This window comes from Sphingomonas sp. GW821-FHT03E12 (assembly GCF_059420685.1).
Window position 1 is genome coordinate 285622 of sequence record NZ_JBWKUF010000001.1, and the last position, 443380, is coordinate 729001.

459 protein-coding genes, 5 tRNA genes, 1 other RNA gene, 2 pseudogenes and 1 riboswitch (2 of these 468 running past the window's edge) are annotated in these 443380 nt (G+C 67.2%); of the genes and pseudogenes, 235 read left to right on the forward strand and 232 right to left on the reverse strand.

Annotation, left to right across the window (positions count from 1 at the left end):
* The 5 genes from AC07TU_RS01225 to AC07TU_RS01245 form a co-directional block, all read left to right on the forward strand.
* Positions 1–1434 carry the 3' portion of an FGGY family carbohydrate kinase gene (locus tag AC07TU_RS01225; RefSeq protein WP_495186095.1) on the forward strand. The gene continues 57 nt to the left of window position 1, outside the view, so 1434 of the gene's 1491 nt are visible here — the last part of the coding sequence; the start codon falls outside the window, past its left edge; the stop codon is at positions 1432–1434.
* Between the two features lie 93 nt (positions 1435–1527).
* On the forward strand, positions 1528–4557 hold the full coding sequence (locus AC07TU_RS01230; RefSeq protein ID WP_495186096.1) for a TonB-dependent receptor plug domain-containing protein: 3030 nt from the start codon (positions 1528–1530) through the stop codon (positions 4555–4557).
* Between the two features lie 118 nt (positions 4558–4675).
* Complete coding sequence (locus tag AC07TU_RS01235) at positions 4676–5926, forward strand: MFS transporter (protein WP_495186097.1); 1251 nt, start codon at positions 4676–4678, stop codon at positions 5924–5926.
* Complete coding sequence (locus AC07TU_RS01240; RefSeq protein WP_495186098.1) at positions 5923–7497, forward strand: DUF5060 domain-containing protein; 1575 nt, start codon at positions 5923–5925, stop codon at positions 7495–7497. The genes AC07TU_RS01235 and AC07TU_RS01240 overlap by 4 nt, the downstream gene beginning before the upstream one ends.
* Positions 7498–7630: 133 nt before the next feature.
* Positions 7631–7927, forward strand: coding sequence for a hypothetical protein (locus AC07TU_RS01245; RefSeq protein WP_495186099.1), 297 nt, complete (start codon positions 7631–7633; stop codon positions 7925–7927).
* A gap of 61 nt (positions 7928–7988) precedes the next feature.
* On the opposite strand, the gene AC07TU_RS01250 is transcribed toward AC07TU_RS01245, so the two are convergent.
* On the reverse strand, positions 7989–9086 hold the full coding sequence (locus AC07TU_RS01250; RefSeq protein WP_495186100.1) for a GNAT family N-acetyltransferase: 1098 nt from the start codon (positions 9084–9086) through the stop codon (positions 7989–7991).
* An 82-nt stretch (positions 9087–9168) separates the two neighbouring features.
* Here AC07TU_RS01250 and AC07TU_RS01255 point away from each other — a divergent pair, with 82 nt between their 5' ends.
* Positions 9169–9624, forward strand: a complete 456-nt coding sequence (locus AC07TU_RS01255) for a DUF2721 domain-containing protein (RefSeq protein WP_495186101.1) — start codon at positions 9169–9171, stop codon at positions 9622–9624.
* Here AC07TU_RS01255 and AC07TU_RS01260 read toward each other — a convergent pair.
* From AC07TU_RS01260 to AC07TU_RS01310, 11 genes are all read right to left on the reverse strand, one after another.
* Complete coding sequence (locus AC07TU_RS01260; protein ID WP_495186102.1) at positions 9621–10172, reverse strand: lysozyme inhibitor LprI family protein; 552 nt, start codon at positions 10170–10172, stop codon at positions 9621–9623. The two genes, AC07TU_RS01255 and AC07TU_RS01260, sit on opposite strands and share 4 nt — an antisense overlap.
* The gene (locus AC07TU_RS01265; protein ID WP_495186103.1) at positions 10169–11170 is read right to left on the reverse strand and encodes a L,D-transpeptidase family protein; all 1002 of its coding nucleotides are present in this window, start codon (positions 11168–11170) and stop codon (positions 10169–10171) included. Before AC07TU_RS01265 ends, AC07TU_RS01260 begins: the two co-directional genes overlap by 4 nt.
* A gap of 134 nt (positions 11171–11304) precedes the next feature.
* Positions 11305–11381 (reverse strand) — tRNA-Arg (locus AC07TU_RS01270).
* Between the two features lie 42 nt (positions 11382–11423).
* The gene (nth, locus tag AC07TU_RS01275; protein ID WP_495186104.1) at positions 11424–12086 is read right to left on the reverse strand and encodes an endonuclease III; all 663 of its coding nucleotides are present in this window, start codon (positions 12084–12086) and stop codon (positions 11424–11426) included.
* Positions 12083–12811, reverse strand: coding sequence for a 4-hydroxy-tetrahydrodipicolinate reductase (gene dapB / locus AC07TU_RS01280; RefSeq protein WP_495186105.1), 729 nt, complete (start codon positions 12809–12811; stop codon positions 12083–12085). The genes nth and dapB overlap by 4 nt, the downstream gene beginning before the upstream one ends.
* Positions 12812–12886: 75 nt before the next feature.
* On the reverse strand, positions 12887–14389 hold the full coding sequence (gene rpoN, locus AC07TU_RS01285) for an RNA polymerase factor sigma-54 (RefSeq protein ID WP_495186106.1): 1503 nt from the start codon (positions 14387–14389) through the stop codon (positions 12887–12889).
* A 4-nt stretch (positions 14390–14393) separates the two neighbouring features.
* Positions 14394–15170 (reverse strand): LPS export ABC transporter ATP-binding protein, encoded by a 777-nt coding sequence (gene lptB, locus AC07TU_RS01290; RefSeq protein WP_495186107.1) that lies wholly within the window; start codon positions 15168–15170, stop codon positions 14394–14396.
* 126 nt (positions 15171–15296) lie between these two features.
* On the reverse strand, positions 15297–15842 hold the full coding sequence (locus tag AC07TU_RS01295) for an LptA/OstA family protein (protein ID WP_495186108.1): 546 nt from the start codon (positions 15840–15842) through the stop codon (positions 15297–15299).
* Between the two features lie 2 nt (positions 15843–15844).
* Entirely contained in the window at positions 15845–16486 is a 642-nt protein-coding gene (gene lptC / locus AC07TU_RS01300) for an LPS export ABC transporter periplasmic protein LptC (RefSeq protein ID WP_495186109.1), read from the reverse strand.
* A gap of 107 nt (positions 16487–16593) precedes the next feature.
* The gene (locus AC07TU_RS01305; protein ID WP_495186110.1) at positions 16594–17214 is read right to left on the reverse strand and encodes a ribonuclease D; all 621 of its coding nucleotides are present in this window, start codon (positions 17212–17214) and stop codon (positions 16594–16596) included.
* Between the two features lie 59 nt (positions 17215–17273).
* The gene (locus AC07TU_RS01310) at positions 17274–18068 is read right to left on the reverse strand and encodes a TerC family protein (protein WP_495186111.1); all 795 of its coding nucleotides are present in this window, start codon (positions 18066–18068) and stop codon (positions 17274–17276) included.
* Between the two features lie 208 nt (positions 18069–18276).
* Between AC07TU_RS01310 and AC07TU_RS01315 the strand changes: the two genes are divergently transcribed.
* Together AC07TU_RS01315 and AC07TU_RS01320 are read left to right on the forward strand one after the other, a co-directional pair.
* Positions 18277–19080, forward strand: coding sequence for a cold-shock protein (locus AC07TU_RS01315; RefSeq protein ID WP_495186112.1), 804 nt, complete (start codon positions 18277–18279; stop codon positions 19078–19080).
* Positions 19081–19123: 43 nt separating this feature from the next.
* Positions 19124–19927, forward strand: coding sequence for a glutaminyl-peptide cyclotransferase (locus tag AC07TU_RS01320; protein WP_495186113.1), 804 nt, complete (start codon positions 19124–19126; stop codon positions 19925–19927).
* Positions 19928–19930: 3 nt separating this feature from the next.
* On the opposite strand, the gene AC07TU_RS01325 is transcribed toward AC07TU_RS01320, so the two are convergent.
* Positions 19931–20977, reverse strand: coding sequence for a DUF1176 domain-containing protein (locus AC07TU_RS01325; RefSeq protein ID WP_495186114.1), 1047 nt, complete (start codon positions 20975–20977; stop codon positions 19931–19933).
* 70 nt (positions 20978–21047) lie between these two features.
* On the opposite strand from AC07TU_RS01325, the gene AC07TU_RS01330 reads away from it, so the two are divergent.
* A complete protein-coding gene (locus tag AC07TU_RS01330) occupies positions 21048–21917 on the forward strand; it encodes a 3-hydroxyacyl-CoA dehydrogenase NAD-binding domain-containing protein (RefSeq protein WP_495186115.1) in 870 nt (289 codons plus the stop codon).
* Positions 21918–21921: 4 nt separating this feature from the next.
* Here the strand turns inward: AC07TU_RS01330 and AC07TU_RS01335 are convergent, their stop codons facing one another.
* From AC07TU_RS01335 to AC07TU_RS01345, 3 genes are read right to left on the reverse strand one after another with little or no spacing between them, the layout of a single operon-like run.
* Positions 21922–22239: a hypothetical protein gene (locus tag AC07TU_RS01335; protein WP_495186116.1), complete on the reverse strand. Its 318-nt coding sequence runs from the start codon at positions 22237–22239 to the stop codon at positions 21922–21924.
* 3 nt (positions 22240–22242) lie between these two features.
* Positions 22243–22779 carry an STM3941 family protein gene (locus AC07TU_RS01340; RefSeq protein WP_495186117.1) on the reverse strand — a complete coding sequence of 179 codons (537 nt, stop codon included), beginning with the start codon at positions 22777–22779 and terminating at the stop codon, positions 22243–22245.
* Positions 22776–24044 carry a NupC/NupG family nucleoside CNT transporter gene (locus AC07TU_RS01345; RefSeq protein WP_495186118.1) on the reverse strand — a complete coding sequence of 423 codons (1269 nt, stop codon included), beginning with the start codon at positions 24042–24044 and terminating at the stop codon, positions 22776–22778. Before AC07TU_RS01345 ends, AC07TU_RS01340 begins: the two co-directional genes overlap by 4 nt.
* 115 nt (positions 24045–24159) lie before the next feature.
* Between AC07TU_RS01345 and AC07TU_RS01350 the strand changes: the two genes are divergently transcribed.
* From AC07TU_RS01350 to AC07TU_RS01385, 8 genes are all read left to right on the forward strand, one after another.
* On the forward strand, positions 24160–24795 hold the full coding sequence (locus tag AC07TU_RS01350; protein ID WP_495186119.1) for a queuosine precursor transporter: 636 nt from the start codon (positions 24160–24162) through the stop codon (positions 24793–24795).
* 267 nt (positions 24796–25062) lie between these two features.
* Positions 25063–25329, forward strand: coding sequence for a hypothetical protein (locus tag AC07TU_RS01355; RefSeq protein WP_495186120.1), 267 nt, complete (start codon positions 25063–25065; stop codon positions 25327–25329).
* A gap of 272 nt (positions 25330–25601) precedes the next feature.
* Positions 25602–26501 carry an acetylglutamate kinase gene (argB, locus tag AC07TU_RS01360; RefSeq protein ID WP_495186121.1) on the forward strand — a complete coding sequence of 300 codons (900 nt, stop codon included), beginning with the start codon at positions 25602–25604 and terminating at the stop codon, positions 26499–26501.
* A gap of 78 nt (positions 26502–26579) precedes the next feature.
* Positions 26580–26888, forward strand: a complete 309-nt coding sequence (locus tag AC07TU_RS01365) for a YggT family protein (RefSeq protein WP_495186122.1) — start codon at positions 26580–26582, stop codon at positions 26886–26888.
* Positions 26889–26923: 35 nt separating this feature from the next.
* On the forward strand, positions 26924–27202 hold the full coding sequence (locus tag AC07TU_RS01370) for a DUF167 domain-containing protein (RefSeq protein ID WP_495186873.1): 279 nt from the start codon (positions 26924–26926) through the stop codon (positions 27200–27202).
* Positions 27192–28067, forward strand: coding sequence for a bifunctional methylenetetrahydrofolate dehydrogenase/methenyltetrahydrofolate cyclohydrolase FolD (gene folD / locus AC07TU_RS01375; protein WP_495186123.1), 876 nt, complete (start codon positions 27192–27194; stop codon positions 28065–28067). The genes AC07TU_RS01370 and folD overlap by 11 nt, the downstream gene beginning before the upstream one ends.
* The gene (locus AC07TU_RS01380) at positions 28064–28657 is read left to right on the forward strand and encodes a Cif family virulence factor (RefSeq protein ID WP_495186124.1); all 594 of its coding nucleotides are present in this window, start codon (positions 28064–28066) and stop codon (positions 28655–28657) included. Before folD ends, AC07TU_RS01380 begins: the two co-directional genes overlap by 4 nt.
* A gap of 93 nt (positions 28658–28750) precedes the next feature.
* Positions 28751–30913 (forward strand): TonB-dependent receptor, encoded by a 2163-nt coding sequence (locus tag AC07TU_RS01385; protein WP_495186125.1) that lies wholly within the window; start codon positions 28751–28753, stop codon positions 30911–30913.
* Positions 30914–30943: 30 nt separating this feature from the next.
* Here the strand turns inward: AC07TU_RS01385 and ung are convergent, their stop codons facing one another.
* The gene (gene ung / locus AC07TU_RS01390) at positions 30944–31621 is read right to left on the reverse strand and encodes a uracil-DNA glycosylase (protein WP_495186126.1); all 678 of its coding nucleotides are present in this window, start codon (positions 31619–31621) and stop codon (positions 30944–30946) included.
* Positions 31622–31685: 64 nt separating this feature from the next.
* Here ung and AC07TU_RS01395 point away from each other — a divergent pair, with 64 nt between their 5' ends.
* The 3 genes from AC07TU_RS01395 to AC07TU_RS01405 all read left to right on the forward strand — a co-directional run bounded on the left by AC07TU_RS01395 (position 31686) and on the right by AC07TU_RS01405 (position 33067).
* Positions 31686–32036 (forward strand): GFA family protein, encoded by a 351-nt coding sequence (locus AC07TU_RS01395; RefSeq protein WP_495186127.1) that lies wholly within the window; start codon positions 31686–31688, stop codon positions 32034–32036.
* Between the two features lie 3 nt (positions 32037–32039).
* Entirely contained in the window at positions 32040–32411 is a 372-nt protein-coding gene (locus AC07TU_RS01400; RefSeq protein ID WP_495186128.1) for a tRNA-binding protein, read from the forward strand.
* Between the two features lie 92 nt (positions 32412–32503).
* The gene (locus AC07TU_RS01405) at positions 32504–33067 is read left to right on the forward strand and encodes a hypothetical protein (protein WP_495186129.1); all 564 of its coding nucleotides are present in this window, start codon (positions 32504–32506) and stop codon (positions 33065–33067) included.
* Between the two features lie 94 nt (positions 33068–33161).
* Here the strand turns inward: AC07TU_RS01405 and ubiG are convergent, their stop codons facing one another.
* Positions 33162–33899, reverse strand: a complete 738-nt coding sequence (gene ubiG, locus AC07TU_RS01410; RefSeq protein ID WP_495186130.1) for a bifunctional 2-polyprenyl-6-hydroxyphenol methylase/3-demethylubiquinol 3-O-methyltransferase UbiG — start codon at positions 33897–33899, stop codon at positions 33162–33164.
* A gap of 49 nt (positions 33900–33948) precedes the next feature.
* Here ubiG and AC07TU_RS01415 point away from each other — a divergent pair, with 49 nt between their 5' ends.
* Entirely contained in the window at positions 33949–35208 is a 1260-nt protein-coding gene (locus tag AC07TU_RS01415; RefSeq protein WP_495186131.1) for an aspartate kinase, read from the forward strand.
* A 4-nt stretch (positions 35209–35212) separates the two neighbouring features.
* On the opposite strand, the gene AC07TU_RS01420 is transcribed toward AC07TU_RS01415, so the two are convergent.
* Both AC07TU_RS01420 and AC07TU_RS01425 read right to left on the reverse strand, forming a co-directional pair.
* Positions 35213–36025: an endonuclease/exonuclease/phosphatase family protein gene (locus AC07TU_RS01420; protein ID WP_495186132.1), complete on the reverse strand. Its 813-nt coding sequence runs from the start codon at positions 36023–36025 to the stop codon at positions 35213–35215.
* Between the two features lie 4 nt (positions 36026–36029).
* Positions 36030–36878: an amidohydrolase family protein gene (locus tag AC07TU_RS01425; protein ID WP_495186133.1), complete on the reverse strand. Its 849-nt coding sequence runs from the start codon at positions 36876–36878 to the stop codon at positions 36030–36032.
* Positions 36879–36954: 76 nt separating this feature from the next.
* Here AC07TU_RS01425 and AC07TU_RS01430 point away from each other — a divergent pair, with 76 nt between their 5' ends.
* Entirely contained in the window at positions 36955–37974 is a 1020-nt protein-coding gene (locus tag AC07TU_RS01430; protein WP_495186134.1) for an NAD(P)H-dependent flavin oxidoreductase, read from the forward strand.
* Here the strand turns inward: AC07TU_RS01430 and AC07TU_RS01435 are convergent.
* Positions 37971–38939, reverse strand: a complete 969-nt coding sequence (locus AC07TU_RS01435; RefSeq protein WP_495186135.1) for a hypothetical protein — start codon at positions 38937–38939, stop codon at positions 37971–37973. The genes AC07TU_RS01430 and AC07TU_RS01435 overlap by 4 nt on opposite strands.
* Positions 38939–39280, reverse strand: a complete 342-nt coding sequence (locus tag AC07TU_RS01440) for a PadR family transcriptional regulator (RefSeq protein WP_495186136.1) — start codon at positions 39278–39280, stop codon at positions 38939–38941. The genes AC07TU_RS01435 and AC07TU_RS01440 overlap by 1 nt, the downstream gene beginning before the upstream one ends.
* 122 nt (positions 39281–39402) lie before the next feature.
* Here AC07TU_RS01440 and AC07TU_RS01445 point away from each other — a divergent pair, with 122 nt between their 5' ends.
* From AC07TU_RS01445 to AC07TU_RS01475, 7 genes are all read left to right on the forward strand, one after another.
* Positions 39403–40128, forward strand: a complete 726-nt coding sequence (locus AC07TU_RS01445) for a hypothetical protein (protein WP_495186137.1) — start codon at positions 39403–39405, stop codon at positions 40126–40128.
* Positions 40129–40203: 75 nt separating this feature from the next.
* Positions 40204–42483 (forward strand): phosphoenolpyruvate--protein phosphotransferase, encoded by a 2280-nt coding sequence (gene ptsP / locus AC07TU_RS01450; protein ID WP_495186138.1) that lies wholly within the window; start codon positions 40204–40206, stop codon positions 42481–42483.
* 111 nt (positions 42484–42594) lie between these two features.
* The gene (locus tag AC07TU_RS01455; protein ID WP_495186139.1) at positions 42595–43530 is read left to right on the forward strand and encodes a helix-turn-helix domain-containing protein; all 936 of its coding nucleotides are present in this window, start codon (positions 42595–42597) and stop codon (positions 43528–43530) included.
* Positions 43531–43597: 67 nt separating this feature from the next.
* Positions 43598–44533, forward strand: a complete 936-nt coding sequence (locus AC07TU_RS01460; protein WP_495186140.1) for a tetratricopeptide repeat protein — start codon at positions 43598–43600, stop codon at positions 44531–44533.
* On the forward strand, positions 44496–45536 hold the full coding sequence (gene tilS / locus AC07TU_RS01465) for a tRNA lysidine(34) synthetase TilS (RefSeq protein WP_495186141.1): 1041 nt from the start codon (positions 44496–44498) through the stop codon (positions 45534–45536). Before AC07TU_RS01460 ends, tilS begins: the two co-directional genes overlap by 38 nt.
* Positions 45537–45606: 70 nt before the next feature.
* Positions 45607–47565, forward strand: coding sequence for an ATP-dependent zinc metalloprotease FtsH (gene ftsH, locus AC07TU_RS01470; protein WP_495186142.1), 1959 nt, complete (start codon positions 45607–45609; stop codon positions 47563–47565).
* Positions 47566–47738: 173 nt separating this feature from the next.
* Positions 47739–48116, forward strand: coding sequence for a hypothetical protein (locus AC07TU_RS01475; protein ID WP_495186143.1), 378 nt, complete (start codon positions 47739–47741; stop codon positions 48114–48116).
* A gap of 3 nt (positions 48117–48119) precedes the next feature.
* On the opposite strand, the gene AC07TU_RS01480 is transcribed toward AC07TU_RS01475, so the two are convergent.
* Positions 48120–49175 carry a DUF3667 domain-containing protein gene (locus tag AC07TU_RS01480; protein WP_495186144.1) on the reverse strand — a complete coding sequence of 352 codons (1056 nt, stop codon included), beginning with the start codon at positions 49173–49175 and terminating at the stop codon, positions 48120–48122.
* A gap of 73 nt (positions 49176–49248) precedes the next feature.
* Here AC07TU_RS01480 and AC07TU_RS01485 point away from each other — a divergent pair, with 73 nt between their 5' ends.
* The 12 genes from AC07TU_RS01485 (at position 49249) to AC07TU_RS01540 (ending at position 59701) form a co-directional block, all read left to right on the forward strand.
* Complete coding sequence (locus AC07TU_RS01485; protein ID WP_495186145.1) at positions 49249–50517, forward strand: glutamate-5-semialdehyde dehydrogenase; 1269 nt, start codon at positions 49249–49251, stop codon at positions 50515–50517.
* A complete protein-coding gene (locus AC07TU_RS01490; protein WP_495186146.1) occupies positions 50514–51149 on the forward strand; it encodes a nicotinate-nucleotide adenylyltransferase in 636 nt (211 codons plus the stop codon). Before AC07TU_RS01485 ends, AC07TU_RS01490 begins: the two co-directional genes overlap by 4 nt.
* Positions 51146–51544: a ribosome silencing factor gene (gene rsfS, locus AC07TU_RS01495; protein WP_066572243.1), complete on the forward strand. Its 399-nt coding sequence runs from the start codon at positions 51146–51148 to the stop codon at positions 51542–51544. Before AC07TU_RS01490 ends, rsfS begins: the two co-directional genes overlap by 4 nt.
* A gap of 113 nt (positions 51545–51657) precedes the next feature.
* A complete protein-coding gene (locus tag AC07TU_RS01500) occupies positions 51658–52080 on the forward strand; it encodes a 23S rRNA (pseudouridine(1915)-N(3))-methyltransferase RlmH (RefSeq protein ID WP_495186147.1) in 423 nt (140 codons plus the stop codon).
* Between the two features lies 1 nt (position 52081).
* A complete protein-coding gene (locus tag AC07TU_RS01505; protein ID WP_495186148.1) occupies positions 52082–53272 on the forward strand; it encodes a murein hydrolase activator EnvC family protein in 1191 nt (396 codons plus the stop codon).
* Between the two features lie 244 nt (positions 53273–53516).
* Positions 53517–54863 (forward strand): S41 family peptidase, encoded by a 1347-nt coding sequence (locus AC07TU_RS01510; protein ID WP_495186149.1) that lies wholly within the window; start codon positions 53517–53519, stop codon positions 54861–54863.
* 13 nt (positions 54864–54876) lie between these two features.
* Positions 54877–55344: a disulfide bond formation protein B gene (locus AC07TU_RS01515; RefSeq protein ID WP_495186150.1), complete on the forward strand. Its 468-nt coding sequence runs from the start codon at positions 54877–54879 to the stop codon at positions 55342–55344.
* Complete coding sequence (locus AC07TU_RS01520) at positions 55341–55874, forward strand: demethoxyubiquinone hydroxylase family protein (protein WP_495186151.1); 534 nt, start codon at positions 55341–55343, stop codon at positions 55872–55874. Before AC07TU_RS01515 ends, AC07TU_RS01520 begins: the two co-directional genes overlap by 4 nt.
* A gap of 25 nt (positions 55875–55899) precedes the next feature.
* Positions 55900–56301, forward strand: coding sequence for a hypothetical protein (locus AC07TU_RS01525; protein ID WP_495186152.1), 402 nt, complete (start codon positions 55900–55902; stop codon positions 56299–56301).
* A gap of 94 nt (positions 56302–56395) precedes the next feature.
* Positions 56396–57586 carry a parallel beta-helix domain-containing protein gene (locus AC07TU_RS01530; RefSeq protein ID WP_495186153.1) on the forward strand — a complete coding sequence of 397 codons (1191 nt, stop codon included), beginning with the start codon at positions 56396–56398 and terminating at the stop codon, positions 57584–57586.
* Positions 57583–58620 (forward strand): SO2930 family diheme c-type cytochrome, encoded by a 1038-nt coding sequence (locus AC07TU_RS01535; RefSeq protein ID WP_495186154.1) that lies wholly within the window; start codon positions 57583–57585, stop codon positions 58618–58620. Before AC07TU_RS01530 ends, AC07TU_RS01535 begins: the two co-directional genes overlap by 4 nt.
* A gap of 205 nt (positions 58621–58825) precedes the next feature.
* The gene (locus AC07TU_RS01540) at positions 58826–59701 is read left to right on the forward strand and encodes a hypothetical protein (protein WP_495186155.1); all 876 of its coding nucleotides are present in this window, start codon (positions 58826–58828) and stop codon (positions 59699–59701) included.
* Between the two features lie 7 nt (positions 59702–59708).
* Here AC07TU_RS01540 and AC07TU_RS01545 read toward each other — a convergent pair whose 3' ends face one another.
* Both AC07TU_RS01545 and AC07TU_RS01550 read right to left on the reverse strand, forming a co-directional pair.
* A complete protein-coding gene (locus tag AC07TU_RS01545) occupies positions 59709–60236 on the reverse strand; it encodes a YceD family protein (protein WP_495186156.1) in 528 nt (175 codons plus the stop codon).
* A complete protein-coding gene (locus tag AC07TU_RS01550) occupies positions 60233–60751 on the reverse strand; it encodes a ubiquinol-cytochrome C chaperone family protein (RefSeq protein WP_495186157.1) in 519 nt (172 codons plus the stop codon). Before AC07TU_RS01550 ends, AC07TU_RS01545 begins: the two co-directional genes overlap by 4 nt.
* A 129-nt stretch (positions 60752–60880) precedes the next feature.
* On the opposite strand from AC07TU_RS01550, the gene AC07TU_RS01555 reads away from it, so the two are divergent.
* Both AC07TU_RS01555 and AC07TU_RS01560 read left to right on the forward strand, forming a co-directional pair.
* Entirely contained in the window at positions 60881–61351 is a 471-nt protein-coding gene (locus AC07TU_RS01555; protein WP_495186158.1) for an outer membrane protein assembly factor BamE, read from the forward strand.
* A 119-nt stretch (positions 61352–61470) separates the two neighbouring features.
* Positions 61471–61992, forward strand: a complete 522-nt coding sequence (locus AC07TU_RS01560) for an RcnB family protein (RefSeq protein ID WP_495186159.1) — start codon at positions 61471–61473, stop codon at positions 61990–61992.
* Positions 61993–62221: 229 nt separating this feature from the next.
* On the opposite strand, the gene pbpC is transcribed toward AC07TU_RS01560, so the two are convergent.
* Both pbpC and AC07TU_RS01570 read right to left on the reverse strand, forming a co-directional pair.
* On the reverse strand, positions 62222–64411 hold the full coding sequence (gene pbpC / locus AC07TU_RS01565) for a penicillin-binding protein 1C (protein ID WP_495186160.1): 2190 nt from the start codon (positions 64409–64411) through the stop codon (positions 62222–62224).
* 141 nt (positions 64412–64552) lie between these two features.
* Positions 64553–70318 carry an alpha-2-macroglobulin family protein gene (locus AC07TU_RS01570; RefSeq protein WP_495186161.1) on the reverse strand — a complete coding sequence of 1922 codons (5766 nt, stop codon included), beginning with the start codon at positions 70316–70318 and terminating at the stop codon, positions 64553–64555.
* 196 nt (positions 70319–70514) lie between these two features.
* Between AC07TU_RS01570 and AC07TU_RS01575 the strand changes: the two genes are divergently transcribed.
* Complete coding sequence (locus AC07TU_RS01575) at positions 70515–71342, forward strand: DUF6454 family protein (RefSeq protein WP_495186162.1); 828 nt, start codon at positions 70515–70517, stop codon at positions 71340–71342.
* Positions 71343–71369: 27 nt separating this feature from the next.
* Here AC07TU_RS01575 and AC07TU_RS01580 read toward each other — a convergent pair whose 3' ends face one another.
* Positions 71370–73544 (reverse strand): methyl-accepting chemotaxis protein, encoded by a 2175-nt coding sequence (locus tag AC07TU_RS01580; RefSeq protein ID WP_495186163.1) that lies wholly within the window; start codon positions 73542–73544, stop codon positions 71370–71372.
* Between the two features lie 235 nt (positions 73545–73779).
* Between AC07TU_RS01580 and AC07TU_RS01585 the strand changes: the two genes are divergently transcribed.
* The 3 genes from AC07TU_RS01585 to pip all read left to right on the forward strand — a co-directional run bounded on the left by AC07TU_RS01585 (position 73780) and on the right by pip (position 75967).
* The gene (locus AC07TU_RS01585; protein ID WP_495186164.1) at positions 73780–74253 is read left to right on the forward strand and encodes a hypothetical protein; all 474 of its coding nucleotides are present in this window, start codon (positions 73780–73782) and stop codon (positions 74251–74253) included.
* Positions 74250–74903 carry a hypothetical protein gene (locus tag AC07TU_RS01590; RefSeq protein ID WP_495186165.1) on the forward strand — a complete coding sequence of 218 codons (654 nt, stop codon included), beginning with the start codon at positions 74250–74252 and terminating at the stop codon, positions 74901–74903. The genes AC07TU_RS01585 and AC07TU_RS01590 overlap by 4 nt, the downstream gene beginning before the upstream one ends.
* 113 nt (positions 74904–75016) lie before the next feature.
* Entirely contained in the window at positions 75017–75967 is a 951-nt protein-coding gene (gene pip / locus AC07TU_RS01595) for a prolyl aminopeptidase (RefSeq protein ID WP_495186166.1), read from the forward strand.
* A gap of 2 nt (positions 75968–75969) precedes the next feature.
* Here the strand turns inward: pip and AC07TU_RS01600 are convergent, their stop codons facing one another.
* Both AC07TU_RS01600 and AC07TU_RS01605 read right to left on the reverse strand, forming a co-directional pair.
* Entirely contained in the window at positions 75970–76662 is a 693-nt protein-coding gene (locus tag AC07TU_RS01600) for an RlmE family RNA methyltransferase (protein ID WP_495186167.1), read from the reverse strand.
* Positions 76659–77720 carry a Ppx/GppA phosphatase family protein gene (locus AC07TU_RS01605; protein WP_495186874.1) on the reverse strand — a complete coding sequence of 354 codons (1062 nt, stop codon included), beginning with the start codon at positions 77718–77720 and terminating at the stop codon, positions 76659–76661. Before AC07TU_RS01605 ends, AC07TU_RS01600 begins: the two co-directional genes overlap by 4 nt.
* Positions 77721–77900: 180 nt before the next feature.
* Between AC07TU_RS01605 and AC07TU_RS01610 the strand changes: the two genes are divergently transcribed.
* The 3 genes from AC07TU_RS01610 to AC07TU_RS01620 all read left to right on the forward strand — a co-directional run bounded on the left by AC07TU_RS01610 (position 77901) and on the right by AC07TU_RS01620 (position 80678).
* Positions 77901–77974 (forward strand) — tRNA-Gln (locus AC07TU_RS01610).
* Positions 77975–78170: 196 nt separating this feature from the next.
* A complete protein-coding gene (locus AC07TU_RS01615) occupies positions 78171–79235 on the forward strand; it encodes a bifunctional nicotinamide-nucleotide adenylyltransferase/Nudix hydroxylase (RefSeq protein ID WP_495186168.1) in 1065 nt (354 codons plus the stop codon).
* A 54-nt stretch (positions 79236–79289) separates the two neighbouring features.
* Complete coding sequence (locus AC07TU_RS01620) at positions 79290–80678, forward strand: nicotinate phosphoribosyltransferase (RefSeq protein ID WP_495186169.1); 1389 nt, start codon at positions 79290–79292, stop codon at positions 80676–80678.
* A 48-nt stretch (positions 80679–80726) separates the two neighbouring features.
* On the opposite strand, the gene AC07TU_RS01625 is transcribed toward AC07TU_RS01620, so the two are convergent.
* Positions 80727–82886, reverse strand: coding sequence for a M3 family metallopeptidase (locus tag AC07TU_RS01625; RefSeq protein ID WP_495186170.1), 2160 nt, complete (start codon positions 82884–82886; stop codon positions 80727–80729).
* Between the two features lie 135 nt (positions 82887–83021).
* Here AC07TU_RS01625 and AC07TU_RS01630 point away from each other — a divergent pair, with 135 nt between their 5' ends.
* From AC07TU_RS01630 to AC07TU_RS01645, 4 genes are read left to right on the forward strand one after another with little or no spacing between them, the layout of a single operon-like run.
* Positions 83022–83771, forward strand: a complete 750-nt coding sequence (locus AC07TU_RS01630) for an ImuA family protein (RefSeq protein ID WP_495186171.1) — start codon at positions 83022–83024, stop codon at positions 83769–83771.
* The gene (locus AC07TU_RS01635; protein WP_495186172.1) at positions 83686–85401 is read left to right on the forward strand and encodes a Y-family DNA polymerase; all 1716 of its coding nucleotides are present in this window, start codon (positions 83686–83688) and stop codon (positions 85399–85401) included. Before AC07TU_RS01630 ends, AC07TU_RS01635 begins: the two co-directional genes overlap by 86 nt.
* On the forward strand, positions 85398–88739 hold the full coding sequence (locus AC07TU_RS01640; RefSeq protein ID WP_495186173.1) for an error-prone DNA polymerase: 3342 nt from the start codon (positions 85398–85400) through the stop codon (positions 88737–88739). The genes AC07TU_RS01635 and AC07TU_RS01640 overlap by 4 nt, the downstream gene beginning before the upstream one ends.
* 46 nt (positions 88740–88785) lie before the next feature.
* Entirely contained in the window at positions 88786–89265 is a 480-nt protein-coding gene (locus AC07TU_RS01645) for a 2'-5' RNA ligase family protein (protein WP_495186174.1), read from the forward strand.
* Here the strand turns inward: AC07TU_RS01645 and AC07TU_RS01650 are convergent, their stop codons facing one another.
* A complete protein-coding gene (locus tag AC07TU_RS01650) occupies positions 89266–89832 on the reverse strand; it encodes a methylated-DNA--[protein]-cysteine S-methyltransferase (protein WP_495186175.1) in 567 nt (188 codons plus the stop codon).
* Positions 89833–89868: 36 nt separating this feature from the next.
* On the reverse strand, positions 89869–90873 hold the full coding sequence (locus AC07TU_RS01655; protein ID WP_495186176.1) for a fumarylacetoacetate hydrolase family protein: 1005 nt from the start codon (positions 90871–90873) through the stop codon (positions 89869–89871).
* 173 nt (positions 90874–91046) lie between these two features.
* Here AC07TU_RS01655 and AC07TU_RS01660 point away from each other — a divergent pair, with 173 nt between their 5' ends.
* Positions 91047–92336 (forward strand): adenylosuccinate synthase, encoded by a 1290-nt coding sequence (locus AC07TU_RS01660; protein ID WP_495186177.1) that lies wholly within the window; start codon positions 91047–91049, stop codon positions 92334–92336.
* Between the two features lie 64 nt (positions 92337–92400).
* On the opposite strand, the gene AC07TU_RS01665 is transcribed toward AC07TU_RS01660, so the two are convergent.
* The 8 genes from AC07TU_RS01665 to AC07TU_RS01700 all read right to left on the reverse strand — a co-directional run bounded on the left by AC07TU_RS01665 (position 92401) and on the right by AC07TU_RS01700 (position 100616).
* On the reverse strand, positions 92401–92640 hold the full coding sequence (locus tag AC07TU_RS01665; RefSeq protein ID WP_495186178.1) for a hypothetical protein: 240 nt from the start codon (positions 92638–92640) through the stop codon (positions 92401–92403).
* Between the two features lie 147 nt (positions 92641–92787).
* Positions 92788–93858 carry a chorismate synthase gene (gene aroC / locus AC07TU_RS01670; RefSeq protein ID WP_495186179.1) on the reverse strand — a complete coding sequence of 357 codons (1071 nt, stop codon included), beginning with the start codon at positions 93856–93858 and terminating at the stop codon, positions 92788–92790.
* An 84-nt stretch (positions 93859–93942) separates the two neighbouring features.
* Entirely contained in the window at positions 93943–94470 is a 528-nt protein-coding gene (locus AC07TU_RS01675; RefSeq protein ID WP_495186180.1) for a GNAT family N-acetyltransferase, read from the reverse strand.
* Between the two features lie 4 nt (positions 94471–94474).
* Entirely contained in the window at positions 94475–95278 is an 804-nt protein-coding gene (gene fabI / locus AC07TU_RS01680) for an enoyl-ACP reductase FabI (protein ID WP_495186181.1), read from the reverse strand.
* 3 nt (positions 95279–95281) lie between these two features.
* Positions 95282–96217 carry a YihY/virulence factor BrkB family protein gene (locus AC07TU_RS01685; protein WP_495186182.1) on the reverse strand — a complete coding sequence of 312 codons (936 nt, stop codon included), beginning with the start codon at positions 96215–96217 and terminating at the stop codon, positions 95282–95284.
* A gap of 6 nt (positions 96218–96223) precedes the next feature.
* Complete coding sequence (locus AC07TU_RS01690) at positions 96224–97171, reverse strand: DnaJ C-terminal domain-containing protein (protein ID WP_495186183.1); 948 nt, start codon at positions 97169–97171, stop codon at positions 96224–96226.
* A 32-nt stretch (positions 97172–97203) separates the two neighbouring features.
* Entirely contained in the window at positions 97204–98130 is a 927-nt protein-coding gene (locus AC07TU_RS01695) for a transglutaminase family protein (protein WP_495186184.1), read from the reverse strand.
* Positions 98130–100616 carry a circularly permuted type 2 ATP-grasp protein gene (locus AC07TU_RS01700; protein WP_495186875.1) on the reverse strand — a complete coding sequence of 829 codons (2487 nt, stop codon included), beginning with the start codon at positions 100614–100616 and terminating at the stop codon, positions 98130–98132. The genes AC07TU_RS01695 and AC07TU_RS01700 overlap by 1 nt, the downstream gene beginning before the upstream one ends.
* A gap of 117 nt (positions 100617–100733) precedes the next feature.
* Between AC07TU_RS01700 and AC07TU_RS01705 the strand changes: the two genes are divergently transcribed.
* The 4 genes from AC07TU_RS01705 (at position 100734) to AC07TU_RS01720 (ending at position 103893) form a co-directional block, all read left to right on the forward strand.
* On the forward strand, positions 100734–102254 hold the full coding sequence (locus tag AC07TU_RS01705) for a sodium:solute symporter (RefSeq protein WP_495186185.1): 1521 nt from the start codon (positions 100734–100736) through the stop codon (positions 102252–102254).
* A gap of 68 nt (positions 102255–102322) precedes the next feature.
* Complete coding sequence (locus AC07TU_RS01710) at positions 102323–102529, forward strand: helix-turn-helix transcriptional regulator (protein ID WP_495186186.1); 207 nt, start codon at positions 102323–102325, stop codon at positions 102527–102529.
* Complete coding sequence (locus AC07TU_RS01715; RefSeq protein ID WP_495186187.1) at positions 102507–102941, forward strand: hypothetical protein; 435 nt, start codon at positions 102507–102509, stop codon at positions 102939–102941. The genes AC07TU_RS01710 and AC07TU_RS01715 overlap by 23 nt, the downstream gene beginning before the upstream one ends.
* 34 nt (positions 102942–102975) lie before the next feature.
* Positions 102976–103893: a TraB/GumN family protein gene (locus AC07TU_RS01720; RefSeq protein WP_495186188.1), complete on the forward strand. Its 918-nt coding sequence runs from the start codon at positions 102976–102978 to the stop codon at positions 103891–103893.
* Between the two features lie 28 nt (positions 103894–103921).
* Here AC07TU_RS01720 and AC07TU_RS01725 read toward each other — a convergent pair whose 3' ends face one another.
* Genes AC07TU_RS01725 through AC07TU_RS01750 form a run of 6 tightly spaced genes read right to left on the reverse strand, consistent with a single transcriptional unit; the run spans position 103922 to position 109072 of the window.
* Positions 103922–105034 (reverse strand): sialidase family protein, encoded by a 1113-nt coding sequence (locus tag AC07TU_RS01725; RefSeq protein WP_495186189.1) that lies wholly within the window; start codon positions 105032–105034, stop codon positions 103922–103924.
* A gap of 44 nt (positions 105035–105078) precedes the next feature.
* Entirely contained in the window at positions 105079–105837 is a 759-nt protein-coding gene (locus AC07TU_RS01730) for an exonuclease domain-containing protein (protein WP_495186190.1), read from the reverse strand.
* A gap of 49 nt (positions 105838–105886) precedes the next feature.
* Positions 105887–106516 carry a GNAT family N-acetyltransferase gene (locus AC07TU_RS01735; protein WP_495186191.1) on the reverse strand — a complete coding sequence of 210 codons (630 nt, stop codon included), beginning with the start codon at positions 106514–106516 and terminating at the stop codon, positions 105887–105889.
* Between the two features lie 10 nt (positions 106517–106526).
* Positions 106527–107909 (reverse strand): phosphoglucomutase/phosphomannomutase PgmG, encoded by a 1383-nt coding sequence (gene pgmG / locus AC07TU_RS01740; protein WP_495186192.1) that lies wholly within the window; start codon positions 107907–107909, stop codon positions 106527–106529.
* Between the two features lie 52 nt (positions 107910–107961).
* The gene (locus AC07TU_RS01745) at positions 107962–108261 is read right to left on the reverse strand and encodes a J domain-containing protein (protein WP_495186193.1); all 300 of its coding nucleotides are present in this window, start codon (positions 108259–108261) and stop codon (positions 107962–107964) included.
* 10 nt (positions 108262–108271) lie between these two features.
* A complete protein-coding gene (locus AC07TU_RS01750) occupies positions 108272–109072 on the reverse strand; it encodes a division plane positioning ATPase MipZ (protein WP_495186194.1) in 801 nt (266 codons plus the stop codon).
* An 81-nt stretch (positions 109073–109153) separates the two neighbouring features.
* On the opposite strand from AC07TU_RS01750, the gene panC reads away from it, so the two are divergent.
* Positions 109154–109993 carry a pantoate--beta-alanine ligase gene (gene panC, locus AC07TU_RS01755; RefSeq protein ID WP_495186195.1) on the forward strand — a complete coding sequence of 280 codons (840 nt, stop codon included), beginning with the start codon at positions 109154–109156 and terminating at the stop codon, positions 109991–109993.
* 182 nt (positions 109994–110175) lie between these two features.
* Positions 110176–110472, forward strand: coding sequence for a hypothetical protein (locus tag AC07TU_RS01760; RefSeq protein ID WP_495186196.1), 297 nt, complete (start codon positions 110176–110178; stop codon positions 110470–110472).
* 450 nt (positions 110473–110922) lie between these two features.
* Here AC07TU_RS01760 and topA read toward each other — a convergent pair whose 3' ends face one another.
* Positions 110923–113460 (reverse strand): type I DNA topoisomerase, encoded by a 2538-nt coding sequence (gene topA / locus AC07TU_RS01765; RefSeq protein ID WP_495186197.1) that lies wholly within the window; start codon positions 113458–113460, stop codon positions 110923–110925.
* 136 nt (positions 113461–113596) lie between these two features.
* On the opposite strand from topA, the gene AC07TU_RS01770 reads away from it, so the two are divergent.
* Positions 113597–114025 (forward strand): hemerythrin domain-containing protein, encoded by a 429-nt coding sequence (locus tag AC07TU_RS01770; protein WP_495186198.1) that lies wholly within the window; start codon positions 113597–113599, stop codon positions 114023–114025.
* 3 nt (positions 114026–114028) lie between these two features.
* Here the strand turns inward: AC07TU_RS01770 and dprA are convergent, their stop codons facing one another.
* Entirely contained in the window at positions 114029–115117 is a 1089-nt protein-coding gene (gene dprA / locus AC07TU_RS01775) for a DNA-processing protein DprA (protein WP_495186199.1), read from the reverse strand.
* Positions 115110–115715, reverse strand: coding sequence for a glycerol-3-phosphate 1-O-acyltransferase PlsY (gene plsY / locus AC07TU_RS01780; RefSeq protein ID WP_495186876.1), 606 nt, complete (start codon positions 115713–115715; stop codon positions 115110–115112). Before plsY ends, dprA begins: the two co-directional genes overlap by 8 nt.
* Before the next feature lie 79 nt (positions 115716–115794).
* On the opposite strand from plsY, the gene murI reads away from it, so the two are divergent.
* Both murI and AC07TU_RS01790 read left to right on the forward strand, forming a co-directional pair.
* Positions 115795–116592 carry a glutamate racemase gene (gene murI / locus AC07TU_RS01785; RefSeq protein WP_495186200.1) on the forward strand — a complete coding sequence of 266 codons (798 nt, stop codon included), beginning with the start codon at positions 115795–115797 and terminating at the stop codon, positions 116590–116592.
* A complete protein-coding gene (locus tag AC07TU_RS01790; RefSeq protein WP_495186201.1) occupies positions 116589–118259 on the forward strand; it encodes a hypothetical protein in 1671 nt (556 codons plus the stop codon). The genes murI and AC07TU_RS01790 overlap by 4 nt, the downstream gene beginning before the upstream one ends.
* Here AC07TU_RS01790 and AC07TU_RS01795 read toward each other — a convergent pair.
* Positions 118256–118423 carry a hypothetical protein gene (locus AC07TU_RS01795; protein WP_495186202.1) on the reverse strand — a complete coding sequence of 56 codons (168 nt, stop codon included), beginning with the start codon at positions 118421–118423 and terminating at the stop codon, positions 118256–118258. The genes AC07TU_RS01790 and AC07TU_RS01795 overlap by 4 nt on opposite strands.
* A gap of 219 nt (positions 118424–118642) precedes the next feature.
* Between AC07TU_RS01795 and hemA the strand changes: the two genes are divergently transcribed.
* The gene (hemA, locus tag AC07TU_RS01800) at positions 118643–119884 is read left to right on the forward strand and encodes a 5-aminolevulinate synthase (protein WP_495186203.1); all 1242 of its coding nucleotides are present in this window, start codon (positions 118643–118645) and stop codon (positions 119882–119884) included.
* A gap of 93 nt (positions 119885–119977) precedes the next feature.
* Entirely contained in the window at positions 119978–120205 is a 228-nt protein-coding gene (locus AC07TU_RS01805; RefSeq protein ID WP_495186204.1) for a DUF2061 domain-containing protein, read from the forward strand.
* A 1-nt stretch (position 120206) separates the two neighbouring features.
* Here AC07TU_RS01805 and AC07TU_RS01810 read toward each other — a convergent pair whose 3' ends face one another.
* Positions 120207–120518 (reverse strand): antibiotic biosynthesis monooxygenase family protein, encoded by a 312-nt coding sequence (locus tag AC07TU_RS01810; protein ID WP_495186205.1) that lies wholly within the window; start codon positions 120516–120518, stop codon positions 120207–120209.
* Positions 120519–120619: 101 nt separating this feature from the next.
* Here AC07TU_RS01810 and AC07TU_RS01815 point away from each other — a divergent pair, with 101 nt between their 5' ends.
* On the forward strand, positions 120620–121174 hold the full coding sequence (locus tag AC07TU_RS01815; RefSeq protein ID WP_495186206.1) for a hypothetical protein: 555 nt from the start codon (positions 120620–120622) through the stop codon (positions 121172–121174).
* A gap of 9 nt (positions 121175–121183) precedes the next feature.
* Here the strand turns inward: AC07TU_RS01815 and AC07TU_RS01820 are convergent, their stop codons facing one another.
* From AC07TU_RS01820 to AC07TU_RS01835, 4 genes are read right to left on the reverse strand one after another with little or no spacing between them, the layout of a single operon-like run.
* On the reverse strand, positions 121184–121918 hold the full coding sequence (locus AC07TU_RS01820) for a phosphatase PAP2 family protein (RefSeq protein WP_495186207.1): 735 nt from the start codon (positions 121916–121918) through the stop codon (positions 121184–121186).
* Entirely contained in the window at positions 121915–122526 is a 612-nt protein-coding gene (locus tag AC07TU_RS01825; RefSeq protein WP_495186208.1) for a DUF6445 family protein, read from the reverse strand. Before AC07TU_RS01825 ends, AC07TU_RS01820 begins: the two co-directional genes overlap by 4 nt.
* Before the next feature lie 47 nt (positions 122527–122573).
* Positions 122574–123005, reverse strand: a complete 432-nt coding sequence (locus AC07TU_RS01830) for a nuclear transport factor 2 family protein (protein WP_495186209.1) — start codon at positions 123003–123005, stop codon at positions 122574–122576.
* A gap of 35 nt (positions 123006–123040) precedes the next feature.
* Positions 123041–123277 carry a hypothetical protein gene (locus AC07TU_RS01835; RefSeq protein WP_495186210.1) on the reverse strand — a complete coding sequence of 79 codons (237 nt, stop codon included), beginning with the start codon at positions 123275–123277 and terminating at the stop codon, positions 123041–123043.
* A 127-nt stretch (positions 123278–123404) separates the two neighbouring features.
* Here AC07TU_RS01835 and AC07TU_RS01840 point away from each other — a divergent pair, with 127 nt between their 5' ends.
* Positions 123405–124307, forward strand: a complete 903-nt coding sequence (locus AC07TU_RS01840; RefSeq protein ID WP_495186211.1) for an aspartyl protease family protein — start codon at positions 123405–123407, stop codon at positions 124305–124307.
* 7 nt (positions 124308–124314) lie between these two features.
* Here AC07TU_RS01840 and AC07TU_RS01845 read toward each other — a convergent pair whose 3' ends face one another.
* From AC07TU_RS01845 to arr, 4 genes are all read right to left on the reverse strand, one after another.
* The gene (locus tag AC07TU_RS01845) at positions 124315–124728 is read right to left on the reverse strand and encodes a VOC family protein (RefSeq protein ID WP_495186212.1); all 414 of its coding nucleotides are present in this window, start codon (positions 124726–124728) and stop codon (positions 124315–124317) included.
* 9 nt (positions 124729–124737) lie between these two features.
* Positions 124738–125196, reverse strand: a complete 459-nt coding sequence (locus AC07TU_RS01850; protein WP_495186213.1) for a RidA family protein — start codon at positions 125194–125196, stop codon at positions 124738–124740.
* 32 nt (positions 125197–125228) lie between these two features.
* On the reverse strand, positions 125229–126293 hold the full coding sequence (locus AC07TU_RS01855) for an outer membrane protein assembly factor BamB family protein (RefSeq protein WP_495186214.1): 1065 nt from the start codon (positions 126291–126293) through the stop codon (positions 125229–125231).
* A 198-nt stretch (positions 126294–126491) separates the two neighbouring features.
* Positions 126492–126902: an NAD(+)--rifampin ADP-ribosyltransferase gene (gene arr, locus AC07TU_RS01860; protein WP_495186215.1), complete on the reverse strand. Its 411-nt coding sequence runs from the start codon at positions 126900–126902 to the stop codon at positions 126492–126494.
* Between the two features lie 105 nt (positions 126903–127007).
* Between arr and AC07TU_RS01865 the strand changes: the two genes are divergently transcribed.
* Positions 127008–128477: an amidohydrolase family protein gene (locus AC07TU_RS01865; protein WP_495186216.1), complete on the forward strand. Its 1470-nt coding sequence runs from the start codon at positions 127008–127010 to the stop codon at positions 128475–128477.
* Positions 128478–128576: 99 nt separating this feature from the next.
* Positions 128577–128993 carry a hypothetical protein gene (locus tag AC07TU_RS01870; RefSeq protein WP_495186217.1) on the forward strand — a complete coding sequence of 139 codons (417 nt, stop codon included), beginning with the start codon at positions 128577–128579 and terminating at the stop codon, positions 128991–128993.
* A 23-nt stretch (positions 128994–129016) separates the two neighbouring features.
* Here the strand turns inward: AC07TU_RS01870 and AC07TU_RS01875 are convergent, their stop codons facing one another.
* From AC07TU_RS01875 to thiC, 4 genes are all read right to left on the reverse strand, one after another.
* On the reverse strand, positions 129017–129529 hold the full coding sequence (locus AC07TU_RS01875; RefSeq protein WP_495186218.1) for a 2'-5' RNA ligase family protein: 513 nt from the start codon (positions 129527–129529) through the stop codon (positions 129017–129019).
* Positions 129530–129630: 101 nt separating this feature from the next.
* Positions 129631–130068, reverse strand: a complete 438-nt coding sequence (locus AC07TU_RS01880) for a hypothetical protein (RefSeq protein ID WP_495186219.1) — start codon at positions 130066–130068, stop codon at positions 129631–129633.
* 82 nt (positions 130069–130150) lie between these two features.
* A complete protein-coding gene (locus tag AC07TU_RS01885; protein ID WP_495186220.1) occupies positions 130151–130537 on the reverse strand; it encodes a ferredoxin in 387 nt (128 codons plus the stop codon).
* Complete coding sequence (gene thiC / locus AC07TU_RS01890) at positions 130537–132396, reverse strand: phosphomethylpyrimidine synthase ThiC (RefSeq protein WP_495186221.1); 1860 nt, start codon at positions 132394–132396, stop codon at positions 130537–130539. The genes AC07TU_RS01885 and thiC overlap by 1 nt, the downstream gene beginning before the upstream one ends.
* A 36-nt stretch (positions 132397–132432) precedes the next feature.
* Positions 132433–132541: riboswitch (TPP riboswitch) on the reverse strand.
* Positions 132542–132843: 302 nt separating this feature from the next.
* Between thiC and AC07TU_RS01895 the strand changes: the two genes are divergently transcribed.
* A complete protein-coding gene (locus AC07TU_RS01895) occupies positions 132844–133923 on the forward strand; it encodes a hypothetical protein (protein WP_495186222.1) in 1080 nt (359 codons plus the stop codon).
* A gap of 153 nt (positions 133924–134076) precedes the next feature.
* Entirely contained in the window at positions 134077–135012 is a 936-nt protein-coding gene (locus tag AC07TU_RS01900) for a DUF4189 domain-containing protein (RefSeq protein WP_495186223.1), read from the forward strand.
* A gap of 12 nt (positions 135013–135024) precedes the next feature.
* Here the strand turns inward: AC07TU_RS01900 and AC07TU_RS01905 are convergent, their stop codons facing one another.
* The 3 genes from AC07TU_RS01905 to AC07TU_RS01915 all read right to left on the reverse strand — a co-directional run bounded on the left by AC07TU_RS01905 (position 135025) and on the right by AC07TU_RS01915 (position 137446).
* Positions 135025–135927, reverse strand: coding sequence for a MipA/OmpV family protein (locus AC07TU_RS01905; RefSeq protein WP_495186224.1), 903 nt, complete (start codon positions 135925–135927; stop codon positions 135025–135027).
* 98 nt (positions 135928–136025) lie between these two features.
* Positions 136026–136802 carry a sterol desaturase family protein gene (locus AC07TU_RS01910; RefSeq protein ID WP_495186225.1) on the reverse strand — a complete coding sequence of 259 codons (777 nt, stop codon included), beginning with the start codon at positions 136800–136802 and terminating at the stop codon, positions 136026–136028.
* Between the two features lie 53 nt (positions 136803–136855).
* Complete coding sequence (locus AC07TU_RS01915; protein ID WP_495186226.1) at positions 136856–137446, reverse strand: TetR/AcrR family transcriptional regulator; 591 nt, start codon at positions 137444–137446, stop codon at positions 136856–136858.
* 66 nt (positions 137447–137512) lie between these two features.
* Between AC07TU_RS01915 and AC07TU_RS01920 the strand changes: the two genes are divergently transcribed.
* The 6 genes from AC07TU_RS01920 (at position 137513) to AC07TU_RS01945 (ending at position 144489) form a co-directional block, all read left to right on the forward strand.
* A complete protein-coding gene (locus AC07TU_RS01920) occupies positions 137513–138127 on the forward strand; it encodes a glutathione binding-like protein (RefSeq protein ID WP_495186227.1) in 615 nt (204 codons plus the stop codon).
* Between the two features lie 57 nt (positions 138128–138184).
* Positions 138185–139345, forward strand: a complete 1161-nt coding sequence (gene crtY / locus AC07TU_RS01925) for a lycopene beta-cyclase CrtY (protein ID WP_495186228.1) — start codon at positions 138185–138187, stop codon at positions 139343–139345.
* Complete coding sequence (locus AC07TU_RS01930; protein ID WP_495186229.1) at positions 139342–140817, forward strand: phytoene desaturase; 1476 nt, start codon at positions 139342–139344, stop codon at positions 140815–140817. The genes crtY and AC07TU_RS01930 overlap by 4 nt, the downstream gene beginning before the upstream one ends.
* Complete coding sequence (locus tag AC07TU_RS01935; RefSeq protein ID WP_495186230.1) at positions 140814–141395, forward strand: LOG family protein; 582 nt, start codon at positions 140814–140816, stop codon at positions 141393–141395. The genes AC07TU_RS01930 and AC07TU_RS01935 overlap by 4 nt, the downstream gene beginning before the upstream one ends.
* Positions 141392–142333, forward strand: coding sequence for a phytoene/squalene synthase family protein (locus tag AC07TU_RS01940; protein ID WP_495186231.1), 942 nt, complete (start codon positions 141392–141394; stop codon positions 142331–142333). Before AC07TU_RS01935 ends, AC07TU_RS01940 begins: the two co-directional genes overlap by 4 nt.
* A gap of 338 nt (positions 142334–142671) precedes the next feature.
* Positions 142672–144489: an ABCB family ABC transporter ATP-binding protein/permease gene (locus AC07TU_RS01945; RefSeq protein WP_495186232.1), complete on the forward strand. Its 1818-nt coding sequence runs from the start codon at positions 142672–142674 to the stop codon at positions 144487–144489.
* A gap of 120 nt (positions 144490–144609) precedes the next feature.
* On the opposite strand, the gene AC07TU_RS01950 is transcribed toward AC07TU_RS01945, so the two are convergent.
* The gene (locus tag AC07TU_RS01950) at positions 144610–145935 is read right to left on the reverse strand and encodes a dihydroorotase (protein WP_495186233.1); all 1326 of its coding nucleotides are present in this window, start codon (positions 145933–145935) and stop codon (positions 144610–144612) included.
* A 44-nt stretch (positions 145936–145979) separates the two neighbouring features.
* On the opposite strand from AC07TU_RS01950, the gene ygfZ reads away from it, so the two are divergent.
* The gene (gene ygfZ, locus AC07TU_RS01955; protein ID WP_495186234.1) at positions 145980–146720 is read left to right on the forward strand and encodes a CAF17-like 4Fe-4S cluster assembly/insertion protein YgfZ; all 741 of its coding nucleotides are present in this window, start codon (positions 145980–145982) and stop codon (positions 146718–146720) included.
* Here the strand turns inward: ygfZ and AC07TU_RS01960 are convergent.
* From AC07TU_RS01960 to AC07TU_RS02105, 30 genes are all read right to left on the reverse strand, one after another.
* Positions 146709–147368, reverse strand: a complete 660-nt coding sequence (locus AC07TU_RS01960; protein WP_495186235.1) for a phytanoyl-CoA dioxygenase family protein — start codon at positions 147366–147368, stop codon at positions 146709–146711. The two genes, ygfZ and AC07TU_RS01960, sit on opposite strands and share 12 nt — an antisense overlap.
* Positions 147369–147471: 103 nt before the next feature.
* Positions 147472–147873 (reverse strand): GFA family protein, encoded by a 402-nt coding sequence (locus AC07TU_RS01965; RefSeq protein WP_495186236.1) that lies wholly within the window; start codon positions 147871–147873, stop codon positions 147472–147474.
* 197 nt (positions 147874–148070) lie between these two features.
* Positions 148071–149198, reverse strand: coding sequence for an OmpA family protein (locus tag AC07TU_RS01970; protein ID WP_495186237.1), 1128 nt, complete (start codon positions 149196–149198; stop codon positions 148071–148073).
* Positions 149199–149306: 108 nt separating this feature from the next.
* On the reverse strand, positions 149307–149807 hold the full coding sequence (locus AC07TU_RS01975) for a DUF2793 domain-containing protein (RefSeq protein ID WP_495186238.1): 501 nt from the start codon (positions 149805–149807) through the stop codon (positions 149307–149309).
* Between the two features lie 15 nt (positions 149808–149822).
* Entirely contained in the window at positions 149823–151958 is a 2136-nt protein-coding gene (locus AC07TU_RS01980) for a GTA baseplate fiber-binding domain-containing protein (protein ID WP_495186239.1), read from the reverse strand.
* Between the two features lie 12 nt (positions 151959–151970).
* Positions 151971–152342, reverse strand: coding sequence for a C40 family peptidase (locus tag AC07TU_RS01985; RefSeq protein ID WP_495186240.1), 372 nt, complete (start codon positions 152340–152342; stop codon positions 151971–151973).
* Complete coding sequence (locus AC07TU_RS01990; protein WP_495186241.1) at positions 152339–153145, reverse strand: phage/gene transfer agent baseplate hub protein; 807 nt, start codon at positions 153143–153145, stop codon at positions 152339–152341. Before AC07TU_RS01990 ends, AC07TU_RS01985 begins: the two co-directional genes overlap by 4 nt.
* The gene (locus AC07TU_RS01995) at positions 153142–155424 is read right to left on the reverse strand and encodes a DUF2460 domain-containing protein (protein WP_495186242.1); all 2283 of its coding nucleotides are present in this window, start codon (positions 155422–155424) and stop codon (positions 153142–153144) included. Before AC07TU_RS01995 ends, AC07TU_RS01990 begins: the two co-directional genes overlap by 4 nt.
* Positions 155424–155984: a tail tape measure protein gene (locus tag AC07TU_RS02000; RefSeq protein WP_495186243.1), complete on the reverse strand. Its 561-nt coding sequence runs from the start codon at positions 155982–155984 to the stop codon at positions 155424–155426. The genes AC07TU_RS01995 and AC07TU_RS02000 overlap by 1 nt, the downstream gene beginning before the upstream one ends.
* A complete protein-coding gene (locus AC07TU_RS02005) occupies positions 155977–156177 on the reverse strand; it encodes a phage tail assembly chaperone (protein ID WP_495186244.1) in 201 nt (66 codons plus the stop codon). The genes AC07TU_RS02000 and AC07TU_RS02005 overlap by 8 nt, the downstream gene beginning before the upstream one ends.
* Positions 156174–156482 (reverse strand): GTA-gp10 family protein, encoded by a 309-nt coding sequence (locus tag AC07TU_RS02010; protein WP_495186245.1) that lies wholly within the window; start codon positions 156480–156482, stop codon positions 156174–156176. The genes AC07TU_RS02005 and AC07TU_RS02010 overlap by 4 nt, the downstream gene beginning before the upstream one ends.
* Positions 156479–156886, reverse strand: a complete 408-nt coding sequence (locus AC07TU_RS02015) for a phage major tail protein, TP901-1 family (protein WP_495186246.1) — start codon at positions 156884–156886, stop codon at positions 156479–156481. Before AC07TU_RS02015 ends, AC07TU_RS02010 begins: the two co-directional genes overlap by 4 nt.
* A gap of 1 nt (position 156887) precedes the next feature.
* Positions 156888–157295, reverse strand: a complete 408-nt coding sequence (gp17, locus tag AC07TU_RS02020; protein ID WP_495186247.1) for a tail completion protein gp17 — start codon at positions 157293–157295, stop codon at positions 156888–156890.
* The gene (locus tag AC07TU_RS02025; RefSeq protein ID WP_495186248.1) at positions 157283–157468 is read right to left on the reverse strand and encodes a hypothetical protein; all 186 of its coding nucleotides are present in this window, start codon (positions 157466–157468) and stop codon (positions 157283–157285) included. The genes gp17 and AC07TU_RS02025 overlap by 13 nt, the downstream gene beginning before the upstream one ends.
* The gene (locus tag AC07TU_RS02030) at positions 157465–157977 is read right to left on the reverse strand and encodes a head-tail connector protein (RefSeq protein ID WP_495186249.1); all 513 of its coding nucleotides are present in this window, start codon (positions 157975–157977) and stop codon (positions 157465–157467) included. The genes AC07TU_RS02025 and AC07TU_RS02030 overlap by 4 nt, the downstream gene beginning before the upstream one ends.
* Before the next feature lie 40 nt (positions 157978–158017).
* Positions 158018–158806 (reverse strand): hypothetical protein, encoded by a 789-nt coding sequence (locus AC07TU_RS02035; protein ID WP_495186250.1) that lies wholly within the window; start codon positions 158804–158806, stop codon positions 158018–158020.
* Complete coding sequence (locus AC07TU_RS02040; RefSeq protein ID WP_495186251.1) at positions 158806–159072, reverse strand: spike base protein, RCAP_Rcc01079 family; 267 nt, start codon at positions 159070–159072, stop codon at positions 158806–158808. Before AC07TU_RS02040 ends, AC07TU_RS02035 begins: the two co-directional genes overlap by 1 nt.
* A 127-nt stretch (positions 159073–159199) precedes the next feature.
* Positions 159200–160255: a phage major capsid protein gene (locus AC07TU_RS02045; protein ID WP_495186252.1), complete on the reverse strand. Its 1056-nt coding sequence runs from the start codon at positions 160253–160255 to the stop codon at positions 159200–159202.
* Between the two features lie 129 nt (positions 160256–160384).
* On the reverse strand, positions 160385–160900 hold the full coding sequence (locus AC07TU_RS02050) for a GFA family protein (protein WP_495186253.1): 516 nt from the start codon (positions 160898–160900) through the stop codon (positions 160385–160387).
* The gene (locus tag AC07TU_RS02055) at positions 160881–161492 is read right to left on the reverse strand and encodes a hypothetical protein (protein WP_495186254.1); all 612 of its coding nucleotides are present in this window, start codon (positions 161490–161492) and stop codon (positions 160881–160883) included. The genes AC07TU_RS02050 and AC07TU_RS02055 overlap by 20 nt, the downstream gene beginning before the upstream one ends.
* Positions 161493–161519: 27 nt before the next feature.
* Positions 161520–161924: an HK97 family phage prohead protease gene (locus tag AC07TU_RS02060; protein WP_495186255.1), complete on the reverse strand. Its 405-nt coding sequence runs from the start codon at positions 161922–161924 to the stop codon at positions 161520–161522.
* Positions 161921–162238 (reverse strand): DUF6127 family protein, encoded by a 318-nt coding sequence (locus AC07TU_RS02065; protein WP_066572483.1) that lies wholly within the window; start codon positions 162236–162238, stop codon positions 161921–161923. The genes AC07TU_RS02060 and AC07TU_RS02065 overlap by 4 nt, the downstream gene beginning before the upstream one ends.
* Positions 162235–163359 carry a phage portal protein gene (locus AC07TU_RS02070; RefSeq protein WP_495186256.1) on the reverse strand — a complete coding sequence of 375 codons (1125 nt, stop codon included), beginning with the start codon at positions 163357–163359 and terminating at the stop codon, positions 162235–162237. The genes AC07TU_RS02065 and AC07TU_RS02070 overlap by 4 nt, the downstream gene beginning before the upstream one ends.
* 63 nt (positions 163360–163422) lie before the next feature.
* On the reverse strand, positions 163423–164091 hold the full coding sequence (locus AC07TU_RS02075) for a spermidine synthase (protein WP_495186257.1): 669 nt from the start codon (positions 164089–164091) through the stop codon (positions 163423–163425).
* 32 nt (positions 164092–164123) lie between these two features.
* Positions 164124–164864: an NRDE family protein gene (locus tag AC07TU_RS02080; protein ID WP_495186258.1), complete on the reverse strand. Its 741-nt coding sequence runs from the start codon at positions 164862–164864 to the stop codon at positions 164124–164126.
* An 85-nt stretch (positions 164865–164949) separates the two neighbouring features.
* Positions 164950–165585 (reverse strand): PilZ domain-containing protein, encoded by a 636-nt coding sequence (locus AC07TU_RS02085; RefSeq protein ID WP_495186259.1) that lies wholly within the window; start codon positions 165583–165585, stop codon positions 164950–164952.
* A 173-nt stretch (positions 165586–165758) separates the two neighbouring features.
* Entirely contained in the window at positions 165759–167525 is a 1767-nt protein-coding gene (locus AC07TU_RS02090; RefSeq protein WP_495186260.1) for a hypothetical protein, read from the reverse strand.
* A 107-nt stretch (positions 167526–167632) separates the two neighbouring features.
* The gene (locus AC07TU_RS02095; RefSeq protein WP_495186261.1) at positions 167633–168970 is read right to left on the reverse strand and encodes a DNA-packaging protein; all 1338 of its coding nucleotides are present in this window, start codon (positions 168968–168970) and stop codon (positions 167633–167635) included.
* Entirely contained in the window at positions 168963–169472 is a 510-nt protein-coding gene (locus AC07TU_RS02100; RefSeq protein WP_495186262.1) for a hypothetical protein, read from the reverse strand. Before AC07TU_RS02100 ends, AC07TU_RS02095 begins: the two co-directional genes overlap by 8 nt.
* Positions 169473–169790: 318 nt before the next feature.
* Positions 169791–170267, reverse strand: coding sequence for a hypothetical protein (locus AC07TU_RS02105; protein WP_495186263.1), 477 nt, complete (start codon positions 170265–170267; stop codon positions 169791–169793).
* Between the two features lie 33 nt (positions 170268–170300).
* Here AC07TU_RS02105 and AC07TU_RS02110 point away from each other — a divergent pair, with 33 nt between their 5' ends.
* The 3 genes from AC07TU_RS02110 (at position 170301) to AC07TU_RS02120 (ending at position 173812) form a co-directional block, all read left to right on the forward strand.
* Entirely contained in the window at positions 170301–172916 is a 2616-nt protein-coding gene (locus AC07TU_RS02110; RefSeq protein WP_495186264.1) for a type ISP restriction/modification enzyme, read from the forward strand.
* Positions 172906–173310, forward strand: a complete 405-nt coding sequence (locus AC07TU_RS02115; protein WP_495186265.1) for a hypothetical protein — start codon at positions 172906–172908, stop codon at positions 173308–173310. Before AC07TU_RS02110 ends, AC07TU_RS02115 begins: the two co-directional genes overlap by 11 nt.
* A 112-nt stretch (positions 173311–173422) precedes the next feature.
* Positions 173423–173812, forward strand: coding sequence for a DUF6491 family protein (locus AC07TU_RS02120; RefSeq protein WP_495186266.1), 390 nt, complete (start codon positions 173423–173425; stop codon positions 173810–173812).
* Between the two features lie 4 nt (positions 173813–173816).
* Here AC07TU_RS02120 and dapF read toward each other — a convergent pair whose 3' ends face one another.
* The gene (gene dapF, locus AC07TU_RS02125) at positions 173817–174758 is read right to left on the reverse strand and encodes a diaminopimelate epimerase (protein WP_495186267.1); all 942 of its coding nucleotides are present in this window, start codon (positions 174756–174758) and stop codon (positions 173817–173819) included.
* 105 nt (positions 174759–174863) lie between these two features.
* On the opposite strand from dapF, the gene AC07TU_RS02130 reads away from it, so the two are divergent.
* Positions 174864–177332: a DUF2339 domain-containing protein gene (locus AC07TU_RS02130; RefSeq protein ID WP_495186268.1), complete on the forward strand. Its 2469-nt coding sequence runs from the start codon at positions 174864–174866 to the stop codon at positions 177330–177332.
* On the opposite strand, the gene AC07TU_RS02135 is transcribed toward AC07TU_RS02130, so the two are convergent.
* On the reverse strand, positions 177317–177796 hold the full coding sequence (locus AC07TU_RS02135; protein ID WP_495186269.1) for a DUF6456 domain-containing protein: 480 nt from the start codon (positions 177794–177796) through the stop codon (positions 177317–177319). The genes AC07TU_RS02130 and AC07TU_RS02135 overlap by 16 nt on opposite strands.
* A 90-nt stretch (positions 177797–177886) precedes the next feature.
* Here AC07TU_RS02135 and AC07TU_RS02140 point away from each other — a divergent pair, with 90 nt between their 5' ends.
* A complete protein-coding gene (locus tag AC07TU_RS02140) occupies positions 177887–178456 on the forward strand; it encodes a helix-turn-helix domain-containing protein (protein ID WP_495186270.1) in 570 nt (189 codons plus the stop codon).
* 79 nt (positions 178457–178535) lie between these two features.
* Positions 178536–178898: a hypothetical protein gene (locus AC07TU_RS02145; protein WP_495186271.1), complete on the forward strand. Its 363-nt coding sequence runs from the start codon at positions 178536–178538 to the stop codon at positions 178896–178898.
* Positions 178899–178927: 29 nt separating this feature from the next.
* Here AC07TU_RS02145 and AC07TU_RS02150 read toward each other — a convergent pair.
* Positions 178928–179003 (reverse strand) — tRNA-Val (locus AC07TU_RS02150).
* Positions 179004–179101: 98 nt separating this feature from the next.
* On the opposite strand from AC07TU_RS02150, the gene AC07TU_RS02155 reads away from it, so the two are divergent.
* The 9 genes from AC07TU_RS02155 to AC07TU_RS02195 all read left to right on the forward strand — a co-directional run bounded on the left by AC07TU_RS02155 (position 179102) and on the right by AC07TU_RS02195 (position 185783).
* Positions 179102–180427: a glutamate--tRNA ligase gene (locus tag AC07TU_RS02155; protein WP_495186272.1), complete on the forward strand. Its 1326-nt coding sequence runs from the start codon at positions 179102–179104 to the stop codon at positions 180425–180427.
* A 129-nt stretch (positions 180428–180556) separates the two neighbouring features.
* Entirely contained in the window at positions 180557–181231 is a 675-nt protein-coding gene (locus tag AC07TU_RS02160; protein ID WP_495186273.1) for an energy transducer TonB, read from the forward strand.
* A 43-nt stretch (positions 181232–181274) separates the two neighbouring features.
* Entirely contained in the window at positions 181275–181631 is a 357-nt protein-coding gene (locus AC07TU_RS02165) for a hypothetical protein (RefSeq protein ID WP_495186274.1), read from the forward strand.
* Positions 181628–182602, forward strand: a complete 975-nt coding sequence (ribD, locus tag AC07TU_RS02170; RefSeq protein ID WP_495186275.1) for a bifunctional diaminohydroxyphosphoribosylaminopyrimidine deaminase/5-amino-6-(5-phosphoribosylamino)uracil reductase RibD — start codon at positions 181628–181630, stop codon at positions 182600–182602. The genes AC07TU_RS02165 and ribD overlap by 4 nt, the downstream gene beginning before the upstream one ends.
* A 4-nt stretch (positions 182603–182606) precedes the next feature.
* Entirely contained in the window at positions 182607–183230 is a 624-nt protein-coding gene (locus AC07TU_RS02175; protein ID WP_495186276.1) for a riboflavin synthase, read from the forward strand.
* Positions 183175–184368 carry a 3,4-dihydroxy-2-butanone-4-phosphate synthase gene (gene ribB / locus AC07TU_RS02180; RefSeq protein WP_495186277.1) on the forward strand — a complete coding sequence of 398 codons (1194 nt, stop codon included), beginning with the start codon at positions 183175–183177 and terminating at the stop codon, positions 184366–184368. Before AC07TU_RS02175 ends, ribB begins: the two co-directional genes overlap by 56 nt.
* Positions 184368–184787, forward strand: coding sequence for a 6,7-dimethyl-8-ribityllumazine synthase (gene ribH / locus AC07TU_RS02185; protein WP_495186278.1), 420 nt, complete (start codon positions 184368–184370; stop codon positions 184785–184787). Before ribB ends, ribH begins: the two co-directional genes overlap by 1 nt.
* A gap of 10 nt (positions 184788–184797) precedes the next feature.
* Positions 184798–185340, forward strand: a complete 543-nt coding sequence (locus tag AC07TU_RS02190; protein ID WP_495186279.1) for a GNAT family N-acetyltransferase — start codon at positions 184798–184800, stop codon at positions 185338–185340.
* Complete coding sequence (locus tag AC07TU_RS02195) at positions 185313–185783, forward strand: hypothetical protein (protein ID WP_495186280.1); 471 nt, start codon at positions 185313–185315, stop codon at positions 185781–185783. The genes AC07TU_RS02190 and AC07TU_RS02195 overlap by 28 nt, the downstream gene beginning before the upstream one ends.
* A gap of 10 nt (positions 185784–185793) precedes the next feature.
* Here the strand turns inward: AC07TU_RS02195 and AC07TU_RS02200 are convergent, their stop codons facing one another.
* Positions 185794–186873, reverse strand: coding sequence for an alkene reductase (locus AC07TU_RS02200; RefSeq protein ID WP_495186281.1), 1080 nt, complete (start codon positions 186871–186873; stop codon positions 185794–185796).
* A gap of 57 nt (positions 186874–186930) precedes the next feature.
* Between AC07TU_RS02200 and AC07TU_RS02205 the strand changes: the two genes are divergently transcribed.
* The 4 genes from AC07TU_RS02205 to AC07TU_RS02220 are packed head-to-tail and all read left to right on the forward strand — an operon-like array spanning position 186931 to position 191784.
* Complete coding sequence (locus tag AC07TU_RS02205; protein ID WP_495186282.1) at positions 186931–187866, forward strand: DMT family transporter; 936 nt, start codon at positions 186931–186933, stop codon at positions 187864–187866.
* 2 nt (positions 187867–187868) lie between these two features.
* Positions 187869–188528: a COQ9 family protein gene (locus AC07TU_RS02210; protein WP_495186877.1), complete on the forward strand. Its 660-nt coding sequence runs from the start codon at positions 187869–187871 to the stop codon at positions 188526–188528.
* Positions 188525–191242 (forward strand): ATP-dependent DNA helicase, encoded by a 2718-nt coding sequence (locus AC07TU_RS02215; protein WP_495186283.1) that lies wholly within the window; start codon positions 188525–188527, stop codon positions 191240–191242. The genes AC07TU_RS02210 and AC07TU_RS02215 overlap by 4 nt, the downstream gene beginning before the upstream one ends.
* Positions 191242–191784, forward strand: coding sequence for a SixA phosphatase family protein (locus tag AC07TU_RS02220; RefSeq protein WP_495186284.1), 543 nt, complete (start codon positions 191242–191244; stop codon positions 191782–191784). Before AC07TU_RS02215 ends, AC07TU_RS02220 begins: the two co-directional genes overlap by 1 nt.
* A 3-nt stretch (positions 191785–191787) precedes the next feature.
* Here the strand turns inward: AC07TU_RS02220 and AC07TU_RS02225 are convergent, their stop codons facing one another.
* From AC07TU_RS02225 to rpmF, 5 genes are all read right to left on the reverse strand, one after another.
* Positions 191788–192138: a MerR family transcriptional regulator gene (locus tag AC07TU_RS02225; protein WP_495186285.1), complete on the reverse strand. Its 351-nt coding sequence runs from the start codon at positions 192136–192138 to the stop codon at positions 191788–191790.
* A gap of 1 nt (position 192139) precedes the next feature.
* Entirely contained in the window at positions 192140–192439 is a 300-nt protein-coding gene (locus AC07TU_RS02230) for an integration host factor subunit alpha (RefSeq protein WP_447727916.1), read from the reverse strand.
* Between the two features lie 98 nt (positions 192440–192537).
* Positions 192538–193518: a beta-ketoacyl-ACP synthase III gene (locus AC07TU_RS02235; protein ID WP_495186286.1), complete on the reverse strand. Its 981-nt coding sequence runs from the start codon at positions 193516–193518 to the stop codon at positions 192538–192540.
* Positions 193515–194546, reverse strand: coding sequence for a phosphate acyltransferase PlsX (gene plsX, locus AC07TU_RS02240; RefSeq protein WP_495186287.1), 1032 nt, complete (start codon positions 194544–194546; stop codon positions 193515–193517). The genes AC07TU_RS02235 and plsX overlap by 4 nt, the downstream gene beginning before the upstream one ends.
* Positions 194547–194571: 25 nt before the next feature.
* The gene (gene rpmF, locus AC07TU_RS02245) at positions 194572–194751 is read right to left on the reverse strand and encodes a 50S ribosomal protein L32 (RefSeq protein WP_066572698.1); all 180 of its coding nucleotides are present in this window, start codon (positions 194749–194751) and stop codon (positions 194572–194574) included.
* Positions 194752–194963: 212 nt separating this feature from the next.
* Here rpmF and AC07TU_RS02250 point away from each other — a divergent pair, with 212 nt between their 5' ends.
* Positions 194964–195395 carry an MAPEG family protein gene (locus AC07TU_RS02250; protein ID WP_495186288.1) on the forward strand — a complete coding sequence of 144 codons (432 nt, stop codon included), beginning with the start codon at positions 194964–194966 and terminating at the stop codon, positions 195393–195395.
* Here the strand turns inward: AC07TU_RS02250 and nudC are convergent.
* The 3 genes from nudC to mutY are packed head-to-tail and all read right to left on the reverse strand — an operon-like array spanning position 195392 to position 198617.
* A complete protein-coding gene (gene nudC, locus AC07TU_RS02255) occupies positions 195392–196264 on the reverse strand; it encodes an NAD(+) diphosphatase (RefSeq protein WP_495186289.1) in 873 nt (290 codons plus the stop codon). The two genes, AC07TU_RS02250 and nudC, sit on opposite strands and share 4 nt — an antisense overlap.
* On the reverse strand, positions 196264–197571 hold the full coding sequence (locus AC07TU_RS02260) for a serine hydrolase domain-containing protein (RefSeq protein ID WP_495186290.1): 1308 nt from the start codon (positions 197569–197571) through the stop codon (positions 196264–196266). Before AC07TU_RS02260 ends, nudC begins: the two co-directional genes overlap by 1 nt.
* Complete coding sequence (mutY, locus tag AC07TU_RS02265) at positions 197568–198617, reverse strand: A/G-specific adenine glycosylase (RefSeq protein WP_495186291.1); 1050 nt, start codon at positions 198615–198617, stop codon at positions 197568–197570. Before mutY ends, AC07TU_RS02260 begins: the two co-directional genes overlap by 4 nt.
* Before the next feature lie 27 nt (positions 198618–198644).
* On the opposite strand from mutY, the gene AC07TU_RS02270 reads away from it, so the two are divergent.
* The 7 genes from AC07TU_RS02270 to AC07TU_RS02300 are packed head-to-tail and all read left to right on the forward strand — an operon-like array spanning position 198645 to position 208622.
* Positions 198645–199157 carry a DUF721 domain-containing protein gene (locus AC07TU_RS02270; RefSeq protein ID WP_495186292.1) on the forward strand — a complete coding sequence of 171 codons (513 nt, stop codon included), beginning with the start codon at positions 198645–198647 and terminating at the stop codon, positions 199155–199157.
* The gene (locus AC07TU_RS02275) at positions 199157–199873 is read left to right on the forward strand and encodes a DsbA family protein (protein WP_495186293.1); all 717 of its coding nucleotides are present in this window, start codon (positions 199157–199159) and stop codon (positions 199871–199873) included. The genes AC07TU_RS02270 and AC07TU_RS02275 overlap by 1 nt, the downstream gene beginning before the upstream one ends.
* Before the next feature lie 31 nt (positions 199874–199904).
* Positions 199905–200639, forward strand: a complete 735-nt coding sequence (locus tag AC07TU_RS02280) for a thioredoxin domain-containing protein (RefSeq protein WP_495186294.1) — start codon at positions 199905–199907, stop codon at positions 200637–200639.
* Between the two features lie 38 nt (positions 200640–200677).
* Positions 200678–201403, forward strand: coding sequence for a DsbA family protein (locus AC07TU_RS02285; protein WP_495186295.1), 726 nt, complete (start codon positions 200678–200680; stop codon positions 201401–201403).
* A 33-nt stretch (positions 201404–201436) separates the two neighbouring features.
* Positions 201437–204856, forward strand: coding sequence for a chromosome segregation protein SMC (gene smc, locus AC07TU_RS02290; protein WP_495186296.1), 3420 nt, complete (start codon positions 201437–201439; stop codon positions 204854–204856).
* A gap of 32 nt (positions 204857–204888) precedes the next feature.
* The gene (locus AC07TU_RS02295) at positions 204889–207294 is read left to right on the forward strand and encodes a glycoside hydrolase family 31 protein (RefSeq protein ID WP_495186297.1); all 2406 of its coding nucleotides are present in this window, start codon (positions 204889–204891) and stop codon (positions 207292–207294) included.
* Entirely contained in the window at positions 207291–208622 is a 1332-nt protein-coding gene (locus AC07TU_RS02300) for an MFS transporter (RefSeq protein ID WP_495186298.1), read from the forward strand. The genes AC07TU_RS02295 and AC07TU_RS02300 overlap by 4 nt, the downstream gene beginning before the upstream one ends.
* 204 nt (positions 208623–208826) lie before the next feature.
* Here AC07TU_RS02300 and AC07TU_RS02305 read toward each other — a convergent pair whose 3' ends face one another.
* Entirely contained in the window at positions 208827–211115 is a 2289-nt protein-coding gene (locus AC07TU_RS02305; RefSeq protein WP_495186299.1) for a glycoside hydrolase family 3 N-terminal domain-containing protein, read from the reverse strand.
* Positions 211116–211301: 186 nt separating this feature from the next.
* Between AC07TU_RS02305 and AC07TU_RS02310 the strand changes: the two genes are divergently transcribed.
* On the forward strand, positions 211302–212291 hold the full coding sequence (locus tag AC07TU_RS02310; RefSeq protein ID WP_495186300.1) for a LacI family DNA-binding transcriptional regulator: 990 nt from the start codon (positions 211302–211304) through the stop codon (positions 212289–212291).
* 30 nt (positions 212292–212321) lie between these two features.
* Positions 212322–213755: a glucoamylase family protein gene (locus AC07TU_RS02315; RefSeq protein WP_495186878.1), complete on the forward strand. Its 1434-nt coding sequence runs from the start codon at positions 212322–212324 to the stop codon at positions 213753–213755.
* Between the two features lie 157 nt (positions 213756–213912).
* On the opposite strand, the gene AC07TU_RS02320 is transcribed toward AC07TU_RS02315, so the two are convergent.
* The 8 genes from AC07TU_RS02320 to AC07TU_RS02355 form a co-directional block, all read right to left on the reverse strand.
* Positions 213913–215730, reverse strand: a complete 1818-nt coding sequence (locus AC07TU_RS02320; protein ID WP_495186301.1) for a family 43 glycosylhydrolase — start codon at positions 215728–215730, stop codon at positions 213913–213915.
* A gap of 11 nt (positions 215731–215741) precedes the next feature.
* On the reverse strand, positions 215742–216416 hold the full coding sequence (locus AC07TU_RS02325) for a DUF6445 family protein (RefSeq protein WP_495186302.1): 675 nt from the start codon (positions 216414–216416) through the stop codon (positions 215742–215744).
* 72 nt (positions 216417–216488) lie between these two features.
* The gene (locus AC07TU_RS02330) at positions 216489–219545 is read right to left on the reverse strand and encodes a TonB-dependent receptor (protein WP_495186303.1); all 3057 of its coding nucleotides are present in this window, start codon (positions 219543–219545) and stop codon (positions 216489–216491) included.
* Positions 219546–219745: 200 nt separating this feature from the next.
* A complete protein-coding gene (locus AC07TU_RS02335) occupies positions 219746–222955 on the reverse strand; it encodes an amidohydrolase family protein (protein WP_495186304.1) in 3210 nt (1069 codons plus the stop codon).
* Positions 222956–223137: 182 nt separating this feature from the next.
* Positions 223138–223728 carry a methionine biosynthesis protein MetW gene (gene metW, locus AC07TU_RS02340; protein WP_495186305.1) on the reverse strand — a complete coding sequence of 197 codons (591 nt, stop codon included), beginning with the start codon at positions 223726–223728 and terminating at the stop codon, positions 223138–223140.
* Positions 223725–224159, reverse strand: a complete 435-nt coding sequence (locus AC07TU_RS02345; RefSeq protein ID WP_495186306.1) for a GNAT family N-acetyltransferase — start codon at positions 224157–224159, stop codon at positions 223725–223727. The genes metW and AC07TU_RS02345 overlap by 4 nt, the downstream gene beginning before the upstream one ends.
* A complete protein-coding gene (gene metX / locus AC07TU_RS02350; protein ID WP_495186307.1) occupies positions 224156–225271 on the reverse strand; it encodes a homoserine O-acetyltransferase MetX in 1116 nt (371 codons plus the stop codon). The genes AC07TU_RS02345 and metX overlap by 4 nt, the downstream gene beginning before the upstream one ends.
* A 48-nt stretch (positions 225272–225319) precedes the next feature.
* The gene (locus tag AC07TU_RS02355; protein WP_495186308.1) at positions 225320–226876 is read right to left on the reverse strand and encodes a flavin monoamine oxidase family protein; all 1557 of its coding nucleotides are present in this window, start codon (positions 226874–226876) and stop codon (positions 225320–225322) included.
* An 87-nt stretch (positions 226877–226963) separates the two neighbouring features.
* Here AC07TU_RS02355 and hisC point away from each other — a divergent pair, with 87 nt between their 5' ends.
* Positions 226964–228094 carry a histidinol-phosphate transaminase gene (gene hisC / locus AC07TU_RS02360; RefSeq protein ID WP_495186309.1) on the forward strand — a complete coding sequence of 377 codons (1131 nt, stop codon included), beginning with the start codon at positions 226964–226966 and terminating at the stop codon, positions 228092–228094.
* Positions 228091–228840 (forward strand): prephenate dehydrogenase/arogenate dehydrogenase family protein, encoded by a 750-nt coding sequence (locus AC07TU_RS02365; protein WP_495186310.1) that lies wholly within the window; start codon positions 228091–228093, stop codon positions 228838–228840. Before hisC ends, AC07TU_RS02365 begins: the two co-directional genes overlap by 4 nt.
* A 112-nt stretch (positions 228841–228952) precedes the next feature.
* On the opposite strand, the gene AC07TU_RS02370 is transcribed toward AC07TU_RS02365, so the two are convergent.
* From AC07TU_RS02370 to ftsE, 5 genes are read right to left on the reverse strand one after another with little or no spacing between them, the layout of a single operon-like run.
* Complete coding sequence (locus AC07TU_RS02370; RefSeq protein WP_495186311.1) at positions 228953–229438, reverse strand: anthrone oxygenase family protein; 486 nt, start codon at positions 229436–229438, stop codon at positions 228953–228955.
* Between the two features lie 29 nt (positions 229439–229467).
* On the reverse strand, positions 229468–230154 hold the full coding sequence (locus AC07TU_RS02375; protein ID WP_495186312.1) for a lysophospholipid acyltransferase family protein: 687 nt from the start codon (positions 230152–230154) through the stop codon (positions 229468–229470).
* Positions 230147–230689, reverse strand: coding sequence for a YdcF family protein (locus AC07TU_RS02380; protein WP_495186879.1), 543 nt, complete (start codon positions 230687–230689; stop codon positions 230147–230149). Before AC07TU_RS02380 ends, AC07TU_RS02375 begins: the two co-directional genes overlap by 8 nt.
* Positions 230690–230694: 5 nt before the next feature.
* Positions 230695–231585: a cell division protein FtsX gene (locus tag AC07TU_RS02385; protein ID WP_495186313.1), complete on the reverse strand. Its 891-nt coding sequence runs from the start codon at positions 231583–231585 to the stop codon at positions 230695–230697.
* Positions 231582–232289: a cell division ATP-binding protein FtsE gene (gene ftsE / locus AC07TU_RS02390; RefSeq protein ID WP_495186314.1), complete on the reverse strand. Its 708-nt coding sequence runs from the start codon at positions 232287–232289 to the stop codon at positions 231582–231584. Before ftsE ends, AC07TU_RS02385 begins: the two co-directional genes overlap by 4 nt.
* 184 nt (positions 232290–232473) lie before the next feature.
* On the opposite strand from ftsE, the gene AC07TU_RS02395 reads away from it, so the two are divergent.
* Positions 232474–233178, forward strand: a complete 705-nt coding sequence (locus AC07TU_RS02395; RefSeq protein ID WP_495186315.1) for a zinc-ribbon domain-containing protein — start codon at positions 232474–232476, stop codon at positions 233176–233178.
* Here the strand turns inward: AC07TU_RS02395 and AC07TU_RS02400 are convergent.
* Positions 233150–234508, reverse strand: a complete 1359-nt coding sequence (locus AC07TU_RS02400) for an MATE family efflux transporter (RefSeq protein ID WP_495186316.1) — start codon at positions 234506–234508, stop codon at positions 233150–233152. The two genes, AC07TU_RS02395 and AC07TU_RS02400, sit on opposite strands and share 29 nt — an antisense overlap.
* A gap of 235 nt (positions 234509–234743) precedes the next feature.
* Between AC07TU_RS02400 and AC07TU_RS02405 the strand changes: the two genes are divergently transcribed.
* Positions 234744–234830, forward strand: a tRNA-Leu gene (locus AC07TU_RS02405).
* Positions 234831–235002: 172 nt separating this feature from the next.
* Positions 235003–236526 (forward strand): tryptophan halogenase family protein, encoded by a 1524-nt coding sequence (locus AC07TU_RS02410; RefSeq protein ID WP_495186317.1) that lies wholly within the window; start codon positions 235003–235005, stop codon positions 236524–236526.
* Positions 236527–236581: 55 nt separating this feature from the next.
* Here the strand turns inward: AC07TU_RS02410 and ssb are convergent, their stop codons facing one another.
* Positions 236582–237154 (reverse strand): single-stranded DNA-binding protein, encoded by a 573-nt coding sequence (ssb, locus tag AC07TU_RS02415; RefSeq protein WP_495186318.1) that lies wholly within the window; start codon positions 237152–237154, stop codon positions 236582–236584.
* Positions 237155–237192: 38 nt separating this feature from the next.
* On the opposite strand from ssb, the gene AC07TU_RS02420 reads away from it, so the two are divergent.
* Positions 237193–237366 (forward strand): DUF4169 family protein, encoded by a 174-nt coding sequence (locus AC07TU_RS02420; RefSeq protein WP_495186319.1) that lies wholly within the window; start codon positions 237193–237195, stop codon positions 237364–237366.
* Here the strand turns inward: AC07TU_RS02420 and feoB are convergent.
* Together feoB and AC07TU_RS02430 are read right to left on the reverse strand one after the other, a co-directional pair.
* The gene (gene feoB / locus AC07TU_RS02425; RefSeq protein ID WP_495186320.1) at positions 237363–239207 is read right to left on the reverse strand and encodes a ferrous iron transporter B; all 1845 of its coding nucleotides are present in this window, start codon (positions 239205–239207) and stop codon (positions 237363–237365) included. The two genes, AC07TU_RS02420 and feoB, sit on opposite strands and share 4 nt — an antisense overlap.
* Positions 239204–239452 carry a FeoA family protein gene (locus tag AC07TU_RS02430; protein ID WP_495186321.1) on the reverse strand — a complete coding sequence of 83 codons (249 nt, stop codon included), beginning with the start codon at positions 239450–239452 and terminating at the stop codon, positions 239204–239206. The genes feoB and AC07TU_RS02430 overlap by 4 nt, the downstream gene beginning before the upstream one ends.
* A 112-nt stretch (positions 239453–239564) precedes the next feature.
* Between AC07TU_RS02430 and AC07TU_RS02435 the strand changes: the two genes are divergently transcribed.
* Complete coding sequence (locus AC07TU_RS02435) at positions 239565–241154, forward strand: lysine--tRNA ligase (RefSeq protein WP_495186322.1); 1590 nt, start codon at positions 239565–239567, stop codon at positions 241152–241154.
* A 4-nt stretch (positions 241155–241158) separates the two neighbouring features.
* Here AC07TU_RS02435 and AC07TU_RS02440 read toward each other — a convergent pair whose 3' ends face one another.
* Positions 241159–242634, reverse strand: a complete 1476-nt coding sequence (locus AC07TU_RS02440) for a DUF389 domain-containing protein (protein WP_495186323.1) — start codon at positions 242632–242634, stop codon at positions 241159–241161.
* A 60-nt stretch (positions 242635–242694) separates the two neighbouring features.
* Between AC07TU_RS02440 and nhaA the strand changes: the two genes are divergently transcribed.
* The 3 genes from nhaA (at position 242695) to AC07TU_RS02455 (ending at position 245850) form a co-directional block, all read left to right on the forward strand.
* Positions 242695–243963 carry a Na+/H+ antiporter NhaA gene (gene nhaA, locus AC07TU_RS02445; RefSeq protein WP_495186324.1) on the forward strand — a complete coding sequence of 423 codons (1269 nt, stop codon included), beginning with the start codon at positions 242695–242697 and terminating at the stop codon, positions 243961–243963.
* Complete coding sequence (locus tag AC07TU_RS02450) at positions 243960–245228, forward strand: sigma factor (RefSeq protein ID WP_495186325.1); 1269 nt, start codon at positions 243960–243962, stop codon at positions 245226–245228. Before nhaA ends, AC07TU_RS02450 begins: the two co-directional genes overlap by 4 nt.
* 223 nt (positions 245229–245451) lie before the next feature.
* On the forward strand, positions 245452–245850 hold the full coding sequence (locus AC07TU_RS02455) for a DUF2147 domain-containing protein (RefSeq protein WP_495186326.1): 399 nt from the start codon (positions 245452–245454) through the stop codon (positions 245848–245850).
* 34 nt (positions 245851–245884) lie between these two features.
* On the opposite strand, the gene AC07TU_RS02460 is transcribed toward AC07TU_RS02455, so the two are convergent.
* The 4 genes from AC07TU_RS02460 to AC07TU_RS02475 form a co-directional block, all read right to left on the reverse strand.
* Positions 245885–246814, reverse strand: a complete 930-nt coding sequence (locus tag AC07TU_RS02460) for an electron transfer flavoprotein subunit alpha/FixB family protein (RefSeq protein WP_495186327.1) — start codon at positions 246812–246814, stop codon at positions 245885–245887.
* Positions 246811–247560 (reverse strand): electron transfer flavoprotein subunit beta/FixA family protein, encoded by a 750-nt coding sequence (locus AC07TU_RS02465; RefSeq protein ID WP_495186328.1) that lies wholly within the window; start codon positions 247558–247560, stop codon positions 246811–246813. The genes AC07TU_RS02460 and AC07TU_RS02465 overlap by 4 nt, the downstream gene beginning before the upstream one ends.
* A gap of 697 nt (positions 247561–248257) precedes the next feature.
* Positions 248258–249457, reverse strand: coding sequence for an ADP-forming succinate--CoA ligase subunit beta (sucC, locus tag AC07TU_RS02470; RefSeq protein ID WP_495186329.1), 1200 nt, complete (start codon positions 249455–249457; stop codon positions 248258–248260).
* 141 nt (positions 249458–249598) lie between these two features.
* Positions 249599–249904, reverse strand: a complete 306-nt coding sequence (locus AC07TU_RS02475; RefSeq protein WP_495186330.1) for a hypothetical protein — start codon at positions 249902–249904, stop codon at positions 249599–249601.
* Between the two features lie 23 nt (positions 249905–249927).
* Here AC07TU_RS02475 and AC07TU_RS02480 point away from each other — a divergent pair, with 23 nt between their 5' ends.
* Together AC07TU_RS02480 and AC07TU_RS02485 are read left to right on the forward strand one after the other, a co-directional pair.
* Positions 249928–250431, forward strand: a complete 504-nt coding sequence (locus AC07TU_RS02480) for a sterol desaturase family protein (protein WP_495186331.1) — start codon at positions 249928–249930, stop codon at positions 250429–250431.
* Positions 250428–251174, forward strand: coding sequence for a sulfite exporter TauE/SafE family protein (locus AC07TU_RS02485; protein ID WP_495186880.1), 747 nt, complete (start codon positions 250428–250430; stop codon positions 251172–251174). Before AC07TU_RS02480 ends, AC07TU_RS02485 begins: the two co-directional genes overlap by 4 nt.
* A gap of 192 nt (positions 251175–251366) precedes the next feature.
* Here AC07TU_RS02485 and AC07TU_RS02490 read toward each other — a convergent pair whose 3' ends face one another.
* Positions 251367–252302, reverse strand: a complete 936-nt coding sequence (locus tag AC07TU_RS02490; RefSeq protein ID WP_066578317.1) for a ribose-phosphate pyrophosphokinase — start codon at positions 252300–252302, stop codon at positions 251367–251369.
* 228 nt (positions 252303–252530) lie between these two features.
* Between AC07TU_RS02490 and AC07TU_RS02495 the strand changes: the two genes are divergently transcribed.
* Genes AC07TU_RS02495 through AC07TU_RS02510 form a run of 4 tightly spaced genes read left to right on the forward strand, consistent with a single transcriptional unit; the run spans position 252531 to position 256739 of the window.
* Positions 252531–253820 carry a 3-methyl-2-oxobutanoate dehydrogenase (2-methylpropanoyl-transferring) subunit alpha gene (locus AC07TU_RS02495; RefSeq protein ID WP_495186332.1) on the forward strand — a complete coding sequence of 430 codons (1290 nt, stop codon included), beginning with the start codon at positions 252531–252533 and terminating at the stop codon, positions 253818–253820.
* A gap of 53 nt (positions 253821–253873) precedes the next feature.
* On the forward strand, positions 253874–254878 hold the full coding sequence (locus tag AC07TU_RS02500) for an alpha-ketoacid dehydrogenase subunit beta (protein WP_495186881.1): 1005 nt from the start codon (positions 253874–253876) through the stop codon (positions 254876–254878).
* A gap of 5 nt (positions 254879–254883) precedes the next feature.
* Entirely contained in the window at positions 254884–256155 is a 1272-nt protein-coding gene (locus tag AC07TU_RS02505; protein WP_495186333.1) for a dihydrolipoamide acetyltransferase family protein, read from the forward strand.
* Positions 256155–256739 (forward strand): MAPEG family protein, encoded by a 585-nt coding sequence (locus tag AC07TU_RS02510; protein ID WP_495186334.1) that lies wholly within the window; start codon positions 256155–256157, stop codon positions 256737–256739. The genes AC07TU_RS02505 and AC07TU_RS02510 overlap by 1 nt, the downstream gene beginning before the upstream one ends.
* Here the strand turns inward: AC07TU_RS02510 and AC07TU_RS02515 are convergent.
* Together AC07TU_RS02515 and AC07TU_RS02520 are read right to left on the reverse strand one after the other, a co-directional pair.
* Positions 256736–257677 (reverse strand): hypothetical protein, encoded by a 942-nt coding sequence (locus tag AC07TU_RS02515; RefSeq protein ID WP_495186335.1) that lies wholly within the window; start codon positions 257675–257677, stop codon positions 256736–256738. The two genes, AC07TU_RS02510 and AC07TU_RS02515, sit on opposite strands and share 4 nt — an antisense overlap.
* Positions 257678–257733: 56 nt before the next feature.
* Entirely contained in the window at positions 257734–258627 is an 894-nt protein-coding gene (locus tag AC07TU_RS02520; protein ID WP_495186336.1) for a prephenate dehydratase, read from the reverse strand.
* Positions 258628–259010: 383 nt separating this feature from the next.
* On the opposite strand from AC07TU_RS02520, the gene AC07TU_RS02525 reads away from it, so the two are divergent.
* Positions 259011–259646 carry a c-type cytochrome gene (locus AC07TU_RS02525; protein WP_495186337.1) on the forward strand — a complete coding sequence of 212 codons (636 nt, stop codon included), beginning with the start codon at positions 259011–259013 and terminating at the stop codon, positions 259644–259646.
* A gap of 21 nt (positions 259647–259667) precedes the next feature.
* Here the strand turns inward: AC07TU_RS02525 and AC07TU_RS02530 are convergent, their stop codons facing one another.
* On the reverse strand, positions 259668–260537 hold the full coding sequence (locus tag AC07TU_RS02530; protein ID WP_495186338.1) for an LOG family protein: 870 nt from the start codon (positions 260535–260537) through the stop codon (positions 259668–259670).
* 22 nt (positions 260538–260559) lie between these two features.
* On the reverse strand, positions 260560–261240 hold the full coding sequence (locus tag AC07TU_RS02535; protein WP_495186339.1) for an extensin-like domain-containing protein: 681 nt from the start codon (positions 261238–261240) through the stop codon (positions 260560–260562).
* 178 nt (positions 261241–261418) lie between these two features.
* On the opposite strand from AC07TU_RS02535, the gene AC07TU_RS02540 reads away from it, so the two are divergent.
* The 4 genes from AC07TU_RS02540 to AC07TU_RS02555 all read left to right on the forward strand — a co-directional run bounded on the left by AC07TU_RS02540 (position 261419) and on the right by AC07TU_RS02555 (position 265905).
* A complete protein-coding gene (locus tag AC07TU_RS02540) occupies positions 261419–262579 on the forward strand; it encodes a phosphoserine transaminase (protein ID WP_495186340.1) in 1161 nt (386 codons plus the stop codon).
* 146 nt (positions 262580–262725) lie between these two features.
* Entirely contained in the window at positions 262726–264303 is a 1578-nt protein-coding gene (gene serA / locus AC07TU_RS02545; protein WP_495186341.1) for a phosphoglycerate dehydrogenase, read from the forward strand.
* Positions 264304–264362: 59 nt separating this feature from the next.
* Complete coding sequence (locus tag AC07TU_RS02550) at positions 264363–264809, forward strand: endonuclease domain-containing protein (RefSeq protein WP_495186342.1); 447 nt, start codon at positions 264363–264365, stop codon at positions 264807–264809.
* A 4-nt stretch (positions 264810–264813) separates the two neighbouring features.
* Positions 264814–265905, forward strand: a complete 1092-nt coding sequence (locus AC07TU_RS02555) for an ATP phosphoribosyltransferase regulatory subunit (RefSeq protein ID WP_495186343.1) — start codon at positions 264814–264816, stop codon at positions 265903–265905.
* Here AC07TU_RS02555 and AC07TU_RS02560 read toward each other — a convergent pair.
* A complete protein-coding gene (locus tag AC07TU_RS02560) occupies positions 265902–266189 on the reverse strand; it encodes a GNAT family N-acetyltransferase (RefSeq protein WP_495186344.1) in 288 nt (95 codons plus the stop codon). The two genes, AC07TU_RS02555 and AC07TU_RS02560, sit on opposite strands and share 4 nt — an antisense overlap.
* 80 nt (positions 266190–266269) lie before the next feature.
* Between AC07TU_RS02560 and recQ the strand changes: the two genes are divergently transcribed.
* Genes recQ through AC07TU_RS02585 form a run of 5 tightly spaced genes read left to right on the forward strand, consistent with a single transcriptional unit; the run spans position 266270 to position 271527 of the window.
* A complete protein-coding gene (recQ, locus tag AC07TU_RS02565) occupies positions 266270–268039 on the forward strand; it encodes a DNA helicase RecQ (protein ID WP_495186345.1) in 1770 nt (589 codons plus the stop codon).
* A gap of 11 nt (positions 268040–268050) precedes the next feature.
* Positions 268051–268485 (forward strand): protein tyrosine phosphatase family protein, encoded by a 435-nt coding sequence (locus AC07TU_RS02570; RefSeq protein ID WP_495186346.1) that lies wholly within the window; start codon positions 268051–268053, stop codon positions 268483–268485.
* On the forward strand, positions 268482–268880 hold the full coding sequence (locus AC07TU_RS02575; protein WP_495186347.1) for a hypothetical protein: 399 nt from the start codon (positions 268482–268484) through the stop codon (positions 268878–268880). Before AC07TU_RS02570 ends, AC07TU_RS02575 begins: the two co-directional genes overlap by 4 nt.
* 57 nt (positions 268881–268937) lie before the next feature.
* Positions 268938–269927: a sterol desaturase family protein gene (locus AC07TU_RS02580; RefSeq protein WP_495186348.1), complete on the forward strand. Its 990-nt coding sequence runs from the start codon at positions 268938–268940 to the stop codon at positions 269925–269927.
* 19 nt (positions 269928–269946) lie between these two features.
* A complete protein-coding gene (locus AC07TU_RS02585; protein ID WP_495186349.1) occupies positions 269947–271527 on the forward strand; it encodes a GMC family oxidoreductase in 1581 nt (526 codons plus the stop codon).
* A 172-nt stretch (positions 271528–271699) separates the two neighbouring features.
* Here AC07TU_RS02585 and AC07TU_RS02590 read toward each other — a convergent pair whose 3' ends face one another.
* The 6 genes from AC07TU_RS02590 to AC07TU_RS02615 form a co-directional block, all read right to left on the reverse strand.
* Positions 271700–273031: an ammonium transporter gene (locus AC07TU_RS02590; RefSeq protein ID WP_495186350.1), complete on the reverse strand. Its 1332-nt coding sequence runs from the start codon at positions 273029–273031 to the stop codon at positions 271700–271702.
* Positions 273032–273075: 44 nt separating this feature from the next.
* Positions 273076–273414, reverse strand: coding sequence for a P-II family nitrogen regulator (locus AC07TU_RS02595; RefSeq protein WP_066578278.1), 339 nt, complete (start codon positions 273412–273414; stop codon positions 273076–273078).
* 144 nt (positions 273415–273558) lie between these two features.
* Positions 273559–273762 (reverse strand): putative signal transducing protein, encoded by a 204-nt coding sequence (locus AC07TU_RS02600; protein ID WP_495186351.1) that lies wholly within the window; start codon positions 273760–273762, stop codon positions 273559–273561.
* A complete protein-coding gene (locus AC07TU_RS02605; RefSeq protein ID WP_495186352.1) occupies positions 273763–274581 on the reverse strand; it encodes an arylamine N-acetyltransferase family protein in 819 nt (272 codons plus the stop codon). It abuts the gene before it with no gap.
* The gene (tldD, locus tag AC07TU_RS02610; protein WP_495186353.1) at positions 274578–275999 is read right to left on the reverse strand and encodes a metalloprotease TldD; all 1422 of its coding nucleotides are present in this window, start codon (positions 275997–275999) and stop codon (positions 274578–274580) included. The genes AC07TU_RS02605 and tldD overlap by 4 nt, the downstream gene beginning before the upstream one ends.
* Positions 276000–276017: 18 nt before the next feature.
* Entirely contained in the window at positions 276018–276248 is a 231-nt protein-coding gene (locus AC07TU_RS02615) for a zinc-finger domain-containing protein (RefSeq protein ID WP_495186354.1), read from the reverse strand.
* Positions 276249–276329: 81 nt separating this feature from the next.
* Between AC07TU_RS02615 and AC07TU_RS02620 the strand changes: the two genes are divergently transcribed.
* Positions 276330–277253, forward strand: a complete 924-nt coding sequence (locus tag AC07TU_RS02620; protein ID WP_495186355.1) for an ABC transporter ATP-binding protein — start codon at positions 276330–276332, stop codon at positions 277251–277253.
* Between the two features lie 6 nt (positions 277254–277259).
* Here the strand turns inward: AC07TU_RS02620 and AC07TU_RS02625 are convergent, their stop codons facing one another.
* Positions 277260–278171, reverse strand: coding sequence for a CE1 family esterase (locus tag AC07TU_RS02625; RefSeq protein ID WP_495186356.1), 912 nt, complete (start codon positions 278169–278171; stop codon positions 277260–277262).
* A 103-nt stretch (positions 278172–278274) separates the two neighbouring features.
* On the opposite strand from AC07TU_RS02625, the gene nadB reads away from it, so the two are divergent.
* The 4 genes from nadB (at position 278275) to AC07TU_RS02645 (ending at position 285614) form a co-directional block, all read left to right on the forward strand.
* Positions 278275–279873: an L-aspartate oxidase gene (gene nadB, locus AC07TU_RS02630; RefSeq protein WP_495186357.1), complete on the forward strand. Its 1599-nt coding sequence runs from the start codon at positions 278275–278277 to the stop codon at positions 279871–279873.
* A 129-nt stretch (positions 279874–280002) separates the two neighbouring features.
* Complete coding sequence (locus AC07TU_RS02635; protein WP_495186882.1) at positions 280003–281103, forward strand: serine hydrolase; 1101 nt, start codon at positions 280003–280005, stop codon at positions 281101–281103.
* 136 nt (positions 281104–281239) lie between these two features.
* Positions 281240–284005, forward strand: coding sequence for a DNA polymerase I (polA, locus tag AC07TU_RS02640; RefSeq protein WP_495186358.1), 2766 nt, complete (start codon positions 281240–281242; stop codon positions 284003–284005).
* Between the two features lie 97 nt (positions 284006–284102).
* Positions 284103–285614 carry a lipopolysaccharide biosynthesis protein gene (locus tag AC07TU_RS02645; RefSeq protein ID WP_495186359.1) on the forward strand — a complete coding sequence of 504 codons (1512 nt, stop codon included), beginning with the start codon at positions 284103–284105 and terminating at the stop codon, positions 285612–285614.
* 10 nt (positions 285615–285624) lie between these two features.
* Here the strand turns inward: AC07TU_RS02645 and AC07TU_RS02650 are convergent, their stop codons facing one another.
* The 7 genes from AC07TU_RS02650 to htpX all read right to left on the reverse strand — a co-directional run bounded on the left by AC07TU_RS02650 (position 285625) and on the right by htpX (position 292576).
* The gene (locus AC07TU_RS02650; protein WP_495186360.1) at positions 285625–285912 is read right to left on the reverse strand and encodes a hypothetical protein; all 288 of its coding nucleotides are present in this window, start codon (positions 285910–285912) and stop codon (positions 285625–285627) included.
* A gap of 9 nt (positions 285913–285921) precedes the next feature.
* A complete protein-coding gene (gene purH, locus AC07TU_RS02655; RefSeq protein WP_495186361.1) occupies positions 285922–287493 on the reverse strand; it encodes a bifunctional phosphoribosylaminoimidazolecarboxamide formyltransferase/IMP cyclohydrolase in 1572 nt (523 codons plus the stop codon).
* A gap of 63 nt (positions 287494–287556) precedes the next feature.
* Positions 287557–289305 (reverse strand): heparinase II/III family protein, encoded by a 1749-nt coding sequence (locus AC07TU_RS02660; protein ID WP_495186362.1) that lies wholly within the window; start codon positions 289303–289305, stop codon positions 287557–287559.
* Positions 289302–289961, reverse strand: a complete 660-nt coding sequence (gene rpe, locus AC07TU_RS02665; protein WP_495186363.1) for a ribulose-phosphate 3-epimerase — start codon at positions 289959–289961, stop codon at positions 289302–289304. Before rpe ends, AC07TU_RS02660 begins: the two co-directional genes overlap by 4 nt.
* 17 nt (positions 289962–289978) lie before the next feature.
* A complete protein-coding gene (locus AC07TU_RS02670; RefSeq protein WP_495186364.1) occupies positions 289979–291259 on the reverse strand; it encodes an RsmB/NOP family class I SAM-dependent RNA methyltransferase in 1281 nt (426 codons plus the stop codon).
* A gap of 37 nt (positions 291260–291296) precedes the next feature.
* The gene (locus AC07TU_RS02675) at positions 291297–291614 is read right to left on the reverse strand and encodes a hypothetical protein (protein ID WP_495186365.1); all 318 of its coding nucleotides are present in this window, start codon (positions 291612–291614) and stop codon (positions 291297–291299) included.
* On the reverse strand, positions 291611–292576 hold the full coding sequence (gene htpX, locus AC07TU_RS02680; protein ID WP_495186366.1) for a zinc metalloprotease HtpX: 966 nt from the start codon (positions 292574–292576) through the stop codon (positions 291611–291613). Before htpX ends, AC07TU_RS02675 begins: the two co-directional genes overlap by 4 nt.
* Positions 292577–292643: 67 nt before the next feature.
* Between htpX and AC07TU_RS02685 the strand changes: the two genes are divergently transcribed.
* The gene (locus AC07TU_RS02685; RefSeq protein WP_495186367.1) at positions 292644–292805 is read left to right on the forward strand and encodes a DUF1674 domain-containing protein; all 162 of its coding nucleotides are present in this window, start codon (positions 292644–292646) and stop codon (positions 292803–292805) included.
* On the opposite strand, the gene AC07TU_RS02690 is transcribed toward AC07TU_RS02685, so the two are convergent.
* From AC07TU_RS02690 to AC07TU_RS02735, 10 genes are read right to left on the reverse strand one after another with little or no spacing between them, the layout of a single operon-like run.
* The gene (locus tag AC07TU_RS02690; RefSeq protein ID WP_495186368.1) at positions 292802–293332 is read right to left on the reverse strand and encodes a DUF1697 domain-containing protein; all 531 of its coding nucleotides are present in this window, start codon (positions 293330–293332) and stop codon (positions 292802–292804) included. The genes AC07TU_RS02685 and AC07TU_RS02690 overlap by 4 nt on opposite strands.
* Positions 293329–294306 carry an NAD(P)H-dependent glycerol-3-phosphate dehydrogenase gene (locus tag AC07TU_RS02695; RefSeq protein ID WP_495186369.1) on the reverse strand — a complete coding sequence of 326 codons (978 nt, stop codon included), beginning with the start codon at positions 294304–294306 and terminating at the stop codon, positions 293329–293331. The genes AC07TU_RS02690 and AC07TU_RS02695 overlap by 4 nt, the downstream gene beginning before the upstream one ends.
* The gene (gene tsaD, locus AC07TU_RS02700) at positions 294303–295328 is read right to left on the reverse strand and encodes a tRNA (adenosine(37)-N6)-threonylcarbamoyltransferase complex transferase subunit TsaD (protein WP_495186370.1); all 1026 of its coding nucleotides are present in this window, start codon (positions 295326–295328) and stop codon (positions 294303–294305) included. Before tsaD ends, AC07TU_RS02695 begins: the two co-directional genes overlap by 4 nt.
* A 48-nt stretch (positions 295329–295376) precedes the next feature.
* Positions 295377–295799 (reverse strand): GFA family protein, encoded by a 423-nt coding sequence (locus AC07TU_RS02705; RefSeq protein WP_495186371.1) that lies wholly within the window; start codon positions 295797–295799, stop codon positions 295377–295379.
* Positions 295800–295847: 48 nt separating this feature from the next.
* A complete protein-coding gene (locus tag AC07TU_RS02710; protein ID WP_495186372.1) occupies positions 295848–296390 on the reverse strand; it encodes an SRPBCC family protein in 543 nt (180 codons plus the stop codon).
* 5 nt (positions 296391–296395) lie between these two features.
* Positions 296396–296830 (reverse strand): SRPBCC family protein, encoded by a 435-nt coding sequence (locus AC07TU_RS02715; protein WP_495186373.1) that lies wholly within the window; start codon positions 296828–296830, stop codon positions 296396–296398.
* On the reverse strand, positions 296827–297222 hold the full coding sequence (locus AC07TU_RS02720) for a VOC family protein (protein ID WP_495186374.1): 396 nt from the start codon (positions 297220–297222) through the stop codon (positions 296827–296829). Before AC07TU_RS02720 ends, AC07TU_RS02715 begins: the two co-directional genes overlap by 4 nt.
* Before the next feature lie 3 nt (positions 297223–297225).
* Positions 297226–297591 (reverse strand): DUF1428 domain-containing protein, encoded by a 366-nt coding sequence (locus AC07TU_RS02725; protein ID WP_495186375.1) that lies wholly within the window; start codon positions 297589–297591, stop codon positions 297226–297228.
* Entirely contained in the window at positions 297588–297920 is a 333-nt protein-coding gene (locus AC07TU_RS02730; RefSeq protein WP_495186376.1) for an ArsR/SmtB family transcription factor, read from the reverse strand. The genes AC07TU_RS02725 and AC07TU_RS02730 overlap by 4 nt, the downstream gene beginning before the upstream one ends.
* Before the next feature lie 45 nt (positions 297921–297965).
* On the reverse strand, positions 297966–298637 hold the full coding sequence (locus AC07TU_RS02735) for an MBL fold metallo-hydrolase (RefSeq protein ID WP_066578206.1): 672 nt from the start codon (positions 298635–298637) through the stop codon (positions 297966–297968).
* A gap of 79 nt (positions 298638–298716) precedes the next feature.
* On the opposite strand from AC07TU_RS02735, the gene pabB reads away from it, so the two are divergent.
* The 3 genes from pabB (at position 298717) to msrA (ending at position 302730) form a co-directional block, all read left to right on the forward strand.
* Positions 298717–300480, forward strand: coding sequence for an aminodeoxychorismate synthase component I (gene pabB / locus AC07TU_RS02740; protein ID WP_495186377.1), 1764 nt, complete (start codon positions 298717–298719; stop codon positions 300478–300480).
* A 35-nt stretch (positions 300481–300515) separates the two neighbouring features.
* Complete coding sequence (locus AC07TU_RS02745) at positions 300516–301715, forward strand: pyridoxal phosphate-dependent aminotransferase (RefSeq protein ID WP_495186378.1); 1200 nt, start codon at positions 300516–300518, stop codon at positions 301713–301715.
* 388 nt (positions 301716–302103) lie between these two features.
* Positions 302104–302730 carry a peptide-methionine (S)-S-oxide reductase MsrA gene (msrA, locus tag AC07TU_RS02750; RefSeq protein WP_495186883.1) on the forward strand — a complete coding sequence of 209 codons (627 nt, stop codon included), beginning with the start codon at positions 302104–302106 and terminating at the stop codon, positions 302728–302730.
* On the opposite strand, the gene AC07TU_RS02755 is transcribed toward msrA, so the two are convergent.
* Positions 302727–303149, reverse strand: coding sequence for a DUF1489 family protein (locus AC07TU_RS02755; protein ID WP_495186379.1), 423 nt, complete (start codon positions 303147–303149; stop codon positions 302727–302729). The genes msrA and AC07TU_RS02755 overlap by 4 nt on opposite strands.
* A 34-nt stretch (positions 303150–303183) precedes the next feature.
* Positions 303184–304581 (reverse strand): magnesium transporter, encoded by a 1398-nt coding sequence (gene mgtE / locus AC07TU_RS02760; protein WP_495186380.1) that lies wholly within the window; start codon positions 304579–304581, stop codon positions 303184–303186.
* 251 nt (positions 304582–304832) lie between these two features.
* Here mgtE and AC07TU_RS02765 point away from each other — a divergent pair, with 251 nt between their 5' ends.
* The 5 genes from AC07TU_RS02765 to AC07TU_RS02785 all read left to right on the forward strand — a co-directional run bounded on the left by AC07TU_RS02765 (position 304833) and on the right by AC07TU_RS02785 (position 308602).
* Entirely contained in the window at positions 304833–305291 is a 459-nt protein-coding gene (locus AC07TU_RS02765; protein WP_066578196.1) for a peptidylprolyl isomerase, read from the forward strand.
* Positions 305292–305365: 74 nt separating this feature from the next.
* Positions 305366–305983 (forward strand): LolA family protein, encoded by a 618-nt coding sequence (locus AC07TU_RS02770; RefSeq protein WP_495186381.1) that lies wholly within the window; start codon positions 305366–305368, stop codon positions 305981–305983.
* A 344-nt stretch (positions 305984–306327) separates the two neighbouring features.
* Positions 306328–307113 (forward strand): exodeoxyribonuclease III, encoded by a 786-nt coding sequence (locus tag AC07TU_RS02775; RefSeq protein ID WP_495186382.1) that lies wholly within the window; start codon positions 306328–306330, stop codon positions 307111–307113.
* Positions 307110–308168 (forward strand): GTP cyclohydrolase II, encoded by a 1059-nt coding sequence (gene ribA / locus AC07TU_RS02780; RefSeq protein WP_495186383.1) that lies wholly within the window; start codon positions 307110–307112, stop codon positions 308166–308168. Before AC07TU_RS02775 ends, ribA begins: the two co-directional genes overlap by 4 nt.
* Complete coding sequence (locus tag AC07TU_RS02785) at positions 308168–308602, forward strand: hypothetical protein (RefSeq protein ID WP_495186384.1); 435 nt, start codon at positions 308168–308170, stop codon at positions 308600–308602. The genes ribA and AC07TU_RS02785 overlap by 1 nt, the downstream gene beginning before the upstream one ends.
* On the opposite strand, the gene AC07TU_RS02790 is transcribed toward AC07TU_RS02785, so the two are convergent.
* Positions 308599–309273, reverse strand: coding sequence for an HAD family hydrolase (locus AC07TU_RS02790; RefSeq protein ID WP_495186385.1), 675 nt, complete (start codon positions 309271–309273; stop codon positions 308599–308601). The genes AC07TU_RS02785 and AC07TU_RS02790 overlap by 4 nt on opposite strands.
* Complete coding sequence (locus AC07TU_RS02795) at positions 309270–309938, reverse strand: YggS family pyridoxal phosphate-dependent enzyme (RefSeq protein ID WP_495186386.1); 669 nt, start codon at positions 309936–309938, stop codon at positions 309270–309272. Before AC07TU_RS02795 ends, AC07TU_RS02790 begins: the two co-directional genes overlap by 4 nt.
* A gap of 22 nt (positions 309939–309960) precedes the next feature.
* Between AC07TU_RS02795 and AC07TU_RS02800 the strand changes: the two genes are divergently transcribed.
* Positions 309961–310488 carry a thiamine phosphate synthase gene (locus tag AC07TU_RS02800; protein WP_495186387.1) on the forward strand — a complete coding sequence of 176 codons (528 nt, stop codon included), beginning with the start codon at positions 309961–309963 and terminating at the stop codon, positions 310486–310488.
* Here the strand turns inward: AC07TU_RS02800 and AC07TU_RS02805 are convergent.
* Positions 310485–311210, reverse strand: coding sequence for a hypothetical protein (locus AC07TU_RS02805; protein ID WP_495186388.1), 726 nt, complete (start codon positions 311208–311210; stop codon positions 310485–310487). The two genes, AC07TU_RS02800 and AC07TU_RS02805, sit on opposite strands and share 4 nt — an antisense overlap.
* 196 nt (positions 311211–311406) lie before the next feature.
* On the opposite strand from AC07TU_RS02805, the gene AC07TU_RS02810 reads away from it, so the two are divergent.
* From AC07TU_RS02810 to AC07TU_RS02830, 5 genes are all read left to right on the forward strand, one after another.
* Entirely contained in the window at positions 311407–311856 is a 450-nt protein-coding gene (locus AC07TU_RS02810; protein WP_495186389.1) for a DUF3576 domain-containing protein, read from the forward strand.
* A 39-nt stretch (positions 311857–311895) separates the two neighbouring features.
* On the forward strand, positions 311896–314406 hold the full coding sequence (leuS, locus tag AC07TU_RS02815; protein WP_495186390.1) for a leucine--tRNA ligase: 2511 nt from the start codon (positions 311896–311898) through the stop codon (positions 314404–314406).
* Positions 314403–314906, forward strand: coding sequence for an LPS assembly lipoprotein LptE (gene lptE, locus AC07TU_RS02820; protein ID WP_495186391.1), 504 nt, complete (start codon positions 314403–314405; stop codon positions 314904–314906). Before leuS ends, lptE begins: the two co-directional genes overlap by 4 nt.
* The gene (gene holA / locus AC07TU_RS02825; RefSeq protein ID WP_495186392.1) at positions 314903–315925 is read left to right on the forward strand and encodes a DNA polymerase III subunit delta; all 1023 of its coding nucleotides are present in this window, start codon (positions 314903–314905) and stop codon (positions 315923–315925) included. The genes lptE and holA overlap by 4 nt, the downstream gene beginning before the upstream one ends.
* A 150-nt stretch (positions 315926–316075) precedes the next feature.
* A complete protein-coding gene (locus AC07TU_RS02830; RefSeq protein WP_495186393.1) occupies positions 316076–316468 on the forward strand; it encodes a DUF3224 domain-containing protein in 393 nt (130 codons plus the stop codon).
* Between the two features lie 44 nt (positions 316469–316512).
* On the opposite strand, the gene AC07TU_RS02835 is transcribed toward AC07TU_RS02830, so the two are convergent.
* From AC07TU_RS02835 to AC07TU_RS02860, 6 genes are read right to left on the reverse strand one after another with little or no spacing between them, the layout of a single operon-like run.
* Positions 316513–317439 carry a ParB/RepB/Spo0J family partition protein gene (locus AC07TU_RS02835; protein WP_495186394.1) on the reverse strand — a complete coding sequence of 309 codons (927 nt, stop codon included), beginning with the start codon at positions 317437–317439 and terminating at the stop codon, positions 316513–316515.
* Positions 317436–318215: a ParA family protein gene (locus AC07TU_RS02840; RefSeq protein ID WP_495186395.1), complete on the reverse strand. Its 780-nt coding sequence runs from the start codon at positions 318213–318215 to the stop codon at positions 317436–317438. Before AC07TU_RS02840 ends, AC07TU_RS02835 begins: the two co-directional genes overlap by 4 nt.
* Positions 318212–318820: a 16S rRNA (guanine(527)-N(7))-methyltransferase RsmG gene (rsmG, locus tag AC07TU_RS02845; RefSeq protein WP_495186396.1), complete on the reverse strand. Its 609-nt coding sequence runs from the start codon at positions 318818–318820 to the stop codon at positions 318212–318214. The genes AC07TU_RS02840 and rsmG overlap by 4 nt, the downstream gene beginning before the upstream one ends.
* On the reverse strand, positions 318817–320652 hold the full coding sequence (mnmG, locus tag AC07TU_RS02850) for a tRNA uridine-5-carboxymethylaminomethyl(34) synthesis enzyme MnmG (protein WP_495186397.1): 1836 nt from the start codon (positions 320650–320652) through the stop codon (positions 318817–318819). The genes rsmG and mnmG overlap by 4 nt, the downstream gene beginning before the upstream one ends.
* A 55-nt stretch (positions 320653–320707) precedes the next feature.
* Positions 320708–321994 carry a tRNA uridine-5-carboxymethylaminomethyl(34) synthesis GTPase MnmE gene (gene mnmE, locus AC07TU_RS02855; protein ID WP_495186398.1) on the reverse strand — a complete coding sequence of 429 codons (1287 nt, stop codon included), beginning with the start codon at positions 321992–321994 and terminating at the stop codon, positions 320708–320710.
* Positions 321991–322230 carry a DUF6489 family protein gene (locus AC07TU_RS02860; protein WP_495186399.1) on the reverse strand — a complete coding sequence of 80 codons (240 nt, stop codon included), beginning with the start codon at positions 322228–322230 and terminating at the stop codon, positions 321991–321993. The genes mnmE and AC07TU_RS02860 overlap by 4 nt, the downstream gene beginning before the upstream one ends.
* Before the next feature lie 14 nt (positions 322231–322244).
* Between AC07TU_RS02860 and AC07TU_RS02865 the strand changes: the two genes are divergently transcribed.
* Both AC07TU_RS02865 and AC07TU_RS02870 read left to right on the forward strand, forming a co-directional pair.
* Positions 322245–322745 (forward strand): methylated-DNA--[protein]-cysteine S-methyltransferase, encoded by a 501-nt coding sequence (locus AC07TU_RS02865; RefSeq protein WP_495186400.1) that lies wholly within the window; start codon positions 322245–322247, stop codon positions 322743–322745.
* Positions 322746–322757: 12 nt separating this feature from the next.
* Complete coding sequence (locus AC07TU_RS02870) at positions 322758–323450, forward strand: dienelactone hydrolase family protein (protein ID WP_495186401.1); 693 nt, start codon at positions 322758–322760, stop codon at positions 323448–323450.
* Positions 323451–323509: 59 nt separating this feature from the next.
* Here the strand turns inward: AC07TU_RS02870 and AC07TU_RS02875 are convergent, their stop codons facing one another.
* From AC07TU_RS02875 to hemE, 4 genes are all read right to left on the reverse strand, one after another.
* Positions 323510–324187, reverse strand: a complete 678-nt coding sequence (locus AC07TU_RS02875; protein WP_495186402.1) for a TerC family protein — start codon at positions 324185–324187, stop codon at positions 323510–323512.
* A 24-nt stretch (positions 324188–324211) separates the two neighbouring features.
* Complete coding sequence (gene rho / locus AC07TU_RS02880) at positions 324212–325468, reverse strand: transcription termination factor Rho (protein WP_066578138.1); 1257 nt, start codon at positions 325466–325468, stop codon at positions 324212–324214.
* A gap of 150 nt (positions 325469–325618) precedes the next feature.
* On the reverse strand, positions 325619–326074 hold the full coding sequence (locus AC07TU_RS02885) for a CopD family protein (protein ID WP_495186403.1): 456 nt from the start codon (positions 326072–326074) through the stop codon (positions 325619–325621).
* A 13-nt stretch (positions 326075–326087) separates the two neighbouring features.
* Positions 326088–327116 carry a uroporphyrinogen decarboxylase gene (hemE, locus tag AC07TU_RS02890; protein ID WP_495186404.1) on the reverse strand — a complete coding sequence of 343 codons (1029 nt, stop codon included), beginning with the start codon at positions 327114–327116 and terminating at the stop codon, positions 326088–326090.
* A 324-nt stretch (positions 327117–327440) separates the two neighbouring features.
* Here hemE and AC07TU_RS02895 point away from each other — a divergent pair, with 324 nt between their 5' ends.
* From AC07TU_RS02895 to AC07TU_RS02945, 11 genes are all read left to right on the forward strand, one after another.
* Positions 327441–328268, forward strand: coding sequence for a pyruvate, water dikinase regulatory protein (locus AC07TU_RS02895; RefSeq protein ID WP_495186405.1), 828 nt, complete (start codon positions 327441–327443; stop codon positions 328266–328268).
* Positions 328265–328852, forward strand: a complete 588-nt coding sequence (locus AC07TU_RS02900; RefSeq protein WP_495186406.1) for a Maf family protein — start codon at positions 328265–328267, stop codon at positions 328850–328852. The genes AC07TU_RS02895 and AC07TU_RS02900 overlap by 4 nt, the downstream gene beginning before the upstream one ends.
* Positions 328849–329661 carry a shikimate dehydrogenase family protein gene (locus tag AC07TU_RS02905; RefSeq protein WP_495186407.1) on the forward strand — a complete coding sequence of 271 codons (813 nt, stop codon included), beginning with the start codon at positions 328849–328851 and terminating at the stop codon, positions 329659–329661. Before AC07TU_RS02900 ends, AC07TU_RS02905 begins: the two co-directional genes overlap by 4 nt.
* A gap of 10 nt (positions 329662–329671) precedes the next feature.
* Positions 329672–330265 carry a dephospho-CoA kinase gene (gene coaE, locus AC07TU_RS02910; protein ID WP_495186408.1) on the forward strand — a complete coding sequence of 198 codons (594 nt, stop codon included), beginning with the start codon at positions 329672–329674 and terminating at the stop codon, positions 330263–330265.
* A 7-nt stretch (positions 330266–330272) separates the two neighbouring features.
* Positions 330273–330965: a DNA polymerase III subunit epsilon gene (gene dnaQ, locus AC07TU_RS02915; protein WP_495186409.1), complete on the forward strand. Its 693-nt coding sequence runs from the start codon at positions 330273–330275 to the stop codon at positions 330963–330965.
* A 49-nt stretch (positions 330966–331014) separates the two neighbouring features.
* Positions 331015–331593, forward strand: a complete 579-nt coding sequence (gene hpf, locus AC07TU_RS02920; protein WP_495186410.1) for a ribosome hibernation-promoting factor, HPF/YfiA family — start codon at positions 331015–331017, stop codon at positions 331591–331593.
* Between the two features lie 10 nt (positions 331594–331603).
* Positions 331604–332074 carry a PTS IIA-like nitrogen regulatory protein PtsN gene (ptsN, locus tag AC07TU_RS02925; RefSeq protein WP_495186411.1) on the forward strand — a complete coding sequence of 157 codons (471 nt, stop codon included), beginning with the start codon at positions 331604–331606 and terminating at the stop codon, positions 332072–332074.
* On the forward strand, positions 332058–332519 hold the full coding sequence (locus AC07TU_RS02930) for a PaaI family thioesterase (RefSeq protein ID WP_495186412.1): 462 nt from the start codon (positions 332058–332060) through the stop codon (positions 332517–332519). Before ptsN ends, AC07TU_RS02930 begins: the two co-directional genes overlap by 17 nt.
* Positions 332519–332857, forward strand: a complete 339-nt coding sequence (locus AC07TU_RS02935; RefSeq protein WP_495186413.1) for a DUF1491 family protein — start codon at positions 332519–332521, stop codon at positions 332855–332857. The genes AC07TU_RS02930 and AC07TU_RS02935 overlap by 1 nt, the downstream gene beginning before the upstream one ends.
* 162 nt (positions 332858–333019) lie before the next feature.
* Positions 333020–333679, forward strand: a complete 660-nt coding sequence (locus AC07TU_RS02940) for a cell wall hydrolase (protein WP_495186414.1) — start codon at positions 333020–333022, stop codon at positions 333677–333679.
* Between the two features lie 59 nt (positions 333680–333738).
* Positions 333739–334245 (forward strand): MmcB family DNA repair protein, encoded by a 507-nt coding sequence (locus tag AC07TU_RS02945; RefSeq protein ID WP_495186415.1) that lies wholly within the window; start codon positions 333739–333741, stop codon positions 334243–334245.
* Between the two features lie 8 nt (positions 334246–334253).
* Here AC07TU_RS02945 and AC07TU_RS02950 read toward each other — a convergent pair whose 3' ends face one another.
* On the reverse strand, positions 334254–334853 hold the full coding sequence (locus AC07TU_RS02950; protein WP_495186416.1) for an ankyrin repeat domain-containing protein: 600 nt from the start codon (positions 334851–334853) through the stop codon (positions 334254–334256).
* A gap of 71 nt (positions 334854–334924) precedes the next feature.
* On the opposite strand from AC07TU_RS02950, the gene AC07TU_RS02955 reads away from it, so the two are divergent.
* From AC07TU_RS02955 to AC07TU_RS02965, 3 genes are read left to right on the forward strand one after another with little or no spacing between them, the layout of a single operon-like run.
* Entirely contained in the window at positions 334925–335518 is a 594-nt protein-coding gene (locus AC07TU_RS02955) for an SCO family protein (protein WP_495186417.1), read from the forward strand.
* Complete coding sequence (locus tag AC07TU_RS02960; protein ID WP_495186884.1) at positions 335506–335943, forward strand: YcgN family cysteine cluster protein; 438 nt, start codon at positions 335506–335508, stop codon at positions 335941–335943. The genes AC07TU_RS02955 and AC07TU_RS02960 overlap by 13 nt, the downstream gene beginning before the upstream one ends.
* Positions 335940–336614, forward strand: coding sequence for a M48 family metallopeptidase (locus AC07TU_RS02965; protein ID WP_495186418.1), 675 nt, complete (start codon positions 335940–335942; stop codon positions 336612–336614). Before AC07TU_RS02960 ends, AC07TU_RS02965 begins: the two co-directional genes overlap by 4 nt.
* Here the strand turns inward: AC07TU_RS02965 and AC07TU_RS02970 are convergent.
* The 3 genes from AC07TU_RS02970 to AC07TU_RS02980 form a co-directional block, all read right to left on the reverse strand.
* Complete coding sequence (locus AC07TU_RS02970) at positions 336590–338704, reverse strand: transglycosylase domain-containing protein (protein ID WP_495186419.1); 2115 nt, start codon at positions 338702–338704, stop codon at positions 336590–336592. The genes AC07TU_RS02965 and AC07TU_RS02970 overlap by 25 nt on opposite strands.
* A 74-nt stretch (positions 338705–338778) precedes the next feature.
* Positions 338779–339189 carry a peptide-methionine (R)-S-oxide reductase MsrB gene (gene msrB / locus AC07TU_RS02975; protein ID WP_495186420.1) on the reverse strand — a complete coding sequence of 137 codons (411 nt, stop codon included), beginning with the start codon at positions 339187–339189 and terminating at the stop codon, positions 338779–338781.
* Between the two features lie 31 nt (positions 339190–339220).
* Positions 339221–339844 carry a class I SAM-dependent methyltransferase gene (locus AC07TU_RS02980; protein ID WP_495186421.1) on the reverse strand — a complete coding sequence of 208 codons (624 nt, stop codon included), beginning with the start codon at positions 339842–339844 and terminating at the stop codon, positions 339221–339223.
* 132 nt (positions 339845–339976) lie between these two features.
* Between AC07TU_RS02980 and AC07TU_RS02985 the strand changes: the two genes are divergently transcribed.
* The gene (locus AC07TU_RS02985) at positions 339977–340300 is read left to right on the forward strand and encodes an antibiotic biosynthesis monooxygenase family protein (RefSeq protein ID WP_495186422.1); all 324 of its coding nucleotides are present in this window, start codon (positions 339977–339979) and stop codon (positions 340298–340300) included.
* A 10-nt stretch (positions 340301–340310) separates the two neighbouring features.
* Positions 340311–341621 (forward strand): MFS transporter, encoded by a 1311-nt coding sequence (locus AC07TU_RS02990; RefSeq protein ID WP_495186423.1) that lies wholly within the window; start codon positions 340311–340313, stop codon positions 341619–341621.
* Here AC07TU_RS02990 and AC07TU_RS02995 read toward each other — a convergent pair.
* On the reverse strand, positions 341575–343866 hold the full coding sequence (locus tag AC07TU_RS02995; RefSeq protein ID WP_495186424.1) for a CDC48 family AAA ATPase: 2292 nt from the start codon (positions 343864–343866) through the stop codon (positions 341575–341577). The genes AC07TU_RS02990 and AC07TU_RS02995 overlap by 47 nt on opposite strands.
* Positions 343867–344198: 332 nt before the next feature.
* Between AC07TU_RS02995 and AC07TU_RS03000 the strand changes: the two genes are divergently transcribed.
* Positions 344199–345086, forward strand: coding sequence for a LysR substrate-binding domain-containing protein (locus AC07TU_RS03000; RefSeq protein ID WP_495186425.1), 888 nt, complete (start codon positions 344199–344201; stop codon positions 345084–345086).
* 162 nt (positions 345087–345248) lie between these two features.
* Here the strand turns inward: AC07TU_RS03000 and AC07TU_RS03005 are convergent, their stop codons facing one another.
* Complete coding sequence (locus tag AC07TU_RS03005) at positions 345249–347564, reverse strand: DNA translocase FtsK (RefSeq protein ID WP_495186426.1); 2316 nt, start codon at positions 347562–347564, stop codon at positions 345249–345251.
* Between the two features lie 95 nt (positions 347565–347659).
* Between AC07TU_RS03005 and AC07TU_RS03010 the strand changes: the two genes are divergently transcribed.
* Positions 347660–348877 carry an FAD-dependent monooxygenase gene (locus AC07TU_RS03010; protein WP_495186427.1) on the forward strand — a complete coding sequence of 406 codons (1218 nt, stop codon included), beginning with the start codon at positions 347660–347662 and terminating at the stop codon, positions 348875–348877.
* Positions 348878–348881: 4 nt separating this feature from the next.
* Here the strand turns inward: AC07TU_RS03010 and AC07TU_RS03015 are convergent, their stop codons facing one another.
* On the reverse strand, positions 348882–349505 hold the full coding sequence (locus tag AC07TU_RS03015; RefSeq protein ID WP_495186428.1) for an LON peptidase substrate-binding domain-containing protein: 624 nt from the start codon (positions 349503–349505) through the stop codon (positions 348882–348884).
* Positions 349502–350413, reverse strand: coding sequence for a tetratricopeptide repeat protein (locus AC07TU_RS03020; RefSeq protein ID WP_495186429.1), 912 nt, complete (start codon positions 350411–350413; stop codon positions 349502–349504). The genes AC07TU_RS03015 and AC07TU_RS03020 overlap by 4 nt, the downstream gene beginning before the upstream one ends.
* Positions 350414–350583: 170 nt before the next feature.
* On the opposite strand from AC07TU_RS03020, the gene AC07TU_RS03025 reads away from it, so the two are divergent.
* The 3 genes from AC07TU_RS03025 to AC07TU_RS03035 all read left to right on the forward strand — a co-directional run bounded on the left by AC07TU_RS03025 (position 350584) and on the right by AC07TU_RS03035 (position 352373).
* Positions 350584–350658 (forward strand) — tRNA-Gly (locus AC07TU_RS03025).
* 426 nt (positions 350659–351084) lie between these two features.
* Positions 351085–351540 carry a DUF2147 domain-containing protein gene (locus tag AC07TU_RS03030; protein WP_495186430.1) on the forward strand — a complete coding sequence of 152 codons (456 nt, stop codon included), beginning with the start codon at positions 351085–351087 and terminating at the stop codon, positions 351538–351540.
* A gap of 35 nt (positions 351541–351575) precedes the next feature.
* Positions 351576–352373, forward strand: coding sequence for a DUF72 domain-containing protein (locus AC07TU_RS03035; protein WP_495186431.1), 798 nt, complete (start codon positions 351576–351578; stop codon positions 352371–352373).
* A gap of 103 nt (positions 352374–352476) precedes the next feature.
* On the opposite strand, the gene AC07TU_RS03040 is transcribed toward AC07TU_RS03035, so the two are convergent.
* From AC07TU_RS03040 to AC07TU_RS03095, 12 genes are all read right to left on the reverse strand, one after another.
* Entirely contained in the window at positions 352477–353583 is a 1107-nt protein-coding gene (locus AC07TU_RS03040; RefSeq protein WP_495186432.1) for a CaiB/BaiF CoA transferase family protein, read from the reverse strand.
* Positions 353580–354104 carry a GNAT family N-acetyltransferase gene (locus AC07TU_RS03045; RefSeq protein WP_495186433.1) on the reverse strand — a complete coding sequence of 175 codons (525 nt, stop codon included), beginning with the start codon at positions 354102–354104 and terminating at the stop codon, positions 353580–353582. Before AC07TU_RS03045 ends, AC07TU_RS03040 begins: the two co-directional genes overlap by 4 nt.
* Positions 354104–355288: an acyl-CoA dehydrogenase gene (locus tag AC07TU_RS03050; protein WP_495186434.1), complete on the reverse strand. Its 1185-nt coding sequence runs from the start codon at positions 355286–355288 to the stop codon at positions 354104–354106. The genes AC07TU_RS03045 and AC07TU_RS03050 overlap by 1 nt, the downstream gene beginning before the upstream one ends.
* Positions 355289–355310: 22 nt before the next feature.
* A complete protein-coding gene (locus AC07TU_RS03055; protein ID WP_495186435.1) occupies positions 355311–356204 on the reverse strand; it encodes a hypothetical protein in 894 nt (297 codons plus the stop codon).
* Positions 356205–356228: 24 nt separating this feature from the next.
* Positions 356229–356897: a uroporphyrinogen-III synthase gene (locus AC07TU_RS03060; protein WP_495186436.1), complete on the reverse strand. Its 669-nt coding sequence runs from the start codon at positions 356895–356897 to the stop codon at positions 356229–356231.
* A gap of 10 nt (positions 356898–356907) precedes the next feature.
* Positions 356908–357816 carry a hydroxymethylbilane synthase gene (gene hemC / locus AC07TU_RS03065; protein WP_495186437.1) on the reverse strand — a complete coding sequence of 303 codons (909 nt, stop codon included), beginning with the start codon at positions 357814–357816 and terminating at the stop codon, positions 356908–356910.
* A 41-nt stretch (positions 357817–357857) separates the two neighbouring features.
* On the reverse strand, positions 357858–359054 hold the full coding sequence (locus tag AC07TU_RS03070; protein ID WP_495186438.1) for an acetyl-CoA C-acyltransferase: 1197 nt from the start codon (positions 359052–359054) through the stop codon (positions 357858–357860).
* Positions 359055–359120: 66 nt separating this feature from the next.
* Positions 359121–359906, reverse strand: coding sequence for a crotonase/enoyl-CoA hydratase family protein (locus AC07TU_RS03075; protein WP_495186439.1), 786 nt, complete (start codon positions 359904–359906; stop codon positions 359121–359123).
* Positions 359907–359935: 29 nt separating this feature from the next.
* Positions 359936–360541 carry a winged helix-turn-helix domain-containing protein gene (locus AC07TU_RS03080; RefSeq protein ID WP_495186440.1) on the reverse strand — a complete coding sequence of 202 codons (606 nt, stop codon included), beginning with the start codon at positions 360539–360541 and terminating at the stop codon, positions 359936–359938.
* Positions 360542–360566: 25 nt separating this feature from the next.
* Positions 360567–361400: a transposase gene (locus tag AC07TU_RS03085; protein ID WP_495186441.1), complete on the reverse strand. Its 834-nt coding sequence runs from the start codon at positions 361398–361400 to the stop codon at positions 360567–360569.
* Complete coding sequence (locus AC07TU_RS03090) at positions 361388–362335, reverse strand: hypothetical protein (protein ID WP_495186442.1); 948 nt, start codon at positions 362333–362335, stop codon at positions 361388–361390. Before AC07TU_RS03090 ends, AC07TU_RS03085 begins: the two co-directional genes overlap by 13 nt.
* Positions 362332–362490, reverse strand: a complete 159-nt coding sequence (locus AC07TU_RS03095; protein WP_495186443.1) for a hypothetical protein — start codon at positions 362488–362490, stop codon at positions 362332–362334. The genes AC07TU_RS03090 and AC07TU_RS03095 overlap by 4 nt, the downstream gene beginning before the upstream one ends.
* Positions 362491–362622: 132 nt before the next feature.
* Here AC07TU_RS03095 and AC07TU_RS03100 point away from each other — a divergent pair, with 132 nt between their 5' ends.
* Positions 362623–363060 carry a PaaI family thioesterase gene (locus AC07TU_RS03100; protein ID WP_495186444.1) on the forward strand — a complete coding sequence of 146 codons (438 nt, stop codon included), beginning with the start codon at positions 362623–362625 and terminating at the stop codon, positions 363058–363060.
* Complete coding sequence (locus AC07TU_RS03105; RefSeq protein ID WP_495186445.1) at positions 363057–363446, forward strand: PaaI family thioesterase; 390 nt, start codon at positions 363057–363059, stop codon at positions 363444–363446. The genes AC07TU_RS03100 and AC07TU_RS03105 overlap by 4 nt, the downstream gene beginning before the upstream one ends.
* Here AC07TU_RS03105 and AC07TU_RS03110 read toward each other — a convergent pair.
* A complete protein-coding gene (locus AC07TU_RS03110; RefSeq protein ID WP_495186446.1) occupies positions 363443–364576 on the reverse strand; it encodes a PQQ-dependent sugar dehydrogenase in 1134 nt (377 codons plus the stop codon). The two genes, AC07TU_RS03105 and AC07TU_RS03110, sit on opposite strands and share 4 nt — an antisense overlap.
* Before the next feature lie 117 nt (positions 364577–364693).
* Here AC07TU_RS03110 and AC07TU_RS03115 point away from each other — a divergent pair, with 117 nt between their 5' ends.
* The 12 genes from AC07TU_RS03115 to pnp all read left to right on the forward strand — a co-directional run bounded on the left by AC07TU_RS03115 (position 364694) and on the right by pnp (position 378012).
* Positions 364694–366397 carry a sulfatase-like hydrolase/transferase gene (locus tag AC07TU_RS03115; RefSeq protein WP_495186447.1) on the forward strand — a complete coding sequence of 568 codons (1704 nt, stop codon included), beginning with the start codon at positions 364694–364696 and terminating at the stop codon, positions 366395–366397.
* A 131-nt stretch (positions 366398–366528) separates the two neighbouring features.
* Positions 366529–367074 carry a ribosome maturation protein RimP gene (gene rimP / locus AC07TU_RS03120; RefSeq protein ID WP_495186448.1) on the forward strand — a complete coding sequence of 182 codons (546 nt, stop codon included), beginning with the start codon at positions 366529–366531 and terminating at the stop codon, positions 367072–367074.
* Entirely contained in the window at positions 367074–368723 is a 1650-nt protein-coding gene (nusA, locus tag AC07TU_RS03125; RefSeq protein ID WP_495186449.1) for a transcription termination factor NusA, read from the forward strand. Before rimP ends, nusA begins: the two co-directional genes overlap by 1 nt.
* A complete protein-coding gene (locus AC07TU_RS03130) occupies positions 368704–369447 on the forward strand; it encodes a DUF448 domain-containing protein (protein ID WP_495186450.1) in 744 nt (247 codons plus the stop codon). The genes nusA and AC07TU_RS03130 overlap by 20 nt, the downstream gene beginning before the upstream one ends.
* A gap of 1 nt (position 369448) precedes the next feature.
* The gene (gene infB, locus AC07TU_RS03135; RefSeq protein ID WP_495186451.1) at positions 369449–372106 is read left to right on the forward strand and encodes a translation initiation factor IF-2; all 2658 of its coding nucleotides are present in this window, start codon (positions 369449–369451) and stop codon (positions 372104–372106) included.
* A gap of 15 nt (positions 372107–372121) precedes the next feature.
* On the forward strand, positions 372122–372502 hold the full coding sequence (locus tag AC07TU_RS03140) for a glyoxalase superfamily protein (RefSeq protein ID WP_495186452.1): 381 nt from the start codon (positions 372122–372124) through the stop codon (positions 372500–372502).
* Positions 372489–372890 (forward strand): 30S ribosome-binding factor RbfA, encoded by a 402-nt coding sequence (gene rbfA / locus AC07TU_RS03145; protein ID WP_495186453.1) that lies wholly within the window; start codon positions 372489–372491, stop codon positions 372888–372890. Before AC07TU_RS03140 ends, rbfA begins: the two co-directional genes overlap by 14 nt.
* 85 nt (positions 372891–372975) lie before the next feature.
* Positions 372976–373560 (forward strand): thymidine kinase, encoded by a 585-nt coding sequence (locus AC07TU_RS03150; RefSeq protein WP_495186454.1) that lies wholly within the window; start codon positions 372976–372978, stop codon positions 373558–373560.
* 43 nt (positions 373561–373603) lie between these two features.
* Positions 373604–374296 carry a site-2 protease family protein gene (locus tag AC07TU_RS03155; RefSeq protein WP_495186455.1) on the forward strand — a complete coding sequence of 231 codons (693 nt, stop codon included), beginning with the start codon at positions 373604–373606 and terminating at the stop codon, positions 374294–374296.
* A complete protein-coding gene (truB, locus tag AC07TU_RS03160) occupies positions 374296–375192 on the forward strand; it encodes a tRNA pseudouridine(55) synthase TruB (protein ID WP_495186885.1) in 897 nt (298 codons plus the stop codon). The genes AC07TU_RS03155 and truB overlap by 1 nt, the downstream gene beginning before the upstream one ends.
* Positions 375193–375213: 21 nt before the next feature.
* On the forward strand, positions 375214–375483 hold the full coding sequence (gene rpsO / locus AC07TU_RS03165; protein WP_224921952.1) for a 30S ribosomal protein S15: 270 nt from the start codon (positions 375214–375216) through the stop codon (positions 375481–375483).
* Positions 375484–375663: 180 nt separating this feature from the next.
* Positions 375664–378012: a polyribonucleotide nucleotidyltransferase gene (gene pnp / locus AC07TU_RS03170; protein ID WP_495186456.1), complete on the forward strand. Its 2349-nt coding sequence runs from the start codon at positions 375664–375666 to the stop codon at positions 378010–378012.
* Positions 378013–378093: 81 nt separating this feature from the next.
* Here pnp and AC07TU_RS03175 read toward each other — a convergent pair whose 3' ends face one another.
* Positions 378094–378843, reverse strand: a complete 750-nt coding sequence (locus AC07TU_RS03175; protein WP_495186457.1) for a siderophore-interacting protein — start codon at positions 378841–378843, stop codon at positions 378094–378096.
* 247 nt (positions 378844–379090) lie between these two features.
* Between AC07TU_RS03175 and AC07TU_RS03180 the strand changes: the two genes are divergently transcribed.
* Positions 379091–379903 (forward strand): AraC family transcriptional regulator, encoded by an 813-nt coding sequence (locus AC07TU_RS03180; RefSeq protein ID WP_495186458.1) that lies wholly within the window; start codon positions 379091–379093, stop codon positions 379901–379903.
* Between the two features lie 48 nt (positions 379904–379951).
* Here AC07TU_RS03180 and AC07TU_RS03185 read toward each other — a convergent pair whose 3' ends face one another.
* Both AC07TU_RS03185 and AC07TU_RS03190 read right to left on the reverse strand, forming a co-directional pair.
* Complete coding sequence (locus tag AC07TU_RS03185; protein ID WP_495186459.1) at positions 379952–381745, reverse strand: ABC transporter ATP-binding protein; 1794 nt, start codon at positions 381743–381745, stop codon at positions 379952–379954.
* Between the two features lie 233 nt (positions 381746–381978).
* On the reverse strand, positions 381979–382875 hold the full coding sequence (locus tag AC07TU_RS03190; RefSeq protein WP_495186460.1) for a LysR family transcriptional regulator: 897 nt from the start codon (positions 382873–382875) through the stop codon (positions 381979–381981).
* A 104-nt stretch (positions 382876–382979) separates the two neighbouring features.
* On the opposite strand from AC07TU_RS03190, the gene AC07TU_RS03195 reads away from it, so the two are divergent.
* Genes AC07TU_RS03195 through AC07TU_RS03205 form a run of 3 tightly spaced genes read left to right on the forward strand, consistent with a single transcriptional unit; the run spans position 382980 to position 386270 of the window.
* A complete protein-coding gene (locus AC07TU_RS03195) occupies positions 382980–383969 on the forward strand; it encodes an aldo/keto reductase (protein ID WP_495186461.1) in 990 nt (329 codons plus the stop codon).
* A 59-nt stretch (positions 383970–384028) separates the two neighbouring features.
* On the forward strand, positions 384029–385090 hold the full coding sequence (locus tag AC07TU_RS03200; RefSeq protein WP_495186462.1) for an NAD(P)-dependent alcohol dehydrogenase: 1062 nt from the start codon (positions 384029–384031) through the stop codon (positions 385088–385090).
* Between the two features lie 34 nt (positions 385091–385124).
* The gene (locus tag AC07TU_RS03205; RefSeq protein ID WP_495186463.1) at positions 385125–386270 is read left to right on the forward strand and encodes a serine hydrolase domain-containing protein; all 1146 of its coding nucleotides are present in this window, start codon (positions 385125–385127) and stop codon (positions 386268–386270) included.
* 39 nt (positions 386271–386309) lie between these two features.
* On the opposite strand, the gene ssrA is transcribed toward AC07TU_RS03205, so the two are convergent.
* Positions 386310–386669, reverse strand: a transfer-messenger RNA (tmRNA) gene (gene ssrA, locus AC07TU_RS03210).
* A gap of 47 nt (positions 386670–386716) precedes the next feature.
* On the opposite strand from ssrA, the gene AC07TU_RS03215 reads away from it, so the two are divergent.
* Positions 386717–387148: an RrF2 family transcriptional regulator gene (locus AC07TU_RS03215; protein ID WP_066577958.1), complete on the forward strand. Its 432-nt coding sequence runs from the start codon at positions 386717–386719 to the stop codon at positions 387146–387148.
* Positions 387149–387221: 73 nt separating this feature from the next.
* On the opposite strand, the gene mscL is transcribed toward AC07TU_RS03215, so the two are convergent.
* Complete coding sequence (mscL, locus tag AC07TU_RS03220; protein ID WP_495186464.1) at positions 387222–387650, reverse strand: large conductance mechanosensitive channel protein MscL; 429 nt, start codon at positions 387648–387650, stop codon at positions 387222–387224.
* Between the two features lie 156 nt (positions 387651–387806).
* Here mscL and AC07TU_RS03225 point away from each other — a divergent pair, with 156 nt between their 5' ends.
* From AC07TU_RS03225 to AC07TU_RS03245, 5 genes are read left to right on the forward strand one after another with little or no spacing between them, the layout of a single operon-like run.
* Positions 387807–388391, forward strand: a complete 585-nt coding sequence (locus AC07TU_RS03225; protein ID WP_495186465.1) for a LemA family protein — start codon at positions 387807–387809, stop codon at positions 388389–388391.
* Positions 388392–388407: 16 nt separating this feature from the next.
* Positions 388408–388911 (forward strand): TPM domain-containing protein, encoded by a 504-nt coding sequence (locus AC07TU_RS03230; protein ID WP_495186466.1) that lies wholly within the window; start codon positions 388408–388410, stop codon positions 388909–388911.
* Positions 388908–389708, forward strand: a complete 801-nt coding sequence (locus AC07TU_RS03235) for a TPM domain-containing protein (RefSeq protein WP_495186467.1) — start codon at positions 388908–388910, stop codon at positions 389706–389708. The genes AC07TU_RS03230 and AC07TU_RS03235 overlap by 4 nt, the downstream gene beginning before the upstream one ends.
* Positions 389708–390382 carry a TPM domain-containing protein gene (locus AC07TU_RS03240; RefSeq protein ID WP_495186468.1) on the forward strand — a complete coding sequence of 225 codons (675 nt, stop codon included), beginning with the start codon at positions 389708–389710 and terminating at the stop codon, positions 390380–390382. Before AC07TU_RS03235 ends, AC07TU_RS03240 begins: the two co-directional genes overlap by 1 nt.
* On the forward strand, positions 390379–390912 hold the full coding sequence (locus AC07TU_RS03245; RefSeq protein WP_495186469.1) for an NUDIX hydrolase: 534 nt from the start codon (positions 390379–390381) through the stop codon (positions 390910–390912). The genes AC07TU_RS03240 and AC07TU_RS03245 overlap by 4 nt, the downstream gene beginning before the upstream one ends.
* Here the strand turns inward: AC07TU_RS03245 and AC07TU_RS03250 are convergent.
* Genes AC07TU_RS03250 through hrpB form a run of 3 tightly spaced genes read right to left on the reverse strand, consistent with a single transcriptional unit; the run spans position 390909 to position 394092 of the window.
* A complete protein-coding gene (locus tag AC07TU_RS03250) occupies positions 390909–391259 on the reverse strand; it encodes a nuclear transport factor 2 family protein (RefSeq protein WP_495186470.1) in 351 nt (116 codons plus the stop codon). The two genes, AC07TU_RS03245 and AC07TU_RS03250, sit on opposite strands and share 4 nt — an antisense overlap.
* A complete protein-coding gene (locus AC07TU_RS03255; protein WP_495186471.1) occupies positions 391256–391537 on the reverse strand; it encodes an ETC complex I subunit in 282 nt (93 codons plus the stop codon). The genes AC07TU_RS03250 and AC07TU_RS03255 overlap by 4 nt, the downstream gene beginning before the upstream one ends.
* 11 nt (positions 391538–391548) lie before the next feature.
* Positions 391549–394092, reverse strand: coding sequence for an ATP-dependent helicase HrpB (hrpB, locus tag AC07TU_RS03260; protein ID WP_495186472.1), 2544 nt, complete (start codon positions 394090–394092; stop codon positions 391549–391551).
* 90 nt (positions 394093–394182) lie between these two features.
* On the opposite strand from hrpB, the gene AC07TU_RS03265 reads away from it, so the two are divergent.
* On the forward strand, positions 394183–394395 hold the full coding sequence (locus tag AC07TU_RS03265; RefSeq protein ID WP_495186473.1) for a hypothetical protein: 213 nt from the start codon (positions 394183–394185) through the stop codon (positions 394393–394395).
* Positions 394396–394447: 52 nt separating this feature from the next.
* On the opposite strand, the gene AC07TU_RS03270 is transcribed toward AC07TU_RS03265, so the two are convergent.
* Complete coding sequence (locus AC07TU_RS03270; RefSeq protein WP_495186474.1) at positions 394448–395461, reverse strand: polyprenyl synthetase family protein; 1014 nt, start codon at positions 395459–395461, stop codon at positions 394448–394450.
* A gap of 195 nt (positions 395462–395656) precedes the next feature.
* Here AC07TU_RS03270 and AC07TU_RS03275 point away from each other — a divergent pair, with 195 nt between their 5' ends.
* Together AC07TU_RS03275 and AC07TU_RS03280 are read left to right on the forward strand one after the other, a co-directional pair.
* Positions 395657–395950 carry a chorismate mutase gene (locus AC07TU_RS03275; protein ID WP_495186475.1) on the forward strand — a complete coding sequence of 98 codons (294 nt, stop codon included), beginning with the start codon at positions 395657–395659 and terminating at the stop codon, positions 395948–395950.
* 97 nt (positions 395951–396047) lie between these two features.
* Positions 396048–398555: a TonB-dependent receptor gene (locus AC07TU_RS03280; protein WP_495186476.1), complete on the forward strand. Its 2508-nt coding sequence runs from the start codon at positions 396048–396050 to the stop codon at positions 398553–398555.
* A 123-nt stretch (positions 398556–398678) separates the two neighbouring features.
* On the opposite strand, the gene AC07TU_RS03285 is transcribed toward AC07TU_RS03280, so the two are convergent.
* The 13 genes from AC07TU_RS03285 to flgB all read right to left on the reverse strand — a co-directional run bounded on the left by AC07TU_RS03285 (position 398679) and on the right by flgB (position 409669).
* The gene (locus AC07TU_RS03285; protein ID WP_495186477.1) at positions 398679–399584 is read right to left on the reverse strand and encodes a flagellar motor protein MotB; all 906 of its coding nucleotides are present in this window, start codon (positions 399582–399584) and stop codon (positions 398679–398681) included.
* Between the two features lie 115 nt (positions 399585–399699).
* On the reverse strand, positions 399700–400563 hold the full coding sequence (gene motA / locus AC07TU_RS03290; protein WP_495186478.1) for a flagellar motor stator protein MotA: 864 nt from the start codon (positions 400561–400563) through the stop codon (positions 399700–399702).
* A 233-nt stretch (positions 400564–400796) separates the two neighbouring features.
* A complete protein-coding gene (locus AC07TU_RS03295) occupies positions 400797–401705 on the reverse strand; it encodes a flagellin N-terminal helical domain-containing protein (RefSeq protein WP_495186479.1) in 909 nt (302 codons plus the stop codon).
* Between the two features lie 5 nt (positions 401706–401710).
* The gene (gene flgK / locus AC07TU_RS03300; RefSeq protein WP_495186480.1) at positions 401711–403042 is read right to left on the reverse strand and encodes a flagellar hook-associated protein FlgK; all 1332 of its coding nucleotides are present in this window, start codon (positions 403040–403042) and stop codon (positions 401711–401713) included.
* Complete coding sequence (locus AC07TU_RS03305; RefSeq protein ID WP_495186481.1) at positions 403039–403365, reverse strand: rod-binding protein; 327 nt, start codon at positions 403363–403365, stop codon at positions 403039–403041. The genes flgK and AC07TU_RS03305 overlap by 4 nt, the downstream gene beginning before the upstream one ends.
* A complete protein-coding gene (locus AC07TU_RS03310) occupies positions 403362–404570 on the reverse strand; it encodes a flagellar basal body P-ring protein FlgI (RefSeq protein WP_495186482.1) in 1209 nt (402 codons plus the stop codon). The genes AC07TU_RS03305 and AC07TU_RS03310 overlap by 4 nt, the downstream gene beginning before the upstream one ends.
* Before the next feature lie 11 nt (positions 404571–404581).
* The gene (locus AC07TU_RS03315; protein WP_495186483.1) at positions 404582–405268 is read right to left on the reverse strand and encodes a flagellar basal body L-ring protein FlgH; all 687 of its coding nucleotides are present in this window, start codon (positions 405266–405268) and stop codon (positions 404582–404584) included.
* Between the two features lie 10 nt (positions 405269–405278).
* A complete protein-coding gene (flgG, locus tag AC07TU_RS03320) occupies positions 405279–406067 on the reverse strand; it encodes a flagellar basal-body rod protein FlgG (protein ID WP_495186484.1) in 789 nt (262 codons plus the stop codon).
* A 59-nt stretch (positions 406068–406126) separates the two neighbouring features.
* On the reverse strand, positions 406127–406870 hold the full coding sequence (gene flgF, locus AC07TU_RS03325; RefSeq protein WP_495186485.1) for a flagellar basal-body rod protein FlgF: 744 nt from the start codon (positions 406868–406870) through the stop codon (positions 406127–406129).
* Positions 406871–406896: 26 nt separating this feature from the next.
* The gene (gene flgE, locus AC07TU_RS03330) at positions 406897–408186 is read right to left on the reverse strand and encodes a flagellar hook protein FlgE (RefSeq protein WP_495186486.1); all 1290 of its coding nucleotides are present in this window, start codon (positions 408184–408186) and stop codon (positions 406897–406899) included.
* A 24-nt stretch (positions 408187–408210) separates the two neighbouring features.
* On the reverse strand, positions 408211–408900 hold the full coding sequence (locus AC07TU_RS03335; protein WP_495186487.1) for a flagellar hook assembly protein FlgD: 690 nt from the start codon (positions 408898–408900) through the stop codon (positions 408211–408213).
* The gene (gene flgC / locus AC07TU_RS03340) at positions 408900–409313 is read right to left on the reverse strand and encodes a flagellar basal body rod protein FlgC (RefSeq protein ID WP_265118084.1); all 414 of its coding nucleotides are present in this window, start codon (positions 409311–409313) and stop codon (positions 408900–408902) included. The genes AC07TU_RS03335 and flgC overlap by 1 nt, the downstream gene beginning before the upstream one ends.
* 2 nt (positions 409314–409315) lie before the next feature.
* Positions 409316–409669: a flagellar basal body rod protein FlgB gene (flgB, locus tag AC07TU_RS03345; RefSeq protein ID WP_495186488.1), complete on the reverse strand. Its 354-nt coding sequence runs from the start codon at positions 409667–409669 to the stop codon at positions 409316–409318.
* A 234-nt stretch (positions 409670–409903) separates the two neighbouring features.
* On the opposite strand from flgB, the gene AC07TU_RS03350 reads away from it, so the two are divergent.
* From AC07TU_RS03350 to AC07TU_RS03385, 8 genes are all read left to right on the forward strand, one after another.
* The gene (locus AC07TU_RS03350; protein WP_495186489.1) at positions 409904–410587 is read left to right on the forward strand and encodes a motility protein A; all 684 of its coding nucleotides are present in this window, start codon (positions 409904–409906) and stop codon (positions 410585–410587) included.
* Entirely contained in the window at positions 410584–411102 is a 519-nt protein-coding gene (locus AC07TU_RS03355) for a flagellar motor protein MotB (RefSeq protein WP_495186490.1), read from the forward strand. The genes AC07TU_RS03350 and AC07TU_RS03355 overlap by 4 nt, the downstream gene beginning before the upstream one ends.
* Before the next feature lie 13 nt (positions 411103–411115).
* Positions 411116–411637 carry a flagella basal body P-ring formation protein FlgA gene (locus AC07TU_RS03360; protein ID WP_495186491.1) on the forward strand — a complete coding sequence of 174 codons (522 nt, stop codon included), beginning with the start codon at positions 411116–411118 and terminating at the stop codon, positions 411635–411637.
* A 67-nt stretch (positions 411638–411704) separates the two neighbouring features.
* Entirely contained in the window at positions 411705–411992 is a 288-nt protein-coding gene (flgM, locus tag AC07TU_RS03365) for a flagellar biosynthesis anti-sigma factor FlgM (RefSeq protein WP_495186492.1), read from the forward strand.
* Positions 411979–412299 carry a flagellar protein FlgN gene (locus AC07TU_RS03370; protein WP_495186493.1) on the forward strand — a complete coding sequence of 107 codons (321 nt, stop codon included), beginning with the start codon at positions 411979–411981 and terminating at the stop codon, positions 412297–412299. The genes flgM and AC07TU_RS03370 overlap by 14 nt, the downstream gene beginning before the upstream one ends.
* Positions 412300–412392: 93 nt before the next feature.
* On the forward strand, positions 412393–413262 hold the full coding sequence (locus AC07TU_RS03375; protein ID WP_495186494.1) for a lytic transglycosylase domain-containing protein: 870 nt from the start codon (positions 412393–412395) through the stop codon (positions 413260–413262).
* 5 nt (positions 413263–413267) lie between these two features.
* On the forward strand, positions 413268–415358 hold the full coding sequence (gene flhA, locus AC07TU_RS03380) for a flagellar biosynthesis protein FlhA (protein WP_495186495.1): 2091 nt from the start codon (positions 413268–413270) through the stop codon (positions 415356–415358).
* Entirely contained in the window at positions 415355–416098 is a 744-nt protein-coding gene (locus AC07TU_RS03385) for a sigma-70 family RNA polymerase sigma factor (RefSeq protein ID WP_495186496.1), read from the forward strand. The genes flhA and AC07TU_RS03385 overlap by 4 nt, the downstream gene beginning before the upstream one ends.
* A 223-nt stretch (positions 416099–416321) precedes the next feature.
* Here the strand turns inward: AC07TU_RS03385 and AC07TU_RS03390 are convergent, their stop codons facing one another.
* Together AC07TU_RS03390 and AC07TU_RS03395 are read right to left on the reverse strand one after the other, a co-directional pair.
* Positions 416322–416669 carry an antibiotic biosynthesis monooxygenase family protein gene (locus AC07TU_RS03390; protein WP_495186497.1) on the reverse strand — a complete coding sequence of 116 codons (348 nt, stop codon included), beginning with the start codon at positions 416667–416669 and terminating at the stop codon, positions 416322–416324.
* Positions 416666–416971, reverse strand: coding sequence for an NIPSNAP family protein (locus AC07TU_RS03395; RefSeq protein ID WP_495186498.1), 306 nt, complete (start codon positions 416969–416971; stop codon positions 416666–416668). Before AC07TU_RS03395 ends, AC07TU_RS03390 begins: the two co-directional genes overlap by 4 nt.
* A 65-nt stretch (positions 416972–417036) precedes the next feature.
* Here AC07TU_RS03395 and AC07TU_RS03400 point away from each other — a divergent pair, with 65 nt between their 5' ends.
* Complete coding sequence (locus AC07TU_RS03400; RefSeq protein ID WP_495186499.1) at positions 417037–417705, forward strand: ArsR/SmtB family transcription factor; 669 nt, start codon at positions 417037–417039, stop codon at positions 417703–417705.
* Positions 417706–418059: a YbaN family protein gene (locus AC07TU_RS03405; protein WP_495186500.1), complete on the forward strand. Its 354-nt coding sequence runs from the start codon at positions 417706–417708 to the stop codon at positions 418057–418059.
* Here AC07TU_RS03405 and AC07TU_RS03410 read toward each other — a convergent pair.
* The 3 genes and pseudogenes from AC07TU_RS03410 to AC07TU_RS03420 all read right to left on the reverse strand — a co-directional run.
* Positions 418056–419231 (reverse strand): alpha/beta hydrolase, encoded by a 1176-nt coding sequence (locus AC07TU_RS03410; protein WP_495186501.1) that lies wholly within the window; start codon positions 419229–419231, stop codon positions 418056–418058. The two genes, AC07TU_RS03405 and AC07TU_RS03410, sit on opposite strands and share 4 nt — an antisense overlap.
* 243 nt (positions 419232–419474) lie before the next feature.
* Positions 419475–419750, reverse strand: a pseudogene (locus AC07TU_RS03415) (flagellin); the annotation flags it as partial.
* Between the two features lie 822 nt (positions 419751–420572).
* Positions 420573–420932: pseudogene (locus AC07TU_RS03420) on the reverse strand (flagellin N-terminal helical domain-containing protein); the annotation flags it as partial.
* A gap of 249 nt (positions 420933–421181) precedes the next feature.
* On the opposite strand from AC07TU_RS03420, the gene AC07TU_RS03425 reads away from it, so the two are divergent.
* The 18 genes from AC07TU_RS03425 to AC07TU_RS03510 all read left to right on the forward strand — a co-directional run bounded on the left by AC07TU_RS03425 (position 421182) and on the right by AC07TU_RS03510 (position 436396).
* The gene (locus AC07TU_RS03425; protein ID WP_495186502.1) at positions 421182–422429 is read left to right on the forward strand and encodes a sigma-54 interaction domain-containing protein; all 1248 of its coding nucleotides are present in this window, start codon (positions 421182–421184) and stop codon (positions 422427–422429) included.
* Entirely contained in the window at positions 422426–422794 is a 369-nt protein-coding gene (gene fliE, locus AC07TU_RS03430) for a flagellar hook-basal body complex protein FliE (RefSeq protein WP_495186503.1), read from the forward strand. Before AC07TU_RS03425 ends, fliE begins: the two co-directional genes overlap by 4 nt.
* 5 nt (positions 422795–422799) lie before the next feature.
* Positions 422800–424470: a flagellar basal-body MS-ring/collar protein FliF gene (gene fliF, locus AC07TU_RS03435; RefSeq protein ID WP_495186504.1), complete on the forward strand. Its 1671-nt coding sequence runs from the start codon at positions 422800–422802 to the stop codon at positions 424468–424470.
* Position 424471: 1 nt separating this feature from the next.
* Positions 424472–425482, forward strand: coding sequence for a flagellar motor switch protein FliG (gene fliG / locus AC07TU_RS03440; RefSeq protein WP_495186505.1), 1011 nt, complete (start codon positions 424472–424474; stop codon positions 425480–425482).
* Entirely contained in the window at positions 425475–426194 is a 720-nt protein-coding gene (locus AC07TU_RS03445) for a FliH/SctL family protein (RefSeq protein ID WP_495186506.1), read from the forward strand. Before fliG ends, AC07TU_RS03445 begins: the two co-directional genes overlap by 8 nt.
* A 9-nt stretch (positions 426195–426203) precedes the next feature.
* The gene (locus tag AC07TU_RS03450; RefSeq protein ID WP_495186507.1) at positions 426204–427532 is read left to right on the forward strand and encodes a FliI/YscN family ATPase; all 1329 of its coding nucleotides are present in this window, start codon (positions 426204–426206) and stop codon (positions 427530–427532) included.
* Positions 427525–427950, forward strand: a complete 426-nt coding sequence (locus tag AC07TU_RS03455) for a hypothetical protein (protein WP_495186508.1) — start codon at positions 427525–427527, stop codon at positions 427948–427950. The genes AC07TU_RS03450 and AC07TU_RS03455 overlap by 8 nt, the downstream gene beginning before the upstream one ends.
* A gap of 52 nt (positions 427951–428002) precedes the next feature.
* The gene (locus tag AC07TU_RS03460; RefSeq protein WP_495186509.1) at positions 428003–429250 is read left to right on the forward strand and encodes a flagellar hook-length control protein FliK; all 1248 of its coding nucleotides are present in this window, start codon (positions 428003–428005) and stop codon (positions 429248–429250) included.
* A gap of 25 nt (positions 429251–429275) precedes the next feature.
* Positions 429276–429881, forward strand: a complete 606-nt coding sequence (locus tag AC07TU_RS03465) for a flagellar basal body-associated FliL family protein (RefSeq protein WP_495186510.1) — start codon at positions 429276–429278, stop codon at positions 429879–429881.
* Between the two features lie 27 nt (positions 429882–429908).
* A complete protein-coding gene (locus AC07TU_RS03470) occupies positions 429909–430838 on the forward strand; it encodes a FliM/FliN family flagellar motor switch protein (protein ID WP_495186511.1) in 930 nt (309 codons plus the stop codon).
* The gene (gene fliN, locus AC07TU_RS03475; protein WP_495186512.1) at positions 430835–431125 is read left to right on the forward strand and encodes a flagellar motor switch protein FliN; all 291 of its coding nucleotides are present in this window, start codon (positions 430835–430837) and stop codon (positions 431123–431125) included. Before AC07TU_RS03470 ends, fliN begins: the two co-directional genes overlap by 4 nt.
* Positions 431126–431131: 6 nt before the next feature.
* On the forward strand, positions 431132–431386 hold the full coding sequence (locus AC07TU_RS03480; protein WP_495186513.1) for a flagellar biosynthetic protein FliO: 255 nt from the start codon (positions 431132–431134) through the stop codon (positions 431384–431386).
* Positions 431383–432201 (forward strand): flagellar type III secretion system pore protein FliP, encoded by an 819-nt coding sequence (gene fliP / locus AC07TU_RS03485; RefSeq protein ID WP_495186514.1) that lies wholly within the window; start codon positions 431383–431385, stop codon positions 432199–432201. Before AC07TU_RS03480 ends, fliP begins: the two co-directional genes overlap by 4 nt.
* A gap of 103 nt (positions 432202–432304) precedes the next feature.
* Entirely contained in the window at positions 432305–432577 is a 273-nt protein-coding gene (fliQ, locus tag AC07TU_RS03490; protein ID WP_495186515.1) for a flagellar biosynthesis protein FliQ, read from the forward strand.
* A gap of 3 nt (positions 432578–432580) precedes the next feature.
* On the forward strand, positions 432581–433354 hold the full coding sequence (gene fliR / locus AC07TU_RS03495; protein WP_495186516.1) for a flagellar biosynthetic protein FliR: 774 nt from the start codon (positions 432581–432583) through the stop codon (positions 433352–433354).
* On the forward strand, positions 433354–434496 hold the full coding sequence (flhB, locus tag AC07TU_RS03500; RefSeq protein ID WP_495186517.1) for a flagellar type III secretion system protein FlhB: 1143 nt from the start codon (positions 433354–433356) through the stop codon (positions 434494–434496). The genes fliR and flhB overlap by 1 nt, the downstream gene beginning before the upstream one ends.
* A 33-nt stretch (positions 434497–434529) precedes the next feature.
* Positions 434530–435993 (forward strand): flagellar filament capping protein FliD, encoded by a 1464-nt coding sequence (gene fliD / locus AC07TU_RS03505; protein WP_495186518.1) that lies wholly within the window; start codon positions 434530–434532, stop codon positions 435991–435993.
* A gap of 16 nt (positions 435994–436009) precedes the next feature.
* Positions 436010–436396: a flagellar export chaperone FliS gene (locus AC07TU_RS03510; protein WP_495186519.1), complete on the forward strand. Its 387-nt coding sequence runs from the start codon at positions 436010–436012 to the stop codon at positions 436394–436396.
* Here the strand turns inward: AC07TU_RS03510 and AC07TU_RS03515 are convergent, their stop codons facing one another.
* Complete coding sequence (locus AC07TU_RS03515) at positions 436397–437470, reverse strand: CaiB/BaiF CoA transferase family protein (RefSeq protein WP_495186520.1); 1074 nt, start codon at positions 437468–437470, stop codon at positions 436397–436399.
* A 68-nt stretch (positions 437471–437538) separates the two neighbouring features.
* Between AC07TU_RS03515 and AC07TU_RS03520 the strand changes: the two genes are divergently transcribed.
* Both AC07TU_RS03520 and AC07TU_RS03525 read left to right on the forward strand, forming a co-directional pair.
* Entirely contained in the window at positions 437539–438084 is a 546-nt protein-coding gene (locus AC07TU_RS03520) for an NADPH-dependent FMN reductase (RefSeq protein WP_495186521.1), read from the forward strand.
* Positions 438085–438147: 63 nt separating this feature from the next.
* Entirely contained in the window at positions 438148–438738 is a 591-nt protein-coding gene (locus AC07TU_RS03525; protein WP_495186522.1) for a response regulator, read from the forward strand.
* Here the strand turns inward: AC07TU_RS03525 and AC07TU_RS03530 are convergent.
* From AC07TU_RS03530 to argH, 5 genes are read right to left on the reverse strand one after another with little or no spacing between them, the layout of a single operon-like run.
* The gene (locus tag AC07TU_RS03530; RefSeq protein ID WP_495186523.1) at positions 438716–439666 is read right to left on the reverse strand and encodes a zinc transporter ZntB; all 951 of its coding nucleotides are present in this window, start codon (positions 439664–439666) and stop codon (positions 438716–438718) included. The genes AC07TU_RS03525 and AC07TU_RS03530 overlap by 23 nt on opposite strands.
* A complete protein-coding gene (locus AC07TU_RS03535; RefSeq protein WP_495186524.1) occupies positions 439663–440418 on the reverse strand; it encodes a precorrin-2 dehydrogenase/sirohydrochlorin ferrochelatase family protein in 756 nt (251 codons plus the stop codon). Before AC07TU_RS03535 ends, AC07TU_RS03530 begins: the two co-directional genes overlap by 4 nt.
* Positions 440415–441674 carry a diaminopimelate decarboxylase gene (gene lysA, locus AC07TU_RS03540; RefSeq protein ID WP_495186525.1) on the reverse strand — a complete coding sequence of 420 codons (1260 nt, stop codon included), beginning with the start codon at positions 441672–441674 and terminating at the stop codon, positions 440415–440417. Before lysA ends, AC07TU_RS03535 begins: the two co-directional genes overlap by 4 nt.
* 19 nt (positions 441675–441693) lie before the next feature.
* Positions 441694–441927: a hypothetical protein gene (locus AC07TU_RS03545; protein WP_495186526.1), complete on the reverse strand. Its 234-nt coding sequence runs from the start codon at positions 441925–441927 to the stop codon at positions 441694–441696.
* Between the two features lie 2 nt (positions 441928–441929).
* A complete protein-coding gene (argH, locus tag AC07TU_RS03550; protein WP_495186527.1) occupies positions 441930–443300 on the reverse strand; it encodes an argininosuccinate lyase in 1371 nt (456 codons plus the stop codon).
* A gap of 16 nt (positions 443301–443316) precedes the next feature.
* Between argH and AC07TU_RS03555 the strand changes: the two genes are divergently transcribed.
* Positions 443317–443380 carry the 5' end (the start) of a TlpA family protein disulfide reductase gene (locus AC07TU_RS03555; protein WP_495186528.1) on the forward strand. The gene runs 533 nt beyond the window's last position, so the window shows 64 of its 597 coding nt (coding positions 1–64); the start codon lies at positions 443317–443319; the stop codon falls past the right edge of the window.

Genomic DNA, 443380 nt, shown 5'->3' on the forward strand with positions numbered 1-443380 from the left:
CTGGTCGCGCCCGACGGGTCGGTGCTGCTGTCGCGTTCGCGGCCGATGCAGGTGACCTATCCGCAGCCGGGCTGGGCCGAGCAATCGGCGTCGGACATCTGGGAGGCGGTCGCCGCGCTGATCGCCGAGCTCGTCGCCGCCGCGCCCGATGCGCAGATCGCCGCGCTCGCCATCTCCAACCAGCGCGAGACGGTGGTGCTGTGGGAAACCGCAACCGGCCGTCCGATCGCGCCGGCAGTGATCTGGCAATGCGCCCGCTCGGCCGAGCGCTGTGCCGCATTGCGCGCAGCAGGGCTTGAGGACGCGATTGTCTCGCGCAGCGGCCTCGGCATCGATCCGCTCTTCCCCGCTGCCAAGATCGGCTGGCTGCTCGACACGATCCCCGGCGCGCGCGACCGCGCAAACGCCGGCGAGATCAGGGCGGGAACGATCGACAGCTGGCTGTTGTGGAACCTCACCGGCGGGCAGGTCCATGCGACCGATCACAGCAATGCCTCGCGCACGCAGCTGTTCAATCTCGACACGCTCGACTGGGATGCGGAGCTGGCGCGCATCTTCGACGTGCCGCTCGCCATCCTGCCGCGCATCGCGCCGTCGGACAGCGGCTTCGGCAGCGTCGCGCCTGGCCTCACCGCGCTGCCCACTGGCACGCCGGTCCAGGTGCTGCTCGGCGACAGCCATGCCGCGCTGTTCGCGCACGGCATTCATGCGCCCGGCCGGGTCAAGGCGACGATCGGCACGGGCAGTTCGCTGATGGCCGCAACCGCCGGGCGGGTGCGCTCGTCGCATGGCCTGTCCAGCACCATCGCCTGGAGCCGCACCGAGGGCGGCGCGCAGCATGCCATCGAGGGCAATATCTCGGTCTCAGGCCATGCCGCGGCCTTCGCAACCGCCTTGCTCGGTCTCGCTGACGAGACTGCGCTCACCGATCTCGCCGCCGGCGTCGAAAGCAGCGAGGGCGTGGTGTTCGTGCCCGCACTCGCGGGGCTCGGCGCGCCGCATTGGCAGACGGGTGCGCGCGGCACGATCAGCGGCATGACGCTCGCGACGCGCCCTGCGCACATCGCCCGCGCGACGCTGGAGGCGATCGCGCTCCAGATCGGCGACGTGCTCGATGCGATCGCTGCCGATCTCGGCATCGACCTGCCCGAATTGTCGATCGACGGCGGCGCGGCGCGCAATGCACTGCTCGCGCAGCTGCTCGCCGATCTGACCGGCCGCGCCATCGTCCGCCCCGAGATCGCCGAGGCGAGCGCACTCGGCGTCGCACGCATGGCGGCGCACGCGCTCGGGCTTGCCGATACCGGCGTTCCCGCGGCCGCCGATCGCTTCGAACCGAAGATCGCCACCGAAACGCGCGGCACGATCCGCGGCAACTGGCGCGAAAGCGTCGCCGACGTCGTCACGCGGGCGAACCGCGCACCGCCCGGCTGAGACCGGGACGAACACCGACAGAGAGGCGGAACACCGCCCGGTGAGTTGGGCCGAACCCAGGCCGATTTGCAAAACAAGGGAAGGAGTGGGGAAATGAAAGTTGCAGGTCTCAATCCATCACGCAGCGCGCTGCTGATGACCGGCGCGAGCGTGATGACGCTGCTCGCCGCCACCGCCGCGCACGCGCAGGACGCCGCCCCGGCAAGCCAGCCGGCACCCGACACCGAACAGGAAGTCGTCGTCACCGGCAGCCGCATCGCCTCCCCGGCGCTGACTTCGCCCAGCCCGCTTCAGGTGGTGACCGCACAGGCGCTCGAGAATCAGGGCGTGCTCAACGTCCAGGACGCGCTGCAGCAGAACCCCGCCGTCGGCATTCCCGGCCAGAGCCGCACCACCAACGGCGCGAGCACCAACCCTGGCCTCGCCACCGTCAACCTGCGCAACCTCGGCGCCGACCGCACCCTCGTGCTGATCGACGGCCGCCGCTCGGTCGCGGGCGTTCCGGGCACCGCTCAGGTCGATCTGTCGATGATCCCGACTCCGTTCATCGAGCGTGTCGACGTGCTCACCGGCGGTGCTTCGGCCGTCTATGGCTCGGACGCAGTCGCCGGCGTCGTCAACTTCATCTATAAGAAAAAGTACGAAGGGCTTCAGCTCAACATCCAGGGCGGCATTTCGGAGCGGGGCGACGATCGCCAGTTCGCCGTCAACGCCACCTATGGCGCGAACTTTGCCGACGGCCGCGGCAACATCATGGTCTATGGCGGCTACGTCAACGAAGGCGTGGTCGAGAATGACGGCCGCGACTTCTCGCGCCTCGACTATACCAGCCTCGGCACCACGCAACGCGTCGCGGGCAACAGCGCGACCAACCTGACCGCCGCGCAGAACCTGTTCACGCCCTTCTACAACCCGTCGAACGTCGGCGCGGGCGGCGTGTTCGTGATCGGCAGCCAGACCAACCGCATCATCAACGCCGACGGCAGCTTCCGCGCCTACAACGCCGCGACCGACGGCTATAACCGCGAACAGTACAAGCTGCTCGCCGCGCCTTCGGAGCGCTACACCTTCGCGGCGCGCCTCAACTATGACGTCACCGACAGCGTCAACCTCTTCGGCGAAGTCACCTACACCAACGTGCTCAGCAAGGGCCGGATGGAAGCATCGCCGATGCGCACCGACAGCGCGCTGGGTGCCTTCCCGGGCAATGGCGGTTTCTACCCGATCGAGTTCATGGTCGCGAACCCGGCCAATGCAGCCGATGTCCGCCGCCTCGCCAACCCGCTGGTCCCGGCCGCGGTGTTCGCGGCAGCCACCAACCGCAACGCCAACGACGCGATCAGCTCGAAGGATCTGAGCTTTCTGCTCCGCACGACGATGTTCGACGGCGGCACGCGCACCATCCCGACCGAGCGCGACAATTTCCGCGTCGTGCTCGGCGGCACGGTGGACCTCGGCAGCAGCTGGAAGTTCGACGCCTATTACCAGTACGGCTTCACCAAGCAGAACCAGTCGATGAGCGGCCTGGCGAACCTGTACAACCTCGCCGAGGCGCTGCAGGCGATCCCTGACGTCTTCGACTATAACAACAACGGCAATGTCACCGAAGCGGTCTGCGTCAACGCATCCGCGCGTGCACAGGGTTGCGTGCCGATCAACGTCTATGGCCTCAACGCCGATGGCACGTCGAAGATCTCGGCCGACGCGATCAAGTACATCAAGACGGGCATGAGCCGCTATTCCAAGCAGCAGATGCATGTCGCGGCCGCCAACCTCACCGGCACGCTGTTCCAGCTTCCGGCCGGTCCGGTTCAGGTCGCGGTGGGCGCCGAGTATCGCAAGGAGGAAAGCCGCGACATCTTCGATCCGCTGACCAACGCGGCGCGCAACGGCTATGTCCAGATGACCGACACGTCGGGCAAGTTCGACGTCAAGGAAGCCTATGGCGAAATCGTCGTTCCGATCCTGTCGGATACGCCGTTCTTCCAGAACCTGACGCTGCGCGCAGCGGGCCGCATGTCGGACTATTCGACCGTCGGCACCTTCTATGCCTGGAACATCGGCGGCGAATGGTCGCCGGTCGAGGATATCCGCTTCCGCGCCGTCTATGCGCATGCGACCCGCGCGCCGAACATCGGCGAGCTGTTCGCGGCGCCGTCGGCCGGCATCATCTCGATCACCGACCCGTGCCAGGGCATCACGCTCACCACCACCGGCGCGCTCGCCGACAATTGCCGTGCGGTGCCCGGCATCCTCGCCAACATCCAGGCGAACGGATCCTTCACGCTGACCCAGGCGGATCTCGCCGGTGTCGGCAGCCTGACCGCCAACAACCCGAACATTCAGGAAGAGACCGGCAAGACGCTGACGCTCGGCGCGGTGATCAACCCGCGCTCGATCCACGCGTTGCGCAACCTGACGATCACCGTCGACTATTTCGACATCAAGCTCGAAAACGCGATCAGCCGCGTGGCGCCCGCGACGGTGCTCAACAAATGCTATCGCGAGGGGCTTCCGGAGTTCTGCCAGTTCGTCACCCGCCGCGCAGGCGCGTCGGGCGCGTACAGCACCGGTTCGGTCGAACAGGTGGTGCGTGCGCTGGTCAACAGCGGCGGATCGTTCAGCCGCGGCCTCGACTTCACGTTGAACTACAAGCACGAAGTCGCGGGCGGCACCGCCAGCCTGTCGGCGGCGTGGACCCATCTGCTCAAGAACGGGTTCCGCGCACTGACCGGGGATCCCTATGACAACACGATGGGTGAGCTCGGCACGCCGCGCGACGCGGTGACGGCGGGTCTCGGCTGGGACAATGACAAGTTCGGCTTCAACGTCAGCGCCGAATATATTGCGCCGCAGGTGCTCGACTATGAGAACTTCCAGACGCTCTACCGCCTGGCGGACGGGTCGGTGCCGGACGAGAAGTATTTCCGCATCGGGTCGAAGATCTACACCGATATGCAGGTCCGCTACACCGGGCTCGAGCATTTCGAATTCTATATCGGCGTGAAGAACCTGTTCGATGTCGAGCGCCCGCCCGTCTGGGGCGGCCTGCCCGGCAGCGTCAACGGCGTGTACGACGTGATCGGCCGCCGCTTCTACACCGGTGCCCGTATCAAGTTCTGACGAAGCACCCCTTGGACAGGGGAGGCCGCGTGCCTCCCCTGTCGCTCTGTTTTCGGAATACCGTCGAGGCCGCGACGACGACATAACGGCCAAGCCACTAGCCCTGGAGAGACAAGATATGAGCAGCGCATCTGCTGATCGGGAGGACTGGAAGAACACGATCCTTGCCGGCCTCGCCAACTACATCGACGCCGGGTCGATCGTCGCGGGCGCCGTCGCGCTGGCGTTGTGGAAGAAGGAATATGGACTCGACGACAGTCTGCTTGGCCTGATCGCCGCCTTCGGCCCCAATGCGATCGCAGCGGGCATCGGCGCGCTGATCGGCGGACGGCTGTGCGACCTGCTCGGCCGCAAGAAGATCTACCAGTACGACATGCTGTTCTACGCGTTCGGCATGTTGTGGCTGGTGTTCTCGATGAACGCCTGGATGGTCATCATCGGCTTCTTCCTCGTCGGCCTTGCCGTCGGCGCCGACATCCCCGCCTCATGGTCGCTGATCGCGGAGATGGCGCCCGACGACAAACGCGGCAAGCATAGCGGCGTCGCGCAGGTGCTGTGGTATCTCGGCCCGGTCGTGGTGCTGGTGATGGCGCTGGTGCTCGACAGCCTTGGATTGCTGGGCGCGCGCATCATCTTCGCGCACCTCGCCATCCTCGCGATCGCGCTCACCTTCCTCCGCTCGAAGATGAAGGAGTCACAGCGCTGGGTAGAGGCGCAGCAAAGCGGCGAGACCGCGCAGCGCGGCCGCTGGCAGGATCTGTTCACCCGCCCGCATATCGGATCGATGGCGTTCCTGACGGGGACCTATCTGTTCTGGAACCTGTGGGCCGGCACCAACGGCTTCTTCTTCCCCTATATCCTCAGCACCGTCGGCGATCAGAGCCAGGCGACCTCGGTCGCGGTCCAGACGCTGAGCTTCCTGCTCGGCATGGCGTCGATCTTCTTCATCTTCATGAAACTGGCCGACCGGGTGAACCAGCGGCTGCTGTTCGGCATCTCCGCGATCACGCAGGTGATCGGGATGGCGCTGCTCGCGATCTTCCCGCTGACGCTGCCGATCGCGATCATCCACGTCTTCCTGATGTCGGTCGGCGGCGGCTTCGGCGCGCAGAGCTTCTTCCAGCTGTGGAGCTCGGAGATGTTCCCGACCGCGCTGCGGGCCACCGCGCAGGGGGTGATGTTCGCGATCGTGCGCATCGTGCTCGGCGTGTTCAGCTTCTTCGTGCCCGCGCTGGTGGCGACCGGCTTCCACACCCTCGCCTGGATTCTGGTCGGCTTCCTCGCGATCAGCGGCGTGATCGGTTTCGTCTGGGCGCCGCGCAACGAGGGCAAGTCGCTCGAACAGCTCGACGCCGAGCGCGCGGCATGAGCGTTTCGCGCCGCACGATCCTGAAGTCCGGCCTGATCGCCGCCGGTGCCGCCGCGACCCCTGCCTTCGGGCAGGGCGCGGCGCGCACCGAGCGGTGGGGCGTGCACGAGCTGGTGTTCGAAGGGCCGCAGGCCGGCAACCCGTTCGACGACGTCCGGCTCGCTGCAGTGTTCAAGGGTGCGGGGCGCACGATCCGGGTCCCGGGCTTCTACGACGGCAAGGGTGTCTATCGCGTTCGTTTCAGTCCGCCCGAGCTCGGAAAGTGGAGCTGGGAGACCGAGAGCAGCGCCACCGAGATGGCGCACAAGCGCGGCAGCTTCGACTGCGTCGCGCCCTCGGTGGGCAACCATGGTCCGGTGCGGGTGACGCAGGACGGCTATCACTTCGCTCATGCCGACGGCACACCGTTCCGCCAGATCGGCACCACCTGCTACAGCTGGGCGCTCCAGTCCGACGCCAAATGCGCGCAGACGCTGGAGACGCTCAGGACCGCGCCGTTCAACAAGATGCGGATGCTGGTCACGCCGAACGTGGAGTCGGTCGCGACCACCCCCTATGTCCGCACCGGCAAGGGCCCGCGCGACTGGGACGCGACCCGCTTCGAACCCGACTATTTCCGCCGTTACGAGGACCGCATCCTCAAGCTCGGCGCGCTCGGCATCGAGGCGGACGTCATCCTGTTCCACCCCTATGACGAGAAGCGCGGCTATAACGACATGAAGCGGGCGGACGACGAACGCTTCGTCCGTTACTGCGCCGCGCGCTGGGGCGCCTATCGCCATGTCTGGTGGTCGATGGCCAACGAATATGATGCGGTGAAGACCAAGACGATGGCCGACTGGGACCATCTGTTCGAGGTGCTGGTCGCCGCCGATCCGCACGACCGGCTGCGCTCGATCCACCAGATCAACACCTATTACGACCATCGCAAACCATGGATCACCCATGCCAGCGTCCAGAACGGCGCCGCGGTGCTCGACGACCTGCGCGCCGAGCTGCACCGGGCGATGACGCTCAAGCCCGTCATCTTTGACGAGGTGGTCTATGAGGGCAATTCGACCAAGCGCTGGGGCAATCTCGACGGGCAAGGCATGGTCGAGCGCTTCTGGTGGGGCCTGATCGGCGGCACCTATGTGGGTCACAGCGAGACCTATGACCCGACGCAGAACGCCGACTTCTCATGGCTCGGTCAGGGCGGCGTGCTCAAAGGCACCAGCGCCCCACGCCTCGCCTTCCTCAGGAAGATCATGGAGGAAGGCCCAACGCCGGGCATCGACGCGATCCAGCCCTGGTGGAACTATCACCTCGGTGGCGTGCCGCACCAATATTACCTGAAGTATTTCGGGACCGCGGCGCCGACCGAATGGAAGGTCGTACTGCCCGGCCGCGGCAGCGATCCCAAGAACAGCTTCCGCATCGACATCATCGACACCTGGAACATGACGATCACCCCGGTCGAGGGCGTGTTCAGGATGCAGCAGAAGGACGACTACGACGTCCATGACCCCGCGCGGCCGAGCATCGCGCTGCCGGGCAAGCCGTACATCGCGATCCGGCTGGTCAAGGTTTGAGAGCTTACGAGACCCCCTCTCGGGGTGGCTAGAACTGCGGCCGCGACGCTTCCCCGTCGCGGCCGCTTTTTTGCCCGGCGTATGAAAGCGACCGGGATTGGTGGAAAGCAAACGACCATGGTAATCGGTGGAAATGAATTCCGGCGCGAAACAGAAAGCTACAGCTGCCATTCTGCTGGAGGGATTTGCTAAAACCTTAGCGGCGATTGCAGGTGTCGTAGCTGTCCTGTCGATACTGCCTGCTATTCCATACGCTGTAGTATCGGGAATGGAGACGAACCGTTCAGCAGGAACGCTGCTCGCAGTCGCACCGCTCTTATTCGTGATCTCGGCTGCAGCAGCAATTCTCTGCATCGCGCGCGTAACGATCTTGAGATTCGCCCTCGCGATCTTCCCTGTGACAACAGTCTTCGTAGCCTGGATGACCTAAAGAGCGCGAATGTTCGGCAACTAGGCCGTTCGCCGCGCGGCCGTTTTTACGAGTCTATGACCTAAGGAGCAGCGTTGCCGCTGCGCCGCCACCAGCTCTTGAGCAGCCGTGCAGTCATGCCGGGCGCGCCCGGCCGCACGAACAGCCAGTCGCGGATCATCGGCCCCGCCTCGGCACCGATCGTACGCTTGTAGCCGCTGTCGCCGGCGCCCCAATCGACCGTCTCCATGCCGTCGTCGAGCGCGCGGACGAGGTTGCGGTAGTAGAGCAATTTCCCCGGCGAATGCTTGGCGACGCGCGGATCATAACTGTTGGCGACGGCGTATTTGAGCGTGCCTGCGTTCATGTCGAACGAGAAGGCCGCCGGTTCGCCGTCGATCCGCAGCAGCGCTGCCCACATCATCTGCGCAATCACCGGATCGGCGGCAGCGGCGCGCCAGAAGCCGCCATGCCCGTCATCGGTGAACTTGGCGTCGCTGCCGTCGGTGCGCGATGCGATCCAGCTCTTGTGCTCGACCGCGGCGAGCGCATCGAAGGCATCCGTGTTCCAGCCGGTACCCGACACGAAACTCCAATCGAGCTCGCCATGCTCAGCGAGGTGCTTTTCATGGAAGCGGTTCTTGCGCAGCGTCGAGTTGCGCGGCCAGGTACCCTCGGCGCGCAGCGTGGTCATGTCGAGCAGGAAGCTCTCGGCGACGAACCGGTCGAGCGCGATCCAGCCCTTCGCCGCCGCCGCCGCACGCAGCCCCTCAAGCGCCGGATCGCCGTCATAGACGGGCCCGAAGCGCAACGCCGACACCTCGCCGCGCAGCTTGTCGAGCAGCAGCTCGAACGCCGCCGCATCGGCATCGGCCGCGACGGGGAAGCTGCGGAACGGCCAATAGCAGCCGGGTACCGCCGCGATCCCGAGGAACGCCGGGCCCTTCGCCACGAACGGCAGCGCGAGAATCGGCACGCCTTCGCGCGCGATGGTGAGCGTCCGCGCCGATCCGCCATAGGTTGCGAGCGCCGCGGCGAACCAGCCATAGCGCAGAAAGCGATGCTCGGGCGCGGCATGGTCCGCCACCGCGTCGAGCGCGCTCGCAAGGCCGTCGCCGATGCTTGCGGTAAGCAACGGGGGCAGGCGGGTAAACTCGGCGAGCGGCATCGGCCTTGTCATAGCACGCGCGATAGCGCGAATGCGTTACCAACCGGTGCAAGTCCGCTTGGCGAGCGCGCAGCACAACCATAAGATGCGACCGATGTCACCCATGCTCTCGACCGTCGCCGCAACGATCCAGGTTTCGATCGCCCCTGTCTTCCTGCTCGCGGGTATCGCGGGCATCCTCAACGTGCTGATCGGCCGGATGGCGCGCGTGGTCGACCGGTCGCGCAAGATCGAGCAGTTGCATCCCGTCTCCCAAGGCGCCGAGCATGACCGGCACGTCTGGGAGCTGCGGCTGATCGACCGGCGGCTGTCGGTGATCAACAAGTCGATCTGGCTGTGCGTCGCGAGCGCGATCCTGATCTGCCTCGTCGTCGCGCTGATGTTCGGCGCGACGCTGACCCATCTCGACATCGGGGGCGTGGTCGCCGTGACCTTCATCGCGTCGATGCTGCTGCTCACCGCCGGGCTGATCGCCTTCCTGGTCGAGGTGCGACTGTCGCTCCAGGCGGTGCATATCCGCGAGGAATTGCTCGAGCGCGACCGGAGCTAGTTCTTGACCAGGACGCAACGGATCGGCTTCCCGCCGGACGGGACAATCCACGGCTCCGCTTCATCGCCTTCGAGCCGTACATGGGGTTGCCAGCCTGATCGCGGGGACTGGCGTACGGCCGCGCCGACCGGTTTCCCCTTGCGTTCGAGCCGCAACGCGCCCGCAGGAACCATGGTGGCGAGGATGGCGTCGCAACGATAGCGGGGCATCGGGCCGTCGCGCGACGGCGACAATGCACTCAGCACGAACATCCGCTCGTCATAGGCGTCCACAGCGCATTCCCGGTGAGTCGCTTCGAACGCACAGCGGCTGCGGCGCTTGAACCAATCGGCCTGCGGTTCGAGCCACGGATCGACACCATCGACCGGCGCGGGGCCGAGGCTGTAGAGCTTCACCGCGATCGCCGCGTCCATCACGCGAAGCGCCCCATCACCACATACCAGCTGATCGGTCGCATAGACGGGAGCTCGGCAACTCGCCGTAAATTGCTCGACCGGAGGCGGCACCGCCTGTGCCGGCGCGGCGAGGAGGAGGACAGCCGCGATCATGGCGCGCTGCTCGCCAGCACGGTGAGCTTGCCGCCCGTCTGGTGCGGCAGCACGCGCGACTGGGTGACGAGCGCGGTGGTGCCGGGCACAATCGCGGCGCGCAACGCATCGAGAAAGCCCTGCGGCATCCGTGCCTGCCCCAGCACCGCCGCGTCGAGCACTTCGCTCTCCTCCTCCTGATGCCCCGGCACGCCGACCAGCACCCAGCGCGGCTGCCCGTCGGGCGTGACGACATAGGTCATCACATGCGTCTGGAAATCGCCCTGCGGAAGTTCGGCGCGCGCGCGTCCGATCTCGATGCCATTGCGCAGCACCACGATGCGCTGGTCGGAGCGCGAGGCGATGATCGTAAGCGGCCCGGCGGGTGCGGCCTCCGGCGTCCAGCGCCAGCTTTGATCCGAAGCGAGCGGAACGTGCGGCACTTCCGCACCCTTGGCCCCGACGGGCGCGAGCACGCCGGCCGAGGGCGCTAGCACCGCGCTGCCCGCGCGTCCCGCGACCACCACGACCCCGCCCATCTCGGTCACGCCGAACAGCAGGCGCGCGAATTCGAGCGGCAGGTGCACGCATCCATGGCTTTCGGGATAGCCCGGCAGCCCGCCGGCATGGAGCGCAATCCCGTCCCAGGTCAGCCGTTCCTGAAACTTCATCGGCGCGTTGTTGTACGTGCTCGAGCGATGGTTGGCGTCCTTCTGCAGGATCACGAACACGCCTTCCGGCGTCTCGTGCCCGGCCTTGCCTGACGAGATGGTGGCGACCCCGATCCGCACGCCGTTGCGATAGACGGTCGCGATCTGGCGCGAGAGATCGACATAGACATGGACCGGCCCCTTGGGCGCGACCTGTGGCGCCCAGACCCATTGGCCTGGCTCGAGCGTGTCCGCCTTGCGCGCAAACTCGACCGCGGAGCTGGCCTTCGCCCCTTGCGCCAGCGCGGAGGCAGGCGCCGCCGCGATGCCCAGAACCGCAATCAGTCCGAACCAGTCATTCCGCCCCACCGCTGCACTCCCCTGGCCGTCTTCGGCAATCCGGTTCTGTAGAGGCGGTCGTCGCTGATCAAGGGGTTGCGCGCCACACCGGAAGATCACCGGGGCCGCGAGGGTATCGATTTGACGAACGTGGCGGAAGGTCTTGGCGCACCCGACAGGATTCGAACCTGTGGCCTCTGCCTTCGGAGGGCAGCGCTCTATCCAGCTGAGCTACGGGTGCGTGGCGACCGCGCCTAGCAAAGCAATTCGCGGTATGCCAGCGCTAAACCGCGGTGGGTGTCCACCCCTTGGGCGCGGGGCTCTTGGGCTTGTAGGCGCAGAGGTCCGCGACGATACAGCGCCAGCATTCAGGAGTGCGCGCCTTGCAGACATAGCGGCCGTGCAGGATCAGCCAGTGATGCGCGTGGAGGCGGAAGGGCTGAGGGACATTCTTCTCAAGCTTCTTCTCGACCGCGAGCGGGGTCTTGCCCGGCGCGATACCGGTGCGGTTACCGAGGCGGAAGAGATGAGTGTCCACCGCGAAGGTTTCCTGCCCGAAGGCGACGTTCAGCACCACATTGGCGGTCTTGCGGCCAACACCGGGGAGTGCTTCCAGCGCGTCGCGGTCGGCGGGGACCTGGCTGCCATGGCTGGCGATCAGCGCTTCGGAGAGCGCGATGACATTCTTCGCCTTCGCGTTGAACAGTCCGATCGTCTTGATGTGCTGCCTCAGCCCCTCCTCGCCCAGCGCGACCATCTTCTCGGGCGTGTCGACCTCGGCAAACAGCCGCCGCGTCGCCTTGTTGACCCCGGCATCGGTCGCCTGCGCCGACAGGACGACCGCGACGAGCAGCGTATAGTCGTTGACCGATTCGAGCTCGGTCTCGGGATGCGGATTGGCTTCGGCCAGCCGCTCGAAGAAGTGGAAGATGTCGGCCTTCTTCAAAGGCCCAACACCGCGTCCATCGTGTAGCGGCCTGCGGGCTTGCCCGCGAGCCACAGCGCCGCCTTCACTGCGCCGCGCGCAAAGATGGCGCGATCCTCGGCCCGGTGCGTCAGCTCGATCCGCTCGCCCGCCCCGGCAAGCACGACCATATGGTCGCCGATCACCGTGCCACCGCGCAGCGAGGCGAACCCGATCGTCCCTTCGGCGCGCGCGCCGGTAAGGCCGGCACGATCGGCGACGCGGACTTCGCCGAGCGCCACCTCGCGTCCCGCGGCCGCGGCTTCGCCGAGCATCAGCGCGGTGCCCGAGGGGGCATCGACCTTTTGCCGGTGATGCATCTCGGCGATCTCGATATCCCAGTCGGGGCCGAGCCGAGCTGCCGCCTCGCGCACCAGCCGCGCGAGCAGCACGACACCCAGCGACGTGTTGCCGGTCTGGAGCACCGCGATCTCGCGTGCGGCCTCATCGATCAGCGCATGATGCTGGGGGGTGAGGCCGGTGGTGCCGATCACGATCGGCGTACCCGCTGCGCGTGCGGCGGCAAGGTGCGATTCGAGCGCCGCCGGGGTCGAGAAATCGACCAGTGCATCGGCGGCCTGTGCAACGGTGGCGGGGTCGTCGCCCGCATCGGCGCCGCCCGCGAACTTGACGCCCTGCTCCGCCAGAATGTCGCGGATCGCCACGCCCATCCGGCCGAGGCTGCCATAGATACCGATGCTGCTCATGCGGGTTGCTTTGGCATGGATGGCGTTGCGGGCAAACAACGCTTTTCTTCTCCCGAGCCTTTCGGGCTTTTCTTGTCAGGCCCCCTCCAGCGCCTTCTGGCGGCGGCGCTGGACCGAGCTGCCGATGCCCATCGCCTCGCGATATTTCGCGACGGTGCGGCGGGCGATGTCGAAGCCCTTGGAATTGAGCATCTCCACCAGCGTGTCGTCGGAGAGGATCTTCTTGGGATCCTCGGCCTGGATCAGCGCGCGAATCGCGCTCTTCACCGCTTCGGCCGAGACCGCGTCGCCGCCGTCCGCCGACTGGATCGCCGACGTGAAGAAATATTTCAGCTCGAACAGCCCGCGCGCGCAACTGAGGTACTTGTTGCTGGTCACGCGGCTGACGGTGGATTCATGCATCTCGATCGCGTCGGCGATCTGGCGAAGGGTGAGCGGGCGCAGATGCGATACACCGTGGCGGAAAAAGGCTTCCTGCTGCTTCACGATCTCACTCGCGACCTTGATGATCGTGCGCTGGCGCTGGTCGAGCGCCTTGACCAGCCAGTTGGCGCTGGCGAGCATGTCCGAAAGCCACGCCTTGCTCGACTTGTCCTGCGGCCCCGCCGACACCTCCGCATAATAGGCCCGGTTGACCAGCACGCGCGGCAAGGTGGCGCTGTTGAGCTCGACCGCCCAGCCCATGCCGCGCGGCGCGACGAAGATGTCCGGAGTGACACTTGCCACCGGATCGCCGCCGAAGCGGCAGCCGGGCTTGGGATCATAGCCGCGCAGCTCGCGGATCATGTCCGCCATGTCCTCGTCGTCGACGTTGCAGATACGCTTGAGGCGCGCCAGTTCGCCGCGCGCGAGCAGGTCGAGATTGGCGATCAGCGCCGCCATGCACGGGTCGTAGCGATCGGCCTCCTTCGCCTGTAGCGCCAGGCACTCGGCAAGGTCGCGCGCGCCGACGCCGGTCGGGTCGAGCGTCTGGATCAGCGCCAGCACCGCCTCGACCCGGGCGAGTGGCACACCGAGCCGTGTGGCGATGTCGAGCAGCGAGGCCGTGAGGTAGCCCGCCTCGTCGATCTGGTCGATCAGATGCTGGGCGATGAACAGATCGGCACCGTCCACCACCGCGCCGGCCTGCGCCAGCAGATGATCGGCAAGGCTGAGGTCGGGCGCGGAGAAGCTGTCGAAATCGGGACCATCCTCGCCCAGCCCTCCGCCGCCGGTGCCGGCCAGCCCGAGACCGCCGTCGAGACCGCCGACCGAGTCCGCCGCGCTGTCGTGGTGGAAGGTCTCGGCGGTGAAATCGACGTCGAGCGACGCTTCACCCGTCGCATCGCCGCCGTCGAGCAGCTCCGTCGAATCGGCGGGGCCATCGCGTTCGATCGCCGGTTCGGCCTCGGGCGCTTCCGCCGGTTCACGCTCCTCGCCGCCGCCCGCGTCGAGCAGCGGGTTCTTCTCGAGCTCCTCGGCGATGAAGGTCTCGATCTCGAGGTTCGACAGCGCCAGCAGCTTGATCGCCTGCTGAAGCTGCGGCGTCATCACCAGCGATTGCGACTGCCTGAGATCAAGGCGGGGCGCGAGACTCATGGGATCAGAGCGAGAAGCCTTCGCCCAGATAGAGACGGCGGACATTGGCGTCGGCGACCAGATCCTCCGGCGATCCGGCGAACAGCACGCGGCCGTCATAGATGATCGAGGCGCGATCGACGATGTCGAGCGTCTCACGGACATTATGGTCGGTGATGAGCACGCCGATGTTGCGCGTCTTCAGCTCCTTCACCAAGTCACGGATGTCGGCGATCGAGATCGGGTCGATGCCCGCAAACGGCTCGTCGAGCAGCATGATCGAGGGATCGGCCGCGAGCGCACGCGCGATCTCGGCACGGCGGCGCTCACCGCCCGACAGCGCCATCGCCGGCGCGTCGCGCAGCCGCGTCAGGCCGAATTCCTCGAGCAGCTGGTCGAGCCGGGCGGCGCGCGCGCTCTTGTCCGGCTCGGACAGTTCGAGCACCGCGGAGATGTTCTTGGCGACGGTGAGGCCGCGGAAGATCGAGGTTTCCTGCGGCAGATAGCCAAGGCCCAGGATCGCGCGGCGGTACATGGGCAGCGGCGTGATATCGACCCCGTCGAGCATGATGCGCCCGGCATCGGGCTTCACCAGTCCCATCACAGAATAGAAGCAGGTCGTCTTGCCCGCACCGTTAGGACCGAGCAGGCCGACCACCTCGCCCTTCCCGACCGAGAGCGACACGTCCGACAACACCACGCGCTTGTCGTAGGATTTGGCGATCGACACCACGGCAAGGCCCGAGGCGGGCGGGTTGCCCGCGTCGACTGCGGCCGGCTCCAGCGTTTCGACGTCTGCCATCATACCCTTCCTGCTCGCACGATATACTTAGCGATTCCTTGCCGCGCAGTCACTTGGCAAGTTTTATGCATGGCGCACTTCGGGGTAGTTAAGATGGAACCCGGCGGAGCGAAACCCCGTCCGCGCTCAATCGCGCTTGGGAACGGTGAAACGGCCGGTGACTCGGCCGCCCGACTGGACGACGCTGCCGTCGGGCGCCTTGGTCGTGCCGACACCCGAACCGTCGATCGATGCGCGGCCGGTGTCGAGATTCATCGTCAACCGCCCGCCGCTGACCCGGTTGCTGCCCTGGGTCAGCGTGACGTTGCCGAGCATGGTGATGGTACGCTTGTTGATGTCGTACACGCCATATTGCGCGTGCGCGGTCTGATCGGGCCGGGTGACGGTGACCCCACCGGCCGCGTCGAAGCGCGAGACCGAGGGCGAACCGTCGAGCACCTGCCCGGTATAGCTGACCGTCACCCGCGCCGCGGTGAGCGTCATGCTCGCCTGGGTGATCTTCACGCCGCCCGACAGAATTGCGCGATTCGCCTTATCCTGCAGCTCGATGCTCTGCGCGGCGAAATCGATCGGTGCGTTCGAATCGTGGCGCACCTGTCCCAGCGCCGCGGTACCGATCGCGGCAGTGGTGGCGATCGCGGCGATCGAAGCGATGAGGAGCGGGCGGGCCATGGTCACCTATTTGCGCGCTTGGGATCGATCCGCAAGCGCGCATTGCCTTCGATCCGCACGGTCCGGTTGTCGAGATCGGCTGTCATGCTGTTGCCGCTGAACGCGCCGAGCGGTGTCTTGCCGTCGATCCGGCCGGTGCCGGTCAGGCGCCGGGTCTTCAGATCGATCGTCGAATCGCGGGTGTCGAGCTGGTATCCGTCCGCGCTGCGGAACGCGATCGGGCCGTCCACCGCGACCTGTTCGGTATCCATGTCGTAGCGGCCGCGCTCTGCGCGCACCTCGGCCGGGCCGTCGGACAGGCGGATCGCGGCGGCAAGGCTGCTGAGCTGCACCACCGGTTCGGCCGAGCTCTTCTGCACTGCCGAGCCTGCGGTGAGCACGAAGGGCTGCCCCTTCGCGTCCGCGCCGCGATAGCGCGCCGACTGGATACGCAGCCGCTCGCTGGCGATATCGACCTTGTTCTTGTCGAGCACGAACGAGACGTCGCCGCCCATGAACAGCGGCGCCATCACCAGAAAGGCGCCGAGCACGCCGATCCCGGCGGGCAGGATCAGCAGCAGGGCGCGAACAATATGGTCGTGGCTTCCCCCCGGACGCGCCCAGTGCTTGCGGCGCGAGCGTTCCTGAAGGGCGATCTCAGACATGGTTTGCCTCAAGAGAAGAGCGGCACCAGCCCGCTCCCCCACCCGGCCACCCATATGATGCTGCCGCTGGGTGGCCGGGTGGGGGAGCGGGCTGGTGCCGCAACACTTCAAGCATGCGCAAAGATATCGATCTCGGGCCAGCCGGCGAGATCGAGTTCGGCGCGATGGGGGAGGAAGTCGAAGCAGGCCTGCGCCAGCGCCGTCCGCCCCTCGCGCGCGAGGCGGCGGTCCAGTTCCTCACGCATCGCGTGGAGATAGCGCACGTCGGACGCGGCATAATCCTTCTGCGCGTCGCTGAGCACCGGACCGCCCCAGTCGGACGATTGCTGCTGCTTGGAGATTTCCTGGCCGAGCAATTCGCGCACCAGATCCTTGAGCCCGTGGCGGTCGGTATAGGTGCGCACCAGCCGCGAGGCGATCTTGGTGCAATAGACCGGTGCCGCGGTGACGCCGAGATAGTGGCGGATCGCCGCCAAATCGAAACGTCCGAAATGGTAGAGCTTCACCCGCGCCGGATCGGCGAGCAATGCGCGCAGATTGGGCGCAGCATAGTCGCTGCCCGGGCCAAAGCGGACGAGATGCTCGTCCGCACCGCCGTCGGAAAGCTGGACGACACAGAGGCGATCACGCGGCGTGATCAGCCCCATCGTCTCGGTATCGACGGCAATGTCGGCGCCGGGGGCGAACAGCCCTTCGGGAATATCTTCTTCGTGCAGAAAAACGGCCATCGCGTGCGACTAGCCGTTTACGCCTGAACGCTCAATGCAAAGCTTGTGCGGGGCAAAGCTCAAGCGGGAGGCTTGCCCTCGCGTTTGAGCTTGGACCGGCGCGCGATCATGTTGAGCGATTCGACCAGCGCCGAGAACGCCATGGCCGCATAGATATAGCCCTTGGGCACATGCACGCCGAAGCCGTCGGCGATCAGCACCGCGCCGATCATCAGCAGGAAACCGAGCGCAAGCATCACCACCGTCGGGTTGTGCTTGATGAAGTTCGCCAACGGATCGGCCGCGACCAGCATCACGCCGACGGTGACCAGAACCGCGGTGACCATGATCGCGATCTCGTCGGTCATGCCGACCGCGGTCAGGATCGAATCGACCGAGAAGACCATGTCGAGCAGGATGATCTGGAAGATCGCCGAGCCGAAGTTGAGGCCCACCACCTGCTTCTTGTCGAGAATCTCGTCGTCGCTCGGCACCGGGTCGAGCGTGTGATGGATTTCCTTGGTCGCCTTCCACAGCAGGAACAGGCCACCCGCGATCAGGATCAGGTCGCGCCAGGAGAAGGCCGTCTCGAAGCTCGGTTCGCCATGCGCGCCCGTCGCGCCCTGAAGACCCAGGTCGAACACCGGCGTGGTCAGCGACACGATGACCCAGATCATCGACAGCAGCACGATTCGCATGACCAGCGCCAGACCGATGCCGATTCGGCGTGCCTTCTGCTGCTGATGTTCGGGCAGCTTGTTGGTCAGGATCGAGATGAAGATGAGGTTGTCGATACCGAGAACCACCTCCATTACGATCAAGGTGATGAGGGCGGCCCAGGCGGCCGGGTCGGCGAGCAAAGCTGCAATGTCCATAGACATGTGCATCTGCCGCCCCTGCGACGCATGCGCAAGTATCTGTTGGAACAGTGCCGAATTCGCGACGAATTTGTTCGCGTCCTGTCCCGTAACCGGCTATGACCCGATTCCATGGGCGTGTCTTCGGAGCGCCGGGATGTCTGCGTCTTCGTCCGGCGTACGACTTTCGCAATTGAGTTGGGCGACCGGGAAGACGAACAGGGCAATGAGTTTTGATCGAGGGCGCCGCGGGGATCGCGGCGGGCGCGGCAGAGACAAGCGCGACGGTTTCGGCGGCGACGATTTCGGCGGCAGCAGCAGCTACGGTGATCGCGGCGGCTTCGGCGGCGGCGGTTTCGGTGATCGCGGCGGCTTCGGCGGTGGTGGCGGCTTCGGCGGCGGCGGTGGCGGCGGCTATCGCGGCGGTGGTGGCGGCTTCGGCGGCGGCGGCGGTGGTGGCGGCTTCGGCGGCGGCCGCGGCGGCGGTGGCGGCATGCCCCCGCAGGTCGTTGGCGAAGGCACGGGCGTCGTTAAATTCTTCAACAGCCAGAAGGGCTTCGGCTTCGTCGTCCGCGACGATGGCGGTGAAGACGTGTTCGTGCACATCAGCGCGGTCGAGCAGGCAGGCCTCACTGGCCTTGCCGAGGGCCAGCCGCTGGGCTTCACGCTGGTCGACCGTGGCGGCCGCATCAGCGCGACCGAGCTCAAGATCGAGGGCGAACCGCTCCCGGTCGAGGATCGCGGCCCGCCGCGCGACCGTGACGGTCCGCGTGGTGGTGCCGGCGGCGCCGGCGGCCCGCAGCGTCAGCTGACGGGTGAGAAGGCGACCGGCACGGTCAAGTTCTTCAACGCGATGAAGGGTTTCGGCTTCATTCAGCGCGACGACGGTCAGCCTGATGCGTTCGTGCACATCAGCGCCGTCGAGCGTGCGGGCATGCCGACGCTCAACGAAGGCGACCGGCTCGAGTTCGAGCTGGAGGTCGATCGCCGTGGCAAGTACGCCGCGGTGAACCTGACGCCGTCGCAGTAATCCCGCCATGCACCGGCTGATCGCGGCCGGGCGCGGAGCGGCAATGGGGGTCGCCCTGGCCATGCTGGCCGGGGCGGCCCCGATTGTTTCTGCGCCTCCCTCGCCCATCCGGGTACAGGCGACGAGCACGCCGGCGCAGACACCTGCACCGCCCGTCGAGGCAGCGCAGGTGATCGCGACCTATCCGCACGACACCAAGGCGTTCACCCAGGGGCTGTTCTTCAGCGACGGACGGCTGTTCGAAAGCACCGGCGAGCAGGGCGAATCGGTGGTGCGCGAAGTCGTTCTCGCCACCGGCAAGGTGAAGCGGGAAGTCCGGCTGCCGGCCGAATATTTCGGCGAGGGCAGCACCAGCTGGGGCAAGACGATCGTCAGCCTGACCTGGAAGCATGGCAAGGGTTTCCGCTGGGATCGCGACAGCTTCCGCAAGCTGGGTGAATTTACCTATCCGGGCGAGGGTTGGGGGCTGACGCAAGACGGCAAGAGCCTGATCCTGTCCGACGGCAGTCCCGACCTGCGCTTCCTCGACCCCAAGAGCTTTGCCGAGCAGCGGCGCGTCCGCGTCACCTGGCGCGGACGTCCGGTGCGTCAGCTCAACGAGCTTGAATATGTGCGCGGCGAGATCCTGGCGAATATCTGGCACAGCGATCTGATCGCACGGATCGATCCAGAAACCGGGGTGATCAAGGGCGTGATCGATCTGCGCGCGGTGATCGCATCGGTCGACGTGCGCGACAGCGAAGCAGTGCTCAACGGCATCGCCTATGACGAGAGAACCGGGAAACTCTATGTCACCGGCAAGCGCTGGCCCAAGCTGTTCGAGATTGCGCTGCCGGGCGGCGGCTGACCGCTATTTCGCCACCGGTTCCGCGCGCCAGGTGGTCAGCCAGTTCACCGACCCGCGGCATTCGGGCATCGATCGCGCCTCGACCAGCCGGAACATCGCCCCGTCCCACACATAGGCCTCCGCGCTGCCGCAGTCGCCGATCCCGCGGCCCTTGTTGTAGCTTTCGAGTCGCCCCGTCTTCGCGTCGAAGCTGGCATTGACCAGCGTGGGCCGGCCGTCCTCCGCTTCGGTATAGCCCGGTGGCGAATCGAACTTCGCAACGACCGGCTGCGCGCCGGGAGCGAGGATATAAGGCTCGGTCGAGAAATTATACGCGCCGCTCCCGCAGGGGAGCAGCACCAGCGTCTTGCCGCCGCCGAGCGCGACCCGTTCGACCCCGGGCAGCTCGCCCGTGCCGCCCTCATAGACGGCACCACATTCGCTCGACTTGTCGAGCGCCTTGCGCATCGCCGGGGTGAAGGGCGCGGCAGCACCCGCCGGGCGGATGAAGCCGATCTTCGGGAGCGCGGGCGGCGCGGGAACAGCGCTGGCCGGCTTCGTCCCCTTCGCAACCGCCGCGGTCACACCCCCCACACGCCCCTGTTCGGCATCGATGAAGCGCAGCGCCGCCGACGACCCCTTGAGCGAAGCCATGCCGGTGACATCGACTTCGGAACCAACGCGCAGGTCGGTGCCATCGACCATCGCCGCGACGATCTGGGCGGCCTGTGCGCCGGTGAAGCGGAGCAGATCGTTCTTCGGCACGCCCCAGAGGAAGAAGCCGCGCTCGGTGCTCACCTGCACCCGGTCGCTTCCCGAATTGCCAGGCAGCTGGATCTCCACCGACCAGCCGCCGGCCGGCCCGGCTGCGCGCTCGATCGAGACCGAAATCTGATCATAGACCGACCCCTCGTCGGGCTGATCGTCGTCGGGCCAGATCGAGGTCATCTCGCATCGCCTGGCATTGTCGCAGGCCACTACCCATGCGCCGAAGCTCTTGATCGGCCCCTGTTTCTGGGCGGGTTGCGGGGCGGCGGCCTGGGCCAGAGCGAGCAACGCGATCGTCAGCATGAATTCCCCCTTCTAGCCGTTTCGCAAGCGAGTCGGTAGGAGGCCTGCATATCAGATTCCGGAGGATGGTATGAAGACGGTTGGCGTGATCGGCGCAGGACAGATGGGAGCGGGCATCGCCCAGGTTTCGGCGCAGGCTGGATATCGCGTGCTGCTGTCCGACATGGACGTCGCGCGCGCCGAGAAGGGCAAGGCGGGAATCGCCAAGCAGCTCGCGCGCGCGGTCGAGAAAGAGAAGATCACCGCCGCCGCCGCCGAAACCGCACTCGCGAACATCGAATGCGTCGGCGGCACTGACGCCTTCGCGCCCTGCGATCTCGTCATCGAGGCGGCGACCGAGCGCGAGGAGATCAAGCGCACGATCTTCGCCAATGTCGGCAAGGTGCTGTCCGGCACAGCGATCCTCGCCAGCAACACCTCGTCCATCCCGATCACGCGGCTGGCGCAGGCCTCCCCCGATCCGGCGCGCTTCATGGGCGTCCACTTCTTCAACCCGGTGCCGGTGATGGGCCTGATCGAGCTGATCCGCGGCCTCGCCACCAGCGATGCGACGGTCGCGGCGGTCGAGGCCTATGGCAAGACGCTCAACAAGCGCATCGTCCATGCCAACGACGCGCCGGGCTTCATCGTCAACCGCGTGCTGATGCCCTTCCTCAACGAAGCCTGCTTCGCGCTGGGCGAAGGCGTAGCGACGATTCCCGATATCGACGCGGCGATCCAGCTCGGCCTCAACCACCCGATGGGGCCGTTCACGCTGGCCGACTTCATCGGCCTCGACACCTGCCTCGAGATCACCCGCGTGCTGTTCGAGGGCACCGGCGACCCCAAGTTCCGCCCGGCGCCCCTGCTGGTCAAATATGTCGAAGCCGGCTGGTACGGCCGCAAGACCGGCCGCGGCTTCTACGACTATTCGGGCGCGGAGCCGGTGCCGACACGCTGATCGTTCAGCCGCAGATAGCCTCGCCCGCGTTGATCCGGGATTCCTGCCACGCGCGGGCGAGGTTGATGCCGAGACCAAGGCACAGGAGCAGTGCCAGCCCCGCGATCACAAGATTGCGCGGGCGGCGAGGCGCGACTCCATTGCACAGCGCCGCGACGGCATAGATGGCAAAGGCAGGTCCCGCGAACAGCAGGACTTGCAACGGCCCGTCGCAGTCGATGCCACCCCCGCCCATCGCCCTATACTCGTTGGGCGGCACCAGCATGCCCAACACCGCCAGTGGCAGCGCCAGGACGAGAAGCGCATAGCCCAGGGATCGCACGTTCTATGATTCCCCGGTGCCGGGCCGGTCCCTGGCGGCGAGATGGGCGCCAACCACCTCGACCAGCCGGTCGAAGCTCTGGTCGGTGCCCGCCATGTTGAGCGTGACGTCGCCGCTTCCCATGAGTTTGCTCAGGCTTGCCAGCTTGCCGAGCGTCGACCGCCCGGGATAGCGCTCAGGCGCATCGAGCCACAAGCACAGGAGCTTGTTGGACTGGAACGCCTGTTGTTCGACCCGGACGATTGCGCTCCAGGGGATCACCTGATCCGACCAGCGCCGCCAGAGAATGCCCCGGGAATCGACCTCCATAACGGGACCAGCACGAAATAGCTGTCGCACGCCGACAATTGCGAACCCGCCGAAGACAAGGATCGCGAGCCAACCGAATCCCCAGACCATCGCGGGATCGCTGAGACGGCGACTGGAGGCTTCCTCTGGACTCACAACAAGCCACACCCCGATCGCCATGGCCCCCACCGAGATCAGCGTGATGCCTAGTGTCTTACCTTTCGACACGTGTGCGACGAGCCGTTCCGTCACGGCAGCAGCAGCCCCGCCAACGCCGCCGACATCAGGTTCGCGAGGCTGCCCGCGACCAGCGCCTTGATGCCGAGCCGCGCGATCACCGGGCGCTGGTTGGGCGCCAGGCTGCCAGCCGCCGCCATCTGGATCGCGATCGAACTGAAATTGGCGAAGCCGCACAGCGCAAAGGTGATGATCGCGACGCTGCGCGGGCTCAGCCCCTGCGTCGAGCCGAGGTTGAGGAAGGCGACGAATTCGTTGAGCACCATCTTGGTGCCGAACAGGCTGCCCGCCGCGCCGCTCTCGGTCCAGGGGATGCCGATCAGGAACATCACCGGCGCGAAGACCGTGCCGATCGCCCCCTGGAAGGTCAGCGCGGGATAACCGAACCAGCCGCCGACCACGCCGAGCAGGCCGTTGGCGAGCGCGACCAGCGCAACAAAGGCGAGCACCATCGCGCCCACCGCAACCGCGATCTTGACGCCGATCTGCGCACCCATTGCCGCGGCCATGATGATGTTGGCCGGGCGTTCCTCGTCGAGATCCTTCTCGACCGCGCGGATCGCCGCCTCTTCAGGATCGGCCGGAGCCTCGCCGTCGAGCGGCAGCTCGGCCTGTTTCACGGGCTCGTCGGGCATCATGATCTTGGCCATGAGGAGCCCGCCGGGCGCGGCCATGAAGCTCGCCGCCAGCAGATACTGGATGTTGATCCCCATCGCCGCATAGGCGGCCAGGATCGTGCCCGCGACCCCGGCCATGCCGACGCTCATCACCGCGAACATCTGCGCGGGGGTGAGGCCGGCCAGATAGGGGCGGATCACCAGCGGCGATTCGCTCTGGCCGACGAAGATGTTCGCTGCGGAGCAGAGCGACTCCACCTTGCTGACCCCGGTCACCTTCTCGATCGCGCCGCCGATCCACCGGATCACCAGCGGCATGATCCGCAGATAATAGAGGATCGAGACCAGGCTGGCGAAGAAGATGATCACCGGCAGCGCGGCGATGGCGAAGCTGTGCCCGCCCATTTCGGGCTTGGCGAGTGGGCCGAAGATGAAGTCGGTGCCTGCCTGCGCATAGCCGAGCAGTGCCGACACGCCGCGCGACATGCCCTCGATCACCGCCCGACCGGCGGGAACATAGAGGACGAGGACAGCAATGCCGGTTTGCAGCGCGAATGCCGCCCCGACGACCCGCAGCCGGATGGCGCGGCGGTTCGACGACAGCGCAAAGGCGATCGCGAGGATCGCGACGATGCCCAGAATACCGATCGGAAGATTGTTCAAGTGGAAGGCCCCCAAGCGCCGCGTCTGACGCGCGGCATATGGGGCTGCAGCATAGCGCCGCTTTCAGTGACCGCTAGGTGCTTCCGTATCTGCTGAAACCGCGCTAGCAACGCCCATGACTACACCGGCTCCGCTCTCGCGCTCGCTCTTCACCCTTTCGATCTTCTATGGCGGCATGGTCTGCATCGCAGGCGTGCTGGGCAACAAGCAGGTCGCATTGGGGCCGCTCGCGGTCGAAGCGGGCATCTTCGCCTTCCTGCTGCTGGTCGCCGTATCGAGCGCAGTCGCCGAGATGCACGGGCGTGCGGTGGCGAACCGGCTGGTGCTACTCGGCTTCATCCCGCTGCTCGCGTCGATCGCGCTGACCGCGCTGGTGCTGACCTTGCCCCCCGCCGCCGACATGCCGGCCGATCGCCGCGCCGCATTCGACCTGCTGATGGGCGGCACCTGGCGCATCTGGCTGGGCGGGATCACCGCCTATGGCGCGTCGCAGCTGCTCAACGTCACCATCTTCAGCGCCTTGAAGCGCGAGGGCGGCAAGATGATGTGGCTGCGCGGCGCGATCGCCGGCGTGCTGAGCCAGATCGTCGACACGCTGATCTTCATCACCGTCGCATTCTACGGCGAATTCCCGATCGGCCATCTGTTGATGGGCCAGATGCTGGCCAAGGTCGTGCTGTCGATCGTGCTGATCCCGGCGCTGATCGCAGGCTTCGTCGCGATCGGGCGGAGCCTCGACCGGGCAGTGTGAAGGCGCCGGGCAGAAGCCAGATGCAGCGCCGCAAATAACCCGTCATCCCGGCCTTGTGCCGGGATCCACGGCTCCCCGTGCGATGCGATAGAGCCTGTTGTTTCCCGTTCGCCTCCCGGTGGATCCCGGCACAAGGCCGGGATGACAGAGTCAGGGGGTGACCGCCAGCGACACATTGCAGAGATACCGACCGACTGGCAGTGTTGTTCGATGACGTTCCCCAGAGCGCTGACCAAGGCTGAATTTCGGCAGTGTTTCGCTGAGCCCATGCGCGACATGACGGCTGCTCCCGAAGCAGTCGTGGATATTTGGTCTTATGTCGACAACCTTCGCCAGACTGAGGAAGGCATAGCCGAGCTTCGTGACGTAACTCATGTATATCGTGATGGCTTGAGCCGGTTCGATCACGTGATGATTGAGACAGAACAACCGAATGTTTTTCTTGTAGTGATCGTTCACTTGGACGGGCGCGTGGTGCTCGGCCATCATCTGCTCGACCTCAACATCGAATATGGCCTGAGCACCGAGCACTGATGAAGTGTCCACTTCCCACCCAAATCCCGACGCCGCTTGCAATGTTGGAATTCATTTGCTTGCATCGTCCGGTGCCAGTCACCGCTCTTTGATGTCGTCGATCCGCACGGTTGGCCCATCCTGACACCCTCCCGACAAAGGCGACGAAGGTGACAGAATGAATCGCGTTCCGCGTAACATCGTCAACTTCGCGGGAGTGCCGACGGCCGCTCCCTGATGCAGCTATCCCTCCACCGCTTTCGTATCCCGACAACTCACGCTAAGGGCGCGCCATGACCGATCATGCCCCCGATCCCCGGATGCTCGCCAAGGCGGAGACGCTGACCGATGCGCTGCCGTACATGCAGCGCTACGCGGGCAAGACCTTCGTCGTGAAATATGGCGGCCACGCGATGGGCGATCCCGAGCTGGCGCGCGATTTCGCGGAGGATGTCGTGCTGTTGAAGGCCGTCGGCATCAACCCGGTGGTGGTGCATGGCGGCGGGCCGCAGATCGGACAGATGCTCAAGCGCCTCGGCGTCGAATCGGAGTTCGTCGGCGGGCTGCGCGTCACCGATGCCGAGACCGCACGGATCGCCGAGATGGTCCTCGCCGGATCGATCAACAAGGAAATCGTCAGCTGGATCAGCGCCGCCGGTGGCAAGGCGATCGGCATCTCCGGCAAGGATTCGGGCCTCGTCACCGCGCGCAAGGTGACGCGCAGCGAAGCCGATCCGCTTCAGGGGATCGAGCGGCATGTCGATCTCGGCTTCGTCGGCGAGCCGGTCGCCGTGGACGCAGGCGTGCTAACCACGCTGTCGGCGCAGGGCTTCATCCCGGTGATCGCGCCGATCGCGCTCGGCGCCGACGGCCACACCTACAATATCAACGCCGACACGATGGCCGGTGCGATCGCGGGTGCGCTTGGCGCGTCGCGCTTCTTCCTGCTCACCGACGTGCCGGGCGTGCTGAGCAAGGACAAGCAGTTGCTCTCCGACCTCGATCCCGGCCGCATCGCCGCGCTCAAGGCCGACGGCACGATCAGCGGCGGCATGATCCCCAAGGTCGAGACCTGCGTCGCCGCGGTCGATGCCGGGGTGGACGCCGCCGTCATCCTCGACGGGCGCGTGCCGCATTCGATGCTGCTCGAGATCTTCACCCCGCAGGGTGCGGGCACCTTGGTTCACCGCTGAGCCGTATTATATATCTAACACGGTTGCCGCATCGCGCGGCTTTCCGGTAGACACGTTCGAAAATTCCGGAGACCCGTTTTGGATACCGTAGTCGGCATCACCTTCGACATCCTCCAGATCCTGCTGAACGTCGCCTGGTGGATCATCGTCGCGCAGGCGATCCTGTCGACCCTGATCGCGTTCAATGTGATCAACACCTATAACGACTTCGTCAGTTCGCTGTGGCGGGGCCTCAACACGCTGACCGAGCCGGTCTATCGCCCGATCCGGCGTATCCTGCCCGATACCGGGCCGATGGATTTCGCGCCGTTCGTGGTGCTGATCATCATCTGGATCCTGCAGGGCGCCATCCTGCCGCGCGTTGCCGTGGCGCTGATCAGCTCCTGATCGCAGCCCGGCCCTGGCAGACCGACGGTGACGGCATCCGCATCGCGGTGCGGGTAACGCCGCGGGCCTCGAAGGATGCATTTCTGGCCGGTACGGCGGAGCATTTCGCCGCCCGGCTTGCCGCGCCGCCCGTCGAGGGCGCAGCCAATGCGGCGCTGACCGCGCTGGTCGCAAAGACCTTTGGCGTGGCGAAGCGCGACGTATCGCTGATCGCGGGCGAGACCGCCCGGATCAAGCGGCTGGCTATCACCGGCGACGCTTCGGCGCTGGCGGGAATCGCCGCAGCGTTCTATGGGGCGGGCCATGACGGCTGAGATCATCGACGGTAAGGCATTTGCGGCGGGCCTGCGCGCGCGCGTGGGCGATGCGGCGGCAGCGTTCGAGGCACAGGCGGGGCGCAAGGCAGGGCTTGCGGTGGTGCTGGTGGGCGAGGACCCCGCCTCCGCCGTCTATGTCCGCAGCAAGGGCAAGGCGACGGTCGCCGCCAATATGGCGAGCTTCGAGCACCGCCTGCCCGCCGACACTGGTCAGGACACGCTGATCGCGCTGGTCGACCGGCTCAATGCCGATCCCGCCGTCGACGGCATCCTCGTCCAGCTGCCTTTGCCCGGGCATCTCGACGAGCAGGCGGTGCTGCTGCGGATCGATCCCGACAAGGATGTCGACGGTTTCCACCCGGTCAATGTCGGGCGCCTCGCGACCGGCATGGAAGGGTTCGTCCCGTGCACGCCGCTCGGTTGCCTGATGCTGCTCAAGGATCAGCTCGGCGATCTTTCGGGCAAGGAAGCGGTGGTGATCGGCCGCTCCAACATCGTCGGCAAGCCGATGGCGGCGCTGCTGACCGCGGCGAGCTGCACCGTGACGCTCGCCCATTCGCGGACGAAAGACCTTCCCGGCCATGTCTCGCGCGCCGACATCGTCGTCGCGGCGGTGGGCCGTGCGGGCTTCGTCAAGGGCGAGTGGCTGAAACCCGGCGCGACCGTGATCGATGTCGGCATCAACCGCGTCGATGGCGCGCTGACCGGCGATGTCGAATTCGACAGCGCCGCGTCGGTCGCCAGCGCGATCACCCCGGTGCCGGGCGGGGTCGGGCCGATGACCATCGCCTGCCTGCTGCGCAACACTTTGGTCGCCGCGCATCGCCGCGAGGGGCTGACGCTGGATCAGGCGGCACTGTGATCCTCGCCGTCCTCCTCCTGACACAGGCGGGGACGGCAATCGAGGCGGAGCGCGACTTCAACCGCGCCGCGCAGGCTCAGGGGCAATGGACTGCCTTCCGCCTTTATGCCGCGGAGGATGCGGTGATGTTCGTGCCACGGCCCGAGAATGCCCAGACGTTCCTGAAGGACCGCAAGGACCCGCCGATCGCGGTGCAATGGTGGCCGGCGGAAAGCTATGTCTCGTGCGACGGGTCGGTGGCGGTGAACACCGGCCCATGGGCCTCACCGCGCGGGTCGGGCTTCTTCACCACCGTCTGGGTCCGGCAAGCCGATGGCGGGTGGAAATGGGTCTATGACGGCGGCGACGCGCTGAAGACGCCACGCGCTTTGCCCGAGCAACCACGGATGCGCCGCGCGGCATGCGGTTCGGCGCCGCCCCCGGCGCCCGCCATGCCGGGACCGGACCGGGGGGCGAGCGGTTCGCGCGACGGATCGCTGCGCTGGAACTGGGCAGTGGCGCCCGACGGCAGCCGCAGCTTCACCGCGTCGATCTGGACCGGTGAGCGGTTCGAGGACGTCGTCACCGATCGCGTCGCCGCACCGCAATAACGCGGCTGGTCCCCGCATCTGCGACGAGTTGGACTTGTTATGGTGTAACATTCCAATTAGAGGGGCGCGGTTCACGTCCAAGGACCGCGTAGCATGAAGCGTCTCACCCTCCTCCTCGCCACCACCGCCTTTGCCCTCCCCGCGCTCGCCCAGACCAGCGAGCATCAGGAGCGCGACCGCACGAGTCGCAGCACGGTGCATGGCGATGCGGACGCCGACGTCGTGATCACCGCACCCTATGTCGCCGATCTCAACCTGCTCGCGGGTACCTCGGTCGTGTCGGGCGACGAGCTGGTGCGCGACATTCGCGGGCAGATCGGCGACACGCTGACGCGCGTGCCGGGCGTGTCGGCGACCTCGTTCAGCCCGGGCGCATCGCGGCCGGTGCTCCGTGGCTTCCAGGGCGAGCGCGTGCGCGTGCTGACCGACGGGCTCGGCTCACTCGACGTCTCGAACACCTCAGCCGACCATGCGGTGACGATCGACCCGCTCACCGCCGAGCGGATCGAGATCCTGCGTGGTCCCGCGGTGCTGCTGTTCGGCAGCCAGGCGATCGGCGGCGCGGTCAATGTGATCGACCGCCGCATCCCGCGTGTGGTGCCGGAGAACGGCTTCCATGTCGACGCGATCGGCACCTATGGCTCGGCGGCGGACGAGCGCAGCGGGGGCGCGGCGGCCGATTTTGCGCTGAGCCCGCAGATCGTCGTCCATGTCGACGGCAGCTACCGCAAGACCGATGACCTGCGCACCGGCGGCTATATCCTGAGCAAGCCGCTGCGCGCCGAACAGCTGGCGATCGCCGCGGAGGAGACCGCGGAAGGCCATCTCGACGAAGCGGCCGAGGCGACTGCGCTCGCCAACAGCCGCGGCCGGCTGCCCAACAGCGGGACCGAGACCTATACGCTGGGCGGCGGCGTCGCGCTGATCAACGACGGCGGCAGCCTGGGCTTCTCGGTCGGCTATTACGACACCAAATATGGCGTACCCGAGCGCCCGTCTGCAGGTCACGACCATGATGCCGGTGGCGACGAAGAAGGCCATGGCGGCGTGACGATCGGCATGAAGCAGTGGCGTGCCGACATGCGCGGCGAGGTGAATGTCGGCGGCGGATTCCTCGACAAGATCCGCGTGCGCGCCGGCTTCGCCAATTACGAGCATACCGAGTTCGAGGGCGCCGCAGTCGGCACGGTGTTCAACTCCGAAGCGATCGAAGGGCGGCTGGAACTGGTCCAGGCGGATCGCGGCGGGTGGCGCGGGGTGATCGGCTTCCAGGGGCTCACCCGCAACTTCTCGGCGGTGGGCGAAGAGGCGTTCGTACCGCCCAACACCACGGACCAATATGGTCTGTTCGCGCTGCAGGAAGTCAATCTGGGCAAGCTCGGCATCGAGTTCGCCGGCCGCTACGAGCACACCAATGTGCGGTCGGACGCAGTCAGGATCGGACTCGACGAGGATGCGCCGCTGGCGCGGATCGATCGCAGCTTCAACGCCTTCTCCGGCGCGGTTGGCCTGTCCTATGCGGTGGCGCCCGAGGTCAAGATCGGCATCAACGGATCGCGCGCCGTCCGCGCACCGTCGGGCGAGGAGCTGTTCTCCAACGGCCCGCACATCGCCACCCAGGCCTATGAAGTCGGCAACCCCAATTTCGCACTCGAGAAGAGCTGGGGGCTCGAGCTCTATGCGCGCGGCCGCGCCGGGCCGGTGCGGTTCCAGATCAGCGGCTACGCCAACTGGTTCGACAACTATATCTACGAGAACGACACCGGCACCCGGTTCGAGAGCGGCGAGTTCGACCTGCCGATCTTCCAGTATCTTCAGGCCGATGCGCGCTATTACGGGATCGAGGGCGAGATTTCGGCAACGCTGCTGCGCTCGGGCGACTTCTCGCTCTCCGGCAATCTCGTCGCCGACTATGTGAATGCCGAGCTCGGCAATGGCAGCCCGGTTCCGCGCATCCCGCCGCTGCGTGTGCTGGGCGGGCTCGATGCGAGCTACAACGGCTTTGGCGGCCGGGTCGAGGTCGAGCATTCGACCCGCCAGTCGCGTGTCGCCAGCTTCGAGACCGAAACGCCGGCCTTCACCCTCGTCAACGCCTCGCTCACCTGGCACCCGTTCGGCGAGAAGCGCGAGACGGCGCTCATCCTGTCCGCCAACAACCTCTTCGACGTCGAGGCGCGGCGGCATGCATCGTTCACCAAGGATTTCGTGCCGCTTGCCGGCCGCGACATCCGCGTGGCGGCCCGTGTAAGCTTTTAGGTTGCCCCCGGCGGGCGCTGCCTCCCTTCCCTACAAGGGGGGCAGCGCCCAATCGATTGTTCCGCGCCCCTTCGCCTCCAGGAACGCGTTCGCCTTCGAGAAATGGCGGCAGCCGAAAAAGCCGCCATGCGCCGACAACGGCGAGGGGTGGACCGACTTCAGCACCAGATGCCGCGGATCGACCGACGGCGCCTTTTTCTGGGCATGGCTGCCCCACAGCATGAACACCACCGGATCGGGCAGCGCGTTGACATGCGCAACCACCGCGTCGGTGAATTTCTCCCACCCGCGCCCCTGATGCGACGCGGCGCGGCCCATCTCCACGGTCAGGCAGTTGTTGAGCAGCAGCACGCCCTGTTTGGCCCAATGCTCCAGAAAGCCATGGCGCGGCGGCTCGATGCCGAGATCGCTGCGCAGTTCCTTGTAGATGTTGACGAGGCTGGGCGGCACGCGGACGCCGGGCTGGACCGAGAAGCACAGGCCATGCGCCTGCCCCTCGCCATGATAGGGGTCCTGGCCGAGGATGACGACGCGCACATCCTGCGGCGGCGTGAGGTCGAGCGCGCGAAACCAGTCGCCCCCTTTGGGGAAGATGCGCTTGCCTGCCGCCTTTTCGTCCACCAGGAACTGGCGGAGCGAGGCCATGTACGGGGCGTCGAACTCGCGTTGGAGCGGTTCGAGCCAGTCGGGATGCAGCTTCACGGCCATGCGGTTTCCTTCCGGGCGCGACTGTGCGAACCAGCATGCGCCTGTCAATCGGAGGAGAGCCGAAATGCCGGTTACCGGAAGCTGCCATTGCGGCAACGTCAGCTATACGCTCGAGGGCGATGCGCCGTCCAGCGCGGTCTCGTGCAACTGCTCGATCTGCCGCCGCAAGGGATCGTTGCTTCATTTCGCACCGGCCGATCAGTTCACGCTGCACACCGATCCGGCGGCGATGACCACCTACCGGTTCAACAAGCACCATATCCGGCACAATTTCTGCGCAACCTGCGGCTGCTCGCCCTTTGGCAGCGGGACAGGGCCGGACGGGAAGGAAATGGTGGCGATCAACCTCAACTGCGCCGACGGCATCGACCTCGACGCGCTGACCATCCACAAGTTCGACGGAGCCAGTCTCTAAGCCATGCACATGTCCCATGACGCCTCAGCCCCGGCCGCGGCGGAAATTTCGTTCGACCAGTTCCTTGCCGTCGATATCCGCGTCGGCACGATCGTTGCCGCCGAGCCGTTTCCGGAGGCGCGCAAGCCTGCCTACAAGCTGACGATCGATTTCGGCCCGGCGATCGGGATCAAGCGATCCTCGGCGCAGATCACCGAACATTATGCGCTGGAGGACCTGCCCGGCCGGCAGGTCGCGGCGGTGGTCAATTTCCCGCCGCGCCAGATCGGGCCGATGATGTCCGAGGTGCTGACGCTCGGCTTCCCCGATGCCGAAGGGAAAGTCGTGCTGTTCCATCCGAGCGTCGCTGTGCCCGACGGCGGGCGGCTGTTCTGAGCGCATTTCAGCAAGACCTCAGGCTTTGCTCATGACGTTCATCCGCCGCGATGCGACCTGCCGGGCTTCAGCGGACGGCATGGAGCAAGGCGATGGCAGCAACGGCACAGGCACGAAGCATCAATGGATGGCGCATGGCGCGCTGGGGCGCGGCGGGGGCGCTGCTGTGCGTTCCCGCGATCGCGATGCGCTTTCCAGGCAGCGGATTCGACTGGACCGCTAGCGACTTCGTGGTGATGGGCACGCTCTTCGCCGCAGTCCTCGGCGCATACGAGTTCCTCGCCAGCCGTGCGCCGGGCTTCACCTATCGTGCCGCATCGGCGCTGACCACGCTCGGCCTGTTCCTGCTGATCTGGATGAACATGGCGGTGGGCGTGATCGGCAGCGAGCGGAACGGCGCCAACCTCATGTTCGTCGCGGTGATCGCGATCATCGCCGGCGGAGGCATGATCGCGCGCTTCCGTCCCCGCGGCATGCGCCTGGCGCTGTTCGCGGCGGCGGCTGCACAGGCGGCGATCGGGGTCGTCGCGGTGGCCGGGAACCTGGGCTACGAAGACCCCAACTGGCCGCGCGACGTGATCTTCCTGACCTTGTTCTACACCGGGCTCTGGGCGGTCGCGGGGACGCTGTTCGGCCTGTCGGGCGGCCGGCAATGACCGGGGAGCGCGAACAGGCTCCGCCGCTCACCGAACAGGAACGGGCAAAGATCCTGTTCGAGCGAATCCACCGTTCGCCGCGGATCCCGGACCGCTATGCCGACCGGCGCGCAGTGAGCAGATAGTTGAGGCTGGTTTCGTCCGAGAGGTGAAAGCCTGCGCCGGGCGAGAAGCTGAGGCCGCGCAGGTCGGCGACCTCCATGCCCGCATCGGCGAGCAGGCCGGTCAGCTCGTCCGGGGTGATGAACTTGTCATGGTCGTGCGTGCCGCGCGGGATCATGCCGAGCCCCTCGCCCACCGTGATCATCGCCAGCCGCGACAGCGGCGTGCGATTGGGGGTTGAGAGGATCATCAGCCCACCCGGCGCCAGCGCAGCGGCGAGACCCGCAACGAAGGCGGCAGGGTCGGTGACATGCTCGATCACCTCCATCGAGGTGACGAGATCGAAGCTGCGGCCCTTCACCTCAGTCTCGAACTCGCCCGCGCGATAGTCGATGGTCAGGCCCGAAGCCTGGGCATGCGCGCGCGCGGCACCGATATTCTCGGGCGCGGCATCGACTCCGGTGACCTGCGCGCCGAGCCGGACGAGCGGCTCGCACAACAGCCCCGCGCCACAGCCGACGTCGAGCGCGGTCTTTCCGCCCAGCGGGGTGAAGCTGGCGGAATCGCCGCCCCAATGCGCGTCGACCGCTTCGCGGATATAGCGCAGCCGCGGCGGGTTAAGGCGGTGGAGCATCGCCGAGGAGCCTTTGGGGTTCCACCAGTCCGCCGCGAGCCTGCCGAAATGCTCAGCTTCACGCGGGTCAATGGTTGCTTTGCTTGTCATCGCCATCCCCCCCTCCTATCAGCGCGCCCACACACACCCAAGGGGGTAGGACCAGATGGCACGCATTGTGATGAAGTTCGGTGGCACGTCGATGGCGGGCATCGAGCGGATTCGGAACGTCGCCAACCGCGTGAAGGCCGAGTGGGAAGCGGGCAATCAGGTCGCGGTCGTCGTCTCCGCGATGGCGGGCGAGACCGACCGGCTGGTCGGCTTCTGCAGGGAAGCGTCGCCGCTCTACGACCTGCGCGAGTATGACACGGTCGTCTCGGCCGGCGAGCAGGTGACGAGCGGGCTGCTCGCAATCGCGCTGCAAGCGGCCGGCGTTCCCGCGCGCTCGTGGCTCGGCTGGCAGCTGCCGATCCACACCAGCAGCGCGCATGCCAGCGCGCGCATCGGCACGATCGACACGACCGAGCTCAACGCCAGCCTCGCCGACGGCAATGTCGCGGTGATCCCGGGCTTCCAGGGGCTGGCCGAGGATAATCGCGTGACCACGCTGGGCCGCGGCGGGTCGGACACCAGCGCGGTGGCGGTGGCGGCGGCGATGAAAGCCGACCGCTGCGACATCTACACCGATGTGGACGGCGTCTATACGACCGACCCGCGCATCGTGCCGCGGGCGCGCAAGCTGTCCAAGGTGACGTACGAGGAAATGCTGGAACTGGCGAGCGTCGGGGCGAAGGTGCTCCAGACCCGCTCGGTCGGGCTGGCGATGAAGGAAGGCGTGCGCGTGCGCGTGCTTTCCTCGCTGGAGGACAATCGCGACGATGACGGCCATCGCGGCACGCTGATCGTCGGCGAAGAGGAGATCAACGACGTGGAACGGCAGCTCATCACCGGCATCGCCGCGGACAAGAACGAGGCGAAGGTAACGCTCACCAACGTCCCCGACCGTCCCGGCGCGGTGGGCCATATCTTCACCCCGCTGGCCGAGGCCGGGATCAACGTCGACATGATCGTGCAGAACGTGGCGCATGCCACCGGTTCGACCGACGTGACCTTCACGGTTCCCCGCGCGGAACTCGCCCGTGCGCTCGACGTGCTCGAGAAGAACAAGGCGCCGATCGGCTACGACGCGCTGATCCACGACACCAAGGTCGCCAAGATCAGCGTCGTCGGTGTCGGCATGCGCAGCCATGCCGGCGTCGCCGCAACGATGTTCGAGACGCTGGGCGAGCGCCGCATCAACATCCTCGCCATCACCACCAGCGAGATCAAGGTGAGCGTGCTGATCCACGAGGACGAGACCGAACTGGCCGTCCGCGTGCTCCACACCGCCTATGGGCTGGACGCGCCGGAAGAAGACGCGGCCTGAACCTTCACCTCGGTGTGAGCGTCGCCGCCACGCCGAAATGATCCGACGGGTATTCGCCGTCCACCGCGACGTCGCCGATGCGCCGCGCCTCGGTTACGTCGAAGGCCCGCGGATCGGCGAAGATATGGTCGATCACCCGTGCCGGCAGGCCGCGTGGCGTGACCAGCGTGGTCTCGACCGTACCGGGCCTGAGCGCCGGATCGAGGCCGCGGACCGCGATCTGCGCCAGCGCGGCCTCGTCGAGCGGGGCGTTGAAATCGCCCATCAACACCAGCGGCACCTCATCCTGCGGCAACCAGTCGAGCAGCCCGCGGATCTGCTGCGCACGTACGGCACCCGCATCGGGCTGCCAGGCGAGGTGGGTGTTGACGATATCGACCGGTCGGCCGCGCGCATCGACGCGCACGCGAATCGCGGTGCGGTAATCATTCAGCGGCTCGAGCTTGATCGTGTCGACCGCGCTGACCGGCAGGCGCGAGAGGATCGCATTGCCGTAGCGGTTCGCGGCGCCCTCGGGCGAGGTCGACATGAAGTGGACGGCATAGCCGCCCAGTGCCGCAGCGATCGTCTCGGCCTGATTGGGCAGGTTCTTCTTCGAATCCTGCAGCACCTCCTGCAGCGCGATCACATCGGCGTCGGCCGCGCGAAGCGCATCGGTCAGCAGCTTCAGCCGCAGCGGCCAGTTGCCGGCGTCATGCCAGATGTTGAAGGTCGCGACACGAAGTGGCGCGCGCGGCGGGGTAGCACGCGGCGCGCAGGCGGCGACGGGAAGCGCAGCGGCGGCGCCAAGGACGGTGCGGCGGGAAAAGCGGATCATCAAATCAGTCCTTGAGGCCAAGCAGCTTGCGCGCGTTGCCGTAGCGGATTTTCTCGACCTCTTCCGGAGTCAGGCCGAGCTTGGCGAGCCCGTCGACATTCTGCTTGAGCGAGAATTGCGGATAATCCGAACCGAGCAGGAGATGGTCGATGCCGACATTGCGCATCGTCCACACCAGCTCGTCCTGGATCGGCGAACCGGCGACCATCGCCACCGTCACCGACAGGTCGAAATAGACATTGTCGCCGAACAGCCCCTCCGCCGTGCGCGCAGCCTTGAGCACGTTCCAGAAGCGGAAGTTCATCCCGCCCATATGCGCGAAGATGAACCTGGTCTTCGGCGCGGCGAGCGCGAGGCTGAACAGCTTTTCGGCATCGCCGGGCAGGATGCTGGCATTGTCCATCAGCACGACGATTCCCGCCTCACCCGCCGCCTTGGCCAGCGTCAGCACGCGCGGATCGGCATTGTCGAACTTCTGGGTATGGGCATGGATCTTGAGCAGCTTGACCCCGGCGGCGGCAACGCGGCGGACCTCGGCGATCGCGGCCTCGCCGTCATAGGGGTGGACGGTCGCGACCGCGACGAGCCTGGGATCGGATTTGGCCAGCGCGATGATCGCGTCGTTCTGCGCGCGCACTTCATCAACCTTGCCCTGGAGTGCCTGATTGGGGCCGCCAAACCACATCACCGCCGAAACCGGATCTAGCCCCGCCGCCTTCACCTGCGCGCGATAGTCGCGCAGCGATGACTCGCCCTTCCAGAGGTGGACATGGTTGTCGAACAACCGGTGCTGCGCCGCGGCGGCGGGCGCGAGGGCGAGCAAAGCGAGGCTGGCGAGTGCAGGGAGGTTCATGCGCCCGCTTCCTAATGCGCAGGCATGGCGCTGGCCAGACTTGCCGGGACGGGGCAGGCGCGGCTAGGGCAAGGCGATGAGCATTGGGGAAGAGCGCCTTCAGCGCCGCATGGCGCGCGGCATCGAGTTTCTGGGCAGCAAGACCGCGATCCTGTGCGGCGCGATGTCGTGGGTGAGTGAACGCAACCTCGTCTCCGCGATCTCGAACGCGGGCGGCTTCGGCCTGATCGCGTGCGGCGCGATGACGCCCGAACTGCTCGACGCAGAGATTGCGGGCACCAAGGCACTGACCGACAAGCCGTTCGGCGTGAACCTCATCACCATGCACCCGCAGCTGTTCGATCTGATCGAGGTCTGCGCGAAGCATAATGTCTCACACATCGTGCTGGCGGGCGGGCTGCCACCCGCCGGATCGCTCGACGCGATCAAGGGCAATGGCGCCAAGCTGATCTGCTTCGCGCCTGCGCTCAGCCTCGCCAAGAAGCTGATCCGGTCGGGCGTCGATGCGCTGGTCGTAGAGGGGATGGAGGCCGGCGGCCATATCGGCCCGGTGTCGACCAGCGTGCTGGTGCAGGAAATCCTGCCCGAAGTCGCAAGCCAAGTGCCGGTGTTCGTCGCGGGCGGCATCGGCCGGGGTGAGGCGATCGCCGGCTATCTCGACCAGGGCGCGGCGGGCGTCCAGCTCGGCACGCGCTTCGCCTGCGCGACCGAGAGCATCGCGCATCCGAATTTCAAGAAGGCGTTCTTCCGCGCATCGGCGCGCGATGCCGTCGCCAGCGTGCAGATCGATCCGCGCCTGCCGGTGATCCCGGTGCGCGCGCTCAAGAACGCCTCGTCCGAGCTGTTCACCGCCAAGCAGCGCGAGGTCGCGCAGCTGCTCGACGAGAACAAGGTCGAGATGATGGAGGCGCAGCTCCAGATCGAGCATTACTGGGCAGGCGCGCTGCGCCGCGCGGTGATCGAGGGCGATGTCGACAACGGATCACTGATGGCGGGCCAGTCGGTCGGCATGGTCACGAAGGAAGAGCCGGTCGCCGAGATCATCGCCCAGCTGATGGCCGAGGCCGCCCACGCGCTGGAAAAGCGCGCGGCTTAGCGCCGCGTACCCAGCATCCAGCGCCAGGCGTCCAGCGCGCCCTGCCAGGCCCACACGACCGCGGCGGCGACGATGCCGATGCGCAGCGACAGGTCGAGGCTTTCCTGCAGCCTGCCGGCCTGTTCCGCCGCCATGCCCGCAGGCACCACCGTCACCCAATGGCCGGCGCGGTAGAGCAGCACCGCGACGATAATCGCGCCCACGGTCGATACGATCGCGAGCGCCCCGCGCGTCCAGCGCCAGCGGGGCCTCAGCCAGCGGACGACATTATAGACCAGGCGCACCGCCAGCACCCCGAAGACCGGCCAGTAGAGTTGTGCCCAGACCGGCGCGAGCTCGAGGCGGAAACCGCCGGTGCCGGCCATCATCGGGATCGGCACCAGCCCGGCCCACCAGAGCAGGATCAGCACGCCCAGCGCGACTTCGACCGCCGAGGCGAGATGGCCCGGCTCCCTGGCGCTCTCGACCTCGGGCAAATCGCCGGGCCTCCAGTCGCGGAAATAGCGCTCGAAACCGCTATAGCGCTCGACCAGCGCGAAGACGATCGTCGTGGTTCCGACCACCGTCGTCCCTGCCCACCAGAGCGAATAGAGCAGCTGCAGGACAATCTGACCGGGATCGCCCGAATTCACCACGATCCGGACGACCGTCATCACGGCCACCCCCAGCAAGGTGATCGCGCCGAACAGCTTCAGCGAATAGAGGTAGAAGGGGTAGGATTCAGCCCCGATCAGCGACTGTTTCTCGCGGTAGCGCGCAGCCACGACCAGCGGGTGGCCGAATTCGACCAGCAGCTTTTCCCATTCGCCCGTGTCGATCGGCCGGTGGAGCGCCGCTTCGCGTGCCTCGGCGCGTTCGAGCAGCACATCGCGCAGTTCGGCGGCGATATCGTCGGCCCCGACACCATTGGCGCCCGCAGGCAGGTTGCGCCGCACCGCGGCGACATAGCGGTCGAGCAGGTCCATCACATGTCCTTTCCGGTCAGGCGGAGGATCGATTCGGAGATCGCGTTCCATTCGGCGAGCAACTGCGCGAGCACCTCGCCGCCCTCTTCGCTCAGGCGATAGAAACGCTTGTTACGCTTGCCTTCCTCGCGCCATTCGCTGGTGAGCAGCCCCTGCGCCTCCAGCCGCCGCAACAGCGGGTAGAGCGCGCTTTCCTCGATTGGCAGCCCGGCATCCTCGAGCAATTGGCGCAGCGTGTAGCCGTAGCGCTCCTCACGCAGCGCACCGAGCACGGCGACCACCAGCGATCCCCGGCGCAGCTCGATGCGCAGCTTTTCGAACAGATCGTCTTCGGTCGGCATATACCATGCCTCACATCGTGTACGTTATACACTGTATAATACACAGTATTTGATTGCGCAAGTGCCCGGCGAGCGCCGGCACGGTTAACGCAATATTTACCCTTGCGTGATGGGATGGCGGCATGTCGTACCGCGTCCTTGCTTCGCTCGCCGCGCTGACCGCCCTTGCCGGATGTGCGGGGCAGAAGCAGGCGATGGCGCCCACGCCGCGCCCGGTTCCCGCCCCCGTTCGTGTTGCCGCACCCACGCCGCCCGATGGTGCGGCAGCCGGCCTCACCATCCCGGCAAGACTGGCCGACGGAAGCTATGCGACGCCCAATCGCAACCTCTCCGCATCCGGGGCGATGTGGCATTTGCGCGCAGCGTTCAACGTCGCGGCGCTGAGCTGCCCGGACACCTCGCTCGTCTCCGCCTACAACAAGCTGCTGACCGCTCAGCGCCAGGCGCTGGCAGCGGCGCACCGCACGCTGACCGCCGAACATGGCGGCATGGCGTCGTTCGATCCGGCGATGACCCGGCTCTACAATTATTTCGCGCAGCCGCCGGTGCTGGCGCGCTTCTGCGCACAGGCAGGTCCGCTGCTGCGCCAGGCCGCTACGCTGTCCGCCGGATCGCTGGACGGGTTCGCCCCGGCGGCGCTGGCGGCCATCGACCAGCCGTTCGGCGAATTCTATGCGCGCTACGATACGTATCGCGCCGATCTGGCCGCATGGCGCGCCGGGACCCCGGTCGCCGCACCCCGGCTCACGGCATCCGCGCCGGCTACACCCCGGCTGAGCTATGACCGCGCCGTCTTCTCGGCGAACACGAGGGTCACGAGCGGCCGCACCGCCCTCGCGTCGCGCTGAAAACCCCTCCGGTTTAGGTTCATCGTGCGCGCCGAACCGATTGGCGTGCCCGCGCCGATCTGATAGCGCGATACCATGCCCGTTTCCGCCGCCGCCTCCGCCCGCGAAATCCTGACACGGCTGCACGATGTGATGGCCTCGCGCGCCGCGGCGCAGGGCAAGTTGAACTCGGTCGTCAACATCATCGGCGAGGCGCTGAACAGCGAGGTCTGCTCGATCTATCTGCTGCGTGAAGGCGTGCTCGAACTGTTCGCGACCCGCGGCCTGGCGCAGGAGGCGGTCCACGTCACCAAGCTGGCGCTGGGCGAGGGGCTGACCGGCACGATCGCGGCCAATGTCGAGACGCTCAACCTCGACGAGGCGGCGAGCCATCCCGACTTCGCCTACCGCCCCGAAACCGGCGAGGACCGGTTCCACAGCTATGCCGGCGTGCCGATCATCCGCAAGGAGCGCGCGGTCGGCGTGCTGGCGGTGCAGCACGCCGAACCGCGCAAATATGACGAAGTCGAGATCGAGGCGCTTCAGACGGTGGCGATGGTCCTCTCCGAACTGATCGCCAATGCCGGCCTGATCGATCCGGCGGGCGGCGGCGGTACCACCCGACCGCAATCGACCGCGACGGCGCGCGTGCCAGGGTTTAAGCTGGTCGAGGGCATGGCCGCGGGCGCCGCCGTCTTCCACCAGCCGCGCATCATCATCGAGCATACGGTCGCCGAGGATATCGAGGCCGAACGCCACCGCGTCTATGCCGCGTTCGACAAGATGCGCGAGCAGATCGACCGCATGACCAGCCAGGCCGAGTTCGGCGGTGGCGGCGAGCATGAGGAGGTCCTCGAGACCTACAAGATGTTCGCCTATGACGAAGGCTGGAGCCGCCGCATCAACGAGGCGATCGACAGCGGCCTGACCGCCGAGGCGGCGATCGAGCGCGTCCAGCAGCGCACCCGCATGCGCATGCGGCAGATCGACGATCCGCTGCTGCGCGACCGCATGCACGACCTGGAGGACCTGTCCAACCGGCTGCTGCGTATCGTCTCGGGCCAGCTCGGCACTGCGGCGCAATTGGGCCTGCGGCAGGATTCGATCCTGATCGCGCGCAACCTCGGCCCCGCCGAACTGCTCGAATATGACCGCCGGCGGCTCAAGGGCGTGATCCTCGAAGAGGGATCGCTGACCGCGCACGTCACCATCGTCGCCCGCGCGATGGGCGTTCCGGTGCTGGGCCGGGTCAAGGACGTCCGCCGGCTCATTGCGGAAGGTGATCGCCTGCTGGTCGATGTCACCGAAGATACGCTGATCATCCGGCCCACGGCCGCGATGGACGAAGCGTTCGAGGCCAAATTGCTGGTCACGCAGAAGCGCCGTGCCGCATTCGCCGCGCTCAAGAGCGAGGCGCCGGTCACCAGGGACGGGCATCGGCTGACGGTGATGGTCAATGCGGGGCTCCGCGACGACGTGGCCGCGCTCGACCTGACCGGTGCGGACGGCATCGGGCTGTTCCGCACCGAATTCCAGTTCCTGGTCTCCGCTACGTTGCCCCAGCGCGACAGTCAGCGGCGGCTGTACAAGGACGTGCTCGATGCCGCGGGCGAGCGGCCGGTCACCTTCCGCACCGTCGATATCGGCGGGGACAAGGCGCTGCCCTATCTCGACCATGACGAGAATGGCGATGAGGAGAATCCGGCGATGGGCTGGCGCGCGCTGCGGCTCGCGCTCGACCGCGAAGGCCTGATGAAGGTGCAGGCGCGCGCGCTGCTCGAGGCGTCGGCCGGACGCTCGCTCAACGTCATGTTCCCGATGGTCTCCGAACCCTGGGAGTTCGATCAGGCGCGTGCGCTGTTCGAGAGCCAGCGGGCGTGGCTGGAGGCGCGCGGGCATAAGTTGCCGATCCAGATCCGCTATGGCGCGATGCTGGAAGTTCCGGCGCTGGCCGAAGTGCTCGACCTGCTGCTGCCCAATCTCGATTTCCTGTCGGTGGGCACCAACGACCTGACCCAGTTCCTGTTCGCCGCCGACCGCGCGCACCCCAAGCTCGCAGTGCGCTACGACTGGCTCAGCCCGTCGATCCTGCGCTTCCTGCGCCGCGTGACGCTGGAGGCCGGCAATGCCGGCGTACCGCTCGCGGTGTGCGGCGAGATGGGCGGACGGCCGCTGGAGGCGATGGCGCTGATCGGGCTCGGCATCGACCGGTTGTCGATCACTCCCGCAGCGGTCGGACCGATCAAGGCGATGGTCCGATCGCTCGACCGCGCCGCGCTGGTCGCGGCGATGGGCGAGATGCTGGCGCGTCCGCCGCAGGACATGCGCGCGGCGCTGGAGCAATGGGCGGCCGATCACGGCGTCGAACTCGCCTGATTTGAGCCCGTTTTCCGCCTGCCAGCGTTGACAGCGGCAGGCGGGTGGTGGACACCCCCGCACGGCCTGCATCCCCCTGGCGAAACCCCAGTGCGACCGGAGAAAGATTGAATGGACGGCGAACCCGGCGAGAACCCGACGCTCTTCCCCGAGAAGGTCGGCGAAAAGCTGCGCGATGCGCGGCTGGCGCAGGGACTTGAACTATCCGATATAGCGTCGCGGACCCGCATCCCGCTGCGCCATCTGGAGGCGATCGAGACCTCCGACTATTCGGGTCTGCCCTCGCCGACCTATGCCATCGGTTTCGTCAAATCCTATGCCCGCGCGATCGGCGCGGACGAAGTAGCGCTGGCCCGCGAGCTGCGCGCCGAGACCTCAAGCATGTTCGCGGCGCGCGAAGCCTATGAAACCTACGACCCCGAGGATCCGGTGCGCGAGCCGTCGAGCGGCCTCGTCTGGGCCGGCGCGGTGATCGCGGTGCTGCTGCTCGCCGCGCTCGCGCTGTGGTACGGCACCGACCTGTTCCGCAGCAGCGGTACCCCGGAACCGGCACCGGCGCCGACCGAGACGCCGGCGGCCGCGCTGGAGAGCACGCCTTCGCCTGCCGCGGCGGCCGGCAACGGTCAGGTGACGCTCACCGCGACCCAGCCGGTCTGGCTGCGCATCTACGACGCGAGCGGAACGCGCCTGTTCGAGAAGGAAATGGCGGCGGGCGAACGCTACGACGTGCCGCAGAACGCCAATGGCCCGATGATCAACCTCGGCCGGCCGGAGTCGATCCGCGTTACCGTCAACGGCTCCGATGTCGCCCCGCTGGGCGCGCCCGGCCGTGCGATCAAGGACGTGCCGATCAGCGCCGCGGCGCTGCACGCGCGCGGCACGGGCGCAACGCCGGCCGCAGCACCGGCACCGGCCGCGACCACAACGCCCGCAACCCGGAACCAGCGGCCGCTTCCGCGAGCCTTCCAGCCCGCCTTCGATCCGCCCGCGCAGCCGGCCGCCGTCGATCCGCAGACTCCGGCGAGCGGAAACAGCGCCACGCCGTAAAGCGTGGCGACAGATTCGGCATGTGATGTATAAGGCGTTGAGGATGTTAGCGCCTGCGGGGATTTCGATGCGTTTGATTGGAAAGATGGCGTTGCTCGGCACGGCGGTGGCCGCGCTGGCGAGCGTTGCGGTGCCGGCAATGGCACAGACCAGCCGGGCTGCCGCCGGCGGCGGGATCGAGGGCCGGGTCGACCGGCTCGAGCGCGAGATGCGCGCGGTGCAGCGCAAGGTGTTCCCGGGCGGCGCGGGGCAGACGGTCGAGCCGCAGATCACCGCACCCGAACGCCCGGCCGGCGCGCCGGGCCTCCCCGCGACCAGCGCTGTCGCCGATCTCAACGCGCGGGTCAGCGCGGTGGAATCGCAGCTGTCGCAGATCACCGGAGAGGTCGAGCAGAGCCAGTACCGCCTGCGCCAGCTCGAGGAGGCATTCAACGCCTATCGACGCTCGACCGACGCGCGGTTGAAGGCCCTGGAGGCAGGCGCTGCGCCCGCCGAGGACGATGCGCCGGTGACCGGCACGCGTCCCGCGCCGACGCGCCCTGCGGTGGGCGGCCCCGCCACCCCCGCACCGACGACGCCTGCAGTGGCGGTCGACCGGCCCAAGAGCGAGGATCCCGCCGAGGACGGCTATGTCTATGGCTATCGCCTGTGGCAGGCCAAGCAATATGACAAGGCGATCCCGGAACTGCGCACGGTCGTCCAGAAATATCCCAAGCACCGCCGCGCCAGCTATTCGCAGAACCTGCTGGGCCGCGTGCTGCTCGACCAGGGCAAGCCGGCGCTCGCCGCCACGGCATTCTTCGAGAGCTATCAGAAGATGCCGAACGGCGAACGTGCGCCGGATTCGCTCTATTATCTCGCCCAGTCGCTGGTGAAGATGAAGAAGCCGGCGAGCGAGGTCTGCAAGGTCTATGACGAGCTGAATCAGGTCTATGGCGACCGCATCTCCGACGCGATGAAGAAAGATGTCGCCACCGGCCGCGCCGCCAGCAAGTGCAAGTGACGCGCTGAACCTGCCCGATCCGGAAGCGGTCGCGCGGTTCGCCGCCGGCCTCGACCGCCTGTTCGCGGAAGCGGCCGGCGAAAGCCTGCCTGCCGGCGCGACCATCGGCCTTGCGGTGTCGGGTGGCGCCGACAGCATGGCGATGCTGCTGCTCGCTGCGGCTGCCCTTCCCGGGCGCGTCGCCGCTGCGACGGTCGATCATGGCCTGCGCCCGGAAGCCGCGGATGAAGCGGCGCTGGTGGCGACGGTCTGCGCGCGGCTGGGCGTGCCGCATAGGACTCTGGCGCCGCTTGCTCCGATCACCGGGAGCAGCGTGCAGAAGGGCGCGCGCGAGGCACGCTATGCCGCGCTGGCGGCATGGATGGACGCGACCGGCGCCAGCGCATTGCTGACCGCCCATCATGCCGACGACCAGGCAGAAACGCTGCTGATGCGGCTCAATCGTGCATCCGGCGTGGCGGGGCTGAGCGGCATCCGGCCATGGCGGTTCGAGGGGGATCATCCGGTGCTGCGCCCGCTGCTGGCGTGGCGGCGCAGCGACCTGCGCGCGATGGTTGCGGCCGCGCGTGTGCCGTGGGTGGAAGACCCCTCCAATACCGATCCCCGCCACGACCGGACGCGGTTCCGCGATTTGCTGACCGGTCAGGCGCTGCTCGATCCCGCCGCGCTCGCCCGCTCCGCGGCCTATCTCGGCGAGGCTGAGGCCGCGCTCGACGCGCTCGCCGAAACGCTCCGCGCCGAGCGCTGGTCGCCGGGCAAGGGGCTGCTGCGCGCCGCCGGCCTGCCCCGCGAGATGCAGCGCCGTCTGGCGCGGGCCGCGATCGCGGAGCTGCGCAGCGCCAACGGAATCTCCGCCCCCGCCTTTTCGGATGCGGCCAATATCGAGGCGCTGCTCGACGCGCTGACGGCCGGAAAGGCCGCGACCCAGGCGGGCGTGCTGGTTTCGCCCGGGCACGACGGCCACTGGCATTTCACCCCCGCCCCGCCGCGCCGATCACTCTGATCGAAGCTGTTCCATTGCCATTAACCTGCCAGACCCTATCTTATCGGGGAATCATGGCACCGGAATCGGAATGAACGACAACGACAAGCAGCAGGGTCCCGACAACAACGGCGGCAATCCCTGGATGAAGAGCCTGCTGATCTGGGTAGGCATCCTCGCGGCGCTCGCGCTGTTCGTCTCGCTGATGAACCAGCCGAACCAGACCGCCGGATCGACGATTCCCTATTCGGCCTTCCTCGACAAGGTCCAGGAAGGATCGGTCAAGGACGTCAACGTCAGCCAGACGGTGATCACCGGCACGCTCACCAACGACACCAAGTTCCGCACCAACACGGTGCCCGATCCGCAGCTGATCCCCAAGCTGCGCGAAAAGGGCGTGACGATCAGCGCGCGGCCTGAGGAAGGCCCGTCGATCTGGATGTACATGCTGTACAACTCGCTGCCCTTCCTGCTCTTCCTCGGCATCGCCTTCTTCGTGCTGCGCCAGATGCAGAAGGGCTCGGGCTCGGGCGCGATGGGCTTCGGCAAGTCGCGTGCGCGGCTGCTGACCCAGAAGGAAGGCAAGGTTACCTTCGACGACGTCGCCGGCATCGACGAGGCGCGTGAGGAGCTGCAGGAGATCGTCGAATTCCTGCGCGACCCGACCAAGTTCGCCCGCCTCGGCGGCAAGATCCCCAAGGGTGCGCTGCTGGTCGGCTCGCCCGGCACCGGCAAGACGCTGCTCGCACGTGCCATTGCAGGCGAGGCGGGCGTGCCCTTCTTCACCATCTCCGGCTCGGACTTTGTCGAGATGTTCGTCGGCGTGGGCGCATCGCGCGTCCGCGATATGTTCGAACAGGCCAAGAAGTCGGCGCCGTGCATCGTCTTCATCGACGAAATCGACGCGGTCGGCCGCCATCGCGGCGCGGGCCTCGGCAACGGCAATGACGAGCGCGAGCAGACGCTGAACCAGCTGCTGGTCGAGATGGACGGGTTCGAGGCGAACGAAGGCATCATCATCATCGCCGCGACCAACCGCCCCGACGTGCTCGATCCGGCGCTGCTGCGCCCGGGCCGTTTCGACCGCCAGGTCGTGGTGCCGCGCCCCGACATCGAGGGCCGCGTCAAGATCCTGCAGGTCCATATGAAGAAGGTGCCGCTGGCACCCGACGTGGACGCGCGCACCATCGCGCGCGGCACGCCGGGCTTCTCGGGCGCCGATCTCGCCAACCTCGTCAACGAGGCGGCGCTGATGGCCGCGCGCAAGGGCAAGCGCCTGGTCGCGATGCAGGAGTTCGAAGAAGCCAAGGACAAGGTCATGATGGGCGCCGAGCGGCGTTCGATGGTAATGACCGACGACGAGAAGCGGATGACCGCCTATCACGAGGCCGGCCATGCCATCGTCTCGCTCCACGAGCCGGCGTCGGATCCGATCCACAAGGCGACGATCATCCCGCGCGGCCGGGCACTCGGCATGGTCATGCGCCTGCCCGAACGAGATTCGTACAGCTATCACCGCGACAAGATGTACGCGAACCTCGCCGTCTCGATGGGCGGCCGCGTCGCCGAAGAAATCATCTTCGGCTATGACAAGGTCTCTTCGGGCGCCTCGGGCGACATCCAGTACGCCACCGGCCTCGCCCGCGACATGATCACCAAATGGGGCATGTCCGACGCGCTCGGCCCGGTCGAATATTCGCAGCCCGAGGGCGAATCCTTCCTTGGCTATTCGGCCTCGCAGCCGCGGCACATGTCGAACGAGACCCAGCAGCTGATCGATCGCGAGATCAAGGCGACGGTCGAGGGCGGCCTGACCCGCGCGCGCGACGTGCTGACCGAGCATCTCGACCAGCTCCATACGCTGGCCGGCGCGCTGCTCGAGTACGAGACGCTGTCGGGCGAGGAGATCAAGAAGCTGCTCGCCGACGGCGATATCGGCCGGCCCGATCCGGCCGCGCCGCGCGGTCCGGTCGCAGCCGCGGGCACCTCGATCCCCAAGACACGGCGCCCCAAGGGCCCGTTCGGGAACCCGGCACCGCAAGGCGCCTGAACCCTGGGGATCCCGCTGGAAACGCTTCGGCCCGCGCGATGAGCGCGGGCCGTTTCGTTTTGGCGGGCCGCGCGCTGCGTCTTGACGGCGGTCTCTTTCCCCCCTCAAATCGCGGCAACCGACCCGCGCTGGGGGCGCTGGATCGGTTCCCAGAGGGTGAAGCGGGGGCGTGAATGAAGCGTTGGTGGCTGATTGCCGGTGCGGCTGTATTGATCCCGGCGACTGCGCAGGCGATGACCGTCGAGGAATTTCTGGTCAAGGCGCGCGCGCTCAAGGCCAAAGGGCCGCTCGCCCTCTTCTCGTCCGACCTCGGGCCGGTCAGGGCCGAGATCAAGTCGGTCGCGACCAGCTATCGCGCCGACCTGCGCGCCGATCACGCCGCTGGCCGCGCACCGCATAGCTGTCCGCCGCCCGAGGGCAGCGAGGCGGCGAAGATCAAGCCGGCCGACTTCCTTGCCGAGCTCGAGAGGATTCCCGCGCACCAGCGCTCGATGAGCATGAAGACCGCCTTCTATCTGATCATGAAACGCCGCTGGCCCTGCCCCGGCTAAGGGTCACCCCGACAGACCGAGGCCGAGCAGCAGGAGCAGGAAGAGCGGAAGGATCACCGCGATACAGACGAGCAGGATCGCGGTGCGCAGCAGCGCACTCCACCCGCGCAGGCGATAGGCCCCCTTCATCTGGAAGAAGATGTGCAGCGGCGGGACGATCATCGCGATCGTCGCGATGATGTTCCCGGCAAGCCCCAGCCCGCCCGCGATGGTCAGCACGATCGACAGCAGCGACATGAACGACAGCGAGTAGGTCACGAACACCGCGTGGTCGTAGCCCTTGTAGCGGCGCCTCCAGAAGAACAGCATCCATACGAACGGGATCGATAGCGGGATCAGCGCCCAGCTGAACTTGTAGCTGTTGGTCTGCAGCTTGTAGAGCGCGAGCCCGGGATTCTGGTTGGCCTTGTCGATCCCCTTGTCGATCCGCTTCCAGCCGGTCTTGAACCCCAGCCCCGTACCGCTGGTCTTGGCCAGATCGAGGGGGATACGCTTGATCTCGCTCAGATCCTTCGACAATCCGGCGATCTTGCGGTCGAGCCGCTGTGCGCGCTCGCTGCCCGGCTCGGCCCGCGCCCGCGCCTCGCGCGCATCGGCAAGATCGCTTTCGGTGTTCTCCCGGGCAAAGGCCAGCCCCGATTCGAACTGTGCGGCGGTGCCGACCTGCGTCGGCGCCGAAATGCCCATGATCTGGAGCACCGCGAACATCGTGAAGACCGAGAAGAGGAACATCGCCATCGGCGAGACGAAGCGTGCGCGCTCGCCATGGATGTAGCGCCGCGTCAACTCGCCGGGTCGAAGGGCAAGCATCGGCAAGGTGTTCCACAGCTTGCCCTCGAAATGGACGACGCCGTGCAGGATCTCGTGCCAGATCGCGCCGATCGTACGGTGGACATGCCCCGCCTGTCCGCAGCGATGGCAATAGGGGCCGGTCAGCGTGGTGCCGCAATTGAGGCATATGCCATCATGGCCGCCATGGCTTTCGCCACGATGACTCTCGACCGCGCGGCCCAATAGTGCCCCGCTCACGACTTCGCCGGCTGCGTCGAATTCCCCCATGAAAGCCCACCTAACAAAGAGCAAAAGCAGAGGCGATAGGGACTTTTGCATTGTGTCATGTTAGCCGCAGCGCATGGACACGATCGCCGAAACCTCGCCAACCGCCCTCATCGCCGAGCTGGGCGCCCGTGCCCGCACCGCCGCCGTGACGCTTGCGGGGCTGCCGGCGCCGGCCAAGGCACAGGGGTTGCGCGCCGCCGCCGCGGCGATCCGGGCCGATGCCGATGCGATCCTGGCCGCGAATGCACGCGATGTCGCAGCAGGTGAGGCGAACGGCCTCTCGGGCGCATTGCTCGACCGGCTGCGGCTCGACCCCGCCCGGCTCGAAGGCGCGGCGGCGGGCGTGGAAGCGGTCGCCGCACTCGCCGATCCGGTCGGCGAAATCATCAGCACCAGCGAACGGCCCAACGGCCTCCAGCTCAGCCGTGTGCGCGTGCCGATCGGGGTGATCGGCATCATCTATGAAAGCCGGCCCAACGTCACCGCCGACGCCGCGGCGCTCTGCGTGATGAGCGGCAATGCCGCGATTCTGCGCGGCGGGTCGGAGGCGGTGCACAGCAACCGCGCGATCCACGCCGCCTTCGCGCGCGGCCTTGCCGATGCCGGACTGCCCGAGGACGCCGTCCAGCTCGTCCCCACCACCGATCGTGCCGCCGTCGGCGCGATGCTCAAGGCCGACGGCGCGATCGATCTGGTCGTGCCGCGCGGCGGCAAGAGCCTGGTCGCACGCGTGCAGGAAGAGGCGCGCGTGCCCGTGCTCGCGCACCTCGACGGCATCAACCACACCTATATCGACGCCGCCGCCGACCCGGCGATGGCCCGCGACCTTGCGGTCAACGCCAAGATGCGCCGCACCGGCATCTGCGGCGCGACCGAAACGCTGCTGATCGACCATGGCTTTGCCGATCCCGCCCCGATCCTGTCGACGCTCGCCGACACCGGCTGCGAACTGCGCGGCGACGCCGATATCCGCGCGCTCGAACCGCGCGTGGTGGCTGCCAATGCCGAGGACTGGGACACCGAGTATCTCGATTCGATCCTGTCGGTGAAGCGGGTCGAGGGCGTCACGGGCGCGATGGCGCATATCGCCGCGCACGGATCGCATCATACCGATGCGATCGTCACCGAAGACGCCGCCACGGCCGAACGCTTCCTCAATGGCGTCGACAGCGCGATCGTGATGTGGAACGCCTCGACCCAGTTCGCCGATGGCGGCGAGTTCGGCCTGGGTGCCGAGATCGGCATCGCCACCGGCCGCCTCCACGCCCGCGGCCCGGTCGCGCTGGAAGGGCTGACGACCTATAAATGGGTGGTGCGCGGGACCGGCCAGATCCGCCCTTGAAACGCATCGGGATTCTCGGCGGGTCGTTCAATCCGGCGCATCGCGGGCACCGCGCGATCTCGCTCCACGCGCTCCGCGCGCTGGAGCTGGACGAGGTGTGGTGGATGGTCTCGCCCGGCAATCCGCTCAAGGAAGCCAAGGGCATGGCACCCTTCGCCGCGCGCATGGCGTCTGCCCGGGCAATGGCGAAGCACGCGCCGATCCGCCCCACCGCCGTCGAGCAGCGGCTCAAGACGCGCTACACCGTCGATACGCTGAGCAAGTTGCCGCTGCTCTACCCCAAGCACCAGTTCATCTGGCTGATGGGCGCCGACAATCTGGCGCAGTTCGATCAGTGGAAGGGCTGGCGGCGCATCGCGCAAAAGGTTGCGATTGCGGTGATCGCGCGGCCGGGTTATGATCGCGACGCCCATGCAAGTCCTGCGATGGGCTGGCTGCGGCGCTTCGTGCGGCCCGCAGGCCAGGCGAAGAACTGGACGAAGTGGAGTTTGCCGGCACTGGTGCTGTTGCGCTTCCGCCCCGACCCGACTTCGGCGACACGGCTTCGCGCCGCCGACCCTGCCTGGCACCGGCGCTATGCGCCGTCCCCACATCACCGCACGCGCGTCTCCGGACGCCAGGAGCAGACTTGAACGCATCGCCCCATGTTTCGCCTAGTCCCGAGCCTCAGGGTTCCCCGAACGAGGCCGAGGCTCTGCACAAGCTCGTCCTGACCTCGCTCGACGACGATCAGGCCGTGGAAACCGTCTCGATCCCGCTCGCGGGCAAGAGCAGCATCGCCGACTATATGGTCGTCGCCAGCGGCAAGTCGACGCGACAGGTCGCGTCGATGGCCAACAAGCTGGCGGAGAAGATCAAGGCCGAATTCGGCCGCAGCCCGCGGATCGAGGGGCTGCCGACGGCCGACTGGGTGCTGATCGACGCAGGCGATGTGATCGTCCATCTCTTCCGGCCCGAAGTGCGGACCTTCTACAATCTTGAGCGCATGTGGGCGTTCGGCGATACGCCTCCCGTCGGCAACGCCTGAGTTTCGCTTAGTGCGTTGCACCAGCCCGCTCCCCCGCCCGGCCATCCAACGCCAGTATCCTTTGGGTGGCCGGGCGGGGGAGCGGGCTGGTGCCGTAACCCGAACATAACCCCATGCTGCTGCATATCGTGGCGCGCGGGCGCATTGGGCGTGGGCCTGAGGCCGAGCTGGTCGAGCGCTACATGAAGCGCGTGACCTGGCCCCACAGGATAACCGAAATGCCCGACACCGGCGGCAAACTGCCCGAGCTGGCGCCGGGTACGCGCCGGGTGATGCTCGACGAGAAGGGCGAGAACCTGCCCTCGCGGGTGCTCGCCGAACGGCTGCAGGCGTGGCGCGACGACGGGGTGCGCGAGACGCGTTTCCTGATCGGTGCGGCGGACGGGTTCGGCGATGCGGAACGCGCCGAGGCCGATCTGCTGATCGCGTTTGGCCGCGCGACCTGGCCGCATCTGATGGCGCGCGCGATGCTCGCCGAGCAATTGTGGCGCGCAACCAGCATCCTCGCCAACCACCCCTATCATCGCGAGGGCTAGGATGCGCCGGGCGCTGATCGCCGCAGCCATCGTCGCGCTTGCAGCTGCAGGGGTAAGCGCGCTTCCCGCGCAGACCGATCTCGCGGCGCAACAGGGGCAGCTCAAGGCCGCAAACAAGGCTGCGAAGGACGCCGAGGCGCGCGCCCGTCAGCTCCAGCAGGCGGCAGCCAATGAACGCGACGAAGCGCGCCGCGCCAAGGTGCGCGAGGCCGCCGTCGCCGCCAGCATCGCGGCAGCGGAAGCGCAGATCGCGGCTGCCCAGGCACGCACCGCGATCGTCGACCGGTTGCTGACCGGACAGCACAAGCGGCTGGAGGCGCAGCAAGGGCCGATCGCGCGCCTGATTGCCGCGCTCCAGTCGCTTGCACGCCGCCCCGCCATGCTGGGGTTGCTCCAGCCCGGGTCGACCGCGGACATCGTCCATGTCCGTGCGGTGCTGGGCGGCGTCGCCCCGATCGTGCGCGAACGCAGCGCCGGGATACGGACCGAGATCGCGCGCACCCGCCGCCTGCGCGAGGGCGCACAGATCGCCGCACGCAGCTTGCGCGACGGCCGCGAGCGGCTGGAGACCGAACGGCTGGCGCTGGTGCAGATGCAGGCCAGCCACCGGCTGCGCGCTACCGGCTACCGGCGCGAGGCGATGGTCGAATCGGATCGTGCGCTCGCGCTGGGCGAGCAGGCACGCGACCTTGTCGAACTGATGGATACGCTGGGTGCGGCGGCGGAAACGCGCGAGGCGCTGGAAGCCCTTCCCGGCCCGTTGCCTCGCCCGGGCGCAGGGAATGCGGAGGCGGATCCGCCCCCGGCGCGCGCCGTGCCGCAGGGGCCGCCGCCTTACCGGCTGCCGGTCGCAGGCAGCCTTGTCACCGGGCTGGGCGAAGTTTCCGAGGCCGGCGTGCGCGCACGCGGCCTGACGCTTTCGACCTGGGCCGGTGCGCAGGTCGTCGCGCCCGCGGCTGGCCGCGTGGTCTATGCCGGGCGCTTTCGCGGCTATGGCAATATCGTGATCCTCGACCATGGCGGCGGCTGGACCTCGCTGATCGCCGGGCTTGACCGGGTGCTGGTCCGCGTCGGCGACGCCCCGGTGCAGGGCACCCCGCTCGGCAGCGCGCCCAAGGGCGCAGCGCCGCGCATCACGGTCGAACTGCGCCGCAAGGGCGACGCGGTCGATCTCGCCCAATTGCTCGATTGATGCACCTTAGTCAGACGGCGCCGGCCATCAGTCGGGTGAACAGCGTCTCACGCTGTTCAGGCCATGCCGGGGGCATGGCCGACCCGATGATCCCCGCCCGATCACCCAGCGCCAGCATCCTATGGGTGGCCGGGCGGGGGAGCGGGCCGGCGCCGCAAGCCAACAAGACGCCCCACCCTTGCCGCTTTGCGGCCACGGCTTTCCGGTCTATCCTGTCTCCAAGCATCGCTCAGGAAGTTTGCGTATGATCCGTCCCATCCTTCAGGTCACCGCCGCGGTCGGCGCGCTCGCGCTGATCCCCGTCACCACCGGCGCCATGGCCAGCGTCGATACCTCCAGCTATCGCGAGCTCGATGCCTTCATGGACGTCTATGCCCGCGTGAAGGCCGATTATGTCGAGCAGGTCGACGACAAGACGCTGATCAAGGGCGCGATCGACGGCATGCTCGCCAGCCTCGATCCGCACAGCTCCTATGTCGATGCGCTGGCGTTCGACAACATGCGCCTCGCCACCGACGGCAATTATGGCGGCCTCGGCCTGTCGGTCACGATGGAGGACGGCGCGGTCAAGGTGGTCACGCCAACCGAGGATACGCCCGCCTGGCGCGCAGGCATCAAGTCGGGCGACTTCATCACCCATCTCGACGGCAAGCTGATCTATGGCGGCACGCTGGACGAGGCGATCAGCCAGATGCGCGGCGAGCCGGGCACCAAGATCACCGTCCGCATCGTCCGCCCCGGCCGCGACAAGCCGTTCGACGTCACCCTGACTCGCGAGACCATCGTCCAGAAGGCGGTCAAGTGGGAGGTCAAGGACGGCATCGGCATCCTCAACATCAACACGTTCAGCGCCACCACCGCGGCGGACATGCGCGCCGGCATCGCGGCGATCGAGAAGCAGCTGGGCGGCAAGCCCAAGGGCTATGTCATCGACCTGCGCGCCAATGGCGGCGGCCTGCTCAACCAGGCGATCGAAGTGACCGACGCCTTCCTGTCGCACGGCGAGATCGTCTCGCAGCGCGGCCGCGACAAGGCGGATATCGAACGCTGGTACGCCAAGGCCGACGACCTCGCCCGCGGGCTCCCGCTGGTCGTGCTGGTCGATGCCGGCACCGCTTCGGCGTCGGAGATCGTCGCCGGCGCGCTGCAGGATCATCACCGTGCGCTGGTGCTGGGCGAGAAGACCTTCGGCAAGGGATCGGTGCAGACCCTGCTCCAGCTCGGCCCGCGCACCGCGCTGCGGCTCACCACCGCACGCTATTACACGCCCTCGGGCCGTTCGGTGCAGGAAGGCGGAATCGAGCCCGATCTGCAGGTGCCGCAGCTCACCGATGCCGATTACAAGTCGCGGCCGGTGTTCCGCGAGGCGGACCTTCGCCGCCACCTGATCAACGAGACCAAGGTCGACAATTCGGTTCTCGAAGAGGACACCAAGACCGATCCGCGCTTCGCCGCGACGATCGACGAGCTCAAGAAGAAGGGGGTCGAGGACTTCCAGCTTCATTATGCGCTGCAGACCATCGCTCGTACTGCCGCGCCCACGCGCATGGCCGAAGGCGGCGGAGCGCCCAAGGCCGGCAGCAAGCGCTGAGATAGGCAGACACATGGCACCCCGTCGCACCGCGCAGGCGCTCGCCCTGCTCATCCCGCTCGGCCTGATCGGCGGCGCGCTCTACAGCCAATATGTCGGCGGGCTGTTCCCGTGCGAGATGTGCATGTGGCAGCGCTACCCGCATTATGCGGCGATCGCGCTGGCCGCCCTGTCCTTCGCGGCGAAGCCGGTGCGCGGCCTGCTGGTGTGGCTCGCCACGATCGGCATCGCGATCAGCGGTGCGATCGGCGCCTTCCATGCCGGGGTCGAGTATAAATGGTGGGAGGGGCTCACCCAGTGCGCCACCACCTTCGGCAGTGGCGGCAATGCGCTCGATGCGATCATGAATGCCCCCCTGGTGCGCTGTGACGTCGCGCCCTGGCATTTCCTCGGCATTTCGCTGGCCGGATGGAACGCGATCCTCTCGCTGGGCGGGGCACTGGTGATCGCCGTGCTGCTGCTGAAGCGGCAACGCCGATGAGGTGGAAGCCGGGCGATCGCCGTGCGGACACGCGCTCGATGATCCGGGTCGATCAGGCGGGCGAATATGGCGCGACGCGCATCTATGCCGGGCAGCTCGCCGTGATGGGCGACCGCCACGACATGGCGCGCGCGATTTCGGGCATGGCGAACCAGGAAGAACGGCACCGCGCCTTCTTTGATGCGTTGATTGCCGAGCGTGGCGTGCGGCCGACGGCGCTGCAGCCGGTGTGGAACGTCGCGGGCTTCGCGCTGGGCGCGGCGACCGCGGCGCTCGGCCCGGCGGCGGCGATGGCCTGTACCGCGGCGGTGGAGACCGAGATCGACCTCCACTATCAGGAACAGCTCGCGGCGCTGGGATCGAGCGATCCGGTGCTGTCGGATGCGGTGGCCGAGTTCCGCGCCGAAGAGCTGGAGCATCGCGATTCGGCGCTGGCCGCGGGTGCGGAGACTGCACCGGCCTATCCGCTGCTCGCGGGTGCGATCCGGCTGGCGTGCAAGGCTGCCATTGCGGTCTCGAAACGGATATAGGGCGTTGGGGGTTACGGAGTTGACGATGACGAAAACGATCCTGCTGGGCCTGACCCTCGCCGCCGCGCCGCTTGCGGCGCCGCTTCCCACGCTAGCGCAGAACGCGGCGCAGAATGGCGTGCTCGTCATCTATGGCGACGACAAATGCCCGACCAATGCCGATGGCGATGAAGTGGTGATCTGTGTCCGCCGTCCCGCCGAGGAGCGTTTCCGCATCCCCAAGGAGCTGCGCGACCAGGAGGTCACCCCGCAGAATGAAAGCTGGGCGGTGCGCCAGCAGGGCGCGATGAGCGTCGGCGACACCGGCATCGGCAGCTGCTCGGCGGTGGGGCCGGGCGGCGGCATCGGTTGCTCGACCCGCGATATTCAGGCGGGCAAGGCCGAAGCCGATGCGCGCAGGCGGGCCGAGAAGGTTCTGCCCGACTGATCGCAGCCGCAGGACGCGCTGTACTGACAGCAATGTAAATGACTGGACGCGCGCTGCGGAGTGCGTAAGCTGCCCGAAAAACCGGGAGAGGCTCATGATCCGCACCGCCGCCGTGCTGCTCGTCTTCGCGTCATCTGCCTATGCCAAGACGATCGACGTCCCCGCCGGCCCCAATGCGCAGGAACGGCTTCAGGAGGCGCTGCTCGACGCCAAGCCGGGGGACATCGTCCAGATCGGCCCGGGCCGGTTCGACCTGACCGACGGCCTCAGTCTCGACGTCGACAAGGTGACGGTGCGCGGCGCCGGGCCGGACAAGACCGTGCTGAGCTTCAAGGGTCAGCTCGGCGCGGGCGAAGGCCTGCTCGTCACGTCGGACGATGTCGTGTTGCGCGGCTTCGCGGTCGAGGACAGCAAGGGCGACGGGATCAAGTCCAAGGGGGCGAACCGCATCGTCTACAAGGATATCCGCGTCGAATGGACCGGCGGACCCAAGGCGACCAACGGCGCGTACGGCGTCTATCCCGTCTCCAGCCACACCATTCTGGTCGACGGCGTGACGGTGAAGGGCGCATCGGACGCCGGCATCTATGTCGGCCAGTCCGAACGGATCGTCGTGCGCAACTCGACCGTCTCGCAGAATGTCGCCGGGATCGAGATCGAGAACAGCAACATGGCCGACGTCCATGGCAATATCGCCACCGGCAACACCGGCGGCATCCTGGTATTCGATCTGCCTAATCTTCCCCGCATGAACGGCGGCGGGGTGCGTGTGTTCGGCAACAAGGTGTTCGCCAACGATACCCCGAACTTCGCGCCCAAGGGCAATATCGTCGCGACCGTGCCCAAGGGCACCGGCGTGCTGGTGATGGCCAATGACGGCGTCCATGTCTTCGACAACGACCTGTCCGAGAACGCGACCGCCAACGTCATGATCATCTCCTACCGTCCGAAGTTCGAGGACGCGAAGTACAACCCCTATCCGCGCCGGATCATCGTCTCGGGCAACCGCCATGGCCGCGCGGGCTTTGCGCCCGACGTGCCCGGCGGCGGGTTCCTGACCGCGGCATTTGGCGGCCATGCTCCGCCGGTCTGGTGGGACGGCACCGGCAAGGTCTCCGAACTCGGGCTGCGTGTCTCGGACCCGGTACCGGTTCTTGGCCTCGGCCTGGCGCTTGGCGCATCGACCGACAGCGCCAAACCGTCCAAGGTCGAACTGAATGGCGCCGACGTGCCGCAACCCGCTGCGGTGGTGCTGCCGCCGGAGATGGAGGCCGCCGCGAAGTGAAACGCCTCGGCGCGGCGCTGCTCGGGCTTGCGGTGCTCGGCTTCGCCGCCGCCGCGGCGCGCCCCTCGCCGCACGTCAACGACGCGGCGATCACCGCGGACGGCTATCCGGCGAAGCTTTCCGACTATGGTTTCTTCGCCGACCTGACCCGGCGCACGCCCGCGCCACGCGTGGCGGGCTACGACCTCGAGACCGCGCTCTTCTCCGACTATACGGTCAAACAGCGCTTCATCTACGTCCCCGCCGGCGCGAAGGCCGCCTATGATCCTGGCAAGGCGTTCGACTTCCCGGTCGGCAGCGCCCTCATCAAGACCTTCGGCTATGGCAAGGGCGCGGCGTTCAAGCCGCTTGAAACCCGCCTGCTGCTGCGCCGCGCCTCGGGTTGGGTCGCGATCCCCTATGTCTGGAATGCCGAGGGTAATGATGCGGTGCTGAAGCGTGCCGGTACGCGGCTGACCGTGGCCTTTACCGATCCGTCGGGCAAGCCGCGCGAGATCAGCTACGCCGTGCCCAACCAGAACCAGTGCAAGGATTGTCACGCGCTCTCCGGCCAGATCACGCCGATCGGTCCCAAGGCGCGCTACCTCAACCATGGCGGCCAGCTCCAGAAGCTCGTCGCCGCCGGCTTGCTCGACCGCGCTCCTGTCGACGCCCCGCGCGTCGCCCGCTGGGACGATCCCAAGGCCCCGCTCGAGGCCCGCGCCCGCGCCTATCTCGAGATCAACTGCGCGCATTGTCATAATCCGGCGGGCGCAGCGTCCAACTCCGGCCTGTTCCTCGAGCTCGACCGCAAGGAGGCGGTGACGATCGGGATCGGCAAGCGCCCGGTCGCCGCGGGGCGTGGCAGTGGCGGGCGCGAGTTCGCTATTGCGCCCGGCGACGCGGAGGCATCGATCCTGATCTATCGCCTGCGCAGCACCGATCCGGGCATCGCGATGCCCGAACTCGGCCGCGCAACCGCGCATGACGAGGGAATTGCCTTGCTCTCGCAATGGATCGACTCGATGCCCGCGCCTCAAACCCAAAACCGTTGAACGTCACCAACTCGGGTGGCTGATGCTTTGACTCGGCAACCGATCGCGCACAGGCTGCGTTTCAGCGGATTATGTGCCTGGCGTTTTCTGACCCTGCCTTCGTGGCGCACACTGTGCCTATACCGGCACCGCCAAACCCTGCCGTCGACAGATCGGGCCGATGCGGCTGACAGATGGCTCCGCCGTGTCCCCCGTGGGGGATGGCATGGCGGAAATGCCGATCGCTCAGGTCCGCGCCGCCACTCGCCATCTCGCCGAGTTGCAGACCAGCCTGCTCGCGCATGGCGTTCGTGTGTTCGGCGGCCGGATCGACAGGTTCATCATCTACACGCTGGCGGCGCGGGTGACGGGCCTGTCGGATTCGGAGGCGGCGGTGATGGTCCCCACCTCCGCGCACGCGCTCGCCGCATCGCTGGGACGTCCCTATGAAACGATCCGCCGGCATGTGAACGCGCTGATCGACGACGGGCTGTGCGTCCGGCGCGGCAATCGTATCCACGTCACCGCCGAGGGGCTCCGGCGTCCGCGAATCGCACACCTGCTGCGTTGGGCGCACGATTGCTTCGTGCGCTTCGTGGAGGATCTGGCCACCGCCGGTGAGACTTTGCCACCGCCGCGACTCGGGGCGCCGTACGAGATGGCGAACGGCGTGCGCACGGCGGTCGACATCATGCTTGCGGTGCTCCAGACCAACCGCGACAGGCACGCCGGCTGGCTCGATCTGATCCTCTTCTCCACCGTGGTCGCCGCGAATTGCCGCGGCAACCGGGTCGGCGACCCGCTTAGCCGCGCCGACAGACCGGTTTCGTCACGAATGGTGGCACGGATGATCGGGGTAACGCCGGTCACCGCTCGCCGGCATCTGTCGGCGATGACCGTGACCGGTCAGATCGTCCGTACCCGCGGCGGATTTCGCGTCAGCAGCGCCTGGCTCGCGCATCCGGCCGCGCAGGCGGTGAGCGACGCCAGCCTTCAGAATATCCGCCGCCTCCTGGGCGGCCTCGCCGCTCAGGGCTTTCCGTTCGACGCACCCGCGCGCGCCTACCTTGCCGCGCGGCCGCCCTTCACGCCGATCCGGTAGGGATCCGTCAGGGTTTGGGCTGCTTGAGCTTCGCCAGCGCGGCGAACGGCCCGGCCTCTTCCTCGCTCAGCACCCCGGCCTCGCGCAGCGCTGCCGCGGCGCCCGGGCTGCGCGGAAACGGATCGAGCGCCAGCGCCAAGGTTTCCGCCGCCGCCTCGCCCAGATCGATCGCGCCGCCGGTGTAGAAGACCGTATCGCAATCGTCTTCGCTGAGTTCGATCTCGTCCGTGCGCTCATCCCCTTCAGGAACGAAGCGGATCGCGAAATCCTCCTCGATCTTCGCCGGAACCGGATCGCCGGTGACGCTGCACGGCTGGACCACTGCACCCGACAGATGTCCGCGCGCGATGATCCCCGCCGCGTCGGTCCGGATCGCGAAATCGGCAGCGAGCTTGTCGATTGCGATCAGCCCGAAGCGGCGCGCCAGCGCGCTGCGTTCGGTGGCATCGGCCTCGACGCGCACCCGGCTTTCGCCCGCCCCGATCGTGTCGAGCCGCTGAGGCCGGGAGAATTCGGGGGTGACAGCCGGACTCACGGGTCGAGGCGCCCGGCCATCAGCGCGTCGAGCTCGACCTGCGCCAGCGCCGCATGAAGCGTGCGCAATTCGCCCGCGCTGTGCGCCAGCGCGGCTTCGCCCGGATCCTCGGCGCGATAGAGGTTGCGCAGCAGCGCGTCCTCGATTGGCTCGGTCCCCGTCACCAGCGCGTCGCGATAGGCACCCAGCCGCCCGCCGAGCAGCCCCATCATCTTGCCCATCCGCTTGCCGACCACGACATCGCCGACGCCGAATTGGCGCAACTGGCCGTCCATGTCGTCGACGAAACACTCGATCAGCCGCGCGATCGTCTCCGCCGCCGCCGGCTCGGCCTCCAGCCGCAGCAGCACCACCGCGAGCACGCTTGCGATCGTGTCGAAGCGGCCGTTGACCGTATCGGGCACCGCGCCCGCCTGATACCAATGCGGCTCGCGTCCGCGCGCCACGACGGCCTGATAGAGCGCCGCCGCGGGATTTTCCGCCTTGCGTCCGGCCAGCCGTTGCCACAATCCCATGTTCATATGCTCCACCCGCCCGCGCGACTTGTTTGCGCGGGCGCGGGCGCATATTGAGGCGAACGGCCCGCGATGCAATGCATAGCGCCCGTTCGTCATGGGCCTGCCCGCCCTGGGAGAGTGAGTTTGATGATTTCCGCCCGTGCCCTTCTTACCGCCGCTTGCGGTGCCGCTCTTCTGGGAACAGGCGCCTGTGCGCCGCTCCGCGGCTATCAGGGCTATGTCGTCGATGCCGATCTGGTGAACTCGGTCCAGCCGGGCGTCGACAATCGCGAATCGGTGCTGGCGACCTTGGGCAAGCCGACGCTGACCAGCCAGTTCAACCAGGGCGAATGGTATTATGTGGGGCGCAACACCCGCAACTATGCCTTCAACAACCCCAAGCCGCGTGAGCAGACCACGCTGCGCATCAGCTTCGACGCGCAGGGCAATGTCACCGAAGTGACGCGCACCGGCGTCGAGCAGGTCGCGTCGATCAACCCGTCGAACAAGAAGACCCCGACGCTGGGCCGCGAGCGCGGCTTCTTCGAGGATCTGTTCGGCAATATCGGCACCGTCGGCGCGCCGGGCACCGGACCGGGGCCGGGTAACGGCCCGTAAGGAGCCGGGCGTAAGCCTTTCATTTCGCTGACTGCCTCATTCCCGGGGCGTTCAGCCGGGCTCCGCTAGCTCCTCGATCAAGCCGGATCGCTTCCGGCCCGAACCAAGGAGGAGCTGTGATGAAGAAGAAGCTCATAATCTCGGCGCTGATCGCCGCCGTCGCCATGCCTGCCATGGCGCCAATGGCCGCCAACGCCCAGAGCCAGCGCGAAGTCCGTCGTGACCGCGAGCAGTTGCGTGAGGAACAGCGCGAGCTGCGCCGTGCCGAACGCTATGGCGATCGCCGCGACGTGCGCCGCGAGCGCGAGGATGTCCGCGATGCCCGTCGCGACCTGCGCGACTCGGTACAGGACCGCAACCGCCGCTGGGGCAATGACGACTGGCGCGGCTGGCGCGACCGCAACCGCGGCGTCTACAACCGTGGCCAGTGGCGCGCACCGTTCCGCTACTATGGCTTCCGTGACGGCGCCCGGATCGGACCGCAATATTATGGCAGCCGCTATTACATCAACGATCCGTGGCGCTATCGCCTGCCCCCCGCCCATGGCGCGCAGCGCTGGGTGCGCCACTATGACGACGTGCTGCTGGTCGATACCCGCCGCGGCTATGTCGTCCGGGTGATCCGCAACTTCTTCTGGTAAGCGGAACACCACCAAGAAAAATGGCCGCGCCGGCGGGATACGCTGCCGGCGCGGCCTACTCATGTTTCGGTCCCGAAAGGGTAGGACCATTTGCCGCAACGCGCGGGAATCGTTTTGGTTCGATTCACCTTCGCAGAAGCGTTCAAAGTCGGGCCCTTTCCCGCGATCCGTGTCCCAGTGGCAACAGGTCGACACGGCGGCAAAGGCTCCGGATGCAGAGCTTGCCCGTTCAGCGCACCGTGAACAGCAACTGATCGACCACGCGCCCGCCGGGATCGACCAACCGCAGCCGGTGCTGCCCCGGCCCTGCCAAAATCATCGGCCGGGCATCCGCAGCGCCCAGGTCGCGCCCGTCGAGCTGGAGCCGGTGACCGGTCGTTTCGCCCGAAACGGTGATCGCCATCCGCTGCCGTTCGACCGGGATATCCGGATCGAGCGCATAGACGCTGCCCGAGACCGGGCTGACGATGCGCGGGCGCCGCGACACGGGCGGCGCGACGGCGATCCGGTCCATGCCGGTGCCCGCCAGGAAATACTCACGGCGCGGCTGCTCGATATTGCCGGTGAAGCTGATCGCCCGCGCCTCGATCCCGCCGGGCCGGGCGGGCGCGCGGCCCGGCGTCTGCGCATGGAGCGCCATCATTACGTCGCGCCACACCGGCGCCGCACCGCTGGTGCCCGAAACCGCGCGCATCGGGTCGCCCTCGAGATTGCCGACCCACACCGCCACCGTGTAGCGATCGGTGAAGCCCACGCACCAATTGTCGCGCATCGCCTTCGACGTCCCCGTCTTCACCGCCGCCCAGAAGGGCAGACGCAACGCCGAATCCATGCCGAAGGTGCCGGCGCGCGCATTGGGGTCGGCAAGCATGTCGGCGACCAGCCATGCCGCCTGCGGGGTGGTCGTCGGGCGATCCGGCTCGGCCTTGGCATCTTTGCGGACATGCAACGGCGACCAGCGCCCGCCGCGCGCAAGGCTGCGGAATGCCGCCGCCTGCTCGACCAGAGTCACCTCGGCCGAGCCGAGCGCGAGGCTGTAGCCATAATATTCGCCGCTCTCGGTGAGCCCGCGATAGCCGGTGTCCCACAGACGATCGCGGAACGGCTCGACCCCGGTGAGCAACAGGGTGCGCACCGCGGGCACGTTCAGTGACCCCGCCAGCGCGGCGCGCGCGCTCACCGGCCCCTTGAACGCCCGGTCGTAATTCTGCGGCACATACAGCCCCGATGCGGTGTCGAGCTGAACCGGCGAATCGTCGAGGATCGAGGCGGGGGTCAGATACCCCTTCTCAAGTCCCAGGGCGTAGAGAAAGGGCTTGAGCGTCGATCCGGCCTGACGATAGCTGTTCGCGCCGTCGACCGAAGGCGCGGTCGACGCGCCGCCGATCCCGCCGACCCAGGCGAGGATCTCCCCCGTCGCATTGTCCGCGACGATCACCGCCCCATCGCGCGCGCGCGTGCCGCCCAGCCCCTGCAGCTGGCGGCGCAACGCGCGCATCGCCAGCCGCTGGATACGCGCGTCGATCGTCGTCTCGACGCGAAGCCCTGGTTGGGTGAGCAGCCGGTTCGACAGATGCGGCGCGAGCCCCGGATCGAGCGCGAGGCTTCGCGCGGGGCCGAGCATCGACGCGGCGGCGCCCGCAAAGCGCGAGCAGTCGCTCTCGCGCGATAGCGCACAGGCACGCCGCGCAACCTCCGCCGTGCCCGCCGCAGGGTTCGGCAGCAGCGCCGCGAGCAGCAGCCCGTCGTCACGCGTCAACGCATCGGGTGCCTTGCCGAACAGGCCGAGCGCGGCGGCGCCGATCCCCTGCGCCTCGCCACGAAACCCGGCAAGGTTCAGATAGGCCTCAAGAATCTGGTCCTTGCTCCACAGCCGTTCGAGCGCCGCTCCCGCGCGCATCTGGCGAAGCTTGTCGCGCAGCCCACGCGATCCCGGCGCAGCAAGGCCGGGCGACAGATAGGCCGCGACCTGCATCGACAGCGTCGATGCGCCCCGGGCCCGCTTGCCTTCGATCCGGTCGCGCACCGACCCCGCGACCGACCACCAGTCGATCCCGTCATGGTCGCGGAAGCGCCTGTCCTCCGCTGCGACCAGCGCCTCGACCGCCGCCGGCGCCACCTTGTCGAGCGGAACCCAGGCGAGGCGGCGCGCCTGGAAATCGACCCGCGCCGAATCGAGCAACCGCCCCTCGCGATCGTACAGCCACGCCTCGGACGGCTTCCACGCCGCAACCGCGGTGCCGTGGCTCGGCAGCAACGGCGGTCGCGTCACATAGTCGGCGACGCCGTAGATCGCGGCCAAGCTGAGGATCGCGGCGAGGGCGATGCGGGGGCCAGTCCACCAGACGCGGTGGGTGGGGGCTTCGAGGCATGCCCAGAGGCCGCGGGCACGCTGCCAGAGATCAGACGCCCTGCTCATCCGTCACCCCGGGTCCACCCAGAGGCCGGCGCAGGACAAGAGGCGTGGGGGCACCCCGGCGGGAGCCGTGGACCCCGGCACAAGGCCGGGGTGACGGTCATGGTTTGGACGATGCCACGCACACTCGAATCGCCCCTCACGTCACCGCTGCGCGATCACCATCGGCTGGTTCGGCACCGCCGCGCGGATCTCAGGCGAGTACATCGCCTCGACCTTCGATGGCGGCAGCTGCATCCGGCCCGCGGCGTTGAGGCGCATGACATAGGTCACCGTGTGCGTGCCGCGCGGCAGCCAGGCGAAATAGCCGCGCCAGGCGTCGCGCCCGCGCTCGACATAGCTCGGCTGCGATCCGGCGGTCTCGCCACCCTCGGCCAGCATCTCCGATTGCCCGCCGAGCGATCCGATCACCGTCGCGCCCGCGGGCACGGGGTCATTGATCACCACCCAGTTGCGGTCCGCGGTCGCCTCGACCGTCAGCGTCACCCGGATCACGTCGCCGCGGGTCAGCGTCCCCTGCGTCTTGGCCTGAACGACCTCGGTCTTCTTGCTGAGCTTGTACCCGGCGCTCAGCGGCTGGGTCAGCGGCACCGCGGCCTTGACCTGCACCATCGCCCAGGGCCCGGCCCCGCCCGACTGGCTGAGCGTCAGCGGCGTCTGCTGGCCCACCGCCGGAAGCGGGAGGGTGAAGCTGCGCTGCGGTTCGGGCAGCGGCCAGCTGCGCGTCACGCTCTGCGTCACCAGCGACGCGGTGGTGATCCCCGCGACCGCGCTCGCCGGATACACGCTTCCGAACTTGCGCGCGGCGATCACGCCCCAGGCGTTGGCGGTGGTGGTGTCCCAATGCCCACGCTGCTGGCGGAACGCGGCACCGACCATCATCTTCGGCCCTTCGCCCGCGAAGGACGGACGGCCCAGCGTCGCGACCAGTGCGCGCAGCACCGATTCGTCGCCCGACGACATCATCCACCACGCGGTGTTGGCGCTGTCGGAGAGGTCGATGCGCGTGCCCTCATAGACCAGCCGGGTCTTGAGCACGCCCTCCGCCGCCGCGCGCAGCTGCGCGCCATTGGCGAGACCGGGCACCTTGCCCAAAGCCGCGATGTAATCGGCGAGCGTCGAGGTCGGCATGTCCTGCGGCGTCATGCCGATCTGGCCGAGCATCGCGGAGGTCGCCGCACCCTGCCGCGCCAGCGCCGCGAACGCTGCGACCTTCTGCAGGCGGACATCGCCATAATCCTCATGCCGCAGCCGCCCGTCGAGCACGGCCTTGAGCGCCTCGATCATGCGGCCGCGCGGCCCGTCCGGGATCGGCAGCCCCGCCTCGGCAGTGATCGACAGGATATAGCTGGTCAGCGCTTCCGACCCGCGCAGGCTGTCCGACGGGAAGTAGCGGAGCAAGCCGTCGCTATCGAGATAGACCGGCATTTCGCCCGACAGACGGTTCCACTCGCCCATGTCGCCGAGCACGATCGCACGCGAGGTGCGCTGCTCGAAACAGCCATAGGGATAGGCCGCCATATAGTCGCGCACGCCCTGAAGCGGCGGCGCCAGCGTGTCGGTGAGCAGGATCGAGACGTTGCCGAAGCCGGGCAATGCGCCCGCCGGCGGCTGGATCGCGATCGGTCCGCCTTCACCCACACGCACCAACGTCGCCGCCCAGGTCTCGACCGGCACCGCGGGCGCAATGTCCTGGCTCACGGTGATCGCGTCGCTCGCCTTGCCGCTCTCGTCCTTGGCCGTGACCTTCCACTGGAGCTTGTCGAAGCCAGCAGGCGCCGTCAGGTTCCACGCGACCGGCACTGCACCGCCCGCCGGGATCTCGACCGTCAGGTCGCGGCCCTCGGCCACCTTGGGCGACAGCTCGACATGCGCGGTCACCTTCATCGGCTTGTCCGAGCCATTGCGCAGCGTGAAGCCGGCCGAGAAGAAGTCGCCATTGCGCACCAGCGGCGGAATGCCGGCGAAGATCGACAGATCCTGCGCGCTGCGGATGCTGGTCTCGCCCGTGCCGAAGCTCTGGCCCTTGTCCCCCAGCGCGATCGCGACGAGCTTGAACGAGGTCAGCGCGTCGCTCAGCGGCACATCGACCTGCGCCTTGCCCTGTGCGTCCAATGGCACCTTGCCGCGCCACAGCAGCACCGGCTGGAAATTCTCGCGGTTGAGCGCGGAGAGATCGCCGCCGCCACCGCCGCCGGCCTCGACCGCCTTGCGCCCATAATGGCGCTTGCCGACCACCTGGGTCTGCGCGGTCGAGGTGAGCACCGAGATCGGCCGCTCGCCCATCATCGCGCCGAGCACGTCCCAGCTCTCGTTCGGCGCGAGCTGCAGCAGTGCCTCGTCCACCGCGACGAAGGCGACATCGGCGCTCGGTGCGACGCTGCCGTCGGGGTTGTTGACCTGAAGCGCGACCTTGGCCGTGTCGCGCGCGGCATAGCGTTCCTTGTCCGCCTTCACCGCCACGTTCATGCGGTGGCCTTCCCAGCCGACCTTCACCTTGGCGATGCCCAGGCGATAGCTCGGCTTGGCGAGGTCGACCATCGCGGTTGGCGCCGCGCCCTCACGCGAGAAGAAGGGCAGGTTCCAGCGGCGCGCCAAGTCCGCCCACCACAATTTCCACCCGCCGATGCGTCCGCGCACCGCCATGACCGAAACGAACACGTCCGGGGCATAGACGCCCTGCATCGGCACCTCGACCACCGGATTGTCGCCCGACAGCTCGGTGACGAAGCTCGACATCACGCCCTCGCGCTCGACCGTCACCAGCGCCGTCGCCTTGCGGAACGGCATGCGCACCTGGAAGCGCGCGGTGTCGGTCGACTTATACTCCTGTTGTTCGGGGATGACGTCCATGCGGTCGCCATTGTCGCCGCCGAACCACCAGTCGTCCTCGCCCGCCAGCCACACCGAGGTTACGGCACGCGCGACATTGCCGTTGCTGTCGGTGGTGGTCGCCACCGCATAGACCTCACCCGACACGCCCGGATCGATCGCGCATTGCGCCAGACCGAGTTCGTCGGTCGATGCCGAGCAGCTTGCGCTGATCTTGGTGGTCTTGGCGTTGTTCTCATAGGCGTAGAAGCCGCCGATCAGCCGCCGCCGCGCGGTCAGGATTTCGCGGCTGTACAGCGCGACCTGAACCTTCTGGCCCTTGATCGGCTTGCCGTCGGTGCCCAGCGCGACGAGGCGCAGGCGCAGATCGTCCTCCTTCATCAGCCAGCCGTCGGTCTTGATGCCGAGTTGAACGCCCGAGGCGTAGATCGGCACGCGGCGCGATGCGGTCAGGATCTCGCCATTGGCATCCTGGTAATCCATCTCGACGCGCATCTGGCTGTTGCCGTCGAGCGTCTGGGGAATGTCCACGCTGGTGCGCGTCGTCCCGTCGGCGCCCAAGGTCACCGGCAAGGTCTGCATCGGCGGCAAGGTGACGGTATCTTCCTCGCCTTCGCCGTTGAGCGGCTTGGTCCCCTCGGCGATCGCCTTGCCGCCAAAGCTGTAACCGTCATAGCCGGTGGGCGCCGAGATGCCGTCATAATAGCCGATGCGCAGCTCGACCGGCAGGTTCGATGCGCCCCCGCCGGAGAGATAGCCGACGAACAGGTCGAGCGGCAGGCTCTTGGGCTTGATCGCGGCCTCCTTCGGCCCCGCGACCGACGCCTTCATCGTCGGGAGTTTGTATTCGTCGACCTTGATCGACTGGCTGGTCCAGATCGTCTGCTCGGCCCCGTCCTTGCCGGGTCCGACGAATTGCAGGTCGTAATCGCCCATCGGCGCGCCCTGCGGGACGTTCCACTGCGTCTCGCCGGTGCCCGAGGCATCGACCGTGACCGGCAACTCGAAGCTTGTATCCGATCCGCGATGGCTCAGCTTCAACTTGCCGGTGAAGCCAGCCGGGGTGATGAAGCCCTGCGCCACCGGGCGGCGCAGCACATGCTTCATGTTCACCACCTCGCCCTGGCGCACCAGCGCGCGGTCGAAGATCGTATGGACGATCTCGTTCGCCGCCTCATAGCCGTAGCGCAGGTCGAAGTCGTACGGGCGGATCCCCTCGCCCCACGCGGTCAGCGTGAAGCTCATATCGTCGCCCTTGCGCGCCGACACCATCAGCGGGTGCGAGCTGCTGTCGTCGCAATTGCCCCAACTCTGCGGCTCGGGGATGCCCTGCTTGACCGCCAGGCGGCCCATATCGTCGGTAGTGCCCTTGGCCAGTGCCGCGCCGGTGCAGCTGTCGGTGACCTGTACCGCCGCACCCGAGACCGGCTTGCCGCTGTCGAGCGACGTCACCCAGGCGAGCGAGCCCTCGCGGCCCCATTTGAAATGGACCGCCATATTGGTGACGAGCGCGCCCGCCGCCACGTAACGCGGCGCGTTGCGCCCGAGCAGCGCCTGACCCAATTGGGGCGAAGCCAACTCCACCACATAGAATCCGGGCTTGGTAAGCGGGATTCCGACGACCTCGAACTCCTTGCCCTTGCCGGGCAGCGCGATCGGCTCGAGCGCGGTGCCAAGGCCCTGGGGCAGGATCGACTTGGCGCCGGTCTGGTTGATCCGGACCGTCTCCTCGCCGCGCTTGATCTCGTCGACCTTATAGTCGTCGGCAGTGTCGATATCGCGCAGCCATTTGGCGATCACGCCGTCCGCGCCGTCGACCCGCATATGCTGGCCGGTCACGGAGAGCCCCTTGCCCTGAAGCGAGGCTTCGACGTTGCGCACGGTGACGGGCAGGATGCCGCCCTCCTGCGCCTCGATGATCCCGAACGGCGCGGCAAACTTCACCAGCGGCGGCGCCTCGTCGAAACGGACTTCCAGCGGGAAGCGCTCGGCGTTGGACAGCACGCGCCCGCTCTCGTCCTTGACCCCGGCGGGAAGCACCAGCTTCGCCGTGGTCGATGCGGGGAGTGGCGCCTTGAACTTCAAGTCGCTGACGGTGTTGGCGCGCTTGTCGTCGTCCGACAATTCGGGCGCCAGCTTCTTGCCGTCGGGCAGCTCGATGCGGACCTGCTCGGCCAGTTCCTTCGGCACCCGCGCGCTGAAGCGCACCCACGCCTCCTGCACCGGCGAGCAGCCCGCCTGCGGGTTGACGCGCGAACATTCGAAGCGCGCGGTGAACGGCTTGCGCACGGTGAAGTCGAAGCGCTGCTCGGCGCCCGCGGTCTTGCCGCCCGCACCCGCGATCGATGCGCCCCACACTAGCGAGACATCGCGTCCCGGGGGCAGCGGACGGCCGCACTTGACCGCGACCACGCTCGCCAGCGCCTTGGCGCGGTCGGCGTCATTGTCGGGCAGTTTCTCGGCAATGCCCGAATCGGTGAGGAAGTTGCGGACTTCCCAGCGCTCGGGGTTCAGATCCTTGATCAGCTTGCCGGGCAGGTCCGCGCCGAGCACCTCGACCGGGATCTTCTCGCCCAGCCCCTCAACCGCGCAATAGGCGCCCGCGGCGATCGATTCGCGCGTCGCGGGCATGTTGGTGCCGATCAGGAAGACCTGGTCCTCCTCGATCTGCCCGCCGTAACGGCTCGGCAACATGCCCTTCACGGTCGGTCCGCCGGCATCGACCTTGAAGGTCCGCGATCCGGTGACCTCGTAGCCCGACAGGCCCTTCAGCTTCTCGTTGAGCTCGAATTCGCACACCGTACCGCCGGGGAGCGGGGTCGCGAATTCATGGACGAAGGTCTGCTGGTCGACCCAGCGCCCCTCGCCGCCGACCGCGCAATTGACCTTGGCCGGCGCCGCCGCGCGCGGATCGCCCAACGGCACCATCGGCGCGCTGAACCGGATCGTGAAGCGCTCGATCGCGCCGTCGCCCATGCCGGGGGTGGCGAGCACCACTTGCGGGCTGGAATCCCCCCAAGCGGCGATCGGCGCGAGCGCCAGTGCGAGAACCGCGGCGGCGCGTGCGAAATGCTTCATCGATCCTTCCCCTTGCAGGACGGCGCGAAACTTACCCGCCGCGCACGGGCCAAGTCCAGTGAGAGCTTTGAAAAAGCGGGATTTGGCCGCCCACAACTGCCTCGTGCGGTGCAGCATTTCTGAAACGCGGCTTTGCCTTTTCTGACACATGAATCTGCGAAGGGCCTCGCGACATCGGCGTTCGGGGGCAAGTCAGATGATCCGCAAGGCGATCCGGTCGGGCCTACCGCTGTTGGCGCTGGTCAGCCTGTCGACCGCCGCCGCCCCGGACCCGTCCGACGAGCCGATCGAGCGGGCGCAGCTGATCGGCGCGCTCCAGCTCGATGGCGAACTGTTTCATGTCCAGGGCCTCGAACTCGAACGCACACGCATCTGGGTCACCTCGGTCGATGAGGCGAACCGCAAGGCGTATCTCCACGAATTCGACCGGCGTTCGGGCAAGATCCTGCGCCGCCTCGAGCTGACCGACGGCGCACGCTATCATCCCGGCGGCATCTCGCTTTCGGGCCGCTCGATCTGGGTTCCGGTCGCAGAATACCGGGCGCGCAGCTCCGCGATCCTGGTCGAGGTCGATGCCGACACGCTTCAGGTCCGCCGCAAAATCCCCGTCGCCGACCATCTCGGCTTCGTCGCGGCATCGGGCCGAACGCTGGTGGCAGGCAATTGGGACGGCCGCCTGCTCTACATCTTCGATCTCGCGAAGAAGGCGACGCCGCGTATCGTGCCCAACCCCTCAGCCACCCGGCATCAGGACATGAAATTCGTCGGCGACCAGCTGGTCGCGGGCGGCGCGATCACCCCCTGGAGCGGCGCGGTCGACTGGATCGACTGGCCGTCGATGAGGGTCACGCGGACGCTGCGCGCCGGTGCCATCGGCCCGATCCGTCCGATCGGGCGCGGCGGCCCCTATACCGGCGAAGGCATGGCGATCGAGGGCCGCGACCTCTACCTCGTTCCCGAAGACGGCCCCAGCCGCATGTTCCATTTCCGGCTGGACGATCGCGGCGGGGACCGCCCGGCCTGACCTCACGGCAGCAGACCGGGGCCCATGCTAGACCAGGGCGCCCACAGGCTCCCGAAGCTCCACTGCCCTCGGCGGAACGCCGGCCCTGGCGACCCTGCCATTCGCACCGCTGCTGCGAGAGCCGGTATCGACCTTGAAGTGCATCGCCTGTTGCGAGAGCGCCTGGACTTCGGTCGTGAGGTTGCGCGCAGCGGCTGAAGTCTCCTCCACCATCGCCGCATTCTGCTGCGTCGCCTGATCCATCGTGCCGATTGCCACGCTGATCTGGCTGATCGCGGTCGACTGGGCCTGATTGTCCGTCGCCATCTGCCCGAGAAGGCTGTGCACCTCGGCGACGTCGTTCGAGATGCCGGCAAGGGCGCCGTCGACCTTCTGCACCATCTCCACTGCGGTCACGATATCGTGCTGCGCGGCGGTGAGCTGGTCGCGGGCGCGGCCGGCTTCTTCCTCGGCGCGCATCGCAAGCGCGCTGACCAGATCGGCGACCACCGCGAACCCGCGGCCCGCCTCGCCGGCACGGCCGGCTTCCACCGCGGCGTTCATCGCAAGCACGCGCGTCTGGAAGGCGATCTTGTCCAGACCCTCGATCACATCGTCGATGCCCTTGGCGCTCTGCGAGACGCGGGTCATTGCCTGAACCGTCTCGCTGGCGATCTCGCGGCCGTCCGCCACCGTGGCGATCGCGTCGTCGGCGCGCGCGACCGTCCGGCCGGCGGCCTGGGCGGTGGCCTTCAGGCGGCCGTCGATCTGGGTGACCGCCGCGGACGTCTCTTCGAGGCTTGCCGCGCTGGCTTCGGTCCGGCGGGCGAGATCCTCCGAGGCCCCGGCGATCTCGTGCGAGCCGGTGCGGATCGTGGCTGCGCTTTCCGTGACCTTGCCGATCAGGCCGCGCAGGGCACCCAGCGCCTTGTTGAAGTTGCTCTTGAGCGCCGCATAGGCCGGCGGGAACGCCGCATCGATCTCCGTGGTCAGATCGCCCCCGGCCAGTGCTTCCAGATGGTCCGAGACGGTGTCCACCACCTGCTTCTGCTCCGCGGCAGCGAGGGCGTCGGCCTTGGCGCGATCCTCGCTGGCCTGGCGGAAGACGTCGGAGGCCCGGGCGAGCGTGCCGATTTCGTCCTCGCGCTCAAGATAGGGAAGCGACTGCGCTTCGCCCTTGGCCAGCCGGTCCACCGTCACGCTCAGTGCGCCCAGGGGACGGCCGACAATGGCGCGGACAGCGTAGAAGAGACCGGCGATGACCGCGGCCAGGACCAGCAATCCCACAAGCACGAGCTGCCAGGCGAGGCGGTTGGCGGGCGCACTCAGCGCCGCAACCGGCACGTCCATCACCACCGCCCAGGTCGCATTGAGCGCGGGCAGCCGGAGCGGGCGGATCGTGCGGACGATGTCGCCGTCCGGCCCCTCCATCGCGATACGCTTCGTCTCGCCGGTGGCCAGCGCCTGCTTGACCGCATCGGCGCCGGCATCGCCATAGGGCTTCATCCGCGCGGCGGCATCGGGATGCGCGACCCAGAGCGCGGACTGCGACAGCAGCATGACCCGGCCGGTGCCGAAGGGCTTGATCTGGTTGAGGTGGGTGGAGATGTCGGTCAGCGCGATGTCGATCCCGGCGACGCCGATCACCTTGCCGCTCGACACGACCGGATAGGTGACCGAGGTCATGGTGATGACCTTGCCGCCGGTCTCATAGGTATAGGGTTCGGTCAGGGCCGCCTTGCCGCTCTCTCGCGACAATTTGTAATAGTCCGCCGAATAGAGGCCCGCCTCCACGTTCGGCTCCATCAGGACCTGACCGTCGCGCTTGATCCAATAGGGCATGAAGGCCCCGGCGGGCGTCGATCCGGAGCGGCCCGGGGCTGCCTGCCCATCGAAGCCGAGCGGCTCCTCGAAGAACCAGCTCGCCAGCGCGAGCGGCGACGCGTCGATGTTCGGCTTGAGCGCGGACATCGCGATGTCGCGGTCGCGCACGCCCGAGCGGTGGAGCGTCGCCAGGGACGCGCTCATCGACCGGACCGTCGCATCGACCGTGCCGATCTCGCCGGCAAGCTGCTTCGAGATCGCGTCGGCCTGGGCATCCGCCGAATCCTGCGAAAGGCCCGAGACGCTGTTCGATGCCTGCACGATCACCACCGCGAACCCGACGACGAAGAGGGAGGCGATCAGCACCCCCGCGATGGTCAGCAGCTTCGGCGCAATCATCAACCGGCGGAAAGAGAGCATGAACGCGACCCCTATGATCCAGGCCGCCCGGAAAGGCGGCATTCGATTTCATTATAGGGGATGCGCAATCGGACCGGCGCGGACGTGACGCCTGAATCTGGCATATCCGGGTTGCTCGCACATTGACTGTGGACGCTGGCGAACCCAGTGTCGGGGTTCTGCCCGCAAAGCCGGGGCTGATGATCTCGGCCGGTTGGTGCCTTGGAGTAGGGTCATGGCGCGTTTTCAAACTCCCCGCGGCCTGGCAGCATCGTTCCTTGCCGTCCTGTCATCCACGCCGGCTCTGGCGGCGGACACCGCGATGTTCGCGCCCGTTTACCGGTGCGAGGCGTTCGGCGGCGATCGCACGCTTTTCGACGCGTTCGATGTCGCCATAGCGCCGCGCGCTGGCGGAGCGTTCGAAGTCGAAATCCTGTCCGCCAGGCTCGGATCTAGCAAACACCCGGTCACCGCGCGGGCCCTGGCCAGCGGAACCTTCGAAATTGTGAGCCGCCCGAAGGGGCCGAACGGCACACCGCCGGGCGCCTTCTCCCCGCGCACCGGCATCCGGCTCGTTTTCGAAGGTGGAAACCCCCGCACCAACGGCTATGCGATCATCTTCCAGGACACAGCCTCCCGGAACGTCGAGGTTCCCGCCTACCATCCGGTAGCCTCCGGCATCTGCATACCCGCGGGGCCGGGCGGATGAGCGGCGGCTATGGGGAGCAGGCGTTGCTTGAAGGCGCAACAACCACCCCAAGAGGCGATAAGAATATGGCGGCTTCGTTACGATGGATTGGGTTGGCGCTGTTTGCATTCGGCGCGGCCCAGCCCGCCTTTTCCCAGAGCATATCCCCACTGCCCGAACGCATGGCACAGTTGCCGGATGCGGATTTTCACGCCTGGTTCAATACCATGCTCGGCATGGAATATCGGGAAGGGGCGGATTGGCAGGCCTTTTTCGGGGACGTGGGTCCGGCGGAGGGCTGTGGCGCGCTTCAGGAGATCAAGAACCGGATTCTGGCGCGCGATCTGGCTGAGTTCAGGGCTGCATATGTCGATGCGGTGTCGAAGGGCATGGCCCCAACGGCACTTTCGGACGTTCCCGACACACATCTGACCATGGCGTTCAACAGCCGGATCGACAGGTTCAAAAAGAGTCTGGGCAGCTTTCTTGGCCTGCGCGCGCTCGAAATGGGCAAATCCGCACGCGAATGGGCCGATAGCCATGGATATCGCGGTCGCCGGCTCGGGTACAATCGAGCGGGCACCCCCTATTGGGGCAGTCAACCCGCCATGACGACGCTTGTTTGCCTGTTTCCCGCTGACGCCGGATTGCTGAAAGGTTGGGAGGACTAGGTTGATCAGGTCGGCGGCGGCCTGCTTGCAGACGCGGCCGCTCCCGCGCCGAATGACCGGGACTGCGCCGAACACGCCTTCCCATCGCGCGCCGAAACCCCCACAACCGCCCCATGACACTGCGCACCCTCTATCCCGAGATCGAACCCTATGCGTCGGGCATGCTCGACGTCGGCGATGGCCACTCCATCTATTACGAGCGTTCCGGGACGCCGGGCGCCAAGCCCGCCGTGTTCCTGCATGGCGGGCCGGGCGGTGGTTTCTCCTCGCTCCATCGCCGCCTGTTCGATCCCGCGCGCTACGACGTGCTGCTGTTCGACCAGCGCGGCTGCGGGCGATCGACGCCGCATGCCAGCCTCGACGCCAACACCACCTGGCACCTCGTCGCGGATATCGAGCGGCTGCGCGAACTCGCTGGGGCCGATCAATGGCTGGTGTTCGGCGGCTCCTGGGGTTCCACCCTCGCGCTCGCCTATGCGCAGGCCCATGCCGACCGGGTGAGCGAGATCGTCCTGCGCGGCATCTACACCTGTACGAAGCCCGAGCTCGACTGGTTCTACCAGTTCGGCGTGTCGGAGATGTTCCCCGACAAGTATGAACGCTTCGCGGCGCCGATCCCGGAGGCGGAACGCGGCGACCTGCTCTCCGCCTATCACCGCCGCCTGACCACCGGTACGCGCGAGGAACAGGTCGCGGCGGCACGCGCGTGGAGCGTGTTCGAGGGCGAAACCGTCACCCTGCTCCCCGACCCCGCTTTGTCCGCTCACCATGACGAGGACGAGTTCGCGCTCGCCTTCGCGCGGATCGAGACGCATTATTTCGTCCATGGCTGCTGGCTCGAGCCGGGGCAGCTGCTGCGCGACGCGCACAAGCTCCACGGCATAGCGGGGACGATCGTGCATGGCCGCTACGACATGCCCTGCCCGGCGCGCTACGCTTGGCAATTGCACAAGGCCTGGCCGGAAGCGGATTTCCACCTGATCGAAGGGGCTGGTCACGCCTTTTCCGAACCCGGCATCCTCGACCAGCTGATCCGCGCTACCGACCGCTACGCGGCAGCATAACGTCAGTCGCCCGGCTGGTCCTCCGCCGGTTCGGGGCGTCCCTTGAAGCCCTGTGCCACCACGAACCATTCGACCGATCCCTTGCGGCTCGACGGCGGCTTGGCGTGCTTCACGCTGGAAAAGGCGCGCTTCATCTCGGCAACGAACTTGCCGTCGCCACCGCTCGCGAACACCTTGCTGACAAAGGTGCCGCCGGGCGCGAGGTTGTTGATCGCGAAGTCGAACGCCAGCTCGACCAGCCCCATGGTGCGCAGCGCGTCGGTCTGCGGGTGGCCGACGGTGTTCGCCGCCATATCCGACATGACCAGGTCGGGCGCGCCGCCCAGCGCCTCCATCAGCCTGCCCGGCGCGGCATCGTCCATGAAGTCCATCTGGAAGATCGTCACCCCGTCGATCGGGTCGACCGGCAGCAGGTCGATGCCGACCACCGCTGCCTTGGGGCATTTGCGGCGCACGACCTGGCTCCACCCGCCGGGTGCAAGGCCCAGATCGACGACGCGCTTCGTACCCTTGAGGAAGTCGAACTTCTCGTCGAGCTCGATCAGCTTATAGGCCGCGCGGCTGCGATAGCCCTCAGCCTTGGCCTTTTTGACGTACGGGTCGTTGAGCTGACGCTCGAGCCAGCGCACCGACTGGCTGGTGCGCCCGCGCCCGGTGCGGACGCGCGTATGCCCGCGGGTTCCGCCCCTGCTCATTGGGCCCGCGCGCCCATCAGGCGGCGGAGGATGCCTTCGCGGATGCCGCGATCGGCGATGCCGAGCCGCTCGGCAGGCCAGATGTCCATGATCGTCTCCAGGATCGCGCAGCCCGCGACGACCAGATCGGCCCGCTCCGCGCCGATGCAGGGAATAGTCGAGCGACCCGCCATGTCCAGCCCGGCGATGCGCTGGCTGACCGCGCGCATCGAGGCGGCAGGAACGATCAGGCCATCCACCGCCGAGCGATCATAGGAAGGCAGGCCAAGATGAACGCTGGCGAGCGTGGTGACCGTGCCGCTGGTGCCCAGCAGCCGCGGCGTGCCGCTGATCGCCGGAAGCCGTTCGATGAACGGCGCAAACGCCTCGGCGACGCTCGCCCGCATCCGCGCATAGCTGCTGGCGCGCACCTCAGGATCGCGATCATCGGCGATGCCGCGCGCCTCGGTCAGCGAGACCACGCCCCAGGGCGCGCTGTGCCAGTCGAGGATGCGGGGCTGCGTGTCCGTCGAATCGACCAGCACCAGCTCGGTCGATCCGCCACCGATGTCGAACACCAAAGCCGGGCCGTCACCCGGTTCGAGCAGCGCGTGACAGCCCAGCACCGCGAGACGCGCCTCTTCCTCGGCGGTGATGATGTCGAGCACGATCCCCGTCTCGCGATAGACGCGCTGGATGAATTCCGGTCCGTTGGACGCCTGACGGCACGCCTCGGTCGCGACCGAACGCGACAGCGCGACATGGCGGCGCTTGAGCTTGTCCGCGCAGATCTTGAGCGCGGCGATGGTGCGCTCGATCGCGGCGTCGGACAGCCGCCCGCTCGACGCCAGCCCTTCGCCGAGGCGGACGATTCGCGAAAAGGCATCGACCACGGTGAACCCTGCCCCTTGCGGACGGGCGATCAGCAGCCGGCAATTATTGGTGCCAAGGTCGAGCGCAGCATAGTGCCGCGCCTCTGGCCAGCGTGCCCGCCCCTGCGGGGGCGGAGACGGTTTTGGGGCCGGGCGGGCCGGTTTCGGAGCCGGCGGGCGCGGCATCCTGGCGGAGCCATCCCCCATCAAATCACTCACTTATGTTCTTCCGTCACGGCCGAAACGGACCGCCGGTGCTTGAGGAGGAAGCTAGCGCAAGGCGGGGACATCGGCAAGGCGAGCGACCGGCAGTGCAAAACCGGCCCGAACCCTCTTGACCAGCCCAGTTTCTCCTCCTAATTGCCCCCGCCTGACTTCGGTCGGTGATGCCCGATCCTCTAATGGTAAGAGAGCGGACTCTGACTCCGTCAATCAAGGTTCGAGTCCTTGTCGGGCATCCAATTCTCTACAGCACCAGATCCTAGGCGCGCATACAGGCTTCGATCTGTCCTGCGGAACGGCGTGCCAGCGTCGATCGCCAGCGGTGGAAACCCGTTCGGCGGGCGCCGTTGCGCTTGCGGCACGATCCGGCGCGCGATATAAAGGTGGCGTCCACGGGGAGTCCGTGGATTTACATAGCGATCGAGGGAGCCTCGAATGCACGATATCGATTTCGGCGTCTTCATTGGACGCTTCCAGCCGCTGCACGCCGGCCACGAACATGTCGTTCGCCAGGCACTAGAGCGGGTCAAGCATCTCATCGTCCTGATCGGATCTGCCAATGTCGCGCGCGATCCGCGCAACCCCTTCACCTATGAAGAACGCGCCGCGCAATTCCGCAGCTGCTTCGCGTACGAGATGGCGCAGGAGCGCCTGATCGTCGCGCCGCTGGACGATCATCTCTATTCCGACACCGCCTGGGTGACCGCGGTTCAGCGCCGCGTCAACGCGCTGGTGCTTGAGGTCGGCAACAGCCATGGCCACCGTAACCTGGGGCTCAACGACTTCAAGGTCGCGCTGACCGGCTATGGCAAGGACAGCAGCAGCTTCTACCTCAAGCTGTTTCCCGAATGGGACAGCATCCAGCTCGACAGCCAGTTCGGCACCTTCAGCTCGGCCGATGTGCGCCAGCGCTATTTCCAGCGGATTCCGGAGGTTCCCGCCTCGATCCTGCCCGGCGCGGTCGCCAAATGGCTCGACGAGTTCAAGCTGGGCAGCAGCTTTGCCCAGCTGCTCGCCGAGCGGGAATATCTGGACGACTATCCGAAACAATGGGGTCCCGGCCCCTTCGTCACCGCCGATGCGGTCGTCGTCCAGTCGGGCCATATCCTGCTGGTCGAGCGCGGTCGCCTGCCCGGCAAGGGGCTGCTCGCGCTGCCCGGCGGGTTCGTCAATCCGGACGAGCGCATCCGCGACGCCGCGATCCGCGAGCTGCGCGAAGAGACGGGCATCGCCGATGCCAAGGGTCAGATCCCGCCGGCGATGCTCGCGAGCTTCATCGAGGATCACCGCACGCGGGTGTTCGACGCGCCCAACCGTTCGCTGCGCGGACGGATCATCACCCACGCCTTCCTGTTCCGCCTGCCTGAGCGGCGGCAGCTGTTTCGCGTCAAGGGCGGCGACGATGCCGCGCATGCCCGCTGGTACCGCATCGGCGACCTGACCCCGCCGATGCTGTTCGAAGATCACTGGTCGATCATCGAGGAGATGGCCGACCTGTGACGTCCGCGTGCCGGGGAGTCCGGCGCGCGATCATCCCGTGAGGAGTTCACGATCATGACCAACATCATTCTCGCTAGCGACAGCTATAAGCAGAGCCATTTCCTGCAATATCCGCCGGAGGCACGCGCGATCAGCGCCTATGTCGAGGCACGACCCAATCCGTTCAGCGACCGGCTGATCTTTCTCGGCCTGCAGACCTGGCTGATCGACATGCTTGGTCGCCCTGTTACGCACGCCGATATCGACGAAGCCGAGGACATCTGCGCCGCGCACGGCGTTCCGTTCAACCGTGCCGGATGGGCGGCGATCGTCGACCGGCACGGCGGCTGGCTGCCGCTCGAGATCCGCGCTTTGCCCGAGGGCATGGTGGTGCCGACCGGCGTCCCGCTGGTCGAGCTGGTCAACACCGACCCGGATCTCCCCTGGCTGACCACCTTCGTCGAAACCGCGCTGCTGCGCGCCGTCTGGTATCCCAGCACCGTCGCGACGTTGAGCGCGCAATGCCGCGCGGTGATCGGTGCGGGGCTGGAGCAAAGCAGCGACGATCCCGCCGGCCAGCTGCCCTTCAAGCTGCACGATTTCGGCGCGCGCGGCGTCTCCAGCGGCGAAAGCGCGGGGCTTGGCGGGATGGCGCATCTCGTCAACTTCATGGGCACCGATACGATGGAAGGGCTGGTCGCCGCGCGCCGTTACTATGGCGCCGGCATGCCCGGCTTCTCCATCCCGGCGGCGGAGCACAGCACGATCACCAGCTGGGGCCGCGACCGCGAGGAGCTGGCCTATCGTAACCTGCTCGACCGATTCGACGGCGAGGGCAAGATCGTCGCCGTGGTCTCCGACAGCTACGACCTCGACCATGCGGTGAGCGAAATCTGGGGCCGGCGCCTGCGCGACGCGGTGCTGGCGCGCAAGGGCACGCTGGTGGTTCGGCCCGACAGCGGCGATCCGGTGGAAACGCCGGTGCGGACCGTGCGGAAGCTGTGGGAGCTGTTCGGGGGAACCGTCAATGCCAAGGGCTATCGCGTCCTCGACAGCCATGTCCGGGTGATTCAGGGTGACGGGATGAATGTCGAAAGCATCGCTCAGCTGGTGCAGGCGATGCTCGACGCCGGGTTCGCGATCGACAACATCGCCTTCGGCATGGGCGGCGGGCTGCTGCAACTGGTCAACCGCGACACGCTGCGTTTTGCGATGAAGGCCAATGCCATGCGCGACGCCGACGGCATCTGGCATGACGTCAGTAAGACCCCGGCGACTGATCCGGGCAAGGGAAGCAAGGCCGGGCGACAGGCCGTCATTCGCCAGCCGGACGGAACGCTTGCGGCCAAGCGCCGGGACGAGATCGCGCCGGACGAAGACCTGCTCGTGCCGGTATGGCGCGATGGCGAGCTATTGGTCCGACACAGCTTCGATCAGCTCCGCGAGCGCGCCAGCTGCTGGTGACAGCCCGGGGTGAAAGCGCCGCCGGACCACTCCGGCGGCGCCCAAACCTCACTCCGACGGGAAGCCGCGGCGCTTGAACAGCGCCTTCACATCGGGATCGCGGCCGCGGAAGGCCTTATAGGCTTCCTTGCGGTCGGTTTCGTTGCCGGTGGCAAGCAGGATGGTGCGGAACTTGTCGGCGACGGTCTTGTCCCAGACATTGCCCGTCTCGGTGAACGCCGCCCAGGTGTCGGCATCCATCGTCTCCGACCAGAGATAGCTGTAATAGCCCGCCGAATAGGCATCGGATGAGAAGAGGTGATTGAACTGCGGCAGGCGGTGCCGCATCACGATCTCCTTGGGCATCTTGAGCTCGGCCAGCGCGTCGCGCTCGAACGCGTCGGGATCGGTCACCGGCACGGTGCGGTCGTGCAGCTTCATGTCGACGATCGCCGAGGACAGATACTCGACCGTGCTGAAGCCCTGGTTGAAGGTGTCCGCCTTCTCGATCTTCGCGACCAGCGCCGCCGGGATCACCTCACCGGTCTTGTAATGCTTGGCGAAGCGGCTGAGTACGTCGGGCGTCAGCAGCCAGTTCTCGTTCACCTGGCTCGGATACTCGACGAAGTCGCGCGGCGTGCCAGCAAGGCCCGGGTAATAGACGTCGCCGATCAGGCTGTGCAGCGCATGGCCGAACTCGTGGAACAGCGTCGTCGCGTCGTCGAGGCTGATCAGCGTCGGTTCGCCGCCGCCGCCCTTGGTGAAATTGTTGTTGTTCGACGCCAGCACGATCTGGTCGCCCTTGATCCCCGAACGGGTGCGATAGGCGGTCGCCCAGGCGCCCGAGCGCTTTCCGGCGCGCGCGAAATTGTCGAGGTAGAAGACGCCGACAGTCTTGCCGAGGCGCGTCACCTCGAACGTGCGGACATCGGGGTGGAAGACGGGGATCGTACCCGTATTCTCCTTGAACTGCAGATCGTAGAGGCGGCCCGCGGCGTAGAACATGGCGTTCACCATGTTGTTGAGCTCGAGATAGGGCTTCACCTCGCTCTCATCGAGGTCGTACTTCGCCTTGCGGACCTTCTCCGAATAATAGCGATAGTCCCAGCCCTCGATCGTGATCTTGGGTCCCTTGCCCGCCGCGGCTTCGGCATCGGCAAGCGCCTGCATGTCGGCGACTTCCTCGATCGCGCGGGCGCGCGCGGCTGGCCACACCGACATCATCAGCTTCATCGCATTGGCGGGGGTTTCCGCCATCGTGTCGTCCATGCGGTAATCGGCATGGGTCTTGAAGCCGAGCACCTTGGCGCGCTCCTGGCGCAGCTTCAGGATCGCGGCGATGCTGGCGTTGGTGTCGTTCGCGTCACCATTGTCGCCGCGGTTGATATAGGCCTTGTAGACCTTCTCGCGCAGGTCGCGGCGGGTCGAGTACATCAGGAACGGCTGCATCGACGAGCGGGTGTTCTTGACCGCCCATTTGCCCGCCTGGCCGCGTGCCTTGGCCTCGTCGGCAAGGCTCGCCTTGAAGCTGTCCGAAAGCCCGGCGAGGTCCGCCTCACTGTCGAGGAAGATCGCGGTCTCCTCATCCGCCAGCACCTTGCGGCTGAAATCGGTGTAGAGCTTGGCCAGCTCGCCGTTGATGCGCTTCACCTCTGCCTTCTGCGCATCGTTGAGCAGCGCACCCGAGGTCACGTAACCGCGATAGCTGCGCTCGAGCAGGCGCAGCTGCTGGGGGTTGAGGCCCAGCGTCTGGCGCTTGTCGTACAGCGTCTTCACCCGCGCGAACATCTTGGGGTCGAGGCTCATCTCGGTGAAGAAGGCCGAGAGCTTGGGGCTCCACTCGGCGGCGATCTTCTGCACTTCGGGGCTGGCGAGGTTGCTGGTGTAGACACCCCAGACCGGGAAGACACGGGCCAGCGCACTGGTGTTCTTCTCCGACGCCTCGATCGTGTTGGCGAAGGTCGGCGCAGCGGGATTGTCACGAATCTTCGCGAATTCAGCGCGCGCCTCGGCCATCCCCTTTTCGAAGGCGGGGCCGAACATCGCCGGCGTCACCTTGTCCCATTGGGGAACCCCGTCGAACGGGCCGGGCCATTTATTGAGCATCGGCGCCGGATCGGCCGGAGCGGCAGCGGGAGCCGGAGAAGTCTGAGACATCGAACTGGCCTGTGCTGTAGTGGCAAGGAGCGAGACGGTGGCGAGCAGGATCGCGCCGGTGACGGGCTTCATCAAATTCCCCCAGGATCAGGTGTGATAGGCAGATGATACGCACCCGCATTTGTCATTGGCAAGCGGTTGACTCCACCTACCAATGGAACAAAATAGGAACAATTCGTCCCGAGTCGGAGTATCGAGGAAGGCATCATGGCCGATCCCGCCGTCATCAGCCAGCTGCGCGAGACGTTGCGCAGCATCGAAGGGAGCGGCTTTCGCCGCCGCCCGGTGCTGCCGTTCGGGCTTGGCCGGCTCGATGCGCGGCTGGCGGACGGCGGCCTGCGGCTTGATGCGCTGCATGAGGTGGCGGCAGCGACGCCGGACCTTGGCGACGATGCCGCCGCGACACTGTTCACTGCGGGAATCGCGGCACGCGCATGGGGGCCTGTGCTGTGGGTGGTACGGCGACGTGATCTCTTTGCCCCCGGCCTTTATCAGGTCGGCCTGGCACCCAAGCGCGTCCTCTATGCCGAAGCAGCGGACGATGACGAGTTGCTCGCGATCATGGAGGAGGGCCTGCGCCATCGCGGGCTTGGCGCGGTGGTGGGCGAGGCACGGCGCGTGACGATGCCGGCGACGCGGCGGCTGCAACTGGCCGCCGAGGGCGGGCGCACCATCGCTTTGCTGATGAAGCGGCATCCCCGCCAGGCGGGCGACCCGCTGAGCGCGCCGTCGGCGGCGGTGACGCGTTGGCGGGTGGCGTCCGCGCCCTCGGCGCCTCTGCCGGTGGAGGGCGTGGGACGTGCGCGCTGGCAGCTCGCCCTCGCGCGGCAAAAGGGGGGCGATCCTTTCGATATAGAGGTGGAGGCGTGCGATGAAACGGGTCGCTGCGCTCTTCCTGCCCCAATGGCCGATCGAACGGCTGTGGCGGGCAGAAGCGCATCCCGGCGCGCGGCCTGACCCCGCGTCCGCCATCCCCCCGGTGCCCGCCAGCCGCAAGCCCGCGCGGCATCAGGGCCATTGGCGTCCCGGCGCGCGCTGGGCCGGGGATACGGACGCGACGGTACGCCCGCTCTCTCGCCGTGCAGATCATGCCCCCCGCCTGACTTCGATCCGCAGCGGCAGCCGGATCGAGATCGCCGCGCTCTGCCCCCACGCGCAGGCGCTGGGACTGCGGCCCGGCATGGCGGTGACGCAGGCGCGGGCGCAAGTGCGTGGACTCGATATCCGCCCCGCCGATCCCGAGAGCGATCTTGCAGCACTCCGCCGCCTTGCCATCCTCGCAGCACGGCGCTGGTCGCCGGTGACGGCGCTGTCGGGGCACGACGGGCTGTTGCTCGACATCAGCGGTACCGCGCATCTGTTCGGCGGCGAGGAAGCGATGGTCCGCCGCATCGTCCGGTTGCTCGCGCGCGCAGGCTTCACCGCACAGATCGCGATTGCTGACACGGCAGGCGCAGCCTGGGCGTTGGCACGTTACACGGCGCACCCGATCCTGCTCTGCCCGCCCGGGGGACAGGCCGAAGCGCTTGCCGACCTCCCCGCCTCGGCGCTGCGGATCGATGCAGCGGCGGTCGAATTGCTCCAGCGGCTCGGCATCAGCCGGATCGGGCAACTGACCGACCTCCCCCGTGCGCCGCTGGCCCGCCGGTTCGGTGCGGCGAGTGTGTTGCGACTCGATCAGGCGCTCGGCGACATGCCCGAACCGCTCGATCCGGTGGTGCCGCCCGAAGCGATCGTCGCCCACCAGCGCTTCGCCGAGCCGGTCGCGACCGCGGAGGCGATCGAACACTGGCTGGGCGTCCTCGTCCCCCGGCTGACCATTGCGCTGGAGGCCGAGGGGCTGGGCGCGCAGGCGCTGGAGTGCATCGCGGACCGGGTGGACGGCGTGCCGCAACGCATCCGCGTCGGCCTTTCCCGGCCAAGCCGCGATCCCGCGCATCTGCTGCGCCTACTCAAACGCCGGATCGAGGATGTCGAACCCGGATACGGTATCGACGCCATCGCTCTGCATGTCCGCCGCGCCGCGCCACTCGGCCCCGAGCCGGTAGTCGAGCGGCTGGATGAGGAAACCGCGCCCGACCTAGCCCCGCTGGTCGATACACTGGCAACGCGCATCGGCCTGCGGCGAATGTGGCGGATGCGCGCAGTGGAAAGCGACGTGCCCGAGCGCGCGGCAGCGCGGACAGCAGTACTCGACCCGCCCGAACGCAGCGGTGCACGACCGAAGATCGACGATGTCGGGCAGCTCGACCGCAGCCCCGCACTGCATCCCTGGCATCCCGAATGGCCCAAGCCCGCGCGGCTGTTACGCCGCCCAGAACGGCTCGATCATGTCGTCGCCGAGCTGCCCGACCATGCCCCGCGCCGCTTCACCTGGCGCGGCCAGCCCCACCGCGTGGTGCGCGCCGACGGGCCTGAGCGCATCCACGGCGAATGGTGGAGGCACGCCGCCGAGGCCGATCAGGTCCGCGACTATTTCCGGGTCGAGGACGAGGCCGGGCGCCGCTACTGGCTGTTCCGCCGCGGCGATGGCGAACGGACCGCGACGGGTGACCTGAGCTGGTATCTTCACGGGGTATTCGGATGAATTACGCCGAACTCCAGGTCACGACGCATTACTCGTTCCTGCGCGGTGCCTCCGCGCCCAAAGACCTGTTCCAGCAGGCGGCCCTGCTTGGTCTGCCCGCGCTTGGCATCGTCGATCGTCATTCGGTGGGCGGTGTGGTGCGCGCGCTGGTCGCGGCCGAGGAACTTGCCGCGTTGGGCGTACCGGTCCGGATGATCGCGGGATGCCGGCTCGATCTGACCGACGGCAGTTCGGTGCTGGTCTGGCCCGAGGATCGCGCCGCATGGTCGCGGCTGACCCGCCTGCTGACGCTCGGCAAAGGACGTGCCGATGCACAGCGGGGCGAGAAGGGGCAATGCTTCCTTCACTGGGAGGATGTCGCCGAAGCCGCAGAAGGACTCGTCGGCGCGCTGGTACCCGGCATCGCTGATCCGGGTGACTTGCAAGCGCTCCGCTGGATGGCCGACGCGTTCGGGGATCGCGGCCATGTCTGCCTGACCCAGCACCGCCGCCCCAGCGACGCCCTGCGGCTGCATCGGCTGGACCAAGCGGTGCGGCGATTCGGGCTCACGCCGCTCGCGACCGGCGACGTCCTCTACGCCACCCCAGGCGAGCGGATGCTTCAGGACGTAGTCACCGCGATCCGCGAGAAATGCACGATCGACGAACTTGGCTTCCGCCGCGAGCGCAGCGCCGACCGTCACCTCAAATCACCACAGGACATGGCACGGCGTTTCCGCGACCATCCCGAAGCCCTGCGCGCATCGCTGGCCATTGCCGAACGATGCACCTTCTCGCTGCGCGATCTTCAGCACCAATATCCCGAGGAATATGTCATTCCCGGCCGCACCGCGCAGGAAGCGCTCAGCACGCTCGCCTGGAACGGGCTGAGACAGAGGTTCGGCGGCAACCCCTCACAAGCGCATCAGGAGCTGCTGATCCATGAGCTCGGCCTGGTCGAGCAAATGGGCTACGCGCCCTATTTCCTCACCGTCAATTCGATCGTCCAGTTTGCGCTCAGCCAGCAGATATTATGCCAGGGGCGCGGCAGCGCGGCCAACTCGGTGATCTGCTTCGCGCTCGGCGTCACCTCGATTGACCCGATCGAGCATCAATTGCTGTTCGAACGCTTCATCTCGACCGAGCGCAAGGAACCGCCCGATATCGATGTCGATTTCGAGCATGAGCGGCGTGAGGAGGTGATCCAGTGGATCTACGAAAGCTACGGCCATGACCATGCCGCGCTGACCGCAGTGGTCAGCCGCTTCCGCTCGCGCGGGGCGCTGCGTGAGGTCGGCAAGGTGATGGGCCTCCCCGAAGACCTGACCGCAGCCCTCTCAAGCCAGGTGTGGGGTTGGTCCAACGATGTCGATGACAAGCATGCCGACGCGCTCAACCTCGACCGCAATGATCCGCGCCTTGCACTGACGCTGGACCTGGCGCGCCAGCTGATCGGCACGCCGCGCCATCTGTCGCAGCATCCCGGCGGCTTCGTGCTGACTCGCGACAAGCTCCACGACCTGATCCCTGTCGAGCCCGCAGCGATGATCGATCGCCGCGTGGTCGAGTGGGAGAAGCTCGATATCGAGGAGCTGGGCTTCATGAAGGTCGACATCCTCGGGCTCGGCATGCTCGGCTGCATGCGCCGCACCTTCGATCTGCTTGCCGAGCACAAGCGAATCCATCTCACCCTTGCTTCGCCGCTGATGCAGAAGAACGACGGCCCCACCTTCGATATGATCCAGAAAGCCGACACGCTCGGTGTATTCCAGATCGAAAGCCGCGCGCAGATGTCGATGCTGCCGCGGATGAAGCCGGTCAATTTCTATGACATCGCGATCCAGGTCGCGATCGTCCGGCCCGGGCCGATCCAGGGCAATATGGTGCACCCCTATCTCAAGCGGCGGCAGAATCCCGATCTCGTCGACTACCCCACACCGGCACTCAAGGACGTGCTGCTCAAGACACTTGGCGTGCCGCTGTTTCAGGAACAGGCAATGCAGGTTGCGATTCACGGTGCCAACTTCACCCCGACCGAAGCCGACAGGCTTCGTCGTGCCATGGCGACCTTCAAGTCCAGCGGCGACATTGGTGAATTCGGTCCGAAACTGATCGAGGGGATGCGCCAGAACGGCATCAGCCAGGAATTCGCGGAGCGGATGGTCGAGCAGATCAAGGGCTTCAGCAATTACGGCTTTCCCGAGAGCCACGCGGCGAGCTTCGCCAAAATCGCCTACGCCTCATCCTGGATGAAATGCCATCATCCGGATGTGTTCTGCGCGGCGCTGCTCAATGCGCAACCGATGGGGTTCTACGCCCCTGCACAACTGATCCGCGACGCGCGCAATCACGGGGTCGAGACGCTTCCGGTATGCATCAACGACAGTGGCTGGGACACGCGCATCGTGGCCGATGTGCCGAACCTGCGCCCGCGCCATGCCGGTTTCTGCGGGACCGATTCGGGATGGGCGGAGCTGTTGCCGATACGCCTCGGGATGCGGATCGTGCAGGGACTGGCGCAGATCGACGCCGAAGCAATTCTGAAAGCTCGGGCGCAAGCGCCCTTCGTATCAATCGAGGATGTCTGGCGGCGTTCGCAGGTAAAGCCAGCCGCGCTCGAACGGCTGGCGCGGGCCGACGCCTTTCAGGCGCTCGGGCTCAACCGGCGGCAGGCGTTGTGGGCGATCAAGGGGCTGGGGCAGGCGCCACTCGACCTGTTCGCCGCCGCGGACGCGCGTGAGGGGCGGACCGTGACCGAAGGCGCCGAACCGCGTGTCGCACTGGCGCCGCTCACCGCGGGGCGCGAAGTGGTGGAGGATTATCGCGCCACGCAGCTTTCGCTGCGCAACCATCCGGTGCGCTTCCTTCGCAACCAGCTGGCAGCACATGGCGTCACGCGCTGCGCCGACCTGATGCAGATGAAGGACGGTGCGCGTGTCGAGGTGGCGGGGCTGATCCTCGTGCGCCAGCGGCCAGGCACGGCCAGCGGCATCGTGTTCGTGACGCTGGAGGACGAGACGGGCATCGCCAATATCGTGCTGTGGAGCGACCGGTTCGAGGCCAACCGGCGTACCGTGATGTCAGCGACGATGCTGGCGATCCGCGGCCGGGTGCAGCGCGAGGGAATCGTCATCCATGTCATCGCCGACACGATCACCGATCTGACGGACATGCTGCGCGCGGTGGGCGAGCTTGAGTTGCCGCGGCTGACCATGCCCGGCGACGGCGCGACGCATGGCGGCACGATCGACCCGCGCGACAGGCTGCTGCCGCGCCAGCGCCCCGCCGACAGCTGGCCGCCGCGGCGCAGCCTCAAGACGCCGGATCTGATTCCGGTAAAGTCGCGGGATTTCCATTAGGATGGGGGGACGGGCAATCCGACAGTGGCAAAGGCCGCTCTATCTGATGATCAAGCCACGGCTGCTTGAACGTACCGCGATGGTCCGCCTCTGCGCAGCACTGGGCATCGAGATCAGCTACGCGCCAGAGCGGTGGCACAGCACCTTTCTCCCCGTCGGCGAGAGCGATCCTGTAACGATCGCCAAAATTCATCGCGCGCTGGAGCGGCTCGACGCCGAACCCTTTCGGGTCGCGTTCGACCATATCGAGGGCGACACGCTCAAACCCCGCAAGAGACAGCGTGCGCCTGGCTATTTCCAACGCGCTCTGGCCGCACGCATTTCACGTTGCGGCATCCCGTTGCCGGACTATGCGTTCAGCCTGCACCTCAATCTCGCTTATGGCAGCGCCTCGGTCAGACGTGCCGCCATTCCGCTCATCGAATGGGCGGTCGACGAACTCCTGCTGATCGAAAGCGGGAGCGGTCGGCATATCGATCATGGTCGCTGGCAACTTGAGCGCCGCCAGCTCTCGCTCGGCTTCTGATCAGAAACCCAACCCGAGCTGCGGTAGCTCCCGCGTGACGACGCCGTCCCGCACCTCGACGCCCTCGATCGCGAGCATCCGCGCCTTGGAGAGCGACCCGCCCGGTGCCGAGAAACCGCCGATCTTCCCGTTCGCCGCTGTCACGCGGTGGCAGGGGATGATCAGCGGCACCGGGTTGGACGCCATTGCCTGCCCGACACCGCGTGCGAATTCCGGCCCCGCGTCGAGTGCCTTGGCGATCGCGCCATAGGTCGCCGTCTCCCCCCAGCCAAGCTGACGGACGAAGGCATAGACGCGTTCGAAGAACGGCTCTTGCGCCCCGAGATCGACGGGTGCACCGGCAAAGTCGACGCGTTCTCCCGCGAAATAGCGTCGCGCATCGTCGATCACGGCCTGCACCTGCGCCGGTGGCACGGCGACCTCCATACCCGGCAGACGCCGAAGCAGCGACCGCTCTGCTTCCCGCGCGGTGTCCGCCGGCAGCCGGAAGCTGTGGATGCCCTTCGTATTCCAGCCGATCGCGGCGAAGCCCGCCACGGTCTCGAACACGGTATAGCCGTCGGTCATGCGGTTGAGATCGGAACGCTGCCGGACGTTCGCAACCTATCCTCCGACAGTTTGTTCTATCACGCCGAAGATTGGGTGATGCCTGTCATCCTCGGCCCAGATCCGGACGGTGTCGCCAGCCTTGAGGAACGGCGTCACCGGTGCGCCGCCGTTGATCGTCTCGACCGTGCGGACTTCGGCAAGGCAGGAATAGCCGACGCCACCCTCGGCGATCGGCTTGCCGGGGCCGCCATTGGCGTCGCGGTTGGATACCGTGCCCGATCCGATGATCGTGCCGGCGCCGAGCGCTCGCGTCTTAGCAGCGTGCGCGACCAGGGTACCGAAGTCGAAGGTCATGTCCTCGCCCGCCTCGGCGCGGCCGAAGGGCTTGCCGTTGAGGTCGACCATCAGCTTGCGGTGCAGCTTGCCGTCCTTCCACCAGTCACCCAGCGAATCGGGGGTCACGAACACCGGCGAGAAGGCACTGGCCGGCTTGGACTGGAAGAAGCCGAAGCCCTTGGCGAGCTCACCGGGGATCAGGTTGCGCAACGACACGTCGTTGGTGAGGCCGACGAGCCGGATCGCGGCCAATGCTTCCTCGCGGCTCGCGCCGAGCGGCACATCGCCGGTGACGACCACCACCTCCGCCTCAAGGTCGCAGCCCCAGCTCTCCTCCGCGAGCGGGATCGCGTCGCGCGGGCCGAGGAAACCGTCGCTGCCGCCCTGATACATCAGCGGATCGTGCCAGAAACTGTCGGGCATTTCCGCGCCGCGCGCCTGCCGCACCAGCGCGACATGGTTCACATAAGCCGAGCCATCCGCCCATTGGTAGGCGCGCGGCAGCGGCGCAGCGGCTTCGCGCTCGTGGAAACGCTCGCGCGGGATCACTTCGTGATCGAGATCGGTCGCCAGATTGCGCAGATCGCCTTCGAGCCGGTCCCAATTGTCGAGCGCGGCCTGAAGCGTCGGCGCGATATGCCCGGCATCGGCGTACCAGGCGAGATCGTTGGAGACGACAACCAGCTTCCCATCGCGGCCATGCTTGAGGCTTGCCAGTTTCATTCGTCTCTCCTCTTTACTGTCTTTCGATCCTAGCGCGGCCACCCAACCGCGCAACGCCTCTTGACGTAACGGCGCGCGGAAGCCATTGGCGCCCCGCATTTCCGAAAAACCCGGTCGCCGAGTCCTGTCGAAGGGCGGCCTTGGGTCTGCCTGGCAGGCGGAGACGTGTATCCATGGCAAATGTCGCAGTGATCGGCGCCCAATGGGGCGATGAGGGCAAGGGCAAGATCGTCGACTGGCTCGCCAGCCGGGCCGATCTGGTCGTCCGTTTTCAGGGCGGGCACAATGCCGGCCACACGCTCGTCGTCGGCGAAAAGGTCTACAAGCTTTCGCTGCTCCCCTCCGGCCTCGTGCGCGGCACGCTGTCGGCGATCGGCAACGGCGTCGTCTTCGACCCCTGGCACTTCCGCGACGAGATCGCCCGGCTGCGCGAACAGGGCGTCGAGATCACGCCCGAGACGCTTCAGGTCGCCGAGACCGCGCCGCTGATCCTGCCCATCCATCGCGATCTCGACGCGCTGCGCGAGGACGCGTCGGGCGCGGGCAAGATCGGCACCACCCGCCGCGGCATCGGCCCGGCCTATGAGGACAAGGTCGGCCGCCGCGCGATTCGCGTGTGCGACCTCGCCCATCTCGACGATCTCGACGCGCAGCTTGACCGGCTATGTGCGCATCACGACGCGCTGCGTGCCGGGTTCGGGGAACCGCCGATCGACCGCGAAAAGCTGCTCGCAGACCTGCGTGAGATCGCCCCCTCGGTCCTGCCCTACGCCGCGCCCGTCTGGCTGACGCTCAAGAACGCGAAGGAAGCCGGCAAGCGCATCCTGTTCGAGGGCGCGCAGGGCGTGCTGCTCGATGTCGATCACGGCACCTACCCCTTCGTCACCTCGTCCAACACGGTGAGCGGCTCTGCGGCTTCGGGCTCGGGCCTCGGGCCGGGATCGGTCGGCTTCGTGCTGGGCATCGTCAAGGCGTACACGACCCGCGTCGGCTCCGGCCCCTTCCCGAGCGAGCAGGATAACGAGATCGGCGAGCTGCTCGGCACGCGCGGGCGCGAGTTCGGCGTGGTTACCGGGCGCAAGCGCCGCTGCGGCTGGTTCGATGCGGTGCTGGTGCGCCAGTCGGTCGCGGTGAGCGGCGTCACCGGCATCGCGCTGACCAAGCTCGATATCCTCGACGGGATGGAGAATTTGCGCATCTGCATCGGCTACAAGGTCGGCGACAAGCATTACGACTATCTGCCGCCCAGCCCGCAGGATCAGGCCCGCGCCGAAGCCGTCTATGAGGAATTCGAAGGCTGGAGCGAATCGACCGCGGGCGCACGCAGCTGGGCGCAGCTGCCGGCACAGGCGATCAAGTATATCCGCCGGATCGAGGAACTGATCGGCTGCCCGGTGGCCCTGGTCTCGACCAGCCCGGAGCGTGAGGACACGATCCTGGTCCGCGATCCTTTCGCGGACTGATCTCCGACGAAATCGTCGTTCCGGACGCAGCCGGATTGCTGCGCCCGGGACGACGAAAATCCTATCAGTAGAAGGTCGAGTTCGGCTCCGGCGCGGTTTCGGTGCCGTTGTTGGTCGGATCAGTGCTTGGCTCGACATCGGTTGTGTTCGACGTCGTCTCGGGCGCGGTGTTCTCCGGCGCCGGAACGCCCTGGTTCGCCATCTCGTTCTGCAGCGGCGGTTCAGTCTGGCCCGGCGCGATATGCGCGAGCGCGGCGGTCGAACCGCAAAGGAGAAGAAGGCTGGCGAGCGTCTTATGGCGCATGGGATACTCCTGTTTACGTGGCACAGAAGAAACGCAACCGCGCGGATCAGGTCCCGGAAGCGCGGCTCGCCTCGTCGTTGCAGACTCCCGCTCCGTCCGCGGAACGCACGCTGCGCGGGATGAAGCGATTGATCCGGATCGGGAAAATCAGCCGATCTGGGCGCGATGCAGCAATTTCTGGTCGGCCAGCACCAGCGCCATCATTGCCTCGACCACCGGGACGCCGCGGATGCCAACGCATGGATCGTGCCGGCCCTTGGTGCGGATCTCGGTCGCTTCGCCTTCCCGGGTGATGGTTTCCACGGGCGTCAGGATCGAGCTGGTCGGCTTGAACGCCACGCGCACGCGCACCGGCTGGCCGGTCGCGATGCCGCCGGCAATGCCACCCGCATGGTTGGCGAGGAATACCGGCGCGCCGTCATTGCCCGGCCGCATCGGATCGGCATTGGCCTCACCGGTCAGCGTCGCCGCAGCGAAGCCGTCGCCGATCTCGACACCCTTCACCGCGTTGATGCTCATCATCGCCGCAGCGAGCTCGCTGTCGAGCTTGGCGTAGAGCGGTGCACCCCAGCCCGCGGGAACGCCCGTCGCCTCACACGCGATCACAGCACCGAGCGAGGACCCGGTCTTGCGCGCGCCGTCGACCAGCGCCTCCCAGCGCGCCGCGGCATCAGGGTCGGGGCAGAAAAAGGGGTTGTTGCCGATCTCGCCAGGATCGAACTTCGTGTAGTCGATGCTGTCGCCGCCGATCGCCTCGACCCAGGCGAGGATCGAGACGTCAGGGATCACAGCACGCGCCACCGCGCCTGCCGCGACCCGGCTCGCTGTCTCGCGCGCCGAGGATCGCCCGCCGCCGCGATAGTCGCGAAAGCCGTATTTGGCGTCATAGGCATAGTCGGCATGGCCCGGACGATAGGCCGCGGCCACCTCCGAATAGTCCTTCGAGCGCTGGTCGACATTCTCGATCATCAGACTGATCGGTGTGCCGGTGGTCCTGCCCTCGAACACGCCGGAAAGGATGCGGACCTGATCGGGTTCCTGCCGCTGCGTGGTGAAGCGCGACTGGCCAGGACGGCGCTTGTCGAGGAAGGGCTGGATATCGGCTTCAGACAGCGTCAGTCCCGGCGGACAGCCGTCGACCACCGCGCCGATCGCAGGGCCATGGCTCTCCCCCCAGGTGGTGAAGCGGAAGACGCGGCCAAAGGTGTTGAAGCTCATGCTCCGCCTCCTCGCCCAACTCGCCATGATTTGGAAGCAAGAAGCATCGACGGTGCAGCAAAGCCCGGCACCGGACCGCTCCCCTCAGCCATCCTGCCCCAGCGCCGCGAACGCCCCCGCATGCGCCGCCTCGCCGCGCACCCCGCACGGCACCTTTCCATCCTGAAGCGCCAGCGCCATCAGATAGTCGCCGGCATAGGGCGAGGCGAAGCCGCGCGCGAGATCGACGGCATAGCCGAAGCGGCCATAATAGGCAGGGTCGCCCAGCACGAAACTCAGCAGGTAGCCCGCATCGGCGAGATGCTGGTGCCCCGCGGCGATCAGCGCCTCCGCCACACCCTGCCGGCGATAGGCCGCCTCGACCGCGACCGGAGCCAGCGCAACCGCGGCGAGCGACTGATCGTTGACCGTCACGCCCATCCGGCTGAACGCAACCATGCCCGCAAGCGCGCCGGTCTCCTCATCGTCGGCGACAAGCGTCAGCACCATGTCGCCATCGATGCACAGCCGCTGGACCAGCAACGCCTCGTCGGGCGCCGGGAAGCTGCGGCGCAGTAGCGCATCGATCGCCGCGACGTCGCCGCCGGTCGCCGGTCGGATCGCGATGGTCACGCCGTCACACCAGGGCGATGTCGGGCGCGTCTTCGGCCTTCATGCCGACGACATGATAGCCGGCATCGACATGATGGGTCTCGCCGGTAGTGCCGCTCGACAGGTCGGACAGGAAATAGAGGCCGGCGCCGCCGACATCTTCGATCGTCACGTTGCGCTTGAGCGGCGAGTTGAGCTCGTTCCACTTGAGGATCAAACGGAAGTCGCCGATGCCCGATGCGGCCAGCGTCTTGATCGGCCCGGCCGAGATCGCGTTGACGCGGATATTCTGCCCGCCGAGATCGACTGCCAGATACTGGACGCTGGTCTCCAGCGCCGCCTTGGCTACGCCCATGACGTTATAGTGCGGGATCACCTTCTCCGCGCCATAGTAGGAGAGCGTCAGCAACGATCCGCCATTGGGCATCATCGCCTGTGCGCGCTTTGCCACTGCGACGAACGAATAGACGCTGATGTTCATCGTCATCAGGAAATTGTCGAGGCTGGTATCGACATAACCGCCGCGCAGCTCGTTCTTGTCCGAGAAGCCGATCGCATGGACGACGAAATCGATCGTCGGCCAGCGCGCCGCCAGCGTCTCGAACGCGGTGTCGAGCGCTGCCATGTCACTCACATCGCAGTCGATCAGGAAGTCGCTGCCCAGCTCTTCCGCCAGCGGGCGCACGCGCTTCTCCAGCGCCTCACCCTGATAGCTGAATGCCAGTTCCGCGCCATGCTCGCGCAGCTTCTTGGCAATTCCCCAGGCGAGCGAGCGATCATTGGCGAGGCCCATGATGAGCCCGCGCTTGCCCTGCATCAATCCGGTCACGTCTTACCCTCCGGTCTTTTCTTGCGGTCCCTGTAACCCGTTCTCTGGCGTTTCCGCCAGCGCGGCGTTGAGCTCGGCGCCGATAACGACGCCAAAGCCGATCAGAAAGAAAAAGATCAGCGCCACCATCACCCCGGCCAGGCTGCCATAGGTCAAACCATAGCCCCCGAACGCGCCGATCACATGCGGCAGCGCCGCGGTGCACGCGATCCACCAGACCGTCACGAACAGCGGCCCCGGCCATTTGGGGCATTTGGACTGGCGATATCGCGTTGGTGTGAGCGTGTAGAAGAGGATGTAGAGCGCGCCATAGAGCGCGATCGCCGGCGCTATCTTGGTGACCGAGATGATGCGCTGCGCATCGGAAGCGAACGGAATCACCCGCCAGATGAACTGCTCCGCACCGATCAGCAGCACCTGGAAGCTGAACGCCATCATGGCGAGGATCACCGATCCGATCACCAGCCCGATCGCACCGAGCTTCAACCGCCAGAAAGGTGTGCCCGACTGGACACCATAGGCCTGACGCAGGATCGCGCGCACCGTCTCGATAAAGCCGGAGGTGGTCCACAACCCCACCAGCGCGCCGAGCCACAACAGCGATCCCGAACGCGCCTCCAGCACTTCGAGAATCGCAGGGCGGAGCAGTGCGCCGACCTCTGGCGGGACCGTCTGCAGGAACGCCCCAACCGCCTGAAGCCCGTCGCCGGTGCGTCCGACCAGCCGCGCAATCGCCGTCGCAACGATGAAGAAGGGGAAGAGCGTGACGAGGCTGAGATAAGCAAGGTTGCCGGCATGGGTGAAACCGTCGGTATAGGCGCCGACCACCACCCGCTTGATCACCTCGACCACCCGGTCTGTGACGCCCAGATCCGACAGATGCCTGTGAAACCCGCGGCGGCGCGCTTCCGGAGATTCGGGGGAAATGGGTTCCGTCACGCCGTCTCAGACGCCCAGCCGGCTGCGTGGGTTCCCCTCCGCGTTCCAGTCGGCGACGAACGCGGCGAGCTTCGAATCATCCGCCGGAATCTCGATCATCAGCGTGACCAGCAGGTCGCCGCGCGCGCTCTTGCCATGGAAACCGCGCCCCTTGAGACGCAGCGTCTTGCCCGAGCTCGAACCGGCCGGGACCTTGAGGTTCACAGCGCCCTCGGGCGTCGGCACACGGACCGACGCGCCCGCGACCGCTTCCTTGAGCGTCACCGGCAGGTCGAGCCGGATATTGTCGCCATCGCGGGTGTAGAAACGATGCGGCTCGATCTCGATCGTCACGATCGCATCGCCGTTGCCACCCGGCCCGGCATCGCCCTTGCCGCCCAGCCGCATCTGCGTGCCGGTCTCGACCCCCTTGGGCAGCTTGAGGTCGATCGTGCCGCCGTCGCGCAGCTGGATGCGCTGGGGCTTCAGCGCAGCGGCATCCTCGAACGGCACGCGCAGACGATAGGCAACGTTCGCGCCCTTTGCAGGCGGCGGGCGGCGGCCGAAACCGCTCGAAAAGCCGCCCTGCTGGCCGCCCATCCCCGCACCGCGGCCGCCGAACAGCCCTTCGAGAATATCCTCGAACCCGCCGGCATCCGCGCCGCCGAAATCGAACCCCGCGCCGCCCGGGCGGAACCCACCCTGCTGGCCGCCGCGCGCGCCGCCGAAGCCGGCGCCGAAGGGCGAGGTCGGGTTACCCTCGGCATCGATCTCGCCGCGGTCGAACCGCGCGCGCTTGTCCTTGTCCATCAGCAGGTCATAGGCCTGCGTCACGGTGCTGAACTTCTCCGCTGCCTTGGGATTGTCCTTGTTGCGATCGGGGTGAAGCTCTTTCGCGAGCTTGCGATACGCCTTCTTGATCTCGTCCTCGCTGGCCCCGCGCGAGACACTCAAGGTTGCGTAAGGATCGGCCACTCGAATTTTCCCCGTTCTGCTTCTTTGGCGTATTACCCCGCTACATCGGCCCGTGGCGCACCGGTTGCAAGAGAGGCGGCGTCATCAAGCGGCTCGACATCCACCGAAACCTGCATGTCCTGCGCGCCATAGCCCAAGATGATCCCGTCGATCGGCGCGATATCGGCATAATCCCGTCCGATCGCGATGATCACATGATCGCTCGCCATCCAGATGCCGTTGGTGGGATCGAGCCCGACCCAGCCATGCTCCGGCCCGCACCACAGCAAGACCCAGGCATGCGTTGCGTCAGCGCCCACCAGCCTGGGCTGACCAGGGGGCGGAAGCGTGCGCAGATAGCCCGAGGCATAAGCCGCGGGCAGCCCCGCGGCGCGCAGGCCGGAGATCATGATCTGCGCGAAATCCTGACACACACCGCCGCGCTTCACGAACGCCTCGTGCGGGGGCGTATCGACCAGGGTCGCCGCCGGATCGAACTCGAACTCTGCCTGAATGCGGCGCGCCAATGCGATCCCCGCCTCCAGCGCGCCGCGCGCCGGGTCCAGTTCCTGCGCGCACCAGGCGGCGATATCGGGATCGAGCGGGATCAACGGCGAGGGAAAGAGATAGGAAGCGGGGCTGGCCGGCCCGGCATCCCGGCTTTCACGGGCGAGAGCCGCGATCTGCGCAAGCGTCGGATCGCCCGGCGCGGGCTCGGGCACGGGACGGTCGACCGTTATCTTGCAGCGGCTTTCGATGGTCAGGCTGTTCGCGGCCTGATCGATCACCAGCCGCACGACATTGGCGAGACCGGCTTCGGCGCGCGCAGGTGCGGTCCGCCCGCCCGGTTCGATGCTCAGGGCATAGTCGTGCAGCTGCTGCCCCGACCAGTGGATCGGCTTCAGGCGCAGATTGCATCGCGCGAAACCGACCGGCTCGGCATAGTCGAAGCGCGTGACATGGCGGATCGCGTAGAGCATCAGGCCAGCACGAGTCCGGCGGCGCGTAGCGGCTCGGATCCCTGCAGGAAATAGCGGCGCGCGATCGCGTCGGACAGTGACGCCAGCCGGTTGCCGATCTCGGCGAGCTTGGCGGCATCGAGCGCCGCCGCCTGCGTGATCGAGACGATCGCGGAGAGCTCCGCTGCTTGCGCCTGCTGCGGCTCGGCAAGGCCGTCGTCGGACAGTACCGGCAGCTTCGCCAAATGCTCGGCGATCGCCGAAACCTGATAGGCGATGCCGCGCGGATTGCCGGGATCGAGCGCGACGAGATCGAGCACCGGCACGCGCGCGATTCCCGTGAGATAGCGCTGGCGATAGCTGATCTGGCTGTCCGCGAGATCAAGCAGGGTCGACAGATCGTCGCTGGTCGCCTGGGGCTGGCCGAAGGCGCCGATCGCACGGATCGCCGACATCGCCCGCTCGATCCGCCGGCCAAGATCGTGGAAGCGCCAGGCATCGGTGCGCCCGAGATGCTCGGCACCAAGGCCGGCGAGCGCATAATAGCGGCGCTGCGCCGATCCGGCGCGATCGAGCGCCCCGCCCTTCATCGGGAAAGGCGCGTCGAGCAGCCGGATCATATCGGCCGACAGCCGGTCGCGGCTGATCGCACCGATTCCGCGCGCCTGACGGTTGATCGCGCGCACGCTGTACCAGCCCTCGTCCGCCTCCATCGCGGTGCGCGCGAAATGGCTGAGATCGGCGCGATTGAGGCTGGGCGGGGGCGGTGCGGCCCCCTTCTGCACCACCAGATTGACGAGTTGCTGCACCGTTTCGGGCGACAGCGCCGCACCGGTATCAGCGCTGATCGAATGGCCGAGCAGTGAGCGGATGAGGCCCAGCAGCGCCTCGCCCCGCTCCAGATAACGGCCGAGCCAGAAGAGATTGTCGGCGACGCGGCTGGGCAAGGTGCCCGGATTGCGGCGCAGCTGGGTGGTATCGTCGGAGGGCAGGAGAGTCACCGGCGCGACTAGTTCCGGGCCGTAGATCACGGCGTCCGCCGACCAGCTTCCCTCCCCCATCACCGCTGCGCGTTCGTCGGCATGCTCGCCGATCTGAGCAAAGCCGCCGGGCAGGACCTGCCACGTGCCATCGGGCCGCCGCGCCGCGAACACGCGCAGCGTGAACGGCCGCGCGACCAGCCCCGAATCGCCCACGACGGGCATGGTCGACAGGCGCACCACTTCGCGTCCGACATAGTCCTGCGGGCGCCGTTCGAAATCGGCGAGCAGCGCAGCGCGCTGCGTCTCCGACAGGTCCGATCCCAGCACCGCCGCGCCATCCGCCAGCACGTTGGTCGCGACGCCGAACGCGGGCGCGATCAGCATGTTGTCGAGGTCGCCTGCCACCTCGGCACGCTCGCGTTCCTGCCCGCACCACCAGGTCGCGATATTGGCGAGCTTCAGCTCCGCCCCGGTCATCCGTGTGCAGAGCCGCGGCAAGAAAGCTGCGAAGGCAGGTGCCTCGAGCATCCCCGCACCGGGCGAGTTGGTCACCACGACCTCATCCGCCGCCATCGCATCGACCAGTCCCGGCACGCCGACGCCCGAGTGGGAGTCGAAGGCCAGCGGATCGATCAGCCGCGGATCGACACGATGCCACAGCGCATCGACGCGCTTGAGACCGGCAATGGTCCGCAGATAGACCCTGTCGTCAAGCACGGCGAGATCGCCGCCCTCGACCAGCGGAAAACCGAGATAGCGCGCCAGATGCGCCTGTTCGGCATAGCTGGGCGTGAAACGTCCAGGGGTGAGCAGCACGATCCGCGGCTCGGCACGGTGGCAGCGCGCGGAAAGCCCCTCGCGGAACGCGGCGAAGAAGGGCGCATGCCGCTCGATATTGAGGCGGGTCTGCAGACCGCCGAGCATCCGCGACATGGCCAGCCTGTTCTCGAGCGCGTAGCCCGCCCCGACCGGCGCACGCAGCTGATCGGCAAGCACCCGCCATTCGCCCGCAGGTCCCCGGCAAAGATCGACCGCGACGAAATTGAGATGGTAGCCGCCGGGCGGGGCCAACCCCATCATCGGCCGCAGGAAATGCGGGCTGCCCGTCAGAAGCGCGGCGGGGATATTGCCGCCCGAGACCAGCTTCTGATCGCCATAGCAATCTGCGAGCACCGCCTCGAGCAGGTCGGCGCGCTGCGCGACACCGGCGGCGATCCCGTCCCATTCGGCCTGCGCGATCAGCAGCGGCACGGGAGACAGCGGCCAGGGTCGCTCCTCACCCTCGCCTGCAATGCGAAAGCCGGTGCCGATATCCTCGGCATGACGCTGTGCCCGTTCGCGCGCGCTGGCGAGATCGTCGCCCGACCGTCCGGCCAGTTCCTCGAACAGGGCCATCCAGGCGGGATCGTCGCGGCCGGCGGCGTAGAGCATGTCGGTAGCCGGGGTCGCGGCACGATAATCCGCCACCCATCGCGCAGCGATCGTCGCCGCATCCTTCGCGGATGTCGTTGCAGCGCTTACCAAATCCACCGCCCTTTCCGGCGCGCGTTGTGGCGGCAATGGGATGAAGGCGCAATAAAGATCAGCTTGCCGTAATCAGATGGCGGGTGACGACACGTCAGGCTTTGCTACAAACCCGAAATGAACCCGCAATTCGCTCCGCTCGACTGGTTGGTGGTCGGACTCTATGTGCTGGTGCTGCTAGTCGGCGGCTGGCTGTTCTCGCGCTTCAAGGCCGACGACACGCGTGACTATTTCCTCGCCGGGCGGACCATTCCCGCGTGGCTTGCGGCGGTGTCGGTGCTCTCCGCAACGCAATCGGCGGCGACTTTTCTCGGCGCGCCGGACCAGGGCTATCGCGGAGATTACAGCTATCTCGGTGCGGTACTGGCGCCGGTGCTTGCCGCCTTCTTCGTCGCGCATGTGCTGATCCCGCGCTTCTACGCGATGCGCGCGACCACGGTGTACGAGCTGCTCGAAGCGCGGTTCGACGCCCGCGCCAAACAATGGGCGGGGGGCATGTTCCTGATCGGCCGCGTGCTGGCCGGCGGCGCGCGCGTCTATCTCGCGGCGATCGCGATCGCGATGGTCGCGTTCGGCAGCATCGATGCGCACGCGATCATCCTGTCGGCGGCCGCGGTGATGCTGGTCAGTTTCCTTTTCACCTTCCACGGCGGATTGAAGTCGGTGATCTGGAACGACCTCATCCAGTTCGTGATCTACACGGGGTCGGCGGTGGCAGTACTGATCTTCCTGCGCCTGTCCATCCCGGCCAGCAATGGCGAGCTGATCGACGCGCTGCGCATGACGCCCGAGGGGGTGAACAAGCTGCGGCTGCTCGACTTCTCGACCGATCTGTCGAAGCCCTTCACCGTGCTCGCGATCTTCACCGGGCTGTTCCTGCTCAATGTCGCCAATGCGGGGCTCGACCAGGACACCACCCAGCGCCTGCTCGCCAGCCCGGACGCGAAGACCGGTGCACGCGGCCTCATCTATTCGCAGCTCGCCAGCGTGCCGCTGATCGCGATGTTCGTGACGATCGGCCTGCTGCTCTATGTCTTCTACAACCGGCCCGACCTGATGGGCGCCGACAACCGGGCGGCGACGAGCTTTGCCGGCGAGAAGATCACCGTCTTCGTCCACTATATCTTGACGCAGGTGCCGCCGGGACTGCGCGGGCTGGTCACGATCGGCGTCACCGCCGCAGCCGTCGCCACCACTAACTCGGCGCTCAACGCCATGTCGTCGGTGATGATCAGCGACTTCTACAAACCCTGGCGCGAGCGCCGGAAGGTTCCCGACCCCAAACATTATGTGCACGCAGGCCGCTGGGGCATGGCGCTGGTTGCCCTCGCCATGTTCGCGATGGCGGTGCTGAGCTTCTATTGGCAGCGCCACACCGACATGCCCCTTCTCGAATTCGCACTTCAGGTGATGGTGTTCGCCTATGCCGGGCTGCTCGGCGTCTATTTCGTCGCGGTGTTCACGAAGCGCGGCACCAGCGGGTCGGTGATCGCGGGACTGATCGCCGGTTTCGTGATGGTGCTGCTGCTCCAGCCCTTCGTCCTCGGGCCGACCGGGCTCGCCTTCCCCTATCAGCTGTGCATCGGGACATTCGTCTCGGCGATCGTCACCGCAATCCCGCGTGTCAGGGGTGCTTGACATGTGTCATGTTTACATGACATATAGTCAGCCATCGATGACAAATCGTCACGGGTAACTGACACGGGATGCAGAACAGGCTGCGAGTGCTGCGCGCGGAACGCAATTGGAGCCAGGCGGAGCTTGGCGGCCATCTGGGCGTGTCGCGGCAGGCGGTGAACGCGATCGAGACGGGGAAATATGACCCCTCGCTCCCGCTCGCGTTCCGCATCGCGCGGCTGTTCGATCTGCGGATCGAGGAGATTTTCGAGGATGAAGACGGCGATGCGGCCTGAATCGCGCGGCGGACTGGCGGCGGCGAAAGCGCGCAGGCTCCGGCTTCAGCTGATCATCGGGGGACTGATGGGGGCGGGCGCCGTGCTCGGCTTCTTCTCCGCGATGTTCGAGATCGACGGCGGCGGCTTCATGGAAGGGATTCCGGCGGGCTGGGCGATCGCCGCATCGGCAATCCTGATCGGCGCGCTCAGCTATGGCGGCTGGCGCTACCACCTCGCCACCGACGAACTCGACCGGCGCGACCATCAATGGGCATCGGTGGCAGCACTCAATTTCTACATCGGCGGCTACGCTATTTGGTATCTGTGGTGGCGCGGCGGGCTGGCGTCCGAACCGCAGCATGAGACCGTGTTCGTGGCAACGATGGCGGTGATGTTGCTCGCCTATGGCTACAAGAAGCTGCGGCCCTGAATTTTCAGAGAATTTTGATCAACTGGAGGCATGAATGACGAATATGTTCCTGCGCGCAGGCTCCGCGCTCGCGCTCCTCTTTGCCGCACCCTGCGCGCTCGCCCAGCAGGCGGCGCCCGCGCCCGTCGCGGTCGAGACCAAGGACGCGGATCCGGCGCTGTGGGTGGTGAAGGATGACGACACCACCATCTATCTGTTCGGCACCGTCCACATCCTGAAGCCCGGCCTCTCCTGGTTCGACGAGGCGGTGAAAAAGGCATTCGATGAGAGCGGCGAGCTGGTGACCGAGCTGGGCATGATGCCTGATCCGGCGGCCGCACAGCCGCTGATCGTCAAGTACGGCGTCAACGCGACCGGCCCGACGCTGACCGAGAAGCTGCCCCCCGACAAGCGCGCCGCCTTTGCCAAGGCGGTCACCGATCTCGGCCTGCCGCTGGCGGTGGTCGATCGCTTCGATCCCTGGCTGGCGAGCGTGCAGCTGTCGATGATGACGCTGGTCAAGCAGGGCTATAATCCGCAGTCGGGCGCCGAGGAGGCGCTGCACAGCGCGGCCAAGGCAGCGGGCAAGCCGGTCACGGGGCTCGAGACGATGGAGGAGCAGTTCAGCTTCTTCGATTCGCTCTCTGAGGAAGCGCAGATCAAATATCTGGTCGAAACCGTCGACAAGCTGGCCGAGGCCGGATCGATCCTCGACAAGATGGTCGCCGAATGGGCGCAAGGCGACGCCGACGGGCTGGCGGCGCTGATGAACGAAGGCTTCACCGGCAGTCCAGAAGCGGTGAAGAAGCTGCTCACCGATCGCAACGCACGCTGGGCAGAATGGATCGGCAAGCGGCTCGACAAGCCGGGCACGGTGTTCGTTGCGGTTGGCGCGGGACATCTCGCGGGCAAGGGCAGCGTTCAGACCTATCTCGCCGACCGCAAGATCAAGGCGACGCGAATCGAATATTGATCGCAACGCCGCCGTGACCGGGCTGCCCCTATGGCCCGGTCACGGCCTCCGCGTCGGCCGCAGTGCTGCGCGGCAGCCGCGCCGGATCGAGCACGATGTGCCGGATCCGCTTGCGGTCCCAGGTGTAGGTAATGTGCACCCGTCCATCGCGCGCCTGAATCACCGCGGGATAGGCATAGCCGGCCCCGAGTGGCTTGCTCTCCAGCGTCAGCAGCTTGTGCCAGCGCTCCCCGTCGTCGGAAACCGCGACGTTGATCGGATAGCGGAAGCCCTTGCTCGGTCTGCCCATACTGTGTGCGCTGTGGTTGTAGACGATCAGCTGGCGACCATCGGCCAACGTCACCGCGTCGGTCCCCGAATTGGGGTTGGGCAGGTCGATTGCCGACAGCACCGACCAGTTCTTGCCGCCGTCCTTCGACCAGCTCGACGCCAGCACGCCTTCGCGGGTGCGCGCGACCGCCTGAAGCCGCCCGTCCTTGTGGAACAGGATACTGGGCTGAATGGCATCGATTCCTTCCGGCGATTCGACTGGCGCACTCGCCTGCCAGCTTCGCCCCTGATCGCTGCTGCGCTCAAAATGGAGCGCCCAGCGATTGCCCTCCTTCTCGGTGCTTGATGGCGACAGCCAGCTTCCGTCGGCCAGTTCGACCGGCTTGTTCTTGATCGGACCGAGAATGCCGTCGGGCAGGCGCCGCGGCTTGCTCCATGTCCGGCCGTCATCGGTCGAAGTGATGACCATCCCCCACCATTTCTGAGGGCTCGGGCCGATCTTGTAGAACAGGGTCAGCGGGCCGTTCTTCGGCTGGAACAGCACCGGGTTCCAGGTGGGGAGCCGGCTGCCGTCCGGCTGCGCGCCGGTCGCGACACTGGCGGCGGGCTGCCACACGCCATTTTCATAGCGGGCGACATAGATCTCGACGTCCGGGTTGCGCTCCCTGGTTCCGCCGAACCAAGCGGCCAGGATCGTGCCCGCGCGAGTCTCGACGATCGTCGATGCATGCACCTCGGGATAGGGGGCGGCGACAAAGGTGAAGCCGCTGTGCAGCACCGGCGTCGATGCTTCCTGCGAGGAAGCTGCCGCGGCGGACAGCAACGATGTCAGGGCGAGTGCGATCGACGCATGGCGTGCGGGTTTGAACATATAGTCATACTAATAAGGGATGCCGCGACGTCCAGTCCGCTCGTTCAGAACAGGGCGGGCTGCCGGTCCGGCCGCACCACGCGCCCATGCCCCCGCCGCCGCTCGAGCTCGACTTCAGCGGTATAGCGAATGTCGGGATCGCGATCCTGCAGGAACGCGTCGAGCGCGTCGTCGTCGATCTCGCTCCACTCCTTGCCGCGATCGGGGCCGTAGCGAACCCGCGGAAGCAGTCCCGGCAGCTTCGACCATTCGATCAGCTGTTCGACGCTCACCGTGTTGAGCATGTCGCGCAGATGGTGGGCGGTGACATAGGCGTCGGGAAAGGCGCGGTGCGCGGGCAGGCCGCGTTCATGCTCCAGCCCGTCCGGCATTCGGTAGTAGCGCAGGAACTGGTTCGAGAAGCCCGGGCTGTCGCTCCACAGCCGCAGTGCGCATTTGTAGGTGCAGATCCAGTCTGCGCCGCGGGTGAGTGCAGGCGTGCAGAACTGTTCCTCGAAACTCGCGCGATGCGCCGCCAGCGCGACGCGGCGCGGCCAGGGATCGAGGATCGGGCGCGCGACATCGTGCCACCAGGGTGCGTCAGCGACATCCTCGTCGCGGATATGGTGGATCGCCATGGTCAGCGGCGGGATCGGGCGGCCCGGATTGACCATCCGGCTGCCACCCTCGCCGTAAAGCTCCCAGCGCCCGTCAGCGCCCAGCGCGACGTCTTGCCAGCCAATCTCGCACACGGCGTGCGCGGGCGGCTTCTCGCCGGTGGTCTCAAGGTCGATGACGCGGATGATCTGGGGCGGGGGGGCCATGCCAGCCTAAGTGGGCGGTCGAAGCGCGAAAAGCGAGTCGAAACGCGGATCAGGCAGCGGGGATTTCGGCGGTGATGAACGGAGAGATCACCGTCCACCCCAACGTGGCGTAGAGCGCGCGTCCGTCGTCGGTGGCGACGAGCAGTTCGGTCGCGCTGTGGTCCGCCCGTGTCTCGCGCAACGCCGCCATCACCACGCGGCCCAGCCCCCGGCGGCGATGATCCGGTTCGGTGATGATCCGGTCATACACAAAGACGCCTGCAGCCTCGGCCGCGGTACCGCTCGCCGCCAGCGCACCGTCCGCCGCCAGAATCGCGACGCGGCTGCCGCGCGCATCGCGGTCGAGCTGCAACCTGTAGCCTTCGGGCAACGGGGCCGGCGGCGGCGGGGACTCCGGCCCCCACATGACATAGCCCGGCTCATCCTGGAGCCGCCAGCGTGGGGGAAGTGCGGCCAGCAGATCCTCGCCCTTGCCGCACAGCTTCAGGAAATAGCCCGGCGCGTCGAGCGTGCGCCCCAACTCCGACAGGCCCTCGCCGGGCGAGGTGAACGCCCAGCGACGGACTTCCACCTCGCCCGCGGTGTCGACCCGAAATCCGCCGCGATCCGCCACGGGTGCCGGCAGCCCGCGCGCGATCGAGCGCGCCGCGAGCCAGCCGAACAGCAGGGCATCGTTCAATGTGCCGGCTTCAGTGTGCGGCCTGGGGACCGCGCTTGAGTCCGCTGGCCTCAAGCTGCGCATCGATCTGCGCGAGCAGGCGATCGAGCGCCTCCTGGCTCCGTGCCTCCGCGCGCGCGACCAGCACGTCCTGCGTGTTCGACGCGCGCAACAGCCACCATCCGTCCGGCGTATTGACGCGCGCGCCGTCGGTGTCGTTGACGTCGGCGCCGGCCGCCTTGAGCCGCTCCAGCACTTCGTCGATCACCGCGAACTTGCGGCTCTCATCGACCTGGAAGCGCATCTCCGGCGTGTTGACGAAGGCGGGCATGTTGCCGCGAATCTCGGTCAGCGACGTGCCGATCAGATGGACGGCGTTGATCAGCTGCACCGCCGCGTACTGCGCGTCGTCGAAGCCGTAATAGTCCTGCGCGAAGAAGATATGCCCGCTCATCTCGCCGGCGAGCGGCGAGTGGGTTTCCTTCATCTTGGTCTTCACGAGGGAGTGACCGGTCTTCCACATCAGCGGCTGCCCGCCGAGCTCGGCGACGCGGTCGAACAGCATCTGCGACGCCTTCACATCGGCGATGATCGTCGCGCCGGGCGCTTTCTTCAGAACAGGTTCGGCCAGAATGGACAAAAGCTGATCGCCCCAGATCACGCGGCCTTCGCCGTCGATCGCACCGATCCGGTCGCCATCGCCGTCGAAAGCCAGTCCGAAATCGAGATTCTTCTCCGCGACCAGCCGCCGCAGGTCAGCCAGATTCTTCTCCTCGGTAGGATCGGGGTGATGGTTCGGAAAATTGCCGTCCACATCAGTGAACAGCGTATGATGCTCACCCGGCAGGAGCTCCACCAGCTTCTCGATCACCGGGCCCGCGGCGCCGTTGCCGGTGTCCCAGCCGATCCGGAAGGTGCCGCCCGCATAGCCGGCGAACAGGCGCCCGACATAGTCGTCGAGAATGTCCGCATCGCTGACGGTCCCCTCGCCGTCGTCCCAGTCACCCGCCGCGGCAAGCTTGCCGATTTCCTGAATGTCCTGGCCGAAAAAGGGACGGTGCTGAAACACCATCTTGAAGCCGTTATAATCGCCGGGATTATGGCTGCCGGTTATCTGTATGCCGCCATCCACCTCTAGGATCGCTTCGGCGTAGTAGAGCATCGGCGTCGGCCCCATGCCGACGCGCACCACGTCGCAGCCCGACGCGGTGAGACCTTCGACCAGCGCGGCTTCGAGCTCGGGTGAGGAGACGCGGCCGTCGCGGCCCACCGCCACGCGATGCCCGCCCGCGCGGCGCAGCAGGGTCGCGAAGCCGCGCCCGATCGCGCGCGCGTCCTCGACTCCCAGCGTCTTTCCGACGATGCCGCGGATGTCATACTCGCGAAGCGAGGTCGGATCGAAACGATGCGTCATGAGGCCTCCGGGTGATTCAATAACCGCCCAATTCGCGAGCGGCGCGGAAAGTTCAATCGCCAGTTTTGCGGAGTAGCGCATCTCGTGCAGCATTCACCTGACGCGTCAGTTCGGGCGAGCCGCCGCGATCGGGATGGACGCTGGCGATCAGCCTGCGATGCGCGGCGCGAATCTCTTCCGGCCCGGCCTCCGGGCCGACGCCGAGCACGGCGCGCGCGTCCGCATCCGGTCCTGCGGGTGGCGGCTGAACGGGCGCTGGCTTGGGCGTGCCGGGCAGCGGACGACCCCAGCCATGCCACATCCGCCAGCCGAGCCAGCCGATGGCGATGGCGGTGAGAAACTTCCAGATCACCGCTGCGCCCTCATGCAAAGACGGGGATGGTGCTGACGGTCTCGGGCAAAGCGAGGCCGGCCATCATCTCGCGCAGTTCCTGCCGCGCAGCGACATGCGCCAGACCCATCTGCCCGAATTCGCGCGCGTCGAGCATCGTCAGCCCCTTGGGAAACAGCTCGCGATAGATGACGCGTTCGGACAGGCCGGGGATGACGCGGAAGCCGACGCGCTTGGCGAGCTGATCGATTGCTTCCGACACCCGCTTCATGTTGCGCGCCTCGATATGCTGCATCCGGTTGCGCAGGACGACCCAGTCGATCGTCGCGCCGTCGGCCTTGGCGCGGCGCTTGCGCGAATCCCAGATCAGCTCCGAATAGAAGCTGGGGCGCACGACCTTGAACGTGTCGGGATCGACATGGCCGATCAGATCGAAATCGACGAAGCTGTCGTTCATCGGCGTCACCAGCGTATCGGCATTGGTGATCGCGATCCGGCCGAACTTGTCGTCGCGGCCAGGTGTGTCGATGATCAGGAAGTCGCTGTCGGTCCCCAGCCGTTCGAGCGTCTCCGAGAACAGATCGTTGCTCTCGCCGTCATGCGTCTCGTAGCGCGGCATCGGCAGCTCGCGTCCGCTGCGCCTGATCGATTCGGCGCGGTTGTCGAGATAACGGCCCAGGGTCCGCTGACGATGATCGAGATCGAGACAGCCGACTCGCGCGCCCCTTGCCGCCAGCGCGATCGCGGTATGGACGGCGGTAGTGGACTTGCCCGTACCCCCCTTCTCGTTTGCGAAGACGATCACATGCAACGGGTTCGACGCTTCGCCCACCGATTAACTTCCTTGATTGATCCCTGGGCCTACCCCCCATAGAAGGCCGCGCTTCCCGTCCATATCCAAGGCCTCATTCGCGTGCAAACCGTCCGTCAGCTCTCCGAACTTCGTGATACCATTTCGGGATATCGTGCAGCGGGAGAGCGGATCGCGTTCGTGCCGACGATGGGCGCGCTGCACGCCGGGCATATGGCGCTGGTGACCGAGGCGAAGCTCGCCGGGAACCGCGTTGTCGTATCGATCTTCGTCAACCCGAAGCAATTCGGTCCGAACGAGGACCTCGCCAAATATCCGCGCAAGGAGCAGGTTGATTCGCGTCTGCTGAGCGATGCCGGGGTGGACCTTCTTTGGCTACCTCCGGTCGAGGTCATGTACCCCGAGGGTTATTCGACCAACATCGCGGTCTCGGGCGTCAGCGAACCGCTCGACGGTGCCGCGCGGCCGGGCCATTTCGACGGCGTCGCCACCGTGGTGGCCAAGCTGTTCAACCAGGTGAAGCCCGACGTCGCGCTGTTCGGCGAGAAGGATTTCCAGCAGCTCGCAGTGATCCGGCGGATGGTCGCCGATCTCGATTTCGACATCGACGTGCGCGGCGTGCCGACGCAGCGCGACGATGACGGTCTCGCTCTCTCCTCGCGCAACGTCTATCTGATGCCCGAGGATCGCACCGCGGCGGTGGCACTGCCGCGGGCGCTGGGCGTCGCGGCGAAGGCGATCGAGAAGGGCGAAGATGCCGATGCCGCCCTCGCGATCGCCCGCGCCTCGCTCGAGGCGGCGGGGTTCGAGATCGACTATGTCGAGCTGGCCGATGCCGAAACGCTTGGTGCGCCGGTTTCGGGCAAGCCCCGCCGCCTGCTCGCCGCCGCCCGGATCGGCGGTACGCGTCTGATCGACAACATCGCCGTCGAGGCTAGCTAATATCTACCGAGTTCGGCACCACCCTCCGCAGCCTTTCGAACGATGCTTCGCATCGCCGGAACCTTGGGCGGGGGAGCGGGCTGGTGCCGTCTTCTGAACGCAAAACGCCGTTAACGCTTTGGTTACCATGAATGCCGCAGGCTGCGTCCCATGAGGATACAGACCAAAAGTGGGGCATTATCATGGGCAACAGTCTCAAGAGCGCACAGTTCCTGATCGATAGCCGACTCGCCGACGCGGCACGGGGCAACCCGGACGCGGCCTATGAGCTTGGCATGGTCTATTCGAGCGGCGCCGCCGGTATCGATGTCGACCTGATCGAAGCGCATAAATGGTTCAACATCGCGGCGCTCAAGGGCAGCGCCCACGCGCCGTACATGCGCGCCGAGGTGGCCGAGGACATGACCGCGCGCGAGATCATCGAAGCGCAGAAACAGGCCCGCTCCTGGCTCCAGATGATCACGCTGCGCGCGGCCTGATCACCCCGCAGCGCCAGCACAGGCTTCCAGCACCTTGCGCTCCGAGTTGCGCAACGGCTTCCCGAGCGCGTGAAGACGCGGATTGTCCTGTCCGCCCCCTGGTCGATGACATCGACGACCAGTTGTCGCGCCGAGTTGGTTGCCCGATGGGCGTCCGGCTCGCTGTAGAGCCTCCGCCAGGTTCCGTGCCATCCGATCCGCCGGCCGCTGCCGCGCCGCTCGGGACCCAGCCACAGTCCCTTCGCTCGCCACGCCGCCAGACAGGACCGCAGATCTTCCGACGATGCCCGGGATTGCAGGATCAAGGGACCAAATGACGCTGGCGCCGCCTTTCCAGGCCTTGGTTCGCGATAGGACGCGAGAACGGCGACCAAGGCGAGAACCAGCAGCAGAAAGCCGGCGGGCAGATAGGTCCAATATTGCGTGGGCGGAGGCTGCCACGCCATCAGCCTAGCTCTTTTTCGCCGCAGCCTTCTTCGCCGGCGCCTTTTTCGCCGCAGCCTTCTTCGCCGGCGCCTTGCGGCCCTTCTTCTTGGCCGGCCCCGCCGCAGCCTTGGCGTCGATCAGCTGCACCGCTTCTTCGAACGTCAACGCCGCCTGATCGGCCGACTTGGGCAGAGTCGCATTGGTCGTGCCGTCGGTGAGATAGGGGCCGAAGCGCCCTTCCATCAGCTTGATCTCCGCGCCCGACTCCGGATGCGCGCCAAACACCTTCAGCGGCTCCCGGCTTGCGCCGCGTGACCGGCCGCCACCATTCGCCGCCTCGGCGAGCTTGACCACCGCAGCGTTCATGCCGGTCTCGAACACGTCCATCGTCGACGACAGTCGCGCATATTTGCCGTCATGCGCCAGATAGGGACCGTAACGGCCGATCGATGCCGTGATCGGCTTCCCGCTCTCGGGATGATCGCCGATGGTGCGCGGGAGATTGAGCAGCTTCACCGCCCAGTCGAGGTCGAATTCGGGAATATCCTTGGGGATCGAGGCACGCGCCGCCTCCTTGCCCTCGCCGCGCTGGATATACGGCCCGAATCGCCCCGAACGGCGCGAGATGTCCTCGCCCGTCACCGGATCCTGCCCGATCACTTCCGGCCCGCTGTCGCCGCCATTTTCCCCGCCCGGCTGGCCGAAGCGGCGGGTGAACTTGCACTCGGGATAGTTGGAGCAGGCGACGAACGCACCGAACTTTCCGCCGCGCAGCGCGAGGCGGCCCTCGCCGCACGACGGACAGAGGCGCGGATCGCTGCCGTCGCCCTTGTCGGGGAAGAGATAGGGTTCGAGGAACTGGTCGAGCGCCTCGGTCACCTCGCTCGGCTTGCGCTCCATCACCTCGTCGGTGCGCGGGCGGAAATCCTTCCAGAAGGCATCGAGCACCGCCTGCCATCCGGCGCGGCCGCCCGACACATCGTCCAGCTCCTCCTCAAGCCCGGCGGTGTAGTCGTAGTTGACGTATTTCTCGAAGAAGCGCTCGAGAAACGCAGTCAGCAGCCGCCCGCTCTCTTCCGCGAAGAATCGGTTCTTCTCGACGCGGACATAGGCGCGGTCCTTGAGCACCTGAATGATCGCAGCGACGGTCGAGGGGCGGCCGATACCGAGCTCCTCGAGCCGCTTGATCAGCGAAGCTTCCGAGAAGCGCGGCGGCGGCTGGGTGAAATGCTGTTCGGCATCGACGCCCTTCTTGGCGGGCGTATCGCCATTGCGGATCACCGGCAGGCGGCGCGAATCATCGTCGTCGCTGTCGTCGCGGCCTTCCTCGTACAGCGCCAGATAACCGGGGAAGATCACCACCTGGCCCGTCGCGCGCAGCGCATCCTGTCCGGTGGGCTCCTCCAGCTCGACGGTGGTACGTTCCATCCGGGCCGACGACATCTGGCTCGCCAGTGCACGCTTCCAGATCAGATCGTAGAGCTTGGCATGATCGCCCGACCCCGCCTTGTCGCGGCTGAAGTCGGTCGGGCGAATCGCCTCATGCGCTTCCTGCGCGTTCTTGGCCTTGGTCTGATACTGGCGCGGCTTGTCGGGGATGTAGCTTGCCTGATAGCGATTCACGATCGCCTTGCGCGCGGCGTCGATGGCGCTGCCGTCCATCTGCACGCCGTCGGTCCGCATATAGGTGATCGCGCCATCCTCGTAGAGCGCCTGTGCGATCCGCATCGTGTGGCTGGCTGAGAAACCCAGCTTGCGCGCGGCCTCCTGCTGCAGGGTCGAGGTCGCGAAGGGCGGCGGCGGGTTGCGCATCGCCGGCTTGGTCTCGACCGAGGCAACAGAGAATCGGCCCTGCTCCACCGCGGCCTTGGCGCGGCTCGCGGTGCCCTCGTCGCCAATCGACAGGCGGTCGAGCTTCTTGCCCTCGAAGCGGGTCAGGCGCGCGTCGAATGCGGTGCCGTCATGCTCGAGATGCGCAGTGACCGACCAATATTCCTGCGGCTTGAACAGCTCGATCTCGCGCTCGCGCTCGACGATCAGGCGCAGCGCGACCGACTGGACGCGGCCGGCCGACTTGGCGCCGGGCAGCTTGCGCCACAGCACCGGCGAGAGGGTGAAGCCGACGAGATAATCGAGCGCGCGGCGCGCACGATAGGCGTCGATCAGGTCGGTATCGAGCTGGCGCGGGTTCGCCATCGCTTCGAGGATCGCGGGCTTGGTAATCGCGTTGAAGGTGACGCGCTCGACCTCCTTGGGCAGCGCCTTCTTCTTCGCGAGCAGTTCCTGCACGTGCCAGCTGATCGCCTCGCCCTCGCGATCGGGGTCGGTGGCGAGGATCAGACGGTCGGCCTTCTTGGCCTCGTCAGTGATCGCCTTGAGCTGCTTCGCCTTGTCGGCATAGGTTTCCCAGTCCATCGCGAAACCCTCATCGGGCTTCACCGACCCGTCCTTGGGCGGCAGGTCGCGGACATGGCCATAGGAGGCCAGGACCCGATAGTCCTTGCCCAGATACTTCTCGATGGTTTTCGCCTTGGCGGGCGATTCGACGATGACCAGCTGCATGGGGTTCCGATTTGAGGCTTCGCGTATACGCGCGAGGATGGGAAGGCGCCCCGCCAGGCGTCAAGAGGCGGATGCGACGGGTTCTTAACCCATTCCGGTTATTGGATGGTGTGATTCCACCGTTAGACGAGGCGGGATGCTGTCGTTCGAGGATCTCATGCACGACCACAGCGCCATCTTTGCGGTGGTCCGGGATCTTGTGCGAGAGATCGAAGACGGCGCCGGAGCCGCGACGCTTTCCGCTAGCCTCGGGCGGCTCGATTCCCTGCTAACCCCGCACCTCGCGATCGAGGATGAGCAGATCTATCCGCTGCTGCTTGCCAGCGGCGATGCCGGCCAGCGGATCATGGCGGAGGAAGCGATCAACGCCTTCGCGTCGGTCGCCAGCGACTGGCGAAGCTTCGTCGCGCACTGGGACGAGCCCTCGATCGCCGCGCATCGCGACGGCTTCGTGACCAGCCTGCAGGCCCTGCTGGACACGCTGCAGCGACGCGTGCGAGCGGAGAATGAGATCCTCTACCCCATGGCCCTTCGCGCCGCCCATATCCGCCTGCGCGCGGCGTGAAGCTCAGCCAAGGCTCACCCGCCCACCCGCGTGCCGCTCCAGCCGCCCGGCAAGCTCGAGCTCGAGCAGCACCAGCTGCACCGCCGCAGCCTGAAGCCCAGCCTGCCGGATCAGCTCGTCGACCGGCACCGGCACCGGGCCGAGCAGCGCCTGGATCCGGCGGCGCTCGGCTTCGCCCGGCTCCGCCGCAGGTTCGCTTTCGAAGCCGCTGACGGGCGCGCGCACGGCCCGCGTGTCGATCGGACGGATCGCCTCGAGAATATCTTCGACAGTCTGCACCAGTGTCGCGCCCTCGCGGATCAGCAGATTGCATCCCTGCGCGCGCGGATCGAGCGGCGAGCCGGGCACCGCCATCACCTCGCGCCCCGCCTCCGCAGCGATCCGCGCGGTGATCAGCGAACCCGAGCGTGGCGCGGCCTCGACCACGACCGTTCCCTGCGCAAGACCCGCGATGATCCGGTTGCGCGACGGAAAATGCCGGGCGAGCGGCTCGGCGCCCGGCGGCTGTTCGGCGAGCAACAGGCCCTCGCTGGCCACCCGTTCCTGCAGATCGCGATTCTCGGGCGGGAAGGCGATGTCGATCCCGCTCGCGATCACGCCGACGGTGCCGCCGCCGATCGAGCCCTGATGTGCAGCGGTGTCGATCCCGCGCGCCAGCCCCGACACGATCGTCGCCCCGGCCTCCGCCAGTCCCTGGGCAAGCTGACGGGCGAAGCGGCAGGCCGCTGCCGACGCGTTGCGCGCGCCGACCATCGCCACGCAGGAGCGATGCAAGAGACCCAGATTGCCGCGCACGATCAGCACCGGAGGCGCTGTCTCCAGCTCGGCGAGCAGCGGCGGATAGGCGGAATCGCCGAGGAACAGATGCCGCGCGCCAAGCCTGGCCACCACGGCCATCTCGCGCCGGGCCGCACCTGAGTCGGCGATCATGGGCGCAGCGCCGCCACCGCCGCGCATCGCCAGTGCAGGCAGCGCGTCAAGCGCCGCCTCCGCGGTTCCGAAGCGGGCGATCAGCTGGCGGTAGGTAACGGGGCCGATGCGCGGGGAGCGGATCAGCCGGAGACGGGCGAGGTCAGCCTCGCCCTCACCCATTCTTTCGGCCGACGCGCGGCTCCGTCCCGGCGAGCAGCCGCGCGATATTCTCGCGGTGCTTCCACAGCACGATCAGCGCGAGCCCGAGCAGCAGCGGCACGATATCGAAGCGGCCAAAGAAAGCCGCACTTGCGGGCGCACTCACCGCCGCGAGCATGCCTGCAACCGAGGAAATACGGAGTGCCGCAAGCAAGCCGAGCCACACGGCCGCATAGACCAGCGCCGAGGGCCAATGGAGCGCGAGGACGATGCCCATCAGCGTCGCGACGCCCTTGCCGCCCCGGAATTTGAGCCAGACCGGATAGCAATGCCCGAAGAATGCGCCGGCCGCCGCGACCACGCCGTGGCCCGGCCACAGCGCCTCCGCGATCCAGATCGCTGCCGCGCCCTTGAGCAGGTCGAGCAGCAGCGTCGCCGCAGCGAGTCCCTTGCGGCCGGTGCGCAACACATTGGTCGCACCGATATTGCCCGATCCGATCGAGCGCAGATCGCCTGTGCCCGCGATCCGCGTGAGCAGCACGCCGAACGGGATCGAACCGAGCAGATAGCCCAGCAGCAGCGCCAGCGTCGGCGGTCCCCAAAGGATTTCGGTCGTCAGCGTGCTTCCCCTTGCTTGCGCCGAAGCTAGGTATTTCGATAAGCGGGCGCAACAACCCTCAAACAGGCGACCGCACCGCATGGCCGATACCCGGCCCGTCCTTTTCTTCGATTCCGGCGTAGGCGGGCTGTCAGTTCTCGCGCCTGCACGCGCACTGCTGCCGCACGCACCGCTCGTCTATGCCGCGGATAGCGCGGGCTTCCCCTACGGGACCAAGAGCGAGGAGGAGATCGCAGCGCGCGTGCCCGCGCTGCTCGGGCGGCTGGCCGAGCGGTACCGGCCGCGGCTGATCGTCATCGCGTGCAACACCGCGTCGACGATCGCGCTCGCGCATGTCCGCGCCGCGCTCGACATCCCGATCGTCGGCACCGTCCCCGCGATCAAGCCAGCCGCCTTGCTATCCAGGACGCGCGTGATCGGCGTGCTCGGAACCGAAGCGACGGTGCGCCAGCCCTATGTCGATAATCTCGCCGCGCAGTTCGCCGCGGACTGCACGGTGATCCGCCATGGCAGCGCGGAGCTGGTCCAGCTCGCCGAAGCGAAGCTGCATGGCAAGACACCCGATCCCGCACGCTTCCGCGCGGTGCTCGACGGGCTGTTCGCCCGGCCGGGCGGCGAACGGATCGATGTGATCGTCAATGCCTGTACGCATTTCCCGCTGGTCGAGGCCGAGCTTGCCGCCGTGGCGCCGCATCCCGTGACCTTTGTCGATGGCGGGCCCGGCATTGCGCGGCGAATCGCCTATTTGACCGACGGGCAGGAATGGCCGGATACCCCGCCGCCCGGCATTACGGTGTTCACCCGTCTCAACGATGCCGCGCAAGCGCTTGCGCCGGCGCTGGCAGGGTACGGGATACAGAAGATCGAAGCGCTTTGACCGGCCGCCGCGAATGGGTCTGGCTGTTGCTGGTCTGGCTGGCGGCGATGCTGATCGCGTTCCGCGACCCGGTGTGGAGCGGCTTCGATCTCGGCTTCGGCGACCGTGCGGACGGGATCATCGAGATCAGCCTGCTCGAACATTGGCGCAACGTACTGAGCGGTCATTCGCTGTGGAACACGCCGATCTACTTCCATCCGCACCCCGGCACGCTCGGCTATAATGACGGCTATTTCCTCTATGGCCTGATCTATTCCTTCTGGCGGATGTGGTTCGACCCGTTCGTATCGGACACGCTGAACGCCGCGACGTTCAAGACGATCGGCTTTGTCGCGAGCTGGTGGCTGACACGGCGGACACTGGGCTGGCAGGCGCCGGTCGCGCTGCTGGTCGCAGCGCTCTTCACCATCTGCAACAGCATGACGGTCCATGCGGTTCACGCCCAGCTCCAGAGCGTGGGACTGGTGCCAGTCGCGATGATCCTCGCAATCGGCGCAGTTCGGGCGGAGGCAAGCGGCAACCGGCGGCGCACACGGCTGACGGGCGGCGCGCTCGCGGTGCTGATGGCGGCATGGCTGGTCACCGCTTACTACATGGCGTGGTTCACCTTGTGGTTCGCCTGCGTGTTCGTGCTGTGCTGGCTGATCGCCACCGGCAACTGGCGGCCGGGCAAGGCCCTGGCGCTGCTCAAGGCCCATGCGGCAACGCTGGGAATTTGCTTCGCGATCTTTGCGGTCGGGGTGATCCCTTTCCTCACCGTCTATCTGCCCAAGGCGGGCGAGTCGGGCGGGCACGGCTATTGGAAGATGCTCGGCTATCTGGTCACGCCGATCGATCTGGTGAACACCGGACCGGCCAACCTCCTCTGGGGCTGGATCAACAGCGGGATGGGCGCGCTGCTCGGCCTGTTCGCACCCGATCCCGATCTGCCGCGCCGCGTGTTCGGGGGTGAGCATGAATCGGGCTTCCCGGTCCTGCTCTTCGTGCTGGCCGTCACCGCGCTGTGGCGCGTGTTGCGGCGGCGTGTTCCCGCCGATCCGGTGCTGTTCGCCTTTGCCATGGCGATCGCGGCGAGTTGGCTGCTGACGCTTCAGCTCTGGGTCGCTTCGCCCTGGGGAGCGGTGTTCCATCTCGTGCCGGGCGCGAAGGGGCTTCGCGTCGTGCTGCGCTACCAGATCTTCCTGGTCCTGCCCGTGCTGCTGATCGTCGCCGCGGTCTACCGGCACAGGCTGATGGCGTTGCTCGCCGAGCGGCGCGCAATCGGCATGGCCTTGGTGGCATTGCTGCTCGCCGAGCAACTCAATACCGGCTCATCGGCACAGCTCAGCCGCTCGGCCTATTGGGCGCCGCTGACCGCCATCCCCGCGCCGCCCGCGGAATGCCGCAGCTTCTACGCGGTGCAGACCCGGGTTGGGGAGCCGCTCTATCGCAGCGAGGCCATGCACGCCAAGCATCCGCATAACGACGATTCGATGCTGCTCGCGCAGATCTGGCGCGTGCCGACGCTTGGGGGCTATTCGACCTTCCAGCCACGCGACTGGGCGTTCGCCGATCCTCTGAAGTCCGATTACGATGCGCGGGTGCGCCAATATATCGGGTCGCATCGATTGACCGGCGTGTGCAGACTTGATGTCCGCGACGTTCAGCCTTGGCGTCGGGTCAGCTAGGCAGCCTCAGGCGTCGCCGACGGCGCCATCGACCGCACCCGTTCGGCATAGCGCTCGGCCATGTCGAGATGTGCACGGCGCGCGGTCAGATCCTGCGCGCGCTCCGCACAATCGCGCTCGTCGGCCTCGCGCTGTCTGAAATAGGCATAGTCATTGCGTTCCATGTCCGTCTCCCTCGATCCAAGCGGGAGTGCGATGGCTCTCAGCCGCGGAAATGCTCGGAGTCCCGTTTCTGCGGTGGTATTTCTATAGCATGAAGCCGCTATTGAGTCCCGGTAGAGGATAGGAATGCGCCAGAATCGACCGCTTCGATCGCGCTTATGGAAACAATCGCGCCCCGCCGCGCTGGCATTCGGCGAGCGAAACCGTTATCGGGGCCGGCCATGAGCACCGACACGACTCCGCGCGCCGTGGATTATTCGCGCGTCTTCACCCAGGCGATCGACCGGCTGCATGCCGAAGGCCGCTATCGGGTGTTCATCGATATCCTGCGCAACAAGGGCATGTTCCCCAACGCGCGCTGCTTCCACGGCCATAACGGGCCGAAGCCCATCACCGTCTGGTGCTCGAACGACTATCTCGCAATGGGTCAGCACCCCAAGGTGATCGCCGCGATGGAGGAAGCGCTCCATGACGTCGGCGCGGGATCGGGTGGCACGCGCAACATCGGCGGCAACACGCATTATCACGTCGACCTGGAAGGCGAACTCGCCGATCTGCACGGCAAGCAGGGCGCGCTGCTGTTCACCAGCGGCTATGTCTCGAACGAGGCAACACTGTCGACGCTCGCCAAGGTGCTGCCCGGCTGCATCATCTATTCGGACGAGCTCAATCACGCATCGATGATCGCGGGCATCCGCAATTCGGGCTGCGAGAAGCGCGTTTGGCGGCACAACGACATCGCGCATCTGGAGGAGCTGCTCGCGGCGGACGATCCCGCGGCACCCAAGCTGATCGCGTTCGAGAGCGTCTATTCGATGGACGGCGACGTCGCGCCGATCCACGCCATCTGCGACCTTGCCGACAAATATAATGCGCTGACCTATCTGGACGAGGTCCATGCGGTCGGCATGTACGGCGCGCGCGGCGGCGGGATTTCGGAGCGCGACGAAGCGGCATCGCGGCTGACGATCATCGAGGGGACGCTGGGCAAGGCGTTCGGCGTCATGGGCGGCTATATCGCCGCGGACCAGACGATCATCGACGTGATCCGCAGCTATGCCCCCGGCTTCATCTTCACCACATCGCTTTCGCCGGTACTGGTCGCGGGCGCGCTGGCGTCGGTGCGCCATCTCAAGCAATCGAGCGAGGAACGCGCCGGACAACAGGCGGCCGCCGCGAAGCTCAAGGCAATGATGGCCGAGGCCGGCCTTCCGGTGATGGACACGGTGACGCACATCGTGCCGCTGATGGTCGGCGACCCGGTCAAGGCCAAGCGGATCAGCGACATCCTGCTCGCCGAGTACGGTGTGTACGTCCAGCCGATCAACTACCCGACCGTACCGCGCGGTACCGAACGGCTGCGCTTCACGCCCGGTCCGGCGCATGACGAGGCGATGATGCGCGAGCTGACCGCCGCGCTGGTCGAGATCTGGGAACGGCTGGAGCTTCGCGCAGCGGCCTGATCGATTGGGGCGATAACTCAGGCCACATCTTCGCGTTACAGATCGATTTCCTGATGCATTAGATTGGCGGTTCCACGTCACGAGGAACCACCCATGCAACGTGATCTGCTGAAAACGCTGACCTATCTCGCGGTCCACCTGACCGTCGGCTTCAGCGTCGCCTATGCCTTTACCGGCTCGCTGGCGCTGGCGGGCGGGATCGCCCTGATCGAGCCATGCATCAACGCAGTCGCCTTCTTCTTCCACGAAAAGGCATGGAAACGCGCTGAGCAAAAGGCGGCGATCGATCCCTTCGTCCGCTCGGCAGTGGCGCACGGCTGAGCTAGCGATCGAGCAGGTCGTCGGTGACCTCCATCAGCAGCATCGGCTCGCGCGCAGTATCGGCGATGGCATCGACGAAGGCAGCGCGGGTCTCCGGCTCGTCATAGACCATCCGGGCGTCGAACGCGGCCTGCCAGGTTGCGCGGTCGGGCCATTCGGCAACGCCGATGAAGCACCCGTGATCGTCGCGATGCAGCCTCGATCCGAGCGAGCCGTATTTCGCCTGGATGAGCGCCGTGCCGCGACGCCAGGCGGCACGGAACTGCGCCTCCTTGCCCGGATGCACTTTCCACCAATAGGCCGCGACGAACATGGTGAGTCTCCCTCGACGATGAATCGCTTCGCCGCGACGAAGGTTGCGCGCCGCGCACGCCCGGCGCAGGATAGACACCGGTTTCCCCGAGGAGAATCCTGATGCGCTGCGCCGTCCCCCTGCTTGCCCTCGCCACCGCGCTGGCCGCCTGCTCGCCCGCCGCCGACACGACCAACAATGCGATCGAAGCCGATAACGGCATCCTCTCGGCCGGGCCGACGACGTCGATCAGCAATGTGGCCGAGGCCGACCTGCCCGCAGGTCTTGCCGAGCTGGTCGAGGCGACCGTGCCGGGGATGACCATCGCGGAAGCCGAGCGCAAGGAACGCGAGGGGCGGGTCTATTATGACGTCGAAGGCACACGCCCCGACGGCAGCGAAGTCGAGATCGATGTGCTTCAGGGGGCAGACGGCAAGCTGACCGCCGTCGAGGTGCAGCGAGACATCGACTGGGCCGCCGCGCCTGCGCCGGTCCGCACCGCCGCCGCGGCGAAGAAGGACGCCTTCACCCCCGAACGCGTGATCGAGAGCCGCCAGGTCGACAGTGGCGCCACGATCTACGAACTGTTTGCGCCGGGCCGCAAGGACGAACCGGCGATGGAAGTGCGCTGGCAGAACGACAAGGCAGAGGTGCTGGGCGAGCGCTGGGCGCACTGACGCGCAGCGTTACCGGCTGAGCCGCAACCGCAGCCAGCTGCCAAACGCCCACCATGCCAGCGCCCAGAGCGCGCCGAAGCTCCAGCCGGCCAGCACGTCGCTGGGCCAGTGGACGCCGAGATAGACGCGGCTCACGCCGATCGCGGCGACCAGCAGGAGTGTGACGGCGAACAGGAACCAGCGTGCGGCGCGGCGGGTGATCACCTGGATACTGAGCAAGGCGATGGTCAGATAGATGATCGCGCTGTTGGCGGCGTGGCCGCTTGGGAAACTCGCCGAACCGACCTCGACCAGATGATCGACCAGCGCGGGCCGTTCGCGCCCGACCCAGATTTTGACGGACGCGACCGCGATCGAGCCGGAGACGGTACCGGCAAAGACCAACGCCGCCGCCAGCAGATGGCGGCTGGCAATGAGAAAGCCGATGGTGACCGCCGCGGCCAGGGTCAGCACCGTCTCCCCGCCCAGCGCGGTCACGTCGATCATCGCCTGTTTGAGCCAGAGCGGTCCGGCGGGGGCGGCAAGGTTTCCGTCCTGGCGCAATGCCAGCATGATCGCGCTGTCGAATGTAAAGCAGCTGCCGCCGGCGATGGTGCGACCGAGGATCGCGAGGACCAGCACCGCCCCGGCAAGCGCTGCCATCGCGACGAGCACGAAGGGCGGATGCCGGACATCGGGCGCCGACTGGTCGGGGGTCACCGGCGCTTCGGCGATGCCCGTCAGGGAGAGCGGCGCCTCGCTCATGCCGGCGCGAAGAACATGAGATAGACCAGCCGGCCGTCGTCCGGCCCGGCGCCGAACCCGGCGGCGCTGTTATGGAACATCCACGGGCTGAACAGGATCAGCCGGTTGAAGCGCATCGGCGCGGTGAAGCTCCGTTCCCAGGCCGAAGGCTTCATCGTGTCGCGGTTGATCACGTCCGCCACGAGCGCGTCGCCCGTCGGATATCCCGCAGCGGCGACGCCGTCGAGCGTCGCCGGAACCCGCTCCAGCCCGGTGCGGCGATGCCGGTAGAAATCGGTGCCGCCACGGCAATGTTCGGGCAGGCTGAGATAGAGGATTCCCGAATAGGCGGCGGGGTCGCAATGCACCCCACTCGCCCCGCGATCATTGCGCAGCGTCAGGCGGCAATGGCCATGCAACGTGCCTGGCGCACCCGCCAGCGGGCGCCCCGCGATGCGTGAGACCGTCTCGTCGAGACCCGGGATCGGCAGCGCCCGCGCAGAGGTGACGCCCGGGAAATTCGCGCCGGCATCCTTCGCAGCCCGATCGAAGCCGAGGCCAAGTGCCTGCCGCCGCATCTCGAGCGGGTTGGCGAGGAAGTCGTCGATCATCGCAAAGGACGGCGTCATGCGCCGGGTCTGGCAAAGCCCGATGCCACGAGCAAGAGGCCCGAAGGTCAGTTTCCGCGCGGCTTCTGGTACCAGAGCGCGTTGACGATGATCCAGCGCTCGCCAAACTTGCCGAGGTGGAAATAGTCCACGAACCATGGCGTTTCCGCGCGCGCCACCGCCGCGTTGCCCGCCACGTCGAGAACCCGGCACGATCGGTTCCACTGTGCCTTCGGCGTCTTGAGCGCGCCCTGCCGGGTCAGGTCGACCAGCTCCTCCTTGCTCATCCGGCGCAGCCCAAGCTTCTCGTCAGGCGTGTCGCCGAGCACCCGGCGCTTCGCGAGATCCGGATGCAGCGCACGGGCCACGCGCGCGGGATCGCCTTCGAGCTGACCATCGAGATAGTCGAAGCAAGTCGCTTCGATCGCGGTTCGAGCTGCGGGGTCGATTGCCCCTTGCTGCGCAGCAGCGGCGGCAAACAGAGCAAGGGCGAGGCTCATCGATCGACTCCGGAAAGCAACAGAACAGAACCGCCTTAGTTCGGGTGCTTGTGTGTCGGCGTCGGAGTCGGGGTGGGCGCCAGATCGGCACCGCCCACCCCGCTGAACGGCTTGACGTGCCCGCCACTGCCGCCCGGTTTCGGGCTGGGCGTGGGAGTCGGCTTGGGCTTGGGCGTCGCCTGCGGGGCCGGCACGGCGGCACTGGAAACGGCCGGCGCCGTCGCAAGGGCGGCAAGCGACGCGGTAGCGGCAAGCAGGGCGAGACGGCGCATGGAGCAAGCCTTTCGATGGAAAGGCCGGCTTCGTACCATGTACGGTGGCCCGCCGCCAAGACGCCCCCCGATTGACCGCATCTTCCGTATCAGCGCATTAGAACAGCAAGTCACATGGAGCGGTGAAATGGTCGGAAGCGGCGGAGCGAGGGCGGTGATGGCGGCGGCACTGTGCCTGACGGGTGCACAAGCGGCGCTCGCTGCAGAGGAGCCGGCGGTCTGCGCACTGGTGGATAGCACCCGTAACAACGCGCTGGTGCAAGTGCCGTTCGAGGTGGTCGATGGCCGCATCTATGTCCAGGCAAAGGTCGATGGCGCGGGCTCGTTCCGCTTTGCGGTCGATACCGGTGCGAGCGGCATGGGCCGTGCCGACGCGAGTCTGGTCAGGCAGCTCGGCCTGCCGGTCGCAGGCGAAGGCGAAGGCGAAACATCGGACGGGGTCGCGACGGCAAAGGTCGAGATGACGCGGTTCGCGACGCTCGAGCTGGGCGGACTGGTGCGCCGCGACCTCAATGTGATCACGCGCGACTATGGCAGCCGCCTCGCGCCCGAAGCGAAATTTGCGGGGATTATCGGCCGCGATTTCTTCAGCGATGGTCTCTTGGTGATCGACTATCCGGCACGCCTGCTGACATTCAGCCGCAGCCCCGGTCTGACGCGCGGCGCGGCGGGCGTGCTTAGCTATGACCGCCCGTTCCGCGTGCCGGTGACGATCGATGGCGTGACCGCCGAAGCCAATCTGGACACCGGCGCCAATGTGAGCTTCGTGCTGCCCAGGGCACTGTTCGATCGCGTTTCGGGCGGCGCCGTCACGGCAGCAACCACGAGCCATCTGACCAATACCACCGTCGATACCGGGCGGGCGACGGTACGCGGCCCGTTTCGTATCGGTGCGGCAAGCCTGTCCGATGTCGAGGTGCGCGTCTCGGATCGCTATCCCGAGCTGCTCGCCGGGGCACATGCGTTGCAGCATTTTGCTATCCTGATCGATCAGCGCTCCAGAAGCGTGGCGCTGTGTCCCGCGGGGTGAGCCGCAGCTAGGACGCGGTGCTGCCTGAGGAGAATTCGATCAGGTCCCAAAGGTTGCCGTAGAGATCACGGAACACGGCGACCTTGCCATAGGACTGTACCGCCGGGGGCCTCACCCATTCGATGCCCGCGGCGGTGTAGGCGGCATGATCGCGGTCGAAATCGTCGGTGGCCAGGAACAGGAAGACTCGCCCGCCCGCCTGATCGCCGATGAAGCGCGCCTGTTCCAGCGTCGCGGCGCGGGCAAGCAGGATGGTCGCGGCGTCGTCCGGCGCGCCGGGCGGGCGGATCGTCACCCAACGCTTGCCCTGCCCGGGCTGGTAGCTGTCCTCGACCAGCTCGAACCCGAGCTTGCCGACATAGAAAGCGAGCGCTTCGTCATAGTCGCGGACGACAAGGGCGATGTGAGCGAGATGGGGCATGCGCGAACCCTATTTGGTCCTTCTGGCGACCACCTTAATCTCGACCAGCCCCTTGTCGGGGACAAGCCGGTCGACGTCGATCGCGGTCCAGGCGGGATAGGGCGCGGTGACGTAGCGCGACTTGACCTTGACGAAGGCATCGAGCTGGGCCGGGAGATCGGTGTGATAGGTGGTCATCTCGATTACATCGTCCCAGCTTGAGCCTGCGCGTTTGAGGATGTCCCCGATCTGCCGGAATGCGCGGTCATAGGCGGCGGAGGCATCGGTCTCCTCTCCCCACAATCCGGCGACCACGCCGGAAAGATAAACGGTGTCGCCGTGCGTCACCGCCTCGGCAAACCCCCATTGCTGATGCGCGGCATCGCGGCCTGGCGGCGGCATCAATACCTGCGCGGGATCGCGCTTCGCCTGGGCAGGCGTGGCGACGGCGGCAAGCGCAGCGGTGAGGACGGCAAGCCGATTCATCATGGAGTCCCATTTCCTGTTACGCATCGCGCACCTCATTCCTTGAGCGCATAGATCCGGCCATCGAGCGCGCCGACATAGACAATCCCGCCCTCGATCACCGGCGAGCCCATTACGCCGCCGGTGACATACCCCTGGGTCGGCCGGGGCGTGAAGCGCCACTTCTGGCGGCCGCTCGCGGCATCGACGGCGAAGAAACCGGACTTGAGCGTCACGCCCTCGAAATAATAGGGATGCGCGCTGATCGCGCCGGCATAGAGGGTTCCGTTGGCGAGCACCGGGGTCGCCCAGACCCAGCCACCGGCCTTGAACTGCCAGACCTCACGCCCGCTGTCCGCGGCGATCGCGGAAAGCTTGAGCGAGTCCGAGCTGCCCACATAGAAGAAGCCATTGGCGGCAAGCGCCGAGGATTCGACCCACGAGCCATCGGTATAATCGTGCCGCCACGCTTCCTTGCCCGTGTCTACGTCATAGGCGATCAGCCGCGCACTACGGCTGCCGACGACCACACGCCCGCGATCGACCGCAGGCGTCGACTGGACGACGCCGCCGGTGTCGGCGCGCCAGAGGACTTTCCGTGTCGCCAGGTCGACCGCGTAGAGATGATCGTCCCACCCGCCGAAAAAGACCCGGCCTCCGGCGATGACCGGCGTACTGCGGATCGCGTCGCCCGTCCCGACGCTCCAATCGAGCTTGCCGGTCGCGACGTCGATGACGAACAAGGTACCGCTGAGCGAGCCCGCATAGGCTTTTCCTGCATGCACCACCGGCGAGGATTGGAGAAAATCGAAATAGGGCGTGTCCGGCGACGGCGGGCGGCGATGCAGATCGCGCGCCTTGAGATCGAAGCGCCACCGCTCGCGCCCGGACATGCGGTCGACGGCATAGAGGAAGCCGTCGTCGCTTGAGACGAGGATGCGGTCGCCGACAATGGCAGGCTGTGAACGGATTGCGCCACCGGTCGCAAACGTCCATCGGAGTTTGCGGCTGGCCGTGTCGAGCGCGTAGAGGCGGCGATCGTCGCTGCCGAAATAGAGCATGCCCGCCTCGTGGGTGAGCGATCCCCAGATCTGCCCGCCGGCGCGGAACTCCCACAACACGCTCCCCGGCTGGACTGCCCCCGGTTGGACTGGCGAAGCGTGGACGGCACCACCGAACCCGCAGAACATGAGTATCAACGCCAACAATCGCCGCGCCACAAATCCCCTCCCTCGATTTTCGCGACCCGTGTTTCAGAGGAAGGGCTGGCCGTCAATTGGTACTAAAGTGGAGTCATCCCTTATATCGCGCGAGAAAAGCTAGTCGATCGCTTCGATCCCCTGCGCCTTCAGGCGCGCGAGGTGCTCCTTCATCGCCTGAAGCTGTTCGGGCGGGTGACCTTGCCATTCCGCGACCTCGCTAATCACCCGCAGCGGTTGCCGGGAACGATAGGATTTGGTCGGATTGCCCGGAAATTTGGCGTCGGTCAGGTTGGGATCATCGACGAATTCCCCGGTCGGCTCGACGATGTAGATCCGCTCGCGCTCCTCACCCGCCGCGAGTTCGCACCCCCAGATCGCCGCATCGAGCGTCGCCGAGAAATAGATCCACGGCGCCGCTGCCCCCTCGCCATAATTCGAGGCATAGCCGGGGACGAGCAGATCGCCGGCCGCGAGATCGGCACGGGTGCCATGATAATAGGGCGGAGTGGCGTCCCTGGCATAGGTCATGCCGCATCCTAACGCACAAGGCGGGACGCGCCACTCCCCATGCTTGCGTGATATGGTGATATAATGCAGTAAGTCACATTGTCTGTCAGCAAGAGGGGGCTCTCTTTGACTTACCGCACGATGTTTACCCTGCTGCTCGCTGCAGCGGCCGCACCGGCCGCCTATGCGCAGAGCGGTGACCCCGCCGATCTGGTCATCACCAACGTGACCGTCATCGATCCCGAGACCCGCAAGATCAGCCCGGCACAGGAGATCGTCATCGACGATGGCCGTATCGTTTCGATCCGGAAGGGAACGAAGCGCGTGACTCGTGCGAAATCGACGATCGACGGCACCGGCAAGTTCGCCATCCCGGGCCTGATGGACATGCATGTCCACGCCAATCTGAAGCCGCTGCACAAATCCACGCTGGCGCTGATGCACGCCAACGGCATCACCGGCGCGCGCGACATGGCGAGCGATTGCCACAGCGAAAAGGGCATCGCCATGTGCATCGGCGAGATGCGCAAGGCGGCCGCCGCGATTGACGCCGGCACGCTGACCGGCCCGCGTCTGCTGGCACTCTCCACGATGAAGATTCAGTCGGCGGGCGCGCCCAAAGATCCCGCCGATCCGCGCGCACGCTTCTTTCCGCAGAACCCCGAACAGACCGCTGCACTGATCCCCGTGCTGCTGGAGCGCAAGCCCGACGTCATCAAGATGGGCGACGTCATCGATACCGCCTCGTACAAGCTGCTGCTCGAAGCGGCGCGCGCCAACCGGATCGAGGTGAGCGGACATCTTCCCGCGCAGCTGAGCGTCCGGCAGGCAGCGGAGATGGGGCAGCGGTCGATCGAACATGCCCGCGACCTGCCGCTCGACTGTTCAGCCTATGGGGCCACCTACCGCGCCTTCTTCGCCAAGCCGGCGGGTGATGCGCAGCGTCCGTCCCCGATCGATCGGGCGAAGCAGGCGGTGGAGACGCAGGATGCGACGCTGTGCAGCGAACAGATCGCGGCGATGCGGCGCCACGGCACCTTCTACGTACCGACCCATCTGACGCGGCAGATGGACTATCGCGCCTCCGACCCCGCCTATCGCGCCGATCCGCGCATGGCCTGGATCCCGGCACAGCAGAAGCAGATGTGGGACCGCGACCTCGACCGATTCAAATCGACCACGCCCGATCAGGCCGCGGCGCTGGGCGAGTTCTTCCGTCTCGGCCTCAGGCTGACTGGGCAAGCACACCGCGCAGGCGTGAAGGTCATGGCCGGGACCGACACCGGCGACACGATGGTGTTCCCGGGCTTCAGCCTGCACGACGAACTGGCCCTGCTGGTCGAGGCAGGACTGTCGCCGATGGACGCGCTGCGCACCGCGACCACGGTTCCCGCCGACTATCTGCGCCGCAGCAAGGATTTCGGCGGGCTATCCAGAGGCAAGGCCGCGGATATCGTGTTGCTAGATGCCAATCCGGCCGCAGATATCGGCAATACGAAGCGGATCGCCTATGTCATCCAGAACGGTCGCGTGTCGAACCGGGCGGCGCTCGACGCGATCTTGGCCGAGACGCGGGTCGCCGAGGCGGCAAAATAGCGGACAGGGTTTCGTTTCCGCCTTATCGCTTGCATTCCGGAATGAGATTTTGTCTCATTGAGCACACGAAGGGCCGCTGCGGCCGGGTTGGGGGAAACCATGTTCGATACGCTTCCGGATCTGTTGCTGCGCCATCGCCTCTGGGTGGGGCTGGCGGCGATCGCGCTCGCCGCGGCCACCTGGGCGATCGACCTTACCGGCCTGGTCTATGCCTGCCCCTATTGCCGGGTGCAGCGCACAGTGATCGGGCTGCTCGGGCTGCTACTGCTGTTGCCCAACCCGGCGCATTGGCTGATCCGCTACCTGTCGGCGGTGTTCGCGGTGTTCGGCCTCTCCGTCGGTGCGACCCAGCATTTCCGCGGCTGGGCCAAGATCTTCAAGGGCGAGTTCAGCTGGGGCCAGCAATGGTATGTCAACGCCTGGGCGCTGTCGGGCTTCGCGCTGTTCATCATCACCGGGCTGTTGCTGCTGATCTGGCGGTGGAAGCGCATCGAGGCGGCTGAACCGGCGAGCTGAAGGCGCGCCGCGCGAAGGCGGCGTCAGCCGCCATCCCGGCGCAGCGGCCAGCGACCATGCTCCACATGCATGGTCTTGCCGACGACGCTTTCCATCAGCAGGATTTCATCGACGAGCCAGCCGATCGCCGGAATTTTCTGCGCGCCGAGCCGGTCGCCGCGATAATTGATCGTGACATGCGGTTCGGGCGTCGTGCCGAGCGTGAGCGGGGCCTTGTGCTCCAGCAGGTGACGAACGAGCGCCGTCTGGAAGGCGCGGGCCTGCGTCAACGGGTCGCGGGTACGCAGCGTCACCGCCTTGCGATTCTCGATCCGGTCGAAGGCGACCGGAAAGGCCGGACCGTCGAAGCTGTCGAGCGCGGCGATCACTTGCGCCAGCCATTCGGGCCGGGCGTAGTGGAGATCGAACAGCGAGACGAGGGTGACGTGGAGCAGATCCGGGCCGCGCGAAGGATCGTTGCGCGGGAGCGCAGTGATCCTGACCTGCGCCTCAGGCGGAGGCTTGGCCATGATGTAGAGCGGGTTGCGAGCGCGCATGGGAACCTATGTAACGCGCTCGGGCCGACACGGTTCATGAAGACGGCGTTTCCCGTAGCGGTACCACCGCACCTGAAGAACCGGACTCTGCCTGCTCACACTCACCAGACCTCCAGCACCGTCTCGTACTCCCCGCCCGCGCGCTGGCTGTGCCAGGCCTTGAAGCGGATACGGGTGGGGATGATGCTGGTGCCCTTATAGTCGGGCGTGATGCGCATCTGGTCGATCGCCTCTTCCTCTACGTCCTTTTCGAGCACGCTGATCAGCAGCGAGCGCGCCTCGGCCGCCTCCGGGGTGATGTAGACGATATTGTACCGCTCCTTCGCCGGGCCACCGAGCTCGGTGGGGAAGAGATGGATCTTCATCAGCCTGCCCTCACGGACGAGGCGGTTGGCGGCGGCCTTGGTGGTGATGGTGGTGAAATCGGTAGCTTCCGGTACGCGGCCCTTCTCCTGTGCTACCGCCGCAGCCCCGAAGATCAGTGCGCCGAACACAAGCGTTATGCCGGCGAGCGCCAGCGCCAATCGTCCCCATCGCATAGCGTGTCTCCCGATGCGAATGTCGGAAGACTAGTAGCATTCGCCTCGGAAATGGAGGCAAGCTGATCCGTTTCGGAGATGACTACCGCGGCGGTTCGCCGGGGGGATCGATCTGATCGCCCAGCCCCGCCTCGCGCAGGCGGCCGGCCCAATCGGGACGGCAGGTGCGGACGCGGATGCAGTCAAGGTCAGCGACTTCCATCGCCTGGAGCATGCGGCCGAACTCGGCATCGGTTTCCGGCTGGCGGGCGACGAAGCAATGGGGGTTGCTGTCGCCGTCCGGGGTCCATGCCAGCAGGTCCGGCGCGATCTCCTCCCACACGCCGCAGGTGATGCAGCAGCCGTCCTCCACATAGAACGCCCCCGGCACATTGGCCGGGTGCGGCGGGCGGGGAGAAGATGCGGCGTCGCTGCGAAAGCTGTTCCCGAACCGGCCGAGCCAGTGGAGGATCGCAGCGACGCGCGACATCAATCGTGCTCGCGGTCGCCCTGACCCATGTACAGCTCGCGCCCGGTCTCGTTGTAGAGCTGCGACATCGCCTGCATCCCGGCTTCGGCTTCCTCGGCCGCGACAAAGGTTTCGACCGGGGCGTTCTGCTTGGCGGCGAAGTCCCTTACCTCCTGCGTGATCTTCATCGAGCAGAATTTGGGGCCGCACATCGAACAGAAATGCGCGGTCTTGGCGCCTTCGGCCGGGAGCGTCTGGTCGTGATATTTCTCGGCCGTGTCGGGATCGAGCGAGAGGTTGAACTGGTCGCGCCAGCGGAATTCGAAGCGGGCGCGGCTGAGTGCATCGTCGCGCATCTTGGCCGCCGGGTGCCCCTTGGCGAGATCGGCGGCATGGGCGGCGAGCTTGTAGGTCACCACGCCGACCTTGACGTCGTCGCGGTCGGGGAGGCCGAGATGCTCCTTGGGCGTGACGTAGCAGAGCATCGCCGTGCCGTACCAGCCGATCATCGCGGCGCCGATGCCGCTGGTGATATGGTCATAGCCCGGCGCGATGTCGGTGGTGAGCGGCCCCAAGGTGTAGAAGGGCGCCTCGCCGCAGGCCTGCAGCTGCTTGTCCATATTCTCCTTGATCTTGTGCATCGGGACGTGTCCGGGACCCTCGATCATCACCTGAACATCCTGTTCCCAGGCGCGCTTGGTGAGCTCGCCCAGCGTATAGAGCTCGGCGAACTGCGCCTCGTCATTGGCGTCCGCGATCGAGCCGGGGCGCAGGCCGTCGCCGAGCGAATAGGCGATGTCGTACGCCTTCATGATTTCGGTGATCTCGTCGAACTTCTCATAGAGGAAGCTCTCGCGATGGTGCGCCAGGCACCATTTCGCCATGATCGATCCGCCGCGGCTGACGATGCCGGTGACGCGCTTGGCGGTCATCGGGATATAGGGCAGGCGCACGCCGGCATGGATCGTGAAATAGTCGACGCCCTGTTCGGCCTGCTCGATCAGCGTGTCGCGGAAGATCTCCCAGGTCAGGTCCTCGGCGATACCGCCGACCTTCTCGAGCGCCTGGTAGATCGGCACGGTGCCGACCGGGACCGGCGAGTTGCGCAGGATCCATTCGCGGGTGTCGTGGATGTTGCGGCCGGTGGAGAGGTCCATGATCGTGTCGGCGCCCCAGCGGATCGCCCACACCATCTTGTCGACTTCCTGCGCGACGTCGGACGCGACGGCGGAGTTGCCGATATTGGCGTTGATCTTGACCAGGAAGTTGCGGCCGATCGCCATCGGCTCGGATTCGGGGTGGTTGATGTTGTTGGGGATGATCGCGCGGCCGCGGGCGATCTCGTCACGGACGAACTCGGGCGTCACATAGTCGGGGATCGAAGCGCCCCAGTCCTGACCGTCGCGGACATATTCCTTGAGCATCTCGCGACCGAGATTTTCGCGGGTCGCGACATATTCCATCTCGGGCGTGATGATGCCGCGGCGGGCATAGTGCATCTGCGAAACGTTGGCGCCGGCCTTGGCGCGGAGGACGCGCTTGCGGACATTGGGGAAGGGCTGGACGCCGCCCGAACGATCGGGGCCGAGCTGGCCGTTATCCTCGGGACGGACCTCGCGCTGGGCGACTTCCTCGACATCGCCGCGGTTGCGGATCCAGTCGCGGCGGAGCTCGGGCAAGCCGGCCATGATGTCGATACGGGCTTCGGGGTCGGTATAGGGGCCGGAGCAGTCATAGACGCGCAGCGGCGGCTCGCCCGAGGAGGGTTCGAGGTGAATCTCGCGCATCGCGACGCCGAGCGGACCGACATGGATCTTCTTGCTGCCGCGGATCGGGCCGGTGGTGACCTTCAGCTCGGTGCGGGCGGGGATATCGGCCATTCGTCACTACTCCTCAAGCGGGAGAGGACGGTCTTCTGGAGAAAGCCGCTCCCTCCCTACGCCGGTGTCAGCCGGATCAGGTTCAGCGGGTCGAAGGCTCCTGCCCTCCTCTCAAGCGCGGATCGGCGCTCCCCCGGGGATGGAACGTTCTTAGCAGGTTATGCGGCGAGGAGAAGCCCCGGCGCATGCGCGATGTCCCCTTGCCGCCCCCCCTGCATGCCATCAGGCTCCACGTTTCACTGCAGGGGAAACGAGATGAGATATCAAGCAGCAGCAGCCATCGTGGCATTGGGCTTCGCGGCGGCGAGCGGCGCGGCACAGGCGCAGACGACGCATGTTGAACGATTCAATGAAGTAGAGTGCCAGAATCTTGGCCAGAACAGCACGCCTCCATGCACGACGACGGCGCCGCGGAGCGTTACGACGATCTCACAAACCGTAACGCCGGTGACAGCCATCACAGCGCGGCTGACCGGTGTTTATGACGTGGTGGTCGACGGGATTCTCGGGGCGCCGGGAAGCGCCAACTATTCCGACATCCGTCTCACCTACCGCGGGCAGTACAACAATTACCTGATCAACCCCGCCTGGGTGGCCCCGGGCACGTCGCTTGCACGCTTCGAAAATTATTCCGATGCCCAGCTAGAGGTGCGCGCGCTCAACGTCACGATGGTTAGCGGCATGCCTGGCGGCAGTGCGCAGCTGTACACACCAGATCCTACCGCCGTGACGAATGGCTCGGTCGCACTGGCAGGCCGCTACGGTATCGTCGATTCGGTCAACGGCATTTCCTTCGGCCGGGTCCAGGGAACCGCCACGCTGCGGGCCGCCCCGGTCAACTCTCCGAGTGCGCCCAACAACACAATTCTGGAGCGGACCGTCACCTATACGGCAACACAGACCACGCTGCTCAACGAAGACGGCCTGATCACACCGCGGATCGAGGTGACCGGCGGCATCGAGATGAACGGCAGCCAGATCCGCAATCTGGCCGCGGGTACGGCACCGGGCGATGCGGTCAATGTCGCGCAGCTGAACCAGGCGGTCGCCGCCTCGCAGGCCGGCACGGCGCAGGTCGCAACCGGCCTGAGCACAGAGGTCGCGGTGCGAACGGCCGCCGACTTGCAGCTCTCACAGCGGATCGATGCGCGCGAGGCCGTGGACAACACGCTTGCGGCGGGGCTGGCGAGCGAAAATGCCGCCCGCATCGCCGCCGACGCTGCACTGTCGAACCGGATCGACGGGCTGAACGGACGGATGGACCAGATGGAGGCGCGGATGAGCGTGCTCGACGACCGGATCGCGAGCTCGACCGCGGTGGCAGTCGCAATGAGCGGCAACAGCTTCCTGCCCGGCATGCGTTTCAATCTGACCGCGAACGTCGCGACCTATGACGGCGCGCATGCCGGTTCGCTACAGATCGGCGCGATGGTCAACGAGCATGTCGCGGTCAACGCCGGCGTCGGCACGGGCTTCAACCGGCGCGGCAAGACGGCGGCGCGCGCCGGGTTTACCGTCGGCTGGTGAGGCGCAGGCGGGTCTGGCGCGCCGATCAGAAGGTCAGCGCCAGCCCCGCGCCGCCGGTCCATTGGTGGCCGGGGCGGCAAAGGTCCAGCGGGCGATTTGTCCGTGGACAGATCGGTCGCGGCGAGTCCTATTGTCGGGGCTATGAGGGACTGCATGACAAAGATGATCAAGATGCGCCGGTTGGGTCAGATGCTCCTGATCGCGCTCGCCTGGCTCCTGTGGCCGGCACAGGCGCATGCGCAGGCCTTTCCGTGCAGCGGCGGCAGCAACGGCGCCGGTCCCGGCGAGCGGATGGTCGGCATGTCGCCGGGCGGCCCCGGCAATCCATCCTTTCCTCTGTGCGTTCGCGACAATAGCGGCGGCGCGCCCGCACCGGCGGTGCCGCGGGGGCCCGTCGACACCCATGCGGCACTCGCCTGGCATCCCGATGCCGCCGATGTCTGGGTTGACGGCAACTATACCGGCCCGAACAATCTCGCCGAACGCGGCGTACTCGACGCATGCAACCGGGTGATGGGCGGCGGCTGCGCGTCGATCGGCAATTGGTCGAATTCGTCGATGGTGATCATCCGCGACCGGGCCGGCGATTTCTTCAAGGCGTGGGTCGGCCAAGGCGGGGCGGAGCGCGACAGAATGCTGGCCGAATGCTCGGCCAAGCAATTGCTACCGTGCGAGGTGTTTGCCACCGTCAAATCGAGCACCAACCGGCGATCGCCCGGCGCTTTGGCGCGCAAATCCTATGCGGCTTCGGCATGGGTCGCCGGCACCGACGGCTATGATGGCAAACTCTATGTCGCGAGCGGCCATCGCAGCGTGGATGCGGCAACTGCGGCGGCGATCAAGGCGTGCACCGACGCCACATCGCGCAAGTGCGAAACCAATGCATGGACCGGCAACGGATTCATTCAGGCCTATCAATTGAGTGACGGCGGCGGCGGTGCCACTGCCGAAACATCGGCCCAGCGCGCAAAGCAGGCAGCCCAGATCAACTGCGGAAAGCAGAACAGCAAAAGCTGTGGCCTCATGGCGCTGTTCGACAGCCGCAAGCCAGGGCTGTTCGTGCACGATTTCAGGGCGAAGGTGCCCTAAGCAGCGTCTCGCTCAGAAGGTCAGCGCCAGCCCCGCGCCGCCGGTCCATTGATGACGCGAGCCGGCGATGCTGACGAGGGGGCTGTCGGCGAAGTCGCCGAGCAGCTTGGAATAGTTGAAGCCTGTGACCAGGGCGAGGCCCTTGGTCAGGTCCCCGGTCAACGCGACGGTGAACATGCCGCCCATGGCGATGTTCTTCTGCCCGCCCCTGGGCGTGAAGACGGGCAGTCCGCTGGCGATGCTGCCCGCCGGGGTCACGCCGAAATAGGTGCGGGCATAATCGTCCTCGACGATCTCTGCGGTGGCGAACAGGCCGACCAGGGTCTTGGTGCTCAGCGGCGTCATATAGTTGATCGCCGGGGTCCAGATGCCGCTCCTGTGGATGCCGGTCACGTCGTGGCGGTAGCTGAGCGTGACCGAGAGCTTGTCATAATCGCTGGTGATCACGCCGGTCTTGCCGATCCCGACAAAGCCGCCGACCTCGAGCGCGGTATCGACCTCGCCCAGCGCCTTGATCCGGGGATCCTCGATCGCGCTGAGCTTCGACCGGTTGAGGTTGACGACTGCGACAGGTCCGAACTGGAAGTCCCATACCGGCCCCGTATCGTTGGGAACGAGATCGAGGCTGACACGGTTGGCGAGCAGCGTGATGCTCATCCCGGCAATCGCGCCCTGCACCGCCGGGATCGGCGACCAGGTGTGCTCGTTCGACCCCTCATAGTCGGGGAAATAGGCAACCCCCGCGCCGATCGACAGCCGCGCCTTCCCTTCCTCGGCCGCCTCCGCAATCGCGGGGGGTGCGGCGTCGGGCTGCGTCTCGCCGGTCTGCTTCTGATCAGCCGAGTCCTGCGCAAAGACGGGTGCGGCGGCCAGCGTGGTGACGACCAAGGCGGAGGTGAGCAAGGCGATACGCATATGGGTAGCTTCCCGAAACTGTTTCAGGAAAGCAACGCCGCATTGCACAAATGGATGCGAAACAAGGCGATTACCGCAGCCAGCGCATCGGGAACTGCTCAGGGCTGGCGCCCGGGAACGTCGCGGGGAGCCGCGACATCTCCGGCGCGCACGCGACTGTGCGCGAAGTCCCCCACACCACGATCCGTGCCGCAGACCCGGTCCCAGAAGCGGAAATAGAGGCCATAGTTGCACCGATACTGCTCATGGTGCCGCTGATGATGACTGGCCGTGATCAGCCATGCCCCCAATGGCCCCTGCCACATGGCCCGCGGGAAGATCTCCCACCCCATATGATTGGTGACCCCCATCACCGTCATGATGGCCAGCACGATGCCCAGCGCCGCGGCGTGAATGGGGATGAGGAAAACCAGCGCCGGGATCACCACCGCGCCGGTGAGCGCCTCGATCGGGTGGAAGCTCATTGCAGCCCATGCCGTTGGCGGACGGCTCGCATGGTGTACGGTATGGGCGGCGCGAAACAGCGCCGGGCGGTGCATCCAGCGATGCGTCCAGTAGAACCAGCTATCATGCGCCGCGAGATAGAGCAGTACCGAGAGCGGGAGATACCAGAGCGGAAAGGCCGATACCTCGGTGTAGACCCGCGTCCAGCCGCGATTCTGCCAGCCCCAGGCGACGATCCCTGCGGGCACGCCATAAATGGCTGCGCTGGCAAGGCTCCAGCGGATCTCCCGGCGCATCTGCGCGTCGAGGCCGCGATAGAGACCGGGATGTCGCAGCCGCGTCGCCCAGGCGAACGCGCCCGAGACGATCAGGTAACGCACCCCGACGATCAGCGTCATCGCGAGCGCGGAAAGGAGGATGGCGGCCAGCACGGGCCGATCCTACAGCCATCCCCGCCGCCTGCCACGTCTTGATCGCCTCGCCCCTACGCCGGGGCGATCAGATCGATGCAGTCCTTCGCGACGCGATCGAGTTCGGCACGCGACGCGCCGGCGCGGGCGCGGACGCTCAGTGAATGGATCATAGCGGTGACCACGCGCGCCTGGGTTTCGGGCGCGGCACTACCCGCCTGACGCAGCAGCCGTTCGACCTGATCGTCCTCCATCGTCAGGAAGTCCGCGATACGTCCGCGCACATCGGGATCGATCACCGATTCGGTCGCGGCGGTGCTGATGAACAGGCAGCCGGCCGGGCCATCGTCCCCGGTCAGAAAGCCGTCGATCACCGCGCCGAGCATGGTTTCGAGCATCGCGCGCACCGGCAGATCCGCCTCGCCCAGCCGCACGAAGCCGCGCTCGGCCCGCGCGTGCGTCCGCTCCAACGCCGCGAGGTAGAGCGCCTTCTTGTCGCCGAACGCCGAATAGAGGCTGGGCCGGTTGAGCCGCGTCGCTGCGGCAAGCTCGTCCAGCGAAGTGCCCGAATAGCCACCCGCGCGAAACCGTTCGGCGGCAGCCTTCAGCGCCGTGTCGGGATCGAAGGCACGCGGGCGCCCTCTCTTTTTTGTACTGTCTTGCATAAAATTCCTTGACCGACTCGATATTCATGCGAGACAGTACAAAAATCAACCCCAGGGAGTCGTGCCATGAAGCTTTACTTCACCCCCTTCGCCTGCTCGCTCGCCTCACGCATTGCGGTAGAGGAAGCCGGGCTCGATGCCGATTTCGTGCAGGTGCTGCCCGGCCGGAAGCTGCCCGATGGCGGCGATTTCCTCGACATCAGCCCGATGGGTTATGTCCCGGCGCTGGAGACCAGGAGCGGGATCACGCTGACCGAGGGGCCGGCGGTGCTGCAGTATCTCGCCGATAATGCCGAGGAGGGCGTGCTCGCCCCCGCGCTGTTCAGCGAGGAACGCTACCGCATGCAGCTGTGGCTCAACTTCGTGAGCACCGAGGTGCACAAGGCGGTGTTCGCCGTGCTGTTCGCCAAGGATGCGAGCGAGGCCGAGAAGGAAGCCGCGCTTGGCCGCGTCGCCAAGCCGTTCACGGTGCTGTCCGAGCATCTGGTGGATCGCGCGCATCTGGGCGCGACCTTCACCGTCGCCGACGCCTATCTGCTCGCCGTGCTCAACTGGTGCGAGACCGCGGGCGTCGACATCGCCGCCTGGCCGGTTCTGCTCAATTATCGCACCCAGCTGCGCAAGCGCCCGTCGGTGGCGCGTGCGATGGCCGCTGAAATGCCGCTGCTCAAGGCCGCCTGATCGCACGCCGCCGCACGCGGGGTTGCGGGTCCTGCCCCTGCCCCGTAAGCGGCGGCGATGCCAGCCATCCACCATTGTGACCTTGCCATCGTCGGCGGCGGGCTTGCCGGCGGGCTGCTGGCCCTCGCCCTGCGCAAGCAGCGGCCCGACCTCAATCTGCGGGTCGTCGAGGGTGGCGAGCGGCTGGGCGGCAACCATCTCTGGTCCTTCTTCGCGAGCGACATCGCCCCCGTCGACCGGTGGCTGGTCGCGCCGCTCATCTCCTATGGCTGGACCGGTTATGACGTCGCCTTTCCGGGCCATGCACGCACGCTGAAGGCGCCCTATTATTCGATCGAGTCCGAACGGTTCGACCGGGTGGTGCGCGCGGCCCTTCCCGCGGAAAGCGTGATGACCGGACGCAAGGTGCTGGGCGCGAGCGCGCGTGCGGTCGTGCTGGCGGACGGCGACCGGGTCGAGGCGGGCGGCGTGATCGACTGCCGCGGCCCGGCCGACCTGTCCAAGCTCGATCTCGGCTGGCAGAAATTCCTGGGCCGCGAGCTGGCGCTGGCCGATCCCCATCCGCTGAAGCGCCCCATCGTGATGGACGCAACCGTGGCGCAGATCGACGGCTATCGCTTTGCCTATGCATTGCCCTTCGCAGCGACGCGGCTGTTCGTCGAGGACACCTATTACAGCGACACGCCCGAGATCGACGCGGATGCCATGCGTCAGCGGATCGACACCTGGCTGAATGCCCGCGCTATCACGGTCGAGACGGTGACGCGCGAGGAAACCGGGGTGCTGCCGGTCGCGATGGGCGGCGATTTCGAGGAGTATTGGCGATCTGGCGGCAACCGCGTCGCCAAGGCGGGGATGCGCGCCGGGCTGTTCCACCCGGTCACCGGCTATTCGCTGCCCGACGCGGTCCGGCTGGCGCACACCGTCGCCGAAGCCAGCAATCTCGACGGCACCGCACTGCACGAGCTGACCTATGGCTTTGCCCGTCGCCAGTGGCAGCGGCGCGGTTTCTACCGCATTCTCTCCGCGATGCTGTTCCGTGCTGCCGAGCCCGAAGAGCGTTATCGTATCCTTGAACGCTTCTATCGACTGGACGCGGGGCTGATCGCACGCTTCTATGCAGGTCAGTCGAGCCTGCTGGATCGTGCACGGGTGCTGGCGGGCAAGCCGCCGGTGCCGGTCGGGCGCGCATTGCAAGCGATCAGGGGAATGCGGTGAAGCGGGCAGTGGTCATCGGTGCGGGGTTCGGCGGGCTGGCGCTCGCAATCCGGCTGCAGTCCGCGGGAGTCGATACCGCGCTGATCGAGGCGCGCGACAAGCCCGGCGGGCGCGCATATTATTGGGAGAAGGACGGCTTCACCTTCGACGCCGGCCCCACCGTCATCACCGCGCCGGACGCACTGGAGGAACTCTGGGCGTTGTCCGGTCACCGCATGGCCGAGGATGTGACGCTGGCGCCGGTCAATCCCTTCTACCGGCTGAGCTGGATCGACGGGACCAGCTTCGATTATTCCAATGACGATGTCGCGCTCGCCGCGGAGATCGCCAAGCTCGATCCCACCGATATCGCCGGCTACCGGCGCTTCCTCGACTATTCGGCAGGCGTCTACGCGCAGGGCTATGAGAAGCTCGGCCATGTGCCGTTCCTCGATCTCATGTCGATGGTGAAGGCTGCGCCCGATCTCGCCCGATATCAGGCGTGGCGCAGCGTCTATTCGATGGTCTCGTCCTTCGTGAAGAACGAGAAACTGCGCCAGGCGCTGTCGTTCCACACGCTGCTGATCGGCGGCAATCCGATGACCACCAGCGCGATCTACGCGCTGATCCACAAGCTCGAGCGCGACGGCGGGGTGTGGTGCGCGATGGGCGGAACCAACCGGCTGGTCGCGGGAATGGCGCGGCTGTTCGAGCGGCTGGGCGGCACGTTGCGGCTCGGCGATCCGGTGGTCGAGATCGAGACGCTGGGCGAGCGGGCGACAGCAGTCATCACGAAGAGCGGCGAACGCTTCGAGGCGGATGCGGTGGCGAGCAACGCCGATCTGATCCACAGCTATCGCGATCTGCTCAAGACCTCACGCAGCGCGCAGCGCACCGCGGCACGGCTGCAGAAGAAACGCTTCTCGCCCTCGCTGTTCCTTGTCCATTTCGGGATCAAGGGAACCTGGCCGGGCATCCCGCACCACATGATCCTGTTCGGCCCGCGCTACAAAGGGCTGCTCGACGACATTTACGACCATGGCGTGCTGAGCCAGGACTTCTCGCTCTATCTCCACCACCCGACCGTGACCGACCCGAGCCTGGCGCCCGAGGGGCATTCGACCTTCTACGCGCTCGCCCCGGTGCCGCATCTCGGCAAGTTCCCGGTCGACTGGAACGAGATCGCGCCGGTGCTGGAGAAGCGCATCCTGGACGAGGTGGGGCGGCGGCTGATCCCCGACATCCATGAGCGGATCGTCACCAAGTTCAGCTATGCGCCGAACGACTTCCGCGACGATCTGAACGCGCATCTGGGCAGCGCGTTCAGCCTCGAACCGATATTGTCGCAAAGCGCCTGGTTCCGTGCGCACAACCGCGATGACTCAATCCCCAACCTCTATTTCACCGGCGCCGGCACGCATCCGGGCGCCGGCATTCCCGGCGTGATCGGAAGCGCGAAAGCGACCGCAGCGCTGATGCTGGAGCAACCATGAAGCGACTTGCCATCTATTGCGGCTCGGCCACGCCGAGCGATCCCGTCTATGTCGAGAATGCCCGCTTCGTCGGCCGCACCCTTGCCGAGCGCGGGATCGGGGTGGTCTATGGCGGCGGCCGGCTGGGGCTGATGGGCGCGATCGCCGATGCCGCCCTCGAAGCAGGCGGCGAGGTGATCGGGGTGATCCCGCAGGCGCTGGTCGATGCCGAAGTGGCGCATCGCGGCTGTACCGAGCTGCACATCGTGCGCACGATGCATGAGCGCAAACAGGCCTTTACCGACATCTCCGACGGCTTTGTCACCTTGCCCGGCGGCACCGGCACCATGGACGAATTGTGGGAGGCGATGAGCTGGGCGCAGATCGGCTATCACGCCAAGCCGGTGGGGCTGCTCAATACCGCGAATTTCTATGACGGGCTGATCGCGTTCGTGAAGACGATGGGCGAGGTCGGCTTCCTGCGGCCGCAGCACCAGGGGCTGCTGATCATCGACGACCAGCTCGACGGGTTGCTGACGAAGATGGCGGCGCACGTCCCGGCGACCACGATCGGCCAGATCGGCAGCAAGGACCTGTGACCGCGCCGAGCCGCGCCCTGGTGGTCGCGGCGGCGCAGGACAGCATCGCGCGCGGATCGCGCAGCTTCGCGATGGCGAGCCAGATCTTCGATCCGGCGACGCGCGAGCGGGCCTGGCTGCTCTATGCCTGGTGCCGGGCGTGCGACGACCTCGCCGACGGGCAGGAACTGGGGCACGACCCGACTCCGGTCGCCGATCCGGCGGCGCGGCTGGCGCACATCCGTGACCTTACGGCCAGGGCGCTGGCGGGCGAGTGGACCGGCGAAGCAGCGTTCGACGCGCTCAGGATCGTCGCTCAGGAAACCCGCCTTCCCCATCGCTTCGCGCACGACCTGATCGAAGGGTTCGCGCTCGACGCCAAGGGCTGGTTCCCGCGGTCCGAGGCCGATCTGTTGCGCTATTGCTACCATGTCGCGGGCAGCGTCGGCTGCATGATGGCGGTGGTGATGGGGGTCGACCCCGCCGACGAAGCGACGCTCGATCGCGCCTGCGATCTCGGCATCGCCTTCCAGCTCGCCAATATCGCGCGCGATATCGAGGCGGACGACCGGATCGGTCGTTGCTACCTGCCCGTCGACTGGCTGGTCGAGATGGATATCCCGCCGGGCCAGCATATGAAGCCGCCCTTCCGGTCGCGCCTCGTCGTCATCGCCAGATGGCTGGGGGAGATGGCCGAGGCCTATGCCGCGAGCGCAAGGGCAGGCACCCCGGCGTTGCGCTTCCGCTCGGCCTGGGCGGTATTGGCGGCGGCGGGCATCTATGGCGGCATCGCGCGCGCAGTCGTCGCACGCGGCGCGCATGCCTGGGATCATCGTGCTACAACCACCAACTGGCAGAAGCTTGGCTGGCTCGTGCGCGCGCTCCCGCAAACCGCGTTGCGCGCCTCGCTCTACCTGCCCGCGCCGCGCGCTGCGGATCTCTGGAACCGCCCGCGTTAACCGAATTCGGCGACGCGCCGGAAACGGGGACGGTGCAAGAAGGCAGGCAATGACCGTATTATCGCTTCACCTGTCCCGCGCGCTCGCGAAAGGCCGTGCAGCCCCCGCCCCGCCCGCGAGCCGCGCGGACCTTTTATTGACCTTGCTGCGCAAGCGCGCTGCCGCACACAATGCCGGCGCACCCGAGCTGGAGGCGTTGCTGCGCGACCAGATCCGCTGGGCGCTGCCGATGGAGCGCTACTGATACGCTAGCCGTATTGAGCCGGCGCTCGCCAACCCAACGGGATGGCAACAGCGCTTTGTTGCATCCCGCGCACAGCGGCCCCAGATTGGCGCCCATGCCACCCCAGACCGCTTCCGCCGGCGGCGAACGCCCGTTGTTCGCCACGCTCCGGCGCTTCCTCCCTTATCTTTGGCCAGCCGGGATGCCGGGGCTGAAGGCGCGCATCGTCGGCGCGCTGTTGCTCGTGCTGCTGTCCAAGGTGGTCCAGGTCTATGGCGCCGCCTACGCGCTCAAGGCCGCGGTCGACAGCATGGCGCTCAGCGACCGGAGCGTTGTCACCTTCGTCATCCTGATGGTGGTCGGCTATGCCGCCGCGCGCCTCTTCACCACGCTGTTCGACAATCTGCGCAACACGGTGTTCGAGAAGGTTGGGCAGGATGCGACCCGGCGGCTCGCCATCGTCACCTTCCGCCATCTCCACCAGCTGTCGCTGCGCTTCCACCTTGAACGGCGTACCGGCGCGGTCACCAAAGTGGTCGAGCGTGGCACCAAGAGCATCGATTCGATGCTCTATTTCCTGCTGTTCAATATCGCCCCGACCATCCTGGAACTGGCACTGGTGCTGCAGATCTTTGGCAGCAAGTTCGGCTGGTGGCTGGTCGCATCGACCATGGCGATGGTCGTCATCTACATCGCCTTCACGCGCTGGATCACCGACTGGCGTTCCAAGCTGCGCGAGCAGATGAACGACCTGGACACCGGCGCGGTCGCGCATGCGGTGGATTCGCTGCTCAATTTCGAGACGGTGAAGTATTTCAACGCCGAGACGCGCGAGGCGGACCGCTATTCGAAGGCGGTCGATGCCTATGCGAGGGCCGCGGTGAAGAGCGAGAATTCGCTCGCCTGGCTCAACATGGGCCAGTCGCTGATCACCAATGTGATGCTCGGCGCCGGAATGGCGGTGGTCGCCTGGGGCTGGTCCTCGGGCGAGTTCACGGCGGGTGACGTGGTGTTCGTCTCGACGCTGCTGAGCCAGCTGTTCCGTCCGCTCGACATGCTCGGCTGGGTCTATCGCACGATCCGCCAGGGCGTGATCGACATGGGTGCGATGTTCGACCTGATCGACACCGACGCCGAGGTGAAGGACGCGCCCGGCGCGCCCGCGCTGGAGGTCAGCCGCGGCGAGGTGCGGTTCGAGGACGTGCATTTCGGATACGACGCCGAGCGCGATATCCTGAAGGGCATCGACCTCGTCATCGCGCCGGGCCAGACAGTCGCGGTGGTCGGGCCGTCGGGCGCGGGCAAGTCGACGCTCGCGCGCATCCTCTACCGCTTCTACGACCTGACCGGCGGGCGGGTGACGATCGACGGGCAGGATATTGCCCAAGTGACGCAGGCGAGCCTGCGCGCCGCGATCGGCATCGTCCCGCAGGATACGGTGCTGTTCAACGACACGGTCGGCTACAATATCGCCTATGGCCGCGAGGGCGCGACGCCGGAGCAGGTCGCGGCCGCGGCACGCGGCGCCGCGATTGCCGGGTTCATCGAGAGCATGCCCGATGGCTATGACACGCGCGTCGGTGAGCGCGGGCTCAAGCTGTCCGGGGGTGAGAAGCAGCGCGTCGCGATCGCGCGCACACTGCTCAAGGACCCGCCGATCCTGATCCTCGATGAAGCGACCAGCGCGCTGGATTCACGAACCGAGGCGGAGATCCTCGACACGCTGGAGGCGATCGAGCGCGGTCGGACGACGATCGTCATCGCGCACCGGCTGTCGACCGTGGTCAATGCCGATCGCATCGTGGTGTTGGAGGCGGGACGTATCGCCGAACAGGGCACGCATGCCCAGCTGCTCGAGCTGCGCGGCGTCTATGCCGAGATGTGGGCGCGCCAGCAGGCCGAGCGTGAGGCGGTGGCGGACGCGGCGGAGTGAAAGCTTAGCCCCTCCCCTTCAGGGGAGGGGTTGGGGTGGGGCCTGTCCACGCAAGCGCCGGTCTCGAGGAGATTTTGACGTCCCCACCCCTACCCCTCCCCTGAAGGGGAGGGGCTTGGCTCACCCGAACTCGACCGCCTCGAACCGCACCGGGCGGCCATGTGCGACATTGGCGAGCTGGCCTTCCCACATCACCTTGCGCCCGCGGATGATCGTGCCGATCGGCTTGCCGGTAAGCTGATCCCCGGTGAAGGGCGACCAGCCGCAGCGCGAGGCGAGCCAGCTTTCCTCGACGGTCCACTGCTTCTTCAAATCAACCACGGTGAAGTCGGCGTCATAGCCGGTGGCGATCCGGCCCTTGCCGACCAGCCCGAACACGCGCTGCGGCCCGGCGCTGGTGAGGTCGATCAGCCGCGCAAGCGTGGTGCGCCCCTTGGCGACATGGTCGAGCAGCAGCGGCAGCAGCGTCTGCACACCGGGCATGCCGCTGGGCGAGGACGGATAGGGCTTCGCCTTTTCCTCGATCGTGTGCGGGGCGTGGTCCGAGCCGAGCACATCGGGCACTCCCTGATTTAGCCAGTGCCACAGCCCGTCGCGGTGCGCGGCCGAACGGATCGGCGGGTTCATCTGGGCATAGGTACCGAGGCGCGGATAGGCGTCCTCACCCGCCAGCGTCAGATGCTGCGGCGTCACCTCGCACGTCGCGATGTCCTTGTGCTGGCCAAGCAGCTCCAGCTCGGCGGGCGTGGTGACATGGAGGACGTGGATGCGACGGCGTGCCTCGCGCGCGAGCTTGAGGATGCGGCGCGTCGCCATGATCGCGCTCTCGTCGTCGCGCCACACCGGATGCGAGGATGGATCGCCGGGCACCCGCTCGCCTTCCCGCTCGTTCATGCGGAACTCGTCCTCGGCATGGATTGCGACGCGGCGATGGCCCGAAGCGAGGACGCGGGCGAGATTGGCGTCGTCCGACACCAGCAGGTCGCCGGTCGAGGCGCCCATGAAGATCTTGACCCCGGCGGTGCCCGGCATCCGCTCGAGCTCGGCCAGGTCGGCGGCATTGTTGTTGGTCGCGCCGACATAGAAGGCGTGGTCGCACCACATCCGGTCCTTGGCGCGGGCGAGCTTGTCGTTCACCGCATCGGCGGTGTCGGTGTTGGGCTTGGTGTTCGGCATTTCGAACACCGCGGTCACCCCGCCCAGCACCGCGGCGCGGCTGCCGGATTCAAGGTCTTCCTTCGCCTCGAGCCCCGGCTCGCGGAAATGGACCTGGCTGTCGATCACGCCGGGGAGGATATCCAGGCCGGTGCAGTCGATCGTCTCGCCTGCGTCCCCGCTCGCGCCGATCGCGACGATCTTGCCGTCGCGCACCCCGATATCGAGCCGGGCGGGGCCGCCGGGCAGATGCACCGTGCCGCCAGTGAGCTTGAGATCGAAGGTCGCCATATCAGCCTCTTTTGCAGTCGCTCCCGGCGTCCTACCTGTTCGGCATGACAGAGACCAGCCAAGTTCGGGCCACGCGGCTCGCCGACCGCGCCCTCATTCGTGTTTCGGGGGAGGATGTCCGTGGCTTCCTGCAGGGGCTGGTGACACAGGACGTCAACGCCGTTCGCCCCGGCGCGCCGCAATGGACAGGGCTGCTCACCGCGCAGGGCAAGGCGCTGTTCGACTTTGTCCTGTGGGATGGCGAGGAAGTGCTCCTGATCGATTGCGAGGCGGAGCAGCGTGAAGCGCTGATCCGGCGCCTGTCGATCTATCGCCTGCGCCGGCCGATCACGCTCGAAGCGGTGGAGGGCGGCGTCCACTGGTCGCCCGAGCCTGGCGCAGGCGTTTCCGATCCGCGGCTCGCTGAACTCGGCTATCGCTGGCTGGGAGAGGCGGGCGGGGAGGCGGCAACCGGCTGGCTGGAACACCGCCTGCGCCTGGGCGTGACCGAGGGCGTCGCCGAGCTTGGCGCGGACAAGACCCTCTGGCTCGAATGCAATGCGATCGAGCTCAACGGCGTGAGCTTCGGCAAGGGCTGCTATGTCGGCCAGGAGAATACCGCGCGGATGAACTGGCGGGCGAAGATCAACCGCCGCCTCGTCGTCGCGCCGCTGGGCGAGCCGGGTGACCGCACCCGCGCGACCTATCCCGATCTTGGCCTGATGGTCGAGCATCGACGGGTCGAGGCACTGGGCGATGCGTTGATGCCGGACTGGCTGGCTGTAGCGCTTCGATCAGATGCCTGACCACTCCAGGCCGCCGGGAAGGTCGAACCCGGCATAATCGGCCTGCAGTACCCGCCGTGTCCGGGGATTTGACACAGCATTGGACGCATGAAGGATCGGCGTCGCATAGACCCAGATATCCCCCGCGCGTGCCGTGCAGACATGAACCCCGCAGGCAGCCACCACGCCTCCGATCTCATCTTCGCGGACAAGCCCGAAACGGTGTGAGCCCGGCGCGATCAGCAACGGCGCATTGTCCACTGGCACATCGTCGAGATGGATGCGGATCGTCACCATCCGCTCAAGCAGATCGAAGGGTGGCGCAACGTGCAGCAGGCCGGACTTGACCGTCCAGCAGCCAAAGCCCGGTACGTCGCGGCGCTCGCGAACGCAGATGGTACGATCCTGGTGCCATGCCAGCGACCAGTTGGCCGCCGGATTCTTGTCGAACAGGATTGCGCGCACAGGCCTGGCCGCATGCCCCGCGAATGGCGCGATCATCCCACCGATCGCACCCGCCGGGCCGAGCAGCCTACTGAGGTCCGCAATGTCCTTCAGCCGCAGACCCGGCCGATCTCGCTCGAGTGGTGCAATCGCCCGTTCGATGTCGCCCAATCGCGTGCGGACCGCGCCGGCAAGCCGTTCCGCGCCATCCGACGCGAAGCGCAAGATATCACCGGGAATTGCAGCGGTTTCGAGCGCAGAAGGGCAAGCCGGCATCGGGACAGTCTGACCACTATATTCCACCACCGCAAGGCGGCGGGCGCCCCGATCACCAGCTGTTGCGGCCGTCGACCTGTTCGACCTTCACCGTCGCAATATCGAAATCATCGATCAGCCGGATGTTGACCGCCGCGATGCGGGTCGTGGGGAAGCTGTTCGGATCACCATTCTTGGGCGTCCCGTCATTATTGTACATCGACGCCCAATCAGGAGAGTCGCCCCAGGTACTGATGCCGCATTGGCTGCAGAAATGATGCTGGTTCATTCCGCCGCTCGCGGAATAGATCTTGTCCGCGGCGCCCGACAGGATCGTGATCGCGTCGGGCGGATAATAGCTCCAGATCGCGCCGGTCTTGAAGCAGAAGGTGCAGTTGCATTGCTTCGCTTCGATGGGGGGATTGGGCAGCTCGATCTTGGTGGCGCCGCAATGGCAGGTGGCGATCAGGGTCATCTTTTATCGCTCCGATGATGGAATCGATGACCTTCCTAAAGCATGAGAATGTCAGGAAGTGGCAGCAGCCTGTCAGCACTGCGGCATTTTCGCTCCATCGGATCAGCTCATCTTGCATTCGCCGCACGCAAAGAAAAAGGGAGGCCGGTTGCCCGGCCTCCCCAATTCTTGTCGATCCGCAGAGCGGACCGCGCGGCTTACATGCCCGAACCCGGACCGTAAGTGATTTCCACGCGGCGGTTCTGCAGTTCGCGGACGCCATCGGCGGTCTCGACGCGCGGACGGCTTTCGCCGAACGCTTCCGTGCTGATCGTGCCGTCGGCGATGCCGCGGCCGGTCAGGTACGCCTTCACCGAGTCAGCGCGACGCTGCGACAGGCCGACGTTGTAGCTCGCCGAACCCGAACGGTCGGCGTGGCCCGCCAGCATGACCTGTGCGTTGCCACAGGTCTGGTACTGCGAGATCGCGTTGTCGAGGATGCCGGCCGCCTCAGGCGTGATGTCCGACTTATCCCATTCGAAGAACACGATGTACGGTCCCGGGCTGCAAACCGGCGGCGGCGGCGGCGGCGGGGCCGGCGGCGGCGGCGGCGGCGGCACTTCAACCGGCGGCGGCGGCGGCGGCGGCGGGGCCGGCGGTTCACCGAAGTTGAAGGTGATGCCACCCAGGATGCTGTGCGAACGGAAGCGGCCGTCGAAGTTACGGCCGGTCACGTCGACCAGCTTGACGTTGTCGGCGTTGAAGAAGCGATACTTCAACGTCACGTCGATGTTGTCGCTGATCGGCTGACGCAGACCGGCGAGCACCTGCCACGCGAACACGGTGTCCGAATCGTCCAGGAACGAGCCATTGTCGTTCAGACCATAATCGGCCTTGACGCGCGAAACGCCGACGCCGCCACCGATGAAGCCCTGGATGCCGTCGTCTTCACCGAAGTCGAGCAGGCCGTTGACCATGAAGCTCAGCGCCGACGAAGAACCGCCGGCCAGGCCGTAGGTGCCAGCAGGCAGGTTCACCAGCGCACCGGCCGGGGTGTAAGCCGGGGTGGTCGCGGTCGAACGATAGGCGTCAACCGTTGCACGGCGATAGCTGACATCGGCCTCGATGCGGAAACCGCCGAGGTCGTATCCGATGACGCCGCCGACGTCCCAGCCATAGTTGTGATCGACAGTGCCAGCAGCGGTCGCCGCACCGATGTCGAAACTGATGTCTTCGACGATCATTGCGCCACCTTCGACGCCCACATACCACGCGTTGTCGCGGGCGAGGGCGGGCGTTGCGAGCGCGGTCGAAGCGAGTGCCAGAGTAACGGCAAGCTTCCGCATCATAATCCCCTTTCTTGGTTGCCACTTCGGACAGCGCTAACTTCCTACTCGCTCGAAAGTTTCCGCGCAAGCGAACAAAATCTGGGGACTGTTGCCTGAACGTCACAGTCAGCCAGGGTCGATCAGACCATGGGCCCGGAGCGTTCCCAGAATGGCTTCGATCGCCGCGCGCGCCTCGGTGTCGACGGTCCCGCCGCCGTCCGGATCCTCGATCGCCGGCTCGCGCGGCCCGACTACCTGTTCGCCCTCGATCTCGACGCGCGTCCCGGCCAGACGGCCAATCTGCCAGCCCCCGCCGGTATGGCGTGCAGTCATCCCTTCATCGGCGACCCATGCGGTCATTCCCTCGCGCGGGGCGGTGAACCGCCATCCCCCCGCGGTCCAGAGTGCCAGCGATCCCGCCGCAGCACTCCACGCGCCCGACGGTGAACCGCCGACGATCCAGCATTGCCCCGGGACTGGATCGGCGGGCGGTACGCTCGCCCCGGCCGCCTCGACACAGGGCTGGATGAGCGCGTCGGCCAGCGTCAGGGCCTCGTTGTGGAAAAGCTCCTTCTGCGCCTGCCCGGCATATAGCAGGGGCAGCGCGAATCGCGCGGTTGCATCCATTTCGTCGCTCCAGTTCTAGAAGGTCATCAGGGCAGGCGGCGACAGGCCTTGGTCGCCGGCCTGCCGCACCTCGATCGATACCGGTCCCGCCAGCCCGGCCGGCAACGGCAGTTCGGCCACCGTCACCATCACCTCCGATACAGGGCCGGCCGCGGGCGTGATCCGGACCCGATACGCCTCGGCCTCCTCGCCCAGCGGGGTGCCGGCACCGTCCGGCCAGCGCCAGCCGGTTCGGCTGCGGCGGACCCAGCTGAGCCGGGCCACACCGCTCGAATCCGTCGCAACGCGCAGATGCACCGGCGCAGGCGGCAGCACTGACGCCCCGGAAAGCCGGGTTTCCACCTCGACACCCTCTGAATCAGCGGGAGCGGTTGCGAGGACGGCGACGCCTGCGCCGATCCCCGCGATTCCATCGCGCGCAGCAAGCGCTGCCGAATCGACCAGCACGAATCGATCGCCCGGCACGGCGCTTCCGACCGCAGCCTCGGTCCCGCGACGCCCCCGCCACAGCTGCGTCAGCCGCCAGCGCGCGCCACCAAGGGCTTCTGCCTCGCCGAACTGCACCAGCTCCTCTCCGATCAGCGCAAGGTTCATGCCCGCATCCAGGCCCGGCTGATCGGCATCCGCCAGCACCATGCCGGCATGCGCCAGCTCGACGATGATCGTATTGCGCCGATCGACGATCGCCGGATCGGCCGTACCGCCGGGGTCTTCGACCGTTCCCGTGATCGCCGGCGCAGCGGTGACACCCGCCGGCTCCCATCGCCCCCCGCCATCAAGGCTGAGAGCAAGCGCTGCCCGGCGCCAGCCCGCACCGGTGCCGCATGCGGCAATCGACAGGCGCGGCGCCGTAAGGACTCCCTCGCCCAGATGCGGCAGCTCGAAGGCGTGAAGAATCGTCGCGCCCGCCACAGCGTCGGGCGCGGGCAGCACGCGGCCCGGAGTCGCGCTCGCGGGCAACGGCGCGGGGGCGATGCGGGTCAGCTCCAGCCTCAGCGCCATCGCCTCCAAACTCCAATCGGCAATGCGCCATTGCCCCGGTTCGCCGGCGATGCGCACGCGTGCGCCCGGCGCCAGGGCAAGCGCGTTCCATCCCGCCAGCACCATCCGCCGCTCGCGCTGGCGGTCCGCCCGGGCGAGCGCCGCTTGTGCAAGCTGCTTGGCCATCCCGGCCGAAAGGGCCGCGGGCAGCTCGATCGCGGTCTCGCGATGCCCCGCGCCCGGGCGGGTCGCGACCTGCACCCCCGCCTGATAGTCCCGCGCCGGGTCGTAATGGCTCAGCGTGATGCGGCGCGGCGCCTGGTCGATGGTCGCGATCGCGCGATCGCCTGCGGACGGCGCGCGCGCGCCGATGTCGCGAATCGTCTCGGCTTCGCCGGGCCCGGAGAGCAACGACACGCCCGCACCCATCAGCGGCCACGCCCCGGCGGCTTCGGTCAGCGGCTCGATCACCGCACGCTGTGATCCGCCATAGGCCGAAAAGCCGTCGATCGGCGTCAGCTCGCTCCCGCGGGCGATCCGCCCGCCGGATACCGCTTCGACGATCGCCCCCGCTCCCACTGGCCCGGCATCGGCGATCACCTCGAAGGACAATGAAGGGATACGATTCCCATAGTCCGCCAGCTCCAGATCCTCGAACACGGCATAGGCGATGCCGCGATGCGCGGGCGCGAGGCCGATCCCCTCTGCAGATGCGATCAGCGGATCCGGCGCCTGATCCTCACCCCCCAGGTGCAACCGGAACCCCGTCTTCGCCTTCCAGTCGCCCGCCGCCCCGCGAAGCAATTTGCCGTCGGCCCAGATCCGGCCGACCGACAACACCGGCCGTGCCGACAGCGCCACCGCGAAAGAAGCGGTGTAGCTGTAACTGGTAGTAGTCGGCCGCCCCTTGCCGCCCTCGCGATGGCGATGTTCGACCAGATCGGTCGCCCAGATCACCGATCCGGCGACCCGAAGCGTTCCGAACAGCTTGGGCACCGGCGTGCCGTAGCTCGATGTCTGGACCTTGAGCTCGCTGAGCCGCGGGCCGCTCACGCCGCGCGGCTTGAACAGAAATTCGCGATCGACCGTCTGACCGATCAGGCCACCCAGCATCGCGCCGATCGGCCCGCCGATCGCGCCGCCAATCGTCGTCAGCACCAGCGTCGCCATTCAATCCTCCATTCATTCCAGCCGGCGCCAGCGGCCGATCTCGATCCATGGCGGCGCGCCCGGCCGCTCGACCACGCGCCGCAACGACGCATCGGCGTGGATCACGCCCGCTTCGCTTGCGATTCCCAGATGCAACTGCCCCGGTCCGGCGCGGAACAGCAGCAGATCACCTGCTCGCCAATCATTCACACGCACCAGCCCCGCCGCCGCCATCCCGCCGATCACCCGCGGCACATCGTCCGACCGCAGCGCATAGCCGCGCGGCACCTCTGCCGCGTAGGCCAGCGCCGCCAGCCCCACGCAATCCAACCCGTCCTCGACGGTCCGCCCATGAAGTCTGAACTTCGCCCCGATCGCACCGCGCGCCCGCTCGAGCGGGCTCATGCCCCCGGATAACGGGTCAGCAGGTCGATCCCCGGCAGATAGGGCTCGCCGCGGAAGTTCGCCGCGTTGGCGAACCGGGCGGCGCATGTCGCGATCGATTTGTCGCATCCCTCGCTCACCTCCACCAAGGCATCGGCCGCAGCGAAGCGCGGTTCGCGCCGCAGCGTCACCACCGCCCCCGCAGACACGCCGATCGCGTCTTCCAGCCCCGAATTGCCGCCACTGATCCAGCGCAGCCGCCCGCCGGTCCATCCGCCCGTAACCGGCTCGCTGACGTCCAGCGTCAGCGCCGCACCCTCCGCTGCGGTCACCCGCGCAAACCGCCGCCGCCCGGCCATCGCCACCCGGCACCGCCTGTCGCCCAGCTCCGCGCGGCATTCGGGGGAGGTGACTTCGACCACCGGCGCCTCCAGCGCCGCGGCCAGCCCGCGCAGCTCGGCGGTCAACACCCCTTGCTTCAGCTCGACCGCGCCGATCGTCCCCTCGCCGAGCGGCACAGGCTCGGCCGGATTCGCCCAATCCACCGCGAACAACGCTACCCGCGCCCCGTCCCAGCGCCCGGCCAGCAGATCGGTCTCGCTGATCGCCGCGCCACTCAGCGCCCCGGTCACGTCCACGCTGTCGGCATCGAAGGTGGCGCTGCGTTTGATCGCTGAGGGTGTCATCCCGGGTGCCGCACGATAGACGAAGCCGTCCACCGTCAGGTCGCGGTCATGCGCGGTCAATCCGATCGCGATGCCATCCCGCCGCTCGACCCGCCAGCACAGGGCGATCGTCGCCAGCGGCTCTTCGAGCCAGCTCATATCTCGCGCACCTCGACCAGCGGCACGCTTGGCGCGGCTCCAGCCATAAAAGTCGCGCGGCTGACGCTCAGCGAATCCTCGGCAAAGCGCACCACGACGTCGAAGCGAAACCCCGCCGTCACCACAGATCCCTCGCCCGGCGGCGTGTCGAGCACCACCATGCCGCCGGTGTCCAGCTCGAACGCCACCGTCTCGACCCCGTCGACCGCGACGCGCACGCTCCCCGCCACCGGCCGGGTGATCCGCCGCGCCGTCTCGCCATAATGTTTGACCAGCGCAAAGCCCTGACGCTCGCCATCGCCCTCACCGATCAGCTGATCGGTCGCGCCCGGCTCACCCTCGTCGTTCGAGCAATCGTCGAACGGATCGCGCAGCCGGAACGCGCGCGCCGGCCCCATCCGCGCGCGATAGAAGGCGAGCAGATCGCGGATATCCGCCTCGCTGCGCACCCCCGGACCGACATCGTAGCGCGTCCTCGCCTCTGCCCAGGCCGCGCTGCGCGCCTCGTGCCCGCCCGCGCTGGTCAGGATAGCGGTTGAGACCTCGGGCGCCACCTCCGCCTCGCGCCCCAGCGCGATCGGAAACAACACATCATCGAACGCTTGCACGTCATCCTCCTGATCGAATGTGGTGAAGCCATCACGGATCACCTGCGGCAGCGCCCAGATGAACGTCGCGCCCACCCCGCGCCGCCGCGCAGTCTCCGCGGCATCGGCGATGCCGCGCCACTGATGCGCGTCCTCGGGGTTGAGCACGAAACCCGCGAAATAGTGCTGCCGCGCGACCGGATAATTGAGGCGCGCCTGCGCCAGCGCGACACCGCGCGCGCTCGCCACGGCGTTGCCAGCCGCCGCCCAGTCATAGTCCTCGAGCTGAAGTATATCGAACGCAGGCGATGCCCAGCCGACCGGCAGGTTCACGCGCTTGAGCTCGGGCGCCTCGCGGTCGAGCACCGTCGGCAGATAGGCAAGCAGCAAGAGCTGTGCACCGGCCGCCTCGGCCCGCACCGCCACGCCCAGCGCCGCGGTCGATTCCGCAAGCAGTGCCCCCGCCGCATCCAGCACGTCCGTATCCGGATCGCCGCGCACATTTTGCTCGGGCGGATTGCCCAGCGCCGCCTTTGCCGCATCGTCGTGGATGCACAGCCGTCCATCGGCCATCACCCACCACCAGGGCTCGCCGACTTGAAACCTGACGTCGAGCCCGGCGCCCTGCGCGATCCACACGAACGCCTTCGCGACCGCCTGCAGATAGCCCATCGCGCCGCCATGCGCGGGCGAGAGCAACGCCGAGGGCGGCGTCCACCCCGTCAGTGCAGGCGATCCGTCGAGGGCGCGCTGCTTCCAGTCATTCCAGCAATGCGCGTCGAACAGTTCGTAGCTGAGCGACCAGATCACCCCGAAGCCGAGCGCTTTGGCCTGTGCTGCGAAATCCCGGTGCCATGCCGCGCAGGGCGCATTGAGCGCCCCGCCGGTCAGGCTCGCATAATAGCCGCCGCTATTGGGTTCGAGCCGGAAATAATGGCTCATCCCGACATAGTGGACGATGTCCCCGCGATAGCCGAGCTGGAGTGCGTTGCGCAGCAGCCGGGCGGGGGTCAGATGATAGCTGTCGTCATAGCCGCTGCAGATCGACAGCCCGTGCTCGGGGACCACGACATCGCCGATCGCCAGCACCGCCGCCGGCCCCTCGACCACGATCTGGCTCAACTCGGCCCAACCCTCGACCGGCGCCGCCAGCGGCGCATCGGTCCCGGCATAGCCCTGCGGCACCAGGCTCACGAACATCCGGTCGATATCGCCGGCCCACACCGGATCGGCCTCGCCGGGCAACATGAAACCGCCGTCCATCGCGGCAAAGTCGAGCGACACCGCCGCATCCTCGGGCGTGCCGTTCGCATAGTTCCACAACCGCACATACCAGGCACGCGCCGTCCCGCTCGCGTCCCGCCCCTCGATCGTCAGTACCGGACCGTTGACCGCATCCAGCGCCACCAGACCCGACGATCGCCAGTGGAAACGCAACCGGCATCCGCGGAAATCGCGGCTGGTCTCATAGGCCAGCAGCGGGTGATCGTGCCGGTCCTCGCTCTCCCAGATCAACCCGGCAAGGTCGTCCTGCCGGTAGAACACCGCATCGACCCGAAGCGCATCGGGCGCGGTCGTCGTCACCGCGGCCATCATCGGCCGCGGAAAATTGACCGTCCAGAAGCGCGGGTCGAAGCGCGAGACGAATCCCGTCTCCTGCACCGTAGCTTCACGCGCCAGCCACCAGCCCATCACTCGATCCCCGCCAGCGCCGACCGGACCGCACGGGCGACCTGCCGGCTCGATTGCCGCAGCGCCCCCGCGCCCTCGCCGCCGGGCGCATTGATCGTGATCGCCACGCGCACATCGCGCCCGCCGCCGCTCGCGGCCGGCACATCGACGCGACCGCTCGCGGTCGGCACGAACAGCTCGGGTCCGCGCTCACCGACCCAATAGGCGCGACCCGGCGAGACCGGCCCGCCCGTCGCGCGGCCCGGCGCACCCAACAGGCTCGCGAACAGCCCGCCCAGACCGCCGCCGCTCCCTCCGCCGAAGATCGCCGCCAGCCCGTCGCGCATCGCACCCGCCGCGATCTCGCCCAGCACGCTCATCGCCACGCGCTTCAGATCCTCGAATCCCAGCTTTCCGGTCCGTGCCGCGCGCATCAACGTCCGCTCGATCGCGTCGCCTGCGCGCTCGGCACTGGCCTGCAGCGGTCCATCGATCGATCCGCGCATCTCGGCCACGTCTCTCGCAAAACCCTGGGTGTCGGCGCGCACGCTCACCACCAGCCGCTCGATTTCCTCATCCATCGGGAAACGTCTCCATCATCGCCGCGATCATGCCCTTGTCGGGCGGCACAGCGCCCTCGCTCGCGCCCGAAAGCGCCCGCACCAGCGCCGTCAGCTCAGCCGGGGTGGCGTGCCAGAAGGTGTCGGGGGTCCAGCCGAAGACCACCCCCGCCTGCCCTGCCAGCCGTGCTGCGGCTTCGGCGAATTCGTTCATCGCCCTGCCAGGATCTGGCCGAGCAGCAGCTTCAGGGCAGGCGTCGCCGCCGCGAGTCCGCCCGCAGCGACGCCTTCGCCGAACGCATCGCGTGTCAGCCCCTCGGGGCGCTCGCTCAGACAGTGCCAGAACAGCGCGACCATCTCGCCGATGCCCAGCCGCCCGTCCGCGGCGCGCTCGACCAGCGCAAACAGCGGCCCCAGTTCCGCCTCCGCCGCGACCAGCGCGGCAAAGCTCGGCCGCAGCACCAGCGCCACCCCGGCCACACGCAACGCCGCTTCGCCGCGCGCGGGGTTCGCGCTCACGCCGACACCACCGGCCCGGAGCTCTCCAGACTCAGCGTGTAGCTGCGCTCGCCGTTGAAATCCCCGGCATAGTCCAGCCGCGTGACCAGGAACCGCCCGGTCATCGTCTCGCCGCTCTCGAAGCTCAGCCGGTAATCGTCGAGCAGTCCCGACAGCGCATTGGTCTTGACCCGTGCCTCGGCCGCGCTCCCGGTGAACACCCCTGCCCCCGACACGCTCACGCTGCGCACGCCCGCCCCGGACAACAGCTCGCGCCACCCGCCCGAGTCCTTTGACGTGATCGTCACTGCCTCGCCATTGACGCTCAACTGCGTCGTCCGCAGCCCCGCCACGGTCGCATAGGCCACCGGCGATCCGCCATTGCCCACCTTGAGCAGAAACGCGCTTCCCTTCTCCGCTGCCATCTCAATCCTCCTTCAACATCCGCACCCGAAATTCGCTGGTCGCGGCCCAGCCCATGCCCTCGCGCGCGATCCGTCCGCGCACGAAGACAAGGCTCGCGATCCGCCAGCCGCCACCCAGGTCGCGATTCATCCCCAGCACCGCGTTCTCGACCGCTTCGGCCAGCATGCGCAGCCGCTCCGGGCGCTCGCCGCCATCGCGGACGACGACCGCGATCCGGCCCTCGCGTCCGGCCATGTCCTTGGTGCTCCAATCGGCGAGCAGCGGTTCCTCGACCACCACATGGGGCAACGCGGCACGTAACGGCGGCGCGTCGAAAACGGCCGTTGCCGTCTCTGCAAGCAGCGCCTCGCCGTTCAGCGCCACGACGACCTCTGCCTGCACCAATGCCTGCACGCTCATCGTAGCCATCCTCCTATCCAGCGCAGCCGGGGGTCCTTGCGCAGAGCGCGACCGCTCAGCCGCACCGCGTCCGTGCCTGTCTCCACCGCCACGCCGGGAAGCGCCGCTCGCAGCCGCTCCGCCAGCCGGATCGCGGCGCGTTCCGCCGCCGCCGCGGCGCGGCGCTCGACAGCCCGGTTCATGCGAGGCGCGCCCGCCGCCAGGGCCGCCACAGCGCAGCGACGGCGGCCGGCGGCGCCACCACCACGCCGTCGCGCTGGGCAAAGAGATGCGCGATCAGCGAAACCGTACCCTGCCTCAGCGGCGCCGGCAGCGTGTCCCAATCGGCGGCGATACCGGCTTCGCAGCGGATCTCCGCCAGCGCGGCATCGCCGCCGCGCGTCACGCGCACCCGGCCTTCGCCGCGGGCATCGATATCGACGGCATGGGTATCGTCAAGCAGCCCGCCGTCCCGGGTCACCGCGCGCACCGGCGCCACGGCCAGCATGTGCCATGCACCGTCGGCGGCAATCGTCGCGCGCCATTCGCGCGTGATCCAGGCGATGCCGGTAAAGGCTTCGCCCAGGGCGATAGCCGTCGCGGCCATGGTTTCGATCATCGCATCCTCGGTATCGTTGCCGATCCGCAGATGTTGCTTGGCGGCATCCCGCGCGGCGGCGATCGCCGCCTCGGGAAAGGGCGCTGGAGTCATGGCTGGTTTCCTTCTGGTCGGTCGTGCCGGCGCGTGCGGCCTAGTCCGCGCCCAACGCGGTCAGATACGCGGCGATCGCCGAATGCAGGGCAACTTGCCGGCCGGCGTCCAGGCTGTCCCCGATCACGCAGGCGGCGACTTCGATGGGGCTGTAGGACGGGTAATAGGGGCCGAGATACCCTAGCCGGATCGTGCCGCTCACGGCCGGTTCCGACGGGCTCGACAACGCGTCGATCAGCGCCACGCCGTTGCGATAGCCCTGCACCCGCGTCGCGCTTGACCGGTTGAGCGCGAACAGCCCGCTCCCGTCCGGCACAGTCCCCGCCTCGCTTGCAACCGTGCCGATCTGGTTCATGCGACCGCCAAGGCGATCTTCACCGTCGCGCGTCTTGAGCTGGATACCACCGCCGGCCTCGAAGATGCCGCTGCCGTCACCGCCCGTATAGTCCGGCGTCAGCGACCATAGTGCGAAGCAGCAATCGTCCCGCGACGGCAGGTCCGAAGGCGCAATGCCGGTATCGAGATGTTTCAGATAAGCGGTCAGATAGCCTCGATCCGCGGTAAAGGCGGGATCGCCGGCCGGGGTCATTACGTGGCTGGCGGCGACCCAGTTCAGCCGCGCCGCCTGCGCATCATGCGCCGCCAGCAGATAGAGCGCGTGGAGCCGCGGCCAGATGTCCGCCGCCTTGAGTGCGCCGACCAATCGGCCGATCGCCGATACCCGCGCCACATCGGGTGCGGTGGTCATGCGTCCGATCAGCGCGAGCACGTCCGGATCGCCGCGGCCGCGCGCGGCCGCTTCCGGGATCGAAAGCCCCAGGCCGGGCATCAGAAGAGCGCCAGAATGTCGGCGGCGGTCGTCCCGGTCGCGCGCACATGGCTCGCCCGGAACGGCAGGATCGTACCGCTCGGCACGTTCTTCCACAGCTGGTCCGCGCTTCCCTTCACGCCCCGCATCGTCACATTTCCGCCCGATCCGACATAGATCGCCTTGGGAACGCCGGTCAGCGCGTTGCTGTCATGCGGCGTCACTGCCACGGCATGCGTCGCCGGGGCCGACACCTGGTCGCCATGATTCTGGAATTGATCGGTCATCGCTTTGCCCTCCTGGGCCGGAATGAAGGGAGGGCGGGCGGCACATATGCGCCGCCCGCCTTGTCGGGGACCCGTTCGCCGGCCCCGTCAGGTCGCGCTGAATTTGAGCAGCTTGCCACCGCATCCGTCAGGATGCGGAGAACTTCAGAACCTTGATCGCTTCGCTGTTGGTCACCGCGCCGCCGACCCGTTTGGTGGCGTAGAAGTGGACGAACGGCTTGTTGCTGTACGGATCGCGCAGGATCTGCGTTTCGCCGCGCTCGGCGATCAGATAGCCGGCCTTGAAGTTGCCGAACGCGATCGACAGCGATCCCGCGGCGATGTCGGGCATGTCCTCGGCCTCGGCCACGGGGTAGCCCAGCAGGGTCGCCGGCTGGCCCGACGCGATGCCCGGCTGCCACAGGAAGGCGCCATCGCTGGTCTTGAACTTGCGGATCCGCGCCAGCGTCGATGAGTTCATCACGAACACCGCACCCTGCCGGTAGGGCGGCCGCAGCGCCTGAACCAGGTCGATCAGCTTCTCCTCCGGGTTCGCCGCGAACGCGCCCGATGCGCCCGACGCGACATGCTGCAGCGTGCCGAACGCGCGGGCTCCGTCGCTGGTCGCCGCGGTCGCATAGGCCAGGAAGCCCTTGGGCTTGTTCGCCCCGTTGCCGCTCACGAATGCCGCGCCCTCGGCGCGGGCGAACTCGCGGGCGATCTCGTCAGCCAGCCAGGCCTCGACGTCGAACGCCGCATCGTCGAGCATCGTCTGGCTCGCCGCCGGGTTGGCGTAGAGGTCGCCCATCGGCGGCGCGATCTCGTTGAAGGTCGCGGTATTGGTTTCGTCGCGGTCGCCGGTCTCCGCCGCCCAGCCCGAGGGCGTACCGCCCGACGCGACCAGCTTGCGATACCCCGCGCTGCCCACCGTCACCACATTGGCGATGGCGCGGATCGGCGAGATGCTCGCCAGCGTCGAATCCACCAGCGCGTCGATCTCGCGCGGGATGGCATAGCCGCCCGCCGCATCACTTGCGCCCGACATCGCCTTCATCTCGAGCGCGCCGGCGCCGCTGCGCAGGAACCCTTCGAACGCCGCGCCATTCGGCGTCCGCGCACCCTCCAGCACCGGCCGCGCCATCGGCACGCCAGCACCCTCCATCGCCTCGAACGACTGTTCGAGGACGTCCGCCTTCGTCTCCATGTCTTTCTCCCATGCGAAAAACCCCTCCCGGTCAGGAAAGGGGGTCCCCTCCGCACGCGGAGGGTGGAGGCGGGACCGTCCGGTCCCGCCACATGCCTTCAGAATGTCGTCAGTGCCGCGGGTCCGGCGTCAGTCCGGCAAGCCCGCGATCTTCGGGGACCGGAACCGCATCGCCGTCCAGGTCGTGAGCAGCTTCAGCATGAAACGTCCCGAATGTCCGCGAAATCGCGCCAGCCCGTCATCGGGCAGGACGATATCGGCGGGAACGTCGCCGGTCATGACCCGCATCGTCGGTGCGGGAGCATCCGCGACCCGCGCCCGATAGACCGTAACCCAGAAACCCTTGGTGAAGTCGAGGAACATCGGCGCCCCGCAACAGGTGGCGACCATCCGCCGCGTCGGCGATTGCGGCGTCAGCCGATGCGCCTCCAGCCGTTCGACCCCGGCAGTGACGCGCACCCGGTCCTTGCGCCACAGCACGCTCGACGTTCCGCCCGTGGCATCGACGATCGGCGCGCCGCCCGATGCGGCATCGAGCGCCTCTCCCGCGGTGCGGCAGCTCGTGCAGTGGCACACACCGCTCAGCATCGGCGCGCCCTCGGCTTCCATCCGCACCGTGCCGCAATCACACGCGATCGCCGTCATCCCCGCCTCCCGTCATTTGCGCACCTGCCGGCAATCTTTTGGCCAGCCACGCTGCGATCGCATTGCCTTCCGCCTCATCCAGCCCCGGCATCGCGTTGATCGTCCGGCCGCCATAGTCGAACTGCACACTGCCCGGCGTCATCGGGAAGAAGGGCGGGTAGTTAGGCTGCATGAACCCGCCCGCATTCCATGGCCAGGAAGCCCGCGCCGTCCGCAGCCGCCGCACCTCGCGCCCGTCATAGCGCCGGGTGCGCGACAGCAACGGCATCCGCCAGCGATATTCTAGCGCACCGCCGCGCACGCCGATCTGCGACCTGCCGCCGACCTGCCAGCCAAGCCAGGACGCCGCGAATATCCAACCCGCGGCCCAGCCGGCGAGCCAAAGCGTCATGAACAGCCGTTCGCCTGCGGGCACCGGTCCGGTCAGCAGGATGCCGATCGCGGTGACACCGCCGATCGTCCACATCGTCAGCCAAACCGCGAGGAAGGGCAGCGCGAACCAGTTGCGCCGCGCGCGGGACACCACCCATTCCCCGCCCTCGTCCACTTCGATGCTGAAGCGTGCGCGCGGCAACGGCTCGAATCCCTGCATCTTCTTCCCCCGCTGATCTGGCCGAAGCTAGCACCCGCCGGTCTCTGCGCAATCCCGATGGTCTTGCACCGCATGCACGCGCGCCAGCGCCTGCATCGGCCGTGCCACCAGGCTGACCTCGCACAGTTCGACCGAATTCAGCTCGCGCAACCGCCCGTGCCGCGCGTCCCGCACCCGGTAGCCGAAGCTGAGGCCGGTCACCGCGCCCTTCGCCACCAGCCCCGCCAGCTCGGGCACATCGACCCGGCCCGTCACGCGCAGCCCCCGCGCATCTTCGCCGATCGCCTCGATCATGCCGACCGGCTCGCCGCGATGCTGCCAGAGCAGCGGTACCCGCCGCAGCCGCGTCCCGAACGCGCCCTTGCGGATCACATCCCCGCCCCGGTCGGGCGCATCGAACACCGCGGCATAGCCCGCAAAGCGCACGCTCACTTGCCCAGCCCCCAGAAGCCCAATTTCACCGCCAGCCCCAGGATCACGAGCGCAAGCAGCATCCGCACCACCCATTCCGCCACCGCCTTGACCGCCGATCGCTTGGCGTCGCGCCATGCGCCCAGCAGCTCGCGCAGCTCGCCCATATCCTTGGCCGCCTGCGGGTCGTCGAGCCCCAGCCGCGTCAGCGCGCGGCTCGCGCCCAGCTCGCCCGCCTCCTCGGCGATCGCGCGCAAGGTCGCCAGGTCCGCGCCCTCGGCTGCACCCTGCGCGATCAGCTGGGCGAGCAAGCTGCCATTCACCGGCGCGTTCATGGCTCCAGTCCCGGCTCAAGACCCAACAGGGCGCGCTTCTCTTCGGTCGTCAGGAAATCCGCCGCGCTGACGCTGCTCCACAGCCGCTCGCGATCCTCGGCCATCGCCGGCACCTTGTCGATTGCGACGCGCAGCCAGGCGTCGGGGAACCAGCCGCTCAGCCCCTGTGCCAGCTCGGTCAGGATCTTCTCGGCGAGCGGCAGGATGGTCAGCCGCCACACCGCCTTGTTGGCCTCGCGATAATTGGCGTAGCTGTTGTCGCCGGGCAGCCCGATCAGCATCGGCGGCACCCCGAACGCCAGCGCGATTTCACGCGCCGCCGCGGCCTTCAGGCCGACGAAATCCATGTCGGCCGGAGAAAGGCTCATCGCCTGCCATTTGAGGCCGCCCTCGAGCAGCATCGGCCGCCCGGCATTGGCCGCACCCGAAAAGGCCGCCTCCATATCGGCCTTCAGCCGCTCGAACTGCGCGGGCGCCAGCGCACTCCCGTCTCCCGGATCATAGACCAGCGCCCCCGACGGCCGCGCGGCGTTATCGAGCAGTGCCTTGTTCCAGCGCGTCGCCGCATTGTGGATCGCCACCGCGCCGCTCGCCGCGCCCAGGCAACCGAGCCCGTAATGATCATCGACCGGGCTGAACGCCTTGAGGTGGATCACCTGCGGCTTGCCCGCCGCGTCCTCCGCCGCGATCCGGCTCACGCTCCCGCCGACGCGATAGCGATAGGCGGCGGGCCAGCCGCCGGCATCGGTCTCCACCGACACCCGTTCGGGCCGCAGCGCGAACAGCTCCGCCACGCCGCCCGCGCCGTCGCCCAGGATCTGGACGAACGCATTGCCGTGCAGCAGCAATTGCGCCGCCAGCGCCGCAATCAGCTCCTGCCCCTGCGTCCGCGCCGCCGCCAGCGCCAGCAGCGCCGGGTCCGATGCCTCGATCGGCGCATCGGCCACGCCCTCGGCGATGATCTTTACCGCGCGCTGCGCCACGGGGTTCGCGCAATAACCCTCGCGCACCTGCGCCTCATAGCTTTGCGGCCATTCGCCGAGCATCGCTGCCCCGCCATGTGCACGCGTCAACGCCGGACGCGACGCATCGCGCCCGGACTTCCGCCCGAACCAGTTCATGAAGATATCTCCTGTGATCGCCTTACGGCGATGGACGGTGCCGGCCCGCGTCAGCGGGTCAAATCAACGCTTTCCGAACCAGATCACGTGGCGCGGCCCCTTGCCGTTCTGCCGCGCGCGCACCGCAACCTCCTCCACCTCGAACCCGACCTCGCGCATCCGCCGCGCGAACCGGGGGTCCGGCCCCGCCGACCATACCGCCAGCACCCCGCCCGGCTTCAGCGCCGCCTTCGCCGCGCGCAGCCCGTCAAACGTATAGAGCCGGTCGTTCGCCAGCCGCGTCAGCCCGTCCGGGCCATTGTCGACGTCGAGCAGGATCGCATCATATGCCCCCCGCCCCTTCGCGATCGCTGCGCCGACATCGCCCATCACCACGTCCGTCCGCGGATCGTCCAGGCACCCGGCGGCCAGCTCCGCCATCGGCCCGCGCGCCCAGTCGATGATCTTGGGCACCAGCTCGGCGACCACCGCCTTGCCGTCCGGCCCCATCAGCGCCAGCGCCTTGCGCAGCGTGAAGCCCATCCCGTATCCGCCGATCAGCAAGGTCGCCGATTTGGGTGCCGCCAGCCGCGCCAGCGTCATCTCCGCCAGCGCCTCTTCCGATCCGCTCATCCGGCTCGACATCAGCTCGTTGCGGTCGAGCACGATCATGAAGTCGTCGCCGCGCCGGAACAGCCGCAGCGGATCGCCGCCCGGCACCTCGGCCACATCGATCAGTTCGCGCGGGGTCAAAGCTCTTGTCCTGTCATCCGCGCCTCATGCCCTCACGGCCAGCGAAAGCGCAACAGCGTCTCGCCCGCGGGCGCCCCGTCGGCATGGAACCGCCGTTCCGCGATCCGCCCGCGCCCCTCGGCATCCACCGTCACCACCGTGCTGCACCGCGTCCCATAGACAGGGTTACGGATGAATACCGGCGAATGCACCGGCTCGAACAAATCCGTCTCGTCGCGCTCGGGCGTTCCGGCCGGCCGCTCGTCGGCCAGCGCCGCGAACAGCGGCTCGATATCGTCGCTCCCCGCCGCCAGCCAGCTCGCCACCCCGGCCTGCAGCCGCAGCGTCTTGGGCCATAACGTGTCGAGCAGCCCATTCGACAGCCCATGCATCCCCGCGCCCAGCGGCCGCCGCAGCGGCTGTGGCCGGTTGGTCAGGAACATCGGTCCCTCGGGCTCGACCGCGATCAGGTTGAAGGGGTTGTACGCCTCCAGATCCGCGGGCTCGTTCCCCGCCAGCATGTCCGTCACCAGCGCGCCGCGCGACTGCCTGCCCGGATCGGGCGCCTCCCCGCGGACATTGGTCACCGCTGCGAACCGCCCGTCCTCGTTCAGCCCCAGCCAGGTGCCGCCCGCCACCAGGTCGCGCCCGGCGACGACGGGGGTCGCCTTTGGGCCCGGCGCCATCCAGCGCGCCAGCGGCGCCGCGGCGCGGTCGTGCCGCTCGTCGCGATTCCCCGCCGCCACCAGCCGCCAGTCAGGATGCGCATGCCACGCCAGCGCCAGAACACACATCGGAACAGGCTAACCGCTGCTGCCGCCCCCGCAAAGCCCGGTTCGCCGTGCGCCGCGCCCTCTCCGGCGCGGCAAGCCCGGTATCTCAGTCCATCGGCGGCGGTATATCTGCCCCGGGCAAGGTGGTCGCCCATTCGGCCAGGTCCGCCAGCGCGATCGCGGTCGAGAATTCGATGCCGATCCGGTCTTCCTTCATCCAGCGGATCCGGCCCGAAACCGGCGCCAGCCGTTCGACCATCAGCTCGACGCCGGCGTCCATTTCCATCGGCAGGTCGCTCTGCACCTTCGCGCCCTTTTGCGAGAGGTCGATCAGCTCGACGACATGCCACATCACCCCGACGCGCAGCCGCGCGCGGCGGCCGACGGTCAGCCGCGGCCCGCGCGGGGTCTCTTGCAGGTCCGGCGGCTGGTTGAGGCTGAGATACGCCGCCACGTCGATCGGCGCGTCGAACGCCACGCCCGCATTCTTGTCCCTGACCCAGCAGATCTTGCCGTCGACCGGCTCGCACCCCTTGGGCTCGACCCGCACCGCGGTCCCGACCCCGAACGGCACATAGGTCTCGATCATCAGCCCGCCCGCGCCGATATTGCGGATCAGGCAAAGATGCTGCGCGCCGCCCTCGGTGACGACGCGCGCCACGCGGAACAGTGTCGTGAAGCGCTGGCCGGAGCGCTGATCGAGGATCGAATTCCATTCCGGCGCGTCCGCAGAGCCTCGCACGGGCAACCTCCCGCGAGCATCAACTACCGGTACAGGGAAGTGCTCGCCGCCCCCCAGTCCGGCCCCACCGAAAGCTGTCATGCCGCTTCAAGGCTAACGAAAACCTGTCGGATATGGTTACTATCCGCAGCATTCGGACGGGGCCGGCGCGCAATCGGCACTAAGGAATCTGCTTAGGTCCCCATCTGCCCGGAATTCTGCTGCCCGAGAACGAGTTCGTCGGCCTTCGCCTTGAGTTCGATGCAGAACGCCAGCAGCTCCTGCGGCGTCGGAGCGGCTGCATCGGCAATCGATACAGCGCCCGACGGCGAAGGCAGGGAACCGGCACCCACGGTAATCGCGATCGGGGCGACCGGAAGCGCCTGCTCGCTTTCGTAGGTCGTGTCATAGGCGGCATATCCGGTGGCGCCTCCCACCGGCTGGCACAGGACACCAGCCGAAGCGAAGTCCGCCGTGCAGTGCCGCACGACATAGTGGCTGCCCGGCAGGGTATTGTCCCATCCGCGCAGGCCCTCGATCCCGTTCCCGGTCCAGCTGCTCTTGAGGATGCTGTTTTCGACGGTCACCGAACCGCCGTCGGAGGTGATGACATACTGGCCCGAAGCGCCGATCCGCGAATTGACGATCCGGACATTATGGTTCGGGAAATTGACGCCGAGGCGGATCGCCCGGACCATATAGGCGCCGTCCGGGTCGTCGTAATCCACGAGCGGGACGACAATCCGGTTGAGCAGCAGGTCGGTGACATTGTCGAAGCGAAGGGCCGGCCGCGGGATGAGCTGTTCGGCACCCGTTAGTTCATCGCCCTCGTCCGTCACCGGAAACAGGCCGTCGATCGTGATGTTGCGCATCGGGATGTCGTTGGTGCCACGCACCAGCGCATCGGTGCCGCCAACCGTTTCCGGTACGAACATGATGTTGCGCGCATAGAAATCGGAAACGCCGATCAGTTCGATCAACGCGGCCGAGACATTGCGAAAGAACGGATCGACCACGCAGATTCCGGAGCCGCGTCCGCTGAAACTCATGCCAAATCCGGGAACGGCGGTCGCGCCGCCGATATTCTCGATCCGGGGCCGCACGAACAGATGGCGGGTATAGCCGCTCACCGTCTTGTCCTGGGCATCGTCGTGGCGATGGTTCTGGATCTCGATGCCCATGCGCGGGGACGAACGGAACTCGCAATCGACCCAGGTCCAGTGCGCTGAGAAGCTCCCGCCGACGCCATCGGTGCCCGCTTCGTGGATCAGGTGGACGGTGTTGAATGCCGCTTCGGCCTCGCCCTCGAAAATCACCCGCTCGATCAACCAGCCCGACGCGCTGAAGCCCTCGTTCGCGTAGAAGGCGTTACCCCCGTTCAGGCTCCGGACGGCCATGTCCGCAAGCGTCACCCGATCGAAGGCGCCGCCGTAAAGGCCGATCACATTATGGCCCGTCCCAACATTCTCCAGGACGGTCGCTTCCTTGCCGTCACCATGGATGCGGATGTTCGACGCGTTGACGCGAAAGCCCCAGAAACCGGACGCCCGATAGGCGCCTGCGGTGCCCAGCCCCTGGCCCGCCGGAAGGTAGAGCGAGCCGCCGCCCCGCGCCGCAAGCGCGGCAAGCGCCCGCCCCCAGGCTGCGGTGTCGTCGGTATCGGACGGATGGCGGAAATCAGGGAGCGAGAGATGCGCCTCGAGACGATGCGACACCGTCTGCCTCGCTGCATCCGCATCGGACGGCAGGTACACGATCGACCTTGCGCCCTGGCGGATCCACGCACCGCCGGAAAGCGATGTATAGTTACTTGCGATGACGTCTACGTCATCCGCCTGGCCGCTGAAATCGCCGGCCGTCCAGAAGAAGAATCCCTCAAGGCCCGGCGCGTCGAGCGCCACAGCCAGGTCGCTGGTGACCGTCGCTTTCACCGCTGCGACCGAATTGACGGCAGTTACCATAAAGCTGATCCTTTCACGCGTTACACAGATGCAGATTCATTCCGCCGCGCGCTTTCGCGCGGCGATTTCGTTCCCGGTCGATCAGGGTGGCCCGCAGCCGGGCGTGGTTATCCGAGGCGCCGCACGCCCGCCCCGCGCCGCCGTCCCAGCATCAGCTCGGTGAGCGCCCAGACCAGCGCGTCCGCGCGGTCGGGCGATCGCCCCGGCCCCTCATAGCCGCCGCCCGCCGACAGCCCGCACAGTTCGTCCTCCAGCTGCGGGAAGCGCCCGGCATGTTTGACCCGCCCGGCCTCGTACAACGCCGCCACCGGCTCGGCCCGCGCCGCCTTGCCGCGGCTGGCATGGACCAGCTTCACGGGCATCGCGATATCCGCCGCGCGCAGCACGCTGCGCACCATATCGCCGCCCTGGTTCTTCTCGGCTACCACCTTGTCCGCGCCATGCGCCGCGGCACATTGCGCAACCGCCTGCGCCCAGCCTTCGGGAGACAGTCCTGCCACGCTCGCATCCGCGAGCACATGGCCGGTGCCGGCGGCGTCCAGCGCCACCGCGACGATCCCGCACGCATCGCCCTCGGCGCTCGCCGGCGGGTCCACACCCACCACCACGCGCACCACGCCCCGGGGCTTCCGCCCGCGGCACGCCTCGATCATGCCGCGCGTCCACAATGCGCCCGCCACCTCGTCGATCAGCTCGCCGTCCAGTTCCTGCCGCCCCAGCCGCGTGCCGCCATATTCGGCCTCCATTGCTTCGACGAAGCTCGCCGGCAAATGCGGATTGTCGCGGGTGCGTCCATGCGTCTCGACCGTGCCGGGCAACGCCATCACGCGCCGCATCAGCCGGGTCGGGCGCGGCGTCGTCGTCACCAGAACGCGCGCACCTTCGCCAAGCCTCAAGCCCATCGCCAGATTGTCCCATGCCGCCTCGCCGCGCCGCCGCCATTTGCCCAGCTCGTCGCACCAGGCGAAATGATGTTCGGGGCCGCGCAGCGCCTCGGGCGCCTCGGCCGAATAGACATAGGCGGTCGCGCCCGAAGCAAAACGCAGCTCGCCCGTGGTCGGCCGCCAGTCGATCTTTTCCTCGTCGCGCGCCACTGCGATCAGCCCGCTCGCACCCTCGATCATCACCCGGCGCACTTCGTCGAAGGTCGCGCCGACCAGTGCGATGCGCGCCGCGCGATGCGTCCGCGCCATTTCGCTCACCCATTCGGATCCCGTCCGCGTCTTGCCGAACCCGCGCCCGGCGCGGATCAGCCAGACGCGCCAGTCGCCGCCCGGCGAATCCTGCCCGGCATGGCACCAGATCGCCCAGCGCTGATGCCATTCGCGCGCCTGCGGATCGCTGAGGGTGCGCACCACCCGCACCCGCTCGTCCGCGGGCAGATCCTCCACCTCTTCCCGCAGCCATGCGTCATCCACATCTGCGGCCCGCACGTGCTCAGCCATCGCCGTCCTGCCGCTTCGCCACGCGACGCTTCGCTGCGGCGAGCGCCTTGAGCAAAGCTGCATTGGTCTCCTCGCGCGTCGCGGCGCGGCGCGGGCGGCCGGTGCGGCGATTGGGCTCGCTGTTACGCGCGCTCCGATGATATTGCAGCACCTTCATCGCCCGCTCGAAATCAAAGGGTTCGGGCGTCAGGCCTTCGGCCTCGGCACGGTCCGGATCGGCTTCGATCGGCTCGCCCGCACCGCCATGCTCCAGCACCAGCGCCTCGATCCGGTCATAGCCGAGTGCGAGCGCCGCCCGGAATTGCTGGGCGAACACCGGGTCGCGCTGGCGCGTGGTGCAAACGGTGGAGCGATGCACCTGCGCATGCGCCGCCGCCTTGCCGATGTTGCAAGTCAGCGCCAGCGCATCGAGGAACTTCTGCCGCTTGGTCTTGCCGAAACTGCTGTCCTTCGCCTTGCGGCGTTTCCGTTCGCCCGAAAGGGCGATGATCGTCTCAGTCATCGCACTCGATACTCCGCAAATGCGAACGGGCCGGATGCGGCCTGTCGGCGCACCGGCCCGTTCGCTGCGAGCCGCAGCGGCTGCCGCCAGGGCGGCCGCGCCGGGCGAAGCCAGCTCGGGCCTGCCTCCGCGCGCGGCCAGCGGTCGAGGCAAAGCCTCGGCCCGTCCCGCGCCACGACTGCGCCGTGCCGCGGTCCGCCCGACTCGCAATTCTTCAGCGTTCCTGTTTTGTACCCAATCAGCGTGACGATGTCAAGCGCATTTTGCCTATTTGGTTATTTCATCTTGAAGGTATGAACCAATAACCCTTCACTTGCCTTATGCGCGCCCGCCAGCCATTCCTGTGGTTGGAGGGGCATCGCATTGAGCCAGCATCTGATTCACGAATACCGAGCTGAACTCGACCGGCTGCGCGCCGTCACTGGCAGCACGCGCGAAACCAATCTGCGCCCCGCCTTTGCCCGCCTGCTGCGCGCCTGGGGCAAAGCGGCGCTCGACCTTGTCTTTGTCGAGGAACATCAGATCCGCACGGCACAGGGCACGCTGATCAGCGTCGACGGCGCGCTTGTCCACGCGCTGCGCGTCCCCTTCGGCTATTGGGAGGCCAAGGACGCGAGCGACGATCTCGGCAAGGAGATCGAGGCCAAGTTCCGCCGCGGCTATCCGCGCGACAACATCATCTTCTCCGACGATACGACCGCCATCCTCTGGCAGGACGGCGGCGAAGTGATGCGTGCGGAGATGCAGGGCGACGACGACAGCCTGCTCCGCCTGCTCAACCGCTTCTTCGCGCATGAGCGACAGGAGATCGCCGATTTCAACAAGGCGGTGAAAAAGTTCGCCGCCGACCTGCCCGAAATCCTCACCGCGCTGCGCGAACGGATCGATGCCAAGCAGAAGGGCAGCCGCGACTTCGCCGCTGCGCTCGCCGCCTTCCTCGCTCACGCCCGCGATGCGATCAATCCGGCGGTCAGCGAGGAAGATGTGCAGGAAATGCTGATCCAGCACATCCTGACCGAGGACATCTTTGCCAAGGTCTTCAACGACCCCGATTACCACCGCAAGAACAACGTCGCCGCCGAACTCTACAAGCTCGAGGACAAGCTCTTCGGCCGGGGCGAGAAGGCCGGGCTGCTCCGCGCGCTCGATCCCTATTATGCCGGCATCGCCAGCACCGCCGCATTGATTCAGAGCCATTCGGAGAAACAGGGGTTCCTCAAGGCGCTCTACGAGGATTTCTACAAGGCCTATAACCGCAAGGCCGCCGACCGGCTCGGCGTGGTCTATACCCCAAGTGAAATCGTCCGCTTCATGATCCGCAGCGCCGACTGGCTGTGCGAGAAGCATTTCGGCAAGAACCTGATCGATCGCGGCGTCGAGATCCTCGATCCCGCCACCGGCACCGGTACCTTCATCGTCGAGCTGCTCGAACATTTCCGCGGCAACCACGAAAAGCTGCGGCACAAGTACAAGGAGGAGCTGCACGCCAACGAAGTGGCGATCCTCCCCTATTACGTCGCCAATCTGAATATCGAGGCGACCTATCAGGCGATCGCCGGCCAGTTTTCCGAGTTCGAGAATCTGTGCTTCGTCGACACGCTCGACAATGTAGCGGCGCTCGGCATCTATTCGGGCCACCAGTTCGATCTGCTCGGCGGCCTCGCCGACGAGAATATGGAGCGCGTCAAGCGGCAAAACCGGCGCAAGATCAGCGTGATCATCGGCAATCCGCCCTACAATGCTTGGCAGGAAAACTATAATCAGAACAACGCCAACCGCCCCTATTCGCGCGTCGATGAACGGATCAAGCAGACCTACGTGAAGGAGGGCACGGCACAAAACTCAAGCAGTGTGTACGACATGTACGCCCGCTTCGTGCGCTGGGCGTCGGACCGGATCGGCGACGAAGGGATCGTCGCCTATGTCATCGGGCGCAAGCCGATCGCCAAGGGTGCATATGACGGCTTCCGCAAGGTGGCAGAACGGGAGTTCAGTGACATCTGGCTGATGGATTTGGGCGGCGACGTCCGCGACAATCCCAAATTGTCGGGCACAACACACAATGTCTTCGGCATCCAGACCGGCGTAATGATCGCGCTACTGGTCAAGCGCAAGGGCAAGGGCGGCGCGGTCATCCGCTATGCACGGCGACCGGAGATGGAGACAGCGACAGACAAGCTTGCATGGCTGGGAAATGCGCGGTCGTTCGAAGGTTTGACGGTCGAAACCATCGTGCCGGACAAACGACATGACTGGATTGAGCAGGCAGGCGGGGAATGGGAGAGACTTTTACCACTTGCTGATCCAAGTAAGGGACCAAGCGATAGCGTAGGACGTACAGCATCAATCTTTCGGCTGACTTCCAACGCGATTCAGACTAAGCGAGATGATTGGCTATTTGATCGCAACGCAGATGCCCTGTCCAAGAAAGCCGATAGCTTGATTCAAGCTTATGAGGTTGCTCGAGCTGAAAAGGACAACGCCCGCTCGGTTGTAAAGTGGGATGCCGATCTTGAGCGACTTAGGAAGCGCGGCACGCCGCTCGCTTTCGATGGGGACGCAATCGAGAACGCAGAGTATCGGCCATTCGCCAAGCGCTACCTTTACCGCGACGACAGGCTGATTTCGCGAAGTTTCCGCCTCAATTGGCTTTTCCGTTCATCTTCACCAAATCTCGCCATCGCATTGAGTGATCGAGGTTTTCGCAGTGGCTTCTCAAGCTTGGCAACATCGAGACTGCCCGAACATCACTTCCTGGCCACGACAGATGCCTTTCAGGTAGTCGCCCGTTACCGCTACGCCAAGTCCGGCGAGCGTGTAGACAACATCACCGACTGGGCGCTCAACAAATTCGTCGCGCGCTACGGTAAGAAGGGCGTCAGCAAGGACGCCATCTTCCACTATGTCTATGCCGTCCTCCACGACCCGCTCTACCGCGAGAAATATGCGCTGAACCTCAAGCGCGAATTCCCGCGCATCCCCTTCTATCCCGATTTCGCGCGCTGGGCGGCGTGGGGCGAGACGCTGATGGCGATGCATATCGGCTATGAAGAGGTCGAACCCTGGCCGGTCGCGCGCACCGATATGCCCAACCCGAAGCGCGCCGCGGGGACGTATTCCAAGCCCGCCCTCAAATCGCTCCCCGAACAAGGGGTGGTGCGCGTGGATGAGGATACGCAGCTCGGCGGCATCCCCGCTGAAGCCTGGACCTACCGGCTCGGCAATCGGAGCGCGATCGACTGGGTGCTCGATCAGCACAAGGAAAAGACCCCGCGCGATCCGACGATCCGGGAGAAGTTCAACACCTATCGCTTCGCCGACTACAAGGAGAGCATGATTGCGCTGCTCGCCAAGGTGGTGCGCGTGAGCGTCGATACCGTGGCGATCACCGATGCCATGGCCGCGCTCGACCGTTCGGGCTGGGATGGCGCCGATGGCGCTTAAGCCGATCTACAGCTTCGACGGCAAGCGCTGGATTCCCATTTCGCGCGCGGCAAATCTGCTCGCCACCAACACCGCCACGGTCAAGAAGATGATGGGCGATGGACGCCTCGAATGGAGCCAGGATCCGCGCGGACTGACCCTGCTGGTCGAGGAAGCGGGCGTGCTGCGGCTGCGCGTCGAACGCGCCGTGCCAGATCGCGAAATCGCCCGCCGCGCCGACGCGCCGGTGCTCACCGCCGATCGGCGCGGCCGCTCGATGCGCGCCGTTGCATCGTCCACGCCTCCGGCGGGATCCGGACGCGGTGTGGGCGTGTTCGAACGCACCTGGGATCCCGCACACGAACCGCTGCCTGTCTCAGGCCGTGAACCGGAACCGCCGAAACCGCAGGATTAGGCCTCGACGGGCCAGGGTCCCGGTGCAGCAGTTCGCCGCGCGTTTCCTTTCACCCCGCTGACTGCGAGGCACAGGGCCTGTTCAGCCCAGCGCATCTAGGGAGCGCCGCATGATGAACAAGCTGATCTTCGCCGCCCTTGCCGGTGCGGCGCTGTCCGTTCTTCCTGCCGCCGCGCAGGAAGCGCCCGCTACACCCGCCTCTCCTGCGCCCAAGGAAGCACGCATTCCCTTCGCGTCGATGGTCCGCGACTATCGTGTCGAGGATCGCGACGTGATCTATCTGCGCGCGGGCCGCGACTGGTATCGCGGCACCTTCTTCGCGCCGTGTCAGGAACTGCCCTGGGCGTGGAACATCCGCTTCGACAACAGCCCGGGTATCGACGCGATCGACCGGTTCTCGACCGTCATCGCCCGCGGCGAACGCTGCCGGCTCAACTCGCTGGTGAAGATCGACGGCGAGCCCCCTGCCAAGGCGAAGAAGCCCGAAAAGCCGAAGGGGTAAGGCGTCAGCCCCTCAGCGCCGCCCAGGCCGCGACCTCGTCGTCGCGGCGGCGCGTCACGGTCAGTGCGCCCGCTTGCCCGGTCGCCGGATCGACCTCGATCTCGCCGTCCCATTCGAAGGTCGCATTGCCGGCGAGCGTCACCGCATCGCCGCCCGCGGGGCCTTCGGCGCGCGCCTTCACGCGACCGCCGGGATTATGCACGGTGATCCACTGGCCGAACGGGATCCGCCCGGTCAGCCCGGCGACGTGTGTCGCCGCGCCCATCGCGGTGCCGCACGCATTGGTCAGGCCCACGCCGCGCTCATAGGTCTGCACGAACAGTCCGTCATCGCGCAGCTCGACAAAGCTCACATTGGCGCGGTCGGCCAGCAGCGCGGGGCCCGCCTCGCACCAGTCGCCCAGTGCGGTCAGCTCGGCGGCATCCACCTTGTCGACAAAGGTGATGAGGTGCGGGTTGGGCATCGCCACCGCGGTGAAGTTCCGCGCGCTCGGCAGCCCCGGCACCGGCGCCTCGATCACCGGCGCCGCGACGTTGATCCCGGCCGCTTGCGGATCGGTCGATGCCGGCCCCACCGTGGTGCGCACCGTATAGACGCCCGGCGCCAGATCGGCGTCGCGGGCAACCTGGGCGCCGCTGGTCTTCAACGCGACCGTCGCCGCCTCGATCCCCAGCAGCTCGAACCCTGCGCGCGCGGTGCAGCGCAGGCCGTTGAGGCAGGTTTCGGGGATCGACCCGTCGGCGTTGACCACCTTCTGCGCGAATTGCGTGCCGTCTCCGCCTTCGCCCAGCAGCAGCAGCAGCCCGTCCGCGCCGACCGGCCCGCCGCGCTCGCACAGCGTCCGCGCGATCCGCCCCCACTCCGCGTCGCTCAACGTCAACGCACGCGCATCCAGCAGGGCAAAATCATTCCCCGACCCATGACATTTCGTAAAGGCGATCCGCATAGCCACGCATCTAGGCGCATTGCCGCGCCGCGCAACCGCAGATCCGCTTGCAGCAGGGATAGCCGGGGCTGGCGCCGCGGTGTTTCTGCTGCAACAAGGTGTGTGATGACGGAGCTCATCTTCCTCGCCGTCGTGGCGCTCGGCATCGTCGTCCTCGTGCAGCGCCAGCGGCTGCGCGACCTCACTCGCCGGATCGAGCGGGTCGAACGCGGCCAGATGCTCGCCCGTCCCGAGCCCATCCCGCTCACGGCGCAGCCTCCAATACCGGCCCCGCCACCTGTTTCCGCGCTTGCGCCGCAACCCGAACCCGTCCGGCAAGCCCCTCCACCGCCTGCTCCAACCAAAGCTGTCTTGCGCCCGAACCTGGAATCGCTGATCGGCGCGCGGCTTCCGGTCTGGATCGGCGCGATCGCGCTCGTCGCTGCGGGGTTCTTCCTCGTCCGCTACTCCATCGAGATCGGCCTGCTCGGTCCCGGCGTACGCACGATCCTTGCGACGCTCTTCGCCGCCCTGCTGGTCACTGGGAGCGAGGCCGCCCGCCGTCTTCCCGCAACCCGTGACGATCCGCGCATCGCGCAGGCGCTTGCCGGTGCGGGCATCGCCAGCGCCTATGGCACGCTCTACATCGCCGCCGCCCTCTATCATCTGATCGCGCCGCTTCCGGCCTTCGTTCTGATGATCGCCGTCACTGGCCTCGGCCTTGCACTCGCGCTGCGCCATGGCCCACCCACCGCAGTGCTCGCGCTTACCGGCGGTTTCGTCGCGCCGCTGGTAGCAGGCTATGACGCCGCCGGGATTGCCCCGCTGCTCGTCTACCTCGCCTTGTTCACCGCAGCCCTGTTCGGCCTCGCCGTCCATCGCAGATGGGCGTGGCTCGCGCTCGCCGCCACTGCCGCCGCATTCGCCTGGGTCAATTTCCTCCTCTTCGCGCTCGGTGCCGATGACCTGAACATGCCCGCAGCCTTTGTGGTACTGCTGGCCGCCGGGGCCAGCCTCGCCTTGCCGCGCGCCGGCGTCACGGCCGGATGGCTCCGTCTCGCGCCGCTCGTCGCCGGTCTCGTCCAGCTGCTCGCCTTCGCACCCGCGCTCGATTTCTCGGGGCTCGCCTGGGCGCTCTACCTCACGCTTGCCGCCGCGTCGCTGATCCTTGCCTGGCGCGACGCGACCTATCTGCCCGGGGCGCTGGCGGCGCTGGCGCTCACCCTCCTGCTACTCGCGATCGGCCTCAGCGAGTCCACGCCGGGAGCCACGCACGGTGCCGTGATCGCCGCCGCCCCGCTCTTCGCCGCCCCCGGGCTGCTGCTGCTTCCCCGCGCCCGCGCCTGGGCGATCCTCGCGCTCGGCGGCATCGCCGGGCCGTTGCTCCTTGCCAACGCACTCGACGGCAGCCGCCTCGCCGACTGGCAATGGACCGGGCTCGAGCTGCCCGCCGCCGCGCTCGCCGGCTGGGTCAGCTGGCGCCGCCGCAATGCCACGGGCACGCGCGACCCCGGCCTCATCGGTGGCGCCATTCTCGCCGCGATCCTTGCCGGAACCGCGCTCGGCCAGCTCACCGGCGGCGCGTGGATCGCGCTTCCCCTCGCCGGCATCACGCTGGCGCTGGGCTGGTGGGCACACCGCACGGGCGACGCGCAGCTCGGCCTCCTTCCGGCACTGAGTCTTGCCGCCATATTGATTGCCGGGATCGAGCCGCTTGCGAACTATCTGAGCCTGATCGCGGATTCCGCGAACGGCGCGCATCTCCCCTATCGCCGGCTTCCCGCGGCGGCCGACGCCTTCCGCCACCTGCTGCCCGCGCTCGCCGCCGCCGCTCTGCTGCTCCGCGCTGGCCCTGCACAATTCGGCCGTCTCCGGCCCGCCGTCTTCGCCGGGGCGATCGCGATCGGCCTGATGCTGCTCTACCATCTCGCCAAGCTCCCCCTCGCAATCGCCGACGACCCCCGCTTCGTCGCCGCCGCCTTCACTGAGCGCGCGCTGATCACTCAGGCGCTGTTCGCCACCGGCTGGCTCGCCTTTCGCCGCAGCCGACCGCTCGGCCTCGCGCTATTCGGCCTCGGCCTCGTTCGCACCCTCTGGTTCGATCTGCTGCTGCTCAACCCGGTCTTCGTCGCGCAACAGGTGGGCAGCCCCCCGCTGCTCAACGCCGCCCTGATCCACCTCGCGCTCGCCGCCGCGTGGAGCTGGACCTTCGCGCCGGGCCGCCTCTGGCGCTGTCTGGGCATGGGTTTCGCCCTCGCCGCAGTCGCGGCGGCGGTGCGCCAAGTCGCGCAAGGCACCCTGCTCACCGGCCCGGTGACGACCGGAGAGAATTACGGCTATTCCGCAGCTTTCCTGCTGCTCGCCATCGCCTGGCTGGCGCTCGGCATCCGCAGCGGTGCGCGCGATCTGCGCATCGCCGGCCTCACGCTGCTTACCGCGGTGACGTTCAAGGTCTTCCTGATCGACGCCGCTGCGCTCGACGGATTGCTGCGCATCCTGTCCTTCTTCGGCCTCGGCGTCGCACTGATCGGGATCGGCTGGGTCTATAACCGCTTCCTCGCCGCCGCGCCCGAACCGCCTCAGCCCAGCCCGTAGTGATCCGCCACCCGGTCGAGCGCCAGGGTCAACACCAGCCGTCCCGCGCGCGCCGGCCAGGCCAGCGCCTTCTCCGCCACCGGCACGCTCTCGCCCGCGCAGACGACGCGCCACAAGATGTCGGCGAGCCCCGGCCCCGCTGCCGCAATCGCCGCGTCGAACCGACGCTTGGCGGAAATCTGCGCCATCGCCGGGTCGATGCTGCCGTCCGGCGCTCCGTTCCGTTGCGCGCGCGGTGCCGCGTCCCAGCGCATCGTCACGCGCGCGCCCAGCGCGGCCATCTCATAATCGTCGCGCAGCCGCTCACCCGCCTCGAACTGGCGCGCATCGACCAGCCCGCGCGCGCGCAACCAGCCAAGTGGAGATTCGGCCAGGTTCACCGTTACCCGCCGCCCCGCCTTGCGCGCCGGCGCGTTGCGGATCACAAACCCGTCCTCGATCGACCGTTCCGCCAGCTCGCGCATCGCCATCTCCCTCTTCCGCCGAATCGGCCTTGCCATATCGTCATGGTTGTAGGAAAGTGATTTAACCACATAGGTTGTTCTGGAAGCCCCATGATCACTGCCATCCGCGAAGTCCGCCGTGCCAAGGGCCTGACACTCGAAGCGGTGGCACTGCGCTGCGATCCGCCAACCACCGCGCAGACGATCGGCCGGCTCGAGACCGGCACGCGCACCGTCTCGGTCGACTGGCTCAACCGCATCGCCGCCGCGCTCGAAGTCGATGCCGCCGATCTCGTCCGGCTGCCCGACCGGCCCGACATCGCGGTCGCGGCGACGCTCGACGGCGGCGGCGCGCAGGCGCCCCGCCGTTCCGCAACGGTCGCGCCGCCCCATGCCGAACCCGAACTGGTCGCCATTACCGTGTCCGGTGGGATCGGCGATTACCGGACGGGCGACGTCATCTGGTGCCGCCGGCTCACTCCCGCCGCCTTCGCCTCGGCACTCAACCGCGACGTGCTGATCCCGCGCCCCGCCGGCCGCTTCGTCTTCGGCCGGCTGATCGCGCATGAGGGTGAGGGCGGACGCCTCAACATCCTCCCGCTCGGCCCCGGCGCGCGGCAGCAGGTGGTGGCCGATCCGCCCTGGATCGCCTGCGCGGTCCAGCTCATCCGCCAGCTTTAGGCGCCCGCTCCGGCAACGCTTGCGAAGCGTCCGCGAGAGGCGCATGCTCGCCGTGTTCCTTTAGGGGAGGGATGCATCGATGAAACATGGTTTCGCGTTGGCGGCTGCACTGGTCGTGGCGTCGCCTGCATTGGCGGAAGACTGGGATTTCATGCTCACCAACGGCTCGGGCAAGCCGATCAAGACGATTGAGCTGGCCCCCGCCGGAACCACCGATTTCAAGCCGCAGACGGTCGATACCGAAATGCGGCGCGATCCGGTGATCAAGGCGGGCGCGAAGACCACGGTGCGCTTCGACAAGGCGGCAAGCCAGTGCCGCTTCGATCTCAAGGCGACGTTCGAGGACGGCACGACCCAAGTCTGGTCCGGCGCCAATGTCTGTGACAACAGCTACATCACGATCAAACTGGCCAACGGCAAGGCGACGATCAGCGCCAGCTGACAGCGGGGCGACCTGTCCGGGAGGGAAGATGGTGGGCGCTGACGGGCTCGAACCGCCGACCCTCTCGGTGTAAACGAGATGCTCTACCAACTGAGCTAAGCGCCCGGCGCATGGCCGTTGGCGTTCCGATAGGCGGGTTCTTCGCGCAGGTAAACCGGGTGGAGGTGATTTCGCGCGCTCGCGAAATCGGCTAGCGGGCGTCCATGACCGTCGTCACCCGTTTCGCCCCCAGCCCCACCGGCCGCCTGCATGTCGGCAATATCCGCACCGCGCTCCATAACTGGATGTGGGCGCGCAAGCAGGGCGGGCGCTTCCTGCTGCGCATCGACGACACCGACAGCGAACGCTCGCGCGAGGAGCATGTCGTCTCGATCCGCGGCGATCTGGACTGGCTCGGCCTCGTCCCCGACGGCGAGGAACGCCAGTCTGCGCGCTTCGATCTCTATGAACGCCGTTTCGCCGAGCTTGCCGCCGCGGGCCGCGTCTATCCGGCCTATGAGACCCAGCAGGAGCTCGATCTCAAGCGCAAGATCCTGCTCGGCCGCGGTTTGCCGCCGGTCTATGACCGCGCCGCGCTCACACTTGCCGATGCCGATCGCGCCCGCCTCGAAACCGAAGGGGTTCGCCCGCACTGGCGCTTCCGGCTCGATCATTCCGCTCCGATCGAGTGGCACGACCTGATCCGCGGGCCACAGCGCTTCGATCCCGCAACCATGAGCGATCCGGTGGTGCGCCGCGCCGACGGCTCGTGGCTCTATCTCCTCCCCTCGGTGATCGACGATATCGACATGGGCATCACCCATGTCGTGCGTGGAGAGGACCATGTCTCGAACACCGCCGCGCAGCTCCAGATGTTCGACGCGCTCGGCGCCGCGCCACCCGCCTTCGCGCATGAAGCGTTGCTGACCGGATCGGAAGGCAAGCTTTCCAAGCGCCTGGGTTCGCTCGGCGCCGATCATTTCCGCGATGTTGGGATCGAGCCTCAGGCGATCGTCGCGCTGCTCGCCCGGCTCGGCACCAGCGATCCGGTCGAGCCGCAGACCGATCCCGCACCGCTGCTCGCGACGTTCGATTTCGCGCGCTTCGGCCGCGCGCCGGCGCGGTTCGACGAGGCGGAGCTCGCCCAGCTCAACGCCCGCATCCTCCATCAGCTCGACTATGCCGCGGTCGCATCCCGCCTGCCCGCGGGAATGGATGAAGCGGGCTGGGACGCCATCCGCCCCAATCTCTCGACCCTCGCTGAAGCCGCCGACTGGTGGCAGGTGGTTGAAGGCCCGGTCGCGGCGGCGGGCGATCCGGAGGAAGGTGACTTCCTCGCTCACGCCGCGCAGGTCGCCGCCGGGCTCGACTGGTCGCAGGATCCCTGGCACGCGCTCACTGCCGCGCTCAAAGAGGCCACGGGACGCAAAGGCAAGGCGCTGTTCCTCCCGTTGCGCCGCGCACTTACCGGGCGCGATTCCGGGCCGGACATGGCCGCCTTGCTCCCCCTGATCGGCCGCGATCGCGCCATCGCCCGGCTGCGCGGCTAGCCAAGCCGGCTACTCAGGCCAATCGCGCTGGCACGATAGCCATGATACAAAATCTCCTTGATCATCTGATGTTATGATATATCCTTGTATAGACTCGGGCGAAACGGGCCGAGGACAAGGAGAGCAGCCATGTATGCCAATCGGTATCATTCCACCGCGTCACGCCCGGCCGGGGCCGGCGGCGCGCTCCTGATCAGCGGCGCGATGATCCTCGGTCTTTACTATGCCGGACCGAAGATCATTCCGGATGGTTTCGTCGAGCCGCCGGTCATCATCCGGAATATCCCTATCGAAAGGCCGGTCGAGCCGGCACCGAAGCCGGAGGACCCATCCCCACCCGTGGCGTCCCCGCCAATCTATCGCCCTGTCCCGCCGCTGCCGCTCCCACCGACCGGTCCGGAGATCGGGACGACACCGACCGACCCCGGCCCCGCACCGATGGATCCGCCTGGTCCCGTCGGTCCGGTGAATGGCAGCGGTGGAACCGGCACCGTCGCCGATCCGCCGCGCCCGCCGGTGATGGTCGGCCCGTCGGTCGACCCGCGCTTCGCCGATGCGCTCCAGCCGCCCTATCCGCCCAGCGAGATCCGCGCGGGGACCGAGGGCAGCGTCACCGCACGCGTGCTGATCGGCACCGACGGGCGCGTAAAGGCGATCGATATCGTCAAGAGCCCCAGCGACGGCCTGTCGCAGGCGACGCGCAAGCAGGCGCTCGCCCGCTGGCGCTTCAAGCCGGCCACCCGCGACGGCATCGCGGTCGAGGGGTGGAAGACGATGACGCTGCGTTTCCAGATCGTCGAGTAAGCAGGGCTGGTCCCGGCCGCGCGGCGCGCCTATCTTGCGCTCCATGTTCTTTCTTCGGCGCAACAAGCAAGTCTCGTCGGTCGGGCCGCTCCAGGACCTGCGCGAAGTCCTGCGCATCCGCCACCGTTATCAGCTCTGGTTCCTGCTCGCGGCCTTCGCGACCACTGGCCTGATCCTCGCCGGCTTCTATTTCGATTCCTATTTCGAGCGCGCCTACAAGCGTGAGATCGTCTATGTCGAAAGCTGGCCCGCCGACCGCACGCTTGAGCAGATCGTCGCGCAGCAGAAGATCGACGAGGAAGCGCGGCAGAAGCGCGAGGCCGCGGCCAAGGCCAAGGCCGAGAAGAAGCGCCTCGAATACAAGAAGATCGACGACCAATTGAAGTCGCTGGGCCTGTGAGCGACACCCGGTGGATGGGCGCGGCGCTGACACTGGCCTCGCGCGGCCAGCGGGTGACGGCGCCCAATCCCAATGTCGGCTGCGTGCTTGTCCGCGACGGTCACGTCGTCGGCCGCGGCTGGACTCAGGCTGGCGGGCGGCCGCATGCGGAGGCGATGGCGCTGAACGAAGCTGGCCAGATGGCCCGCGGCGCTACCGCCTATGTCACGCTTGAGCCCTGCGCCCATGAATCGCAACGCGGCCCGGCTTGCGCCGATCTGCTGATCCAGGCGGGTATCGCCCGAACCGTCATCGCGATGCGCGATCCTGATCCCCGTACGGATGGCAAGGGGATCACCCGGCTCCGCGACGCCGGAATCGAGGTCGTGACCGGGGTCGGAGAGGCCGAAGCGCGCCGCACCATCGCCGGCTTTCTCACCCGCCGGTTCAAGGGCCGGCCCCATGTCACGCTCAAGCTTGCGACGTCGCTCGACGGCTGCATTGCGCTCGCCAATGGCGAGAGCCGCTGGATCACCGGCCCCGAAGCGCGCGCGCATGCCCATCTCGAACGAGCCCGGCACGAAGCGATCCTGATCGGGCGCGGCACGCTGGAGCGCGACGCTCCCAGGCTCGACGTACGCCTGCCCGGACTCGAACAACGCCAGCCGCGCCGGATCCTCCTTTCCGCACGCACCGCGGACGGGTGGCACATGATCTCGCAGCCATCCGCGATCGCAACGCTGGTTGGCGTGGATCATCTGCTGATCGAAGGCGGCGCGATGACCGCCGCCACCTTCCTGCGCGCGGACATGGTCGATCGCCTGCTGCTCTACCGCGCCCCGGTGCTGCTCGGCGGCAAGCCCGGCATCGCCGATCTCGGCCTCACCGAACTCGGCGGCGCCCATGGCCGCTGGCAGCTCATGGATACGCGCATGCTTGGCAGCGACCGGCTCGAGGTCTACGAGCGCGCCAGCAAACGGGATTCAGAATAGCGGTATGTTCACTGGAATCGTCACCGATATCGGCACCATCGACGCCGTGGAGGATCGCGGCGACCTGCGCGTGCGCATCGCCACAGCTTACGACACCGCCACCGTCGATCTCGGCGCATCAATCGCCTGTTCGGGCGTCTGCCTCACCGTGGTCGACAAATCTGCTGGCGGGGCGCCGGGCTGGTTCGCGGTCGACGTCTCGCACGAGACCGTCTCGCGCACCGCCGCCCAATGGTCGAAGGGCCACCGCCTCAACCTCGAGCGTGCGTTGAAGCTCGGCGAGGAACTCGGCGGCCATATCGTCACCGGCCATGTCGACGGCACCGGCGCCGTGCTCGACATCACCCCCGACGGCGACTCGCAGCGGATCACCTTCTCGGTACCCGCCGCGCTCGCACCGTTCATCGCCGCCAAGGGATCGATCACGATCGACGGCGTCTCGCTGACCGTGAACACCGTGACCGACCAGAGCGACGGCACCGCCCAGTTCACCGTCAACCTCATTCCGCATACCCAGGCCGTCACCACCCTCGGCGCGCTCGCGCAGGGTCAGGCCGTCAACCTCGAGATCGATGTGCTCGCACGCTATCTCCAACGCATGGAGGCCCATCGTGGCCCAGCCCGGTAAGAACCCCGAAATCGCGCGTCTGCGCCACGCCTTCCTCTCCTCGCCCGAAGAGATCATCGACGAGGCGCGCAACGGCCGCATGTTCATCCTCGTCGATGACGAGGATCGCGAGAATGAGGGCGATCTCGTCATTCCCGCCCAGATGGCGACTCCCGACGCGATCAACTTCATGGCCAAGCATGGCCGCGGCCTGATCTGCCTCGCCATGACCAAGGAGCGCACGGACCAGCTCGGCCTGGAGCCGATGGCGCGGCGCAACGGCACGCGCATGGGCACCGCCTTCACCGTCTCGATCGAGGCGAAGGAAGGCGTCACCACCGGCATTTCCGCTGCCGACCGTGCCCGTACCGTCGCGGTCGCGATCGACGCCGGCAACGGCCCTGCCGACCTCGTCTCGCCCGGCCATGTCTTCCCGCTGGTCGCGCGTGAGGGCGGGGTGCTCGTCCGCGCCGGCCATACCGAGGCCGCGGTCGACGTCGCTCGCCTCGCCGGCCTCAATCCCTCGGGCGTGATCTGCGAAGTGATGAAGGACGACGGGACGATGGCCCGGCTCGACGACCTCGTCTCGTTCGCGCAGCTCCACAATCTCAAGATCGGCACGATCCGCGACCTGATCGCCTATCGTCATCGCTACGACCATCTGGTCGAGCGCCGCGCCGAGACCAGCTTCACCAGCCGCTGGGGCGGCGACTGGCGCGTCATCACCTTCTGGAACAAGGCCGCCGGCACCGAGCAGATCGCGCTGCTCAAGGGCCGCGTGAACCCGGACAAGCCCACGCTGGTCCGCATGCACGTCCTCTCGCCCTTCGGCGACCTGTTCGGCGAAGAGGGCGCGCGCGGTAAGCTGCTCGAACGCTCGATGGAGATCATCGGCGAAGAGGGCGCGGGCGTGATCGTGGTGATCAACAAGCCGCGCGCCGATTCCTTCACCATGGCGGTCGAGCGCAAGGCCGGCATCCGCACCGAGGCGGACATGGAGGAGCTGCGCGACTATGGCGTCGGCGCGATGATCCTGACCGAACTCGGCGTCGAGGAAATGATCCTCCTCACCAACACCCACCACACGCTGGTCGGCCTCGACGGCTACGGCCTGTCGATCGTCGGCGAACGCCCGATCGACCTCGGAGGAAACGGCTGATGGCCAAGGTGCTGCTCGTCGAAGCCCGCTTCTACGACCATCTCAACGACATGCTCCTCGCCGGCGCCCGCGCCGCGATCGAGGCGGCCGGGCACAGCCATGAGACGATTACCGTCCCCGGCGCGCTCGAAGTGCCCGGCGCGATCGCGATGGCGGCGGAGACCGGCCGCTACGACGCTTATGTCGCGCTCGGCGTCGTCATCCGCGGCGAGACCTATCATTTCGAGATCGTCTCGAACGAAAGCGCGCGCGGGGTGATGGCGCTGACGATGGACGGCATCCCGATCGGCAACGGCATCCTGACGACCGAGAATGAGGCGCAGGCGATCGCCCGCGCCGATCCGAAGCATCTGAACAAGGGCGGCGGCGCGGCCGAGGCGGCGCTGGCGATGCTCGCGCTCAAGGACAAGCTCGGCTGAGGCGCTGATCGTGAACGGTCCGATCCTCTTCACCGAACGCCTGATCCTCCGCCGTCCTCAGGCATCGGATCTCGACGCCTGGGCGGCCTTCAACGCCGATGCGGAGACCATGCGTTTCCTGGGTGGCCCGATCGCGCGCAGCATGGCGTGGCGTCAGCTGTGCGCGATGTCGGGCGCGTGGGACATTGCCGGCTTCGCGATGTTCTCGGTGATCGAGCGCGCGACCGGCAAATGGGTCGGCCGCCTCGGGCCGTGGCAGCCCGATGGCTGGCCGGGGACCGAAGTGGGCTGGGGCGTTGCGCCTGAATTCGCGGGCAAGGGCTATGCCTATGAAGGCTCGGTCGCGGCGATGGACTATGCCGTCGACATACTCGGCTGGACCACGATCATCCACACGATCAATCCCGACAATCTGAGCTCGATCCGCCTCGCCCAGCGGCTCGGCTCGTACAATATGGGCCCGGCGCAACTGCCCGCGCCCTATCTCGACGAGCGCGTCGATGCCTGGGGCCAGACCGCCGACGAATGGCGGGCGCGGCGCGCAGCGAAGTGACCGATGCCCCGCCCAGCCGCTACAAAGTGGTTGAGCGCGGGCGGCGGCTGATCGTGATCGATACCCGCACGGGCCAGCCCGCGACGCGGGAGGTGAAGCCCGCGCCGCCTCCATCCCACGCAGCGACGCCGGTTTCCGTCGTGGTCGAAAGGGTCACCACCAGCGCGGTCGACGACCGCAGCGGCAATAAGGTCCTCGTCACCTCGCGCCTCTACGACCTCAAGGGCCCGCGCCGCATCGTCATCAACGAAGCGGCAGCCGACCGGATGAACCGCGGCATCGGCGGCATCGTGGTCGGGCTGATCGCCTTTGCGATCCTCGCGACCTTCTTCCCGCTGCTGCTCCTGCTGCCGGTGGCGCTGCTGTTCCAGCCCAAAGCACGCGCGGCCTTCCGCAACTGGATGACCGCGCGGCTGGACGAAGCCGATCAGGCCGCTTCCTGATCCTTAGGGTCTAAGCCCTGAGCGCGGGATAGTCGGTATAGCCTTCCGCACCGCCGCCATACCAGCTCTTCACATCCCAGTCGTTGAGCGGGGCATCCTGCTTCAGCCGCTCGATCAGGTCGGGATTGGCCAGATAGGCCCGACCGAAACTCACCGCGTCCGCGACGCCGCTATCGAGCGCGGCCTGCGCGTCCTCACGGGTGAAATAGTCGGAATTGACGATCAGCGGCCCGTCAAAGACCTTGCGGATCGCCGGGCTCAACCGCGGCACCTCGGTATTGCCATAGCTCCCCTCCGGCCCCGGCTCGCGCAGTTCGAGGAATGCGATGCCGATCTCGTTCAACCGCTTCGCCGCGGGCACGAACAGCGTTTCGGGGTTGCTGTCGTCCACCCCCTGTGATGCGCCATTGGGGGACAGGCGAACCCCGGTGCGTTCGGCGCCCGCCACGGCGACAACCCGCTCTGCGACCTCGTTCAGCAGGCGGATGCGGTTCTCCACGCTGCCGCCATAGCCATCGGTGCGGAAATTGGCGTTGTCGCGCAGGAACTGGTCGATCAGATAGCCGTTCGCGGCATGGATCTGCACCCCGTCGAACCCGGCCTTGAGCGCATTCTCCGCCGCCCGCGCATAATCATCGAGAATGCCGGGAATCTCCTCGATTCCCAATGCCCGCGCCGCTTCATAGGGCTGACGGCCCTCATAGGTATGGACCTTGCCCGGGCTGGTCGTCGCGGAAGACGACACCGGCTGCTCGCCGATCACTGAGCTGTGGACCTGCCGCCCCATATGCCACAGCTGCGCGACGATCCGCCCGCCCGCCTGATGAACCGCCTCGGTCACCGGCTTCCAGCCTTCGACCTGCGCGTCGCTCCACAAGCCGGGCGCAAACGGCCAGCCAAGACCCTGCCGGCTGATCCCGGTGGCTTCGGAGATGATCAGCCCCGCCCCCGCGCGCTGGGCATAATATTCGGCCATCACCGGCCTCGGCACCGCATCGCGCCCGGCGCGGCCGCGCGTCAGCGGCGCCATGAGGATTCGGTTGGGCGCGTGGATCGCGCCGAAGGCAATGGGATCGAACAAGCTCGGCATTGGGAAATTTCCTCCCGATGGGTTGCAATATGCAACAGTTAGGGCGCTAAGGGCGCGATGCACGACTCCGCCACCCCAAGAAAAGCTGCATCGCAGCATAGCGGGAGTGCACTACCCTTCGCCGCGCTGCTGCTGGGCAACATGGCGCTCGCCTTCGGGCCATGGTTCGTTCGCGCCGCCGATGTCGGGCCGGTCGCCGCCGGCTTCTGGCGGCTGGCGCTCGGCATCCCCTTCCTGTTCGCCATCGTGCTGGCGATGGAGGGCAATCCGCTGCGCCATGCCAAGGGAATGGGCCTGACCCTGTTCCTGGCGGGCATCGCCTTCGCCGCCGATCTCGCCGCCTGGCATCTCGGCATCCTGCACACCACGCTCGCCAACGCCACCTTGTTCGGCAATTCCGCGACGCTGATGTTTCCGATCTGGGGCTTCCTCATCGCGCGCGCCTGGCCGACCCGGCAACAGGGGGTCGCGCTCGCGCTCGCCGCCGCGGGCGCCGTTCTGCTGCTTGGCCGTTCGTACAGCCTGTCGCCGCAGAACCTGGTCGGCGACCTCCTCTGTCTGCTCGCGGGCGCGCTCTACACCGTCTACTTCATCCTCATGACCCGCGCGCGCGAAGCGATGACCCCGTTGTCGGCGCTGGCGCTGTCGAGCGCGGTCGGCGCGCTTCCATTGCTGTTGTTCGCGGTTGCGATGGGCGAGCAGATCTGGCCGCAACATTGGGGGGTGCTGGTCGGGCTCGCGCTCGCCAGCCAGGTCTTCGGCCAGGGCCTGCTGATCTATGCGCTGGGTCATTTGTCGCCGCTCATCGTCGGCATCGCCCTGCTCTCGCAGCCGGTCATCGCCGGAACGATCGGCTGGATCGCCTATGACGAACGGCTCGGCGTCCCCGATTTCATCGGCGCGATCCTGGTTGCGATCGCGCTCGTCCTCGTGCGCCGCGGCGCCATACCCCCAGGCCAGGTTGCAACCAGCGAGCAGGAGGCTAAGTCTTGAGCATGGTCGCTGTCCCGGACATGACGCTCGACGAATTGCGCGTTGCACTCGCCCCGTACCTCGCACCCAATGCCGCATTCGACGGCTGGAGCGCGAAGGCGGTCGAGGCTGCCGCCGATACGATCGGTGCGGATCACGACATCGCGCGGCTCGCGATACCCGGCAATGCCGTCGAGATGATCGACCTCTGGTTTGCAGATATCGACCGGCGGATGGCAGAGGCGTTGCCTCCCGAAACCCTCGGCACGATGAAGATCCGCGCCAAGATCACCGCGTTGGTCGAGGCCCGGCTCGACGCGCTCGCGCCGGACCGCGAGGCGCTGCGCCGCGCCGCCGCGATCCTCGCGATGCCGCAGAACGCCGCACGCGCCGCCAGGCTCGGCTGGCGATCGGCCGACACGATGTGGCGCCTCGCGGGCGATACCGCCACCGACTACAACCACTACACCAAACGCGCGATGCTCGCCGGCATCTATGCCGCCACCATCGCCGTGTTCCTGAATGACGAGAGTGAGGGGCAGGCCGAGACCCGGGCCTTCCTCGCCCGCCGGATCGAGAACATCATGCAGTTCGAAATGGCCAAGGCGAAACTCGCTGGCCGCAAGGACCATCGCTTCAGCATGTCGCGCTTCATCGGCCGGCTGCGCTATCACGCGCGGTGAACGCGCTTCCCTATCCTGCCCTTCATGCGAGCCATAGCGGCATATGGGTCGCGACTGCCGACGGCACACGCAGCGTCAGCCGTGGCGAAGCCGTGCGCATGGCCGCCGACACCCCGATGGTGCTGCTTAACGCGCCACTCGCGGCGCAGCGCCTCGGCTATGCCGAATTGTCCGGGCTCGATCTGCTTGAGCTGTTCGCCTTTCTCCGGCCCGCACGCTTCATGGTGCCGACCCCGCGCGGTGCCGCGCGCGCACTCGGCCTGACCGAGCCCGGGGATGATGCGGACGTCGCCGCCTTTCTCCGCGATGCGGCACAGGCGATGCTCGCCATCGCCGACGCCGATTGGCCGGAACGCGAAGGCGCGTGGCACGCCGCCCAGTCGCTCGCTCGGCTACGCTGGAGCTGGGCACCGGCGCTCAACCAGCGGCTGAACCGTCCCGAGAAGCCCGAACGCTGGTTGTTCTCCCGCCTGCCCGAATGGACCGAACAGCCGCCCCGCACCCCGCCGCGCACAGTGATGCTCGAGCCGGACGAAGTCCGCGCGCGCCTTGCGGAGCTGACCGGCAACGGAGCCGAGGCGCGCGAGGGCCAGCGGCTCTATGCCGAGGCCGCCGCCTCCGCCTTCGCGCCGCGTACGATCCGCGATTCGCCCAATCTGGTGCTGGCCGAGGCAGGCACCGGGATCGGCAAGACCCTGGGCTATCTCGCCCCCGCCTCGCTCTGGGCGGCCAAGGCAGACGGGCCGGTGTGGGTTTCGACCTTCACCAAGGCCTTGCAGCGCCAGCTTGGCCATGAGGGCGAGCGGCTGTTCGCCGATCCGGAGGTCCGCAAACGCCGCATTGTCACGCGCAAGGGGCGCGAGAACTATGTCTGCCTGCTCAATCTGGAGGACGCGCTACAGGGCGGGTTCGCGGGCCGCGCGGCGATCCTCGCCCAGCTCGCCGCGCGCTGGGCCGCCTATACCGCCGATGGCGACATGGTCGGCGGCGATCTGCCCGGCTGGCTCCCGGCACTGTTCCGCCGCAACGGCTCCACCGCGCTGACCGACCGGCGCGGCGAGTGCGTCTATGCGGGCTGCCCGCACTACCGCAAATGCTTCATCGAGCGCGCCGCACGAGCCAGCATCGACGCCGAAATCGTCATCGCCAACCACGCACTGGTCATGGTCAACGCCGCCCGCGGCCGTGAGACCGCGACACGCCCAACGCGCTACGTCTTCGACGAAGGGCATCACCTGTTCGACGCAGCAGATGCGATGTTCGGCGTGGCGCTGTCCGGGCAGGAGACGATCGAGCTGCGCCGCTGGATCACAGGGCCCGAAGCCGGTTCGCGCGGCCGCCGCCGCGGGCTTGCCGCGCGGCTGTCCGACGTGGCCAGCTATGACGATGCGGGCGCGCAGGCGATCGCCGAGGCAGTGGATGCCGCACGCGCGCTGCCATCGGACGGCTGGCTGCAACGGCTCGCCGAAGGGCAACCCTTCGGAGCGGTCGAGCACCTCCTCGCCGCGGTGCGTGGCCTCGCCTATGCGCGCGATACCGATGGTTCGGGCGAGGCGGGCTATGGGATCGAGACCGAGCTGGCCGAGCCCGATGCGACGCTGATCGACGCCGCGGGGCCTGCCGCCGCCGCGCTCGAACGGCTGATGCGGCCGATGATCGCACTCGGCCGCCGCCTGGAAGCGGTACTCGACGAAGCACCGGACTGGATGGACGGTCAGGCGCGTGCCCGGATCGAGGGGGCGATCGCATCGCTCGGCTGGCGTGCCGAAACGGTCGCTGCCTGGCTTGCCCTGATCGCGCGGATCGGCGGTCCGGCCACCGAGGATTTTGTCGATTGGCTTGCGGTCGAACGGATCGAGGGGCGTGAAATCGATGTCGGGCTGCACCGCCGCTGGCTCGACCCGTCCAGGCCCTTCGCCGAAACGGTCCTGAAGCCTGCCCATGGCGCGCTCATCACTTCCGCCACCTTGCGGGCAGGCGGCGACTGGGAGGTGGCGGAAGCACGCAGCGGCGCCCAGCATCTGCTGCATCCGCCCATCCTGTTCGAAGCCGCCTCGCCCTTCGACTATGCCACGCGGTCCGAGGTGCTGATCGTCACCGACATCAAGCGCGGCGACACCGCAGCCCTCGCCGGGGCCTATGCGCGACTGATCGTCGCAGCGCAGGGCGGAACACTGGGCCTGTTCACGGCGATCCGCCGGCTGCGCGCGGTCCATGCGCGCATTGCCGACCGGCTCGCACGTGAAGGGTTGCCGCTCTACGCGCAGCATGTCGATCCGATCGATACCGGAACGCTGGTGGATATCTTCCGCGACGATCCGCGCGCCTCGCTGATCGGTACCGATGCGTTGCGCGACGGCGTCGACGTGCCCGGCCAATCGCTCCGGCTGGTGGTGATGGAGGGTGTGCCCTGGCCAAAGCCGAGCGTGCTTCACGCAGCGCGGCGGCTTGCCGGTGGTGGCAGCACCTATGACGATCGCATCGTCCGTGCGCGACTCGCACAGGCCTTCGGGCGTCTGATCCGCCGCGCCGACGATGCCGGCGCCTTCGTGCTGCTGTCCGCCGCAATGCCCTCGCGCCTGCTCGGCGCCTTCCCGCCGGGCACGCCGGTGTCACGGATCACGCTCGATGAGGCGGTGCGGCGCGTCGAACGGCTTTCTTCTGTCGCGCCACTGGGGCAGAAGGCGCCCGCAATCGTCCCTCCGGAGGCCTGATGAAGACGCTGACGTTGCTGCGCCACGCCAAATCGAGCTGGGACGACCCCGTCGCACGTGATTTCGACCGGCCCCTCAACGGCAGGGGACAGCGCGCAGCACTCACCGTCGGCCGCTATTTGCGCAGCGAGGGAATGACCTTCGACCATGTCGTTGCTTCCCCCGCCGTCCGCATCGTCGAGACGGTCGAGCAGCTTGAGGCAGGCTATGGCAGCGATCTCGCCCCCGCCTGGGATCGGCGCGTCTACCTCGCCTCAGCCGGAAGCCTGCTCGATGTCGTGCACGAACTCCCGGCACAGGCACAAACCGCGCTGCTCATCGGGCATAATCCCGGCCTTGAAGATCTGATCCTGACGCTGGTCCCCGATCGCAGCGGCGACACGTTGCGGGACTCGGTCGAGGAGAAGTTTCCGACCGCCGCGCTCGCCGAAATGACCTTCGATGTCGCAGACTGGACGGCGATCCGCGCCGGCAGCGGGACCCTGATCCGCTTCACTCGCCCGCGCGACCTCGATCCCGCGCTCGGCCCCACCGAGGATTGACCGTCAGCCGCCGTCGTCCTTGAGCGCCCGCGCAAGCGCGTCGCGGACATCGGCAAGCGTTTCGCCCGACTGCTTGCGGCCCGTGCCCCGCTCGCCCGCCAGCAGTCTCTGGACGCCGCGGATCGTATAGCCCTGCTTGCCCAGCAGCTCATCGATCCGGCGGACCAACGCCACATCTTCCGGGCGATAGTAGCGCCGGCCGCCGGCCCGCTGGAGCGGCCGGAGTTGCGCGAAACGCGTCTCCCAGTAGCGCAGGATGTGCTGGGGACGGCCGATTTCCTGGGCAAGTTCGCCGATCGTCCGGAAGGCGCCTGGCTTCTTGTCCAACGCGCCCTTTTCCGGCCCGGTGGTCATCTCATCCCCCGTTGACGATCCGGTCGCGCAGCATCTGGCTGGCACGGAAGGTCAGCACACGACGCGGCGCGATCGGCACCTCGACCCCGGTCTTCGGGTTACGGCCGATCCGTTCGCCCTTGTCGCGGAGGATGAAGCTGCCAAAGCCCGAAATCTTCACATTCTCGCCCTCGGCAAGGGCCTCGCACATGTGGCGGAGGATCTGTTCGACGAGCCGCGAAGCGTCCGCGCGCGACAGACCGACTTCGCGATGCAGCGCATCGGCAAGATCGGCTCTCGTCAGCGTCGCAGCGGTGGCCATCGCAAACTCTCCAACCCGGGCATTGTCACTGTAACACACGGATATCATGGCGCAACCGCCGTTACGCTATCGTGACAAGCAGCGTACGGGGCGCTGTGTCAGAAACGGACGACCGATGCGCCCCAGGTAAAACCGCCGCCCATGGCCTCAAGCACCAGCAGATCGCCGCGCTTGATGCGCCCGTCACGGACCGCTGCGTCGAGAGCAAGCGGCACCGATGCGGCCGACGTATTGGCGTGCTGATCGACGGTGACGATCACCTTTTCCGGCGCGAGACCAAGCTTCTTCGCGGTGGCGTCCAGGATGCGGGCATTCGCCTGATGGGGTACCACCCAATCGACGTCACTAGCCTCAAGCCCCGCCGCTGCGAGGCTTTCGCCCATCACACTGGCAAGATTGACCACCGCGTGGCGGAACACTTCCTTGCCCTTCATCCGCAGCTTGCCGACCGTACCGGTGGTGGAGGGACCGCCATCGACATAAAGGAGCTGGTTGTGCCGCCCGTCCGCATGCAGCTTGGTCGCGAGCACGCCTCGACCGCCCGCAGCTTCGCTCGCTTGCGCCTCGAGCACGATCGCGCCCGCACCATCGCCGAACAGCACGCAGGTCGCGCGGTCTTCCCAGTCGAGGATGCGGCTGAACGTCTCCGCACCGATGACGAGCGCCTTTTCGGCGCTGCCCGCGCGGATCATGCTCTCCGCGACCTGCAGCGCGTAGAGGAAACCCGAGCAGACGGCCGCGACATCGAACGCGACGCAGTCATTGATGCCGAGCGCCGCCTGCACCTTGGTCGCGCTGGCGGGGAAGGTCTGGTCGGGCGTCGCGGTGGCGAGAACGATCAGATCGACTGCCGATGCCTCGATACCAGCGGCCGCCAGCGCCGCCCTGGCCGCGTCGGTTGCCAGCGTGGACGTGGTCTCGCCCTCGGCAGCAATGTGCCGGAAACGGATACCGGTCCGTTCGACGATCCACTCGTCGCTCGTGTCCACCTGTTCCGCGAGCTCGGCGTTCGAGACCCGGCGCGGCGGAAGGGCCGATCCGGTTCCGGTAATCACGGCGCGACGCACCAATTCAGTCATGCAGCTTGGGCCTCGAAATTACCCAGATCCTCAGCGATCCGCCGTGTGAGATCGTCACGCACCATCTTGGCCGCAACCCCGATCGCGGTATCGACGCCCAATTCGTTGGCGCTGCCATGGCTCTTCACGACGATGCCGTTGAGACCAAGGAACACTGCGCCATTGTGATTATTGGGATCGAGGTGATGGCGCAGCAGCTCGGTCGCCGGCCGCGAGATCAGGAAACCGATCTTGGAACGGGTCGAGCTCGAAAAGGCACGACGAAGCAGATCGGCGACGAAGCGCGCGGTGCCTTCGACCGTCTTGAGCGCAATATTGCCGGCAAATCCGTCGCACACGATCACGTCGACATTGCCGCGCGACAGGGCGTTGCCCTCGATGAAGCCGGTGAAGCTCAAGGGCAGGTGAGTCGCGGCGCGCAACTGCTGCGCGGCATCACGGATGATGTCGGTGCCCTTGAGTTCCTCGGTGCCGATGTTGAGTAGCGCGACACGCGGCGCCTTGAGGTCCAGGACGGTGCGGGCATAGGCGGCGCCCATCACCGCGAACTGGACGAGATTACGGCTGTCGACCTCGGTGTTCGCGCCAAGGTCCAGCATCACGACGTCATTGTCGCCGAGCGTCGGCATGCGCGCGGCGAGCGCGGGTCGGTCGATTCCCGGCATGGTCCGCAGGGCAAGCTTCGACATCGCCATCAGCGCGCCGGTATTGCCCGACGACACGGCAGCCGCGGCCTCGCCCTTCTTCACCAGATCGATGGCGACACCCATCGACGTCACCTTGGCCCGGCGAATCGCCTGGCTGGGCTTTTCTTCGGCAGTGACGATTTCCGGCGCGTGGACGATCTCCGACGCGGCGGTAAGATTGGGGTGCGACTTCAGGCCCTCGCGAATCGCGGCCTCGTCGCCCACCAACAGGAAGCGCATCCCCTCGAACCGGTACCGCGCGCGCGCGACTCCGGCGAGCATGACCGCCAGCCCTTCGTCGCCGCCCATTGCATCGACGGCGATTCGTTCGCTGGAGGTCATGTGGTCAGGCCCCCTTTAAATCGTGTCAGCCCTCGACCGACACGATCTCGCGGCCGTTATAGTGGCCGCAGGCACCGCACAGCACGTGCGGGCGCTTCAGTTCGCCACAGTTCGGGCATTCCTGGAACGCCTCGACCTTCAGCGCGTCGTGCGACCGGCGCATGCCACGGCGGCTCGGCGAAACTTTTCTCTTGGGGACGGCCATTTCGGCAACCTTCTTGGATCGTGTCGTCTAAAAACTGGATCGCGATTAGGCCTGCAGCGGAGAACGGGCAAGCGCGGCAGAAGCCGGCACTCGCCGGACCGCCGGTCAGGCCTGTCACGAAGCGAGCGAGCGCCTATACCGATTTTCGTCCAAGTTGCAAGGCGGCGCGCGGCGTGGCAGCGAAGAGCGGTCAAAAGGGGAACCAAGAACCAATGGACGCGATCATCCTGCCCGTGGCGCTCGCCACGACCGCCGCCTGTGCGCTGCTCAACCTCTGGCTCGCCTTCCGCGTGGGCATCCTGCGGCGGTCCGAAAAGATTTCGATCGGCGATGGCGGCAACGAGCGGCTGACCGCCAGGATGCGCGCACAGCTCAACTTCGCCGAATACGCACCGATCGTGCTGATCCTGATTGCGCTGATCGAGCTCGCAGTAGGTACGGTGGAATGGCTGTGGGTTGTTGCAGCCCTGTTCGTCGTCGCACGTATCCTTCACGCGTTCGGCATGGACGGGTGGAAGCCGGGACGCGCGATCGGGATCGTCCTCACCTTCCTGATTCTTGCCGGTCTCGGGCTCTATGCCGCGAGCATCCCCTATCTGATGACCGGCGAAAGCGAGACGATCGAGCTGATTCAGGCGGGCTAATCGCCCAGCCAGGCGCGCAATAGCGTGTGGGCAATCGCATAGGGCGGCGGCGCGCCGAATCGGGCGTCCGGACGCTCGTCGAGCGCCGCGCGGACCTCGTCGCGCGTCACCCAGATCGCGTCCTCCAGCTCGTCCATGTCGAGGGTGAGCGAATCACCCTCGGCCTGCGCGATGCAGGCGATCATCAGCGAGGACGGGAACGGCCAGGGCTGGCTGGCAACATAGCGAACGTTGCCCACAACGATGCCGGCTTCCTCCAGCGTCTCGCGTGCGACCGCCTCTTCGATCGATTCGCCGACCTCGACGAAGCCGGCCAGGGCCGAATAGCGTCCCGCGGGCCAGGCCGCCTGACGGCCGAGCAGCGCACGCCCCTCATATTCGGCAAGCATGATCACCACCGGATCGGTGCGCGGAAAATGCTCGGCGGCGCAGGAAGGGCAGCGCCTTGCCCAGCCCGCGCGGAACAGTTCGGTAGCGTTGCCGCACGCCGGGCAGAAGCCGTGCCGCTGATGCCAGTCGACCAGGCTGCGCGCGCAGGCATAGAGACCCGCCTGATCGGCGGGCATCAGTCCCAGCATCTGGAACAGAGCGGGCGAGCGCGTCACGCCGTGCCGTTCGCCCATCGCCAGCGGCACGAAATGCGGCTTGCCGCCGATATAGCCGAGGAACAGCGGCTCGCTGCCCTCGGGCAGGTCGGCGAGGCTGGTCCAGACCAGCTGCCCTTCGCGGTCGATCTCGGGCTCGAGCCCGGTGAGCCTGAGCAGCCGTGCGCGCCAGTCGCCGAGTGCCGCGGCCAGCGCCTCGGGATTGTTGCGCTCGCGGTCGGCGCGATCGAGCACCGCACCGGTGAAGCCGACGTCAGCGCGCATCAGCGGGCGACGTCCGAATAGACGGCCTTCACCGCGTCCGCACGCAACGGCCATTTGTCGCTGGGGAAATAATTGACCATCACCGTCGCCCGCACCTTGTTCGCCGGATCGACCCAGGCGATCGTCCCCGCAGCCCCGCCCCAGCCATAGGTGCCCTTGCCCGGCCCGCCCGGCACGCTCTCCAGATAGACCGAGCCGCCCGCACCGAAGCCCATCTTCGGCGCCGTGTCGCCGCCGCTGCCGCCCGGAGCCCGATCGAACACAACGCCCGCTGGCAACAGGTTCGACATCGCCAGCCGCACCGTTTCGGGCTTCATCACGCGGGCGCCGTCGAGCGTGCCTTCATTGAGCAGCATGTGCAGGAAACGGTCATAGTCGCGCGCCGACATGACGAGGCCGGCGCCGCCATAGGGGAAGGACGGCGGCGATGCGAAGACCGATCCCTTGGCCGGGTCCATCGGGATACGGTTCTCGCCGGTCCACAGATAGTTGGTCGCGAGCCGCCCGATCTCGCTCTGCGGCACCGTCCAGTAGCTCGACTTCATTTTGAGCGGATCGAACATGCGCGTCTGAACAAACCGCTCGAACGGCATCCCGCTCGCGACCTCGACCACGCGCGCGAGCACGTCGAGGCTGATCGAATAGCTCCACTTGGTCCCGGGATCGGCGATCAGCGGGAGCGTCGCGACGCGATCGGCAAACTCCTTGAGCGAGGTCGGGCGCACCTTGCGCAGATTGGGCTCGACGCCCGGATTGATCGCGGCGGGCACGATCCCCAGCCGCTCATACTCGTGGAGCAAAGGCCCCTTGGTGACGATCGTGTAGCCGAGACCCGCGGTGTGGGTGAGCAGATGCCGGACCGTGACCGGCCGTGCAGCGGGGCGGCTGGCGAGGCTGTTCGCCGGATCGGTCAGCACCATCATCGACTTGAAGCCGGGAATGAAGTCGCTCACCGGCTGGTCGAGCTTCAGCTTGCCGTCCTCGACCAGCATCATCGCGGCGATGCCGGTGATCGGCTTGGTCATCGAATAGACCCGCCACAGCGAATCGGCGCTTGCCTTCGCCGCGCCCGCATCGTCCGCGATCGCACCGGCCGCAGCCAAGAGCGGCGGCCGATCGCCCTTGGCATAGGCGATGGAAATGCCCGGCGCCTTCCTGTCGGTGACATAGGCGCGGGCAAGCGCGAGAACCGCATCCGCCCCGACGGCATCCTGAACCGGCGCCGATGTGACAGCCTGTGCCAAGGCTCCCGTCACCGCGGTGATCGCAAGCGCGGCAGCGCCGCCAGCCAGCCAGAAACGCTTCATTCGCTCCTCCCGATCGCCTTCACCGCCTTGGCGAACACCGTGGGCAGCCCCGCCGAGTCGAGATCGGCGATCGGCCACCATTCGCCGTCCGGTGCGCCTATGTGGCCGCCGATCGTTGCAGTCGCAAGCGCGGCAACCAGCTCGAAATGCGTGAAGACGTGGCGCACCGTGGCGTTGCGCAGCGTCCAGTCGGCGGCGAAGGGCGCATCGGCCAGCGCCGGTGGCGATTCGGACCAGACACCCGTCGGAAAGGCGCGCATCCCGCCCAACAGCCCCTTGTCCGGCCGGCGGACCAGCAGCACCTTGCCGCCGCGTTCGGCCCAGAAGAAGGTGCCGTAGCGCACCGGCCGCGCCTTCTTCGGCGCCTTGACCGGAAAGTCCTCCGGCGTCGCCATGGCTCGCGCATCGCACCGATCGGCAAGCGGACAGAGCAGGCATCTGGGCGAGCGCGGCGTGCAGATCGTCGCGCCCAGATCCATCATCGCCTGCGCGAAGTCCCCGGCCCGCGCATCCGGCGTGATCGAATCGGTGAGATCGCGGATGCGCGGCTTCGCGCCCGGCAGCGGATCGGCCACCGCAAACAGCCGCGCGACCACCCGCTCGACATTGCCGTCGACCACCACCGCGCGCTGGCCGAAGGCGATCGCCGCGACGGCCGCCGCGGTATAGGCGCCGAAGCCGGGCAGATTGCGCAGCTCGGCCTCGGATGCGGGAAGGCGCCCGCCATGCCGGGTGGCCACGGCGCGCGCGGCAGCGAGCAGGTTGCGGGCGCGCGCATAATAGCCGAGGCCTGCCCAGGCGCTCATCAGGTCGGCATCCTCAACCGCCGCCAGGCTCGCGAAATCGGGCCAGCGCGTGGTGAATTTCTCGAAATAGGGAATGACCGTCGCGACCTGGGTCTGCTGGAGCATGACCTCCGACAGCCACACCCGATAGGGATCGGGCGCCGGACTGCCCGGCGGCGCGCGCCAGGGCAGGACGCGGGCATTGGCATCGTACCAGCGCAGCAGCGGTTCAGCGATGTCGCGAGAAGGATTGGCGGGCACGCCCCGGCTATGGCATGGACTGGCGCGATGAGTAAGCCGCGCGCCACCACCGATGAGCCCAAGCGCAGCAACCGCATCCGCCAGGTGGCGGATCTGGTGCCCGATGTCGGCCGCGTCGCATTCCGCAAATTCGGTTTTGTCCAGAGCGCGGTGGTACGCCGCTGGAGCGAAATCGTCGGCGAACGCTATGCCGACGTCTCCGCGCCCGAATCGATCCGCTTCCCACGCGGCGAGCGCTCGAACGGCGTGCTCAACTTGGTCGTTCAGGGCGCGCATGCGCCAATGATGATGCACATCGCGCCAGAGATCATGGAGCGGGTCAACCGCTTCTTCGGCTATCCCGCGGTCGCACGCGTCGCGATCCGTCAGGGCGAGGTCGCTCGCGTGCCCGCGCCCGTACCCAAACCCGCGCCCGCACCGCTGCCGGCGGAAATGGGTGAGAGCCTGCGCGCGATCGCCGACCCGGAACTGCGCGCGGTGCTCGAAGGACTTGCCGCCGGGGTTGCGACCCCCGTGCTCAAACTCGGAAAGATCGATTGATGCGCCTGTTCCGCCTGTCCATGGCCCTGATCGCGGCACCGCTGCTCGTCACCGCCGGCTTTGCGCAGCAGCCCAAGAAGGCAGCAGCCAAGCCGGCTCCGAAGGTGAGTGACTGGCGCAGCCATGTCGTGCAGACGACGTCGGGCGCGATCCTGACCGGCAACCCCGCCGCCAAGGTGAAACTGGTCGAGTATCTGAGCTATACCTGCCCGCATTGCGCGCATTTCGTCGCGGAATCGAAAGCGCCGCTCTACGACGACCTCGTCCGCCGCGGCGTGGTGCGGGTCGAGTTCCGCCATGCAGTGCGCGATCCGCTCGACATGGCGGCGGCCTTGCTCGCGCGCTGCACCGGGCCGAAAGGCTTCGGCAGCGCGACCCAGGCCATCTTTGCCGCGCAGGCAAGCTGGTTCGAACAGGGCCGGACCTGGTGGCAGGCAAACGCCACATCGCTTCAGTCGCAGCCTGAACTCGCGCGGATCAAGGCCGCGGCGAACGGATCGGGCCTCTCGGCACTGATGCAGAAGCGCGGCATGTCCGCCGCGACGATCGACCGCTGCTTTGCCGCGTCCGCCGACCTCGATAAGGTCACCGCGATGACCAAGACCGCCTGGGAGACGATCCAGGGAACGCCCAGTTTCACGGTCAACGGCAAGGCCGCCGGTGGCAGTGACTGGTCGACGCTGCAACCCGAACTGCGCGCCGCCGGCGCGCGTTGAAATACGACGTTTCGAACGGAGAAAAGAACTGATGCGTATTGCGATTGGCCTGGCGTCCGCGGTGATCCTGGCGGGGTGTGGCGGCGGCGAGAGCGGCAACAGCACGGCCGCGGCGCCGGCAGCGCCGGTAGCGGGCGCGACCGCACCGGCGGGGTCACAATGGACCGACAAGGTCGAGAAGACCGCCGAGGGCGGTTTCCGCATGGGCAATCCCGACGCGCCCATTAAGCTGATCGAATATGGATCGCGGACCTGCGGCCATTGCGCCGCCTTCGCTACCACCGGCATGGAGCCGCTCAAGGCCCAGGTCGCGACCGGCAAGGTCAGCTTCGAATTCCGCGACTTCCTGCTCAACTCGATCGATCTGGGCGCTGCGTTGCTCGGCCAGTGCGCGGGTCCGGGTCCGTTCTTCGCCATCATGGACCAGATGTACGAGCAGCAGGCGACGCTGCTCCAGGGCGGACCCAAGGAAGGCGATCCCTTCTTCCAGCAGGTCGAGGCGATGGCACCGGCCCAGCGCACCGCGGCACTTGCGGAACGCTATGGCTATCTCGCCTTCGTCCAGCAGCGCGGCGTCCCCGAAGCCAAGGCCCGTCAGTGCCTTGCCGATCAGGGTGCAATCGATGCGCTGGTCAAGGGCAACGAAGCGGCCCAGAAGGAATACAACATCCCGGGCACGCCGACCTTCATCCTCAACGGCAAGGTGCTCGAGAACACCGGCACCTGGCCGCAGGTCGAGGCGGCGCTGAAGGCGGCGGGCGCGTGATCGGGCGCCACCGGGGCTGAACAACGGGAGGGGGATCGATGCGGTTCGTACTGATGTTCGCGGCGGCGGCGATGCTGTCGGCATGCGGCGGCAATGATACCGCGAATGTCACGGCGCCGGCCGGGTCGGTCGCAACGGTTACCCCTCCCGCAGGTCAGGATTGGTCGCAGACCGTCGCCCAGACGCCGGAAGACGGCTATCGCATGGGCAATCCCGATGCAGGCCTGAAGCTGGTCGAATATGGATCGCGCCTCTGCCCGGGCTGCCGGCTCTTCTATACCGAGGGCTATACGCCGCTGGTCGAGCGCTATGTGAAGACCGGAAAAGTCTCCTACGAATTTCGCGATTTCCCGGTTCACGGACCGGTCGATATCCCGTCGATCCTGCTAGGGCATTGCGTCGCCAAGGAGGCCTTCTTCCCGGTCCTCGACCAGATGTTCGAGAATCAGCCGGCCTTTCTTGAGAAACAGTCGAAGCTGTCGCAGGAACGCTATGGCCAGCTTCAGAACGACCCGGTCGCGCTTGCGGGCTGGCTCGCCACCGAGATGGGCTATATCGACTTCGTCCAGCAGCGCGGCATACCCGAAGCCAAGGCGAAACAATGCCTGGCCGATCGCGCCGCGATCGAGAAGATCGCCACCGACGCGCAGGCAGCCGCGGAGAAGGGCGTGGGCGGAACGCCCACCTTCTTCCTCAACGGCAGCAAGATCGAGGCGGGCGACTGGCGCAGCGTCGAAGCGGCGCTGAAGCAGGCAGGCGCCTGACGATGATCCGGGCGGGGGGAGCGCAAGCCTAAGGTGCAGATCAAGCGGCTCCGCCTGACCGGTTTCAAGAGCTTCGTCGATCCCGCCGACCTGCGCATCGAACCGGGGCTGACGGGGATCGTCGGGCCGAACGGCTGCGGCAAGTCCAATCTGCTCGAAGCGCTGCGCTGGACGATGGGCGAGAACAGCGCCAAGTCGATGCGCGGCGCGGGCATGGAGGACGTGATCTTCGCGGGCACCGCGACCCGCCCGCAGCGCGATTTCGCCGAAGTCTCGATCCTGGCCGAGCAGCCGGGCGGCGCCGATGATTCTGGGGGAGAGCTGGAGGTCGTCCGGCGGATCGAGCGCGGCGCCGGATCGGCCTATCGCATCAACGGCCGTGACGTGCGCGCCAAGGACGTGGCGCTGCTGTTCGCCGATTCGGCGACCGGCGCCCACTCGCCGGCACTGGTGAGCCAGGGACGAATCGGCGCGATCATCATGGCCAAGCCGGGCGAGCGGCGGCAGATGCTGGAAGAGGCGGCGGGCATCTCCGGCCTGCATGTCCGGCGCAAGGATGCCGAGCAGAAGCTGCGCGCAACTGAAGCGAACTTGACCCGGCTGGACGAGGTGATCGGCGACCAGGAGGCGCGCGCCGCTGCACTCAAGCGCCAGGCGCGTCAGGCCGAACGCTATCGCGAGCTTTCCGACAAGATCCGCACCGCCGAGGGGCGGATGATCTTTGCCCGATGGCGTGAGGCGGCGAACGCGGCAGACGCGGCGAAGAAGGAGGCGACGGCGGCCGAGGCGCTGGTCGCGGAGCGGACGCAGGCACAGGAAAATGCGCTGGCGGCGCAGCGCGAGGTGGCGGACCGGCTCGCCAGCGCGCGCGGCGCGGCGCTGGCGGTGCGCGATCGGGCGAGCGAGGCGATGCACGCGCTGGCCGGGCTGCGCAGCGAACGGGCGAGCGTCGAGCGTCGGATCGCCGAGCTGGCCGACAGCGCCGCGCGGCTGGAAGGGGACAAGGGGCGCGAAGGCGCGCTGGCACACGACGCCGCCGACGCGCTGGCGCGGCTGGAGGACGAGGCCAAGGCGCTGCAGCTTCGGATTGCGGACGCCGAGGGACGGATGCCGTCGCTCGAGTCCATGCTGGCGAGCGCGGAGAGCAATTCGCGTGATGCCGAAGTTTCATTGGCGCAGGCACTTTCGTCTCAGGCAAGTGAAACGGCCGAAGCCCGCGTCGCCGACGCCGCGTTCACCTCTGCGAGAGGGAGGGTAGAACGTGCGGAACGCGACGTTGCGCGGGTCGCCGCCGAGATTCACGCTTTGGGCGACCCAGCGCCGCTCAAGGAGGCGCGGACCAAGGCCGCGGACGACAAGGCCAAGGCGGAGCGCCAGGCCGAGACCGCGCGCACCGGCCTGGCCCGTGCCGACGCGACCGAACGCGGCGCAGTGGACGCGCGGACGCGGGCGCAATCGGCTCGCGCGGAGGCGCATGCCGAACTGGCGCAGCTCGATAGCGAGGCGGCGGCGCTGACCAAGGCGACGCGGCCGAGCGGCAAGGACCGGCTGCTCGACAAGCTTAAAGTCGATCCCGGATACGAACGCGCGCTCGCCGCAGCGCTGGGCGACGATCTGGAGGCAGGGCTCGACCCGGCCGATGAGCGTCACTGGGCGGGCGCCGAGGCGCAGAAGGGCGATCCGGGCGCGGCATCGGGAACGACGCCGCTGGCGCGGCATGTCGAGGCACCCGGCGTGCTCGCGCGGCGGCTGGCGCAGGTGCTGGTGGCGGAAAGCGACGAGGGCCAGCCGCTCGCGGTCGGGCAGAGGCTGGTGACGCTGGCGGGCGTGCTGCGGCGCTGGGACGGCTATGTCGCGAAGAGCGGCGGCGCGGCGGCGGCCGAACGGCTCGAGCGCGTCAACCGGCTGCGCGCGATCGAGAAGGCGCGCCCGGCGGCGGTACGCGCAGTCGACGCAGCCGATACCGAACTGGCACGGATCGATAGCGACATCGCCGAAGCGCGGCGCGCGGCGGCGGAATGCAAGCGCCTCCTCGACCATAGCGAGACCGCCGCGCGCGAGGCGGCACGGGCGGAAGATCGCGCGGCGGCGGCGCTCGAACGGCTCGACGGCCAGCGCGCCGACCTGGAAGCACGACGCGCGCGCACCGCCGCCGAGCTGGAAGAGGCGAATGGCGAGCTCAAGCGCGCGGAGTCGGCACGCGCGGCCCTGCCCGACGGGAGCGCGACGCGGGCCAAGGTAGCGGCGCTGACCGCCGAGGCCGAGGCCCGGCGCAACGCGGCGGCCAATGCGCGCGCCGAACGCGGCAATCTCGAGCGCGAAATGGCAGCGGCGCGCGAACGGCTGGCGGCGTCGATCGCGGAGAGCAAGAGCTGGAAAGCGCGCGCGGGCGAAGCGGCGAAGCGAATCGCCGAGATGGACGCGCGCGCGGTCGAGCTGGCGGAAGCGGCAGAGGCGCTGAAGGATAAGCCCGCTCGGCTCGACGCAGCGATCCTGCACGCCGAGAAGGCGAACGAGGAAGCGCGGATCGAAAGCGCGGCGGCGCAGCTGGCCGAACGCGAGGCCGAAAGCGCGCTGCGCGACACCGAGGGCGCGGTGCGCGCCGCGGGCGAGGCGCTGGCCGAGGCGCGCGAGGGCCGGGCGGGCGCGGTGGCGCGGCACGAGAATCAGGAGATGCGCCGCATCGAGATGGGGCGGCTGTCGGGCGAGCGGTTCGAATGCCCGCCGCCGCTGCTGCCCGAACGCGCCGGCTTCGCCGAGGAGACGGTGCGCGGACCCCAGGACGAATCCGCCGCCCACGACCGGCTGATCGCCGAGCGCGAGCGGATCGGGCCGGTCAATCTGGTGGCCGAGACCGAGCTCGCTGAACTGACCGCGAGCGCGCAGAACAGCGCGAAGGAACGCGACGAGCTGATCCAGGCGGTGCACCGGCTGCGCGGGAGCATCGGCACGCTCAATCGCGAGGGGCGGCAACGGCTGCTGGCGGCGTTCGAGGCGGTCGACCAGCATTTCCGGCGGCTGTTCACGACGCTGTTCAACGGCGGGCAGGCGCATCTGGAACTGGTCGATTCGGACGATCCGCTCGAAGCGGGCCTGGAGATCATGGCCCAGCCGCCGGGCAAGAAGCTGCAGTCGCTGACCTTGCTGTCGGGTGGCGAACAGGCGCTGACCGCGGTTGCGCTGATCTTTGCCCTGTTCCTGACCAATCCGGCGCCGATCTGCGTCCTCGACGAAGTCGATGCGCCGCTGGACGACGCCAATATCGAGCGTTTCTGCGACCTGCTCGACGCGATGACCCGCGAGACCGCGACCCGCTATCTGATCGTCACCCACAATGCCGCGACGATGAGCCGCATGCATCGCCTGTTCGGCGTGACGATGGTCGAGCGCGGGGTAAGCCGGCTGGTGTCGGTCGACCTGGGCGGCGCGGAGTCGCTGCTCGCCGCCGAATAACGATAGTGTATGCGCGTACCGGAGAGGATCGGATGAGACTGCTTCTGACAGCCTTGTCGGTCATTGCATTGGCCGCCCCCGCGTCGGCGCAGGTGCGGGCGTTGGACGATGGCGTCGAGGTGACGCGCGGGGAGATGGCGGTGCGGGTGACGGCGCTGTCCGCATCGGTGCTGCGCGTACGGATGGCGCGCGACGGCCAATGGCCCGAGGATGCGAGCTGGGCAGTGCCCGCCGAGGTGCGGGCGCGAACGGCCAAGGTGATCGCACGCGCCGACGGCTTCGACACCGACGCGCTGACGGTGACGGTCGATCCGGCGACTTTGCGCCTGACGGTGCATGAGCGCGGCGGACGGCTGGTGGTGGCCGATGCCGCCGATCCGGTGATGCGCGCGGACGGCAGTTTCGAGCTGACCCAGCAGATGCCGGTCGGCGAGCGCTATTTCGGGCTGGGCGACAAGACCGGGCCGTTCGACCGGCGCGGGGCGAGCTATGTCCACTGGAACACCGACACGTTCGGCTATGGCCGCGAGACCGACCCGACCTACAAGTCGATCCCCTTCTATGCCACCACCGGCGGCGGGTTCGGCAGCTATGGCCTGTTCCTCGACAATCCGACGCGCAGCTGGTTCGATTTCGGGCACCGCAGCGACGGCGAGCTGAAGATCGGCGCGCCGGGCGGCCCGGTCGATTATTATGTGATCGCCGGGCCGATGCTGTCCGAAGTGGTCCAGCGCTATCACGGGCTGACCGGCAAGGCGCCGCTGATCGCGCCCTGGGCGTTCGGCTATCAGCAATCGCGCTACAGCTACATGTCCGACACCGAGGTACGTGAGCTGGCCACGCGGCTGCGCAAGGAGCGCATCCCCACCGATGTGATCTGGCTCGACATCGATTTCCAGGACCGCAACCGGCCCTTCACGACCAACCCCAAGACCTTTCCCGACCTGCCCAAACTCGCCGCCGACCTGAAGGCCGACGGGATCGGGCTGGTGGCGATCACCGATCTCCACATCGCCCACGCGCCAAGCCAGGGCTATGCGCCGTTCGACAGTGGCGCCGCGGGCAATCATTTCCTGCGTACGGCCAGGGGCCGGACCTATGTCGCGCCGGTCTGGCCGGGCGATTCGGTGTTCCCCGATTTCACCCGCGCAGCGTCGCGCGACTGGTGGGGCGGGCTGTACAAGGACTTCGTCAGCGCCGGGATTGCGGGCTTCTGGAACGACATGAACGAACCGGCGATCTTCGAGACGCCGACCAAGACCATGCCGCTCGACAATGTCCACCGCATCGAGGGCGACGGCTTTGCGGCGCGCGAGGCGAGCCACGCCGAGGTCCATAATGTCTATGGCATGCAGAACAGCCGGGCGACGTTCGAGGGGTTGAAGAAGCTCGATTCCACCATGCGCCCGTTCGTGATGACGCGCGCCACCTATGCCGGGGGACAGCGCTATGCGGTGACCTGGACCGGGGACAACAATGCCACCTGGGATCATCTCAAGCTGTCGGTGCAGCAGCTCGTCAATCTCGGCCTGTCGGGGTTCTCCTACTCGGCTGCGGATATCGGCGGATTCACCGGCGGACCCAGCCCCGATCTGCTGACGCGCTGGATCCAGATCGGCGCGTTCACTCCGGTGATGCGCGTGCACGCAGCGGTGAATACACCGCGCAGCGAACCCTGGATCGATGGACCGGAACATCTGGCGCTGCGGCGGCAGGCGATCGAGGAACGCTATCGCCTGTTCCCCTATCTCTATGCCGTGGCGGAGCAGCAGGCGCGGTCGGGCGACCCGATCATGCGCCCGGTCTTCTACGATTATACCTCGTCGGGCTGCGATTCGCCGATGAGCTTTACCCTGGGCAGCGACCTGATGATTGCTGCGTCGCCCAAGCCCGAATCGCCGCAAGCCTATGACGTGTGCCTGCCCAAGGGCGGGTGGTATGACTATTGGACCGGACGTTCGGTGGTGGCGACGGCGGGCAAGACCGCCGACAGCGTGACCGAGATGCCGCGGATCGACCGGCTTCCGGTGTTCGTGCGCGCCGGGGCAATCATCCCGCGCCAGCCGCTGGTCCAGAGCCTGAGCGAGCCCCCCAAGGGCGCGCTGGAACTGCTGGTCTATCCCGGGGACGATTGCCACGGCGCGATCTATCTCGACGACGGCAAGGCACGGGCGATCGAGCGCGGCGCCTATCTGCGCCAGAGCTTTCGCTGCTCGACGACGCCGAAGGGGCTGCGGATCGATTTCGACCCGCGTTCGGGCAAGCTCAAGCCTTGGTGGAGCGAGATCGCGCTGACCGTGCACGCAGTGTCGGATCTTGGCGCGGTGCGCTTCGGGCGGCGGAAAATCGCGGCGGAGATGGACGAGAGCGCCGACCGCATCCGCTTTACGGTTCCCGATTCCGCCAAGGCCGCGACCATCACCGTGGCCGGGCCGTGACCCCTGCCCGCCCTTCCCGTGCGCGCCTGACGCTGTTCGCTTTCGGGGACTTCGCGTTCAACCTCTACTGGCAGAGCGCGATGCTCTTCCTGCTGTTCTACTATACCGACGCGCTCGGCCTGCCGGTCACGGCGGCCGCCGCGATCTTCATGGCGGCGTCGGTATGGGACGGGGTCGCCAATTTCGTTGCGGGGCTGCTCGCCGACCGGCGCGAGCCCAAGGGCGGGCTCGGACGGCTGGTCGCGATCGGCGGCGTGCCGCTGGGGCTGGGGTTCGTGCTCGCCTATCTCCCCCCCGCCGTTCCCGGCTGGTGGGGGATGGTCGGGGTGTTCGCGGGACATATCGCCTTTCGCACCGCCTATGCCTTCATCAACCTGCCCTATCTGGCCATGAGCGCGCGGGTGAGCGCCGACAGCAACGACCGCGCCTATGTCGCCGGAGTGCGGATGCTGTCGGGCACGCTGGCGGCGGTGGTGGTCGCACTGGGCACGGTACCGCTGGGCGGGATGCTGCTCGGGACCAGGGCCGCTGCGGACGCCTATCTCGGCGCGGCGTTGCTGTTTGCGGTCGCCGGTGCGGCGATCCTCGCCTGGGTCGGCCTCACCTATCGCGAGGCGGACGTGCCCGAGCGGCGCGAACCGGTGCCGGTATGGGCGGCGCTCAAGGCGATCGCCGGCAATCGCGCCTTCGTGACCCTCAACCTCGCCATGGTGGCGATGATCATCGCGGTGACGATCCTCAACAAGTCGGTGCTCTATTATTTCAAATATTTCCTCGGTGACGAGGGCGGGGGACAGCTGGCGCTGGCGTCGATGAGCGTGGTGAGCGCGGTGTCGGTGCCATTGTGGATGCTGCTCCAGCGGACCCTGGGGACACGGGCTCTATGGTTCCTCGCGGCGGCGCTGGCGATGCTCGGGCTCGCGCTGTTCGCGCTGTTCGACATCCACCGTGCCGGGGTGATGCAGGCCTATCTGATGGCGATGCAGGCGATGATCGTCGGGCTCAACTTCGTCTTCTGGGCAATGCTGCCCAACACGATCGAATATGGCGAGCAGCGAACGGGGCTGCGCGTCGAGGGCGCGGTGTTCGGGATGGCGGCGCTGCTGCAGCGGGTAGCGATCGGGATCGCCACGGCGATCATCGGCATCGGCTTCGAGCGCGCGGGCTATGTCGCCAATATCGGCCAGAGCGCGGCAACCCTCACCGCGATGCGGCTGACGATCGCGCTGGTGCCGTTGGGATTCCTGGCGCTGTCGTGCCTGTTGATGGCGCTCAACCCGCTGGGGCGCGGGGAGCATGCGCGGATCGTGAAGGATCTGCGGAGATAGTGCTTGGTGAGCCGTACCGGCCCGCTCCCCCTCCCGGCCACCCATCAAGATACACTGGCGTGGGTGGCCGGGAGGGGGAGCGGGCTGGTGCGGCTATTCAGCGAAGCTGAATTCAGCCACGAACAACGCGATCCGGCACCGCCCCGGGGAGGGAGGGGGAAGCGGTGCCGGACCCCCGGCCGCAGGGCCGGGAAAGCGTCTCGATCAGGCGGTGAGCGTGAAGGTCGAATGGACCCCCTGCGCCTGCGCCGAAGGGGCGATCCACACGTCGAACAGGCCCGGCTCGACGGTGGGCTTCAGATCGCGGCCGATGAATTCGAGCTGCGACCGCTTGAGCACGAAGCGCACCGTCTCCGACGCACCCGGTGCAAGCGCGATCTTGCGGAACGCCTTGAGCTCGCGGACCGGGCGGGTGATGCTCGCCGCGCGATCGCGGATGTAGAGCTGAACCACCTCTTCCGCCGCGCGGGTGCCGCGGTTGGTGATCGTCGCGGTGAAGACGATCTCTCCGTTCCACGCCATCGTACCCTTGTCCGGGGTCAGGTTCGCATACTCGATCTTGCCGTAGGTCAGACCATGGCCGAACGGGTAGAGCGCCGAGTTCGGGATCGAGCGATAATGGGTCTTATACTCTTCGAGCTTGGCGTCGCTCGGATTCGGGCGGCCGGTGGGCTTGTGCGAGTAGTAATAGGGCTGCTGGCCCGGCTCGCGCGGGAAGCTCATCGGCAGACGGCCCGAGGGGCTGTAGTCGCCGAACAGCACGTCGGCGATCGCATTGCCGCTTTCCGACCCCAGGAACCAGGTGACGAGGATCGCGGACGCATTCTTGACCGCGCCTTCGAGCGCGAGCGCACGGCCGTTCTTGAGCACGACGATCACCGGCTTGCCGGTCGCGGCGACCGCTTCGGCCAGCGCCTGCTGCGGCGCAGGTACGGTGATGCTGGTGCGCGACTGCGCCTCGCCCGACATGCGCTCGCTCTCGCCGATCGCGAGCAGCACGACATCGGCGTTGCGGGCAGCGGCGACCGCAGCGTCGATCCCGCCGGGGAGCGGCGCCTCGACCTCCGAGCCCTTGACCACCGTGATCCGCGCGCTCTTGCCAAGCGCGTTGCGAACGCCGGTTTCGAGGTCGATCGCAAGCTTGTTGTCGCCATAGACGCACCACGGGCCGTTGAGGTCGTGCTGGCCGGCCGCGAACGGGCCGATGATCGCGATCTTCTGCCCGCCCTTGCGCAGCGGGAGCACGTCGCCCTCGTTCTTCAGAAGGACGATCGACTTCTTCGCCATCTCGCGCGAGAGTGCCAGCGTTGTCTTGGTGCGGCTGCGCGCGGCTTCGCGCTTCTCGTCGATGCGGCGGAAGGGATCTTCGAACAGCCCGAGCTTGGCCTTGATTGCCAGCACCTTGCGCACCGATTCGTCGACCCGCGCCATCGGCACTTCGCCCTTTTCGACCAGGTCGGGCAGGTGATCGCGGTAGAAGCCGCTGGTCATGCTCATATCGACCCCGGCCATGAAGGCGATCTTGGTCGCCTCACGCGCATCGGCGGCGAAGCCATGGTCGATCATCTCCATGTCGCCGGTATAATCGGAGACGACGAAGCCCTGATATTTCCACTCGTCGCGCAGCACGGTGCGCATCAGCCACTCATTGCCGTTCGAGGGGATGCCCGAAATCTCGTTGAACGAGGACATGGCCGACAGCGCGCCCGCGCCGAACGCCGCCTCGAAGGGCGGGAAATAGACTTCGCGCAGTGTCCGCTCGGACACATCGACGGTGTTGTAGTCGAGCCCCGCCTCCGCCGCGCCATAGGCGGCGAAGTGCTTGGCACAGGCCATCATCGTGTCAATCGCCTTGAGGCTGGCGCCCTGGAAACCCTTCACGCGCGCCGCGGCGAAGAGGTTGCCGAGATGCACGTCCTCGCCCGCGCCCTCCATGGTGCGGCCCCAGCGCTGGTCGCGCGCAACATCGACCATCGGCGCAAAGGTCCAGTCGATGCCCGCGGCAGCGGCTTCATAGGATGCGGCGGCTGCGGTCCTTTCCGCCAGCGCCGGATCGAAGCTCGCCGCCTCGCCCACCGGAACCGGGAAGATGGTGCGGTGGCCGTGAATGATGTCGGCGGCGAAGATCAGCGGAATCTTGAGCCGCGAGTCCTTCATCGCGGCATTCTGCATGATCCGGCACATATGCGTGCCGCTGCCGTTGAACACGCCGGTGAGCATGCCCTTGCGGACTTCCTCGACCTGCTGCTCGAAATTGGCGTTCGATCCGCTGGCCGGGTTGATCACTGTGCTGCCGCCCCAGGCCGAAGCCATCAGGCTGAGCTGACCCGCCTTTTCGGCGAGCGTCATCTTCGCGATCAGCGCGTCGATGAAGGGAGGAACCTCGACCGTCGCAGCCTGGCTCAGCAGTGCATGCGCCGGGCTGTGGAGCCACGCCGCGATCGCACCAGCGCCCATCAGCGCCGCGCGGCGGGAAATCCGGGTGTCGAGCATTTCTAATCCTCTCCTGAACGCATCGCGCCAAACCGCGGCGCGAGGGGAATGCGAATTGACCGGGCGGCCCCATGTTTTTGGGGTTGTCGCGCCGAACCGTAACCGGTTACATGCCGGTGAAACTTGCAATTTGCAATCGCGAATGATCCGCCCGAATACGTAATCATTTCGGGAGTGAGGGGATAGATGGCCGAGGCGACGATCCGCGATGTGGCACGGCGGGCGCAGGTATCGATCGCATCGGTATCGCGCGCGTTGAATGGCCTCGGCAATGTCCGCCAGGAAACACGCGAGCGGGTGATGGCCGCGGCTGCGGAGCTGGGTTACGTCCCGCACGCCGGCGCGCGCAGTCTCAGCCTCGCCCGCGCGCACGCCGTTGGCGTCGTGTTGCCCGATCTCCACGGCGAATTCTTCAGCGAGTTCGTGCGTGGCATGGACCGCGAGGCGAGCCGCCGTGGCTATGTGCTGCTGCTGTCCAACATCCATGACGAAAGCGAACAGGCCGCCAACGCGCTGCGCGCGATGCGCGGGCGGGTCGACGGGCTGATCGTGATGGCGCCGCATCTGTCCGCGGCGATGCTCCAGTCCGCGCTGCCGCCGACCCTGCCATCGCTGTTCATCAACGGCCCCGAGGAAATCGACGACCGGCCCACGATGCGGCTCGACAATCTCGCGGCGATGGAGGCGATGATCGCGCATCTGGTCGCCGGTGGGCGTACCCGGATCCTGCATATCGCCGGGCCGGAGGGCAATGTCGATGCGCGCGAGCGGACCGAGGGCTATCGCGCGGCAATGGCCCGCCACGGGCTCGACCCGGTGGTGCTCACTGGCGACTTCTCCGAGGAAGCAGGCGAGACCGCCGCCCGGGCGATCATCGACAACGCCATCCCCTGCGACGCGGTGTTCGCCGCCAACGACATGATGGCGCTGGGGTGTCTGCAGGCATTGCGCAATGCCGGGATCGACGTGCCCGGCCAGATCGCGGTGGCGGGTTTCGACGACGTGCCGCTCGCCCGCTATCTCGGCCTGACCACCGTGCGCGTGCGGATCGCCGAGATGGGCGCCCGCGCGGTGCTGCGGCTGATCGACATTCTCGAAGGCGGCCCGGCAGACCAGGAGGCCGAGCGCCACAGCGCCGAGCTGGTGGTGCGCACCACCACCGCGGCGCGCGACTGACTGACAGGAATATCAGGAGAGGATAGTATGATGCGTTTCCCGATCACCCGCCGGTCCCTGCTCGCCGCGCCCGCGCTGGGTGCCGCCGCGCTGACCCCGGCCTGTGCGCGTCCGCTGCTGGCCGAACCCGCCAAACCGGCGCTGCCCGGCTGGTACGCCGATCTCGAGAAGCGCACCTTCGACTTCTTCTGGCAGACGGCGAACCGCAAGAACGGGCTGGTGCCCGACCGCTGGCCGAGCAAATCCTTCTGCTCGATCGCGTCGGTGGGCTATGCGCTCACCGCCTATCCGGTCGGGGTCGAGCGCGGCTGGGTGACGCGCGCCGAAGCCGCCGAGCTGACACGCACCACGCTGCGCTTCTTCTGGACCGCGCCGCAGGGTCCCGAGCCGAGCGGCACCGCCGGATACAAGGGCTTCTTCTACCACTTCATCGACATGGAGACCGGGCACCGGTTCCGCACCAACGAACTGTCGAGCGTCGACACGACGCTGCTGTTCATGGGCATCCTGTTCGCGGCCGAATATTTCAACGCCGACAACGCTGTCGAGGCCGAAATCCGCAAGCTGGCGCACGACATCTATGCGCGGGCCGACTGGAATTTCTTCCGCAGCGACGGGCGCGCGCCGGTCTCGATGGGCTGGCACCCCGAGAGCGGCCTGATCCCGGCGAGCTGGCAGGGCTATAATGAAGGGATGTGCGTCTACATCCTCGCGCTCGCTTCGCCGACGCATCCGGTGCCGGCGAACAGCTGGGACGTGTGGACCGCCAAATATGCGCAATGCTGGCGCGGAACGGGCGAGACCCGCCATCTCGCCTTCGCGCCGATGTTCGGTCACCACTACAGCCATGTCTGGGTCGATTTCCGCGGCATCCACGACAAGCCGATGCGCGAGGCGGGGCTCGACTATTTCGAGAATAGCCGCCGCGCCACCTATGCCCAGCGCGCCTATGCCATCGCCAACCCGATGGGCTGGACCGGCTATTCCAAGGATATCTGGGGGCTGACCGCCTGCGACGGGCCGGGCGGCTACGACCTTCCCTTCAAGGGCCGGACAGCGACGTTCCGCGCCTATTCGGCACGCGGGCCGCTGGGCCAGCCCGACGAATATGACGACGGCACGCTTGCGCCGACCGCGGCACTGGGATCTTTGCCCTTTGCGCCCGAGATCGTGATCCCGGCCGCGGACGCGCTGCGCAAATGGCCGGGGCTGTACAGCCAATATGGCTTCCTCGATTCGTTCAACCCGAGCTTCACCTGGACCGACAAGCCGCTCGCCAATGGCCGGATCAACGGCAAGCATGGCTGGATCGACACCGACTATATCGGCATCGACCAGGGCCCGATCCTGCTACAGGCAGAGAATTACCGCAGCGATTTCATATGGCGCGTGATGCGCGGATCGAAGGTCATTCGCCGCGGGCTGGAAGCGGCCGGGTTCACCGGCGGCTGGCTGGCGGGGTAGAACCTGTTCCTCCCCTTCAGGGGAGGTGGCGGCGCGCAGCGACGACGGAGGGGCCGCCCCGCAGAGGGCGGTGTCCCTTGCCGCGCGCACCGCCCTCTGCGGGGCGGCCCCTCCACCGCCTTCGGCGGTCCCCCTCCCCGTACCGGGGAGGAGCTAACTATCGTACCCGCACCGGCTTGCTGCGCTTCGACACGCCGGTCTCGTTGAACGCCTCGACCGCGGCATAATAGCCGACGCCGAGGTTGAGCGCCCGGATATCGAGCTTCGCGTCCGCGCCCAGCTCATCGGCGAAGACCTGATAGGTCAGGGTCAGCCGATCAGGCCGCACACCCCACATCACGTTGTAGCCGGTCGCGCCGGGCACCTTGCGCCAGGTGACGCGCGCGTTGCGTTCGTCCTTGTCGCGAATCGCGGTGACACCGGCGGGGATGGCGGGTGCAGCGCCATCGGCGTTGCCGAACACGCGCAGATCGTTGATCGCGAGATGTGCGCCGCCGATATGGCCGTGGACATAGCGGACATAGCGGACCTTGGCGGGCGCCTTGAGCTCGAGATAGGCGTTGGGACGGTCGCGGCGCGGGCCCTCGGTCTCGACGATCTTCGACCAGTTCTTGCCATCCGCCGAACCCTCGATCCGGAATTCGGTGTAGATGTCGGGCGCGTCGGCGAAGCGGCCGGCCTTGTAGTCGGCGAAATTGACCTGGATCGCGCGGACGGTCTTCGCGGCGCCGAGGTCCATCGTCAGCGTCTCGCCCGGTTGCTTGCTGCCCGCGACCCAGAAGGTCCGGGGATTCTCGTCCGCGGCGCGGCTCGGCGCATATTCGCCGAGCGTCGAGGATGCGGTGAGCGGCTTGCGGTAGGAGAGCAGCATCCAGCCGGTGAAGAGCGATTCGATGTCATCGACCTTCCCTTCCGGCGCCCAGTGCGGGAAGTCGCCGAAGCGCGACGAGGACCACATCTGCCCGTCCGTCTCGAACCGCGCCGGGAACAGGTTGATGCGGCGTTCGAAGGTCCAGTTGGCGCCGAGCCAGGGTGTACCGGTGTTCCACCAGTTGCCGTGATTGTCCTCGAAGGTCGAGCCGTGCCCCGCACCCTCGACGAAACCGCCGGGCTTGTAGGCGACCGGGTTCCACGGGGCGTAGGTCCAGGGGCCGAGCGGCGACTTGGACGTGTAGGTGCCGTTGGCATAGGCGTTATACTCGGTGCCCGGCGCGCCATACTGGAGATAATAGGTGCCGCCGACCTTGGTCATCCAGGCACCTTCCATGAAGGGCTTGATCGGGGTGCCATCGGGCAGGCCGCCCGAATGATCCTGCCCGAACCGCTCCCAGCCATGCTGATCGGGATGGAGCCTGAACATCTCTTTGGCCGGGCCCTTGTAGATGAGCTTGCCGTCCCTGAATTCGATCTCGAGCCCATAGAGCGGGAAGACGTTGGACGAGTTCCAGTAGAGATACCATTTGCCGTCATCGTCGAGGAACAGCGCCGGATCCCACGGGCCGGGCGGGATCTCGCCGGGCTTCATCTTCTCCTCTTCGCCCGGGCGCACCTGTCCCGGCAGGCGCGGCATGCGCCGGACGAAATAGTCGAGCTTGCCGGTTTCGGGCGCGTCGGAGACGTAGATCGCGCCCGGCTCCATCATCGAGGGCATGAGGTAGAGCCGTTCGCCGTCCGACCAGGCGGCGGGTGCGACGAAGCTGTCATTCTCCCAGCGGCTCGGCGTGATGAAGGTCCAGTCCACCAGATTGGTCGAGCGCCAATAACCGTCCGCCAGCGTCTGGAAGAGATAATAGGCACCCTTGTGCCGCACGATCACCGGATCGGCACCGGTGCGATACGAGATGCCCTCGTTCACCTGCTCGAAATTGTAGCGGTAATCGATGTCGATCGGGTTGGCATAGGTGCGCTTGCCCGGCTGCGCGCCCGACGCGCCGGCGGCGATCAGCGCGGTGAGCGCAACAGCATGCTTGAGCATCGGTCGGGTCCTCAATGGATGCGGATGAACAGATTGGCGGTGAGCCGGCCCTGACGCGGATCGGCGCTGAGCTTCAGCCCCGATGGGATGACCCCCGAATGGAGCAGCGCGCCGCGGTAGATGACGAGCCGGTCGGGCACCGCCGCGACCCGGCCGATCTGGTCGAAATGCGCATTGCTGGTGTTGATGTAGCCGGTGAGCTGCTCGCTCTCGATCTTGGCGGCGGCGATGAACGCCACGCGATTATCCTCGGTCACCAGCTCGATCCCGGTACTGCGCTGGCGATAGAAGGCGGTCCCGCTGCCCGGCGCGTCGGTGAGATAGTGAAGCACCGCGACGATATCCGGATCGGGCGAATCGAAATGCGGGATACGCTGTGGCGCGCCAAGCGCAGCTGGCGGCACGGTGACCATCGAGAAGCTCGTCTCGAGCAGCTCGAAACTGTCAGCACCGAACGCGCCGCCAATATAGGGCGCCGCGGATTCGAGCAGGCGGCCGGCATAATCATGGGCCTCGGCATCGGACTCGGTCACCAGCCGGCGCAGGCCGGGATAATAGGTCTGGCTCAGCGGAAACGGCGCAAGGCGCGCGGCGATCGCCACCGCGGCGGCAGGGTCGCCGGTGATCCCATCGACGGTGACGACCGGCTGCTGGCAATGGCCGAAACGGTGCAGCTCGGGTTTCACCCCATCTCTCCTGGCCCGTAGAAAAAAGGGAGGAAGCCTTGGCTCCCTCCCTTGTACACCCCGATCCGAAGATCAGAACTTGTATTTGAGGCCCGCCTGGAAGCTGCGTGCGTTGCCGACCGTGCCGTTCTCGCGGAAGGACGGGTTGACGCCGCTGCCCGCGCCCCAGGACGAATAGTTGCGGTTGACCGTATCGAAGACGTTGAACGCCGCGAAGCTGGCCTCGAGATCATGGCCCCAGGGCATCTTGAAGTTCTTCGCGATGCGCAGGTCGAGCGTCTCATAGCCCAGGATCGTATCGGGGAAGAACACGCCGCCCATATTGCCATAGCAGCACGCCTCCTGCGGCTGGTTGGGCAGGCCGAAGATGACATTGCCGAACGCCGGGCCCGAGCTCATCGTCAGCGTGCCCGAGATCACCGTATCGAGCGGGCCGCGGAAGATGCCGGTGCCGACGAAACGGTATTTCTCGACCCCCTGCACCCAGCCCCAGCCATAGGCATCAACCGACGCGCCATTGTAGAACTCGTCATTATTGGCGAGTTCCTGCGCCACGTTGGTGCGGGCGAACTGCACGGTGAGCGCGGCGGAGAAGCCCCAGCGCGAATTGGCGGTGAACGGCTTCTCGGCGGTCAGGTAGATCGCGTTGTAGACCGCCTTGCCGCTGTTGTCGCCGATGTTGAGCTTGCCGTTGAACCCGGCCAGATCGCCCTGCTTCGCCGCGCACGCGGCATAGTCGACGTCGGGGAAATTGTCCTGGATCCAGGCATTGCCGCCATTGGTACAGCCGATCACGTTGCCGGCGCCGTCATATTGCAGGAGGCGCGTATACCAACCGTTCGAGAAACGGTTGCCGCGCACGAAGCGGAAGATGTTGTGGCTGCGGATGTGCGAATAGGTGATCGCGGTCTGGATCTCGCCGAACCGCTTGCGCACGCCGATGTTGAACTGATCCGAATAGGGCAGCTTGGTCTTGTTGTTGAGCAGCCAGATGTCGCCGCCCGTGCCCAGCCCGGCCGCCGCCGAACGCAGCGTATCGACGTTGCGGAACGCGGGGTTCCACACCAGCGTGCCGGCCGGAAGATTGCCGCCATTGCCGGCGCGCAGCGTCGCGCAATTGGCGATGCCGCCGGTTCCGCCCTCGGTGCAGAAATTGGCCTGCACGACGCGTTCGTGCCGGTTCTTGATCGTCTCGATCCCCGAGGTGATGAACAGCGGGCGGTCATAATAGCGCCCGGCACCGGCGAAGAAGACCAGGTCGCGATCGCCATTCACGTCATAGCTGATGCCGATACGCGGCTGGAACGCACCCCAGAACGGATCGCGATTCTTGCCGGTCGAGATATAGTCCTCGGGATTGATGCCGGCGGCCTTCCAGCCGGGATAATTCCGCAGTGCGGTCGCGACGTTATCCGGCGTCACGAAATTCTCGTTCTTGGCGTTGGTCTCGAAATCCCAGCGCAGACCGAGGTTGACGGTCCAGTGATCGTCGATGGTCCAGTCGTCCTGAACGAACAGGCCGATCTGGGTGTTGTCCGCGCGCCCCGGTTCGAACGGCTGGACGTTGATGCGGGCGCCATAGGGCGTGCTGCTGTCGAAACCGGTGAAGCCCGTGGCGTTGAAGAAATAGCCGCCGTTGCTGCGATTGTCCTCGAGCCGCTCATACTTGTTGATCGCGACCTTGGCGCCCGCCTTGATGGTGTGCGCGCCGCCATAGAAAGTGACGTTGTTCTTGATCGTCCACGATTTCTGGGAGTCGTTCTGCTCGAAACTGCCCGCACCGAGCGCCGCGACGGTGCCATAGTCGGGACCGGCCGACAGGATGATCTCGGGCCCGGCGCTTCCACGCCGCGCGCCGTTCTCGACGGTGCTGTACGACAGGAAGAATTCGTTGAGCCAGCTGTCGCCGCGATGGCTCCAGTCGAGCTGGAAGTTCTTGACCTTGTTGTTGATCGGGCCGCCATGGCTGGGCACCGACGTGCCGCCGACGCCGCCGATATTGGATTCGTCGCGGATGAACGCAGAGAGGTTGATCGTATCCTGTGACGAGGCGAACAGCGTCAGCTTGCCGAAATAGAGCTTCTGATTGAAATCGAGCGGATAGCTGCCGTTATATTGCGAGATCAGGTTCGCAGGCACCGGCGAGCGCAGGTCGACATTGCCCGACGGCTTGGTCTTGTCGGTCGCTTCGAACGCGCCGTAGAAATGCAGCACGTCCTTGATGATCGGACCGCCCAGATCGGCGCCATATTGCCAGCGGTTATAGTCCGGCTTCTCCCGCGTGCCGTCGCGATTATTGGCCTTGCCGGGCCGGTCGAAATAGGGCTGGCCGAAGAACGCCTTGGGCTGCCATTCGGCGAACAGCGTGCCGTGCAGCTGCTGCCCGCCCGTCTTGGTCACTGCGGTGATGATCGCCGAGCCGGCCTGCTCATACTCGGCCTTGAAGTTCTGCGTATTGACCGCGAATTCCTGGATCGCGAGCTGCGGGAAGGGGTTGCCCTCCGAGAAATTCTGACCCGACAGGCCGCCATGGTTGATCGGGTTCTTCATGCTGAGCCCGTCGATGAACACGTTGGTCTGGTCGGGGCTCACCGCGCCCGCCTGCACCTGCCGGTTGCTGCCCGGCGGCGACACCGACACGCCCGGCGCCAGGGCCGCGAAGTTCAGGAAGTTGCGGTCGTTCTGCGGTAGATTCTCGATCTGCTGGGGCGAGACGTTGGTGGTGACCGTCGCCGTGCGCACCTCGTTGCGGCCGCGGCGGCCGGTAACGATCACTTCGGCGCTGCCCGGGGCAGCGGCGTCCGGAGGCGCGATGTCATAGACGACGGTCTGGCCGACCGGAACGACGACGGTTTCCGCCTCGATGCCCGCCGCCTCGACGCGATAGGTGCCGGGACGCAGACCGGGAACGAAATAATTGCCATTGGCATCGACCGTCGCCGTAACCGTCTGCCCGGTGTTGCTGTCGGTGATGGTGACGGTGGTGCCGGCCGAGGCACCTTCGACATGGCCGCGCATCGCGGAAGTTGTCTGCGCGAAGGCCGATGAGCTGACCATCAGTGCGGCGGCAAAGGCGCCCGCCGAAACGCCACGGACGAGAATCGAACGTTTGCTACGGAAATCCGTCATCAATCTGCTCCCCTAAACACCGGTCCGATCGATTGGGATCGACGAATGTAACCGGTTACAATGTCGTTGGAGCTTTTAACATCTCCTGACACGCGTCTAGAGAAGCTGTTTATGACTACGTTGTCAATTGCATTTGTCGGAGGGGTTGACCAGAATGGGTAAAGTGGTCCGGGCATGCGATACCCGGACCATCGGCGCCTTTACTCCCACCAATAGGGCAGACGCTTCGCGGTTCCGGTCTCGACCTCGTTCATCGTCTTGGCATCGTAAAGGCGGCCGCCCAGCATCACCCGGCTGATCTTGTCGCTATTATGGATGTCGGCGGTGGGATCGGCGTCGAGCACGACCAGATCGGCGAGCTTGCCCGCCTCGATCGAGCCGATGTCCTTGGCAAAGCCCAGGGATTTCGCCGAATCGATCGTGCCCGCGCGCAGCGCCTCGACCGGGGTCATGCCGCCGCGCACGAACGACCACAATTCCCAGTGCGAGCCGATGCCGGCCTGCTGCCCGTGCGCACCGATCGCGACCAGCTTGCCCGTCGCCGCGACCTTCTTCGCTTCGCGCGCATTGTCATCGTCGACGAAATTGTCCTCGGGCGCCTTGGTCACGCGCATCGTGTCCGAGCGCAGCCGCGCGGGCGGCGTGTGGACCATCAGCGGGTTCTTCCACACATCGGTCGCCTGCCGCCAATAGGGGTCGCCGGCGAGGCCGCCATAGCTGACCACCAGGGTCGGCGTGTAGTTGGTGTCGCCCTGTCCGAACAGCTGCAGCACGTCCTTGTAGAAGATGTCGGCGGGGACATTATGCTCGAGCGTCGAATTGCCGTCGGCGATCAGGTTCATGTCCATGCCGAACAGCGACCCGCCCTCGGCGACCACCTGCATCCCTTCGGCACGCGCCGCCGCCACGACCATCTGGCGCTGTTCGCGGCGCGGCTGGTTGTAATTCTTCACCGAATGGCCGCCCTGCGCCTTGAGGCGGCGGACATGGGCGAGCGCATCCTCGTAGCTGTTGATCTCGGCATAGACGTCGGCGTTCTTGGCGCCGTAGACGATCTCGCCGGTGGAGAAGATGCGGGGCCCCAGGATCTTGCCCGCGCGCTGCATCTGCTGCGCGGCGAAGACGAGGCTCGCCTGGCTCGACGGATCATGGATCGTGGTGGTGCCGAGCGCGAGATTCTGGATCAGCGACCAGTTCTGTTGCGGCACCAGATCGTCGGTGCCGTACGGACCATGGGCATGGGCATCGACGAGGCCGGGGATGATCGTCTTGCCGGTGACGTCGATCGTCTTGGTGCCCGCAGGCAGCTGGATCGACGCCGTCGGCGCGACCTGGACGATCCGGTCACCCTCGATCACGATCGTCGCATTGTCGATGATCCCGCCATCGGTGCTCGCCCCAGAGCCTGCCATCGTGACGACGCGCGCACCGGTGAGCGCGACACGACCCGAAGGCTTCGCCGCCTTCACCTCGACCGCAAGCGAGGTGGTGCGCGGAGTCACGTTGGGCTTGGCGCCAGGCGCGCTGGCGAAGAAGCCGGTGCGATCGGCGGTGTAGAGCGTCGGCCCCATGCTCCAGTGGAGACGCGATCCGTCGCCCGACCAGTGGATATAGTCGGCACCGTCGGTGCTGACGCGGACCACAGGGAGCGCGTCGGCCTTGGGCCCGACCGAGACTTCCTGGCCGCCGGGCATCAGCGGCATCGCGAACACCTGATAATTCTGGCGGAAGGCGATGCTCTTGCCGTCGGGCGCGACGATATAGTCGTTGGCAAGCTCGCCGCTGGCATGGACGCGCTTGCCTTCGCCGTTCAGGTCTGTCGAGACGAGCTCAAGCTTGTTCTCGCCGGGGCTGGTCATGAAGAGGCGATCGCTCGACGCGCCGAACTGCGGCCGCGCCATGCCGCGCGCAACCAGTTCGGGCGCGCCGCCCGTGGCCGCGACGCGATAGACGCCGGGATCGTTCGACCAGACCGGCGCGGTGAGGCCGCCACCTGCCGCCTTTTCGAACACGATCGTCCGGCCATCGGGCGAGAATTGCGGGCGCGAGAAAAGGCCGGGCTGGGTGGTGACGTCCTTTGCCGCACCGCCGCTGGCGGACACGGTGCGGATGCGGCCGAGCTTGGCGTCGCTCCACTCGACGAAGACGATCGAGCGGCCATCGCGCGACCAGCTTGGATAGAGCTCGACCCCTGCATCCTCGGCAAGGCCGGTCAGACGCTTCGGTGCGCCACCGGAAACCGGGCGGATCCAGAGCTTGCCCATCGTCTCGAACACGACGTTGCGGCCGTCGGGCGAGACCGATGCGAAGCGCGTCATCTTCGTCGTGAACGCGGCGGGCGCAACCTCGATCTGCGGGTGCGAGGCGGTGGCGACCGTACGGCTGTCGGCAACGCGGAAGGGGATGACGGCCGCGTTCGATCCGTCGGCATCGACGCGGCGGATCTTGCCATGCGCCCAGAACACGATCGACTTGCTGTCGGGCGTCCAGTCCATGTTCGGATAGACGCCGGTGACCGCCCAGGTTTCCTGCACGTCCTGGTCAAGCGCGTCGTAAATCTTGCGCTCCTCGCCCGAGGCGAGGTCGCGGACATAGAGCTTCGAGCGCGTCGCCTCGCGCCGGACGAAGGCGATCTTCTTGCCGTCGGGCGAGGGTGTCGGGCGCACCGAGCCGCCAAGCCCGGAAACCGCGGTCGTGGTCTCGCCGCTTTCGAGATCATAGCGTTCGATGTTGAACAGGTTGGTGTTCGAATCCTGCGCGTACTCGAAGATCGGGCCCGGCGTGATGTTGCGCGTGAAGAAGACCGACTTGCCGTCGGCGGCATAGACCGGCTCGCCCAGTTCCTTCTGCACCCGTTCATTGGCGCGCTTGACCAGCTTGACGCCGCTGCCGCCCGAGACATGGTAGAGCCACACCTCGCCCGTGCCGAGCGAGCGGCCGGTGGTGAAGTGCTTCTTGGCGACGATATACTGGCCGTCGGGCGACCAGCTCGGCTGGTTCAGTAGGCGGAAATCTTCCTTGGTCAGCTGGGTCTTGTCGCTGCCATCGGCGTTCATGATCCAGATATTGTCGCCGCCGCCGCGGTCCGAGGTGAAGGCGATGCGGCGGCCATCAGGCGAGAAGCGCGGATGGACTTCCCAGGCCAGCCCCTCCGCGATCCGGGTCGGCGTGCCCCCGGCGATCGGCATGGTGTAGATATCGCCGAGCAGGGTGAAGGCGATCGTGCGGCCGTCGGGCGAGACATCGACATCGATCCAGGTGCCTTCGTCGGTTTCGATCTTCGCCTGTTTCAGCGTCGCGCCTTGCGGCGCATTGACGTCCCATTTGGGCTTTTCGGCGGGCTTGTCCTGCGCCTGTGCCTGCCCGAGAACGAAAAGCGCGGCGAGAACGCCGGCGACCGAGTGACGCATCCGAAAACTCCCTGACCCTGTTGTCAGGCGGGAGTGGTAACGGGCGAAACCGCCCGCGTCACGTTCTTGCTTGGAGTTGCGGCGCCGGCCTGCTCCCCCACCCGGCCACCCATAGAATACACTGGCGTTGGGTGGCCGGGTGGAGGAGCGGGCCGGCGCCGCTTCGGCGTGAGCCGAAGAAGCTACCTTCGGAGAAGAAACACGGCGTGCTCGGCGCGGAAATTGGCAGCGGCGGCGCTGGTGCGCTGGTCGCCCGACAGGAACCACGCCTGTTCCAGCGTGATCCCGCGCTCCCGGACATAGGCGCGGAAATCGTCGACGGTGACGTGGTGGATGTTGGGCGTCTCGTACCAGGCGACGGGCAGCAGCCGCGTCACCGGCATCCGCCCGCCCCACAGCAGCGACACGCGCACGCGCCAATGCGCGAAGTTCGGGAAGGAGACGAAGGCCTGGCCACCGATGCGCAGCAGGTGATCGAGCACGAGATGCGGGTACATCGTCGTCTGCAGCGTCTGACTGAGGATCGCATAGTCGAAGCTGGCGTCGGGATAATCGGCAAGGTCGCGATCGGCGTCACCCTGAATCACCGAGAGTCCGCGCGACACCGCGGTCGCGACATTGACCGGATCAATCTCGAGCCCGCGCGCATCGCACTGGCGATCGTCACGCAAAGCCGCCATCAGCGCGCCGTCGCCGCAGCCGACATCGAGCACGCGGCTGCCCGGTGCGACATTGGCGGCGATGATTGCTAGATCGGGACGAAGCGCGGTCATGCCGCACCCCGCTGGTACACGTCGGGATCGTGGCGCTGCATGAACAACTCCGGCTGGGCGATCGGCTGCCAGCCGAGCGCTGCATAGACGCCATGCGCATCATGGGTTGCCAGCATCCAGCGGCGCAGACCCTGCAGCTCGGCATGATTGTGGAGTGCCTGCACCATCTGCTTCGCCAGTCCCTTGCCGCCATGATCGGGCAAAACGAACACATCGGCGAGATAGGCGAAGGTGGCGCGATCGGTGACGACGCGCGCGAAACCCACCTGCACCCCGTCACGATAGGCGCCGACGCAGATCGAATTGGCGATTGCGCGCGCCAGTGTTTCACGCGGCATACCCCGCGCCCAATAGCTCTGGGCGATGAAGCCGTGGATCACGTCGAGCTGAAGCCGCGCCGGATCGAGACTGATGTCGTAGCCCGACGTCATCGCCCGGCCTTCAGGAAACCGTCGACCACGCGGTTCAATTCGGGCGCCTCGAGCAGGAAGGCGTCGTGGCCGAAAGGCGAGGACAATTCGACGAAGCTGACCGGTGCGCCTGCGGCGTTGAGCGCATGGACGATCGCACGCGAATCGCGCGTCGGATAGAGCCAGTCGGTGTCGAAGCTGACCAGGCAGAAGCGCGCCTTGGTCTCGCGAAAGGCATTGGCGAGCAGGCCGCCATGCTCCTCGGCGAGATCGAAATAATCCATCGCGCGGGTGATGTAGAGATAGGCATTGGCGTCGAACCGGTCGACGAACGACAGGCCCTGATGGCGCAAATAGCTTTCGATCTGAAAGTCGGCATCGAAGCCGAACGACTTGGCTTCCCGCGCCTGAAGCCGCCGCCCGAACTTCTCGGTCAGGCCCGCTTCGGACAGATAGGTGATGTGCGCCGCCATGCGCGCGACCGCTAGGCCGGCTGCGGGCGGCTCGCCGTCATAATAGGCGCCGCCGTTCCAGCGCGGGTCGGCCATCACCGCCTGACGACCGACCTCATGGAAGGCGATGTTCTGCGCCGAATGCCGCGCTGTGGAAGCGATCACCACCACGGCTTCGACGCGATCGGGAAAGGTCGCGGGCCAGCTCAGCGCCTGCATCCCGCCCATCGACCCGCCGACCACCGCCTTCAGCCGCCCGACGCCGAGATGATCGAGCAGCATCGCCTGCGCGCGGACCATGTCGCGGATGGTGATGACCGGGAACTCCATGCCCCAGGGCTTGCCCGTCGCCGGATTGACCGTGGCGGGGCCCGAGCTGCCCATGCAGCTGCCCAGCACATTGGCGCAGACGATGAAGTGGCGTTCGGGATCGACCGGCTTGCCCGGCCCCACCATCCGCGTCCACCAGCCCGGCTTGCCCGTCACCGGATGCGGTGAGGCGACATGCTGGTCGCCGGTCAGCGCATGGCAGAGCAGGATCGCATTGCCGCCATCGGGTGCGAGCGTTCCATAGGTCTCGTACGCGATCTCGACCGGCGACAGCAACGCGCCACCGTCGAGCCGGAGCGGCCCGGGCAGGGTAATATGGCGCGAAAGGCCGAAACGCTGGTCGTCTGACATGCGGGTCTGACTAGGGACGCGAAGGCCAGCGTTCAAGCGGCGCTCCAATTATCTGGAACGGCGTGCACGTGCGGCAATCACCGCCTGCGCCGCCAGCCGCCCGGTCTGCGCGCCGCCGTTCATGAAGCCGACCCATGCATCCGAGACATGTTCGCCCGCAAAGATCAGCCGGCCGGCCACTGCCTGTTGCCGCTCGGCAGCATCGTCCGATTCGATCCAGAACAGACCGCCGAAGCGGGTAAGCTGACCGGGCGCGCTGTTGGTATAGGCGCCGAGCGTCAGCGCATCCTTGCACCAGTTGGTGCGGCGAACCATGCCGCCTGCCACTGCCGCCGCTATCCCGGGCACGGCGGACTCGGTGCGCTGCGCAAAGGCGGCGGCGAGCGCCTCGGGCCCGGCAGCGGCCGCCGCGACCTGATCGCCGCCGAGGAACCAGTTCCACACAGGCTTGCCGCCCTCGATCCCCTGAAGCGTCCCGTCCCAGCCCAGTGCAAAGGGCGATGCGGTGTTCCAGAGCTCGCCGCCCGTGCCGAGCACATCGGCCCAGGGCGTCGTCGAGGCGGTGACCTGCACCTTTTCGTTCCGGCCAAGGTCGGCCTCGCGCACGAACTCCCTCCAGCGCGCCGGGAGCGGAACGGCGAAATCGATCTGGCGCAGGATCGGCGCAGGGACGGCAACGATCACCATATCGGCCGTGACGTGCGTGCCATCGAGGAATTCGAGCCGGACGCCGCTTCCGGTCTCCCGGATCGCCTGCAGACGCCGACCGGTCTCGATCCGGTCGCGATGCGCGCCGGCGATCGCGCCTGCGAGCCGGCCCGATCCACCGGCGATGACATAGCGTTCGTCGCTGCCCGCCAGCACCTCGACATGCTCGCCCTTGACCGTGGGCAGGTTGAAGATGAGCTGGAGCGCCGAAGCCTTGTCGGGCTCCGAACCATATTCGGTGCGGATGCTCGATTCGATCAGCGCACGGACACGCGGATCGCGGATCAGCGCCGCATGACGGTCGAGATACTCCGCGACCGAGAGCCGGTCGATCGCCGCTGCGGCACGGGGGCTGGCATCCACCGCCTCCGAGTCGCGCGCGATCCGTGCAGCGAGCGGGGCCAGAAGCCGGGCAAGCTCGGCCTGCGACGCGACCGCACCGTCCGCGAGGATCACCGAGTGATGCGGGCCGGACTTGCGGTCGACCAGCGGCACCGCGAATTCCTTTGCGAGCGCGTGCATGTCGGCATGGTCGGTGTTGACGAGCTGGCCCCCCGCCTCGAACAGCTGCCCTTCGGCAGTGCGCTGGGTGTACATGCGCCCGCCGAGGCGGTTGCGCGCCTCGTACAGCCGGGCGTCGATACCCGCCCTCGTCAGATGATGCAGCGCCGAGAGTCCGGCGATTCCGCCGCCGACGATCGCCACCCGGCCCGAAGTCGGCAATGCAAGCGCAGGCGCAGGAAGCCCCGCCGCGACGCCGCTCGCCGCCATCCCCTGAAGCAGCGCGCGGCGGCCGATTCCGCCATGACCGACACGCGGCGCCGCCTTGCCCCGCGCCGCCAGATCCTGCCGCCGTGCCAGCTGCAATGCCCGCCACAGCGTGTCGCTTCCCCGCATCCATCGTCCCCTGTTCGAAGCGGGGCTTAGCACAGAGCAATTTCGCAAACCTTGCCATTCTTACCCGCATCGGCCATCGCGCGCGCCATGAACGCACTCGTTTCAAAGCCGCAGCCCAAGCCCTGGATCATGGACATCGCCCCCTATGTGCCGGGCAAGTCCAAGACCGATGACGGCCGCAAGGCGATCAAGCTCTCGTCCAACGAGAATCCGCTCGGCACCTCGGAGAAGGCACGCGCCGCATTCGCGACCGCTGCGAACAGTCTCGAGCGCTATCCCGATGCGAGCGCAGTCGAGCTGCGCGAGGCGCTGGCCGAGCTGCACGGGCTCGACGCCGCACGGATCATCTATGGCAACGGATCGGACGAGGTGCTTCACCTCGCCGCGGGCGCATTCGCCGGGCCGGGTGACGAGATCATCTACGTCAATTACGGCTTCACCGTGTATCCGATCGCAACCAAGCGAGTCGGTGCGACCCCGGTGGTCGCTGCCGATGCCGACTATGCGACCGATGTCGATTCGATCCTTGCCAGCGTCACCGACAAGACGCGGGTCGTGTTCGTCGCCAACCCCAACAACCCGACCGGCACCTATGCCAGCCGCGAGGAAATCGCCCGGCTGCACGCCGGCCTGCGCCCCGACATCCTGCTGGTGCTCGACCATGCCTATGCCGAGTATATCGAGGGCGAGATCGACGATGGCGGCATGGAACTGGCGAAGACCCAGCCCAACGTGCTGGTCACGCGCACCTTCTCCAAGCTCTACGGCCTTGCCGCCGAGCGGATCGGCTGGGGCTATGGCTCGGCCGAGGTGATCGAGGCGATGCACCGCATCCGCCTGCCCTTCAGCATCACCATCGCGGGCACCGCAGCGGCGATCGCCGCGCTGCACGACGACGAATTCGTCGCGCATACCCGCAGCCACAATGCGCAGTGGCGCCGCTGGTTCGCGGACGAGATCGCCAAGCTCGGCAATGCCGGCCTGCGCGCCGTGCCGAGCCAGGCGAATTTCGTGCTGGTGCTGTTCGAAGGCGCGCTGACCGCCGAGGCGGCCTACAAGGGGCTGATGGACGAGGGCTATATCGTCCGCTGGCTGCCCGGCCAGGGCCTGCCCCATGGCCTGCGCATCACCATCGGCACCGAAGATGAGACGCGCGCGGTCGCGGCGATCCTGAACAAGCTGGTGGCGGAGACGCAACAGCCCGCGACCGCGGGATGAAGCGCTTCGGAATCATCGGCTTCGGCCGGTTCGGGCAGCTCGCGGCGAAGCATCTGCGCGATCATTTCAGCGTCGTCGTGACCGATATGGCGGATGTCGGCGAGGCCGCGGCAGCAATTGGCGTCGCGACCGGCACGCTGGCGGACACCGCTGACTGCGACGTGGTGATGCTCGCGGTCCCGGTACAGGCGATGGCGGCGACGATCGCCGCGATCGCGCCGCTGGTGCGGCCGGGTGCGCTCGTGCTCGACGTCGCATCGGTCAAGATGCTGCCCGCACGCTGGATGCTCGAAGCGCTGCCCGAAAGCGTCGACATCGTCGCGACCCACCCGCTGTTCGGGCCGCAGAGCGCCCGCAACGGGCTGGAGGGGCAGCCCCTGGTCGTGTGTGCGGTACGTGGCGAGCGGCATCACAAGGTCGCCGAATTCGGGCGCAGCCTCGGCCTTGCCGTCTCGATCACCACCGCCGAGGAACATGACCGCGAGATGGCCTATGTCCAGGCGCTGACCCATCTGATCGGGCGGGCGCTGGTCAATATCCGCATCCCGGACGAGGAGCTGAAGACCAACAGCTACCAGCATCTGCTGGAGCTGTGCGGGCTGATCCGCGACGACAGCAAGGAGCTGTTCTTCGCGATCCAGAACCTCAACCCCTATGCCGAGGAAATCACCCGCCAGTTCATCGCCGAGGCCAATGGCCTGCTGGCGGAGAGCCTGAAGGCGGGGAATCGCAGCGCGGCGGATTGAATTGGTTGCGGCACCAGCCCGCTCCCCCACCCGGCCACCCAACGCCAGTGTATTCTATGGGTGGCCGGGTGGGGGAGCGGGCTGGTGCCGTTTCAGCGAAGCGGAAGCAACCCTAGCGCGACTGGCTCCAGCCGAGCACCAGCACGACCGCTCCGGCAAGCGAGGCGGCGGTGCGGACATGGTTCCAAAACACCCAGTCGCGCAGATAGCGCGCCCATAGCGCAGCGCCGTCGGTACTCGCCGGATCGACCGCGGCAAGCGCGTTGTTGAGGGGCACGTTGCACACCATCGTCACCGCGAAACAGCCCAGGACGTAGAGCGCGGCACCGGCAAGCACATGGACCGCGCCCGGCTGTCCGAAATTGAGCCCGGCGACGACCGCCAGCCCGAGCAGCAGCAACGCGGTGCCGATGAAGATGCCGAGGAAGAACGGGTTGATGACGGTGATGTTGATCGCCTGCATCGCGCGGATACCTTCCGGCCCCGGCACGCGCCCCAGCGCCTGCATGATGAAGGTCGAGAAACCGTAGAAAACCCCGCCGATGATAAAGGCGCCGATCGCGGCGATCAGGACGGGAAGCTTGAGCAATCCGATCATCATCCGTCTCCCTTGAATATCGGCCCGGTTCAGGGCTCGAGTGCGTTAATTCCCCGATGGACCTGCGCCTCGACCTCCGCCCGCTCCAGCCCCGGAGCGATCGGCGCACCGAAGCGGACCGTCACCGTGCCGGGCCGTTTCGGCCCGCGCCGCGGCCAGAACCGCCCGCTGTCCAGCGCCACCGGCACGACCGGAAGACCGAGTGCGCGATAGAGTCCCGCAAAGCCCGAGCGGATCGGCGGCGTTTCGCCCGGCGCGACGCGGGTTCCTTCAGGGAAGATCAGTACCGACCGGCCCTCGGCCAACGCCGCCTTCGCCTCGCGCATCATCTGGCGCAGCGCCTTGGCGTTGGCGGCGCGATCGACGACGATGACGCCATAGCGGCGCGCCGCCCAGCCCCAGACGGGGATCCGCGCAAGCTCGCGCTTCATCACGATCGCCGGCGCATCCAGCATCGCCGCGACCGCCATCGTCTCGAACATCGCCTGATGCTTGGCGGGGTAGAGCGCCGGACCTGCGGCGCGCTCGCCTTCGACCGCGATACGAATGCCCAGGATATGCCGCGCCGACCAGACGCCGAGCCGCGCCCATCCCATGCAATAGGGGCGCAGAGCCCGGGTTCCGAACAGCGCCACCACCGGCGTCGCCAGCACGATCGGCACCGACAGGCCATAGAAGAAGATCGCAAAGGCGATGCTGCGCAGCCGGTCAGCCATTGCCGATCCCGAACAACAGCGCGATCCGGCGGACCAGATATTTGTGATATTCGCGCAGCAGCGTGGTGAAGCGCGCATTGGTGCGCACCCCGTCGCCCCGGATCTCCACCTCGCCGCCCAGCGCATTGCCGAGCTCGAGCTTCGCGCGCGGCACATGCCAGTCTGCGGTGACCAGCCGCACCGACTTGTAGCCGTGCTTGCGCACCCAGCCCGCGGTCTCGTCGGCATTGGAGCGGGTATCGACCGCCTCATGCCCCAGGTCGATGCAGCACCGGAACAGCGAAGGCGGCGCGCGATGCGCGACCGCGAGCTCGATCGGGCGCACCATGGGGTCGGTCCCCGTGATCAGCATCCGCTTGGCCGATCCGGCCTGGAGCAGCGCGATGCCGCGCGGGATGCGGCCGGCGCCGCCCGTCGGAACCACAACCGCATCGGTCTTGATCCCCGGATCGAGCGGCTTGCCGAGCGAGAGCATGAACAGCGCGAAGCCCAGCGCCCAGGCAAGCCCGCACAAGGCGAGCATGCGCCAGATCACGCGCATCACAGTGTCTTCCCCAGCGTTCCCAGCACCGCGACGCGTGCGGCGAGGAGCGCCATCAGCGCAAAGACCAGCGGGAGAGCCAGCAGCGGCAGCCAATCGAGCGGGACGAGCGCAACGCCGCCGAGCAGTTCCGACCCCAGCCCCGCCGCTTGCTGGCCGAGCAGCCAGACCATTGCCAGCGCGGCGGCGGTGCCGAGCAGCCCGCCGAGCAGCGTATCGAGCGCGATCCGCCGCTGAAACAGCCTGGCGACCTGCATGTCGGTCGACCCGAGCATGTGAAGTACCGCAATGGTATCGCGATGCGTATCGAGCCCGCCGCGCGCAGTGAGCAGCACGACGATCGTCGTCGCGGTTGCCATCAGCACCACCAGCGCGACGGCGAACCAGGTGATCGTGTTGAGGAATGCGCTGACCGGCGAGAGCCATTGCGCGTGCCGGTCGATCTGCGCGGCGGGCGCGATCGCACGCGCCGCTCCGCGTACCCGTTCAACCGCTGCCGGATCGCCCGAGGCCAGATCGACATCGATCATCGCGGGCATCGGCAGATCCGCGTCCAGCCCCGCCTCGCCCAGCCAGGGTTCCAGCAGCGCCGCGAGCCGCGCACGATCGACCTCCGCCACGCGGGTGACGCCGGGCAACGCGCGGACGCGCTGGACGATCGCCTTTGCGCTCGCATCACGCCGCGCAGCATCCCCCTCGACCAGCTGAATGGTGAGACGCCCGGCAAGCTGACGGTCGAGCGTGCGGCTCGCGCTCGCCATGCCCAGCCCCAGGGCCGCGGCGAGCACCGTCAGGAACAGCATGATCGCCATCACCCACAGCATGCCGCGGGTCCGGCGGCTCTCGTCGAGCAGGCGGCTTTCTGGCTTATCGCGCAGGAACGGGGTCATGCCGGCGCCTGCCCCGGCGGATAGCGGAGCGCACCTGTCGGGTCGTTGAGCCGCCCCTTTTCGATCCGCATCATCCGCGCATCGGGAATCCGGCTGATCAGCTGGAAGTCATGCGTCGCGACCACCACGGTGGTGCCGAGCCGGTTCAGCGAATCGAACAAATGCAGCAGGCGCTCGGCCATGTCGGGATCGACGTTGCCGGTCGGCTCGTCGGCGATCAGGATCTCGGGCCGGGTGATGACCGCGCGCGCGATCGCGATCCGCTGCTGCTCGCCGCCCGACAGCGTCGGCGGCTTGGCGGAATCGCGATCCTTGAGCCCCACCCAGGCGATCATCTCACGCACCGGCCCTTCGATATCGGCCTCGGGAATACCCGCGACACGCAGCGGCAGCGCAACATTGTCATAGGCCGAAAGGTGCGGGAGCAAACGGAAGTCCTGGAACACCACCCCGATGCGGCGGCGGAAACCCGGAAGACGCTTCCGCGGCAGGGCGCCCGCATCCTCGCCGAACAGCCGCACGATGCCCCGCGTCGGCCGCTGAGCAAGATAGAGAAGTTTGAGCAGCGACGTCTTGCCCGCACCCGATGCGCCGGTGACGAAATAGAAGGAGCCGGCACTGAGCGTGAAGCTGACGTCACTCAGCGTCTCTGCCCCGGTCCCGTAGCGCAGGCCGACATTCTCGAACTGGACGATATTGGCCATGCCGGCGCCCGGCCGCTCCTGAAATAATAACTGCCCCGAAGGCCGCAGCCATCGCACAGGCGCGATGCAGGCTCAAGCGGTGGCACTCGCCCCGGCTTCTTGGGCCTTGCCAAGCCGAGTCGGGAGGTGTTTAGATTCGGGATTGGCGATCTCCGCGCCCAGTACCCTAGCAAGACGTGCCGCGATGATCCTGGAATGTCCCGAGTGCCGTACCCGCTATCTGGTTCCCGACAGTGCGATCGGGCCGGAGGGACGCACCGTGCGCTGTGCGAGCTGCCGGCATAGCTGGCATCAGGCCCCCGCCGACGTTCCTGCCGCCGCACCCGCCCCCGGCGTGATCCGCGCCGATGCCTATTCGGCACCACCGCCACCCCCTCCGCCGCCGCCAGCTCCGGCTCGCGCTGCGGAGCCTGAGCACAAGTTCGATCCCTTTGCCCATGAGCCGCCCTTCAAGCCGCGCAGGAACCCGGAGCGGCGCTGGACGGCCGCGGCCCTGATCGCCGGCACCTCCATGCTGCTTGGCGCCGCGGCGATCCTCTACACCGGCGCACCCGGCATCGCCGCGCAGTTTGGCCTCCCGGTCGGCGAGGCACGGACCCCGCTGATCTTCACCGCGCGCTCGGTCGAGCGCAAACCGCGGCTCAACGGCGGCGAGCTGTTCGTGGTAAGCGGGCAGGTGATGAACCCCACCAAGGAACGGCAGCGGGTGCCCAACATCCTCGCCGAGCTGCGCGACGGCAACAATACGGTCGTCTACAACTGGACGATCACCCCCGAGCCGCGCGCGCTGCCGCCGGGCGGGAGCCTCGAGTTCAACAGCGGCAAGCTCGACGTTCCGGCCACCGGCAAGACGATCCAGCTCAGCTTTTCAGGCGAAGCCGCCGAGTAACCCACCACAGGCGGCCGCCGTTGAGCAGCGCGGCCGCGACCATTCCCGATGCCGATGCCGCGACCAATCCCTTGGCGCCCCAGCCGGCATGGACCGTCCAAAGCCCGATCCCGCCGGTGAGCAGGAAGAAGGCGGCGATCCCGTTGAACCCCGCCGCCACCTGATCGCCCAGCGAACGGAGCGCGTAGACGAACACGACCTGAATCCCGTCGAACAGGATGAACGGCCCCCAGAGCGGCAGCATCACGATCGCGGCAGCGGCGACCGCAGCGCTCGCCGGGAATCCTCCGACGATCAGCTGGGGCACAAAGATCAAGGGGAGCGCGAGCAGTCCGAGCGTCATCGCCGCGAGCCCGGCGGCGATCGCGGTTCGCCCGCCGGCCTCGGCCGGAATCCCCTCACCCACCGCGTTGCCCGCACGCACGCCGGCAGCCGAACCAAGGCCCAGCGCAAAAGCGAAGGTGACGTTATGCACCGAGAAGACGATCTGGAAGGCGTGCGTCACCGTCTCCCCGAGCTGGGTCGACAGTGCGATCAGGATCGAGAAGCCGGCAAGCTCCAGCCCCGAGGCGATCGCCGGGACGAAGCCGAAGCCGAGCAGCACCCAGACGCCGCGCCACATCGCGGGCGACCCGAAGTCGCGCCAGTCGCGCACCCCGCGCTCGCGCGCCCGCGGCAGCGTCAGCGCGGCGACGATCATCGCCACCGCCCCGATCAGCGTCGCCGTCACCGTCGCTGCGGCTGCGCCCACCGCACCCATAGCCGGCAGGCCGAACTGGCCGGTGGCCAGGACCCAGGCGAGCACGCCGTTGATCGGCAGGATCGCCACATCGACCACCATCACCCGTTTCGGGCGGCTGACACCTTCGAGGAAGAAGGTCGCAGCGACGAGCAGCAGCTGGAACGGATAGCCGAGCGCCATGACCCGCACGACGCGCGCGGCGTCCGGCGCGATCGCGGGATCGACGCCGACGCCCTGCAGCATCGGCAAGGCAAAGGCGAACAGCGTCCCGCCGCTGACCAGTCCCAGCAGGAAACCAAGCACCAGCCCCTGCCGCAGCACCGCGCCGGTCGCGGGCAGATCCTTCGCCCCGTCGGCGCGCGACGAGAAGACCAGCACGCCGGTGAGCCAGCCCAGCGCGACGACGATGCCGATAAAGGTCAATGTCCGGCTGGCGCCGAGCGCCGCCACCTCATGCGTGCTGACCAGCCCGACCACGATCACGTCGGTGACGTGCATGATCGTCCAGGTGAGCGCCGTCAGCACCACCGGCCAGGCCAGCGCGAGGATGCGGCGCATCTCGGCGCGGATGTCGGCTGGCAGGTACATGGGCCGGCGGGCTTAGCGCTTGTTCCGCGTTCGCGGAAGCGGTTCCGGCCCGCTCCCCGCCCGGCCACCCAATCAGGTTACGCTCGTGGGTGGCCGGGTGGGGCGCATGCGGGCCGGAACCGCCAATCGTCGCGACGTGACAACAAAGCAGAAAGGGAGGTTGCATGCCCCGAAACGCTTTGCTAGGGGCCGCTGCCTTACCAGCCACCGGGTTCATCCGGTGGACGAAATCAGTGCGGTCGTGGCGGAACTGGTAGACGCGCAACGTTGAGGTCGTTGTGGGCGAAAGCCCGTGGAAGTTCGAGTCTTCTCGACCGCACCATTTCTTGAAAAGCGTAGACGATACGGGCCGGGGGCAACCCCGCCCGTCGCGCTTGGCGGCGGCGTGTAACCGTTTACCACCCGCCAGTGCCTCTCTATACCAACCCCGCTAAACAAGGCATCCGGACGCCGGAGCCGGTGCATGAGGGGATGAGCGGATGGAGGCTGGCCAGATGGCAGGGGGGAACCCGCCGATTCGCCGGATTGTGATCGTCGGCGGCGGCACTGCCGGCTGGATGACTGCGGCACTGCTCTCGAAGCTGCTCTTCCGCGGTTACGAGATCACGCTGGTCGAATCGGACGAGATCGGGATCATCGGCGTCGGCGAAGCGACCATCCCGGGCATCAAGGACTATAACCACCTCGCCGGCATCGACCTGACCGAGATGATCCGCGCGACCCAGGCGACGTTCAAGCTGGGGATCGAGTTCGTCAACTGGCGCGAACCCGGCTTCCGCTACATCCACGGCTTCGGCAAGATCGGCACCGACCTGATGTGGCTCCACCCGCACCAGCTGTGGCTCAAGCTCGCCACAATGGGCCAGGCGAAACATTTCGACCTCTATTCGCTCAACACGCTCGCCGCGCGGCAGAACAAATTCTGCTTCCCCGATCCGCGCAATCCGGGATCGCCGATGGGGCATCTCGACTATGCCTATCATTTCGACGCCTCGCTCTATGCCCGCTTCCTGCGCACGCGCTCCGAAGCGCAGGGGGTGACGCGGATCGAGGGCCGGATCGTCGAGGTGAAGCAGCGCGGCGAGGACGGGTTCGTCGAAGGCGTCGTGCTGGCCGATGGAAGGACGGTTTCAGGCGATCTGTTCGTCGACTGCTCTGGCATGCGCTCGCTGCTGCTCGGGCAGACGCTGGGCGTGGGCTATGAGGACTGGAACCACTGGCTCCCCTGCGACCGCGCGCTGGCGGTACCATGCGAGAGCGTGTCGCCGCTGACGCCCTATACGCGCTCGACGGCGCACGGATCGGGCTGGCAATGGCGGATTCCGCTCCAGCACCGGATCGGCAACGGCCATGTCTATTCGAGCGCGCATATCGGCGATGACGAAGCGGCTGAGACTTTGCTCGCCAATCTCGACGGCAAGGCGCTCGCCGATCCGCGGCCGGTGCGGTTCGCGCCGGGCAAGCGGCACCGGGCGTGGGAAAAGAATGTCGTCGCGATCGGACTCGCCAGTGGCTTCCTCGAACCGCTCGAATCGACCAGCATCCACCTGATCCAGACGGGCATCCTCAAGCTGGTGGCGCTGTTCCCGGGTCAGGGGTTCAACGCCGCCGACATCGCCGAGTATAACCGCCAGCACAATTTCGAGTTCGACGATGTGCGCGACTTCATCATCGCGCACTACAAGGTCACCAATCGCGAAGACACGCCCTTCTGGGCGCAGGTGCGGCACATGGACGTGCCCGACAGCCTGAAGGAACGGCTCGAGCTGTTCCGTGCCTCAGGCCGCTTCTTCGTCCACGGCAAGGCCGAGCTGTTCCGCGAGGAAAGCTGGGTTCAGGTGCTGCTCGGCCAGGGAATGCAAATGACCTACGACCCGGTCGTCGACATGATCCCCGAGGAGGATGTCATCGGCTTCATGCGCGACATCGAAGACGTGAACGCCGATGTCGCGGCGGCGATGCCGACGCACGAAGCGTTCATCGATCGACACTGCAAGGCACCGCCAATCGCGGCTTAATCGAGGCTGCGCCCGCCCGCTCCCCGCCGGGGGAGCGAGCTGGCGCCGCAAACCCTTAGAACGGCACGTCGTCGTCGAGATCGTCGGGGAAGCCGCCGCCGGCAGGCGCACCACCGCCGCTGCTTCCGCCGCGGCCGCCACCGCCAAAGCCGCCGCCCGACGAACCGCCGCCGAAGCCACCGCCGCCGCCACGGCTGCTCGACTGACCGGCGAAATCGTCATTGCCGCCGCCCCAATCGTCGCGGCCACCACCACCGCCGCCGCCCTGGCCGCCGCCGGGACCGTCGAGCATCACCAGCTTGGCGTCGAAGCCCTGCAGCACGATCTCGGTCGAATAGCGATCCTGCCCCTGCTGGTCCTGCCATTTGCGGGTCTGAAGCTGGCCTTCGAGATAGACCTTCGACCCCTTGCGCAGATAGCGCTCGGCGACATTGGCGAGACCTTCGGAGAAGATCGCGACCGAATGCCATTCGGTGCGTTCCTTGCGTTCGCCGCTGTTGCGGTCCTTCCAGCTTTCGCTGGTGGCGATGCGCAGGTTCACCACCTTGCCGCCGTTCGAGAAGGACCGGCTTTCGGGATCGCGCCCGAGATTGCCGACCAGGATCACCTTGTTGACGCTGCCCGCCATTTCAACTCCGCCTTGAATTCGATAAAGTTGCCGCAGGAATGGCCGAGATCATCAACCTGAACAAGGCCCGCAAGGCCAAAGCCAAGGCGGCGAGTGCCGCAAAGGCTGTGGAGAACCGCGCAAAGTTCGGCCGCACCAGGGCCGAGAAGGCGCGCGACGACGCCGAGCGTACCCGGATCGAGCGCGCCGTGGACGAGTCGAAGCGCGACTAGAGTCCGATCGCCGTCGCCGTCCAATAGGTGATACCCGCCGCGATATAGGCCAGCGCAAACAGGTAGACGATCATCACCGTCGGCCATTTCCAGCCATTGGTCTCGCGCCGCGCCACCGCGATCGTCGACAGGCATTGCGGCGCGAACACGAACCAGGCGAGGAAGGCGAGCGCGGTCGGCAGCGGCCAGCGCGCAGCGAGCTGGGTGCCGAGCGCCACGCCCTCTTCATCCGCTTCGGCATCGATCGAATAGACCGTCTGGAGCGCCGACACCGCGACTTCGCGCGCGGCCATCGCCGGGATCACGGCCAGGCTCATCTCGTGGTTGAAGCCGATCGGTTTCAGCACGACCTCAAGTCCCGAGGCGATGCGGCCCGCGACCGAATATTCGCTCTGCTTCACGCCTTCCGGCGCGACCGGATAGGATGCGAGCAGCCACAAGGCCACGGTCACGCCCATGATGATCGTGCCCGCACGGCGCAGGAACAGCCAGGCGCGCTGCCACAGGCCGATCCACAGATCCCGGATCGCCGGGAGCTGATAGCGCGGCAGCTCCATCATGAAGCCGCTGCTCTTGCCCTTGGTCGCGGTGCGGCGAAGCACGAAGGCGGCGGCAATCGCACCGACAATGCCGAAGACATAGAGGCCGAACAGCACCAGCCCCTGCAGCCCGATTCCCCAGCCGACACTGGTCGCGGGGATGAACGCGCCGATGATGACGGCATAGACCGGGAGCCGCGCCGAACAGGTCATCAGCGGCGCGATCAGGATCGTCGTCAGCCGTTCCTTGGGATCGTCGATCGAGCGCGCGGCCATGATGCCGGGAATCGCGCAGGCGAAGGAAGACAGCAGCGGAATGAACGCCCGGCCCGACAGGCCGACGCCCGACATCAGCCGGTCCATCAGCAGCGCCGCGCGGACCATATAGCCCGACGCCTCGAGAATCAGGATGAAGAGGAACAGGATCACGATCTGGGGCAGGAACACCACCACCGATCCGACGCCGTTGATGATGCCTTCGATCAGCAGGTCGCGCAGGAAGCTTTCGGGCAGGGTCGCCGCCGCGCCCTCGGCCAGCCAGCCTTGGAAACCTTCGATCCAGCCGATCGGCGCTTCGGACCAGGCGAACACTGCCTGGAACATGACGAGCATGATCGTGGCGAGGATCACCGGCCCGGCGACGGGATGCAGCACCACGCTGTCGACGGCGCGGGTGAAGGCGCGGCCGCGCGGCTGATCGGTGATCGCCACTTTCGCGACGCGGCGCGCCTCGCGCTGGTAATGGGTGATATCCGCATCGGGCGCGACAGGCGGTTCGGGCCGGGCGCCGGTCAGCACCCCGGCCAGCGCTGCACGCAGATCGTCGAGCCCGCGCTTGCGCACCGCGACGGTGCTGACCACCGGCACGCCAAGCTCGGCCGACAACGCATCGGTATCGATGGCGAGACCATCGCGCGTCGCCATGTCGATCATGTTGAGCGCGACCACCATCGGCCGGCCGAGCTGGCGCAGCTGAAGCACGAAACGCAGATGATTCTCGATGTTCGAGGCGTCGGCCACCACGATCAGCGCGTCAGGCAGCCGCTCGCCATCCTGCTTGCCCAGCACGACGTCGCGGGTCACCGCCTCGTCGGGGCTCGAGGGATCGAGGCTGTAGGTGCCGGGAAGGTCGACCAGCTCGACCGGGCGGCCGTCGTCAAGCGCCATGCGGCCGGCGTGACGCTCAACGGTGACACCGGGATAGTTGCCGACCTTTTGCCGCGCGCCGGTGAGCGCGTTGAACAGGGCGGTCTTGCCGGCATTGGGGTTACCGACCAAAGCGACGAGCGGGGACTGGTTCATTCGGCCGCCACCGCCACTTGAATGGTCTCGACCACGTGGCGGCGCAGCGCCACGGTCATCCGCCCGATCCGCACCGCCGCGGGACCGCCAAGCCAGCCATTGGGCTTGACCAGCTCGACCTCGACGCCCTCGTCCAGTCCGAATTCGCGCAGACGGCGCGCTTCCGACGGATCGAGCGAATTCCAGTCAACCGACGCAACCGTCGCAGGTACATTGCGCGCCGCACGCGCCAGGGGAAGACTCATAATGCGAGCGATTATCAACAACAGCGGATAAAGGCCAGCCTCTTCCGCACCGCTACCCGTTTTCGGGCCGCGCAGCCTTGCAAAATAGGGCTGCATCGCGCACCGGCTTGCCATGACCGACTCCGCACTTCGTGACGCCGCCCTCACCTCCAAGGCCTGGCCCTATGAGGAGGCGCGCAAGCTGCTGAAACGCTATCCCGACGGGAAGCCGGGCGGTTCGCCGGTGCTGTTCGAGACCGGATACGGCCCGTCGGGCCTGCCGCATATCGGCACGTTCAACGAAGTGCTGCGCACGACCATGGTCCGCCGCGCGTTCGAGGAAATTTCGGACCAGCCGACCCGCCTGGTCGCATTCAGCGACGATATGGACGGCCTGCGCAAGGTGCCTGAGAACGTGCCGAATGGCGAGATGCTGGCGCGCTATATCGGCCACCCGCTGACGCGCGTGCCCGATCCGTTCGGCAAGTATGAGAGCTTCGCGCACCACAATAACGCGATGCTGCGCGAATTCCTCGACCGGTTCGGGTTCGAGTATGAATTCCTGTCCTCGACCGATTGCTACACCTCCGGCCGGTTCGACGATGCGCTGCGCGCGATCCTGCGCAACTATCGCAAGATCATGGACATCATGCTGCCGACGCTCGGCGCGGAGCGGCAGGCGACCTACTCGCCGGTGCTCCCGGTCAGCCCCAAGAGCGGGGTCGTGCTGCAGGTCCCCGTCGAAGTGATCGACGCCGAGACCGGCATGGTCGCGTTCATGGACACCAGTGTTCCTGGGGGCGAGCGGGTCGAACAGACGATCTTCGGCGGCCATGCCAAGCTGCAATGGAAGGTCGACTGGGCGATGCGCTGGGTCGCGCTGGGCGTCGATTACGAGATGTCGGGCAAGGACCTGATCAGTTCGGTCGAGCAAAGCTCGAAGATCGCGCGCGCGCTGGGCGCCCGCCCGCCCGAGGGCTTCAACTATGAGCTGTTCCTCGACGCCAAGGGCGAGAAGATATCCAAGACCAAGGGCAACGGCCTGTCGATCGAGGAATGGCTGACCTACGGCCCCGACGAAAGCCTCGCCTTCTACATCTATCGCGAGCCGAAAAAGGCCAAGTCGCTCCATTTGGGCCTGATCCCGCGCGCAGTGGACGATTACTGGCAGTTCCGCGGCAATTATCCGAACCAGCCGGTCGAGCAGAAGCTCGGTAACCCGGTGCATCATATCCATAATGGCCCGCCCCCGGCGGAGACGTTGCCGGTGACGTTCGGGCTGCTGCTCAACCTGGTCGGCGTGATGGGCGAGGCAAGCAAGGAACAGGTCTGGGGCTATCTCGCCAACTATGTTCCCGATGCGACGCCCGAGAAGCATCCGGCACTCGACGCGCTGATCGGCTATGCGCTGGCCTATGGCCGCGACTTCATCGCGCCGACGCTCAATCGCCGCGCACCCGAGGGAGTCGAGGTGGCGGCGCTGCAGCGGCTCGACGCCGAACTCGCCGCGCTGCCGGCGGACGCGAAGGCCGAGGATATCCAGAACATCGTCTACGAGATCGGCAAGACCGGCGATTTCGCCGAGCTGCGCGACTGGTTCAAGGCGCTGTACGAGACGCTGCTGGGTTCCAGTCAGGGGCCGCGCATGGGCAGCTTCATCGCGCTCTACGGCATCGAGAACAGCCGCAAGCTGATCGCCGACGCACTCGCGAAAGCGGGCTGAGCCCCTACTCGACCGCCGGGGCGAGCCAGCGCAACCGCGCCGCATTGCCCGATCCGCTGCCGGCAACCACGCTGGCGCGGACTCCGGCGGCGGTCAGCGCCTCGACGATCGCCGCGGCGCCAGGCCCGGACACGCCGACCGGCAGGTTGAGCCGCTGCGCGCCCCAGACCGTGGCGGCGAGCGCATCGGGATCAGGCTTGCCCTCGCGCAGCGCGATATCGGGCAGGGCCGCGGCGGGCGGAGTCAGCGTGATCTTCCAGTCGGGCGTACTCGCGGCGACACGCGCCTCGAGCGTGCGATAGACACCGATCCCGGCACCGGTCAGCGGCGCTGCGGTCACCACGGCGCGCTGGGCATCGCGGTCGATCAGCACCGCCTCGGGCGTAACCCCCGCGACCAGCGCGAGCTGCTCGGCAGTCCGTGCCGCCGCCGCATCCGCCGCGGCGACGCGCTGATTCTGCGCGGCGGACACCTGCGCTGCCTCAGCCTGAGCGCCGGTGCCGACGCGCACCTGTTCGAGCGCCACGTCCACCTCGCGCCCGAACAGCCGCTCAAGCGTCGCCGCGGTGGCGCGCCCGGCGTCGGGGCGGAGCTGTCGCGTCAGCACCGTCGCGCTGACGCGCAGCGGTGCATGCGCATAGTCGAACTCGAGCTGTGCCAGGCGCGTGCCGGCTTCGAACTGGCTGGCGATGACCTCTCGCGCCTGGCGCGACGCGTTGGCCTCCCAGGCGATCTGGCGCAACGCGAGGCCGAGCGGGATCGCGAACGCAACCAGCGCGGCGATCACCAGCACCGTCTGGAGCACCGTCTGCTTGGGCGAGAGCGATGAGCCGAAGCCATAGAGGCGCGCGATTACCGCTGCCGAGATCGCGATGGTGATGAGGTTGGTCAGGAACAGCAGCAGCGCGCCGCCGAACACCGTGCCGTTCCAGGTGGCAAGGCCGAAGCCGACCACCGCGAGCGGCGGCATCAGCGCGGTGGCGATGGCGACGCCGACCACGGTGCCCTCACGCCCGCGGATCATCGCATAGGCGCCGGCGAGCGCGGAGAAGAGCGCGACCAGCAGGTCGAACAGATTGGGCCGGGTGCGCGCGGCGATCTCCGACGTCACATTCTGAAGCGGCGAGAGCAGCACCAGCAATGCGGTGAAGCCCACGGCGATCACCGTGCCCAGCGCCAGCGCCATGCCCGACCGGCGGATCTCGTCGCCGTCGAAGGTGGCGAGGCCGAAGCCAAGGCCGATGATCGGTCCCATCAGCGGCGAGATCAGCATCGCGCCGATCACCACCGCGGGCGAGGAGAGCAACAGGCCGAGCACCGCGATACCCGCCGACATCAGCACCATGAAGACGTAGCGGCCGTTCCACGCCGCCTCGCCGCGCACCTTTTCGAGGACTGCGGCATGATCGACCGAGGCAATGACGGTGCCCCGCCACCAGAGCGACAGGGGATTGCGGCGCGGGCGTGCTGTGCTGTCCATACCCCGAGGCTAAGGACTTTGCCCCTCGCGTTCCAGCGGTTAGGCAGGGAGCCGGTTAGGATGGGAAAGAACATGGCCGGCTCGGCACGACGCACCGCCCCTTCGGCACTCAGGGCCTTCCTCAAGAGCGAGGCGGCGGGCGGCATCCTGCTGATCGCCGCGGCGGCGCTGGCGATGCTGGCCGCCAACTGGCCCGGCCTGTCCGAAGACTATTTCCATTTTCTGCATCTGGAGACCGGTCCCGCAATCAGCCCCAAATACGGGCCGATGACGGTGCATCTGTGGATCAACGATGCGCTGATGGCGGTGTTCTTCCTGCTCGTCGGGCTCGAGATCAAGCGCGAGTTCGTCGATGGCCAGCTCGCGAGCTGGGAGGACAGGCGGCTGCCCGTCGTCGCGGCAGCGGCCGGCATGGTCGCCCCCGCGCTCGTCTATCTCGCCATCACCGGCGGCGGGCCGCTGGCGCCCGGCTGGGCGATTCCAGCCGCGACCGACATCGCCTTTGCGATCGGCGTCCTTGCCCTGCTGGGCACGCGCGCGCCCGCCTCGCTCAAGCTGTTCCTCACCACCGTCGCGATCGTCGATGACATGGGCGCGGTGGCGATCATCGCGCTGGCCTATACCAAGAGCCTCGGATCGCTCGCGCTCGCGGCCGGCGCGCTGGTGATCGTGGTGATGCATGTGTTGAACCGCAGCGGGGTGATGAAGCTGTGGCCCTATCTGCTGCTTGGTGCGCTGCTCTGGTATTTCGTCTTCCTGTCGGGCGTGCACGCGACCGTCGCGGGCGTGCTCACCGCGATGATGATCCCGGTCAAGAAGACCCCCGGCACGCCCGACGCGCATGATTCGCCGCTCCACCGGCTCGAACATGCGCTGGCGCCCTGGGTCGCCTACGCGATCGTTCCGCTGTTCGGATTCGCCAATGCGGGCGTGAGTCTTGCCGGCATGTCGCCCGCCATCCTGCTGGCGCCCCTCCCGCTCGGCATCGCCGCCGGACTCTTCATCGGGAAACAGGCGGGCATTTTCGGGAGCATCTGGATCGCGGCGAAAACCGGTTTCGCCAGCCCGCCGGGCCGGGCGACCTGGACCCAGATCTATGGTGTCGCGATGCTGTGCGGGATCGGCTTCACGATGAGCCTGTTCATCGGCGGCCTCGCCTTTCCCGACAGCCCCGAGCTGATCGACGAGGTGAAGATCGGCGTGCTCGCCGGATCGATCCTGTCAGCAGTCGTCGGCTTCCTCGTCCTGCGCTTCGCGCGCCCGTGGAAGGACGACAGACGCGGCGACGCGGATGTCGCGCGCGACGATGCGGAGCCGGATGCAGCGTGAAGCGGAGCGCAGCTGACCTGCCCGACCTCGCCATGCTTCTGGCGCAGGTCGCACGCGGCGACCGCAAGGCGATGGCGGCGCTCTATGCGGCGACCGCCCCGGTCCTGCACGGCATCGCCGCGGCGATCACCCGCGATTCCACTGCCGCCGCGCAGTTGACCGAAAGCGCCTATTTGCGTGTCTGGGATCGCGCACCGCGCTTTGACCCCGCCGCGGGTGAGGCGGAGGCCTGGCTCGCCGCGATTGCGCGCAACGGCGCCGTCGAATGGCGCCGCCGCCTGCCCGGCCCCTCTGCCTTTGCCGATGCCGAGATCCTGCTGTCGGACGAAACACTGCTGACTGGCGAAGCGCCGGTAGGCTGGAATACCGCAGCAACCCTGCTTCACTATCGCCTGCGCGCACTCCCGGTCGATGATCAGGCGGCAATCCGCGTGGCACTGCTGACCGGCGCCACCCATACCGAGATCGCGCAGGCCGCGCTCGCCACCCCAGCGACGATCGAACGGCGCATCGCCGACGGGCTTGCCGCGCTGGCCCGGGAGTCGGGCATTGCCGCGTCGAACGAACCCGCGCTCGCCCGCGCGCTCGCGCTCGGCACGCTCGAAGGAAACGCGCGCGCCGCCGCTCTGCGCAAACAGCTTTCCGACCCGGGCTTTGCTGCCGAGGTCGAGGAGTGGCAGCTGCACCTCGCCCCAATGCTCGAGGCGCTTGCTCCGGTGGAGCCGCCCGCCGAACTCTGGTCGCGGATCGATGCGCTGATCGATCTGCGCGAGGCCGATGCGCCACGCCGCGCGCGCCACCGGACGGTACGCTGGCCGCTCGGTCAGGCCACCGTGATCGGCCTTGCCGCCGCGCTCGCCGGCGCGCTGGCGGCAATGGCGATCTTCGTCTTCGCGCTGGGCGGGCTTCAGCCGCGGCCGCCGGGCGCCTCTCCCGTGCTGGTCGCGCAGATGGCGGGGCCGGATCGCCGCCCCGACCTGGCGATCCGCTACGATCCCGCCGGCTCGGCGATCCGCGTCCGCGCGCGGCGGCTTGATCCGGCGCAGGGCGTCGCCGACCTGTGGCTGCTGGCAACCGACGGAACGCCCCATTTCCTTGGCCGGGTCACCGGCAATGGAGTCGATCGTTTCCCGCTGCCACGAACCACCCAGCAGCTGATCACCGACGGCGCTACGGTCATGGTGACGATCGTCCCGGCCGATCAGGTCCGGCGCTCCGAGCCGTCCGGCAAGGTCGTCGCATCGGCACGCTTCGTGCTGGTCTGAAAGAATTTCAGCCGCGGCGGAACCGATTCGTCAGACGGGCGTTTTTGTCCTGCTTGATCGATGAGAAAGAGCATGTTGACGACCCAGACCCATGTGGAATGGATCGTCCAGGGAGGCCCGCCGCGAAAGCGACGGGCCTTACTCTTTTCCGTATCCCGCGATTTGCCCGGCGCGCGACATTCCCATAGCATGGCGACAGTCGAGACGGCGGAGTAGCAGCGTCATGCGTTTGATCGGCACCCTGATCGCCTTCAGCCTGGCCGCCGGCCCCGCGCTCGCGCGCGACCCGTCGTTCGGCGTGTGGCGCAACCCCTCCAACAGCGTCCATGTGCGCGCACAGCCCTGCGGCAACCGCATGTGCGGCGTCGTGGTCTGGGCAAACGACAAGGCCAAGGCCGACGCCGCGCGCGGCGGCACCGCCAAGCTCGTCGGATCGACGCTGTTCCGCGATTTCGTGCAGGAAAAGCCCGGCGTATGGCGCGGGCGGGTCTTCGTGCCCGACATCAACAAGACGTTCTCGGGGACGGTCAGCGTACTCGACCCCAACCGGATCGAAGGCAAGGGCTGCCTGCTGGGGCGTGTCGGCTGCAAATCACAGACCTGGACGCGAATCCAGCAATAGAAAACGGGGCGGCCGAAGCCGCCCCGCTATGGGTTCAGAGCTTTTCGGTCAGCTCCGGAACGATCTTGAACAGATCGCCGACCAGGCCGAGATCCGCGACCTGGAAGATCGGGGCGTCCTCGTCCTTATTGATGGCGATGATGGTCTTGCTGTCCTTCATACCCGCAAGGTGCTGGATCGCGCCCGAAATGCCGATCGCGACATAGACTTCCGGCGCGACGATCTTGCCGGTCTGCCCGACCTGATAGTCGTTGGGGGCATAGCCCGCATCGACCGCCGCGCGGCTCGCGCCGACCGCGGCGCCAAGCTTGTCGGCGAGCGGATCGATCAGGCCGTGGAACTGCTCCGACGAGCCGAGCGCGCGGCCGCCCGAGACGATCACCTTGGCGCTGGTCAGCTCCGGACGCTCCGACTTGGCGATCTCGGCACCGACGAAGCTGGAGAGACCCGAATCACCCTTGCCCGAAACGGCTTCGACCGAAGCGCTGCCGCCTTCCGCCGCGGCCTTCTCGAACGCGGTGCCGCGTACGGTCAGGACCTTCTTGCCGTCCGACGACTTGACCGTAGCGATCGCGTTGCCGGCATAGATCGGACGGGTGAAGGTGTCGGCGCTTTCGACCGACAGCACTTCGCTGATCTGCATGACGTCGAGCAACGCGGCGACGCGCGGCGCGATATTCTTGCCGGTGGTGGTGGCAGGCGCGACAAAGGCGTCGTAGCCGGCCATCAGATCGGCGACGAGCGGCGCGACATTCTCGGCCAGCGCATGGCCGTAGGCGGCGTCATCCGCCAGCAGCACCTTGGAGACGCCGGCGATCTTCGCCGCCGCGTCGGCAGCGCCCTGCGCACCCTGCCCCGCGACCAGCGCGACGACATCGCCGAGCTTGGCGCCAGCCGTGACGGCGGCAAGCGTCGCGTCCTTGACGCTGTTGTTGTCGTGTTCGACCCAGACCAGCACGCTCATTTCGCAACTCCCAGCGCCTTGAGCTTGCCGACAAGCTCATCCACATCCGCAACCTTGACGCCGGCCTGACGCTTGGCTGGCTCGGTGACGCTGACGACGGTGAGGCGCGGGGCCACATCGACGCCATAATCGGCGGGGGTCTTCTGATCGAGCGGCTTGCTCTTCGCCTTCATGATATTGGGCAGCGAGGCGTAGCGCGGCTCGTTGAGGCGAAGGTCGGTGGTGACGATCGCCGGGAGCTTGAGCTTCACCGTCTCGAGACCGCCATCGACTTCGCGGGTCACGTCGACCTGCTCGCCTGCGATTTCGACCTTCGACGCGAACGTGCCCTGGCCCCAGCCGAGCAGCGCGCCCAGCATCTGGCCGGTCTGGTTGTTGTCGTCGTCGATCGCCTGCTTGCCCAGGATGATCAGACCCGGCGCTTCGGCCTCGGCGACCTTGGCCAGCAGCTTGGCGACCCCCAGCGGCTCGACCTTGTCCTCGGCGACGATCAGGATCGCGCGGTCGGCGCCCATCGCCAGCGCGGTGCGCAGCGTTTCCTGCGCCTTCTGCTCCCCGATCGAGACCACGACGATCTCGGTCGCCGCGCCTTTTTCCTTGAGACGGATCGCCTCTTCGACGGCGATCTCGTCGAACGGGTTCATGCTCATCTTGACGTTGGCGAGATCGACCCCCGTCCCGTCGGCCTTCACCCGCGGCTTCACGTTGTAGTCAAGCACACGCTTGACCGGCACCAAGACTTTCATCGCATTCCTTCCCAACGCATCAGGACCAAATTCCAAAGAGACGAACCGGCTCGCACCGCCCATGTTCCCCGGCTTCTAACGCCCGGAGGCCCTTGGGGGTGACGACAAAAACTTGACCGTAACGGCCTCGTCCTTCTCCCTGGCAACCCTCGGCGGCCGCTATCACATTTTCGTTGCCCGCTTGGCCAGCATTTTCCGCGGGAGCGTAACGCAAGGATAGTGTTTTACCACATCGGGTCTGGGCACCCCTTGTAGCGATTCGTCATTTTTCGCAAGTACGGTATGGATTTCATCGGTAGCCGTACCGGTAGTTCATTCGACATTCATTGCCGACCCGCAACGAAGGGCCAGGATCAAGGAGGAACTCATGAGACGCCGCCGCATTGCGTTCATGCTTCGCGCCGCGGCGATGGCGGTGCCGTCCTTCATCCCGACATGCGTGAGCAAGGCGCCTGTCCCCGAGACGACACCGACCCCGCCGCCCGCAGCCGAAACATCCGCGGGCCCGGCCGGCGGGATCGCGGCCAGCGGTGGCCGGAAACCGCAAGGCAGAGTCGAAGCAGAAGCATCAAGGCGGACGGGCGTTGCGGGCACTCGCCCGACCCGCGCCAGATAGGCAAAGGCCCCGGACACTGCCCAAGCAAAAAGGGGCGCGCCGGCCGGCACGCCCCTTTGATGCTTCGAAGCGGAAGCGGCCTCAGGCGGCCTGCTTGACCTCCGCCACGATCTTGCGCGCGGCGTCGCCCAGGTCGTTGGCCGGGACGATCGCAAGGCCCGAATTGGCGAGGATGGCCTTGCCTTCCTCGACATTGGTGCCTTCGAGGCGGACGACGAGCGGAACCGACAGGTTCACTTCCTTCGCCGCGGCGACGATGCCCTCGGCGATGATGTCGCACTTCATGATCCCGCCGAAGATGTTGACGAGGATGCCCTTCACCGCCGGATCGGCGAGGATGATCTTGAACGCCGCGGTCACCTTCTCACGGCTCGCGCCGCCGCCCACGTCGAGGAAGTTGGCCGGGAACATGCCGTTGAGCTTGATGATGTCCATCGTGGCCATCGCCAGGCCGGCGCCGTTGACCATGCAGCCGATGTCGCCATCGAGCTTGATATAGGCGAGGTCATACTTCGACGCCTCGAGCTCGGCGGGATCCTCTTCGGTCACGTCGCGCAGCTCGGCGATGTCCTTGTGACGGAACATCGCATTGCCGTCGAAGCCGACCTTGGCGTCGAGGACGAGGAGATTGCCCTGCTCGGTCAGCGCCAGCGGGTTGACCTCGATCTGCTCGGCATCAGTGGCGATGAACGCATCGTAGAGCGACTTGGCGACCTTGGCCGCCTGCTTCGACAGGTCGCCGGTCAGGCCCAGCGCGGCGGCGACAGCGCGGCCGTGGTGCGGCTGGAAGCCGGTCGCGGGATCGACCGAGAAGCTGTGGATCTTCTCTGGGGTCGAATGCGCGACTTCCTCGATGTCCATGCCGCCCTCGGTCGAGACGACGAAGGCGACGCGGCTGGTGGCGCGATCGACGAGCAGCGCGAGGTAGAATTCCTTGGCGATGTCGGCGCCATCGGTGACGTAGAGGCGGTTGACCTGCTTGCCGGCCTCACCGGTCTGGATCGTCACCAGCGTGTTGCCGAGCATGTCAGTGGCATGCGCGCGGACCTCGTCGAGCGAGAAGGCGAGGCGGACGCCGCCCTTCGCGTCGGGGCCGAGTTCCTTGAACTTGCCCTTGCCGCGGCCGCCGGCATGGATCTGCGACTTGACGACGAACAGCGGCCCGGGGAGCTTCTTCGCGGCCTCGACCGCCTCTTCGACGGTGAAGGCGGCATGACCCGCCGCGATCGGCGCACCGAACTTCGCCAGCAGTTCCTTGGCCTGATATTCGTGGATGTTCATGGGGCAGATCCCTTGCGTTGCAGCAAAATCCGCCCGCCTTAAGCACAGCGGCCTTCGGGAATCAAATACCCTTTATTAGCGATTGAGATGCAATTGCAATAAGCCAAGCGAGCGACAATGTTCACTCGCGTTCGCAGGCTGTTAGCTGCGGCCGAATCCGGTCGCGCAAAGTGCCGCCGAGCTGGTCGCAACCGCGACGATCTCGGGATCGCCGAGTGATCGGATGCGGCGCAGGAACCTGTCCACCGACTCGGCGTCGCGCGCCTTGGGCAGATCGGCGATCCGCATCAGCTGCGCCAGAGAGAGCCGATCGACCATCCGTTCGGCCATGCACGCGGCGAGCGGGCGCGACAGACCGGCATTGACGAGGCCGGTGCGCAATCGCGCCTCGGGCACTGCGCAGGCAGAAAGGGAAAGAGCGATCAGGAGAAGAGGTGCGCTTCGCATGGCGCAGCGCTATATCGCGCGCCATGAACGCCGCAATCGGCATCCTGCTGTTCCTCGGCACCATCGCATTGATGGAGGGGGTCGCCTATGCCGCGCACCGCTGGGTGATGCACGGCCCCGGCTGGTTCCTGCACCGCAGCCACCATGTGCCGCGCGCCGGGATGTTCGAGCTCAACGATCTCTATGCCGTGATCTTCGCCATCCCCTCGATCCTGCTGCTGTACGGCGGGGTGCAGCTGGGCTGGTGGCCGGGCTTCATCTGGATCGGCGCCGGGATTGCCGCCTATGGCGCGATCTATTTCGGCTTCCATGACGTCATCGTCCACCGGCGGGTGGGCCATCGCTACGTGCCGCGCTCCAGCTATATGAAGCGGATCATCCAGGCGCACCGGCTGCATCATGCCGTCGAGACGAAGGAAGGCACGGTGAGCTTCGGCTTCCTCTGGGCACCTGCGCCCGAACGGCTCAAGGCCCGGCTCAACGCGCGCGGCAATGCCGGCGTCCGCACACCGGCCGCCCGCTCCTGATCACCGATCCGGTCTTCTACGCGCTGGCGATCCCCGCCGTGGCGCTGATCGGGCTGTCCAAGGGCGGCTTTGCGGGTGCGGGCGCCCTGTCGCTGCCGATGATCGCCTTTGCGATCGGTCCGGTGCAGGCCGCCGCGATCCTGCTGCCATTGCTGATCGCGCAGGACGCGGTCAGCGTGTGGGCGTTCCGGCGGAGCATCGACCGGTTCGTGCTCGGCTGGACGCTGGCGGGCGCGGTGATCGGGATCGCGCTCGGCTATTGGTACGCTGCCAGCGTTTCGGCAGATGCCGTGCTGGCAATGGTCGGCGGCATCTCGATGCTGTTCGGCGCGTATCGCCTGTGGCGCGACCGGCTGGGAACCGCGGCACCCTCGGATTCGCCCGGCTGGGTCGGCTCGCTGTTCGGGATCGCTTCGGGCTTCACCAGCCAGATCGCGCATGCCGGCCAGCCGCCCTGGCAGCTCTGGGTGCTGCCGCGCCGCCTGCCCCGCGACGTCCTGGTGGGCACCACCGCACTCTATTTCGGGCTGGTCAACTGGATCAAGGTGCCCGCCTATTTCGCACTTGGCCAGCTCACGGAGGAAAATCTGCGGACCTCTGCAGTGCTGCTCCCGGTCGCGGTCGCATCGACCTTTGCAGGCGTCTGGCTGGTGCGGCGGGTCTCGCCCGACCGTTTTTACACCGCGATCTACTGGCTGATGATCGTCGTGGGCGCGGTGCTGGTGTGGAAAGCCCTCGCCTGAAAAAGAGGCCGTGCCTTCTGGAGAAAGGCACGGCCGAGAAACGTCAGGAAAGGAGAGGAATTCCTCCGGACCGGGCCTCTGGGGGACACCTCGGGGAAGGACCCGAGACCCGGCTCTTAATATCCATTAATTTGATGGGATTTAAAGCCAAGTTTCGATTGCCCGCTGCAAAGCAGGGCTAAACGGCGGCGGTCAATCGAACAGGCTGGAGACCGAACTCTCGTCGGCAATGCGGCGAATCGCCTCGGCGATCAGCGGGGCGATGGTGAGGTGGCGGATGCGCTGCGCCTCGCCGACGATCGCGTGATTGCCGATCGAATCGGTGATCACGAGCTCGCTGAGCTCCGACCCGTCGACGCGCGCGACCGCGCCGCCCGAGAGCACGCCATGCGTACAATAGGCCACCACGCCCTCGGCCCCTGCCGCCTTGAGCGCCGCGGCGGCGTTGCACAGCGTGCCTGCCGAATCGACGATATCGTCGATCAGGATGCAAAAGCGGCCCTCGACGTCGCCGATGATGTTCATCACCTCGGATTCGCCGGCCTTCTCGCGGCGCTTGTCGACGATCGCCAGCGGGGCGTTCTCGAGCCGTTTGGCGAGCGCGCGCGCGCGCACCACGCCGCCGACGTCGGGGGAGACGACCATCAGGTTCTTGTCGGAGAAGCGCGCCTTGATGTCCTCGCTCATCACCGGCGCGGCGAAGAGATTGTCGGTCGGGATGTCGAAGAAGCCCTGGATCTGCCCGGCGTGGAGATCGACCGAAAGGACGCGGTTGGCGCCTGCGGTGGTGATCAGATTGGCGACCAGCTTGGCCGAGATCGGCGTACGCGGGCCGGGCTTCCGGTCCTGGCGGGCATAGCCGAAATAGGGGAGCACCGCGGTGATGCGCTTGGCCGATGCGCGGCGCAGCGCATCGATCATGATCAGCAGCTCCATCAGATTGTCGTTCGCCGGATAGGCGGTCGACTGAAGCACGAACACGTCCTCGCCGCGGACATTCTCGAGGATCTCGACGAAGATTTCCTCATCGGCGAAGCGGCGGACATTCGCCTGCGTCAGCGGAATCTCGAGATAGGAAGCGATCGCCTGGGCGAGCGGCAGGTTCGAATTGCCGGCCATCAGTTTCATGTTCGTCTCGCTCCCCAGCGATGATTGTCCTTAAACCCTCCCCTTAGGAGCCGCAGGCCGATGGGGAAAGGGGCGATTCGCCTATCTTTAGCCCGCGCGGTACAATGAAATTCACGACAGTGTTGCTGTCCCATCTCGACTCGGGCATTGAAAGAATATAACGAGGCCTTGAAATCATATTCCGTGCGCCGAACGGCGACCCGGAGGCCTTCTAACGCTGGAGAGAGCATGACCGTGGACGCCAAGCGCGCCAATCTGCCGCCGCTCAGCCTGCATGTGCCCGAGCCGAAATTCCGGCCAGGCGATGCGGTCGATTTCAACGAGGTCGCGGTGCCGCCCGCGGGCGCACAGCCCCGGCCCGACACCGCCGCCGCCCCGTCCACCTTCCATGAGCTCGCCTATACGCTGGTCCGCGTCCTCGACGAGGATGGCCAGGCGGTCGGCCCGTGGAACCCCAAGCTCGATCCCGACACCCTGCGCAGGATGCTCCGCGACATGGCGCTGGTCCGCGCATTCGACGAGCGCATGTTCCGCGCCCAGCGCCAGGGCAAGACCAGCTTCTACATGAAGTGCACCGGCGAGGAGGCGGTGGCGATCGCCGCGGCGCATGCCCTCGCCAGCGACGACATGTGCTTCCCAAGCTATCGTCAGCAGGGCCTGCTGATCGCGCGCGGCTACAGCCTCGTCCAGATGATGAACCAGATCTACTCGAACAAGGGTGACGATCTGGCGGGCAAGCAGCTGCCGATCATGTATTCGTCGAAGGAGAAGGGCTTCTTCTCGATCTCGGGCAACCTCACCACCCAATATCCGCAGGCGGTGGGCTGGGCGATGGCGAGCGCGGCCAAGGGCGACACCCGCATCGCCGCGACCTGGTGCGGCGAGGGTTCGACCGCTGAGGGCGACTTCCACTCGGCGCTGACCTTCGCCACCGTCTACAAGGCGCCGGTCATTCTCAACGTCGTCAACAACCAGTGGGCGATCTCAAGCTTCTCGGGCTTTGCGGGTGCCGAGGCGACGACCTTCGCGGCCCGCGCCTTGGGCTATGGCATCGCCGGGCTTCGCGTCGACGGCAACGACGCACTCGCGGTCTATGCCGCGACGCTCTGGGCCGCCGAGCGCGCCCGGACCAACCAGGGTCCGACGCTGATCGAGCATTTCACCTATCGCACCGAAGGCCATTCGACCTCCGACGATCCCACCCAGTATCGCAGCGCGGGCGAGCCGACCGCCTGGCCGCTCGGCGACCCGGTCGCGCGCCTCAAGGCGCATCTGATCGCGATCGGCGAATGGGATGAGGAGCGTCATGCCGAGCAGGACCGCGAACTCGCCGAACTGGTGAAGGTGGCGCAGAAGGAAGCCGAAAAGAACGGCATCCTCGGCCATGGCCTGCACCAGCCGCTCGATTCGTTGTTCGACGGCGTGTTCGAGGAAATGCCCTGGCACCTGCGGGAACAGCGGCAGATGATGCTCGATGAGGAAGAGGCCTCGGGCCGTCCCTGGGCGCGCAAGCAATGAGCGAGGCAATCGTGAGCGAAACCGCCACCGGCGAAGCGGGTGCCGGCACCCGCATGAACATGATCCAGGCGATCAACTCCGCGCTCGACGTGATGATGGCGCGCGATCCCGACGTCATCGTGATGGGCGAGGATGTCGGCTATTTCGGCGGCGTGTTCCGCGCCACCGCAGGACTGCAGGCGAAGCATGGCAAGACGCGGGTATTCGACACGCCGATCACCGAATGCGGCATTGTCGGCGTCGCCATCGGCATGGGGGCCTATGGCCTGCGCCCGGTGCCGGAGATCCAGTTCGCCGATTACATCTACCCGGCGCTCGACCAGCTCGTCTCCGAAGCTGCGCGGCTGCGCTACCGTTCGGCCGGGCAGTTCACCGCGCCGTTGACGATCCGCTCGCCCTATGGCGGCGGCATCTTCGGCGGGCAGACCCATTCGCAGTCGCCCGAAGGCATCTTCACCCATGTCTCGGGCGTGAAGACGGTAATCCCGTCGACCCCGTACGACGCCAAGGGCCTGTTGATCGCATCGATCGAGGACAATGACCCGGTCATCTTCTTCGAGCCCAAGCGCATCTACAACGGCCCGTTCAACGGCCATTGGGACCGCCCGGCCGAGAATTGGTCGAAGCATCCCGGCGGCGAGGTGCCCGAGGGCTATTACCGCGTCGAGCTGGGCAAGGCGGCGATCGTCCGTCCGGGCGAGGCGCTGACCGTGCTCGCCTATGGCACGATGGTGCATGTCGTGAAGGCGACGGTCGAAGAGATGGGCGTGGACGCCGAGATCATCGACCTGCGCACGCTCGTCCCGCTCGACATCGAGACGATCGAGGAGTCGGTGAAAAAGACCGGCCGCTGCATGGTGGTGCACGAAGCGACGCGCACCAGCGGCTTCGGCGCCGAGCTGGCGAGCCTGGTTCAGGAGCGCTGCTTCTACCACCTCGAAGCCCCGGTCGAACGCGTCACCGGCTTCGACACCCCGTATCCGCACTCGCTCGAATGGGCGTATTTCCCCGGGCCGGTCCGCATCGGACAAGCGCTCAAGAAGATCCTGAAGGACTGATCGCGATGGCTCGTTTCACCTTCCGTCTCCCCGACATCGGCGAAGGCATCGCCGAAGCCGAAATCGTCGCCTGGCACGTCAAGATCGGCGACCGCGTCGAGGAGGACCAGCAGGTCGCCGACATGATGACCGACAAGGCGACCGTCGAGATGGAATCGCCCGTCTCCGGCATCGTCGTCGAGCTGGCCGGCGAAGTCGGCGATCAGGTCGCGATCGGCGCGGCGCTGATCGTGGTCGAGACCGACGGCGATGTCGCCGAGGCACCCGAGGCGGCACCCGCCCCGGTCGAGGCACCGGCCGCGCCACCCGCAGTCGAAGCACCTGCCGCACCTGCCGCACCCGTGGCGCCCGTCGCCCCTCCCGCGCCTCCGCCCGTGCCCGAACCGGTCGCACCGGTTCCCGCCGCTGCGCACCGCGACATCCTCGCTTCGCCCGCGGTGCGCCAGCGCGCCAGGGACCTCGGCGTCGACCTGTCACAGGTGAAGGCGGCCGAGGGTGACCGTATCCGCCATGCTGATCTCGACGCGTTCCTGCGCTACGGCTCGGCGCAGGGCTATCACGCCCCGCATGCCAGCCGTGCGCGTGAGGACGTGCCGGTCAAGGTCATCGGCATGCGCCGCAAGATCGCGGAGAACATGGCCGCGTCGAAGCGCGCCATCCCGCACTTTACCTATGTCGATGAGATCGACGTGACCGCGCTGGAGGAGATGCGCGCGGACCTGAACGCCAATCGCGGCGCACGGCCCAAGCTCACCATGCTCCCGTTCGTGATCGCCGCGATCTGCCGCACTTTGCCCGATTTCCCGATGCTCAATGCGCGCTATGACGACGAGGCGGGCGTGGTGACGCGCTACGGCCGCGTCCACATGGGCATGGCGACTCAGACCGATGCGGGCCTGATGGTCCCGGTGATCCGCGACGCGCAGGACATGAATGTCTGGCAGCTCGCGGCCGAGATCACCCGCCTTGCCGAGGCTGCGCGCACCGGCAAGGCGAAGGTGGAGGAGCTTTCCGGCTCGACCATCACGATCACCTCGCTCGGCCCGCTCGGCGGCGTCGCGACCACCCCGGTGATCAACAAGCCCGAAGTCGCGATCATCGGCCCCAACAAGATCGTCGAGCGCCCCGTCTTTGTCGGCGACGACATCGTCCGCGCCAAGCTGATGAACCTGTCGATCAGCTGCGACCATCGCGTCGTCGATGGCTGGGATGCGGCCAGCTATGTGCAGGCATTGCGCAAGCTGCTCGAAACCCCCGTGCTGTTGTTCGCCGACTGATGTCGGCGCAATCGCGACTGGCGGTAGCTGTCGGGCTATCGGTTCCGGTCGCGATTGGGCTGTGGCTGGCGCTGGCCCATTGGCTGCCGCCGGTCATACTCGAGCCGATGCGCTTCGTCTTGGGGTGCATCGGCACGGCGGCCTTCCTCGCCTTTCTGCCGGGGATCGAGGCGGTCGCGCATGAGCGGCTGTTCTCGCGCGCGATCGACCCGCTCGCCGGGGCCGATTCGCGCCGTCTGATCGTCAACCAGCGCTACGTCACCAACACGCTTGAGCAATTCTGGGTGTTCGCGCCTGGGCTGGCGCTGCTCGGCATCTACGCGAGCGATCTGCGCGCGGTCGCCGCGACGACGATCACCTGGGTGCTGGGCCGCTGGGCCTTCTGGATCGGCTATCACCGCGATCCGGTGCTGCGCGGGATCGGCGCCTCATCGCTGGCGCAGAGCCTGATCGTGCTCGGCTATGGCGTAGGCTGTTTCGGGCTTGAACTAGCCGGCTGGACGGGCGTCCTCGCCCTGCTCGGCCCCTTCATCGCGATCGAAGCCTATCTGTTCGTGGCACTCAGCCGGCCGCCCGCCGGCTAACGCATCAGCGCCTCACGCACCTGTTCCCGGCCCGCGGTGCGCTGTTCCTTCGCCGCCCGCTGCAACGCCTCGGTCTTGCCCGCCGCTTCCAGCAGCCGCCGGGTGATGGCGCCGAACTGCGCCTGATCGCCACCGTTCGAAAAGCCGAAATAGCCCGCTGCATTGTGCCAGCTCCGGCGTGCGAGCAGCTCGCACTGCGCGCGGCTCGCGCGGATGATCTCGATCCGGCTCGCCAGCATCGCATCCTCGTCCCCTGCGGAGACGATCGTCCGCGCGCCCGGCTTGGCATCGGCGGGCAGTGCCGAACGCTCGACGGCCTCGATCAGCCGCGCGGTGCGCTCATGCGCACGCTTGCTCTGGTCCTGTGCCACTTTCTCCAGAGTCGAGATCGACGCGCAGTCGGACAGGACCTGCGGGGCCTGCTGGAGCAGATAGGGGCTGCTCAGCACGCCCAGATTGAACTTGCCCATCGCATCGGCATAGGCGCGCAGATCCGCGTCCGCCTCGCGGATCGCGGCGAGATAGGCGGCCGAGGCCATGCCCCGGTTTGCCGCGGCGCCGGGCACGCTCGGCTTGCCGTCCGCGGCAATGTCGAGCTCGGCAAAGGTCCGCCCGTCCTCGGCGGAGCGCGCGACATAGATGCGGCCCGCTCCGAAGCCCGCGAGTGCACCCGCCGCGGGCAGCGCGAGCAGCGCGATGCCAACGACCAGCCATTGCCGCGTCCTGCTTCCGGCGAGCAGCACCAGCAGCCACCAGCCGAGCCCGGCGCCGACTCCGGCCAGCACCATCGTGCCAAGATCGAGCTGCGGGAGCAGCGTCGGCGCGAACGCCGCGGCGAGGATCAGTGCCAGGCAGCCGGCCAGCGCCAGCAGCAGCGGCCATCCGAAGAACGCGCTGCGGTGTGCGCCTTCCTGCTCAACCTCGAACTCGTCGTGCATCGCATCCCCCTGCTCCCGGCGATGGCGTAGCAGCCGCCGAGGGTGCGGGCGATAGGCTATTCCGGACGCGCGCGCGCCTGCGGATAGGTGCCGAGCACGCGCATCGACTTGGTGTGGAAGCGCAGCTCGTCCAGCGCGCGATCGACCGCGGGATCGCCGGGACGGCCGACGATGTCGCAATAGAATTCGGTCGCCGCGAAGCTGCCGCCGCGCTGATAGCTTTCCAGCTTGGTCATGTTGACGCCGTTGGTCGCGAATCCGCCCAGCGCCTTGTAGAGCGCAGCGGGGACGTTCTTCACCTCGAAGACGAAGGTCGTCATGAACATGCCATGCTCGCGCAGTTGCGGCGCCGACCGGGCCAGCACCACGAAACGGGTCATGTTGTGATCGGCGTCGGCGACATCATTCTCGAAGATCGTCAGGCCATAGAGCGGCGCGGCACCCGGCGGCGCGAGCGCGGCGACCGCCGGATCATTCTCCTCGGCCACGACCGCCGCGGCGCCCGCGGTGTCGGGGTAGGAAAGCGGCGCGATCCCCTGCGCCTTGAGCCACAGGCGGCACTGCCCCAGCGCCTGCGGATGGCTCATCGCCTGACGCACGCCCGAACGCTCGCCCATGCCCATCAGCGCGTAGCGGATCGGCAGGAAATGCTCGCCGATGATGGTGAGGCCGGATTCGGGCAGCAGGAAATGGATGTCGGCGACGCGGCCGTGCAGCGAATTCTCGATCGGAATCATCGCGCAATCGGCCTTGCCTTCGCGCACCGCGTCGATCGCATCCTCGAAGCTGAAGCAGGGAAGCGGCAGTCCGGTCGGGAAGGCTTCGAGCGCCGCCATATGCGAATTCGCACCAGGCGCGCCCTGGAACGCGACCGCGCGTTTGGGCTCGGCAAGCGCTGCTTGCGTCATGCGTTCGACGATCGGGCGTGCGGGCGCGGCGAAATTTTCCATTGGCGGGCGCGATTAGCCGTCTGCGAAATGCGGAGCAAGCCCGGGTTGCGATGCGCAAAACGTCACTCAAGGGTCGGCCCCCGCCCTCCGCAAGGGTCGTGACGGAGCGGATTTTGGCGCATGGGTAGGAATGAGGAGGGAGCGATGCCGAAGCATCGTGACCGACGAATGACGCCCTCCATGCGCCAAAAGACGCCCGCCCCGAAGGGGTCGCCGTGGGAAGGGCACTGGTCGTCGTCGCGTCGTTTGCGCGGGCCACCAGCCCGCGCTGCGCGCCGCTCCTCGCCAGCGCTCTTCCCACGGCGATCACGACCCTTGCGGAGGGCGGGGACCGACCCTAAAGGAACCGCCAAAGTTTCAACTTCGGGGCAAACGGGCGCGCAATGGACAATCGCATGAACACGATCGCAGGCTGGGTCCTGTTCGGCTGTGCCTCGGCGCTCGGCCTGTCGATCGCCAGCGGCATGATTTACCATAGCGGCGCGCCCGAAAAGGAAGGCTATCCGGTCGAGAGCGCGGACGGCGCCGAGGGCGGCAGCGAGAAGGCCGTCGAGCCGATCGCCAACCGTCTCGCCACGGCCGATGTCGCCAAGGGCCAGGCCTCGTTCGCCAAGTGCGCGGCGTGCCACACGATCACCAGCGGCGGCGCCAACGGCGTCGGCCCGAACCTGTGGGCGGCGATGGGTAAGGCCCATGGCCATGTCGCCGGCTTCGCCTATTCCGAGGCGCTCAAGGCCGTTCCGGGCAACTGGGACTTCGAGGCGATGGACCATTGGCTCGCCAGTCCGCGCAAATACGCAGCGGGCACCAAGATGACCTTCGCGGGCCTTTCGGACCCGCAGGAGCGCGCCAACGTCATCGCCTATCTGAATTCGCAGGGTTCGAACCTGCCGCTCCCGGCCGCCCAAGCAGCGCCGGCCGCAGCCGAGGGTGAAGGCAATGCCGCGGCGCCTGCAGGCAACGCCGCCGAGCCGGCCAATGCCGCTGCCCCGGCTGAGGCAGCGAAGGCCGGCCACTAAGGTCTTTGCGATACGGGGGCGTCAGCCCCCGTTCTTGTCCGCGTAGAATTGCTGGACGATGTCCCAGCCCTCTTCCGCGGTTTCGCAGAAGTGGAAGAGGTTGAGGTCGCGCGGGGAAATCACGCCTTCCTCGCACAGCGCCTCGAAATTGACGACGCGGTTCCAGAAGTCCTTGCCGTAGAACAGCACCGGGATCGGCGCGATCTTGCCGGTCTGGATCAGCGTCAGCAGCTCGAACGATTCGTCGAACGTCCCGAACCCGCCCGGGAACACCGCCACTGCGCGCGCATGCAGCAGGAAGTGCATCTTGCGCAGCGCGAAATAGTGGAACTGGAACGACAGCGACGGCGTCACATACGCGTTCGGCGCCTGCTCATGCGGCAGCACGATGTTGAGCCCGATCGATTCGCAGCCCTTCTCGGTCGCACCGCGATTCGCCGCCTCCATGATCGACGGGCCGCCGCCCGAACAGACCACGAAGTGCCGCTCGCCATCGGTATCGAGGGGGTAGCAGCTCGCCAGCCCCGCCAGCTCGCGCGCGACCTCATAATATTTGGACTTCTCGATCAGCCGCTCGGCGATCCGGCGCGACTGGTCGTCGGTGGCAAGATCGAGCAGCGCCTGCGCCTTGGACGGCTCGGGGATCCGCGCCGATCCATAGATGACGAAGGTCGAGGCGATCCGCGCCTCGTCGAGCAGCAGCTGGGGCTTCAGCAGCTCGAGCTGGAAGCGCACCGGGCGCAGGTCCTCGCGCAGCAGGAAGTCCATGTCCTGAAAGGCGAGGCGATAGGCGGGATGCTCGGTCTGGGGGGTGGAGACGCCGGTCGCGGCGGTCTCGGCATCCTGGCGTGCGCGCGGAAAGACGCGCGAGGGAACTTTGGTATCTGTCATCGGCGACGCTTAATCCAATTCCTCACCGGCAGAAAGGCCCCCGCCCCATGTCGAGGTGGAGGTGATCGTGGTGCGCGGCGTTATAGTCGGGGCTCAGCACCGTCGCGAAGCGCCGGCAGGCCGAACGGTGAATCGCACGCAGGAACGCCTGCTCATCCGTACCGCCGCGCCAGCCCTGTTTGACGCTGATTCGCCGCCCGTCGGCCAGCACAAAGGCGGAGACATCGACCGCGTTGCCCAGGCCATGCTCGGAGATGCGCCCGGCCGACACCGGGCCACCGCCGATGATCCCGCGGCACGCATAGCTGCCCATCGTCTCGACCCGTACCAGCTCGCCATCGAGGATCTCGCGCACGGCGGGCACCGCGGCGTTGCGGATCCAGGCGATGAAGTTGCGCGCCAGCGGGCAGCGCATCCCCTTCAGGTTCGTGACCGGCAGCCCAATGTCGATCAGCTCGACCGCCCCGATCACCTGACAGCCGCCGCCATAGTCGCGATCGGGCAACGGGCTGAATCGCACATTCGCGCGCGACAGATCGGCGAAACATTGCTGCGTCTCGCGGCTGGTCGGCAGGTTCAAGGTCACCGGCCCGCGCGGATCGGGGCGCACGGCCGGACGGCGCGGCGGCTCGTCGCGGCCTCCGCCGCCGAACATGCAGCCGGCGAGAAAGAGCGGGAGCAGCAGGACGGGCAGGATACGCATCGCGGCAACTCTAGCCAGAGCACCGAACCCGCCACAACCGCATTCCTCCCGGCCGGAGGATACAAAAGATACTATTCCTCCGGCCGCTCTTCGCTTGACTTCGCACGCCTTGCCTTTAGGGCCGCCGGCGGGCCACGCGGTCCCAACGCCGCGCGTGCTCTCTGTGAGGAGAGTCTACATGACTGATTTGACTGCCGCCGACGCCGGTATTGCGTCCATTGCTCTGCCCGCCGCCAAGCCGGCACGCCCCCATTTCTCCAGCGGTCCCTGCGCCAAGCCTCCGGGCTGGGATGCGTCGAAGCTCGCGGTTGACGTCCTTGGACGCTCGCACCGCTCGAAGCTCGGCAAGACCCGTCTGGCCTATTGCATCGACCTGATGCGCGAGATGCTGAAGCTGCCCGACACGCATCGCATCGGCATCGTCCCCGGCTCCGACACCGGCGCGTTCGAGATGGCGATGTGGACGATGCTCGGCGCGCGCGGCGTGACGACGCTCGCCTGGGAGAGCTTCGGTGAAGGTTGGGTCACCGATGCCGTCAAGCAGCTCAAGCTCGATCCGACGGTGATCCGCGCCGATTATGGCCAGCTTCCCGACCTCAGCCAGGTCGACTTCGCCGACGACGTGCTGTTCACCTGGAACGGCACCACCAGCGGCGTGCGCGTACCGAACGGTGACTGGATCCCGGCGGATCGCGAGGGCCTGACCTTCGCAGATTCGACCAGCGCGGTGTTCGCCTACGACCTCCCCTGGGACAAGATCGATGTCGCCACCTTCTCGTGGCAGAAGGTGCTGGGCGGCGAGGGCGGCCATGGCGTGCTGATCCTCGGTCCCCGCGCCGTCGAACGGCTCGAGCAATACACGCCGGCCTGGCCGCTGCCGAAGGTGTTCCGCCTGATGGCCAAGGGCAAGCTCGCCGAGGGCGTGTTCAAGGGCGAGACGATCAACACGCCCAGCATGCTCGCGGTCGAGGATGCGATCTTCGCGCTCGAATGGGCCAAGGGCCTGGGCGGTCTCGACGGCCTGATCGCGCGCTCGGACGCCAACGCCGCTGCGCTCGACCGGATCGTCGCGGAGCGCGACTGGCTCGGCCATCTCGCCGCCGACGAAGCCACGCGCTCGAAGACCAGCGTGTGCCTGACGGTCGATGGCGCCGATGAAGCGTTCATCAAGACCTTCGCCGGGCTGCTCGAAAAGGCCGACGCCGCCTATGACGTCGCCGGCTATCGCGATGCCCCCGCGGGGCTGCGCATCTGGTGCGGCGCCACGGTCGACACCGCCGATATCGAGGCGCTCGGCCCCTGGCTCGACTGGGCCTACGCATCGGCCAAGGCCGCCTGACTCCGAATAGCCCTCTCCCCTCCGGGGAGAGGGTTGGGAGAGGGGCTGGACGCCGGCGTCGCGCCACCCGCTCTCGTTTCAAGACCCACTGCCCCTCACCCCGGCCCTCTCTCAGGAGGGGAGAGGGAGCGAAGAAGGACATACCCATGCCCAAGGTACTCATCAGCGACAAAATGGACCCCAAGGCCGCGCAGATCTTCCGCGAGCGCGGCGTCGAGGTCGACGAGATCACCGGCAAGACGCCGGAAGAGCTCAAGGCGATCATCGGCCAGTATGACGGCCTCGCCATCCGCAGCGCGACCAAGGTGACCAAGGAAATCCTCGACGCGGCGCCCAACCTCAAGGTCGTCGGCCGCGCCGGGATCGGTGTCGACAATGTCGATATCCCCAATGCCAGCGCCAAGGGCGTGGTGGTGATGAACACCCCGTTCGGCAACTCGATCACCACCGCAGAGCATGCCATCGCGCTGATGTTCGCGCTCGCGCGCCAGCTGCCCGAGGCGAACGCGCAGACCCAGGCCGGCCTGTGGCCGAAGAACGGCTTCATGGGCGTCGAAGTCACCGGCAAGACGCTCGGCCTGATCGGTGCGGGCAATATCGGATCGATCGTCGCCGATCGCGCGCACGGCCTGCGCATGAAGGTCGTCGCCTATGACCCGTTCCTCAGCCCCGAGCGCGCGGTCGAGATGGGCGTCGAGAAGGTCGAGCTCGACCAGCTGCTCGCCCGCGCCGACTTCATCACGCTGCACACGCCGCTGACCGACCAGACGCGCAACATCCTCTCGGCCGAGAATCTCGCCAAGACCAAGAAGGGCGTTCGCATCATCAACTGCGCGCGCGGCGGCCTGATCGACGAGGCGGCGCTCAAGGACCTGCTCGATTCGGGCCATGTCGCGGGCGCCGCGCTCGACGTGTTCGTGACCGAGCCGGCCAAGGAACATGCGCTGTTCAACACGCCCAACTTCGTCGCCACGCCGCATCTCGGCGCGTCGACCAGCGAAGCGCAGGTCAATGTCGCGATCCAGGTCGCCGAGCAGATGGCCGACTATCTCGTCAATGGCGGCGTCACCAACGCGCTCAACATGCCGAGCCTGACCGCCGAGGAAGCCCCGCGGGTGAAACCGTATATGGAGCTTGCCGAGAAGCTCGGCAGCCTCGTCGGCCAGCTCGCGCACGGCAATCTCGCGCGCGTGTCGATCCATAGCGAGGGCGCTGCGGCGGAAGTGAACCAGAAGCCGATCGTCAGTGCGGTGCTGGCAGGCTTTCTGCGCGTCCATTCGGACACGGTGAACATGGTCAACGCCCCCTTCCTCGCCAAGGAGCGCGGGATCGAGGTGCGTGAGATCAAGACCGAGAAGGAAGGCGATTACCACACGCTGATCCGGGTCTCGGTCAAGACCGATGCGGGCGAGCGTTCGGTCGCGGGCACGCTGTTCAGCAACCGCACCCCGCGCCTTGTCGAGCTGTTCGGGATCAAGGTCGAAGCGGACCTCGCCGGCCACATGCTCTATGTCGTCAACGAGGACGCACCCGGCTTTATCGGCCGGATCGGCACCACGCTGGGCGATGCGGGCGTCAACATCGGCACCTTCCATCTTGGCCGCCGTGATGCCGGCGGCGAAGCGGTGCTGCTGCTCTCGGTCGACGATGCGGTAACCCCCGAACTGGTCGCCCAGGTCCGCGCACTTCCCGGCGTCAAGACCGCAATGGCGCTGAAGTTCTGAGCTGCTACTTCTAGCCCTCTCCCCTCTGGGGAGAGGGTTGGGAGAGGGGCAGCGCGGCAATGCCAAAGGTCGATGAGACACTCCTCGCCCGTGCTAAAGCCATGCGCGGCAACCCCACGCCCACCGAAGCCGTCATGTGGCGCATCCTGCGCGCCAAACAGTTCGAGCAAGTCAAATTTGCTCGCCAAGTCGTCATCGCGCCGTATATCGCCGATTTCGTCGCGCGATTCCGCAAACTCATCATCGAGATCGACGGCGACACGCATGCGCTGTGCGAAGCCAAGGACGCTCAGCGCACGGCCTGGTTGGAAAAGCGGGGATATCGCGTGATCCGTTTCACGAACTTCGAAGTGGGCAGCAATCTGGAAGGCGTGGCACACGCCATCGGCGCCGCGCTTGCCGCGCTGCCCCTCTCCCAACCAGCAGCGGGTCGGTTTTGCCCCCGGCAAAACCTAAACCGCGCGGGGCGCGGTTTACCCGATGCTCCCCAGAGGGGAGAGGGCTAAGGACATGAACGGACTTCTTCCCGAGGGCTTTCACGATCGCTTGCCGCCGCATGCCGATACGGCGGCGGCGATGGAGCGGCGCGTGCTCGATGTCGCACGCCTCTATGGCTATGAGCGTGTCGACCCGCCGCTCGCCGAGTTCGAGGAATCGCTCGGTGCACGCCTCAAGGCCGCATCGGCCAAGGACGCGGTGCGCTTTACCGATCCCGCGTCGCGCCGCACCCTGGCGATCCGGCCCGACATCACCGCGCAGATCGGTCGAATCGCCGCGACGCGCATGGCGCACCATCCGCGACCCGTGCGCCTCTCCTATGCCGGCACCGTGCTCAAGCTGCGCGCGAGCGAGCTGCGTCCCGAGCGCGCGATGCGCCAGATCGGCTTCGAGCTGATCGGGCGCGACAGCGTGGCGGCGGCACGTGAGGTGGTCAGCGTCGCGGTCGAAGCGCTGGAGCAGGCGGGCGTCGGCAAGCTCGCGCTCGATTTCACCTTGCCAGATCTGGTCGAGCAGCTGGCGCCGGGCATGGCACCCGAACAGCTCGCGGCGTTGCGGGACCGGCTCGACGCCAAGGACGCGGCGGGCGTTGCGGCGATCGATCCCGATTTCCTGCCGCTGATCGAAGCCGCCGGCCCGTTCGACGCCGCGCTCGAACGGCTGCGCACGCTCGACAAGGGCGGCGCGCTAACCTCCCGGCTCGACGGCCTCGCGGCGGTCGCCGAAGCGGTTGCGGGCAAAGTTGCCCTCACCCTCGACCCCACCGAGCGCCACGGCTTCGAATATCAGAGCTGGATCGGTTTCTCGCTCTTCGCGCGCGGCGTGCGCGGCGAGATCGGGCGCGGCGGCAGCTATTCGGTGATCGGCGCGAACGCCGACGAACCCGCGGTCGGCGTGTCGCTGTTCGTCGATCCGATCCTTGACGCAGGGCTCACCAACGGCACGCGCCGAAGGCTGTTCCTGCCGGTGGGTACCGATGCGGCGCTTGCGGCGAAGCTGCGCGCCGAGGGCTGGGTCGCGGTCGCCGCGCTCGACGCAGACGACAGCGCCGCGGCGCAGCTCTGCACGCACATGCTGGTCGATGGAGCGCCGGTCGCGGTCTAGTCCAGCGGCTTGGCGAGCAAGTCCGCCCACTCCGGATGCTTGCGGATATAGGCCGCGACGAACGGGCATTGCGCGATCAGCGTCATGCCTCGCGACCGCACATCGGTCAGCGCGAACAGGATCAGCCGGCTGGCGATGCCGCGGCCCTCGAGCGCGGGCGGCACCACCGTATGCGTGAAGGTGATGACGTCACCGTCGATCTTGTACGCAGCGAAGGCGGTGTGGCCGTCGACCGCGAGCTCATAACGGTTTCGGTCGCGATTGTCGGTGACGTCGGTGTCCACGGAAATCTCCTCGGGAGCTTGCGCACAGAAACCTACACGATGGCGCGCATTTCCGGAAAGCACCCGTTATACGCCCTGCGATGAACCCGCGCGACGTCCTTCGATCCACCTTCGGCTTTCCTGATTTCCGCGGCGTCCAGCACGATGTGGTCGATCGCGTGCTGGCCGGACAGCGCACGCTCGCGGTGATGCCGACCGGGGCGGGCAAGTCGCTGACCTATCAGCTGCCCGCCAAGATGCTCGACGGTACCTGCCTGGTCGTCTCACCGCTGATCGCGCTGATGCACGACCAGCTGCGCGCCGCCGAAGCGGTGGGTATCCGCGCCGCGACGCTGACCAGCGCCGACGACAATCGCGACGAGACGATCGCGCGCTTCCGCGCCGGCGATCTCGACCTGCTCTATGTCGCACCCGAACGCGCCTCGGGCGAAGGGTTCCGCAACCTGCTGCGCAGCGCGAAGCTGTCGATGTTCGCGATCGACGAAGCGCATTGCGTCAGCGAGTGGGGCCATGACTTCAGACCCGATTATCGCCTGCTCCGCCCGCTGCTCGACGCCTTTCCGGAGCTGCCGCGGCTCGCCCTCACCGCCACTGCCGATGCGCATACCCGCGCCGACATTCTCGAACAGCTCGGCATTCCATCGGACGGGCTGATCATCGCCGGGTTCGACCGGCCGAACATCCGCTACGCGATTACCAGCACCGCCTCGAAAGGCTCGGCGATCGCTTCCTTGGTCAAGCGCACGCCCGGCGCGGGCATCGTCTACGCCACCTCGCGCGACCGGACCGAGAAGCTCGCGGCTGCGCTCGCCAGTACGGGCCGTCCCACCCGCTTCTACCATGCGGGCATGCCGCCCGATGCGCGCCGCCGCGCGCAGGCCGAGTTCGTCCGCTCCGAAGACATGGTGATGGTCGCGACGATCGCGTTCGGCATGGGCATCGACAAGCCCGACGTCCGCTTCGTCGCGCATGCCGGCCTGCCCAAGTCGATCGAGGGCTATTATCAGGAAAGCGGCCGCGCGGGCCGAGACGGCGATCCCGCAGTGGCGCATCTCTTCTGGGCGCCGGGCGACTTCACCCGCGCGCGCGATTGGCTGACCGAGCTTCCCCAGAACCGCCAGGGCGCCGAACGCGCGCGGCTCGACGCGCTTGCCGGACTGGTCGAGACCGCCGGATGCCGCCGCGCGATCCTGCTGCGTTATTTCGGCGAGAGCCCTGACGAGCGCTGCGGCAATTGCGACAATTGTCTCAACGCGCCGGGCGTGCGCGACGCGACCGAGACCGCGCGCAAGCTGCTCTCGGCGGTGTATCGCACCGGCCAGCGCTTCGGCGTCGGGCACCTCGAAAAGGTGCTGAGCGGCACCAATGACGAGCGGATCGAGAAATGGGGGCATGACCGGCTCTCGGTCTTCGGGATCGCCGACGCCGAGGACATGGCGCTGGTCAAGCCCGTCGCCCGCGCGCTTCAGGCCCGCGGCGTGCTGGTCGCGAATGAGCATGGCGGACTCGCGCTGGCAGGCGACGCCCGCGCAATCCTGCGCGGCGAAGCGAAGGTCGAGGTCGTCCTCGCTGCCGAGCCCGAACGCGGCCGCAAGCGCCGCAGCGAGGCGGCGGCATCGCTCGCGCCCGAGGATGCAGGCCTTTTCGAGGCCCTGCGCGCCAAGCGCCGCGAACTCGCCGAAGCCGCCAGCGTGCCCCCGTACGTCATCTTCCATGATTCGGTGCTGCGCGAGATGGCCGCGCGCCGCCCGCAGGACCGCTCGACCCTCGCTACCTTTTCGGGCATCGGCGAACGCAAGCTCGATGCCTATGGCGACGCCTTCCTGCAGGTGATACGCGAACAGGCCTGAGGAGACAGTTCATGGCCAGCATCCGCCGCATCAACGATCAGATCTCGGTCGCCCCGCAACTCGACCCCGCGGACATCGTCGAGGCCGCGCGCGCCGGCTTCACCACCATCGTCAACAACCGCCCTGACGACGAGGAATCCGGCCAGCCCGAGGGCGCGGCCATCCGCGCGGTCGCGGAAACGCTGAACCTCGCCTATCACGCCATCCCGATCACCCATGCCGGCTTTTCGGGTCCTCAGGTCGAAGCGATGCGCGCCGTGCTCGCGGCAGCCGAGGGACCCGTGCTCGCCTATTGCCGCTCGGGCACCCGCTCGACCAACCTCTGGGCGCTGGCCGAGGCGAGCCGCGGCGAAGACCCGGCGGGGCTGATCGAAGCGGCAGCCGGCGCGGGCTACGACCTCAACGGTATCCGCCCGCTGCTCGACCAGCTGTCCGGCAAGGCATGAACTGGTGGCTCACCGCCGCCTCGCTGGCGGCGGTGCTGGCGCTTGCCGGGATTGCGTGGCTGCTCAGACTGGGCGGCGCGCAGCGGCTTGAGACCGGCGAAGACGCGATCCGGCTCGCCGAAGCGCTGAGCAGCGGATTCGAGGGCAAGGCGGGCATCGTCTCCGCGAGCGGCGAGTTGGCCGCCGTGGCAGGCGGGCCGGGCGACCTGGTGCTGATCCAGCCGATGGGCGCGCGCCACCGGGCGGACCGGTTCGCGAGCGCCCGCATCGCGATGATGAGCGATGACCCTGGCGGCACCGCGATCACGCTCCAGCTCTCGCCGCAGCAGATGTTCAGGATTACCGTCGCCGATGCCGGCGCGGCGCGCGCCTTCGCCCGGATCCTCGGAGACTGATCGCCCCATTGCGCTTTCCTGCCCGACGCGCTTATTTACACGTGTGTAAGGAGAGTGATGCCCGACCTGCCCGATCCCGTCGATCTGGCCATTCCCGCCTTCGTCACGCTGGTGCTGGCGGAGATGCTGGTCGCACGCATCAAGGACCGCAGCCGCTATTGCCCGCGCGACACGCTCACCTCGCTGATGCTGGGTTTCGGCAGCACGATCGCAAGCGTGCTGGCGGGCGGCATGGTGTTCGCGCTCGCCATCTGGGTCCACCAGTTCCGGCTCTTCGACATTTCCTACGCCTGGTACTGGTTCGCGCTCGCCTTCGTGCTCGACGATCTGGCCTATTACGTCTTCCACCGCTCGGCGCATCGCGTGCGGTGGTTCTGGGCGAGCCATGTCATCCATCATTCGAGCCAGCACTATAATCTCACCACCGCGCTGCGGCAGACCTGGACCGGCTTCTTCAGCCTCGGCTTCATCTTCCGCCTGCCGCTGTTCCTGATCGGCTTTCCGCCGGCGATGGTGTTCTTCTGCGCGGGCCTCAACCTCGTCTATCAGTTCTGGATCCATACCGAGATGATCGGGCGGATGCCGCGCTGGTTCGAAGCGGTGATGAACACCCCCTCGCACCACCGCGTCCATCACGCGACCAATGCGCGCTATCTCGACAAGAATTATGCAGGCGTCTTCATCGTCTGGGACCGGATGTTCGGGACGTTCGAGCCCGAGCGCGACGACGACCGGCCGCGCTACGGCATCGTCCACAATCTGCCCGACTTCAACCTGATCCGCGCCGCGTTCCACGAATGGTGGGGAATCGCGAAGGACGTGTGGGCGGCACCGGGACTGCGCGCGCGCCTCGGCTATATGTTCGGCCCGCCGGGATGGAGCCACGACGGCAGTCGCGATACATCCGAAACCATCAAGGCGCGCTGGCTGGCGCGCCAGAGACTGTCCGCTGTCGCGGAAGGCGGCACCAGCCCGCTCCCCCGCCCGGCCACCCAGCGACAGGATGATATGGGTGGCCGGGCGGGGGAGCGGGCTGGCACCGCTTGAACAGGAACCCGGGGGAAGCATGGAAGAAGCCGACATCGTCGTCATCGGCGCCGGATCCGGAGGCAGCGCCGCCGCGGGCCGCCTGAGCGAGGACGGCAAGTACAGCGTCGCCGTGCTCGAGGCGGGCGGGCGCAACACCGGCTTCCGCACGCTGATGCCCGGCGCGATCGCGATGCAGACGCCCGCGACCAACTGGGCCTATGAAACCGTCCCGCAAACCGGCCTCAACGGCCGCCGCGGCTATCAGCCGCGCGGCAAGGGGCTCGGCGGATCCAGCGCGATCAACGCGATGCTCTATATCCGCGGCAACCCGTGGGATTACGACAATTGGGAAGCGCTCGGCGCCACCGGCTGGAGCTGGGCCGATGTGTTGCCCGTGTTCAAGCGCAGCGAGACCAACCAGCGCGGCGCCAACCAATGGCATGGCGGCGACGGCCCGTTACAGGTGAGCGACCAGAGCTTCGTCCACCCGGGCAGCCAGGCCTTTGTCGATGCCGCCGCGTCGCTCCAGATCCCGCGCAACGACGATTTCAACGGCGTGCGGCAGGAGGGCGCCGGCATCTATCAGGTGACGCAGAAGGACGGCGAGCGCTGGACCGCGGCGCGCGGCTATCTGACTCCGCGCCCCAATCTCGAAATCCTGTGCGACACGACCGTCGAGCGCGTGCTGTTCGAGGACGGCCGCGCCTGGGGCGTCGCCTATTCGCGCGGCGGCCAGTCGAAGATGATCCGTGCGCGCCGCGCCGTGGTGCTCGCAGGTGGGGTGTTCGGGACCGCGCAGCTGCTGATGCTGTCGGGCATCGGCCCGGGCGCGCACCTCCAGGAGAACGGGATCACCGTCCGCGTCGATCGCGCCGAGACCGGCGGCAACCTGCAGGACCATCTCGACTATGTCGCGGCGTTCGAGACCAGGGGCACGCTGTTCCTCGGCCGGTCGCTGATGGGATCGCTCAAGGGGCTCGGCGCGATGGCGCGCTGGTTCCGCACACGCAGCGGACCCATGACGTCACCCTTTGCCGAGGCCGGTGCGTTCCTGCGCACCAGCCCGGGGCTGCCCGCGCCCGACATCCAGCTCCATTTTCTGGTCGCGATCGTCGAGGATCATGGCCGCGCCAAGGTCAAGACGCATGGCTATAGCTGCCATGCCTGCGTCCTTCGGCCCGAGAGCCGCGGGACGGTGCGCCTCGCCTCGCCCGATCCGCGCGCGGCGCCGCTGATCGATCCGGGCTTCCTGACCGACCGGCGCGACGTCGACCTGCTGATCAAGGGCGTGCGCGAGATGTACCGCATCCTCGACGCGCAGCCCATGGCCGCATTTGGCGGGCGCGACCGCTACCCGATCGACCGCAACGACGACGAAGCGCTCGAACGGCTGATCCGCGCACGCGCCGACACCATCTATCACCCCGTCGGCACCGCGCGGATGGGATCGGACGACGCGGCGGTGTGCGACCCGAAGCTGCGCGTGCGCGGCGTCGAGGGGCTGTACGTCGCCGACGCATCGGTCATGCCGCGGCTGATCGGCGGCAACACCAACGCGCCCAGCATCATGATCGGCGAACGCTGCGCCGACTTCATCCGCGCGGATCTTAGCCAGTAGGCGGCACCGGCCCGCTCCCCCACCCGGCCACCCATCAAGATATACTGGCGTGGGTGGCCGGGTGGGGGAGCGGGTGCCGCCACAAAAAAAGGGCCGGTGGTCTTGCCACCGGCCCAGTCGTCCGCAGGAGGAACGTCGTGGGGGGCCGCGCCGCAGCACGGCCCCGATCTCTTTAGTAATTATAGGCGCGTTCGCCGTGCTCACCGAGGTCGAGACCCTCGCGCTCCACTTCTTCGGTGACGCGCAGCCCGGTCAGGGCCTTGGCAACATAGAAGGCGATCGCCGAACCCGCGCCCGCCCAGACGATGGCGACGAGTACCGACTTGATCTGGATCCACAGCTGCGCACCCAGCGCATAGTCGGCCGCACCCGGACCGCCGAGCGCGGGCAGCATGGTGACTGCGGTACCGATCGAACCGATGATGCCGCCGAGCGCGTGGATGCCGAACGCATCGAGCGATTCGTCGATCTTGAGCTTCGGCTTGATCGAAACCACGAAATAGGCGCAGACGACCGCCGCGACGGCACCGAGCAGGATCGCGCCGAACGGGCCCGAATTGCCCGCAGCCGGGGTCACGGCGACAAGGCCGGCGATCGCACCCGAACAGGCGCCGAGCAGCGAAGCCTTGTGACCCAGCAGACGCTCGGTCAGCATCCAGAACAGCACGCCCGCCGCAGTCGCGGTGAAGGTGTTGATCAGCGCGAGGCCCGCCGAACCATTGGCTTCGAGCGCCGAGCCGGCGTTGAAGCCGAACCAGCCCACCCACAGCAGACCGGTGCCGACCAGCGTCATGGTCAGCGAGTGCGGGGCCATGATCTCCTTCTTGTAGCCCAGACGCGGGCCAAGGATGATCGCGCCGACCAGCGCCGAGACACCGGCGTTGATGTGCACCACGGTGCCGCCGGCAAAGTCGAGCGCGCCCCAGCCGAAGATCAGGCCGGTCGCCGATTCGGTGCCGCCCAGATACCAGACCATGTGTGCGATCGGGTAATAGACGATCGTCAGCCAGACGAGCGCGAAGACCATCAATGCCGAGAACTTCAGACGCTCGACCAGACCGCCGATGACCAGTGCCACGGTGATCGCGGAGAAGGTCATCTGGAAGGCGATGAACACGAATTCGGGGATCACCACGCCGTCGGTGAAGGTCGCGACGGTCGAATCCGCGGTCACGCCGGCAAGGAAGAACTTGCCCGACGAGATGAACTGGTTGGCGTCGCCGCCGAAAGCGAGCGCATAGCCGTAGGTGACCCACAGCAGCATCGCTAGCGCAGCGACGGCCAGCACCTGGGTGAGTACCGACGCCATGTTCTTGGTGCGGACAAGACCGCCATAGAACAGCGCGAGGCCCGGCACGATCATCGCCATGACCAGCACGGTCGCGACCATCATCCAGGCCGTGTCGCCCTTGTTGGGAACCGGCGCCGCAGCGGCCGCCCAGGCGGGCATCGCCGCAAACAGCGCAATACCCGCGCCGGCGGCAAGCTTGAAAGCATTCTTCATCGATACCCCCTTCATCGGAGCTCCTGACATCACGGACCCTGACATCACAGGGCGGTCTGGTCGGTTTCGCCGGTGCGGATGCGCACCGCCTGGCCGACGTCGAGCACGAAGATCTTGCCGTCGCCGATCGCGCCGGTGTTGGCCGCGGCCTGGATGGCCTCGACCACGCGGCCGGCGAGATCGCTCGCGCAGACCACCTCGATCTTGATCTTGGGCACCATGTTGGTGCTGTATTCCGCGCCGCGGTAAATCTCGGTCTGGCCCTTCTGGCGGCCGAACCCCTTCACCTCGGTCACGGTCATTCCCGCGACGCCCAGCTCTGTGAGCGCTTCGCGGACGTCATCCAGCTTGAACGGCTTGATGATGGCGATGACGAGTTTCATTCCGCCCCCTTTCGCAATTGACCGGAACAGCCATCAGCAAAGGGCGTGCCAGAGTCGGAATCGGGAGGAATCCGGCGGAGTCGACGTTCGCCAGGGGTTACCCAAAGGTAAAAAATTGTGCAGGCGCGAACGACTGCCTAATTTTTAGGCTGCATTTATCGCTGCCCGCGCAATAAGCAGGTCGTCTTGATCGACCATCACCCGCACCGGAATCAGCGCGGCGATGCTGCCCTCGACGATGCTCGATCCGGCATCGAACGCGATCGCCGGGATGCCCTCGGCCTCGAGCAGGCCGACGACGATATGCGCTTCGGGAGGCGGGAACCGGCCGAGTTCGACCAGCGCCATTCAGGCAGCCGCCGCGGAAAGCCGTGCGAGCAGCGCAGGCCGGTCGGGAATGCGGATGCCGAATTCATGCTCGACGATCGCTGCGACTTGCTCGGGATCGGCGATCGTGCGCCGTTCGCTTGCGCCGCCCAGCGGGTGGACCGCGAACTCGGTACCGCGCAGGCTGATCCGCCGCCCGGGCAGCGCGCGTGCCAGCGTCAGGCCGTGGCGGAAATGCGAGTCCGGATGGGTCGAGGTGTACCAGTTGGCGACGGCGTAATCCACGTCCTGCTGGGGAGTGAGGTCGAAGCGATAGGTGGTGCGCCAGTCCCCGCCGATGCGGATCTGCGCCCGCCACTCCTCGCCCAGGCGGACGAAGCGGAAGGGCTCATGCGGGGTCGGTTGCTCGATATCGGGGATCAGATCGAGCACGCCCGTCGGCACCGCGCTGCCGAAGCCGCAATCGATCAGCACCGGCCCGTCGGGCAGATCGACGCGCAGCACCATATGGGTGCGCGCGGTGACCGTCTCGGGATCCATGTTCCACACGACCCGGCCCGACAGCGGCGTCACCGCGAATCCCAGCCCCTCGAGCACGCGCCGCAGCAGCCCGTTCTGCTCGAAACAATAGCCGCCGCGCTGGCCATGGATCAGCTTGGCGGCCAGGGCTTCGGGCGCCAGGTCGACCGGGCGGCCGAGATAGGGGTCGAGATTCTCGAACGGGATCGCGGCGGGATGGTGTGCGGCGATGGCGTTCAGCGTCGCGCGGTCCGCCGCGACCGGCCCGGCCCAGCCGATCCGCGCCAGATAGGCGTCGAGATCGGCCGAGCGCAGCGTCACGCCGCGGTGCCGCCCACCGTCAGCCCCTCGACCAGCAATGTCGGCTGGCCGACGCCCGCGGGCACGCTCTGCCCGCCCTTCCCGCACATGCCGACCCCTTCATCCAGCGCAAAATCATCACCAATCCCGGTCACCTTGGTGAGGCAGGTCGGCCCGTCGCCGATCAGCGTCGCGCCCTTGATCGGGGCGCCGAGCTTGCCGTCCTCGATCCGGTACGCCTCGGTGCAGGAGAAGACGAATTTGCCGGAGACGATATCGACCTGACCGCCGCCGAAGCTCTTGGCGAAGATGCCCTTCCTGACGCGGCTGAGCAGTTCCGCGGGGTCGTCCTTGCCGCCGCGCATGAAGGTGTTGGTCATGCGCGGCATCGGCGCGTGCTGGAAGCTTTCACGGCGGCCGTTGCCCGTCGGCTCGACGCCCATCAGCCGGGCGTTCATGCGATCCTGCATATAGCCCTTGAGGATGCCGTCCTCGATCAGCACCGTCTCGCGCGTCGGCGTACCCTCATCATCAATCGACAGCGAACCGCGGCGGTCGTGGATCGCCCCGTCATCGACCACGGTGACCCCCGGCGCAGCCACGCGCTCGCCGATCCGGCCGGAAAAGGCGCTGGTGCCCTTGCGGTTGAAATCACCCTCGAGCCCATGACCGACCGCTTCGTGCAGCAAGACGCCCGGCCAGCCCGGACCGAGCAGCACCGTCATCTCGCCCGCAGGCGCATCGACCGCTTCGAGATTCACCAGGGCCTGCGCCAGCGCCTCGTCGATCGCGCGGTTCCACGTCTCCGGCTCGAACAGCCGGTCATAGAGCGCGCGGCCGCCGGTGCCGAAGCTCCCCGTCTCGCGCCGCCCGTTCGATTCGACCACGATTCCGACATTGAGCCGCACCAGCGGGCGCACATCGGTGGCGATGAAGCCGTCCGGGCGGACGATCTCGACCACGCTCCACGATCCCAGCAGGCTCGCCGAGACCTGCACCACGCGCGGATCGCGGGCACGAGCAGCCGCGTCGATCGCCTGGCAGAGGTTCACCTTGTCCGCGAACGGGACCAGATCGAGCGGATCGGCATCGGTATAGAGGTGCCGGTTGGTCCGCGCGGGCGCCGCAGCCTTCGGCCCGGTCGCCGGATCGATCAGCGCCATCGTCTCGCCCGCGCGGCGAATCGCGGCTTCGCTGATCTCGTTGGCATGCGCGAAGGCGGTGGTCTCGCCGCTCACCGCGCGCAGACCGAAGCCCGAATCGGTATTGTACGACGCAGTCTTGAGCCGCCCGTCGTCGAACCCGAACGCCTCGGACTTGCGATATTGAAGATAGAGCTCGCCATCCTCGGCCTTGCCGAGGATGCTTGCCGTCAGGCGCTGGGCGGCGTCGGCATCGAAGCCGTCGCGATAGATGAAGCCACGGGGATCGCTGTACATCCCCCGAATATAGGCGGCTTAGACGCTCGCGCCAGCCGGATGATCCGGCAATTCGCTCTGGTCCGCGCCATCCGCGGGACCACCCGCCAGCACGAAGCGGCGGTCGCAATAGCCGCAATCGACATAGCCATGCTCGTCGATCTCGAGGAACACACGCGGATGGCCGAGCGCGGCGGCGATGCCGGCCTGCGCGCCGTCGCAGGCGACGCGGCGGTGGGTGACGCGGGTGACTTCGGGCGGGGCGATCATGGGCGTGCGGTTAGCAAAGACACAGGGGTGCGGCAATCGTTTCGCTTGCCAAGGCCGACGACCGGTTCCAGATCAGCGCGCATGAGTGACGCGGCGATCGAGATCGAGGGCCTTTCGAAGGTCTATCAGGGCGGCAAGCAGGCGCTGGACAATGTCAGCTTCGCGGTGCCGCGCGGGCAGATCTTCGGACTGCTGGGACCGAACGGCGCGGGCAAGTCGACGCTGATCAACATCCTGGCTGGCCTCGTCAACAAGACCGGCGGGCGCGCGAGCATCTGGGGCTTCGACATCGACCAGCATCCGCGCAACGCCAAGCGCGCGATCGGGATCGTCAATCAGGAGATCCTGTTCGACCCCTTTTTCACACCGGTCGAGACGCTGGAGATCCAGGCCGGGCTCTACGGCGTGCCCAAGGCGCAGCGCCGGTCGATGGAACTGCTGCGTGCGGTGCATCTGGAGGACAAGGCCAACGCCTATTCGCGCACCCTGTCGGGCGGCATGAAACGGCGGCTGATGGTCGCCAAGGCGATGGTCCATTCGCCGCCCGTGCTGGTGCTCGACGAGCCGACCGCGGGCGTCGACATCGAGCTTCGCCAGCAGCTCTGGGCCTATGTCCGCATGCTCAACGACCGCGGCGTGACGGTGGTGCTGACCACCCACTATCTCGAAGAAGCCGAAGAACTGTGCGACCGCATCGCGATCATCAACCATGGCAAGCTGATCGCCAACGAACCGACGCGCGAGCTGGTCGGCAAAACCCAGGAAAAGGCGGTCGAAGTGACCGTCGACCGCGACATTGCGGCCGTGCCCGACAGCCGCTGTTTCCAGAAGATCGAGGTGAAGGGTGAGCGCACCCTGGTCATCACCTATGCCAAGGATCAGGCCAATGCCGGCGAGGTGCTGGGCGCGGTGCAGGCCGCGGGGTTCGGCATCGTCGATGTCAGCACGCGCGAGGCGGATCTGGAGGACGTGTTCCTGAGCCTGACGCGGGCCGCCAACGGCTGAAGCGGGTCAGCGACGCCGGTAGCGCGACAGGAACGCCCACATCGCTTCATTATCGGCGGTCCAGACATGGCCCGCGCCGCGCCTGATATGGCCCACCACCTCGGCGCGGGCATGGCACGCGGTGTAGAGCTGCTCATACAGGTCGATCGCGAGATCGCGGCGCAGCGGGCCGGCGCGGCACGCGCCGAGTTCCGCCCAGCGCGCCAGCGCCGCGTCCATCGTATATTGCCAATAGCCCGCACCGCCGCCCTGCACCGGGTTGGTGCCATCGCTGTCGCCGGCAAAGGCGATCACCGGAACCGGATTGGCGGGGCGGCAGGTCTCCGGATCGGGCCGCTTGGGATCGCTCTTGAGCGGATTGCCCGCGCGCAGGCCCACAACCGGCGCGATCGCCGCAAGCTTGTCGGACGCGACGCAGCCCAGCCATGACGTCAGCCGCCCGCCACCCGACCAGCCCGACGCATAGACCCGGCTGCGGTCGGCACAGCCTTGCGCTGCGAGCCAGTCGATCGCCGCGCGGATAAAGGCGACGTCGTCCGCATCGTCCGACCCCGGCACCTTGCCGGTCACCGTGGGCACGCCGGGGATGTTCCAGACGAACCCCTTGCCGACCGGAATCCCGCCATCGGGCGCGGCAAGCAGAAAGCCGTGGCGATCGCTGGTCGCCTCAAGCTTCGACTGGTTGAGGATCGCCGCGCCGTCGCCGCCGCTGCCATGCAGCACGAACAGCAACGGCAGTGGCTTCCCCTGCCGCTCGCCCGCCGGAAGATGGAGCAGCACGGATCGCCCGGTATCCCCGATCGCGATTCGTTGCGTCGCCCCCGGCTGCCCCAGCGTGCAGTGCGGCGCGGCGTTCGCCGGCGGAATCAGCGCGGCAAAGGCGAGGACGAGAACGGCGAGCATCGGAACGTGGCGCATGGCGCCGCTTCTAGCCAGCCAGCAAAAGCTTGGCGACCGTAGCGTTTGATTTCGCGGCGGTTTGGCGCATAGCGGGCGCCCAGTCCGGCAAGAGGAATGACGATTGGCTAGTGAGACCCGGCAATCCGACGTGCTGATCATCGGCTCGGGGGCGGCGGGGCTGACCGCTGCAATCAACCTTGCCGACCGGTTCAGGGTGACGGTGCTGGCCAAGGGGGCGCTCGACGAAGGATCGACTGCCTGGGCACAAGGCGGGATCGCCGCAGTACTGGAGCCGGGCGACACGTTCGAGGCGCATATCGCCGACACGATGATCGCGGGCGCGGGGCTCAACGATCGCGCGACCGTCGAGTTCGTGGTCGAGAACGCCCCCGCGGCGATCGACCGGCTGGCGAAGCTGGGCGTACCGTTCAACGTCGATGGCGACGGCGATGGCTGGCACCTGACGCGCGAAGGCGGGCACAGCGCGCGCCGCATCGTCCATGTCGACGACGCCACCGGCTGGGCGGTGCAGGAAGCGCTGATCCGCGCCGCAAGCGCGCACCCCAACATCACCCTGGTCCCCGACATGGTCGCGGTCGATCTTGCGACGAGCCGGCACGAGGAACGCTATTCGGGCGCGGGCAATGTCTGGGGCGTCTATGCCGTCAATCGCGCGACCGGGCATGTCGAGCTGTTCACCGCCAACGCCACCATCCTCGCCACCGGCGGGGCGGGACGCACCTATCTCTTCTCCACCGCGCCCAAGGGCGCGACCGGCGACGGCATCGCGATGGCGTGGCGCGCGGGGTGCCGCATCTCCAACATGGAGATGATGCAGTTCCACCCGACCTGCCTCTACAATCTCGACGTCAAGAACTTCCTGATCACCGAAGCGGTGCGCGGCGAGGGCGGACGCCTGATCAACCCGCAGACCGGCAAGCGGTTCATGACCTATTATGACGCCGAGCGGATGGAGCTGGCACCGCGCGACGTGGTCGCCCGCGCGATCGATGCCGAGATCAAGCGCTACGGCCTCGACTATGTCCATCTCGACATCAGCCATATGCCGGCCGAGTTCGTGAAAGGGCATTTCCCCAACATCTACGAGAAGCTGATCGGCCTGGGCATCGACATGACGTGCCAGCCGATCCCGGTGGTGCCGGCCCAGCATTATACCTGCGGCGGCATCGTCATCGATCTTGACGGCAAGACCGATCTGCCGGGCCTCTACGCCGCCGGCGAGTGCAGCGAGAGCGGGCTGCACGGCGCCAACCGACTCGCCAGCAACTCGCTGCTCGAATGTTTCGTGTTCGGTGAGGCAGCGGCGAAGCATATCGCGGCGAACTGGGACCGGCTGCCCGCGCCGCCCGCCATCCGCCCCTGGGACGAAAGCCGCGTCACCGATTCCGACGAGGAAGTGGTGATCAAGCAGAACTGGACCGAGATCCGCCGGTTCATGTGGAACTATGTCGGCATCGTCCGCACTACCAAGCGGCTCGAACGTGCCGCGCATCGCATCAAGATGCTGAACGACGAGGTCGCCGACTATTACGGCCATTTCCGCGTGACGCCCGACCTGATCGAGCTACGCAACCTGCTCCAGGCGGCCGAACTGATCGTCCGGTCGGCACTCCACCGGCACGAAAGCCGCGGGCTGCACTACACGCTCGATTATCCCGAAACCGCGCCGAAAGCGGTGGATACGGTCTTGGTTCCCTGATCGTTTGCCGGTTTTGTTCACGCTTTGCCGCCATATTCGTGGCGTTCGTCGCAGCTTCGCGTGAAGGAACTTGAACCTGCTCATCTGCGAGTGACATGATCACATTGGGCAAGGGGCGTTGGTAGCGTGTTGGCAATTCAGGATTTCACGATTCTTCAGCGGGCGTTGACGTTGGGCGGGCTTGGACCCGCGCTGCTGGTCGGTGCCGCGGTCCACTCTCAGGATGCGCCCGAGAATCTGGTGCCGCCCAGCTATCGTATCACCATGGGTGTCCCGCCGGCGCCGCGGCCCTTCCCGGTGTCGCCCGCACCCGCGCCGCTTCAGTCCAGCATCCACGCCCTTATCCGCAATTTCGGTGGAGTCGCCGGCGTGGCGGTGCGCAGCCTCGACGCGGGCTGGCAGATCGATGCCAATGCCACGCGCCGGATGCCGCAACAGAGCGTGAGCAAGCTGTGGGTCGCGATGACCGTGCTCGACGCGCGCGATCGCGGACGGCTGACGCTCGACGATCCGGTGTCGCTGACGCGCGAGAACCTGACCGTCTTCCACCAGCCGATCGCGGCGCTGGTGGTGAAGAACGGCGTCTATCAGACCACGGTGCGCGAACTGCTGCTGCGCGCGATGCAGCAGAGCGACAATACCGCGAACGACCGGCTGCTCAATCTGGTCGGCGGACCCGAAGCGGTGCGGGCCATGATCCGCGACAAGGGGCTGGGCGATATCCGCTTCGGCCCGGGCGAGCGGCTGCTTCAGGCACGGACTGCAGGCCTGCCCTGGAAGGCCGAATATTCGATGGGCCGCTCGTTCCAGCAGGCGCGCGCCGCGCTCCCGCCGACGGTCCGGCGTGCAGCGTTCGAGGCCTATGTCGCCGATCCCATCGATGGCGCCGCACCCGCGGCGATCGCGCTGGCGCTCGCCCGGCTCAAGGCGGGGGAGATCCTGTCGCCATCATCGACCCGCTGGCTGATGACGGTCATGGAAGCCTCGCGCACCGGCAAGTACCGGCTGCGCGGTGCGGTTCCGCCGGGCTGGAGCTTCGGGCACAAGACCGGCACCGGTCAGGATCTGGCGGGGCGTACCGCCGGCTATAACGATGTCGGCATCCTTACTGCGCCGGATGGCAAGGCCTATTCGATCGCGGTCATGATCGGCGACACCCCGCGCCCGATCAAGGAGCGGCAGGAGCTGATGCAGGGCGTGGTCGCCGCGGTGGTCGCGCAGCACCGCTGAGGGCGAGCGCAAAAGCCGGGCGCGAATTTCGAGATCGGCGCACGGGCAGCGGACGCACCCGGCATCATCCGGCACAACACGCATTAGCAGGCTCGAAAGGGTTTGAGACGTCCGTCGCATGGGCTATCGCTCCCCAATGCCCCATCTTTATCTGGTCGACGGCTCCGGCTATATCTTTCGCGCCTATCACCGGCTGCCGCCGCTGACCAACAAGCATGGCGAGCCCGTGGGCGCCGTCTATGGTTACACCACGATGCTGTGGAAGCTCGCCGACGCGCTCAACAAGGCCGACGGCCCGACGCACATGGCGGTCATCCTCGACAAGAGCGAGCATACCTTCCGCAACGAGCTGTACGACCAGTATAAGGCCCAGCGCCCGCCCGCGCCTGAAGATCTGGTCCCGCAGTTCCCGATGATTCGCGACGCGACGCGTGCCTTCAGCCTGCCCTGCATCGAGGAGTTGGGCTGGGAAGCGGACGATCTGATCGCATCCTACACCAAGGCCGCACTGGCGCAGGGCTGGCAGGTCACCATCGTCAGTTCCGACAAGGATCTGATGCAGCTGATGACCGATCCGGCGGTCGACATGCTCGACACGATGAACAACCGTCGGCTGGGGCCGGAAGCGACGTTCGAGAAGTTCGGCGTCTATCCCGACAAGCTCGGCGAGGTGCTGGCGCTGATGGGCGACAGCGTCGACAACGTCCCCGGGGTCAAGGGTATCGGCCCCAAGACCGCGGCCAAGCTGATCGACGAATTCGGCTCGGTCGAAGCCGTGCTGGAAGCGGCACCGTCGATGAAGCCCAGCAAGATGCGCGACAATCTGATCGAGCATGCCGACATGGCGCGCCTCAGCCGCCAGCTGGTCGAGCTGGCGAGCGATGTGCCGCTGCCCGAACCGCTCGAGGACCTGGAGCTGAAGGGAATCCCCGATGCGCCGCTGCGCGCCTTCCTCGAGCATCACGGATTCAAGACGCTGCTCTCACGCCTGGGCGGCGGGGCGAGCGTTGCCAACGCGCCGGTTGCCAGCCCCGAGCCGGTGCCGATGCCCGCAGACCCGCCCTGCGACCACGACAAGTACGAGACCGTGGTGGACGAAGCCGCGCTCGACCGCTGGATCGCCGCCGCCAAGCATCAGGGCTGGGTCGCCGTGGATACCGAGACCACCGGCGTGGACGCGACGCGCGCCGAACTGGTCGGCGTCAGCATGGCGCTCGAACCCAATCGTGCCTGCTATATCCCGATCGGGCATGGCGGGACCGACATGTTCGCCGAAAAGCCGGTTCAGCTCGACCGAGCCCTCGTCATCGCCAAGCTCAAGCCGCTGCTCGAGGATCCGTCGGTGCTCAAGATCGGGCACAACATCAAATACGACCTGATCGTGCTGAGCCGGGTAGGCATCGATGTCGCACCCTATGACGACACGATCGTGATGAGCTTCGATCTCGACGCCGGCCTGCATGGCCACGGCATGGACGAGCTGGCGACCACGCACCTCTCCCACAGCTGCATCGCCTATAAGGACGTGGTCGGGACCGGAAAGAAGCAGCTCGGTTTCCAGGAAGTCGATCTCAAGGCCGCGACCCGCTACGCCGCCGAGGATGCCGACGTCACGCTGCGGCTGTGGCGCCGCCTCAAGCCGCGGCTGCCGTTCGAGGGGGCGACGCGCGTCTACGAGATGGTCGACCGCCCGCTCGCCCGCGTGATCGCCGACATGGAGCTGGCCGGGGTCAAGGTCGATGCCGGGGTGCTGGCGAAGCTCTCCGACGACTTCTCCCGCCAGATCGCCGCGCTTGAGGAAGAGATCCACGGCATCGCCGGGTTCAAATTCACCATCGGCAGCCCCAAGCAGCTGGGCGATGTCCTGTTCGACAAGATGGGGATCAAAGGCGGGCGCAAGGGCAAGTCGGGCGTCTATTCGACCGACGTCAACGAGCTGGAGCGGATCGCGGCTGACAAGGATTCTCCGGGCCGTGAGATGGTGCTGAAGGTGCTCGACTGGCGCCAGCTGACCAAGCTCAAATCGACCTATACCGACGCGCTTCAGGCGCAGATCAACCCGGCGACGGGCCGGGTCCACACCAGCTATTCGCTGACCGGCGCGCAGACCGGGCGGCTCTCGTCGACCGACCCCAATCTCCAGAACATCCCGGTGCGGACCGAGGTGGGGCGGCAGATCCGCGACGCCTTCGTCGCCGAGCCGGGCAACGTCATCCTGTCCGCCGACTATTCGCAGATCGAGCTGCGGCTAGCCGCGCACATCGCCGACGTGCCGCAACTGCGCGAGGCGTTCGAACGCGGCGACGACATCCACAACATGACCGCGACCGAGCTGTTCGGCGAGGTCAATCGCGACACCCGCGGGCGCGCCAAGACGATCAATTTCGCGATCCTCTACGGCATCAGCCGCTGGGGACTCGCCGGCCGGCTCGACGTCACACCCGACGAGGCGCAGGCGATGATCGACCGCTATTTCGAGCGCTTCCCCGGGATCAGCCGCTACATCGCCGATACGCTCAACGACGCCAAGGCACGCGGCTATACCGAGACCTTGTTCGGCAGGAAGACGCATTTCCCGCGCCTTAAATCGGCCACCCAGCACGAGCGCGCGGGCAGCGAGCGCGCCGCGATCAACGCGCCGATCCAGGGCACCAGCGCCGACATCATCAAGCGCGCCATGGCCCGGATGGGTCCGGCGCTGCGGGAAGCCGGGTTGCACGACGTCAGGATGCTGATGCAGGTCCATGACGAATTGGTGTTCGAACTGCCCGAAGGCGATGTCGAGGCGGCAACCCCGGTCATCCGGCGGGTGATGGAGAGCGCCGCGGAGCCCGCGGTCAAGCTCACCGTGCCGCTGGGAGTCGAGATCGGGACAGGCCCGAGCTGGGGCGCGGCGCATTGACGATGGAAATTTCGTTCGTTTCGGGCGAAACCGGTAACGGCATGGGGACTGGAGAGGCTTCGCAGCATCGTGTTGCGCGCTCGAACGAGGTTCGCGCGTGACCTCCCGCCCTGCGCCGTCCTCCGCACCCTCAGACGACATCACTGCGCTGGCCAAGGGCGGGCGCACCAACATCCTGGGGTTCGTGCTGCGTCTCGCCGCGCGGCTGCCCTTCCTGTTCATCGCCGGGCGCCTGTACGGGCCGGAGATCGTCGGGCGGTTCGCGCTCGCGGTCGTCGTGGTCGAACTGGCAGCGCTGCTCGCGACGCTCGGCCTCAAACGCGGGCTAGCGCAGGCGCTCGCTTCGACCGACCGGCCGCACAGCCATGTCGTGTGGGACGGGATGGTCGTCGCGCTGGTCGTCTCGATGATCACCAGCGCGGTGCTCTTCACCTTCCCGCAGATCATGTACGCCAACAGCCAGGTAACGGGGCTTGAAGGGCTGTTGCCCGTCATCGTCTTCGCGATCGCCTGGTCTGACGTCAGCCTTGCCGCGCTTGCCTATCGCGGGAACGTGAAGGCGGCGGTGACCGCACGCGCGATCGTGGAACCCTGGACAATCAGCATCGCGGCCTGGGCGCTCTACTATATCTCCCCGCGGGACGGCCTGATCATCGCCTATGTCCTGTCGATGGCCGCAGCGCTGATCGCCAGCCTGATCCCCTTCATCCGCAGCTATGGCCTGCCGCACGGCTGGTCGCCGCATGTGACGCCGCTGCTCCAGCTCGCCCGGCGCAACGTGCCGCTCGCAGGCGCCGACGCGATCGAATGGGGCACGCGCAACATCGACCGCTTCATCCTGGGCCTGCTGTTCCCGCCGGCGATCGTCGGCATCTACTACATGGCGCAGCAAGTCGCCTCGATCCCCCAGAAGCTCAAGACCAGCTTCGATCCGGTGCTGGGGCCGGGCATCGCCCGCAACCTCGCCGCCGGGAACCGCACCGCGATCGCACATCAGGTGAAGCAGGTCGCCTTCTGGATCATGACGCTGCAGGCGGCGCTGCTGCTGATGGGCGGCATTCCCGCCGAGGGCGTGATGGGCGTCGTCGGCCCGCAGTTCGTCGCGGGCGCCGGGGCGCTGTGTTTCCTGCTTGCCGCCGAAGTGCTGGCGGCCCCCGGCGCGATCGCGGAAGCGGGCCTTGTCTACATGGCCCGGCACCGCAATCTGATGGTGTCGATGCTGCTGCTCGGTTTCCAGGCGGCGCTGAGCTTCGCGCTGGTCTTCATTATGCGCGATCTGGGCTGGGACGTGAACTATCAGGCGGCGGGTCCGGCTGTGGCGCTCGCGGTCACGCTGGCGCTCGGCTCGACGATCAAATGCTGGATGCTGGCGCGGCTGACCAAGGCATCGGTGTTCAGTCTGCGCCCGGGCTTCGTCGCCGCGGTGGCAGCGGGCGGCCTTGTCGGCTGGGGCTTCACCTCGCTGCCGCAGCATCTGGAATGGGTAGAATTGTCGATCGGGATCCCCGCGATCTTCGTCGCCTATTTCGCGATCATCGCGAAATGGGCATTTGGCGAGGAAGACCGCAAGCTGTTCAAGAAGCTGCCCAAGCAGGGCGCCGAAGCGTAGAGTCCGAAGGCTAGTGGAATCCTGCTCTCAGGAAGCCGACCCGCTGCATCGCCTCCGTCTCGGCCTCTGCCGCGGAAGGATAGATGCCGCAGTCGGGGCCGGGCGGCCCCCAGCGCCCATGTGGGTCATGCGCGGCGTTTGATGCGCCGATCGCGCTGTCGGGGTCATCCGTGACGGTATCGATCGACCACTGGCGGCGGTAGGTAAAGCGCCCGTCGGATCGCTGCACGATCAGGACGCGTTCCTGCCCGTCGGGAGCCTCGATGATCCTGATCGCTTTCCCGTGCGATACCGCCATGCGCCCTCCTCAATGCCGGAAGTGGCGCATCCCGGTGAACACCATCGCCAGCCCGGCCGCATCGGCCGCGGCGATCACTTCCTCGTCACGGATTGATCCGCCGGGCTGGATCACCGCCGTCGCGCCGGCCTCGACCGCGGCGAGCAGGCCGTCGGCGAAGGGGAAGAAGGCGTCCGAGGCGACCGCCGAGCCGATCGTGCGCGGTGTCGCCCAGCCGGCCTTGTCGGCAGCGTCCTTCGCCTTCCATGCAGCGATGCGCGCGGATTCGAGGCGGTTCATCTGCCCCGCGCCAACCCCGGCGGTGCTGCCGTCCCTGGCATAGACGATCGCGTTCGACTTGACGTGCTTGGCAACCGTCCAGGCGAACAGGCAGTCCGCGAGTTCCTGGGCAGTGGGCTCGCGCTGGGTCACAACCTTGAGATCGGCCTGCGTGATGAAGCCATTGTCGCGCGACTGGACCAGTGCGCCGCCGGCGATCGTCTTGAGCATCAGCCCCGGCCGCTTGGGATCGGGCAGCGCGTCGCAGATCAGCAGACGCAGATTCTTCTTGGCGGCGAAGATCGCCTTCGCCTCGTCGCTCGCGCCCGGGGCGACGACGACTTCGGTGAAGATCTCGGTGATCGCCTTCGCCGTCTCGGCGTCGAGCGGGCGGTTGAGGGCGATGATCCCGCCGAACGCCGACACCGAATCGCACGCCAGCGCGGCTCCATAGGCCTCGACCAGCGTATCGGCGGTGGCGACACCGCACGGATTGGCGTGCTTGACGATCACCACGGTCGGCGGACCGTCGCGGAATTCGCTGACCAGCTCGAGCGCGGCGTCCGCGTCGTTATAGTTGTTGTAGGAGAGCTCCTTGCCCTGAAGCTGTTCGGCCTGAGCGATACCCGACGCGGCAGGACCGGCGGGCAGATAGAGCGCAGCCGACTGGTGCGGGTTCTCGCCATAGCGCAGCTCCTCGCCGCGCTTGAACACCATCGGCAGGGTCGCCGGGAAGCGCTCGCCCTGATCGGCAAAGGCGAACCAGCTGGCGATTGCTGCGTCGTACTGCGCGGTCAGCGCATAGGCCTTGGCGGCGAAGCGGCGGCGATCCTCCAGGCTGGTCTCGCCGGTGGCGACCACGCCATAGTCGGCGGGATCGGTGACGATCGCGACATAGGCGTGGTTCTTGGCGGCCGAGCGCACCATCGACGGGCCGCCGATATCGATATTCTCGATGATCTCGTCGCGGTCGGCGCCCTTCGCGACGGTCTGGGCGAAGGGGTAAAGGTTGACCACAACCAGATCGATCATGCCGATCGCATGGTCGCTGGCCGAAGCCATATGCCCCGCATCGTCGCGCACCGCGAGCAGGCCGCCATGGACCACCGGGTGCAGCGTCTTGACGCGGCCGTCCATCATCTCCGGGAAACCGGTGAGGTCGGAGATATCGCGGACGTCCAGCCCCGCGTCACGCAGCGCCTTGGCGGTGCCGCCGGTCGAGACCAGCTCGACGCCCTTGGCGGCGAGTGCGGTTCCGAGTTCGACGATGCCGGTCTTGTCGGAGACCGAGAGAAGGGCGCGGCGGATGGGGATGCTGGTCATGGGCGGGGCCTTTAGGGAACCCGCCGCACCCTGCAAACCCCTAACGCGCAGTGGCCGACGCGCCTATCTCGCGCGGTGGAAGAGCCAGGAGACGCTGGTGCCGCCCGCCGGCGACTCGCCGGTCAGCACAAGCTGCTGGGTTTCCCGCGGAATCCCGCGGCTGTCGATCCACACGCTTTCCTCGATGCCGAGCGTGGCGCCATTGGCACGAAACTGCCACGCCGCGCCCGAAGGGGTCCGCAGCAGCGCGCCTGCACCATCCGCGGTGGGCGAGACCTGCACCTCCGGATGCAGATGGAAACGGACCGCAAAGGGAATCGCCGCAGCCTTTCTGCGCCGCCCGGAGGGGATCAGATTGTCCTCGCCGCGGACATCGCGCCCGTCGGCGCCGAGCGCGATGCGGCGGCGGTGAATGACGCCGTGGCGGCGGACATAGCCATCGTGGCTCGCCTCGATCCGGCTAGCGGTGTCGGTCTCCTGCCGGCTGAGCTCCATCTCGCTCACGCCGCGGCCGAGCGTCCCGTCGGGATGGATCGCGGTCGAGTTGCTGTTGTCGACCACCAGAGTCGAATGCGCGGCGGTGGTGCGCAGCCCCTCCGCCAGTGCCGCCGGCAGCCGGAGATCGGCCCCGCGCGCGCCGCCGCAGCTCACGACGATGCGGTCGGGGCCGTCGGAAAATTCGAACGCCAGGGTCGAGGCACAGCCGCCCTCCATCACCCGTGCAACGGGCGGCGGCGCCGCATCGACGATCAGCACGGTGCGCTGCTGGGCGAGCCGCTGATAGCCCCAGTCGAGCGCCTGGCGCAGCGGGCGGACGCGCGCGCCGGTCGCGGCGACGATCTCCGTGAGGGCATCGCCATGGACGGGCACGCCGCCCTGCCAGCTCGCAAGCCCGCGATCGCCATGGCAGACACCGAGCAGCGCCGACACCATCTGGGCGAGCGCGCGGCTCTGTACCTCGGGCGGGTCGAGGCGGCGCGCGGCATAGGTCTCGCGCAGCAGCGTGAGCAGCATGATCGCGTCGAGCAGCGCGGCGGGCGATCGCCCGCTGATCCCGCCATCCTCGCCGACCGATCCCGCCAGCGCCCGCGCAAGCCCTGCCTCGCCAAAGGCACGGCGCGGATCGCCACCGGGGATCATCAGCCCGGCGACCAGCACGCCGCACCAGGCAGCGATGCGCGGCGCACCCGGCGGCACCCGGTCCGCGGTGCGATCGAGGTGCCGGGCGCCACGCGCGAGCGTGTGCAGCACCCTCGAGCGATAGACGAGGTCGGTGCTCGACAGGATCAGCGGCGCATGCGCGGTCCAGAACAGGATGCGCCGGCCCCAGAGATCGGCGCGCCATGCCGGGTCGGTGACCTTGTCGGCATGCGCGTCCAGCCATTTGCGCATCAGCGCTTCGGCTACCGGCGCTGCGCCGGCACGGGTGGTGACGGTCGAGAGATCGCGCAGCCAGGCGAAGCCGTGGAGATAGTCGCCGAACGGCTTCGACCAGTTGGGCCTGGCCAGGTCGAGCGCGTCGATGACATGGTTCTCGCCGCGGAACGAGAGCTTGCCGTCGAGGAGCGCATTGCCGCGGGCCGGGTCGCCGAGAAAGGGATCGTCGGCGACCGCGATCAGCTTGAGCGGATAGCGGCCCTTGAGCCGCAAGCCGTGAAGCGGCGTGCGCCAGGCGAGGCGGTGGAACCGTTCGGACAGCCGGTCGGCGAGCGAGAGGCCGCGGTCGCCACCGATGCGGATCAGCCGCCGTCCCTGCTCGATCCCGTCGGCTTCAGGCCCGTCGACGGCGCGGTCGTCCTGCTGCGCCTTCACCCCGCGCGCAATGCCCGGATATTGTCGGCATAGGCCGACGGGCCGCCCTTGAACGCGGCGGTGCCCGCGACCAGCGCATCGGCGCCAGCGGCGATCACGCGCCCGGCATTGTTTTGGTCGACCCCACCGTCGACCTCGAGGTCGATCTGGCGGCCGCTGGTGTCGATCTTGGCGCGCAGCACCGCAATCTTGGCGAGCTGGCTCTCGATGAACTTCTGCCCGCCGAAACCGGGGTTGACGCTCATCACCAGGATCAGATCGACCATGTCCATGACGTGATCGACGACGTCGACAGGCGTCGCAGGATTGAGCACGACGCCCGCGCGCTTGCCCAGCGCCTTGATCGTCTGGAGCGTGCGATGAAGATGTGGCCCGCTTTCGGGATGAACCGACAGGCAATCGGCGCCGGCATCGGCAAAGGCTTCGAGCATCGGATCGACCGGTTCGATCATCAGGTGGACATCGAACGGCTTGGCGCTGTGCGGTCGCAGCGCCTTGATCACGGCCGGACCGATCGTGATGTTGGGCACGAAATGCCCGTCCATCACGTCGATATGGATCCAGTCGGCGCCCGCTGCATCGATCGCGCGCACTTCCTCCCCCAATTTGGCGAAGTCGGCGGAGAGGATCGATGGGGCGATACGGACAGCGGTCATGTCAGCCCTTTAACACCTCATGAGTCGCCCGCAACACGCATGAGGCGCACCATGAAAAAGCCGTCGAGCCCGCCTTGTTCCACGAGCATGCCGGGAAGTGTGCGTAACCAGCCGCGATCATGCGCGACAAGCCCCTCCGGCAGCTCGTCGGGAAGCACCGGATCGATCGCGAATTCCGGATGCTCGGCCAAGAATCGTTCGATCTGCTGCTCCCCTTCCTCGGGCTCGAGCGAGCAGGTGGCATAGACCAGCAGTCCGCCGGGACGGACCCAGCGCGCGGCACGCGGAAGCAGCTGCGCCTGAAGTTCAGCCATCTCGGCGATGACCCGGGGACGGACGCGGTGGAGCACATCGGGATGGCGCCGGAAGATGCCGGTGGCGCTGCACGGCGCGTCAAGCAGCACGGCGTCGGCCTCGAACCGGGGCTCCCAATCGATCAGGTCCGCGATGACGATGTTCGCCGAAAGGCCGGTCCGGTCGAGATTCTCCGAAAGTCGCGCCAGACGACTTTCGGAGATGTCGACCGCGGTGACGTCCCAGCCCGACGCCGCCAGCTGGAGCGTCTTGCCGCCGGGCGCAGCGCACAGATCGAGCGCCCGCCCGCTCCCGCCGCCGAGCAGACGCGCCGGAAGCGATGCGGCGAGGTCCTGCACCCACCATGCTCCTTCGGCAAAGCCGGGTAGCTCGGGCACCGGCGTATCGCCGCCTACACGCACATGCCCCGTCATCAGGCTCTCGCCCTGCAGCTCCGCGACCTCGGCCCGCAAGGTGAGGTCGAGCGGCGGAGGTGCCGCGATCGCGGCGCCGGCGGCATCGGCGACGCGCTCGCCCCAATTGCCGGCGATGCGGGCATGAACCCCGTCCGGTAGCGAAGGGCGGTCCGGCAATGATGCGCCCTTGCGGTCGAGCGTGCCGAACACGCCATGGACCAGCTTGCGGGGACCGCCATCGACCAAGGGCAGCACCGTCGAGATCGCGGCGTGCGGCGGCGTGCCGAGCCGCAGCGCCTGGGCGAGCGCGATGCGCAGGGCAAAGCGCGCCTTGGCGTCATCGGGCAGGCGGTTGCGGGTCGCACTGTCAATCAGCGCATCGAGATCGGCCAGCCAGCGCAGCACCTCGGCGGCGATGGCATGGGCAAGACCGCGATCGGGCGGGGAAAGTCCTTTGGTCGATGCCTCAAGCGCCTGTTCGATGGCGAGGCCACGGCGCAGCACCGCATCGAGCAGGCGGAGCGCGGCACGGCGTGCCGGAACGCCGGGGGGATCGGAAGGGGGGCGGTGGTTCGGATGCCGGGACATCAACCGCCCCTACGCCGTTTCCGGCGCTAGATCACCCTCAAAGGAATTCCCACCCGATCAGGCAAAGCCCGAGGAAGAGGCTGACCCAGATCGCAACGCCGGTCCACAGCGCCAGCCAGTCGGATCGGCGCGGACGAACGCGCACGCCGCGCGGTACGGTGCGAAGCGAGGACGGGATACGGATCCGCCCCCATGTCGCGACCGCGATCGAACGGCGGCCAAGCCCGTGGAAGAAGCGCGCAGTGTAGCCCGAAAAGACATAGGCAAAGGCGAGATCGACGATGAAGCCGCCAGCCGTCTGCACGACAGCGCCGGCCGCCTCCGCAACCACCTCGCCAAGCGCGTCGTCGATCATCCGCGCCGGTTGGGATCGAGCGCGCTGGAGCGGCGCTGAGGCGGCCTAATCCCCAGCGCCGACGGGCGGGCGGATGACGAAGTTGACGGAATCGCCGGGTTTTCACCGAAGCGGTCCAGCGGCGCGCTCTGCCCCATTTCCTGCGCGATCTCCTCCAGCGCGGCGATGCGGTTGCCGGTGTCGGGATGGGTCGAGAACAGGCTGTCACCGCCGAGACCGGGGACGATGTAAAGCTGCGCGGCTGCGGGCACGCGCTCGGCCACGGGGTTGGGCACCGCGGCCGCGCCGCGGGCGAGCTTGGCGAGTGCCGAAGCGAGTGCGCGCGGATTGCCCGAAATCTCCGCGCCGCCGCGGTCCGCGCCATATTCGCGCGTCCGGCTGATCGCCATCTGGACGATCATCGCGGCGAAGGGCGCAACGATCACCGCCAGGATGGTCGCGACCATCGCCCCGCGATTGTCGCCATTGCCGCGAAAGAACATGCCGAAATTGGCGAGCATCGAGATCGCGCCGGCGATCGTCGCGACCATCGTCATGATCAGCGTGTCGCGGTTGCGGACATGCGCCAGCTCATGCGCCATCACACCCGCAATCTCGTCGCGGTCGAGCATGTTCAGCAGGCCCATCGTCGCCGCGACCGCCGCATTCTCTGGATTACGGCCGGTGGCGAAGGCGTTGGGGTGCGGCGAATCGATGACATAGACCTTGGGCATCGGCAGCGCGGCGCGCTGGGCGAGCCCAGCGACGAGGTTGTAGAATTCGGGGGCGCTGGTCGCGTCGACCTGCTTCGCACCGTGCATCGACAGCACGATCTTGTCGGCGTTCCAGTAGGTGAACAGGTTCATTGCCACCGCGACCAGCAGCGCGATGACCATCCCGCCACGCCCGCCGATGGTGAAGCCCAGCGCCATGAACAGCGCCGTCAGCGCCGCGAGCAGCATCGTCGTCTTGAAACCGTTCACTTGGATTCGATCCTTTCAGTGCCCAATGTGGGAAACCGAAGCCGCCGTCGCAATCAGGACAAGCATCATGGGCAAGCGCCCCGACCACGTAAAGCCGCCCGCCTATCTGTCGAAGAACCCACCGGTGCCCGAGCCCGAGCCGGGGAAGAAGGCGGAAACAGATCCGCTGGGCGAGGACCCCACCCGCTATGGCGACTGGGAGCGCAAGGGAATCGCCGTCGACTTCTAGAGAGCGTCGCGGATCTTGAGCACCGTGTTCCAGTTGCGCGCGGTGTTGACCGGATCGAGCTTCGCCTTGCTCATCGCCGGGTGAAGGGTCGAACGGCCCTGGCCATCGGGAAAGTCGATATAGAGTTCGCGGCCGATGACATGCATCCGCTCGGGACCGTCATGGTTTTCCTCAAGCCGCGCCACCGCCGCCGCATCGACCGGCTTGCGGTGGAAGGCGACGACCACGAAGCTCGGGCGTTCACTGGTGGCTTCGCGGAAGGGGTCGGCGGCGGCAACCGCCGTCATCTCCTCCGGCGAGCGCACGAAGATTTCGGACTTGAGCCCGGTTTCCTTGAACAGCGCCTCGTGAAGTGTCGCTTCGAGCGCGGCCGCATCCGCTTCGTCGGCGGTGAAGACGACGTTGCCCGAAGCAAGCAGGGTCTTGACGTCCGTATAGCCCAGCCCTTCGACTACAGCCTTGAGCTCCGCCGATTTGAGCTGGCGCTTGCCGAGGTTGATCCCGCGCAACATCACCGCCCATCTCATACATGCTCCTCCCGCAGCGGGCGGCTGAGCAGCGCATCCACCACCTGCCCAACAGGCGTGCCTTCGAGCAGTGCGCAGACCGCTTGCGTGACCGGCATATCGACCCCCGCCGCCTTCGCCGCCTCGCGCAGCACCGGCGCGGTCGCCGCACCTTCGGCAACGGTACGGCGGTCGGCGAGCAGTTCGGCGGCGCTGCGTCCCTGGCCGAGACCAACGCCAAGCGAGAAGTTGCGCGAATTGGTCGAGGAGCAGGTAAGCACCAGATCGCCCAGCCCCGACAGGCCGGCCAGCGTTTCCGGACGTCCGCCGCGGGCGACGCCGAAGCGCGTCATCTCGGCAAAGCCGCGCGCGATCAGCGCGGCGCGGGCATTGAGACCGAGGCCCGCACCTTCGACTACACCGCATGCGATGGCGAGCACGTTCTTGACCGCGCCGCCGACTTCGGCGCCCGCGACGTCGGACGAGCCATAGGTACGGAAGGTGGGTCCGCCGAGACGCTCGGCGAGCGCCTCACGCAACAGGTCATCCTCGCAGGCGAGGGTAACGGCGGTGGGCAGGCCTTTCGCGACCTCATGCGCGAAGGTCGGGCCGGAGAGCACCGCCACCGGCGCGGCCGGGTGCAGTTCACGTGCGACTTCGGCGACCAGCTTCTGCGTGCCCGCCTCGATCCCCTTGGCGCACAGCACCAGCGGCCGGCCCGCGACGGGCGTCTGCGCAAGAACGGGGCGGAGGAACTGGGCGGGAACGACGACCAGCAACGCATCGGCGTCGTCAAGGCCGGCGAGATCGCCGGTGGCGCGGATCGAGGGCGAGAGGGGCAGGCCTGGAAGGAACAGGCTGTTTTCATGGGTGGCGTTGACTGACGTCACGACGTCGTCCTCGCGCGCCCAGAGCGTGACCGGTGCGCCGCCGCGCGCCGCGACCTGCGCGAGTGCCGTGCCCCATGCGCCACCGCCGATGACCGCCAGTTTCATGCCTTTACCCCCGCTCCCCGCACCTTCTCCGCATCCGGATCGAGCGGCCAGCGCGGACGCGCGGGCAGATCGAGCAGATCGGTGAGCCCGAGCGCAAACCGCTCGGCCCCAGCCCAGGCGATCATGGCCGCATTGTCGGTGCAGAGCCAGAGCGGCGGGGCAATGAAGGGCAAGCCATGGTCGGCGGCGAGCTCCGTGAGCGCGGTGCGTACCGCATTGTTGGCCGCAACCCCGCCCGCCACGACCAGTGCCGTGGCCTCCGGCGCCTTGTCGAGCGCGATCCGGGTGCGGTCGACCAGGCAATCGACCACCGCCTGCTGGAAGGATGCGGCGAGGTCGGCGGGGGCGAACTTGCCGACCTTGCGCGCGACATCGCTCTTGAGGCCGGCAAAGGAGAAATGCGGTTCGCCCGAGCCCACCAGCGGGCGGGGAAGGGGAACCGACCGCGGATCGCCCTCCAGCGCCGCACGTTCGACGGCAGGGCCGCCGGGGAAGCCGAGACCGAGCAGCTTGGCGGTCTTGTCGAACGCCTCACCCGCGGCATCGTCGATCGTGGTGGCGAGGCGGCGGTAGCGGCCGGCGCCCTCGACCAGCAGCAACTGGCAATGGCCGCCCGAGACGAGCAGCAGCAGATAGGGGAAGGCAAGGTCCGGCTCGGCCAGCCGCGGCGAGAGCGCATGCCCCTCGAGATGGTTGACCGCAACCAGCGGCTTGTTCGCGGCATGCGCCAGCGCCTTGCCGGTAACGAGCCCGACCATGACGCCCCCGATCAGGCCCGGCCCGGCGGTCGCGGCAATGGCATCGACATCGGCCAGCGTGACCTTCGCCTCTTCCAGCGCCGCTTCGATCAGCGGCCCCAGCGCCTCGACATGCGCGCGCGCGGCGATTTCGGGCACCACACCGCCGAACGGGCGGTGCGCCTCGTCCTGCCGGGCAAGCTGGTGCGAGAGAATCCGACGGTTGCCGGTCACCAGCGCGGCGGCGGTTTCGTCACAACTCGATTCGAGGCCGAGGATCAGCATCGCGCCCATCTAGGGTGCCGGGGACGAATTGTCGAAGGGTCGGCAGCGTCAGGCGTCGCCGATCCCTGCTTCCGCCATCACTTCCGGCCCGGTCAGGCGCTCGCGTTCACCCGCAAAATCATAATAGCCGGGTTTCTCGTCGACGAAGATCTCGTCCGCCAGATCGAACGCCTCGATCCCGTCGAACAGGCCGGCCTGAAAGGAATAGCCCGATTTCGGCCGGAAGAAGTAGAAGAGGTGCGTGCCGCAGGTCCGGCAGAAACCGCGCTCCGCCCAGTCCGACGATTCATAGCGGGCGATGTGTTCGGCCCCCTCGATCTCAGGGTCCGATACCAGCCTGAGCGACAGCGAGGGACCACCACCCCAGCGGCGGCACATCTCGCAATGGCACGCACCGATATGCGGTTCGGGCGGCGCGATCCGCACCCGTACCGCGCCGCACAGACATTTGCCTTCGATCCTGGTGCTCATCGCGATCCTCCCCCGGCGGCATAACGCACCGGGGGAATCGCGAAAAGCTCAGCGGCCCGCCAGCGCTGCGGCGACCCGTGCCTCCGACTCCGCGTGCAGCGCCCAGAAGTCGCGCACCGGATCGCCCTTGAGCAGCCCTTCGAGCACCGCGAGATGCGAATGCCAGCCGCCGCCGAAATTGGCCATCGGCGCCGGGCCGGTGATGCCGCTGTGCGTCAGGGTGAGACGGGTCTTGCCTGCACCGGCCTCAGCCAGCTCGAACCGGGCGATCCCTTCCTTGCCCTCGTCCCAGCTGATCGCGAAGACATGGGGCGGGTCGAACTCCACGACCTTCTCCCGCCCGACCGCGCCCTTCCACTTGGCATAATCGGCCGGATAGGGAACGTCGTCGGCAGACAGTTCGTCATGGTCGAATACCAGCTCGACAGTCTCGCCGACGCCTGTCGCATCGGTGCCGGCGGAGAACCATTTCCGGCGCAGCCCCGCTTCGGTGAGGTAACGCCAGACCGTCGCCGGATCAGCATCGAGGATGCGCACCATGCGAAACGTATCGGGCGCGAGGATTTCCATATCGGCGAGCGTGTCGGTCATCGGGGTCACTCCGTGATGCGGGCGAGGCTGTCGAGGATCATCGTCCAGCCGCTGCGCGTCTGGTCCTCATAGGCCGCCCATTGCGGGTCCATTTCATGGGTAAGCGTCAGTGTGCAGCCGCCTGAGGTGGGCGCGATGTCGATGCTCACGCGTGTCCATTCGCCTTCTTCCGCCGGGTCGGCGGCGAAAAGGAAGACGAGGCGAGCGGGGCGGTCGATCACCTCGAACTTCAGGCGATGGCCGGCATCGCCCTGCGCGCGCCGTTCGACAATCAGCGCATGACCGCCGACCCGGGCGTCGATCTCCACCGACCGCATCTCGCCGTCGGGCGTCGCGAACAGGAAGCGGCGCGCCTGATCGGGATCGAGCCAGGCATCGAACACCCGCTCGGGCGATGCCGAAAAGTCGCGGCGGATCGTGAGGATGACGGGCGCGCTCATGGCAGGTTGAGCTGCCATGAGATGCCGAAGCGGTCGCTCACCCAGGCGAATTTCGCACTCCAGCCGTAATTGGCAGGCGGCATCAGCACGCTGCCCTGTTCGGACAAGGTCGCGAACAGCCGGTCGAACTCGGCTTCATTCGCGCAGTCGAGGAAGAAGGACCAGGATGGCGTGAAATCGAAGCCATGCGTGACGAAGCTGTCGTGAACCATCACCGCCTGCCCGGCGATGGTCGCATAGCCGCGCAGCACGGTACCTTCGGGGCCGGGACCATCTGGCCCGAACGTCTCCAGCGAGTCGATCCGGCTGTCAGGGATATGCCCGGCGTAGAAGCTCAACGCCGCTTCGGCCTTGCCGCCCTGGAACATCAGGAATGGGGTTGCCCTGGCCATGGTTCAGGCTCCCCTTTCCTCGACGATCGGCATGAAGCCGCCATAGATCATGCGCTTGGGGTCCATGAGGTTCAGCTCTTCCGGCGCCTGCACCGTGCGCGGGTCGGCAGCGACAGCGTCGTTGCCCTTGTCGCGCGCTTCCTTCGACGGCCATTCGATGAAGGAGAAGACGACCGTCTCGTCCGCCTTCGCCTGCACTGCGCGATACAGGTCGGTGACCTCGCCCTTGGGCACATCGTCGCCCCAATTCTCGATCACGCGCAACGCGCCATGGTCGATGAAGACCTTCGCGATACGCGCGGCCATGTCGCGGAACCGCTCGCGATTGGCTGTGGGCACGGCGAGCACGAAGCCGTCGATATAGGTCATTGCGCCTCTCCCCTGGGGATGCTGCGAAGCAGGGCCTCGAGATTGTCGAGGCGGGTGTTCCAGAAGCCTGCCCATTGCTGGAGCCATTGATTGGCTTCGGCGAGCGGTTCGGGCTGAAGCGTGCAGATCTGGGTACGGCCGGCCTTGCGGCGCGCGATGAGGCCGGCGCGCTCGAGCACCTGGACGTGCTTCGAGGCGCCCGCGAAGCTCATCGCATAAGGCTGGGCCAGTTCGCCGATGCTCTTTTCGCCGAGCGCAAGGCTGGCGAGCATCCCGCGGCGGGTGGGATCGGCAAGCGCGTGAAAGGTCATGTCGAGTCGTTCAACCATATGGTTGAACTACGACTCGCCTCAGTCAATTGTCAACCGATTGGTTTAACTTCGTGCGAGCACCGCATCGGCAACGAAGGGATTGGTGCGGCGTTCCTGCGCGAAATTGCTCGGCTGGCCATGGCCGGGAACGAAGACGGTGTCGCCGCCGAGCGGCCAGAGCTTGCCCGTGATCGCGTCGAGCAGATCCTGGTGATTGCCCATCGGGAAATCGGTGCGGCCGATCGATCCTTGGAAGATTACATCGCCGACGATGGCGAGCTTCGACGGCGCGTGGTGGAACACGACATGGCCGGGCGTGTGGCCCGGGCAGTGATAGACGTCGAGCGTGAGGTTGCCGACGGTGACGGTATCGCCATCGACCAGCCAGCGGTCGGGCTCGAACGGCTTGCCGTCGATGCCGTATTTGCGACCGTCATCGTCGAGCCGGCTGATCCAGAAGCGGTCGGCCTCGTGCGGCCCCTCGATCGGCACGCCCAGTTCCTTGGCCAGCATCCCGGCCTGGCCGCAATGGTCGATATGGCCATGGGTGATCAGCAGTTTCTCGATCGTGACGCCATGCTGCTGCGCCGCGGCCTTCAGCCGGTCGAGGTCGCCGCCCGGATCGGTGAAGGCACCGCGCATCGTTTCGGTGCACCAGAGCAAGGTGCTGTTCTGCTGAAGCGGCGTGACCGGCACGATCGCGGCGCGAAGGGGGGGAGTGGAAGCCGTGTTCATCGCCCGTGGAGATAGGCGGACGGAAGGAGGGCGGCAACAGAGGGTTGCGGCGCGGCGCGCGGGCCTGCAATGCGGGCCGATGCTTGGACCGGCCCCCTTCGTGCTGCTCGACGATGCCCGGCCGGGCGGCGCCGATGCGCGACTGTACCGCGATCCGGTGCGGATCGTGACCGCGCATGCGCCCGGGGAGGTTCAACCCGCACTCGACGCGCTCGATGCGGCACGCGCGGAAGGGCTGCATGCCGCGGGGTATCTTGCCTATGAAGCCGGGCACGCGCTTGAACCCAGGCTGGAGACGCCGGCCACCGCCGGACCGTTGCTGTGGTTCGGGCTGTTCGAGGGTTTCGAGACGATCGCGGCGGATGACGTCACCGCGCGGCTTCCCGATCCCGCCGGCGCATGGATCGGGCGGCCGCGGCCGGGGATCACACGCGCCGCCTATGACGCCGCCTTTGCCCGCGTGCACGACTGGATCGTGGCGGGGGACATCTATCAGGCAAATCTGAGCTTCCGGACAGCGGTCCGCGTGCTGGGCGATCCGCTGGCGGCCTATGCCGCGATCCGCGGGCGCGCGGCGGCGGGCTATGGCGGGATCGTGTGGACGGGCAGCGACTGGCTGTTGTCTTTCTCGCCCGAACTCTTCTTCGCGCTTCGTGATGGCGAACTGATCGCCCGGCCGATGAAGGGAACAACCCCGCGCGGCGCCACGCCCGAAGAGGACGTGGTGGCCAAGGCAACGCTGGCGGCGGACGCCAAGCAGCGCGCCGAGAACCTCATGATCGTCGATCTGATGCGCAACGATCTCACGCGTATCGCCGCGCCGGGCAGCGTCCGCGTGCCCGAATTGTTCAAGGTCGAAACCTATCCGACCCTCCACACGATGGTCTCGACCGTCTCGGCCCGCCTGGCCGAAGAGACCGGCATCGGCGAGGTGCTGGCCGCGACCTTTCCCTGCGGATCGATCACCGGGGCGCCCAAGATCCGCGCGATGGAAGTGATCGGCGCGGTCGAACCCGACGCGCGCGGACCGTACACCGGATCAATCGGCCGGATCGACGCAGATGGCGACGCTGCCTTCAACGTCGCGATCCGCACGCTGTACTTGCCTCGCGACAGCGAAACCGCGAGCATCGGCCTGGGATCGGGCGTGGTCGCGGATTCACGCGCGGGGGAAGAATGGGACGAGTGCCTGGCCAAGGGCGCGTTCCTGACACGGGGGCAGCGGCAGGTGGACCTCATTGAGACGATGGCGTTCGACCCGGCAGAGGGCATTCCGCTGCTCGAACGGCATCTGGCGCGGATGAAGACGAGCGCGGAGGCACTGGGCTTTGCCTTCGACCGCCATGCCGCGCGCAACGAACTGCAGGCGGCCACCTTCCGGCTGCGCGGCCCGGCGCGCGTGCGGCTGCTGCTGTCACGCAGCGGCAATGTCGCGATCGGTACCGCGCCGATGCCCGCCGCACCGGAGGGACCGGTAACCGTCGCGATCCGCGCCCGCCAAGTTGCGCCGCGCGACTTCCGCCTGGCCCACAAGACCAGCGACCGCAGCGTCTATCCCCGCAGCGAAGAGGCGTTCGAGACGCTCTATGTCGATGCCGACGGCTATCTGACCGAAGGCAGCTTCACCTCGATCTTCGTCGAGCGCGACGGCACGCTGCTGACTCCGCCGCTAGCGCGCGGCGCGCTTCCGGGCGTGCTGCGCGCCGAACTGATCGAGACCGGCCGCGCGGCCGAAGCCGAGCTCACGCCCGCCGATCTCGACGGCGGATTCTTCGTCGGCAACGCACTGCGCGGACTGGTTTCCGCGGTTACGGTTGCGGAGGAGGCACCGGCGGACCTATAGGGCGCGCGATTCCCCTCCCAGACAGGCGACCGCCCATGCAGACCTCCGCCGCGCTCAACCGTATCCAGCCTTCCGCGACGCTCGCGATGACGAGCCGGGTGTTCGAGCTGAAACGGCAGGGCATCGACGTGATTGGTCTGGGCGCGGGCGAGCCCGACTTCGACACGCCCGACTTCGTCAAGGAAGCCGCGATCGAGGCGATCCGCAAGGGCATCACCAAATACACCAATGTCGACGGCACGCCGGAGCTGAAGGCCGCGATCGTCGGCAAGTTCGCGCGCGACAACGGCCTGACCTATGCCGAGAACCAGATCAGCGTGAACTCGGGCGGCAAGCACACCCTGTTCAACGCGTTCTGCGCGACGATCGACGCGGGTGACGAGGTCGTCATCCCGGCCCCCTATTGGGTGAGCTATCCCGACGTCGTCGAATTTGCGGGCGGCAAGCCGGTGTTCATCGCCGCGGGCGCCGAGGCGAACTACAAGATCAAGCCCGAGCAGCTCGAGGCGGCGATCACCGCCAAGACCAAGTGGGTCGTGCTCAACTCGCCGTCCAACCCGACCGGCGCCGCGTACAGCGCCGCTGAGTTGAAGGCGCTGGGCGAAGTGCTCGAGCGGCACCCGCACGTCCTGATCTATGCCGACGATATGTACGAGCATATCCTGTACGACGGCTTCGAGTTCGCGACGATCGCGCAGGTCTGCCCGTCGCTCTACGACCGCACGCTGACTGCGAACGGCATGTCCAAGGCCTATGCCATGACCGGCTGGCGTATCGGTTTCGCCGGTGGTCCCCAGTGGCTGATCAAGGCAATGGGCAAGCTCCAGTCGCAGTCGACCAGCAACCCGTGCAGCGTGTCGCAGGCCGCCTCGGTCGCTGCGCTCAACGGCGACCAGTCGTTCCTCAAGGATCGCGCCGCCGCCTTCCAGAAGCGCCGCGACCTCGTCGTGTCGATGCTGAACCAGATCAACGGCATGAACTGCCCGCGTCCCGAAGGTGCCTTCTACGTCTATCCCGAGTTCAGCCAGCTGATCGGCAAGACCACGCCCAAGGGCCTGGTCATCGACACCGACGAGACGATGGTCGGATACCTGCTTGACGATGCCAAGGTCGCCGCGGTGCATGGCGGCGCGTTCGGCTTCTCGCCCGCGCTCCGTATCAGCTACGCGACCAGCGAAGACGTACTGACCGAGGCATGCGGCCGCATCCAGGAAGCCTGCGCCGCGCTCCGCTAGGTTTAGGCGCCGCTTGCGCGGCGCGCGGCACCAGCCCGCTCCCACCCGGCCACCCAACGCCAGTGTATCCTATGGGTGGCCGGGTGGGGGAGCGGGCCGGCACCGCAACCTGAACGATGAATTACGCCGTATCCAGCGGACGTTCATCGCGGACAAGTAGAACTACTCTTGGATTCACGGGAGGAGATCCCATCTCCGCCCCAACCAAGACAAAGGGCAATGTGATGCTTACGGTTCTGAAGTCGCAGTTTCTGCGGCGCGTTATGGCCGGCTTCTCGCTCGGCGCGATCGCTATGGTCGCGCTCAATATCGAGCGTGTGACGGCGACCCCGTTCTTCTGATGCGGGCGATAGCCCTGGGCATTGCCGGACTGGCAAGCCTGGGCTTCATGTCTGCTGCGGGTCTCGTCCCGCCGATCGCACCCGCCAAAGCCGAGAAGGCGGTGGCGATTCCTCCCTCAACCATCGATGTCACTCCCGCACCCGGCGATCAGGTCGCGGTGCTCGCAGGCGGCTGTTTCTGGGGCCTCGAAGCGGTGTTCGAACAGGTGAAGGGCGTCCGCGCCGTCACCAGCGGCTATGCCGGCGGCACCAAGGCGACCGCCTCCTATAATCAGGTATCCACCGAACGCACCGGCCATGCCGAGGCGGTACGGATCGTCTATGATCCGCGCCAGGTGAGCTATGCCACGCTGCTGCGCATCTATTTCGCGGTCGCGCACGACCCCACCCAGCTCAACCGCCAGGGGCCGGATACCGGCCCCAGCTACCGTTCGGCGATCTTCCCGCAGAATCCGGGACAGGCGCGAGTGGCACGGGCCTATCTCGACCAGCTCGGCAAGGCCGGCGCCTATGGCAAGCCCATCGTCACGACCATTGAACAGGGGCAGTTCTACCTCGCCGAGGCGCAGCATCAGGACTTCGCCCGCCGCAACCCCAACCACCCCTATATCGTGCGCTGGGACAAGCCGAAGGTCGCGGCCTTCCGCGCCGCCTTCCCCTCGCTCGCGCGCTAGACGATCCCGAGCTCAGCCAGCTTCCCCGCCAGTTCGGGCGGGAGTGACGCCATGTCGCCGGTGCCGAGATCGGGCGGCGCATCGCTGCCCTCAAGATAGCGCCAGCCCTGATGCGCGCGCTTGGGCCGCGGCTGGACCAGGATCAGCTCGGGCGCGAGATGGATCGCCACGCGCCCGCCTTCCGCCTCGCCGAAGCGCAGGATGGGCGAGCGTCCGATCAGCTGGTGCTTGATGATCCAGAACAGCGACCCGCCCTCGCCGCCTTCGGACGCGATCTCCTCATGCCGCTTGGGCAGATAGCGCGTCGTCAGGAATGCCGTCGGGCCGTGCGCGGCGCGCAGGGCCAGGCGCTCGCGGAGATAGTCGACGCTGTCGCATCCATAGGCGACCTTGGTGAGATGAAGCGGCACGCCCTCCATCTGGGCGCAACCGGCGCGCGGTTCAACCGGCCAATCAGCCGGTCAGCCCGCTCGCGCTGGCAAGGCCGAGGAAGACGAGGAAGCCCATCGAATCGGTGGTCATCGTCACGAACACCGACGAGGCGACCGCGGGATCGGCGCGGAAGCGCGCCAGCGTCAGCGGCACCAGCACCCCGGCGCAGCCTGCGATGACGATGTTGGCGAGCATCGCGGTGGCGATCACCACGCCGAGCAGCGGATTCTGGAAGACGAGGCCGACACCGCTGCCCAGCACCGCCGCGATCGTGACGCCGTTGAGCAGCGCGACCTTAATCTCGCGCCGGATCGCGCGCAGGGTGTTGGACTGGGTGAGCTGGTTGGTGGCGAGCGCGCGCACCGTCACCGCCATCGTCTGCGTCCCGGCATTGCCGCCGACGCCGGCGACGATCGGCATCAGCGCGGCGAGCGTCACCATCCTGGCGATCGTTCCCTCGAACATGCCGATGATCGTCGCGGCGACCATCGCGGTGCCGAGATTGGCGATCAGCCAGCGCACGCGCACCTTGTACGAATCGACCACCGGCTCGTTGATGTCGCCCTCACCCGCGCCCGACAGCAGCAGCGCGTCCTCGCCCGCTTCCTCGGAGATGATGTGGACGACGTCGTCCACCGTGATCATGCCGACCAGCCGGCCGCTGTCGTCGATCACCGCAGCGGAGATCAGCGCGTATTTCTGGAAGATCAGCGCGACCTCTTCCTGATCCATCCCTACCGGGATCAGCGTCTGCTCGCGTTTCATGACGTCACCCATCGCCACCGAGCGCGGGGTGCGCAGGATCCAGGACAGCGCGCAGGTACCGACCGGCTTGTGCCCGGGGTCGACGACGAAGATCTCCCAGAAGTCGGTCGCCAGTTCCTCCTCGCCGCGGAGGTAATCGAGCACGTCGCCGACGCTCCAATGCTCGGGCACCGCGATCAGCTCGCGCTGCATCAGGCGGCCGGCGGATTCCTCGGGGTAGGAAAGCGCTTCCTCGATCGCCGCGCGATCGTCGGGGTCGAGGGCGCGCAGCACCGCGCGCTGATCCTCTTCCTCCATGTCCTCGATGATCGCGACCGCGTCGTCGGTATCGAGTTCGGCGGCGATGTCCGCGACTTCATGCGGGTCGAGCGACTCGATCAGCTCGTCGCGCACCCAGTCGTTCATCTCGGCGAGCACGTCGCCGTCGATCAGCCCGGCGATCGCGGCGGCGAGCGGCTGGCGCTGCTCGGCCGGGGTCAGCTCGACCAGATCGGCGATGTCGGCGGGGTGGAGCGGCTCGACCTTCTCGCGGACCGCCTCGACATCACCGGCTTCGACCAGATCGAGCACAGTACGCACGAAATCGTGGCTGAGATGCTCGTGCGAATCGCGGGCTACGGAATCGGGCGCGGTGGTCTCGGTCTCGTCGGTCATCGAGCCTTCCCCTGCTTCGCGCCTGCCCTCCCTCTAACGCGCTCGAATCGCGCTGCCAATCCGCAGCGATATTGGTTTGGCGGCACCGGCCCGCTCCCCCGCCCCGCCACCCAACATCGGTACCCTATGGGTGGCGGGGCGGGGGAGCGGGCCGGTGCCGTCTTCTCGAAACAAACGCTGCTCGATTTGCAACGGCGCGCACGAGTGCCTAGTTGACGCGCCCCCCTTTTATATTCGGAGTTGTGTTTCAAATGGCCGACCTTCCCAGCCGCCTCGTCATGACGCTCGACACCGGCGACGTGCACATCAAGCTGCGCCCCGATCTGGCGCCGCAGCATGTCGAGCGGATCACCAAGCTGGCCGACAGCGGTTTCTATGACGGCGTCGTCTTCCACCGCGTGATCGACGGATTCATGGCGCAGGGCGGCGATCCGACCGGCACCGGCATGAGCGGATCGAAGGAGCCCAACCTCCCCGCCGAGTTCAGCCGCGCGCCGCACGTCCGCGGCGTCTGCTCGATGGCCCGCACCAACGATCCCAACAGCGCCAACTCGCAGTTCTTCATCTGCCTCGACGACGCGACCTTCCTCGATGGCCAGTACACCGTCTGGGGCGAGGTGACCGAGGGTATGGAGCATGTCGACGCGCTGCCCAAGGGCGAGCCGCCGCGCACCCCGGGCAAGATCGTCAAGGCACGCAGCGAAGCCTGAGCTGAACCCGGCACGCTGGTTCACAGCGTGTTCAAGACGGAACCGACAGAGGCTTGGATATGTTTGGCAAACCCATGATTATCCGGCTTCTGGCGGTTCTGGCCGTCGTCACCCTTCCGCTTGCCCTGCCCGCCGCCGCGCAGCAGCAAGGCACACTCGCCCAGGTGCAGCAGCATCTGCGCAGTGCGCAGACGATGACGGCGTCGTTCGCGCAGACCGACCGCGCGGGCAAGACGCTCAACGGCACGCTGACGCTCAAGAAGCCGGGCAAGGTCCGCTTCCAGTATGAGAAGGGCGTGCCGCTGCTGATCGTCGGCGACGGCAGTTCGCTGTGGTTCATCGACTATTCGGTGAAACAGGTCTCGCGCTGGCCGGTCAAGAATTCGCCGCTGGGCGTGTTGCTGAACCCCGATCAGGACATTTCGCGCTTCGCCAAGGTGGTGCCGACCAGCAGCCCCGATGTCGTCAGCATCGAGGCCCATGACCCCAAGCGGCCCGAATATGGCCGGCTGACGATGGTGTTCGCGCGCAATGCCGCGGCGCCCGGCGGCCTGATGCTCCAGGGCTGGGTCGCCCTCGATTCCCAGAACAACCGCACCACCATTCGGCTGACCAACCAGCAGTTCAATGCGCCGGTGAGCGACGGAGCGTTCCGCTGGAACGATCCCCGGAACCGCGGCGGCCGCCGCTGAGCCTGTTTGGGTTGAGCCATTCATGTTGGCGACAGCTTCACACCGCTAACACCCAGAGTGCGGACGGGGCTTTCGGGATTTTTCCCCCTGTTGCCCGAAGCCACCCTGTCCCGCCTGCGTGACGAACGCCAGGTCGGCCCTCGCTCCATGCCCCCGGAGCGGGGGCCTTTGGCTTTCTAGGTTGGCACCTTGCGGTGCAGGCGGCACCGGCCCGCTCCCCCACCCGGCCACCCATTCCAGAATATCCTGCTGATGGGTGGCCGGGTGGGGAAGCGGGCCGGTACCGTAAACTTACAAGCGTCTCTCTGGCGCAGCGCGACTTCCCCGACTACATCCCCGGTCGCATGAAGATCGCATCCTGGAACATCAACTCCGTCCGCTTCCGCATGGAGATCGTCGAGAAATTCCTCCGCGAGGAAGCGCCCGACATATTGTGCCTGCAGGAAACCAAGGTGATCGACGGGGATTTCCCCCACGCTCCGCTGCGTGCGCTGGGCTATGATCACATCATCATCCACGGCCAGCGTATGCACCACGGCGTCGCGATCGTCAGCCGCGTGCCCGTCACCGAGGACGACCGGCTCGACTGGCAGGCCAATGGCGAGGCGCGGCATGTCGGCGTACGCCTTCCCAACGGCGTGCGGCTCGAAAATGTCTATGTCCCCGCCGGCGGCGACGTTCCCGACCGCATTGTGAACCCCAAATTCGGCCAGAAGCTCGATTTCATCGAGCGGATGACCCGCTGGTCCGAAGGGCTGGGCAATCTGCCCGTAATCGTGACCGGCGACTTCAACATCGCCCCGCTCGAATCCGACGTGTGGAGCCACAAGCAGCTGCTCGACGTGGTCAGCCACACGCCGATCGAGGTCGAGGCCCTGGCTCGACTTCAGGCGGCGAACGACTGGGTCGATCTCGGCCGCCACTTCATCCCCGCGCCTGAGCGCTGCTTCACCTGGTGGAGCTATCGCGCCAAGGACTGGGCAGCGTCCGACCGCGGCCGCCGGCTCGACCATATGTGGGCGAGCAAGGACGTCGCGGCCAAGGCAACCGCGCACCGCGTGTGCGAGCCGTGCCGCGGCTGGCTCAAGCCGTCGGACCATGTACCGATCGTCACCGAGTTCGACTTTTGAGCGACCCGCGCGCCACCGCCCGCGCGATCGACGCCCTGCGCCGGGGCTGGCCGATCGCGATCCGCGGCGCGTCGGGAACGCTCTCGCTGCTCGCCATTGAGACAGCCGACGCGGACCGGTTGGCCGGATTCGATCCCGATTCCGCGGCACCGGTCCTGATCTCTGCCGGACGCGCGGTGACGCTGAAGCTGGCCAACCAGCGGGACGCGGCTGCACCCGATGCACCGGTCCTCGTCGAGCGCGCACCCTGGCTCGATTTCGATGGCGCGGTGGCGCTGGCCGACCCCCAGCTCGACCTTGCCACCCCGCTCAAGGGTCCGTTCCGCGCAATTCCCGTACCCGCGCCCGATGCCGCCGCGGCGGCGCTGCGGCTGGCGCGTATCGCCGGGCTGGTCCCTGCCTTCTTCGTCCGCGAAGACGAGGCCGAAGACGCAATCACACCCGCCGATATCGATACGCATGAAGATCCCGCGCGCCTGCGGATCGTGACGCGCGCGCGTCTGCCTGTCGCAGGTGCCGAGGACACGGAGATCGTCGCCTTCCGCACGCCCGAATCGCCCGACGAGCATGTCGCGCTGCTGATCGGCCAGCCCAATGGCGCCGCGCCGCTGGTGCGGCTGCACAGCGAATGCCTGACCGGCGACGTGCTGGGGAGCCTCAAATGCGATTGCGGACCGCAGCTCCATGCCGCGATTCACGCGATCGCCGACAGCGGCTGGGGCGTGCTGCTCTATCTGCGTCAGGAAGGGCGCGGGATCGGCCTGATCAACAAGCTGCGCGCCTATGCGCTGCAGGACCAGGGCTTCGACACCGTCGATGCCAATACGCGGCTGGGCTTTGCGGTCGATGCGCGCGATTTCGGCGTGGCCGGGCGGATGCTCAAGCTGTTGGGGCAGGACCGAGTGCGCCTGCTCACCAACAACCCGGAAAAGGTCGCCGGACTCGAGGCAGCGGGTATCGGTGTCGCCGAACGCGTTCCGCATAGTCTGCCGCCCAACCCCCATAACGAGCGCTACCTCGCCACCAAGCGCGACCGGACGGGGCATCAACTCTAATGCGATACTATCTGGACGCCGAATTCAACGGGTTCGGCGGCCCCCTGATCGCGCTCGCATTGGCGCCGGAAGATGGCGGCACGCCCTTCTACGCCGCGCTCGATTGCCCTGAGCCGACGCCATGGGTTGCGGCGCATGTGCTGCCGGTGTTGGGCATCGAACCGGTCACGCGTGAGGAACTGGGACGTTCGCTTGCCGCCTATCTCGGCAACGATCCCGATCCGGTCGTGATCGCAGACTGGCCCGAGGATATCGCCCACGCCGCAATGGCGCTCATCGCGCGGCCCGGATACCGCCATCCGATCGCGCGCATCACCTTCGAGCTGTGCGACGCGCCGGGCTTCGACGCGGCGAGAACAAGCGCGGTGCCGCACAACGCGCTGGAAGATGCGATCGCGCTGCGCGCGTTCATGCTGGAACGGGGTGGCTGCTAGGCCACCAGCCGCGCGACCTCGCCGAAATCATGCGCGATATCGTGCACGCCAACCGCACGCAGGCGCTCGTCATGCCCCACCCCGCAATGGCTGCCCGCACATAGTCCGATGACATGCGCGCCCGACGCCACCGCTCCGGTCGCACCCACCGGCGAATCCTCGAGAATCGCGCAGCGTGCAATATCGACGCCCAGCGCCTGCGCGGCATGGAGATAGATGTCCGGTGCCGGCTTGCCCCGCTTCACATGCTCGCACCCGCTGAAGATCCGCCCCTCGAACGCGTCGCGGATCCCAAGATGGTCGAGATGGCCGGCGATCCAGGGCGTCATGCTCGACGAAGCGATCGCGCGCGGGAGCGCGTCGGGCAGCGAGCGGATGAAGGCGACCGCACCGACCACCGCCTCGATTCCCTCTTCCAGCGCCCGCTGATCCTCGATCGCGCGCGCGTCGTAGAAATCCGCGGGCAGCGGCCGGCCGATCCAGCGCTCTACCGCATCGAGGAACTCACGCCCCGAAAAGCCCATGAAATTGGCCATCGACTCCTCAGGCGTGGTCGGATGCCCGATCCCGGTGAGATACTCGGCGACCTGCTTGTTTCCGGCATATTCGCTCTCGAGCAGCACCCCGTCGAAATCGAAGATAATGGCGTCGAATCGGACGGGAAGGCTCATGCACGCACTCCGAACAGGGCGGTACCGACGCGGACATGCGTGGCGCCAAGGGTGACCGCGGTCTCGAAATCGTCGGACATGCCGATGCTGAGGCCGGTGACGTCATGGTCGCGCGCCAGCTTGGCCAGCAGCGCGAAATAGGGAGCCGAATCGACCCCGAACGGTGGGACCGCCATCAGCCCCGCGACCGGGAGCGCCGCGGCCCGGGCCTCGGCGAGCAATGCGGGGAGATCGGCGACTGTACAGCCACCCTTTTGCGGCTCGTCCCCGATATTGACCTGGAGGAAGCAGGGCGGGCGGCGGCCTGTCTTGTCCATCGCGCGGGCGAGCGCGGTGACGAGCGACGGGCGATCGACCGAATGGATCGCATCGAACAGCGCCACCGCGTCCTCCGCCTTGTTCGACTGGAGCTGGCCGACCAGGTGAAGGGCGATCCCCGGCGTCTCCTCGCGCAGGCCGGGCCATTTGGCCGCAGCCTCCTGGACGCGATTCTCGCCGAACACGCGCTGGCCCGCAACGATCAGCGGGCGGATCGCGGCGGCCTCATGCGTCTTGGAGATGGCGATGAGCGTGACGTCAGCCGGATCGCGGCGCGCGGTCTTCGCGGCGCGGGCGATTCGGTCACGGATGGCGGAAAGGCGCGAGTCAGCGGTGTCGGATGCCATGGGCGCGGCTATAGGAGGGGCGATGCGCCGCCGCCACCCCTCCCTTGCCAAGGAATTGCCCCGGCGCTGGCTGATGACGGACGAACGGCTGGGCGAAGGACTCTGGGACGCCCTTGCCGCGTTACCGAAGGGGTCGGGCGTGATCCTGCGGCATTATACGCTGCCGCTGACCGAGCGGCGGGCGCTGTTCGCGAGACTCTCGCGAATCGCGCAGCGACGGGGATTGATGCTGGTCGTCGCAGGTGCCGGCCGGCTGGGACATGCCCCGCAGCATGGCCGCCGTCCCAACGCCCTGACCGCACCCGTCCATTCGCGGCGCGAGGCGATTGCGGCGATTCGCGACGGCGCGGCGCTGCTGTTCGTCTCACCGGTTCACGCGACCCGATCGCACCCCGGCGCCCGGACGCTCGGACCGGCGCGGCTCGGATTGCTGATTCGTGGATTGAGTGCGCCGGTCATCGCACTCGGCGGCATGAACGAACGCCGCTGGCGTGCGCTCAGGCCGCTAGGCGTACATGGCTGGGCGGGAATCGACGCCTGGGGCGGTTAGAAGCGGATCGCGGTACCGACATAGACCGACTGGCTGTCGCGCCGGTTGTCGGTCAGCTGCGGCAGGCGGTTTTCTTCGGACTTGTAGCGCACGCCCGCGGTCAGATCGAAATTGCGGCTAAGCGAATAGGAACCACCGACATCGATCGAATAGCTTGGCTCGGCAGCGATCAGGCGCGGTGCGCCGTCGAGCGGACGCTCGGCCTCGGCCTTGATCCGGCCTGACGCACGCTTGCCGGTGTAGCTGACACCCAGATCGATCGACTCGCGGCTGCCCGGCTGGCCTGCCAGATCGAGCTTGGACAGATCGCCCGAAACGGCGAAGCGCTTCCAGCCCACCGACATGCCGAGATTGTACGCGATCGGCTGAAGCGTGACGGCGGCAGGCGCCGCGGCGCCGCGATCTGCGAGTGCAGTTGCCGGACGCGCGGTGCGCGCACGCACCGCAACGGTGACGCTGCGGCTGGTGGCGCGGGCCGAATCGGCCGGCGTGAAGCGGAAGCCGCTGCCGGCAAGGCCGCTGCGCGCGAGGACCGCGGCAAGCTTGGGATCCGCGGCAGCGGGGGTGAAGGTGCCGATGCTGCCGAACGACGATGCGCGCTTGGGAGCGGCGATTCGCTGCTGCTGCTGGGCGGTCTGGGCAAGCAGTGCAGGCGCGACGACAAGGCCGGCCGCGCCCAGCGAGCCGATCCCGATGCCAGTCATGAGTCGCCGAACGCTCATTTCGTCCCCTACCGTGGCTTTGCGCCTACCATGATTCGGCCGCAATGTTCCACCGCCGGAATCGCTTTTCCCCACAAGTGTTGCATGAGGCGCACAGGGGGCACTCCGAATGGCGCGCGGCGGCTTGCGCTTGCGGCGGGCGCATGACGATCTATAGATGCTCGCCACCCATAGAGTTTCCCATAGGAAGATGCCGATGAACCGCCTGTTGCGCACCGCGATCCTGGGCAGCCTTGCCCTGAGCCTGACGGCTCCGCTCGCCGCATGTGGCGGCGGCAAGGATCGCCCCCGCACCGATCTCGCCGCGTCGAAGGTCACGACGATCGGCGTCAACGCCTATCTGTGGCGCGCGGCGCTCGACACGGTGTCGTTCGCACCGATCATGCAGACCGATTCGAATGGCGGCGTGATCGTCACCGACTGGTATGTGAATCCCAACCTCCAGACCGAGCGGACCAAGCTGACGGTCGCGATCCTCGACCAGGATCTGCGCGCCGACGCGCTGCGCGTGAGTGCACAGCGTCAGGTCAACCGCAATGGCCAGTGGGTCGATTCGCCGGTCGAAGCGTCCACGGTGCAGAAGATCGAGGATATCATCCTGACCCGCGCCCGCGACCTGCGCCGCGCGGCGATCGTCGAGAATTGAGGGCGGGCGGGACAGCCCGCCGCTCCGTGAATTGAAGGAATGAATGTGTCGCGGTTCAACGCGCTGAAGGCCGATTCTGCGTGGCAGAAGCTGTGGGAAGAACGCGGCACCTTCGCCGCGGACGACAATTCGCCCAAGCCGAAATCCTACGTGCTCGAGATGTTCCCCTATCCCTCGGGGCGCATCCATATGGGGCATGTCCGCAACTACACGATGGGCGACGTGCTGACGCGCTACCGCCGGATGCGCGGCATGGAAGTGCTCCACCCGATGGGCTGGGACGCGTTCGGCATGCCGGCCGAGAATGCGGCGATGGAAAAGAAGGTCCATCCCGGCGGCTGGACGCGCGACAATATCGCGACGATGCGCGCGCAGCTGAAGCGCCTCGGCCTCGCGATCGACTGGACCCGCGAGCTGGCGACGTGCGAGCCCGATTATTACGGGCACGAACAGGCGCTGTTCATCGATCTGCTCGAGAACGGGCTGGTCTACCGCAAGGAATCGACGGTCAACTGGGATCCGGTCGATATGACCGTGCTCGCCAACGAGCAGGTGATCGATGGCCGCGGCTGGCGGTCGGGCGCGCTGGTCGAGAAGAAGAAGCTCAACCAGTGGTTCCTCAAGATCACCGATTTCGCCGACGAGCTGCTCGAGGGCCTCGGCACGCTCGACAAATGGCCCGACAAGGTCCGGCTGATGCAGGAAAACTGGATCGGCAAGTCCGAGGGCCTGCAGTTCCGCTTCAAGCTCTCCGATGGCGGCGATGTCGAGGTCTTCACGACGCGGCCTGACACGATCTTCGGGTCGAGCTTCGTCGCGATCGCGGCGGACCATCCGATCGCGCGCAAGCTGGCGCAGACCAGCCCTGAAGCCGAAGCCTTTATCGCGCAGTGCAAGCTGGGCGGAACCACCGCGGCCGAACTGGAGACGCAAGAGAAGCTCGGCTTCGATACCGGCATCCGCGCGACGCATCCCTTTGATCCCGCTTGGGAATTGCCGGTCTATATCGCGAACTTCGTGCTGATGGACTACGGCACCGGCGCGGTGTTCGGCGTGCCGGCGCACGACCAGCGCGACTTCGAATTCGCGACCAAATACGCGCTGCCGATCCGCCGCGTCGTCTCGGACGGCGCCAAGACCGCGCCCGTATTCACCGATACCGAAGCCTATTCGGGTCCGGGCACGCTGGTGAACTCGCATTTCCTCGACGGCATGGACGTCCCCGATGCCAAGCGCGAGGTGATCACCCGCGCCGAAGCCGGCGGCTGGGGCAAGGGCACCACCGTCTGGCGGCTGCGCGACTGGGGCGTGAGCCGTCAGCGTTATTGGGGCACGCCGATCCCGATCATCCATTGCGAGGTCTGCGGCGTCGTTCCGGTGCCCAAGAAGCAGCTTCCGGTGGTGCTGCCCGAGGATGTCAGCTTCGACATTCCCGGCAATCCGCTCGACCGGCACCCGACCTGGCGCCACGTCGATTGCCCGCGCTGCGGCAAGCCCGCGCGGCGCGAGACCGATACGCTCGACACCTTCGTCGATTCGAGCTGGTACTTCATCCGCTTCGCCAGCCAGCCCGGCGACAAGCCGTTCGACCGGAAGGTCGCCGAGCAGTGGCTGCCGGTGAACCAATATATCGGCGGGGTCGAGCATGCGATCCTGCACCTGCTCTACGCCCGGTTCTGGACCCGCGCGCTCAAGCGCATCGGCATGCTCGACATCGCCGAGCCGTTCGAGGGGCTGTTCACCCAAGGGATGGTGACGCACGAGACCTACAAGTCCGCGGATGGCCGCTGGCTTTCGCCGGGTGAGATCACCCGCAAGGACGAAATCTGGGTTGAATCCTCGAACGGCGGACCCGTGACCACCGGCCGCATCGAGAAGATGTCCAAATCCAAGAAGAACACCGTCGATCCCGAACCGATCGTCGATCAGTACGGCGCGGACGCGGTGCGCTGGTTCGTGCTGTCCGATTCGCCGCCCGAACGCGATCTGGAGTGGACCGAGAATGGCATCGAGGGCGCATGGCGCTTCGTCCAGCGCTTGTGGCGCCTGTTCGACGGTCTCGGGGCCTGGGAGGGCGAGGACAAACCGCTCGACCGCATCCTCCACCAGACGATCGCAGGCGTGGCATCGGATATCGAAGGCCTGCAGTTCAACAAGGCGGTCGCCAAGCTCTACGCGCTGGTCAATGCGATCGAGAAGGCGCAGCCCAGCGCGTCGCGCGCCAATGCCGTACGCACGATCATCCTGCTCGCGGCACCGATGACGCCGCATCTCGCAGAGGAGGCCTGGGCAGCGATGGGCAATGACACGCTCATCGCCGACGCCGAATGGCCGCAGGTCGATCCGGCCTTGCTGGTCGAGGACGAGGTCACGATCGCGATCCAGGTCAACGGCAAGCTGCGCGACACGGTGAAGGCCGCAAAGGGCGAAGCGAAGGACGCGCTCGAGGCGATGGCCTTGGCAAATCCGAATGTGCAGCGCATTCTTGAGGGCGCCACCCCCAGGAAGGTGATCGTTGTGCCCGACCGTCTGGTGAATATCGTCGCATGAGGATTGCGCCCGCCCTGCTCGTGCTGTCGGCACTCGCGCTCAGCGGTTGTGGCGGGTTGCGGCCGCTCTATGGCGGCGGCGCCGGCGGACCCGTGCAAACGATGCTGGCGGGCATCGAAGTCGCGCCGATCCAGGGGGAGAATGGCTGGCTGGTCGCCAACGCGGTCCGCGACCGGATCGAAGCGACACGCAGCGGCACGCCCGCCTATCGGCTCGACATCAGGCTCGACGACCAGATCCAGGGTCTGGGCGTGCGCCGCGACGATGTGGTGACGCGCGAACGGCGCACCCTGCGCGCGCGCTATCAACTTGTGGAACTGGCAACTGGGCAGGTTGTCCTCGACGCTACCGCGGGCTCGGACGCCGGCATCGACGTCGCCGGTTCGGAATATGCGACGATCGCGGCTGAGAAGAGCGCGCTCGAGCGGCTGTCGGGGATCGTCGCCGACCAGATCGTCGCACGCCTCGCCCGCTACGCGCGCGCCTCCGAAACCAAGTGAAGGCCAGCGAAGCGCAGATTCGGGCCCGGCTGGACAAGCCCGGGCCGGATATCCGCCTGTTCCTGCTCTACGGCCCCGACGAATCGGGCGCCAACGATCTCGCCGCGCGGCTCGGCCGGGCAATGGGCGCCGAGGCCGAGCGCATCGATATCGAAGGATCCACGCTCAAGGGCGACCCGGGGCGCCTGGCGGCCGAAGCGGCATCGCTCTCGCTGTTCGGCGGCGCGCGCTATGTCCGCATCGCCGGTATCGACGATGACGGCACTGAGGCGGTGCGCCTGCTGCTCGACGCGGAAGTGGCCGGGAACCCCGTGGTCGCGGTGGGCGGGGCCCTGAAGGGCACTGGAAGGCTGCTCAAGCTCACCCTCGCGGCGCCGGGCGCGATGGCGCATGCCTGCTATGTCCCCGACGCGCGCAACGCCGCCCAACTTGCCGCCGGAATCGCGCGCGAAAATGGCCTACGCCTGGTCAACGGCAGCGCCGAACGGCTCGCAGCCCTCTCCGGCGGCGATCGTGCGGTGCTGGCGCGCGAGATCGAGAAGCTCTCCATCTATCTCGATGCCGCCCCTGACCGTCCGCGTGAGGCCGGAATCGAGGCGCTGGAAGCGATCGGCGCCGACCTGGGCGACGCCGAGATGCAGAGCGCAATCGAAGCCGTTGTCGAGGGCCGCGCGGCCGAGATTGGTATCGAGCTCGCCCGGCTCGAACAGGCGGGAGTGTCCGCGATTCCCCTCCTGCGCCAGCTCGTCCGGCGCCTGATGAGCCTTGCCGAGATGCGCGCGGATATCGACCGCGGCGCTTCGGCCGACGAGGTCGTCAAGAAGCACCGCGTCTTCTTCAAGGAGGAGATGAGCACCAAGATCGCGCTGCGCCGCTGGACCAGCCCGATGCTGGCACGCGCCGTAGAACGCGTCCGCGAGGCCGAACGCGGCATGACCCGCGCCGGCGGCAATGCGGGGCAAGTGGTGGCGGATGAGGCGCTGGTGACGCTGGCGAGGGCCGCGGCGAGGGGGCGGTGAGCGGCCCTGCCCGGTCCGGCATACGCCAAGTCACAGCGCACTGAGCGCCCGGAACTGAGGAGCGCCGTCTTCCAGCCGGAAGATTGACTGCCACGCCGCTTGTTCCCTATTTGTTCGTTGCAAGATCGCAAACTGCTGATGGAGATAGCGATGCATCGTGCTGCAGGGACTTTTCAGATCAAGATGACCCCGGCCGAATCGCGGCCGGATGCCGCACCGGATGCACCGGGCCGCATGCTCATCGAGAAACACTATACCGGTGATCTGCAGGGATCAGGCGAGGGCGAGATGCTCGCGATGATGATAGTGCAGTCCGGGGCCTATGTCGCAATGGAGCGAATTCACGGAAATCTTGATGGCCGTGATGGCGCCTTTACCGTGGTTCATCGCGGTATCATGGATGCCGGCAAGCACGAGCTTTCGATCACGATCGTGCCCGGGTCCGGAGCAGGTGCGCTGGAGGGAATTTCCGGCGTCTACCATCTGACGATCGAGGACGGCGTGCATCATTACGCGCTAGACTATCACTTGCCCGGCGATTGAACCCGGTGAACGACGCCGGCTGACTACTCAATATCCTGAAACGGTTAGATTTTCTCGCCCGTAAGCCGCTGGCAGATCATGTCGAGCTGGTCGAGCGTCGAATAGGCCAGCGTCATCGCCCCGCCCTTGTCGCCATAGCTGATCTTCACATTGAGCCCGAGCACATCGCCAAGCTGTCGCTCGAGCGCGGCGATATCGGCATTCGCACCGAGATCGGAAAAACCTGCATTGGTCCCCTTCCCCGCCGCGCGCGGCTTGGCCTCGCGCGCCAGCTTCTCGGTCTCGCGCACCGACAGGTCACGCTCGACGACGATCCGTGCTAGCTTCTCCGGATCGGGCGCACCGATCAGCGCACGGGCATGGCCCATGGTCAGCGTGCCCTCGACCACGCGCTCGCGCACGCTCGTGGGCAGATCGAGCAGGCGCAGCAGGTTGGCGATATGGCTGCGCGACTTGTGGACGATCTTCGCCAGCACTTCCTGCGTATGGCCGAACTGCCCGATCAGCTTGGCATAGGCCTCCGCTTCCTCGATCGCGTTCAGCTCTTCGCGCTGGATATTCTCGATGATCGCGATCTCGAGCGTCTCGGCTTCGTCGAGGTCGCGGACGATCACCGGAACCTCGTGCAGCCGCACCCGCTGTGCCGCGCGCCAGCGGCGCTCGCCGGCAACGATCTGATACTCCTTGCCGTGCGGACGCACGACGATCGGCTGGATCAGCCCGCGTGCCGCGATCGACTTGGCCAGCTCCTCAAGCGCGTCCTCGTCGAAGTGACGCCGCGGCTGCTCCGGGTGCGGCGCGAGCGAGCTGACCGGCAACATCCGGACGCCCGGCGAATGTTCGGAACCAGGACGAACCGGCTCCTCGCGCTCGGCATCACCGAGCAGCGCGCTGAGTCCACGGCCGAGATGCGGACGTGGCGCCTTGCGCAGCGGGGTGACGGAAGAGGAGGGCGTGGTTTCGTCGGTCATGCGGCTTTCCTCAGCCTGGGCAGTCGGTCGATCACCTCACGCGCAAGCGCGATATAGGCTTCAGAGCCGGCGCAGCGATAATCGTAGATCAGCGCCGGCATGCCGTGGCTCGGCGCTTCGGAGAGGCGGACGTTGCGCGGAATCACCGTGTCGAACACCACGCCGCCGAGCACCGCGCGCACATCGTCCGCGACCTGATCGGTCAGGCGGTTGCGCCGGTCGTACATCGTCAGCACGACACCGAGGATCGACAGGCCCGGATTGAACCGGCTGCGAATCCGCTCGACCGTGCTGAGCAGCTGGCTCAGTCCTTCCAGCGCAAAGAACTCGCACTGGAGCGGCACCAGCAGCGCATCGGATGCCACCATCGCATTGATCGTGAGCAGGCCAAGCGACGGCGGGCAATCGATCAGGATCACATCCCAGCGCTGCTCGCTGCGATCGATCGCGTTGTCGAGCCGATGGGTACGCGCGTCGAACTCGATCAGCTCGATCTCCGCGCCGGACAGATCGACCGTGGCGGGGACGATATCGAGGCCCGGCACCTTGGTGCTGATGGCGACCTCCTGGAGCGTCACGTCGCCGACGAGCAGGTCATAGGTCGAGCGCTCGCGATCCGCACGGCCGATGCCAAGGCCGGTCGAGCAATTGCCCTGCGGGTCGAGATCGAGCAGCAGCACGCGCTGCCCGGTCGCGGCAAGCGCGGTGCCGACGTTGATCGCGCTCGTGGTCTTGCCTACCCCACCCTTCTGGTTCGCGATGGCGATGCAGATCATCTCGGGCGGACCCCCTTGGCGACGACGATGAGTGAATCGGGAGCCGTGATGCTCGGTTCCACGTGGAACGAACCATGCCATTTGCGGCGCGCCTCTTCCACCTCCGATTGCGCATTCCTGCCCTTTGGCAGCACCCAGACTGTGGAAGACGTGGATCGATGCGCTGCAATCCGGAACAGATCGGTCAGTTGCGCCACTGCACGGGCGGAGATTACCGCCACCGGACCGCGGGTTCGTTCGATCTTGGCGGTGTGGACTGCGACAGCGTCGAGACCCAGTTCGGCTGCAGCACGCATAAGGAAATCGGTGCGCAGCTTGCGCGGCTCGACCAGCTCGACCGGCGCGTCACGGAGCAATGCGACCACCAGGCCGGGCAGCCCCGCCCCGCTGCCGATGTCGAGCCAGACCCCATCGCCGGGGGCATGCACCAGCAACTGCGCCGAATCGACGATGTGCCGTGCCCAGATCTGATCGAGCGTCGATGGCGCGACCAGATTCTGCTTCACAGCTTCCTCGCGCAGCAGATTCACAAATGCCGCAAGCCTTGTTTCACGTGAAACACCGTAGCGCTCACGGATCCAGTCCCTGGCTTCATCCTCGGTCATGCGGCGCGCCGGACATGGAGCATGATGGCGGTGAGCGCCGCCGGGGTGATGCCCCGAACCCGCGCGGCATCCCCGACCGTCGCCGGGCGCGCCAGCGACAACCGCTCGACCATCTCGTTCGACAGGCCCGGGATCACGGCATAGTCCAGTGCCGCCGCAATCGGCGTGGCATCCGAACGTGCCATCGCCTCCTGCTCGGCCGCCTGCCGCTCGAGATAGGGTGCATAGCGTGCATCCTCGATCAACTCAGCCAGGAGATCAGGATCACACCCGCCAGCATCGATCCCGAGATGTCCGATGGTAACGCCCGAAAAGCGCAGCCATTCGAATGCGCTGCGCCGGGCGCCGTCCTGCGAAACCGGCGCGCCCGCGCGGCCGAGCTCATGCGCGGTACGGGGCTCGGCAAAACGCTCGTCGAGTGCCGCCCGCGCCTTCCGACGGCGCTCCTGATGCGCCCGACGGTCCTCGCCGATACAACCCGCCGCTTCCCCGATCGCGCCCAGCCGGGTCTCGGCATTGTCGGCACGGAGACGCAGGCGATACTCGGCACGGGCGGTCAGCATGCGATAGGGCTCTGTCACGCCCTGCAGTGTCAGATCGTCGATCATCACCCCGATATAGCTGAGTTCGCGCGGCAGGATCATCGGTGGTCGGCCGAGTGCCAGCGCTGCAGCGTTGATCCCGGCAACCAGCCCCTGCGCTGCCGCTTCCTCGTAGCCGGTGGTGCCATTGATCTGCCCTGCGCAGAACAGTCCCGGCACATCGCGGCTTTCGAGCGAGGCGTCCAGCGCGCGCGGATCGACATGGTCATACTCGACCGCATAGCCCGGCGTGACGATCAGCGCGCGCGCCAGGCCGGGGATCGACGCGATCATCGCCGCTTGCACATCCGTCGGCAGCGACGTTGAAAGGCCGTTTGGATAGACCAGGTCCGTATCCAGCCCCTCCGGCTCGAGGAAGATCTGATGCCCGTCACGGTCGCCGAAGCGGAAGATCTTGTCCTCGATCGACGGGCAATAGCGTGGCCCGCCAGCCTCGATCGCACCGCTGAACAGCGGCGAACGGTCGAGCCCACCGCGGATGATGTCGTGGGTTTCCTGGGTCGTGCGAGTGATCGCGCAAGCGAGTTGGGGCAGCCGAGGTGTCGCGGTCAGTGGCGACATCCGCCACGGCTCGACGTCGGATGGCTGCTCGTCAAGCGCGCCCCAGTCGATGGTGCGGCCGTCCAGACGCGGTGGCGTCCCGGTCTTCAGACGCGTGATCGGCAGTGCGAGCTCGCGCAGCTGGACGCCCAATGCCGTCGCAGCGCGTTCGCCGACGCGTCCTCCGGTCTCACGTTCCTCGCCCCGGAAGATGCGTCCACCCAGAAAGGTGCCGCTGGCAATGACCACCGCCGCGCACCGCAGCGTCTCGCCGTCGCTGAGCTGAATACCCGCTACCCGTCCCTGCTCGACCAGCAGGCCCACCGCCTCGCCTTCAACGATGTCGAGACCGGATTGGGCAGCGAGCATCGTCTGGATTGCAGCAGCATAGCGCTTGCGGTCCGCCTGGACGCGCGGTCCCTGCACGGCCGGTCCCTTGGAGCGGTTGAGCAGGCGGTAGTGGATTGCCGCCTGGTCGGCGGCGCGGCCGATCAGGCCATCAAGCGCATCGACCTCACGCACCAGATGCCCCTTGCCCAACCCGCCGATCGCCGGGTTGCACGACATTGCCCCCAGCGTGGCAGGATCAAAGGTGACGAGCGCGGCGCGAGCGCCGCAGCGCGCAGCCGCAGCTGCCGCTTCGGTGCCGGCGTGTCCGCCGCCGATCACGATCACATCCCATGTCCGCATGGCCGCCGAAATAGCGCCCCGCGGCGCTGCGGTCAAAAGCGTTCCACGTGGAACATCATTTGCCGATGCAGAAGCGCCCGAACAACGTGTCGAGCATTGATTCGACGTCCGCAGCACCAGTGATCCGGTCGAATGCACGCAATGCATGGCGCAGATCTTCTGCCACCAGCAGCGGATCGATCCCCGCCCCTGCGCTGCGCAGCGCCGCCGAAGCCAGTCCCGCCAGGTCGCGCTGACGCCGATTGAGCGGCACCGCATCCCCTGCCGGCAGCAATGGTTGCGCCTTCACAGCGATAAGTTGCCAAAGCGCCGCAACATCATTTCCGGTCCGCGCGGACACCCCCAGCCGGCCCGCCGGCACCATCTCACGGCCAGGTTCGTCGGCACGCGCATGGACCAGAATATGTGCTGCATCCAATATCGGCGGCGGGGCATCATCGAGCCAGAGGACCAGATCCGCCTGATCGAGTGCTTCCTGCGCGCGCGCAATGCCGATCTCTTCAACCATGTCCGACGGCGCATCGTGCAGCCCGGCGGTGTCGGTGAGCAGATAAGCCACCCCCTCGCGCATCACCGGGGCTTCGATCCGGTCGCGCGTCGTACCGGCAAGCGGGGAGACGATCGCCGCCTCACGCTCCGCCAGCGCGTTGAGCAAGGTCGACTTGCCGGCATTGGGCGGCCCGGCCAGCACGACCCGGATACCATCGCGCAACCGCTCGACCCCGGGCTCGCTTAGTACCGCATCGATCTCCTCAGCGAGTGCGCAGGCTCCGTCGCGAACCCGATCGATCATTCCGGATTCTTCAACGTCATCCTCATCGGCATGATCCAGTAACGCTTCAACCGCAGCGGAGAATTGCAGTGTTCGCGTCGCCCAGCCTTCGATCCGCTGACGGACTCCGCCTTCCGCCACACGCAACGCCGTACGCCGCTGGACCTCGGTCTCCGCCGCAAGCAGATCGGCGAGACCTTCCGCCTCGGTCAGATCGATCCGGCCATTCGTCAGGGCCCGGCGGGTGAACTCCCCCGCCTCGGCGCCGCGCAGTCCCGGCATGTCCGTCAGTGCCGCCTCGACCGCACGCACCACCGCGCGACCACCGTGGAGGTGAAGCTCGGCCAGATCCTCGCCGGTCGCAGTCTCAGGACCCGGAAAGATCAGCACCAGCGCACGATCCAGATGCGTCTCGCCGGTGCATAAGGTTCGCAACGATGCGCGGCGCGGCGGGGGCAGTTCCCCCGCAAGCGCCTTCACAGTCTCGAACGCTCGCGGTCCCGAAATCCGGATCACGCCGATCGCCGCGGGCGGCTGCCCGCTGGAGAGCGCAAAGATCGTGTCGGTCACTCGCCGCCGCTGCGCTTGCCCATGTCGAACATGCCGCGCCAGAAATTCATCCCGGCCTCGCCCATCGGCATCCAGCCCTTCATCATCGTCTCGATCATCTCGGGGTTCACCATGCCCTTGTCCATCGAATCGAGCAGCATCTTGATGTAGTGCTCATGGACAGGCGTGAAATCGGGCAGACCCATCGTCCGCCGGGCTTCCTCAGGCGTGCAATCGATCTCGACATTGATCTTCATAGGCTCTTCTCCGCTTGAGCCGGACGCTTGCCCTGCCCTACGCTATGCCCATGTATGCGCGCGACCATGCCCTGATCGCAACGCCCATCGGCCCGGTCCGCATCGAAGGCGACGGCGAAACGCTGATCCGTATCGATCTGGGCGTGGAAGGCGATCTGCGACGCGGTGAAGCCGCCATAATCCGCAACGCCGCAGATCAGATCGACTCCTATTTCGCAGGCGATCTCAAGGCCTTCGATCTGCCGTTGCGATCGATTGCTTCTTCACGCGGACGCGCGCTGCGCGCAGGCCTGATCGCCTTGGGCTATGGTGAAACCGCGAGCTATGGCGAACTCGCCCGCCGGCTCGATTCCGGTCCACGTGCGATTGGTCAACTCTGCGCGCGCAATCCGTTCCCGATTGTCGTTCCCTGCCATCGCGTTCTCGGCGCGGGCGGGGCACTGGGATCCTATTCGTCGGGTGATGGCCCGGCGACCAAGCAATGGCTGCTCGATCACGAGCAGCGCCACCTCTGACAGGAGACACACATGGCGACGACCACGATCCACAGCCTCGATGGCAGCGGCGATTTCGCCGCCTATCGCGCCGATCCTGAAGAGTCACCGCGCGGTGCGATCGTCGTGATCCAGGAGGTATTCGGCGTAAACGAAGGCATCCGCCGCAAATGCGACCATTGGGCGTCCAAGGGCTATGTCGCCTTCGCCCCTGACCTGTTCTGGCGGCTCGATCCGGGCATTCAGCTTGATCCCGACGTGCCCGACCAATTCCAGCGCGGGCTCGACCTGTTCGGCAAGTTCGACCAGGACAAAGGCATCGAGGATATCGAGGCGACGATCCGCGCCGCGCGCGCGGCAACCGGCGGCAAGGTCGGCGTCACCGGCTACTGCCTCGGCGGCCGCCTCGCCTATATGACCGCCGCGCGCACCGACAGCGACGCCAGCGTCGGCTATTACGCGGTCGGCGTGGACGGGCTGCTGGGTGAGAAGCACGCCATCGCGAGACCGCTGATGCTGCATATCGCCGGCGATGACGGATTCGTGCCCCCCGCAGTCCAGGCCAAGATGCACGAAGGGCTCGACGATCACCCGCGTGTGACCCTGTTTGACTATCCGGGCGAGGATCATGGCTTCGCGACCGAGATGGGCAATCGCCGCTCGGAAGCCGCCGCCCAACTCGCCGACAGCCGGACCGAAGCCTTTTTCGCCGAGCATATCGGCTGAAACGGAAAGGGGCGGCACCCGCTATGGACGCCGCCCCATTTTCGTTCAGGATCAGCAGCTTACTGGAAGAGCTGCAGGATCCCGATGTCCTTGTCGATGACCCCGTTGTAGATCATCGATCCGGCGACATAGAGGATCACCAGCAGACCGACCCAGGCGATCCAGCGATACCGCTCGATATATTTGGCGATGATGTTCGCTGCGACACCCATCAGCGCAACCGCGATGACCAGACCGACCATCAGGATGCCCGGATGCGCGCGTGCCGCGCCCGCCACCGCCAGGACGTTGTCGAGGCTCATCGACACGTCGGCCACCGCAACCGCCCAGGCGGCGCCCGCAAAGCTCTTGGCAGGCTTGACGCCAGAATGCTCGTCGCCTTCGATCTCGGGCGATCCGGGATTGTGGCCGCCGGCGACGATCTCGCGATACATCTTCCACGCCACCCAGAGCAGCAGCACACCACCCGCGAAGACGAGGCCGATCACCGCCATCAACTGCGTTACCACCAGCGCAAAGCCGATGCGCAGCACCAGCGCGGCGATGATGCCGATCAGGATCACCTTCTTGCGCTGATCCGCAGGCAAGCCCGCCGCCAGCGCACCGATGACGATCGCATTGTCGCCGGCCAGCACGATATCGATCAGGATCACCTGACCGAAGGCGAACCATGCGCTGGCGCTGCCCGCGAACAATCCGGCGAAGTCGTGGACGATATGCCCCCAGAGTTCCGACATGCCCTGCTAAACCCCCAAAGCCGCTTACTGGTTCATCGAATCGAAGAAGTCTTCGTTGGTCTTCGAATCCTTCATCTTGTCGAGCAGGAACTCCATCGCATCGATGGTGCCCATCTGCATGAGGATACGGCGCAGCACCCACATCTTGCTGAGCGTGCCCTTCTCGACCAGCAGCTCCTCCTTGCGCGTGCCGGACTTGCCAACATCGAGCGCCGGGAAGATGCGCTTGTCTGCAACCTTGCGGTCGAGGACGATTTCCGAGTTGCCGGTGCCCTTGAACTCTTCGAAGATGACCTCGTCCATGCGGCTGCCAGTGTCGATCAGCGCGGTGGCGATGATCGAGAGCGAACCGCCTTCCTCGATGTTGCGCGCGGCGCCGAAGAAACGCTTGGGACGCTGGAGCGCATTGGCATCGACACCGCCGGTCAGCACCTTGCCCGATGACGGGACGACAGTGTTGTAGGCGCGGCCGAGGCGGGTGATCGAGTCGAGCAGGATGACGACATCCTTCTTGTGCTCGACCAGGCGCTTGGCCTTCTCGATCACCATTTCGGCGACCTGGACGTGACGGGTTGCGGGCTCGTCAAAGGTTGAGGAAACGACCTCGCCCTTCACCGAACGCTGCATGTCGGTGACTTCCTCGGGCCGCTCGTCGATGAGGAGGACGAGCAAGAAGACTTCGGGGTGGTTGTCGGTGATCGCCTTGGCGATGTTCTGGAGCATCACCGTCTTGCCGACGCGCGGCGGCGCGACGATCAGCGTACGCTGGCCCTTGCCCTGCGGCGAGACGATGTCGATCACGCGCGCCGACTTGTCCTTCACGGTGGGATCGGCGGGGTCGAGCGTCAGCTTCTGCTCGGGATAGAGCGGCGTCAGATTGTCGAAATTGACGCGATGACGCACCGCATCGGGATCGTCGAAATTGACGCTGACCAGCTTGGTCAGAGCGAAATAGCGCTCGCCATCCTTGGGCGCGCGGATCTCGCCTTCGACCGTGTCGCCGGTGCGCAGGCCGAACTTGCGGACCTGGTTGGGCGAGACATAGATGTCGTCGGGGCCGGCGAGGTAGTTCGCCTGGGGGCTGCGCAGGAAGCCGAAGCCGTCCTGGAGCACTTCGATCGTGCCCTCGCCCATGATCTGCTCGCCATTCTCGGCCTGAGCCTTGAGGATCGCGAACATCAGATCCTGCTTGCGGAGCGTCGAGGCGCTTTCGACGCCGAGCTCCTCGGCCATCGTCACCAGCTCGGCGGGGGGGGTTTTCTTGAGATCTTTGAGATGCATCTGGGGGAGTCCGTGTGGCGATCGCTGGGAGGGTTTCCGGGCGTTGAGACGCGCTGCGATGGCTTGAGGAAAAAGGAAGGATGCCGCGGCCGCCGGAAGGGCGACGCAACAGTTGCGCGATTAGGTTCGGGCTTGATTCAAGTCAAGCGGTCAGAAGGGGCGAACCACGGCAAGAACAACGATCAGCGCGACGAAGATCGCGGGGATCTCGTTGATCATCCGCAGCTGGCGGGACGTGAGGCTTCCCTGCCCCGCCGCAAGCCGCTTCGAATAGCCCACGGCCCAGCCATGATAGCCCGACAGCAGCAGGACGAGGAGCAGCTTGGCATGCAGCCAGCCCAGCCCCGCGCCGCCCTCGAACAGGCCGAGATTGATCGCCAGCGCAATGCCGAGCACCCAGACCACGCCGATCGAGGGGGTCAGGATCATCCGGCGCAGCTTCGCCTCGCGATCCGCCCAGGCCTTGGCCTGCACCGGATCGCCCAGCGTCTCCTGATGATGCACCAGATAGCGCGGCAGGATGAACAGCCCGGCCATCCAGAAGATGACGAAGATGATGTGCGCGGCTTTGACCCAGAGGTAGGCGGCGCCCAGAAATCCGGTCACAGGTTCAATCCGGTCACTTGGCTGTCCCCCGAACGATGCCGACCAGCTGTTCGACATGGGCGATTGGCGTGTCCTGCTGGATACCGTGCCCGAGATTGAAGATATGGGGGCGATCGGACAGCGCATCAAGCACCCGCCGCGCCGCCGCCTCCAGCTCCGCTCCACCGGCGATCAGCGCCAGCGGATCGAGATTGCCCTGGACCGGCAGCCCGGCGGGCAGTTCGCGATGCGCCCAGACAGGATCGACCGTCTCGTCCAGCCCGATCGCATCCACGCCTGTCTCGCGCGCATAAGCGGCCAGTTTGCCCCCCGCGCCCTTGGGGAAGCCGATGATCTTCACCTGCGGACAGCGCGCACGCAGACCCGCGACGATCGCCGCGTTGGGCGCGATTACCCAACGCTCGAACTGTGCCGGCGAGAGTGAACCTGCCCAGCTGTCGAACAGCTGCACCGCCTCGACACCCGCTTCGACCTGCTTCGCCAGATAGTCGATCGACATCGCGACGATCGCATCGATGATCGCCCCGAACGCGCCCGGATCGGCATAGGCCATGCGCCGCGTCTCGCTCTGGTCGCGGCTGCCCTGTCCCGCGACCATATAGGTCGCATTGGTCCAGGGACTGCCTGCGAAGCCCAGGAACGCGGTTTGGGGTGGCAATGCGGCTGCAACCCGCCGGACGGTCTCATACACCGGATTCAGCCGCTCAGGGGCCGCTGTGAGGCTTTCCAGCGCATGATCGACCAGTCGGGGTGCAAGGCGCGGTCCTTCGCCCGTTTCGAACCACAGATCCTGACCCAGCGCATGCGGAACGACGAGGATGTCGGAAAAGAGGATCGCCCCGTCGAAGCCGAAGCGCCGGATCGGCTGAAGCGTGACCTCGGCCGCCGCCTCGCTGTCATTGACCAGCTCGAGGAATCCACCCTTTTCCGCCCGTAGCGCGCGATATTCGGGAAGGTATCGCCCGGCCTGACGCATGAGCCACATCGGCGGGGCATCGACGCGCTTTCCGGAAAGCACTTCGAGCAGGGACTTTGAGGGCAAAGGGTTCGAATTCACAGGACCGCTCGTTCCATCTTCTAAAAGAAGAAAAGATTCTAAGAAGGATGTTGTTGTTAGTTGGCGCGTGGATGCCGGGGCTTAGGCGTTCATGCCCATTCTGCCAACAGATTGACGCTGGAATCGCCCGCGATTCGCTGCGGAGTCGCGGATACCGTCCACATCATCCACAGGCTGTGCGTGCATCCGGACCCATGTGGAACGCGTTGTGGATGAGTTGCCCTGATCGTGGATCGATCGGGCCGCTTGGCGTGCCCTTGTCGTTGCGCTAGCGATTTTCCGCATGTTTTCCACAGATCTGTCCAGCTGATGCGTCTGCACCTTCATTTGCTCTCCGATTCCACCGGCGAGACGCTGGAGAATATCGCCAAGGCCGCACTGGCGCAGTTCGATGACGTCGAAGTGCTCCGCCATTTCTGGCCGATGGTGCGCAGCGAAACCCATCTCGAACGTATCCTGGGCGAGATTGCGCAGAATCCGGGGCTGGTGATCTTCACTTTGGTCAATCCGGAGATTCGCCGCACGCTCGAGACGCGGTGCCGTGCGATCGGTCTTCCGGCGGTGGCGCCGCTCGATCCGGTCAACCACGCGCTGTCGAGCATGTTGGGACAGGAGATGAAGGCGCGCCCGGGGCGGCAGCATACGCTCGACGCCGCCTATTTCGCGCGCGTCGACGCGATCCAGTTCACCATCGCGCACGACGACGGGGTGAACTGGGAAAATTGGGAGGAAGCCGACATCGTGCTCGCCGGCGTCTCGCGCACCTCGAAGACGCCGACGTCGATCTATCTCGCCAATCGCGGGTACAAGGTGGCGAACATTCCGATCGTCCCTGAATCCCCGCCGCCCTCGACCCTGTTCACGCTGCGCCACCCGATGGTCGTCGGCCTCACCACCAGCCCCGAGCGGCTGATCCAGGTGCGGCGCAATCGCCTGCTCTCGCTCAACCAGCAGGACGAGACCTCTTATGTGGAGCATGAGGCGGTGCAGCGCGAGGTTGCCTATGCCCGGCGCATGTTCGCCGATAATGGCTGGCCGGTGATCGATGTCACCCGCCGGTCGATCGAGGAAACCGCGGCGGCGATCATCACCCTGTGCAACGAGCGCGAAGCCGGGTCCGGGACCCGCGCCGAATGATCGTGCTCGCTTCCACCAGCGCATCGCGCCGCGCGATGCTGACCGCCGCCGGCGTGCCGCACGAGGCGCTCGCCGCGCATGTCGACGAGGATGCGGCCAAGGCTGGGCTCGCCGGAGTTGCGCCGCGCGACTTGGCCGACGCGCTCGCCGAGCTGAAGGCGCTCAAGGTGAGCCAGCGCGTGCCCGGCACATTGGTGCTCGGCTGCGATTCGGTTGTGGCAGTCGAGGACGGCACGTTGCTCGACAAGCCGGTCGACCGCGCCGATGCCGAGCGGCACCTCAAACTGCTCTCGGGCAAGCGTCACGACCTCTACAGCGCCGCGGTGATCGCCGAAAACGGCCGCCCGGTCTGGCGCCATGTCGATCGCGCGCGCCTGTTGGTGCGGCCGCTCTCCGATGCGTTCATCGCCGAGTATCTCGATGCCGAATGGCCGGCGATCTCGGGGTGCGTCGGCTGCTACCGCGTCGAAGGGCCGGGGGTGCAGCTCTTCTCCCGGATGGAGGGAAGCCAGTACACGATTCTCGGCATGCCCCTGCTCAACATTCTCGATTATCTGCGTACAAGGGGCGTGCTGACGTCATGACCAATGTCTATGCCGAGGTGATCGGCGATCCGATCGCTCAGTCCAAGTCACCGCTGATCCACGGTTTCTGGCTCGACAGGCTCGGGCTGTCCGCGTCGTATCGCAAGACGCATGTCACCCCCGAAGGCCTTGCGGACTTCTTCGCCTCGCGCCGCGACGACCCCGACTGGCGCGGCTGCAACATCACCGCGCCGCACAAGATCGCGTCGCTCGATCATGTCCCCGATCCCGGCGGGGTGCGCGACACGATCGGCGCGATCAACACGGTGTTCCGCAGCGCGGACGGTTCGCTGATCGGCACCAACACCGATGCTGCGGGATTCTATGCGCCGCTCGCCGAGTTCGACCTGGAGGGCGCACCGGTCGCAGTGGTCGGCGCGGGCGGGGCGGCGCGCGCGATCCTGTTTGCGCTGGCGCGTGCCGGGGTCGGGCATGTGACGATCCTCAACCGCTCGCCCCTGAAGGCGATGGGGCTGCTCGCGACCTTCGGGTTGAAGGGCGATGTGATCGCACTGAACGCGCCGATCCCGCCGGTGGCGCTGCTGGTCAATGCCAGCTCGCTGGGCATGACCGGGCAGCCGCCGCTCGACCTCGATCTCGGCAACCTGCCCGACGATGCGGTGGTCTATGACGCAGTCTACGCCCCGCTCGAGACCGGCTTGCTCGCGGCGGCGCGCGCGCGCGATCTGGAGACGGTCGACGGGCTCGAGATGCTGATCGGCCAGGCGGCGCTCGCCTTCGAGCTGTTCTTCGGCAAGGCGCCGCCGCGCGAGTATGATGCCGAGCTGCGGGCGCTGCTCACCGCATGAGCATACGCCGATGATCATATTGGGCCTCACCGGATCGATCGGCATGGGCAAGTCGACCGTCGCGGCGATGTTCGCCGACGAAGGCGTGCCGGTGTTCGACGCGGATGCCGAGGTCCACAGGCTGCAGGGACCGGGCGGACGACTGTTGCAGGAGATCGAGTCGGCCTTTCCCGGCACGACCGGCGAATCGGGTGTAGACCGGGCGCTTTTGGGCAAGGCCGTCTTTGGTAACCCCGATGCGCTCAAGCGGCTTGAGCTGATCGTCCACCCTGTAGTCGCGCACGAACGCGGGCTGTTTCTCGAATCGAATCGCACGCAGCCGCTGGTCGTGCTCGACATCCCGTTGCTGTTCGAGGCGGGCGGCTGGCAGCAAGTCGATAAGATTGCTGTGGTTTCCGCACCCGCCCAGGTGCAGCGCGCGCGGGTGCTCGCGCGGCCCGGGATGACCGAGGCGCGCTTCGAGTCGATTCTCGCCAAGCAGATGCCCGATGCCGAAAAGCGCGAGCGCGCCGATTTCGTGATCCCCACCGGCGGTACGCTGGACGCGACGCGCGCCGCGGTTCGCGCGGTCATCGCTTGCCTAGCGGACGCGGAAGGCCGATAGTCAGCTCATGCGGGAAATCGTGTTCGATACCGAAACCACCGGCCTCAGCTTCAACGCAGGGCACCGGCTGGTGGAGATCGGCTGTGTCGAGCTGGTCAATCGCGTGCCGACCGGCCGCAGCTTCCACCGCTACCTCAATCCGGACCGCGATATGCCGGTCGAGGCGTTCGCGGTGCACGGCCTGTCCGAAGCGTTCCTCGCCGACAAGCAGCGCTTCCCCGAGATTTGCGACGAGCTGATCGAGTTTCTGGGCGATTGCCCACTGATCGCGCACAATGCGATGTTCGACTTCGGCTTCATCAATGGCGAGCTGGGTGCCTGCGGGCGGCCGTTGCTCCAGGTGGAACGGATCGTCGATACGCTGACCATGGCGCGCGCGAAGCATCCCGGTGCCAAGCACACGCTCGATGCGCTGTGCGTGCGCTACGGCATCGATCTTTCTGCGCGCGAGCTGCATGGCGCGCTGCTCGACGCGCAGCTGCTGGCGCAGGTGTTTATCGAGCTGACCGGCGGCCGGCAGATCACGCTGGGCCTCGCGGTCGAGGCTGCAGCGGCAAGCGAGCGGGTGGAGGCCGCCGCGGTGAAAAGCAACGCGCGCCCGGCACGGGTTTTTGTGCCGAGCGATGAGGAACTGGCCCGCCATTCGGCGTTCATGGCCGGGTTCGAGGAACCGCTCTGGGGCAAGCCGGCGTCCGGTTGACGGCCGCCGCGTGCGTTCCTAGCTGCTCCTCATATTGACGGAGGAAGATATGGATATCCGGGTTTCGGGTCATCGGGTCGATACGGGCAAAGCCATCCGGCAGCACGTGGAAGACCGGCTCCAGGGTATCGCCGACAAATATTTCTCCCGCGCAATTTCGGCTCAGGCGACCTTCGGCAAAGGACCGCATGACTATGGCTTCACCTGCGACATCGTTGCGCATGTGATGCAGGGTCTGGTGCTCAAGGGGTCGCATGCAGCGCCGGAAGCGCATCTTGCCTTTGACGGCGCCGCCGACAAGATCGAGAAGCAGCTGCGCCGCTATACGCGCCGCCTCAAGGACCGGAACAACGGCCACGCGCAGGCGGCGCTCGATGCGGCCTATGACGCGGGCTACACCGTCTTCCAGATCGACGAGGAAGAGGAGGATGTCGTCGATGCGCCGCCGGTGATCGCCGAGACCCGGGTCGACGTGCCCGATGCAAGCGTCTCCGATGCGGTGATGATGCTCGATCTGCGCAACACCAACGCGCTGCTGTTCAAGAATAGCGGTACCGGCAGCTACAACATGGTCTATCGCCGTGCGGACGGTACGATCGGCTGGGTCGAACCTAACCGGGCTGCCTGACGACCGCACGATGAACGACCTGATCGATCTGTTGAAACCCGAAGCCGTGCGCTCGGGAACCCCGGCGGGCAGCAAGAAGAAACTCTTCGCGCTGCTCGGCGAGGCCGCGGCCAAGGCCTATGGTCTCGACGCAGCCGAGGTGACCGAGCGGCTTGCCGCGCGCGAGAAGCTCGGCTCGACCGGCTTTGGCGGCGGTATCGCGATTCCGCATGGCAAGATCGCGGGGCTTCCGGGCGTGCGCGGTCTGTTCATCCGGCTCGACAAGCCGCTCGATTTCGCCTCGGTCGATGATCTGCCGGTCGATCTGGTCTTCGCCCTGCTCTCGCCCCCCGATGCCGGCGGCGAGCATCTGAAGGCGCTGGCGCGGGTCTCGCGGCGGCTGCGCGATCGCGCCTTCACCGCCAAGCTGCGCGGGGCCGGGTCGGCCGACGCGCTCTATGCGTTGCTTGCGGGGACGGAATCGCGTGACGCAGCCGCCTGAACCGGTCGGGGCCGACGCGCATTATCGCGCGCTTGAATCCCTCTATGCGGCGGCACCGATCAACCAGCTGTTCGATTCACGGCTCGAGATCCCCGCCGCAGGGCAGGCGCGGATCCATTTCACGATCGACGAGCGGCATTTCCACGCCGGCGGGGCGGCGCACGGCACCAGCTATTTCAAGATGCTGGACGATGCCGCCTTCTATGCCTGCAACAGCCTGGTCACGGACCGGTTCCTGCTCACCACCGCGTTCAACCTGCTCTTCACCCGCCCCCTGGGGCCGGGGCCGGTGATTGCCGAAGGGCGCTGGGTCAGCGGGCAGCGCCGCGTGTTCGTCGCCGAAGCGCGGCTGATCGATGCCGATGGCGAGGAAGCGGCGCGTGGCACCGGCACCTTCATGAAATCGCGCATCCCGCTCGCGGGCCTTCCCGGCTACCGGGCCTGATGGCGCGGCTCGCCGCGGGCCTGCTCGTCAACGCGCTTGTCCGGCGGGTCAATGCGGCGGGCGGCAGTGCGATGGTTCTGGCAAAGGGGGATATGGAGGCCGGTGCGATCCTGGTCCTGACCCTCGATCGCGGCGGGAATCCCGGCTTCTTCGAACGCGGGATCGGTCCCGACGGAAGGGCAGCGCTGGTACGTGCCGGTCCGGCCGAACTTGCTGACGAAACCGCCGTTTCGGACTATTGGCAGCGGCGCCGGAGCCGCGATTCCGATCTGTGGGTGGTCGAACTGGATATCGCGGAGGCGGAACGGTTCGCCGCTGAAACACTCACAACTGGTTGACACTCCGTAACCATCGGGCCAAGAGCGCGCACGTTTAAGAGCGTTGTGCCGTCGGGGTGTGAAGCCGCCGGTTACGCAGTCGGGGGGAAAGCCCGACCGGTCCTTTGTTTATAGCAAGGAAACGGGCCGGATCGCGCGCCAACCGCATATTGTCGAAGTTGAATGTCCTTTTCCGCTCGCGCCGCGATTATCGCGGCTGTGACACTTGCCTTTGCCGCAGGCATCGGCGCGACCGCTCCGGGTGTGGCCCGGCAAGCCGAAACCGCGCAGCCTGCCAGCAATAACACGCCGGAACCGCAACAGGTTCCGACCATGGCCGAAGCGCTTGCCGATCTTGAAATCGACGCGCCGGCCGCTCCCGCCAACGCTGTGGTCCAGACGCTCGCCACCGATGACGGTGACGATGCCGACTATACGTCGCTCGCCGCCGCGGTCGCCGCGCAGCCGCTTGCCATCGATGACGAAGAGCTCAACTGCCTCGCCATCGGCGTCTATTATGAATCGAAGGGCGAGCCGCTCGAGGGCCAGCTCGCGGTGGCAGAAGTGATCATCAACCGTACTGAATCGGGCCGTTTCCCGCGCAACGTGTGCGGCGTGCTCAAGCAGCGCGGCCAGTTCTCCTTCGTTCGCGGCGGTCAGCTGCCGCAGCCGCCCGAGGGCGCGCGCGCATGGAAGACCGCGCTCGCGGTCGCCAAGGTTGCGCGCGGCGACATGTGGGACAGCAAGGTCTCGAACGCGCTCTATTTCCACGCCCGCCACGTCTCGCCCGGCTGGCGCCGCGCACGCGTCGGCAGCGTCGGCAACCACATCTTCTATCGCTGACCGCGGCGCGCGGAGCCTCGAGGGTTCCGTTCGTTCGTCAAATGTTCTAGGCAACGGGGATGGCTTCCACCATCCCCGTTGCCGAGTCGCATCCGGAATCGCTGCCTCCCGGCGCCGCCCAGCTCACTGCCGAGGTAACGCGCGGCGTTTGCCGCATGCTGCTGCGGCACGATTGCGTGGCGATGGCTGAAGTGCCGCTCGGCGATGGTCGCCGCGCTGATCTGATGGCGCTCAATGCGCGCGGCGAAGTGGTGATCGTCGAGGTGAAGGTGTCGCGCACCGATCTGATGGGCGACGGCAAATGGACCGATTATCTCGCCCATTGCGACCGTTTCTTCTGGGCAGTGCCGGCGGGGTTTGACCTCACGCCGCTCGAAACGCCGGGTTTCCTGCCCGAGCGTGCCGGCATCATCGTCGCCGATCGCTATGATGCCGCGATCCTGCGCGAGGCGAAGACGGTACCGCTGGCCAGTGCGACCCGGCGCAAATGCACCCTCGCCTTTGCCCGCCGCGCTGCGCGGCGGGTAATCGCGCTGACCGATCCCGATGCTGAGGGGGTCGGCTGAGCTGCGTTCTAGAAGCTCGGTCCCGAAACCGCGCGCTTCTGCACCGCAGGGGCATCCTTGAGCAGTTGCGCGATCACCGGAGAACGCGTGTCCCGCGCCGCATAGTCGCGCGCATTCATGCCGGCCAGCCGGTCGCGCTGGTCGGGGTCGGCCTTGGCGTCGAGCAGGGTGCGGACCATGTCGCTGTCGCGGCGCTGGACGGCGCGGATCAGCGGCGTTTCGCCGCCGTTGTTCGCCTGATTGACGTTCGCGCGTTTCGACAGGAGCAGCGTCACGCCTTCGGGCCAGGCCGCTTCGACCGCGAACATCAGCGCGGTATTGCCGCCGCCGTCCGGCAGGTTGATATTGCCGCCGCGTCCCAGAATGAAGTTCAGATACGTATAGTCGCGGCGTTTGGACACGATGTGGATCGCCGCTTCGCCCTTGTCGTCCTTGGCATTGACGATCGTCTGACCGGGCTGATTGAGGAACTCGGTCACCTTGTTGCCGTCCTGGTCGCGAACGGCCTTGAGGAAATTATAGCTGTCGGAAAACTGCTGAGCGGCCACCGGAAGCGCCAGCGCGAGCAGCGCCGCGGCGAAAACAGGCCGGGACGGACGGAAAGACATGATCGGACGATGCCCCTGATGACTGGGAAACCTTGCAACCTGCCCCGTATCAGATCATTGCGGGCGGCGCCATGAACAGGTTGCTTCTCCCCGCCTTTGCCCTTGCTTTCGCGCTCGCCGGATGCGGCGGAGGCACGTCCGGCAGCAAGTCGCTTGCCGACGCGCCCCTCGCCGGTGCATCGATCGGCGGTCCGTTCACGCTGGTGAATGGGGACGGCAAGACGGTGAAGGACAGCGATTTCGCCGGCAAGTACCGGATCATGTACTTCGGCTACACCTTCTGCCCCGATGTGTGTCCCGTCGACGTCCAGAATATCGGCGGCGCGATGAAGCTGCTCGACAAGAGCAATCCCAAGCTGGCGGCGCAGATCGTGCCGGTCTTCGTCACGATCGATCCCGCGCGCGACACGCCCAAGGTGGTCAAGGAATTCGCCGCCGCCTTCTATCCCCGCATGATCGGCCTGACCGGTACCCCGGCGCAGGTCGATGCCGCGGCGAAGGTCTATCGCGTGCCCTATGCCAAGCGCGAGACGCCGAGCGGCTATCTGATGGATCATGGCCGCCAGGCCTATCTGATGGGTCCCAAGGGCGAACCGATCGCCTTGCTGCCGCAGGATCAGAACCCGCAGGCGATCGTCGCGGAGATCGAGCGCTGGATCGGGTAAAGCCCTTCTGGGAGCAGCCGCTCTCCACCCTCGACCGCGCGCAATGGGAGGCGTTGTGCGATGGTTGCGGCAAATGCTGCCTGCACAAGATCGAGGACGAGGATACGGGCGATCTGTATGCGACCAACGTCGCCTGCCGCCTGCTCGATCGCCAGACCGGATTTTGCAGCGACTACAAGCACCGTCATGCCTATGTCGCCGAGTGCGTGCGGCTCACCGCCAACAATGTCGACGACATCGTCTGGCTTCCGCGCACCTGTGCCTATCGCCTGCGCGCGAATGACGAGCCGCTGCCCAGCTGGCATTATCTGGTAAGCGGCGATCGCGAGGCGGTGCATGCCGCTGGCGAATCGGTGCGCGGCTGGACGATCTCGGAGGACGTCGCCGGGGATCTCGAGCATCATATGGTCGACAGGCTGTTGTGACCCATCCGATCGAAGTCGTCCGCCATCCGCGTGCGCGGCGGATGAAGCTCTCGGTCGACAACGCTACAGGTCAGGTTCGCCTCACACTTCCGCCGCGCGCGCCGGTGGGAGAGGCGATGCGCTGGGCGCAGCAGCAGCATGAATGGATTGCGCGCGCGCTCGAACGCCGCACCGCCCCGGTGCCCTTCGTGCCGGGCGCGACGATCCTCTATCTGGGCGAAGAAGTCGGCCTCGGCTGGGACAGCGGTTTTCCACGCACCCCCGTGCTGGATGACGGTCAGCTGATCGCGGGCGGTCCGCGCGAAGGCTATGAACGCCGTATCGAGCGCTGGTTGCGCAAGATCGCGCTCGATACGCTCAGCAGCGAAACCGCCGAATATGCGGCACTGGCGGATGTCACCGTCGCGCGCGTCGCGATCGGCGATCCGTCGGGGCGCTGGGGCAGCTGTGCGTCATCGGGGGTGATTCGCTATAGCTGGCGGCTGATCCTGGCGCCGCCGGCGGTGCGCCGCGCCACCGTCGCGCACGAGGTCGCGCACCGCGTCCATATGAACCACAGCCCGGCCTTCCATGCGGTGGTCCGGCAGATCTACGGCAAGGATCCCGTGCGAGAGCGCGCCTGGCTGCGCGCCAACGCGATGCGGCTTCACTCGTTCGGCCGCGATTCCTGAAGCGGGCGGCCCGAGTCTCGCACGTTATCGCGTCCTGAGTCGCGCGATGGCGCCCGATCGACGGGTTCGCGGCGCGGCGGCGGCGCATCGCGTTGGCCGCGCCCGGTCATGCGGTCGAGCCAGTCCTGATCGATCGTTCCGTCATCCTCGGGCGGGGGAGCCTGCGTCGCATCGGGATTCGCCTGGTCACGCGGGACCGGATTGCCGTCCTCGTCGACGAAAATGGCGTTGTCCGGTGCGCCGTAGGATTCGTCGTCGGGCTCGATCTGCCATTCGGGCAGCGTCACCTCGGTCTCGAATTCCTCCACCGGCCGGCCAGCGACCGCGGGGCGCATGAAGGCGGCGAAGGCGCGCGCCGGTGCCGCGCCGCCCTGCAGCCCGCCGACACGCTTGGCGTCGTCGCGGCCCATCCAGACGCCGGTGGTGAGGCCTGAGGAGAAACCGAGGAACCAGCCATCCTTGTTCGAGGTGGTGGTACCAGTCTTACCGGCCACGGGGCGGCCAATCTGCGCGGCCTTGCCGCTGCCGGTGGCGACCGCGGTCTGCATCAGGTCGGTCATCTGCGCTGCGACATAGGGGGCGACCAGTACGCGCGAGGTGTCGACTTCGTGCTGATAGATCACCGCGCCGTTCGCGGTGACGCGGGTGATCGCATAGGGGGTTACGCCGACGCCCTTGTTCGCGACAGATGCATAGGCGCGGGTCATGTCGATCAGCCGCACATTGCTGGTGCCCAGCACCATAGCGGGCTGGGTGTTGACCGGCGTGGTGATGCCGAAGCGGCGCGCCATGTCGGCGACGGTGCCGAAGCCGACTTCCTGGCCCAGCTTGGCGGCGACGGTGTTGATCGAATAGGCAAAGGCCGAGCGCAGCGACATCTCGCCCGAGAAGCGGCCGGAATTGTTGCGCGGGCTCCATCCGCCGATCGTCACGGCTTCGTCGACGACCTGGTCGTCTGGCTTGTGCCCGGCCTCGAGCGCCGCAAGATAGACGAACAGCTTGAACGCCGAACCCGGCTGGCGCGTCGCCTGGGTCGCGCGGTTGTAGATCGACGACACATAGTCGCGCCCGCCGACCATCGCGCGCACCGCGCCGTCCCGGTCAAGGCTGACCAGCGCGCCCTGAGCGCCGGCTGGCGTATTCGCCTGGATGGCCTGGGTCGCCGCATTCTGCATGCGTAGGTCGATCGTTGTCCATACATCGAGCGGCGCTTCGGTCTCGTCGATCAGCACCTCGAGCTGGGGCAGGGCCCAGTCGGTGAAATAGCGCACGCTGTTCTGCTTGGGCGCCGCGGCGAGCTTGACCTCGGCCGGGCGTGCGGCATCGGCCTGCGCACGGGTGAGCGCGCCGGTCTCGACCATCACGTCGAGCACCACGCTCGCGCGGCCGATCGCAGCTTCGGCGTCGGCGGTGGGCGAATAGCGCGACGGCGCCTTGACCAGCCCCGCGACGACGGCGGCCTCGGACAGGGTCAGATTGGTCGCAGGGTGACCGAAGAAGGTGCGCGACGCGGCGTCGATGCCGTATGCGCCGCCGCCGAAATAGACCTTGTTCAGATAGAGTTCGAGGATCTGATCCTTGGTGAACTTGCGCTCCAGCGCGAGCGCCAGCACCATCTCACGCAGCTTGCGGCCGACATCGTACTTGTTCGACAGGAAGATGGTGCGCGCGACCTGCTGGGTGATGGTCGATGCGCCTTGCAGGCGGCGGTCGGTGCCGCGATGGTCGAACGCGAATTTGGTGATGCGCACCAGCGCTACCGGATCGACGCCCCAGTGCGAGCGGAAGCGCCGATCCTCGATCGAGACCATCGCGTCGCGCATCGGCGCGGGGATCTTCGAATATTCGATCCACTCGCCATAGCTGGGGCCCAGCGACGCGATCACCGTGCCGTCCGCGGCATGGACGCGGATCATCTGCCCGTTGGGCGAGGATTTGAGTTCCTCGAAGCTGGGAAGCGAGGCGCGCGCGGTATAGACCGCGATGGTCAGCGCGATGAGGCCGGCGAGCGCGAGCGTCACGCCGCCGATCAGCACCCATTTCAGGATGCGGCGAAACTTGCCGGGGCGGGCGGGGGATTTCTTGGGCATCGGAAGTGGCGCGAACCTACCGGCGAACCGCGCGGCTCACAAGCGGGTGCATGGGCCGGCCGGGCGCATCGAATTCAGGCGTCATCGCCCTCGCCGCGCGGCCGAAATTCCAGCGCAACCGAGTTGATGCAGTAGCGGAGTCCCGTCGGCGGCGGGCCGTCGGGGAAGACATGTCCCTGATGCCCGTCGCACCGCGCGCAGCGGACCTCGGTGCGCACCATGCCGTGGCTCTGGTCGCCATGCTCGCTGACATGGCCGGGCGCGACGGGCCGCGTGAAGCTCGGCCAGCCCGATCCCGAATCATATTTGTCGTCGCTGTCGAACAGCTCGAGCTGGCACCCGGCGCAGCGATAGATGCCGTCGGCCTTGTTGTCGGTGAAATGACCCGAAAAGGCGCGTTCGGTTCCCGCTTCGCGCAGCACATGGAATTGCGCCGGGGTGAGCCGCTGGCGCCACTCCGATTCGGAAAGATTGAGCTGATCCATGTCCCCGATGTGATGCGCCGGGGGGCCGCCGTCAATCGGCGGCTTCGTCCTTGTACGCCCACCAGAGCTGTGCGGGCGGCACATTCCACCATTCCATCTCATGATCGATGCGCGCGAAGTGCGGGGTCAGGAAATTGCGAACATTGGGATTGAACTGATAGACTAGGAACAACCCGTCGGGGCGCAGCACCTTCTGCGTCGCCGCCGCGATCCGGTCGCCCACGCCCGCCGGCAGGGTCGAGAAGGGAAGGCCGGAGAGCACGTAATCGGCATGCTCCGCGCCATGATCGGCGACGATCGCGTTCACGTCCTCAGCCGAGCCATGGATCGCGGAGAAGCGCGGATCGACGATCGACTGGCGCAGATAGGCGACGAAATCGGGGTTGGTGTCGATCACGATATATTTCGCGTCGGGACCCAGCCGGTCGAGTACCGCGCGGCAAAAGGTGCCGACGCCGGGACCATATTCGACGAACACCTTGGTGTTCTCCCAATCCACGCGCCCCAGCATCTTGCGGATCAGCTTGCGCGATGACGGGATGATCGACGCGACCATCGCTGGATGCTTGAAGAAGCCCTGAAGAAAGAGCGCTTGCGGCGAGAGGGGACGCGAAGCTTTGCGTTTCGCGCGGGCAATCGTGGTCGATCCGTTCATCAACTTCCCTCTGTCGGTGTCACGTTCCTGTAGGACAGTTGCCACACCCCTGTCATCAGGTACCTGTGCTTCTTAACGTTCTTCTCGTCGCAGCGGTTGCGTGCGCTGCCTAAACGTTTCATCCAGCAACCCATGGAGCACGCACGCCAGGGTCAGGTTGCCGTGATCTTCGTCTCGCAGCGCACGGACGAGGATGCCGAAGGCTATGCACAAGCGGCCGAGGCGATGGCGGCACTTGCCGCGGCGCAGCCCGGCTATGCCGGGGTCGACAGCGTCCGCGATGCGGGCGGACTCGGTATTACCGTCAGCTACTGGGACGATGACGCGAGCGCCAAGGCGTGGCGCGACAATGACGAACATGCGCGGATCCGCGATCTCGGCCGCGCGCGCTGGTACGACTGGTATACGCTCGAGGTGACGCGCGTCGAACGCGGCTATCGCTGGTCGCGGGGATGAGCGCGGCGGAATGAGCTTTCCGCGCGACCGCACCTTCACGATCCTGTTCCTGGTGATGTTCACCATCGCGGCGGGCAACACCGCGCTGCAATCGGTGCTGCCCGCGCTCGGCCGCTCGCTCGGTGTGCCCGACAGCGCGGTGGCGGCCGCCTTCTCGGTCTCGGCGTTGCTCTGGACTCTCGTCGCGCCCTTCTGGGCCAATCGCTCCGATCGGCACGGGCGGCGCAACATGGTGCTGCTCGGGCAGATCGGCCTCGCCGCGTCGCTGTTCTTCTGCGGCCTGTTTCTCGCCGCCGGGATCAACGGCTGGATCGCGCCTGCCACCGCCTTCGCCTTCTTCGTCGCGGCACGGATGATCTATGGCGGGTTCGGTTCGGCAGCGCCCCCCGCGGTGCAGGCGATCGTCGCCGCACGCACCAGTCGGGAGGACCGGACCAAGGCGCTTACCTTGCTCGGCTCGGCGTTCGGGCTCGGTACCATCCTCGGCCCCGCGATCGCGCCCTATCTGGTGGTCGGCGATCTGTGGCGCGGCGGACCGACGATCGGCCTTGCCGGGCCCGCGCTGATCTTCAGCGGCGCGGCATTGGCGATGATCCTGGTGGTGGCGCGCTTCCTGCCGCGCGATGTCGATGCCCCCGTCAGCCATGGCGCAGCATCGAGCTATCCGTCGATCGGCGGCCAGGCAAGCGGCGCGAGCGTCACCGCGGCGACGGCGGCCAAGATCGAGCCGATCGGCTATCTCGACTCGCGCGTGCGGGCCTGGATGATCTGCGGGCTGATCCTGGGGCATGCACAGGCGATGGCGGGGCAGGTGATCGGCTTCCTGATCATCGACCGGCTGGGCGTCCCCCCGATCGAGGCGATCGAGGCGACCGGCCTGGTGCTGATGCTTGGCGCCGGATCGGCCCTGCTCGCGCAATGGGGGATCATTCCGCTGCTCAACCTCAATCCGCGCCAGCTGATGCTGATCGGGCTGACATTGAGCGCGATCGGCTCGCTCGCCACGGGCAGCGCCACCTCGCTCTACGGCATCGCTACCGGCTATGCGCTGGCGACACTCGGCTTCGGCTTCTCGCGGCCGGGCTTTACGGCGGGCTCATCGCTGGCAGTGGGGCAGGCGGCGCAGGGATCGGTGGCGGGCAAGGTCACCTCGATCAACGGTGCCGCGTTCATCCTCGGCCCGTCGATCGGCGTCGCACTTTATGGCGCATGGCGGCCGCTCCCCTATCTGGTCGCGGCCGCCGCGCTGGTCCTGCTGGCGCTTTACGGCTGGTTCAGCCTGCGTCCTTCTTCCGGCTCTGAAGCATCCCCGGAGCGATGAACCCGATCGGGTTCAGCGCCACTGCGTCCTGCTTCATCCGTGCGACGAGCTGAGCGTATTCGGCCTCCATCTCGGGCGTCACGGTCGCACGTGAATCGGCGAGCGCTGCTTCGAAATGCGCCATCGTCACATGCGTGTTGGTGAGCGATTCGCGCAGCGCGACAAGGCCCGCGCGGCGCACGACATCCTCCAGGTCCGCGCCGGTGAAGCGTTCGGTCCGCTCGGCGATCGACGCCAGATCGACATCGTCCGCAAGCGGCATCTTGCCGGTCTGGATCTTGAGGATCCGTTCACGCCCCGGCGCGTCGGGCACGCCGACATAGATCAGCTCGTCGAGCCGGCCCGGCCGCATCAGCGCCGGATCGATCAGGTTCGGCCGGTTGGTCGCGCCGATCACCACCACGGATTGCAGCTCTTCCAGCCCGTCCATCTCGGCCAGGATGGTGTTAACCACGCGTTCGGTCACCTGCGGCTCGCCCAGGCCCGAGCCGCGCGCGGGCACAAGTGAATCGAGCTCGTCGATGAAGATCACGCACGGTGCCACCTGGCGCGCGCGTGCGAACAGGCGCGCGATCTGCTGCTCGCTCTCGCCATACCATTTGGAGAGGAGGTCGCTCGACTTGGTGGCGATGAAGTTCGCCTCCGCCTCGCGCGCCACCGCCTTGGCGAGCAGGGTCTTGCCGGTACCGGGCGGGCCATAGAGCAGGAATCCCTTGGCCGGCCGGATGCCGAGGCGCCGGAACGCGTCGGGATCCTTCATCGGCAGCTCGACGCCTTCCTTGAGCCGCATCTGCGCGTCGTCGAGACCGCCGACATCCTCCCAATGGACATTAGGCTTCTGGACCATCACCTCGCGCATCGCGCTCGGCTGGACGCGCTTCAGCGCCTCGACGAAATCCTCGCGGGTGACCGCCAGCGTCTCCAGCACCTCGGCGGGAACCGTCTTCTCCTCGAGGTTGAGCCTGGGCATGATCCGCCGCACCGCCTCGATCGCCGCCTCGCGCGCCAGCGCGGCGATGTCGGCGCCGACAAAGCCGAAGGTGGTGCGCGCCAGCTCGGTCAGGTCGACCTTCTCGCCCAGCGGCATGCCGCGGGTGTGGATGCCCAATATCTCGCGCCGCCCGCGCTCGTCGGGCACGCCGACCACGATCTCGCGATCGAACCGGCCGGGACGGCGCAGCGCCTCGTCGAGCGCTTCGGGACGGTTGGTCGCGGCGATGATCACGACATTGGCGCGCGCCTCCAGCCCGTCCATCAAGGTCAGCAGCTGCGCGACTAGGCGCTTCTCGGCCTCGCCGGTCACCTGCCCGCGCTTGGGCGCGATCGAATCGAGCTCGTCGATGAAGATGATCGCGGGCGCATTGGCGTTCGCCTCCTCGAACACCTCGCGCAGGCGCTTCTCGGACTCGCCATAGGCGCTGCCCATGATCTCGGGCCCGTTGATCAGGAAGAAGCTGGCGTCGCTCTCGTTGGCGACCGCGCGGGCAAGGCGCGTCTTGCCGGTGCCGGGCGGCCCGTGGAGCAGCACGCCCTTGGGCGGATCGACGCCCAGCCGCTGGAACAGCTCGGGATAGCGCAGCGGCAGCTCGACCATCTCGCGCAGCTGGTCGATCGTGCCGGCCATGCCGCCGATATCGTCATAGGTGACGTCGGCGCGGCGGAATTCCTTGGCTTCCTCGTAATCAGCGCGCAGTTCGACTTCGGTATTCTCGTCGATATGGACGATACCGCGCGGCGTCGCCGATACCACGGTCAGGCGGATCTCCTGAAGCGCATAGGCGGGCGCGCGCAGATGCTGGAGCACGTTGGGCGGCATGTCCGACACGCGCTGCTGGCCGACAGTGGAGACGGTATCGCCCTGTGCCAGCGGCCGGCCGATAAAGGTGCGCTTGAGCGCATTGGCCGACCCTTCGAGGCGCAGATCCTTGCGTGCAGGCGCGAACACGACGCGCGTTGCCGGGCGCGATTCGCCGCGGCGGATCTCGACGAAATCGCCCGATCCGACCCCCGCGTTGGCGCGCTGGAGGCCGTCGATGCGCAGCAGTTCCAGCCCCTCATCCTCGGGATAGGGGAAGACGGCGCGGGCTGGGGTGATACGCTTGCCGACGATCTCGATCACGTCGCCCTGCTGCAATCCCAGCTCGGTCATCAGCGTGCGCGGCAGGTGCGCAAGGCCGCGTCCGCTGTCCTCGGGGCGCGAACTGGCGACCTGGAGTTTGCGTGTCGGGGTATCGGTCTCGGCCATCGGCTCTCCTTCCCTGCGGTCCGTGCGGGGTGAGCGCGCCAGATAGGTACGCGGTTCCGGATCGCCTAGGTAAGCTACCGTTTCGCCCGCGATTCGGGCAAAAAAAAGGGCCGGCCCAAGGGGACCGACCCATGAAAGGTTTAGGAGAGGATGCCTGAAAGGCACGTCCTATGTGCAGTGCGGCGTAAAATGTTGCAAGTGCGAAAAGATCGTATGATGATTGCAGTTTCTGCAATCTGTAACAATCGCGGTTTACTGCCAATGTAACCGTTGTCACGCTGCTTACCCTGATAACCGGTTGCAAACGGATACGCTGCACCACACAAAAAGATATGCGAAGGCTGCCACCCCTCACCGCCATCGAGGCGTTCGTCCAGGTCGCGCGGCTTGGCTCGGTGAAAGCTGCCGCCGAGGAGCTTGCGCTCTCCTCGCCCGCACTCAGCCGCCGGGTGCAGGCGCTGGAGCGTTTCATCGGCAAGCAATTGTTCGAACGGCGGCATCAATCGATGAAGCTGAATGCCGAAGGCGAGCGGCTGCTGGGGCTGATCGCGCCCGCGCTCGATTCGATGAGCGACGCGATCGAGGGGATGACCAGCGGGGTCGAGTTGCTGCGGCTGAGGCTTGGCACGCCGGCGTTGTTCGCGACGCAACGGCTGCTCCCGCATCTGGGTGCATTGCGTGCAATGCATCCGCAACTCCATCTCGACATCGATACTGGCGGGCACGGCATGTCGCGGCTGGGCGACGGGCTCGACGCCGCGATCGTGCTCGCGCGCGATATCGACACCTTGCTCTACGGCCGCCGCCTCGACCGCAACCGCATCCGCCTGGTTGCGGCGCGGCATCTGGTCGAGGGGCCGAATGCGATCACCCGGCCCGAGCAGCTCGACGGTATGACCGTGATGGTCCATCGCGACATGGCCGACAGCTTCGAGATCTGGCGCGACGCGCTCGGTCTTCCCGATATCGAGCCGATCGCGGTCGATCTGTTCGATTCGGGCTCGCTGCTGCTCGAAGCGGCGGCGCAGGGCGTCGGCATCGCCTTCATGCTCGATTCGCATGTGGTGCCCGAGGACGATCCGCGCATCGCGACGTTGTTCGAGCCGGTGGTGAAGAGCCCCTATTCCTACTGGTTCGTGTGCCGCCCCCGGGCGCTCGAGCAGCGCCCGGTCAAGCTGTTCCACGACTGGATGATCGGTACGATCGAACTGGAGAACTGAGCGCGCCGAATCGCGCACCTGACCTCTCACCGCACCCAAACCGTCATCCCGGCCTTATGCCGGGATCCACCGGGAAGCGGGCGGCGGGCTTGAGGTTCCAGCTCAGCACTCGCGGCACCGTGGATCCCGGCACAAGGCCGGGATGACGCCGATGGCGCGCCGCTACAGCGGCCGCCCGTCCTGATCCATCAACACCTCGCGCCGCCCGACATGGTCGGGACGCGAGACCAGGCCGTCCTTCTCCATCCGCTCGATCAGGCGCGCGGCCGAGTTGTAGCCGACGCGCAGCTGGCGCTGCAGCCAGCTGGTCGATGCCTTCTGGCTCTCCGCGACCAGCTGTACCGCGCGGCGATACAGCTGCTCCTCCGGGCTGTCCTCGCCGTCCGGCGCACCATCCAGCGCGAACTCCTCGCCCTCCGGCTCCTCGGTCACCGCCTGGATATAGTCGGGCGCACCCTGCGCGCGCCAGTGATCGGCGACCGCCATCACTTCCTCGTCGCTGACGAACGGCCCGTGGACGCGTGCGATCTGCTTGCCGCCGGGCATGTAGAGCATGTCGCCCCTGCCCAGCAGCTGCTCGGCGCCCTGCTCGCCCAAAATGGTGCGCGAATCGATCTTCGATGTGACGTGGAAGCTGATTCGCGTCGGCAAATTGGCCTTGATCACGCCGGTGATGACGTCGACCGAGGGGCGCTGGGTCGCCATGATCAGGTGAATACCCGCGGCGCGCGCCTTCTGTGCGAGCCGCTGGATCAGGAACTCGACCTCCTTGCCCGCGGTCATCATCAGGTCGGCGAGCTCGTCGACGATGATCACGATCTGCGGCAGCGGATTGAGCTCGAGCGTTTCCTCCTCGTACAGCGGCTGGCGCGTCTCGGGATCATAGCCGACCTGCACCTTGCGGCCGAGCTTCTGTCCCTTGGCCAGCGCCTGGCGCACCTTGTCGTTGAACGAGCCGAGGCTGCGGACGTTGACCGAAGCCATCATCCGGTAGCGCTCCTCCATCTGCTCGACCGCCCATTTGAGCGCGCGCACCGCCTTGGGCGGATCGGTCACCACGTCGGCGAGCAGATGCGGGATGTCCTTGTACATGCTGAGTTCCAGCATCTTCGGATCGATCATGATCATCCGGCACTGGTCCGGGGTCAGCCGGTAGAGCAGCGACAGGATCATGCAGTTGAGGCCGACCGACTTGCCCGAGCCGGTGGTGCCGGCGACGAGCAAGTGGGGCATCGGCGCGAGATCGGCGATCACCGGGTCGCCGGCGATGTTCTTGCCGAGCACGATCGGCAGCTGGGCGCCCATATCCTCGAAACTGTCGCTGCCGACCAGTTCGTGGAGCGACACCATCTCGCGCTTGGCGTTGGGCAGCTCGATGCCGATGACGCTGCGCCCGGGAATGGTCGCGACGCGCGCCGAGACCGCCGACATGTTGCGCGCGATGTCGTCGGCGAGCTGGATCACGCGGCTCGCCTTGATCCCGCTCGCAGGTTCCAGCTCGTACATCGTCACGACCGGACCCGGCCGGACCTCGACGATCTGGCCCTTCACATGGAAATCGTCGAGCACGCTTTCGAGCAGGCGCGCGTTGCGCTCGAGTCCCGCCTTGTCGATCGCCGCGCTGCCGCTCTTGGGTGCGGGCTTGAGCAGTTCGAGCGGGGGAAGCTTGTAGCTGCCCTTGAAGTCGAGACTGGTCTGCACCGGCTTGGCCTTGGGCGGGCTGGGCGGCGGCGCGGGATCGGCGATGACCGGGCCGGGGCGCGTATCGGGCAGCGCCATCTTGCGCGGCTTCGGTGCCGTCGCCGGCGTGAAGAGACCGGCGGTGTCGTCGATATCCTCGTCGATTTCGCCTGCTTCCGTCCCGGCCCCGGCGCGCTCGCGGCGTGGCAGGCGCAACTGCGATACTTCGAGCTGAACGCTGCGCGCCCAGACCACCACGCCCGCGACCCCGGCGATCAGGCCGAGCACGCGCCCGCCCCACAAGGTCACCGCGGGATCGCCGGCAAGGTTCAGCCCCCAGCGCAGCAGATTCGCGACCGATAGCCCGACAATTCCGCCCCAGCTTCCCGGCAGCTCCCAATCGAGTACGGCGCGGCTGGAAACGAATGCCAGCGCGGTGCTCATCAGCGCGACGCCCAGCGCAGCGCCGCCCAGCATCCGTCCCCAGGCGCCGACCGGATTGCCCTTCCACAGCCGCGTCGCGATGATCAGGCCAACCGGGACGAGCATCACCACCACGGGACCGCCGGTCGCGAGCAACAGGTCCGCGAGCCACGCGCCCGGCGTTCCGAGCAGGTTCTTCACCGGGCCGCCCGATGCGGTGTTCAGCGACGGGTCGGTGCCCGTATAGGTGCCGATCGCGAGCACCGCAGCCAGGGTCAGCACGAACAGCGCGATCGCGCCGATCAGCGCGCCGCTGCGTTTCGCCCCCGCCTTCATCGTGTCACGCCACAGCATCGGCTGCACCCGGCTCGCCATCAAACGTCCCTGAATGTCTCGAATTTCCCGCTTTGGTGGATTCATCCACCCTGCGGACTCTGGCGTCAAGGCAGCCGCTCGGCTACTCGCCGCATATGGCGCAGGCAGACCTCCTTATCCTCGGCGGCGGACTGGTAGGGAGCGCGCTTGCGGTCGCGCTCGACCGGCACGGCATTTCCAGCATCGTGATCGATCCGGCAGACCCGGCGGTGATCCTCGCCGCCGCGCATGACGGCCGCGCCTCGGCCATTGCCGCAGCACCCATGCGGATGCTCGAAGCGATCGGCGTCGCGGATCGCCTCACCGGCAAGGGTTGCCCGATCCAGAGCATCCGCGTCAGTGACGGGCTCGAGCCGGGCAAGCTCGACTTCGATCCGCTCGAGGGTGAAGGCGCGCTCGGCACGATGTTCGAGAACCGCCATCTGCGCGCCGCGCTGATGGCCGCGGCTTCCGAAGCGCCGCTCGCCGATGTCCGGATGCAGACACGCGCGCTCAACGTCGAACGCGGCCCCCATGGCGTCACCGCCACGCTCAGCACGGGCGAGACGGTCACGGCCCAGCTGCTGATCGGCGCCGAGGGCCGCAACTCGCCTACCCGCGATACCGCGCACCTCAATGTCGCGCGCTGGACCTATGATCACTCCGCGATCGTGACCTCGCTCCATCACGAGCACAGCCACGAGAATGTCGCGTTCGAGATCTTCTATCCGCAGGGGCCCTTCGCGATCCTGCCGCTGGTCGATGACGAACAGGGGCATCGCTCGGCGATCGTCTGGTCGGTCAAGCGGCACGAGGAAGCGGGGATGATGAAGCTCTCCGAACGCGGCTTCCTGGCCGAGGCGGAGAAGAAGATGGGCGGGTTCCTCGGCAAGCTCGGCCCGCTCGGCCCGCGCTTCAGCCATCCCCTCGGCTTCCACCATGCCGCGACGATCACCGCCGATCGCCTCGCTTTGGTCGGCGACGCCGCGCACGGCATCCACCCGATCGCCGGACAGGGGGTCAATGTCGGCTTCCGCGACGTCGCGGCTTTGGTCGAGGTGCTGGTCGAGGGCAAACGGATCGGCCTCGACATGGGCGATCCCCAGCTGCTCGCGCGCTATCAGCGCTGGCGCAGCCTCGATACCTTCATGGTCAGCGTCGCCACCGATGCGCTGACGCATCTGTTCGGCATCCCCGGCAAGACCGCACACGCCGCCCGCCGTTTCGGCCTGTCGGCGGTCGACAAGGTGCCGGCGCTCAAGAACTGGTTCATGGCCGAAGCACGGGGCGAATCGGGCGCGACACCGCGGCTGCTCCACGGCGAGATGGCCTAGCCCCTTATTGCAGCGTCCCCTCGTCGCTGTCGTGGCGGCCGAAGAACTGCATCAGCTGAACCGTCAGCTCGGCGCGATCGCTCAGCGTGCCGGTCTCCAGCAATGCCTGCTTCGCCGCGGGATCGAACGGTGCGATCTGGGCAATGCCGTTGACCAGCGCCTCATCGTCGAGCCGCGACACTGCGTTCCAGTCGACCGCATAGCCCTGACGCTCGGCAAAGCGCCGCGATTCAAGCTCGAGCGAGGCGCGCTCGCCCATCGCCAGCACCTCGTCCTCGGGATCCGCGATCAGCTCGGCCTCGACCTGGCGGAACGGGGTCGTCACCTCCAGTTCGCGCAGGATCCGGAACCGCGCAAGGCCCTCCAGCACGATGTCGAACTTGCCGTCGTCGAGCGCCTCGACCTCCGCGATGCGGCCGACACAGCCGATCTCGAACAGCGGCACCGGCTCGCCCCTGGTCTCGCGAAAATTGGGGCGCGGCTGGATCATGCCGATCCGCCGGTCGCGCGCCAGCGAATCGGTCACCATCGCGCGGTACCGCGGCTCGAAGATATGCAGCGGCAGCTGCATCCGCGGGAACAGCAACGCGCCCGTCAACGGGAAGACCGACAGGCGAGTCGTCGTCATCCGAACAGGATGGCGGAAAGCTTGCGGCGCTGGCCCGAGACCCAGGGATCCTCCAGTCCCACCGCCTCGAACAGCTTGAGCAGGCGTGCGCGCGCGGCGCTGTCATTCCACTCCCTGTCCTCGGCGATCATCGCCAGCAGCGTCTCGGCCGCACCGTCACGGTCGTTCGCGGCCATTTGTGCGCCGGCCAGCTCGTAGCGGGCGTCCATGTCCTGGGGATTGGCTGCCGCGCGTTCGCGAATCGCCGCCAGCTCGTCGTCCGCCGGGGCCTCGCGCGCCAGCGCGAGCGCCGCGCGGGCGCGCTCCAGCTCGGGGGTGGCGGCAATCTCGTCGGGCAGCACGTTCAGCGCGGCCTCGGCCTCGTCGAGCCGGCCCAGCCCGATCAGCGCCTGCGCGCGGCCTGCCGCGACCTGCGCATGCTCGGGCGCCATCTCGCCGATCTGGTCATAGATCACCAGCGCGCGCTCATGCTCGCCATTGGCCAGGACCTCAGCCGCCATCGCCAGCAGCGGCTCCAGCTCCGCCTCCTGCGCTGCCGCATCGCTCTCGACCGGGATCTGGCGCAGGATCTGGTCGAGATTCGCGCGCAGCTGCGTCTCGGTGCGGGCGTTGGTCAGGTCGGCGACCAGCTGGCCCTGGAACATCGCATAGACGGTGGGGATCGACCGCACCTGGAATTGGGCGGCGATGAACTGGTTGGCGTCGACATCGATCTTGGCGAGCAGCACGCCCTTGTCGGCATAGTCGGCCGCGACCTTCTCAAGCACCGGCGCCAGCGCCTTGCACGGCCCGCACCATTCCGCCCAGAAGTCGAGGATGACCAGCTTGGTCATCGACGGTTCGACGATGTCCTTGCGGAATGCCTCGACGGCGTCCTTGTCGGCGGCGGAAAGTCCCAGCGTGGCCACAGCGAATCCCTTGTGTAAAAAACCGGCGCTCTATGTGGGCGTTGCAGGCCTGCTGGCCAACCCTTTTCGCTTCTTTCGATTCTGGGCTTGCGGACCCTGAAACCCGCTGCTAGAGGCCGCCACCTTGCCCCGCCCCCTCGGTCTTCCGAGCGGGCACCAAGCGCCAGAGAGCGGGCGTAGCTCAGGGGTAGAGCACAACCTTGCCAAGGTTGGGGTCGAGGGTTCGAATCCCTTCGCCCGCTCCAGCGACTTCCGAGTCGATAGAACAATTTAGCCAAATAACTGCGCTTGCTGGCCAGCCTAGGAATCCACCTGGGTAACCTAGGCGACTGCCCTTACTACTGGCCAGGTCGCGTCGAAGTTAGACCTTGGCTTGAAGCCTGTTCTTCAACCACTATGTTGTCTCTTCGTCGTAACCATACCAGGCGGCTTCGCCGGAAAACCGGACCTGATTACGGCGTCGCATATCTCTCTGATGGACGCCTAGCGGGGGACGCCAACCGCACGCGCAGCCCTGCGTCAAATCCTTGTATCGATGTGCCGCATTTCTGAACCGATCGTTTCGGAAATTGCCCCCTTCCCGCCCTTTTCCGGCCTTTCCCCCTACCTATCTGCTCCTTCGAAGGAGTGTCCCCATTGTGGTTCGGGACACAGGTACAGGAGGTTCACCCATGCAGAGCAAGGCACAGGTGCGGCGCACTTCGCGTCCGCTTCGCTGGCTGGCCGCCGCATTGGCCGGGACGATGATGGTCGCGACGCCGCTCGCCGCGCAGGCAGGGGGTGGTGGTGCGCTCTCGGCCGCGAGCGAGTGGCGCAATCCCAAGGACAGCGTGCGCATTCGCTTCAGCCCCTGCGGGCAGGATCGCGTCTGCGGAATTGTCACCTGGGCGAGTGAAAAGGCCAAGGCCGACGCGCGCCGTGGCGGTACCGAACAGCTGGTAGGCACCAACCTGTTCCGCAATTTTCAGCGTGTGTCGCCCGGTCAGTACAAGGGACATGTGTTTGTTCCCGACATGAACCGTACTTTCGCCGGCCATATGGAGATCAAGGGCGATTCGATGATCGGCAAAGGTTGCGTGCTCGCGGGCCTGATCTGCAAGCAGCAGGTTTGGACGCGTATTTCGTGATGCGCTTTGCCGCGGGGTCGCGCTAGTCTCGGCCCATGGCAAATGCACCCATTCGAATCGGCATCGGCGGCTGGACCTTCGAGCCCTGGCGCGGGACCTTCTATCCCGAAGGCCTAAGCCAGAAGAAGGAACTGGAATACGCCAGCCGCCAGCTGACCGCGATCGAGATCAACGGCACTTATTATTCGGGCTTCAAGCCAGCGACCTTCGCCGGCTGGGCCGCGACCGTGCCCGACGGTTTTGTTTTCGCGGTGAAGGCGTCGCGCTTCTGCACCAACCGCAAGGTGCTGGCGGAGGCGGGTGAATCGGTCGCCAAGTTCGTCGGTCAGGGGATCGTCGAGCTGGGCGACAAGCTTGGCCCGATCCTGTGGCAGTTCATGGCCACCAAGAAGTTCGACGCCGACGATTTCGGCGCCTTCCTCAAGCTGCTTCCCGCGTCGCATGAGGGCGTGAATCTGCGCCACGCGATTCAGGTGCGGCACGACAGCTTCCATGTGCCGGAGTTCGTCGCGATGTGCCGCGATGCCGGCGCCGCGATCGTCTTCGCCGATTCGCCCGAATACCCCGCGCTCGCCGATATCACCGGCGACTTCGTCTACGCCCGGCTCGAAAAGGGCGAGGACGATAATCCGCTCTGCTATCCGGAGGGCGACATCGACCGCTGGGCCGATACGGCTAGGCTATGGGCGGCGGGCGGCAAGCCCGAAGGCTTGCCCTATGTCGAAGCCGGCGCACCGCCTGTGCAGCCGCGCGAGACCTTCGTCTTCTTCATCCATGGCGGCAAGGTCCGTGCGCCGGCGGCGGCAAAGGCGCTGATCGAACGCACCGCTTGAAATGTTGGAATCGGGCGGGCAGCCTCATGCCCGCTCTTTGAAACCGTGATCCTCGGCCAGCCTCGCGCGCGTGGCAGTGTGACTTTTGGGACTTTCGGCCGGTTCAGGGCCGTGCCGGGCTTGGCCGGTCCGAGACCATGCGCTCGCCGTCGATCACGATCGGACTGGCGACACCGGGCAGCCCGCCCGCCGCAATCTGCATGCCGCGCGCCACCACCTGCGGGTCGGCAAATACCTCGCCGACATCGTTGATCGGTCCGGCGGGCACGCCCTGCGCCTCGAGCGCGTCGGACAGCGCCTGCTTGGTCCAGCCCGCTACCGCTGCCTGGATCGGCGCGATCAGCCTTGCGCGGTTGCGCACCCGCGCCGGGTTGGTCGCGAAATCGGGATCGCTGTGCAGGTCGAGCCCAAGCACCGCGCACAATTTGGCGAACTGCCCGTCATTGCCCACCGCGATGATCAGGTCGCCATCGCTGGCGGTGAAGGCCTGATAGGGGGCGAGGTTGGCATGGCCGTTGCCCATCCGGTGCGGCACCTTGCCCGATGCCATCCAGTTCAATGCCTGATTGGCGAGCACCGCGACCTGGGTGTCGAGCAGCGCCATGTCGATATGCGCGCCCTCTCCGCGCTCGTCGCGACGCCGCAGCGCCGCCAGGATCGCTACCGCCGAATAGACGCCGGTGAAGATGTCGGCATAGGCGATCCCCGCCTTTTGCGGCGCACCGTCCGGCTCGCCGGTCAGTGACATGATTCCGCCCATCCCCTGGATGATGAAGTCGTATCCGGCGCGATGGGCATAGGGACCGGTCTGCCCGAACCCGGTGATCGAACAGGTGATCAGCCGCGGATTGACCGCCGACAGGCTCCGGTGATCGAGCCCGTACTTCACCAGCCCGCCGACCTTGTAATTCTCGATCACCACATCGGCATCGGCGACCAGCGCACGTACCTCGGCCTGCCCCTCGGGGGTCGCAATATCGATGAAGCGTGCGGTCTTCCCCCGGTTCGCCGCGTGATAATAGGCGGCGTCACGGTCGTTGCCCTCCGCGTCGTGCAGGAAGGGCGGTCCCCAATGCCGCGTATCGTCCCCCGCACCCGGCCGCTCGACCTTGACCACCTCTGCGCCCAGATCGGCGAGCAGCTGCCCGCACCACGGCCCCGCCAGGATGCGGGCAAGCTCGACGACCTTGATGCCTGCCAGCGGCTTCACCCGCGAAAGCCCCCGCGGCGGATGACGTAATAGCAATGGCCGGGCAGCATATGGCCGTTGCCGCGCTCGACCCGGCCTTCCTGCAGCACGCCGCCGATCTTCTCCATCGCCCGGCGCGATCGCATGTTCTTCTCGCCCACCACGAACACCGCGCCGCTGACATAGCGATGGATATGATCGAGCATCATCCGCTTGATCTCGCGGTTCCACGCCCCGCCCCAATAGTCCCGGGCGATGAAGGTCCAGCCGATCTCCACTTCGTCGCGCACCGTGTCGGGAAAGGCATATCGGCTTGCACCAATGATCTTGCCGCTCGCCTTGTCGAGGATGGTGAGCCCGCCCCCGCTGGCCAGGGCATCCTCGAAATAGGCACGGAAGACCGGTTCCTGCCAGCGATTGTGGAAGGGGTGCTGTTCCCAGATCAGCGGATCCGACGCGACCGCGAACATGCCTTCCCAATCCTCCGGCACCGTCGGCCGGAGGATGGCGAGCTCGCCGGTCAGCGTCGGCTGGAAGTCCATCAGAACGCCGCGATGCCGGTGATCGCCCGGCCCAGGATCAGGCCATGGACATCATGCGTGCCCTCGTAGGTGTTGACCGTCTCGAGGTTGATGGCGTGGCGCATGACATGGAATTCGGCGGAAATGCCGTTGCCGCCATGCATGTCGCGGGCAACGCGGGCGATATCCAGCGCCTTGCCGCAATTGTTGCGCTTGATGATGCTGATCGCTTCGGGCGCCAGCTCGCCCTCGTCGAACATCCGCCCTGCGCGCAGCGCCGCCTGCAGGCCGAGCGCGATCTCGGTCTCCATATTGGCGAGCTTCAGCTGCACCAGCTGGGTTGCGGCGAGCGGTCGGCCGAATTGCTGGCGGTCGAGCGTGTACTGGCGCGCGGCGTGGAAGCAGGCCTCCGCCGCCCCCATGCTGCCCCAGGCGATGCCGTAGCGTGCGCGGTTGAGGCAACCGAACGGGCCCTTCAGCCCCTGCACTTCGGGCAGCAGCGCGTCCTCGCCCACCTCGACGCCGTCCATCACGATCTCGCCGGTGATCGACGCACGCAGGCTCAGCTTGCCCTCGATCTTGGGCGCGGACAGGCCCTTCATGCCCTTTTCGAGGACAAAGCCCTTGATCCCGCCGCCATGCGCGTCGCTCTTCGCCCAGACGACGAAGACGTCGGCGATCGGCGAGTTGGTGATCCACATCTTGGCGCCGGTGATCCGGTACCCGCCATCGATCTTCTCGGCGCGGGTACGCATGCTGCCGGGATCGCTGCCCGCGTCGGGCTCGGTCAGGCCGAAGCAGCCGACCCATTCGCCGCTCAGCAATTTGGGGAGGTACTTCCGTTTCTGCGCCTCGGTGCCATAGGCATTGATGGGATGCATCACGAGCGAACTCTGGACGCTCATCGCCGAACGGTAACCGGAGTCGACCGCCTCGACCTCACGCGCCACCAGGCCATAGGCGATATAGCCCAGGCCCGCGCCGCCATAGGTTTCGGGGATGGTCGGCCCGAGCAGGCCGAGCTGGCCCATCTCCGACATGATTGCGCGATCGAAATCCTCGTCGAGGAATGCGCGGGTCACCCGCGGCAGCAGCTGCTCCTGTGCATAGGCACGCGCGGCATCGCGCACCATCCGCTCCTCGTCGGTCAGCTGTGCGTCGAGCGCGAACGGATCGGCCCAGTCGAAACGGCCCATCGCGGCCATGACATCTCTCCTTGAATTGAACTTACTGAGCCGGCTCGGCCTTGACGGGTGCGGCCTCGGCCGGGACGGCGTTTGCGGCGGGTAGCTGCGCGCCGGCCGCGGGCCTTACGGGTCCCCGGATCGCGGCGGCCTCCAGTGCGTCGAGCGCGTTGCGCGTCTCGACATAGCGGCTGGCCGCAGCCATCCAGCTTTCGGCGCCCTGCGCGCCGGGAAGGCGCGAAACCTCGGCGAGCGCTGCTTCGACATGCCCCTGCGCCAGCAAGCGGCGCGCCCTTGCAAGCCGCGCGCGCGGATGCGGACTGGCGGCATTCTCCTTGCGCACGATCACCAGGGTTGTGGCCTCGCGGCGCAGTGCATCCCACCAGCTTTCTCCGGGAACGCCGGTCGAAAGCCGTGGCGCGATCTGGTCGAAGGCAAGGCGCAGATCCTCGAGCGTCACCGGTTCGTTCGCTCCGCGCACCACGGTCGCCACGGCGCGCGGATCGATCTCCCCGAACCGGGTCCGCAATTCGCCGGCGATCGGGTCGAGCGACTGGCCACGCTCGATCGCGCGCCGTGCGCCGAAGACCAGCATCATCGCCTCGGCGCGCCCGGCATAGCTGGCGGCAGTGCGTGCGTCGGCGTCGCTCGCCTGAATCCGGCTGTCGATCGTGTCGAGCCGGGCGGCAAGCGCCTGCTCGCGCGCCGCAAGTGTCGCGACATCGGTTGCAGGTGCCGCTGCGGGCTCGGCGGTAAGGGCGGGCTGGACGGGGCCGGCCGGCGGGACCGGGCCCGTGGCCCCCCAGCCGCCAAAGCGGAACACCGCCGCCATCACCGCGAGTCCGGCGAGGAAGGCGATCAGTCCGGCGACCAGCGCGACGGTCAGCGTGTTGCCGCGTGCCGCAACCGGCGTCTCGATCGGCGTTTCGGAAGTCATTGGCCGTTTATTCTCCCGAAGCGGTCAGGGGTCAATCGCGAGTGGGCGCGCGGCTGCGATCATCGCTTCGTCATTGGGTGCCTCGGCAATGGCGATCGCGCCCCAGCCCGGCCCCGCGGCGGCCGCTGCCTTGCCGCTAATTGCCGCGATCCGCACGGTTGCGCGCGGAATGGTGTGCCGGTCGAGCTCGGCGGCCAGCTGCATTCCAGCGCGCGCCGAATGGATCAGGGCGACATTGCCCTGCAGCAAGCCCGCATCCGCGAGCGGAATCGCATCGCTCGCATAGACAGCGATCGCTTTTGCAAGGGAGGGGTGTTCGATCGCCGTTCGCTCGCGCCCGGTGAGCCAGAGCAGCCGGCTGAAATCCGGAGCATCGTGCAACAGCTCCGCGACATCGGTCGATCCGGTGTGCGCCACGATGAATCCGGCCCCGCGTGCGGCATCCGCCGTCGCGCTGCCTACCGCCAGGACTTGCAACCCGCTCAGCTGATTCAGCCCCATGCCCCCATGGCGCACCGCATTGGCGCTGGTCAGCAGCAGGCCGTCAAAGGCTGCGGTATCGAGCGGCGCCCAGTCGAGTGGCCTGACGACGAACAACGGCAGCGGGAGCGGATCGAGTCCAGCTTCGCGAAGCCGTGCTGCCGTCGCGGCATTGCCCGGTTCGGGCCGCAGGATCGCGACGCGGCGGCTCAATGCCCGACCCTCAATGTCCGAACAGGGCGCGCAGACGCGGACTGGCGGCGGCGAGCAGATCGTGCGCGATCGCCGCTGCCTCGTGCGCGATCCCCTCCAGCCCCGACCGGTCCAGGCGGACATGCTCGCTCCCGTCCTCGCTCAGGATTTCCGCACGCAGACGCAGCGCGCCGTCCTCGATCGTCGCCAGCGCGGCGACGGGCGAATGGCAATCGGCCGATAGCGCGGCGAGCATCGCCCGCTCGGCGAGCACGCAGCGCTCGGTGGCGGGATCGCCGATCGCAGAGACCAGCATCCGCGTCGCCACGTCGTTCGCTCGCACCTCGATGCCCACGGCTCCCTGCGACGGTGCGGGCAGAAGCTGATCGAGCGGGATTGGTGCGCCCACATCGGGCCGCTCAAGCCGCTCGAGCCCCGCTGCGGCGAGCAGGGTGGCGTCGGCCTCACCATCGCGCACCTTGGCAAGGCGTGTATCGACATTGCCGCGCAGGGGGACGATCGAAAGGTCGGGGCGGATGCGGCGCATCTGCGCGGCGCGGCGCGGCGAGCTTGTGCCGATCCGTGCACCATGCGGCAGTGCTTCGATCGAGTCCGCGCCGATCAGCCGGTCGCGTACATCCTCGCGCACCAGCATTGCGGCGATGGCGATGGTCTCGGGCCGGATCGTCTCGACATCCTTCATCGAGTGGACGGCCAGGTCGATCTCGCCGTCGAGCAGCGCGCGGTCGAGCTCCTTTGTCCAAAGCGCCTTGCCGCCGATCTCGGCGAGCGGGCGGTCCTGCACCTTGTCGCCGGTGGTGCGGATCGGGATGATCTCGACCTGATCCGGACCCCAGCCATGCGCTGCGAGCAGCGCGTCGCGCACGAGGTTGGCCTGAACAAGCGCAAGCGGCGATCCGCGGGTGCCGAGACGAAGCATGGCGGGGCCTGTAGCGGGCGTTGCCTCGCCTGTCGAACCGCTCAGGGAATCTCGAACAGCCCGGCCGCGCCCATGCCGCCTGCGGTGCACATCGAGACCACCACCCAGCGCACCCCGCGCTTGCGTCCTTCGATCAGCGCGTGGCCGATCAGCCGCGCACCGGTCATCCCGAATGGGTGGCCGATCGCGATCGCGCCGCCATTGACGTTATACTTCTCGGGATCGATGCCCAGCGTGTCGCGGCAATAGAGGCACTGGCTGGCGAACGCCTCGTTGAGCTCCCAGAGGCCGATGTCCGCGATCTTGAGGCCTGCGCGGTCGAGCAGCTTCGGAATCGCGAACACCGGACCGATGCCCATCTCGTCGGGCGCGCAGCCCGCGGCCTGAAAGCCGCGATAGATGCCGAGGATCTCCTTGCCCTCGGCTTGCGCGAGCGCGCGGTCCATCACGATCTGTGCGGCGGCCCCGTCGGACAACTGGCTGGCATTGCCCGCGGTGATATAGCGGCCTTCCTTCACGACCTGCCCGTCCTTCCACACGGTCTTGAGGCCGGCCAGTGCTTCCACCGAGGTGCCGGGGCGGATGCCCTCGTCCTGAGTTACCGTCACGCTCTCGCTGCCGGTGCGGTTGCCCTCCTTGTCGAAGATCGCCTTCTCGACGGTGATCGGTGCGATCTCCTCGGAAAAGGCGCCATTGGCGAGGCCGGCTTCGGCGCGCTGCTGGCTCATCGCGCCATATTCATCCTGGCGCGCGCGGCTGATGCCATAGCGTTCGGCGACGATCTCGGCGGTCTCGATCATCGGCATATATGCGTGGGGCTCGTTCGCCAGCACCGACTGGTTGGCGTAACGCGGCGCGTCCTTGGTCACGGTCAGGCTGATTGATTCCATCCCGCCCGACAGCGCGAGGTCGATATCGCCCGCAATGATCGAGCGGGCCGCGAGCGCCAGCGCAGTCAGCCCCGATCCGCACTTCCGGTCAAGCGTGAAGGCCGGCACGCTTTGCGGCAATCCGGCGGCGAACACTGCCATCCGTCCGGCGTTGCCGCCCTGCGTTCCCCATTGATTGCCCACACCCCAGAAAATGTCGTCGATCCGGGCAGGATCGATTCCCGCCCGCTCGACCGCCGCGTTCATCACATGCCCGGCTAGCACCGGGGCCTCGGTGGCGTTGAATGCGCCGCGATAGGCCTTGCCGATGCCCGTCCGGGCGGTGGAAACGATTGCGGCTTCGCGCATGGCATCCTCTCATTCGTGTTTTGGGTATGGTTCTCCTGTAACCTTTGCGATCAGATATTGGAAGATTCAGTCGGTGAAGCGCGGAGTGCGCTTCTGTATGTTCGCCATCACCGCCTCGATCTGGTTGGGGGATCGCAGCAGCACCGCCTGTTCCGCGCTTTCGGCAGCGAGAATTGCGGGCGCCCCGGTCTCGGCGGCAAGATTGGCGAGCCGTTTGGCGGCGCGGACCGCATGCGGATTGCGTCCTGCAATTTCGCGCGCCAGCGTCATCGCTTCCCCATGCGCGCCCTCCGCCAGGCGTGTCGCAAAGCCGAACGCGAGCGCCTCCTCAGCGCTGAACTCGCGCGCCGAGTAGGCGAGTTCGCGTAGGATGTCGTCGCGCACCGTGGTTCGCCACAGGGCGAAGCCCGCCATGTCGGGGACGATGCCCCATTTCATCTCCATGATCGAACAACGGGTGCCCGGCGCGAGAATACGGATGTCGGCACCCGACAGGATCTGGAAACCGCCGCCGAATGCGATGCCGTGCACCGCTGCGATCACCGGAACCGGCAAGGTGCGCCAGCCCCAGGCAACCTGCTGGAACAGATTGGCGTCGCCATGGCTGCGCGTGCCGAGGTCCAGGTCTGGTCCGCCGCCCGCCATGCTCGCCATATCCAGCCCAGCGCAAAAGGCGCGCCCCTCGCCCGACAGCACCACCGCGCGCAGCCCGGCCATGCCGTTCAGCGTCTCGATCGCGTCCGCTATACCGGCGAACATCGCCGGATCGAGTGCGTTCATCTTGTCGGGGCGGGTCAGCCGTACGTCGGCGACGCCGTCGTTGAATTCGATCGAAACGCGCTGCTCGCTCATTGCCATCCTCTCCCGGCCTTTTTGCCACGCTAGGCCGCGTCGAGGCGATAGCCGAGTCCCTTGACGCCCCGGATCATCGGCGCCGCGAAGCCGCGGTCGATCTTGGCGCGCAGTTTCGAGACATGCACCGCGACCACGTTGGTTCCTGGGTCGAAGCGCAACCCCCAGACCTGCTCAAGCAGCTCGCGGCGCGACACGAACTCGCCATGCCGCTCGGCAAGATAGAGCAGCAGTGCGAATTCGCGCGGAACCAGCGGGATCGAAAGGCCGGCGCGCGCGACTGCACGGTGCACGCGATCGATGCGCAGATCGCCGATCCGCGTATCGCCGGGCATGTGGCTGCGTACCCGCACATCGACCCGCGCGGCGAGCTCATAGGGGTTGACGGGGTGGGAGACCGCGTCCGCCGCGCCCGCATCGAGCGCCGCGGTGAGCCATGCCGGGCAGCCGGCCACCGCGATTTCGGGCACATGGGTGTTGCGGATCCGGATCCCGGGCCGCCACGCGCGCAGGATCGCGGCGACGCCCCGATCCGGCGCGGCGCATGGCCTGCCCAGGACAAGCGCGTAACCCCGCTGGGCGACCGCTTGATCCAGCAACGGTATCTCGATTTCGGACAGAATCTTCTGCGCCACGTCTCGGGAAACTACGCGCCGTGCATCATGAGTCTGCCGGAAACTGATCCGTATCGGATGGAGCAAGGGCGGAAAGCAGCGCGGCCGCCGCCGTCCGGCGCATCCGTGGATGCGGATGGCGGCGGGCAAGATGATCGACCAGATCCAGGCCGTTGCCGCCGCCCATATGCGCGGCGAGCGTCACCAGTCCTTCGGATGGCGCTGTGGTCAGTCCCTCGGCGATCCGATTGCGTGCGATGTCGAACCGGTACTGGTCGATCCAGGGGTGACTGGGATGCTGGCCGAGGATGTTGAGCGAAACCGAGAAGCTGTCGGGCGGAAGCTGGACATGCACGTCGCGCTGCATGCGATAGAGCATCAGCTTGCCTGGTTCGAGCCTGCTGCGTTCGACGAAACGCAACCCCGCCTCGTCGCCGGCTGCGCCCGCCACTGCCCGTCCGTCATATTCGAAATAGTCGCTCCAATAGCCGGGCCCCAGATAGCCATAGGTCAGGAACGGGAAATTGTGATCGTGCGGAAGCCCGTAGAAGAAGGGCGCGGTCCCGCTTGCCTGCACCACGGCGTCGTCCGCGGCGGGCCAGAAATTGGCGCGGATCACATAGCGGCCATTGGGCGGGCGCAGCAGGAAGACCTGGGGGCCATAGCCGTTGGCGGCGCTCTGCCGTGTGCAGCGAAGCTTGAGCTCCTCGATCGCCAGATCCGCGAGGAAGCTTCGGTTGCGGCCCAGCCGGGCGAGCAGCGGGCCGAGCGCGGCGAAACTCTCCTCGTCATGCGGGTCGAACACCGCCGAATCGAGCGCGTCGACCAGCGCGTCGAGCGTGATGGCCGCGCCATCGCCGGGTTCGATCAGACGAGGCATGGTTGATTCAGGCGATGCTCCAGCGCCGCGTGCGTGGCGGTGGCGGCGGCCCTTATCTCGGCATTGGGGTCGTCCGCGCGCATCACGGCGAGTCGCCGGTGCGCCGCACGTGCATCAAGCATCAGCCATTCGCGCATCGCTGCCCAGCGCAGGTGAAAGGCGGGGTGGCGCGACGTCTGCTCGAACAGATCCGCCGCATCCGCGCGTCCGCTTACCCGCAGAAAGGTCAGCAGCATCTCGATCCGCGATGCCGCATCGTCGGCGCACGCCGCGCGGACCAGAGCGCCGTCCGCAACCGCATATTCGCGCACCAGCGGGTCGGCGCCCGGCTTGATCGTGGCGGTCAGCGCAACGATGTCCCGCGTGGCGCCGGTCAGCAGGTGTCCGCCGGTGCGCCCGTCCTGACGGACCAGCGCACCATCCTCGAGCGTGCGCGGAGCAAGCTCGCGTGCGGGCGGCGCGGATGCGGCGCTGAAGTCCGCTCCGGCGCGATCCGCTTGCCAGCGCCGCATCTGCGCCTCGCCGCCGCTGAGGTAAGAGGTGAGTGTCACCCGGCCGGACAGAACAAGGGTGGTGGCGGGCGGCAGGCGATTGAGCGCGTCCGCGCTGGTAACCGTCGCCGACAGCGTCACGGCAGGGCAATCGAACAGCACCGCGCCGGTGCGAAGCGGGTCGCGGCTCACCTTGAATGGCGGTTCGAACCAGGGATCGGCGCGGAGCGCATCGATCAGGGGGGCCAGCATCGCTTCGGTACGGTCCGGATCGGCAAGGAACGCCGCGGCGCGCGTCTCGATCTCGCCGGCATCGGCGATGCCCGCAAATTCAGCGGCAGCGGCTGTCACCGGACCCGCGAGCCAGCGGGTGTTGACCGGGGCGGATCGTGTGCGTGCTCCGGCAAGGCCGGGATGGTGCATCGCCTCGAACCGGGGGGTCACGGGATCGGGCCGGGATAGGTTTCGTATACCAGGACCGCGATCGCGATCAGCATCTCGAAGATATCGTCTCCAGCCACTTCGGCGGCACGGATCGCGCCGTGCGTAGCGACCTGGGTACCGAGCGTCGCGATCTCGGCGATGGACAGGGTGATCATGCGCGCGCCTCCTTCTTTCGGTTCCCCGAACCTAGGTGGGGTGTGCCGGGCGCCTCAGTTAATTCGAGTTTACGATGCCCATGCCCAGCGCGGCATTGCCCCGCTTCGGCGCACCCGCTACGCCGCCCGGCGATGGAGACCGCAGCCTTTCCGTTCGATCCGGCCACCTTTTTCGCCGCGCTGCCCGCCGGCCATGGCCGGCGGCTGGGTATCGGGTATGATTCTCACGGGAGCGACTGGTGCCAGCTCGTCCTGCCCTGGCGCGAGGATCTGGTCGGTGACCCGGCGCGCGGCGTCATCGCGTCGGGACCGATCGTCGCGCTGCTCGACATGGCGACGAGCGTCGCGGTGTGGATGAAACGCGGTGGCTTCCTGCCGCACGCGACGCTCGACCTGCGCGTCGATTATCTGCGGCCCGCAGCGCCGGGGCGTACGGTGATCGGGCGCGGCGAATGCTATCGCGTGACGCGCTCGGTCGCGTTCGTGCGTGGTATCGCCCATGATGGCGATGCCGCAGACCCGGTCGCGAATGTCGCGGGGACCTTCATGTTCACCGGGGTACCCGCATGATTCTGCCGCCCTATGCCGATTTGCTCGGGATCACGCCGGAGTCCGGCGAAGGCGTGCCGGTGCTGACGATGCCCTTCGGTGCCGATGTGATCGGCCGTCCCGGCTTCGTCCATGGCGGCGCGCTGGCCGGATTGCTCGAAATGGCGGCGATCGTTGCGCTCAAGCACGCGCTGGAGACCGAGGATCGCGGCGGGACGCGGATCAAGCCGATCAACGTCACCGTCGATTTCATGCGCGGCGGCCGGGAAAAGGTCACCCGCGCACAGGGGCATGTGTCGCGCCTCGGCACGCGCATCGCCAATGTCGAGACGATCGCCTGGCAGGACGACCGGGATCGCCCGGTCGCCGCCGCGCGGCTGAACTTCCTGCTGGCCGTTCCCGACTAGCCCTTAGGCGTCAGCTTGAGCAGGCGTCCCTGCGATCCCTGTCCGCCATCCTCGAGCAGCCAGATCGCGCCGTCCGGCCCTTCCTCCACCTCGCGGATGCGTGCGCCCATCGGCCATTGGTCGCCCTTGGCCGCATTGGTGCCGTTGACGTCGACGCGGACCAGTGCCTCGCTCGACAGCCCGCCGATGAACAGGTCGCCCTTCCATTGCGGGAAGAGCTTGCCCGAATAGACCATCAGCCCGCCGGGCGAGATGGCCGGGTTCCACGACACCTTGGGTGCCTCGAACTCGGGGCGGGTCTTGTGGTCGGGAATGTCGGTGCCGTCATAATGGTCGCCGTCCGAGACGATCGGATAGCCGTAATTCCGGCCCGGCAGCACCAGATTGACCTCGTCACCGCCCTTGGGACCCATTTCCTGCTCCCAGAGATTGCCCGCCTTGTCGAAGGCGATGCCGAGCAGGTTGCGGTGACCATAGGACCAGATGGCGGGGTGGAAGCCTCTGGCCGTCAGGCCCGGATCGCCCGCGGGCTTGCCGTCGAGGGTGAGGCGCAGCACCTTGCCCAAGGTCGATTTGGGATCCTGTGCCGGATCGAATTTCTGCCGCTCGCCATTGGTGAAGAACAGGTGCTTGCCGTCGGGCGCAAAGGCGATGCGTCCTGAATAGTGGCCGTTGCCGGTGACATAAGGGGTCGCCTTGAACAATGTCTGGACGTTGTGCAGCGCAGGCGACCCGCCGTCGGCCAGGGTACCGCGCGCCAGCACGACACCCTTGCCGCCCTCGCCCGCTTCCGAATAGCTGAAATAGACTTGGCGATTCTGTGCAAAGCCGGGCGCGAGCACGACATCCTTCAGCGCGCCCTGCCCGGCGCTATCGACCTTGGGGATGCCCGAAACCGGCGTCTTGGTCTTGCCGTCGGCGCTGACCAGCAGCAGCGTTCCCGTCTTCTCGGTCACCAGCATCCGCCCGTCGGGCAGGAAGGTCATTGCCCAGGGCGAATCGAAATCGGCGACCGGAGTGACGGCGAAGGGAAGGCCGTTCGACGGGGCGGCTTCCTGGCTGTTGCCGGGCTGCGCGCCGGTGCAGGCGATCAGGGTGAGCGAGACGGCGGCGATCGGCAACAGGCGCATCGGATTCTCCGGGGGAAGCGGCAAGCCCCGGCGAATTTCGGGGCCGAACGGATGTCGCACGGCATTTACGCTGTGGCAACGCGGGTTGATTAGCCTGCGCGCGTAGGGGGGAATGTGATGCAATGGCTTCAGCGCGCGCCGGTCAAGGAAGCGCTGCTCATCCTCTATCTGATTGCCGATGGCGGAAGTCTCGCCGATCGGGTGATCTCGCTCGGCCCGTCGCCCTGGCTTGTCGTGTTCGCCGGTTTCTACGCCGGGTTCGTTGGCGCTTTGTGGGTCGCATCGCGGCTGGCGTCGAACCTGTTGCGCTGGGCGATCGGCGTGCTGCTGTTCGCCGCTGCCGCGTTCATCGGGGCGAGCGAACGGATCCTGGGCGATCACCTGACCTATGACGGCTTCCTCAACCTGATCGGTTCGGCCGGGTTCGCCGGCGATGCGATGGCCGAGCACGGCATTCGGGTTGGCGCGGAGATCCTGATTGCATTGCCCCTGCTCCTTGCGATTGGGTTCGCGCCGCGTCGCACCCGGCGCTTCGATGCGCGCTGGGTGGCGGTGCCGCTGGGCGCACTCCTGCTGCTGACGGGGATGTTGTTCATGCGCGGCGGCGAAGGTGCGCGCGGCCTGCCCGGTGCGTTCACCGCGCTTGCCTATCTCACGCTCGCGACGGGTGAGGAGCTGGCGAGCGACGGCAAGCGGCGGCCGGTGACGCTGGCGCCGCGGGCGGTGCCGGGCACGGGGGATATCGTCGTGATCGTCGATGAAAGCGTGTCCGCGCGCTATCTCGACCTGATCGATCCGGCGGGCGTACACACCGGGCTGCTGGCGCCGCCGGGTGGAATCTCGGTGCATAATTTCGGGGTCGCTGCCGCGATCACCAATTGCTCGCTCGGCACCAATCTGACGCTGCGTCACGGCGGCACGCGCGACCGCTACAGCGAGATGAATGCCACCGGTCCGGCGATCTGGGATTATGCGCGCAAGGCGGGTTTCACGCCGGTCTATATCGATGCGCAACGCACCGGTGGCGGGCTGCACAACGGGATGGATGCGGCCGAGCGCGCCCGGATCGATACCTTCATCCAGTTCGATTCGGTACCGGTCGAGGAACGCGACCATGCCGCCGCGGACCGGATCCTGCGCCACCTTGCCAATGGCCGGCGCGAGTTCATCCTGGTCAACAAGGTCGGCGCGCATTTCCCAGTGCACGACAAATATCCCGACAGCCATGCCGTCTATCGCCCTGCGCTGCCGCGCGGGCGCTTCCTCGGCATTGCCGATACCGGTGACCGCGACGGGTTCGATGGCGATGCCGAACAATGGCGGCGCTATCGCAACGCCTATCGCAACACATTGCTGTGGAAGGTCGGCGGGTTCTTCGAACGCCTGCTCGCGCCGGGCACGCTGCACGGCGCGACGGTGATCTACACTTCGGACCATGGTCAGGACCTGCGCGAGCGCGGCGGCACGGGCGTGCACACCCATTGCAGCGCGCATCCGGTGCCGGAGGAGGGAGCGGTGCCGCTCGCGATACTCGCCGACTCCGGCGCTGCGGCGGGCTGGGCGGAGGCGGCAGGGCGCAACCGCGACCGTGCGAGCCACTATCAGATCTTTCCCACGATCCTCGCGATGATGGGGTACCCCGAATCCGCGGTTCGCGCCGAATATGGCCCGTCGCTGCACGCACCGCTCGCGGATGAACTGCGCTTCAACACGCATTTCAATGCGCGGCTCGGCCGCAAGCCCCAATGGCAGCGGATCGACGTATCGGCGCTGGCCCGGCCGCCGCGCGGCGATGGCGGCCCGGCCGTGGCGGCACGCTGACTCGACTATCTTGCCGTCGCCGCGCCATGCGCCTATAGAGGCGCTGTTCTCGACATTGGAAACCTTGCCGAGGCCGGCCCCACGGGGTTCGGCGGCGATAAGGTGTATCCGGTGTCCATTGGAGTTTTTGCGTGGCGGATATCGCTGCCCTGACTAGTCTGATCGAGCCTGAAGCGCGTGCTTTGGGTTTCGATCTGGTGCGCGTGAAGATGTTCGGCGGCGAGGGTGACCGGACGCTGCAGGTGATGGCGGAGCGCCCGGATACGCGCCAGCTGAATATCGATGATTGCGCCGACCTGTCGCGCCGCATCTCGGATCGGCTCGACGAGCTCGAGGCCGCCGGCCGCGACCCGATCCCCGAGGCCTATCGGCTCGAAGTCAGCTCGCCCGGCATCGACCGGCCGCTCACCCGGCTCAAGGATTTCGAGGACTGGAAGGGGCATGAAGCCCGGATCACGCTCGCCGAGAAGATCGACGGGCGCAAGCAGTTCAAGGGCGACCTTGCCGGGGTGGAGGGCGAGACGATCGCGATCACCGACGGGCAGGGCGTGACTCACACGATCGCCTTCGCATCCATCGAGGACGCGAAGCTCGTCATCACCAACCGGCTCATCGCCGCAACCCGGCCGCTCTCTAGCGAGGGCGCAGACGAATTCGAAGCAGAGGAACAGGACTGATGGCCACCGCCATTTCCGCCAACAAGGCCGAGCTGATCGCCATCGCCAATTCGGTGGCGAGCGAGAAGATGATCGACAAGGCCATCGTCATCGAGGCGATGGAAGAAGCGATCGAGCGCGCCGCCAAGAACCGCTACGGCGTCGAGAACGACATCCGCGCCAAGCTCGACCCGCAGACCGGCGACCTTCGCCTGTGGCGCGTGGTCGAGGTGGTCGAGGCCGTGGACGACTATTTCAAGCAGGTCGACTTGAAGGGCGCGCAGAAGCTGCAGAAGGACGCCAAGGTCGGCGACTTCATCGTCGATCCGCTGCCCCCGATCGAATTCGGCCGCATCCAGGCGCAGGCATCGAAGCAGATCATCTTCCAGAAGGTCCGCGACGCCGAGCGCGAGCGCCAGTATGAAGAGTTCAAGGACCGTCAGGGCGAAATCATCACCGGCGTCGTCAAGCGCGTCGAGTTCGGCCATGTCGTCGTCGACCTGGGCCGTGCCGAGGGGGTGATCCGCCGCGACGCACAGATCCCGCGCGAAGTGGTTCGCGTCGGCGACCGTATCCGCAGCTTGATCCTGAAGGTCGTGCGCGAGACCCGCGGCCCGCAGATCTTCCTCAGCCGCGCGCACCCGGACTTCATGAAGAAGCTGTTCGCGCAGGAAGTGCCCGAAATCTACGACGGCATCATCGAGATCAAGGCCGCCGCCCGCGATCCGGGTTCGCGCGCCAAGATCGGCGTGATCAGCCACGACAGCTCGATCGATCCGGTCGGCGCCTGCGTCGGCATGAAGGGTTCGCGCGTCCAGGCCGTCGTGCAGGAGATGCAGGGCGAGAAGATCGACATCATTCCCTGGTCGCCCGACACCGCGACCTTCGTCGTCAACGCACTGCAGCCGGCCAATGTCGCGCGCGTCGTCATCGACGAAGAGGATGACCGCATCGAGGTCGTCGTCCCCGACGATCAGCTCAGCCTCGCCATTGGCCGCCGCGGCCAGAATGTCCGCCTCGCCAGCCAGCTGACCGGCAAGGCGATCGACATCCTGACCGAGACCGATTCGAGCGAGAAGCGCCAGGCCGAGTTCGTCGCGAACAGCGAGATGTTCCAGAACGAGCTCGACGTCGACGAGACGCTGGCGCAGCTGCTGGTCGCCGAGGGCTTCAGCACCCTCGAAGAGGTCGCCTATGTCGAGCTCGACGAGATCGCGGGCATCGAAGGCTTCGACGAGGATCTGGGCCAGGAGCTTCAGAATCGCGCGACCGAGGCGCTCGAGCGCCGCGAGGAAGCAAATCGCGAAGCCCGCCGTGCGCTGGGCGTCGAGGACGAGCTGGCGACCATGCCGTATCTGACCGAAGCGATGCTGGTCACGCTCGGCAAGGCGGGCATCAAGACGCTCGACGACCTCGCCGATCTCGCCACCGACGAGCTGGTCGCCAAGAAGCGTCCCGAACCGCGCCGCCGCGGCGACGGTCCGGCAGCCCCGGTTCGCGAGAGCGACAAGGGCGGCGTGCTCGGCGAGTACGGCCTGAGCGACGAGCAGGGCAACGAGATCATCATGGCCGCCCGCGCGCACTGGTTCGAGGACGAGCCTGCCGCCGCGGACGCAGAGGTTCCGGCCGCTGCCGGTGAGGAGGACGCAGTTGCGGACTCCGAACAATGAGACCCGGTCTGAACTGACGGGTGGCAAGCGTGCGGATGGAGATGCCATCCGCACCTGCATCCTCTCGCGTGCGGAAACTCCGCGCGACGGGCTGATCCGGCTCGCGCTCTCGCCCGACGGCGAGGTGCTGCCGGACGTTCGCGCCAAGGCCCCCGGCCGCGGCGCGTGGATCGGTGTCGACCGCGCCGAGCTCGCAGCCAGCAGCAAGAAACTGCGCGACGCCCTGTCACGTGCGTTCAAGACGAACGAGCTCCGCATCCCCGATGATCTGGGCGACCGGATCGCCGCGCAGCTCGAGCGCGCGCTGCTCGACCGGCTTGGGCTCGAGGCCAAAGCCGGGCATGTCGTGATCGGTGGCGAGCGGATCGAAAAGGCCGGCCGCAGCGGCAAGCTGCATCTGCTGCTCCACGCATCGGATGCCGGCGCCGACGGCTCGCGCAAGCTCGATCAGGCACTCCGCGTTGGCACTGACCGCGAAGGCTCGGGCGACACGGGCTTCACATTGCCGCTGCCGCGCACCATATTGTCCTTGGCCCTTGGCCGCGAAAATGTGGTACATGTCGGCCTGACAGACCCCAAGGCAGCCGCGCGGGTGAGCGAAGCGCTCTCCCGCTGGTTGCATTTTATCGGTCCCGATCCAGACCCCAAACCTTGCGAAATGGCTTCGCAAGGCGCATCGGGCGCTGGCGGTGACGTGACGAACGACGAACAGACGGGAATTTGAGTTGAGCGATACCGAAAACGACAAGCCGAAACTGGGCATGCGCCAGCCGCTGGGGCTGAAGCGCACGGTCGAGACCGGCAAGGTGAAGCAGAGCTTCAGCCACGGACGCTCGAACACCGTCGTGGTCGAGGTCAAGCGCCGCCGCGTGCTGGGTCCGCAGTCGGGCCAGCCCGAGGCCGCACCTGAGCCGGTCGTCGAGGCCGCGCCGCCTCCGCCCCCGCCTGCCCCCGCGCCGCGCCCGTCCGCGCCCGCAGGTGAGACCGCGCAGGAGCGTCAGGCTCGCATGCTGCGCGAGGCTGAAGAGCAGCGCATGCAGACGAATGAGGACGCGCGCCGCCGCGAAGAGCGTGAGCGTGTCGAGGCCGCCGAAGCCGAAGCGCGCCGCGCCGAGGAAAAGGCACGCGCCGAAGCCGAGGCCGCCAAGGCGCCCAAGGAAGAGCCCAAGCCGGAACCGGCCCCTGCGCCGGCCGTCGAGGCTGCACCGCCGCCTCCGCCGCCCGCGCCGGCTCCCGCGCCCGTACCGCCGAAGCCTATTGCGGTTCAGCTCGACCCGAGCCGTCCTGCGCCGCGCCAGTTCACCCCGGTACAGCGCCCCGAGATTCCGCGTCCGGCGCCGGCAAAGCCCGAGCCGGCGGCAGCCGCTCCGGCCAGCACCGGCGGTGGCGCGGCGGCTCCGCGTACGCCCAATCTCGGCCCCAATCGTGCTCCGGCGCGCGCGCCGGAGCCGCAGCGGCCGCAGCAGCGCGATCGCAAGGGTGACGAGCGTCGTGGTGGCAAGCTGACCGTCAATCGCGCCCTTGGCGGCGACGATGGTGCGCGTGCGCGCAGCCTCGCCGCACTCAAGCGGGCGCGCGAGAAGGAACATCGCCGCCACATGGGGCCGCGCGAGCCTCAGGCAAAGCAGGTCCGCGACGTCCAGGTGCCGGAGGCGATCACCGTTTCCGAGCTGGCGAACCGTATGGCCGAGAAGGGCGCCGACCTGGTCAAGGCGCTGTTCAAGATGGGCATGCCTGTCACGCTGACCCAGACGATCGATCAGGACACCGCCGAACTGCTGGTGACCGAGTTCGGCCACAACATCGTCCGCGTTTCGGATTCGGACGTCGATCTGGCGACCGACACGGTCGAGGATGCGCCCGAGACGCTGCAGTCGCGTCCGCCGGTGGTGACGATCATGGGCCATGTCGACCACGGCAAGACGTCGCTGCTCGATGCGCTGCGCGGCACCGATGTGGTGCGCGGCGAGGCCGGTGGCATCACCCAGCATATCGGTGCCTATCAGGTGACGCTGAAGGACAAGTCGAAGATCACCTTCCTCGACACGCCGGGTCACGAGGCGTTCTCGGAGATGCGCGCGCGCGGTGCGAACGTCACCGACATCGTCGTGCTGGTGGTCGCTGCGGACGACGGGCTGATGCCGCAGACGATCGAGGCGATCAATCACACCAAGGCGGCGGGCGTTCCGATGATCGTCGCGATCAACAAGATCGACAAGCCCGAGGCCAATGCCCAGCGCGTGCGCGAGCGTCTGCTCGAGCATGACGTGCAGGTCGAGGAAATGGGCGGCGAGACCCAGGATGTCGAGGTGTCTGCGCTCAAGAAGACCGGTCTCGACCAGCTGATCGAGAAGATCCAGCTGCAGGCCGAATTGATGGAGCTCAAGGCCAACCCCGACCGCGAAGCCGAGGGCAATGTGGTCGAGGCGAAGCTCGACAAGGGCCGTGGTCCGGTCGCGACGGTGCTCGTCACGCGCGGCACGCTCAAGGTTGGCGACGTGTTCGTCGTCGGTGCCGAGAGCGGCAAGGTCCGCGCGCTGGTCGACGACAAGGGCCGCCAGATCAAGGAAGCGGGTCCGTCGATGCCGGTCGAGGTGCTTGGCCTGTCGGGCGTGCCGATGGCGGGCGACCTGCTCCAGGTCGTCGAGAACGAGGCGCGCGCCCGCGAGGTCGCGGCCTATCGCGCCAGCGTCATCCAGCAGAAGCGTACGACCAACACCCCTGCCAGCCTCGAGAGCATGTTCAGTGCGCTCAAGGAAAAGCAGGCGATGGAGTATCCGCTGGTCGTCAAGGCGGATACCCAGGGCACGGTCGAGGCGATCGTCGCGGCGATCAACAAGATCAGCACCGACGACATCAAGGCGCGCGTGCTGCACGCCGGCGTCGGCGGCATCACTGAAAGCGACGTGAACGCGGCTGCGGCCTCGGGCGCGCCGATCATCGGCTTCAACGTCCGTCCGAACGCCAAGGCACGCGAGATCGCCGATCGCCACAAGGTCGCGTTCAAATATTATGACGTGATCTACGAACTGACCGACGAGATCCGCGCCGGCATGGCCGGCCAGCTCGGGCCGGAAGCGTTCGAAACCGTGGTCGGCCGCGCCGAAATCCGCGAGGTCTTCTCGGCGGGCAAGCACGGCAAGGCGGCTGGTCTGCTGGTCACCGACGGTGCGATCCGCAAGGCGCTCAAGGCACGCATCACGCGTGACGACGTCATCATCTACCAGGGCGAGATCGCATCGCTGCGCCGCTTCAAGGACGATGTGGCGGAAGTCCGTGCGGGTCTCGAGTGCGGTGTGACGTTCAGCCAGAACTTCACCGACATCAAGCCTGGCGACTATCTCGAAACCTTCGAGGTCGAGCTGCGCGAGCGGACGCTCTAAGGAGCGCCGCTCGCCATGTTCGGCGCCCCGACCCCGGTCCTTCGCAGCTTCGACGAGAAGCGGATGAAGGACTTTTACCTGAACTTCCTCGGGTTCGAGCTGGAGTTCGAGCATCGGTTCGATGATGGGGCGCCGCTCTATATGGGCGTGCGTCGCGGCGGCTGCGCGTTGCATATCTCGGAGCATTATGGCGATGCGACGCCGGGTGGCGCGGTGCGCATCCCGGTTGACGACGTGTCGGCGTACATGGCCGCGCTGCGCGCCAAGCAGCACGGCAATGCGCGTCCCGGCGAGCCCGAACTGACGCCATGGGGTTCGTACGAGATCACCATCCAGGATCCGTCGAGCAACCGGCTGACCTTCTACACGGAGGCACCCGCCGATGGTGAAGGCTAACAGCTCGACCGAGGAACGCTCCGTCCGCCTGCTGCGCGTGGGCGAGCAGGTGCGTCATGTCCTCTCGGACATCCTCGCGCGCGGCGAGGTGCACGACGATGTGCTCGCCAGCCATATGGTGAGCGTGACCGAAGTGCGCATGTCGCCCGACCTGCGCCATGCGACCGTGTTCGTGAAGCCGCTGCTGGGCAAGGATGAGGAGGCGGTGCTCAAGGCGCTGCGCACCAACACCGCTTATTTCCAGCGCGAGGTCGCGAGCCGCGTGAAGATGAAATATGCGGCGAAGATCAAGTTCCTCGCCGACGAGAGCTTCGACGAAGGCAGCCATATCGACCAGCTGCTGCGCGACCCCAAGGTGGCGCGCGATCTGGAGCAGCCGGAAGACTGATCCACAGGCTTGTCCACAACTCTGTCCACGGCTTTGCCGCCGGGGCGGATGAAAGCCGCGGGATCATCGGCCAAGGTCGCCGGCAATGGCCAAGCTCTATTTCTATTATGCGTCCATGAACGCGGGCAAATCGACCAATCTGCTTCAGGCGGACTTCAATTATCGGGAGCGCGGGATGCGCACGATCCTGTTCACCGCAGCGGTCGATGACCGTGCGGGCGAGGGACGGATCGCGTCGCGGATCGGGCTGGCGGCCGAAGCGATCAGCTTCGATGCGCATATGGATTTGCGGCTGCGTGTCGAGCGGGAGGCCGATACCGGCCCCGTGCATTGCGTGCTGGTGGACGAAGCCCAGTTCCTGACCGCCGCTCAGGTCGATCAATTGGCCATCGTTGCCGATGTGCTCGGAGTGCCGGTGCTGGCCTATGGTCTGCGCACCGACTTCACCGGCGCACTGTTCGAAGGCTCGGCGCGGTTGCTCGCGCTTGCCGACGCGCTGATCGAGATCAAGTCGGTGTGCCGCTGCGGGCGCAAGGCGACGATGAACCTGCGCGTCGACGAGGAAGGCCGCGCGGTGGCGCAGGGCGCGCAGACCGAGATCGGCGGCAACGACCGCTATATCGCGCTGTGCCGCCGCCATTTCACCGAGGCGATCGCGGCGGCAGGCTGAAACGCCGCTGGTGAATCGTCGCGCTCGATCCTAGATCACGACCATGGACCCCAATTCTATCGTTTATGGCGCGGCCATCTGGCTGATCCCGCTGGTCATCGCGATCGTTTTCCACGAAGTCGCGCACGGCCTTGCCGCCCGCGCGCTCGGTGATCCCACCGCGGCGGAGCGCAAGCGCCTGTCGCTCAATCCGCTCCGCCATGTCGATCCGATCGGCACGGTGGTGCTGCCGCTGATCCTGGCGCTCACCAAGATGCCGGTATTCGGCTGGGCCAAGCCGGTGCCGGTCAATTTCGCGCGGCTGCGCAATCCCCGGCGCGACATGATGCTGGTGGCGCTGGCAGGTCCCGGCATGAACTTTGTGCTCGCGCTCGTCGGGGCGGTGCTGTTGGGGCTGTTGCTCGCGAGCGCCGGCGGCGAACGGTTGGGCAGCGTTGGCGCCTTTGTGGCGCAGAACCTGTTCAACTTCGTCGGCGTGAACCTCTTCCTCGCGCTGTTCAACCTGATCCCACTCCCCCCGTTCGACGGTGGGCATGTCGTGCAGGGCCTGTTGCCGCCCGCCGCCGCCGAGCGCTGGGCGTCTTTCGGCCGCTTCGGTTTTCCGCTGTTGTTCGTCCTGCTTCTCGTCATCCCGGCGATCTGGCCCAGCGCCAACATCGTTGCGCAGCTGATCGTCCCGCCCTGGCAGACTCTGACGGAATGGTATCTGGCGATCACGACGGCGATCGCGGGCTGATGCATGGCTGGATCATTCTCGACAAACCGCTGGGCCTCGGTTCGACCCAGGGTGTGAGTGCGGTCAAGCGCGCGCTGCGCGAGGGCGGCTACGGCCCAAAAAAGAAAGATATGCCCAAGGTCGGCCATGGCGGCACGCTCGATCCGCTGGCGACCGGCGTGCTGCCGATCGCGGTGGGGGAAGCGACCAAGCTCGCCGGGAGGATGCTCGACAGTGACAAGGTTTATGACTTCACCGTGAAGTTCGGAATCGAGACCGATACGCTCGATCTGGAAGGGCAGGTGATCGCCGAATCGGACGTGCGTCCGGCCCTGGCGGAGGTCGAAGCGGTGCTGCCGCGCTTTACCGGTCCGATCGATCAGGTGCCGCCGGCCTATTCCGCGCTCAAGGTCGATGGCGAGCGCGCCTATGACCTCGCCCGCAAGGGAGCGGAAGTGACACTGGCGAGCCGTGCGGTGACGATTCGGTCGCTCACGCTCCGTGAGGTGACGCCCGATAGCGCCACGCTCACGGCGCACGTCTCCAAGGGCACCTATATCCGCAGCCTCGCGCGCGACATCGCCCATGCGCTCGGCACGGTCGGGCATGTGACGATGCTGCGGCGGGTCAAGGCGGGGCCGTTCACCCTCGAATCCGCGATTTCGCTGGACAAACTGGCGGATGCCGCTAAGGGCCGCACGCTTGAACATTGCCTCCTGCCGCTGAGGGCGGGGCTGGACGACATCCCGGCTCTAACTCTCGAACCCGGTCAGGCAGGGGCTCTCCGTCAGGGGAAAGTGTTGACCGGGATCGCCACGGAAGACGGCCAACATTTTGCGCTCGAGGGCGATACGCCCGTCGCGCTGGTCGAGGTTTCGGACGGCAACGTCCGGGTCGTTCGTGGCTTCAACCTGTAAGATGATGTCGAAGGAAAACACATGACGATCACGACCGAGCGCAAGGCTGAACTGACCAAGGAACATGGCCGCGCCGAAGGCGATACCGGCAGCCCCGAAGTCCAGATTGCGATCCTCACCGAGCGCATCGTGAACCTGACGAGCCACTTCAAGGGCCACGCCAAGGACAATCACTCGCGTCGCGGCCTGCTGATGATGGTCAACAAGCGTCGTTCGCTGCTGGACTATCTCCGCAAGACCGACGGTGACCGCTACACCGCACTCATCGCGAAGCTCGGCCTTCGCAAGTAACCGGAAAGGCGGCCTTCGGGTCGCCTTTTTGCAATACCGGGCAGCTAGTGCCCGGACCCTTGGGGCCGTGGCAATCCGGCCGAAGCCCTGAACAGGGGTGAAATCACCCCGCACCGCGCGAGCCGGACAGCTCGCACACAGGCCCCGGACGCATTGGGCGTCCGGTCCAAAGGAAATCAAATGTTCGACAAGAAAACCGTATCGATCGAGTGGGGCGGACAGACCCTGACACTCGAAACCGGCAAGGTTGCCCGTCAGGCCGATGGCGCCATCATGGCGACGCTCGGCGAAACCGTGGTGCTGTGCGCCGTCACCGCCGCCAAGTCGGTGAAGGATGGGCAGGATTTCTTCCCGCTCACCGTCCACTATCAGGAAAAGTACAGCGCGGCCGGCCGTATCCCCGGCGGCTTCTTCAAGCGTGAGCGCGGCGCGACCGAGAAGGAGACCCTGGTCTCGCGTCTCATCGATCGTCCGATCCGCCCGCTGTTCCCGGAAGGCTTCTACAACGAGATCAACGCCATCGCTCAGGTGCTGAGCTATGACGGCGAGAACGAGCCGGACATCCTCGCGATGGTCGCCGCTTCTGCCGCGCTCACCATCTCGGGCGTGCCCTTCATGGGCCCGATCGGCGCCGCACGCGTCGGCTATGTCGATGGCGAGTACATCCTGAACCCGACCGACGAGCAGGTTGCCGCCGGCGACCTCGACCTCGTCGTAGCCGCGACCTGGGACGCGGTGATGATGGTCGAATCCGAAGCCAATGAGCTGTCGGAAGAGATCATGCTGGGCGCCGTCCTGTTCGCGCACGACGCGTGCCGCGAAGTGATCAAGGCGATCATCAAGCTCGCCGAGCAGGCTGCCAAGGAGCCTTGGGAAATGGCGTCGTCGGACGACAACGCCGCGCTCAAGGACAAGCTCAAGAAGCTGATCGGCAAGGACATTGCTGCCGCCTACAAGCTGACCGACAAGTCGGCTCGCTCGAATGCGCTCAACGAAGCGCGCGCGAAGGCGAAGGCGCAGTTCGTCGAGGACGGCCTGTCGCCGCAGGAAGTCATGGCCGGCATCAAGCTGACCAAGAAGCTGGAAGCGGAGATCGTTCGCGGCGCCATCCTCAAGGACGGCAAGCGCATCGACGGCCGCACCACGACGCAGATCCGCCCGATCGTGGCGGAAACGCACTTCCTTCCGCGTGCGCATGGCTCGGCGCTGTTCACCCGCGGCGAGACCCAGACGATTGCCACGGCAACCCTGGGCACCAAGGATGCGGAGCAGATGATCGACGGCCTCAACGGCCTGTCGTACCAGCACTTCATGCTGCACTATAACTTCCCGCCCTATTCGGTCGGCGAAGTCGGCCGCTTCGGCGCGCCGGGCCGTCGTGAAGTCGGTCATGGCAAGCTGGCATGGCGCGCGCTGCACCCGGTGCTGCCGACCAAGGACGAGTTCCCCTACACGATCCGCCTGACCAGCGACATCACCGAGTCGAACGGCTCGTCGTCGATGGCGTCGGTGTGCGGCGGTTCGCTCGCGATGATGGACGCCGGTGTGCCGATCAAGCGTCCGGTCTCGGGCATCGCCATGGGCCTGATCCTCGAGGGCAAGGACTATGCGATCCTGTCCGACATCCTCGGCGACGAGGATCACCTCGGCGACATGGACTTCAAGGTGGCGGGCACGTCCGAAGGCATCACCACGATGCAGATGGACATCAAGATCGCCGGCATCACCAAGGAGATCTTCGAAGCTGCGCTGAACCAGGCCAAGGAAGGCCGTGCGCACATCCTGGGCGAGATGAACAAGGCGCTGGGCGAGACCCGCTCGGAGCTGTCGGCGCACGCGCCGCGCATCGAAACGCTGCAGATCGACAAGTCGAAGATCCGTGACGTCATCGGCACGGGCGGCAAGGTGATCCGCGAGATCGTCGCCACCACCGGCGCCAAGGTCGATATCGACGACGAGGGCCTGATCAAGATCAGCTCGTCCGATCTGTCGCAGATCGAAGCCGCGATGAACTGGATCAAGGGCATCGTCGAAGAGGCCGAGGTCGGCAAGATCTACAACGGCAAGGTCGTCAACCTCGTCGATTTCGGTGCGTTCGTGAACTTCATGGGCGGCAAGGATGGCCTGGTCCACGTCTCCGAGATCAAGAACGAGCGCGTAGAGAAGGTCAGCGACGTCCTGAGCGAAGGCCAGGAGGTCAAGGTCAAGGTTCTCGAGATCGACCAGCGCGGCAAGGTTCGTCTGTCGATGCGCGTTGTCGATCAGGAGACCGGCGAAGAGCTCGAGGACACGCGCCCTGCCCGCGAACAGCGTGAACCGCGCGGCGACCGTGGCGATCGTGGTGACCGTCGCCGTGACGGCGGTCGCGGTGACCGCGGGCCCCGCCGTGAAGGCGGCGATCGCGACCGCGGCCCGCGCGGTGAAGGCCGAGGCGATCGCGGCCCGCGCCGCGAGCGTTCGGAGTCGAAGGATGAAGGCGGCGAGGACATCGGCCTCCCCGCGTTCCTGACCGGTGGCAGCGACGACTAAGGTCGCGCGGCCTCAGGCTGAACCGAAAAGGGCCCCGGGAAACCGGGGCCCTTTTTGTTGGAGCTGTGGCTCAGCCCGGCGTCAATCGAGCCCGGTCTTGCCTGGTGCCCAATAGGCCTTGGTCAGGATCGTCGCGGCCGGAACGCCACAAAGCTTGAGGCGCTGCCGTAGCCTTTGGACCATCGCGGCCCTGCCGGTGAGCACGAAGCCTGCCCCGGCGGCGGCGAGCGCGGGGATCGCCGCCTCCATCGCTTCGAGATGCGCGTCGCTGTCCTGCTTCGCGAACAACGTCGCCTCCCCCATGCAGAGCTGTGCCAGTACCTGCCCGGTGCTCTCCATGTCTCCGGTCTCGAACAGACAGGTCACGGAGCGGGCCGGATCCAGCTGTGTCAGCGCATAGGCAAGGCCGATCGACGTCTCGTCACCGATCATCGCGACCGATTGCGGAATCCGGCGCAGGTCGAGCGATCCGCGCGGGCCGAACAGATTACATCGATCGCCGGCTTCGACGTTGCGCACCCAGGCGCTGCCGGGGCCATTGCCCGATTCGAAGCCAAGGATGCAGGTCCGGCCAGCCTCGGTGTTCCATTCGAGCGGGGTGTAGGTCCGTGCGGTGAAGGCGGACCCCATCGCGATCTGGATCTTCTGCCCCGGTATCCACGCGATATTGGCGAGGGCCGGTCCTTCGAGCGTGATCAGCTTGAAGCGCTCGGCCAGCCGTTCGGTGGCGACGATGCGTGCCTGTCGCATCAACAGTCGCAGCAATGCCTGACTGAACCGGCCGGCCGGCTCGACGGCAGGGCGTTCGGGTGATCCTGCCGCGAGCATCATGCAACCCCCCGCACCGCGGCTGCACGCCGTGCGGGCTATGGGCGCCGGTGCGGGATTGTGCACGGTCGGTGCGCGCGAGGCCGGGCTGCTGGTAGCCGAGATCAAGAAATGTCCTTTCGTCCGGGTCCGGGCCGGATTGCCCTCGACCGATAGCCGAGTGAGATGATAACGGGTCGCAATACTGGCGTCATTCCGAAGTCAGGACGGATTATTATTCAATTTCGCCAAGCGTGCCGGAGCATCGTCCATGCCGATCATGAACGCATTCGCCGATCCCGCGGGGTGGATCGAACCCGACCACGTGCCGCGCCCGGTGGTGACCTTCGGCATCGTGACCACCGAGTTCGAGGGGCTTGAGCTTGATTTCCACCGCCATGCCAAAGGTCAGATCATGTTCGTGCAGCGCGGTGCACTGAGCTGTGAGGTTGAGGGCGGGCTGTGGATCGTGCCGCCGCGCAGCGCGATCTGGATCCCCGGCGGCGCGCTTCATGCCATCCGCGTCACCGGCGCGCTGGAGGGCTATAATGCCTTCATCGCCGCGGAGGTGAGCGCGGGGCTGCCCGATGCATGCTGCGCCGTCTCGGTGACGCCCCTGCTGCGCGAGCTACTGACCCGCGCCGCCGGCCTGCCGGCGCTGTACGAACAGAATGGCGTGAATGCGCGGCTGACTGGCGTGTTGATCGACGAACTGGCTGCCGCGCAGGTGGAGGATCTGCATCTGCCGATGCCGGCTGACCCGCGCCTGCGCCGGATCGCCGCGGAGATGCTGGAATCGCCGGCCGAGCGGGGCACGCTGCAGAGCTGGGCGAAACGCGCGGGGATGAGTGATCGCACGCTGGAGCGGCTGATCGGCCGGGAAACGGGGATGAGTTTCGGGCGCTGGCGCCAGCAGCTCGGCGTCGTGCTTGCCGTCAAATGGCTGGCGGGCGGCGCCTCGATCCAGACGGTCGCGGCCGACCTCGGCTATGAGAGCATGCCCAGTTTCGTGACCATGTTCCGCAAGGCGCTCGGTACCTCGCCGGGCCGCTACATGGCGGAGCGGCATTCGGGCCGCATGTGAGACGGGAAAAGGCGCGCGCAACCCGCCTGGCTGCGCGCGCCCCTCGCTCTACGCTTCCTCAAGCTCCGGCGCGTCATCGACGATGTTGCCCGACTGCCGGTCGAACAGCCGGCGATACCGGCCGTCCGGATTGGCGAGCAGTGTGTCATGATCGCCGTTCTCGATGATCCGGCCCTGGTCGAACACCAGGATGCGGTCGAGCGTGCGCACCGTCGATAGCCGGTGCGCGATGACGATCGCGGTACGGCCCTTCATCAGCCGGTCCATCGCCTGTTGGATCAGCGCCTCGCTTTCCGAATCGAGGCTCGATGTCGCCTCGTCGAGGATCAGGATCGGCGCGTCGGCCAGGAAGGCACGGGCGAGCGCAACGCGCTGGCGTTCGCCACCCGACAGCTTGACCCCGCGTTCGCCGACCAGAGTCGCATAGCCGCGCGGCAGCTTCGCGATGAAGTCGTGCGCATTGGCCAGCCGTGCCGCCGCCTCGATCTCGGCCCGGCTCGCGCCGGGGCGGGCATAGGCGATATTATCGGCCAGGCTGCGGTGGAACAGGATCGGCTCCTGCTGCACGATCGCGATCTGCGCGCGAAGCGACTGCTGGGTCGCGTGCGACACGTCCTGCCCGTCGATCGTCACCCGGCCCTCGTTCACGTCGTAGAGACGCTGGATCAGCTTGACGAAGGTCGTCTTGCCCGATCCCGAATGGCCGACCAGGCCGACGCGTTCGCCTCCGTGGATGGTGAGGTCGAGATGCTCGTAGAGCGGCGTCTCGTGCCCGCCATAGCGGAAGGTGACGTCGTCGAAGCGCACTTCGCCTGCGCCGATGCGGATCGGCTCCGCATCGGTTCGGTCCTCGATGCCCAGCGGCTGGTCGTGCAGGTCGACCAGCTCCTCCATCTCGTTCACCGCGCGCTGCATGTGATGGATGTGGAAGCCGACATCGACCAGATAGCCATGGACCACGAAGTAGCTCGCCAGCACGAAGGTGACGTCGCCCGGAGTCGCCGCGCCGGTCCACCACAGCCACAAGGCCGTGCCGGTGATCGCGCTGCGGATCGCCCATAGCACCGTGATCTGCGCGCTGCCCGACCAAGTATAGCGCATCCAGGTTCGCCGGGTGCGCTTCGCCCATTTGGCGAGTAGCCCGCCGACCCGCTGCTCCTCGCGATCCTCAGCGCCGAACGCCTTGACCACGGCGTTCGAGCCGATCGCGTCGGAGAGCAGTCCGCCGAGCTTGGTGTCCCACGCATTGGAAAGCGTCGAGGCAGGCGAGGCCCAGCGGGTCGCCAGCGTCACCGTCATCGCCACATAGGCGACGGCGCCGATCGCCATCACGACGCCCAGCACCGGCCAGTGCCAACCGAGCAGGAGCATCGTGCCTGTCAGCACCGCGACCGACGGCAGCAGCTGGAGTAGCAGCACGTCGTTCAGCGTGTCGAACGCCCACATGCCGCGCGTGATCTTGCGTACGGTAGAGCCCGCGAAGCTATTGGCATGCCAGTCGGTCGAGAAGCGCTGGACGCGGTGAAAGCCGTCCTGGGTGACGTCGCGCATCATGCGCAGCGTGAAAGGAACCACGCCTGCCCAGGCGAAGTGGCGCAGCACCACCATGGCCAGGCCGAGCGCCGCCATCGCCGCGAACAGCGTGAGCGCCTCGCTGCGCAGATTGCCGGCGAGCGCGTCGATCAGCTGCCCCGCGAACAGGGGGACGAAGATCTCGGTCACCGTCGCGGCGGTGATGAACAGGGCTATGTAGGTGGCACGTCCGGGTTGCCGCGCCCAGTGACGGAAGGCGAAACCCAGGACACGACGGATCGAATCCGTACGGTCGATATCATGTGTCATGTCGTGAACCGGCGCCGCGGGCGCCGTCTCCAATGCAATGTCAGATTTGGGTGATGCGGGCGGAAACCCGGATCAGGGCGGCTTCAGGACCTAGTGGCGGAAGCGCCCGATGGTGCGGAACGCACCGAGAGGACGAGTGATGGTATCTGTCACGTACGCCCTCCTTTCCTGCACATTGGGACGGACGCGGATGTAGCAACGCCCTGTCCGCATGGCAACCCGCCGCGTCCGGATCAGTCCTCGCGGTAGCGCAGCGCCTCGACCAGCGTGGTGAACGCGGCGGTCGGCTGGCGGCGGCTGGGATAGTAGAGATGATAGCCGGGAAATTCCGGCGACCACTCGTCGAGCACCGTCTCCAGCGCGCCGCTGTCGAGATGCGCCTGCATCAGCGAGGTCGGCAGATAGGCGATGCCAAACCCGTCGAGCGTGGCCTCGAGCACGGGGAGGATCGACGAAAAAGTGAGCTGCCCCTCGACCCGCACGCGCAGGTCGCGCCCCTTCGCCTGGAACTCCCAGGCATAGAGCCCGCCATAGGTCGGCAGCCGCAGGTTGATGCAGCGATGCCGGGCGAGCTCCGCCGGGGTGCGCGGCCGGCCATGCGCCGCGAAATAGGCCGGCGTGGCGACCGCGAGCATTCGCGCGGGGGGCCCGATCGGCACCGCGATCATGTCGCGGTCGATCGTCTCGCCGAAGCGCACGCCTGCGTCGAAGCGATCGGCGACGATGTCGGTTAGGCGGTAGTCGGTGATGATTTCTACGTGGATGTCGGGGTAGAGGGGGAGAATCTGCCGCAGGCGGGGCCAGAGCACCGACGTCATCGACAGTTCGTCGGCGGTGATCCGCACATTGCCCGCGGGCTTGTCGCGCAACGTGCCGAGCGCCGCGACCTCCGCTTCCACCTCGTCGAGCAAGGGCCCCAGCGTGCGCAGCAGCCGCTCCCCCGCCTCGGTCGGGGTGACGCTGCGGGTGGTGCGGTTGAGCAGCCGCAGCCCGAGCCGCTCCTCCAGCGTCCGCATCGAATGGCTGAGCGCCGAGGGCGTGACCCCCAATTGCGCCGCGCCGCGCGTGAAGCTGCGTTCGCGCGCAACCACCAGAAAGGCGGCGAGCTCGCCCAGATGCTGGCGGTTCATTGTTGAATGAAACTCATAACTGCATGCACAGTATAGCGTCTAATCCGGGCAATACTCCATTCCTATCTCTCCGCTGCGGGGACCAGCGCCAAAGGGAGAAAGCCATGCAGACCAGAAGCCTTGGAACCAGCGGCCTTGCCGTGTCGCCGATCGGGTTCGGCTGCATGGGGCTCGACCACGCCTATGCGAGCAGCATCAGCCGCGCGGAGAGCACCGCCCTGCTCCGCCAGGCGGTCGAGCGCGGCGTCACCCTGTTCGACACCGCCGAGGTCTATGGCCCCTATACCAATGAGGAACGGGTGGGCGAGGCGCTCCGTCCGGTGCGCGATCAAGTGGTGATCGCGACCAAGTTCGGCTTCGATATCGTTGACGGCAAGCCGCAGGGCCAGAACAGCCGCCCCGAACATATCCGCGCGGTCGCCGACGCTTCGCTCAAGCGGCTCGGCATCGAGCAGATCGACCTCTTCTACCAGCACCGGGTCGATCCCGACGTGCCGATCGAGGACGTCGCGGGCACGGTCAAGGACCTGATCGCGGCGGGCAAGGTCAAGCATTTCGGCCTGTCCGAAGCGGGCGTGCAGACGCTGCGCCGGGCGCATGCGGTCCAGCCCGTCGCCGCGCTCCAGAACGAATATTCGCTGTGGACGCGCGAGCCGGAGACCAACGGCATCTTCGACGCGTGCGAGGAGCTGGGCATCGGCCTGGTCGCCTTCAGTCCGCTCGGCCGCGGTTTCCTGACCGGCGCGATGAGCCGCGACACCCAGCTGGGCGAAGGCGATTTCCGCCGCAACCTGCCGCGCTTCACGCCCGAGGCGATGGACCGCAATCAGGCGCTGGTCGAGCTGATCCGAAGCATCGCGGAAGCGAAGCAGGCGACGCCCGCGCAGATCGCGCTGGCCTGGATCCTGGCGCAGAAGCCCTGGATCGTACCGATCCCCGGCACCACCAAATTGCACCGGCTGGAGGAGAATCTGGGCGCGATCGCGATCGATCTGACCCAGGCCGACCGCGATGCGATCGGCGCGGCGCTCCGCGAGATCGAGATCGAGGGCGAGCGCTATCCGGCCGCCCTGCTCGCCTCGGTCGGCCGCTAGATCTTATTCATTTCGCTACCCCGATCCCTCAGCCCAATCCTCCCAACAAGGACCACGTCATGCCCAACCCAGCCAAAGCCTATGCCGCGCAATCGGCGACCACCCCGCTCGTTCCCTTCAGCTTCGAGCGCCGCGACGTCCAGCCCGACGATGTCGCGATCGACATCCTGTTCTGCGGCGTCTGCCATTCCGACCTGCATCAGGCGCGCAGCGAGTGGGAGGGGACGCTGTTCCCCTGTGTCCCCGGTCACGAGATCGTCGGCCGCGTGACAGCGGTGGGCGGCGACGTCACCAAATTCGCGGTGGGCGATCTGGTGGGCGTCGGCTGCATGGTCGACAGCTGCGGCACCTGCCCCTCCTGCCATGAGGGCGAGGAGCAATATTGCGAGGGGACCGGCTTCGTCGGCACCTATAACGGACCGGATGCGCAGTCCGGCGGCCACACCTTTGGCGGCTATTCGGACAAGATCGTCGTCAAGGAGGGCTTCGTCCTGCGCATCGGCCATGACGAGAAGGATCTCGCCGCCGCCGCGCCTTTGCTGTGCGCGGGCATCACCACCTACTCGCCGCTCAAGCATTGGGGCGCAGGCCCCGGCAAGAAGGTCGGCGTGGTCGGTATCGGCGGGCTCGGCCATATGGGGGTCAAGATCGCCGCGGCGATGGGCGCACACGTCGTCGCCTTCACCACATCGGAAGGCAAGCGCGCCGATGCGCTGGCGCTGGGCGCGCACGAGGTCGTCGTCTCGCGCAACGCCGACGAGATGGCGGCACACGCCAACAGCTTTGACTTCATCCTCAACACCGTCGCGGCGAGCCACGATCTCGACGCCTTCACCAATTTGCTCAAGCGCGACGGGACGATGACTTTGGTCGGCGTGCCCGAACATGCCCATCCCTCGCCCTCGGTCCTCAACCTCGTCTTCCGCCGCCGGTCGATCGCCGGATCGCTGATCGGCGGAATCGCCGAGACGCAGGAGATGCTCGATTTCTGCCGCGACCACGGCATCACCGCGGATATCGAGATGATCGCGATGCAGGATATCGACGCGTCGTTCGACCGGATGGTCAAGGGCGACGTCAAATATCGCTTCGTGATCGACATGGCGTCGCTCGCCGCCTGATTGCATTCCGGCGCGGCGCGGGCATGATCGGGCGATGCGCCTGATCCTGCTGCTCGCCGCGCCGTTCCTTGCCAGTACCGCCTTTGCCCAGCCGGCCGAGGTCCGCGTGGCGTTCGACACCTCAGGGATCACGGCCTCGCGCGCCGCGGGCCTTGCCGACCGCACGAGCAAGCGCGCGGTGACCGCCGACGATCCGGTACGGATCGCGAGCATCTCCAAGCTGGTCGTCGCGCTCGGCGTGATGCGGATGGTCGAGGCGGGGCAGCTCGATCTCGACCGCGACGTCAGCGAGGTGCTGGGCTGGACGGTGCGCAACCCGGCCTTTCCCAAGGCGCGGATCACGTTGCGCCAGCTGCTCTCGCACACATCCGGCCTGATCGATCCCGACGAATATCGCGTGCCGCTGGGCGAGCGGCTGGCGGACCGGATCGCGCAGCCGGGGCTGTGGAATGCCAAGGAACGGCCCGGCGAAGCCTTTCGCTACGCCAATATCGGCTTTCCGGTGATCGCGAGCGTGATGGAAAAGGCGTCGGGGGAGCGGTTCGATCGCCTGATGCACCGGCTGGTTCTGGCGCCGCTCAAGCTCGACGCCTGTTTCAACTGGTCGACCTGCTCGGACGAAAAGATCGCGCGCGCGGCGGTGCTCTATCGCGCGGACGGATCGGTGGCGCTCGACGATCTGGGCGGCAAGCGGCCCGATTGTCCGGTGATCGCCAAGTCGGGATGTGATCTGGCGGGATACCGGCCGGGGGAGAATGGCGCGCTGTTCTCGCCCCAAGGGGGGCTGCGCGCCTCGATGCGCGACCTCGCGGTGATCGGCCAGATGCTGCTGAAGAATGACGGCAGCTTTCTCAAGCGGGAGTCGATTGCGCAGATCGAGCGGGTCGCGTGGCGCTATGACGGGTCCAATGGCGACACGTCGAACGGCTTTTACTGCCAATACGGCCTTGGGATGACGATGCTGCCGACGGCGCACGATATCTGCGCCGACGACCTGTTCGGCGACGGGCGCCCGCGCATCGGTCATGCCGGGGACGCCTATGGGCTGCGTTCGGGGCTGTGGATCGACCGCGCCAGCGGGACCGGTGTCGCCTTCTTCGCCACCGCGACGTCGCCGGACAGCAAGGGGTTCACCGCCTTCACCGTGGAGGAGGAGCGGCTGGCGCGCGAAAAGGAATGAAGTGGGGGACTTCTGTTGCCCGGTGTCCCCCGTACCGCTGGATTCCGCTTCTGTTGCCCGGTGCGGTCCAACCGCGCATTTTAGAGTAATCTTAGACCGTTAGGTCTTGGGATTACGCCGCAATAGCGAGTGCTTCGTTATCGTTGGCACTTGTGTGTATGGGCCGTCGCGGTGGTCCCATTCCGAACGAAAACAACGCCTTTCAATACACGTCGATCCTGGTTCGGCCCCGTCAGAAACGGTGTCCAGAAAGCCGTAAGGATTCTGGCACCAATTATGGTGGAGCCGCCGGGTACTGCCCCCGGGTCCGCTGCATCTATTCTACGTCACAGTTTATCGTCATAGCCGGGCGAACCCGGCACGACCGATATAGGAACTGCAAATCCGATTGAAAAGAGCGGGATTTGGCCTTGTGAACGCCGCAAAGCGGGAGCAAATAGCATGCCATGCTCACCCAGCGTTCCCGTTATGCCCTGCGCGCCATGTTGTTTCTGGCGAAGCAGCCGCGGGAAGGCGCGCCGACGCCGATGACGCGCATCGCCGCCGAGGCGAATGTGCCGCGCAAGTTCCTTGAGCTGATCCTCGCCGATCTGCGCGAGGCCGGCTTCCTCGATTCGACCCGCGGCAAGATGGGCGGCTATCGCCTCGCGCGGCCCAACCATCTGATTTCGCTGGGGGAGATCATCCGCGTGATCGAAGGGCCGCTGGCGCTGGTGCCGTGCGTCAGCCGCACCGCCTATCGCCCCTGCCTCGATTGCAAGGACGAGGCGGCCTGCGCGATCCGCCACGCCATGGCACGGGTGCGCGACGAGACCGCACGCATCCTCGACGGCACCAGCCTGGCGGATGCCACCGCCGAGAATCTCGCCGCAGCCTGAGGATCGGCCGCTGTTCCGCTCATGCGGGCCGGCACCGCCCCATCCATGCGGGCCGGCACCGCCCCATCAAAGACTAGCCGTTGCGCTTCTTCAGCTCGTCGCGGATCTCGCGCAGCAGCACGACATCGGCGGCTTCTTCGGCTGCGGCTTCCGGCGCCTTGGGCACCACGCGGTTCACCGCGCGCACCAGCAGGAAGATGATGAAGGCGATGATCAGGAAGTTGACCGCCTGGGTCACGAACTCGCCATAGCCGAGCAGCGGCACGCCGGCCTTTTTGAGCGCGGCATAGTCGGTCGACCCCTGAAGGTTGGCCGGTACCTCGCCCAGCACGAAGAAATAGCTCGAGAAATCGAGCCCGCCGAAGATCTTGCCGATCACCGGCATGATGATGTCCTCGGTCAGCGAGGTGACGATCTTGCCGAACGCCGCGCCGATGATGACCGCGACGGCAAGGTCGAGCACGTTGCCGCGCGCGATGAAGGCTTTGAATTCACTGAGCATGGACGCACCCCTGAACTGTCTCTGCGCGGCGCAGGGTAACGGCGGGATTCGGTGCCCGCAATCCGTACCCGGTCCGGTTATCATTGCGCGCGGACCGGCGGTCTCCTATTTTCGCGGTGTCGTATCGATGCGACACACTTGGAGGGATAGTTCGACATGAAGCTTCGTCTCGTTGCCGCGATGGCTGCGGCGGCCATGCTTTCGGCCTGTGGGCTCAACAGCGTTCCGACCGCCGAGGAAGCGGCCAAGGCGAAATGGGCCGAGGTGCAGAACCAGTATCAGCGCCGCGCCGACCTGATCCCCAACCTCGTTTCCACGGTCCGCGCCGCGGGCGCACAGGAAAAGGCGATCCTGGTCGAGGTGACGCAGGCGCGCGCCGCGGCGACGCAGGTGCGGGTCAGTGACGCCGACCTGACCGATCCGGCCAAGGTTCAGGCGTTCGACCGCGCGCAGAATGCGGTGACGATGACGCTGCAGCGGCTGCAGGAGGCCTATCCCGAGCTCAAGAGCCAGGGGAATTACGCGACGCTGATGACCCAGCTTGAGGGTACGGAGAACCGGATCGGCATCGCTCGCCGCGACTATAACGATGCGGTGCAGAGCTATAACACCACCATCCGCACCTTCCCCGACGCGATCGGCGCCAAGATCTTCTATGGCGCCAAGCCGATGACCCCGTTCCAGGCGACGACGCCGGGTGCGGACACCGCGCCGACGGTGAATTTCGGGAACGAGAGCTGATCGCGAACCGCGAGCGATGATGCATCGCGCCGTTCTGCTGGCTGCTGTAGCTCTGGTGGGATGCGGCAGCAAATCGGAGGGGAGCGCGCCTCGCGACCTGCCCGCGCTGACTGAGCGCGTGGTCGACAAGGCCGATCTGCTGCCGCCCGATCAGGAAGGCCAGCTGATTCGTGCATTGGCGGCGGCGGAGAAGAAGACGCGCGCGCAGTTTGTAGTAGTCACCCTGCCGAGCCTCAACGGCCGGCGCATTGAGGATGTCGGCGTCGCGCTGGGACGCGAGTGGGGAATTGGCCGCAATGACGTCAACGATGGCGTGATGCTGATCGTCGCTCCGACCGAGCGCAGGGTGCGGATCGAGGTCGGCTATGGCCTGGAGGGTGTGTTGCGCGACGAAGAGGCGAAAGCGATTATCACGGATCGTATCATGCCGCGGTTCAAGCAAGGTGACATGGCCGCCGGCATTATGGATGGAAGCGCCGCGATCATTCGCGAAATCGATGTGCCTGGAGCAACACCATGAGGCCGCTGCATCTGTTCCTCGCCGTGATGCTCGCGGTGCTTTCGGGTGCCGTGGCGCAGGCGCAGACCTTTCCCAAGCTCACCGGGCGGGTGGTCGATGCCGCGAACCTGCTCAGCCCCGAGCAGGAAGCGCAGCTCGCCGCGATGTCGGAAACGACCGAGCAGGCCACCGGGCGGCAGCTTGTGGTCGCGACCGTGCCGGACCTCCAGGGCTATCCGATCGAGGATTATGGCTATCGTCTCGGCCGTGCCTGGAAGATCGGGCAGACGGACGCCGACAATGGCATCATCCTGCTGGTTGCGCCCACCGAGAAAAAAGTGCGGATCGAGGTCGGCTACGGGCTCGAACCGATCATGACCGATGCGTTGTCGGGGATGATCATCCGCGACACGATCCTGCCGCGCTTCCGCGAAAAGGACATGGGCGGCGGGATCGTTGCGGGGGCGGCGGCGATCAACGAGCAGCTCAAGCTGCCGCTCGAGGCCGCCGAAGCGCGGGCAAAGCAGCTGATCGATCAGGGCAAGCGCACCAAGCGGAGCGGCAATGGCGACTGGATCGTCGCGCTGTTCTGGGTCGCGATCCTTCTCTTCGTGATCCTGCCGATCATTGTCGGGGCCGCGCGGGGCAAGAAATATCGCCGCGGCCATGGGCCGGTGGTGATCTGGGGGCCGGGCTGGGGCGATGGCGGCGGCGGCTCGTGGGGCGGCGGCGGTTCGTCCTGGGGAGGCGGCGACGGCGGCGGCTTTTCGGGCGGCGGCGGTTCGTTCGGCGGCGGCGGCGCATCGGGGGGCTGGTGATGGCACGACGGTTCACGAAGGACGAACACGGCGTGGTGACCACCGCGGTCGCCCAGGCGGAGCGCGGCACCGACGGTGAGATTGTCACGATCGTCACCGACTGGTCGGACCATTATCACGACGTCTCGCTCTATTATGCCGCGGCGGTGATGCTCGCCGCGCTGGGGCTGTTCGCGGCGTTTCCAGGGCTGCTCGATGCCAAGCTGGCGCTGCTGACCGGCGGCTGGGGCGAGGCGGAGCGGCATCTTCAGCTGGCGCTGATCGTGGTGATTCAGGCGGTGCTGTTCCTGGCAGTGCGCTTCGGGTTCGAGGCACTGCCGTTCCGCGGCGTGCTGATCCCGCCGGCGGTGCGCGGGCGGCGGGTGCGGCGGCGCGCGGTGCAGTTCTTCAAGGCGAGCGCGGAGAAGCGCACCGCGGCGCGCGTCGGCGTACTGCTCTACCTCAGCCTTGCCGAGCATCGTGCGGAGATCGTCGCGGACGAGGCGATCGTGGCGAAGGTCGATGACACGGTCTGGGGCGAAGCGATGGTCGCGCTGGTCGACAAGATCCGCGCGGGCGATCCCGCGGGCGGAATGGCCGATGCGGTGGCGCGGATCGGCGCGGTGCTCGCCCAGCATTTTCCCAAGACGGAGAGCGACGTGAACGAACTGCCCGACCGGTTGATCGAGCTATGAGGCCGCCCGATTCGGATGCGCCGGTCGAGACGGTCTGGCAGGGCAAGTTCATTGCCGCCAAGAAGCAGGGCCGCTGGGAATATGTGTCGCGGGCGCGGGGGATCCGCGCGGCGGTGATCGTCGCGATCGACGATGAGGGGCAGCTGATCCTGGTCGAGCAATATCGCATGCCGCTCGGCCGCGCATGCCTGGAACTGCCCGCGGGACTGGTCGGCGATGAAACCGAGGGCGAGGTGGTGGAGATCGCCGCGGCGCGCGAGCTGGAGGAAGAGACCGGCTATCGGCCCGGCCGGGTCGATTCGCTCGGCGAGTTTTTCTCCTCGCCCGGCATGGTCAGCGAGAGCTTCACGCTCGTCCGCGCACACGATCTCGTCCGTGTCGGCGAAGGCGGTGGGGTCGAAGGGGAGGGCATCACCGTCCACCGCGTGAAGCTGTCCGAGGTGCCGGCGTTCGTTGCCGATTGCCGGGCACGCGGCATGGCGATCGACGTCAAATTGCTGCTGGTGCTCGGCCAGGCCTTCCTGGCCTAGTCGTTGCCGGCGTAGAGCCGCTCGAAGCTCAGGCGATCCCAATAGCCGCGCTGCAGGCGGATGCGGCCGTCGACGACGTGGAAGAAGCCGCAGCCGCGAAACCCCTTGGGGTCGCGCCATTCCATCGCCGCCCATTCGCCGTCGGCCATGCGGTTGACGGGGATGCAGACCATCTCGGCCGCGGCGAACTCGGCCGCGAACATGGCGTGGATCGCCGCGCGGCCCTCGACCGGTTCATTGGCAACCTGATGGTTCACCGCGTCGTCATGATAGAGCGCGGCGAGCGCATCGACATCGGCCGCGTTGAACGCCTCGATCCAGCGGTCGAGGAGTTCAGCCGGGCTCACCGGAAATTGTCGGCGTAGGCCTGAAGCTTGAGCTTGCGCGCCGGCGCCGCGACGACGTGGAAGGCGATGCCTTCACGCGCGGCATAGTCCTGCGCGGCCTCAAGCGTCGGGAAGTTGAGGCGCAGCTGATTGCGCGTGTCGCCCGAGCCGGCCCAGCCGGTCAGCGGATCGGCCTTCTGTTGCTCGCCGGGCTCATATTCGAGCACCCAGCGGTCGGTGCGGAAACGGCCCGACTGCATGGCGTTTTTCGGGCGCTGATAGATGCGTGCGGTGGACATGGAAGGTGCCTTTATCGCGAACCGGAGCGTCTTGCATCCGCATTTTTGGTGCGCAGCGTTGCGCTGGCGGCGGCGGGATCGTCGGGCCAGGGGTGGCGGGGGTAGCGGCCGCGCATTTCCTTGGCGACATCGGCCCAGCTCCCCTTCCAGAAGCCGGGCAGGTCGCGCGTCGTCTGGATCGGGCGGCCTGCGGGCGAGGTGAGCGACAGGACCAAGGGCGTTCCGTCGCCGAGCGTGGGATGCGCGGAGAGGCCGAACAGCGCCTGCACGCGGATTTCCACCATTGGTCCGCCCTCGGCGGCATAGTCGATCTCGTGACTCGACCCCGCCGGGGTTTCGAGCCGCGCGGGGGCAAGCCGGTCGAGCTGCTTCTGCCCGTCCCAGCCGATCCGGTTCTGCAAGGCCTGAGTCAGCGCTTCGGGCGCGACCGCATCGAGGCGGCGCTTGCCGGTGAGCGCAGGCGCGAGCCAGTCGTCGAGATCGGCGCGCAGGGCATCGTCGGAGAGGCTGTCGAGCCCCGCATACGCCGCACGAATCCGCAGCGCGCGGGCATTGGCCGACCAGGGGAGCAGGTCGAGGCCATGCCGACGGACGCCCTCAAGCAAGGCTGCGGCGATCTCCCCGGGATCGGCAGCGGTGTCGGGGCCGGAGGACAGGCGAATCGCGCCGAGACGGCGTTCCCGCGTCGCTTCGACGCGGCCGGTCGCGGGATCGAAGCGGACGCTGCGGCGGGTCTCGACCCGGTGGCCGAACAGCGATTCGACGCCGGCCGCGTCGATCGGCGCGGCGGACAGGATACGCGCGCCCGCGGCCATGCCCTGAGTCTCGGCGACTGCCAGCCATTCGTGGCGCGCGAGCGAGGAGGCGGGATCGAGCTTGAATCCGCGTCCGCCCGCCGAGGCCCAGGTCTCGCCCGATGCGTCGCGGCGCCTGGCGATACGGTCGGGGAAGGCGAGGGCGACACAGGCTGCGACCGCTTCGAGCGAGCCGGGGGAGGACGGATAGCCCTCTCCCCTTTGGGGAGCGGGTTGGGAGAGGGGGCTATCCGCAGGCGTTTCGTTTGCCGCGCGGCCCCTCTCCCCGGAGGGGAGAGGGAGAAGTGTGGCCCAGCGCTCCGCCAGCCGCCGGGCATTGTCGGCGCGCTGGCCGCGTTCGGTCTTCCAGCGGCGCAGGCGATGTTCGAGGTCGGCATCGGGTCCGCCGAGCCCGCGCTCGCCGAGCAGGACCGCAACCTGCGCGGCGGTCTGCGCCAGCCCCATCTCGCCCGCCCGCGCGAGCATGTGGCCGAGGCGGGGCGGAAGCGGCAGGCGGGCGATCGCCTTGCCATGCGCGGTCGGGCGGCCGTCGACGTCGAGCGCCTCCAGCGCGGCAAGGCGCGTGCGCGCCTCCTGCACCGCCGCTTCGGGGGGCGGGTCGAGCCAGTTGAGCGCGCGCGGATCGGCAACCCCCCAGAGCGCGCAGTCGAGGGTGAGCGCCGACAGATCGGCTTCGAGAATCTCCGGCGGATCGAACCGGGGGAGACCGGCGGTGGCGGCGGCCTCCCAAAGGCGATAGGCGAAGCCCGGCCCCTGCCGCGCTGCGCGACCGGCGCGCTGGGTGACCGCGGCCTGGCTCGCGCGTTCGGTGACGAGGCGGGTCATCCCCGCGGCGCGGTCGTAGCGCGGGCGGCGGGCGAGGCCCGAATCGACGACGACGCGGATGCCGTCGAGCGTCAGCGAGGTCTCGGCGATCGAGGTCGCGAGCACGATCTTGCGGCGACCCTCCCGATCCGGAGCGATCGCGGCGCGCTGTGCGGCGGGGTCGAGGCTGCCGTGGAGCTTGTGCAGCGCGATTCCCGGCACATCGCCGATCCGTTCGGCGGTCCGCTCGATCTCGGCGACGCCGGGGAGGAAGGCGAGGATGCCGACGCCTGCTTCATCGGGGGTCTCGCGCAGCGCCTGACGGATGGCCCCGGCGACCGATTCCTCGATCCGCGCCTCCGCCGCGCGGCCGAGATGGCGCAGCTCGAGCGGGTGACTGCGGCCCTCGCTCTCCACCACGGGCGCGTCACCCATGAGGGCGGAGAAGCGCGCGCCGTCGAGCGTGGCCGACATCGCGACCAGCCGCAGATCGGGTCGCAAGGCCGCCTGGGCATCCAGCGCCAGCGCCAGGCCGAAATCGCTGTCGAGGCTGCGTTCATGGACTTCGTCGAACAGCACCGCCGACACGCCCGCCAGCTCGGGATCGGCCTGGATGCGGTTGACGAAGATGCCTTCGGTGATGACCGTCACGCGCGTCTGCGCCGAGCGTCTGGTGTCCATGCGCGTGGCATAGCCATAGGTCTTGCCGACCGGCTCATCGGCGAGCACCGCCATCCGCTCGGCCGCGGCGCGCGCGGCGAGGCGGCGGGGCGAGAGCAGCAGGATCTCGCCGGTGCACCAGCTTTCGGTCAGCAGCGCCGGCGCGACCGCGGTGGTCTTGCCCGCACCCGGCGGGGCGACCAGCACCGCGTTGCTCGCGCCGCGCAAGGCGGCGAGCAGATCGGGCAGGACGGCATGGATCGGCAGGTCGGTCACGGACCGGCTCTACGCAATTCGCCGCATTGCTTGAAGCGCCATGGCACCCATTTGCATGACGCGCGTTGCGCGCAGGGAAGGAGACGGGTCATGGCACGCACGCTTTCGAGCTTCAGCATCGCCGCCGACGGTAGCGGCGACTATCTGCTCAGCATCGAGGATGATGACGGCGAGACGATCGAGCTGACCGCGACCTATGAGCAGCTCGATATGCTGGGCGAAGCGATCGAGGACGCGCTGGAGGAGGAGGATGACGACCCGCTCGGCGCCGATGAGGATGAGGACGAAGCGGCGGAGGAATAGGGCATTCGCGGCACCGGCCCGCTCCCGAGTCCGGCAGAGCCGGACAAACCGATCAGTACGCGCGGGCGACCGCGAACTCGACCGCTTCGATCATCGCATCCTTCGCCGCGCTCGCCGGGAAGATGCCGAGCGCATCGATCGCGCGCTGGCCATAATGCCGGGCGCGCGCGAGCGTGTCGTCGACCGCGCGGCTAGACTGGACGAGACCCACCGCGTGGGCGAAGTCCTCGTCGCTGTTGCGGCGGCCGAGCACGGCTTCCTTCCAGAAGGCGCGGTCGTCCTCGCTGCCGCGGGCATAGGCAAGGATGACGGGGAGGGTCATCTTGCCCTCGCGGAAATCGTCGCCCGCATCCTTGCCCATCGTCCCGGCGTCCGAGACATAGTCGATCGCGTCGTCGACCAGCTGGAAGGCGATGCCGAGGTTGCGGCCATAGGCGTCGAGCGCGGCTTCCTCCGCCTCGGGCCGCTCGGCGACCACCGCGGCGATGCGGCAGGCGGCGGCGAACAGCGCCGCGGTCTTGGCGCCGATGATGTCGAGATAGCGTTCCTCGGCCAGGTCGATGCGGCGCGCGGCGGTGAGCTGATTGACCTCACCCTCCGCGATCACCGCCGAGGCGTTGGACAGGATCTTGAGCACCTTGACGCTGCCGTCCTCGACCATCAGCTCGAAGCTGCGGCTGAACAGGAAATCGCCGACCAGCACGCTGGCCGGATTGCCCCAGATGAGGTTGGCGGTGCGCTTGCCGCGGCGCATGTCGGATCCGTCGACGACATCGTCGTGGAGCAGGGTCGCGGTGTGGATGAACTCGACCGATGCCGCGAGCTTGTGATGGCGCGCGCCGGAATAGTCGAGCAGCCGCGCGCTGGCGAGGGTGAGCATCGGCCGCATCCGCTTGCCGCCGCCCGCGATCAGATGCCCGGCAAGCTCGGGGATCAGCGGGATTTGCGACTGCATCCGGTCGAGGATCACGGCGTTGACGAGGTTCATGTCCGCCGCGACCAGCGCGATCATGGGCTCGAGCGAGGGCTCCGCCCCGCGGCCGATACGGTGAATGGTCGCGCTCATGCTGGGCGCGATGTGGCGGGAACATGCCAGAAAGGCAAGTGCGTGGGGGTTGCGCATGCGTAAAAGCGGCGCAACAAGCGCGCAATCTGTGTGGCGGCACCAGCCCGCTCCCCCACCCGGCCACCCATCAAGATACACTGGCGTGGGTGGCCGGGTGGGGGAGCGGGCTGGCGCCGGAATCCCGAAGGACGAGAAATGAGCGACGAGACGCTGCAACGCTATCGCCAGAGCATCGACCGGATCGACGCGGCGCTCGTCTTCCTGCTCGCCGAACGGTTCCAGATTACCCAGGCGGTGGGCCGTCACAAGGCCGAGACCGGGCTTCCCCCGGCCGATCCGGGGCGCGAGGATCGCCAGATTGCGCGGCTGCGCGAACTTGCGGCGCAGGCCGATCTCGATCCCGAATTCTCCGAGAAATTCCTGCGCTTCATCATCGACGAGGTGATCCGCCACCATGCGCAGATGCAGGAACAGGGCGATGCCGGCTGAGCATCCGCCGTTCATCTTCGCCCGGGCATAGTTCTGCGACAAATCGTCCGTAGAGGGCGCTGGCCGGCCATGTGCCGGGTGTTTCCGGGAGTGAAGAATGCGGCGTGTTGCGTGGTTGATGGCGGGGTGGATGGCGACGGCGGCGCCGGTGGCGATGGCTGCGCAGACCGCCGCGCCCCAGACGCCGGGCCAGACGCCGGGCCAAACCCAGGGAACACCCCCTCCGGCCAATCAGGATAATGGCGGCGATGCGCCAGCCGACGGCATGGAGGATGCCGAGGAAGTGGTCGTCACCGGCCAGCTGCGCGGCGCGGTGCAGGGCGACGTCAAGCCCGAGCTGGTGCTCAACCCCGCCGATATCCGCGCCTATGGCGCCGCCTCGCTCGCCGAGCTGCTGACCGAGCTCGAGCCGCAGACGCGCAGCGGGCGCGGGCGTGGCAGCGGCGGCCCGGTGCTGCTGCTCAGCGGCCGCCGCATCTCGAGCTTTGCTGAGATCCGCGACATTCCGCCCGAGGCGATCGAGCGGATGGATATCCTGCCCGAGGAAGCGGCGCTCAAGCTGGGCTATCGCGCCGACCAGCGGGTGGTGAACATCGTGCTGCGCCGCCGCTTCCGCTCGATCACCGGCGAGCTCGACGCGACGGTCGCGACGGCGGGCGGGCGCGGAGGGCAGGATGCGGAGCTGAGCATGCTGCGCATCAACCGCGACGGCCGCCTCAACCTCGACGTCGAATATGAGCGCGACACCGCGTTGCTGGAGAGCGAGCGCGACGTCGTGCGCGATCCCAACCTGCCAACCACGGATCCGGCCTACCGCACATTGCTGCCCAAGACCGAGAATGTCGCGCTCAACGGCGTGTTCAGCCGCAATCTCGGCAAGGTCGCCGCGACTGCGAATGTGCGGATCGAGCAGAATGCGAGCGAATCGCTGCTCGGCCTGCCCGCCAGCGGCGGAACCGTGCCGCTGCAGCGGGCCAGCGACACCGGGACGCTGCACGGCGGCTTCTCGCTCAACGGCGATCTCTCCCCCAAATGGCGCTGGTCGGTCACCGGCAATTGGGACCGGATCGAAAGCCGGACGCTGACCGATACCGACAGCGGGCGGACCGACCGCGCGCGTTCGGTGTCGAATGTCGGATCGATCGACGCGCTGGTGAACGGTGCGCTGCTGCCGCTGCCTGCAGGCGATATCTCGACCAGCATCCGCGCGTCGGGCCGGACCAGCGACCTGCAGAGCGATTCGCTGCGCGGCGGGCTGTTCGCGGCGTCGGATATCGGCCGCGACACGGGGAGCGTTCAGGCCAATATCGACCTGCCGATCGCCAGCCGCAACCGCGCGGTGCTCAAGGGCCTGGGCAACCTCTCGCTCAACGGCAATGTCGAGGTCGAGCAGCTGTCGGACTTCGGCACGCTCATCACCTATGGCTATGGGGTCAACTGGTCGCCGATCGAGCAGGTCCGCTTCATCGCCTCGTTCACCGAGGAGGAGGGCGCCCCCTCGGCGCAGCAGCTCGGCAACCCGCTGCTGACCACGCCCAATGTGCGCGTGTTCGATTTCGTGCGTGGCGAGACGGTGGACATCACCCGCATCGACGGGGGCAACCCCAATCTGATCGCCGACAATCGCAGCGTGATGAAGCTCGGCCTCAACCTGCGGCCGCTCAAGGACACCGACCTCACCTTCAATGTCGATTACAACAAGAGCACGATCCGCAATCCGATCGCGTCCTTCCCGACCGCGACGGCGCAGATCGAGGCGGCGTTCCCCGACCGGTTCGTGCGCGACGGCAGCGGCACGCTGATCCGCATCGACAACCGGCCGGTCAATTTCCTGCGCAGCGAGCGCGAGCAGATCCGCTGGGGCCTCAACTTCTCCAAGGCGATCAGCTCGCCGCTGGCGCGCAAGGCCGCGGAGCAGTTCCAGGCGCAGCGCGCCGCGCGGCAGGCGGCGCGCGAGGCAGCCGCCGCGCGCGGCGAGACGCCGCCGCCCGAGGCGCGCGGCCCCGGCGAACGCGTCCCGGGCGAAGGTCCGCGCCGCTTCGGTGAGGGCGGACGTCAGGGCGGTCCCGGCGGCGGCGGTTTCCGCGGCGGTCCGGGCGGTGGAGGCGGCCCGGGTGGCGGCGGGCGGTTCCAGTTCGGGATCTTCCACACCGTCGCGCTGACCGACAGGATCACGATCCGCGATGGCCTGCCCGAGCTCGACCTGCTCAATGGTTCGGCGACCGGAAGCCGGGGCGGTTCGCCGCGCCACCAGGTCGAGCTGCGCACGGGCGTGGTCCGCGACGGCATCGGCATCCGCCTCAACGCCGACTGGCAGAGCGCGACGCGGGTGCGCGGCGGCGCGACCAGTGCCGACGAGTTGCGCTTCGACGATTTCGCGACGGTCAATCTGCGGCTGTTCGCGACGCTGGGCCCGCAGTTCAAGTTCGTGCGCGATAATCGCTGGCTGATGGGTACGCGTGTGACGCTGTCGGTCGACAATATCTTCGACAGCCGGTTGAAGGTGACCGATGCGGCGGGTGGAACGCCGCTGAGCTATCAGCCCGCGTTGCTCGACCCGCTCGGGCGGACGGTGAAGATCAGCGTACGGAAATTGTTTTTCTGAGCTGGTTTGGCGTCGCTTAGGCGACGCGCGGCACCGGCCCGCTCCCCCACCCGGCCACCCACGCCAGTGTATCTTGATGGGTGGCCGGGTGGGGGAGCGGGCCGGTGCCGCAAACCAGAAGCCTTACCGCTCCAGCTTGCTTTTGCGATAGAGCAACGTGATCGCGACGCGGCGGTTGCGCGGGTCGGCGGGGTTGGCCTTGATCAGCGGCTCGCGGTCGGCGACGCCCTCGATCCGCTCGAAGCGCGGTTCGGGAACGCCGGCGGCGACGAGGCGGCGGCGGGTTTCCTCCGACCGGGCGCTCGACAGCATCCAGTTGTTCATGTTGCGCGGATCGCCATAGCCGAGGCTGTCGGTATGCCCGCGGATCATCAGCGGATTCTGTGAATCGGCGATCGACTGGGCGACCAGCTCGACCAGCTTGGCCGCTTCGGGGACGAAGTTGGTCGTGCCGAGCGCGAACATCGAATAATCGGCATCGTCCATCAGATCGATCCGCATCCCCTCACGCGTCGGCACGAAGCGGACCTGCTTGCCCAGCTTGGTGAGCCCGGGGGTCGACTTGATCTTGCGCTCGATATCCGCCTTCATCCTGGCGAAGCCCTGCCGGTCCTGCGCGTCCATCGCCTCCTTGTTCTTGAGGCTGCCCTGATCGCCGGTGCCGACGAAGTCGCCGCCCTGCGCACCGGCCGGGATCGTCATCGATCGCGTGCCGGTCTGCTTGGCCATGGTCGGGTAGTTGTCCTTGCCCTGCATCGCGTCGCCGCCGAGCAGGCCGTTGGAGCCGGCGCTGTTCTGCTTGAACTCGATCAGGGTGGGCGCGAAATAGTCGGCAAGCGCCTTGCGCTGCTTCTCATTGGTCGCGCCGAGCAGCCACATCAGCAGGAAGAACGCCATCATCGCGGTCACGAAGTCCGCATAGGCGACCTTCCATGCGCCGCCGTGATGACCGCCGCCGCCCTCGACGATGATCTTCTTGACGATGATCTTGGGCGGCAGTTTCGCCGCATGGGGTGCCCTAGCGCTCATGCCTTGCGTGCCTCACGGCACGAGACGGCACCAGCCCGCTCCCCCGCCCGGCCACCCATCCAGAGTACCGTGTGGGTGGCCGGGCGGGGGAGCGGGCTGGTGCCGTGACTCATGATCAGCGCCCACGAAGCCCATCGAACACTTCGGCAAAGCCGGGCTGGTTGTGGTGGGCGATGCCCGAGCGCGCGGCCTCGATCACCAGCGGCTGCGGATGGCCGTGGAGCGAGGCGATGATGATCTGCTTCACCGTGTGATAGATCGCGGCGTCGGCATCGATGATCTGCTTCAGGCGGCCCGCCAGCGGCCCGACCAGGCCATAGGCCAGCAACACGCCGAGGAAGGTGCCGACCAGCGCCGAGCCGATCATCGCGCCAAGAATGGCGGGCGGCTTGTCGATCGAGCCCATCGTCTTCACCACGCCGAGCACCGCCGCGACGATGCCGAGCGCGGGAAGCGCGTCGGCGAGGCCCTGCAGCGCGTGCTGCGGCTCCTCGACATGGTGGTGGTGGGTCTTGATGGCGTTGTCCATCACGTCCTCGACCGCGTGCACGTCGAGCGTGCCCGACGAGACGACGACGAGGCGCAACGTGTCGGAGATCAGGCCGACCAGCGTGTGATCGGCGAGCAGCCGCGGATATTCGGCGAAGACGGCGGAGGACTTCGGGTCCTCGACATGCGGTTCGAGCGCGATCGGGCCGTCGACGCGCAGCATCTTCATCAGCTTGGAGACGAGGAAGATGACGTCGAGATAGTCCTGCTTCTTGTACTTGGGGCCCTTGAGCACCTTCATGAACCCGCCGCCGAGCGCTTTGAGTTCGCGGCCTGAATTGCCGATGATCAGCGCGCCCAGCGCGGCGCCGCCGATGATGAGCATTTCGTGCGGCAGCGCGTGCAGCACAGGCTCGAGCGCGCCGCCGGTGATGGCGAAACCACCGAACACCATGGCGATGAGGACGACGAAACCGATTGCTGGAAACATGACTTCGCGTGGCTCCCACAGCGCTGGCTTGGTTACCGGTACAAACGACCGCGCGACCCGGAACTTGAGCGAAAAAGCGCTAGAATATGGTTAATAATCTTCATGTTGACCGTCATTTCCGCGAAGGCGGAAATCCATTCTGGCTCGCGGATCATCGGGAGCCGCCCGGTTAGCGGTGATGGATCCCCGCCTGCGCGGGGATGACGGGGGCCTGTGACGGAGGCGCCCTCAACTCAGCGGATATAGTCGAAGAGCGAGAGGCTGGTGAGCTTGGTGAAGCTTGCCTGGGTCGCCTGCAGGATGGTCAGCGTCTTCTGCAGCTCGGCGATCGCCGTGGCCGGATTGGCGTCCTCGATCCCCGACCGGGTCGCTTCGCGCGCCGTGTCGGCGTCGATCAGGCGATCGGCTTCCAGATCCATGCGGAAGGCGCGCGCGCCAACCGAGGCGCGGGTGGTGCCGACCTGTTCGAGCGCGGCGTCGAGATCCTTCATCGCGGTCTCGATCCCGCCCGCTTCGGCGCCGGGCTGAAGCGCGGCGGCAAAGGCGGAGAGAATGGCGAACATGTCGGTCGCGCCGTTGGCCCCGGCGATGCCGCCAAAGGCGCGCGCGCCGGTTTCGGTCGCCGCGATATCGACGCCCTCGCCGACCGGGATCGGCGCAGCCTCGCCCTGGCCGACATAGGCGATCGACCCGTCGGGCTGGCGGGCATAGGCGGCGTCGCCCGCCGCGCCGCCGAACAAGGGCTGGCCGCGGCTGTCCTTGGTATTCGCGACGCCGAGCAGATCGGCGATGATCGCCTGGACGTCCTTGAGGATCGCCGCGCGTCCTTCGGGCGTCACGGTATCGCTATTGGCCTGTACCGCGAGGGTCTTGGCGCGCTGGAGCTGGGTCTCGACCGTCTCGAGCGCGCTATCGGTCGCTGCGAGCAGCGACTGCGCCATCTTGACGTTCGCCGTATAGGCGCCGTCATCGGCGGTGGCACGCCTGAGGCCCGACAGCTGCTGCCAGCCCGATGCGCTGTCGGACGGCGCGAGGATCTTCTTGCCGGTCGCGACCTGGGTCTGCAGCCGGTCGGCCTGGCTGTTCAGCGTCGCCATCAGCAGCGACGGGCGGTCAAAGCTCTGGGCTGTCGTCACACGCATCGCGGTCACCGGATATCAAAGAGGGTCTGGAGCGTTTCGCGCGCCACCTGGATGACGCGGCTCGACGCCTGATAGGCCTGCTGGAAGCGGATCAGGTCGACCGCCTCCTCGTCGACATTCACGCCCGCGATCGAATCGCGCGCAGCCGCGGCGTTCGACCGGATCGTCGACTGCACCTGGGCGATCGAACGGCGCGCGGCGAGCGCGCTGGCATTGTCGGTGGTCAGCGTGGTCAGGCTGCCCTCGAACTTGCCGTCCTTGCGGAGCGCGGCGAGCGCGGTGAGGTTGCCGTTGTTGCGCTCGCCGCCGCCCGGCGCCGCCGCGGCGATCCCGCGCGGATCGTCGAGGACGAGCTTGAAGTCCGATGCGCCGGTGGCGCTGAACATCGCCGCGCCCGCATTGCCGTCGAGATCCTCGCCGCCCGCCTGGACGGCGTTGACGCCATTGGCGAGATCGACGGCGATCCGGTCGAGCGCGTCGCGTGCGTCGGCGATCCGGGCGGCGCCCTCGGCGACACCGGCGAGGGCACCGCCGCTCGGGGTGAGCGCGTGGCTGCCGTCGATGCCGAAGACGGCGAACGAGGTCGCGCCGTCCGGCCCGCGCGCATAGGTCGCGACCGCGGCCTGATCGCCCTGGACGAGCAGCGGCCCGTTTCCGCCGGCTCTGACGCTTGCGCGGCCTGCCGCGTCGAAGCTGACGCCGACATCGGTGATCGCGCTCATCGATTCGAGCAGCCGGTCGCGCTCGTCGAGCAAGGCCGCCTGCGCACTCGTTCCCTCCGACGCGCGGCCGAGCGCCGAATTGACCTTGGCGAGGCTCGCCGAAAGGCTGTTGAGCTGGCCGGCCATTGCGTCGGCGCTGGCGTCGAGATCGGCGAGCGCGCCGTCGAGCGCGGCGCCGGTCGCCGAGAAGGCGCTGGACAGGCTGGCGGCGGCCTGGAGCATGGTCGCGCGCGGCGCGCTGGCCGAAGGATCGGCGGCGAGCGCGGTCGCGGCGTTGAAGAAGGCGGTGAGGCGCTCGTCGAGCTTGTTGCCGGTCAGCGCGCCTTCGATCCGGCCGAGCCACACCGCACCCGCCTCGCTGCGTGCGAGATCGGAGCCTGCGGCGCGGACTTCGGCGTTGCGCAGATCGCTGCCGGTGCGCGTGATGCCCGAGACGGTGACGCCAAGGCCGTTGAGCACGTTGGAGCCGCCGCCGGGGGCGGCAACCTCGCGCATGCCGGTGATGCGGCGCGAATAGCCCGCATTGCCGGCATTGGCGATATTCTCCGACGTCGTCGTCAGCGCGGTCTGATAGGCGCGGACGCCACTGGCGCCGATCGAGAGCATGTCGGTCATTCGGGCTTACCTTCCGCGACCGTCCCGGCCTTGGCCAGGAATTCGGTCATCGCCTTGCCGATTCCCATCGGCGTGTGCGTGGCCATGTTCTCGGCCAGCTTCTGGTCCTGCATGTCGCGAAACTGGTCGAGCGCCTGGCTTTCGAACAGGCTGTCGGCGAGCTTCGCCTTGCGCATCGAGGCCAGCATCATCTTGGTGAAGATCGCCTCGAACTGCTCGCCCGCCTTGTCCAGATTGTCGCGCGTGCCGAGGCGAGCGGTGTCGGTGGAAACCGTACCGGCCAGCTTGAGCGTTGCGGGAGAAGGCGCGCGGAGGCCGGTCACAGGACGATCAACTCCGCCTTGAGCGCGCCGGCCTGCTTGAGGGCCTCGAGGATCGCGACGAGATCGGCCGGGGACGCGCCGATCGCGTTCACCGCCTTGACCACATCGGCAAGCTTCGGACCCGCTTCCAGCAGGAACATCGGACGCTTCTCCTCCTCGACACCGACCGCGCTGCGCTGTTCGAGGGCGGTTTCACCCTGGCTGAACGGCGCCGGCTGGCTGACGCGCTGGGATTCATCAATACGAACAGTCAGTTTACCATGTGTTACCGCGGCGGGGCTGACCCGGACGGCCGAGTTGATGACCACCGTTCCGGTGCGCGCGTTAACGATGACCTTCGCAGGAGCCTCGGCGGCGTCGACGGCGAGATTCTCGATCTCGCTCATCATCTGCGCGCGCACATCGGCGCCCGGTTTGGCCATCACCGCGACCGATACGCCGTCGACCGCGCGCGCGGTGCCGAAGCCGAAGCGGCCGTTGATCGCGTCCGCGACGCGCTGCGCCGTGGTGAAGTCCGACCGGGCGAGGTTGTAGGTGAGCATGGGCGTGTCGGCGAAGCCGGTCTCGACCGCGCGCTCGACCGTCGCACCCTCCGGGATGCGGCCCGACGAGGGGGTGTTGACGACGATCTTCGACCCGTCGGCGCCTTCGGCACCCAGGCCGCCGACGGCGAGGTTGCCCTGCGCCATCGCATAGATCTGGCCATCGGCACCGATCAGCGGGGTCAGCACGAGCGTGCCGCCGCGCAGCGACTTGGCCTTGCCCATCGACGAGACGGTGATGTCGAGCTTCTGCCCCGGCTTGGCAAAGGGCGGCAGCTCGGCGGTGATCATCACCACCGCGGCATTCTTGAGCGCCGGGTTGACCCCCGGCGGCAGCGCCAGGCCGAAGCGGGCGGTGACGCCCTTCATCGACTGGACGGTATATTCGAGATTGTCGTCACCCGTGCCGGGAAGCCCGACGACGATGCCGTAGCCGGTCAGCTGGTTCGAGCGGATGCCCTGGAACGCGCCGAGATCCTTGATCCGCTCGGCATTTGCCGGCGCGGCCGCGAGGAAGATCGCGGCCACAGCAAGGAAGGCCGCACCAGCCCGCTCCCCCACCCGGCCACCCAGCCAGGCTACCCTATGGGTGGCCGGGTGGGGGAGCGGGCTGGTGCGGAGGCCCAGCGCAGCGCGAACAAAAGCAACGAGGAAGCGGGTCATGTCTCTCATCCTCAGAACGGGCTGATGACCGAGAAGAAGCGGCCGAGCCACCCCTGACGGCTGGCGCGGGCGACATCGCCTTTGCCGGTATAGGCGATGCGGGCATCGGCGACGCGGGTGGAGGCGATGCGGTTGTTCGCATCGATATCGGTCGCGCGGACCACGCCCTTGATCTGGACGAACTCGTCGCCGCGGTTGAGCGTCACGCGCTTCTGTCCCTGCACGAGCATGGTGCCGTTGGGGTAGACCGCGGCGACGGTGACGGTGATCTCACCCGACAGCGCGTTCGACTGGTCGGCGCTGCCCGCGCCCTTGAAGTTGCGCTTGCCGCTGACGCTGGCGTCGCTTTCCTTGAACAGCGACAGGGCGCCGGTGCTTGGCGGGGTGAGCGAGAAGCCGCCACCGCTGTCGAGCTGCGACCCGGCCGATTTCGACGCGCTGGTGCGCTCGACCAGCACGATCGTCAGCGGATCGCCGACGCGGCGCGCGCGCGTGCCTTCGTGGAGCGCGGCATAGCCGTCGCCCGCCTGGAAGATCGAGCCGTTGGCGGGCGACGCCGCGGCCGGCGCGGCGGGCAGCGAGGCGCTGAAGTCCTCCTTCGGCCCCTTCTTGCCGAACAGCTGCGCCTTGGCGGGCTGGACGATGGCGATCGCCGCGACGATCGCGACGCCGGTAAGCAGGCCTGCGGCGAACTTCATGACATGGCCCTCAGATGTTCTGATTGACATATTTGAGCATCTCGTCGGACGCCGAGATCATCTTCGAATTGACCTCGTACGCGCGCTGGGTCTCGATCATGTCGACCAGCTCCTCGACGACGTTGACGTTCGATCCCTCGAGCATGCCCTGGCGGATATTGCCGCGGCCGTCCTGCCCGGCGATGCCGAGATTGACCGCGCCGCTGGCCGAGGTCTCGACCAGGAAATTGTCGCCGATCGCCTGCAGGCCCGCCGCATTGGGGAAGGCCGCGATCTGGATCTGGCCGACCTGCGACGCCTCGGCCTGGCCGGGGACGGTCGCGGAGACGGTGCCGTCGGTGCCGACGGTGATTGCGGTCGCGCCCTCCGGGATCGTGATGCCGGGCATCACCTGATAGCCCTCGGCCGTCACCAGCAGGCCTTCGGGCGAACGGGTGAAATTGCCGGCGCGGGTATAGCCGAGCTGGCCGCCGGGCATCTGCACCTGGAAGAAGCCGTTGCCGTCGAGCGCCATGTCGAGCGCGCCGCCGGTGGTCTGGAACGAGCCCTGGGTGTCGATCCGCGCGGTGCCCTGGACGCGGACACCGGTACCGAGGTTGAGGCCGGTGGCATATTGCGTTTCCGACGTGCTCGCGGAGCCGGGCGCGGTGACGACCTGATAGGCCAAGGCCTCGAACGAGGCGCGGTCGCGCTTGAAGCCCGTGGTGTTCACGTTGGCGAGGTTGTTCGAGATCACCCGCATGCGCATGTCCTGGGCATCAAGCCCGGTGCGCGCGATGTGCATTGCTGCGGAACCCATAACCTATTCCTTCCTCAAATCTCTCAGCTCACGCGCATCAGCCACGCGGTGCTGATGCTTCAGCTGACGCGCATCAAAGACGCGGAACTCTCGTCCATGTTCTTCGCTTCGCGGAGCAGGTTGGCCTGCACCTCGTAGCTGCGCTGGTTCTCGATCATGTCGACCAGCGACTGGGTGAGGTTGACGTTCGACTGTTCGAGCGATCCGGTCTGGACGCGCGCGTCGAGATCGGCGGGCAGCACGCCGCCGCCGCGGACGTGGAGCAGATTGTCCAGTCCCTTGACGGTCTTGCTGCCCTGATCGCTGACCAGCTTCAGCTGGTCGATCACCTGCGGCGGCTGGCTGGGATCGGCACCCGGAGCGACGATCGAGACGGTGCCGTCCTCGGCGATCATGATCCTGTCGTGCGGCGGCACGGTGATGGGGCCCCCCGACCCCATCACCGGGAAACCGTCGCCGGTTTCCAAGACGCCACTCGGCGCAATGCGGAGATCACCGCGCCGTGTGTAAGCTTCACTGCCGTCCGGGGCCTGAACGCCAAGCCAGTTGTCGCCGGTGATGGCGACATCGAGCCCGCGGCCGGTCTGGACGACCGTGCCCGCGCGCCGGTCCATGTCGACGACGGTTTCGGCGCTGGGCTGGCGGCTGTCGTGCCCTTCGCCCTTCACCATCATCCGTTCGAAATTGACCCGGTCGGCGCGGAAGCCGATCGTGGAGGCGTTCGCGATGTTGTTCGCGATCGTCGCCTGCGCGTCCATCTGGCCCTTGAGCCCCGACAGCGCGGTATAGACGAGTCTGTCCATCGCTTGTGCCTCCTAACCCCGGGAAATCAGCTGCGGATGTTGAAAATGGTCTGCGAGATCTGGCTCGCGGTATCGAGCGCCTTGGCATTCGCCTGGAAGTTGCGCTGGGCCGCGATCAGCCCGACCAGTTCCTCGGTGATGTCGACGTTCGAGCGTTCGATCGCGCCCGACATCAGGCCGCCGAACCCGTTCGTGCCCGGCTCGCCGAGCCGCGGTTCGCCCGACAGACCGGTCGAGGCCCAGGTCGAGTTGCCGAGCTGGCGCAGGCCCGAAGGGTTGGAGAAGTTCGCGAGCGCGATCTTGCCCAGCGCCTGGCTGTCGCCGTTGGAGAAGCTGGCCCGGACGGTGCCGTCCTCGCCCACGGTCACGCCGTCGAGCTGACCCACGGCCTTGCCGTCCTGCGAGCGGTTGTTGACGCTGAACGGCGCGCCGAGCTGGGTGGTCGCGCCGCCGAAGTCGAGTGCGATGGTCTGCTCGGTCGTGCTGGTGCCGACAGTGAACGGCGCGAACTGAGTCGGCGCAGTCGGCGAGGTCAGCGCGCCGCTGGCGTCGAAGGTCAGCGTGATCGGCTGCGGATTGGTCGGGTTGGTGCCGAGCTGCTTGTCGCCGACAAAGCTGTAGACCGACCAGGTGCTGGGTGCGGTCGACGTCTCGCGCACGAAATAGCTGGTCATCGTCAGCGGATTGCCGCTGGCGTCGTAGATCGTGGTCTGGGTCGAGTTGTTGTAGGTGCCCGGATCGAACCGGTCGAACGCATAGGGCGTGTCGGGCGTGAAGCGCGACGCTTCCTTGGGCACCGACGAATAGGCCGAGAGGTTGAGCGAGAGATTCACATTCTCGGTCGCCTCGGGCACGCCGCTGGTCTGCGGCAGGCGCAGGTTGACGGTCGAGCCCATGCCGGTCGCGATCACCGCGCCCGATCCGTCGACCGGATAGACCTGCAGATAGCTGCCCTGCGAATCGGTGACGTAGCGCTCGCTGTCGACCAGGAAGCTGCCGTTGCGGGTGAAGTTGACGCCAGCGGCATCGAGGCTGGGCTTGACTGCGAAGAAGCCGTCGCCCGAGATCGCGATGTCGAGGCTGGACGAGGATTGCTGGGTGCCGCCCTGGCCGAACTGCTGGCGGATCGCCTTCACCGTGGTGCCCGATCCGACCATCTGGTTGGGGTTCAAGGACACGCTCGACGCGATGACGTCGGCGAACTCGGTGCGGCTCTTCTTGAAGCCGTTGGTCGAGACGTTCGACAGGTTGTGGCTGATGGTCGACATGTCGGTCTGCGCCGCCTGAAGACCCGAGAGCGAAGTGTAGAAGGACATTGCTTATGCTCCTTGAGAGATGCTTCAGCCGATCTTGCGGACGGCGGTGGTGGAAACCTGTCCGATGCCGGGCAGGGTAAGGACGGGATTGCCGTCGCTGCCCATCGCCACCGCGGTGACGGGGGCCCAGACGAGCGGCTTGGCGGTGACGGAGCCGCCATCGGCATTCTGCGCGGCGACGCGGATCTTGAACGGGCCGTCGCCGGCTTTCTCGCCGGTGTCGGTCTTGCCGTCCCATTCGAACTCGAGCGGCCCCTTGGGCGCCTTGCCGAGCGCGACATTCTTGAGGATCTCGCCGTTCGGCCCCTCGATCACGACATTGACCTCGTTGGCGTCGGCGCCAAGCTCGATCACGCCGCCGAGCGTGCCGTCGGTGCGCGGATAGGCGGTGTTGCCTTCGGTCAGCACCGTGCGGCCGACCCAGGAGACGAGGTCCGTGGTCGAGGTCGCGCCGAGCTTGGTGGCGATCGCCTGAAGCGTCGTGTTCATCTCGCTGATCCCGGCGAGCGACGAGAATTGCGCCATCTGGGCGACCATCTGCGTGTTGTCGACCGGATCGAACGGATCCTGGTTCTTCATCTGCGCGGTCATCAGCGTCAGGAAGTCCGACTGGCCCAGGGTCGATTTCCCGCCATTGGCCGCGGCGTTCTTGTCGGTGCCGCCGGTGCGGCCGATGCCGAGTTTCGACATCACATCATCAAAGCCGGTAGCCATTAGCTGCGTCCCAGGTTGAGCGTCTGGGTGATCAGCGTCTTCGCCGTCTGCATCACCTCGACATTGTTCTGATAGGTGCGGGCGGTCTCCATCATGTCGACCAGTTCGCGGGTCTCATCGACCGCGCTTTCCCAGATGTTGCCGTCCTTGTCGGCCATCGGGTTGCCGGGGTCGTAGCGCTTGGTCGGCGCCTCACCCGCCGTCACGACGCTTTCGACATCGACCGTGGCGAGGTTGTTCGCGGCGTCGAAGGCGGTGCGGAACACCGGCTTCTGCGTGCGATAGGCCTCGGCCGCCGACGACGCGACCTGGCCGACATTGGCGAGGTTCGACGCGGTGGTGTTCATCCGCACGAGCTGCGCCGACATGGCGCGGCCCGCGACCTGGAAGATGCTGAGCGGCTGATCGGCCATGGTTATTCTCCCTTCAGCGCGCGGGTGATGGTGGAGATGCGCCCGTTGAGGAATGCGAGCGTCGTCTGATAGGCGACGGCATTCTCGGCAAAGGCGGTCTGCTCGGTCGCGAGCTCGACGGTGTTGCCGTCGAGGCTGGGCTGGAGCGGGATGCGGAACTTGGTCGCGGCCTCGATCGGATCGGTGCCCTCCATTGCGGGCGTTTCGATCGCGTTCAGCGCTTCCTTGAAGTCGATGTCCTTGGCCTTGTAGCCGGGCGTCGAGGCGTTCGCGATGTTCGACGCGAGCACGCCCATGCGCTGCGAGCGCACTGCGAGCGCCGCACCGTGCACCCCGAAAAGACTGTTCTGACCCATGCTATGCGTCCTCCGCACATTTGTTCGCGGCCTTCCTAGCAATGGGCGTGCCAGTTTCCGGGTCTGCGGCTGGAATCGCCCGGATTGCCGGGAAGCGCCGAGGGAGCGGCAAGATGTTGCCGGCGGCGGCAATGGTTTTTGCCGGTTTTGCCGGTCGCCGCCGCCGGATTGCCGGGGCTGGCCTCGCACGGAGGCGGGAAGGGCACTTGGCCCGGCGCTTGCAAAGAATCGCGCATGAACATGGCCGCGATCTCCCAACCCGCCGTCACGGCGCTCGTCCCCGGTACCTTTCTCGATCCGCTTGCGATCGGGATCGTGCTGGGCGGCACGGCGCTCTCCATGGTGCTGCGCAATCGGCTCGCCGATGTCGGTCGGGCGCTGGCGGCGCTGGTCACGCTGTGGCGGCGGCCGTTCGGCGCCGACGTGCTGCTCGTCCAGATCGCGGCGCAGGAGCGGATCGCGCATCGCCACGGGCTGTTCTCGCTCGACCGGGCGGTGATCGCCGATCCCGACATGGCGGCGGCGATCGAGGCCGCGGTCGACGGCGCGACGCCCGAACAGATCGAGCGGCTGGTTTGCGATCGCGTGACCGCTCGGGCCGAACGGCATCGCGCTGCGATCGAGGTCTGGACCGGTGCGGCCGAGGCGGCGCCGGCGATGGGGCTGATCGGGACGATCCTGGGCCTCGTCCAGATGTTCGCGTCGATGCAGGATCCCGAGACGATCGGTGCGGCGATGGCCGTTGCACTGCTCGCGACGCTCTATGGCGCGCTCGTCGCAAATCTGATCGCAATGCCGGTGGCGTCGCGGCTCAAGCGGCTCGCGCGGGCCGAGGCGACCGAACGGCTGCGGCTTGCCGCGCCGCTCGCGCATCTCGCGACGCTTGAACGCGCACGCAAGCGGGAGATCGCAGCGTGAGCGCGCGCCTTTCTGCCGACATGTGGGACGAGATCGCGCCTGCGCGGTCGGTGTGGCTGATCACGCTCGCCGACCTCGCGCTGCTGCTGGTCGGTTTCTTCGTGCTGCTTCAGGCCGATCGCGAGCTGGATCGCGAGACGCTGCTCGCCGGCCTCCGCGCCGGCTTCGGGATCGAGGACAGCGCGCCCGCGCCGATGGCGGTCGCGATGGCGCGGGTCGAGGGGTTTGCCGAAGGGTCGGCGGACGCCGATCCGCGCGGCGCCATCCTCTGGGCCCGCGACGCCGCACGCGATTCGCGCACCCGCATCACCATCACCGGATCGACCGACGGCACGCGCGATATCGATGCCGCGACCGGCAGCGCAGCGATCCTTGCCGCCGACCGCGCGCGCACCGTCGCCGCCGCACTGGTCCGCAGCGGCGCGGCCGACCCGGCGCGCATCGTCATTCTCACCGACCCTGGCAAGCGCCGGGCCGTCACCCTTTCCGTCGGCTTTGCCGGCGCCACGAATTGAAGCGGAGGTTCTCATGATCGCCATTCTCTTGTCCGCACTGGCTGCAACCGCCGGTCCGGCCGCATTCCAGTCCACCGAGACGCTCGACCGGCTGGTCGAGCAGTTCGCCGGGGCACCGGTCGGCATGGAAGGCGGTGCGCGCGCGCCGGTGGACAAGCGCCTGAGGCTCGCCGCGTGCGATGCGCCACAGCTGAGCTGGCGCTCGGCGGCGGAAGACGCGGTGGTGATCCGCTGCCAGGGGCCGCAGCAATGGCGCGTCTTCGTTCCGGTCAATGCGCTGCCCAAGCCTGTTGCACCGGTTGTGGCGGCGATGCCCGCGCCGGCGGTGGTCAAGCCTGTCACGGTGATCAAGCGCGGCGATCCCGTGCTGATCGAGGCCGGCGCGGCGGGTTTCTCGATCAGCCGCGAGGGGCTGGCGATGGCCGATGCCGCAGCGGGTGCACGGGTGCTGGTGAAGGTCGACGACAAAAGACCGCCGGTCGCCGCGATCGCGCTGGAACCGGGCCGTGCGCGACTGCCCGGATTCGGCGAGTAATTTTTTGCTAAAGCTTCTGCGCGCGCTGCCGTTCTTGCGTATGTCCGCAGAATAAAGGGTTGCAGACATGGTTGATCCAGTCGGCTTCAAGCCTGCATCAATTGCCGACCGGCGCCTGACGCCGGTAGCCCCGGCCGCGCCTGTGAAGGCGGCGGACGGTGTGACGCAGGCTGCCCAGACCAGCACCGCCGCATCGATCACCCAGGCTGCTGCCATGAGCGCGCCGGTCGATGCCGAACGCGTCGCGCGGATCAAGAAGGCGATCGCCGAGGGCAAGTTCCCGCTGGTCCCTTCGACCGTCGCGGACCGGCTGCTCGCGCTCAAGCTTCAGTGGAACCCGCATGACAAGGCGTGACGCCCTGGTTCGCGTGATCGACGCGCTACACGCCGAGATCGACGCATTGAAGGCGAACGACGTCGCCGCGCTCGAACGTGCGACGCGCGAGAAGCTGATCGGCATCGACGCGGTGGGGGCCGCGAACGACGACGATCCGGCGCTCTCGCCCGAGCTCAAGGCGCTGGCCGAGGAGGCGCACCGCCTCAACGAGACCTGCCGCATCTACGTCAACCTGATGGCCGCCAATGTCCGGCGGCGGCTGCAGACGCTGACCGGCAACAATTTGCCGTCCTACCGGCCCGGTGTTGCCGGAAGCTTTGCCTGATTGGCAAAATCACCCGCTGAACGGGTAGAATCCGCCAACTGGCATACCTCTTGCTGAACACCCTCTACCCAGGGGGAAGAAGAGCAAGAGCCGATGAGCATACCTTCGATCGGAGCCAAGGCGAACGTCACCACGGCGATCGCGACGGCCAGCCAGAAGACCGGTATCGACTTCAACTATCTGCTCGGCCAGGCGCAGGTCGAAAGCGGGATGCGCAGCAATGCGCGCGCGCGGACCTCGAGCGCCACCGGCCTCTACCAGTTCATCGAGCAAAGCTGGCTCGGCGTGGTCAAGGATCATGGCGACAAGCACGGCATGGGCTGGGCGTCGGACAGCATCCGCCGCACGTCGAGCGGCCGCTTCGTCGTCAGCGATCCTGCGGCACGCCAGGCGATCCTGTCGATGCGCAACGATCCCGAGATGGCGTCGCTGATGGCCGCCGAGCATGCCAGCGACAACAAGGACAGTCTTGAGAGTTCGCTGGGCCGCGAGGCGACCGGCACCGACCTCTATATGGCGCATTTCCTGGGCATCGGCGGCGCGCGGAAATTCCTGCGCGCCATGGATGCCAATCCGTCGCAATCCGGGGCGAACCTGTTTCCCGCCGCCGCGCGCGCCAATCGCAGCGTCTTCTATTCGTCGAACGGTACGCCGCGCTCGCTCGGCCAGATCTATGAGCGGTTCGCCGGCAAGCTCGATGCGGGCGCCGCGTCGGCAGGCGCGACCGCGCTGGCTTCGGGCCAGGTCGATGCGAAGTTCCAGCAGCTCGTCCAGTCGCTCGGCCCCGATGCCGAGGTGGTGCTGGGCAATGATGCGCAGGGGCAGGACCGCAACTGGCTGGCGACGCTCGACCGGCTGCAGACCGCCGGACGCGGGACGGACGCGCGCGCGGTCAACCCGCTGCGCCCGACACCTGAGACCGCCAAGCTTGCCTATATGATGCTCGCGAGACTGGGAGCGTAACCCGCGTGAACGCACTTGCACTCAAGGGGAGCGTCGCTCCCGTCCTGAAGAGCTTCGCCCTGCCCGTCGCCATCCTCGTGCTTGTCGCGATGATGGTCGTGCCGGTGCCGACCTTCCTGCTCGACGCCTTTTTCATCATGAACATCGTCATCAGCCTTGCCGTGCTGATGGTCGCGCTGAACGCGCAGAAGCCGCTCGACTTCTCTGCCTTCCCGACCGTGCTGCTGTTCGCGACCCTGTTCCGCCTTGGCCTTAACGTCGCGTCGACGCGCGTCGTGCTGGGCCATGGACATGAGGGCGAGGCGGCGGCCGGGCATGTGATCGAGGCGTTCGGTACCTTCATGATCGGCGGCGACTATGTCGTCGGGCTGTTCGTGTTCGCGATCCTGATCATCATCAACATGATCGTGGTGACCAAGGGTGCGGGCCGCGTGTCCGAAGTGTCGGCGCGCTTCACCCTCGACGCGCTGCCGGGCAAGCAGATGGCAATCGACGCCGACCTCAACGCCGGGCTGATCACCCCGGACGAAGCCAAGGCGCGTCGCGTCGAGGTGGCGACCGAAGCCGATTTCTACGGCGCGATGGACGGTTCGTCCAAGTTCGTGAAGGGCGACGCGATCGCCGGCCTGCTGATCCTGTTCATCAACATCATCGGCGGCCTGATCCTGGGCCCGGTCAGCCACGGCCTGACGATCGGCGAGGCGGCGCAGACCTATGTGCTGCTCGCGATCGGCGACGCGCTGGTCGCGCAGCTGCCCGCGCTGCTGCTGTCGATCGCCGCCGCCGCGATCGTCACCCGCGTCAGCGCGAACAAGGAACAGGGTCTGACTGACCAGATCGGCAGCCAGTTCGGCAGCCACAAGACCTGGACTCCGGTCGCCGTCATCGTCGGCCTGCTCGGCCTGCTGCCCGGCATGCCTGCCTTCATCATCCTGCCCGCCGCTGCCGGTTCCGGCTTCATGGCGTGGAAGATGTACCAGGCGAGCAAACGCCCGCCCGCGCCGGTCGAGATGATCGATGCCGAACCCGCCGACCCGTCGAAGATCGGCTGGGACGAGGTCACCGACAATATGCAGGTGATGATCGACATCGGCTATGGCCTGGTGCCGCTGATCGACGAACGCCGCGGCGGATCGCTGATGGGGCGGATCACCGGGGTGCGCCGCCAGCTGTCCAAGGAGCTTGGCTTCGTGGTGCCGCAGGTGCGCGTGCGCGACGACATCAACATGGGGCCGTTCACCTATCGCGTCGTCGTGGGCGGCGTGGTGATCGGTGAGGACAGCGTCTCACCCGACGAGGTGCTCGCACTCGACACCGGGCAGGCGGTCGGCACCCTCAACGGCAAGCTCGTCAAGGATCCGACCTTCGGGCTCGACGCGATGTGGATCTCGCCCGCCGACGCCGATGCGGCGACCGGTCAGGGCTGGCTGGTGGTCGATCCGGGCACCGTCATGGCGACGCACCTCAATCAGGCGCTGATCACCAACGCCGCCGACCTGCTGGGTCCGGACGAGGTGCAGGCGCTGCTCGACGGGCTGCGCGAGCGCGCGGCACAGCTGGTCTCCTCGCTCTCGCCCAACCCGCTGCCGATCACGACGCTCACTCAGGTGCTGCGCGGGCTGCTCGCGGAGAATATCCCGCTCAAGGAATTCCGCCGTATCGCAGCAGCCATAGCAATGGCCGCGCAGAAGACGCACGATGCCGACGAGATCATCGAGACGATCCGTCCGGAGCTTGGCCCGCTGATCATCCAGCGGCTGTGCGGGGTGCGCGAGCCGCTGCGCGTGATGACGCTGGAAGGCCAGCTCGAGGCGCTGCTGGGGCAGGCGATCCGCTCGGACCCGGCCAAGCGCCACACCATCGAACCCGATCTCGGCCGCCGCATCGTCGACGCGCTCCAGCGCGCCGCCCAGCCGCTGGTCGCCGAGGCCAAGCCCTTCGCCCTGGTCGTTCAGCCTTCGATCCGCATCGCGATCCGCAAGCTGGTCAAGACCTGTCTGCCGGATACCCCCGTGATGAGCTTCTTCGAAGTGCCTGAGGACAAGTCGGTCGAAGTCGTCGCGGTGATCGGTGCGCCGGAGGCGCTGCCCGCATGAACTTCCAGCCCTCACCCAACGAATTCGCGCTGACCTATGGCCGCACCGGCGAGACCCGGCGCGACATGGACGGCCTGGTGCGCAAGCATATGCCGCTGGTTCGCCGGCTCGCCTGGCACGTCCATGGATCGATGAGCAGCCTGATCGACGTCGAGGATCTGGTGCAGATCGGCCTCGTCGCGCTGGTCGAGGCGGCGGCGAGCTTCGAGGATCGCGGGCTGGTCAGCTTCGACCAGTATCTGCAGACCCGGGTGCGCGGCGCGATGATCGACGAGCTGCGGCGGCAGGCGACGATCACCCGCGGCGCGATGAAGCGGCGGCGCGTCTACAACGACGCGGTCGCGGCGCTGACCGACGAGCATGGCAAGCGGCCCGACGAGGCGGCGGTCGCGTCGCGGCTGGGCGTCACGGTCGAAAAGCTGCGCAGCGACTATGCGAGCGCCGAGGCGGTGCGCTTCGATTCGATCGACGAGGTCTATTCGGACGAGGGCCCCTGGTTCATGTCCGACGAACCCTCGGCATTCGACCAGCTTGCCGATGCCGACCAGCGCGAGGCGCTGATCGCAACAATTTCCGAGCTGCCCGAGAAGGAACAGCTGGTGATCCAGCTATACTATGTGGAGGAGCTCAACCTCGAGGAGATCGGACAGGTGCTCGGCGTCGGTGCCGCGCGCGTCTGTCAGATCAAGAAGAGTGCGCACGACCGGCTCAAGAAAGGGCTGATGCGGCGTTTGGGATGACGGATGCGGTGCCGGGGGGCCCGCATGCGTATAGGGGGTAGGGGCGGGAGCGTGCCGGGGGGTCGCTTCCGCCCCTTCTTTCAGGGCGAAGCGACATTCCGCCCATGCGGGGCTGCAAGACGCGATTCTCTGCGCTCCGGTGCTCACGTACCTTTAGTACGTTCCGCTCCAGTGCTCGATAATCACGTCTTTCGCCTCCACCTGGACGAAATGTCGCTTCGCCCTAGTCCACATGCGCGGCGCGGCTGTCGGCGGGAGCTTCGGCTCGCTCGTTCAATCCATAGTCGCGCATCACCGCGGCGATGCGGACGCGATAATCGGTGAACACGCCGCCGCGACCGGCGGTTTGGGCGCCGCGGTGCTTGGGGCGGTTGCGCCACGCGGCTATCGCCGTCTCGTCGCGGAAGAAGGAAAGCGAGAGGAGCTTGCCGGGGGTGGTCAGGCTTTCGTAGCGTTCGACCGAGATGAAGCCGTCGATCGCCTCCAGATCGGCGCGCAGCGACGCGGCGATGTCGAGATAGGCGGTTTCCTGCCCGGCTGCGGGCATCGATTCGAAGATCACCGCGATCATGACGTCACCTTTCGCAGGAAGATGCGATCCTCGCGCCGGATGAACCCCTCGTCGCGGGCGAAGGCGAAGTTCGCACGGCCGCCCGGATCGTCGCGCAGCCGCGCGCGATAGGCTTCATAGGCGGCGAGATCCGCGATGTCGTAGATGCCATAGGCGGTCGTCGCCGATCCTTCGTGCGGCGCATAATAACCGGTGAGCTGTGCGCCGCAGCGCGGGATCGCATCGTTCCAGCCGCGCGCATATTGTTCGAACGCGTCGATGCGGAACGGGTCGATCCGGTAGCGGATGAAGCAGGTGATCATGCATGTCCTCCTTGCCCGCTCGATAGCCGATTGTTCGGCGTCAATGCTTCGGCTATGACCGAACTATGCAGGACGGCCCTTCCATCTCGCGCGTCGCGGCGTTGATCGGCGATCCGGCGCGCGCGAACATGCTGGTCGCGCTGATGGACGGACGTGCGCTGACGGTGAGCGAGCTCGCGCAATGCGCGGGCGTCGCGCTGCCGACGGCATCGGGGCATCTTGCGCGGCTGAGCGATGCGGGGCTGGTCGCGCCGGCACGGCAGGGGCGGCACCGCTATTTCCGGCTCGACGATGGCGATGTCGCGGCGGCGATCGAGCTGCTGATGGGCATTGCCGAACGGACGGGGGCGAAGCCGGTACGGCCCGGCCCGCGCGATGCGGCGATGCGTGAGGCGCGGGTCTGCTACGATCATCTCGCCGGAGATCGCGCGGTACGGCTGGCGGAGCGCTTCGTTGCGGACGGCCTGGTGACACCGGACGAGATCCCGCGGATCACGGAGGCAGGGCGTGCCCGGCTCGACACGATCGGGGTGGCGCTGCCGCCGCACGGGCGGCGGCCGGAATGCCGGACCTGTCTCGACTGGAGCGAGCGGCGCAACCACCTTGCCGGGGCGCTGGGCGCGGCGATCCTTCAGCATGTGCTGGCGCAGGGATGGGCGAAGCGCGGGCCGGGGCGGGTGATCGCGTTCGATGGCCGGGGCGCGGCAGCGTTCGACAAGGCATTTGGCCTCTAGGTGCGGCGGCATTTCTATCTTGTTGGGGGCTTTGTCAGCCTGGGCCTCGCGGTGATCGGCGCGATCCTGCCGGTGATGCCGACCACGGTGTTCGTGATTCTGGCCGCCTGGTGCTTTGCGCGCAGCTCGCCCCGGCTCGAACGCAAGCTGCTCGAGCATCCGAAGTTCGGTCCGCATATCGTGCGCTGGCGCGAAAAGGGCGCGATCAGCCGCGGCGGGAAGAAGGCGGCGACGGTGGCGTTCGCGGCGAGCATCGCGCTGACGCTGATCTTCTCGCCCATGCCCTGGCCGCTGGTGACGATCGCCGCGGCGGCGATCGTCGGCGGATGGATCTGGACGCGGCCCGAGGGCTAGGGTTTCAGGCCGTGCACCAGCTTGCCGAACGCCGCGGCGGTCTCGCGCGAGGCGCGGTCGGCCTCCCTGGTCACGCGGGTGTGCTGCATGAAGCCGTGCCGCAGCGACGGATATTCGAGATAGACGGTCTCGACCCCCGCTTTCTTGAGCGCGGCGGCATAGGCCCGGTCGGAGTCGCGCAGCGGATCGAAGCCGGCGGCGGCGACCAAAGTCGGCGGCATCCGCGCAATGTCGTCGGCGAAGATCGGCGAGATTTCAGGCTGTGACAGGTTCATGCCCGGGAACACCGCGCGATGGACATATTCGGTGAACGGCACGTCGAGCCCGAACCCCTGCCAGAACAGCCGCGCCGACACATAGTCCTTGCGCATCTCCGGCACCGGCCGGTTGTCGACCGCGGCATAATAGAGCAGCTGGCAGGCCGGGCTCGGCTTGCCGGCCTTGCGCGTGCGGCTGGTCACCACAACCGACATGTTGCCGCCCGCGCTGTCGCCGCCGACGCAGATGCGGCGGGTGTCGCCGCCCAGCCGTGCGGCGTTGGCGACGGTCCAGTCGAACGCGTCCTCCGCATCGTTCCACGACGCGGGATAGGGGTGCTCGGGGGCAAGGCGATAATCGACCGACACGATGATCACCTTCGCGACATCGGCGAGCAGCCGCATCGACCGGTCGATCGTCTCGATATTGCCGATCACCCAGCCGCCGCCATGATAATAGACGAGGACGGGCAGCGTGCCCTTCGCCTCCGGGCGATAGACGCGCACGCGGATCGGCTGGCCCGTGCGCGACGTTGCCTGCTCGTCGCGGACCGATGCCAGCGCCGGACCGGGATGGGTCTGGCGGATCCATTCCTGATTGGCTTCGGCACGGATACCGGCGACGATCGCGGGATCGGCAAAGGCCTGATCGACCGTCATCTGCGGTGCGTTTGCAGGCCGGGCTTTCGCCTCCGCCTCCTCGGCCTTGTACCCCTGGTGCAGCCGGTACTGGAGGCGGACATCGAGCGTCTGGCCGTCGAGCTCGATCCGCTTGCCGCCGAGCTGATCGACGAACCAGCTGTCCGGCTTTACCGCGGTCTCGATCACCTCTTGCTCTTTGGGGTCGTTTTCGATCTGCGCGGCGCCGGCTGCGGACGCAAAGATGACGGTAAAAAGAAGCGCGCGGACAGACATCGGACCCTCCTGCATGCGCCGTTCCGGCGCTGACGATGCGATGATGGCCAGCCCGGTCGCGGGTCTTCAAGCGAAGCGAAGGGTAAGGCGCGGCGGTGGAGCGGGCTTACCCGTCTGTGCTGCGGACAAGGAAAAACCCCGGTGGTCGTGTGACCACCGGGGCTTCCTCGCATGCCCTCCCGCGAAGAGAGGGTGACCGGCCGTGGTGCCTGTCAGGGGGGTGACACCCCGACCGGCACACGCTTAGCGAAGCAGCGAGAGAACGTTCTGCTGCGACTGGTTGGCCTGCGCCAGCATCGCGGTCGACGCCTGGCTCAGGATCTGTGCCTTGGCGAGCGCGGTCGTTTCGGCCGAGAAATCGGCGTCCTCGATGCGGCTGCGCGCTTCGGACAGGTTGCTCGTCGTGGTCGTCAGGTTGGCGACGGTCGATTCGAGGCGGTTCTGCACCGCACCGAGATCGCCACGGCCGGCCGAGATCTCGGTCAGCGCGTCGTCGATCACCTTCATCGCGGCCGACGCATCGTCCTGGGTCGCGATCGACAGATCGGTGCCCTTGGCCGAAGCGGCGGTCAGGCCGATCGAGGCCATCGCCGCGGTTTCGCCGCCGACGATGATCGTCTCGCCCGCAGCCGCGGTCAGCACGACCTGGTTGAGCGCGACCGTGGCGTCCGTGTCGTCCGTCATCGTCAGATCGGCGGACGCACCCTCGGCGCGGACCTTGAACTTCGCGAGGTCGGCGGTGTCGGCCTTGAAGACCACATCGGCGGTGCTGGTCAGTTCGATCGCGGTGCCGGCCTGGTTAAGCGCGGCGGTGACGCCGACACCGCTGGTGCCGTTGATCGCGCTGACGAGCAGGTCGAGGTCGTAATAGCCGGGAACCGCAGGCGGACCGGTGACGTCAGCGACGGCGCCATCGGAAAGATCGATCGCCTTGCCGTTGATGTTGAGCGTGCCGGTCGTGGCCTTGGTCGCGCCGACCATGGTCAGCGTCGCCTTGGTCTGTGCAGCGGCCGTCACCCCGGTCTCGCTGGTCTTGGCGTTGATCGCCGTCACCTTGTCGGCGATCGCGCTGCTCGCGTCACCGTTGGTGTCGACGCTGGCGCCGATCCAGGTGCCGTTGATCTGCAGCTCGTTCTTCTTGATCGCGGTGTTGGTCACGGTGCCGGTCACCGGGCCTTCGACGCCGACCTTGAGGCCGAGCTTCTCGGACGAGGTGTTGAGCATCGACATCGAGATCGTCTCGCCGGCGTTGATGCCGGTCTGCAGCGTCACGTCGCCGGTCTTGCCGTCGAGCAGGCTGACGCCGTTGAAGTTGGCGGTCTTCGAGATGTTGCCGACTTCAGCGATCAGCTGGGTCATTTCGGCCTGCAGGGTCGAGCGGTCGCTGGGGCTCAGCGTGCCGTTCGATGCCTGGGTCGACAGTTCCTTCATGCGCTGAAGCATGTTGGTGACTTCGCCCAGCGCGCCTTCGGCGGTCTGTGCCAGTGAGATGCCGTCATTCGCGTTGCGGATGGCGACGTTCATGCTCTTGACCTGCGCGGTCATGCGGCTCGCGATGGCGAGGCCCGCAGCATCGTCCTTGGCGCTGTTGATGCGCTTGCCGGTCGACAGACGCTCCATGGCGGTCTGCAGCGACGACGAAGCCAGCTTGGACGCATTCGCGGCGCGGAGGCTCGCGATGTTCGTTCCGATAACAGTCATGTCTTGTCTCCGTTCAGTCCGGCGTCCCCGCTTACCCCCCTGAATGCGAAGGAGCTCGAGCCGCCACAGGGGTCAAACGGCAGGGTCGGTCGGAGATTAAGCAATTTTCTGAACCACGCTTCGAGCGGCCTACGCGCGTACGCGTAGAGGCGCGCGCGGCAATCTGGAGCCGTTTCGGCTGATTTTTGCCGCATGGTTTACGACTCGTTTACCATCAATCCTGCATCACCCTCCCAACAGGGGGTTTGAATGCAGACGATCTTTCCGTCAGCCGCGGTTCTTCGGCAGCACTATGCGCTGGTCTCCTCGCTTCGCGCGCAGGGGTTCGCGATCGGGGCAGCCGACAAGGTGAAGCCGATGCCGGGCGACCTGTTCATGATCGTCGAGGGCGAGGCACCGCCGGTTTCCGCCCGCACCCTGGTGCTGGCCGAAGGGCCGGTCGCCGCGATCCCCTTTCATGACGGCAATCCCGCACGGCTGAGCTTCGGCCCCGAGGATGCGGCGATTGCGAGCGGCTTCGCCAGCGCGATGCTGCGCGGCGCCCATGCCCCGGTCGCAGCCGATCCCGAGAGCCTAGCGCTCTATGCGCTGGCCGAGCGGGTCGCGGCCGCCGACATCACCGTGCTGATCAACGGCCCGACCGGCACCGGCAAGGAAGTGCTGGCCAAGGCGATCCATATGGGCAGCACCCGCCGCGACGGTCCGTTCATCGCGGTCAATTGCGCGGCGCTGCCCGAAACGATGCTCGAGGCGCTGCTGTTCGGCCATCAGAAAGGTTCGTTCACCGGCGCCAATGCGGCGGGCGAAGGCTTCTTCCGCGCGGCGAACGGCGGCACGCTGCTGCTCGACGAAGTCGCCGAGATGCCGCTGGCGCTCCAGGCCAAGCTGCTGCGTGCGCTGCAGGAGCGCGAGGTGGTGCCGATCGGCGCGACCAGCCCCGAAAAGATCGACGTCCGCGTCATCGCCTGCGCCAACCGCGACCTTCAGGCCGAAGTCGCCGAAGGCCGGTTCCGCGCCGACCTTTACTACCGCCTTTCGGTCTTCCCGCTCACCACCCGCCAGCTCGCCGAGCGGCCGGGCGATGTCGCGGCGCTCGCTTCGGCGATGGTGCTGCGCCACGCCGGTGCGCGCGGCCGCCTCCCCTGGGTGACGCAGGACGCGCTTGCCATCCTCCAGTCGCACAGCTGGCCGGGCAATGTCCGCGAGCTCGAGAATGTGATCCAGCGCGCGCTGCTGCTCTGCCCGGGCGACGCGATCACCGCCGATTACCTGATCTTCGACCGTGCCCCCGCCGCCGCCCCGGCACAGGCGGAAGGCACGCTCAGCAACATCGTCCAGCTCAGCGAATTCGCGGCGATCCGCGAAACGCTGGCGCAGTGCGGCGGCAGCCGCATCGAGACCGCCAAGCGCCTCGGCATTTCGGAGCGCACCTTGCGCTACCGCCTCGCCAGGGCGCGCGAGCAGGGTGAAGATATCACGCGGAGGGCCACGGCATGAGCATCGGTGGTGTAGGCGGAGCGGGCGGCATCGACCGCGTCATGCAGCTCCGCGCCCAGATCCTCGAACGCAACGAAGCGCTTCAGCGCGCGACCAGCGGCGCGGCGGCACCGGCGACCTCGCCGGTCGGCCAGCCTGCCGGCCCCGCGAGCTTCACCGAGACGTTCGAGACCGCGTTCCAGCAGGTCAACGGCGCGCAGCACCGCGCCAGCGAACTCTCCGCCGCTTATGAGCGCGGCGAGACAGTCGACATCGCCAAGGTGATGCTCGCCCGCCAGGAGGCGTCGGTCGGTTTCGAAGCGACGCTTCAGGTCAGGAACAAGCTCCTGACCGCCTATCGTGACATCATGAGCATGCCGGTCTGATCGCTATGAGCAACGCAGTATCCGTCGCCGAAACCGCCGCCCTCCCCGCAACCACGGGGCCGGGCGGTTTCGCCAATCCGCTGAGCCAGATGCGCTCGATCCTGGGGCAGCCCGCGGTCAAGCGCAGCCTGCCGCTGATCTTCATGATCGGCCTGATCGGCGCCGCCGCGCTTGCGTGGATGGCTCTGGCAACGCCGCCGCAGCGCGTGCTGTTCGCCAGCCTGCCCGAAAGCGACAAGGCCGCCGTGGCCGAGGCGCTGACCGCGGCGAGCATCCCCAACGCGATCGACGGCGCTGGGTCGCTGACCGTCGGCGAGGATGACTATCACAAGGCGCGGATGCTGCTCGCCGGGCAGGGCCTGCCCAAGGCGGCGCCGGGCGGCTATGCGCTGCTCGACCAGCTGCCGATGGGCGTCAGCCGTGCCGTCGAGGGCGAACGCCTGCGTCAGGCACGCGAGACCGAGCTCGCCCGCTCGATCGCCGAAATCGACACCGTCGCCGAGGCGCGCGTTCATCTCGCGACCCCGGAGGCCACCGTGTTCGTGCGCGACAAGGCCGAGCCCTCGGCCTCGGTCATCGTCAAGCTCCAGCCCGGCCGCACGCTTTCCGACGCGCAGGTCCGTTCGATCGTCAACCTCGTCGCCTCGTCGGTGCCGGGGATGAAGGCCGAAGCGGTGACCATCGTCGATCAGGCGGGCGCGCTGCTCAGCAAATCGGGGCAGGAAAGCAGTGCGGGCGACGCGCGCATCGACTTCCAGCGCCGCGTCGAGGATAAATATCGCCAGCAGCTCGTCCAGCTGCTCACCCCGTTGCTCGGCCCCGGCAATTTCACCGCCGAGGTGCAGGCCGATGTCGATCTGGATGAGAGTCAGGCGACGCGCGAGAGCTTCGACAAGGCCGGCGCCGTGGTGCGTGCCGAACAGGGCAACTGGACCGGCGCGCCGCGCGACGGCGCCAATGCGCCCGGCGGGATTCCCGGCGCGCTCTCCAACGTCGCGCCCGCGCCCAGCGTCGTCGCGACGCCGACGCCGGAAGGCGTCACCGCCGGTAACGCCAACGGCCAGCCCGCGACGCCCGCTGCCGCGCCGGGCATGAAGCAGAGCGACAGCTTTGCGCGCAGCTACGACAATGCCAAGGAAATCTCGGTCACCCGCGCCGCGCCCGGCAACATCCGTCGCCTGTCCGTCGCGGTCCTGCTCAAGGAAGAGCCGGGCAAGCCGCGCGGCCAGGTCGAGATCAAGCAGATCGATGATCTGGTGAAAGCGGCGGTCGGCTTCAACGCCGCGCGCCAGGATCAGGTGACGGTGGTCAGCCGCAAGTTCAGCACGACAGCCGACGCCGCGAACGAGGGGCCTGCCTTCTACGAAAGCGGCTGGTTCGCGATGGTCGCGCGCAACGTGACCGCGGTGGTGATCGCGCTGCTGGTGCTGCTGCTCGGCGTGCGGCCGCTCGCCAAGGCGCTGCTCAAGAAGCGTGAGGACGGCAACCGCGGCGGCGCGCTGCCGATGGGCGGCGCCGACGGTGTCGCGATGCCGGCACCGGTCAGCGCCGAGATGCTTGGCGCGGGTGGCGTACCGCTCGGGGAACGAGTCGGGCTGGTGCGCGATTTCACCCGTGACAACCCGGCGCGCGCAGCCCTCGCCGTGCGCGACATGATCAAGGCGGAAAGCAACTGAGATGAACGCGCCCCGCAACTTTACCGGCGTCGAGCGCGCCGCGGTGCTGATGATGGTCGTCGGCGACGAAGAGGCCGCCGCGATCCTCCAGAAGCTCGATCCCGAGGAAGTCCGTCAGCTCGGCACCGCGATGATGAGCGTCGCCGATGTCAGCGAATGGGAGATGGCGCAGGTCCTGGACGACTTTACCGGCCGCGCGCAGGAGCGCAGCGCGATCCAGTTCGATCCGCGCCCCAAGCTCGAATCGGTCGTCACCAAGGCGCTCGGTCCGGAGCGCGCGAGCACGATCCTGTCGCGCATCCTGCCGCCCGAACCGAATGAGTCGATCTCCGCGCTGCAATGGATGGACGCGACCGAGATCGCGGCGATGCTCGAGGAGGAGCATCCCCAGATCGCCGCGGTGCTGCTCGCGCATCTCGAGCCTGCGACCGCGGGGCAGGTGCTGGAGATGCTGCCCGAGGCAGTTCAGCCGCAGGTGCTGCGCCGCGTCGCCAAGCTGGGACCGGTGACCGCCGAGGCGCTCGCGACGCTGACAGCGCTGCTTGAGCGCCATTCGAGCCAGCCGCGCCGCGTCGCCGGCGTCCAGATGGGCGGCACGCGCGAGGCGGCGAAGATCATGTCGAGCGTGCGCAAGGTCACCGAACAGAAGGTGATGCCCAAGCTCGCCAAGCTGGATCGCGACGTCGCCAGGGCGATCGAGGAGGCGATGTTCGTCTTCGACAATCTGCTCGAGCTCGACGACAAGAATATGGGCACGCTGCTGCGCAACATCGAAAGCGACGTGCTGGTCCGCAGCCTCAAGGGCGCGGACGAGGGCGCGCGCACGCGCTTCCTGTCGTGCATGTCGAGCCGCGCGGCCGACACGATCCGCGACGAGATGGAAGCGCGCGGCCCGATGAAGCTCGCCGAAGTGCTCGAGGCGCAGAAGGTGATGATCGCCATCGCCCGCCAGCTGGTGAAGGACGGGACGATCACCATGCCGGGCGGCGGCGGAGACGACGACTATGTCTGATCCCGAGGGTTTCGTCCCCGGTCTCGCCGCACGCAGCGCGGGGATTGCCGAGGCGCTGCAACGCGCCTTTGCCCCGCCCGAGGAATTCGCTCCGCGCGCGGTTCGCCCGCGCGACGCGGCGCCGGCCGAGCCGCGGCATTTCAGTCCCGCCGAGCCGGGCCACAAGCCGACCGAAGGCTGGGATCCGTTCGACCCCGAACCCGCGCCCGAGCCCAGGGAATTCGTCGACCCGGTCGCCGCGGCGCGCGCCGCCGGCTATGCCGAGGGTCTGGCGGCAGGCCGCGCCGAGGCCGATGCGGTCGCAGCGCAGCAGGCGGCCTTGCTCCAGCAGGTCAGCGATGCGCTGGCCCAGGGCGCGCATTTCGATCGCGAACGCATGGCCGGGCATTTGCGTCAGACGGTGCTGCATCTCGTCGCCAAGATGATCGGCGAATCCGGCGTTGCGCCCGATGTGCTCGCCGGCCGGATCGAAGCGGCGACCGACATGCTCGCCGACAGCGCCGAATCGGCGATCCTGCGCCTGCATCCCGACGACATCGCGCTGGTCCAGGACCATCTGCCCAAGACCGTCTTCCCGGTCGGCGATGCCAATATCGCGCGCGGCGGTTTCGTCATCGAAAGCGCTTCGACCATCGTCGAGGATGGCCCCGACATGTGGCTCGAGCAGCTTGCGCAGGCGATCGACCGCGTTCCCATTCCGCCGGCCGTCTGAGGGCGCTGCATGTATAACCGCTTCACCGCCGACTATCTCGATGGCCTTGCCTGTCGCGATTTCCGCCCGCAGCCCAAGGTGTCGGGGCGCCTGTCCTCCTATGACGGGCTGCTGATGGAAGCGGTCGGCCTGTCGCTGCCGGTCGGCACGGTCTGTGCGATCGGCACGGGTGCGAGCCGCGTGGAGGCGGAGGTGATCGGCTTTCGCGGCGGCAAGACGCTGCTGATGAACCTGGGCGGCCCCGCCGCCTTGCTCCCCAATGCGCCGGTTCGTCCCGTTGGCCCTCCGGGCGAGGCCGAGGTCGGCGCCGCGATGCTCGGCCGCGTGGTCGATGGCGCGGGCAAGCCGATCGACGGACTTGGCCCGATCCGGGGGGCAGGCAAATGGCCGCTTGCGGGGAAGATCCAGTCGCCGCTGGACCGTGGCCGCGTGCTCCAGCCGCTCGACGTCGGGGTGCGGGCGATCAACGGGCTGCTGACGATCGGTCAGGGCCAGCGCGTCGGCATCATGGCAGGATCGGGCGTCGGCAAGTCGGTGCTGCTCGGCATGATGGTCCGCGCCGCCAAGGCCGATGTCATCGTGATCGGCCTGATCGGCGAGCGTTCGCGCGAAGTTTCCGACTTTCTCGAGACCAAGGTCGCGGGCGAAGCGCGTGCGCGATCGGTCGTGGTCGCGGTCCCCGCCAACCACTCGCCGGTGCTGCGCATCCGCGGTGCGTTGCGCGCCACCGCGATCGCCGAAGCCTTTCGCAACGAGGGCAAGAAGGTCCTGCTGATCATGGATTCGCTGACCCGCGTCGCGCATGCGGGGCGCGAGATCGGGCTGGCGCTGGGCGAACCGGCAAGCGCGCGCGGCTATCCGCCCAGCGCGATCGCGATGCTGCCGAGCTTGATCGAACGCGCGGGGACTGACGTCCATACCGGCGGATCGATCACCGCAATCTATACCGTGCTCGCCGATGGCGATGACGGCAACGACCCCGTGGTCGATTCGGCGCGCTCGATCCTCGACGGGCATATCGTGCTGAGCCGGGCGCTGGCAGAACGCGGCGTCTATCCCGCGATCGACCTCGGCCCGTCGGTCAGCCGCGTGATGACCGATATCGCCGATCGCGAGCATGTCGCCGCCGCGCGCGTGCTGCGCCGCCACCTCGCGACCTATGAGGAGAATCGCGATCTGGTGCTGATGGGGGCCTATCGCGCGGGTGCCGATCCGGCGATCGATGCCGCGATTGCGTGCCATGATTCGGTGCTCGACTATATCCGCCAGGCCTATGACGAGACCGTCAGCCTCGAAGAGGCGGTAGCGGAGCTGGTCGGCGTCTTTGGCGATGCCTGACAAGCATCAAAAGAAGCTCGGCCGCTTGTTGCGGGTTCGCACGCTCCAGCTAGACATGGTTCGTGCCAGCGAAGTGGCGGCGCAGGCCAAGGTGACCAACGAGGAGGCGCTGCGCGCGCGCATCGCGCAGCTGGCGCAGGGCGTCGCGCCGGCGCCCAAGCCGGGCAGCGCCACCAGCCTGATCGCCGCAGCCTATTATCGCGATCGTCTTCACCAGTCCGCCTTCGCCGCCGACCGCCGCGTCGCCGAGGCGCAGCGCGGGCTCGACACGGCGCGCGTCGCGACCCGCGAAGCCAAGCGCGACCAGACCGCGATCGAGAAGCTGATCGAGCGCGCCGAGGCCAACGCCGCGCGCCGCGCGATGCGCGCGCTTGAGGATATGCCTGCGATTCCGAAAAAACGGCACGATCCTTGCTGAACTCTGGGCGAAGCCCGGCATGAAACACCGGGCGAAGGAGTTTTCGCCCGCAATGCCAGACTTGCTCGCCTCCGCCTCGCTGCTCCCGCTGACGCCTGCGATCGCGCCGCGTACGGCCCCTGTGACCGTGCCCGCGGCAGCGGATTTCATGGCGATGCTGGGTGAGCTTGTGCTCCCGCCCGGTGCAAAGCCGCAAGGCGGCAAGGGGCAGGCGGTTGCCGGGGGCGGCAAGGATTTGCCGGTCGAGCCCGCACTTGCTGCCGGCGACGAGGATGAAAGCGATGCGCTGGTCGCATGGCTCCCTGCCGGGCTGGTGCCGATCGCACCGCCGCCTGAGCCGGTTGCGCTGCCTGACACAATGTTCGTTGGCGCCGGATCTTCAGCGGAGATCGAGGCGGCCGGGCTCGCCACGCCGCACGCCGATGCGGATCTGCCCGCCGCGGTTCCCGGCCCGGTCGAGGTCTCCGCTCCGCTGGATGGGCTGGCGGGTGCGCCGCTTGCCAAGGCCGCGCCGATTGCGACCGCGGTTCCCGGCTCATCGGTGATCGACCCCGCGCCAGCGGATGCGCCGGCCGCCGACGCTGCGGCCGTCGACGCCGCGTCTCTCGAAGTTGCCGTTGCATCGGAAGCTGCACCGCGCGGCAAGGCGGAAGCGCCAGCGCGGGAGGCGCCGCTTCGCCCGGTTCCGGCGCATGCCGCCGCCCCGCAGCCCGTCGTTCCCGGCGCGCCCGCAGCCCAGACCGCGGCTCAGGTCTTCGCCGCAGCAATCTCGGCATCGTTCGATTCGCCGGCTGCGCCTGCTCTGCGGGTGGCGGACCCGGTGGCCGTGCAGGCCCATAGCGCCGCCACCGAACAGCTGCGCACCACCGTACAGGCGATGTCGGGGGCTGATCAGCCGCCGCTCGACCTCAGCCGCGGCGACTGGGCGGGCAAGATGGTCGATCGGATCGCATCGATGCGCGACGCCGCGGAGGCAGCCGACACGCGCATCCGCCTCGCGCCCGAGAATCTGGGCAATGTCGATGTTTCGATCCGCCGCGATGGCGACCGGCTGCACGTCCACTTCACCGCCGAGAATCCCGCAGCCCGCCAGCTGATCGCCGAAGCCGCACCGCGGCTTGCCGAGGTGGCGGAAGCGCGCGGCGTGAAGCTTGGCCAGACCAGCGTCGATGGTGGCACCGGCGGCCAGCAGCAGGGCCAGGCAAGCCAGTCGGGTCAGCCGCAATCCCGCCAACCCGCGCGTCCGGTCTCTGCCGCGGCGCACGCCACGCAATCGAGCCGCGACGATCGCGTCGCCTGAACCATCTCCAGGGGGAAAGTGAGTCATGAGTGACGAGAAAGAGGCCGCACCGGTCAAGAAGAAGGGCGGGGCCAAGAAGTGGATCCTGATCGGCACCGGCCTGATCGTGCTGGTCGGCGGCGGGGTCGGCGGGGGGCTCTATGCGTCCAATGCCGGTCTGTTCGGCGGCGCCAAGGCCGAGGGTGAGGCCGAGAGCGGCAAGCCGCGCCTCGTCCCCAAGGACGAGGAAGTCCGCGCCAAGGCCGAAGGCAAGGAAGGCGAAGGCGGCGAGAGCAAGGGGATGAAGCCCCCGGCGGGCGAGGGCGGGGACAAATATGCCTCGACCTATTACCAGATGGAGAAGGAGTTCACCTCCAACCTGCGCGAGAGCGTGCACTTCGTCCAGGTCGGGATCGCGATCTCGACCCCCTATGACAACAGCGTCATCGAAGGCCTCAAGACGCATGAGATGGCGGTGCGATCGGCCATCCTCCTCTCGCTCGGCGAGACCAGCGAGGACGAGGTGTTCACCGCCGAGGGCAAGAAGAAGCTGCAGAAGCGCCTGGCCGGTGCGATCAACGCCGTCCTCAAAGAAAAAGAGGGCTTTGGCGGCGTTGGTAACGTCTACTTTACCAATTTCATTGTTCAGTGAACGGACATGGTTAACAGTCCTTCAGACATGACGACGCCGGAGAGGCGCGAGCGTCCCCGGACCGGAGCGGAGCACGCCCCGGCGCTGGGAACGGCCAGCCTCAACCCGTTCGGGGATCTGCATTCGGTGCAGCATCTCTCGGCACGGCTCGCCAAGTCATTGAAGGGAAGTTTCGAGCCTTTGGTCGGCGAGGGCGCACGCTGCTGGGCCGAGCCGCTCAGCGTCCAGCGGTTCGGCGACTATCGTGCCGAGCGCCCGCAGACGCTGACCGCATGGCTGCCGCTGGCGATGTCGCCGGGCCGCGGCCGCGCGCTGATCGTCATCGACGGCAAGTTCGGCTTCGAGATGCTCGACCGTTTCTTCGGCGGCGAGGGCGAGGCGCCCCAGCCGCTGCCCGCCGAGTTCACCGGCTCGGCCGAGACGTTGCTGGCGCGCCTGTCCGATACGCTGGCGCAGCAGCTTTCCCCGGCCTGGGAACTGCTCGCCAAGATCGATTTCGTCCCCGCCCAGACCTTTGCGCCGCTTTCGGTGATGCCGGAGATTGATGCGGGCGAAGCGATGGTCGTCACCCGCCTGGGCATCGCCACGGGCGAGGCCAAGCCGCACTGGATCGACATTCTCTATCCGGTCGCGGCGCTGAAACCCTACACGCCGTCGCTCACCGCCAAGGTGATCGGCGGCGAGCCCGAGCCCGAGCCCGAATGGCGCAACGGCCTGACGCGCGCCGCGATGGCGCTGCGCCTGCCGGTCCGCTCGGTGCTCGCCGAGCCGGTCGTGCCGCTGTCGATGCTGATGGCGCTCAAGCCCGGCGACGTGATCCCGATCAGCTTCGGCCCCGATGTGCCGGTGATGGTCAACCGCCAGCAGATCGGTGCCGGCACCGTCGGCACCGCCAATGGCCAGGCCGCAATCCGCCTGACCCGTTTCGAATCCTTCAGCCTTGAGGACGCACGATGAACGATATGACCGGGGGCATCGCCACCGATTCCGCCGCGGCGGCCAACTTCCATTTGTTGCAGGACGTGGACGTCAAGCTGACGGTGGAGATCGGATCGACCACGCTGACCCTGCGTGAGCTGCTCGCGCTCGGCGAATCGAGCGTGATCGAGCTCGACCGCCAGGCCGACGAGCTGCTCGACGTGTTCGTCAACGGCACGCTGATCGGTCGCGGTGAGGTCGTGACCGTCGGCGACAAGTTCGGCATCCGCATGACCGAGCTGGTCGCGCCCGACAAGCGGGGCTGATCCACCATGATGTGGTCCTACATCCTGAAGCTGGTCGTGCTGCTGCCGCTGGTCTGCGGGCTGCTGATCGGCTGTCTCTATCTCTGGCGCAAGCTCGAGGCGCGGCTGCCCGGCAATCAGGGCGACCGGATGCTCAAAGTCAAGGAGACGATGATGGTCTCGACCGGCACGCGCATCGCGGTGCTCGAGGTCGAGGGCAAGCGCATCCTCGTCTCGGTCAGCCGTAACGGCGTCAGCCTGATCGACCGGATCGACCCGTGACCGCCGGCCTCCGTCACCTCGCACTCGTGCTGGGTGCGTTTGCACTCGCGCTGTTCCTCGTCGCGCCGGCCTTTGCGCAGGGTGCGCCGGCGCCCGCCCCGGTCGCTGCGCCCGCCGCTGCGCCGACGCCCGGCGTGGGCGACGCGGTCGATCGCGCGCTGGGCGATCTTGGCGGCGGCGATGCGCCGCTCAGCCTGTCGCTTCAGGTCCTCATCATCATGGGGCTGCTCACGGTTCTGCCGGGCATCCTGCTGATGATGACCAGCTTCACACGGATCATCATCGTGCTGGCGATCCTGCGGCAGGCGCTGGGGCTTCAGCAGACCCCGCCCAATCAGGTGCTGGTGGGGCTTTCGCTGTTCCTCAGCTTCTTCGTGATGGCGCCGACGATCAGCCAGATGAATACCGCCGCGATCCAGCCCTATGCGCAGGGCCGCATCGGCGCGACCGAGATGATCGAAAAGGCGGGCGAGCCGCTCCACGCCTTCATGCTCAAGCAGACGCGGGTCAAGGACATCACCATGTTCGCGCAGATGGCCAAGGTCGGCCCGATCGCGAACCCGAAGGATACGCCCTTCTCGATCCTGCTGCCGGCGTTCGTGACCAGCGAGCTCAAGACCGCCTTCCAGATCGGTTTCCTGATCTTCCTGCCGTTCATCGTCATCGACCTGATCGTCGCCACCGTGCTGATGAGCCTCGGCATGATGATGATGTCGCCGACGATCATCTCGATGCCGTTCAAGCTGCTGCTGTTCGTGCTGGTCGATGGCTGGGCGCTGACGATGGGCAGCCTCGCCTCCAGCTTCGTGACCTAGGTTTGTGCGCGGTGCCAGCCCGCTCCTCCACCCGGCCACCCATCAAGGATACCCTGAAGTGGGTGGCCGGGTGGGGGAGCGGGCCGGAACCGCAAAGGATTGAATGATGGACGCAGAATATTTCCTGACGGTCGCGCGCGAGGCGATGTGGGTGCTTGCGCTCGCATCGGCCCCGATCCTGATCCCGGCGCTATTGTCGGGCCTGATCCTCGGCATGGTGCAGGCCGCGACCTCGATCCAGGAACAGACGCTGACCTTCGTGCCCAAGCTCGCGATCGTCGGGGTCAGCCTCGTGATCTTCGGGGGCATGATCATGACGCTGCTGGGGGATTTCACGACGAGCATCTTCGAACGCATCCCCGAGCTCGTTCGCTAGGTCATGCTCGGCTTCGGCCTCTCGATCGAGCCTCAGCTCTGGGCGCTGCTGTTCACGATGGTGCGTGTCGGCGCCGCGTTCGTGGCGGCGCCGGTGTTCGGCGCGGTGTCGGTGCCGATGAATGTCCGCATCCTGCTCACCGCTGCGGTCGGCATCCTGTCGATGAACGCGGTGCCGATCGATGCGCCGGGCGAAGTCTTCGCGCTGGCGACATTTCTTGCAGTCGCCGCCGAGGTGCTGGTCGGCCTCGCGCTCGGCTTCATCCTGCAGATCGCCTTTGCCGCGCCGTTGGTGGCGAGCGAGGTGATCGGCGTGTCGATGGGCCTTTCCTTCGCCACTGCGATCAACCCGCAGACCGGCGCTTCGACGCCCGCGCTCGGCCAGTTCCTGACGATCCTGCTGACCTTGCTGTTCCTGGCCGTCGATGGTCACCTCGTGCTCGTCGAGCTGGTGGTGCGTTCCTATGAGCTGCTGCCGCCGGGGCAGGCCTGGCTGACCCCGGACAAGCTCCAGAATATCGCGCTGTTCGGCGGATACGCCTTCCTTGCGGGCCTGCTGCTCGCATTGCCGGTCGGTTTCCTGCTGCTCTGCCTCAACATCGTCGTCGGTATGCTCTCGCGCTCGGCGCCCGCGCTCAACCTGTTCGCGATCGGCATTCCCGCCAGCCTGGCGATGGGTGTGCTCGCGTTGCTCGTCGGCATGCCCGCAATGGGCGACTACATGCTCGTGATCGTGCGCGAAGCGCTCGACGCGGCCCAAACGCTGGTGCTCGGCTGATGTCGGAGAGCGCAGGCGAAAAGACACAAGCACCAACACCCAAGCGCAAGGAAAAGGCGCTTGAGCAAGGCGACCTGCTCAAGTCGCGCGATTTCGGCGCGGCGCTGATCATCCTGCTCGGTTGCGGCTGGATGGTGCTGATGGGACCGCAGCTGCTCGGCGCGATCAAGGAGGTGATGGGGGCGAGCTTCACCTTCGGCCGCGCCGATATCGAGAGCTTCCAGCCATGGAAGCCGCTCGCCACCGCGGGGTGGAAGCTTGCCCCTTCGCTCGGCGCCCTGCTCGCGATCACCCTGGTCGGCGCGATCGCCAGCCAGGCGGCGCTCGGCGCGCTGCACTGGAACGGCAAGCTGCTCGCGCCCAAGGGCAACCGCATCAATCCCGGCTCGGGCCTCAAGCGCATCTTCGGCCCGACCGGCTGGATCGAGCTGTTCAAGTCGCTGCTCAAGGTGATCCTCCTCGGCGGGATCGGCGGGTGGATGCTGTGGGGATCGGCGGCGCCGACCATGGGCCTGGTCTCATCCGATCTCGGCACCGCGGTGAAGTCGCTGGGGGATACGTTTGCGACGCTTGTCTTCGTGATGGCCGGCGGGCTGCTGCTGATCGCGGGCATCGACCTGCCGATCCAGATTTTCCGCCACATGCAGCGGCTCAAGATGAGCCTTCAGGAAGTGAAGGACGAGCACAAGGAAAGCGAAGGTTCGCCCGAGGCCAAGGCTGCGCAGCGCCAGCGCCAGCGCGAGATGGCCAAGGGCGGCCTGCGCAGCAAGCTGCAGGAAGCACATGTCGTGCTGACCAACCCGACGCATTTCTCGGTCGCGCTGCGCTATTCGAGCGGCAAGGATCAGGTGCCGGTGGTGGTCGCCAAGGGCCGCGGCGAGATCGCGCTGGCGATCCGTGAGCTGGCCGACGAATTCGCGGTGCCGCGGATCGAGCTGCCGCCGCTGGCACGCGCCATCTACTTCACCAGCCGCGAGAATCAGGAGATTCGCGACGACCTCTATATGGCGGTCGCGACCGTGCTCGCCTTCGTCTTCGGGATCGACAAGCGCGCGGGGGGACGCATGCCCGCTATCACGGTGCCGGACACGGCGCTGTTCGACGAGAACGGCGTGCAGAACGGCCTAAAGGCTCAACGATGACGGCCGTTAACCAGCATAGAGGGGGACGTTCACGTGGCGGTTGAATCGACGACATCGACGACATCGACAAGCTCGATCGCCTCGACGCTGGGCACCGGGTCGGGCATCGATACCACTGCGCTCGTCAAGGAACTGGTCGAGAAGCAGTTCGCCTATCGCAACGCCACGCTCACGCGGCGCGAGGAAACCCTGACCGCCCAGATCAGCGCCGCGACGATGCACAAGAGCAACATCACCAGCTTCGCCACCGCGCTGTCGACCTTGTCGCGCGGCGGCACCCTCGCGACCCAGCCGACCAGTTCGAGCACCGGCATCCTCAATGTCTCGCGGCTTTCAGGCGCCAATCTCAGCAATCTGAGCGCGCAGCTCGAGGTTCGCCAGCTCGCGTCCGCGCAGGCGGCTTCGGCAGCGCCGGTGGCGGACAAGACCGCGGCGATTGGCCGGGGCACGCTGACGCTGACCTTCGGCACCGCCACCGTCGCCAATGGCGCTATGACCGGCTTTACCGCGGGTGCCGCCACGCCGGTGACCATCACGATCGGCGAGAATAACTCGAGCCTGGAGGGCATCGCGGCGGCGATCAACGCCGCCAATGCCGGTGTCAGCGCATCGATCCTCACCGATGCGGCAGGATCGCGGCTGGTGGTGAAGGGCGGTACCGGCGAGGCGCGCGCCTTCACGCTGACCGCGTCGGAGACGGCGGGGCATGAGGGGCTGGCCGCACTCAACATCGGCGTCGGCGCGAGCGGCACGACGATCGGCAGCGCTGCCGCCGATGCGATCGTCGCGATCGATGGCGTGGCGCTCAAGCGCGAATCCAATACGATCTCGGACCTTATTCCGGGCGTGAAGCTCGACCTTGTCTCGGCCCAGCCCGGAACGATGGTGAATATCGGCAAGACGCTGCCGACCAATTCGCTGATGCAGGCGGTTCAGGATTTCGTCGAAACCTATAACGAGCTCTACAAGGCGCTGCAGAAGGACCTCAGTCCGGTCGACGGCGCGCTGCGGCAGGATATCGCGGCGAGGAACCTCAAGCGCCAGCTCCAGCAGCTGACGCTCAACCCGATCGCGAGCGGCGCGGCCGATGTGCCCACCACGCTTGCGCAGATCGGGGTCAAGACCAACCGCGACGGCACGCTGAGCCTCGACACGCCGGTGCTGACCAAGGCGCTGGTCAACCATCCGGGGCAGGTCGAGAAGATGTTCGCCCAGCCTGCGGGCAGCGCAACGACGAACAACGGCCTGTCGGTCGTCCTCGACGCAATCTCGAGCGCCGCCGCCAGCACCCAGCGCGGGCTGGGCGCGAGCGAGATCAACTACACCAAGGCCAAGATCGATGTGGTCGACGACAAGACCGAAGCGGTGCGCGACGCCGAAGCGATGCGCACGCGCATGACGCGCCAGTTCGCGACGATGGATGCACGGGTCGCTGCATATAAATCGACGCTGACCTTCCTCCAGAATCAGGTCGATGCGTGGAACAAGCAGGGCTGATGCAATGAAGGCCCCGATGCGTCTCAGCGCCAACGCCGCGCAGACCTATCGCTCGATCGACGCGGTCGGCAGGACCGCAGCCGCCGATCCGCACGCGCTGGTCGAGATCATGTACAAGGAGTGCATCGCCGCGCTCCGCGCCGCCGCCTTCGCGACCGAGAAGGGGCAGCTTCCCGTCCGGAGCGAGCGGATCGCACGCGCCACGGCGATCCTGTTCGCGCTCGAATCCGGCCTCGATTTCGAGCGCGGGGGTGAGGTCTCGCGCACGCTCGCGACGCTCTATCACGGGCTTCGCGCCCAGATCCTCAACGCCAGCATCGGCGGGGATCCCGCACCGTTCCGCGCGGTTGCGGACGATCTGGAAGACATTGCCAATGCCTGGAGTCAGGCGCGCGCAGCCTGATCAGGCATTTGAACGCGACCAGCGCGCGATCATGTCATCGACCGAAACCGGACGTGCGGGGGCTGCAACCCCGGCGCGCGGCTCGAATTGCGGTGCGGTCGCTGCGCCCTCCGGCCCGGCCGCAACGGGGCGGCGCGCCAGCGCATGCGGATGTCGGGCCGCCTCGGCAAGCGACAGCACCGGCGTGACGCATGCCTCCCCTTGCGCGAAGCTGCGGACCCATTCGTCGCGCGTGCGCGCCGCGAACCGTTCGGCGAAGCGCGCGGCCATCGCCGGCCAGCCGGTGCGGTCGAGCTGCGCGAAGCTGCCCGCCGGGAAGCCGAGACCGGTGCACAAGGATTCGAACTGAGCGGGCTCGATCGCGCCGACCGCGATATGCTGGCCGTCGGCGCAGGCGTAGCTGCGGTAGAAGGGCGCGCCGCCATCGATCAGATTGGCCTCGCGCCGGTCGACCCAGCGGCCGCTGGCGAACAGGCTCTGGGTCAGCGCCATCAGCGTCGCCACCCCGTCGATCGCCGCGGCATCGACGACGCGTCCCTCGCCATCGATATGTGCGCCCAGCATTGCCGAGACCATGCCGAGCGCGAGGAACAGCCCGCAGCCCGCATGGTCGCCGAGCAGGTTGAGCGGGACCGCAGGCGCATCCGGCGCACCGATCGCATGAAGCGCCCCGGTGAGCGCGAGGACGTTGATGTCGGCACCCGGGCGCCCCGCGAGCGGCCCGGTCTGTCCCCAGATGCTCGCCCGGCCGTAGACGAGCCGCGGATTGCGTACACGGCACCGATCGGGCCCCAGCCCCAGCGCCTCCATCGATCCGGGCGGCATCCCTTCGACCAGCGCGTCGGCATGCCGGGCGAGGTCGAGTACCTCGGCGATCGCCGCAGGCTCGCGGAAATCGAGCGTCACGTCCTGCCGGCCGCGATAGAGGGCGGGGACGATCGCGCTGGTCCCACTGCCGGGCTGGACGATCCGCACCACCTCGCACCCCAGATCGGCGAGCAGCATTGATGCGAAGGGCACTGCGCCGATCGCGTCGATCTCGATCACCCGCATTCCTGCCAATGGTGCCCGCATAGTCCTCTCTGTCTCCGAGTGCGTATCAGTGGGTGGCCCGAGGCATTTGTTTCGGCTAGCGCGGGCGCATGAGCAAGCCGCACATCGTCGCCCTGGGCGGCACTTCGCGCCCCGAATCGGCGACCGGCCGCGCGCTGGCACATTGTCTGGATCTTGCCGCGGCAAAGGGCGCCCGCGTCACGCTGCTGACCGGAGAGGCGATCAACTTCCCGCATTACGAGCTGGGCTGCACGATCGACGACCCGCGGGTGACGCATTTCGTATCGGTTCTGCGCGAGGCGGACGGGCTGATCGTCGGATCGCCCGGCTATCACGGCTCGCTCTCCGGCATGGTCAAGAATGCGCTCGACTATGCCGAGCTGCTGCGCGGCGACGAACGCGCCTATTTCGACGGGATGCCGGTCGGGCTGGTCGCGACTGCGGGCGGCTGGCAGGCGTCGGTTTCGACGCTGGCCGCGCTGCGCACGGTGATCCACGCGCTGCGCGGCTGGCCGACCCCGCTGGGCGTCGCGATCAATACCGGCCCGGGTGCGGGCGGTACCGATGCGGTGGCGGACGCTTCGGCGCAGCTCGGCGTGATGGTCGATCAGATCCTGGGATTTCTGCGCCGCTGACCCGGTATGTGGTTGCCGGGGCGTTAACGGGATCGTGACGCTTTCCGCCCTACGCTCGCGCGCATGAGCCAGAGCCTCCTTTCGAACGAGACGCGCCGGGGTGCGACCACGGTGCTGATCGTGGACGACAGCCGCACCAACCTCAATGTGATGGGCGCGCGGCTGGGGCAGGCGGGTTATCTGGTCGTGCTCAGCGACAATGGACGCGAGGCGCTGGATCTGATCGCCGGACGCGGCTTCGACCTCATCCTGCTCGACATGATGATGCCCGGTATGTCGGGGACCGAGGTGCTGGCGGATCTGCGCGCGACGCCGCGCACCGCGGATCTTCCGGTCATCATGATCACCGCGCGCAGCGACAGCGGTGCCGTGGTCGAGGCGCTGGCCGCCGGCGCGGACGACTATGTCGCCAAACCCTTCGATTTCGACATCCTGCTCGCACGGATCGACCGGACGCTCGGCCGCGCGAACCGGATCGCGGAACTGAAGCGAGCGGTCGCGTCGCTCGACGCGCGCATCGCCGCACGCGCGATCGAACTGGGTGAGGCACGCACCGAACTTGCCGTCACCCGCGCCGACCGGGCACGGCTGGTCAGCTCGATCAGCACGCTCAATGCCGAAGTCGAACGCCTCAGCGGAACCAGTGCCGCCTGACGAAATAGAAGGTCACGGCCGCCGCCACCGCCAGGCTGAAGGCGGTGATCACCCAGAATGACCCGGGATGGTCGTCATAGGGAATACCCTGCACGTTCATCCCGAACAGGCCGGTGATGAAGGTGAGCGGCAGGAACACCATCGCGGCGATCGCGATCACCAGCGATCGCTGGTCGATCACCTCGGCGCGCAGATCGGTCAGCGTCTCATGGATCAGCGCCGCGCGCTCGCGGATGCTCTCCAGTTCTTCGGCCATGCGAGCGGCGCGGTCCGCGGCACCCGAAATATGCAGCCGGTCGTCGTCGCTCAGCCAGCGGACGGGCAGCGCTGACAATTTCTCCAGCGCCGTGCGTTGCGGATAGAGGAAGCGGCGATAGCCGATTGCCTTGCGCCGCACGGCATTGACCTTCTTGCGCAGCTCGAACGCCTGTCGTTCGTCGAGCTGCTCCTCGCAACTGTCGAGCGAATCGCCGAGATCGGCGACCTGCGGATCGAGCTGTTCGGTGATCGCCTCGGCCAGCGTGGCGATCAGGTCGCCGGCATCCTGAACGTCGCCAGCCTCGGTTGCCGCGCGCGCGACTGCCAGCGCGTCGAGCGGAAGGCGGGTGACGGAGATGACGCGGGTACCCTCGGCGTGCAAACGGATCGAAGCCAGCGGGTCGGAGCTCTGCATCGCCGCCTGCGTCATCCCGCGCAGGTTGAGCACGGCCGACCCGTCGATCTGGTCGCAGCGCGGGCGCGTTTCGAGCGCGGTCAGCGCATCGATGACGAACCGGTCGAACTTCGCGACATCGCGCAGCCACGCCTGCACCTCTTCGTCGCGCGAGGTGAGGTGGATCCACACGAAGCCGCGCCGCACCCCGATTGCGTCATGGGCATCGAGTGCACGCACGCCGCTGCGGGTGACGACATAGGCAAAGCCGCTCAAATGGCCATCTCCAGATCCACGGTCAGACCGGGCAAAGTAGCGGGCGGGGCTTCGCACGCAATCCGTTCGGCATCGGCGCGCGCGCGGGTCAGGATTGCGGCAGGCACATCGGGCCGGTGCGTTACCCTGTCGGCCTGGGCGAGCCATCGCGCCTCGCGCAGGGTGAGATCATCGGGGTCGGGGGAGCGCAGGGCAATGCGGACGATGCCCTCCCTCGCCGCGTCCGGCGCGGCGAGCCAGCGCTCGACTGCTCCTGCGGGCTGATCGGCGAGCGGATCGAGCGGACCGGCCAGTGCGGCGCCAATCGCGCTCCGTCGCGCGCCTGCGTCGGGCCAGCGGCTGCGGATCGCATCGCGCGCCTGCTTCAGCGCATCCGCCAGCCCGCCGAGCGAGGCGGGCAGCATGGCCTCGAGACGCTGGCGCAGTGCTGCTGCGAGGCCCGCGGACGCGCCGCCGGTGCCGATCGCGATCGTCACCGGATCGCGCTCGACGATTGCGGGCAAGGTGAAGTCGCACAGGTCCGGACGGTCGGCGACATTGACCAGGATGTCGCGGGCCCTGAGCCGCGCCGCGACGGGTTCGGGGTCTTCACAAGCGACGATGGCGAGGCGGGCATCGCTCTCCTCGCCGACGATCACCGCGCCCGCGCGCGACAGCAGGCGGCGCTTCGCCTCCGCCGCCGCGCCGCTGCCGATCAGGATCACGGGCCGCCCGTCCAGCTGGACGAAGACGGGCAGCCCCGATCGTTTCACCGGACCCACTCGGGCACGCGCTCGGCCCCCATGATGGTTTCGGGCTGGATGCGGTCGGCGACGACCGCGTACTTGTCACCCGACACCAGCACCTCGGGCACCAGCGCTCGGCTGTTGTAGGTCGAGGCCATGGTCGCGCCGTACGCGCCCGCGGTGCGGAACACGGCGAGATCGCCCGACTTCACGACGTCGATCTCACGCCCCATCGCAAAGGTGTCGCCGGTCTCGCACACCGGGCCGGCGATGTTCGCGACGAACTTCTCGCCGGTCGGCTCGACCGCCTCGAACTCGTGATAGGCGTCGTAGAGTGCCGGGCGGGCAAGGTCGTTCATCGCCGCGTCGACGATGACATAGGGGTTGCCCGCGGCCGGCTTGACCCAGATCACCTCGGTCACCAGCACGCCGGCATTGCCGCAGATGAAGCGGCCCGGCTCGAACATCAGCGTCGCGTCCCAGCCCTGGGTGACGCGCGTGACCATCGCGCCGAATTCCTCGGCGGTCGAGACGGTCTGGCCGGTGTGATAGGGGACGCCGAGCCCGCCGCCCAGATCGACATGGGTGATCGTATGACCCGCGGCGCGCAGCTGCGCGACCAGCTCGCCGACACGCTTGTAGGCGGCCTCGAGCGGGGTGAGTTCGGTCAGCTGGCTGCCGATATGGATCGCGACGCCGCGCAGGTTGAGGCCGGGGCGCTTGGCCAGGCGGTCGAAGATCTCCAGCGCGCGGTCGATCGCGACACCGAACTTGTTCTCGGCCTTTCCGGTCGAGATCTTGGCGTGGGTGCCCGCGTCGACATCGGGGTTCACGCGCAGCACTGCGGGTGCGGTCTTGCCCTGCGCATGGGCGAGATCGGCAAGGACCTCGCCTTCCTCTTCGAGCTCGAGGTTGAACTGGCCGATCCCCTCGTCGAGGCCCAGCTGAAGCTCGGCGCGGGTCTTGCCGACGCCGGAGAAGACGATGTCTCCGGCCGGCATGCCCGCCGCCAGCGCGCGCTTGAGTTCGCCGCCCGAGACGACGTCGGCGCCATAGCCCTGCTTTGCGAGCACGCCGAGCACGGCGAGGTTGGGATTGGCCTTGATCGCGAAGGCGAGGTGGACGCTGGGCAGGGCGGAAAGCGCCTGCTTGAGCGCGGAGGCGTGGCGCTCGAGCGTCGCGGTCGAATAGACATAGACCGGCGTGCCGACGTCGGCGGCAATCGCGGGGATGGAGACGTCCTCGGCGTGAAGGACGCCGTTCTTGCGGTTGAAATGATCCATGGGAATAGGGTCTTCTTGATTACTGCGGCGGAAGTTCGAACTCGTCGCCGCGGCGTTCCTCTGAGCTGCGCAGCACTTCGTCGCTGCGCGTCGGTCGGGTCTGGGGCGGCGCCTTCACCAAATCGGCCGGTGTCGGTGTGGCCACCGCCCCATAGGGTTTGGTCGGCAGCGATCCCCCGGCGGCCGGTTTCAGGCCGCCCTTGTTGCCGCAAGCAGCCAACAGAAGCGCCGTGAAGACCACCAGGGTTCGCATTGTTACTCTCCTCTTGCGGCGCGTGCCGCCGCAATTGCCTCACGCACCCGCGCGGGTGCGGTTCCACCAAAGCTCGTCCGGCTCGCGACCGAGGCATCGACGGTCAGCACGCCGAATGCGCGTTCGTCGATACGCTGGTCGATCGCCTGCAGATCCGCAAGCTCGAGCTGGTCGAGCCGTACATTCTTCGCCTCGGCCGCCGCGACCGCGCGGCCGGTGATGTGATGCGCCTCGCGGAACGGGATGCCGCCCTCGCGCACCAGCCAGTCGGCAAGGTCGGTGGCGGTCGAGAAGCCGCTTTCGGCGAGGCCGCGCATCCGGTCGGTGCGGAACTGCGCGCTCTCGACCATCCCGGTCATCGCCGCGATCGACAAGGCAAGCAGGTCGTGCGCCTCGAACACCGGCGGCTTGTCGTCCTGCATGTCCTTCGAATAGGCGAGCGGCAGCCCCTTCATCGTGATCATCAGCGCTGTCAGGCAGCCGACGATGCGTCCCGAATGACCGCGCACCAGCTCGGCGGCGTCCGGGTTGCGCTTCTGCGGCATGATCGAGCTGCCGGTCGACCATTGGTCGCTCAGCTTGACGAAGCCGAAGGGCTGGCTCGCCCAGATCACGAATTCCTCCGCCAGGCGCGAAAGGTGCAGCGAGCATTGCGCCGCCGCCATCAGATAATCGAGCGCGAAGTCGCGATCACTGACGGCATCGAGCGAATTGCGCGTCGGCCCGTCGAAGCCGAGCGCCGCCGCCGTCGCGTCGCGGTCGAGCGGGAAGCCGGTGCCGGCCAGCGCCGCCGACCCCAGCGGGCAGCGATTGCCGCGCGCGCGTCCGTCGGCGAAGCGCGAAATGTCGCGGGCGATCATCTCGAAATAGGCCATCAGGTGATGGCCGAGCGTCACCGGCTGCGCGCTCTGGAGGTGGGTGAAGCCGGGCATCACGCTGCCGGCATGCTCCTCGGCCCGTGTCAGCAGCGCGTCCTGCAGCGCGGCGAGCGCGGCGAGGACCTGATCGGTCGCGTCGCGCACCCACAGGCGGAAATCGGTCGCGACCTGATCGTTGCGGCTGCGCGCGGTATGGAGGCGCCCGGCAACCGGCCCGATCTTCTCGGCCAGCCGCGCCTCGGTCAGCATATGGATGTCTTCGAGCGTCAGATCCTCGGGCACGCCGTCGCGTTCGTAATCGGCGGCGACCGCGTCGAGCCCGGCCGAGATCGTCGCCGCATCCGCCGCATCGACGATACCCTGCTTGCCCAGCATGGCCACGTGCGCTTTCGATCCTGCGATGTCCTGACGCCACATGCGCTTGTCGAACGGGATGGAAGCGTTAATCTCGCGCATCACCGACGACGGGCCTTCGGCAAAGCGCCCGCCCCACATGCTATTGGAGTCTGTCTTGCGCTCGACGATCGCGCTTCTCCCTGTCCTTGCCACGCTGGCGCTTGGAATCGCCGGCTGCG

Coding starts and splice junctions, on each gene's coding strand:
- AC07TU_RS01230 (WP_495186096.1), top strand. CDS start 1,528: ATGAAAGTTGCAGGTCTCAATCCATCACGCAGCGCGCTGCTGATGACC.
- AC07TU_RS01235 (WP_495186097.1), top strand. CDS start 4,676: ATGAGCAGCGCATCTGCTGATCGGGAGGACTGGAAGAACACGATCCTT.
- AC07TU_RS01240 (WP_495186098.1), top strand. CDS start 5,923: ATGAGCGTTTCGCGCCGCACGATCCTGAAGTCCGGCCTGATCGCCGCC.
- AC07TU_RS01245 (WP_495186099.1), top strand. CDS start 7,631: ATGAATTCCGGCGCGAAACAGAAAGCTACAGCTGCCATTCTGCTGGAG.
- AC07TU_RS01250 (WP_495186100.1), bottom strand. CDS start 9,086: ATGACAAGGCCGATGCCGCTCGCCGAGTTTACCCGCCTGCCCCCGTTG.
- AC07TU_RS01255 (WP_495186101.1), top strand. CDS start 9,169: ATGTCACCCATGCTCTCGACCGTCGCCGCAACGATCCAGGTTTCGATC.
- AC07TU_RS01260 (WP_495186102.1), bottom strand. CDS start 10,172: ATGATCGCGGCTGTCCTCCTCCTCGCCGCGCCGGCACAGGCGGTGCCG.
- dapB (WP_495186105.1), bottom strand. CDS start 12,811: ATGAGCAGCATCGGTATCTATGGCAGCCTCGGCCGGATGGGCGTGGCG.
- rpoN (WP_495186106.1), bottom strand. CDS start 14,389: ATGAGTCTCGCGCCCCGCCTTGATCTCAGGCAGTCGCAATCGCTGGTG.
- lptB (WP_495186107.1), bottom strand. CDS start 15,170: ATGGCAGACGTCGAAACGCTGGAGCCGGCCGCAGTCGACGCGGGCAAC.
- AC07TU_RS01295 (WP_495186108.1), bottom strand. CDS start 15,842: ATGGCCCGCCCGCTCCTCATCGCTTCGATCGCCGCGATCGCCACCACT.
- lptC (WP_495186109.1), bottom strand. CDS start 16,486: ATGTCTGAGATCGCCCTTCAGGAACGCTCGCGCCGCAAGCACTGGGCG.
- AC07TU_RS01305 (WP_495186110.1), bottom strand. CDS start 17,214: ATGGCCGTTTTTCTGCACGAAGAAGATATTCCCGAAGGGCTGTTCGCC.
- AC07TU_RS01310 (WP_495186111.1), bottom strand. CDS start 18,068: ATGGACATTGCAGCTTTGCTCGCCGACCCGGCCGCCTGGGCCGCCCTC.
- AC07TU_RS01315 (WP_495186112.1), top strand. CDS start 18,277: ATGAGTTTTGATCGAGGGCGCCGCGGGGATCGCGGCGGGCGCGGCAGA.
- AC07TU_RS01320 (WP_495186113.1), top strand. CDS start 19,124: ATGGGGGTCGCCCTGGCCATGCTGGCCGGGGCGGCCCCGATTGTTTCT.
- AC07TU_RS01325 (WP_495186114.1), bottom strand. CDS start 20,977: ATGCTGACGATCGCGTTGCTCGCTCTGGCCCAGGCCGCCGCCCCGCAA.
- AC07TU_RS01330 (WP_495186115.1), top strand. CDS start 21,048: ATGAAGACGGTTGGCGTGATCGGCGCAGGACAGATGGGAGCGGGCATC.
- AC07TU_RS01350 (WP_495186119.1), top strand. CDS start 24,160: ATGACTACACCGGCTCCGCTCTCGCGCTCGCTCTTCACCCTTTCGATC.
- AC07TU_RS01355 (WP_495186120.1), top strand. CDS start 25,063: ATGCGCGACATGACGGCTGCTCCCGAAGCAGTCGTGGATATTTGGTCT.
- argB (WP_495186121.1), top strand. CDS start 25,602: ATGACCGATCATGCCCCCGATCCCCGGATGCTCGCCAAGGCGGAGACG.
- folD (WP_495186123.1), top strand. CDS start 27,192: ATGACGGCTGAGATCATCGACGGTAAGGCATTTGCGGCGGGCCTGCGC.
- AC07TU_RS01385 (WP_495186125.1), top strand. CDS start 28,751: ATGAAGCGTCTCACCCTCCTCCTCGCCACCACCGCCTTTGCCCTCCCC.
- ung (WP_495186126.1), bottom strand. CDS start 31,621: ATGGCCGTGAAGCTGCATCCCGACTGGCTCGAACCGCTCCAACGCGAG.
- AC07TU_RS01395 (WP_495186127.1), top strand. CDS start 31,686: ATGCCGGTTACCGGAAGCTGCCATTGCGGCAACGTCAGCTATACGCTC.
- AC07TU_RS01400 (WP_495186128.1), top strand. CDS start 32,040: ATGCACATGTCCCATGACGCCTCAGCCCCGGCCGCGGCGGAAATTTCG.
- AC07TU_RS01405 (WP_495186129.1), top strand. CDS start 32,504: ATGGCAGCAACGGCACAGGCACGAAGCATCAATGGATGGCGCATGGCG.
- ubiG (WP_495186130.1), bottom strand. CDS start 33,899: ATGGCGATGACAAGCAAAGCAACCATTGACCCGCGTGAAGCTGAGCAT.
- AC07TU_RS01415 (WP_495186131.1), top strand. CDS start 33,949: ATGGCACGCATTGTGATGAAGTTCGGTGGCACGTCGATGGCGGGCATC.
- AC07TU_RS01420 (WP_495186132.1), bottom strand. CDS start 36,025: ATGATCCGCTTTTCCCGCCGCACCGTCCTTGGCGCCGCCGCTGCGCTT.
- AC07TU_RS01425 (WP_495186133.1), bottom strand. CDS start 36,878: ATGAACCTCCCTGCACTCGCCAGCCTCGCTTTGCTCGCCCTCGCGCCC.
- AC07TU_RS01430 (WP_495186134.1), top strand. CDS start 36,955: ATGAGCATTGGGGAAGAGCGCCTTCAGCGCCGCATGGCGCGCGGCATC.
- AC07TU_RS01435 (WP_495186135.1), bottom strand. CDS start 38,939: ATGGACCTGCTCGACCGCTATGTCGCCGCGGTGCGGCGCAACCTGCCT.
- AC07TU_RS01440 (WP_495186136.1), bottom strand. CDS start 39,280: ATGCCGACCGAAGACGATCTGTTCGAAAAGCTGCGCATCGAGCTGCGC.
- AC07TU_RS01445 (WP_495186137.1), top strand. CDS start 39,403: ATGTCGTACCGCGTCCTTGCTTCGCTCGCCGCGCTGACCGCCCTTGCC.
- ptsP (WP_495186138.1), top strand. CDS start 40,204: ATGCCCGTTTCCGCCGCCGCCTCCGCCCGCGAAATCCTGACACGGCTG.
- AC07TU_RS01455 (WP_495186139.1), top strand. CDS start 42,595: ATGGACGGCGAACCCGGCGAGAACCCGACGCTCTTCCCCGAGAAGGTC.
- AC07TU_RS01460 (WP_495186140.1), top strand. CDS start 43,598: ATGCGTTTGATTGGAAAGATGGCGTTGCTCGGCACGGCGGTGGCCGCG.
- tilS (WP_495186141.1), top strand. CDS start 44,496: ATGTCGCCACCGGCCGCGCCGCCAGCAAGTGCAAGTGACGCGCTGAAC.
- ftsH (WP_495186142.1), top strand. CDS start 45,607: ATGAACGACAACGACAAGCAGCAGGGTCCCGACAACAACGGCGGCAAT.
- AC07TU_RS01475 (WP_495186143.1), top strand. CDS start 47,739: ATGAAGCGTTGGTGGCTGATTGCCGGTGCGGCTGTATTGATCCCGGCG.
- AC07TU_RS01480 (WP_495186144.1), bottom strand. CDS start 49,175: ATGGGGGAATTCGACGCAGCCGGCGAAGTCGTGAGCGGGGCACTATTG.
- AC07TU_RS01485 (WP_495186145.1), top strand. CDS start 49,249: ATGGACACGATCGCCGAAACCTCGCCAACCGCCCTCATCGCCGAGCTG.
- AC07TU_RS01500 (WP_495186147.1), top strand. CDS start 51,658: ATGCTGCTGCATATCGTGGCGCGCGGGCGCATTGGGCGTGGGCCTGAG.
- AC07TU_RS01505 (WP_495186148.1), top strand. CDS start 52,082: ATGCGCCGGGCGCTGATCGCCGCAGCCATCGTCGCGCTTGCAGCTGCA.
- AC07TU_RS01510 (WP_495186149.1), top strand. CDS start 53,517: ATGATCCGTCCCATCCTTCAGGTCACCGCCGCGGTCGGCGCGCTCGCG.
- AC07TU_RS01515 (WP_495186150.1), top strand. CDS start 54,877: ATGGCACCCCGTCGCACCGCGCAGGCGCTCGCCCTGCTCATCCCGCTC.
- AC07TU_RS01520 (WP_495186151.1), top strand. CDS start 55,341: ATGAGGTGGAAGCCGGGCGATCGCCGTGCGGACACGCGCTCGATGATC.
- AC07TU_RS01525 (WP_495186152.1), top strand. CDS start 55,900: ATGACGAAAACGATCCTGCTGGGCCTGACCCTCGCCGCCGCGCCGCTT.
- AC07TU_RS01530 (WP_495186153.1), top strand. CDS start 56,396: ATGATCCGCACCGCCGCCGTGCTGCTCGTCTTCGCGTCATCTGCCTAT.
- AC07TU_RS01540 (WP_495186155.1), top strand. CDS start 58,826: ATGGCGGAAATGCCGATCGCTCAGGTCCGCGCCGCCACTCGCCATCTC.
- AC07TU_RS01550 (WP_495186157.1), bottom strand. CDS start 60,751: ATGGGATTGTGGCAACGGCTGGCCGGACGCAAGGCGGAAAATCCCGCG.
- AC07TU_RS01555 (WP_495186158.1), top strand. CDS start 60,881: ATGATTTCCGCCCGTGCCCTTCTTACCGCCGCTTGCGGTGCCGCTCTT.
- AC07TU_RS01560 (WP_495186159.1), top strand. CDS start 61,471: ATGAAGAAGAAGCTCATAATCTCGGCGCTGATCGCCGCCGTCGCCATG.
- pbpC (WP_495186160.1), bottom strand. CDS start 64,411: ATGAGCAGGGCGTCTGATCTCTGGCAGCGTGCCCGCGGCCTCTGGGCA.
- AC07TU_RS01570 (WP_495186161.1), bottom strand. CDS start 70,318: ATGAAGCATTTCGCACGCGCCGCCGCGGTTCTCGCACTGGCGCTCGCG.
- AC07TU_RS01575 (WP_495186162.1), top strand. CDS start 70,515: ATGATCCGCAAGGCGATCCGGTCGGGCCTACCGCTGTTGGCGCTGGTC.
- AC07TU_RS01580 (WP_495186163.1), bottom strand. CDS start 73,544: ATGATTGCGCCGAAGCTGCTGACCATCGCGGGGGTGCTGATCGCCTCC.
- AC07TU_RS01585 (WP_495186164.1), top strand. CDS start 73,780: ATGGCGCGTTTTCAAACTCCCCGCGGCCTGGCAGCATCGTTCCTTGCC.
- AC07TU_RS01590 (WP_495186165.1), top strand. CDS start 74,250: ATGAGCGGCGGCTATGGGGAGCAGGCGTTGCTTGAAGGCGCAACAACC.
- pip (WP_495186166.1), top strand. CDS start 75,017: ATGACACTGCGCACCCTCTATCCCGAGATCGAACCCTATGCGTCGGGC.
- AC07TU_RS01600 (WP_495186167.1), bottom strand. CDS start 76,662: ATGAGCAGGGGCGGAACCCGCGGGCATACGCGCGTCCGCACCGGGCGC.
- AC07TU_RS01605 (WP_495186874.1), bottom strand. CDS start 77,720: ATGGGGGATGGCTCCGCCAGGATGCCGCGCCCGCCGGCTCCGAAACCG.
- AC07TU_RS01615 (WP_495186168.1), top strand. CDS start 78,171: ATGCACGATATCGATTTCGGCGTCTTCATTGGACGCTTCCAGCCGCTG.
- AC07TU_RS01620 (WP_495186169.1), top strand. CDS start 79,290: ATGACCAACATCATTCTCGCTAGCGACAGCTATAAGCAGAGCCATTTC.
- AC07TU_RS01625 (WP_495186170.1), bottom strand. CDS start 82,886: ATGAAGCCCGTCACCGGCGCGATCCTGCTCGCCACCGTCTCGCTCCTT.
- AC07TU_RS01630 (WP_495186171.1), top strand. CDS start 83,022: ATGGCCGATCCCGCCGTCATCAGCCAGCTGCGCGAGACGTTGCGCAGC.
- AC07TU_RS01635 (WP_495186172.1), top strand. CDS start 83,686: ATGAAACGGGTCGCTGCGCTCTTCCTGCCCCAATGGCCGATCGAACGG.
- AC07TU_RS01640 (WP_495186173.1), top strand. CDS start 85,398: ATGAATTACGCCGAACTCCAGGTCACGACGCATTACTCGTTCCTGCGC.
- AC07TU_RS01645 (WP_495186174.1), top strand. CDS start 88,786: ATGATCAAGCCACGGCTGCTTGAACGTACCGCGATGGTCCGCCTCTGC.
- AC07TU_RS01650 (WP_495186175.1), bottom strand. CDS start 89,832: ATGACCGACGGCTATACCGTGTTCGAGACCGTGGCGGGCTTCGCCGCG.
- AC07TU_RS01655 (WP_495186176.1), bottom strand. CDS start 90,873: ATGAAACTGGCAAGCCTCAAGCATGGCCGCGATGGGAAGCTGGTTGTC.
- AC07TU_RS01660 (WP_495186177.1), top strand. CDS start 91,047: ATGGCAAATGTCGCAGTGATCGGCGCCCAATGGGGCGATGAGGGCAAG.
- AC07TU_RS01665 (WP_495186178.1), bottom strand. CDS start 92,640: ATGCGCCATAAGACGCTCGCCAGCCTTCTTCTCCTTTGCGGTTCGACC.
- aroC (WP_495186179.1), bottom strand. CDS start 93,858: ATGAGCTTCAACACCTTTGGCCGCGTCTTCCGCTTCACCACCTGGGGG.
- AC07TU_RS01695 (WP_495186184.1), bottom strand. CDS start 98,130: ATGCTCTACGCGATCCGCCATGTCACGCGCTTCGACTATGCCGAGCCG.
- AC07TU_RS01705 (WP_495186185.1), top strand. CDS start 100,734: ATGAACCCGCAATTCGCTCCGCTCGACTGGTTGGTGGTCGGACTCTAT.
- AC07TU_RS01710 (WP_495186186.1), top strand. CDS start 102,323: ATGCAGAACAGGCTGCGAGTGCTGCGCGCGGAACGCAATTGGAGCCAG.
- AC07TU_RS01715 (WP_495186187.1), top strand. CDS start 102,507: ATGAAGACGGCGATGCGGCCTGAATCGCGCGGCGGACTGGCGGCGGCG.
- AC07TU_RS01720 (WP_495186188.1), top strand. CDS start 102,976: ATGACGAATATGTTCCTGCGCGCAGGCTCCGCGCTCGCGCTCCTCTTT.
- AC07TU_RS01725 (WP_495186189.1), bottom strand. CDS start 105,034: ATGTTCAAACCCGCACGCCATGCGTCGATCGCACTCGCCCTGACATCG.
- AC07TU_RS01730 (WP_495186190.1), bottom strand. CDS start 105,837: ATGGCCCCCCCGCCCCAGATCATCCGCGTCATCGACCTTGAGACCACC.
- pgmG (WP_495186192.1), bottom strand. CDS start 107,909: ATGACGCATCGTTTCGATCCGACCTCGCTTCGCGAGTATGACATCCGC.
- AC07TU_RS01760 (WP_495186196.1), top strand. CDS start 110,176: ATGGGCAACAGTCTCAAGAGCGCACAGTTCCTGATCGATAGCCGACTC.
- topA (WP_495186197.1), bottom strand. CDS start 113,460: ATGCAGCTGGTCATCGTCGAATCGCCCGCCAAGGCGAAAACCATCGAG.
- AC07TU_RS01770 (WP_495186198.1), top strand. CDS start 113,597: ATGCTGTCGTTCGAGGATCTCATGCACGACCACAGCGCCATCTTTGCG.
- dprA (WP_495186199.1), bottom strand. CDS start 115,117: ATGGGTGAGGGCGAGGCTGACCTCGCCCGTCTCCGGCTGATCCGCTCC.
- murI (WP_495186200.1), top strand. CDS start 115,795: ATGGCCGATACCCGGCCCGTCCTTTTCTTCGATTCCGGCGTAGGCGGG.
- AC07TU_RS01795 (WP_495186202.1), bottom strand. CDS start 118,423: ATGGAACGCAATGACTATGCCTATTTCAGACAGCGCGAGGCCGACGAG.
- hemA (WP_495186203.1), top strand. CDS start 118,643: ATGAGCACCGACACGACTCCGCGCGCCGTGGATTATTCGCGCGTCTTC.
- AC07TU_RS01805 (WP_495186204.1), top strand. CDS start 119,978: ATGCAACGTGATCTGCTGAAAACGCTGACCTATCTCGCGGTCCACCTG.
- AC07TU_RS01810 (WP_495186205.1), bottom strand. CDS start 120,518: ATGTTCGTCGCGGCCTATTGGTGGAAAGTGCATCCGGGCAAGGAGGCG.
- AC07TU_RS01815 (WP_495186206.1), top strand. CDS start 120,620: ATGCGCTGCGCCGTCCCCCTGCTTGCCCTCGCCACCGCGCTGGCCGCC.
- AC07TU_RS01820 (WP_495186207.1), bottom strand. CDS start 121,918: ATGAGCGAGGCGCCGCTCTCCCTGACGGGCATCGCCGAAGCGCCGGTG.
- AC07TU_RS01825 (WP_495186208.1), bottom strand. CDS start 122,526: ATGACGCCGTCCTTTGCGATGATCGACGACTTCCTCGCCAACCCGCTC.
- AC07TU_RS01830 (WP_495186209.1), bottom strand. CDS start 123,005: ATGAGCCTCGCCCTTGCTCTGTTTGCCGCCGCTGCTGCGCAGCAAGGG.
- AC07TU_RS01835 (WP_495186210.1), bottom strand. CDS start 123,277: ATGCGCCGTCTCGCCCTGCTTGCCGCTACCGCGTCGCTTGCCGCCCTT.
- AC07TU_RS01840 (WP_495186211.1), top strand. CDS start 123,405: ATGGTCGGAAGCGGCGGAGCGAGGGCGGTGATGGCGGCGGCACTGTGC.
- AC07TU_RS01845 (WP_495186212.1), bottom strand. CDS start 124,728: ATGCCCCATCTCGCTCACATCGCCCTTGTCGTCCGCGACTATGACGAA.
- AC07TU_RS01850 (WP_495186213.1), bottom strand. CDS start 125,196: ATGATGAATCGGCTTGCCGTCCTCACCGCTGCGCTTGCCGCCGTCGCC.
- arr (WP_495186215.1), bottom strand. CDS start 126,902: ATGACCTATGCCAGGGACGCCACTCCGCCCTATTATCATGGCACCCGT.
- AC07TU_RS01870 (WP_495186217.1), top strand. CDS start 128,577: ATGTTCGATACGCTTCCGGATCTGTTGCTGCGCCATCGCCTCTGGGTG.
- AC07TU_RS01875 (WP_495186218.1), bottom strand. CDS start 129,529: ATGCGCGCTCGCAACCCGCTCTACATCATGGCCAAGCCTCCGCCTGAG.
- AC07TU_RS01880 (WP_495186219.1), bottom strand. CDS start 130,068: ATGCGATGGGGACGATTGGCGCTGGCGCTCGCCGGCATAACGCTTGTG.
- AC07TU_RS01885 (WP_495186220.1), bottom strand. CDS start 130,537: ATGTCGCGCGTCGCTGCGATCCTCCACTGGCTCGGCCGGTTCGGGAAC.
- thiC (WP_495186221.1), bottom strand. CDS start 132,396: ATGGCCGATATCCCCGCCCGCACCGAGCTGAAGGTCACCACCGGCCCG.
- AC07TU_RS01900 (WP_495186223.1), top strand. CDS start 134,077: ATGACAAAGATGATCAAGATGCGCCGGTTGGGTCAGATGCTCCTGATC.
- AC07TU_RS01905 (WP_495186224.1), bottom strand. CDS start 135,927: ATGCGTATCGCCTTGCTCACCTCCGCCTTGGTCGTCACCACGCTGGCC.
- AC07TU_RS01915 (WP_495186226.1), bottom strand. CDS start 137,446: ATGCAAGACAGTACAAAAAAGAGAGGGCGCCCGCGTGCCTTCGATCCC.
- AC07TU_RS01920 (WP_495186227.1), top strand. CDS start 137,513: ATGAAGCTTTACTTCACCCCCTTCGCCTGCTCGCTCGCCTCACGCATT.
- crtY (WP_495186228.1), top strand. CDS start 138,185: ATGCCAGCCATCCACCATTGTGACCTTGCCATCGTCGGCGGCGGGCTT.
- AC07TU_RS01935 (WP_495186230.1), top strand. CDS start 140,814: ATGAAGCGACTTGCCATCTATTGCGGCTCGGCCACGCCGAGCGATCCC.
- AC07TU_RS01945 (WP_495186232.1), top strand. CDS start 142,672: ATGCCACCCCAGACCGCTTCCGCCGGCGGCGAACGCCCGTTGTTCGCC.
- AC07TU_RS01950 (WP_495186233.1), bottom strand. CDS start 145,935: ATGGCGACCTTCGATCTCAAGCTCACTGGCGGCACGGTGCATCTGCCC.
- ygfZ (WP_495186234.1), top strand. CDS start 145,980: ATGACAGAGACCAGCCAAGTTCGGGCCACGCGGCTCGCCGACCGCGCC.
- AC07TU_RS01965 (WP_495186236.1), bottom strand. CDS start 147,873: ATGACCCTGATCGCCACCTGCCATTGCGGCGCCACCAAGATCGAGCTG.
- AC07TU_RS01970 (WP_495186237.1), bottom strand. CDS start 149,198: ATGCGGAAGCTTGCCGTTACTCTGGCACTCGCTTCGACCGCGCTCGCA.
- AC07TU_RS01975 (WP_495186238.1), bottom strand. CDS start 149,807: ATGGATGCAACCGCGCGATTCGCGCTGCCCCTGCTATATGCCGGGCAG.
- AC07TU_RS01980 (WP_495186239.1), bottom strand. CDS start 151,958: ATGGCGACGCTGGTGCTGACGACGATTGGCGGCGCGATCGGCGGGCCG.
- AC07TU_RS01985 (WP_495186240.1), bottom strand. CDS start 152,342: ATGAGCCCGCTCGAGCGGGCGCGCGGTGCGATCGGGGCGAAGTTCAGA.
- AC07TU_RS01990 (WP_495186241.1), bottom strand. CDS start 153,145: ATGAGCTGGCTCGAAGAGCCGCTGGCGACGATCGCCCTGTGCTGGCGG.
- AC07TU_RS01995 (WP_495186242.1), bottom strand. CDS start 155,424: ATGGGCTGGTGGCTGGCGCGTGAAGCTACGGTGCAGGAGACGGGATTC.
- AC07TU_RS02000 (WP_495186243.1), bottom strand. CDS start 155,984: ATGGATGAGGAAATCGAGCGGCTGGTGGTGAGCGTGCGCGCCGACACC.
- AC07TU_RS02005 (WP_495186244.1), bottom strand. CDS start 156,177: ATGAACGAATTCGCCGAAGCCGCAGCACGGCTGGCAGGGCAGGCGGGG.
- AC07TU_RS02015 (WP_495186246.1), bottom strand. CDS start 156,886: ATGGCAGCGGAGAAGGGAAGCGCGTTTCTGCTCAAGGTGGGCAATGGC.
- gp17 (WP_495186247.1), bottom strand. CDS start 157,295: ATGGCTACGATGAGCGTGCAGGCATTGGTGCAGGCAGAGGTCGTCGTG.
- AC07TU_RS02025 (WP_495186248.1), bottom strand. CDS start 157,468: ATGAACCGGGCTGTCGAGCGCCGCGCCGCGGCGGCGGCGGAACGCGCC.
- AC07TU_RS02030 (WP_495186249.1), bottom strand. CDS start 157,977: ATGACTCCAGCGCCCTTTCCCGAGGCGGCGATCGCCGCCGCGCGGGAT.
- AC07TU_RS02035 (WP_495186250.1), bottom strand. CDS start 158,806: ATGCCCGGCCTGGGGCTTTCGATCCCGGAAGCGGCCGCGCGCGGCCGC.
- AC07TU_RS02040 (WP_495186251.1), bottom strand. CDS start 159,072: ATGACCGATCAATTCCAGAATCATGGCGACCAGGTGTCGGCCCCGGCG.
- AC07TU_RS02045 (WP_495186252.1), bottom strand. CDS start 160,255: ATGGAGACGAAGGCGGACGTCCTCGAACAGTCGTTCGAGGCGATGGAG.
- AC07TU_RS02050 (WP_495186253.1), bottom strand. CDS start 160,900: ATGACGGCGATCGCGTGTGATTGCGGCACGGTGCGGATGGAAGCCGAG.
- AC07TU_RS02055 (WP_495186254.1), bottom strand. CDS start 161,492: ATGCAGGGATTCGAGCCGTTGCCGCGCGCACGCTTCAGCATCGAAGTG.
- AC07TU_RS02065 (WP_066572483.1), bottom strand. CDS start 162,238: ATGAACGCGCCGGTGAATGGCAGCTTGCTCGCCCAGCTGATCGCGCAG.
- AC07TU_RS02070 (WP_495186256.1), bottom strand. CDS start 163,359: ATGAACTGGTTCGGGCGGAAGTCCGGGCGCGATGCGTCGCGTCCGGCG.
- AC07TU_RS02080 (WP_495186258.1), bottom strand. CDS start 164,864: ATGTGTGTTCTGGCGCTGGCGTGGCATGCGCATCCTGACTGGCGGCTG.
- AC07TU_RS02090 (WP_495186260.1), bottom strand. CDS start 167,525: ATGGTAACTGCCGTCAATTCGGTCGCAGCGGTGAAAGCGACGGTCACC.
- AC07TU_RS02095 (WP_495186261.1), bottom strand. CDS start 168,970: ATGGCTGAGCACGTGCGGGCCGCAGATGTGGATGACGCATGGCTGCGG.
- AC07TU_RS02100 (WP_495186262.1), bottom strand. CDS start 169,472: ATGACTGAGACGATCATCGCCCTTTCGGGCGAACGGAAACGCCGCAAG.
- AC07TU_RS02105 (WP_495186263.1), bottom strand. CDS start 170,267: ATGCGCGAAGAAGCGGTTGAGCAGGCGGAGCAGGCTGTCGTCGTCGCC.
- AC07TU_RS02115 (WP_495186265.1), top strand. CDS start 172,906: ATGGCGCTTAAGCCGATCTACAGCTTCGACGGCAAGCGCTGGATTCCC.
- AC07TU_RS02120 (WP_495186266.1), top strand. CDS start 173,423: ATGAACAAGCTGATCTTCGCCGCCCTTGCCGGTGCGGCGCTGTCCGTT.
- dapF (WP_495186267.1), bottom strand. CDS start 174,758: ATGCGGATCGCCTTTACGAAATGTCATGGGTCGGGGAATGATTTTGCC.
- AC07TU_RS02130 (WP_495186268.1), top strand. CDS start 174,864: ATGACGGAGCTCATCTTCCTCGCCGTCGTGGCGCTCGGCATCGTCGTC.
- AC07TU_RS02135 (WP_495186269.1), bottom strand. CDS start 177,796: ATGCGCGAGCTGGCGGAACGGTCGATCGAGGACGGGTTTGTGATCCGC.
- AC07TU_RS02140 (WP_495186270.1), top strand. CDS start 177,887: ATGATCACTGCCATCCGCGAAGTCCGCCGTGCCAAGGGCCTGACACTC.
- AC07TU_RS02145 (WP_495186271.1), top strand. CDS start 178,536: ATGAAACATGGTTTCGCGTTGGCGGCTGCACTGGTCGTGGCGTCGCCT.
- AC07TU_RS02155 (WP_495186272.1), top strand. CDS start 179,102: ATGACCGTCGTCACCCGTTTCGCCCCCAGCCCCACCGGCCGCCTGCAT.
- AC07TU_RS02160 (WP_495186273.1), top strand. CDS start 180,557: ATGTATGCCAATCGGTATCATTCCACCGCGTCACGCCCGGCCGGGGCC.
- AC07TU_RS02165 (WP_495186274.1), top strand. CDS start 181,275: ATGTTCTTTCTTCGGCGCAACAAGCAAGTCTCGTCGGTCGGGCCGCTC.
- AC07TU_RS02175 (WP_495186276.1), top strand. CDS start 182,607: ATGTTCACTGGAATCGTCACCGATATCGGCACCATCGACGCCGTGGAG.
- ribB (WP_495186277.1), top strand. CDS start 183,175: ATGTGCTCGCACGCTATCTCCAACGCATGGAGGCCCATCGTGGCCCAG.
- ribH (WP_495186278.1), top strand. CDS start 184,368: ATGGCCAAGGTGCTGCTCGTCGAAGCCCGCTTCTACGACCATCTCAAC.
- AC07TU_RS02195 (WP_495186280.1), top strand. CDS start 185,313: ATGGCGGGCGCGGCGCGCAGCGAAGTGACCGATGCCCCGCCCAGCCGC.
- AC07TU_RS02200 (WP_495186281.1), bottom strand. CDS start 186,873: ATGCCGAGCTTGTTCGATCCCATTGCCTTCGGCGCGATCCACGCGCCC.
- AC07TU_RS02205 (WP_495186282.1), top strand. CDS start 186,931: ATGCACGACTCCGCCACCCCAAGAAAAGCTGCATCGCAGCATAGCGGG.
- AC07TU_RS02210 (WP_495186877.1), top strand. CDS start 187,869: ATGGTCGCTGTCCCGGACATGACGCTCGACGAATTGCGCGTTGCACTC.
- AC07TU_RS02220 (WP_495186284.1), top strand. CDS start 191,242: ATGAAGACGCTGACGTTGCTGCGCCACGCCAAATCGAGCTGGGACGAC.
- AC07TU_RS02225 (WP_495186285.1), bottom strand. CDS start 192,138: ATGACCACCGGGCCGGAAAAGGGCGCGTTGGACAAGAAGCCAGGCGCC.
- AC07TU_RS02230 (WP_447727916.1), bottom strand. CDS start 192,439: ATGGCCACCGCTGCGACGCTGACGAGAGCCGATCTTGCCGATGCGCTG.
- AC07TU_RS02235 (WP_495186286.1), bottom strand. CDS start 193,518: ATGACTGAATTGGTGCGTCGCGCCGTGATTACCGGAACCGGATCGGCC.
- plsX (WP_495186287.1), bottom strand. CDS start 194,546: ATGACCTCCAGCGAACGAATCGCCGTCGATGCAATGGGCGGCGACGAA.
- rpmF (WP_066572698.1), bottom strand. CDS start 194,751: ATGGCCGTCCCCAAGAGAAAAGTTTCGCCGAGCCGCCGTGGCATGCGC.
- AC07TU_RS02250 (WP_495186288.1), top strand. CDS start 194,964: ATGGACGCGATCATCCTGCCCGTGGCGCTCGCCACGACCGCCGCCTGT.
- nudC (WP_495186289.1), bottom strand. CDS start 196,264: ATGCGCGCTGACGTCGGCTTCACCGGTGCGGTGCTCGATCGCGCCGAC.
- AC07TU_RS02260 (WP_495186290.1), bottom strand. CDS start 197,571: ATGAAGCGTTTCTGGCTGGCTGGCGGCGCTGCCGCGCTTGCGATCACC.
- AC07TU_RS02270 (WP_495186292.1), top strand. CDS start 198,645: ATGAGTAAGCCGCGCGCCACCACCGATGAGCCCAAGCGCAGCAACCGC.
- AC07TU_RS02275 (WP_495186293.1), top strand. CDS start 199,157: ATGCGCCTGTTCCGCCTGTCCATGGCCCTGATCGCGGCACCGCTGCTC.
- AC07TU_RS02280 (WP_495186294.1), top strand. CDS start 199,905: ATGCGTATTGCGATTGGCCTGGCGTCCGCGGTGATCCTGGCGGGGTGT.
- AC07TU_RS02285 (WP_495186295.1), top strand. CDS start 200,678: ATGCGGTTCGTACTGATGTTCGCGGCGGCGGCGATGCTGTCGGCATGC.
- AC07TU_RS02295 (WP_495186297.1), top strand. CDS start 204,889: ATGAGACTGCTTCTGACAGCCTTGTCGGTCATTGCATTGGCCGCCCCC.
- AC07TU_RS02305 (WP_495186299.1), bottom strand. CDS start 211,115: ATGCTCGACACCCGGATTTCCCGCCGCGCGGCGCTGATGGGCGCTGGT.
- AC07TU_RS02310 (WP_495186300.1), top strand. CDS start 211,302: ATGGCCGAGGCGACGATCCGCGATGTGGCACGGCGGGCGCAGGTATCG.
- AC07TU_RS02315 (WP_495186878.1), top strand. CDS start 212,322: ATGCGTTTCCCGATCACCCGCCGGTCCCTGCTCGCCGCGCCCGCGCTG.
- AC07TU_RS02320 (WP_495186301.1), bottom strand. CDS start 215,730: ATGCTCAAGCATGCTGTTGCGCTCACCGCGCTGATCGCCGCCGGCGCG.
- AC07TU_RS02330 (WP_495186303.1), bottom strand. CDS start 219,545: ATGACGGATTTCCGTAGCAAACGTTCGATTCTCGTCCGTGGCGTTTCG.
- AC07TU_RS02335 (WP_495186304.1), bottom strand. CDS start 222,955: ATGCGTCACTCGGTCGCCGGCGTTCTCGCCGCGCTTTTCGTTCTCGGG.
- metW (WP_495186305.1), bottom strand. CDS start 223,728: ATGACCGCGCTTCGTCCCGATCTAGCAATCATCGCCGCCAATGTCGCA.
- AC07TU_RS02345 (WP_495186306.1), bottom strand. CDS start 224,159: ATGACGTCGGGCTACGACATCAGTCTCGATCCGGCGCGGCTTCAGCTC.
- metX (WP_495186307.1), bottom strand. CDS start 225,271: ATGTCAGACGACCAGCGTTTCGGCCTTTCGCGCCATATTACCCTGCCC.
- AC07TU_RS02355 (WP_495186308.1), bottom strand. CDS start 226,876: ATGCGGGGAAGCGACACGCTGTGGCGGGCATTGCAGCTGGCACGGCGG.
- hisC (WP_495186309.1), top strand. CDS start 226,964: ATGAACGCACTCGTTTCAAAGCCGCAGCCCAAGCCCTGGATCATGGAC.
- AC07TU_RS02365 (WP_495186310.1), top strand. CDS start 228,091: ATGAAGCGCTTCGGAATCATCGGCTTCGGCCGGTTCGGGCAGCTCGCG.
- AC07TU_RS02370 (WP_495186311.1), bottom strand. CDS start 229,438: ATGATCGGATTGCTCAAGCTTCCCGTCCTGATCGCCGCGATCGGCGCC.
- AC07TU_RS02375 (WP_495186312.1), bottom strand. CDS start 230,154: ATGGCTGACCGGCTGCGCAGCATCGCCTTTGCGATCTTCTTCTATGGC.
- AC07TU_RS02385 (WP_495186313.1), bottom strand. CDS start 231,585: ATGACCCCGTTCCTGCGCGATAAGCCAGAAAGCCGCCTGCTCGACGAG.
- ftsE (WP_495186314.1), bottom strand. CDS start 232,289: ATGGCCAATATCGTCCAGTTCGAGAATGTCGGCCTGCGCTACGGGACC.
- AC07TU_RS02395 (WP_495186315.1), top strand. CDS start 232,474: ATGATCCTGGAATGTCCCGAGTGCCGTACCCGCTATCTGGTTCCCGAC.
- AC07TU_RS02400 (WP_495186316.1), bottom strand. CDS start 234,508: ATGTACCTGCCAGCCGACATCCGCGCCGAGATGCGCCGCATCCTCGCG.
- AC07TU_RS02410 (WP_495186317.1), top strand. CDS start 235,003: ATGGCAGGGGGGAACCCGCCGATTCGCCGGATTGTGATCGTCGGCGGC.
- ssb (WP_495186318.1), bottom strand. CDS start 237,154: ATGGCGGGCAGCGTCAACAAGGTGATCCTGGTCGGCAATCTCGGGCGC.
- AC07TU_RS02420 (WP_495186319.1), top strand. CDS start 237,193: ATGGCCGAGATCATCAACCTGAACAAGGCCCGCAAGGCCAAAGCCAAG.
- feoB (WP_495186320.1), bottom strand. CDS start 239,207: ATGAACCAGTCCCCGCTCGTCGCTTTGGTCGGTAACCCCAATGCCGGC.
- AC07TU_RS02430 (WP_495186321.1), bottom strand. CDS start 239,452: ATGAGTCTTCCCCTGGCGCGTGCGGCGCGCAATGTACCTGCGACGGTT.
- AC07TU_RS02435 (WP_495186322.1), top strand. CDS start 239,565: ATGACCGACTCCGCACTTCGTGACGCCGCCCTCACCTCCAAGGCCTGG.
- AC07TU_RS02440 (WP_495186323.1), bottom strand. CDS start 242,634: ATGGACAGCACAGCACGCCCGCGCCGCAATCCCCTGTCGCTCTGGTGG.
- nhaA (WP_495186324.1), top strand. CDS start 242,695: ATGGGAAAGAACATGGCCGGCTCGGCACGACGCACCGCCCCTTCGGCA.
- AC07TU_RS02455 (WP_495186326.1), top strand. CDS start 245,452: ATGCGTTTGATCGGCACCCTGATCGCCTTCAGCCTGGCCGCCGGCCCC.
- AC07TU_RS02460 (WP_495186327.1), bottom strand. CDS start 246,814: ATGAGCGTGCTGGTCTGGGTCGAACACGACAACAACAGCGTCAAGGAC.
- AC07TU_RS02465 (WP_495186328.1), bottom strand. CDS start 247,560: ATGAAAGTCTTGGTGCCGGTCAAGCGTGTGCTTGACTACAACGTGAAG.
- sucC (WP_495186329.1), bottom strand. CDS start 249,457: ATGAACATCCACGAATATCAGGCCAAGGAACTGCTGGCGAAGTTCGGT.
- AC07TU_RS02475 (WP_495186330.1), bottom strand. CDS start 249,904: ATGCGAAGCGCACCTCTTCTCCTGATCGCTCTTTCCCTTTCTGCCTGC.
- AC07TU_RS02480 (WP_495186331.1), top strand. CDS start 249,928: ATGAACGCCGCAATCGGCATCCTGCTGTTCCTCGGCACCATCGCATTG.
- AC07TU_RS02490 (WP_066578317.1), bottom strand. CDS start 252,302: ATGAAACTGATGGCCGGCAATTCGAACCTGCCGCTCGCCCAGGCGATC.
- AC07TU_RS02495 (WP_495186332.1), top strand. CDS start 252,531: ATGACCGTGGACGCCAAGCGCGCCAATCTGCCGCCGCTCAGCCTGCAT.
- AC07TU_RS02500 (WP_495186881.1), top strand. CDS start 253,874: ATGAACATGATCCAGGCGATCAACTCCGCGCTCGACGTGATGATGGCG.
- AC07TU_RS02505 (WP_495186333.1), top strand. CDS start 254,884: ATGGCTCGTTTCACCTTCCGTCTCCCCGACATCGGCGAAGGCATCGCC.
- AC07TU_RS02510 (WP_495186334.1), top strand. CDS start 256,155: ATGTCGGCGCAATCGCGACTGGCGGTAGCTGTCGGGCTATCGGTTCCG.
- AC07TU_RS02515 (WP_495186335.1), bottom strand. CDS start 257,677: ATGCACGACGAGTTCGAGGTTGAGCAGGAAGGCGCACACCGCAGCGCG.
- AC07TU_RS02520 (WP_495186336.1), bottom strand. CDS start 258,627: ATGGAAAATTTCGCCGCGCCCGCACGCCCGATCGTCGAACGCATGACG.
- AC07TU_RS02525 (WP_495186337.1), top strand. CDS start 259,011: ATGGACAATCGCATGAACACGATCGCAGGCTGGGTCCTGTTCGGCTGT.
- AC07TU_RS02530 (WP_495186338.1), bottom strand. CDS start 260,537: ATGACAGATACCAAAGTTCCCTCGCGCGTCTTTCCGCGCGCACGCCAG.
- AC07TU_RS02535 (WP_495186339.1), bottom strand. CDS start 261,240: ATGCGTATCCTGCCCGTCCTGCTGCTCCCGCTCTTTCTCGCCGGCTGC.
- AC07TU_RS02540 (WP_495186340.1), top strand. CDS start 261,419: ATGACTGATTTGACTGCCGCCGACGCCGGTATTGCGTCCATTGCTCTG.
- serA (WP_495186341.1), top strand. CDS start 262,726: ATGCCCAAGGTACTCATCAGCGACAAAATGGACCCCAAGGCCGCGCAG.
- AC07TU_RS02550 (WP_495186342.1), top strand. CDS start 264,363: ATGCCAAAGGTCGATGAGACACTCCTCGCCCGTGCTAAAGCCATGCGC.
- AC07TU_RS02555 (WP_495186343.1), top strand. CDS start 264,814: ATGAACGGACTTCTTCCCGAGGGCTTTCACGATCGCTTGCCGCCGCAT.
- recQ (WP_495186345.1), top strand. CDS start 266,270: ATGAACCCGCGCGACGTCCTTCGATCCACCTTCGGCTTTCCTGATTTC.
- AC07TU_RS02570 (WP_495186346.1), top strand. CDS start 268,051: ATGGCCAGCATCCGCCGCATCAACGATCAGATCTCGGTCGCCCCGCAA.
- AC07TU_RS02575 (WP_495186347.1), top strand. CDS start 268,482: ATGAACTGGTGGCTCACCGCCGCCTCGCTGGCGGCGGTGCTGGCGCTT.
- AC07TU_RS02580 (WP_495186348.1), top strand. CDS start 268,938: ATGCCCGACCTGCCCGATCCCGTCGATCTGGCCATTCCCGCCTTCGTC.
- AC07TU_RS02585 (WP_495186349.1), top strand. CDS start 269,947: ATGGAAGAAGCCGACATCGTCGTCATCGGCGCCGGATCCGGAGGCAGC.
- AC07TU_RS02590 (WP_495186350.1), bottom strand. CDS start 273,031: ATGAAGAATGCTTTCAAGCTTGCCGCCGGCGCGGGTATTGCGCTGTTT.
- AC07TU_RS02595 (WP_066578278.1), bottom strand. CDS start 273,414: ATGAAACTCGTCATCGCCATCATCAAGCCGTTCAAGCTGGATGACGTC.
- AC07TU_RS02600 (WP_495186351.1), bottom strand. CDS start 273,762: ATGGCGCTGGTCGAACTCGGCCGGTTCCCGCCTCCCGAAGCGCATATC.
- tldD (WP_495186353.1), bottom strand. CDS start 275,999: ATGTACAGCGATCCCCGTGGCTTCATCTATCGCGACGGCTTCGATGCC.
- AC07TU_RS02615 (WP_495186354.1), bottom strand. CDS start 276,248: ATGATCGCCCCGCCCGAAGTCACCCGCGTCACCCACCGCCGCGTCGCC.
- AC07TU_RS02620 (WP_495186355.1), top strand. CDS start 276,330: ATGAGTGACGCGGCGATCGAGATCGAGGGCCTTTCGAAGGTCTATCAG.
- AC07TU_RS02625 (WP_495186356.1), bottom strand. CDS start 278,171: ATGCGCCACGTTCCGATGCTCGCCGTTCTCGTCCTCGCCTTTGCCGCG.
- polA (WP_495186358.1), top strand. CDS start 281,240: ATGCCCCATCTTTATCTGGTCGACGGCTCCGGCTATATCTTTCGCGCC.
- AC07TU_RS02650 (WP_495186360.1), bottom strand. CDS start 285,912: ATGGCGGTATCGCACGGGAAAGCGATCAGGATCATCGAGGCTCCCGAC.
- purH (WP_495186361.1), bottom strand. CDS start 287,493: ATGACCAGCATCCCCATCCGCCGCGCCCTTCTCTCGGTCTCCGACAAG.
- rpe (WP_495186363.1), bottom strand. CDS start 289,961: ATGACCGCTGTCCGTATCGCCCCATCGATCCTCTCCGCCGACTTCGCC.
- AC07TU_RS02670 (WP_495186364.1), bottom strand. CDS start 291,259: ATGTCCCGGCATCCGAACCACCGCCCCCCTTCCGATCCCCCCGGCGTT.
- AC07TU_RS02675 (WP_495186365.1), bottom strand. CDS start 291,614: ATGATCGACGACGCGCTTGGCGAGGTGGTTGCGGAGGCGGCCGGCGCT.
- AC07TU_RS02685 (WP_495186367.1), top strand. CDS start 292,644: ATGGGCAAGCGCCCCGACCACGTAAAGCCGCCCGCCTATCTGTCGAAG.
- AC07TU_RS02690 (WP_495186368.1), bottom strand. CDS start 293,332: ATGAGATGGGCGGTGATGTTGCGCGGGATCAACCTCGGCAAGCGCCAG.
- AC07TU_RS02695 (WP_495186369.1), bottom strand. CDS start 294,306: ATGAAACTGGCGGTCATCGGCGGTGGCGCATGGGGCACGGCACTCGCG.
- tsaD (WP_495186370.1), bottom strand. CDS start 295,328: ATGCTGATCCTCGGCCTCGAATCGAGTTGTGACGAAACCGCCGCCGCG.
- AC07TU_RS02705 (WP_495186371.1), bottom strand. CDS start 295,799: ATGAGCACCAGGATCGAAGGCAAATGTCTGTGCGGCGCGGTACGGGTG.
- AC07TU_RS02710 (WP_495186372.1), bottom strand. CDS start 296,390: ATGACCGACACGCTCGCCGATATGGAAATCCTCGCGCCCGATACGTTT.
- AC07TU_RS02715 (WP_495186373.1), bottom strand. CDS start 296,830: ATGAGCGCGCCCGTCATCCTCACGATCCGCCGCGACTTTTCGGCATCG.
- AC07TU_RS02720 (WP_495186374.1), bottom strand. CDS start 297,222: ATGGCCAGGGCAACCCCATTCCTGATGTTCCAGGGCGGCAAGGCCGAA.
- AC07TU_RS02725 (WP_495186375.1), bottom strand. CDS start 297,591: ATGACCTATATCGACGGCTTCGTGCTCGCCGTGCCCACAGCCAATCGC.
- AC07TU_RS02730 (WP_495186376.1), bottom strand. CDS start 297,920: ATGGTTGAACGACTCGACATGACCTTTCACGCGCTTGCCGATCCCACC.
- AC07TU_RS02735 (WP_066578206.1), bottom strand. CDS start 298,637: ATGAACACGGCTTCCACTCCCCCCCTTCGCGCCGCGATCGTGCCGGTC.
- pabB (WP_495186377.1), top strand. CDS start 298,717: ATGCTTGGACCGGCCCCCTTCGTGCTGCTCGACGATGCCCGGCCGGGC.
- AC07TU_RS02745 (WP_495186378.1), top strand. CDS start 300,516: ATGCAGACCTCCGCCGCGCTCAACCGTATCCAGCCTTCCGCGACGCTC.
- msrA (WP_495186883.1), top strand. CDS start 302,104: ATGTCTGCTGCGGGTCTCGTCCCGCCGATCGCACCCGCCAAAGCCGAG.
- AC07TU_RS02755 (WP_495186379.1), bottom strand. CDS start 303,149: ATGGAGGGCGTGCCGCTTCATCTCACCAAGGTCGCCTATGGATGCGAC.
- mgtE (WP_495186380.1), bottom strand. CDS start 304,581: ATGACCGACGAGACCGAGACCACCGCGCCCGATTCCGTAGCCCGCGAT.
- AC07TU_RS02765 (WP_066578196.1), top strand. CDS start 304,833: ATGGCCGACCTTCCCAGCCGCCTCGTCATGACGCTCGACACCGGCGAC.
- AC07TU_RS02770 (WP_495186381.1), top strand. CDS start 305,366: ATGATTATCCGGCTTCTGGCGGTTCTGGCCGTCGTCACCCTTCCGCTT.
- AC07TU_RS02775 (WP_495186382.1), top strand. CDS start 306,328: ATGAAGATCGCATCCTGGAACATCAACTCCGTCCGCTTCCGCATGGAG.
- AC07TU_RS02785 (WP_495186384.1), top strand. CDS start 308,168: ATGCGATACTATCTGGACGCCGAATTCAACGGGTTCGGCGGCCCCCTG.
- AC07TU_RS02790 (WP_495186385.1), bottom strand. CDS start 309,273: ATGAGCCTTCCCGTCCGATTCGACGCCATTATCTTCGATTTCGACGGG.
- AC07TU_RS02795 (WP_495186386.1), bottom strand. CDS start 309,938: ATGGCATCCGACACCGCTGACTCGCGCCTTTCCGCCATCCGTGACCGA.
- AC07TU_RS02800 (WP_495186387.1), top strand. CDS start 309,961: ATGCGCCGCCGCCACCCCTCCCTTGCCAAGGAATTGCCCCGGCGCTGG.
- AC07TU_RS02805 (WP_495186388.1), bottom strand. CDS start 311,210: ATGAGCGTTCGGCGACTCATGACTGGCATCGGGATCGGCTCGCTGGGC.
- AC07TU_RS02810 (WP_495186389.1), top strand. CDS start 311,407: ATGAACCGCCTGTTGCGCACCGCGATCCTGGGCAGCCTTGCCCTGAGC.
- leuS (WP_495186390.1), top strand. CDS start 311,896: ATGAATGTGTCGCGGTTCAACGCGCTGAAGGCCGATTCTGCGTGGCAG.
- lptE (WP_495186391.1), top strand. CDS start 314,403: ATGAGGATTGCGCCCGCCCTGCTCGTGCTGTCGGCACTCGCGCTCAGC.
- AC07TU_RS02830 (WP_495186393.1), top strand. CDS start 316,076: ATGCATCGTGCTGCAGGGACTTTTCAGATCAAGATGACCCCGGCCGAA.
- AC07TU_RS02835 (WP_495186394.1), bottom strand. CDS start 317,439: ATGACCGACGAAACCACGCCCTCCTCTTCCGTCACCCCGCTGCGCAAG.
- AC07TU_RS02840 (WP_495186395.1), bottom strand. CDS start 318,215: ATGATCTGCATCGCCATCGCGAACCAGAAGGGTGGGGTAGGCAAGACC.
- rsmG (WP_495186396.1), bottom strand. CDS start 318,820: ATGACCGAGGATGAAGCCAGGGACTGGATCCGTGAGCGCTACGGTGTT.
- mnmG (WP_495186397.1), bottom strand. CDS start 320,652: ATGCGGACATGGGATGTGATCGTGATCGGCGGCGGACACGCCGGCACC.
- AC07TU_RS02860 (WP_495186399.1), bottom strand. CDS start 322,230: ATGAAGATCAATGTCGAGATCGATTGCACGCCTGAGGAAGCCCGGCGG.
- AC07TU_RS02870 (WP_495186401.1), top strand. CDS start 322,758: ATGGCGACGACCACGATCCACAGCCTCGATGGCAGCGGCGATTTCGCC.
- AC07TU_RS02875 (WP_495186402.1), bottom strand. CDS start 324,187: ATGTCGGAACTCTGGGGGCATATCGTCCACGACTTCGCCGGATTGTTC.
- rho (WP_066578138.1), bottom strand. CDS start 325,468: ATGCATCTCAAAGATCTCAAGAAAACCCCCCCCGCCGAGCTGGTGACG.
- AC07TU_RS02895 (WP_495186405.1), top strand. CDS start 327,441: ATGCGTCTGCACCTTCATTTGCTCTCCGATTCCACCGGCGAGACGCTG.
- AC07TU_RS02900 (WP_495186406.1), top strand. CDS start 328,265: ATGATCGTGCTCGCTTCCACCAGCGCATCGCGCCGCGCGATGCTGACC.
- AC07TU_RS02905 (WP_495186407.1), top strand. CDS start 328,849: ATGACCAATGTCTATGCCGAGGTGATCGGCGATCCGATCGCTCAGTCC.
- coaE (WP_495186408.1), top strand. CDS start 329,672: ATGATCATATTGGGCCTCACCGGATCGATCGGCATGGGCAAGTCGACC.
- dnaQ (WP_495186409.1), top strand. CDS start 330,273: ATGCGGGAAATCGTGTTCGATACCGAAACCACCGGCCTCAGCTTCAAC.
- hpf (WP_495186410.1), top strand. CDS start 331,015: ATGGATATCCGGGTTTCGGGTCATCGGGTCGATACGGGCAAAGCCATC.
- ptsN (WP_495186411.1), top strand. CDS start 331,604: ATGAACGACCTGATCGATCTGTTGAAACCCGAAGCCGTGCGCTCGGGA.
- AC07TU_RS02935 (WP_495186413.1), top strand. CDS start 332,519: ATGGCGCGGCTCGCCGCGGGCCTGCTCGTCAACGCGCTTGTCCGGCGG.
- AC07TU_RS02940 (WP_495186414.1), top strand. CDS start 333,020: ATGTCCTTTTCCGCTCGCGCCGCGATTATCGCGGCTGTGACACTTGCC.
- AC07TU_RS02945 (WP_495186415.1), top strand. CDS start 333,739: ATGGCTTCCACCATCCCCGTTGCCGAGTCGCATCCGGAATCGCTGCCT.
- AC07TU_RS02950 (WP_495186416.1), bottom strand. CDS start 334,853: ATGTCTTTCCGTCCGTCCCGGCCTGTTTTCGCCGCGGCGCTGCTCGCG.
- AC07TU_RS02955 (WP_495186417.1), top strand. CDS start 334,925: ATGAACAGGTTGCTTCTCCCCGCCTTTGCCCTTGCTTTCGCGCTCGCC.
- AC07TU_RS02970 (WP_495186419.1), bottom strand. CDS start 338,704: ATGCCCAAGAAATCCCCCGCCCGCCCCGGCAAGTTTCGCCGCATCCTG.
- msrB (WP_495186420.1), bottom strand. CDS start 339,189: ATGGATCAGCTCAATCTTTCCGAATCGGAGTGGCGCCAGCGGCTCACC.
- AC07TU_RS02980 (WP_495186421.1), bottom strand. CDS start 339,844: ATGAACGGATCGACCACGATTGCCCGCGCGAAACGCAAAGCTTCGCGT.
- AC07TU_RS02985 (WP_495186422.1), top strand. CDS start 339,977: ATGGAGCACGCACGCCAGGGTCAGGTTGCCGTGATCTTCGTCTCGCAG.
- AC07TU_RS02990 (WP_495186423.1), top strand. CDS start 340,311: ATGAGCTTTCCGCGCGACCGCACCTTCACGATCCTGTTCCTGGTGATG.
- AC07TU_RS02995 (WP_495186424.1), bottom strand. CDS start 343,866: ATGGCCGAGACCGATACCCCGACACGCAAACTCCAGGTCGCCAGTTCG.
- AC07TU_RS03000 (WP_495186425.1), top strand. CDS start 344,199: ATGCGAAGGCTGCCACCCCTCACCGCCATCGAGGCGTTCGTCCAGGTC.
- AC07TU_RS03005 (WP_495186426.1), bottom strand. CDS start 347,564: ATGGCGAGCCGGGTGCAGCCGATGCTGTGGCGTGACACGATGAAGGCG.
- AC07TU_RS03010 (WP_495186427.1), top strand. CDS start 347,660: ATGGCGCAGGCAGACCTCCTTATCCTCGGCGGCGGACTGGTAGGGAGC.
- AC07TU_RS03015 (WP_495186428.1), bottom strand. CDS start 349,505: ATGACGACGACTCGCCTGTCGGTCTTCCCGTTGACGGGCGCGTTGCTG.
- AC07TU_RS03030 (WP_495186430.1), top strand. CDS start 351,085: ATGCAGAGCAAGGCACAGGTGCGGCGCACTTCGCGTCCGCTTCGCTGG.
- AC07TU_RS03035 (WP_495186431.1), top strand. CDS start 351,576: ATGGCAAATGCACCCATTCGAATCGGCATCGGCGGCTGGACCTTCGAG.
- AC07TU_RS03045 (WP_495186433.1), bottom strand. CDS start 354,104: ATGGACTTCCAGCCGACGCTGACCGGCGAGCTCGCCATCCTCCGGCCG.
- AC07TU_RS03050 (WP_495186434.1), bottom strand. CDS start 355,288: ATGGCCGCGATGGGCCGTTTCGACTGGGCCGATCCGTTCGCGCTCGAC.
- AC07TU_RS03055 (WP_495186435.1), bottom strand. CDS start 356,204: ATGACTTCCGAAACGCCGATCGAGACGCCGGTTGCGGCACGCGGCAAC.
- hemC (WP_495186437.1), bottom strand. CDS start 357,816: ATGCTTCGTCTCGGCACCCGCGGATCGCCGCTTGCGCTTGTTCAGGCC.
- AC07TU_RS03070 (WP_495186438.1), bottom strand. CDS start 359,054: ATGCGCGAAGCCGCAATCGTTTCCACCGCCCGGACGGGCATCGGCAAG.
- AC07TU_RS03075 (WP_495186439.1), bottom strand. CDS start 359,906: ATGAGCGAGCAGCGCGTTTCGATCGAATTCAACGACGGCGTCGCCGAC.
- AC07TU_RS03085 (WP_495186441.1), bottom strand. CDS start 361,400: ATGCCTCGTCTGATCGAACCCGGCGATGGCGCGGCCATCACGCTCGAC.
- AC07TU_RS03095 (WP_495186443.1), bottom strand. CDS start 362,490: ATGATCACCCTGTCCATCGCCGAGATCGCGACGCTCGGTACCCAGGTC.
- AC07TU_RS03100 (WP_495186444.1), top strand. CDS start 362,623: ATGGAGACCGCAGCCTTTCCGTTCGATCCGGCCACCTTTTTCGCCGCG.
- AC07TU_RS03105 (WP_495186445.1), top strand. CDS start 363,057: ATGATTCTGCCGCCCTATGCCGATTTGCTCGGGATCACGCCGGAGTCC.
- AC07TU_RS03110 (WP_495186446.1), bottom strand. CDS start 364,576: ATGCGCCTGTTGCCGATCGCCGCCGTCTCGCTCACCCTGATCGCCTGC.
- AC07TU_RS03115 (WP_495186447.1), top strand. CDS start 364,694: ATGCAATGGCTTCAGCGCGCGCCGGTCAAGGAAGCGCTGCTCATCCTC.
- nusA (WP_495186449.1), top strand. CDS start 367,074: ATGGCCACCGCCATTTCCGCCAACAAGGCCGAGCTGATCGCCATCGCC.
- AC07TU_RS03140 (WP_495186452.1), top strand. CDS start 372,122: ATGTTCGGCGCCCCGACCCCGGTCCTTCGCAGCTTCGACGAGAAGCGG.
- rbfA (WP_495186453.1), top strand. CDS start 372,489: ATGGTGAAGGCTAACAGCTCGACCGAGGAACGCTCCGTCCGCCTGCTG.
- AC07TU_RS03150 (WP_495186454.1), top strand. CDS start 372,976: ATGGCCAAGCTCTATTTCTATTATGCGTCCATGAACGCGGGCAAATCG.
- AC07TU_RS03155 (WP_495186455.1), top strand. CDS start 373,604: ATGGACCCCAATTCTATCGTTTATGGCGCGGCCATCTGGCTGATCCCG.
- truB (WP_495186885.1), top strand. CDS start 374,296: ATGCATGGCTGGATCATTCTCGACAAACCGCTGGGCCTCGGTTCGACC.
- rpsO (WP_224921952.1), top strand. CDS start 375,214: ATGACGATCACGACCGAGCGCAAGGCTGAACTGACCAAGGAACATGGC.
- pnp (WP_495186456.1), top strand. CDS start 375,664: ATGTTCGACAAGAAAACCGTATCGATCGAGTGGGGCGGACAGACCCTG.
- AC07TU_RS03175 (WP_495186457.1), bottom strand. CDS start 378,843: ATGATGCTCGCGGCAGGATCACCCGAACGCCCTGCCGTCGAGCCGGCC.
- AC07TU_RS03180 (WP_495186458.1), top strand. CDS start 379,091: ATGCCGATCATGAACGCATTCGCCGATCCCGCGGGGTGGATCGAACCC.
- AC07TU_RS03185 (WP_495186459.1), bottom strand. CDS start 381,745: ATGACACATGATATCGACCGTACGGATTCGATCCGTCGTGTCCTGGGT.
- AC07TU_RS03190 (WP_495186460.1), bottom strand. CDS start 382,875: ATGAACCGCCAGCATCTGGGCGAGCTCGCCGCCTTTCTGGTGGTTGCG.
- AC07TU_RS03195 (WP_495186461.1), top strand. CDS start 382,980: ATGCAGACCAGAAGCCTTGGAACCAGCGGCCTTGCCGTGTCGCCGATC.
- AC07TU_RS03200 (WP_495186462.1), top strand. CDS start 384,029: ATGCCCAACCCAGCCAAAGCCTATGCCGCGCAATCGGCGACCACCCCG.
- AC07TU_RS03205 (WP_495186463.1), top strand. CDS start 385,125: ATGCGCCTGATCCTGCTGCTCGCCGCGCCGTTCCTTGCCAGTACCGCC.
- AC07TU_RS03215 (WP_066577958.1), top strand. CDS start 386,717: ATGCTCACCCAGCGTTCCCGTTATGCCCTGCGCGCCATGTTGTTTCTG.
- mscL (WP_495186464.1), bottom strand. CDS start 387,650: ATGCTCAGTGAATTCAAAGCCTTCATCGCGCGCGGCAACGTGCTCGAC.
- AC07TU_RS03225 (WP_495186465.1), top strand. CDS start 387,807: ATGAAGCTTCGTCTCGTTGCCGCGATGGCTGCGGCGGCCATGCTTTCG.
- AC07TU_RS03230 (WP_495186466.1), top strand. CDS start 388,408: ATGATGCATCGCGCCGTTCTGCTGGCTGCTGTAGCTCTGGTGGGATGC.
- AC07TU_RS03235 (WP_495186467.1), top strand. CDS start 388,908: ATGAGGCCGCTGCATCTGTTCCTCGCCGTGATGCTCGCGGTGCTTTCG.
- AC07TU_RS03240 (WP_495186468.1), top strand. CDS start 389,708: ATGGCACGACGGTTCACGAAGGACGAACACGGCGTGGTGACCACCGCG.
- AC07TU_RS03245 (WP_495186469.1), top strand. CDS start 390,379: ATGAGGCCGCCCGATTCGGATGCGCCGGTCGAGACGGTCTGGCAGGGC.
- AC07TU_RS03255 (WP_495186471.1), bottom strand. CDS start 391,537: ATGTCCACCGCACGCATCTATCAGCGCCCGAAAAACGCCATGCAGTCG.
- AC07TU_RS03265 (WP_495186473.1), top strand. CDS start 394,183: ATGGCACGCACGCTTTCGAGCTTCAGCATCGCCGCCGACGGTAGCGGC.
- AC07TU_RS03270 (WP_495186474.1), bottom strand. CDS start 395,461: ATGAGCGCGACCATTCACCGTATCGGCCGCGGGGCGGAGCCCTCGCTC.
- AC07TU_RS03275 (WP_495186475.1), top strand. CDS start 395,657: ATGAGCGACGAGACGCTGCAACGCTATCGCCAGAGCATCGACCGGATC.
- AC07TU_RS03280 (WP_495186476.1), top strand. CDS start 396,048: ATGCGGCGTGTTGCGTGGTTGATGGCGGGGTGGATGGCGACGGCGGCG.
- AC07TU_RS03285 (WP_495186477.1), bottom strand. CDS start 399,584: ATGAGCGCTAGGGCACCCCATGCGGCGAAACTGCCGCCCAAGATCATC.
- motA (WP_495186478.1), bottom strand. CDS start 400,563: ATGTTTCCAGCAATCGGTTTCGTCGTCCTCATCGCCATGGTGTTCGGT.
- AC07TU_RS03295 (WP_495186479.1), bottom strand. CDS start 401,705: ATGCGTGTGACGACAGCCCAGAGCTTTGACCGCCCGTCGCTGCTGATG.
- flgK (WP_495186480.1), bottom strand. CDS start 403,042: ATGACCGACATGCTCTCGATCGGCGCCAGTGGCGTCCGCGCCTATCAG.
- AC07TU_RS03310 (WP_495186482.1), bottom strand. CDS start 404,570: ATGACCCGCTTCCTCGTTGCTTTTGTTCGCGCTGCGCTGGGCCTCCGC.
- AC07TU_RS03315 (WP_495186483.1), bottom strand. CDS start 405,268: ATGAAGTTCGCCGCAGGCCTGCTTACCGGCGTCGCGATCGTCGCGGCG.
- flgG (WP_495186484.1), bottom strand. CDS start 406,067: ATGGGTTCCGCAGCAATGCACATCGCGCGCACCGGGCTTGATGCCCAG.
- flgF (WP_495186485.1), bottom strand. CDS start 406,870: ATGGACAGACTCGTCTATACCGCGCTGTCGGGGCTCAAGGGCCAGATG.
- flgE (WP_495186486.1), bottom strand. CDS start 408,186: ATGTCCTTCTACACTTCGCTCTCGGGTCTTCAGGCGGCGCAGACCGAC.
- AC07TU_RS03335 (WP_495186487.1), bottom strand. CDS start 408,900: ATGGCTACCGGCTTTGATGATGTGATGTCGAAACTCGGCATCGGCCGC.
- flgC (WP_265118084.1), bottom strand. CDS start 409,313: ATGGCCGATCAGCCGCTCAGCATCTTCCAGGTCGCGGGCCGCGCCATG.
- flgB (WP_495186488.1), bottom strand. CDS start 409,669: ATGGGTCAGAACAGTCTTTTCGGGGTGCACGGTGCGGCGCTCGCAGTG.
- AC07TU_RS03350 (WP_495186489.1), top strand. CDS start 409,904: ATGAACATGGCCGCGATCTCCCAACCCGCCGTCACGGCGCTCGTCCCC.
- AC07TU_RS03360 (WP_495186491.1), top strand. CDS start 411,116: ATGATCGCCATTCTCTTGTCCGCACTGGCTGCAACCGCCGGTCCGGCC.
- flgM (WP_495186492.1), top strand. CDS start 411,705: ATGGTTGATCCAGTCGGCTTCAAGCCTGCATCAATTGCCGACCGGCGC.
- AC07TU_RS03370 (WP_495186493.1), top strand. CDS start 411,979: ATGACAAGGCGTGACGCCCTGGTTCGCGTGATCGACGCGCTACACGCC.
- AC07TU_RS03375 (WP_495186494.1), top strand. CDS start 412,393: ATGAGCATACCTTCGATCGGAGCCAAGGCGAACGTCACCACGGCGATC.
- AC07TU_RS03385 (WP_495186496.1), top strand. CDS start 415,355: ATGAACTTCCAGCCCTCACCCAACGAATTCGCGCTGACCTATGGCCGC.
- AC07TU_RS03390 (WP_495186497.1), bottom strand. CDS start 416,669: ATGATCGCGGTGATCTTCGAATCGATGCCCGCAGCCGGGCAGGAAACC.
- AC07TU_RS03395 (WP_495186498.1), bottom strand. CDS start 416,971: ATGATCACCTGCTTCATCCGCTACCGGATCGACCCGTTCCGCATCGAC.
- AC07TU_RS03400 (WP_495186499.1), top strand. CDS start 417,037: ATGCAGGACGGCCCTTCCATCTCGCGCGTCGCGGCGTTGATCGGCGAT.
- AC07TU_RS03410 (WP_495186501.1), bottom strand. CDS start 419,231: ATGTCTGTCCGCGCGCTTCTTTTTACCGTCATCTTTGCGTCCGCAGCC.
- AC07TU_RS03425 (WP_495186502.1), top strand. CDS start 421,182: ATGCAGACGATCTTTCCGTCAGCCGCGGTTCTTCGGCAGCACTATGCG.
- fliE (WP_495186503.1), top strand. CDS start 422,426: ATGAGCATCGGTGGTGTAGGCGGAGCGGGCGGCATCGACCGCGTCATG.
- fliF (WP_495186504.1), top strand. CDS start 422,800: ATGAGCAACGCAGTATCCGTCGCCGAAACCGCCGCCCTCCCCGCAACC.
- fliG (WP_495186505.1), top strand. CDS start 424,472: ATGAACGCGCCCCGCAACTTTACCGGCGTCGAGCGCGCCGCGGTGCTG.
- AC07TU_RS03445 (WP_495186506.1), top strand. CDS start 425,475: ATGTCTGATCCCGAGGGTTTCGTCCCCGGTCTCGCCGCACGCAGCGCG.
- AC07TU_RS03450 (WP_495186507.1), top strand. CDS start 426,204: ATGTATAACCGCTTCACCGCCGACTATCTCGATGGCCTTGCCTGTCGC.
- AC07TU_RS03455 (WP_495186508.1), top strand. CDS start 427,525: ATGCCTGACAAGCATCAAAAGAAGCTCGGCCGCTTGTTGCGGGTTCGC.
- AC07TU_RS03460 (WP_495186509.1), top strand. CDS start 428,003: ATGCCAGACTTGCTCGCCTCCGCCTCGCTGCTCCCGCTGACGCCTGCG.
- AC07TU_RS03465 (WP_495186510.1), top strand. CDS start 429,276: ATGAGTGACGAGAAAGAGGCCGCACCGGTCAAGAAGAAGGGCGGGGCC.
- AC07TU_RS03470 (WP_495186511.1), top strand. CDS start 429,909: ATGACGACGCCGGAGAGGCGCGAGCGTCCCCGGACCGGAGCGGAGCAC.
- fliN (WP_495186512.1), top strand. CDS start 430,835: ATGAACGATATGACCGGGGGCATCGCCACCGATTCCGCCGCGGCGGCC.
- AC07TU_RS03480 (WP_495186513.1), top strand. CDS start 431,132: ATGATGTGGTCCTACATCCTGAAGCTGGTCGTGCTGCTGCCGCTGGTC.
- fliQ (WP_495186515.1), top strand. CDS start 432,305: ATGATGGACGCAGAATATTTCCTGACGGTCGCGCGCGAGGCGATGTGG.
- fliR (WP_495186516.1), top strand. CDS start 432,581: ATGCTCGGCTTCGGCCTCTCGATCGAGCCTCAGCTCTGGGCGCTGCTG.
- flhB (WP_495186517.1), top strand. CDS start 433,354: ATGTCGGAGAGCGCAGGCGAAAAGACACAAGCACCAACACCCAAGCGC.
- AC07TU_RS03510 (WP_495186519.1), top strand. CDS start 436,010: ATGCGTCTCAGCGCCAACGCCGCGCAGACCTATCGCTCGATCGACGCG.
- AC07TU_RS03515 (WP_495186520.1), bottom strand. CDS start 437,470: ATGCGGGCACCATTGGCAGGAATGCGGGTGATCGAGATCGACGCGATC.
- AC07TU_RS03520 (WP_495186521.1), top strand. CDS start 437,539: ATGAGCAAGCCGCACATCGTCGCCCTGGGCGGCACTTCGCGCCCCGAA.
- AC07TU_RS03525 (WP_495186522.1), top strand. CDS start 438,148: ATGAGCCAGAGCCTCCTTTCGAACGAGACGCGCCGGGGTGCGACCACG.
- lysA (WP_495186525.1), bottom strand. CDS start 441,674: ATGGATCATTTCAACCGCAAGAACGGCGTCCTTCACGCCGAGGACGTC.
- AC07TU_RS03545 (WP_495186526.1), bottom strand. CDS start 441,927: ATGCGAACCCTGGTGGTCTTCACGGCGCTTCTGTTGGCTGCTTGCGGC.
- argH (WP_495186527.1), bottom strand. CDS start 443,300: ATGTGGGGCGGGCGCTTTGCCGAAGGCCCGTCGTCGGTGATGCGCGAG.